The organism is Francisella sp. AG1 (genome assembly GCF_057683165.1).
The window spans coordinates 980,417-1,441,789 of the sequence record NZ_CM173135.1 but is presented as its reverse complement, the minus strand read 5'-3'; the positions used below and the strand labels follow the sequence as shown (position 1 = coordinate 1,441,789).

Here is a 461,373-nt window from a genome sequence, read left to right as displayed (position 1 = left end):
AATATTATCTGCACGTTCAAATTCATATTTTAGTTATATAGGTAAAAGTGTTAAGACAAATTCAGAACAGCAGTCAAGTTTAGTATTGAAAGAATTTATTAATTATTTACAAAAAAATTATGCCTGGAATGATAGTGATATAAAAGAATTCCCACTGCATGCTTTTAGTCCTAAATGTTATTCAGATAAATATAGAAGTTATGATCATGCTTGGTTAAAATTGTTAAAGGCTGATATACAAGATTTTTATAATATAAAAGCTTCTAATGATAATAAAAGTAAGTTATTAGAAAGTTTAACTGTTCCAAAATTTGTAAATATTTTTGATAATCCTTTAAAAGCGTATGCAAATTATAGTTTAGACTTATATTTGGGAGATAATTTTGAGGAGCTTGAAGATAGTGAACCATTCGATATTAAACCACTTGATAGATATCAATTAAAGCAAAATTTATTTAGTGATTTTAGTAATAACATAAATATTGAACAAACACTCAAAAAAAATAAATTAAGTGGTAGATTTCCAGATTCAGTATTGACTGATGATGAGTTAAATTTAGAAGTCATGAGTATAGGTAAATTAGTAACAGAATCAAAGATTAGTGAGTTTAAATATGAATATTTAGTGATTGGTGTTTTGGGCTATGAGCTTAGCACATCTTGCTATATTAAAAATGATCAATTAATGCTATGTAATCCATCAAAGCTTAGAATAAAACATAAGTTTGAATTATATTTAACTGCTTTAATCGTAGCATATAAGGAACAAAAAAATATCTCAGCTATTTATTACTATCTAGAAAAAAATGAAGTTAAAGAATTTGTGATTAGAAATATTAGCTATATGATGGCTATATCGATATTAGAATCCTATATAAGAGAAGCACAATGCTTAATTAAGAAACCTAAATTAGCCCACTTAGCATTAGCTGAAGCTTTATTTACTAGTGAACACAATACAGATAAAAAGCAACAGGAAGTATGGAATAGAGTTATTTCAGATGAAAATAACTATAAAGCACTAGATAAAGATGAGTATTTCAGGATTTTTTATAGTGAGAATCCTTCTATCAATGATTTTGAGGGTACAGGTATTTTCCAAGATTTTTTTGAGGTAATAAATGAAGATTAGAAATAAAGATTATAATATGCGATCACTTTATAAAAACATATACATAAGCTTTGAAATTGCTATTGCTGCATGTTTATGTTTTTTGTTTGGTTTTTATGTATCAGAGTTGTTGCATCGTGGGCAATCTATTATAGGTGGTTTTTGGTGCTTAATTACAGTTTCAACCATATTACAATTAAGCGTTAAAGACTCATATTCAGCAGCTTTTCAAATATTTGTGGGTTCGGTTATTGGCGGTATTACAGCATTTATTTTTACTTCTATTATTGGCTATTATTATTATGTTATGATTTTGACTGTAGCAATAAGTGTTTTTATTACTGCTAGTCTCCATCTTGATAATGCTATAAAGATGAGTAGTGCTAATGCTGGAGTGATAGTTGCCTTAGGTTTATATCAGCCTGATTATTCGCCTTTTTTAAATGCTAGTTTACGTTTGATAGAAACTTTTAGTGGTACTGCAATAGCTTTATTTTTTATATTTATTAGCAGAATATTTAAGATAAGAGTCGATTAGTAATAAGTGTGTTTTACTAAATTTAGTAAAAGTTGAAAAAAAGATGAAAAATTTAGATATAAAAACAATTCCTCTAACCGGCCGTCATATAATAGAAGCAAGTGCAGGTACTGGTAAAACTTATAATATTACAGAACTATATATTAGGCTTTTATTAGAGAAGAGGTTGCTTCCCAGTCAAATACTTGTGATGACATTTACTAAAGATGCTACTCAAGAAATTATTGGTAGGGTAGAATCAAAATTAAGAGAGAAATTAGCTAGCTATACACCTGAGCAGAAAGAGGAGCAAAAGAGTGATTATTTACACTTAAAAAGAGCTTCCTTAGAAATAGATGAAGCCGCTATTTTTACTATTCATGGGTTTTGTAAAAAAATACTTAGCGAACAAGCTTTTGCTAGTGGTATGGAGATGGATATCTCGATGGAGGTAGACACTTCTGATATCTTACAAAAAATAGTTGAAGATTTTTTTAGAAAAAATATAAATAATAATAAAACTAATTATGAGTATTTAAAACTGTATAGCTTACATACCCCAGAGAGGTTCTTAGATAGAGATGGTTTAGCTAGTGTTATTAAATCAAATTATCAAATAATTGCAGATCAAACTATAAGTTTTGATGAATTTATACTCCAGAAAAAGTATCAATTAGAGATTTTAACAAAGAATCAAAGTATTGTTGATGAATTTTTATCTAAAGTGGGTAAGGGAGAGCCGCAAGGTAAACGTGTTGATGAGTATAGTAAAGTTTTGAAATGGTTAGAATTGCCTAGTGATGTCCCATTTCCTGATTGTATATCTATAATTACAAACGGTAATAAGATAAAAGGAGCTAAAATAAAACCGCTTTTTAAAGGTATTAAAGAGCTAAAAGAATTGCTGTTAGAGATTAAGCAAAGAGAAGCAGCTCAATTTATCCAAGAAGTATGCTTACAAATCCGTAAAAATTTCATCATAACAAAACAAGATAAAGCAGTTTTAGATTTTGATGATTTAATCGCCAAACTTTGTAATAGTGTTAAAAGCTCGACTGATTTAATTAGAACATTACAAACTCAGTATCCAGTAGCGCTAATAGATGAGTTTCAAGATACAGATGCTCAACAATATGAAATACTAGATATGATTTATCCAGTAATTAACACAAATTTATTATTTATCATGATTGGTGACCCTAAGCAGGCAATTTATGGCTTTAGAGGAGGAGATATTTTTATATATTTAAGGGCTAAGCAGAGTTGTTCTTATGAGAACCAATGGAGTATGGATACAAATTGGCGTTCAACTTATGAAATGATAAAGGCATATAATCGTCTATTTTATAAAAGTAATTATAAATATGAAGGAGAGATTGCAAAAAATATTTTTGGTGAAGGTATTGACTATCAGACAGTTAAAGCATCAGCATATACCGAAGCAAAACAGAGAGAGTTTAAGGATAATCTCAAACCAATAAATTATTTTTATTATGAAGCTTCAAAAGATGATAAAAAAGGAGATATTGATAAAAAACTTTCCTATTGGGTTGCCAATGAAACAGTCAGGGTTTTGAATTCAAAATCTATAGTAGAAGATGAAATAGCAATACTTGTTGAAAATTCTAAACAAGCTAATATAATTCAGCAAGCGTTAAGTACAAAAGGATTAAGCTCTGTTTATTTAAGTCAAAGAGATAATGTTTTTCAAAGTCAGGAGGCTATAGAAATACTAAATCTAATGGAAGGTGTAAATGAACTTGAAAATAAAGCTTTATTAAAAAAAGCTTTAGCTACTAGTCTTTTGGGATCTACAGCAAAAGATTTTGTTGAGTTTTTGGATGAGGATGATGTTAGTGCTTGGGATGATAAGATAGAGCAAGTAAAAGTGTTACGCGCTCAATGGCAAAATTATGGCTTTATGATGATGATGATGCAGGTGATTCATCAGAATTTTAATTTAAGAGCTAATAATAAAGAAAGAGTTATTACTAATATTTTACACTTAGTAGAGCTTATCAAAGTAGCAGAGAGCAAATATAAGCACCCTAATCAACTTATTAAATGGTATCGTCAGCAAATAGTTAATAATTCTAATGCTGAGGGTGAATTGAGGCTAGAAAGCGATGATAGTCTAATAAAAATAATAACTATTCATGGTTCAAAAGGATTAGAGTTTCCAGTAATTTTTGTACCATTTGCAAGCTATGTTAGTACATCTAAATTTAATTTAAATAAAGTTAATAAATATTATGATAGTTTAAAAAAGCAAGCAGTTTACAAAATAGGTAGATGTGATACTACAAAGCAAATAATTGAACAAGAAACTATGCAAGAGTTGATGCGTTTATTTTATGTTGCAATAACTAGAGCTGAGCATAGATGTTATATCGGGGTTGCTAAGTATTCTAATAGTGAAAAATCGCCATTGGCTCAGTTTTTGAATTATCAAAAAACAGATAACTGGTTAGATAAAATAGAAATGATTACAAATGATCAAGTTAATCAAAGTCAAATAATTAAAATAAATGATTTTCAAAGTATTTCTCTAGCTATAAAAATTAATGAAGAGATCAGTCGGCAAGATTTATTGGCTAATGATATAAGAGATTTGAAAAATGATAATTGGGAAATGTTATCTTTTTCAAAAATTTCTAAATCAAAGTTTCAGAATACTGCTTTAGATAAAGAAAATGATGAAACAGATGATATTACCAGTAATCAAAAGTTAAATAGCAAATTGGAGTTCAGGTTCACAGCTCCAAGAGGAGCTGATACAGGTAATATTTTACATAATGTTTTAGAGCATACGGATTTTAGTACTGGAGAAATAGATGATGTTCTTTTAAGAGAACAAGTTAATAGATACAAGGTTGTAGCAGCAGAAGATTTTGATAAATTAAAAGAATGGTTAGTTGAATGTTTAAGTTCTGATATATTTGAAATTAATACTAACAATAGATTTTGTTTAAAAGATTTATTGAACTCAAAGACCCTCAAAGAGGCAGAATTTTATTTTCCAATAATGAATGAGAAGCTTTATAAAGCTGCGATTCTTAAGGTTCTTAATGAGTATCGAGGTATTTTTTCTCAGTTAGGTTTAGCATCTGAGTTACTAGATTATACGAGATTTGATAATTATAAAATTTTGGGAATGTTGCATGGATTTATAGATTTGATTTTTGAATATAATGGTAAATTTTATGTTGCTGATTATAAATCAAATTATCTCGGAGAGAAGGTTGGTAATTATAATCAACAGACAATGAGGATTAAAAATCAAAATAGCTTATATGATTTACAGTATCTGATATATAGTGTTGCTTTAAATAAATATTTAAAACAGAATATCCCAGACTATAATTTTGATACTCATTTTGGAGGGGTATATTATTTTTATTTACGAGGTATGAAAAGTGGTTATGGAGTCTATCAGGCCAAACCTCCTTATAGGATTATTAAAAAATTAAGTATGTTGTTTGACGGAGCTGATAATGATATATAAAAGTTTTCGTGAATGTTCTAAGTATTTAGCAAATATTAAATCTATTGATTTTTTCTTTGCACAAGAGGTTATGAATATCCTTTTAAAGAAAAATAATTTAAGAGGTTTAGCTAAAGAAAATAGTAAAAATCAAAATGATATTATAGTTGAGGATGTGGTGTTTCATTTGCTTCTAGCACTTATGTCAGCATATCATAAAGGCCATAGTTGTATAAGAATAAATAAGTTAGCTGATAAGGTTATATTTAATAATGATGGAGATTTAGAAGAGAGAAAGGGAGGTTTTTTTCTACCTAGTTATACGGATATTTTAAATATATTAAACTCTTTAGATTATACAGATTTACCAATTTATTTTGCTAATAAATTTGATTCATTATATATAAAAAAACTATGGTTATTTGAGAATGAAATAGCTAGTTTTATTCAATCAAAAAGCTATCCTAACCTTAGTGATTATCATAATAATATGGTTGAAAATATTAGCTTAAAATTATTTCAGGCCTCTAATGATTCTGACTTACAACGTATAGCAGTAAAAAAAAGTTTAAGCTATGGTTTTAGTATAGTGTCTGGAGGTCCTGGCACAGGTAAAACAACCACAGTTGCAAAAATGCTGGTGGCAATGCAAATGTTATCTAATCAAATGCAAAAAATCGCAATTTTAGCTCCTACAGGAAAGGCAGCACAAAGAATCACAGAATCTCTATATAATACTTTAAAAAACATAGATACTAGCAGCTTAAATAAAGAAGTGATGGAATATCTTGGAAATATTGAAGGTCAGACTATTCATCGTTTTTTAGGCTTGCGATTAGACTCAAATCAGACAAAATATAATACTCAAATAAAGGCACCCTACGATGTGATTATAGTTGATGAAGCATCGATGTTAGATATTAATATTTTTATCAAGTTAATAAGATCTATCGGAGAGAATACCCAGTTAGTTTTAATTGGTGATGTTAATCAGCTTCCATCTGTTGAGGCCGGAAGCCTTTTAGCAAATCTTATAAATTATCAAGATGGGAGTTTAGCCGAATATGCTACCAAGTTAATAAAAAATTATCGTTCACAGTACTATATTAATAATCTAGCTAATGATGTGTTAGTTGGAGATGTTGATATTCAAAAATATAAAAACCAAAATATTTCTTTCTATGATCTAAATAAACTAGCTAACTGTTTAAAAATATATGCTAATAAATATAAGGCTTTAGAAAGCTGTAACAATCACAAAGATGCCTTGAGAGAGTTAAGAAAATTTAGAATACTTGTCGCTAATAAAAATATTGAAATTGGTACAGATCAGTTAAATCAAAAGATTGAGAGCTTATTAAATAAGGAAATTAATTCTAACTATAAGGCTAGACCAATTATGATAACTCAAAATAACTATTCATTAGGGTTATTTAATGGAGATGTTGGTATTATTTGGCCAGATCAAACGGGTAGGTTAAGGGCATATTTTGATGCTAAAGAAGAGAAAACCTTTAGTTTAAATACGTTACCTCAGTATGAGAGTGTATATGTAATGACTATTCATAAAACTCAGGGTTCGGAATTTGATGAGGTTGCAATAATATTACCAAGCTTAGATAATAATGCTTTAAATAAGCAACTTTTTTATACAGCTATTACAAGAGCTAAATTTAAATTAGATATTATATGCGAACAAAGAATATTAGATATTGTTATAAGTAAAAATTCCCAAAGAAATTCAAATATAAATAAATTAGGTTCTGTCGCAAACTTATCGGGTTCTGTTGCAAAGATTGACAGTTTGTTAGATTGAACTTACACTTTTCACAAGTTTTTTCTATTTTAGTTATTTCATGAACGAATTCAAATATAGTTAATCTGATAATATTGTGCTAAAGACGTGAGTAATAGCATCAGATAAATTATCAAAAGAATTATTTACTTTTCTTAAAATTCTTTTAAAATTGGCCCAAATTTTTTCTATAGGATTTAAATCAGGAGAATAAGCAGGAAGGTATAGTATCTGTATATCAAACTTCTCTGCTATTTTAGCCAATTTAGGAGACTTATGAAAACTAGCATTATCCATAACAACAGTAGTCTTTGGAATTAACTCAGGACATAAATGCTCTTCAAACCACTGATTAAGAATTTGAGTATCTGTATATCCAGTATACTCTAGCGGTGCTATAATCTTCTTTTCTAAATAGTTATAACCAGCAACTATACTTTTTCTCTGAGTTTGATAAGCAATAACTTCACCATAGCTAGGTTTACCAACAAGAGACCATCCTCTTAGTACAGACTGTTTATTATCCATACCCATTTCATCTAAATATACAAGTTTGTTAGGTTCAATAGTCTCAACAACCTCTATAAAACTTTGCCTATCTTGTTCTTTTCTTTGCTTATATTTAGGTGTCTTTTTTTAAAACTAAAACCAAGTCTGGTAAGACAATCATAAAATGTGCTTCTAGGTATTTCAGGAGCTAATGCTTCTCTAATATCTAAAGCCATTGCATCTGGATATGTTCTTAAGTAGCTTTCTATCGCTTCCTTATCTGTAAAGGTTGCTACTCTACCGCAACCCAAGCCTTGCTTAGATTTATAATCACCAGTTGTCTCGTATAAGTTTATCCAAGATCTAGTAGTACGGATATCTATATTAAAAAAATTACTTAGCTCTTTGTCTGTTAGGCCTTCTTTATATTTAGTTATTACGATATCTCTGAAATCTTGGCTATATGATGACATTTTTTCTAAATATTATAACATTATTGTCAAATAACTATCGGATTAACTATAACTCTGGTTCAGATTATTTAGCCGATTCAGATAATTCAAGTTTAGGCGGTCAAGATGACCTAGTAAGTGATATAACTACAGGTATTAATGCAATATTTATAGCTATTGATTTAGCAAATATTGGTATAGCATATGTTGAATCTGAAGACCAAGGAATTACTGAGTTAAGTAATATAATAAGGGGTATTAGTGCTATTTGTGTAGTAGTTAAGGGAGGGCTTAAGTTTAATAATTTTGATTCTAAAGATGAGATCCAAAAGTTTAATACTATTTTATTAATTGGTTACTACGTTTCTAATATAGTTGCAATGCTGATGGTCTTTAGTTCAGATAAGAGTATGAAAGCTATTTATGCCTTTTATAGGACTGCTATGTCTATAACGTTGACAATTGTAATACCAATGAATTCTAGTCTTTTTAATAAAGGAAAGGTAGATGAAGCTAGTGTATTACTTTCAATACAAACCGGTTTAGGCGTAATTAGTCGTGCTATGGGAGCTTACAATGCTGAGCGTGAAGAAAATAATAAAGAAGGAGTTGCTGGTTTAGGTATAGCTCAGGCAGCAATCTCTTTTGTTATTGATTGTATCAATTTCATACCCGCTAATTCTGTAGTTGAAGCCATAGATGCTAGTATACCTCTTTCTTTACAATCAAGCAGTGTTGAAAATTTCGATGCCTAAAGGTTTCTAATTTTTTCTAAAAATCCATCAATTATTCTTAATATCTAATTTTTTACGATTTGATATTCTTTTTGACTTCTGTTTTTTAGAATATAAAAAATGTATATGTCGCGATGGATTATTACATTAACCGGTTCTGTTATTAACAGTTTAGCCATGTATTATTTCTTTTAAAGCATTTGTTGTTTAAGATATTGTAACAAGTACTAATTTTAAGAGGCATGTGATATTAGTTATGGTACTGTTGCAACTATTGACGGTACTGTCGCAAACTGACAATCGTATAATATTATCAGATTAACTATATTTAGTTATTACGATATCTCTGAAATCTTGGCTATATGATGACATTTTTTTTAAATATTATAACATTATTGTCAAATAACTATCGGATTAACTATAACTAAATTACAATATTTATATGTTAGATTTTACAGATAGACACTTTACAAAAATTCTAATTCTCCAAGCTCTTCGTTGGTATTTATCATATCCATTAAGCTACAGGCATATAGAAGAGTTAATGAAAGAGCGTGGGATTAGTGTAGATCATAGTAGCATCAATCGTTGGGTTATCAAATATGCTAAAGAGTTAGAAGTTACTTTCAGTAAAAGTTTAGGAAATATGGTGCTTATGTAAGTTGGAAGATGGATGAAACTTACGTAAAGCATAAAGGTGAATGGGTATATTTATATAGAGCATTAGACAGGGATGGAGATTCTTTAGAGTTTATGCTATCTACTAAAAAAGATGAAAAGGCAGCTCGTAAATTCTTCAAGAAAACCATTGGAAAACATGGCTTACCAGAGAAAGTTAAGGTAGGTAAGTCTGATGCTAATGAAGCTGCTTTGCTGAGTATTAATATCTTTATGTTTTTGCTTGAGATATGGTTAACTTATGGCATAGAGATAAGGTAAAATAAGTATCTCAATAATTTGATAGAGCAGGATCATAGAAATATAAAGATATTGATTCGACCCATACTAGGGTTTAAATCATAGGATTCTATGGAATCTACTATAGCAGGTTACGAGTTGGTTAACATGATTAAAAAAGGTCAGCACATTAATGCTACTAAGATGACTGTTTGGGATCAGTTTTATGCTATAGCTGCATAAGTGTATCTAGAAATAGCTGATTGCGGAAATATTGTATGCATTAGATAAGTTTGCGACAGAACCCTTTGGACAGCTACACATCATAATATTCCTTTGCTATTATCAAGGCAACTATTAGATAATATAATTTCATATGAATTTTCTTTTATGAAAATTTTACTAAATTAGTATAAAATATCACTCATGAAATGACTTATCCACTTATTCTTTTTAATGAATCCAAAAGATTTTTTTTCTCTAGATATTAATAATTTAGATAAAGTACAATTAAAAACTAATATAGATCAATTAACCAATTATTTAAATCATCAAAGCTATCTTTATCATACCTTAGATAAGCCTATTATTACTGATTCTGATTATGATCAACTCTTTAAACTACTCGAAGATTTAACCAGTAGTAATCCAGAATTCAAACCTAAAAATTCAGTTTTAGATAGGGTTGGTGGTGAAATTTTAGAAGGTTTTGAAACAGTAAAACATAAGAAAAAAATGACTTCTTTAGCTAATGTTTTTAACCTTGATGAACTAAGAGATTTCTATGAAAAGATTGAATATGATATCGATCTTGAATGTGAGCCAAAAATGGATGGTTTAGCTATTAGTATTTTTTATAAAAATGGTGAATTTGATTATGCTGTAACCAGAGGTGATGGTGTTCAGGGAGAAAAGGTCTCAAAGAATGTTAAGACTATTAGAAATATACCTTTAAAATTAAATACGAAAAATCCTCCAGATGAGCTTGAGGTTCGCGGTGAGATTATACTTGATAAGAAGAGTTTCTTAGCACTTAATGAATACATGCAAGAAAATGGTAAGAAAACTTTTGCAAATCCTCGTAATGCTGCTGCTGGTAGCATTAGAATGTTAGATTCAAAAGTTGTAGCGAAAAGGCCTTTAAAATTATATTCATATGGTATTGGTTATTATTCCCAAGATTTTATAAACCCCAAGTCTCAATTTGAATTAATGAGTTCCCTTAAAGAATTTGGCTTTACTATTAGTGATAATATGTTCTTAGCTAAAAGCTTTGAAGATGTGGAGAAATATCACAATAAAATGAGTCATCAACGTGCTGATTTATCTTATGATATTGACGGTTTAGTTTTTAAGGTTAATAACATTAAGCTGCAGGAAACTATAGGATATACAGCTAGAGGACCTAAATGGGCTATAGCATATAAATTTCCAGCTGAAGAAGTTGAGTCAGAAGTCTTAAATATAGAATTTCAAGTAGGTAGAACTGGAGCCATCACTCCTGTTGCTAGGCTTAAACCAGTAGCGGTAGGAGGTGTTATAGTATCAAATGCAACTCTGCATAATATTAATGAAATTACACGCAAAGATATTCGTGGCGGTGATAGGGTGATAATTAGAAGGGCAGGCGATGTGATTCCAGAAGTTGTCAAAAGCTTACCTAAATATCGTAAAAATGATGCCAAACCTGTTCAGATGCCATTAAATTGTCCAGTATGTGATTCAGCTATTGAAAATATTAATAGTCAAGCCATACATCGTTGTATAGGAGGTTGGCATTGCCAAGCACAGACTACAGAGAGGCTTAAGCATTATGTTTCACGTAAAGCTATGGATATTGACAAGTTAGGCGCAAAGTTAATTGAACAATTAGTTGAAGCAAAATTAATTAAGTATCCAGCAGATATTTATAGGTTAAGTTTTGAACAATTAATCAGCCTTGAGAGAATGGGTGAAAAATCTTCACAAAATGTTTTAGATTCAATTATCAAAAGCAAAAAACCTACACTAGCAAAGTTTATATTTTCAATAGGTATACGTGATATTGGAGAAGTATCATCAGAATCGTTAGCTAATTATTTTGGTAGCTTAGATAGCTTTCGTCAAGCTAGTTTTGAAGAGCTTGTCAAGATTAATGATATTGGTGAAGTTATGGCAAACAATATTATCTTATTTTGGCAAGATCAATTAAATATTAAAATAGTGGAAGATATATTAAATATTGGTGTTGATATAAGTAATCCTGAAAAAGTAGAGCATATTTTTAATTCTAATTTTGCTAATAAAACCTTAGTTATTACAGGTACATTTGAAAATTATAATCGTACAGAACTTTCTCAGCTTTTAAAGTTGATGGGGGCAAAAATTACGGCGAGTGTTTCCAAGAAAACAGATATGGTTATTTGTGGTGATAATGCCGGTAGCAAATTAATCAAAGCACAAGCATTTGGAATTAAAATTATTCAAGAAGCAGATTTAAAACTTTTATTATGAAGATTCTAACAGCTAGAGAAGAAGATTTTGATGAACTGATAGATGTTTGGGAAGATTCTGTCAGGGCGACTCATGGTTTTTTGGCAGAAAGTGATATTTATGAGCTTAGGAAATTAATTAGACAAGAGTATTTTTACTTAGAAGATCTTTATATAGAGGTTGTTAAAGATAAGAAGGATAAAGTATTAGGGTTTTTAGGCACATCTAGAGGCAATATAGAAATGCTTTTTATACAGTCTAAAAGCTTTGGTAAAAAAATTGGGACAAAGCTCTTAGAACATGCAATATTATATAGAAAATGTACAAAGGTTGAGGTTAATGAACAGAATTCTGGTGCTTTAAAATTTTATCAAAAGCATGGCTTTAGAGTAGTTGGGTATTCAGAGCTAGATCATCAAGGTAATGCTTTTCCAATTTTATATTTGGAGCTAAGAAGTGCTTAAAGAAGGAGATGTAATTTTTATATCTGATAAGGTTGAAAAAAACATTTCAGGTTTATCTATGGGGTTCGGTGGTTTTAGCTATTATCATTGTGCTTTATATATTGGCTTTGGTCAAATTATAGAAGCCGTAACGGTAGCAGGAGTTATACAAAGCTCTTTAAGCAAATATCATGACAAAAAAATACTTATTGGTAGGGCTAAGGAATCTTCTATTTTTTTAGCCAAGGTAGTAAGTAAAGCAAAAGAGTTTATTGGTTTTAGCTACAATAATCTTTTTTTGCCAGATATTAAAAATAAACTATATTGTTCTGAATTAATTCATGAGGCTTTTAAAAAAGTATCAGGAAGAGATTTTTTTAGGCAGCATAAGTTAAATTATATATCGCCATATGATTTATCAGTTTCTCAGTATTGGATTAATTTTTATGAAAGCTATGGGTTAAAAGTTCCTCAAGGACAAATTGGATCTCATCCAAATAATTTATCTTTAGATGATAGATTTGAAGAGAGATTTTTTTTAAATAAAAGTTGAAAAAGGTGTATAAATACTATATTTTAACGTATGATATTAAATATGAATTTGTTTGAAAGTAGGGGTGGTAATGGATATAAGAAAAGCAATACATCAGGATCATAGAGCCATGTTATCTATATGGTCGGAGTATATATCTAAGACCTGTTTTTTCCTTACAACAGCTGAGATAAAAAGATTAGAAAAAGTATTTAAAGATAAATATCTAGTTGATCCTGAAATTGAATGTTTTGTTCAGTTTGCTGATGCTGAAATCCTTAGTTTTGCGTGTATAAAAGGTAAAGAGCTTTTCTTTTCTCCACTTGATCCAAGATTGTTTGGTAAGGGTTTTGATGAGAGAATGCTAGAGTATTTATTTAGGGAACAAGGAATTAACACAACTTATGTATATTGTTCTGATATGCATTCATTAGCTTTTTATAGTGGATTGGGTTTTGTTATTGAAGATAAGCTTGAAGATATTTTTTTTGATAACCCTTACAAGATCAATAAATTAAAATTATCAATGGAGCCAAAAGAGGCTGCAGATATACTCGCTACTAAAAATCAAGGCGCTTAACTTTCTTAAGTAAGCAATAATAAAATCCATCACCTTTATCTTCAGATGGTAATATTTGGTATCCATAATTTATTTTATATTGATCTAGGATTTTAATATCAGTAAGTTCAGCATTTTTATTAATATTTAAAAAAGATTCTATTTGTGTCTGATTTTCCTGTTCCAAAATTGAGCATGTTACATATAGGAGATAACCACCTTCTTCAAGATTATTATCCCATAATTGTTGTAATATTTGAGATTGTGTTATTTTTATTGATTTTATATTTTCTAGAGTTCTAACAACTTTTATATCAGGATTCTTTTTTATAGTCCCTATAGCAGAGCAAGGAGCATCTAATATTATTTTATTAAAAGTCCCATTAAGTGGTTTTGTTAGGTCATGCTTAATAATATTAACTTTATTTTTTGGAGCTACTCTAATTATACTTTCTTTAAGTAAATTTATGCGCTTATCCAAAATATCTACGGCATGGATATCTATGCTAGGGTTGATTTCAACTAAGTGTGTAGTTTTACCACCAGGAGCTGCACATGCATCTAATATTTTATCATTAGTTTGAGGGTTTATAATCCAGCCAGTGTATTGAGCAGAGATATCTTGAACACTAAAATAGCCATCTTTGAATAATGTATCATTTTTTATATCAATTGGTTGGTGAAGTTTTATACAGTTAGATAGTTCAGTTAATGAATATTGAACTTGTTTTTCCTTAAGGTGGTTAATTACTTTGTCAGGATCTTTAGCCTGATTAAGGCGGATAAACATATCTGTCTTATGATTCATAGCTTTAATAACTTCTAAAAAGTTATTTGGGTATTGTTTTTTTAATTCACTAATAAGCCATTCAGGCATTTCAAATTCTTTATATTTAGTATATTGCTTATTAATAGATTCTATATTTCTAAGAATTTTCCTTAAAACACCATTTACAAATTTAGTTGCCCAAGTTATTTTTAAGCTTTTACAAGCTGATACAGTCTCATTTATACAGGCATAATTAGGCTGATTTATCTCAAGTATTTGTAAAATACCTAACATGATTAATATTTTAGCCTCTAATTTTGTCGTGTTTGAGATATGTAAGGTAGTTATTTTTTCTAAAGAAAAAAAGTTTCTAAAAAATTCGTAACACAAAAGTTTAACAAAAGATTTATCAGGACCAGATAAATTCTGGTTAGAAATTTTATTTTCTAAAGTTAATAGTGAATATTTTTTTCTAAGAATATCTAAAATTGCTTTGGCTGCTATAGCTCTTGTATTCATTATTTAAGATGTTTTGCTAAAAGTTTAGTAAGTTTTGGTTGTATCTTTTTATTGCCTGCAATAATTAGTCCGGTTTCGAGATTATTAGTGCCATGAGCATCAGTAACGATTGCACCAGCCTCTTTCATTATGATGTATCCGGCTGCTAAATCCCATATTTTGACTTCGCCACAAGCCCATAAACCATCTATGTATCCAGCAGCCAAGTAAGCCATATCCATTGCTATGCTACCAGAATATCTATACCCAGATATAGTTTGCAATAGCTTTATGGTTTCAGCAACATAACTATCATTAAATATTTTACGTGAGTACTTTAATGATGATGCAGAAATTAGTGTGTCATTTAAGTTTTGACTCTGAGCGACTCTTATTTTTTTACCATTAAGAAGAGCGCCTTCACCTTTATAGGCACAAAACATTAAATCTAAGAATGGGTTGTAGATTACTCCTAAAACAATAGCATCATCTTTTTTTACCGCAATAGAAATACAGCAATGAGGTAATCCGTGTACAAAATTATTTGTTCCATCTATTGGGTCAATAATCCAAGTAAATCTACTATTTTTATCGCCGAATTCACCGCTTTCTTCAGTTATGAAATAATCATTAAATCCAGATTTTTTGATATTATCTACAATAAAATTTTCAACAGCAACATCTATATTTGAGACAGTAGAATTATCAGCTTTTTTAGAAATTATGATTGAAGAGGTGTCATTTTGAGCTTGCAGTATTATTTTGCCTGCTTTTCTTGCAATAGTAGTAACAACATTTAGAATAGGTTTCATAGTGAGATTTTATTTAGTAATTATATTTTTAGATATGATACATTATTTAGCATTAAAATAGGATAGTTTTGAGTGAATAAGCTCTTAGATTATGTTAGTTATTGTATAAGTGATAGTTATCCCACCGAAGAATAGCCATGCAAAAAGAATTAGAGCTAATACTAAAGGTTTAATTCCTGCTTGAACAAATTTGGAGATATGAGTTTCAAGCCCAAGAGCTGTCATTGCCATAACTAAAAGAAATTGATCAGCTATTCTAATGTGGTTAACAGTAGTGATTGGTAAGAGATCTAATGAGTTAAAGCCAGCTACAATAATAAACCCAATAGCAAACCAAGGGATAATTCTTTTAATTGAACCTACTCCAGCTATAGTAGACTTAGCTAACCAAATACCAATAATTATAAGCATTGGAGCTAACATCATTACACGAATCATTTTAACTGTTACAGCAACCTCTTCAGCATGAGCACTTACACCACTACCAGCAGCGACTACTTGAGCAACTTCGTGTATAGAGCCTCCAGCAAAGATGCCGTATTGTGTATCATTTAGATGTCCTAAGAGACCTGCTTTCATTAAAACGGGATATAAAAACATGGCAGTAGTGCCAAATAATACCACAGTACCAACAGCCATAGCAGCTTTATATGGTTCTGATTTTAGTGTTCCTTCAGTTGCTAAAACAGCAGCAGCACCACATACAGCACTCCCAGCTGCAACCAGTATAGCGCTATCTCTATCTAGCCCAAAAAATCTTGTCCCTATAAAAATACCAATAACTAATGTTGAAACTAACATTATTATAGATACAAATAGGCCTGCTAAGCCTACAGATGCTATAAGCTGGAAGGTTAAATTAAAACCATAAAAAATAATTGCAAATCGTAGTATTTTTTTTGCACTAAATATAACACCTTCTTTACACTTGCTTATGATTTTTTTTGCTGGCGTATGTGTTAGCGCCATTCCTAAAACTATTCCTATTATAAGAGGACTAATTCCTAGGTTTTCTATAATAGGAATCTTAGCAATGAAATATGATGCTATTGCAAGTATAGCTACTAAGAGAACTCCAAAGACTATACTTTGATTAAAATAATTTTTCATATAATGATCTAATATTTAGTTGATAGTTTTGGGTAAATATACATTAATACTATTTTGGTTTATAGCAAAAAGAATTTATATGCCTTATTAGAAAAACTAATATAATAAAAATTAAATATCTTCTTTTTTCTCTCTTGAAAAAATAACAGCAAGAAGGACAAGAATAAAAGAGATGATATAAAATATTACAACAGAGTGAATCACACTTATTAAGCCAAAATACTTGTTAATAAATGCACCAGTAGTAGTTGATAAAGCAGTACCAGTTGTTCCAAACAGAAGTATTGTAGTAATAAGGGTTGGTGGAGCAGGTTCTATTTGGAAAGTCCCATAAGCTAGTAATCCTGCATAGATGTAGCAGTTGAATAAACCAAATACAATAGCTGCTTTTAACACAATGTTTATATCAGGTACATAGGCTATGCAAGAAAGAGCTGCTAGGCTGACTAACATAAAAGTGGGTAAAATATATTTTAATGGGATTACTCTTGTTATGAGGGGGCTAATGAATAAACCAACACATTGAGCCATCCAGAAAAAAGATAATACTTTATTTGCATCAATAATATTCCAACCTAATATTTCTTGAAAATATGTTTGAGCATAACTTGTCATCGTTAGTTGAGCTAGTAGAAATAAGAAAGCTCCAAAGGCTATACAAAAGAGACTTAAATTCCAACCTTTAAAAACTGATTTAGTTTTATTGATTGTTGAATTAACGGTTTTATTTTTTCCTACACCAGAAAAGTTTGTGAATATTGTAAGAATAAGAATAATAGCTGCTGTGATTTGTAAGAGTGTATAGATAGTATACCATTGGTAATGCTGAGTTAATAAATAAGCTGCAAATATTGGTATTAATGCACCGCCAAAGCTAAAGAAAAAATCAGTAAAGATAAAGTTCATAGCTCTAATTTTATGGTGATTATAGATGTTTATAATAAGGTAACTAGCTAGAGCCATGAAGAGACCACCTGTAATGCCTACACAAGTTAACAATATTTTTAAAGTTAGCATTGATGGGTGGTAATTGGCTATTAATGCTGAAATTATTCCTATAATAACTGCAGATATTAATAATAGTTTTATGGAGAATTTGCTCATTAAAAAACCAATAATAAATATAGCAAACCACATTGCGACATTAATAAAAGTAAAGGCAAAACCTATGTTTTTATCACCAAAATATTCTGCTAGGTTACTCATCACTGCCCCTGTAACTAGGACGACATTCGCGGTATAAAAATAGCAGAGATAGCAAATTAAAGTTATTAATAGTTTATTTTTTAGCGATATTGTATTATGTAGTGTACTTTCCATTATTATTCCGTACAAAGGGTGATATCAAGTCAGTATTTTTGCATAAGCTGCTGTTTTTAGCAAGGACGTTGTTTGTTATTTTATTAAAGAGATTAGTTTGGAAGTTTATTTAAGTTTATGGAGTTTTCAAAAATTATTTGGAAAGATGCTACACCTAAATCAGAAGTTTTTGGCGATTTTTATTTTTCTAGTGATGCTGCGATTGATGAGAGTGCTTATAATTTTTTGGATCACAATTTACTACCAGATAGGTTTGCAACTATACTGAGAGATCAGAAATTTTATATTTGTGAAACTGGTTTTGGTAGTGGTCTTAATTTTATTTTGGCTATGAATTTATGGAACTTTTATGCCAGAGAAGGTGCGGTCTTAGAGTTCATATCTTTTGAAAAATATCCTTTGAGTAGAGATGATTTGAGGATTGTATTGCATAGTATTACAGGGTTAGTAGGGTATGAAGATTTATTAGATATATATAGTCCTATAAAAGGGGTTAATAATTATCAATTTGGAAATATAACACTCAAGCTCATTGTTGATGATATTTGTAATATAGTTAATCCGATAGTTATTTGACAATAATGTTATAATATTTAGAAAAAATGTCATCATATAGCCAAGATTTCAGAGATATCGTAATAACTAAATATAAAGAAGGCCTAACAGACAAAGAGCTAAGTAATTTTTTTAATATAGATATCCGTACTACTAGATCTTGGATAAACTTATACGAGACAACTGGTGATTATAAATCTAAGCAAGGCTTGGGTTGCGGTAGAGTAGCAACCTTTACAGATAAGGAAGCGATAGAAAGCTACTTAAGAACATATCCAGATGCAATGGCTTTAGATATTAGAGAAGCATTAGCTCCTGAAATACCTAGAAGCACATTTTATGATTGTCTTACCAGACTTGGTTTTAGTTTTTAAAAAAGACACCTAAATATAAGCAAAGAAAAGAACAAGATAGGCAAAGTTTTATAGAGGTTGTTGAGACTATTGAACCTAACAAACTTGTATATTTAGATGAAATGGGTATGGATAATAAACAGTCTGTACTAAGAGGATGGTCTCTTGTTGGTAAACCTAGCTATGGTGAAGTTATTGCTTATCAAACTCAGAGAAAAAGTATAGTTGCTGGTTATAACTATTTAGAAAAGAAGATTATAGCACCGCTAGAGTATACTGGATATACAGATACTCAAATTTTTAATCAGTGGTTTGAAAAGCATTTATGTCCTGAGTTAATTCCAAAGACTACTGTTGTTATGGATAATGCTAGTTTTCATAAGTCTCCTAAATTGGCTAAAATAGCAGAGAAGTTTGATATACAGATACTATACCTTCCTGCTTATTCTCCTGATTTAAATCCTATAGAAAAAATTTGGGCCAATTTTAAAAGAATTTTAAGAAAAGTAAATAATTCTTTTGATAATTTATCTGATGCTATTACTCACGTCTTTAGCACAATATTATCAGATTAACTATATTAAAGCTTATTCTTTGCCAAAAATAGATGCTTGGTTTTTTGATGGCTTTGCACCAACAAAAAATAGTTCAATGTGGTCTAATAATCTATTTAATCAAATATCACAGTTTTCTGGAGTGGGTACGACTTTCGCAACCTTTACAGCAAGTTCTAAAGTTAGAAAGAATTTACAAAATAATGGGTTTGTAGTTAAAAAAGACGTAGGATTTGGTAAAAAAAGAGAAATGATGTTTGGATTTTTTAAAGGTTAGCTAGCTCTGGAATGTGTTTTACAGCATTAAAAGTACTGAATTCATATTTAGCTATATTATTTAAATAATAAGGATCATTTTTTATGAATTCTTTGATTTTTTTTATGTCTCCAACAGCTAGTATTACCCCACCAGCATTTGTGGATTTTGGACCAGAAGCTAAAAATATGCTTTTAGCATAGCCTTTATCTAAAAATTCTCTATGGCAAGGTCTAATCTTGTCAACATCACTTGCTTCAACTATATAGTGTAAATTAATGATATGAATTTGCATAGTTTTGCTCCTAATATTTAGAAACCTTTTAAGAGAGTATTCAAAAGGCTTTAGATTTATTCTTAAGTAAAAAACTAGATTTTTTTGAAAATAACAGATCCGTTTGTGCCACCAAAACCAAAAGAGTTGTTTAGAACATAGTCAATTTTCATTTTCTTAGCAGCATTGGCAGCGTAATCTAGATTGCAACCTTCATCTAAGTTTTCTAAATTGATAGTTGGTGGGGCTATTTGATCTTGGATAGCTAAGACACTAAAAATTGATTCAATAGCGCCTGCAGCACCTAATAGATGACCAGTCATTGATTTGGTTGAGCTCATTACTAGATCTTTTCTATACTGACCAATTACCTTCTCAATAACTTGTGACTCTTGGACATCTCCTAAAGGTGTTGAAGTTCCGTGAGCATTAACATAATCGATAGCATCTGGGTTATTCTTAAGTCCTGCATCATCCAAAGCATTCATAACACATCTTTCTTGACCAGGGGCATATGGCATAGTCATATGATACCCGTCTGCAGACATACCAAAACCGACAACTTCAGCATAGATCTTGGCCCCACGTGATTTAGCTTTTTCATATTCTTCTAGAACAATAACACCAGAGCCATCACCTAGTACAAAGCCATCTCTATCTTTATCCCAAGGTCGCGATGCTCCTTGTGGATTATCATTACGTGTAGATAGCGCTCTAGCAGCAGCAAAACCACCCATACCAATCGCATTACTAGCTTTTTCTGAGCCACCAGCAAGCATTACATCAGCATCACCACTAGCAATTAACCTAGCAGCCATGCCAATATTATGGGTACCCGTAGTACAAGCAGTAACTATTGGTACATTTGGACCACGTAAACCATGATTTATAGAGATGATGCCAGAAAGCATGTTGACAATTGAAGATGGAATACAAAAGGGTGATATTTTGGACGGTCCTTTCTTGTCTATTATAGCTTTAGTTGTTTCCAAAGTTTCAATTCCACCAATACCTGAGCTAACAGCTACTCCAAACTTATAGGATTCTTCTTCGGATACTTTATCTATACCTGCATCTTTAAGAGCCTCGTTAGCAGCTGCCATACCATAGTAGCAAAAAGGATCAACTCTTTTAGCATCTTTTCTGCCTACAAGCGTATTTACATCAAAATTTTTGATTCTAGCTGCAAACCTAACTTTAAACTCGCTAATATCAGGTGCAGGAGTATCAAAACCATCAATTGTAGACACACCACTTTTACCTGCTAAGATATTAGCCCAGGTCGTAGGGACATCGTTTCCTAAAGGTGTTACCATGCCAAGTCCAGTAACAACTACTCTACGATTAGATTTCATAATTTAAATTAACCTGTTGTATATTTCTTTAGAAAAAGTATAGGTAATATTTGACCTATACTGACTTGAGATTAATTTGGATTAGTTTACTTTAGAATCGATATAGTCGTAAACATCTTTAACAGTTCTGATTTTCTCAGCATCTTCATCTGGGATTTCAGTATCAAATTCTTCTTCTAGAGCCATAACTAATTCAACTGTATCTAATGAGTCAGCTCCTAGATCATCAATAAATGAAGCTTCTGGGTTAAGATCTTCTTCTTTAACACCTAATTGCTCAACAATAATAGAGTTTACTTTAGCGTATACTTCGTTTGCACTCATTTTTTTTCCTTCTTATTTTTGTTTTGAAAAATTAAAAATTTTTATTCATGTCCAATAATATTATTTTTTATTCTTTTTTGCAATAATTTTGCAAAATTTAAGCCATATACATGCCACCATTGACATGTAATGTCTGGCCGGTGATATATCTAGCCTCTTCTGAGGCTAAAAAAGCAACTGTTGCAGCGATATCTTTTGGCTGCCCCATTTGACCGGATGGTATTTTAGCAGAGATGAATGATTTTTGTTCATCAGTTAGCTTATCAGTCATGTCAGTTGCAATAAAACCTGGAGCTACTACATTTACTGTTATATTACGGCTGGCTACTTCATAAGCCAAGGATTTAGAAAAACCAATTACACCCGCTTTAGCAGCACAATAGTTAGATTGGCCAGGGTTTCCTGCAGAAGCAACTACTGATCCTATTGAAATTATTCTTCCCCATCTTTTCTTCATCATTCCACGTATACATTCTTTTGTCATTCTGAAAATGGAACTAAGATTTGTATTAATTACAGCTTCCCACTCCTCTTCTGACATTCTCATCATTAAATTATCGCGAGTAATGCCTGCATTATTAATCAAAATATCAATAGTTAGTTTTTCTACTTTTATAGTCGCAAAAAAATCTTTAATACTTTTGGTATCTGAGATGTTTAATACCATTCCTTTGGCTTTTAAGCCTTTTTCAGCCATAGCATTTTCAAACTTATTCGCTGAATTTTGGGTTGTTGCAGTGCCTATTATTATAGCTCCTTGGCTTGCTAGTGTATGAGCAATCTCAAAACCAATACCTCGACTAGCTCCTGTTACTAAAACAATTTTTTCATTTAAAGACATTCTATATTCTCCTTTTAGATATTTTCTAAGCTATCTATTGTATTTGTGTCTTTGATAGTTAACGATTTATCGATTCTCTTTATTAGTCCACAAAGTACTTTGCTTGGGCCACATTCTATGATTTCTTGAACATCTTTGCTGGCTAGCTCTTGTACTGACTGAGTCCAAAGTACTGGCTTATATAATTGTTTGATAATCGCTGATTTAATGTCGCTTGGGTTATTATGGGATTTTGCATCAAAATTTTGTACTACTGCAGTTGTTGGGTTTTTGAACTCTATTTTATTTAATTCAGATTCAAACTTATCTGCAGCACTTTTCATTAGGGAGCAATGTGATGGTACACTAACAGCTAAAATCTGGGCCCTTTTAGCGCCTTTCTCTTTAGCAATAATATTTGCTTTTTCTACCGCATGCTTTTCACCTGAAATAACAACCTGTCCCGTTGAATTAAAGTTTGCTGCTTCAACAATTCCTGCTTCAGATGCTTCTTTACAGCAAGTGATGACATCTTCATTTGATAGACCTAAAATAGCGCTCATCGCACAGTCTTTATCAGTCACGGCATTTTGCATTAGTTTACCTCTTGTGGTAACAAGCTGTAAAGCGTCTTTATAAGAGATACATTCGGCTGCTAAAAGAGCTGTATACTCACCTAAGCTATGACCAGCAAAATAGCTTATACTCAACTCAGGTTTTTGTTCTTTTAAGACTTTAAAAATAGCAAAACTTGTGGCTAATAAGACAGGTTGCGTATACTCTGTTTTGTTTAGTGTGTCTGGGTCATTTTGGATTATATTCCATAAGTCATAGCCAAGATACTCTTTTGCTTCATCCATTGTATTTCTAAAAGTTTCAAAGCTTTCATAATAGTCCTGAAGCATTCCTTGTTTTTGAGATCCCTGCCCAGGGAAAACTATAGCTATTTTTGGCATAACTACTCTCCTATTTTAGTATTTTTATAAGTTATTTTTAATAATTACATTTTTGCAATAAATCCACCCCAAACAAATCCAGCACCAAAAGCTTCAGATATGATTGTGTCTCCAGGTTTGATCATTTTACTTTTAACAGCGTGATCAAGAGCAAGGGGAATGGATGCTGCAGATGTGTTGCCATGTTCTTTAAGGGTTGTAACCACTTTTGACATTGGCATTTTTATTTTATTAGCAGTAGAGTTTAGGATTCTATAATTCGCTTGATGCGGAACTAGCCAATCGATTTCTTCTGCTGTTATTTTGGCATCATTAATTAGATCTTTGGCTAAGGATGCTAGCCTTGACACTGCGAATTTAAATACTTTATTGCCTTCCATAATTAAGTATGGGTCTATGTCAATAATTTGTCCGCGAGAGCTGGGTAAATTATTTGGGACATTAAGAACGTCTAAGCATGATCCATCAGTATAAAGCAATGATGATAAGATTTTTTTCTCTTTGCTTCTTGATAATACAACAGCACCAGCGCCATCTCCGAAAAGAACGCAGGTTGACCTATCATTCCAATCAAGTACACGTGTCATTTTCTCAGCGCCAATTACTAGGATGTTTTCACATAATCCAGTTTCAATATATTGCTTGGCAATATCCAAAGCATATACAAAACCGCTACAAGCAGCCGATATATCAAAACATCTAACACCAAAGTTTTCAATTTTCAGATTGGTTTGAACAGTCGATGCTGTAGATGGCATGATATAGTCTGCTGTGCTAGTAGCAACTATTATTGCATCAATAGATTGTGTATCTATGTTAGCTGCTTTGATAGCATCTTTAGCTGCTTCTGTAGCCATGTAGCTAGTAGTTTCAGTTTCATTAGCGCAATGACGTTTCTCAATTCCGACTCTTTGTCTGATCCATTCATCAGAAGTGTCTACAAATTTGCTTATATCTTCATTTGTTAAGATTTTTTCAGGTAAATAGCTTCCTGTGCCTAGTATTTGTGCAAACATTATATAGTTATACCTATTTTATTTAGATTAACAACAATAAGACTCATAAGGCTCATGTAATGAGCTTAAGGCTTGAAATTATTGTATCATGAATGAAAAAGATTAAAGAACTTTTTCTAGGGATTCTTGAATTGTTTTTGGGATATTGTATTTAATTTCTTTTATAGCTTCATAAATAGCAGTTTCAAAGGCGTTGGCGCTAGCTCCACCATGGCTTTTGACTACAATACCAGTTAGACCTAAGAGTGATGCTCCATTGAAGCTATCAAGATTCATACCTTTCTTCATGCGTCTAAATATTGGTAGCGCCATGATGGTTGGTAATTTCATTAGCCATGAGCCTTCTTTTACTGATTTTTTAATGAGGGACTCGATAAGTCTAAGTGTACCTTCCATTGTTTTTAAAGATACATTACCAACAAAGCCATCACACACAATTACATCGGTGCTATCATCAAAAAGATATTTTCCTTCAATATAACCATTGTAATTAATAAATTCGCAGCCTTGCAATAGCTTGGCTGCATTTTTAATATTATCTAGCCCTTTCATTTCTTCTTCACCAATATTGAGCAAAGAAACTCTAGGTTCTGCAACACCTTTTGAACTAGATGCTAAAATTGATCCCATTATTGCAAATTGGAAGAGCTGTTCTGATGAGCATACTACGTTTGCACCTAAGTCTAACATGTATGTTTTACTAAGCTGTTTAGTATCTCTATTAAAGGCTGGTAAAGCATAGACTATAGCTGGACGATCTACACCGTTAACAGTTTTAAGAACAAACTTTGATGTAGCCATTAATGCACCAGTGTTGCCAGCACTTACGCAGGCATCAACAAAATTATCTTTAACAAGATTTATAGCTACTCGCATAGAAGAATCTTTTTTCTTTCTAACAGCATTAGAAGGAGATTCGTCCATTGCTACAGTTTCGCTAGCATGGTGGATGGCTATTCTTTGTAATGTTGGTAATTTTATTTTTTTTACTTTTGAATATCTGTCTAAAGCTCTTTTGACTTTATGATGATCTCCAACTAACACAATTTGCAAGTTGGGGTCTTTCTTTACTGCTTCAAGAGATGCAGGGATGGTGGTATTTAAACCATGGTCTCCGCCCATTGCATCTATAGATATTTTGTAACCCATAATAGATAAAATTTCCTGTATTGCTAATTATCTTTTGCCTACCAATAAATGCTTACTAATAAACTAATTTAAAAGTGTTATAAATGATATTAGTCTTCGGATTTAGTTTCTACTACTTTTTTACCTTTATAAAAACCATTTGGTGATACGTGATGTCTCAGATGTAATTCACCAGTTGATTTATCAGTTGATAGTGTAGGAGCTGTTAAAGAATCGTGAGATCTTCTCATATCTCTTTTTGATCTGCTTTTTTTAACCTGTTGTACAGCCATTTTAAATAACCTCTTATATATTTCGTTTTTATTTGTAAATTTATGCTATTTGAGAGTTTTAAGAATCTCAAAAGGATTCTTTTTTTCTTCTGTAACATTTTCATGCTCGCTATAGTATGAATCTTTTTTTGTTTTTTTACAAGTCTTAGTGTCTTTTTTTGGTACTAAAGGTAGGTCTAGTAGTATTTCTTCCTTTATGATGTCAACTAAATCAATGATAGCATCGTGGCAGATAAATGGTTCAAATTGAGAGTTTCCAGCTAAGCGATCATCTTCCACTAAAATAATAGTATTAGTAACATTGAATACATGCTCAAAAATTTCTAGAGAATTTTGGCAAATAAGTTTTAGTTTTGCGGTTATAGTATACTTAATGCATGTATGATTTTTTTCTTCAAAGAATGAAAAATCACAAATAAATTCATGCTTTTCATTGCTAATTACTTCGCAAAAGCTTTGTGGTTTTTCAATAGTTACCACATATGAGACCAATTCTCTTTTTTGTTTAGCATAATTATTGTGGTTTATTAAGCTATTATTCTTCATTTTCTAGATAATTTTTGTAAGGCTTTTAAAAGGTATTGTATATCGATTTCTTGTTTTATCAAAGTCACTAATGTATTATTGCTCTAAATTATGTTTACTAATGTTAAATGTCTGTATTTAAAGGATCAAATATAATGTCTTTACCGATTTCTCAAGAATTTTCCAATGCGATAAGATTTCTATCTATTGATGCAACACTAAAAGCTAAATCTGGCCACCCTGGAATGCCTATGGGTATGGCAGATATTGCGACTGTACTCTGGACGAAATTTTTAAAACACAATCCCGAGAATCCTAACTGGATAAATCGTGATCGATTTGTAGTATCAAACGGCCATGGTTCTATGCTTTTATATTCTTTGCTTCATCTAAGCGGTTACGACTTATCGATTGAGGATATTAAAAATTTTAGGCAGCTTCATTCAAAAACTCCTGGCCATCCTGAATATGGTTATACGCCAGGTGTTGAAACTACAACTGGCCCGCTGGGTCAAGGTTTGGCTAATGCTGTAGGTATGGCTCTTGGTGAAAAGCTTTTATCAAGTAAATACAATATTGAAGGATCTAAGATTATTGATCATCACACCTATACGTTTTTGGGAGATGGTTGTCTTATGGAAGGTATCTCGCATGAGGCTTGTTCATTGGCAGGCACACTTGGACTAGGAAAGTTAGTTGCTTTTTGGGATGATAATAGTATTTCAATTGATGGTGATACAAAAGGGTGGTTTACTGATAATACAGTTGAACGCTTCAAGTCATATGGGTGGCATGTGATAGAAAATGTCGATGGCCATGATGCTTATGCTATTGAGCAGGCTATATTGCAAGCTCAAGATGAGAAATTAAAACCGACGTTAATATGTTGTAAAACAGTGATTGGTTTTGGCTCTCCTGAAAAAGCAGGGACAGCATCTGTGCATGGCTCACCACTATCTAATGAAGAGAGAGAATCTGCAGCAAAACAACTAAACTGGGATTATGACGCTTTTGAAATTCCTGATGATATTTATAAGTTTTGGGATGCGCGTGAAAAAGGTAAAGCATTAGAGTCAAATTGGCAGAAGCTATGGAGTGACTCTAAAAAATCACCAAAACATAGTGAGCTAGCAAGGGTGTTAGCAAAAGAATTACCAGAGACTCTAAATTCTGAAATAAAAAAATATATTGATGAACAGCTTAAGAACCCGTCTAAAGTAGCTACACGTAAAGCATCACAAATGGCTCTTGAGGTCATTTGTAGCCATGTACCAGAAATGTTTGGTGGATCAGCAGATCTAACAGGTTCAAATAATACGAACTGGTCTGGTTCTGTTTGGTTGAATAATACTCAGTCTCAAGCAAATTATTTATCATATGGTGTACGTGAGTTTGGTATGGCAGCTATTATGAATGGATTAAGCTTGTACGGAGGAGTTAAGCCTTATGGAGGTACATTCTTGGTGTTTAGTGATTATTCACGTAATGCTATTAGAATGTCTGCACTTATGAAGCAACCGGTTGTTCATGTAATGAGTCATGATTCTATTGGATTAGGTGAAGATGGTCCTACCCACCAACCAGTAGAGCATATTCCGAGTCTAAGATTAATTCCAAATCTTAACGTATGGCGTCCAGCTGATACTATTGAGACGATGGTAGCATGGCAACATGCTATTGAATCTAAAGAAACTCCTGCTGTGATGGTTTTAACACGCCAAGGGTTAGAACCATGTGTTGATAGTACTGAAAAAGCAAATAATATTATTAAAGGTGGTTACCTAGTTGTTGAGCATAAAAATGCTAGCTTTACTATAGTAGCAACAGGCTCAGAAGTTGAGCTTGCTATAAAAACAGCTAACGAGTTTGCTAAAAAAGGTATTAAAATAAATGTAGCATCAATACCATGTGTAGAGATTTTTGATGTACAGTCTAAAGAGTATAAAGAGTCTGTAATTAGAAGTGATATTCCAGCATTGTTTGTGGAATTAGCTCAACCTGATATGTGGTATAAATATATGCCCAAAGCAGGTGGAGAAGTTAAAGGAATGGTTACATTTGGTGAGTCAGCACCGATTGCTGATTTGATGAAACACTTTGGTTTTACAGTAGAAGAATTAACTAATATCGTAAATAAATATACAAGTGAAAATCTTAAACAAATAGGAGAATAAAATGAAAGTAGCAATTAATGGGTTTGGTAGAATTGGTCGTCTTGCATTTCGTCAAATGTTCGGCAAAGATGGTATCGAAGTTGTTGCAATTAATGACTTGACTAATCCTAAAATGTTGGCACATTTATTGAAATATGATTCTGCTCAAGGTAGATATTCTAAAGCAAATACTGTTAAAGCTAGTGATAATACAATCACGGTAGATGGTAAAGAAATAAAAATTTATGCTAAAGCTAATGCCGCTGAGTTACCTTGGGGTGATTTGGGTGTGGATGTTGTAGTTGAATGTACAGGTTTTTATGTATCAAAGGCTAAGTCACAAGCACATATTGATGCAGGAGCAAGAAAAGTAGTTATATCAGCTCCAGCTGGAGATGATCTACCGACAGTTGTATATAATGTTAATCACGATATTATTAAATCTGATGATAAAATTATCTCAGGTGCTTCATGTACTACAAACTGTCTTGCACCAATGGCTAAGGTATTGCATGAGCTTGCGACTATTGAAAAAGGTTTCATGACTACAATTCATGCTTATACAGGTGATCAGAATACTCTTGACGCTCCTCATGCAAAAGGAGATTTACGCCGTGCACGTGCTGCAGCTGTAAATATTATTCCTAATTCAACAGGTGCTGCTAAAGCTATTGGTTTAGTGATCCCTGATTTAGCAGGTAAATTAGACGGGGCTGCTCAACGTGTGCCTGTAGCAACTGGATCATTAACTGAGCTTGTAGCTGTTGTAAATAAAAAAGTATCAGTAAATGATGTGAATATAGCAATGAAAGCAGCTACTAATGAGTCTTTTGGATACACTGAGGAAGAACTTGTTTCTAGTGATATTATTGGTATTGATGAAGGATCTTTGTTTGATGCGACTCAAACTAAAGTTACAGAACTTGGAGATAAATCGTTAGTTAAAGTAGTATCTTGGTATGATAATGAGATGTCATATACTAATCAGCTTGTAAGAGTAGTAGAGCATATGGCTAAGCTGTAAGCGAGGCTTATATGATGAATTTACAAACTATAAAAGATGTCGACCTAAAAGGTAAAAAAGTTCTTGTTAGGGTCGATTTTAATGTACCTATTAAAGATGGTAAGGTTACAAGTTTAGTAAGAATAAATGCTGCCTTACCAACTATTAACTACATATTAGAGCAAGGTGGGGCAGTTATATTAGTGTCTCATTTGGGTCGTCCAACTGAAGGTGAGTATGATGCTCAATTTTCTTTAGAACCTGTAGCTAAAGCCTTAGAAAGTATTATCCATAAACCAGTTAAGTTTGAAAAAAATTGGTTAAGAGGGGTTGATGTGCAGGCAGGTGAAATTGTTATGTGTGATAACGTTCGTTTTAATAAAGGCGAAAAAAAATCTGATGATAAGTTATCTGAAAAAATAGCAAGTCTTGGCGATGTGTTTGTGATGGATGCCTTTGCAACAGCTCATCGAGCTCAAGCTTCAATCTATGGGGTAGCAAAATATATACCTGTAGCTTGCGCTGGTTTTTTAGTCGCAGGTGAAATCAAAGCTTTAGAAAAAGCTCTTAAAGCCCCCAAGAAACCTATGGCAGCTATTGTTGGAGGTTCAAAAGTTTCTACTAAACTTTCTGTATTGCATAATTTACTTGATAAGGTTGAAATTTTAGTAGTAGGTGGTGGTATAGCTAATACATTTATTAAAGCACAAGGCTATAATGTTGGCAAATCTCTATATGAGGAAGATTTAGTAGCTGACGCTCAAAACATATTAAAGAAGGCTAATGAAAAAGGAATACAAATACCTATTCCTGTCGATGTAAGAGTAGCTAAAGAATTTAGCGAAACAGCAATAGCAGTTATTAAAGATGTAGCAAATGTAGCTGATGATGAGATGATAATGGATATTGGGCCTAAATCTGAAGAGAATTTAGCTAGGATATTAAAATCTTCAAAGACTATATTATGGAATGGTCCATTAGGTGTGTTTGAGTTTGATAATTTTGGTAATGGTACAAAAGCTTTATCTTTGGCTATCGCAGAATCACAAGGATTCTCTGTGGCAGGTGGTGGGGACACTATAGCAGCTATTGAAAAATATAACATTAAAGATAAAGTGTCTTATATATCTACAGCTGGCGGTGCATTCTTAGAATTTTTGGAAGGTAAGAAACTACCAGCTATCGAGATACTAAAAGCAAAAGTGAAGTAACAATAGGCAAAATAATATTTTGTTAAGGTGAAACAATGAGAAGAACTAAGATTTTAGCAACTCTTGGACCAGTAAGCGAATCGAGGGATGCTCTGACAGCTATGATAAAAGCAGGAGTGAATGCTGTGAGATGTAATTTCTCTCATGGTACAGCTGAGGATCATCGCAAGCGTGTAGACCTAATTCGTAATATTGCAAAAGAGCAAGATACTTATGTGGGTATTTTAGCAGATTTACAAGGCCCAAAAATTAGACTTTCAAAATTTAAAAATGGTTCCGAAACACTTAAGAAAGGCCAGAAATTTATTCTTGATGCTGATCTGGGTGTTGATGATGGTGATGATAAAACTGTGGGTATTGACTATAAGGAACTCATCAAAGACGTTAAAAAGAGTGATATTCTCTTAGTTGATGATGGCAAAATTGTTTTAGAAGTTGATTCTGTAAAAGGTAATAGAGCTACTACAAATGTTATTGTGGGTGGTAAAGTTTCTAATAATAAAGGTATTAATAAAAAAGGTGGTGGATTAACTGCTCCTGCTTTGACTGATAAAGATAAAGAAGATATTAAAATAGCAGCAATGCTACAAGTTGATTTTTTAGCCGTATCTTTTGTTAGAGATGGCAAAGATATTGAATATGCTCGTCAACTTGTAAATGAAGCAGGTTGGAAGCCAGCTATGGTAGCAAAAATTGAACGAGCAGAGGCTGTTATTCATGATAATCTAAAAGCAATTATAGATGCTTCTGATCTTGTGATGGTTGCTCGTGGAGATTTGGCAGTTGAAATTGGTGATGAAAACGTACCAGCTGCTCAGAAACTGATTATTAGTGCTGCTCGTCAGAATGAAAAAGGCTCAATTACTGCTACACAAATGATGGAATCTATGATTGAGAATTCTTCTCCAACACGAGCAGAAGCTTCAGATGTTGCAAATGCTGTATTTGATGGTACGGATGCGGTGATGCTTTCTGCTGAAACTGCAGTAGGCAGTTACCCTGTTGAAACGATAGAAGCAATGTCACGAATATGTGACTCAGCTGAAAAGAGTAAATATAATCATATGATTAAAAAGCAAAAAATTGCTGATTGCTCTAGAATAGATCACGCAGTATCAATCGCAGCAGTTAAAATTGCTAATGAAATTGGTGCGAAAGGTCTTATAGTGTTAACCGAGGGTGGTAATACTTCTCGTTGGATGTCACGTATAAGTACATCTTTACCTATTTACGCACTATCACGCAACCGTACAACTCTTGGAGCTATGACATTATTTAGAGGTGTTGTGCCAATACACTTTGACTCTACCAGAATGTCTAAACTATATGTGAATAGATCTGCTTGTATGGAATTGGAAACTAGAAAATTTGCCAAAGATGGAGATATTTTAGTTTTAACAAGTGGAGATAGTATGGGTGTTCATGGTAGTACAAATAAGATTAAAGTAATAATCGCAGGTCAAGTAAGATAAGGAGAAAATATAATGGCTTTAGTTTCATTGCGTCAATTATTAGATCATGCAGCAGAGCATGGCTATGGAATACCAGCTTTTAATGTAAATAACCTTGAGCAGGTTAGAGCAGTCATGGAAGCAGCAGATAAAGTTAATTCACCAGTAATTTTACAAGGTTCAGCAGGAGCAAGAAAATATGCAGGAGCACCGTTTATAAGACACCTTGTTTTAGCTGCTATTGAAGAATATCCACATATTCCGGTTTGTATGCATCAGGATCATGGTACATCACCATCTGTATGCCAAAGATCTATACAGTTAGGTTTTTCATCAGTGATGATGGATGGATCTCTTATGTCTGATGGTAAGACTCCAGCTAGCTATGAGTATAACGTTGATGTAACAAAAAAAGTTACAGATATGGCTCATGCTTGTGGTGTTTCGGTTGAGGGTGAGCTAGGCTGTCTTGGTTCGTTAGAAACAGGTCAGGCTGGTGAAGAAGATGGAGTTGGTGCTGAAGGTACACTATCTATGGATCAAATGCTTACAGATCCAGAAGAAGCTGCTGATTTTGTTAAAAAAACTAAGGTGGATGCATTAGCAATCGCTATTGGTACTAGTCATGGTGCTTATAAATTTACTAAGCCACCTACAGGTGATATTTTATCTATAAAAAGAGTAAAAGAAATTCACGCTAGAATACCGAACACTCATTTAGTAATGCATGGTTCATCTTCTGTGCCTCAAGATTGGTTAAAAGTGATTAATGAGTATGGCGGTGCTATGGGAGAGACTTATGGTGTACCAGTTGAAGAAATTGTTGAAGCAATTAAGTATGGTGTGCGTAAAGTAAATATTGACACTGACTTACGTATGGCATCTACTGGTGCAGTGAGAAGGTTTATGGCTGAAAATCCGGCAGAATTTGATCCACGTAAATATAATGCTGTAGCAAAGGCTGCAATGTCTGAGATTTGTGCAGCGCGTTATGAAGCCTTTGGTAGTGCTGGTATGGCAAGTAAAATTAAGCCAATTTCATTAGAAACTATGTTTCAAAAGTATGAAGCCGGTAAATTAGACCCGGTAGTTAGATAAATATAATCTATAATATTATTTCTTAGAATTTCTAAAATTTTATATTACTCATCCATCATCAATTGAAGTTAATAATTAGTAATAAAATATAACTTAGGTATTTAAATTTTTATTTAATTGCTATTAATTATAGAGTTGCTAGTCTGTATAAATAAGATCTCTGTATATTACTTTTACTATTTTAAACTAATAGAACCTTCCTGTACTAATCTGGGAAAGTTACTTTAAGTTGGATATAATATAGTTAATCCGATAGTTATTTGACAATAATGTTATAATATTTAGAAAAAATGTCATCATATAGCCAAGATTTCAGAGATATCGTAATAACTAAATATAAAGAAGGCCTAACAGACAAAGAGCTAAGTAATTTTTTTAATATAGATATCCGTACTACTAGATCTTGGATAAACTTATACGAGACAACTGGTGATTATAAATCTAAGCAAGGCTTGGGTTGCGGTAGAGTAGCAACCTTTACAGATAAGGAAGCGATAGAAAGCTACTTAAGAACATATCCAGATGCAATGGCTTTAGATATTAGAGAAGCATTAGCTCCTGAAATACCTAGAAGCACATTTTATGATTGTCTTACCAGACTTGGTTTTAGTTTTAAAAAAAGACACCTAAATATAAGCAAAGAAAAGAACAAGATAGGCAAAGTTTTATAGAGGTTGTTGAGACTATTGAACCTAACAAACTTGTATATTTAGATGAAATGGGTATGGATAATAAACAGTCTGTACTAAGAGGATGGTCTCTTGTTGGTAAACCTAGCTATGGTGAAGTTATTGCTTATCAAACTCAGAGAAAAAGTATAGTTGCTGGTTATAACTATTTAGAAAAGAAGATTATAGCACCGCTAGAGTATACTGGATATACAGATACTCAAATTTTTAATCAGTGGTTTGAAGAGCATTTATGTCCTGAGTTAATTCCAAAGACTACTGTTGTTATGGATAATGCTAGTTTTCATAAGTCTCCTAAATTGGCTAAAATAGCAGAGAAGTTTGATATACAGATACTATACCTTCCTGCTTATTCTCCTGATTTAAATCCTATAGAAAAAATTTGGGCCAATTTTAAAAGAATTTTAAGAAAAGTAAATAATTCTTTTGATAATTTATCTGATGCTATTACTCACGTCTTTAGCACAATATTATCAGATTAACTATACATAAAACATGCATAACCTCAGTTTAAATATTGAGTTTATAATTATTTTAGTATGTAATTTATCTTATTGGGGTGTAGGTATTATATTTTGTTGGTTTATGAGTGAGTATAAATATTGTATAGGTATTATGTCTGGAACATCTTTGGATGGTGTTGATGTGGCATTGTGTAAGATTAAGGGGTATGGTTTAGATACAGATATTAAGTTGATTAATTTTAAGACTTATCCATATTCAGATAACATTTTAGCAGAAATCAAAGATGCTTTAGACTTAAGTAATAGCAATTCACAGCTATTATGTAGTTTGAATTTTAAACTTGGTAAAGAATATGCAGAGGCTGTAAAAAAACTAATTTTTGACTCTTGCATTGAGCTATATGATGTAGCGTTTATAGCAAATCATGGCCAAACTATTTATCATCAAGCAACTAAAGATAATAATTTTATTAAGTCATCTTTGCAGTTAGGAGATGCGGCTACAATTGCTTATGAATGTCAAACAGTAGTAGTTTCGAACTTTCGTGCTGGAGATATAGCTGCAGGAGGAGATGGTGCACCACTTGTCCCTTATGTCGATTATATTCTATATAGGGATAAAAAAATGTCTCGGGCTTTGCATAATATCGGGGGTATAGCAAATACAACAATAATTCCTAAAGACTCATCTATAGAAAGCATTTATGCTTTTGATACTGGGCCTGGTAATATGATGATTAATAGAGCAGTAGAAGTTTTATATGGGTTAGACTATGATGAAAATGGTAATATTGCAGCTCATGGGACTATTATCAAAGCAATGCTAAATGAACTTTTAGCAAATCCCTATTTGAGACAGACCCCACCAAAATCAACAGGGAGGGAACTATTTGGAGAAAAATATACAGATAGTATTATTGCTAAATATAGTAATGAAAACCCTGATGATATAATACATACATTTACAATTTTTACAGCGAAAAGTATTGCTAGAGCATATTTTGATTTTGTATTTGATAAATGTTTATTAGATCAGATAATATTCACAGGTGGCGGTGCGTATAATAATTTTCTAATTAAAAATATTAGGAAGCTTTTAGATGTGGAAATTTTAACACTTGAGGATATTAATGAAAATAGTGATGCTAAAGAAGCAATTGCTTTTGCGATATTAGGTAATGAAACTTTAAATAGAAATTATAACAATGCGCCATCAGCAACTGGAGCAAAGGATAGAGTTATATTGGGGCAGATAAATTATTATTAAAAAAATATAGGAAATAAGATTAAATGAAAGTGGTAGAGATTAAGCATCCAATGGTACAGCATAAGCTAGGGCTTATGCGAATTAAAAATATTAGTACACAAGAATTTCGCAGATTAATAAAGGAAATTACAATTCTATTAACATACGAGGTGACGGCAAGTTTTGAGTTGGAAAAAACCCAAGTCTTGGGCTGGCGGGGAATTAATCTTGAAGTTGATCAGATAAAAGGTAAAAAATTAACAGTAGTGCCTATCCTTAGGGCTGGCTTAGGCATGATGGATGGAGTATTTGAGCATGTACCAGCAGCAAAAGTTAGTATGATAGGAATGTACCGTGATGAAAGAAGTGCAAAGCCTATTCCATATTTTGCTAAGCTTTGCGATAAACTTGACGAAAGAGTAGCTTTGGTTGTTGATCCTATGTTAGCTACTGGAGGTTCAATGGTCGAAACTGTTTCTTTGCTTAAAAAATCTGGTTCTAAGAGTATTAAAATAATAACTCTAGTTTCAGCCCCTGAAGGTATTAAAGCACTTGAGGAAGCTCATCCGGATGTTGAATTGTTTACAGCATCAATCGAAAGTCATTTGAATGAGGATAAATATATTATCCCAGGGCTTGGAGATGCTGGAGATAAAATATTCGGTACTAAATAATTAAGGATACTTGGTGAAGAGCTTTGTTTCTTTACCCTATGGTTAAATGATTGTGAAAGTCTCACCTAGAAGGCCCAACACTAAGGAACGGCTCTAAATTGGCAATCTGATAAGCTGTGAGATTCACAGATATGATTTCAACTTTCTCATAGCTAGTTCAACAACATAAACAGGTTTCTCTATATGCTCTTTTATAGAGTCGTATAAATCATTAATTTCATCCCATAAAAAGTAGTGTCACATAGCTATGAATTTGAGTATAAACCCATCTCTTAGTTTTGCCATATTCAACAGCTAAGTCTGCGTAAGTTTGATACTTAAAAACATACTTATAAAATATTGATTTATATAACCTATTTCTCCGTTTGAACTGTTGGAAAACCTTATTATAATTTAGACATTTGTATCTTTGTTTACCTTCTTGTTTTCCATATTTTTGAGTATTATTAGAGACATTGTTTGGACAGGTTTTAGGTTTTTTTTACAGCCGTCTGTAAATAATCCTTTTAAAAGTCTTATTACATAAGCTTTTGGAATCGATTTTATAGTTAATCTGATAATATTGTGCTAAAGACGTGAGTAATAGCATCAGATAAATTATCAAAAGAATTATTTACTTTTCTTAAAATTCTTTTAAAATTGGCCCAAATTTTTTCTATAGGATTTAAATCAGGAGAATAAGCAGGAAGGTATAGTATCTGTATATCAAACTTCTCTGCTATTTTAGCCAATTTAGGAGACTTATGAAAACTAGCATTATCCATAACAACAGTAGTCTTTGGAATTAACTCAGGACATAAATGCTCTTCAAACCACTGATTAAAAATTTGAGTATCTGTATATCCAGTATACTCTAGCGGTGCTATAATCTTCTTTTCTAAATAGTTATAACCAGCAACTATACTTTTTCTCTGAGTTTGATAAGCAATAACTTCACCATAGCTAGGTTTACCAACAAGAGACCATCCTCTTAGTACAGACTGTTTATTATCCATACCCATTTCATCTAAATATACAAGTTTGTTAGGTTCAATAGTCTCAACAACCTCTATAAAACTTTGCCTATCTTGTTCTTTTCTTTGCTTATATTTAGGTGTCTTTTTTTAAAACTAAAACCAAGTCTGGTAAGACAATCATAAAATGTGCTTCTAGGTATTTCAGGAGCTAATGCTTCTCTAATATCTAAAGCCATTGCATCTGGATATGTTCTTAAGTAGCTTTCTATCGCTTCCTTATCTGTAAAGGTTGCTACTCTACCGCAACCCAAGCCTTGCTTAGATTTATAATCACCAGTTGTCTCGTATAAGTTTATCCAAGATCTAGTAGTACGGATATCTATATTAAAAAAATTACTTAGCTCTTTGTCTGTTAGGCCTTCTTTATATTTAGTTATTACGATATCTCTGAAATCTTGGCTATATGATGACATTTTTTCTAAATATTATAACATTATTGTCAAATAACTATCGGATTAACTATATAATAAATATTTTATATAAATGTAATTATTTGATGCCTCAAATTATCTTAGAAATATCTCAAAAATTTAATCTTAAACTAGCTAATAAAATCATCGATGGGACTCAAAAATTTTTAGTTGAAAAACTACCAACTAAATTAACCACATTTAAAAGTAGAGTATATAGATATGAGAGTTGTAGCGTTGGTGGTGATCTAACAAAACAGATTATTCACATGCAAATAAAGGTTTTGAAAGGGCGTGAGCAAGACCATCTAAATAGTTTGGTTATAAATTTGAGAAATCAAATTATAAGTATACTTAAGGATGATATTGATATAAATCAGTATAGTTTAACTATAGAAATAATTGAATTAGCCCCAGCCTATGTAAATTAATATTTGATTATGTATTTTATTTGACTAATATATATAAAAAATCTACACCCCTAAAAATAATGAAAAAATATAATAAAATATTATTTTCAACTTTGGGAGCTGCATTTGAATATTATGATTTAGCAATATACTATGTTTTTGCAGTTTCTATTGGAAGAAAATTTTTTAATGAAAGTAGTACTATTAGTAATACACTATTAGTTTTTTTAGTTTATGTTGTTGGTTATGTCATTAGACCGCTTGGAGCCTGGGGCTTTGGCTATATTGCTGATAAGAAGGGTCGAGCATTTATTTTACGTTTGAATATGATATTATTGTTTTTTTCTACAATTATATTAACTTTTTTACCTACGATAGAAAGTATTGGCATATTGGCAACTATACTTTTTGTGGTTTTACGTTGTATACAGTCTTTAGCAGTTGGGGCAGAGATTCCTGTATCTGTAGTATATATAGTTGAAAATTATCCTAAAAGACAAGGCTTGGTAACAAGTATGGTATTCTGCTGCTTAAGTATTGGGATTATGATGACTTCTTTAATATTGTTCTTGTTAGATCATTTTTCCTCAAACACTTTTATAGAAAATTATGGTTGGCGAATAGGTTTTTTTGTAGGTGCTTGCTTTACATTTATACTATTCTTCTTAAGAAAAAATATTGTAGATGTTCCACATACTAGAGAAAAAATAGAAGAATCAAGTTTACATGGGTATATGTTAATTATAAAAATAATGATAGGAATAGCCTTGGTAGCTTGTATTGCTATGTTAACAACCCAACTATATATGTTTTTACCATCTTTTCATAAACTATATGTTGTTTCAAAATTTGACCTATCAAATTTACTACTTTCTGGATCAATTATTATGGCTATTAGCTGTTTAGCTGGTGGTTTTATTAGCGACTATGTATCTAAGTCTAAAATGATGGTGCTTTTAATATTAATGTCGATGGCTATCACACCTATTTTTTATAAAAATATGCTAGCTGGAACGAATGTTTTCGGTTGTTTTATTTTGTTATCAATAATTATGGGATTTTTTGCTTCAACATATAATGTAATCATCACAAACTTCTTTGGTATAGAATATAGGTGTAGAGGGTATGGAATAGCTTATAATCTAGGCTATTTGGTATTTTCAGCAGGAGTACCTGCTTTGACGATTTTTCTTATTTCAGCGACAGGAAGTTTATTAGTGCCAGTGTATTTAGTTGTATTTGCAGGAATTGTTTCCTTAATTGGTATTGTAGCATCTGGATTGTTTATGAAAAAGGCTTAAAAATCATTGAAGATGGGTCAGATTTAAATTGGTTATAAAGCTCAATTATATATCGATCTGTCATTGATGATATATAATCACTGATTATTCTAGCCTGACCTTGGGTACTATGTGTACTGTAAAAAATAGTTCCAATATCATCAGGCAGTAAGCTCTCATCAGATCTAGAGCTAATTAAAATATCAAAGATCTCTGAGATTATTTCTCTACCACGATATCTTAGAACATTTAGTTTTGGAGATTTTATTATTTTAAATAATATATATTTTTTTAGAACTTCAACTTGTTTTTTAATTTCGCTACTTAAGTAGACCTTTGAAATAATAGGAATATCTTTGTTCAGGTCTATTTTAATATTTTGAATACAATTATTAACTAGTTTGGAAGTTAATTTTGTGCGTAGTAAGCTATTGTTAGCAATGTTTTTAGATATTTTATAAATATCTCGACTATCTGCATCAAAATCTATGTAGTCAGAAAAAATATTTTTAAGTATCTCTTTAATTTCACTTTTTGTAATATTTAATTCATCAGGCATTGCACCATGAATTTTAGCCAAAAGTTTAGAGTCTATACTAGCCATAGAAAGCGGATCAATAAATCCACCTTTGAGAGCATCTTCAACATCATATGTCGAATAGGCTATATCATCAGCAACATCCATAATATAGCATTCAATCGTTTTAAACTTATACTCTTCATCTATATATTGCTTATAAGGTTCTAAAATTTTCTTTTTTATATCATTCAATAAATTTAACTCTTCTCTATAGTAGCCTTTTGTTACTTTTCCTAGGTCACAAATTTTAGGGATGAGATTATCATATTTGATTGTAGCTGCAAGCGTTCTATAGGTTAAATTTAGACCAAAAGTTTGTTTTTGATCAATGTTTTTTTTTGCAGTATGCGATATTAGGCGTAGAGTTTGAGCATTGCTTTCAAATCCTCCAAACTCGTGCATTTTTTTATTAAGAGCAATTTCACCATTATGCCCAAAAGGTGGGTGACCAATATCATGGCATAAGGCTGCAGTTTCTATTAGGTCATAATCTATATTTAAGTTATTTTCTATATTTAGTTTAATAGCTATAGATTTTGCTATTTGAGCTACTTCAAGAGAGTGTGTGAGTCTATTTCTAAAAAAATCATTTTCAAAACTTGGGAATATTTGTGTCTTAGCCTGGAGTCGACGAAATGAAGATGAATGGATTACTCTTGCATAATCCCTTCTAAATGGTGAGAAATTTTCTTTTTTAGAAATATCATTATTCTGTCTTAAATAGTCATTCTTATGATATAGGTTTATGGTCATATTAGATCTAAAATATAAAGGCTTATATAAAGATATTAAATCAAAAGATTTAATATGCAATAGGTTTATGAGGAATAGTTTATTAGAAATTATTTTTGAATATCAAACCTACCAAGCATCATGACTTTGTGCCAAGTTTTGGCAAAGTCATCAACAAATTTTTGTTCATTACCGTTTTCAGCGTATACTTGGGCTACAGCTTTAAGCTCTGAGTTTGATCCAAAAATTAAATCAACAGAAGATGCTGTCCATTTTTGTTTACCTGTTTTTCTATCTATCCCAACATACTCTTCATTGTTATTAACAGATTTTTTCCACTGGGTAGACATATCTAATAAGTTTACAAAGAAGCTATTATTAAGCTTACCTGGTGTGTTGGTTAGAATACCTTCTTGAGAATTATTATAGTTTACATTTAAAGCACGTAGACCTCCGATTAGTACAGTCATTTCTGGAGGGTTAAGCTTAAGCATGCTAGCTTTCTCAACCAACGCCTGAGGTAATTTATCTGAACTTACACTGTCATCTGTATAGTTTATAAAACCATCAGCTTTAGTTTTTAAGTAGTTGAAAGATTCTATATCGGTTTGTTTTTGAGTAGCATCGGTTCTACCAGGTACGAATGGAATCTCTATATTATAGCCAGCTTCTTTAGCAGCTTGCTCAACAGCCACATTACCACCAAGTACAATTAGATCGGCTAAAGATATTTTAGTATTATTAGCTTTACTATTATTAAAGTTGGTTTGAATTTGTTTAAGCTTATTTATAACTTTTTCAAGCTTAGCAGGCTCATTCATTTCCCAGTCTTTTTCTGGTGCTAATGCAATTCTTGCTCCATTTGTTCCACCACGATAATCAGTTTTGCGGAAGGTAGAGGCTGAGTCCCAAGCTGTTTTTATAAGTTGCTGGTTAGTTAGGCCAGAGTTAATAATATTTTGTTTAAGTTGAGTAATATCTTGTATAGATACTTGCTTATAGTTAGCTGTAGGTACAGGATCTTGCCAAATAAAGTTTTGCTGCGGAATCCATGGTCCCATATATCTGGACTTAGGCCCCATATCTCTATGAGTAAGTTTAAACCAAGCTTTTGCAAATTCATATTTGAATTCTTCAGGATTTTTATAGAATTCTTCAGCATACTTATTGAACCCTGGATCTTCTTTTATTGCTAAATCAGTAGTAAACATAATTGGTTTATGCTTAACACCTGGTTTATGTGCATCAGGAACCATATTTTCTTCTTTAGCATTTGTTGGAGTCCATTGATGTGCTCCAGCTGGACTAAGAGTTTTTTTCCAGTCTAAGTTATATAAATTGTTTAAAAAATCATGACTCCAGTAGGTTGGAGTAGTAGTCCAAGAGCCCTCTAGGCCACTACCCATAGTATTGTCACCTGTACCGCTACCATAGCTATTGTGCCAACCTAAACCTTGTTGTTCAATTGGAGCCTTATCAGGAGCAGGACCTATATCTTTTTTTAGATCTTTGGCTGGTACAGCACCATGTGTTTTACCAAAAGTATGACCTCCAGCTATTAGCGCTACAGTTTCTTTATCAGTCATACCCATACCACTAAATGCTTGACGAATAGCATCACCAGCTTTTTTCTTATCTGGTATACCATTAGGACCTTCTGGGTTTACATATATTAAACCCATCTCAGTAGCTGAGAAAGGTTTGACAAGTTTACCATCTTTTATATTGCTAGATAATTCTTCAGGAGATAATCCCCAGTTAGTATTATCACCTTGCCAATCATCAACTCTACCAAAGGCAAATCCTATTGGTTCCATGCCCATAGACTCAAGAGATACGGTCCCAGCTAGTACGATTAAATCTGACCAAGATACAGTATTCCCATATTTTTGCTTGATTGGCCATAGCAATTGTCTAGCTTTATCAAGGTTGACATTGTCAGGCCAACTATTTAGAGGAGAGAATCTTTGTTGTCCGCGATTAGCCCCACCACGCCCATCAAATATTCTATAAGTACCAGCATCATGCCAAGAAAGTCTGATAAAAAATGGCCCATAATTGCCAAAGTCAGCAGGCCACCAATCTTGTGATTGTGTTAGAAGCTCTTTCATATCTTTTTTTAATTGTTCGACATCTAGCTTCTTAAAAGCATCACGATAGTTATAACTGCTGCTCATTGGGCTATCTAAAGTATTTAGATTACGTAAAGGAGACAAGTCAACACTCTGTGGTGAAGCTGTACCATCATTTTTATCATCAGCCATAGCACTATTAGAAGCAAGTAGCATCCCAGACATTCCTAAAGCTGTAACAATTTTCTTTAGCATTATAATTTCCTCTATATAAAGTTGATCAAATTTATATGAATACCTAGGTAAAAGGTAAATCTTACTTTATTACACCAAAAGTTAACCCTAAATTTAAAATAAATTTAAGACATAACTTGATTCTATTTAAACCTCTAATTTTAGTCAAATAGTAATTAGTTATTTAGTTGATAAATATTTCTTATGAGAATTGTCGAAATATATTAAGGATATTAACTTAATATGCTAATATCTGAGACATACTTTCTAATATGTGATTATTATGCTTTTTGAGGAAATACTAGCAAAACCAAAGGCCGAACTTCATCTTCATTTAGAAGGAACATTAGAGCCAGAGATGATGTTTGAACTTTCTAAAAGAAATAATATTAAACTAAAATATAAGTCTATAAATGAAATTAGGAAAGCATATAGCTTTAACAATTTACAAGCTTTTTTAGACTTGTATTATCAAGGGATGTCGGTACTGTTAACAGATCAAGATTTTTATGATTTAACATACTCTTATTTAATGAAAGCATATCAGGATAATGTAACACATACAGAAATATTTGTAGATCCTCAAGCACATTTAGAAAGAGGAATATCTTTGTTAGAAGTTTTTACTGGAATAAATCTCGCTATAAAGCAAGCAAGGATAGACTTTGGTATTAGAGCTAATATAATAATTTGTTTTTTACGCCATCTATCAGAGAATGATGCTTTAAGAGCTTTTGATAAAATAATGGATTTTCGAGAAAGTTTTATTGGAGTTGGTTTAGATAGTAGTGAGTTAGGAAATCCACCTTCAAAGTTTAAAAGAGCATTTGATATAGCTAAAAAAGAAGGTTTATATTTGGTTGCACATGCTGGAGAAGAAGGTCCGGTTGAATATGTTTGGGAAGCTGTTGATATGTTGGGGGTTGATAGAGTAGATCATGGTAATACAATTTTGGAAGATGATTCATTAATACAAAGAATTATAAAAGATGATATAGCTTTAACTATGTGTCCACTATCTAATAAATGCTTAAATGTTAATAGTGATTTATCAACTCATCCTGCACGTATTCTTTTAGAGAAAGGTGTTAAAGTAACTATTAATTCAGATGATCCAGCATATTTTGGTGGGTATGTTAATGATAATTATAGAAAAATAATTACAGCTTTAGATTTATCTGAGACCCAAGTTTTAAAGCTAATTGATAATAGTTTAAAGGCTAAGTTTATTTAACTTACTTTTTTCTTCCATAAAGAATTACTTTTTTATATTTCATATTTAAAGCAGAGGTATCATTCCAAAGACTTTTGATTAAATCATCTATAAAATTATCTATAGGAAATGAATTATCAAACATTAAAGGTAGCCACCCTTTGATATAATTTATATATTCTTTGGAACTTTTATAATAAACGTTTTCTATACTTACATCACAAAAGCTTAGTTTAAGCCCACTATTTTTAGTTAAATTGCAATATTCCTCTGTTGTAAGCCAATGCTTAGTGATCGACAAGCTTTTCCAAGTTTTCCATTTATCTTCGTTGAGAAGGTTAATGATTGGTATCCAATATGGAGATTCTTTAGGGTATGTTACAATTAAAAACTTGCCATCAGCATTTAGCAAAGTCGCAATTTTTTTAAATATTTCATTTAGGTTACCGCACCAATATATAGAATTAAAAGCAGTTATTAAAGAGAATTTCTTTCTTTCTTTAAGTTCTAAAAAAGGGGTGTTTATATATTCAGTATTTGGAGTTGAGTTATATTTTAATGCAAAATCGATCATATTTTTACAAGAGTCGATACCTGTGGTTTGTCCATATGCTGATAGTGATTTAGTTACTTCGCCATCTCCACAACCTATGTCTAATATTTTTTCTTTTTGAATGAACAGATGATAATTAAAAACATTTAAGGCTATTTTTTTTTGTAATTCAGAATTTTGATTATAATGATTAGCATTTATTTTTTTTTTGCATATTAGTTTTTCACATAATGATTTTTTTTTAATTTTAAACATAATATAACACGATTATTTCTAAATAATAATTATCGAGGGTGTTGAGTATTTTATTTTTAGTTATGAGTAATTGAGCTCTTTAGATTCCAGCATATAGCTAATAGTATCGTTGCGATAATACATGAACTAATTAGAAAATAAAATACGGCATCCCAACCAAAATATGTTGCGATAATTCCAATAACTGCTTGGGCTCCTACTGTACCGAGGAAATAGCCAAATAATCCTGTAAAACCAGCTGCAGTACCACCAGCTTTTTTTGGCACTAAATCTAAAGCTAGTATACCTATTAATGCTACTGGCCCGTATATTAAGACTCCCATGGCAGATAGTGATAATAATAAAACCAATGCGGTGTTGCTATTAAAGTAAACCGTTAAAGCAACAATAAATAATATCATGCATATTACACTCATAGGAGCTCTTTTACTACCAAAATATTTATCAGTTAACCAGCCTATAACTATGGTACCTGGTATTGCAGGGAGCTCAAATAGCGCAAAGCCTAAAAGTCCAGTAGTTGCAGACATATGTTTAACTTGCACTAAGTAATATGTTGACCAGCTAAGCATCCCGTATCTAGCGCAGTATACAAAAGCATTTGCTATTGCTATTAACCAAATCCATTTGTTATTTAATACATATTTAAAAAGTATTTCTTTAGCAGAAAATTCTTTTTCTTGCTTGATCTGATCATCTGTGTACCCTTTATAAATTTCTATAGCAGGTAATCCAACAGATTGTGGTGTGTCTGCGCCATATATTAGCACTAGAGTAGCAACAATAAGGCATAATGACCCGGCAATATAAAATAGACCATGCCAGTTACCATTAAATAAAAATAGTCCCATAGGAACAACAGCTATAGCTAAAAAACCAGCTCCAACATTATGAGCTGTATTCCATATCCCCATTTTTGTACCACGTTCATTTGCACAAAACCAATGAGTCATAATACGAGCACAAGCTGGCCAACCCATACCTTGCACCCAACCATTTATGAGCATAACTATAAACATAACCAGTACACCAAGCGACAATAAGCTAGGTAAAAGTAGATTTATGAAACCAGTGATAAATAGTCCAATTGCTAAAAATACTCGGGCATTACTTCTATCAGAGAGGTTACCCATGATAAATTTACTAAAACCATAAGCAACTCCAAGGCCAGCGCCAATTAACCCAAGTTCTTCAGGGGTTAGAGTGGTTATATATTGTTTTGAAACATCAAAACTACTTCGTCCAAAGTAATATGTGAAATAACCTATATAAGCTACTAAAAACATTCTTAGGCGCCAGTGAGGGTATTTTTGTGTAATTTTATCCTGAGGCAGTTGAGTAATTGCCTTTGCAGGTTTAAGAATATTCATTCTTCTGATGGTAATTAATTGAAATTATAGATAGTCTATTTTAAGTTACTATATCGGTCAATAGAATTTATCTATCAGATATATTTTATTGTTAAGATATTACATTTTTGTTGGAAAAGGAATGTTTGGATATGCAGGAGGTAGGTCTAACCCTTTTGCAGTTTCAACTCCTCTTAATATATCAGGTCTATCGGTTATTATTCCATCAACCTTCCAATCAATTAGCTTATTTATAACAGCATAATTAAAATCAGTACCTTCATTCTCAGTCCATCCCCATGTAACAACTTTTACACCTAGTTTATGAGCTTTATTAAGGTCTGCTTTTATTAAATCTTTTTCATAAGGTTCCCAAAATGTCCCACCTAATTTATGTACCATTAGAGGGTAATTATAATTAAAATCACTAGGGTTTAAGGGAGCTGTCCATTTATCGTAATTGGTCATATTTTTAGCTTGCTCTTTACTCATAGGCTCACTACTATGGTCTGTTAAATATGCTGTTTTAACTTTAGGGTTTAGTTTTTGTAAATCGACTAAAGCTTGCCATTCGAAAGATTGTACTTCAACATTATTTACCATTTGTGTTTTTATTAATACTTTGTTTAAAGCTTCAGCCATTTCTTTTGCTGACCAGCTAGCTTTTGGATCATAAGGGTCTGTTTTTATCTCAATTTGTAGTCTAACTCTAGTTCCTACGTTTGTTTTAATATAGTTAATAACCTCCTCTAGTGTTGGTATATGAATATTAGCCATACCAATATGATTAGGATACATCTTTGCAGTAGCAGAGTTAGGTTTAATATATCCAATAGTGTATTTTTTTAATTCTGCTAAGGTGAGATTTTTTATAGGGGTTGCTTGTTTTATCCAATTACCATTTTTATCTTTTGTTAGATCAGGGTTTAGAGTTAAATTATGGGTTACAACAAGAACTTTATCTCTGGTCATGTTGATATCCATATCAATCACATCAACGCCAATACGTAATGCTTGTGTGTACGCAGCAAGAGTGTTCTCAGGGCTAAGTGGTCTTAGCCCTCTATGAGCGTAGATGTTAATCACATCAGCAAAGCAAATATTGAAAATGCAAACTAGAGTAAGAGTTAAAAAAGATTTTTTGATCATTTTTATATTATTTTTTGAGGTTGTATATTTTAATAATTTATTGTACTAAGAATTAGGTATGAATTTAAACATTAATTAAACTAAATAATAAAATATGTTAGAATTTAACCTTTAAAGAAGCTAAAAAATTGGTAGTAAATAGTTGAATTATAAAGATAATTTCATAGGAAAAAATATTAAATCAGATGTATTATCTGGTTTTGTAGTGGCTGTTGCACTTATTCCTGAGGCTATAGGTTTTTCTGTTATTGCAGGAGTTTCTCCTACTGTAGGTTTGTATACAGCTTTTATTCTTGGTTTAATTACAGCTTTAATTGGTGGTAAACCAGGTATGATTTCAGGAGCAACAGGAGCTGTAGCTGTTGTATTAGTTGGTTTAGGTATCCAAATTAAGCAATCTTTATCTCCTGAGTTGTTACATACATTAACAGCCTCTGACCAGCTTAGCAGTTATATTTTGCAGTATATTTTACTGTGTGCGATTATGGCAGGGGTTATTCAAGTTTGTATTGGGCTTTTACGCTTAGGAAAACTGATTCGTTTAGTTCCACAGCCTGCAATGTATGGGTTTGTTAATGGTTTAGCGATTGTTATTGCTTTAGCTCAGATTCCGTTATTTCGTGGTGAAGGTATAACTATGTACATGCTGGTTGCTTTTACTATGTTAATTGTGTATTTCTTGCCAAAATTAACGGATAAAATACCCTCTGGTTTAGTTGCTATTATTACAATTACAGCAATTGTTATAATATTTAAACTTGATACAAAGAATGTTGGAGATTTAGCAGATATCTCAGGAGCATTTCCTAGTTTTTCAATCCCTAATATTCACCTTACAATGCAATCATTTTTAGTAGTTTTGCCTTACGCAATTATTGTAGCATTAGTAGGGTTGATTGAGTCACTTTTAACTTTGTCTGTCTTAGATGAGATGGATAATAAGCGTGGTAGCGGTAACCAGGAGTGTATTGCTCAGGGTACTGGTAATATTGTGTGTGGGTTTTTTGGTGGTATGGCAGGTTGTACAATGATTGGGCAATCTATTATTAACTTTACAAACGGTGGTAGAGGGCGGTTGTCATCACTTACAGCGGCTCTGTTACTTATATCTTTTGTAGTAGTTTTGTCCGGTTATATTTCGTATATTCCCGTAGCTGTGCTTGCTGGAATTATGTTTATGGTATGTATAAATACTTTTGAGTGGGAAAGTGTGAATCGTATACGCTATATGCCAAATCCAGATAAAGTTGTATTAGTAGCTGTAACAGCAATTACAGTGTATTCTGATCTTGCAATAGCTGTAATATCTGGGGTTATAATTTCAGCGCTGGTTTTTGCTTGGAAGAGCTCCCAAGTTCATGCACGAACTCATAGGGAAAATAAGAATACAAAAATGTATGAATTTTTTGGCCCATTATTTTTTGGCTCAACTAACTCTTTTAAAAGTTTATTTGACAGTGAATTTGACCCTGAAAATATAATTTTAGATTTTGCAAACTCTAGAGTAATGGATATTTCTGGAGCGGAGGCAATTGATGATATTACTAAAAAATATTTAGATTTAGGTAAAAAAGTTACACTTAAACATTTGAGTGAAGATTGTCGTAAAGTTTTAAAAAATGCTGGTCCATACTGTGTATTTGAAGAAATGGATCCAACTTATAAAATAGCGAGGGATATTTAATGGAAAAAATAAAAATTAATACAACTAATGCACCGCAAGCAGTAGGTTCATATGAGCAGGCAATAAAGATAGGTGATTTTGTATATACCTCTGGGCAAATAGGTTTGAGAGCCGATGGTACTCTCTCTGGAGAGTGTATCAAAGAGCAAACAATCCAAGTTATGCAAAATTTAAAAGCTGTGCTTGAAGCTGCGGGGTCAAGCTTGAATAAGGTTATTAAAGCTACTATTTTTATTAAAGATATGACAGAGTTTAAAGTTATAGATGATGTTTATAATTCTTTCTTTGATAATGACTATCCTGCAAGATCGTGTGTTGAGGTTTCAAGATTACCTAAAGATGTTAGGATTGAGATTGAAGCAGTAGCAATAGCTAACTAAAAAATTATTTTTATATTTTATCTATAGGTGCTCTTTGTTTGCTATGGTTATAACATATAGGCTAAAGTTATTATAATCATTATTACTGATGGATAAAATGTCAATGTAAAACCTAGGGCTCTAGCGCTTGCACCTTTGTTATAGTTTATAAAAAATAATATTCTACCAGTTCCAAAAGTAATTGCTGCAAATACTATAGTAGTCATGCTACTTAGAGGCATTATAGTTGCCCATGCAGTATATGCAATAAGAGCTATGCAAAATTGTTCTAAGGTATTTTGAATTAAGGCTTGTAATATTTTAGCTTGTTGAGATCCGCTTGTAAGACCACTACCATTTATGTCTTCAATATTGAAAAAGCGATGTTTAGCGAGTCTTGCTATAGCTATTACTAAAAATACTCCCGGAATAATTAAAGCTTTAAAAGCTATGGTAAGCTTGTTGTTAATTTCTTTAAGATGAAAAGGATCATAAATTGTTCCAATCAAAATGATTGTAATAGATAGAACTAGACCAGTAAATAATCCACAAAGAACTCCTTTTTGTTCATTTGACATTTTATTTCCTAATTATGAGCACACATGTTTTATTATGTTTTTATTTTTTAAAGGATGCAAATTTTTTAGTAAACAGAGAGTTAAATGTTAATATTAGGCATCTCTAAAAGATTGCTTTTATTCATAAAAAATAGTATTTTAATTTACATATAGCAGATAAATACATATATTTTAAGAATTATTTATTTAATTTTTTTAGATCAAATGAAAATATTTCGTCATTTATACGCTCAAGTTTTATTAGGAATATTTATAGGTATTCTGTTAGGTGTATTTGCACCAAATGTAGCTATAACATTAAAACCTTTTGCAGATGTTTTTGTTAAGCTTGTCAAACTTATGATAGCCCCAATTATATTTCTAACATTAGTCTCTGGTATTGCTGCAATGAGAGATTTAAAAAAGGTTGGAAAAATAGGAGGTTCAGCATTATTATATTTTTTTGCGATGACTATTGTTGCACTTATTATTGGCATGATTATAGCTAATTTCTTAAAACCTGGTGTAGGTATGAACATTGACCCTAACTCTTTAAATGCAAGTGCGGCCAAGGCTTATATGGGTAATATAGAGCATATTGATGATATTAAAGGATTCTTTATGAATATTATTCCAAATACATTTGCAGGAGCTTTTACACAAGGAGATATTTTACAAGTTTTATTTATATCAATTTTATTTGCAGTTGGTTTGGTTATGTATGGTGAAAAAGGAGAATCTATACTTTTAGGTATCCAAAATTTATCCCAAGTATTTTTTAAAATAATTCATGTTATTATGCATTATTCGCCAATCGCAGCTTGTGCTGCTATGGGCTATACTATTGGAATGTATGGGGCAGGAACTCTTTTAAGCTTACTAGGGTTATTGTTATGTTTCTACATTACATGTTTTATATTTATTATGGTTTTTTTAGGCTTTATATTAAAGCTCTATTGTCAGGTAAGTATTTTTAGATTATTAGGTTATATAAAAACAGAAATATTTATTGTATTAGGAACATCATCTTCAGAAACAGTCTTACCTAACCTTATGGAAAAATTAGAAAAAATTGGTTGTGATAAATCAGTAGTTGGCTTGGTAATACCAACAGGGTATTCTTTTAATCTTGATGGTACTGCTATTTATTTATCACTAGCAGCAATATTTATCGCACAAGCACTAGGTATAGAGCTTACATTGAGTCAACAGGTATTTATGTTATTAATTATGATAATTAGTTCAAAAGGAGCAGCCGGAGTAACAGGCAGTGGTTTTATCATTTTAGCTAGTACACTTGGCGCTTTAGGAGTTGTGCCTGTTGCTGGTATTGTTATAATTTTGGGTATAGACAGGTTTATGTCAGAAGGACGTGCTATAACAAATATGATAGGCAATACTATAGGAACTATAATTATATCTAAGTGGCAAGGCCAATTAGATATGTCAATATTAAAAAAAGAGTTAAGATATTAGTTTAGAACCTTATAGTTTTAGCACTATCAAAATATTGATAAACTTTATTATGTATATATAAAGATTTTATTGATAATACTGTTTTATATTTTGATTTATTTGGGATGATTATTTTTCCATCAGGACTCTCGGCACTTTGTAAACTTATCCCATCAACTGTTGTTGTTGAGATTTGATAAGGTTTTATTTTGTAGTTAATCTTTTGTCCCTTTAAAGCTTCAAATAAGACTCTACCATCTGTATTACCTAAGTCTACTCCTAATATATGAGCTATTGTAGGAGCTAAATCAACATTTCCAGTAGGGTATTGGTCAGTAAAATGTTTTTTAAAACTTGGGCCATATGCAATTAAAGTATTATGAACATCAATTGGGCTAAATGAACCATGCATACCTCTATCACTACCACTACTATTAAATTCTGTACCAGAGTAGCCTTGAATTCTTGCTGTATCGTTAAAGTTACTGCCAACAATTATATCAGGATTTCGTTTTGAACCATTTTCTAGTTTTACAGTCTTAAGTGCCAATGTACCTGGGATTTCTCCATAACGTGAGCTATCAACAAAGATTACCCCAAACTCTTGTCTAGCTTGTAGAAATTTCACTATTTTCTCTACTAAAGTTTTATTGTGGCTAGGTATGTATAGGTATGTACTACCACCATTAGCTGCAACTATAATACTGTCTTTAGGTAAATCTTTAGGCACCATGTATGCAGGAGTGGTATATTTTCTACCAAGGTTAGTTTCTCTATGACCGTTTTGATCTACAACTTTAACTTCACCACCACATATTTTATCAGTTGTATCATATTTTGTTGGGTATACAGGTTCTCCATCTTTTTTTATCCCTGTTAGAACTGGGTCGTATTCACACCCAGAACCATCAAAAGCTTTAAACCCAGCTCTTGATAGTAAATCTGCAGGTCTAAAATCCCCAGATACTGAGAAACCACTTATATTATCAACTTTACTGATATCATGAGTTTTTTCATCAATATTTCTTAATGGAAATTCATCTAATGATCCAGATACGTTACTATGAGCATGATCAGAAACAATGACTAGATTTGTTTTATCCCATTCCCCATTCTTTTTGAGTTTATTAATTAGTAAACCTAGTAGTAAATCTTGATTTTTAAGTGCATCATAATATGCTTTTGATCCAACACCATAATTATGTTCAGTAGTATCAGGGTTTCTAAGCCATACTACACTAAGTTGAGGGTTAAATTTAGGCATGACTTCATTTAGATAGCTTTTCATAAGATACGTATTATTTTTATTATAAGGAGACTTATCACTAGCAATAGGATCTGTTGTAACCCCATCTTTAAGCGTTGCGATGCTTCCATAGCTTGTTGGGTTTTCTTTAGAATTTATTTTAAAGTTTTTATAACTATATTTTGTATCAACTGGAAGAGGGTAGTCTTTGTCATTTAGATACTTAGCAAAGCTCTCGGGATAGACATGTTTTTCATCAAAAATAATTCCTTTAGATCCATAATCTTGCATAAATGCTGCACCAGATTTACCTACAGCAGCTGTTATAAATCCAGCATCCTGAGCTTTTTCAAAAAGAGTTGTAACTTCAATAAGAGGTGCTTCTGGGACATTATCTAAATCTTCTAGTATTTTATAATCTTCAGTAAAGACAGGTTGTTGGAAATCTATCTTCTTATTTTCTGAATCGACACCTTTAGCTTTATTTTGCCATAAAGTATTACCATAGAAGCCAGTTTTACCAGCAAAATCACCAGTAGCAAAACTTGATGCATTCATCATTGTGAAAGTAGGATAGCTTGAATGATTATCTTTAAACCATACTCCTTGATTAGCTAAGTTGTAAAGATTGGGGGTAGTGGTTTGTGATACTGAATCTGGTCTTAAGCCATCCCATACAAATATTATTGTATTAGGATTTTTTAGATTGTTTTGTGTTGAGTTAATAGGTGTAGCATTTGCTAATGCTACGATAGATAGAGCTAGGCCTACAAAAATTTTACGTTTTATCATATTTGTTGTTTATCTCCTTAATTTGTATTAAACATAGATAATTCTATAGCTTTGAGGTAATTATATAAGCTAGAAATATAATAAAAAAAGATTTATAGATATATGATTAATACTATGATAAAGTATTGGCCCTTAATTTTTTAATTTTCTATATTTTGAATGATGGGGTTTAAAAATATCTCATATTTTCTTCTAGAACAAAAGTTTTTTATAGCACAGTCTCAATTTTAAATATAATTTCAGTATGGTAAAGCATTTACTTGATGAAAATGCTGCTTAGTATTATGCTTGGATAAGAGAAGAGTTTTGATGTAGATTAGTTGAAGTTTTAAAGAAAGTGTTTAAGGTCAAGTATGTGTGAAAATCCATTAAAATTAGATTTCCCCATAATTCAAGCTCCTATGGCTGGAGATATAGTTAATCTGATAATATTGTGCTAAAGACGTGAGTAATAGCATCAGATAAATTATCAAAAGAATTATTTACTTTTCTTAAAATTCTTTTAAAATTGGCCCAAATTTTTTCTATAGGATTTAAATCAGGAGAATAAGCAGGAAGGTATAGTATCTGTATATCAAACTTCTCTGCTATTTTAGCCAATTTAGGAGACTTATGAAAACTAGCATTATCCATAACAACAGTAGTCTTTGGAATTAACTCAGGACATAAATGCTCTTCAAACCACTGATTAAAAATTTGAGTATCTGTATATCCAGTATACTCTAGCGGTGCTATAATCTTCTTTTCTAAATAGTTATAACCAGCAACTATACTTTTTCTCTGAGTTTGATAAGCAATAACTTCACCATAGCTAGGTTTACCAACAAGAGACCATCCTCTTAGTACAGACTGTTTATTATCCATACCCATTTCATCTAAATATACAAGTTTGTTAGGTTCAATAGTCTCAACAACCTCTATAAAACTTTGCCTATCTTGTTCTTTTCTTTGCTTATATTTAGGTGTCTTTTTTTAAAACTAAAACCAAGTCTGGTAAGACAATCATAAAATGTGCTTCTAGGTATTTCAGGAGCTAATGCTTCTCTAATATCTAAAGCCATTGCATCTGGATATGTTCTTAAGTAGCTTTCTATCGCTTCCTTATCTGTAAAGGTTGCTACTCTACCGCAACCCAAGCCTTGCTTAGATTTATAATCACCAGTTGTCTCGTATAAGTTTATCCAAGATCTAGTAGTACGGATATCTATATTAAAAAAATTACTTAGCTCTTTGTCTGTTAGGCCTTCTTTATATTTAGTTATTACGATATCTCTGAAATCTTGGCTATATGATGACATTTTTTCTAAATATTATAACATTATTGTCAAATAACTATCGGATTAACTATATTAGTCATTCAAGGCTTTGAAGCTGGGGGCCATCAGGCAAGCTTTTTGGAAGAAAAGCCAAATCAAAATACTACCGTTGATTTACTGGTATCAATAAAACAGCTTTTTCCACGAATATGTATTATTGCAGCTGGCGGTATTAGTTTAAATAATATGGATATTTTTTTTAAATTAGGAGCAGTCTACGTTCAGTTAGGTAGTGCTTTTATGATGACAAGTCAAAGTAATTTACCAACCTTTTCTAAGCAGTTTATTCAAAATAACTTTAAAACAGTTGTTTCTAAAAACATTACTGGAAAATATGCAAGAGGTATTTTAAATGAACTTATAGATGGAAATTCAGTACTTGAATATGAATTTCCTTTGCAGCATTATCATACTTCTAATTTGCGTAAATTAGCAAAATCAACTGGTAATTATCAGCTACAATCTCTATGGATAGGCTCTAATAGTGATAATATCAAATTATTTGATTTAGATGAGTTAATAAGAAAATTAAAACTTAAATATATTGAGCTTAAAATTTGATGATGTTATCAAAACTTTTTAAAAGTTTGGCATTATGAGTAATGAAAATCACAGTTTTATCAGTCATTAGCTCAGTTAGATTTCTAAAGACTAGTCGCTCAGTTTCCTTGTCAAGACCTTCTGTAGGTTCATCCAATATCAAGATAGGCTTTGTTTGTAAAAATGCTCTAGCTAGCGCGAGACGTTTTTGTTGCCCACCTGATAAATGTCTACCAAGTTCACCAGTCCAAGTATCTAAGCCTTTGGGTAGAGACTGGATATGTTTTTTTAATTCTACTTTATCTAGTGCTGACAAAAGTTCATCATCAGTAGCATTATTTTTTGCTAACAGAAGGTTTTCTCTGATTGTTGTGTTAAATATATGCGGAGATTGATTTATTATAGTCATCAGGTTTCTTAACTGATTTTCGCTACATTTTTTGATATTTGTATTACCGATAAAGATTTCACCAGAGTTAACATCCCAAAATCTAGCTAAAAGGTTTATAACTGTTGATTTGCCTCTACCAGTTGGTGCAAATAGAGCAATTTTTTGCTTTTCTTTTATTTTTAAAGAAAAGTTATCAAGAACAGTTTGATCAAGGTTATAACCAAAGCTTACTTTATTAAATTCGATTGAGTAGTCATTAATTTCTATTTGTTGTTGTGGATATTCAATATTTGATTTTGTATTTGTAATATTTAAAATTCTTTTAGCAGCAGAGAGGGTTTTACCTAAGTATTGATATGCTAAAGGTAAAGGCATAATTGCCTCGAACATCGCCATAATAGCAAGAAATATTAATGCAATAAAAGCGCCGTTAATTACACCGTTTTGGGTTAGTTTAACCGCAAAAGCTGTAACCATAGTTATAGTCAATCCAAGTGCTAAAGTCATAAGTGCACTATTTAATCCACTTATGATACTGATTTTTTCTTCTTGTTTGAGTAAATCAGAATTATACTGTTTTATTTTTTCAAAGTGTTTGTTTTCTATATCAAAAAGCTTAAGTTCAGTAAGTGAGTTTACATGCTCAGAGATATTTGTTTTTAGTTTAGCACTAATGTGATTGAGAGTTTGTGTTTTTTTCATAGCTAAAACACTGCCAAATAAAGGTATTACAAAACCTATAAAAAGTAGAGATAAGAAAGACAGTAATGCTAGAGTAAGGCTAAAAAAGCAAAACAATACAGAGATAGTAATACTAGATAAAATAAATACAATAGTTGGTGATAGTATACGGATATATAAATTATCTAAAGCGCCAATATCGTTGACTAATCTTGTAAGTAAATCACCACTTTTATATCTATATAGATGAGATGGTGCAAGAGGCTCTAGTTTTGTGTAGAACCAAACGCGAATATCCGTTAGGATCCTAAAAGTTGCTTGGTGAGTTAGGACGCGCTCACCATATCTGCTTACAATTCTACCTAGAGAAAAAGAGCGTACTCCAGCAGCAGGGTAGAAATAGTTAAAAGAAGCAGCTATTATAGCATATGAGGTTGTCGCTAGATAGCCTGTATATGCTATAAACCATCCAGATAATGACATAAGGCCAATGCTCATAAGTATAGCAGACCATGCAAGTAGAGTTCCTAAAAGCATCCATTGTGTTTGATTTTTGAATAGTTTTATAAATGGTACTAAAGTCTTCACACTGTTACCTCATTTTTATAAAAGCGATAGAATTCACTATTTTGGTTGTCAATTAACTCTTTGAAAGTTCCAGTCTCTACAATTTCTCCATCAGATAAAACTATTATATTATCAACACATTCTAAAAAGCTGAGCTTATGAGTTAACATGATAACTGTAGTATCTTTCCAATTTGTTTTTAATGATTGGATAATTTTTTTTTCACTAGTTTTATCTAGACTTGCTGTAGGCTCATCTAGGATTAAAGTATCATGAGGTTTTAAATATGCTCTAGCAAGGGCTAATCGTTGAGCCTGACCTCCAGATATTCCTAAATTTTGCTCGCCAATTTCAGTTTTTAATCCATTAGGGAGTGAGTTTATAAAATCATTAAGATCAGCATCAGAGATTGCTCTATTAAGCTGTTCACGATTAGCATAATTATTTGCTAATCGTAAATTATCTTCAATTGAACCTTTAAATAAAGAGGAGTTTTGACCTAGCCATGAGATATTTTTTAACCAAGATTTTTCTTCTAAATCCTTAAGTTCGGTATTTTGATTGATAATTATGTTTCCCTGATAATTTATAAAACCTAGTAGTGTATTGATAAAAGTGGTTTTGCCAGCTCCACTTGCACCAACGATAGCTACTTTTTGTTTAGCTTTTATCTTTAGAGAGATATTATTGATGGCTATTTTTTTATCATATTTAACAGTCAGGTTTTGTATTTTAATATCATTGATCTTGTCACTAAATACAGTGTTTCTAACTTTATGTGATGGTTGCATCTCAAAGATTTTAGATATTTCTAAGGCAGCACCTACTGCTTCAGCTTTTGCATGATAATGAGTACTTAATTCTCGTAAAGGCATGAAAAATTCTGGGGCTAATAAAAGAATAAATAAACCACCTTGAAGAGTTATATTATGAAAAGACCACCAAATATTATTGTCAGCGCCTGTGTTGATAAAACCCATACCAAGGTATATAGCTACCATTGCGATAGAAGCCGCAGCAAATAGTTCAAGTACAGCAGATGATAAAAAAGCAATCTTAAGTACTTTTATAGTGTTAATTCGATAGCTATCAGAAGCTTTATAAATTTGTTCACTTTGAGACTTACTTTTATTAAATAGTTTAAGTGTAGTAAGACCTTTTAGAGTATCTAAAAAAGTTGTACTCATTCGTGTGAGTGTTTTAAAATGCTTTTGACTTTCAGATTCTGCTCCTAACCCAACGATAATCATAAAAAGAGGAATTAAAGGAGCACATATTAATAATAATACTCCACAAACTATACTTTGGGGAAATATAAAAACTAATATAGCTAAAGGCATAAGTCCAGATAAGGTTATTTGGGGCAAAAATTTTGTTAAGAATCCCGTTAGAGCTTCAACTTGATCCATAGTGCTAGTTATAATATTCGCATTTGATGTTTTGTTTAATTCTACGGGCCCAAGCTTACTTATGTGTAATAATATATCTTCACGAATTTGTTTTTTAACTATAGTTGCTGACTTGTAGCTAATAATTTCTCTAGCCCAATTTAGGCCAGCACGTATTATTACAATTAAAACTATTAGTATAAAATATAGACTCAATTGTTTCAATGTGGAATGCTCTATATAGGCATTATAAGAAATATGTGCTAATAGATATAGTTGAGCTATAAGTAATAAACCACTTATAAAGGCGATAAAAACTGTAAGTTTAATTGATTTGTTAGCAGGTAAGGCTATTGTATTTAACCATTTTCTTGCAGTTTTTTTATCTTCTTTTGAAGTATCTGTAATCATACAATGCTTTTTTAAGCTTTGATTGTGAGCAAATTATAATTAAACATTTTATAAAACTCCATAAACTAGTTTTAATATATAGTAAAACTTTTAGTTTTGTGATAATTTTTAGATTGTAGAGCTTTTTTGTAGGAGAAAAAAAATGAAGAAATTTTTTCTAGGTATGTTGTTAGCTATAAGTTTTCCTCTATTGTTAATAGCAGCATCAGAGAGTGCATCTATGGATGTTCCTGCTGAAGTAGTCAGCCCTGATTCAGGTTCTAGTACAAATCAACCTGAAGATATAGAGACAACAGAGGATTTTGAGTCTGAATGTAATAAGGCTCAAAATAATAGTGCAGATAATTCTGAGAATGATCAGCAAGAAATTGATGGTGTTAATGAGGCTGAAAATAGCCTAGTTAGTAGCTGATAGTAGTTATTGTTACATCTAATCCATTCATTAAGAAATGTTGTGAAATTGCTGATCCCATTGTACCAGCCCCAACAACTTCAATGCTTTTAATTAACTTCATTATAAACCCCTTACTTTAAAAGAATATTTGATTTATTAAATTTTAAACCACTGATTATAGCTATAACTAGTCCTAACGTCGTCAATATACCCCCAACACAATTGGGAGAAACATCTCCGAACCCAGCACCAAGTGCTAATCCTGATAAATATACCCCTAATGAAATACCAATGCCAAATCCTGTTATATTTGCCGTCGCAGCAAGTGTTTCTGCACCTTTAGCTTTAGCTTTAGTTATAGTGTATTGCATTAGTGGTGATATTAAAGAAAAGCCAATTAATCCTAAAAAGAATAAAGTTATTATCGATAAGATTTGATAGTGCGCTGTAAATGTAAATAAAAACAATATGGATGCAAGTAATGTCAGTAAAACATACACCATAGTGTCCACACCAAACTTATCAGAAGCTTTACCTCCTAGAATATTGCCCAATACAGCACCAAGCCCATATATAGCTGTAATCCAAGGTATAAAAGATTGCGAAAACCCTGTAACATTTACTATCAATTCTGATACATAAGTATAGGAAGCAAGCATTCCACTGTAGCCTAGTGACACAGTACAAAAAGCCAACCAGAACCGGACTTCTTTAAAAAGTTTCAACTCATCTAAAACATTTACACTTGATATAACTGATTTTTTAGGAATGAAAATAGCAATGCCTACACAGCCAATTAGTGAACATATGGATAAAATCCAAAAAACAGATCTCCATCCAATATTTTGACCTAGCTCAGTACCTATAGGCACCCCTATAAGGTTTGATAGGGTCAACCCTGTAAACATAAAAGCAATAGCACTAGCTTTTTTATTTGACGGTACCATATTACTAACTACCACAGCCCCAATACCAAAGAAAGATCCATGTGCAAGTGATGAAATAAATCTACCTACTAATAAAATATTATAGGTTGTAGATAGCGCTGAGATAATAACTGCTAAAATGAGCATTACCATAAGGAAGTAAAGAACATATTTACGTGTCATTTTAAATGTTATAATAGCTATTATTGGAGCGCTAATTCCTGCACCTAATGTAAAAATTGACGTTAACCATCCCGCCATTGATGGAGTCAGAGAAAAACTATGAGATATATTTGGTAACAACCCTATAGTAATAAATTCATTTGTTCCAAGAAAAAATGCACAGATAGCCATCGCTGTAAGTCCTAAAAATACTTGTAAAGAATGGTTTTTATGTTTTTTTAATTTAATTAGTGTCATTTTATTGCCTTATGTAGGTAAATCTTATTTCTATAAGAATATTATCTTGATTTTTATGTTGTGTTAATGGTTTAAATATAGAAACATTGATCTAAAAAAAGATCAGTAAAATAAGAGTTTTACATTATTTTAAATTTTAAAAGTTTTTTAAAGATTATATAGTTAATCCGATAGTTATTTGACAATAATGTTATAATATTTAGAAAAAATGTCATCATATAGCCAAGATTTCAGAGATATCGTAATAACTAAATATAAAGAAGGCCTAACAGACAAAGAGCTAAGTAATTTTTTTAATATAGATATCCGTACTACTAGATCTTGGATAAACTTATACGAGACAACTGGTGATTATAAATCTAAGCAAGGCTTGGGTTGCGGTAGAGTAGCAACCTTTACAGATAAGGAAGCGATAGAAAGCTACTTAAGAACATATCCAGATGCAATGGCTTTAGATATTAGAGAAGCATTAGCTCCTGAAATACCTAGAAGCACATTTTATGATTGTCTTACCAGACTTGGTTTTAGTTTTAAAAAAAGACACCTAAATATAAGCAAAGAAAAGAACAAGATAGGCAAAGTTTTATAGAGGTTGTTGAGACTATTGAACCTAACAAACTTGTATATTTAGATGAAATGGGTATGGATAATAAACAGTCTGTACTAAGAGGATGGTCTCTTGTTGGTAAACCTAGCTATGGTGAAGTTATTGCTTATCAAACTCAGAGAAAAAGTATAGTTGCTGGTTATAACTATTTAGAAAAGAAGATTATAGCACCGCTAGAGTATACTGGATATACAGATACTCAAATTTTTAATCAGTGGTTTGAAGAGCATTTATGTCCTGAGTTAATTCCAAAGACTACTGTTGTTATGGATAATGCTAGTTTTCATAAGTCTCCTAAATTGGCTAAAATAGCAGAGAAGTTTGATATACAGATACTATACCTTCCTGCTTATTCTCCTGATTTAAATCCTATAGAAAAAATTTGGGCCAATTTTAAAAGAATTTTAAGAAAAGTAAATAATTCTTTTGATAATTTATCTGATGCTATTACTCACGTCTTTAGCACAATATTATCAGATTAACTATATTTGAGATTTGAGTACTTATTATAAATAGAACATATTTAATATTTATGTTAATTTTATTAATAAGAAGTAAATTATATAGGTGAGGGTATGATAAAAAATAGTTTTTAATTAAAAAGTAGGAGAAATGTTATGAAAAAATCATGGATAAGTTTGGTAATTTTAATTATGTGTGCGTCACCATTATTGGCAGTAGATCTTTCCTCAGCTGGTGGTCACGATGAGTCATATCAAGCTGGCCAACAGTTAGCGCAGGCAGTTGATACTACTCAAGATAAATTTGATCAGGCACAGGATGCCATGAAAGAGATGGCTTCTAATACACAGAATAATACTTCTGTTGCTGTAGAAACTATTAAAGATAAATCCAAGGTTGCTCAAAATGTTATGGATAATAAAGCAGTTCAAGTTAAAAATAAAACATCTAATGCAATTGATAACTTTAAACAAGGTTATTATGATGAAAGCAACCAATAATTGAAATTTAGATATGGTATTTTAATGAAAAAAATAAAAAAGATTATAAGGAGAATAAATACTCCATTGATTGTTTTTTTGCTACTTGTTGGAGGTTTGCTTATAGTTGCTAATATTAAGAGTGAACCTATAAAAAAAGCTAAAGAAACAGTAAATTCTACAGTAAATAAAATATCTATAAAACTTAATGAAGCAGCTCAGAGTGATCAACAAGATGTGTAATGAATGAGATTAGGCCTACCTAATAAATATTGTTGGATTAATTTTTATTCTTTTAATTACTTTATATAGTAGGTGAATGTTCCAATATATCATTGATATACTTGATGCTGTTGCAAGCCCGTAGACACCCCAATATTTAGTAAATACAATGCCCAGTCCTATATTTATTAGTAAGGCTATATAAAAAGCAAAACAGGTGGTTTTTTCATAACCTGCCATATTAAGTATTGTAGCAACACATCCTGAAAGAATATTGACTATTTGTCCTACCATAAGGATACAAAATATAAAATATGAAGCTGTATACTGATCACCGTATAGTAATGTAATAGGGTATCCACAAATAATAAGCCCTAAAATAGCAAAGATAGATAAAATAAATATGATTCTAGTATATGAAGTTATCTTTTTTTGAAATTCTTTTAGTGAACAGTTTTTATAATCATCTGCTATCTGGGATAAGACATTTGAATTAACAGCATTTAAAACAAAGCTAACTAGAGCTCCTAATTGTAAAGCAACACCATAAAGAGCTACATTTGCAGGAATCGATAAGCCTTTTAGAATTATGATATCAATTTGTGATAAAAGCAGTAATCCCCATTGCATCAATGCAAAGGAAAGATTACTACCTACAGATTTTTTACTTTTGAATGTATATTTAGAGGTTTGAGCAAGCCATATAACAGTTGTGTATAGGATCATAAGTATAACCATTGATCCTATAAGCATGGTAGTGCCATGAATATAAAAACATATAAAGATAATAGTCATGGTAAGCATGATTATTCTTAAGCCAAGTTGAATGAAATTTGCTAATATAACGACTCTTTTGGCAACAAAAAATGATTGAAAAATATTTGCCATAAAAAAAGGAATAGCAAAAAGTAGGGTGAAGTTTTCTATAGTGTTATCGGTATATTTAGCATGATTATAAAAAATAATTAGGCTAATCATTAAAATAACAAATATAAATCCCCTTTTAAAATACCAGTTATGTACGAGAAAAGTTTCTTTATTTCTATCAAATATATTATTATGTATGTTTGATTTACCCCAAGTTCTGGCTAAAATTCCTCCAGCCCCCATAGTTGCAATAACGGCTAATATTGATGCAATTGTTACACCGAATATGTAAAAGCCATAGTCATTTATGCTTAGGTGTCTTGCTAATAAAATTGCTGTAATAAAGGCAGACCCTTGACCTAATGCTTGAACAATCATTGTGAGAATAGATTTTGATAAGATTTGGTTTGAGCGTATTTTCTTTATCAAGGCTTTTATTAGTTTAGTTAAACTAAGCAAGATTTTAACAGTAATAGTAATAGAATATAAGTTAAAATTGAAGGTCTCTATAAAGCTTGATTTTTTCTATAAGTCTCTAGTGCTAGTGCTAGAGAGCCTTTAACACCTGTGTTATCACTAAATGAAGCCGGTACTACAAAGTTAGAAATATTTTTTAGGGCAGGATACTCAAGGTAATTATTTAAATATTTAGTTAGCTTATTTCTAATTTTATTAAATAAGAATTTTTTATGCATAACTCCTCCACCTAAGATTATTTTTTCAGGTGAAAATGAGAAAGTATAATTTACCAAGGCTTTTGCTAAATATTCAGATTCAAACTCCCATGCAATATGATTGTCAGGAAGTTTTTCAGCTGAGCTGACATTCCATCTTTTATTTATAGCAGTCCCTGAGGCAAGACCTTCGATACAGTTGTTATGAAAAGGGCAACAGCCTTTGAAAGTATCATTGGGATTCTGGGGTACAAATAAATGACCAATTTCTGGATGCATAGCTCCTTGGATAAGCTGATTGTTACATATTACTCCACCACCTATACCTGTTCCAACAGTTAAGTAAAGTATATTTTTAAAATCTCTTCCAGCCCCCCAAAGATGTTCGCAAATTGCTGCAGCATTGACATCAGTGTTAAAACCTATAGGACCGTCATAGATTGATTTTATAGCAGCTAAAATATTAAATTGTTGCCAGGCTGTTTTTGGGGTATTAGTTATATAACCATATGTCGTTGATGCTTGGTTAATATCAATAGGGCCAAAACAAGCTAAGCCAATAGCAGCTAATTCATATTTTTGTTGATAATTCTGCAAAATCATTAAAACTTTGGTTATTGTTTCTTCTGGTGTAGTTGTATCTGTACGGTGACGTTCTAGGACATTGCCTTGCATATCACCAACGGTTGTGAAAAACTTGGTTCCTCCAGCTTCAATACCAGCTAAATACATTTTGTTTTCTTTTATTTTGAATGTGAAAATAATTATTAAATATTAGCACTGATTATATGTTTATAGAATTGTTTTTTTGCTTAATAGTTCTATAAATTTTGTTAAAGATTTTTTTTCAAAACTATATTTTAATTCTACTTCAGCTTGTTCTAGACAATCATCCATGTAGCTTGTTATGAATTTTATATATTCTTCATTTTTTAGCTGCTTAGATATGTGTATTAAGCTTTTTTGAATTCGTTTAGCTATTAGTAAATTATTACTGCCGTAAATCCTAATATATTCAAAGCCACTTAGGATAAACCTATCAATAGAGATATCGTCAATATGGAGATTATTATATATGACTCTAGGATTTAAATCATCAAACTCAAATAGGCACTTAAGACAACGATTAATAGCATCAATCACATTAATAGCTGTTCCAGGGTCATTTATGGCAGGGCTTAAAGCTTTAGCTGCAATTTCACTAAGAGTTTCTATGCCATATACAGGGTCTTCTATGAAGTTTTTCTCATCAGATATTACAAAATTATTTGATATTTCAATTAATTTTTCTTTAGACAAATATTTTGGAGATTTAATATAGGCAATAACCTCTGAGCTTGCTAGGTGTTCGCCCTTATATTTAACAATATATAGTTAATCCGATAGTTATTTGACAATAATGTTATAATATTTAGAAAAAATGTCATCATATAGCCAAGATTTCAGAGATATCGTAATAACTAAATATAAAGAAGGCCTAACAGACAAAGAGCTAAGTAATTTTTTTAATATAGATATCCGTACTACTAGATCTTGGATAAACTTATACGAGACAACTGGTGATTATAAATCTAAGCAAGGCTTGGGTTGCGGTAGAGTAGCAACCTTTACAGATAAGGAAGCGATAGAAAGCTACTTAAGAACATATCCAGATGCAATGGCTTTAGATATTAGAGAAGCATTAGCTCCTGAAATACCTAGAAGCACATTTTATGATTGTCTTACCAGACTTGGTTTTAGTTTTAAAAAAAGACACCTAAATATAAGCAAAGAAAAGAACAAGATAGGCAAAGTTTTATAGAGGTTGTTGAGACTATTGAACCTAACAAACTTGTATATTTAGATGAAATGGGTATGGATAATAAACAGTCTGTACTAAGAGGATGGTCTCTTGTTGGTAAACCTAGCTATGGTGAAGTTATTGCTTATCAAACTCAGAGAAAAAGTATAGTTGCTGGTTATAACTATTTAGAAAAGAAGATTATAGCACCGCTAGAGTATACTGGATATACAGATACTCAAATTCTTAATCAGTGGTTTGAAGAGCATTTATGTCCTGAGTTAATTCCAAAGACTACTGTTGTTATGGATAATGCTAGTTTTCATAAGTCTCCTAAATTGGCTAAAATAGCAGAGAAGTTTGATATACAGATACTATACCTTCCTGCTTATTCTCCTGATTTAAATCCTATAGAAAAAATTTGGGCCAATTTTAAAAGAATTTTAAGAAAAGTAAATAATTCTTTTGATAATTTATCTGATGCTATTACTCACGTCTTTAGCACAATATTATCAGATTAACTATATAATTGAGCATTTATATTTTTACAATAGTCGTCAAGGCTCTCCAAATGAATTTCATTAAGAAAGCCATAGCTTTGCGAGTATACTGGTATTACGTTTTTGGGAATTTTATTGCTTTCAAATTTATTACAGTTTATGTATGGATTCTTAGCATATTTTTTAACAGCTAAAAGAGCCTGGTTTTCAGTTTTTTGGAGAATAGTTTTTACTTGCCCTAATTTAGCAATATTATCAATCCATATGATAAAAGTAAAAATTACCCATATAAACACTAAAATAGTCATTAGAAATATTAAGAAAACACCAGTTTCATTAAATATGCCTGATTTAATACCAATAGTAGCAACAACTCCGTAAATAAATGCTCCTATAAAAGCCGAAGTAGCCTTGTGAGATGTACTATCACGTAATAGTAAAGACAAAACTCTCGGTGTCCCTGATTGGCTTGCTGAAGAGTAAGCTGTAACTATTGCACCTACAGCAAATACCATAGCTGCTATCATACTAGTTGTAATTATAGAAAGTAGAGAATCTACTGTATCTTGGCTGATCTTAGTAGAATAAATACCAATTAGTTTCTGCAAACAGTAACAAATGTAAAGACTTAAAGTTGCTAAAATACAATATGCTAAAGGCTTATACCAAAGTTTACTTTTTAAGTTATATAGCTGATGTTTAATTAAGTTAAATAATTTAGACATAAATCAACTAATTCTCATATAGGTGTGCCTTGGTGAAACATTAATAACCAACTATTATTAGAAAACTTCCATAATGAACTTCGATTAGCCCTTAGCTTATCAACAAATGCTTCACTAATATAGGTTACTAAGCATACATTATCAGATATTCTATGTATTTTGAATTTTTCAAGTGGTAGTTTTGCATTAATTTCTTGAGCTGGGTGAGATAAGGTTTGTTTTTTACTATAAGTTCTGCCTGAGCGTCCAAATTCTAAAAAATTTTGATCTAAGATTTTATTCATATAATTGTTATCAAATCTGGTTTTTTCTAACCATAGAGATTCTTCTAGCATTTCTAATTGGTTTATATCTATATCATTCACTAGTATTAATCCTTTTATTTAATAACTGAAATACCACCCATATAATTTATTAGTGCATCAGGAATCATGATAGAACCATCTTCTTGTTGATAGTTTTCTATAATTGCTAAAAGAGTCCTGCCAACAGCTAAGCCAGAACCATTTAGAGTATGGACTAGTTTGGGTTTTTTCATTGAGGCGTCTTTGTGTCTTGCTTTCATACGACGAGCTTGGAAGTCTCCACACCAACTGCATGATGAAATCTCTCTATAGGTGTTTTGAGATGGCAACCAAACTTCCAAGTCATAAGTTTTTTTAGCATGAGAGCCCATATCTCCAGTACAGAGTTTCATAACTCTATAAGGAAGGTTTAGCTTTTGGAGAATTTTCTCAGCATGAGATGTTAATAATTCAAGCGACTCTTCACCTTTATTTGCAGTGGTGATATGGACGAGTTCAACTTTCTCAAACTGATGTTGGCGTATCATCCCTTTTGTATCACGACCATAAGAACCTGCTTCACTTCTAAAGCAAGGTGTGTGAGCAGTATAGAGTCTTGGAAGTGATTCTGTATCAAGTATTTCATCTCTAACCATATTTGTAAGAGGTACTTCACCTGTAGGGATTAGGCTATAATTAAAATCACCCTCTAGATTAAATAAATCTTCGCCAAATTTTGGAAGTTGACCTGTACCGTATAGACTATCTTGGTTAACCATAAATGGGACATATAATTCTTCATAACCATGTTTTTCAGTATGAATATCAAGCATGAATTGACTTAATGCTCGATGTAGCTTAGCAATTTTACTTTTAAGTACGACAAATCTGCTACCAGTAATTTTAGCAGCTACCTGAAAATCGATCATCCCAAGAGCTTCACCTAAATCAGCATGGTCTTTCGCATGAGCTTCAGCATGAAATTCACGAGGAATTCCCCATTTTCTAATCTCAATATTTTCGTTTTCATCCTTGCCTGTTGGCACATCGTCTGCAGGGATATTAGGCATAGATAATAAGGACTGGTTTATTGATTCTAGAAGTTCTTTCAAATCTTTTTCAATAGTTTTAAGTTCTTCATTAATAATATTAACTTTTGTGAAAATGTCACTTGCATCTTCACCTTGAGCTTTTCTTTTACCTATTTCTTTTGAGATGATATTACGCTGCGATTGTAATTCTTGAGTTTTTTCTTGCAGTTGTTTTCTTCTTGCTTCTTGGGTTTCAAATTCAGTTATATCAAACTGATAACCTCTAGTTGCAAGCTTTGCTGCAACTTCTTGTAAATTATCCTTAATATATTTAGTATCAAGCATTGTTTGTGAAGTCCTTATTTTTCAAATTTAAAAATGGTTTTGCCTGTCATTTCTTTAGGTTGAGGTATATTCATTACATTAAGTATAGTTGGTGCAATATCAGAGAGCTTGCCTTCATTTATGGCTACTTGAGCTTCTTTATGACCTACATAAACAAAAGGTACCAAGTTTGTTGTGTGGGCTGTATGGGGCTTTTGAGTTTTTGGATTAAGCATCATATCGGCATTACCATGATCAGCTGTGATAAACATATTACCATCATTTTCTAAAATTACGTCTTTAAGTCTAGCTATACATTTATCTAGATATTCTATTGCTTGTACTGCTGCTTCATAATTTCCAGTATGGCCTACCATATCTGAGTTTGCATAATTACAAACAATACAGTCATACTTACCACTATTAATAGCGTTAACTAATTTATCTGTAACTTCAGGAGCAGACATTTCAGGTTGTAAATCATAGGTGGCAACCTTGGGAGAGGGAATTAAAATTCTATCTTCACCTTCAAATTGATCTTCCTTACCGCCATTAAAGAAGAATGTTACATGTGGGTATTTCTCAGTCTCAGAGATACGTAACTGAGTTTTATGATTTTTCATAAGAATCTCACCTAGTGTATTAATAGGTTGATCTGGAGGGAAGGCTACTGCGCACTCTAATTTTGAGTCATATTCTGTAAGAGTTGTAAAATTGATATTTAGGTGATTAGGCCTTAAAAAGTGATCGAACTTTTTATCAGTAAAAGCGTGACTAATTTCCCTAGCTCTATCTGCTCGAAAGTTCATGAAAATTACGCTATCTTTATTTTCTATCTTTATGAGTTTATTGTTTTTCTTAATACAGGTAGGTACAACAAACTCATCTGATTGATTACGGGCATATGATTGTTCTAATGCTTCTAATGCGGAATTGTTTATATATTCGGCCTCAGCATTGACTATTGCATTATAGGCTTTTTCGACTCTGTCCCAGCGATTATCTCTATCCATCGCATAATATCTACCAGAAACACTAGCAATATATCCAAGCTTAGAATCTTGGAGTAACTTGTCAGCTTTTTTTATAGATTCTTCAGCTGAGCGTGGGGGGGTATCTCTACCATCTAAGAAAGCATGTAAATAAACTTTTTTTACACCTTTCTGTTTGGCAATTTTTATCATTTCAAAAATATGCTCTTCGTGGGAGTGAACTCCACCAGGTGAAAGCAGCCCCATTAGATGTAAACTAGAATTGTTTTCTATAGCGTTATTTAGTGCTTTACATATGTTTAGGTTTTTTGATAGAGTTTTATCTTCAATAGCTTTATCAATTTTTGTGAGCTCTTGATATACTACTCTACCACAGCCTATATTTACATGACCTACTTCTGAGTTTCCCATTTGTCCTCTTGGGAGTCCAACTTCTGTACTTGAAGCATTGATAAGAGTTTTTGGAAAATCTTGCCAAATACTATCCCAGGCAGGCGTACTAGCATTTTTGATTGCATTAAAATAGTCACTTTCACTATAACCCCAACCATCTAGAATTACTAAAAGAGTAGTCTGTTTCATAATTTGCCTCAAAGATTTAATTTTGAAATAGCTTTTTCATATTTTGGTAATTATAGCTTTATATTTGAAGTTTGTCTGCTTAGATATATAAGTTTTAAGATTTTTATCTTTTTTAATATAAAAAATAGTGATTTATTTAGGTTGCATTTTCCAAGCTGTTTACTCTTCTAATTTCAACTTGCTGGTTAGGGATGATGATGGCTATAATTAGGCCAATGATGGCTACTATCACAAGCAGCAAACATAATCCCATGGTTGGAGATAACCAGCCCATAATAATAGTCGCTATCATAGGTGCAAACCCTGATAATGAAGCACCAAAACCAAATCCTATAGAACAGCCTGTAGCTCTGACTCTTGGTGGAAATATCTCTGTATAATATGGAGTAGAAACTCCTTGTATTATTGAAGTTAGTATGGCCATAGCAATAACCATGCTTGTAATTAATGCGATATTGTTAACTTGCATTAACATTACCATAGGCACACATAAGAATAATAGAATTAAATATCCAGCAATATGTGTTTTTTTACGACCCAATATATCTGATAAGTACCCAGATAGCGGCATAACAATGCACATAATAGCTACACTGATTGTATTAATGGCTAAAGCAGAGGAGAGACTAAGACCAAGCTCCGTTTCCATATAGGTTACCATATAGGTTACATCAAGATAGTAAAGAATCATTGCTGTAGTCGATAATAAAATAACTAAAGTTAAGCGCCATGGGTAATATTTAAGTAACTGGCTAACAGGCTCAACTTTAAAGTTATTTTCGGTATTTTCTATTTTTGAATCCTCTTTGATAAAGAAATGAATTAACAGTAAAAAGAACCCTAATGCAAAAGGCACACGCCAAGCATAATATTGTAAAGATTCAGGTAAGAAATTTAATGTTAAATAACTTATACCAGATGCGAGTAAGAAGCCAACTACAGCTGTAGAATATGCCACCGCAAGGTTAAAACCTGTGTATGTTTGCTGTTCAGCCGTTAATGTCATTAAATTCCCAAATTGACCACCTGCAGAAAGGCCTTGGAAAACCCGAACTAAAATTAATAATACAGGTGCCCAAATGCCTATGCTATTATAATTTGGTAAAAATGCCATCACTACGGTTGGTATAGCCATAAATATAATTGCTATATTCATAGCATAATGACGCCCTAATTTGTCTCCAATTCTGCCAAAAATTATTGATCCTATCGGGCGAGCTATAAACCCAGCTGCAAAAGCACCAAAAGTTGCTATAAGTGCTACCCATGCATCTGTTTTTGGAAAAAATTGGACTGCAATTACTGTTGCAAAATAACCATATAGTGAAAAGTCATACCATTCGATAATATTGCCAAAAGAGTTTTTTAGTGTACGAAATATTCGTTCAATCATAACAAAGGTTTTTATATTCCTTATTTTGTTGTTTATCAGATTTGTTATCGTTTTATGGTAACGAATATTGACTAAATAAGCAATTAAGCTATTTGGTTTGACATAATAGACGAGTTAGTTATTTATGTGGTGTAAGTTTTCTTATATAATTTTAGTAGTTTTGATATCTTTTAATATTTTTTTATGAAAAAAAATAAATTACCTGTGCTTAATAAAGCAAAATCATTGAATACCTTGATTGAGGCCTATACTGAAGAGCTTAAAAATAAAGGTTTTAAAGGAGATGTTCATTTAGATTATGCTTCAAGAATATCTTCATCAATGGATAATAGTGTATATATTGTTGTTCCTGCACTAGTTGTTTTTCCTTATGATAAGGATGATGTAGGTAGAATTTTTGCTTTGGCAAGTAAAAAAGAGTATCGTGAAATTAAATTTTCTCCACGAGGTGGCGGCACTGGTACAGCAGGTCATTCATTATGTGCTGGAGTGATAATTGATAGTAGCCGTTATATGAACAATATTTTAGAAATAGATCTAGAAAAAAAGTTTGTTAAAGTTCAGCCTGGGGTTGTTTTGGATCAATTAAATGATTCATTAGCTGATTCTGAGTATTTTTTTGCTCCTAATCTCTCACCTAGTAATAGGGCTACGCTTGGAGGAATGGTTAACACAGATGCTTGCGGCAAAGGATCAAGGATTTATGGACGTACTAGTGCTCATATTTTAGAATTAGAATGTGTTTTAGTCAATGGCCAAAAACTGTTGACTAAAAAAGTTAATATCAGCGATTTACAATTATCTAGTTTGATTGAGGTTGAAAAAAATATTTATACTACGCTTATGGAGCAAGTTGTTGATAAATATTCAATAATAGAAAATAAATTACCAAAGTTAAGTAGATTTTTAACAGGTTATAATCTATCTCATACATATAACAAACAAGATAATGTAATAGATTTGAGCTATTTGATTTCAGGCTCAGAAGGAACACTTGCTTTTGTCACGGAATTAACACTTAAATTGACCAAAAAACCTAAATATAAAGCTTTGTTTGCAATCTCATACTCTAATTTTGATGAAGCATTGAAGTCAGCTAGAGAATTATTATCTTCCAACCCATCAGCTATTGAAACTATTGATAGTAATATTGTTAATATCGCGAAAAAAGATGAGATATATCATAAAGTAAAAGACATGTTAGAAAAAAATGGCTCAATAAATTTTGCGGCTATAAATTTTGTAGAGTTCATTGCAGATAGTCAATCTCAATTAGATACTAAAACTATAGGGCTAGAGAAACTATTGCTTGGTAAACACTCTGATTTTCATTTTACAGATAATCAGGTAGATATGGATAGCTTATGGGAACTTCGTAAAAAAGCAGTAGGTTTGCTTGGAGCTATGAAGGGAAATCGTAAACCTATTCCTTTTATTGAAGATACTGTTGTAGCTCCTGAAAAATTAGCAAATTATATAAAAGAATTAACTTTATTGTTAGATTCATATGGGATTAGATATGGTATGTTTGGACATGTAGATGTTGGCTGTCTTCATGTTAGGCCAGCTTTAGATATGAGTTCACCAGAAGATTCGCAAATGTTAAAGCAGATAATTAAAAAAGTTAATCAGTTGGTTATAAAATATGGAGGAATTCTTTGTGGTGAGCATGGCCATGGATTTAGAAGCGAATATTTAAAAGATTATTTTGGAGAGGAACTTTATGAATCATTAGGACATATTAAGAAAGCATTTGACCCTTATAATCAGCTTAATCCAGGTAAAATTACTACTCCTGCCGGTAGCTCTGATTCATTAGTTAAAGTTGATGGACCTTTTAGAGGATATTCCGACCATGAAGTTCCTATAGAAATGCGTCAACAGTTTTCAGGAGCTTTTAACTGTAATGGTAATTCTCAGTGTTTAAATTATAACCTTGATACAGTAATTTGTCCTTCTGCAAAAGCTAGTAGAAACTGGTTATACTCTCCAAAAGGAAGATCTGCTATCTTACGTGAGTGGCTTAAGCAATTATCAGCTGCAGGATATTCAACTGTTAGCAAAATAAAGGCTAGCGGATTTGATAAACAAGAAGATTTTTTAGATGATTTTTCACATCAAGTTTATGATTCATTAGACAAGTGTCTAGGTTGTAAAGCTTGTTTAACAGGCTGTCCAATCAAGGTTGACATACCAACTATGAAATCTCAATTTTTGGAAAATTACCATACTAAATATAAAAGACCAGGCATAGATTATTTTGTTAAATATAGTGAAGCAATACTTAGTTTCAATCTAAATATGCCAAAAATTTTTAACGATATGTTTAATACTCAGTTTATTAGATCTGGTTTAACTAATATAGTTGGTTTTACAGATGCCCCTCTTATAAGTGCATTAAACTTAAAATCAGAATTAAGACAGAGAAATGCCCCAGAATTCAATATTCAAGAAATTGAGGGGTTAAGTCTTGAGAAAAAGAAAAAAACTATTTGTATAGTTCAGGATATATTTACTTCCTTATATGATACTCATATAGTTTTGACGACATATGATTTTTTAACAGCTCTAGGTTTTAGAGTTTATTTTGTACCTTTTAAAATAAATGGTAAACCTGCGCATGTGAAGGGATTTCTTAAGTATTTTAAAAAAAAGGCTCTTAAGGCTACCTTACTATATAATAAAATAGCTGAAGCAAAGGTTGAGATGATAGGTATTGATCCTGCAATGACATTAGTTTATAGAGATGAATACTTAAGCGTCTGCAGAGATCAAGTTAGATTCAAAGTTAGGCTTTTACAAGAGTGGCTTGTAAGAAAGTTAGATATTTTACCCCCTATGCATAATATGATTAAGAGGGAATTTAATCTTTTTGGTCATTGTACAGAGAAATCTTTGTCGGCACTATCGGCATCACATTGGAGTAAAATACTTAATCATTTTGGTGTGAAAGCAAAAGCTATTGATGTTGGGTGTTGTGGTATGTCTGGAAGTTTTGGGCATGAATTTAAACATATTGATACATCAAAGCATATATATAATTTGAGTTGGAAAGCTAAAATACAAGCAGGTGGAATAAGAGGTTCTTTAGCAACAGGATTTTCTTGCAGATGTCAAGTAAAACGTATGGAAGGCCACACAATTAAGCATCCGATAGAAATTTTGGAATTAAATAGAAAAAAACAGCAAAAAGTGTTGACACAAAAGATAGGATCAGTATAATAGTCAACATTCCTCGGGTTGTTAGCTCAGTCGGTAGAGCAGTTGGCTTTTAACCAATTGGTCACAGGTTCGAATCCTGTACAACCCACCACTCATTCACTCTATTTTATAAAGCCAAAAATCACATGAGAATGTTAATTTTTAGCTATACATCAATATTGGTTATAATTTTTCAAAAACTTTTTATAAATAGATATCAAATAAATATAGTGATTAAAATTATTTAGTAATGCTTAAGAATTTTAGTTGTATTTCTTCTAGAGAGAAAAAGTATAAGGAAGTAATTTTCTTGTAGTGGTATTTAATTTATTAGTTTCATTTATATTAGTTAGAAGTATTGGGCAGTCTAGGTTTAAATGTTCAGACATGATTTGTCGACAAGACCCACATGGTGATACAGCTTTTTCTGTATCAGCTACTACAGCTATCATTAAAATATCATCCTTACGATACCCTTGGCTATAAGCATAGGATATTGCAGTTCTTTCTGCACATATAGTTAAACCAAGAGTACAGTTCTCTACATTAGCACCGCTTATTATCTCACCATCTTTTAGTAATAGAGCGGCCCCTACTTTAAATTTAGAGTAGGGCGCATAAGCATTATTAAATGCTTTTTTTGCATACTCTATTAATTGTTGTTGATGTTTTTCTGTCATATATATCCTTTTGTTATTCTTAAAAAAGAAACGGGGATAAATTTTACACTATATTTTTAAATACTACTATTTCAAATTAGCAAATAAGTTGTTGATAGAGTTTGTTTATTTATATATTCCTTTATAATACTACAAACTTAAATTTGATGATTAAATTATAGAATGATAAAACATCACTATGCCAACTTTGCGACAATAGAAAATTTTTTGCTATGTAAAACGCCAGATCAATGGGTTAATAAAGCTTTAAGTAATATTGATTTGATGCTTTTAGATCATGCGCATTGTGAAATGAAAGCAGCCTCTTCAGCAATGACTTATATATATAGGCATCCAGATAAGTATGACCTAATTACTAAAATGTCTAAGATTGCCAGAGAAGAGCTTGTTCACTTTGAACAAGTTATGAGGATCCTTAAGCAAAGAAATATTAAGTATAAGGCAATATCTGCATCAAGGTATGCAAACCAGTTAATAAAAACTGCAAGAACAGGTAAAGAGGGGCGTTTTGTTGATGCTTTGATAATAGGAGCTTATATTGAAGCTCGTTCTTGTGAGCGCTTTGCAAAGATAGCACCATTTTTAGATGAAAAGCTCCAAAAATTTTATAATGGGTTGCTAGAGTCAGAAAAAAGACATTTTACAATATATCTTAGTTTTGCTGAGAAGTATGCCTCAGATGACATTGGTTATCATATACAGAGAATTGGTGAAGCTGAGCAAGAGCTTATTTTAACGCCGGATAGTGAGTTTCGTTTTCATAGTGGTGTGTGAATTCTAATTAGACTATATATTAAAAATATAGCAATATAAGGATTTACAAGATGATAACACTAAGAAAAATGGTAATAACATAGGCAGTAGCAGATGTACTATCAAAAAGTGAGCTAAATTTATCAACTATGTTTGACAAAAAATGATTTGTTGAAAAAACTGATTTTATCAAAATTTTAGCCAAAATTAGACGTCTAAATGTGCTCCATCATCGCACTTAATTTAACATTGCTCAGAATTCTAAATAAATCTTTTTATAGTTAAATCATTAGTATCAATTAAAAATTTTTGCTCTAGATAAGATTTAATTTTATGATTTTTTATAATTGAATAAAGCTTATGTATATCAATATACATTTCTCTATCTTCAGTCATTTTTGTTATATGTTTCCGTAAAATAGTATGACTTAAGTCTGGTTCTATATCGGAATTATCTTCTTTTATGAAATCAAATGCCTATGCGGCAGTTAACCACTCTATTGAAAGTATAAAAGTTAAATTTTCAATTATTTTAAGTGTTTTTTGTGCAGCATGTGTTCCCATACTAATATGATCTTCTTGTCCAGCAGAGGTTGGTATAGAATCAACTGATGCTGGATGTGATAATACTTTATTTTTTGCAACTAGATCAGCACTAACATATTGTGCAATCATAAATCCAGTATTATGGCCGGAGGACTCAATTAAAAAAGGAGGAAGGTCGCTTAGGTATAGTTAATCCGATAGTTATTTGACAATAATGTTATAATATTTAGAAAAAATGTCATCATATAGCCAAGATTTCAGAGATATCGTAATAACTAAATATAAAGAAGGCCTAACAGACAAAGAGCTAAGTAATTTTTTTAATATAGATATCCGTACTACTAGATCTTGGATAAACTTATACGAGACAACTGGTGATTATAAATCTAAGCAAGGCTTGGGTTGCGGTAGAGTAGCAACCTTTACAGATAAGGAAGCGATAGAAAGCTACTTAAGAACATATCCAGATGCAATGGCTTTAGATATTAGAGAAGCATTAGCTCCTGAAATACCTAGAAGCACATTTTATGATTGTCTTACCAGACTTGGTTTTAGTTTTTAAAAAAGACACCTAAATATAAGCAAAGAAAAGAACAAGATAGGCAAAGTTTTATAGAGGTTGTTGAGACTATTGAACCTAACAAACTTGTATATTTAGATGAAATGGGTATGGATAATAAACAGTCTGTACTAAGAGGATGGTCTCTTGTTGGTAAACCTAGCTATGGTGAAGTTATTGCTTATCAAACTCAGAGAAAAAGTATAGTTGCTGGTTATAACTATTTAGAAAAGAAGATTATAGCACCGCTAGAGTATACTGGATATACAGATACTCAAATTTTTAATCAGTGGTTTGAAGAGCATTTATGTCCTGAGTTAATTCCAAAGACTACTGTTGTTATGGATAATGCTAGTTTTCATAAGTCTCCTAAATTGGCTAAAATAGCAGAGAAGTTTGATATACAGATACTATACCTTCCTGCTTATTCTCCTGATTTAAATCCTATAGAAAAAATTTGGGCCAATTTTAAAAGAATTTTAAGAAAAGTAAATAATTCTTTTGATAATTTATCTGATGCTATTACTCACGTCTTTAGCACAATATTATCAGATTAACTATATATTAAACTTTGGGGGCCATAACAATCATAAACCTGCATACTAATCATAGGAAAAAAACCAGAAAGTCCAGCACCTATGCTCCATGATATCGCGCTTCCAGTCATTCTCCATTTTGGAAAAAAACTTCTGCTGATACAGAGGATATTCCGCTAATAATAAGTGTATGACAAATAACCAATAGAGAACTTAAAACTATGATGAATAATATAGAATGTGTTTGTATGAATAAAAACACAATAAAGGCAGTAGCAATTGTTCCTAATATAGAAGTTTTTTGCTTGCCAAAATAATCTGCAATCACCCCTGCAACAGGGTAAAGAACACACCCTAAGATCATTTGAATTATACTAATAATATAAGCAGTGTTAGGCGAAAGTTTTAATACGAATGTTAAATAAGTATATAAAAAGGTATATGAAAAAAAATACATACATCCTGAATACCAAGAAAGAATGATAATTCCAGCGATTGCTCTATATTGTGTTAAAAATAGCTCTTTAAGTTTAAAGTGTATTACTTCTTCTTTATTGTTTTGATTTGATATTTTATAATCTTTTTCTATACAAAAAAAATGAAATACTAAGCCAAAAACACCACTTAATATAAAAGCAATTCTCCATATATAGCTTTTATATTCTGTAGGAATAACTTGAGTTAAAATAATAGCAATAATGATAGCTAACAATAAACCAGTTGTTGAGACGGTATAGGCTATATTTGCAAAAAATGAACGTTTCTTTAATGTTATATTAGTAACAATTGACATAAGACCTGAAAATTGAGCTCCTGCACAAAAACCCTGGCCTAGTCTTAACATAATTAATAAAAATAAAGAATAACCTCCTAGGATCGAATAATCTGGAATAAAAGCAATTAGAAAAGAGCAAGCTGACATTCCGTATACTGAAAAATTTACAGCAAAATAATGTCCATACTTATCACCTATTTTTCCTAGAATAAACCCGCCTATAGGTCTTGCTAAAAAACCAATTCCAAAAATAAAAAATAATTCTATAATTGATTTCATCTCACTACCATTAGGAAATAATGCCGTACTAATAGCTAATGAATAATAAGCAAATAAGCTGAAATCGTACCATTCTATAATATTACCAATGGATGCTTTTAAAAATCTTTTAGTACCACTCATATCTATATAGTTCTAACTTTTTTAAGTAGTTAATTATTTAACCTAACATATTCCTATTAGGTCAAATAAACATTTTATAGCAAGTTGAATTAATTTTATTGAATTATAAACATCTTTAAAATCACTATATTTAAGATATTTCAAAGTTAGTTCAAGCTTTTTTATTATTGATTTTATTTTTTGTTTTATTTCGTCGGGTATAATAAACAGCTCTTTTTTATATGCTATTTCCATTTATGCTAAATAGTCTTACATTTTTTAGGGTTATTCTCTAAATATATCAATTTTAAGTTTGCACTTAACTTCTTTATATATTCTATGGTTAGCAGTTTTTTGATATTTACTAATTCAATCTTTTATTGCTTCATAATAAATATCTAAAGTATCTAAAATTTAGTTGTGATTGTATCTAGATTTAAATAATTGGTAGTTTCCATTTATATATTATAGCCATGACCCTTATGGTTAAGCCAATACTTATTATGATTGCTGCGCTGACATATAAATTTATATTTAAATATATGAAAATAATATTCATTCCACCAACGATTCCAGCTACTGATGCATAGAGTTCAGATTTAAAAGCCACAGGAATGTCATTACAAATCATATCCCGCATTATGCCTCCAGATACTCCATTTAGTATGGCAATAACTATACTAACGGTTAATACCCCAAAAAAGTGCATTTGAAAAATATCTGTGCAAATCTGATAAGCAATACTACTGCCTATATATGCAAATGCAATTAATCCTATAGAATCGAGGATTAGAAAAACTTTGTAAAATTTATTTATGTATTTTTGTGTAAAAATTGCAACTATAGAAAAGAATAAGCAAATAACGATGTAGCGAGGGTGAAGTATAATAGTTACAGGTAGGTTGCCTAGCATAACATCTCGAACTACCCCTCCGCCAAGAGCTGTTGTTAAAGCAATAGCTACAACTCCGAATGCATCCATGTTTCTTCGTGATGAAGATATAACACCAGTCATACTCTCAGCGATTATCCCCAATAAAAACATTATTGTAAATATTAAAGGTGCTGTAATGCCAATATGATACATAATGAGTCCTAATGATATATTTTATTGTTATTTTAGAGATTATTTTTATAAATTAAATCATTTTTTACTTATTAATTTTACTGAAATGTTTGATGTGGTTTTTTCTTTTAAGATACTGAAACCTTCTAAACTATAACCAGCTTGTTTTTCAGTCTCTATATATATTAGAGTTTCTGAATGGATTTGATCATTGTTTAGGATTGATTTTAAAGCCTTTGGAAGGATATTTTTGTTAAAAGGCGGATCTAGGAAAATTATAAGTTTGGAGCTTGCTATATTTAAGCAATCAAGAGCTTTTATACTATCGGTTTTATAGAGTTCGAAATTTTTGATACTAAGGGTTTCTAGATTGTTTTTTATTTGCTGTAATGCTTTAAAGCTTAATTCATAGAATATAGCTTTAGATGCTCCTCGAGAGATACTTTCTATCCCTAGGCTACCACTACCAGCAAAAGCATCAATACAAACACAGTCATGTATATACGGAGTAAGCCAATTGAAGATAGTTTCTTTTAGTTGGTCAGAAGTAGGACGTAAACCACTAATGCTAGGAAACTTAAGTCTACGATTTTTGTATTTACCAGCAATTACACGTATAGAGTTTGTTTTCACTTGTTACACATCTCCAACCATGACTGTTATAGGTTGATTATGTTGGATTGCTAAAAAAGCTTCTTGGATTTGTACAGAAGTTACATTATTGATATTTTTAACGTATGTACTAAAAAAGTCTAAAGATAGATCCTTGTTTGCTATTGAGGATAACATACTAAGCTTAGAACTGTTTTTAACAGAACCTAGTAGGTGTGTTCCTTCAATATGTTTTTTAGAATTTTGTAAACTTTCTTCATCAATAAGCTTATTGATGAAGTTACTGTAAACATTATTTATAGTTTCTAAAGCAAGAGAAGGGTTGCTTGTTTGAGCAGATATTATAAAACTACCATAATCAGGGTTAAGATTTATACTACTACCAATATTATAAACTAGACCAAGTTCTTCACGAACTTTGTTAAATAATAGTGAATTAAGTCCACCACCACCTAATATTTCATTACCAAGTTTTAATGGGAAGTATAAAGGGTCTTGAATATCTAGTAGTAACTGATGACCAAATAAAATAGATGTTTGTTTGCTATCAAATCTTTCTTTAAGAATTAGAGAATCATTTTTTTGTTGTTGAAATGTTTGAATGTTTTTTTTACCAATTGGTAAATAGCTAATTATTTCACTAGAAATATCCTCAGCTTGAGATTGGCTTATAGCACCGACAATACATATATCAGCATTGCTAGCACAGATAAATTTATCAAAAAAGCTATTAATATCAGTAGTTGTAATGTTTTTAACACTTTCACTATAACCTATGGTTGGACAACTATACGGATTGTTTGCAAAAATATTTTTTGAAAACTCTAAAGATGCTAAATAGTTGGCTTGAAGGCTTAAGTAGTTTATGTGTGTTAGGGTTTGGATTTTTTCCCTTTCTAAAATGTTAGCATCAAACATCGGAGTTCTAAAGATCTCTCCTAAGATTTTAAGAGTGTTTTCAATAATATTAGATTCGTTAAGTAAACGTATTTTTATATTAAAGAATTCTTTGTTTGTTTCTGCATGTATTGATATACCATTATCAGTGATTGTATTTATAAGATCTTGTTCATTAGAGTTTAGAGTTCTTGTGGCAAACATGCTAACTGCTAAGTCAGCAAGGCCATTTAATCTTGCATCAAAAGCAGATCCAGCTCTAAATTTGAGTTGGATATCAAGCATGGGTAGATCTTGGGAGCCTTGGAAATATACAGAAGTATTGTTAATATCAAATTTGTGTATCATGTTTTAATCTCTTAATAGGTGCAAGCAAGTAAGGTTTTGTTTATCAAAATATCTATCTAATACTCGATTAACATCATTTGTTGTAATATTGTGTAGTTTTTCTAAATAGTTATAATAATCAGTATCAAGGTTAATACTAGCTAATGAACCAATAAGATTTGCCTGGGTTTCTAGGGAGTCCATAGCAAATACATTATCAGCTTTAATTGTAACTTTGGCCCTGTTCAATTGCTCCTGAGTAACTCCTTTAATTTTTAGGTTATTTATAGTAGTCTCAATTTTAGTTTGAATATTCTCTAAATTTTGATCATCATTCGCAATAGCAGTAATTATAAATATATCCTCACCTTTGGTAAAAGGAGAATATTCACTATCAATATGGCAGCATAGGTTTTCTTCTCGGACAAGTTCTTGTTGGAGTATGGACGCATCCGCGCTCCCTAGTATATTGTTTAGAATCATAAGAGCAAAGGGGTCATTATTCTCATATTTAGTAGTTAAAGAGGGTGTGATATACCCTAATATCATCGCAGCGGTGTCATTAGGAGATTTTTTTACTTCTAAATATCTGTAGCCAGTATTTATTAGGCTATTTTCTTTTTTTATATCAAGTATCTGTGATTTTGGAATATCTCCAAAATAATCTTGTACCATAGCAATGGCTGAAGAGCTATCTATATCACCAACTAAAACAATACTGGAATTGTTTGGAGCATAGTTTTGTTGATACCAATCTTTAAGATTTGTAAGAGTGTAATTTTCAATATCTTCCCGCCAGCCTATAATTGGGGTGTGCCTAGAGTTCTGTTTATAAGCAAGCTGCATAAATTGTTCAAAAGCATAACTAAAAGCTTTATCATCAACGCGTAGATTTCTTTCTTCTAAAACAACCTTTTTTTCTGGAGCAAATTCTTTTTCATCAAATAATAAATTTGACATACGTGAAGATTCTATTGAAAGGCTTAGCTCTAGGTTTTTTTTGTGCCAAAATTGATAATACGCTGTATAGTCAAAGCTAGTAAAAGCATTTTGAATACCACCATTATTTTCTACGAGATTATTAAGGTCATCCTTTGAATATTTGTTAGTTCCTTTAAACATCATGTGTTCAAGCATATGAGATATACCTGTGAGTTTTTGTGGCTCATAAGTTGAACCAACTTTGTACCAAATTTGTGACAAAACTACAGGAGCGCGTGTATCTTTTTTGATGTATATATCAAGATTGTTATTTAGAGAGTGTTTATGTATATCCATATCTTTATGTTTCTTTTGATTTTATAAATAGGTAAATTAGCAATACTAGGGCCAAGACAGTTGGTCCAGCGGCTCCAAAAATAGGAGGTATATGTAAAATAAGAGCAATAGGTCCAAAAATCTGGTTTATAATAAAGAATGAGAAGCCAAAAAATGCTCCTAAAAGTAATTTAATAATTAGTGTTGATGATCTTGTTGATCCGATGCTCAAAGGTACTGATAGTAATATTAATACCATTAGGGATATTGGCTGAAATACCTCTTGCCAGAATTTGAGTGAAATAGAGTCTTTGGCTTGACTATTTGAAAGCATATAGCTGCTTAATTGTGTAAAATTTAGATAGTCATTGTCATTTATAGTTATTACTTTTGCTACTGATATAGGTATTGGATTTGACCATGTTGTTTCTTTTTGGTTTTTGACAATTGTTATGTGCTTTTGCTCACTCTTTGTAGGAAATATTATTTTACTTATGTCATATACATTAGCTGATGCATCTTGAGTGTACCTTGCACTTTCTGCATAACGAATTTCTTTGACCATATTGTTTTGTATAATAAATTTTCTAATACCATAAGCTTTTTTATTAATAGGATCAATATTTGCAATATTCATAAAACCAGTATCTGTTTTTAACCATAGATTATGAGTGTTGTAAGCAACGATATTTGCATCGGCTAATTTTTGAAGTACTGGGGCTATATATCCACCAAATATTACCGTAGCAAAAGATCCAATTAAACCAACTAAAATCACTCCTTTTGCAATTTGCACAGTTGAGCGCCCCGAAGATCTAAGAACAATAATTTCAGAATTATTGGCCAATAAGCTTAAACCCATTAATGCTCCTACCATAGCGCAAGCTGGTAGCAGAGTATACAGGATTCCAGGTAATTGATATAAGGTTACTACTATAAGTTCTATATTACTAAGTTTGGCATCGTTGTTACTAACTTGAGCAAGATATGTGAAAATAAAAAATAAAATACAAAAAATTATTGAAACTATAAGAAAGCTTCCAAATACAGTTTTAAAAATATAACGATCTATACGGTTTAATAGCATTATTTATCCTTTTTTAGAAGATCCGTTTTGTTTTCTAATTGCTCTAATAGAAAATACAACAAAAAATACATGAGGTAGCCAAAAGCCTATCCAAACGGGTATGCTACCATTAGCCATACATGTGTTAATAAACATATTTGAGCATAAGTATATTGCTAAAACTATTACTGATGGTAATAATTTAGCGTATTTATTTTGTCTTGGTCTTAGCCTACATAGGGCAAGTGCTAATATGGCAGCAACTATTACAGATATTGAATTATTGATGCGAGAAAAAAACTCAGCCTGATACAGTCTACCATTATTTTTATTTAAAAAATGCGTTATTAAATAATTCATATATAAACGATCTACTTTTTGGTGATCATAATCTCGATCAGAATTATCATATATTCTATAAATTGCTTGTTTAGCTTTGTCATAACTTGATTCGAAGTTTTTTTGATTTCGCGTATAGATATTTACATTATGAAATTCAATATATGCAGACTCACCATCTGAATTAACTTCAGCTGTAGGAGCAGTTATAACTTTATATTCGTCATCATTTTCTGTTTGCTGATATAAGAATACATTATTTAAAATATTTCCAGATTTGTTTTTTATATATATGATTTTGCCATCTGGAGTGTTTATTATTTTGTCATCAGTAATTGATGAGAGTAAAGCTTTTGCTGATAATGAAGATTGATATATATCTAAAGTTTGTTTAGATAGTGGGGTTATGTACATGGTTGTTATAATAGTTAACACTGTCAAAGCTAAAGCTGGCTTTAGAGTGTTTTTTACTATTTCCATCCATGTAACACCTCCAGCAAGGGTTACAAACATTTCATTATTTGAAAAGTATTTACCAAAGCAGATGATTATTGCTAAAAACATAGCTATTGGTGCAATCAGGCTTACATTTTCTGGAACAGTTAATATTACAAACTTTAAAATCGAATCAATTCCTAAGCCTTGAGAGTACGCTTTTTGGAATAGTCTAATTAAAAGGTTTGCTGATACAATAGATATTATAAATAAAGTTATAGATGTAAAGGTATTGACTATGTCTTTATTGTAATATTTTTCTAGGATCAAAACTGGCTACTATATTCTGTAAAATCACGCTAGTAGCAATTCTATATTTTTTATAACCAAAAGTCAGTAGCTAACATTGGCTTAGGCTTAAAATTGATGTTTTGATAGCTATTTTTTGTTATTATGTTTAGAAAATTATTTTTATAAAAAGAAAATGGAGCTTAAATGAAAATAGTAGTAAACAGTGAGTCCACATTACCTGCTGAAATATTAATAGTAGCCCAAGAGAATATTCATAAGCTTGAGAAAGAAACAAAGTGTTATAATTTAAAAGCTCTATTAGAGAGAAAGGTTTTTAAGGCGAAATCAGGTGAGGTGCTGCCATTATTGCATGGTGATAAAACGGTTATCCTTTTAGGATTGGGTTTAAAACAAGATTTTATAGCCTCTGAGTATGACAATATTATTGCAAAAGCTGCTGAACAGCTTAAAAGAATTAATATAAAAGAAGTGTCTGTAAGCATAGACTATGCTTTTGATGGTAATGCTAAACAATTTATGGCAGATACTGTTAGGGCTTTGATTTCTGAGGTTTATATTTTTGATCAGCTAAAATCAAAGAAAGAGAACTATTCTTTAGAGCAGCTTGAATTAGTTTATTCTGGTGATCAAGATATTGAAGAAGCTACTAAAATAGGTTCTGCTATAGCATGCGGTCAAAACTACGCAAAAGATTTACAAAACCTCCCTGCAAATATATGCAATACCGACTATATGTTAAATGAGGCAAGAGAATTAACATCAAAGTATGATACTTTTAGTTTAAACTATTTAGATGAGAATGCTATGGCTGAGTTAGGTATGGGTTGTGCTCTAGCTGTGGGTAAAGGTTCTGATATGTCAAACTATACAGTGTGTATGGAATACAATGGTGGAGAGGGAGGCGATGCTCCAATAGTTTTGGTTGGTAAAGGATTGGTCTTTGATAATGGTGGTATTTCTATCAAGCCTGCTGCAGGTATGGATTCTATGAAGATGGATATGGGTGGTGCTGCAACTGTTATGGGTACAATGAAAACTTTAGCAATGCTTAATCTTCCTATTAATGTCGTTGGTGTCATGGGATTGGCTGAAAATGCAGTGGATGCAAGATCGTATAGACCCGGTGATGTGCTTAAGAGTATGAAAGGATTGACCGTTGAGGTTAGTAATACAGATGCTGAAGGTCGATTAGTTTTGTGTGATACACTTACCTATATTGGTAAATATAAGCCAAAGACGGTAATAGATATGGCAACCCTAACTGGTGCTATGATTGTCTCATTAGGGGATGCTTTTTCTGGACTGTTTGCAAACAGTGATAAGCTAGCAAATAGCCTTCAACAGGCAGCTAATGCTTCTAACGACTTGGTATGGAGGTTACCTTTACATAAACCATATATGAAGAAATTAGATAGTAAAGTTGCTGATATGGATAATTGTGGTAGAGATAGGTCTGCAGGGTCTATAGTTGCAGGCTTATTCTTGTCAAAATTCACAGAAGATTACGAGTGGGCTCATCTTGACATCGCAGGCTCTGCAATGGGAGACTTTGCTAACTGTAAAGCAAGCGGCCGACCAGTACCTTTACTTACTCATTATTTATTATCTCAAGCAAAATAATATTTATTTTTATATAATAAAAATCTCTAAAGCCTCTGGTATATTTCTTGTTATATGATATAATACTTTTGTAATTAAATTTAGATCATCAGATTTTAATTACGGAGATTACAAAATGTTAAGAATTACTCAACAAGCTATTACATTTGATGATGTATTGCTTTCACCAAGATACTCAAATGTTTTACCTCATCAAGTAGATTTGAAGTCAAATGTTACAAAAGATATTCAGTTAAATATACCTTTGATATCTGCTGCGATGGATACTGTCACAGAGTCGCGACTTGCTATTTCTATAGCTCAAGAGGGTGGTATTGGTGTCATTCATAAGAATATGTCTATACAAGCTCAAGCTCAAGAAGTTAAGAAAGTAAAACGGTTTGAGAACGGTATGGTTATTGATCCAATTACAATCAATCCAGAAAGTTCTATTAGAGATGTTATGCAACTAGCTAAAGAGCATAATTTTTCAGGTTTTCCAGTTATTGATGATAGCAAGCAGACTGTAGGCATTGTTACTAAGCGTGATTTTAGGTTTGCTAAAGATTTGGATGAACCTGTAAGTTCTATAATGACACCTAAAGAAAAGTTGATAACTGTCGCAGAGGATACTTCACAAGGGTCTATAAAAAAGAAATTGCATGAGCATAAAATTGAAAAATTACTAGTAGTAAATGATCAAGGTGAACTGGTTGGTCTTATAACTACAAAGGATATTGAGAGATCTCAAAATAAACCTCATGCCTGTAAAGACTTATTAGGACGATTACGAGTAGCTGCTGCTGTAGGAACTGCAGCAGATACTAAAGAGCGTGTAACAGCCTTGGCTCATGAGAGTGTTGATATTATTGTTGTGGATACTGCACATGGTCATTCTCAAGGTGTACTTGATATGGTTAAATGGGTAAAGGATAACTATCCTAAAATTCAAGTTGTAGGTGGTAATATTGCCACTGCTGAAGCAGCTAAAGATCTTGTTAAGTTTGGAGCTGATGCAGTTAAGGTTGGTATTGGACCGGGTTCAATTTGTACTACTAGAATTGTTGCTGGTGTTGGAGTACCTCAGATCTCAGCTATATCTGATGTTGCCAAAGCTTTAGAGGGTACGGGAGTTCCGGTAATAGCTGATGGAGGGATTAGATTTTCTGGTGATATAGCAAAAGCTATAGTTGCAGGTGCGTCGGTAGTTATGATTGGTGGCCTATTTGGTGGAACAGAAGAGTCTCCAGGAGAGGTCGAACTTTTTCAGGGACGTTCATATAAATCATATCGTGGTATGGGGTCTCTTGGTGCTATGGAACAAGGATCTTCTGATAGGTATTTTCAAGGTAATGTAGAAGCCAAAAAATTTGTTCCAGAAGGGGTTGAGGGTCGAGTTCCTTATAAAGGTTTGCTTGCCGCAGTGATTCATCAACTTATGGGTGGGTTGAAGTCTAGTATGGGATACACAGGTTCAAAAGATATTCAGACTATGCGTACAGAGCCAACTTTTGTTCAGATTACAGCGGCTGGTTTTAGTGAATCTCATGTTCATAATATAACCATTACGAAAGAACCACCAAATTATCAATCTTAAGTTTTCTTAATTATCATTAAATAAGCTATAATTTATAAAATTTTCTAAACTATTTTAAATTAATGTCTAAAGCAATACTTTTTCTCAATGGAAAAATAGATCTGTCTTTTTGTGAGCAATATATATCTGATGAATTTATTAATTTACCAATGTTTTGTGCAGATGGTGCATATAAAAAAATAAATAAATCAAGGCAATTGAGTTCAGAAATTAAAAAAGTTATTGGTGATTTTGACTCGTTTACTGCTACAGATAGTAGTTTGTTCTTAGTTGATCATGATCAGTATTCTACTGATTTTGAAAAATCACTTAATTATATAATCTCTCAACAAATATCAAAAGTATATGTATTTGGGGCTTCAGAAGGTGAGATGGATCATTTTTTATGTAATATAAGTATTGCTAAAAATTATCTTTCTAAAATAGATATTGAATTTATAGATATTTATTCTAAATATTTTTTTATTCCAAAAAAATATTCGGTAACAGGGGTTGAGGGTAAAATGTTTTCTGTGATGCCTTTTGGATATGCTGAAAATATATACTATAATGGTTTAAAATACCCGCTGAATGGGCAAGATTTGAGTATAGATACAAGCACAGGTGCAAGAAATTATGCTACGGGAGATAAGGTTGAAATATCTTATTCATCTGGAGATATTTTGTTGTTTATATCGCACGATAAATATGAGGATAGATTAAATGATATTTTGTAATGATTTAATAAAGCAGTTTAAAAAGCATAATATTAATTTGAAAGATGAATTTAATAAAGATGATCAGCGGGTTGAGAAATTTTCTTTGCAATATGAAAATATATATTATGATTATTCAAAAAATCTTATCAATACAGTTATTATAAAAAATCTATTAGAGTATGCAGAAAAAATCAATCTTAAAGATAAGATTAATCAGATGTTTGTTGGTGAAAAAATAAATTCTACTGAAAATAGGCCGGTATTACATACAGCATTACGTGATTTTTCGGGCTCACCATTGATCGTTGATGGTTTAGATATACGCCAAGAAGTAAAGCAAGAGAAGCAACGAGTAAAAGAACTAGTAAAAAAAGTAACTACTGGAGAGTGGCTGGGTTTCTCTGGTAAGAAGATTAAAGATGTTGTAAACATTGGTATAGGTGGTTCTGATCTAGGCCCTAAAATGGTTGTTAGAGCTTTACAACCTTATCATTGCACAGGAGTTAAGGTACATTTTGTATCAAATGTTGATGCTGATTCTTTATTGCAAGCATTGCATGATATTAATCCTGAAACGACTTTGTTTATAGTAGCTTCAAAATCTTTTTCTACAGCAGAAACGCTTTTAAATTCTATGTCAGCTAGAGAGTGGTTGCTAGATCATTATGAAGAGCCAAAGGCTATAGCAAATCATTTTGTGGCGATATCTAGTAGACTTGATAAGGTTGAAGAGTTTGGTATATCGCTTGAGCATTGTTATAAAATGTGGGACTGGGTTGGTGGGCGTTACTCACTATGGTCATCTATAGGGATGTCTATTGCTTTTGCTATTGGGTATGATAATTTTGAGAAGCTTTTAGCTGGAGCTCATTCAATAGATAAACATATTAGATATACAGATTTAGATGAAAATATTCCTGTAGTAATGGCGCTATTATCTAATTATTATTCATGTGTGTATAATAATCAATCTCAAGCATTATTGCCTTACGATGAGAGATTAGGTTATTTTGTCGATTATCTTCAACAAGCAGATATGGAAAGTAATGGTAAATTAGTAAATTTATCTGGAGAGACGGTTAATTATCAGACAGGGTCGGTCCTTTGGGGTGGGGTTGGTACAAATGGCCAGCATGCTTTTCATCAGCTTTTGCATCAGGGTAATATTTTTATACCGGTAGATTTTATCGCTATTGCAGATAGTCATCATAGCTATCAGAATCACCAAGATGCTTTGTTAGCAAATTGTTTTGCTCAATCACAAGCGCTAATGTTTGGACAATCGTATGATATGGTTTATAATGATCTGTTAAAATCAGGCTTAAGTGATTCACAAGCTAAAGAGCTCGCGCCGCATAAGGTCATACCAGGAAATAGGCCTAGTAGCATGCTTTTGCTTGATGAACTAAGTCCGTATAGTCTTGGTGCATTGATTGCTTTATATGAGCATAAGATATTTGTACAAGGTGTTTTATGGAATATTAATAGTTATGATCAATGGGGTGTCGAGCTTGGTAAAAAATTAGGTGAAAATATTTTAAAAGCTATGCATAATAGTTCATCTAGTCAATATGTAGACTTGGATGAATCAACAAGACAATTAATAGCTAGGATAAAGAAATAAAGTAATGATTGAAAATAAAAAGAAAGGTTTTTCTTTAATTGAGGTTATGGTTGTTATTACTATCATGTCTATACTCATGATGGCAGCTATTAGTTCTTTTACTTTTTATTATAAAACATTTGCTGAGACACGTTTGACTAATCTACAAAAACTTATTGAATTTGGCGTGATAAAAGCTCGTACTGATGGTAAAACTGTAATTGTATGTGCGGCTACTCCAGATAGTTTCGATGGGACAGGAAAGTTAGACGAAAATAGTTTTAGCTGTGCAAATTCAACTTCATGGGGCGATAATCCTATAGTTTCTTTTGAAAGTGCTAATGGTACGGCTATTTATGATGGGGCTAATGATGGAATAATTGCTAATTTATCACAAGGTCATGGCGGACATCTTTATATAAATTTATCCGGTAGTCCAAGTTATGTGAAAATTAGTCCTAACGGATTTATGGCAACGGGGAATGGCAATATCACATACTGTGATAAATCTAATAAGTATCAAGCAGCATTAGTTACGAATTTAGTGGGGAGAGTAATATATGCCGATAGCCCAACCAAAGATGGTGGAGGCTTATATATTTGTGAATAATTTTTTTATATTTTAATTATCAAAGGAGAACCAAAAAATGGCAACTGATAGAATACCTATGACTCCAGCTGGAGAGTATGCTCTAAGAATAGAATTAGAAAAACTTAAAAAAATTGAACGACCTGCTATAATCGAAGCTATAGCTGAGGCTCGTGAACATGGCGATTTAAAAGAAAATGCTGAGTATCACGCTGCTAGAGAAAAGCAGGGTATTATTGAAGGTAGAATAAAAGATATAGAATCTAAATTATCAAATGCACAAATTATTGATGTAACAAAGATTCAAGCGAATGGTATGGTGATATTTGGTGCTACAGTTACAATTATGAATATCGGTAATGAAGAAGAGATGACGTATCAGATTGTTGGTGAAGATGAAGCAGATATCGATAATAAAAAGATATCAGTAGCTGCACCTTTGGCACGTGTTCTGATTAAAAAAGAAGAAGGTGATGAAGTTATTTTAGATACTCCTAAAGGTAGAGTAGCTTATGAAATTGTAGAAGTAGAATACAATTAACCTAAAAAAATCTAACGGATATTTCTTTATATAAGTTCTTTATGAAAAAAATAATTATCAAGGGTGCAAAAACCCATAATCTTAAAAGTATTGATGTGGAAATACCTAGAGATAAACTAACTGTTATTACAGGGTTGAGTGGATCGGGTAAGTCATCATTAGCATTCGATACTCTATATGCGGAAGGTCAAAGAAGATATGTTGAATCACTATCATCTTATGCAAGGCAATTTTTGTCTATGATGGATAAGCCTGAGGTTGAACATATAGAGGGACTTTCACCCGCTATTTCAATAGATCAGAAGACTACATCTCATAATCCTAGATCCACAGTAGGGACTGTTACGGAGATTTATGATTATTTAAGAGTGTTTTTTGCACGTGTTGGCACACCAAAATGTCCAATTCATAAGATAGAATTAAAGGCACAGACTGTAAGTCAAATGGTTGATAAGGTTCTGGAATTTGATGAAAATACTAGATTAATGATATTGGCACCGATCGTATCAGAAAAAAAAGGAACGCATCATACTTTATTGGATAAAATATTAGCTCAGGGTTATATCCGTGTCCGTATTAATGACGAGTTTTATAACCTTGATGAGGATTATCCTGAATTAGATCGTTATAAAAAGCATAATATAGATGTTGTGGTTGATAGGTTTAAACCAAAAAAAGATAATGAGCAACGTGTTGCAGAATCTATAGAGACAGCATTGGATCTTGGTAATGGTATTATTAGGTTAGTAAATATAAATGATGAAACAGCAAAAGATATATTATTTTCATCAAAACATGCTTGTCCATTATGTAGTTTTGCGTTAAAAGAACTTTCGCCTAGGATTTTTTCTTTTAATAGTCCATTGGGTGCATGTGGCAGTTGTGATGGTTTAGGTGTTAAAGAATTTTTTGATGAGAAAAAAGTTGTTGTAGACCCTGCTATGACATTAAAACGGGGGGCTATAATTAAGTGGAACAAAGCAAATCAATATTATTTTTCTCAGTTAGAATCATTGTCTAAGCACTATGGTATTTCATTGGATGAACCATTCGAAAAATTACCAAAAACCATACAAGATATAATTTTGTATGGTTCAGGTGAGGAAGTTATTGAAATGACGGTTGATTCAATTAGAGGTGGTAGACAGATTAGAAATAAAACCTTTGAAGGAGTTATACCACACTTTGAGCGTAGATATTATGAATCTGACTCAGATATGGTTAAAAAAGATCTATCTGAATTAATGAGCAATCTTAAGTGTAAGACTTGCCATGGAGCAAGAGTCAATGAATTTGCAAGAAATATATTTATAGTAGATAAAAATATTGCAGATATTTGCGGATTATCTATTGAAGAGTTATTAATTTGGTTAGGAGATTTAGAATTTGTTGGCCAGCAGCAGGTTATAGCAGAAAACTTACTTAAAGAAATTAAGTTAAGAGTCAAGTTTTTAGTAAATGTAGGGCTAGAGTATTTAAGTCTTGCTAGGCAAGCTGATACACTCTCAGGAGGTGAGGCTCAGCGTATTAGGCTAGCAAGTCAAATAGGTGCTGGCTTAGTAGGGGTTATGTATATACTGGATGAGCCATCAATTGGACTTCACCAAAGAGATAATCAACGTTTGCTTGATGCACTCCATAATCTTAAAAATCTTGGTAATACAGTAATAGTTGTTGAGCATGATGAGGATGCTATGCGTCAAGCAGATTATATAATTGATATGGGTCCATTAGCAGGTGTTCATGGTGGGGAAATTGTAGCTTCAGGTAAATATGAAGACATAGTTAAAAATAAGAAGTCATTAACAGCAGATTATTTAAGTGGTCGTAAGAAGATAGAAATTCCTGAACAAAGGTTTAAGGCTGTTAAAAATAGATATTTAGAAATAGAAGGTGCTATAGGTAACAATCTTCAAGGGAATAATTTAAAGATCCCTCTGGGAGTCTTAAGTTGTATTACAGGTGTTTCAGGATCTGGTAAGTCAACTCTTATAAACAGAACATTATATCCATTAGCCTCAAGGCTTTTAAATAGAAGTAATTTGGTGCCTATGGAATATAAATCTCATAAGGGTTTTAATTATTTAGATAAGGTGATTGATATAGATCAATCACCTATAGGTAGGACTCCACGATCAAATCCAGCTACATACACAGGTGTTTTTACACCTATTAGAGAACTTTTTGCTGCAACTACTGAATCTAGAGCTAGAGGTTATAGTGCTGGAAGGTTTAGTTTTAATGTTCGCGGAGGCCGGTGTGAAGCGTGTCAGGGAGATGGTGTTATTAAGGTAGAAATGCACTTCCTTGCTGATGTATATGTTGCGTGCGATGTTTGTAATGGTAAGCGCTATAATCGTGAGACTTTATCGGTACAATATAAGGGTAAAAATATTCATGAAGTTCTTGATATGACAGTTGAAGAAGCTCTTGAGTTTTATGATGCAGTTCCAAGCCTTAAATCTAAGCTTGATGCTTTGATGAGTGTTGGCTTATCCTATATTAAACTAGGTCAAAGTGCCACTACTCTTTCAGGAGGTGAGGCTCAGCGAGTTAAATTAGCAAAAGAGCTTGCAAAACGTTCGACTGGTAAAACTTTATATATATTAGATGAGCCAACAACAGGACTCCATTTTTATGATATACACCAACTTTTAAAGGTAATATTAGACTTACGTGATAAAGGTAATACTGTAATAATAATAGAGCATAATTTAGATGTAATTAAGATGGCTGACTGGATAATAGATTTAGGTCCTGAAGGTGGTAATAAAGGTGGTAAAATCATATTTGAAGGAACTCCAGAGAGCTTGGTTGAATGTAATAAATCTTATACGGGTAAATATTTAAAAGATTTATTATAAATTTAAGCTCGTATAAGAAGAGATAATTAGATTTTGTTATAAAACAACTAGCTTATAAAGGAATTTTTTACTATAGTATACTAGTTAAATTTAAAATTTAAATTTCATAAAGAAGAAAGGGTTAAATAATTATATGGCACAAAATAATGATAGTAAAAATAATATGTTGAAGAATATTATTTTTTGGATTTTAATCATTGGTGGGATGCTGCTGCTTTTCAATGGTATAAATGATACAAATAGATCGTCAAAAAGTATAAATTACTCAGCATTTGTTTCTAAATTAAAAGATAATCAAATAAGTTCTGTAGATGTTGATGGTAGAACAATTACAGGTAAGACTAGTGAAGGCGATAGTTTTGTTACTTATGCCCCTTTACTTGATTCTGGTTTGGTCAGTAAACTTGAAGATAGTAAGACAATTATAAAGGCTAAAGCACCTGAGAAACCTAGCCTATTTTTGGCATTCTTGCTTAACTGGTTACCAATGCTACTGATATTCGGTTTCTTCATATATATGATGATGAAAGCTGGTGGTGGAAGTAAAGGTGGACCATTCTCTGTAGGGAAAAGCAAGGCAAAATTGTTAGGTGAAGATGAAATTAAAGTAACTTTAGATGATGTTGCTGGCGTTGATGAAGCAAAAGAAGAAGTTGCTGAAATTGTAGATTTTTTACGTGAGCCTAAGAAATATGAAAAAATTGGTGGTAAAATTCCCAAAGGCGTACTGATGGTAGGACCTCCAGGTACTGGTAAGACACTACTTGCTAGAGCCATAGCTGGAGAGGCAAAAGTACCTTTTTTCTCGATTTCAGGTTCTGATTTTGTTGAAATGTTTGTGGGAGTTGGGGCATCACGCGTACGTGATATGTTTGAGCAAGCAAAAAAGAAAGCTCCATGTTTAGTGTTTATAGATGAGATAGATGCTGTTGGACGACACCGTGGCTCTGGTATGGGTGGTGGTAATGATGAGCGTGAGCAAACATTAAACCAAATGTTAGTAGAGATGGATGGTTTTGCAGATAATGAAGGTGTGATCGTAATTGCTGCAACAAATAGGCCAGATGTGTTGGATAAAGCATTATTAAGACCTGGAAGATTCGATAGACAAGTTAATGTTAGCCTGCCAACTGTAAAAGGTCGTGAATCAATATTAAAAGTTCATATGAAAAAAGTGGCTTTAGGTGAAGATATTAGAGCAGATTGGATTGCTCGTGGTACACCTGGTTTTTCAGGTGCAGAGCTCGCTAACCTTGTGAATGAGGCTGCATTATTTGCAGCAAGAGAATCCAAGAATGAAGTTTCCATGTCAGATTTTGAAAAAGCTAAAGATAAAATTCTGATGGGTTCTGAAAGAAGATCTATGGCAATGACAGAAAAAGAGAAAAAACTTACGGCTTATCATGAAGCTGGTCATGCTATTATCGGTAGATTGATGCCAGAGCATGACCCTGTTTATAAAGTTAGTATTATTCCAAGAGGCAGAGCCCTTGGAGTAACTATGTATATGCCTGAAGGAGATACTGTTAGCCAAAGTAGACTTGTTCTTCATGGGCGTCTATGTAGTATCTTTGGTGGGAGACTGGCGGAAGAGCTTATCTTTGGATATGATTATGTAACTACTGGCGCATCTAATGATATCCAGGTTGCTACAGATATAGCTCGCAACTATGTTGCTCGTTGGGGATTATCTGATTCTATGGGTACTGTTTTGTATGAGGTTGAAGATGATGGTCCATTTGGCGGTAATGGTGGTAAATCTGTTAAAATTTCAGATTACACAATTCGTGAAGTTGATGCTGAAGTACGTAAGTTGATTGATAAGAGTTATGCAAAAGCTAAAAAATTATTAGAAGATAATGTTGATATTTTACATACTATGGCAGATGCTCTTATGAAATATGAAACTATAGATGCTATGCAAGTAGAGGATTTAATGGCTCGCCGTGAAGTACGTGAACCAGGCGATTATGGAGATAGTTACAAGCCTAAACAAGATGGGAAAATTATCGCTCCGATAGATGTTAAAGAAAAAGAAAATCACCTTTCTGATGAAAAGTCTCATCAAGATGATGGAACTAAATAGTCTAGTAATAGGATTAAGAAATAGTTTAAAGCAGTATAAAAGTAAGATTTCTATTTTAACTATGTTAATATAATTGGATAAAAATTAAGTATATAAAAGGAAAAGAAATGACTCTGCCTACTCCTCATATTGAAACAGAAAGTAAAGATCAGTTTGCTAAGACAGTAATTATGCCTGGCGATCCTTTAAGAGCTAAGTTCATTGCTGAAAATTATTTAGAAAATATAGAGAAAGTAAACTCTGTTAGAAATATGTTTGCTTATACTGGTACATATAAAGGTAAAAAAGTAAGTGTGATGGGCTCTGGTATGGGTATGCCAAGTATGGGTATTTATGCTTACGAGCTTTTTAAATATTATGATATTGATAATATTATAAGAATTGGTTCAGCTGGATCATATAGTGCAGATTTGGAAGTTTATGATGTTGTCTTAATAGAAGAGTCATATTGTGAATCTGATTTTGCTGTAATTGTTACAGGAAATGATTCTCGTTGCGTAAGTTCTTCTTCTGAATTGAATCATGAACTTATAAAATCAGCTAAAAAACAGGATATAGAGCTTAAAAAAGCAAAAGCTCATTGTACAGATGTTTTTTATAGAAAAAAATTTGATGATTATAAGCAAATAGTTAAAGAGCATGGTTGTGATCTTGTCGAAATGGAAACAGCGGCATTATTTGCTACTGCAAATGAGCTTGGTAAAAAAGCTTCTGCTGTTGTAACTATTTCAGATAGTTTTATCACAGGTGAGTCAACAACATCTCAACAAAGAGAACAATCTTTTACTAATATGATGGAAGTTGCTTTAGGAACTGTTAAAGAAAGTTAAGAGTATACTTATATTATTTATTATTTATTTTTTATTAAATTCTTCTCTTATTCTTTTCAAAGAATCCTTTGCTAATTTGTTGTTAAATATTTTAAGCTTTGTTTTTAGGTTATGTGGGGCTTTATAGTCTATTATTATTTCAATCTTTTTAAGTTGAGAAAAAAACTTATTTTGTCTTAATTTTTGAATAAACTGATCATGCAGTTCCTTGATTTTTGATTTTAAAATTTCTTTATCACTTTGTAGAATCAATTTTTCAGGAGAGTAAAAAGCAACTTGAGTGTCATTTAGATAAGGAAGGTTAAGTTTTTTGAGCTCTTTATTAGCAACTTCAACAGTAGTTTTTAAATGCGAAGCTTTACTAATAAGTTCTTTACTCGCATATGTTGTATTTGTTATTTTTTTTCTAGTTTTGTGATTATTTATATTAGAAACTTTCTCAGGGATAATTTTTATGCTCATTTTTTAATAAATACTCTCTGCATTATTTAGTTGAGAATAAAATATTTCGACAGCATTGTCTATAGCTATTGTCCGTCCTTGTTCAGAACATGTTTTTATTATATATGTTTTCGGAAGTAGCTGATTTGATGTATTATCAGATGCTTGAAGCTCAACTTGAGTATTTATGCAGTATTTTTTATTTGTAAAAAAATTGTGGTAATGTATGAGTTTTAAATAAATATATATGTTAGCTTCATCTTTTTGCATCGAAATATCATAATTATAGATTCGAAGGTGTTTTTTTAGTGAATCATAGAAAAAACCACTATTTTGTTTATCAATATATATTTTAATTGTTCTTTTTAGATTTAAAAGTTGGTTATTTATACTATTTAGAGTATCCATTTGAGAGTTGATATCAGAGTTAGGAGCTAGTATTACTAGTGTTCTTAAGCTATCAGTTATGTTTTCAACTAAGTTATCAACTTTTTGAGCAACATTTAGTCTATATATGGAACTTTTATTATCTGTAGTATTAAGTAGTTGTAAAGCTTGGTGAATGCTATCAGATATAATGTTTTTTAAATTATCTATGCTGTTCTCTTTATTGATCTGTAATTCTATATAGAATATTTCACCAGCTTTTTCTTGGTTTATTATAGTGTATTTAGGTATATTTATTTTAGCACTTTGGGTTGTAACCTGCTGAACTAGTTTTTGAGAGATGTTATTGTTATTTGTGATTTTTTCAAAATTTGTTAAAGCTGATACAGTCACTTGTAGCCTTTGTGTCATATCTGCTAAGGCATTTTTAGTAGCATTATCAAGAGTTTTTCCAGAACCAAATCCATATAAATAGTTATCTGTATTAGTTTGAAAAGTAGAAAACCAAGATGGGGTAGTGGTAGCTGGTGTCTTATAGGTTTGGTTTTTTGAGGTGTTTAAGTTTTTTTCTTTAGTGAAGGGAGCCACTGATAAATGAGGACTGTTTGTAGAGCAGCCTGATAGCAATAAACTTAAAGTTATTAAACTAAATGCATTAATGTGTAAATATCTCATTATTAAATATTTATTTATAATTCTTATAATTAATACAACTATCTTAATTTAAATTTCTTATAAACTCTATATAATGTATCTTCAGAGTATTGTGTTTATATATATATTATAAAAAAAGTCGGTCAGTCAAAGATGTTAAGTTTAGTACAAAAAATTATTGGTAGTCGCAACGAGAGATTTATAAAAAAAATTTCTAAGACTGTTCAAAAAATCAATTCATTAGAGTCTAGGTTTGAAGGCTTATCTGATGGACAGTTAAAAGCAAAAACTATTGAGTTTAAAGAAAGGTTGGTAAAAGGTGAAACATTAGAAGATCTTTTACCTGAAGCATTTGCAACAGTTAGAGAAGCTGCAAGACGTGCGAAAAATATGCGCCATTATGATGTTCAGCTTATAGGTGGTATTGTTCTTCATCAAGGTAAAGTAGCAGAAATGAGAACTGGTGAAGGTAAAACACTAGTTGCAACATTGCCAGCATATCTTAATGCATTGACTGATGAAGGTGTGCATGTGATTACGGTGAATGATTATCTTGCAAAACGTGATGCTGAATTGATGAGTGAAATTTATGAGTTTTTAGGAATGAGTGTGGGGGTGATAGTGGCAGACTTAAACCCTGAGCAACGTAAAGAAGCATATGCTTGTGATATAACCTATGGTACAAATAATGAGTTTGGATTTGATTATCTTAGAGACAATATGGCTTATGAAAAAGAGCATCAGGTTCAGAGAAGTCGTAATTATGTAATTATCGATGAGGTTGATTCAATTTTAATAGATGAGGCTAGGACACCACTTATTATCTCGGGAGCATCTGATGATAGCTCGGAAATGTACAATATTTTTAATAGGTTAGTCCCTTTTTTGGAAAAACAGGATAAAGAAGAGCTCGAAGATGATCAGGATCAAAAAGATTTTTATGTGGATGAGAAGTCTAAAAATGCATATCTAACAGAAAAGGGTTATGCAAAGATTGAAAATATGCTTAAGAAAGAAGGTGTATTGGAAGAAAATGATAATTTGTATAGTCCTCTAAATATCACAAAAATGCATTATTTAAGTGCTTGTTTAAGAGCTAACTCACTGTATCAATTAAATGTTGATTATATCGTGCGTGATCAAGAGGTTGTGATTATTGATGAGAGTACTGGTAGAGCGATGCCTGGACGTAGATGGTCGGATGGATTGCATCAAGCAATCGAGGCAAAAGAAGGTGTTAAAATAAATGCCGAAAACCAAACTATGGCGTCTATTACTTTTCAGAATTTCTTTAAGCTCTATAATAAAATTGCTGGTATGACAGGTACTGCTGATACTGAGGCTTTTGAGCTTCACTCAATATATGGTTTAGAAGTTATTATTATACCGACTAATAAACCGATGGTTAGAAAGGATCATCATGATGAAATATACGGTAGTGTTAGAGAAAAATTTGATGCAATAGTTGTTGATATAAAGGATAGAGTATCAAAGAAACAACCTATTTTGGTTGGTACGGCATCTATTGAAGCTTCTGAGATTTTATCAACATTGCTGAAAAAGAAAAAAATTAAGCATAATGTTTTAAATGCTAAGCAGCATGAGAAAGAGGCTGGTATTATTGCAATGGCTGGTTATCCTGGCAATGTAACAATCGCTACAAATATGGCTGGTCGTGGTACAGATATTATCTTAGGTGGTAACTGGGAGGTTGAACTTGCTGAACATCAAGATCTTACAGCAGAAGATATTGCTAAAATTAAAGATGATTGGCAACAGCGTAACGAAGCTGTTAAAAATGCAGGTGGTTTATGCATAATTGGTTCAGAACGACATGATTCACGTAGGATTGATAATCAATTAAGAGGTCGTGCTGCACGTCAAGGTGATCCAGGTGAAAGTAAATTTTATCTATCAATGGATGATAATCTATTAAGAATTTTTGCTTCTCAAGGTATGGCAGAGAGAGTTAAAAAAGGATTGAAAGGAGGTGAATCTCTAGCCTTTGGATTTATGTCAAAAGTTATTTCTAAAGCTCAAGGCAAAGTAGAAAGCTATCATTTTGATATTCGTAAAAATCTTTTAGAATATGATAATGTTGTAAATACTCAGCGTAAAGTTATCTATGAACAAAGACAAAATTTTTTAGATGCAGAAGATGTAAGTGAAACTCTAGCAGACATACGAATAGATGTTGCTGAGAAGCTGTTTTATGATTATGTGCCAGCAGGTTCTATGCATGAGCTGTGGGATCTTGAAGGTTTAGAAAAAGCATTAAAAGCTGATTTTATGATTGAGGTTGATTTGCAGAAGCTTTATGAAGATGATGATAGTCTTGGTGAAGAGGATCTTAAAAGATTAGTAAGAGAAGCAATTGAAATAGAATTTGCAGAGAAAACTAAAGATTTAGAGAATATAGCAGTTAGACAATTTGAAAAATTCTCATTGCTTCAAACATTAGATAATCATTGGCGTGAGCATTTAAGCTCTATTGATCATCTACGTAATAGTATTAATTTACGTGGCTATGCGCAAAAAGATCCTAAAAATGAATATAAGAAAGAAGCATTTGAGCTTTTCTCAGGTATGCTTGATAATTTTAAATACGAAGTTATATCCTCTCTTGCTAAGATAAGGATAGCAACTGAAGAGGAAACTCATAGGGCTCAAGAAGAGTGGAAAGAATCTATGAGTGATATCAAAGCTGAGCATGAGAGTGTGATTGATAATAATGGTAGTGCTAATGATGAGAACGATCAAGAAGAAGCTCCAAAAGTACAACAAGTTAAAAGAGAAGGCCCTAAGGTTAAGCGAAATGACCCTTGTCCATGTGGTTCTGGTAAAAAATTCAAGCAGTGTCATGGTAAGGTTGAATAAGATATAGTAAGTTCAAAATATGATTAAGTTAGAGCCACATCGTAAAGACTGGATTAATATCTTTAAACTAGAGTCACAAAAATTAAAAAATATTTTTGGCTCAAATTACCTAAAAATACATCATATAGGATCTACTAGTATTCCAGAGTTATATGCCAAACCAATTATTGATATTATTGTGGTAGTCAAAGATCTAAAACAAGTTGATAATTATAATGAGTCTATGGCTGGTTTAGGTTATAAGGCTAAAGGCGAGTATGGATTTTTTATGCGGCGATTTTTTGTCAAAGAAAATGCTTTCCATGTTCATGTTTTTGAAAAAGATAATTCTGAAATTGATAGACATTTAAAGTTTAGAGATTGGCTACTATTCATCCAGAAGATAGAGATAGTTATCAACAGCTTAAGAAAAACCTAGCTCTTAAGTATAAAAATGATCGTAGTGCGTACTCAATTGTTAAAACAGTTTTTGTTAATGACATTGAAGCTAAAGCTGGATATGATGGAGTTAGGATTTGTAAGGCTTATACTCAGAATGAATGGGCTGAAATAACTAGATACCATCAAAAATATAGTACTAGTGATAAAAAAATATATAAATTGGCAAATAATGAGAGTAACACTCATTTTATACTATTGAATAAAACAACTATAATTGGCTATGCCCATCTGTTACATTCGCAAAATAAAGACTTTACAATTAATATGTTTGAAGTTGATAAAAAATATAAAGGTTCAAAAGAAGAGGATTATTTTAGCTCTTCTCTTAAAAGATGGGTTTATTTAAATATGTATAAAATTCTATAAAGGAAAAATATTTTTTTGGATAATAGAAAACGTTGCTTTGGTAATAAGCCTGGTCAAGAAATATATGCTGATTATCATGATAATGAGTGGGGTGTTCCTAAATATGAAGATAGAGAGCTTTTTGAGCTTTTGATATTAGAAGGAGCTCAAACAGGTTTAAGTTGGGAAACAATTCTAAAAAAACGCCAAGGCTATCGTAAGGCTTTTTATAATTTTGATCCACAAAAAGTTGCAAATATGGAGGATCGTGAACTTGAGAATTTAAGATCTAATCCAAATATTGTTCGAAATAGATTAAAAATCTTTTCAGCTAGGAATAATGCTGTTGTTTTTATAGCTATACAAAAGGAATTCGGTAGTTTTAGTGATTATCTTTGGGCATTTGTAAGCTATGAGCCTATCAACAATAGCTGGAAGTCACAACAGGATGTGCCCGTGGCTACAATTACTAGTGAAAAAATCTCAAAAGATTTAAAAAAAAGAGGTATGAACTTTGTTGGCCCAACAATTATTTATGCTTATATGCAATCAGCGGGCTTGGTTAATGATCACTTGCTTGATTGTTGGTGTTATAAATATTAGTTAACAGATTTATTAACCTATCTCTAACTAATAGAAAATTTGTTTATGAACCTATATAGTCGGTGATTGATTTTTTAGATTCTTGCCATTTTTCTACTTTTTTACTATCCATCCATACATCAATTTTCTCAAAACTTTGATTTTGTTCAAAAAATGTTTTTATCTTATCTAAATCTTTTCTCATATAGTTAATCTGATAATATTGTGCTAAAGACGTGAGTAATAGCATCAGATAAATTATCAAAAGAATTATTTACTTTTCTTAAAATTCTTTTAAAATTGGCCCAAATTTTTTCTATAGGATTTAAATCAGGAGAATAAGCAGGAAGGTATAGTATCTGTATATCCAGTATACTCTAGCGGTGCTATAATCTTCTTTTCTAAATAGTTATAACCAGCAACTATACTTTTTCTCTGAGTTTGATAAGCAATAACTTCACCATAGCTAGGTTTACTAACAAGAGACCATCCTATTAGTACAGACTGTTTATTATCCATACCCATTTCATCTAAATATACAAGTTTGTTAGGTTCAATAGTCTCAACAACCTCTATAAAACTTTGCCTATCTTGTTCTTTTCTTTGCTTATATTTAGGTGTCTTTTTTTAAAACTAAAACCAAGTCTGGTAAGACAATCATAAAATGTGCTTCTAGGTATTTCAGGAGCTAATGCTTCTCTAATATCTAAAGCCATTGCATCTGGATATGTTCTTAAGTAGCTTTCTATCGCTTCCTTATCTGTAAAGGTTGCTACTCTACCGCAACCCAAGCCTTGCTTAGATTTATAATCACCAGTTGTCTCGTATAAGTTTATCCAAGATCTAGTAGTACGGATATCTATATTAAAAAAATTACTTAGCTCTTTGTCTGTTAGGCCTTCTTTATATTTAGTTATTACGATATCTCTGAAATCTTGGCTATATGATGACATTTTTTCTAAATATTATAACATTATTGTCAAATAACTATCGGATTAACTATATTTGGAAGAGTTTATAGCCTCATCTACTATTTTTCGTGTATCGACAACTTGAGATGTTTTACGGTTATAAGTATCGCTATATATGGATAATCCTTTTAAAAGTGCTCCTACAAATGAAATAGATACTTTTGTTAAAGCAAATGTTTTTTTCATTTCATCATTAATAAGTCTTTGATCTTTTTCAACATTGTACTCATCTGCCTCTTGCTGACCATATTTTTTTATATCATCAGCTAATTTTTGATACCTTTCTATTGATTTGTTTGGTAAAAAGTTTTTAGCTCCGATTACATCTTTTTTACATATATATGCCCATAATCTATCTGTTTCGGAGACGGAGTCTAAGTTTAACTGGTTCTCTTTGTTCAGTTTTATTATCTTTCGATCATTGAAAGATTTAGTTTTATCAATATCTTTATCAGCTTTTTCGGTTGGAATAGATTTTAGCGCAGTACTAACTTTGCTATAAAGTTTAGTCAGCGTAGTTTCATTTGTAGTATTTGGGGTTAAATACATCGTAAGTATTTTTTCTGCAGTAGCATTGTATTCATCAATATCATCAATTAGAGCGTAATGATATATATGTAGGGTGATAAATGAATAATAACTAGTTAGATAATGCTTACTATAGCTAAAATATTTATATGTATTGATCGTATCTAATTTTGTTGCAAATTCATTCTTAAGGTATTTAATTAACATTTCTTCATTAGCATTCGCAATTATATTTTTCCATTTCATAGCGCCTTCTAATTCACTATTCATTATAGATTTGATTTCGATCTTTTCCCAATGAGAGATTGAAAGAGCTATATTTCCTAATCCTTGGCTTATAATATTCTTATTATTTTGTATATTGTACAACTCTGTAAATGTAGCTATACCACTTAAAAAAGCTTCTCTGATAGCTTTTATCGAGATTATTTGAATAGGTGTTATAGCATTAGCGTTATTATTCAATAATCTGTTTGAATTATTATTTTGGCTACTATTTGACATTTTTGTATCCTTAATATTTTAAAGCTAATCTAAAATCAAAGTCAGCGTAGAGCAGAATAGTTAATAAATCTCATTTTTATAGCAAAACTTAACTAAATAAGTTTTGGTCTATATTTATATAGCAGAATGTGAGGTGTTTAAAAGTTTAAGGTTACTAAAGACAAAGTTTATAAACATAATAAAATTTCTATTTTGAAAATAATTATCTAGCATGTATAGTCATCATCTATTACAAAAAATATCAAACAAGGAGTAAGAGTATCGTATTTTTACTAAAATATACTTAATATTTATATGTGGTCTAATATAGAAATAAGCTTTTTGGTCAAGCTTGGTTGTTAGGTTAAAATTAATTAAATATAGATATTAGAAAGCATTATCATATGTTTTATAATCAAATATATAAAGTAAATTTATTAAACTGAGCTAATTGATTGAGATAATAATATTATTTGATATAATATGGTGTCTAGTTTTATGGCTAGAAAATTTGAATAATAACAAAAAGTCAGAAATCTATTATAAAAAAATAGATAGTTCTGAGAATTTAAATCTAATAAATGGAGTAATAAATGTACGCGATAATTAAGAATGGCGGTAAGCAGTACAAGGTGAAAGAAGGTGAAGTGATTCAGCTTGAGAAGATTGATCTTGGTATTGGTGAGAAGATTGAGTTTGATACAGTTCTAATGGGGCAAACTGCAGATGGAGACGTTAAAATAGGAGCTCCAGTTGTAGAAGGTGCTAAAGTTGCTGGTGAAGTTGTAGAGCAAGGGCGTCATAAAAAGGTTAAAATTATAAAATTCCGTCGTCGTAAGCACAGCATGAAGCAACAAGGTCACCGTCAGTATTTTACAGCGGTAAAAGTTTCATCTATTAGTTTGTAATTTAAAAATTTATTAAGGAGTATACAAATGGCTCATAAGAAAGCTGGTGGTAGTACTAGAAACGGAAGAGATTCTAACCCTAAATATTTAGGCGTTAAAAGATATGGTGGTGAATTTGTAAAAGCAGGTACAATTATTCTGCGTCAAAGAGGAACTAAGACTCATCCAGGTGTTAATGTTGGTTGCGGAAAAGATCATACTTTATTTGCTCTTAAAGATGGCAATGTTAAGTTTCATTCTGGTGGAGCTTTAAATCGTAAATTTGTTTCAGTTGACGAATAATTCTTTATTTAAGTTAAATTAAATATTTTTCTCTAGTTTCTTTATAATATAAATTATACAATGTTTAGTATGGCTACTAAATATTAGTATTTATACAATGGAAACTAAATCTATTGATTATTTTAAAGCACTTGAAGCAGCTATTCATTCTATTGTTATTATAGATGCCAAAGGTTTAGTTCTAATGGCTAATAAGGCAACTTGTCAGCTATTTGGCTATAGTTCAGAAGAAATAGTTGGTCAAAATGTAAAAAAATTAATGCCACCTGAAATCTCTAGTAAGCATGATTCTTACCTTAGTGATTATAGAGAAACTAAAAAAGCTTCTATTATTGGTACTGGTAGAGAAGTAGAGGCTATGAAAAGTGATGGCCAAAAATTTAAAGTACTTCTTTCTGTTAGTGAAGTTGAAAATGAAATAATGTTTCTAGGGATTATGCAAGACCTATCATCTCAATATGCACTAGAAAGTAAAATGCGAATAGCATTACAAGCATTAGAGTTTGGTATGTGGGAGCTTAACATATCATCGTTTGATGAAGTTAAGTGGGATGCTGGAATGTTATCTTTATATGAGCTTGATTCTAAAAGCTTTAATAATAGTTATGATTTTTGGTTACAAAAAATCCATCCAGAAGATAGAGTTAAGTTTAAAAAAAATATTAACTCAGCAATTAAACAAAAAAAATCGTTTGAAACTATTTTCAGAATTAATACACCAAATAAAACTAAATTTATTCAATTATTTGCCAATTATTTATACAATGAAAATAATCAGCTTTCAAAATTAGTTGGGATTAGTTGGGATGTTACCGAAAAAGTAAAGCTTGAAAACTATATATTAAAAATTTCTGAGATTCAGAATAAATATTTAAAAGAAAAGAAAATAGAAGAAGCATTTCAAGAAGCTTTAAAACATACGTTGGATTTTTCAAATAGTCAATTTGGGTTTATAATTATCCTTAATAAATATTCGAAGCTAGTTAAAACATTCTTCTTAGATTCAAAAGATAAGAATGTTCATGCTATAGATTTAGATTCCAATATAATTTCTGAACCTTTAAAAAGAGTCCTATTTAAGGGAGAAGTAAAGGGAAGTGATGAAAAGATTAATAAATCTCTAGCAGAGATTTTTGCTAAAGACTTAAATATTAGCAACTATATTACTATTCCAATATTTGATAATGATAAAAATATTGCTGGATGCTTGGGCATAATTAATAGCAATAACTTTCATATGAAACAAATAGTAGAGTTATTACAACCAATAATAAGTTCAATAGGGGCGATTGTTTCCTCAAATCAACAATATAACGAAATAGCAAGACTAGCTAATAAAGATAGCTTAACAGGCCTCTATAGTAGACATTTTTTTGAAAAACAGTTAGATGAAGAGTTTTGGAATTATTTAAAGGTCAAAAAAAATTGCTGTATTAATTATAGATATTGATAATTTTAAACAAATAAATGATATATATGGCCACAAAGTAGGTGATGCTATTTTAAGAGAATTTTCTGATAGAGTATATAAAAATGCTAGAATAAGAGAAAAAGATATTTTGGCAAGGTTAGGTGGTGATGAGTTTGTTTTGCTATGTAAAGATGTTTCTATTCAAAGTATCGAAAAAATAGCTAATAGAATAATAAAAGTCTGCGAAGAACCATACATAATAAATAATATGAATCTAGATTGTATAGCCTGTATAGGAGCTGCAATGTATGATATAAAAGCTACACATCATAGTTTAATGAATTATGCTGATTTTGCTCTTTATGAAGCTAAAAGAAATAAGCCTTCGATTTGTATTTTTAATGAGGAAGTTAGAAAAAAATATATTAGAAGTAATAATTTAAATATTTTAACTAATAAGATCTTAAAAGAAGAAGATTTTATTATTGTTTATCAGCCTATCGTAGATATGAAAAATAATAATCGTTGTACTAAAATTGAAGCCTTAATAAGGCCTCGTGGACATTTTAGTGATTTAAGTGTTGATCAAATAGTTCAGCAGGTAGAAAAAAATGGCTATGCAGAGAGATTAAATACTATAGTTTTAAATAAGGTTTTTGAAGACTTAAAGCAAGTAAAAAATCCAAAAGACAACCTTATAGTTTCTATTAATATATCTCCAGCAGTTAAAGATTTTCCTCGTTGTATATCTAGACTTTGTGACCTCATACAGAGTAAGAGAAAAACTATTTCTAGTAAGATTAACTTTGAACTAGAAATAACAGAGTCAGCTTTTATGAAATTTTCTGATAAAGAGTTAGAAGGAGCGATAAAGAAGTTACATAATGATAATCTACGGTTGGCAGTTGATGATTTTGGAGTAAAGTATTCTTCTTTAAATAGAGTGGTTGCTTATAATTTCGATACTTTGAAAATAGATAAGTCTTTAACTGATGGACTAATAAAAAATAAAAATATTGCTGTGACTAGTGTATTTGAAGCATTATTTTATGTCGCAAAACAGGTTGGCTTAGATGTTGTCGTTGAGGGAGTTGAAACTAAACAGCAATTAGATATGATAGATAGTTTTGGAGGTGCTTTTATTCAAGGCTTCTATTTCTCAAAGCCAATATCACTTGAGGAAATAATTGCTAAATTTTTAAATTGATAAAGTGACTATCTTTAGGCTTGTTATCAAACAGATGATATAGCTCTTATAAATTAAAGTCAGTAGTGAAATTAAATATAATCCTATATGATTATTATTGTAATCGTATACCATGGTCAAAAAAATATGGTTTTTAAATATATAAACTATAGAATATATAAGAATTATAATCTTCTAGTTAAAAGACTAATATGAGTTTTTATTTACCATTGATTTTGTTTTGTACTTCATCAACAATTACACCAGGTCCAAATAATCTGATGTTGTTATTATCATCAATTAATTTTGGTATTAAAGAAACATTACCACATTATTTAGGTGTATGTATTGGATTTCCATTAATGGTATTTATTATTGGGCTTGGTTTAGAATCAATTTTTGCGACTTATCCAGAATTACATCTTTTTATAAAAGTGATTGGTGCAGTATATATGCTTTGGTTAGCCTATAAAATAATCACCTCATCTGCGAGTGAAGATAAGAAAATAAGTAACAAACCATTAAATTTTATACAAGCAGTATTATTTCAATGGGTTAACCCTAAAGCTTGGGTAATGGCAATAGGAACTATTTCTACTTATACAACTATTGATGGCAACATAAGCCTGATGTTTCAAGTTATTATAATATCAATTATCTATATATTTATTTCGCTTATTTGCACAGGATTTTGGTTATTTGGAGGCACTCCAGTTAAAAAAATATTAGGTAATCCTAGATCTATGAGGATCTTTAATTTAGTTTTAGGTTTATTGCTTGTAGTTTCAATTATTATTATGGTTTTTGAATGATAAAGGTTTCGGGGTGAGAGTAATAAAATCTGTGGGAAAATTAAGTTAAGGTTAAAAATTATCAATATAAAAAAAATATTTTTTATCAATAGTTATGTTTTTGTTAGGATTAGATGCGTACATTATCACAGGAATCTTGCCAAATATTGGAGTAAGCTTTAATACTAGTATTACTGTAACTACACAATCTATAATAATATTTACTCTTTGCTATCAGGGTGAATCTATAAAAAATATTAACCATAGCAAATATTATAAGTACCCTAAGCCCTAATATTAGTATATTTTTTATTAGTAGGGCTTTGCTGGTATTTTATTATTTTTTTCAAATATAGTAGTTTCCGGCCTCTTTATTAAATAGTCTTTCTCATGGTATAAAAATAATATTAGCTTAAATTTAACATCAAAACATGGAGCACAATAGCAGTAGCTTTAAATAGCTCGAGTAATTGTTTAGGAAGTACTGTTGGTACGGTAGGGACGAGTATACTTATCACATTTGGCGTTAGTATCGCTACCTTACTATGCTTGTGCCATAATCTTAATCGCTCTATGTTTGCAAGTAATTATGGGGTAAGGACAAAATACAAAATTGAATTCTGTAGTAAATTGAGGGTTAATCTCTGCAATAGTGCCCTAATACTAATGAAATGATCAGTAAATTATGAGATATTATTTCATTTAAATAATATATAACAGAAGTTTAACTTTTCTTTTTAAATTTCATCGATACAAGTGTACCAGCTAAAACTCCTATTATAATGATTCCTATCATAATAGTTGCTAAAGCATTTATCTCAGGGGTTGGTCCATTTTTAACTGTAGAATAAATATACATTGGTAAAGTGGGATTATCACTACCAGCTACAAATTCTGTAACTACTAGGTCATCAATAGATAGTGTGAATGTCAATAATGCGGATGTTATAAGAGCGGGGATTAATTGTGGCAAAGTGATAGTAAAAAAAGTTTTTATAGGACCAGCACCCAGATCTAGAGAGGCTTCTTCAAGAGAGATATCAACACTAGCTATTCTTGATTGCATAACTATAGTTACATAGGCTGTACACATTGTTACATGGGCTATAACTACAGTGGTAGTACCCCTTTCATGTGGCCAACCTATAAGATGCTGCAAAGTCGAAAACATAAGTAGTAATGCCACACCCAAAATAATATCTGGTAAAACTAATGGTGTAGCAACAAGCCCGTATAAAAAATTTCTAGTTCTAAAAAAGTTAAACCTAGTCATAGCATATGCAACTATAGTTCCTAATATTGTTGCTATAATTGAAGTAATTAAAGCTATTCTAAAACTAGTTAAGGTAGCGCTAATAATATCCTCATCATGTATAACTTCATGATACCAGTCAAATGTAAAGCCACCCCATAAATTGATAATAGCTGAATCACTAAATGAAAATAAAATAAGAATTATTAGGGGGATATATAAAAATATTAAGCCTAATATAAGCATAATTTGACTAAATGAAAATTTTCTCATATTATTCTCCCTTTAAACAAATGTTCGTTTGGTTTGAATACGTTGCATCCAGAGGATAGGAAGCACGAGTATTATAATTAAGACTACAGATATTGTTGCAGCCATTCCCCAATTATTAGAAGTAAAAAATTCTTCCCATATAATATTACCTATCATAAGGGAATTCATACCTCCCATAATTTGAGGGACAACAACCTCGCCAACTGCTGGGATAAAGATAAGTAAGCTACCAGCAATAAGTCCAGGCATTGATAAAGGGAGGGTTATCTTAAAAAACGAATTAGTAGGTCTAGAACCGAGATCTTCAGCAGCAGCATATATACTTGGATCAATCTTTATAAGAGTGCTATATAGAGGCAGTACTAAAAAAGGTAAATAACAATATACCATTCCTAAATACATAGAAAAATTATTATATAGTAAAGCCATACTAGGTAAGCCTAAGTTTGTTAAAACATTATTTAAAGTATGGTTACCTAATAGCGTTACCCATGCGTATGTTCTAAGTAGAAAAGAAGTCCAATATGGTATAATTATTAGAATTAAAAAGAAAATTTGTGTATTTTTTTTAGCTCTTGAAAGTGATAGAGCCATGGGGTAACCAATTAAAATACATAAAATAGTAGTTATTAATGCTACTTTTAATGAGTTGAATAAAGCAATAAAAATCAAATTATAATGAATTAATTCAATATAGTTCTGTAAGTAAATAGTGAAATGTATAGTTTCTTGCTTGTATATTGCTAATGATGAGACAGGGGGGGTGCCATCTGCTGGTAAAGTAAAACTCATACCAATGACAAATAAAAATGGTACAAGCAGAAATATTACAAACCAGGCAAAGGGTATTAGATAAACTAAAGTATGTCTATAGTTTTTTTCTAAATTTTGCATTATGAATATAACACCATTATGTTTTGCGACTCCCAGGTAAGATATACTTCATCATCCCAGGAAGGGTGATCGGCATTTCTTTCTATATTAAAGTCTGTTGATTTTACGATACGGCCATTTTTTGTTCTTACATGATAAGTAGATAATCCACCCATATAGGCGATATCTTCGACTATCCCTTTAATACAGTTTATAGGGTTTTGAGGATCATATTCTTCAGGCTTTTCTTTGCTGATAACAATTTTTTCAGGTCGTATGCCAATCCAAATCTCTTGATCCTCTATGGCTTCTATATTCCTTTGTAAGACAAATGATGTGCCAGCCTGATTTGAAGTTACTATACTACGAGTTCTACTAACTTCTTCCACTCGAGCTTCAAAAATGGTACTTTTACCAATAAATCCAGCAACAAATTTGCTTTTAGGAAATTCATAAATTTCAGATGGGGTGCTTACTTGCTCGAGCCAACCATCAGTCATAATACCAATCCTTGTTGACATTGTCATAGCTTCTTCTTGATCGTGGGTTACCATTATAAAGGTACTACCAGTTTGCTCTTGAATATCAACAAGTTCAAATTGCATCTGATCACGTAAGTTTTTATCTAAAGCAGATAGAGGTTCATCAAGCAATATTAATTTTGGTCTTTTTGCTAGACATCTTGCTAAAGCTACACGTTGACGTTGTCCACCAGATAGTTGATGAGGTTTTCTTTTAGCAAGATGCTCCATTTTAATTATCTTGAGAGCCCTATCAGTAGCTTTTTCAATATCTTCTTTTTTTAGGGATTTCTCTTGCTTTAAACCAAACATAATATTTTGTTTTACACTCATATGTGGGAATAGCGCATAAGATTGAAACATCATGTTTATAGGTCTTTTATATGGCGGTGTGTTTGACATATCAATACCATCAATGATTATTTTACCATCACTTGGTTTTTCAAATCCTGCAAGCATTCTTAATAGAGTACTTTTACCACTTCCAGATTCCCCTAACAGTGAAAAAAACTCTTTAGGATAGACATCTAGATTAATGGAGTCAACAGCTACATGACCATCATCAAACTGTTTAGATAGGTTTTTTATAGAAACCAAAGGTTTTCTAGAAGATTTTTGCATCTTGGTTCTATAGTTGATTAGAATGCTTAATAATAAGCAATTTTTTGATAGAAAAAAAGTAAATTCGAAGATGATTGGTAATTAATTATTTTTGATGGTGAATATTATCAAAAACTTTATTAATTTTTTTGGAAATTAGAAAAAATAAGACAGTTAGAATTGCAGCAATAATAGCTAGGCAAATAAATATATTTGAATACATCTGATTTGTACCTAGCGCTGTGATATTTTCAGCTTTTATCTTATTGCCTATTGCATAGTTTGACACAGGTCCAGATATTACTATTCCTACAGCAATATTTACAAACATGTATCCAGTAAACATACCTTGGTGTACAGGTTTAATTAGGTCACCTACTAGAGCATAGCTTGTTGCATTAACATGAATTTCGCCAGCAGCTACTATTATTAATAATAAAATGGGAAAGACTACACTAACTGTTCCATTGTCTTTGTTGGCAAGTATAATTCCTAAAGGAATCATTAGAAAAGCGACTATATATAAGCCAATACCACGAGTAATTAAGCTTCCTGGAGCTAATGTTGTACCATTTTCTAATCTTCTTTTTGCAAAAAATGCTAATAGGAAGCCAAAGATAATAACCCCAAGAGTTTCAAATGTATTTACTGTAGCAGGCTGCATTGTTATGCCAAATAAAGATTTATTTGTGTTAAATTCGACAAAGTTCTCTAATGCTGAGCTTTGCATGCCTTGGACAAATGCAAATATCATACAAGCTGAGCTTAAAATCATAAATGCAAAAATTCTTTCACGATATTCAGGTTTTTGTTGTAATGCAGTGTATATAAGATATCCAAGAACTAATACAAAGACACATATTACTAAAGTGCCACCAAACTCTGTATGTTTAATTAGAAATATAGAGAAGATAAAGCATACAATGATTATAGCAGGGGCAACAATATATCTTGCTACAGATTTAGAAAATTCATTATGAAAATATGTATCCTTATCTTCAACATTTTTGAAATTTAAAATATGTAATACTACAGCTATAGCTAAGCAGGCAGCAGCAGTATAGAAGGCTATAGTATAAGCACCGTAGCTTTGGATAATTCCAGAAAGTAAAAAACTTCCAGCAAAACCTATGTTCATGCAACTATAGTTTATAGAGAAAGCAACTCTTCTATTTCGGTCTTCAGTTTTAAAAAGTTGAGTTAACATCATGTTTAAGCAGCTTACATTCAAACCAGCACCAGTAATAAATAGTGCCATTCCATAAACTATGGTTGTTTGATCGTGTTCTGCTATCATAAACATACTAACGACCTGAAGAGTAACGCTAACTAAAAACAAACCTCTAAAGCTAAAATATTTACCACCTAATGCTCCACCTAAAAAATGAAGTAAAAAATTAAGAGCAAAGAAACTTGCTGTAAGAGTGTTTGCTTCAGTTTTAGTGAAGCCACCATGATCAGTTAGGTAAAAATTTAATAGTCCCATTAATACAGCGTACCCAACAGTTGAAAATATTTGGATAATATTTATTTGTAAAGTACCTTTAGGCATTTCTTTATAGTTAATCATTTTTTCCTTGTTTAATATTTAAAATAAGATGTGAGAAATAGTATAATTAAATTGCTGCAGTAAACCTATAAAAATTTTATTTAAATATTGGTGTTTTAGGGTTAGTATATCAAGTATATTTACTAACTGAAATATTACCAGAGGGGTGTATTTAAGATAGATATGAAAAATATAATTTTTGATTTTGACTCAACTTTAATAAAAAAAGAATCATTAGAACTGATCCTTGAGCCTATCCTTAAAGGGTTCCCGAATAAGCCTGCTGAAATAGAAAAAATTACAAAATTAGGTATGCAAGGCGATATAGGTTTTAGAGAATCCTTAGAAAAAAGATTGGCTATAGCAAGTCCTACTAGATGGAGTATACAGGTTTTTGCGGATCAATATTGCCCAAGTTTATTAACTACTGGTATAAAAGAATTGATTATGATTCTTAAAAAACAAGGCTATGAGATATGGATATTTAGTGGTGGATTGACAGAAAGTATTGCACCCTTTGCAGACTATTTAGGTATTGCTAGAGAAAATATATTTGCAATTGATGTGCATTGGAATCTTGATGGTAGCTTTAATTCGCTTGATAATTTTAATGGTGCTTGTGATTCTAAGTTAAAATCTTTTGAAAAAGCTAAAGAACTAATCAATGGAGAGATTGTGGTTGTTGGCGACGGTTATACTGATTATCAATTGTTTGAAGTAGGTTTTGTAAATAAGTTTATAGCTTATACAGAGCATGTTGAAAGAGAAAAAGTAGTAGCATTGGCTGCAAATATAGCAAATAATTGTGGCGAATTACGTAGTTTATTAATTTTCTAATTTTTTATGTTTTATTATTGAATGGATAAAAGCAAGGGTAAGTATTGATATACCAATAGAACCACTAAACCATTCTGGGATATGTATAAATATTTTTAATAATAATACAACGGCTAAGAATCCTATAGCATAATGCGCGCCATGTTCTAGGTATATATATTTTGCTAAAGTTTTCTTTTCTACAAAAAGTATTGTTAGAGATCTAACAAACATTGCACCAATACCAAGACCAATCATTATAATCACAATATTTGTCGAGATTGTGAATGCTCCAATTACACCATCAAAACTAAATGAAGCATCTATTATTTCTAAATAAATAAAACCCATAACCCCATTTCTAATCACATCAGTCGTATTGACTTCAGAGGAGTCAAATAGTGAATTAAGTAAGCCAATACTTTCATGAGTTATTATGCCCAAGAAAAAAGCTATAGCAAGTTTACCCTGGTAGGTAGAATTTGTATTATAAATTACGATAAGACCAATGATAATAGCAAGTAAAATATATCCGCCATTATAGCTACGTATTTTACGAATAAAGATGTTGTTCTCTAGGAATGGAATCCAGTGATGTCCTTCATTTTCACTTAGAAAGAAATTTAAGAATACCATAAGTAAAAAACTTCCACCAAAACTACAGATATAAGGCATTGAATGCTCTAATATTGATTGATATTGCTCTGGATTATGTAATGCAAGAATTATTACGTTAGAGAAGTTTATACCGCTAGAAATACTTACTAATAAGATTGGAAATACTAAGCGCATGCCAAAAACAGCAATAGGTAAGCCGATAAATATAAATATCTTTTGCCATTTTTGTGGCATTTGTCCGAGGATTTTTGCATTTATAACAGCATTATCAAAGCTAAGTGATATTTCAAGCACAGCTAGTATTGAAATTGAATATATTATTGCCACAGGATTAGATGGATAAAAAAATACACCAATAATTATTCCAAAAGCAGTTATACAGAATGATCCATAAAAATATTTTAAAGTTTTCAAAGCGAATAAGATTTTATAGTTTTGTAACCAGTAGATTTTACCATATAATGGATTGTTAATTGATATTTTAAGGTAATAATATGTCGGTAGCTTTATATACAATCATTTTTTTAGGTGTGTGTTTATTTTTGTGGCGTAATTTTATGAAAAATAAAGAATATGCTATAGGAATAGCAGAACGCTCAGCAGAAAAATATAATCTAAGCTTGCTAGATGACACTGTTTGTTTACGTAAAGTAAGCTTTAAGTTTGAAAAAAAGAGGCTGCTTTTTTATCGAGTTTATTCGTTTGATTATAATACAATAAGTTCTGATGATAGATATAGAGGTTATATAGTTATTAGAAATGGGCGCTTAGATGATATCGTCATATCAGAATTTGAGAAAGCAGATATAGTTAAAGAAAATCTTGCTTCTGAGCAGAGTAAACAATCATCAGTTTCTGCAAATAATGTTATTAATTTTGATGAATAGGAGAGTTATGATTCATTTACATCAATTGCCTAAATTAAAGGATAGAAACTATAGTTGTAGTCCTTTTTGCTTAAAGTTGGAGCTTTATTTAAAAGCTATGGATTTGAGCTACCAAAATTATTTTAGTTTAGAATTTAGTAAATCTCCAACAGCTAAAATGCCTTATATAGAAACTATGGGCAAGAAATATGCTGACAGCAACCTAATTATTGAAATGCTTGAAAAAGAGAATGATTTTAGTCTGGATAGGCATTTAAACTTAGAACAAAAAGCAATATCTACTGCTTTTATAAGGCTATGTGAAGATAGTTTATATTGGCTTGAGGTGTATGCTCGTTGGGCGGATAAGGATAATAATACTTGGAAAAAAGGTTTTATTGATGCTACAAAGTTACCAAAGGCAATGGCAAATATTATATACCCTGTAGCTAAGAAAAATGTTTTACGTCAATTAAAATCTAATGGTTTAATCAAGCTTACAAGCAGAGAAATTTATTCTAGAGTTAGGCAGGATTTACAAGCAATATCTAATTTTTTAGGACAAAGGAAATATTTTTTTAATGGTCAAGTTTCCTTACTTGATTTGGTGGTATTCAGTTTTATAAAAAATATAAGTGATGGGAGTTGTGGTATAAGAATGCAAAATATTTATCAGGAATTAGGTTTTGATGAGTTTTCTAACAATATCCAGGATAGGTTTTTGAATCAATAAGTGAGGAGGCCATATTTTGATTATAGATGAAAAAAAGAGAACAAAGTATTTTATTTATTTGTTTTTTTTACAATTATTTGAGAGATTCAGTTTTTTTGGATTTTTTTATATTCTGATATTTTTTTGCATAAATAAATTGAATTTAACTGAGTCTCAAGCTGCAGTTTTTGCTGGTTCATTCACCGCATTGTGTTATGTACTTAGCTCTTTTGGTGGTTATGTCGCTGATAAGCTTTTGGGAGTAAGGAGAGCTTTGTTGGTAGGTGGATTATGTCTTTTGTTTGGCTATGGTATCTTGGCAATAGGTGACATGCTTACAAATACCGCGATTTACTTTGGTATGGCAATGATAATATCTGGAGCATGTTTGTTTGTACCAATGACTTTAAATAGTGTATCTAGGTTATATGCTGGAGATCCCAAGAAGTTAGATGCAATATATGCTTATTTTAATATGGCAAATAATATAGGAGCATTATCAGGAGCTCTTTTAATTCCTTATTTGAGTAGCTCAGATTCTTATGGTATTGAAAACACACACTACGGTTTAGCGTTAGGAGTATGTGCTTTTGGAATTGTTTTGGCATTATTAAATATAATTATGAATAAAAAGTTGTTTATGGCTATAGCATCACCTGTAGGTAAAAAAAGCTTAGGGTTTAAAAATATTATATTTGTAATATGTGGTGTAGTATTTTTTGTTATCTTGATGGCAGGTTTATTGTATATAGGTTGGCTTATTAGTTTGGTTTTAGCTGTTGCAGTAGTTGTGATTATTGGTTATTTTATTTTTATGACTTTTCAGCAAGATAAAAAGTATCGTTATAAAATGTTCTTGTTATTAGTTTTTATATTTTATGCAATAATATTTTTTATGGTTTACGCTCAGAAAACCACATCTTTTTTTCTATTTAATGTACATCATGTGAATCTAGATGTACTTGGGTTTAAGCTAAATTCTCAGACAGTTCCAGGTTTGTTAAATACTTCAGGGATTCTAGTTTTTTCACCTATATTGGCGATGTATTTTAATAAACTAGGAGATCGATTAGGTTCAACAAGTAAATTTGCACTTTGTTTGATGTTTTGTGGCCTTTGTTACGGATTTCTTTTTTTAGTTTGTTTGCTACAAGATCCATCTCAAAAAGTTTCATTTTGGTGGGAGGTTTTTGCTGTTGGAGTATTTTTTTCTTGGGCGGAAATTATGGCAACAGCTGTAGGATTGTCTTTGATTGCACAGCTTGTTCCAACCAAAGTTAGAGGCTTTTGTATGGGAATGTGGTTTCTTACATGGGCTATAGGTATCAAGATGGGAGCATATATAGCTTCAAATTTTGCAAGTATTGATTTAGGTAGCTCTCAAAGTTCAAATCTTATGGGACAAGCCTTAACTAATAGTTATTATGGCTATAGAGAATTATTTATGTGGATAATGATAACTACATTATTGGCAGCATTTTCATTATTTATTATGAAAAGATGGATTAATAGAATTATTTATAATTAGAGAGGTGTTTGGATAATGAATATTTTGCACATAAGTAAAGATACATTGATAAATAATATCAAAATAATAAGACAAATTGCTAATGGAGCTAAATTGTGCCTTCCTGTTAAGGCTAATGCCTATGGGCACGGTATTGAACCTATTGTATCTATTACATCAGATTGGGTGGACTATTATGCAGCAGCAAATATCGAAGAAGCTATACGAGTTAGAAATATATCAACTAAGCCAGTATTGGTATTTGGGGTTGTGGATTATCAATATATACAAGAAATATTTGATAATAATCTTAGTGTTACTCTTCAAGAGTTTGAAGATATAATCAAATTAGAATCACAAGCAAAATCTTATAATAAAAAGCTGAAAGTACATATTAATGTAAATACTGGTATGAATCGTATGGGTATTGATTATATTGATGCAAAAAAGACAATTTCTAAAGCTTTAAGTTCAGAATTTATTGAATTAGAAGGAGTTTATAGCCATCTTGCTTGTGCTGATAATAAGGATCATCCAGGTAATAAAAAGCAGATAGAAAGATTTAAAGAATTAGTAGATTATATTAGGTTAAAAAACAAAGATATTATTTGTCATTTAGCAAATTCATATGGATTATTAGGCCAAGAGGGTATTAGCTATGATATGGTAAGAACAGGTATTTTAACCTATGGGTATTTACCTCATTTCTATGTTGAAAGGATCGCTAGAGATATTAAACCTATAGCAAGACTCACATCTAAAGTAGTGAAAATTATTAGGTTGGATAAAAATGAAGGAGTAGGTTATTCGCTATTATATCGTGGTTATCACAATGAAATAATAGCTACACTGCCACTTGGATATGGCGATGGTTACCCTAGAGAGCTCGGAGGACGAGGGAGTGTCAATATAGATGGTAAAATATATCCAATAGTGGGTCAAATTAGTATGGATGCACTAGCAATTTCTCTAGGAAGAAACCAGTTTAATGTAAAAATTGGCGATGATGTGGAGATTTTTTCAGATATTCCAAGAGAGAGGAATAGCGTCTTTTCAGTAGCTCAACTTACTAATACTATAGAGTATGATATAGTAACCACATTAACTCAAAGAGTAGTTAGGAAAAAAAATTATGATATATTATCTTTACTTTTTGGAGCTTAGAACATAGACTCAAGACCTAGTATGAAAATTATTTTAATTATTTATGATAAAAAGTAAGTTAACTATTAGTAGTCTTATAGCTATTGGTGTTGGTACCATTATGGGTTCTGGCTGGATGTTTTCAGCTCAATATACTTCTGAATATGCAGGTCCCGCATCTATATTTTCATGGATAATAGGTGCAGTGTTGATGATTTTTATAGCTCTGACATTTGCTGAGAGTTCCGCTATAGTTCCAGTTCAGGGTTCTTCATCTAGAATACCTCATATTACTCATGGGACATTAATAAGTTATATTTTTGCTTGGATTACTTGGATATCTTATTTAGTGTTAGCACCTATTGAAGTTCAAGCTGTTTTACAATATATGGCAGTTTTTTATCCAAATTTGATTGAGCCAAGTACAGGAGCACTATCAGGTGATGGTATACCAATAGCTGTTATTTTATTATTGATCTTTTCTATTTTTAATTTTTATTCTCTTAGATGGCTGGTAAAGGCAAATAATATAATTACGTTATTTAAAATTTTAGTACCTACAATAATAGCGATAACATTTATTGTTTTTTGTTATACACTTCCAGAATTAAAATCTAAGGTTCATGAGACTGATTTAAATTATATGCCTTTTGGAGTTAATGGGATGCTTGCGGCTGTTTCTTTAGGTGGAATTGGTTATGCATTTGTTGGCTTTAAAACAATTGTTGAATTAGCAGGTAATACGAAGAATCCAGCAAAGGCCATTCCTATAGCTACTATTAGTACAATCCTTATTTGTTTAGGTATTTTTTTGATCCTACAAGTTGCATATATAATGGTTATATCAAAATATGTGCATAATAATGTTTGGGATTTAAGTATTATAATAAAAGGTAAAAGCTCTAATTTTGGAGCTTTTGCGTTGATGGCACAGCATTTTGGCCAAACATGGATGATGTATTTACTATATTTTGGAGCAATACTTTTTCCATTGGTGGCGGGCCTTTTATATTTTTGTGTGGCTTTGAATTCTCTAAGTGCAATGGTTTCAAATGGATATATGCCAAAGATATTAAATAAAATAAACCCTGTAGTTAATAAACCTGTTTATGCGGTAGGATTAAATTTTCTGATTGCAATGATAATGTTTGCACCTTTTCCTGGTTGGAAAGCAATGGCAGCATTTTTGACTTCTCTTATTTCCTTGACTTATTTAACTGGAGCTACTTCAACTATTGCTATGAGACATAAGCTTCCAAATATTGATAGGCCTTTTAGGTTGAAGTCTGTCTACCTTATTTCGGTAATTGGTGTGTTTGCTTCAAGTATGATTTTTTTATGGAGTGGTTGGGGTATAGTTTCAAAGTCAGGTTTTGCTATATGCGTAGCTGTTTTTATGCTTTTAATATACAGACAATTTGGTGCAGACAAGTCAGAAAAAATTTCTTGGGATTTTAAGCAGTCCATATGGTTTTGGTTTTATATAGTTGCTGTTTCAATCGTTTCATATTTTAGTACGTTTGGTGGTACTGGAGTTTTAAACATATATTATATAACGATAATTTTATTAATTATTAGTTATATAACTTTAATTCTTGCTAAAAACTATTGTTTATCCTCCCAAGACATGCAGGATGGGATAGATAAAGCTCTTCATATACAAAGAAATAGTTGATTTAGTATTTTGTGAGATAAGTTCCTATTTTATTACATTTTAAAAAACTGTATTATTGTTCTAAACTTTAAAATTAAATTATTTCTTATGATTAAAATTTCTTTTCAAGGTGAGCATGGAGCTTATTCTGAGCAAGCTATTACTAGCTTTTTAAATAAGCAAGATATAAAAGAATTTCAGACATTCCCATGCTTATCTTTTTCAGATGCCATTGAGCATACGATCACAGGTGAATCAGATTTTGTAATGATACCTGTTGAGAATTCAATTGCTGGATCAGTTGTGCCGGCTTATGACGAGCTTATTAAAAGCAATTTAAAAGTCAAGGCAGAAGTTGTTTTGAGAGTTAAGCATTGTTTGATGGGATTGCCAAATACTGATATTTCAAAGGTTCAAAGCGTTATATCTCATCCTCAGGCTTTATCTCAATGCGCCAGAAGTTTAAAAAAAATGAAGCTTACTCCAGAAGCTTTTGTTGATACCGCTGGAGCAGCCAAATATATATATGAAAAAAATAGCATGAATCATTTGGCAATTGCTGGAGAGCTTGCAGCTAAAACATATAAATTAAATATTTTTCAAAGTGAATTTGAAGATGAACATTTTAATTATACTCGCTTTTTATTAATGGGTTATGATGATATTGGCATTAGTCCTGAAGAGAATGATTATAAAACAACAATAATATTTTCTATAGAAGATAAATCAAACGCCTTAGTTAATACATTAAATATTTTTGGAAAATATAATATTAATCTGACAAAAATAGAATCAAGACCATCGAGAAATAGGGCATGGAACTATCTGTTTTTTATTGATTTTAAAGGTTCTGAAGATGATGATAATGTACAGCAAGCGCTTTTGGAAGTGCTTAAAAAAAGTACATTTCTCAAGGTTTTAGGGTCATATAAAAGTTATCAATTTGATTAATAATGGAGTGATGTAGTGAAAAAATATATTAGTTTAATTATAGTTTTTGTTAGTTTTATAGCTTGTTATGCAAAAGATGATATAACAGTATTATCTTTAAATGATTTTCATGGCCAGATCGAGCCTCATAATGATATGGTTGGGGCGGCTAAAATAGCAAGTTTTATCAAACAATATCGCAAGGATCATCCAAATTTGGTTGTTGTAGCTGCAGGTGATAATTACCAGGGTACTCCTATTTCGAATATCTCTCATGGAGATGTTGTTAATGAATTTTTTGATTATATTGGGGTTAAGTACTCAGCTATAGGTAATCATGATTTTGATTATGGCCAGATATGGTTTAAACATTGGTATAAGTGTAGTGAGCTTAGATATTTGGCTGCAAATATAGAATATAGAGATAATTCTATATTTGAATATATTTCTAGGTTTTTTTCTAATAAGGATTTATTTGAGTATATACAGCCGTTTGGTTATCAAACTTTAGCTAATGGTAGAACTATCTATTTTATAGGTTTATCAACTCTTGAGACACCTGAGACAACAGCAGAAAAAAATATATTGAATCTTAAATTTAATAGTCCAGTAACTAGTGCAAATAAATGGGTAAAATATATAAATAATTATAAAACACATGGTATCCCAAAACCTGATACTATAGTGTTATTAACACATATTCCAACTGATCAAAATAGTTCAAAAATTTTTTATAAGAAGAAAAAAGAGCTTAAAAATACATCAGAAATATATGCTGTGGTCAATAACGTTAAAGATATATCAGCTGTTTTGACTGGGCATAGTCATCAATTTGTTAATGGTTTTAAAAATAAAATTGCAGTTGAACAGGGTGAGAGTCAAGGTAAAGATATTAGTGTTTTACATTATGATTGTCACACAACCAAAAAATGTAAAGTAACGCCAGAAGTAATAAATTTAGCTAAAGCTACAAGAAATTTAAAGGCTGATCAGGGCGTAGAGAAGATTATAGATAAATATAACTATTCTATAAAAGATAAATTACAAAAAATAATAACTCAGGCTCCAGAAGCCTTGTCAAATGAAGCACAAAATGGGTATTATAATATTCCTCTAACCTATACATTAGCTGGGATCGTTAGATATTCCACAAATAGTGATATAGTTTTGCTTAATTCTCATGGTATTCGTAGGTCTTTACCTAAAGGTAATATTACTTATAGTATGATTTATGAAACAATGCCATTTGATAATATGGTAGTTACTCTAAATATAAAAGGTAATAAATTATATAAACTTATAAAGCATAGTGTTGAGCTACTTGGTAATGAGCAAGTAGGTGTTTTTTATGGAATAAATGTTAGCCTTGATAAATTAGGTAAGATAAAAAAAGTTTATATTGATGGTAAATTGTTAGATAAAAACAAAAGTTATAAGCTTGCTACTTTAGATTTTTTAATTACCGGTGGAGATGGGTTTATCTTTAATAATATAAAAAACTATAAAGATACTAACACTACAATTAGAGATATGGTTGTTAGCTATTGGTCTAATCACTCAGCAGATATAGCTAAAGGATGGCAAAATATAACGATAGAAAATTAATATGCCTTATAAAATAAACATAGTTTATAAAGATATTAAAAGTATAAGAATTTCTTTAGGTGAAGATGGATTGGTTACTGTGAAGTCACCACTAGGAGTGACTAAAAAAGAAATTCTTAGGCTTTTGGAATCAAAAAAAACATGGTTAGATAAGCATAGTAAGCAATTATTGTCTAATCGAAAATATGATTATCACCATTATGCTTTAAGTAATGGTGATAAGGTTTATTTTTTGGGTCGTGAGTATACTATCAAACTTATAAAATCAAATTCTAATTTAATAAATGAGGATGAGGGGAATTTGGAATTTTTTCTTAATTCAAGTGTAATAAATAATAAAGAGTTTAAACTACAGCTTTTAGAGGAGTTTTATAAAGATAGAGCAGATATTATCTTGAATAATTTGGTTGCTAAATATTTAAAAATAACTAATCAGGAAATACAACGAGTTATTATAAAGAAAGCAAAAACTCGATGGGGATCATGTAACTACATTAAAAAAATTATAAACCTTAATTTTAATCTTGTATTAAGAGATATCGAAGCGATTGAATATGTGGTTCTTCATGAAATTGCTCACCTAACACATCCAAATCATTCAAAAGACTTTTATGCATATATAAATTTATATATGCCTGATTGGAAAAAAAGAGAAAAGATGCTTAAGTAATACTCACACATTATAATTAAAATTAAAAAAACTCTAAAACTAGTATGTTAAATGTTTTGTTTCATTATAAAAGTATTATAAAATGATTCGAGTATACTTTTTTCTTGGAGTTAAAAATGGAAAGTACTTTTGAGCTTTTTTCAATCGGAGTAGGGCCATCATCATCTCATACGATTGGGCCAATGCGAGCTGGTTGTGATTTTATAAACTTATATAAGGATAAATTATCACAAACTACACGAGTACAGATAGATTTGTATGGATCTCTTGCTCTGACGGGCAAAGGCCATAAAACAGATTATGCAGTAGTACTTGGTGTGATGGGTTTTTTACCAGAATCAGTAGATATAGAATTAGCTAAAAAACTTTACAGTAGTTGTTTAAGCGATGAGAAAATTGAGCTAAACCAAAAGTTTGAGATTGAGTTTATATATGGTCGCGATCTGATTTTTCATTATGATGAATTTTTACCCGAGCATGCTAACGGTATGAGATTTTCTTTATTTAATGGCGATGAATTATTATGTGAAAAAGAATACTTTTCAATTGGCGGTGGTTTTATAGTAGATAAAAAACAGGTTAAAAAAGATGAAGTACCAACTGAAAACCCATGTAATAAGCCATATAAATTCTCAAGTATGGTGGAGTTAAGGAAGTTATGTGAAGATGAGCAGAAATCTATTGATGCAATAATGTTTGAAAATGAGATAGCCGCTTATGGTGAGATAGAATCATTAAGAAAGCTATCAGCAATCTGGGAAGTTATGGAGACGTCTATTGAGAAAGGGTTGACATGTCCCGAAACAATCCTTCCCGGAGGGTTAAAGGTAAGAAAAAGAGCGCCAAGTATGATAAGAAAGCTCAAATCTCAAAATATAAGCACAACGGATTTTAATTATTTAAATGCTTTTGCTATAGCTGTAAATGAACAAAATGCATGTGGTGAAAGAGTTGTTACAGCACCTACTAATGGAGCTGCTGGAGTTATTCCTACTGTATTAAAATATTATTTACAAACCCATGAAGTTGTAAATAAGGAAGAATTACAGCAAGTTATCAATAAATATTTATTAGTTTGTGCTGCTATTGGTGTTTTGTATAAATCAGGTGCATCAATATCTGCAGCTGAGGTTGGCTGTCAAGGTGAAGTCGGTGTGGCTTGCTCTATGGCAGCAGCAGGTTATTGTGCCTTACTTGGAGGAGATATTGATTCTATAGAGTCAGCTGCTGAGATTGGTATGGAACACAATCTTGGCCTTACTTGTGACCCTATAGGCGGATTAGTACAAATACCTTGTATTGAACGCAATGCTATGGGTGCAGTTCAGGCAATAAATGCTGCTAAATTGGCTTATTTGGATACAGGTGAGAAACGATTTGTTGGTTTAGATTATGTTATCAAAGTTATGTATCAAACAGGTCTGGACATGAGCAGTAAATATAAAGAAACGTCATTAGGTGGCTTGGCAGCTAATGTGCCTGTATGTTAGTTAGATATCTTTTGGAAATTTTTAAAATATAACTTACTTAGAAGCTACTCTAGCTAAAATTATACTAATTTAGTATAATCTCACCGTTAAGCTTAATAAATATATTCTGAGTTATGTACGATATAAAAAAAATTAGAAAGGATTTTCCCTTCCTTAATCAAACTATAAACGATAAGCCAATTGTATTTTTTGATACTGGGGCCTCTGCTCAAAAGCCACAATGTGTTATTGATACAGTAACTAATGCGTATGCATTTAATTATGCAAATGTTCATCGAGGAGTTTATTCACTTAGTCAAGAAGCTAGTGAGAAATATGAAAATGTTAGAGTTAAAGTTCAGAAGTTTATAAATGCTAATTCACCAAAAGAAATTGTTATAACTAAAGGAACTACTGAAGCAATAAATCTCTTAGCAGAAACTATAGGTCAGTCTATCTTATTTGAGGGAGATGAGGTAGTTGTTACAGAGATGGAGCACCATGCAAATTTTGTACCTTGGCAAATGTTATCTCATAAGAAAAATCTAGTATTTAAAGTAGCAAAAATTAAAGATAATGGCGAATTAGATATTGATGATTTATTAACTTTAATAACCAATAAAACAAAAGTTTTAGCAATAACTTTATGTTCAAATGTTTTAGGAACAATTAATCCAATCAAGCAAATAATTGAAAAAGTTAAGGCTATTAATTCAAGTGTTTTGGTGATCGTAGACGGGGCTCAAGCAGTAATACACCAAAAAGTTGATGTACAGAATTTAGCTTGTGATTTCTTTGTTTTTTCAAGTCACAAATTATATGGTCCAACAGGAGTGGGTATTTTATATGGTAAATATAGTCTATTAGAACAGCTACCACCATATAATTTTGGAGGAGATATGGTTGAGGATGTAACTATATCAAAAACTACTTTTGCTTTACCACCATATAAGTTTGAGGCAGGTACTCCAGATATTGTTGGTACTATAGGTTTTGGTAGAGCTATAGATTATGTGAATTCTGTAGGTATGGAAAATATTGCTGAATATGAGAAAAAACTTTTAAAGTATGCTACTAAAGAGCTTAAACTAATCGATGGTATACAAATCATTGGTGAAGCCAAACATAAAGCTGGAGTTATAACATTCAATATTGATGGCTGTAATGCAGGAGATGTCGGTGAGCTTTTAGCAATTAAAGGAATGTGTGTGCGTACTGGAAAACATTGTGCTCATCCATTACTATACAGAATGGGAGTAACAGCTACTGTACGGATGTCGTTTGGTATGTATAATACTTATGAGGAAATAGACCTTTTCATAAAAGCATTAAAGAAGGTTATATCTCAATTAAAATAATTTGTAGTAAGAGGAATTTATGGTAGAAGTATTTGATCCTGTAAATAATATTTTAGATGTCACAACAGCTGCGGCAAAGCATTTTAAAAAACATTTAGATAAACACACAGGGTGTGTAGGAATTTATGTAGGTACAAAAGTTATGGGCTGCTCAGGTTTGGCATATGATATTGACTTTGTTAATGAGCAACCGCAAGAAACAGTAAGATTTGAGCAACATGATTTAATCTTTTTTATTGCTAAAAAATCTATGGATTTTTTAAATGGATTAAAAATTGATTATGTTAAGCATGAGTTTGGTTTATATAAATTAGAATATACAAATCCTAATGAGTCAGCACGTTGTGGTTGTGGTGAAAGTTTTACAGTATAGGAATGGCAATGAAAGTAACAGACGTAACAATAGTTAGAAGGCAAGTGACGGCGATAGCAGTACCTTTTGGTAATGAAATAGAGTTGATGCCTGGTCAAGAAGTTTTAGTAACCCAAGATAAAGGTGGTAGCTTTACATTAAATGTGAGTGGAAATTTATTGCACCTTGATGGTAAAGATGCTGATGCGATAGGAAAGCAAGTAGTTAAATACCCTGTTGATGGGTATGATATTAAGCCTGGAGACCCTATTAATATGGATGCTATTTGGGATCAAATGAGAACTGTATATGATCCAGAAATACCAGTAAATATTGTAGATCTTGGCTTGATTTATAATGTTATTACACGGAAGTTGGAAAATGGGAATTTTCATGTTATTGTTGATATGACCCTCACAGCCCCTGGTTGTGGTATGGGACCGGTGTTGATGACTGATGTGGAAAAGAGAGTAGCAATGCTTCCAAATGTTGATAAGGTCGATGTTGTTATGGTTTTTGATCCACCTTGGAATTCAGAGTTAATGACGGAAGAAGCAAAATTGGAACTAGGGTTATTCTAGATTAATAATATGAGTAAAATAGCAATTTATCCAGGGACGTTTGATCCTATTACAAATGGGCATGTTGATTTAGTTGCTCGAGCATTAAATATATTTGATGAAATAGTAGTTGCTGTATCTACAGCATATGGTAAAAAAACTCTTTTTGACTTGATTACGAGAGAAAAAATGATAAAAGAGGTCTTTAAAAATAACTCTAAAGTTAAGGTAGTTTGTTTTGAAGGTTTACTTGTTGATACGGCAGTTAAACATAGCGCATGTTCTATTGTTAGGGGGTTAAGAGCTGTTTCAGATTTTGATTATGAATTTCAGATGTCTAGTATGAATGGTAAACTAAATAGTGAAATTCAGACAATTTTTTTAACACCAAGTGAAAAATTTTCATGTATATCATCAACCTTAGTAAGAGCTGTTGCAGTACATAATTATAAGCGGGTAGGTGAGTTTGTGCCTGAGTGTGTATATTGTGAGCTTGAGTCAAAGTATAAAGGTTAATAATAAAATGGCATTATTAATAACTGATAGTTGTATAAATTGTGATATCTGTGAACAAGAGTGTCCAAATGAGGCAATCTCACAAGGTGAAGAATATTATGAAATTAACCCAAACCGGTGTACAGAATGTGTTGGGCATTTCGAAAAACCACAGTGTCTCCAAGTCTGTCCAATAGATTGTATAATTATAGATTCTGAAAATATTGAAACACAAAACGAATTATATAAAAAGTATTATAAACTTGTTTCTTAATTAGCTTTAAAAAGATTGAAAAAAATATATAAATAAGATATTGTGACATAGTTATTGCTTAATAATTCAAACTATAAGAAATTTTTAAAAAGGAGTTTTTGATGAAACTAAAAAATACCGTACTTGCTATATCTGTATTAATAGGTACAACTGCCGTATCTTTTGCTGCAACCGGTGATAATATGGATACTTCAGTAGATACAACTGCATCGACCACATCAGAGTCTAGTTCTAATACTTTCATTCAACCTTTTGCTAATACTTATAGCTCTATAACAAATGAAGATAATACATGGGGACCACAAGATAGAACTGGTCAATGGTACCTAGGTGTACAAGCTAATGGTTTTGTAAATGATTTTAATAATAAGAATGGCGCAAGTGGCGGTTGGAATGGAATAGTTGGTTATAACATAAATAGATATTTTGCTGTTCAATATAATCAATTCGCAACTTATGGTGGTATGTTTGGTGGTTTAGGTGAAGGTGTTGTTAATCTTAGTAATAGCACGATGCTAACTCCATATGCTGCTGGTGGTGCTGGTTGGGCAAACTTAGCTGGTCAGGCTACAGGTGCTTGGGATGTTGGTGGAGGTCTTAAGTTTGAGCTTTCTAGAGATGTCCAGTTAAGTGCTGATTATAGATATATTCAAACTATGGCTCCTAATGGCACAGGAGCTAAAGCTAGAGCTGGTACAAATATGATTGGTGGTGGTATTACTTGGTTCTTTGGTGGTGATGATGCTAGTAATAATACTGCAAATATCCAAGATAATGGTGCAACAACAGCTGCGGAAACTACAGTAATACCAACAGTTGATGAAACTAAGTATGTTTTGCCTAAAGGAATTAAACAGTGTGCTAAGAACTTTAATTTAACTAAAGATGGTGTTGCATGCTACACAGTTAATGGTGATGATGTAACAGTTTATTTAGATACTAAGTTTGCATATGATAGTGAGGTTTTAAATGCAAAAGGTAAAGAAGCTATTTCTTCTTTTGTTGATTTTATAAAAGATAGTGATATTGCATCAGTAACTGTTAAAGGTTATGCTTCTCAAGGTCGAACTGGTCAAGAATTTGAGATTTATAATCAAAAACTTTCTGAAAAAAGAGCAGAGTCTGTTGCTAATTATATGGAAGGTCTGGGTCTAGATAGTGAGAAGATTATAACTAAAGGTTTTGGTTATAATGATACTCTAGAAGGTGTCAGTGAGTCAGACGCACGTAATCAGCGTGTGCAAGCAAGTGTTTCTGCTCCTTTAAAGCAAGAAAAATAATTATTTTTAAATTTTTATCTTTTTCAAAATATTTTATTTCATAAAAAATATACCTAATTAATGATAAAAGAGTTCTTTATTATATATTTTTTTGTTAGTCTATATTTTATCGGCACAGGGGAGTACATAAGTACTGAGAAACTTTTTTAAGTTGACCCTTTGAACCTGATCTAGTTAATACTAGCGTAGGGAGTGCAAGGATATCATTATAATAGAGACTTTAATACAGTTTAGAATTTATGTATCTTTGTATTTTCCTATAGATTTTTTATAAAAATATAGGAGTATGATCATGGATCAACAATCAAAATCTGCAGAAATTAATAGTTTAAGTGAAGCTTTACTTAAATCATATACTAATTCAAAAAAAATATACCTTCATAATGATAATAATGAAATAAAGGTTCCATTTAGAAGTATATCTCAATCTGAGACCATTTTAGATGATAAACATAGTCCAAACCCAGTAATACTTGTTTATGATAGTTCTGGAGAATATACGGATGATAATGAGAGGATAAATATTGAAGAAGGTTTGTCCAAGCATAGATTAAATTGGATAAAGAAAAATGAAGATTTAGAGAAGTTAACTTATTTAAATTCTACGTATACTAATGATCAAGCTGATAATAGCTCAAATTTTCCAAACAGGTTTATTCCATATAGATCTAAGCAAGATAAAAATGTATCACAAATGCATTATGCAAAAAAAGGAATTATAACTCCAGAAATGGAATATGTTGCTATTAGAGAAAATATAAAAAAAGCTAATATTCATCTTGATAAAGCTTCAATAAGTCAGCATCAAGGTACTTCTTTTGGAGCAAATATTCAGGAAGAAATAACTTCAGAATTCGTGCGTAATGAAATTGCAAATGGTAGAGCTATTATACCTGCTAATGTTAACCATCCTGAGTTAGAGCCTATGATTATTGGCAGAAACTTTCAAGTCAAGGTAAATGCCAATATTGGTACATCTGCTGTAACTTCATCAATCGCGGAAGAGGTTGAGAAGATGGTTACAGCTATTAGGTGGGGAGCTGATACTGTGATGGATCTGTCAACGGGGAAGCATATACATCAAACAAGAGAGTGGATCATTAGAAATAGTCCTGTTCCTATAGGAACTGTCCCAATTTATCAGGCATTAGAAAAAGTTGATGGTATTGCTGAAGATTTAACTTGGGAAGTATATAGAGATACGTTAATTGAGCAAGCAGAACAAGGAGTGAGTTACTTTACTATTCATGCTGGCGTACGTAAAGCATTTATTTCATTAGCAGCAACTAGAATAACAGGTATAGTTTCTAGAGGTGGAGCAATAATGGCTAAATGGTGTATGCATCATAATCAAGAGAATTTTTTATTTACTCATTTTGAAGAGATTTGTCAAATAATGAAAGCTTATGATATAAGTTTTTCTTTAGGAGACGGCTTAAGGCCTGGGTGTATAAATGATGCAAACGATAGTGCACAACTTTCAGAATTAAGAACACTAGGTCAGTTGACAAAAATTGCTTGGAAGCATGACATACAAACTATGATAGAAGGTCCAGGCCATGTACCAATGCATCTGATTAAAGAAAATATGGAATATGAGTTACAAGATTGTTTTGAGGCGCCATTTTATACTTTAGGCCCTTTAGTGACAGATATTGCACCAGGATATGATCATATAACTTCAGCTATAGGAGCTGCTCAAATAGGTTGGTATGGTACATCGATGTTATGTTATGTCACTCCAAAGGAGCATCTAGGCTTACCGAATAAAGAAGATGTACGAGAAGGAATAGTTACATATAAGTTAGCTGCACATGCTGCTAATCTTGCTAAAGGATTTCCAGGAACTCAAATTAGAGACAATGCTCTTTCTAAAGCAAGGTTTGAGTTTAGGTGGGATGATCAATTTAATCTGAGTTTAGATCCTGAAAAAGCTAGAGAATATCATGATGAGACTTTACCTAAGGAAGGTCATAAAGCAGCACACTTTTGTTCAATGTGTGGACCAAAATTTTGTTCTATGAAATTATCTCAAGATATTAAAAGAACAGCTAGTTAGGTTATTTTTATATGCGAAAAATAGCTATTGTTGGAGCTGGAGTTATAGGTCGAGTATTGGCATTAGAACTTTTAAAAGAACTGCCTGGTATTCAAGTAGAAATTTTTGATAAAGATTTGGATGGCCATAAAAGTTGCAGTTATAATGCCGGAGGTATGATAGCTCCAATATCTGAATTAATTAATTGCCAATCACATGTTTATGAATCTGGTTACAATAGTCTTAAACTTTGGCAAGAGCTTGTAGAACCAAAAAATAATATTATAGAAAAGTTTAATACGCTCTTACTTGCTCATAAGTATGATGGTATAGAATTAGATCTTGCACATAGGTCAATAGCTTTTCGTGTTAAAGAATATAATCGTGTTATGAAAGATATAGAAGCTATTGGTTACCAAGATTTAATACAGTTAGAGCCTATCATTTTAAATAGTAGTATATGCGATAGAGCTTATATTATAAAGAATGAAGGTGCTGTTAATGTGGCTAAGTTTTTTGATTTTACAAATAAAAGATTCTATCAATCTGATTCTGTAAATTTTAGGCAACAAAATATTAAACAAATACGAGATAAGCATATTTATATTGATAAAAGTACTAAGTACGAATATGATCAAGTATTTGATTGTAGGGGGTTTAGTTCGAAACAATCTTTGGAGCTATATGGTGTTAGAGGTGAAGCAGTAGTTATACAACATCAAGGTATTAAGTTAAATAGTGTTATACGTTTAGCTCATCCAAGACACCCTTTATATATAGTCCCTCGAGGAAAAGGGGTGTTTTATTTAGGAGCTACAAGTATAGCTAGTGATGAAAATTCACCAATTTCTGTACAAAGTTTGATGGAGCTATTATCAATGGCTATGGTAATTGATAAAAAGTTTGCTGAAGCGCGAATTTTGAAAACTTTAACAGCAGTTAGACCAACTAGTATTGATGATAGACCTATTATTAAATATACACAAGATTGTATATACATAAATGGTCTTTCCCGACATGGTTTTTTATTTGCGCCTAAAATAGCAAAAGATCTGGTTGGTAAGTTAAGGGAGGGTATTTAAGTGCAATTTTTATTCAATAATAAAAGTATTATAGTTAAAAATTTTTGTATTAGTATAGCTGATTTCATAAGAGAGAAAGGTTATGTTGAAGGTTGCTTTGCTGTAATGATGAATGGTAATTTTATTCCAAAATCAGAATACAGTGGAAAGTTTATATATGAAAATGACGAGGTAAATATAATCTTGCCGATGCAAGGAGGGTAATATATATGTTAAAGTTGTTTGATTTAATATTAGAGTCAAGATTTATATTGGGAACATCTTTATATCCATCATTAGACTGTATGCTTGAAGCAATTAAAGCAAGTCAAACTGAGATGATTACAGTATCTTTAAAGAGGTCATTGGCAAATGGAGATGTAAAAAATAACACCTTTTGGGAAAAAATAGAAAAAACTAATTGTCATATACTACCTAACACAGCAGGTTGTAGGTCAGCTTATGAAGCTATTCAAATGGCTGAGATATCACGAGAGATATTTGAGACTAATTTAATTAAAGTTGAAGTTATTGGAGATGACTATAATCTTCAACCAGATCCAATAGAGTTGGTTAAGGCATGCAAAGAACTTGTAAAAAAAGGCTTTAATGTGATGCCTTATACTATAGATGATTTATCAATTGCTAAACACTTGGTTGATGTGGGGTGTGAGGTACTGATGCCTTGGGCTGCACCAATTGGTAGTGGTAAAGGATTGATTAACCCTTATGCATTAAAAACTCTTAGGGCTAGGTTTCCTGATATCAAACTAATAGTTGATGCAGGTTTAGGAGTACCATCAGAGGCGTGCCAAGTTATGGAAATGGGTTATGATGGAGTTTTACTTAATAGTGCGGTAGCTCTGGCTGGAGACCCTGTTAGAATGGCGGCGGCCTTTGCTAAAGCTATCACTGCTGGTAGACAAGGGCATGAGTCACAGCGTATGCCTAATAGAGAGTTTGCTGCAGCATCAACAAATATTTTTGAAACACCATTTTGGCATAGTTAATTCTTATATTAAGTGTATATTTTAAATTAAAAGGTAAATAATATTTATGCAAGAAGTATTTTTAACTATAGCTGGGTCAGATAGTTGTAGTGGAGCTGGTATTCAAGCAGATACAAAAGTATGTCAGGATTTAGGAGTACATGCTTTAAATATTGTTACTGCTATCACTGCTCAGAATCCAGAAAAGATTTTAAGTCTGGAAAGTATCTCAGATAAAATATTTGATAGTCAACTAGAAGCTTTAAAAAATAGTTTTAATATAAAAGTTGTTAAGACTGGTGTGTTAGCGACAGAGTATCAAATAAATCAAGTTTCTAATTATCTTAATTCAGATAAAAATATAATATATATATGTGATCCAGTAATGGTTGCAACTTCTGGTGATAAGTTGATGGATGAAAAAGTAAAGAATGCTTTTAAGAACATACTTTTGCCAAGAGCTAATATTTTAACTCCAAATTTATTTGAAGCTCAACAGTTATTAGAAACTGAAGAATTATTTAGTAGTGAGCCAGATAGACTTGAAGAGGTTGCAAGACAATTATGTGAAAAATATCAGGTCGAGAGTGTGTTATTAAAAGGAGGTCATGCTAAAACCAATACTGCAGATGATTATTTTTATAGTTTGGATGCTAGTTATTGGTTAAGTACAAATTGGGTAGGGTCTGAAAAGTCAGTTCATGGAACAGGATGCACAATATCTTCAGCCATAGGAGCATTCTTAATTAGAGGGTATGATATTAACAATAGTTTAGTATTGGCTAAATCATATATAGCGCAATCTATTAATTATGCTCAAAAACTGACTCAACAAGGTTCTCTATTATTAAAAAATATGGGCTGGCCAAGCTCAAGTGATTTTTTTACAAAAATATATCCCTATAAAAGATTAGTAGAATTAGAGTTTAAAAAATTACCTAAAATCGGTTTTTATCCTGTGGTTGATTCTAGTGATTGGATTTTGTATTTAGCTCAGCAAGGTATAAAAACTATTCAACTTAGAATTAAAGATAAGTCATTAGTTGAAATTGAAGCAGAAATAAAAAAATCTATTGAGTACCAAAATGAGTATGGCTTACAGCTATTTATTAATGATTATTATGAACTTGGATTGAAGTACAAAGCTTTTGGTATACATCTTGGTCATGAAGATTTCCTCCAAATAGCTAATGATAACCCAAATGTTTTACAAAGTTTAGCTGCTAATGATTTAGCTTTGGGTTTAAGTACACATGATTATTATGAACTTTCTGTAGCAGTAAGCATCTCACCTAGCTATATTGCTTTAGGCCCTATATTTCCAACAACGACAAAAGCTATGAAGTTTACAGCACAAGGCATAGATAGAATTAAGGAATGGCAGAGTTTAACAGATATACCTTTAGTAGCAATAGGAGGCATTAAAGAGGCACATATAAAAGAGCTTGCCTCTACAGGTATTAGTGGTGTTGCAGCAATTACATTAATTACTCTAGCAAAAAATCCTAAAAAACTACTTGTTAATATAAAATCTCAGCTAAGCAAGGTAGAAGAGCTACATGTGTGAAGAAAAAACTCTATCAGCAATAGAAATCGAACGCTATAATAGGCATCTTATTTTAGAAGGTTTTGGTGATAAAACTCAACTAAAACTTAAAAATACTTCTGTTTTAATAATAGGAATGGGAGGAGTCGGTTCTCCATTAGCGCTTTTCTTAACAACCATGGGGTTTGGTAAATTAGGTATAGTAGATGATGATAGTGTTGAGCTATCTAATTTGCCCAGACAGGTATTGTTTCAGGCAGCTGATATTGGCCAGCCTAAAGTATTAGCTGCAAGAGATACTTTAAGTCAACATAATGAAAATGTAGAAATTTTAACATTTAATAAGAGGCTTACTCTGGATAATGAAAGTTGTTTTGATATTAGTAATTATGATTACATTATAGATGGCAGTGATAACTTTGAAACTAAACTTTTATTAAATAAATTATCTCTAAAATATAAAATTCCATTGATAAGCATTAGTGTGTTGGAATATTCTTACCAGGTGGGTTTATTTAACCTAACAGAAAATTCACCTTGTTTAGTATGCCTTTATCCCAATATTAGAGCAGCTGACTTATTTTCATGTTCTAATACAGGAGTTTTAGGTTTTCTACCTTCGCAGTCTGCTTTAACATCAGCTAATTTGTTAATGAATAATATCTTGGGTAAACATTGTGAGCAAAGTTTTTCTGAACTATTTTGTTATGATTGTCATGATATGCAGCTAAATAAATATAAGCTTGTTAAAGATGTATACTGTAAGAGTTGTTCTTCTGAAAATATAATTTGAATTGTTATAAAAGCTAGCATCAAAGGCATTATTATTGCGCCAACTTGAGATAGCTTATACATGTTTTCAAGGTGAATAGTATCTAGAGGAGTTTCTCGAGTAACCAAAACTAGTTTGCGTCTTTCTTTTAATACAACATCTGCTGATCTGCTAATTAAATCATCACCATACCCTAATCGCAGCTAAGGTTTTCATACTGCAAGGAATAATAATCATACCTTAAGTAAGAAATGATCCCGAAGAAATTGCAGCAGATTGATCTTGGCTATTGTATATTATATCTCCTAAATCTAATATTTCTTTAATTTCATAAGAAGTTTCTAACTCTATAGTTACCTTCGCCCATTTAGATAAGATGAGATGAGTTTATATATGTGGTATTGATTTAAATATTTGTAATAAACGTATTGCTAGTGGAGCTCTGTAGCGCCTGTAATTCCTATGATTAATTTCATTATATTTACCTATATAAGTTATTGAATGAATCTATAAAAGATTCTTATTCATTTTTTCTATAATTTTTTTAATTGTAAAAGTTCGTTGGAATTTATACCTTTTAGTAAATTTCGCTCATGTTTTTCTATATGTTGGGTGATTCCTATAGCTTAGGAAATACATTTTTGAGTTGGAATAATATCGAATTTACGTCTATCAATAGCATTAGGTTTTTTATGTAATAATTGGAGATTTTCTAATTTATCTATAGATCTTTTTTCGTAAGTGGAATGGATAAAAAATTGAACCTTAAGGTTATTTTCCATTCAGTTTTACTTAAATTATAAAAGGATATTAGATTATCTATAATTGTTTCATTAAGTTTGACTAGATTAAAAAGTTTATGGGAAATTAATTCATCGGATTTCATCGTTAATAACTGGTTTGATTAATTAAATTTATGATAAATTAAAGCTATAAAATAAAATGAAGATTAGGGTATTAAAATAGAGATAAATAAAATATAGTTTTAAGTACTAAAAGAGGATAGATTAAAATATGTAATTTTGTAATCTATATCGCATCACCCATCTGAAACATAGGCATATACATACTTACAACTAAGAAACCCACTACACCACCTAAAACGATCATAATTATAGGTTCAAGCATAGAACTTAAGCTATCTACAAGAGTGTCAACTTCTTCTTGGTATACCCTATTTAGGTTTCCTAGCATAGTTTCAAGAGCACCAGATTCTTCACCTACAGAAATCATTTGTTCGACCAAAAATGGGAAACATCCTGTTTCAACTATAGCTTCTTTAAATGATGCACCTTCATTAATACTTTTTTTAATATCTACAGCAGCCTGATCATATTTTGCATTACCAGTAGCAAGAGCTACCATATCAAGAGCTCTAGTTAAGCTCATACCTGATTGTACGGTAATTTCTAAAGTACTAGAAAATCTTGCTAAAGCAGATTTAAATAAAACTTCTCCAATAATAGGAATTTTTAGCATTAGATGGTCTTGAGCTATTTGAATTTTGGGATATTTGAATTTTAAAGATTTAAAGACAGAGATTAATATAAATACGCTTATAATTATCTTCCACCAAGCATCTTGCATAAAATTAGAAGCATTTACCGTTATTTGAGTAATAGCGGGTAGGGGCTTGCCTGAATTGATAAACATTGCAGAAAATGCAGGTACTGCGAACGTTAGCAAAATACTTGTTACACCAGCTGCGATTAAACAAACAACAATAGGGTACGAAAGAGCTTTCTTTACTTTCTTTTTTATGCTTTGTAAAGCTTCGCGTTGGTCAGCTATTTTTGTAAGCATTAAATCTAGATTACCAGATTCCTCACCAGCAGTTATAAGGCCAATATATAATCTATCAAAAATTTTTGGGAAGTGAGAAAGAGCTTTTGAAAAAGATTCACCACCTTCGATAGCTTGTTTTAATTCTATAGCTAATATTTTAAGTTTTGGATGTCTTCTAACACCCATTATAAAAACTTCAAAAGATTTAATAATGGGAATACCAGCTTTTGTCATAGTAGCAAGCTGTCTTGTCATTTCTGTTACATCTTGATAGGAAGTTTTCTTAGGAAATAAGTCTCTAGGCTGTTTTTTTACTTTAATATCAGAATAACCTTTCTGCCTAAGCTGAATTTCAGCTTTTTCCTTGGTGTCAGCATCAAGACTACCTCGAGTTTTTTTACCATTTTTTAGCTTAGCTTTATAATTCCATGCTGTAATAGTAATTTTATTTTTATCTTTTTTGCCAAATAGCATACAGTGTTCCTTTTAACTTACGCGATACGCTTCTTCCATTGATGTCAGCCCTTCAGATACTCTTACTAGAGCTGACTGCCTAACAGTAGCGACCCCTTCCTTTTGGGATTGTTGAGAAATATCCATAGTATTTTTATCTTCTAAAATCATTTTGGATATTTCTCTTGAAACAGGCATTACTTCATATAGACCAAGTCGTCCTTTATAGCCTTTAAAACATCTAGGACAACCTTTGGGGTTTGGTTTATAAATTTTTGCTTTTTTTATTTTGTCTAGTGTAGTATCGAATGTTTTAGATAATATATCGTCATTAAGCCCACTATCATCAACAAGCATCGTGAACTCAGTATCAGTATCTTCAAGTTTACATTTTGGGCATAGCTTACGTGTAAGTCTTTGTGCGATGATTAAGGTAACTGATGTTGCAATATTATATCTAGGCAAGCCCATATCGACAAGTCTATTAAGAGTTTCTGGAGCACTATTGGTATGTAGTGTTGACATAACTAAGTGACCAGTTTGTGATGCTTTTATTGCAATCGAGCCTGTTTCGATATCCCTAATCTCACCAACCATAATAATATCAGGATCTTGACGAAGGAACGATTTAAGGGCAGCGGCAAAAGTAAGGCCTTGTTTATTATTTACATTAACCTGGTTTATACCTTTAACAACTAATTCAACTGGATCTTCAGCAGTGGAAATATTTTTTTCTGGTTTGTTTAAAATATTAATCCCAGTATAAAGGGTTACTGTTTTACCTGAACCTGTCGGACCTGTTACTAAGACCATTCCTTGTGGTTGTTGTATATGATTTAAATATATTATTTTTTGATTTTCTGCAAAACCCAATTGTTCAACAGGGATTTGTGTAGAGCTTGAGTCGATTATACGTAGTACAACTTTTTCACCAAAACTAATAGGACAAGTACTAACACGAAAATCTATAGCTTTTACACGAGATAAAGAAATCTTAAATTTACCGTCTTGAGGGATTCTTTTTTCTGCAATATCTAGGCTAGACATAATCTTAAGTCTAGATATAACCTTAGGACCTAAGTTTTTTTTGGTATTGAAAGTTTCAATTAAAAGGCCATCGATTCTATAGCGTATTCTAAAATTCTTTTCATATGGCTCAAAGTGTATATCTGATGCTCCTTTTTGGATAGCATCAACAATTGTATTGTTAATAAAGCGAATAATTGGGGCTTCATCATCGTCCCCACTTCCAATTATTGAGTCGCCTTCTCTTTCTCCCTCTTCAACAAAATCAATATCAAGCTCAGTATTTTCCATATGCTCACTAAGCTTAGTATCATCCTCTTTTTGTCCTTCATCTGTTAAATATTGTTCATATTCCTCTATTTTTTCTTTGAGGTGGTTTAATTCACCGATAATAGCTATAAAAGGACAATCATATTTATTACGTAGGTTTTTAAGTATTTGTTGGCTTTCTATAGGGTTTGCAATAGCTACATAGATAGTTTTTTTTCTACTAAATAATGGTAAACAATGATTTTTTCTACAAAAGGTGATATCAAAGAAATTTTGAGGTAAGAATTTTACATTTATAACTGTTAAATCAATATATTGAAGGCGTAGTAGTGAAGCCGCTTCAATCATAAAAGATTTACTATCAACAATTCTATGATCAATCACATAGTCAAGAAAACCTTCTTTAGCTAATATAGGTTCGTGACTGACTTCTTCAAGCTGCTCTTTTGTAATAAGTTTACGGTGAAGCATTAAAGAAGCTAGTTTTTTGCAAATATGTGGATTGTTAATCATTTATATAAAACTTAGCCATAAAGATTAATCAAATTATATCATGATTGTAATAATTATTAAAAAAGATAATTTTTGACAGAAAAGTTTTATTTGAAATATTATCTTTCGTGTATACTAAATTTTGTAGTGTAACAAGCTTAGTGTATATGAAAGTAGACAAATTTATTTCTCATAGGGGGGCTAATACTGATTTTGTTGAAAATACAATTCATGCATTTCAGATAGCTAGAGATTATGGTTTTAGTTGGATTGAGATTGATGTTCAAATGAGCTGCGATGGAGAGTTATTTCTTTTTCATGATAAGACAGCTAAAAGATTAGCATTAATAGATCAAAATGTTACAGATATGTCTTTAGCGAATTTAAAAAAACTTAAACTTATACATCCAACATTTAAAACCATAGGTGATATTCCGACATTAAAAGAATATTTTGATTGGGCAACTCAAGCTGGCGCTTATACTAATATAGAATTTAAAATCACAAGTAATGATGAAAACTATCAGATTGAGTTAGTGCAAAAAACATTAGATTTATTAGATCAATATCCTGAGTTAGGAAAAAAAATATTGTTTTCAAGCTTTTCTGAAGTTGTGATGAAAAATTTAAAAAAGTATAAAAAATATTCTAAAGGCAAACTATTCTATACAACTAACTGGTCAAAAGATTTTAAATATATTGATCAGAAGTTATATAGACACTATAAAAAAAATCATTATGTAGCAATCATAATCAACTATGGATGTTTAAATAAAAAAAGAGCTTTATATCTTAAGCAAAAATTTAAAAAAGTCTTTGTTTATTCTGTTTATACGGATTATGAAGTTAAGCAGCTACTCTCATGGGGAGTTGATGCTATGTTTGTCGATAAAAAAGAGCAAATAAATATATTTTTATAGGTGTTTATGTAATAAATTTTCGACTTTACTGATGATGTCGTAACTATATGGACATTCTTCAGGGTAGAAATATTTTAATTCTACAAAACCTTCATCAATTCTATATTTAAAAGTTACAAAAGAATATTCTGTTTTTATTATTTCTAGTTTTTCAGCTAAAAAACTTTCTCCTATATTATGAATATTCCATTTTTTACGAATTATTTTCTTTTGCTGATGATTATTAGGTAAATCTAAGCTCTTTAGCATTGGGATACATTCTTTAGGAGGGCCAGGGAAGGCATAGAGATATCTATTCTTTGTGAATTCAAGCCTAAAACCATTAGCAGAGCCAATATTATTTAACAATATATCTGCTGTCTCTGGAAACATTGCTTGTTTTTTTGTGCCTAAAATTATTTTTCCATATTTTTTTAAGGCTCTTCGCTCTAGTTTTTGCCATGATTGCTGGTTTAATTTTAATTTATAATTGAAGTGGTCAGCAATGGTTTTAGTAGTTAAATCATCCTCAGTAGGCCCAAGACCGCCAATTGTTATTATGTTTTTATGAGAATCTTTTAGGAAATCTAAACTTTTGACAATATCTGTATATGAATCTTTACAGCTTATATGAAATCCGGTATTAAAATTTTTATTTGTTAGCAATTTTGCAAACTCATATGAATTAGTGTTCACAATGTCTCCATCAGTTATTTCATCACCAATAGCTATAAATCCGAAGTCATATATCATTTTATTTCCTTAATTTAAAAGTTTTGGAGTAATCAAACTATTTTTGACTATACTTTTTATGTATTATGCTTAACCACATAGTATATATGACATATATATGAGATTGAACTTTTAAAGGAGACCTAAATGAAGATACTAGCAACCAATGTCTACATTGGCCCAAATATTTATGCTAAATTCCCTGTTATAAGACATGAGATTGATCTAGGTATACTAGAGCAGTGGCCATCAGCTAAAATAGGAGAGATTTTTATAAATAAACTTATAGAAAGTTTGCCTGGGTTAGAAGAACATGGTTGCTCATATCGCGAACAAGGAGGGTTTATCCGTAGGCTCAAAGAAGATGAAGGTACTTGGATGGGACATATCTGGGAACATGTGATTCTAGAGTTACAAAGTGTTGCAGGAAGTGATGTAAGTTTTGGCCGTACAAGATCAACAGACCAAGAAGGCCACTATAATATGGTTTATGAATATAAGCAAAGAGATGTTGGTTTAAGAGCTATGGAATTGGCTCGAGATCTACTGCTTGCTATATTACCAGAGCACCTTAAAAAAGAAATTAATTATAAAAATGATGAATTTGATTTTGAGCATGAAAAAATTAGATTTATTAAATTCGCTCAAAGTAAAGAATTTGGGCCAAGTACAGCTTCTTTAGTAGAAGCAGCTAAAAAAAGAGATATTCCTTATATTCGTTTAAATAATCATTCACTTGTTCAGTTTGGTTATGGTAAGCATCAACAAAGAATTAGAGCAACAATCACGGGTAAAACAACTAGTATAGCTGTAGATTTGTCATGTGACAAAGAACAAACAAACTCTATTTTAAGTGGGTTAGGGCTTCCGATGCCAAAGCAGAGAATGGTTACCACAGAAGAAGGTGCTTTATATGCAGCTAAAACTTTAGGTTTTCCTTTGGTTGTTAAACCTCTAGATGGCAATCATGGCAGAGGTATTTCGATTAATCTAAATACAAAGGATGAAATTAAAGCAGCTTTTATTGAAGCTAATAAGATTTCTCGATATGTCTTATTAGAACAATTTGTAACTGGGTTTGACCACAGAATGCTTGTTGTTGATGGAAAATTAGTCGCAGTAGCAAAAAGAGTCCCTGGTCATGTTGTAGGGGATGGTGAACATACTATTGCAGAATTGGTTGATGTTGTTAATGAAGATCCTCGTAGAGGTGTCGGTCATGAAAAAGTTTTAACTAAGCTTGAATTAGACTATCAGGCAAAAGTATTACTCAAAGTTGCCGGATATGATGAAAATACTATTATTGAGGCTGGAGAGATTTTTTATTTAAGATCTACAGCAAATCTTTCAACTGGTGGAACAGCAATAGATGTGACTGATATAGTCCATCCTGATAATAGAGATATGGCTGAGAGAGCTATTAAAGCAATAGGGCTTGATGTGGGAGGAGTTGATTTTTTAATTGATGATATCTCCCAATCATATCATGATATTGGAGGAGCTATTTGTGAGTGTAATGCAGCTCCAGGTTTTAGAATGCATGTGTCACCAAGTGAAGGCCAGTCAAGAGATGTTGCTGGAGCTGTGATTGATATGCTTATTTCTAGAGAATTTGGCAATGCTAGGATTCCAATAGCTGCAATTACAGGTACAAATGGTAAAACAACAACTTCTCGTATGGTAGCACATATGTGGAAAAATGCTGGTAAAATCGTTGGTCTTACAACTACAGATGGTGTTTATATAAATGGTAAGCTTACTGTAGCTGGGGATACTACAGGACCAGCATCCGCACAAATGGTTTTGAAAGATCCTTCTGTAGAAATGGCTATATTAGAAACAGCACGAGGTGGCCTTTTAAGAAGTGGTATGGGCTATGACTATTGCAATGTTGGAGCATGTTTAAATATATCTTCTGATCATTTGGGCCTAAAAGGTGTTAATACATTGGATGATTTAGCTAAAGTAAAAAGTGTAGTGGTTGAGGCTGCTAAAGATGTGGCTGTTTTAAATGCTGATGACCCATATGTTTTGAAGATGTCAGCTAAAGTTACGGCAAAAAATATTTTTTATGTAACAATGAACCCAGAGCATGCGCTAGTTAAACAACATATTCGTGCTGGTGGTAAAGCTTGTATTATTGAGAAAGGTGTTAATGGAGATATGATTACAATTTTTGATAATAATATTCATATTCCAGTCTTAGGCACATATTTGATTCCAGCTACGATGGAAGGTAAAGCAGTTCATAATGTTCAGAATGCAATGTTCTCGATAGCTATATCATACAGTATGGGCATGGGTTTAGATGATATTAGAGATGGATTAAGAACATTTGTAACATCCTTTTATCAAGCGCCAGGTAGAATGAACTGGTTTGAAGAACATCCATTTAAAGTTTTGATGGATTATGGTCATAATCCGGCAGCGATTAAATTTGTAAGTCAAATGATTAGTAATATGGATTTTAACGGTAAAAAAATATGTGTTTTATCTTCTCCAGGTGATAGAAGAGATGAGGATGTTTGTGCTATTGCCTCTACTGCTGCACCATATTATGATTATTTTGTTTGTAAAAGTGATGATAATCTGAGAAAGAGAAGTCCTAATGAAATTCCAGAAATGCTAAAGAAACAGTTGATTAAGTCAGGAGTTTTAGCAAATAATATAGAAACAATACAAAGTGAACAAGAAGCTGTAGATAAGGCTTTAGCTATAGCAAAAAAAGGAGATTTAGTCGTTATATTTGCTGATAAGCTAAAAAGAACCTGGAAACAGATTGTATATTTAAATAAAGAGCAAGAAGTAAACATAGAATCTAAATCTGAGGAAAAAGAGATGTTTTCAGCCTCTGTGATAGCTCAAGATCCTAGTTTATCACAAGAAATATCAGAGGTAATAAAATCAGGCATTATTGCAGATGAAAGTGGTATTAGGATTGTTTATCAGAATGATGATAATGATTAATCGTCTTTAAAAGCGAGGTTGGTATATGATTGCAGAAGGTTACTCGCGTAGGCTTGTTGGACCAAATCTATTCTTTAGAGAAACAGGAACTGTACTTGATATTCCTTTAGTAGAGAATAGAAATGAGTTAACAAAAATATTTTATCAGGAAGTTAATAAAATATTGCCAGCTCTTGGGTGGGAAGAAATTAAAATCACTCATAAGTTTTTTAATAATGGAATTAGGTTTGCATTTATAGCGCCTGTAGATATAACAATGCCAGCCTGTGATGTTATTGATTTTATTTGGTTCTCTACCTGTCAGGGGTTTGAGACGGGTGATTTTAAATCAATAAATGAGGCTAAAGCTAAACTTATGCCTATAATAGAGGTAGATAAGAATCTTGTTTATCGTAAGTTATATCAACTAGCCAAATCAAAAGGTTTTAATGTTTTTAGGGATAATGATAAAGCTTTTATAGGTTCTGGTACAGGGTGTTATGAGTTTGACTTAGCAGAAGGTTGTATAGCTGATATTGATTGGAGTGTTATTTATGATATTCCAGCAGTTATTGTTACTGGTACAAATGGCAAAACAACTACTGTTAGGCTTACAGACTATATATGTCGTATAGCTGGTAAATATACTGGCTATACCTCCACAGATTGTATTAAGATCGGCAATGAGTTAATTGATGAGGGAGATTATTCTGGCCCAACAGGTCATCAGCTTGTACTTACAAATAAAAAAGTTGAAATAGCTCTACTAGAGTCTGCTAGAGGAGGTCTATTAAAAAGAGGGCTTATAGAAACTTTTGTAGATGCTGCAGCTGTGACAAATGTTTCAGTAGATCATTTAGGTGAAGATGGAATAGAAACTGTGGAAGAGCTTGCTGAGGCTAAATCTATAGTTTTTCGTACCATGGGTGAAGGATCACATGCTATTATTAATCTTGATAATTCATATATGAAAGAGAGATTTGACTTACTAGATTGTGCAAAAATAGTAGTGACCCAGGATCCTACTAAGCATGAGATGGATTATTATTTGGCAAAATCAGACTATGCATGTATTGTTGAAAATGGTAGCTTTGTTTGGCTTGATAAATATAAAAAACAACAAATATTACCAGTCAACGATGCCCCAGTAACTGTTAAAGGCTTTGCTAAACATAATATAGAGAATGCTTTGATTGCAATATCTTTATCGTTTAAATTGGGTATAGGTTTTGCTGATATTGCCAAGGCACTTAAAAGTTATTCAAATAATACTAAAATCAATAAAGGTAGAGGCAATGTTTTTGAGTGGGGTAATAATAAAGTTGCAGTCTTAGATTATGCTCATAATGAGGCTGGCATGGATGCTTTATTGAATATGATTCAAGCCTATGATAGAGGAGGTAAGAAATACTTAATGGTAGGAACTACTGGAGATCGTAAATATTTAATTTCTGATATTAATAATGTCATACTTAAGCATAATATTGATTTTATTGTCTTAAAAGAAGTTGAAAATTATTTAAGGGGAGCTGAGCCTTTAGAATTACCATTAATGATACGCAAAGATCTTGTAGACAAAGGTTTTGATGAGTCAAAAACATATATCTGTTATACCGAACTTGAGGGAGTTAAATATATCTTAAATAAGCTTGATGATAATGATATTGCGATATTGTGTTGCCAGGCTGAGCTTGAGAATGTAGCTAAGTTTCTTGAAGAGCATACAAAATAATTATTTATGTAACAAGCAAACTACATGTGTTGCAATTCCTTCCTTTCTACCTACAAAACCTAATTTTTCAGTAGTGGTTGCTTTTATGTTTATTTGATTTATTTTTATATTAAGGATATTGGTTAAGCAAGATTTCATGTTTTCAATATGAGGAAGCATTTTTGGAGCTTGTGCAATGATAGTGCAGTCGATATTGCTAATATTATAATTTTTATCATCAAGCATTTTTTTTATCTCTGTTAAAAAAAATTTACTATCAGTATTTTTATATTGACTATCAGTATCAGGAAAATGCTTGCCAATATCACCAAGTCCAAGAGCACCAAGTATTGCATCACATAATGCATGGATAAGAACATCACCATCAGAGTGAGCTTCAAGACCCATATGATATGGGATTTCAACTCCTCCAATTATTATATTTTTCTTTTGATTTGTAAATCTATGGACATCATATCCATGACCTATACGTAATGACATTAATATATCCTTATTCATGAGTTATGGCATAATTATTTGCTAGCCAGCCTTCTTTAATTCCACCAGCCATAGAATAAATATTTACATACCCCATCTTTTGTAAATTAACTCCGGCAAGTAATGAACGATAACCAGATCCACAATATAAATAAATTTTTTGGTCTTTGTTTGGTATTAAATTTTCTATTTTTACTTCTATTTGGCCTTTGCTAAGATGAGTAGCTCCTGGAATATGAAATCTATTAAATTCAGAATCTTCTCGTACATCTATAATTACACCATCGAGATTGTTACCATCAAACATATTATGGATTTCCGTAGCTGTTACTTCAGGAATTTTTTCTCTAGCATTATTTATTAGATGTATGTAACCTTTTGGCATAAATTCTTCCGGTTTTGCTATAGGATAGCTTTTCATATTCCAGCTACGCCAACCACCATCGATAGATATTGTATTTTTGTACCCCATACTCTGAAGCAAATCAGCAACCAAAGCAGAACGAAAGCCACCACCACAATAAAAATACATTTTTTGATTCTTATTGGGAATAAGCTGCTCTATTTGACACTCAATTAATCCTTTACTAATATGTATCGCATTAGGGATGTATCCATTAGCAAATTCTGATTCTTCACGAGTATCTATAAGCAGCCCATCCAGAGTTTCTGTTTCATTCATTTTTTGGATGTCATCAACTGTACACTCTTTTATTCTTGTTTTTGCATCTTTGACTAATTTTAGAAATTCTGATGAATGTTGCATATTCTTTCCTTTATATTTGATTGATTATATTAATTATATTTTATCTATTTTTAGATATAAAAAGAATGCTTAAAGTATATAGTTTGAAAAATAATAATAATAATAGCAATTGTTAGTGCTAAAGCATTGAGTTTACCATTTCTCATAGATTTATATATTATTTTATACTTATTTTTACGCAAAATTCTAACCATATTTAAAGGGCAAGATACTAGCATTATAAGTGAGAATAGTCCGACTACAGATAGTGCAATTAAAAAGAGTTTTTTGAAGTAATAATTTAAAACAATAGGGAGTATAAAAAGTAAAAAAACTTAATAATAAGTTTTTGTATATTTTTGGTATATTATCCATCTTATATTTATCTAATATTAAATCTTTTAAAGCTAGTGAAAGGGTGATAAAAGCAGTGGTTACAGAGATTGATATAAATGTATATATCAAAGTTATTATTTGTGAAGATTTTATATTTGCTTTAAGTATATATATAAGTTGAGAGACACTATCCTCTGAGTTTAATGACTTTAGTATCGTTATAAAACTATTTTTATCACCATAAATAGCAATATTGCCAAATATAGCAACAATCCAGCACACATAAATAAAAAGTATAATAAGCGAAGCAGTTATTATAATCCGCCTTATATCCTTTGGGTGTGGTCCGATATAGTTTACTACAGTAGGGATTATTATATGTGCTGAGAATGTTGTAGCTAATATAGGAAGAGCAATTATTAAATGTTTAAGACTGCTAAAACTATGCTTATCTAAATTTACTAAATTTATTGATTTAAATAATAATGCTATCGTAAATAGTATTGTTATAAGTTTGAGACTCAAAAAAACCCTATTTAGCCATTCAGCATAATTAGTGCCTTTTAGAATAAATCCACCAAAAATTATTACAAAGCCAATTTCAATAAATATATAGTTTATATGTAATAAACTTTCAAAAGATGCTCCAATAGCAGATATATATGCTGCTAACATCCCATAAAGTATACCAAAAGCACATATGTATACTAAAATTATTCCAGGTTTTTTAAATAATTTATGAGCTAAGCCTAAATAGCTAATACCTCTTTCAAAATGAAGGCATGCTTCTGCAACAGCGAGAGTTGAGTAGGTCATCAATAACCACATTAAAAACATTACTATACAACCAATCATTGCTCCAAAATGTGAGAGAATCATTGGTATAGCAAGAATGCCTCCGCCAAGAGAAGTTCCAATAATTAGAAAAATACAACCAATTTGTTTATTAATACTTGCCACAATTTAGTAAAAATGTTTTATGAGTTTGAATAAATTAAAACATATAATAATAAGATTATAAAATAATAATTAGAAAGTTATTACCATTCAGCTATAGCTGCACCATTTGGATAATATTTACTAGCTTCTTCTAAGATTTGATCATTATTGAGAGCTTTAACGTATTCTTTAAGCTTTGAATTATCTTTTTGAGAATCCTGCACAGCAATAACATTAGCAAAAGGAGAATCTTTTGGTTCAACAAAAATAGCATCTTTCAAGCTTAATCCAGCTTTAGATATATAATCATTATTAACGATTCCAAAATCAACATCACCTAAGTTGTTAGGAATCTGATCAGCTTGAAGAGCAATGATTTTTAGATTTTTAGGATTACTAACTATACTATCTATAGTAGCTTTCCAGGTGATATTATCTTTTAGCTTAATTAATCCAACATCTTGTAAAATCATCAAAGCTCTTCCTTGATTGGTAGGGTCATTAGGGATTGCCACTGTAGCACCATTTGGAATTTGTTTAATATGTTTAAATTTTTTAGAAAACATACCCATAGGATATAAGAAGGTTTTACCAATATAGGTTATTTTATAGCCAAATTGTTTAATTTGGTTTTCTAAAAATGGAATGTGTTGAAAGACATTTGCTTGTAGTTCTCCATCATTAAGGGCTCTATTTGGTAAATTGTAATCACCAAAAGTGACCAGCTTAACATCTAGGTTATATTTTTCTTTGGCTATTTTTTTGCTAAGTTGCATAATCTTGTCTTGAGGGGGGCTTGTGATATATCCGACGGTTATTTCATTAGCATCAATTTTTGCAGTTGTATTTAGATATATTTGCGTACCACAGGCTAATATTAAAATAGCTGATACTAACCATAGTGAAGTTAGTCGTCGAGCTGTGATCAGGTAGTTACCAAAAGATTGAGTTATTTGTACAAATATAACCAACATTATTACACCACCTAAGAGTAAAGTGTAATTGCCATAGTTATAACCCTTAAAATAAGTCAGATCTCCTAAACCACCACCACCAACAATTCCAGCCATAGCTGAGAATCCAATTAATGAAATACAAGTTAAAGTTGCTGCATCAATTAGCAAATTTTTAGATTCTGGAAGTAAGACTTTAAATATTATTTGGTATTTTGATGCACCCATAGCTTTTGCTGCTTCGATAAGGCCATTATCTACTTCGCGTAATGCTGATTCTGTTAAGCGAGCATAAAATGGCAAAGCCGCTATAGCAAGGGGGACTATCGAAGCAGTCGTACCAATAGTTGTACCTACTATAATCCTTGTTAGGGGGTATAGCAAAATAAGAAGTATAATGTAGGGGATACTTCTTGTGATATTTATTATCATGCTAAATGTTTTGTTAAAACTTTTAACAAATACATTTTTACTATCTTGTGTTATATATAATAAAATACCTAATAAAATACCACCAATAACGGCTACCAAAGTAGCAATGAAAACCATAAATATAGTTTCCCAGCTTGATTGAGCTATTAGGCTAAGCTCATGTAAACTAAATATTGTCTGCTGTTGCATAACCTAGCACCTTTAAATTAACATCTTGGTTTGAAAGAAATTTTAGAGCATTTTCCCAATCTTGGCGCTCACCCGTGATATGACAAATTGCGATACCTACAATTTGTTCTTGAATAGTCTCAATATTTGCTTGAATAATACTTGCTGTAGCATTAAATTGACGAGAAATTTCGGCAATAATAGGCATTTTACCTTTATCACCATAGAAAGTTAGTTGTACTACAGGAAAAGTATTATCATAGCTATATGGATTATCTTGGAGTTTTTTAGCTATAAAATCGGGTAATTTCGTATGGATGCTGGTTTCGACAAAAGATTTTGTTACTGGCATTTGAGGATCAAGAAAAATATCTAGAGTTTTACCAACTTCAGGGATACGGCCTTTGTCAATGATAGCAACCCGATCACAAATTTTTCTAACGACATCCATCTCGTGGGTAATCAAGACTATTGTTAGACCTAACTCTTTATTTAATCTTTTTAATAAAGCTAAAATTTGTTTGGTAGATGTAGGATCTAGTGCAGATGTTGCTTCATCTGATAAAAGTACTAATGGGTTGAGGGCTAGTGCTCTTGCAATTGCAACTTTTTGTTTTTGACCACCACTAAGTTCTTGTGGATATGCTGTTGCTTTATTTGGAAGCTCAACTAATTCTAAAAGTTCAAAAACTCTTTTTTTTATTTCAGCTTTTGCAACTCCTTGTATTTCAAGAGGTAAAGCAATATTCTCAAAAACATTACGAGATGAAAGTAGATTAAAATGTTGAAAAATCATTGCAACTTTTTTACGAAATGCTCTTAGTTGCTTAGGACTCTTTTTTGTTATATTTTCATCAGCTATAAAAATTGAGCCATCAGTTGGTTGTTCGAGTAGATTTAAGCATCTTAAAAGTGAACTTTTGCCCGCACCGCTATGACCAATTATACCAAATATCTCACCTTGTTTAACTTCAAGGTTAATATTGTCAAGAACAAGATTACTAACATCATTTGTTTTATATTCTTTTTTTAAGTTTCTAATTTTTATCATTTTTTGCCTTTGCTTTATCACCAATTTTACTTTCTTGACCACTTATTAATCTTTGAATATTTCCCTTATGCTTTATTAATATAATTATTGCTATTATTAGGAATGGTATTGCTGTTTGCAGGTCTGATGTGAATATTACAGAAAAACTTGCTAGAACAGTTGCTATCAGAGCAGCTAACGATGAGTAACGTGTGATTATTGCGACACATAACCAAGTGATTACAAATACTAGTCCTAATATCCATCCGAATCCAAAGAGAGTGCCTATAAGAGTTGCAACGCCTTTACCACCTTTAAATCCAAAAAAAATTGGAAATACATGTCCTAGGATGGCGTAGAGGGCTGTACAAGCTGTTATAAATTCATTATCTGTTAATATTTTAGCAATAATTACTGGTATTAAGCCTTTTAAGATATCAAATATTAAAGTGATAATAGCAGGTAGTTTACCTCCTATTCTAAGCACATTTGTCGTACCGGGATTCCCAGATCCAACACTTCTTGGGGATGGCAACCTAAAAATATAACAAACGATTATAGCGCTATTTATTGAACCTAATAAATAGGCAAATATTAACACGCTAAAATTTAAAAAACTCATATAGCTCCCTCAATGATTTTATATATTATTTATATGATTATAAAGAATAATACTATCTAGAGAGTAACTTGACTAGCTATTTTTATAACTTTGTTATAGGATTAGACCTTAAAAAAGTTATTCAATAATTTTTGTTCTAGAAGGTTAGGTTTTATGACTGTAATGAAATTCGATTTACTTAAAAAAGAAGGTAAGGCTAGAAGAGGAAAAATAAGTTTTCCTAGAGGAGAGATTCAAACCCCCGCATTTATGCCAGTAGGTACTTATGGTGCGGTTAAATCACTATCTCCAGTTGAATTAAAAGAAATGGGGGCAGATATTATTCTGGGTAATACTTTTCATCTTTGGTTGCGTCCTGGCACAGATATTATAAAAAAACATGGGTCACTACATGGTTTTAATGGTTGGGATAAACCTATTTTGACAGATTCTGGAGGTTTTCAAGTTTTTAGTTTAGGTAAAATGCGTAAGCTTACAGAGGATGGTGTAACTTTTAAATCTCCAATAAATGGTTCAAAAGTTTTTTTATCACCAGAAATATCGATGCAAGTACAGAGAGATTTAGGTTCTGATATTGTAATGTGTTTTGATGAATGTACACCATATCCTGCCACCGAAAAAGAAGCAAAAGATTCGATGGAATTATCAATGCGTTGGGCACAAAGATCTAAAGATGCACATGGAAATAATCCTTCGGCATTATTTGGGATAATTCAAGGTGGGATGTATGAGCATTTACGAGATGAATCTTTAGCAAAATTAAAAGAAATTGATTTTGATGGTTTTGCAATTGGTGGGTTATCAGTAGGTGAACCAAAAGATGATATGGTTAGGATTTTGGATCATACTGCTCATCAGATGCCAGAGGATAAGCCGAGATACTTGATGGGAGTTGGTACGCCTAAAGATTTGGTTGAATCTGTATATCGAGGAATTGATATGTTTGATTGTGTTATGCCTTCGCGTAATGCTAGAAACGGGCATATTTTTACTTCTGAAGGAGTCATTAAAATTAGGAATGCTAAGCATAAAGAGGATATCTCTCCGTTAGATCCTAATTGTGATTGCTATACTTGTAAAAACTTTAGTAAGAGTTATTTGCATCATCTTGATAAAACTAAAGAAATTCTTGGCTCTAGGTTAAATACTATTCATAATTTAACTTATTATCAAAATTTGATGAAAAATATTCGTAAGGCTTTAGATAAAGGGGAGTTTGAAAAATTTTTTAGAAAATTTTAAATAAATATATTTATTTTTTAAAAAAAGATTCTAGTAGCCTACTTGTTTTCTTAAATGATTCTGATGTGCTTTTTTTAGAAAGTAAATAGTATGACTTACCAGTTAAATAGCTTTTTTGGTCTGGAACATATAGGTAGTTGTTTTTGATATGCTCTTCAATGAGTAGTTTGTCTGTAATAAAAAAACCTATTCCTGCGAAACATGCTTTAATTGCTTGAAGTGAGTTTTTAAAGACTATTTCTTTATTATGCTTACTTATTATTTTATTATGTTGACACCATTGGTGATAATCATTGATTCTGATCTTATCATCTACATAGATAAGTTTTTGATCAGCAATAATTTCTGAGCATGTTTTTCCCTTATGCTTTGAATTGGTTATTAGTATTAATTCTCCTTCTGTCAGTTTAGACTTATCAATTTCATTAAACTCATTTTCATACCCATATTCTATGCTTAAATCTATATCATCATAATTAAAATCAACTTTTCTTCCTATTGTTATAAGTTGAATATCTATTTTTAGGTGTTCTATAAGCTCGTCAAGCCTGGGAATTAACCAGTTAGCACATAGTGTAGTCATACAGTTGATAGTTATTTTTTTAGATTTAGTTTCTTTGATAATATCCGTTGAAAGTCGTATCTCAGCAATTAAAGGTTCTATTTTTGTATAATAATTTCGAGCTAAATCAGTAATTACAAGAGTTTTTTTATCGGTTAAGAAAAGTTTTTTACCAAGATGTAATTCTAGTTTTTTGATTGATTGACTAACTGCTGAGTGAGTTATAAAAAGCTGTTCAGCTGCTCTTGTGTAGCTTTTGGTTTTAATAACAGCTACGAATATTGGTAGGGAATTTAGTGGTGGAAGATCATTCTTTTTTATCATATGTTTGTAAGTAAAGCTTACTCATGATGTAAGGATAAATCGTTTTACATAGCTATGCAATAGCTATATTATCTTGCTATAAATTTAAAATTTAACTATGACATAATGATTTCTATAAATAACCTTATAAGTCTAACTTTAATAATATTATCAGCATCTTTAATAGCTTTGGGGTCTTTTGCAAGAAAATATTTGGTTGAAATAGATGGTGTTTACTTGACGATGTTTGTTTGCTTTGTCGGTGGAACTATTATTATGTGGTGGGTTGTAAGTATTTCTTCATTTAAAAAAATTACACCCTCAGGTTGGAAATCAATACTTATTAGGGTTATGTTAGGCTTGTTGGCCCAGGTATTATTTTTTGTTAGTTTAAGTAAGGGATCTTTATTGATTACAATTTTATTATTTAATACTAGTCCATTATTTATTCCTTTTATACGTTTTCTTTTTTTTAAAAAGAATATTAGTTATTTTAATGTTAGTTGTATATTGGTTAGTTTTGTAGGGATATATTTGGTTTTAGGATCTGGCAATACTGGTGTTAATATATATGCTATAAGTGCTTTGTTTTCAGGGATTTTAAATGCCTCATCTCAGGTGGTGCTACATAATGCCAGCAAAAAAGAAGATGTGTTTATTATAAATTTATGGATATATACACTTATTGGTTTGTTATTGATTTTAATATTACCTTTTAATGTAGGTTCTATGGTCGATCTAAGGCATCTGTTTATACAGCCTTCATTAATATGGTTGTGTATGGCAATAATAATATTTAGCATTAGTTCTCAGATATTTAGAGTAAAAGCTTTTAAATATACGGATGATCCTGCTTTAGTTGCACCAGGGATGTATTTTTCAGTAGTAGTTGCAGCTATTTTAGATATTGTTTTTTATAATACTTCGATAGGGTATTTAGAAATGTGTGGAATCTTGATGATATGTTTATCTAGCGTATTATCAGTTATTAAAAAAACTTAAAAGGAGAATTAAATGCAAAAAACATTTGTTTTAGTTGCGGATTTTATAAATGAGATAGTTGATGAAAATGGTGCTTTTGGTGCTCATAATGCTCAGCGTGTAAAAGAGTGTAGGACTATGGATAATGCAAATAAACTTATAGCTTGGGCAAGACGGAGTAATGTTTCTATAGGCCATGTTAAGGTGGGCTTTAGTGAAAATTATAATGAATGTTCTAAGGTTTCACCAATGTTTAAATTGGCGCCAAAAAATAATGTTTTAAAACTTAATACATGGGCAACAGAATTTCATAAAAATATGGATGTCCAAGATAGTGATGTGGTAATAACAAAACATAGAGTTAGTGTATTGTATGGCACAGATTTAGAGGTGATTTTACGAGCGAATAATATTGAACATGTTGTTATATGCGGTGTTTCAACAAGTTATGTTGTTGAATCGACAGTTAGAGAATTACATGATCGTGATTATAGGGTTACTGTAATTGCAGACGCGTGCAACGCTGCTACTAAAGAGTCACATGAAGCTAGTTTAAATAACATGGCTAGAATTGCTAATATAATAAAACTTAATGATTTTGTTGCTAGTTAGATTAAATTATGGTACTTATTTTATTTGCTATATATAAATTAAAATTATAAATATATTTTGTTATAATTTTTGGTTACCAAAAAAAGTATTAGGTATTTATGTATTTTAAGAAAATGGAGCTGAAAAAAAACTGGGTACAAAGACGAGTTGTAAACTCTAGGGATAATTTAAAAAACGTATATAATTTGTCTAATAATATCTATTCTAGCTATTCAGATGAAGCTATAAAATTAAATCAAGGAGAAGATTATTTATATTTTTCTTCCTGCTCATATTTGGGTTTGCATAGTGATACTAGAATCATAAGGGAAATACAATCAAACAAAGACTTAGTCGATATGAAATTATTGTTTTCCTCGGCTAGGACAAGAAACTTTTCACGGTTAGAGGCTGTAGTTGATAAAAAATTAGAGCAAATATTCTCTCCATTTTCTGTAGTTCAATTTCAAAATGTACACTGTGTTCATTTAGGTGTTTTACCACTGCTTCTATCTAGAGAGTTCCCTATGGTTGAATTTAAGGAAGGTGGATGTCACTGCATAATCGATAAATATTCACATCAATCAATCAAGAGTATGATCGCTATAATAGCTCAGTTTTGTGAAGTTACTATTTTAGATATATCTAATCATGATGAATTATTAGCAATCAATCAAAAGATTAAGGCTAAAAATAAAACATTATTTATTATTAGCGACAGCTTAGGCTCAATGGGGGGAGTACATGATATTAGGAAAATAGTAAAATTTGTAGAAAAAAACAAGGGATATGTTTACTTTGATGATGCTCATAGTACGTCGATTTTAGGTGCAAATGGTTGTGGTTTTGTCATTGACCAGATAGAGGAGCAATCAAAAGCTAGAGTATTTATTTCTACTGGCCTTACAAAAGCTTTTGGGTCACATGGAGCAGTTATGTTGACCCCATTTGAAGAGCAACAAGAGTTTATAAGACAATATGCAACTACATATGCATTTTCAGGTCCTATTTCTAATCCAAATCTTGTGGCTACAAATGTCTGCTGTGATATACACTTATCTGATGAGATAGGTATTCTGCAAAAAAAGCTTTATTCAAATGTTGAATTTTTTGATAATAATTTTAATTATGAAGATATAAATCCTTATTTAGGTTCAGTATTGCCATTTAGAATAGTAAGATTACCTAGTGAGGAAAAATTACAAGAATGTTTGTCTTTTCTCAAACAGAAGAAAATAATAGTTTTAGGTGCAACTTACCCAACAGTTGAGAAAGGGAAGCCAATTCTTAGGATTTCTTTTTCATCGTCACAATCAAAGGATCAGATTTTATATTTAATAAATCAACTAAAAAAAAATGTGGGAGTTTGAATATATGGATCTAGAATTGGATAGGTTTTTGAAAGACAATTTTTTTATTCAAGCTTTGAAAAGATTGAGTATTGATAATCAATTTTTTTATATTAAAAATTTGGATTTGCAATATATTTTAGCATCTGAGAATCTATTCTCGATTACTGGGATAAAAGAAGAAGATTTTTTGTATAAAAAAGATGAGGAATTTATTTGGGGGAAACAGCATGCAAAATTATTTAATGCTGATGATACGTTCGCAATTATAACAAAAAATGAGCATATATCTCATTACTCTATTGATTTGCCAAAGGGAGGTGTGAGGATTAAAACCTATAAAACTCCTATAGTGAATAGTGAGGGACAAAGTATAGGATTGTTTGGAATAGCAGTTAAATATTAATCATTCTATATAAGAGCATTATGTCTCAATGCTTGTATAACCCATATAAATATAATCTAGCTAACACTCATGATGTGACGCGATAAATTTAAATTCTTTATTTAAATTTGCTATGAGTGGTTATATTTGAAATGTACCGTAATATAATACAGTGTATCATTATTTAGTTAAAGGTCGTCGTATGTGGAAATTATATTTTTTAAAGATGCTTATATAGTTAATCTGATAATATTGTGCTAAAGACGTGAGTAATAGCATCAGATAAATTATCAAAAGAATTATTTACTTTTCTTAAAATTCTTTTAAAATTGGCCCAAATTTTTTCTATAGGATTTAAATCAGGAGAATAAGCAGGAAGGTATAGTATCTGTATATCAAACTTCTCTGCTATTTTAGCCAATTTAGGAGACTTATGAAAACTAGCATTATCCATAACAACAGTAGTCTTTGGAATTAACTCAGGACATAAATGCTCTTCAAACCACTGATTAAAAATTTGAGTATCTGTATATCCAGTATACTCTAGCGGTGCTATAATCTTCTTTTCTAAATAGTTATAACCAGCAACTATACTTTTTCTCTGAGTTTGATAAGCAATAACTTCACCATAGCTAGGTTTACCAACAAGAGACCATCCTCTTAGTACAGACTGTTTATTATCCATACCCATTTCATCTAAATATACAAGTTTGTTAGGTTCAATAGTCTCAACAACCTCTATAAAACTTTGCCTATCTTGTTCTTTTCTTTGCTTATATTTAGGTGTCTTTTTTAAAAACTAAAACCAAGTCTGGTAAGACAATCATAAAATGTGCTTCTAGGTATTTCAGGAGCTAATGCTTCTCTAATATCTAAAGCCATTGCATCTGGATATGTTCTTAAGTAGCTTTCTATCGCTTCCTTATCTGTAAAGGTTGCTACTCTACCGCAACCCAAGCCTTGCTTAGATTTATAATCACCAGTTGTCTCGTATAAGTTTATCCAAGATCTAGTAGTACGGATATCTATATTAAAAAAATTACTTAGCTCTTTGTCTGTTAGGCCTTCTTTATATTTAGTTATTACGATATCTCTGAAATCTTGGCTATATGATGACATTTTTTCTAAATATTATAACATTATTGTCAAATAACTATCGGATTAACTATATTATTGTTATTAGCTAATTATTGTTGTTCTATGAATAATACTCAGAATCTTCTTTATTTACAGGCATATTTTAATCATAAAAGCACTAATAAAATTTTAAACTATCAGGGTCAAATAATAAGTTATTCAGCATCCCTAAAAGCCCCAAGATACTAATAATAATTTCTTCATATAACTACTATATAAATGCATTGATAATAATATTTTACTAAGGTAAAATTCTTAGGTTCAAAACTTTAATTACTCTTTAGGAGATGAAATGAAAAAAATATTATTAGCATTAGCAGCGGTTGCATTATTTACGTCTAATTCTTTTGCCGCAGGCGGTGCTGAGGCAGCAGGTAGTCCGATAAGTTCTATTTTGATGTTAGTTGTATTTTTTGCTATATTCTGGTTCTTACTTATTAGACCTCAGCAAAAGAAGAATAAGAGCTTACGCAAGATGCTTGCAGAACTAGCAAAAGGTGACGAAGTTGTTACTAGTGGTGGTATGATAGGTAAAATTGCTAAGATTGATGAGACATTTGTGGATTTGGAAATAGCAGAAAATATTATTGTAAAAATTCAAAGAAGCGCTGTAGCAAATATTTTACCTAAGGGTGCTACTAAAGCTTAATTAACCATTCTAGAAAATTTAATCTTTTTTCTTTTTAATAAAGGAATTTTTCGATGAGTAATAATAAAGGTTTACCTATAAACCAGTTTCCATTATGGAAAAATATTTTAATAGTTCTTATATTGGCTTTAGCTATTTTTTATGCATTACCAAATGTTTTCGGTAAAAGTCCTGCTTTACAAATATCCCAAAAAGATAGTGATGTAGATATGCAGCTATTAATAAAGCTTGAAAAAGCTTTGGATAAAGAAAAAGTAGAGTATTTAAGAGCTAATCTGTCTGATAATAAAAGTAATATAGCTATAACCTTTAAAGATGTGGAAGAGCAACTTAGGGCTAAGAAAGTACTAAAAGAAAGTCTGGGTCATAATTATATTATTGCAATGAATATGCTATCTAATTCTCCTCTGTGGTTATCAGCAGTTGGTGCTAACTCTATGAATTTGGGTTTAGATTTGCGTGGTGGAATGTATCTGATGCTAGAGGCTGATACTAGAGCAGCAATAGATGCTCAACTTGATAATTCTCTAGGGATTATACTGAATGCGGCTAAAGATGATGATATAAGTATTTCAAGCTCAACTAAATCAGAAGAAAAACTAGCTATCAAGGCCCCACAAGAATATATTGATAATGGTTTTGTATCTGTGACTTTAGCAGATACTGCCGAGGTTAGTAAACTTGTACATTACTTAAATTCTGATTTTAAAAAGAATCAAGATCCAAATATTTCTTATACTACTAAAGGCTATACCGTATTTATTACCTACAATAGTGCTAAAATTCTTCAGCTAAGACAAGGAGCTATTTCTCAAGTTGTAACTGTAATGAGGAATCGTATTAATGCTTTAGGTGTTGCTGAGGCATCTGTTGCTCAAGCAGGTGATAGTCGTGTTGTTATTGAGATTCCTGGGATGCAAGATGCTACCCAAGCTAAGCAAATTTTAGGAGGAACTTCTACAGCTAGCTTTTATTTAGTAAATCCAGTAACAAATAGGTTGGCTATAGAAGAGCAAGGCTATAAGGTTTATTCATTAGATAATGGTAGGGGCTACCAAAGTTACTATAGTTTGAAAGGAAATGCTGTTGCTGGTGGAGCTGATATTATAGGAGCAAATCCTTCTGTTGATCGTCAAACAGGCACCCCGATCGTTATGGTTGAGTTGAGTAGGAGTGCGGCTAGTAGTTTTAGAAAAATAACAGCTAAAAATATTGGTAACCCAATGGGTGTTATGCTTGTAAACACTACTTATGATAAAGTGAAAGATAAAAATGGTAATGAAAAAAATATAGTTAACAAAACAGAGAAGTTAATTAATGTAGCCACAATACAATCAGCTCTTGGTTCACATTTTCAAATAACAGGTTTGAATCAAAAAGAAGCAAATAATCTCGCATTGATGATTAAGGCTGGATCATTACAAGTTCCAGTGCATATTGTTCAAGAACAACAGATAGGTCCAAGTTTAGGCAAAGATAATATTGAAAAGGGGATGCTATCAATAGTGATATCTCTTATCGCGGTTATTGTCTTTATATTAGCCTATTATAGGGTTTTTGGTATTATTGCAAATATAGCTTTGATAATGAATTTAGTGTTGATTGTTGCTGTGATGTCAATTATTCCAGGGGCTACTTTGACTTTGCCAGGTATCGCTGGTATTGTACTTAATCTCGGTATGTCAATTGATGGTAATGTACTGATATTTGAACGAATTAGAGAAGAGATTCGCGCAGGTATGCCACGTCAAAGCGCTATACATGTTGGTTATGAGAAAGCATTTACAACAATTGTTGACTCTAATATTACGACATTAATCGTTGCTGTAATTTTATTCTTTATTGGTAGTGGTCCAGTTAAAGGCTTTGCTATCACTTTGATGATTGGTATTATTACATCTATGTTTACAGCAGTTACTGTGTCTAGAGCCATGACAAATTTTGTTTATGGTAAGAAGAAAAAGTTAGACAAAATTTCTATAGGAATATAATTTTAGGTTGGATTTATAATGGAATTTTTTAAGCAAAAAACACAAATTGATTTTTTAGGAATTAAAAAATATACTACGGCTTTTTCTGTGATAATGATTATTGTGTCATTATTTTTTATATTTACAAAAGGTTTGAATTTGGGTTTAGACTTTACCGGGGGTTATCAGGTTCATATTCAAGCTTCTGGACTAGTAACCTCTGAAGACATGACCCAGAAATTGAGAAAAATAGGTTTTGAAAATACAAGTATTACAACCTTTGGTGATAACAATAGTTATCTGATTAAATTTGCTCCTGATGAAGTTAATTCAAAATCACAAGATTTAGAAAATGCGCAACAGCATCTAAAACAAGAGGTTGAGAATGCTCTTAGTGTTAAAGTTGAGGGAGTTGATTATATTGGTCCTCAAGTTGGTAAAGAGCTAGCAAGTAATGGGGTTTTAGCTATTATTGTAGCATTAGTATGTATATTAATTTACATTAGTGCTAGGTTTGAGATGAAGTTTGGAATAAGTGCATGTATAGCCTTATTACATGATCCAATTGTTATTTTGGGAGTGTTTGCTGCTTTTCAATTAGAGTTTAATTTAACTGTATTGGCAGCAGTATTAGCTGTTATAGGTTACTCATTAAATGATACTGTCGTGATTTATGATAGAGTTCGGGAGAACTTCAGAAAAATGCGTAATGCAAGTGTTGTTGAAGCTGTAAATAGAAGTATTAATGATACTTTGTCTAGGACTATACTAACTTCTGGATTAACTATGCTTGTTGTGGTTGTATTATTCTTATTTGGTGGCGCTTCTGTTCATAATTTCTCATTAGCTCTTATTTTGGGAATTATTGTTGGGACTTATTCATCAATTTATGTTGCAGGAGTTATTGCTGTAGCATTAGGCTTAAATAGAGAATCCCTGCTTCCAAAGCAAATTAGTAAAGAAGAGACTCCGATACTTTAATTAATTATTTTAATAATTTTGTTAGTTAAACAGTGTATAATTATTATGTAGGGATTAACAAAAGGAGAATGTATGAGAAAAGTAGTTTTAGGTCTTTCTATTGCAGTTGTTGGGGTAAGTTCTTGCTTAGCAATGTCAACAAATAATAAAGTTGAGGAATCAACAATTAGTAAGCAAGGTGAAAGTAATGATTATCAAAAACTTGTAGATATATACTTAACGGATGATGAAAAGTCTGCAGTCTCTGGAACAATAACCTTAAATAATCAAGATAATTATAATGTTTTTTACTGTAAACAAAATAATTGGTGTGAAGTGGTCGAAATAAATAATGGTAAAGTAGGTTGGGTAAGTTTAGATAAGCTAAAACAAGCCCAAGAGAAGTATGCTAAACAAATGTATAAAAAAAATACAATAGATCAAGTGGTGGCTTATACTAAACAGCAAGATCAAAAAATAATTCAGCTACAAACAGCTATGATGCAAATGCAAAAAGAATTTTCTCAGGTATTGCAACAGCAGCAATCACAAATCAATCAATTAAAACAAGTATATTATTATCAATAATAGGAGCCATAATGGCTAAAAAAAAATTATTACCAGCTACAAAAACAAAAAGCTTACCAGTCGTATCTGATAATAATCTCAACTCTTATCTGAATTTTGTAAATACATTACCAATATTATCCTTGGAAGAGGAACAGGATTTAGCAAGACGGTATAAGTATAAAAAAGACTTAGATGCTGCGCAACAACTTGTATTGTCACATTTACGATTTGTAACTAAAATAGCAAGAAATTTTTCTGGGTATGGTTTGTCTATTGCGGATCTTATTCAAGAGGGTAATATTGGTCTCATGAAAGCAGTAAGTAAGTTTGATCCTGAGCAAGGGGTAAGATTAGTATCTTTTGCAGTACATTGGGTTAAGGCTGAAATGCATGATTATGTTCTCAAAAACTGGAAAATAGTAAAGGTTGCAACTACAAAGGCTCAACGCAAGTTATTTTTTAACCTTAGGAGTAGTAAGAATAAGATTGGTTGGTTAAGTTCTGAAGACATTAAACAATTGGCTGAGGAGCTTAATGTTAAAGAAGAAACTGTTATTGAAATGGAAAAAAGAATGTGTCAAGGGGACGCAAGTCTTGATCTTCCTTATAATGATGATAATGGCGATCAAACTAATCAACAAAGTTTATATTTAGAAGATAAATCCTCTAATATTGAGCACCAAATTGTTGAGCAGGACTATTATGATAATTTTAAGAGCATTGTTAAAGATGTGTTGAGTGAATTTGACACTCGTATGAAAGATATTGTTATGTCACGATATTTGCTTGATAAAAAGGCTACATTACAAGATTTGGCGGCTAAATATAAAATTTCGGCAGAAAGAGTTCGTCAAATAGAAGAAGAAGCTTTAGCTAAGCTTAAAAAGGCTGTAAAAAACAGATCTTAATCTTTTTATCTTATATAATTTATTCAGTAAAACCTAATGATTATGTTAATATTAATCCTAATATAATTACTTTAACTATAGAGAAATGAAAGATTTTATAGCTAAAATAAAATCAAGCATTAATGGGCAGGTTTATCTTGATGGTTCGAAAAGTATTTCGAATAGAGCTTTGATAATAGCAGCTATGGCTGGTGGTCAAACTAATTTTGAAAATCTACCAAATAGTGCTGATATATTAGCTTGTGTTCAAGCGTTAAAAGAATTGGGATGTAAACTTAATCATAGGCAAGAAAATAAATCTTTAGTAATAACTGGTTGTAATGGTCAGTTTATTAATTCTAATGCAAAAATATTTTGTAATGAATCTGGAACTTTAACTAGGTTTATAATTCCTATGTGTGCTGTACAAAAAAATGGTAAATATTATATATATGCTAAACAGCGAATGATGGATCGTCCTTTAGCGGATCAGCTAAAACCATTGGAATTGCTTGGTATGGATGTGATCTATCATGAGAATAAATATTCGATGCCTTTAACTATGAGTGCAAATGGTTTAGTGGGAAAAAATATAGATGTGGATGGTGAGAAAAGCTCTCAGTTTGCTTCTGGCTTACTTATGGCTGCGCCTTTTATGCAATATGGTTTGGTTTTAAACTCTATTAGTGATCATAAGCAACCGTATCTAGATATGACTACAAAAGTTATGGCAGAATTTGGAGTTAATGTCGAGATTGAAAATAATATATATAAAGTTGAGAGGGGAAGCTATATTTCACCTAAGACTTATGTGGTTGAACCTGATGTTTCTACCGCGTCATATTTTTGGGCATTTGCGGCTATTACGGGGTCTTGTATCAAAGTTATGAATATAACTCAAAGATCCAAACAGGGTGATATTAGGTTTTTAGAAGTATTAAAAGAAATTGGCTGTAAAGTAGATTGTTTTGAAGATGGTGTGCAAGTGACAGGTCCAGGACAGTTAAAGGGTGTTAAGGTTAATATGCGGAATTTCTCTGATACTTTTATGACCTTAGCAGCTATAGCTTGTTTTGCAAATTCAGATACTCATATCATAGGCTTAACTCATACAAGAGGTCAGGAGTCTGATAGAGTTGCTGCTATGACTGAGGGGCTAACTAAGCTTGGGATATATGTTGAAACTACTTTAGATAGCATATTAATTTCACCATCTAGAAGTAAGTTTAGACCTGCAGAAGTTGATAGTTATAACGATCATAGAATTGCTATGTCTTTAGCTCTCTTAGGTTTGAAATATGAGGGTGTTATAGTTTCAAATGCAGAAGCTGTGAATAAGACTTGCCCTGATTATTTTACTAGAATGAGAGCTTTGGTGACTTAGTTATGAAAAAAAAAGAGCGAATTATCGTTAGGTATCTTAATCAAAGATGGTATAAGAAAGCTCTTGTAATTACAGGGTCAGAGCAAGAGTCTTTTAATAAAATTAATGCTTTGAAGTTAGTGGTTTGTTCTGGTTACTTAAAAATAAAGAATCCGGCAGGATGTATTTTTGATATTGGAGTATGGCCATTTGAGCATAAATTTTTTGATCTTATAATATTTGATGAAAGTTTTGTAAGTGGTTCAAAGCGGATGAAAATTTTATTAAATCAATTACATTTTTGTTTGGCTGATGATGGTGAGGTGGTCGTAGCTTCTTTAGAGAAAGTTAGGTTGTATGAGCTGGTATCAAAATTTTTGGCAAATGGATTCATTAGTAAGAAATTATATCTAATGAATGTTACTAACAATTTTATTATTAATATGTTTAAAAAAGTTGCCAGTAAAAATTTTGTTGTAGTATTTAAAAAAGATGTTTTTTTTACTGCAGATGCTTTGAAAGTGGAAGATTTTGTGAAAGAGCCTGTCAAAGGGAAGGTTTGTAGTAGTAGTGTTAGGGAAATATATGGTAATTCTCAAAAGAAAAAATAATGTAATAGCATATACCGATGGAGCATGTAAAGGTAACCCTGGTGTTGGTGGCTGGGGTGCTGTACTTAGTTATAATGGTATAGATAAAGAAATATATGGTAGTGAAAAAGATACTACTAATAATCGAATGGAGCTTTTGGCGGCTATTAAGACTCTTGAAATGCTAAAGCGAAGATGTGATATAACTATTTTTACGGATTCTAAGTATTTGCAAAATGGTATTAATCAATGGCTAGATAATTGGAAAGCAAATGGTTGGAAAACGGCTGCTAAGAAAGAGGTTAAAAATAAGGATTTATGGCAACAGTTAGATAGTTTAGCGCAAAAACATAACGTTACTTGGAGTTGGGTGAAAGGACATAGTGGAGATCCTGGTAATGAGAAGGCTGATGAGCTTGCAAATAAAGCAGTTGCAGAGCTGGTAGGGAGTTGTTAGTATGCGCAACCTTAGTCATAAAAAAGTTTTAGTTTTATATACTGGTGGTACAATTGGGATGCTTAGCACTAAGCATGGGTATGATGTTGAACCAGGATATTTAACTAAAGCTATAGAGAGTGTTAGAGATTTTTATGAATATAATATGCCAAAGTTTGAGATCAAAGAATATGATAACCTTATAGATTCATCAAGCATAGACCCAAAAAGATGGAAACTGTTAGCATTAGATATTATAAAAAATTACCAAGATTATGATGGTTTTGTACTTTTGCATGGAACGGATACTCTGGCTTATACAGCATCTGTATTATCCTTTATGCTGGGTGAAATTCAAAAGCCTGTAATTGTTACAGGCTCTCAAATCCCAATATCTAAAATTAGATCTGATGCAATATCAAATATTATAAACAGTCTAATCTTTGCATGTGATGATAAAGTAAAAGAGGTGTGTGTTTACTTTAATCAAAAACTACGTCGTGGGAATAGAACAACTAAGGTTTCGGCAACTGATTTTGATGCGTTTATATCTCCAAACTATTCAAGCTTGGCTTATGTGGGAATAGAGGTTGATCTTAAAGAGCAAAGATTATGGCAAAGAAAATCTCCTATCAGCAATTTACCATCTCTTGATTTTGGTATAGTTCCTGAAATTGCCATCCTCAGCATATTTCCAGGTATAAGTGCTAGAATGCTAGAGAGTGTTTTAAAATTGCCGTTACAAGGCTTAATTCTGAAGTCTTATGGTGCAGGAAATATTCCTAATGATCAAAAGATTTTAGATAATTTAAAGAAGGCTAATGATCAAGGGATAGCAATAGTTAATTGCACACAATGCTTATATGGAGCGGTAGATATGAGCACTTATAAGGCTGCTCATGATTTGAAGCAAATTGGTGTTTTATCTGGAGGAGATATGACTGATGAAGCAACTTTTGGAAAACTTTTTTATCTATTATCTCAGCCGAATATAACTCATCAACAAATCAAAGAAGCTTTTAAAATATCTCTACAAGGCGAGGTAACAATTTCTGAATAAATTTTTGTATAAAAGCTTGTTCATTAACTTATATTAATATAATATATGAATTGTAATATATGAAAAATAATTCACATAATTAAGGGAAATTAAATGAGTAATATTGCTGAATTAATAGAAGGTAATAGAAAATGGGCTGAAGAAATTAAAAAGACAACGCCTGATTTTTTTGAAACATTATCAAAAGGTCAGTCCCCTGATTATCTTTGGATTGGCTGTTCTGACAGCAGAGTTCCTGCAAACCAGGTTTGTGGCTTGGTACCTGGTGAGGTTTTTGTTCATCGAAATGTTGCAAATGTAGTATCTCTTACGGATTTAAATTGTTTATCAGTATTGCAATTTGCTATAGAAGTTTTGAAAGTTAAGAAAATTATTGTTTGTGGGCATTATGCTTGCGGTGGTATAGAGACAGTTGTTAAGGATAAGAGCTATGGTTTAATTGATAACTGGTTGACATCTATTCGTGAGGTGAAAGAGCAAAATAAAGAGTTTATTGAAGAGACGCTTGCTTATCTAAAAGATGATGAAGAAACTTATATGAAGAAAAAAATTGATATGATGTGTGAGATTAATGCATTACATCAAGCTTTAAATCTTTGTAAAACTACCGTTGTAAAAGCAGCCTGGGCAAAGGGTTTGAAATTTACTATTCATGCAGCTATTTATGGCGTTGGGGATGGTAAACTTTATGAAATCGGCGGAGGTGTTGGCTCTAGGGAGGAAATGGATATAGTATATGGACAAGCTATTAAGGCTATTAAATCCAGATATTGCCTTTAATTATTTATTTAAAATTCTATATAGTAAATAAGCAACTAATGCAGCTACTATATTGGTAACAAATATAGCTGCCATATATGGACTATAAATATAGCTATTAAATAAAGTGAGAGAGTTTAAAATAGTATAAATGCTAAAATATATCAAACAAGCAGCTTTAAATTGATTATTTTTAAATAATGCTAAAACTGAAAATATAAATAGTCCTAGCTGAAAGATTCCTATTTGAAAAATTGCAGGTGTAAAAATCCATCCTTGAAATTTACTGATACTATCCCCATTTACTAAATAGGCATAACTGTTAATAAAAGAAAAGAAACTTATATTGCTAATAATGAAATAGTTTGCATAAATATTAGCATGTTGTTTTGTGTAAATGATGCTTGAGTGTAAAAATGCTATTATAAAAGGTGTTATTAATAAACAAATACTTATAATAATAGTTAACATGAGTCTTTGTATTTAATAGAAAATAGCTAGATTCTACAATAAATATATTAGCTTGTCATATATTTATAATAAAGATATAGACAATCTAACAGATGATAGTTAAAATTTGCTACTAGAAAATCGTTAAATAAAATAAAAGGAAAACTTTAAAATGAATGTAATTGTAGAGAAAAAAGAAGGAATTAATTGTTCACTATTGATAGAAGTATCTGCTAATGAAATTGATACAGAAGTATCAAAAAGAATTAATGAAACAGCTAAAACTATAAAATTAGATGGTTTTAGACCTGGTAAAGTTCCTGCTAGCATGGTTAAGAAAAAGTATGGTGAGCAAATTCGTATGGAAATCATCTCTGATCTTATACCTAAAAAATATTCAAAAGCGATACAAGATGAAAAATTAGCAGTTGCTGGCATTGAAGTTGATCTTAAAGAGAACAAAGAAGGAGAACCTCTTAAGTTCGTTGCAAATCTTGAACTTTTCCCTGAGTTTGAAGTAACAGGATATGACAAAATTGAAGTGCAAAAACCTATTGTTGAACTTACTGATAAAGAAGTTAAACAAATGATAGAGAATCTTAGAAAGCAGTTAGCTACATATTCAGGTGTTGATAGAGCTGTAGAAAAAGAAGATAAAGTAAAAATTGATTTTGTTGGTAAAAAAGATGGTGAAACTTTTGAAGGTGGAACTGCTAATGACCAAGAGCTTGTAATCGGTTCTGGTCAAATGATACCGGGCTTTGAAGATGGAATCATTGGAATGAAAAAAGATGAAGAAAAAACTATTACTGTAACTTTCCCTGCAGAGTATCAAAATAAAGACCTTGCAGGCGCTGAGGCTACATTTGATATTACTGTTAAAGATATTCAACAAGCTGAATTGCCGGAAATTGACGAAGAATTTGTTAAAAAATTTGGTGTAAAAGGTGGTGTTGATACTTTTGAAGATGAGATTAGAGAAAATATGCAGCGTGAACTTAAGTTTATCTTACAAAGAAAAGTTAAAGATCAAGTTTTCAAAGGTTTAAGAGAGATTGCAGAATTTGAGACTCCTAAAGCTTTAATTCAAAGAGAAATTGAAGCAGCTAAACAAAATTTAGTTAAGCAAATGGGAGGCGATCAGAAATTTGATGTAAATCAGTTACCTGATAACTTATTTGAAGCTAATGCTAAACAAAAAGTTGAGACTAGTCTAGTACTTGATAATGTAATGAGATCTCAAAAATTTGAAGCTACAGAAGATGATGTTGATAGTTTGTTAAACGAGATGGTTCAAGCTTATGAAGAGCCAGAAAAAACAAAAAAAGAAATCAAGAAAAATGAAAAAGAGATCTCTAATTTAAAGGCATTAGTTATTGAAAATAAATTAGCTGATTGGGTTTTAGATCAGGCTAAAGTTACAGAAAAAGAAGAAGATTTCTTTGAAATTATTAAAGAAAATATGCAAGCGCAACAAGCTGGATTTTAATTTATCTAGTTTATTAAATGAGGTTATAAATGATAACTAATAATTTAGTTCCTACTGTTGTAGAAAAAAGCTCTAATGGTGAAAGAGCTTACGATATTTATTCGAGACTTTTAAAAGAACGTATAGTTTTTTTAAATGGTGAAGTAAATGATCAGTCAGCTAATTTAGTGATTGCGCAACTTTTGTTTTTAGAATCTGAAGATCCTGAAAAAGATATCTATTTTTACATAAATTCTCCAGGTGGTATGGTTACTGCGGGTATGGGTGTTTATGATACTATGCAGTTTATTAAGCCAGATGTGAATACAATTTGTATTGGTTTAGCTGCTAGCATGGGCTCACTTTTATTAGCTGGTGGAGCTAGTGGTAAAAGGTATAGTTTGCCAAGTTCACAAATTATGATTCATCAGCCTCTAGGTGGCTTTAAGGGTCAAGCGTCGGATATTGAAATTCATGCTAAAAATATTTTACGTATTAAAGAAAGGTTGAACAAGGTTTTAGCGCATCATACAAATCAGGATATGGAAACTATCGTTAGAGATACTGATAGAGATAATTTTATGATGGCAGATGAAGCAAAAGAATATGGTTTAATTGACCATGTGATTGAGTCTCGTGAGGCAATAATTAAATAAAATAAGGAAGGCTTGATTTTAAAATGGCTAAAATTCTATATTGTTCTTTTTGTGGTAAGTCACAGCAAGAAGTTAAAAATATCATCTCGGGTAGGGATGGTAATATCTGTAATGAATGTGTGGCTAAATGTGCGAGTAGAATTCATAGTGGTGATAGTACTATGGCTGCTGAAGATATTTCTTTTGACAAACTTCCTAAACCTGTTGAGATAAAAAAATATCTTGATGATTATATTGTTGGTCAAAACAATGCTAAAAAAGTATTGTCAGTAGCTGTATATAATCATTATAAAAGAATTACTTCAGCAGTCACAGATGATGATACAGAGCTTAAAAAAAGTAACGTTTTGCTAATCGGCCCAACAGGTTCGGGTAAAACATTATTTGCACAAACTTTATCCAAGCTTCTTAATGTTCCTTTTGCAATCGCAGATGCTACGACTCTTACAGAAGCTGGTTATGTAGGTGATGATGTTGAAAATATCATAGTTCGTCTATTACAAAATGCCGAGTTTGATGTTGCTAAAGCTCAAAAAGGTATTATATATATTGATGAGATTGATAAAATAGCACGTAAATCAGAAAGCTCGTCTATTACTCGAGATGTTTCAGGAGAAGGTGTTCAACAGGCATTATTGAAACTTATCGAAGGTACAGTGTCTTCAGTCCCTCCTAAAGGTGGAAGAAAACATCCTAACCAAGATATGATTGAAGTTGATACTTCAAATATTCTTTTTATATGTGGGGGAGCTTTTGCAGGTATTGAGAAAGTTGTTAAGCATAGAATGGATAAGGTTAGTATTGGATTTAATGCTGATGTTATTCAGCAGAAAAATAACTTAGATACCCAAAGGTTAATGCAAAAAGTTGAAAGTGAAGACTTAACAAGGTTTGGATTGATTCCAGAGCTAATAGGTCGTTTACCTGTGGTTACTGTGTTAAATGAGCTAACTGAAGATGATTTGGTTAAGATCTTAACAGAGCCTAAAAATGCTCTTATTAAGCAGTATATAAAATTATTTAAATTTGATAGTGTGGATGTTGAATTCACTGATGAAGCTCTTGTTGAAATAGCTAAAAAAGCAATTATGAAAAAAACTGGTGCTAGAGGGCTTAGGACTATCTTAGAGAATGTTCTTCTCGAGGTAATGTTTCATGTACCATCTTCACAAGAGATTGAAAAGATTATTATTAATGATAAGGTTGCGCTTGATCAACAAGAACCTATTTTAGTAACTAAAACAAAAGAACAAAAACAATTAAAAGATATAATTTAAATATTTACAGGAGTATGTGAGTCTATGTCAGAAACGTTAAGTGTTGTTCCTGTTATCCCTTTGAGGGATGTGGTTATATATCCATCGATGACTATTCCGTTAAACGTTGGGCGTAAGAAATCAATAGAAGCTGTTAAACAGGCATCAAATAATTATAATAATTATGTTTTATTAGCTACTCAAAAGAATGGTTCAAGTACTGGTGATGTCGTTGATAATATTTACGATATAGCAACACTTGCTAAGATCATACAGGTCATGAAGCTTCCTGATGGTACTTTGAAAATTATAGTCGAAGGTGTAGCTAAACGATTAGTTGAAAAATATCATAATGATGATGGTTGTATTTATGCAAATCTTGATAGCTTGCATATTGATGATAGTCATGATCCTAGTCAGATAGATAAAGAATTAAAAGCTATATTATTATCAATATCTGATTCACTTAAAAAATTTGTTGACCTTAGTGGAAAAGTATCAAAAGAAACATTAGTAAGTCTGATTGATATAGAAGAGCCAAATAAGTTTATTTATGAAATATCTACGGTTCTTAACTCTGAGATTGCTAAGAAACAAAAGATATTAGAATCTAGCGATATTAGAAATAAAGCTTTATTGCTTTTGACATGCCTTTATGAAGAATTAGAAATATTAGAGCTGGAAGTTAAAATAAAAGATAGAGTAAAATCTCAAGTTGATAAAAATCAACGTGAATATTATCTTAATGAACAAGTTAAAGCTATTTATAAAGAGCTTGGTGAAGCTGATGAAGAATCAGAAGTTTCAGCAATAAAGAAGCGAATTGAGACTACAAAGATGTCTGAGGAAGCTAAAGAAAAATGTTTAAAAGAGCTTAAAAAGCTAAAAGCTATGCCACCTTCTTCTTCAGAATCAGCAGTTTCAAGAAACTATATTGAAACTATACTTTCTTTGCCTTGGGGTAAGAGAGCTAAAGTTAAAAAAGACATCAATCTTGCAGAAAAAATTTTAGAAAAAGATCATTATGGTATTAAAAAAGTAAAAGAAAGAATACTTGAACATTTGGCTGTTCAGATTAAAAGAGATAGTAATACAAAAGCACCTATCCTATGTTTAGTAGGTCCTCCAGGTGTTGGTAAAACATCTATCGGTCAGTCTATTGCTAGAGCGACAGGGCGTCAATATGTACGTATGGCACTAGGTGGAGTCCGTGATGAATCTGAGATTAGGGGACATCGTCGTACTTATATCGGCTCTATGCCTGGGCAGATAATCCAAAAAATCACTAAATCAAAAACAGAAAATCCTTTATTTTTATTAGATGAAATAGACAAGGTATCATCTGATTTTAGGGGAGACCCATCGGCGGCTTTACTCGAAGTTCTAGATCCAGAGCAAAATAGCACTTTTAATGATCACTATCTTGAAATAGATTATGATTTATCAAAAGTAATGTTTGTTGCTACTGCAAATTCTTTAGATATAGATCCAGCCTTGCGTGATAGATTAGAAATTATTAATTTATCTGGTTACACAGAAATTGAGAAACAAGCAATTGCAAAGCAGTATCTTTTACCAAAAGCTTTAGAAAATAATGGACTTTCTAAAAAAGAAATCAATTTTACTCCTAAAGCTATTTTGGATATTGTTAGGTATTATACTAGAGAAGCTGGTGTGAGAAATCTGCAGCAAAAAATTGATGGGGTATGCCGTAAAGCAGTGAAGAATCTCTTAAAGGATTCAGAAGTAGGTAAAGTTTCTATTACACAAAAAAATTTAGAGAATTATTTAGGTGTCCAGCAATTTGACTATGGTATCAAAAATTCTACAGCTAAAGTTGGTCAAGTTACTGGTCTAGCATGGACTTCTGTAGGTGGGGAGCTTCTTACAATTGAAGCTCTAGCTATGCCAGGTAAAGGAAAAGTTAAATACACTGGTAGCTTGGGCGATGTTATGAAAGAGTCTATTGATGCTGCATTTAGTGTTATGCGTTCCATTTCTAAAGAATATGAGTTAGCAGATGATTTTTATGAAAAGAAAGATGTCCATATTCATGTCCCTGAAGGAGCTACACCAAAAGATGGTCCAAGTGCTGGTATCGCTATGACAACAGCTCTTGTTTCAGTGTATACTGATAAACCTGTTAGAAATGATATAGCAATGACTGGTGAGGTAACTTTACGTGGAGATGTTTTGCCAATTGGAGGTTTGAAAGAGAAACTTTTAGCAGCTTTAAGAGGAGGCATTTCAGAGGTTTTAATACCTAAGCAAAATGTTAAAAATCTTGCGGATGTCGATAAAGAAATCACAGAAAAGCTTCAAATAACACCTGTAAATAGTATAAAAGAAGTTTTAGAGAAGGTTTTTTGATATTTTTGTATTGAAACACTATGTTTTTAGTGTTATAAAATTAATTGACATATGTCAGTTTATAAAACAAAAGGAGTTATAATATGAATAAGAGTGAATTAGTAAGTGCTATAGCAAAAGAAGCAGATGTTACTAAAGAAGTTGCCGGCAACACTCTAGATGCTACTATTGCTGCTGTAACTAAAGCGTTGAAAAATGGCGATAGTGTAACTTTGGTAGGTTTTGGAACTTTTCAAGTTAAGGATAGAAGTGCTAGAGAAGGTAGAAATCCAAAGACTGGTGAAACTATTAAAATTGCAGCTTCAAAAGTCCCAAGTTTTAAAGCTGGCAAAGGCCTTAAAGATGCAGTAAAATAATAAAATATGTACAAAAAGTGATTTTTTTAAAGGCATACTTAACAGTATGCTTTTTTTTATCTATAATATCTAAAAAGTTAATAAAATTGTGATTAATTAAGGTTAGTAAAATGTTACAGTCTTTTAATGATAGGCTAAAAGGTCCTTTTACATGGATAGTGGTTATTTCTATAAGTTTTATATTTGTGATTTCAGGTATGAGTTTGTTTTTTACAAGTATGGGGGGAAGCCGGTCTTATATTGCAAAAGTTGGAGATAATGAAATAAGCTTGCAACAGTTTCAGCAATATGCTCAACAAGCGACTACAAAGCAGCAAAAACGTCAAGTTTTAGATCAAATGATAAATCAGTACTTAATTTTATCAGATGCTCAGCAGCATAACATAGTTGTATCTAAATTAACCTTACAATCAGCAATATTTACTAACCCAATGTTTTTTGATAAAGATGGTAAATTTTCTAGTGAAAAACTAAAGCAAGTAGCACAATACTTGGGAGGTATGTCTAAATTAGAGCAAATAATTTCACAAAATATTGAAACGAGTTTAATTCCAAAAACTATCACTGATACATCGTTTATCACTACTTATGAAAATCAGACATTAGCGAGTATTTATTCTGTAGATAAAAATATAAATTATATAAAAATTTCTCCTGATGAATTAAAAGTAAGTATCAAACCAACACAAGTAGATTTAGAACAATACTATAATCAACACAGATCTAAATATGTAAATCCAGCACAAAAAAGTATAGGGTATTATTTAGTTTCAAAAGATAGTTTTTTTGTTAAAAATAGTGTCAATAAAGAGCAGATAAAAGAGTACTATGATACACATAATGATCTATTTAATAGTTTTGATGATAAAACAAAAGAGACTATTAAAAAAATTATTCAAAATAGACAGGCTTTAGAACAGTTTAATTTGTTCACACAAGGAGTTGATAGTGTTAAATTTAACAAGTTGGAAAGTAAATTAGGTAAAGATAAAATAGTATCTATTTTAGATAATACAGACAAAACGGTTGAAAATATTAAAAATAGTTTATTTTTTGTAAACTCAAATAGATATGCTAGTATTCCAATATCTGATAATAAAGTTCTAGTATATCAAGTATCTAGTTCAAAAAAAGCTACACCACAAAAATTTGATGAAGTTAAAGCTATAGTAAAAGAATCTTTCGTTGAACAAAAATCAAAAGAACTTGCAATAAAAAAATCACAAAAACTTTTGAAGCAATTAAGAAATAAAAAAGTTAATCAAGATTTTAGTAAGGCTATCATCTCTAATGATTCAACAAATTTTAGTAAGAAATTCAATAAATATGTGATGTTTAATAGTAATGATGAATATCATAGTTACCAAACTCAAAGTGGAGATATTTATATTTATAAAGTCATAAAAGTTGAACCAAAAACTGATAGTGAAAATCAAATTCCTAGCCAGGCGCTTAATGCTTATAAAGAAGCTGAATTGGATTTTTATTTGCAGGTACTTAAACGTAATATTACTATCACAGTTAACTATAAAAATATCTAAATGAATAAAAAAATATATGCAATTGCTGGACCAACAGCTTCTGGGAAAACTTCTCTTTCAATATCTATAGCTAAAAAAATCAATGCTGAAATTATTAGTGTCGATTCTTCGCTTGTATATAAAGGTATGGATATAGGAACAGCTAAGCCAAGTACACAAGAGCAAGATGGTATTATACATCATCTTATAGGTATCATTGAGCCAGTAGAGAGCTTTTCAGTAGCAGAGTTTATATCTAGTGTAACTAAGCTAAAACGAGAGATTTGGTCTAGAGGTAAAGAAATATTGCTAGTAGGTGGAACTATGCTCTACTTTAAGGGGTTGATAGAAGGGTTGTCAAATTTGCCAGAATCTCGAGCTGAAATTAGAGAAATACTAGAATTAGAGAGAGAGTCTAAAGGCTTACAGTATCTTCATCAACATCTAGCAAAAATGGATCTAGAGTCTGCACAGAAAATCAATCCTAATGATCAGCAAAGAATCTTTAGAGCCTTAGAAGTGATAATGATAAGTGGTGAGACATATTCTAAACTTATCAAAACTTCAAAGCTTGGGGGGTTGGAAGAAGAATTGAAGCTATGTGCAATAGTTCCAAATGATAGATCAATATTACATAAAAATATTGAGCTAAGATTTAAGCAGATGTTGGAGCAAGGATTCTTAGATGAAGTTAAAGAGCTACGAAAAAACCCTAATCTAACCAAGTATACAACAGCGATAAGAAGTGTTGGTTATCGACAGGCTTGGGAGTATTTAGATGGTGATATTAGCTATGATGAGTTCATAAATAAAGGTATTGTAGCAACACGTCAGCTTGCTAAACGTCAACTTACTTGGATTAGAAATTGGCAAGGTGATCTTAAGAGCATTTTTATGGAAGATCCAGATAAAGAGAGTAAGGTTTTAGCTTTTTTTAGTATGTGATAATGTAATTAAGTCATATAGTGATTATCAAAATATCCTGTTTCAGAAGATTATTTTTTCTTTAAAATCAATTTTTTTCTAGCTAAAAATTTTTATGTTTTTACCGTATAATTAATTGAATGCGCTAAAGGTATCGACTAGATTGAAACTACTAGTGTTTAATTAATAGTTTTAGTTTTGAAAAATATATTGCGAAAATTAGCGTTATTATCTCTAATAACATCATCATTACTTGTTTGTTCATGTTCAAAGGATGATAATGAACCCACTATTGGTGAATCTACCAGTAAACATAATACTTTAATCGAAAATGTAGCATCTGATATGCCTTCATTAGATCCACAACAAGCTAGTGATACTAGCTCAAGTAGAGTTATTGCAGATATATTTGAAGGCTTGGTAGCATATAACCAAAATGCTGAAATTGTCGCAACAGGAGCTAAGAGCTGGAGTGCTTCTAAAGATGGATTAACCTATGTGTTTAATCTAAGGAAAAATGCTAAATGGTCAGATGGCGAGCCTGTAACAGCTGAGGATTATGTTTACTCATATCAGCGAGCAGTTACTCCTGAGACTATATCTCGTTACTATGCAAATTATTTTGATCCTATAGTAAATGCCAAAGATATAATGGCAGGTAAAAAATCACCTATAGTTAATCCGATAGTTATTTGACAATAATGTTATAATATTTAGAAAAAATGTCATCATATAGCCAAGATTTCAGAGATATCGTAATAACTAAATATAAAGAAGGCCTAACAGACAAAGAGCTAAGTAATTTTTTTAATATAGATATCCGTACTACTAGATCTTGGATAAACTTATACGAGACAACTGGTGATTATAAATCTAAGCAAGGCTTGGGTTGCGGTAGAGTAGCAACCTTTACAGATAAGGAAGCGATAGAAAGCTACTTAAGAACATATCCAGATGCAATGGCTTTAGATATTAGAGAAGCATTAGCTCCTGAAATACCTAGAAGCACATTTTATGATTGTCTTACCAGACTTGGTTTTAGTTTTTAAAAAAGACACCTAAATATAAGCAAAGAAAAGAACAAGATAGGCAAAGTTTTATAGAGGTTGTTGAGACTATTGAACCTAACAAACTTGTATATTTAGATGAAATGGGTATGGATAATAAACAGTCTGTACTAAGAGGATGGTCTCTTGTTGGTAAACCTAGCTATGGTGAAGTTATTGCTTATCAAACTCAGAGAAAAAGTATAGTTGCTGGTTATAACTATTTAGAAAAGAAGATTATAGCACCGCTAGAGTATACTGGATATACAGATACTCAAATTTTTAATCAGTGGTTTGAAAAGCATTTATGTCCTGAGTTAATTCCAAAGACTACTGTTGTTATGGATAATGCTAGTTTTCATAAGTCTCCTAAATTGGCTAAAATAGCAGAGAAGTTTGATATACAGATACTATACCTTCCTGCTTATTCTCCTGATTTAAATCCTATAGAAAAAATTTGGGCCAATTTTAAAAGAATTTTAAGAAAAGTAAATAATTCTTTTGATAATTTATCTGATGCTATTACTCACGTCTTTAGCACAATATTATCAGATTAACTATATTATGCCAGTGAGGATGTAATAGTTAAAAAAGGATCTCATAAATATAACCTAATATTTAATCAAATAAATAAAAAATCATTTGATATTTTAATGAAATATTCTCAAGAAAATACTATGTATATTTATACGTCTGTAGAGCAAGACTCTCAGATAAATGAGGCAAATCATATTATTTGCAAAGCACGGACTAATGTCAAGACTCAATCATCACCCGTATCTACTATGATTTTATTTAATTCAAACCTAGTATCAACTTTCTATAAAATTACTGGGGTTGTAATCACAAATAACGGTGGAATGAGTAATATTGAGATTTCAACAGTTTTGCGCACAGCTACATCAGATAAAGAGGTTATCATAGGAGGAATATCTACTAGTAGCAATCATAAGGAAGTTAACTGTAGTGCTCTTAATCCTGATTGTAGCGATTAATTTAGTCAAATAAATTTGCTGATAAGCTAGAATATTGTTAGAATGTATCGCGAAGTTTAATTGTTAAACTTGATAAAATAATAAAAATAATAAAATAACTAAAAGGAAGTGAAACAATGTCTAGAATATCATCTCTACAAGACCCGTTCTTGAATGCGCTAAGAAAAGAAAAAGTAAGTGTATCTGTATACCTAGTAAATGGTATTAAATTACAAGGTCAAGTAGAAGCGTTTGATCAATTTTGTATTGTACTTAGAAATACTGTAAATCAAATGGTTTACAAGCATGCTATTTCTACTATAGTACCAGCTAAAAGTGTAAGAATGGTTTATAGCTCTTTTAATCCGTATCACCAAAATCAAAATGATGAACAAGATGAGAATGTTAATGATGTACATTCTGATGATCTTGAAGTTCAAGAGAATGAAGGTAATGCTAACGAGTAATAATATCCTCTCTTTTTTCTTTAATAATTCCATTCGGAGAGATTGATGGAATTTTTCGAATCTTATAAAGCTGGCAGTAAGTGCTTGCTTGTAAATATAAATTTTAAATATCATCGTTATCTAAATGCTGATTTATCTGAGCTTGAGGGCTTAGTGTCGGCAGCAGATAAAGTTGTTTTAGAGAATTTAGATTTCAATCACCCTGAACCTGATATCAAGTATTTTTGTGGTATGGGTAAAATGGAAATGATAAAAAATAAGCGCGATGAAATAAAAGCAGATTTAGTTGTGTTTAATCATCCATTAAGTCCATCTCAAGAACGTAATATAGAAAAATTTCTTGAATGTAAAGTTATGGATAGAACTAGACTTATTCTAGAAATATTCTCATTACGTGCTAAAACTTATGAAGGTAAACTACAAGTTGAACTTGCTCAGCTTAATTATCAATCTACCAGACTAGTAAAAGGATGGACTCACCTTGAGAGACAAAAAGGTGGTATTGGTGTGAGAGGTGGGCCAGGTGAGACGCAGTTAGAGATAGATAGAAGACTTATCCGGCAACGTATTAAGCAAATTATTCAAAAATTAGATAAAGTAAAGCATCATCGTGATTTAAGTAGATCTTCACGTAAAAAGAATAATATTCCAACGATTTCTTTTGTGGGGTATACAAATGCTGGAAAATCAACTTTATTTAATGAGATCACAAATGCTCAGGTTTTAGTCAAAGATCAATTATTTGCCACTCTTGACCCAACATTGCGTAAGGTAAATGTACCAAAGTTAGGGGAAGTTATATTTTCTGATACAGTAGGGTTTATAAAAAATTTACCACATAATTTGGTAGAAGCTTTTCATGCCACCTTAGAAGAAGCTATAGAATCTGATCTTTTAGTACATGTGATTGATTATGCTGATGAAGATCACAAAGGCTATATTGAGCAAGTAGAAAAAGTCTTGAAAGAAATTGGTATAGAAGATAAAAAGATGATTTGTGTCTATAATAAGATAGATAAACTTGAAAATGCTTATCCAGGTTTTGTAATGTTAGACGATTCCGAAGATAGTATTGTTGGTAGAGTTTATTTGTCGGCTCAAAATGGCGTTGGTATTGATAAGTTTTATCAATCTTTAGCAGCATTTTTTAACAAAACTTGGATTAACGAAACAATTGAACTACCTTCTAAGTACTCTAAGCTTAGAGCAATGATGTACGAGTTAGGAGTTGTTGATAAAGAAACTATATCAGAGCAAGGTAATTATTTATTAGTAATAAAAATATCTGAAGCTGATTTTTTACGTTTTGAAAGAGAATCTAACCTAAGCTTAGAGCAATTTTTTATTAAAACTTAGAGTTTATTTATATTTAGGTAGCTTTATTGATTCATTAAATATTCCAGCACCAATAAACTTAGAAATAATAGGCGTTGAGGATATTTTAACTGTTATCGTAGATAGATATTTATGAGCTATTTCCTCATTAGCGGCTAATGATAAATTTGTCAGGCCAAGTTTTTGTTTTCTATCAATAATATCCTTAAGCTGATTTTGCCATTGATTAAATGCTATAACATAATCACCTTTGGCTTTATAAAGCTCACCAGCAAGTATATAGGCTTCAATTATGGCAAATATACTGCCAAGCCCCATTAAGACAGAAGGACAAGCTGCAGCATCACCAATAAGAGCAACCCTACCTTTGTGCCAAGTTTCCATTTTAATTTGACTAACTTTATCAAAATAGATTTCTTCCACATCATTTAGCATGCTAAGAATGTACGGGGTTTCCCATTTGAAGTTTTTGAAAGTAGATATGAGCAGTTGTTTCTTATCTTCTAATGTAACTGGAAGCTTATCAACAAGGCTTGAGTCAAGGGTAAACATTATAAGAGTTTCATCTTCATTTAGAGACACTCTAGCAACTTGTTGGCAATCGCCAACACTTATAGCATAAGTGAATTTTTCAATATGCTTGTACTCTTTTAATGAAAAAGCGGCAACATATTTATTTAAATCGTATTCTTCATACTCTGATTTGTCAAATACCAATGAGCGAATATGAGAATGTAATCCATCTGCACCTATTATTAGATCAAACTCTTCTTTAGTGCCATCTGAAAGTTCAGCAATAATAATATCTTTTGTTTCTTTGATATTTTCAATTGTTGTATCAAATCTGGTATCTATACCTTGACAGGCTTTATATATTGTTGAAGAGATATCCCCACGTTTAACGCTTAAAAACTCATCATAATTATTCTTGATTAAAGTTGAAATATCAACTTTTGAGGATCTTCTGCCATCTTGATTGAAACAGTGAATATTTTTTATTTTATATGCTTTATCTTTTAACTGCTCAAAAAGCTCCATTTTTTTCATTATTTCACAGCTAGGACCCCAGAAATCAACCAAATGACCCCCAGTTCTAATTTCAGGAAATTTTTCAAAAATGATTGGCTCAAATCCATACTCTCTAAGCCACCATGCTAAAGTTGAACCTGCTATACCCAATCCATTGATTGCAATTCTCATACTTACTCCTTTAATTTATACTATCTCTAGTTAAATTTTAGTGTTATAAACCTAGTTATTCAATATAGCTTTACCAAGCATTTATAAATTATTTGTAGATAGTGCAAAAAATGTAGATTTTTTTAGATATAATAGGTACGGTGTAAATGGAAAATACTATTTTTAAAAGTATAGGAAGATTAGTGCATGATAAAAAAAATAAAAAAGAAATGGTTCTGGAGTAAAAACTCAGAGCAAGGACCCCCAGATATAGAAGAGCTAATTAAGAAGTTTTTTGGTAAAAAGAAAAAAAACAATAGTGATGATAGTGAGAGTATTTTTTCAAAAAATGCCGATAAAAACAAACCTACTTTTCAAGCTCCACCTATTAAGAAGATAGCAACTATAATTATTGTAGTTCTTATTGCAGCATGGGTAGGGTTTGGTTTTTATATTGTACAGCCAGCAGAACAAGCAGCAGTACTTAGGCTTGGTAAGTTCTCTAAAATGGTAGAGCCTGGATTACATTGGTATCCAATTGGGCTTGATAAAGTGAAAAAAGAGAATGTTCAAGAACTAAAAACAACTTCACTAAAGCGAGATATGCTAACTTCTGAAGAAAATATTGTACATATTTCATTTACTGTACAGTATCGTATTTCTAATTTGGAAGACTATTTATTTGCAAATACAAATCCTATAAAGTTACTGCAACAAGCTTTAGAAAGTGCAGTGAGACAGGTTGTAGGAGAAAATAAACTTGAGCAGATTTTAACGACAAATAGAGCTGTAATAACTCAACAAGTCCGTAAAGAAATGGAAAATTTATTAAAGACTTATAAAACAGGTATTTATGTGAGTGAAGTTATAATGCAACCAGCTCAAGCTCCTGATGCCGTTAAGAGTGCTTTTGATGATGTGATTAAAGCTCGTGAAGATCGTGAGAGAGAGCAAAATGATGCTGAGAGTTATGCAAATAGAATAGTGCCAGTAGCTCAAGGTAAGGCGCAGAGAATACTTGATCAAGCGAATGCATATAAGCAAAAAATAGTATTAGAAGCTCAAGGTGAAACAGCACAGTTTGATCAGCTATTACCAATTTATAAGAAAAATCCAGATATTGTTACTAATCAAATGTATTTTAATACTATATCTGAAGTTCTTCAGCATAATAAGATATTCCTTATTGATGGTGATGGTGCTAAAAACATCTTTTATGGTTTAGATAATGCACAAAAACAAGCATTATTACCAAATACACAAGGAGGAAACTAAGATGAGTAAATTTTTTAAAATAGTCTTAGTACTTGTGGTGTTAGTTTTTATAGTACTTTTAAGCACTAAATTTATTGTCAAACAAGGTGATGAGGCAGTATTGCTTAGACTTGGTGAGTTAGTTAAAGATAATAATAGTAAGGTTGAAGAATTTGAACCAGGCATACATATTAAAATACCATTTCTCGATACTGTTAAGACTTATGATATGCGTAATCGCATATTAGAAGCAGATTCTGCAAGAGTAGTTACTAAAGAACAAAAAGATGTATTGATTAATGCTTATGTTGTCTGGAAAATTAGTGACAATAATATTTCTAAATTTTTTACTAGCACAAGTGGTAGCGTAGATAGAGCAGAGACTTTGCTAAAACAATTCCTTGAATCTTCATTGCGTGCGGAAGTTGGTAATAATGATATCCAAAGTCTTATTAATAATAATCGCGATAAACTTATGATAGCTTTGACGAAAAGTGTTGAAAAACAAGCTAAACAGATTGGGGTGTCTATAATTGATGTTAGAGTTAAGCAGATAGATTTACCTGATACAGTTACTGATTCTATTTATCAAAGAATGAGATCATCACGTCATAAAGTAGCCGCATCAATACGAGCAGAAGGTCTGCAGTTGGCTGAGAAGATTAAAGCTGCTGCAGATGCTAAAGTTACTGTAACTATGGCTGAAGCAGAGAAAGAATCAAAAACTATTCGTGCAGAAGCTGATGGTAAAGCAGCTAAGATATTTACAGACACATATGCAGCATCTATTCCATTATATGAATTTTTAAAGAGTATGAATTCTTATAAGAAGAGCTTTGATGGTAAAAATGAAGTTGTGTTTATGCTTAAACCTGATAGCAAGTTTTTTCAAGGTTTTAAATTAGAATCATCGAGTAAATTAGCTAAAGCTATGAAAGAGGCTAAGTAAATTATGGAAAAGGTTAAAGTACTCTTTGTCTGTAAAGGAAATGTTTGTCGTTCGCCAACTGCACATGCTATTTTTAAAGATATTGTAAAAAAACATAATTTTGCAGACTCTATAGAGATATCATCGTGTGGAACAAGCTCACGTAAGTGGGGGCATGAAGGTGATAGTGCTGATATACGCTCACAAGAGATGGCAAAGAAATATGATTGTGATTTATCAGACCAAGTATCACAACAATTAGAAAAATCTGATTTTGATAAATATGATTATATTATAGCTATGGATCAGGAGAATATTGATACCATGCAGCAAATGTTTCCATATTCGGATTTTTCAAAAGTATCTAAAATACTTGAGTATGCTCCAACAATCTCTTTAACTGATGTGCCAGACCCTTATTATGAAGATAATTTTGAAAAAGTTTTTCTAATGATTGATACTGCATGTTATTGTTTGTTTGAAAAAATAAAATTAGAGTATCAATTATGAATTATAGTAAAGCAGAATATATTATGGGAGCTGCTAAAGTGTCACAGCTTCCTGAAGATACCGGAGTAGAAGTGGCTTTTGCTGGGCGTTCTAATGCTGGTAAGTCTAGTGCATTAAATACCCTTACTGACCATAAAGGGCTTGCTAGAGTGAGTAAAACACCTGGTAGAACGCAGCTAATAAACTTGTTTGATCTTGGCGATAATAAAAGATTAGTTGATTTACCTGGATATGGCTATGCAAAAGTTTCGGAGAAGATTAAGAAACAATGGCAAAGTGAGATGGAACATTATTTAACATCTAGGCAGTGCTTGGGTGGTATCATACTTCTAGTAGATTCTCGCCATGCTTTAAAAGAATTTGATTCTTTAATGATAGAAATGGCAATATCTTTTGATCTTAACCTGCATATATTACTTACAAAAGCAGATAAACTAAATAATAAAGAAAAAGCTCAGGCAACTAGAATGATCGAAAGCTTTTTAAAAACTTTTATTTCTACTGATAAAATATCTTATCAGTTATTCTCATCATTAAATAAGTTTGGATTAGACAAGCTACAACAAAAGCTTGATTCTTGGTATCTATAAAATACTATTTTAGCCGATTTTTTTTAAAAAATTACTTATAAAATATATTCGTTGCTCAGCAGTTTTTGAAGCTTTTGTAATTAGTAAGTTTTGTTCTTTTGTAAGTCTAAAATTAGCGGATTGAGACTGAATAAGCTTTATGAGTTTTTGAGGTTCAAACCTTGTAGTATCAGAGAAATTGATTTTTCCTGATGTGGCAAACATTTTTATTTGACTAATACCAAGCTCTATAGCATCTATTTTTAGATGTGCTACTTTCAGCAAGTATGTAACCTCAAGAGGAAGCTTGCCAAAGCGATCAATAAGCTCAATTTTAATATTTATTAAGTCATTATGGCTAGCTTTTGAAATACGTTTATATATATTTAGGCGGGTGTTTACATCATTTATATAATAATCAGGAATTAGTGTTGGGATATTTAGTTCAACCTCACAAACTGCAGAGTTAACAATTTCTTCAATATTTAATTCTTTACCAGCTTTAAGATTGATTATAGTTTTATCCAATAAATCCATATATAAATTTAGGCCGATACCATCAATATTGCCGCTTTGTTCTTTACCTAGTATTTCACCAGCCCCACGTATTTCTAAGTCATGATTTGCTAGAGTAAAACCACCTCCTAAAGATTCCGTAGTACTAATAGCGTCAAGTCTTTTTATTGCATCTTTAGTTATACTGGCTTCGTTAGGTATTAACATATAGGCATAAGCTTGATGATGAGCACGACCAACTCTCCCTCTTAGTTGATGAAGTTGAGCTAAGCCTAAGTTGTTAGCATTTTCTATAATAAGGGTATTGGCATTAGGGATATCAATACCTGTTTCGATAATAGTAGTGCAAAGTAGTATATGATATTTATTGTGTTTGAAATCAAACATAATCTTTTGAATTTCTTTTTCACTCATTTGTCCATGAGCTATAGCTACTCTCAAACGAGGAAATAATTCTTGTAGAATCTCTTTTTTCCTTTGGATCGTATCGACCTTATTATAAAGGTAAAAAATTTGTCCACCACGAATAGTTTCTCGACTTACTGCTTCACAAATAATATTATTATCATATTCTTTAACAAATGTTTTAACAGATAGGCGTTTTGCTGGTGGAGAAGCAATAATTGATAAATCTCTTAGTGATGAAAAAGCCATACTTAAACTACGAGGAATAGGAGTCGCAGACATTGTTAAAATATCTATTTCTGCCTTTAGTGCTTTTAATTTTTCTTTTTGAGTTACCCCAAAGCGGTGTTCTTCATCGATAATGAGTAGACCTAAGTTTTTAAAATCTATCTTTGAAGAAATCAATTTATGCGTGCCAATGATTATATCTACAGAACCCTTTTTTAATTTTTCAAAAAGCTCTTCTTGGTCTTTTGCTGTTTTTGAACGAGTAATAACCTCTATATTTGCAGCAGTATTTGCAAATCTATCTTTAAAGCTGTTGTAATGTTGTTGAGCCAAAATAGTTGTAGGTACTAAAATTACAACTTGTTTTTGATTGTGTATAGCTAAGAATGCTGCTCGCATTGCTATCTCGGTCTTACCAAAACCTACGTCTCCACAGATCAATCTATCCATAGGTTTTATAGATATCATATCTTTAAAAACATCATTGATAGCTAAAAGCTGATCTGGAGTTTCTTCATAAGGAAAATCAGCGCAAAATCGGAGATATTCCTCTTCGTCTAATAAATTACTAAAACCTTGACGCATCTTTCTCTTTGCATATATTTCTAAAAGATTTGCTGCAACATCAATAATTTTTTTGATGGCTTTTTCTTTTTGCTTTTTCCATTTGTCTGAACCAAGTCTATTTAAGGCTATTTTTTCCGTAAGAGAGGTATTGTAAATAGAGATTAGATTTAGTGATGTTATAGGTACATAGATTTTGGTATCATTCGCATATTTAAGTAAAATAAATTCATCTTTTCTACCATTTAATTCGATGCTTTCTAAGCCTTCATATCTACCAATACCATGATCAATATGTACAACATGCATACCTTGTTTTAGGTCGGTTAGATCTTTAAGATCAACAGTAGGGTGATGATCGTGTTCGGAAATTTTTGTAGTATTTTGGATGTGTTCAGGAAACAGATCCATCTCTGTGATTATAGCTATTTTTTTGCTTATAATGACACCTTCTTGAAAAGGAGATATTATAAGGCAAAATTTATTATTAGAGCCTAAAGCATCATCAAAACTTTTAGAGATTTGTATATCTAAATGTAGTTTATTTAGATGCTCTAATAGAACTTCAGCACGACCATTTGAATCAGTTGAAAAAATTACTTTTTCGAATTTTGATTTAGATATAAATTGCTGTAAGTCTCTAAAAGCATTTGATAATTTATAGTTTGCAGAAATTTTTTCTAAATGATCTACATTTAATATTTTAGATTTTGATTTAGCTTCTTGCGACCATTTAACATTTTTATACTGTTCATATATAGTTTTAATTTCTTTTTGAGAGTAAAAAATATCTTGATAAGGTAGGATTGGTCTATCAATATCATGTTTAAGTTCATTATATCTAAAATTAAGCTCTTCTGTAAAAGCTTCGATAGAGTTGTTGATATTGTCGACTAAATGAATATTTGCAGATTTTGGAAGGTATTCAAAGAGGCTAGTGAGTTTTTTATAAAATAAAGGTAGATAAAATTCAATACCACTAAAATACTCATTATTTTCTATAAATGTTGCAATAGTTGAATCAAGAGCATTTTTACTACATAAGTTTTTTAATTTATCTAGAGCAAAAAAAGTATTGTGTTTATTATAAATAAGCTCATGAGAGGGCATTATATTAATATATTTTATTTCTTTACCAGAACGCTGAGTCTCTATATCTAACTCTTTAATAGAGTCAACTTCATCATCAAACAAATCTATTCTATAGGCTATTTTTGACCCAATAGGAAAAATATCAATAATACTGCCACGAATACTAAATTCACCTTTTTCAAAAACATTATTGACTAAATTATATCCAGCCTCAGTAAGTAAAGTTTTTTGTTTAGATATATTAAAAAAATCATTGGTTTTTAGTATAAAACTATATTCTTTTATAAAATTAGTAGGAGCTAGTTTTCTTAAAGTATTAGATATGCTTGTAATAACCAGAATATTTTTTGGGTATTGTGTTAGTTTATGTAAAATTTCTTGGCGTCTAGATATAATGTCGATAGCTGCAGAAAACCTATCGTAAGGAAGTATCTCCAAGCTAGGGAAATATAATATTTCTATTTTTGAATTATTATTGAGATATTTTAACTCTTTATATATCCTATGGGCTTGTTGAGAATCTTCAGTAATTATTAAATTGACTTCAGTACTTTGTTTTAAATATTCATTAAACAAGATACTAAAAGAAGATCCATATGCATTAGATACAATAGTATCCTTTGTAGATATTTGATTATTTAGCATTAGAAATTTTTAAATTAGAACTTTTAAGATAAATGATAATATAAATTAGTCTCTATCACCAGCGACAGCGCCAAAGATTTGTAATAGAGTTACAAAGATATTAAATAGTGAAACATAAATATTTACAGTGGCTAAAATATAATTAGTTTCTTCACCTCTAACAATAGCATTAGTTTGCCATAAGATGAAACCACCAGAGATAAAAGCAAAAACTAGTGATATAACAAACCCTAAAGCAGGAATTTGTAAGAAAATGTTTAATACTAGAGCCACAATTGCAACTATAGCACCAATAGCACAGAAAGAACCAACTCTGTTGAAGTTTCTAGCAGGGCTCATAGCTACAGCTGTTAAACCTAAAAATATAAGTCCAGTAGTACCGAAAGCCATCATTATTAATTCAGCACCATTTTTAAATTGATGTATGTACATATTTAAAATAGGTCCTAATGAGTATCCTAATAATCCAGTTAGTGCAAATGTTAAAACTATACCCCATGGTGAGTTTTTAGTTGCATTAATACCAAATAGTAAGCCAATATAAACCACGAGCATTATGATTGGGTTTATGAATCCAGCACCTGTATTCATTGCTATAAAAGCTGTGAAAGCACTAAATAATAAGGTCATAGAAAGAAGCCAATAAGTATTTCTTAAAACCTTATTAGCTCTTAAAGCAGACTCTTGAGACATTGAGTCAATAACACGAGTGTTATTATTGAAGTTGTTCATTTTTTTCTCCTTTTGAAATTATTATATATAATTTTAGTAAAAGCTTATTAAGTGAGAATTATATCATACTTGTGTAATCTTAAGTATGGGGTGTGATAGTAATTTTACAAGAAATTATTTTATTGTTTAGATCGTAATAGAAATATCATATAAGAATGATACGAATATTAATGATGAGAATATTAAGTATAATAATATGGTTGTGATTGTTTCATTTTTTCCACCAGCTAGTATTTTACCTAAAGAAAAATATATTGGTATGATAAAAATATTTAAAACTAATGTAAGCAGTGTTGCGATTATAAACATTAGGTTAGTTGCAAAAGCACTCGGAGTAATCACAGCTAAAACAAGTATCAAAATTTTTACCACTTCAATGTAGAGCATTACTTTAATTAGATTTGAATTTATTAATGACTCGATACGCAGTGTTATAAGCTTAAATCTCCATCCTGCATATATTACAACACATAGTGTGTACGCAGCCAATAAAAATAGTAGAGTACTAGTTGCAGAGTTAAGATAAATAGGATCTATTTGACTTCCATATTTAAGAAAAATAAGGTACATAATCTTATTTATAATAATAAGAGCTAAGCTAAAATATACATATTTTAAAAGATTAACACCATTTTCTTTATTATTAGATATTGTAAGGACGTGTAGAAATATTAAAGATATAGGTAGTACTATGATATTTATAATACTGAAAATATTTAAATCTAATAATAAATAAAAAAGTATAAATGCAAAAATAAAAAAAATGATTAAAACTCCATAAAAACTAATGTCAACACGTTCTGTTTTATTAGTTAAAGAGGTATTTAATCTATAGCTATTTTTTAGAAAAAAAACTAATAAGAAGACGATTACAAAGAGATAGAATAGTTTAAAATGATACATGTCTTTAAAAATTATAAAATCAAATAAAATACCTGTAGAAACTCCTAGTAAAGCACTAGAATATACTCCTATAAATCCATATATGCGACGTAAATCAGTTTTAAGATAAAAAGCACTTAAACTAAAAAGAAGGTTTACAATTACAATTGCAAGACCTACCCATAAGATTGCACAGCTAAATAGAATTATATTTTGTATAAAAGATAATATTACAGCTATTATAATAAACTGTAGACCATGCACAATTGATTTGGTTGAACCAAAAAGATAGTTACTGATACAGCCAAAAACTCCAGCAAAAAAAATCACAAAAAGATGGTCATTACGATTATAAAAAAGATTAATATCACCATACTGATTTAAAATAGTAATAAATGGTGCAATACAGATACATAAACAAAAAGTCATAAAAGCTATTATATGTAGACCATTAGGTTGCTTAAAATGTATATTAACCTTTGCGGTTTTTATGTTTTTAATCATCTTATTTAAGTATTAGTTCCTGTAGTTTTATTAAATAGTTTTTTTCATCAGGAAAAGTATTATATTTTTGTGATTTCCACATTTCTTCTGCTAAATAGTCTATCATAATATGATGTACTTTATGTTCATCGTTATTATATTTTCTAAGTAATTGTGGATATATGGAGTTTATCCCTAGAGGTCTATTTGTTTGAACTTGTTCAACTATTGCTAGATGCAAGCTTATATGTAAAAAAGGATTTATTTGTCCCATTTCTGGTGAATAATCCTTATCAATATTAATGATATTTATGTGTTTATGATATTCTGGATGAAGTTCTATAATTCTTGAAATCTGCTCTTCGATAACCGTTAACGGTTGTTTATTTTGGAACTTATCCCAACTATCAATAAAAATCTTACGTAGTTCATATCTGTCTTGAGAAAAAATCATAAATATTTTTCCTTATCTTTAAATTCGCAATAATCATAGATTATGCAATTTCGGCACTTTGGTTTATGTGCGGTACAAATGTACCTACCATGGAGTATTATCCAGTGGTGCGCATTTAGTAAATACTCCTTAGGGATCACACGTATAAGTTTTTTTTCTACTTCATTTACATTTTTGCCCTTAGCAAGTGGAATACGATTTGCAAGTCTAAAAATATGTGTATCGACAGCCATTGTTAGTTTACCAAAAGCAGTGTTTAGAATTACATTAGCTGTTTTTCTTCCTACGCCAGCTAATGATACCAAATCATCAAGGTTATCAGGAACTTGGCTATTGAATTTTTCGACTAAGTCTTTACAGGTTGAAATAACATTTCTAGCTTTAGTTTTGTATAGTCCAATTGACTTAATATATTTGGTTAGGTTTTGCTCACCTAGTGCATATATCTGCTCGGGAGTGTTTGCGATTTTATATAAGATTTTAGTTGCTTTATTTACACTAACATCGGTAGCTTGAGCAGATAAAATAACAGCTATTAAAAGCTCAAAAGTAGATGTGAATTCTAATTCAGTAGTTGGATTAGGATCATTTTGTTTCCAAGTTTCAAAAATTTGGATCCGTTTTTGTCTATTCATTTAGCTAGAGACTTTTTTCTTATTTTTAAACTTTGCTAAAGAAGCTGCAATATAAGCTTTTTTATCAATATTTTGAGCTAATGCAATATTCTTATAGACATCTCGTTGTTTTATTTTTTCCTGCTCAGTTCTTTTTTTATGGAATTCATATCTTTCACGGTAGAGATTTTTTTGTTTTTCATAATTTTCAGCTAAGAGATTCTCAGGTTGATTCTCTTCTTTAAGCTTTATTAATGAGATGCAATCCATTGGACAAGGTTCTATACAGAGTTCACATCCTGTACATTCAGATTCTATAATGGTGTGCATTAGCTTTTTTGTGCCAATAATAGCATCTACTGGGCAAGCAAGTAAGCATTTTTCACAACCAATACACATTGATTCATCTATTTTAGCAATGGATCTGGATTTCTCATTTCCAAGAGAATTATCTAAAGAGATCTTTGGCTTATTTAAAAGCTTTGATAGTTCTTTTAGAGTTTTTTCGCCGCCAGTTATACATTTATTATGTTTTTCGCCATTTGTTATAGCTTTAGCATAGCTATAGCAGTCTGCATAGGTGCATTTTTGGCATTGTGTTTGTGGTAGTGTTTTATCAATCGTCTCTACTGATATTATCATTTTAATATAGCTCTATATTTGTTTTGGTTTCAATATATTTAATATATTTAGTTATGTTTTTTGGAATTTCAATTAATCCTTTTGCCATGGTTAGTATAAAAAATATTGGAAAAATATTTATATCATCCCATGAAAATTTATCTCCATTGATAAACGGGGTTTTGATAAAAGGGTCTATTTTAGCAAGAATTTTATTTATTGCTATCAGTGAATCATAAGGAGGGTTCTTTAATAAAGTATCCATATCCCTAATATATTGAGATTTTTTTTTGATAAAATAATCCTTGGCACTTTGAGTTGGAAAATCACATTCATTTTTAGGGTGATGCGGTATTCTAGGGTAGACTATTCTACGATAGTGCTGAGATAATTCTTCAATATTAGCTTGTACAGAATTATTAAGAGTAGATTTTTCAATATCAAATTTTTGAATTTGAGCAATATACTTACATATTTCATCACTTTCTTTGATAAAGTTGTTATTTCTATTTTCTAAGAAAGGAACTTGTTTTAAGCCTATTTTATCAATATGTGCTTTTTCATCATCATTAGCTAAAAAAACTATTTGATAATTTAAGTTGCTTAAATCAGCAATTAATCTTACTTTTATACAAAACTGACAGTGATGATATAAGTATATTTTCATTTTAATAAATAGCAATTAACTAACTTGAGATAGCTAATTATACCATTTATCAAAATTAGATAAACTTATTTAGTTTCTTAGATAAAGCATAAAAAGTATTAATATAGCTACTTATTTTGTACAAAAAATATTAATATAGATTTTTATTGTTTTTGGAAACCACGATGTTAAATGATTTAAAATCAAAACAAAGCTTTACAATAGCAGCGATTACTTTTTGGGGGCAATTTGCTACTTATAGTTTTAGTGCTATATTAATTTTATACCTTACAAAATCAGCAATGGAATATGGAATAGGCTTCTCAGAAAGTTATGCGTATTCATTTCAAGGCATATATAAAGCTATGATTTATGCAGTAGTAATGATAGGAGGGTTTATAGCAGATAAATACCTTGGATTACGTCGATCTATATTTTTAGGAAGTTTATTACTTGCTTTTGCATTTTTGTTTGTATTTTTGAGTGGTTTTTTAGTACACGTAAGTAATCAGTTTTTTATATTTGCTTTTGCATTAATACCTGTATGTGGCTCATTGCAAATGGGCACAGCATCAGCTATGGTATCTAAAATTTATAGTGAAGATCCGGTACATGCTAAAGGAGCTATGACTATGTTCTATATAGCTATTAATTTAGGTAGTTTGTTAGCATTTATTATTGCGCCTATGCTAATGGGATATAAGTTTGGGGCATTAGCTGTTTTAGCTATTGTATTTATAGGGAAGTTATTAGCGATACTAAACTTTAGTTATAGATACAAAATATATGACAATGTTGTTGTTGATATCGATAAAAAAACTATGACTTCTAAAGCTAAATGCATAGTTATTAGCTATATAGTAATAGTATATGTCTTTACGGTGGTTTGTTATCACTATCCAGACTATGCAAATGTAGTTGTTGCTGGTATTAGTATAGTTAATCTGATAATATTGTGCTAAAGACGTGAGTAATAGCATCAGATAAATTATCAAAAGAATTATTTACTTTTCTTAAAATTCTTTTAAAATTGGCCCAAATTTTTTCTATAGGATTTAAATCAGGAGAATAAGCAGGAAGGTATAGTATCTGTATATCAAACTTCTCTGCTATTTTAGCCAATTTAGGAGACTTATGAAAACTAGCATTATCCATAACAACAGTAGTCTTTGGAATTAACTCAGGACATAAATGCTCTTCAAACCACTGATTAAAAATTTGAGTATCTGTATATCCAGTATACTCTAGCGGTGCTATAATCTTCTTTTCTAAATAGTTATAACCAGCAACTATACTTTTTCTCTGAGTTTGATAAGCAATAACTTCACCATAGCTAGGTTTACCAACAAGAGACCATCCTCTTAGTACAGACTGTTTATTATCCATACCCATTTCATCTAAATATACAAGTTTGTTAGGTTCAATAGTCTCAACAACCTCTATAAAACTTTGCCTATCTTGTTCTTTTCTTTGCTTATATTTAGGTGTCTTTTTTTAAAACTAAAACCAAGTCTGGTAAGACAATCATAAAATGTGCTTCTAGGTATTTCAGGAGCTAATGCTTCTCTAATATCTAAAGCCATTGCATCTGGATATGTTCTTAAGTAGCTTTCTATCGCTTCCTTATCTGTAAAGGTTGCTACTCTACCGCAACCCAAGCCTTGCTTAGATTTATAATCACCAGTTGTCTCGTATAAGTTTATCCAAGATCTAGTAGTACGGATATCTATATTAAAAAAATTACTTAGCTCTTTGTCTGTTAGGCCTTCTTTATATTTAGTTATTACGATATCTCTGAAATCTTGGCTATATGATGACATTTTTTCTAAATATTATAACATTATTGTCAAATAACTATCGGATTAACTATATATAAAAATTACTTTTTTAATACTAGTATAGTAGTTATATATGTAGGTATTTTTATTCTTATTGTTGCGTACTTTATAATTAGATTTATGAAAAAAAGAAATATTGATTTTGTATAGATTTATAGTGGGTTAATTGCTTTAAAATTTCTTTTAGCAGCTTCTTGATCAAGTAAGTATAAACCACTATCTTTAACTAGCTTGATTTTGTTGATCATGTCACAAACTGTAGCTTCTTCTTCAACTTGCTCATCTATAAACCATTGTAAGAAGCTTTTAGTAGAGTGTTCATTTTCTGATAGAGCTATATCCATTAGTTCATAAAGCTTAGCTGTGACTTCTTCTTCGTGTTTTAAAGTTGATTCAAAAGCTTCTAGTAATGAATTGAAATTATTTTTGGGTGCTGATATTGCCCTAACTTCAATACGACCATTTTTATCATTTATGAATTTCATAATTTTTTTAGCATGGAAGAGCTCTTCTTCATATTGAGCCATAAACCAATTAGTAAAACCACCTAATCCAAGATCTTCTGTATATCCAGCCATAGCTAAATAGATGTTAGCTGATTCTAGTTCATAGTTAAACTGTTCATTTAGGGATTCAAGTAATTTTTTAGATAACATACAATATCTCCTTTAGTTCTGTATCTCACATAAGTCTAAAGGTTTTTACTAATTTGTTCAAATTGTTAATTTAAAGTTGATTTAGGTAGGGAGTATGATTATACCTAACTATATAGGTATAAGTTTATAAAAAATCATTTATAAGACTTGCAAATTCTTTAGGTTGTTCCTTATGAAACATATGTCCGCAGTTTGATAAAATTTTAAATTCGGCTAGCTTAATATTTTCATATAGTTGTTTATGTATTATCTCTGGTGTAATTAAAATATCATCACTTCCTGCAATTAATAAGGTAGGGCAAATAATTTTCTTAAGGTTATTACGACTATCATATTTTTTGATTGCCTTAATTTGGCTTATATAACCTATAGAGCTTTGGGGATACTTATTTGTTTTTATTTTGTCTATTTCTATTTTTACCTTATTTTGATTTAATAAGAAAGTTTCTGCATATATCCAAGGAAAAACGGTTGCTAAGGTTGTATCTAAACTAACAGATTCTTGATTAAGTCTTATTGTAGAATCAAGATGTAAACTTATATGATATGGAATTTTTGCAGCAGCTCCAGCAATTATAGCTTTTTTTATTCTTTGTGGAAAACGAATACAAATATCTTGTAAAATCATTCCACCCATAGAATGTCCTACTACAGCAATATTAGTTATATTTAAGTGATCTAGTAGGTCTACCATATCATTAGCCATATCGGATATATTAAAGTCTAAGTTACCTTGAGTTGAGCATCCCGCGCCACGATTATCAGGTAAGATTAATTGAAATGAAGATTCTAAGAAAGGCAGCATTTCTGACCATACTTTTTTATCTGTTGTTAGCCCTCCTATTAAAAGTAAAGGCTCTCCGTTTCCTATGATATCATAATTAATATTTATATTATTTTTTGTAAAAATTGGCATATGAAAGGTTACATCTTATTAAGATAAGTCAGCAATATATACAATTTAATATATATAGTCAACTTGGAGTGATTTATTTGCTTTTCAATGTATTAAATATTTATAAATAGCTTCGATGAATACTCATTAAACTATTTATAAATAGTGGTTTATCTTTTATAATGTACTAAAATTTATGCTATTAGCAATATTATGAAAGAAATATCTAGTATAAAAGTGAAGGTTGAAAGTGGTAATAAATATACTACTGACCATGGCTTTCATGCAGTTAAAGATGGAATTAGAAACAAAAAAGAAAATTCTGTACATATACGTAAACCAGATTGGTTAAAAGTACAAAGACAAGATTCTAAAGAGTATTTGAAAGTTAAGTCAATAACAAAGAAACATAAATTAGCAACCGTATGTGAGGAGGCTAAGTGTCCTAATATTAATGAATGTTGGTCTCATGGTACGGCAACAATCATGTTAATGGGCGCTGTTTGTACTCGAGCATGTAAGTTTTGTTCTGTAGATACAGGTAATCCAAAAGGTTGGTTAGATCATGATGAGCCAAGCAATACAGCCAAAAGTGTTCAGTTAATGAATTTAGAATATGTAGTACTTACATCTGTAGATCGTGATGACTTAGAAGATGGTGGGGCTGGGCATTATGCAAAGACAATCACTGCTATCAAAGATAGTGATCAGAATATCAAAGTAGAAGCTTTGACACCTGATTTTGCTGGGGTTAAAGAAAATGTTGATAAAATTATCAATACAAAAGTAGATGTAATTGCACAAAATATTGAAACAGTAGAACGTTTGACACATCCTGTGCGTGATCCAAGAGCTGGATATTGGCAAACTTTAGATTTCTTAAAATATGTGAAAAGAAAATCGCCAAATGTTTTGACTAAAACTAGTATTATGGTTGGTTTAGGTGAAACAGATGAAGAAATATATAAGACTATGGATGATGCAAGAGAAGCAGGTATCGATGTGATTACTTTAGGGCAGTATATGCAGCCCACAAAACATCATTTAAGTGTGGAGAGATTTGTTACACCACAGCAGTTTGAAGAATATCGCAAGATTGGTCTAAAAAAAGGTTTCCTAGAAGTAGCGTCTGGCCCAATGGTTAGATCAAGCTATAGGGCAGACAGGGTTTTTAAAAAAAATAACTTAGACCTGTAAACCAGGAAGTAAAACTAAAGGTGAGTATTGAAATGGCAAAAGTAGCGTTAGTATTGTCTGGGTGTGGGTATCTTGATGGTTCAGAAGTATACGAAACAGTGCTAACTATTCTAGCATTAGAAAAACAAGGTGTTGAGTGGCAAGGAGTTGCTCTAAATAAAGATCAAAAACAAGTGATTAATCATTTATATCAGTCTGTAGATACTAAAGCATCTCCACGAAATATACTAGAGGAGTCAGCACGTATTACAAGAGGTAATGTTATAGATTTAGTAGATGCTGATAGTGATGATTATGATGCGGTAATCTTCCCTGGTGGGTTTGGAGCTGCTAAAAATATTACTAATTTTGCTTTTGTCGGTGATGATAGCTATCAGATGGATGAAGAGGTATTAACATTTGCAAGAGCTTTTTATTTAGCAGATAAGCCAGCTGGGTATATCTGTATAGCACCATTAATGATACCTCTAGTATACCCTGAGGGTACAAAAGCAACAGTTGGGACTGATGATAATGTAACTTCAGTATTAGAGAAAAAAGGAGCTGAGGCTATAACTATGGATGCTACAGACATCTGTGTTGATGAAAGTGTCAAAGTTGTATCAACTCCAGCATATATGTGTGCTAGAAATATTTTAGAAGCAGCTCAAGGTATCGATAAGTTAGTAGAAAAAGTAGTTAGTTATATATAAATAATCAAAAGGTGTAAAAATGGCAGGTCATAGTAAGTGGGCTAATATAAAACATAAAAAAGCCAAAGAAGACGCAAAACGCGGTAAAGTTTTTACTAAACTTATTCGTGAAATTACAGTTGCTGCGAGACTGGGTGGTGGTGATAAAGATTCTAACCCTCGTTTAAGAGCAGCAATATCGACAGCATTATCTAATAACATGACAAGAGATACTATAGATCGTGCAATACTGAAAGGTGCTGGTGGCGGAGATGAAGGAAATGTTGAAGAGATTCATTATGAAGGCTATGGCCCTGCAGGTGTAGCAATTATGGTTGATTGTATGACAGATAATCGCAATCGTACTGTTGGAGAGGTTCGTCATGCTTTTTCAAAAAGTGGTGGTAATCTTGGTACTGATGGTTCAGTTGCTTACATGTTTGAGAAAAAAGGTTTTATTTCATTTTCTGATGATGTAGATGAAGATGCTATTATGGAAGCAGCTTTAGAAGCAGGTGCGGAAGATGTAGTTACCCATGAAGATGGTAGTATCGATGTAATTACTGATTCTAATGATTTTTCTGATATTCAAGATGCTTTGATAGCAAAAGGTTTTAATGCTGAAAGTGCAGAAGTAACTTTTGATGCCGAAGTGAAGGCAGATCTTGATGTGGAAATGGCAGAAAAGATAATGAATTTGATAGATAAGCTAGAAGATCTTGATGATGTTCAGAATGTTTATTCTAATGCTAATTTTACTCAGGAAATAATGGAGCAGATCGGATAAATTTAATATTTATTCGGTTTTATCTTTATAAAGCTAATGATTTTTATATCTATTAAATTCTATGTGTAATAAAATTTTCTTAGTAATTCAGAAAATATCTTTTTTAAAATATAAATGATAATTTTAGGAGTTGACCCTGGCTCAAGAATTACAGGGTTTGGAGTTATAAAAATTCAGGATAATAAAGTATATTATGTAGCTAGTGGCTGTATTCGTATTACAGAAATAGAAACAGCTGATAGACTTAAACAAATTGCTGATGGTATAACAGAAGTAATAAAAACATACGCTCCTAATGAATCGGCAATTGAGCAGATTTTTATGTTTCAAAATCCTATGGGCGCTATTAAACTAGGGCAAGCTAGAGGTGTGGCAATGTGCACTCTAGCTATTAATGGTTTGAAGGTTGGTGAGTATTCGGCCAAGCAAATAAAACAAGCTGTGGTTGGTAATGGTGGGGCAGCTAAGTCTCAGGTTCAGCATATGGTACAATCATTGTTAGGCTTAAGTAAGAAACCACCAGAGGATGCTGCTGATGCTTTAGCTATTGCAATATGTCATTACCATAGTAGTAAATCTTTAGTGCGTATTGCTGGTGCAAGTCGTGTAGCACAAAAAAGGATTCAGTAGTTCGCTATAAGGGTTTGTTTTCTCAAGATTTTAAAATTATATTGATAGTTAAATAATATTTTTTATAAAGTATTTCAAATAGTTTGGCGAAAATGTTTGTTTATGAAGCTTTGGATATTTATAATCATTTTATATTTAAAAAATAAATATTAAATAATGAAAAAATATTATGTTAAAGCTTGTATGGTTTGGTTCATTGGGGCAATGTTTTTTTTATATGAATTCTTTTTAAGAGTACTCCCTAATTCGCTTCATCAAGATATTGTTACTAGTTTCCATGCATCAGCTTTTAGCTTCTCACTGCTTGGAGGAGCTTTTTATTTATGCTATTCATTTTTGCAGGTACCGGTAGGTTTTGTTTTTGATAAATATGGTATCAAAAAATCATTGTTTTTTGCGGCACTAATGTGCTCTTTAGGTGCTTTGATTTTTTCATTGACTCCAAATTTAGCAATTGCTATTTTTGCTAGATGTTTGATGGGAATAGGTGCTTCTTTTGGTTTCTTAGGGTTGCTTATAATTGCAACACAATGGTTCCCTCTAAGGTATATGGGACTTCTGTCTGGTTCAACACAGATTTTAGGCACTATGGGTCCAATCTTAGCAGGAGCTCCATTATTATATTTTGTAAGTTATTTATCTAGTTGGAGATTGGTGATTTTTATTGCAGCTATTTTAGGTATTTTTTTAGTAGCTTTAATTTTAATTTTTGTTACAGATAATAAAGCTGAGGTTACAACCATAGAGCAGCAAAAGATTACTTGTGATATTAAGACTAGTTTTTTAGATAAAAGATTAAACTTAATATATTTATATGCTTTTTTTGTCTATTGTTCGATACCTACTTTAGGAGCTATATGGGGAGTAAGCTTGTTGGAGAGTAAGGGTTTAAATATAACTCAAGCATCATACTCCATAGCTTTTTTATGGTTGGGTCTTGGACTTGGTAGTCCATTTTTTGGATTAATGTATGATAAATTTAAGCATAAGGTTAATATATTATCATTAGTTTCGCTACTTGGTTTTATTTGTGTTTCTTTGCTTTTAAGTATTAAGCTAACTCAGTTTACAAGTATTGTATTATTATTTTTAATAGGTTGTGCAGCAGCAGGGCAAACACTTTCTTTTTCTGTTATTGCAAATTATAAAGAAAATAGACCAAAATCAATATTTTTTGGTATAAATAATACAGTAGTTATGTTTTCTGGATTTGTTGTTCCAATTGTGATTGGTATATTAGTTAATTATTTTGCTATGGAAATTAGCACAGCTTTTATTATTTTACCCTTAGCCTTCCTAGTTTCTCTTGTAGCTAGTTTTTATTTATCAATGGCGAAGGTTGAGGTTCAAAAGCAAGAACCCGAAGGAACTAAGGATTATAGTTATTCATGATAAGCTTTATAAAAGGAAAATTGTTAGAAAAAGAGCCAGCAGCTTTATTAATAGATGTTAATGGTTTGGGATATGAGGTGTCTGTACCAATGACAACTTTTTATTCATTAGGAGATATGGATTGTGAGATTAGTTTATACACACATTTTATAGTTAGAGAAGATGCTCAACAATTATATGGTTTCAAATCAAAAGTTGATAAGAAAGTTTTCCAAGAATTAATAAAAGTAAGTGGTATAGGTGCACGTACAGCGATTGCAATTTTATCTGGTATGGATTCTAAAACTCTTTTGCATTGTATTGAAAATAAAGATTATGGTTTACTTGCTACAATTCCTGGTATAGGTAAAAAAACTGCTGAAAGAGTAGTTATTGAAATATATGATAAACTTTTAAAGATGGCGAATGAAATTTATAGTCAATCAGAAGATAGTAACCTAAGTTTTAATCAAATTAATTCACAACAAAAACAAACCACCACATCAACTTCTATATTTAATGAATCTGTAGATGCTCTTTTAGCTTTAGGTTACAAACAAAAAGATGCTGAAAAAATGATTCGTGGGAGCATTGGAGATGTAACAACAGCATCAGAAGCAATTCGTAAAGCTTTACAAGGATCAATTAAGTCAAAGAGATAATGAAAATGTCCTGTTTAGGTTTGGATAATTATTTATTTCTGTATATTTAAGAGCTACTAAACTGTAAAATCATTATAACTTATTTTAGCTTGATTCTTGGAGAAACCAGTGGCTTTTGGACTATTGTTTATAGTGTTAGTTATAACTTTTGTTGCATTATTTATTTTATTTTTTATTAAAAAATCAAAACAACTTGCAAACATCTATAAAACATATGAAAACTATAAAGACTCTACACAGGTAGAACTAGTAGAATTACGTAGTAAAAATATAACTTTTGATACACTTCTAGTACAAAAAGAGCAAAGAAATTCTGAATTGAAACAAGATAGTATCCAGCGTATAGCTGAGTTAAAAGAAGAGCTGAAAGAGGAGCGAGAGAGAGCATATAAATATACAGAAGAGATAAAAGTTTACAAATCTCAAGTTTCAATGCTTGAAACTCAATTAAAAGAACAAAGTAATGCTATGCAAGATAAACTGGAGTTTTTACAAAATAGCGAAGTTAAGTTAAAAACAGAGTTTGAAAATTTAGCTAATAAGATTTTTGAGGATAATTCCAAAAAGCTAAGTGAGCATAATAATGAGAGTCTAGGTAATGTACTAAACCCCGTACGTGAGCAATTGAGAGATTTTAAACAAAAAGTGGAAGATGTTTACGATAAAGAATCCACTGCTAGGGGGGCTCTTCAAAATGAGCTAAAAACCTTAAAAGAGCTAAATCAAAAAATGACTACAGAAGCTCACAATCTGACAAATGCACTAAGAAATAGTACTAAGCAACAAGGTGTTTGGGGAGAGATGATTCTTGAGAATGTTCTTGAAAAATCTGGTCTTAGGGAAGGGTTAGAATATGTTAGAGAAAAACATATTACAGATGATGAAGGTAGAGCCTTTCGACCGGATGTGATTGTAAAGCTACCGGATGCTAGAGATATTATTATTGATGCAAAAACATCTTTATTCGCTTATAACGATTATATGGCTGCAGATGATGAACAGAAGCAAATATATTTAAAAGCACATCTTAGGTCAATAAAAGAACACATCAAAGGCTTAGCAAATAAAAATTATGAAAATTTAAAAGGTATAAATTCCCTAGATTTTATATTTATGTTTATACCTATAGAAGGAGCATTGCTTCTTGCGCTTGAGAATGATACAAATCTATATGATGAAGCTTTTAAACAAAAAATAATTTTAGTAAGTCCAACAACTTTATTGGTAGCGCTTAGGGCTGTTGAGAATACTTGGCGATATGAAAAACAAGCTCAAAGCATTACAGATATATATAGTAGAGCAGAGGAATTATACAAAAAATTTGTTGGATTTATAGATGATTTAGAAAAGGTTGGTAAATCTATAAATGATGCTAATAAATCTTATGAGAATGCATTTAGTAAATTAAAAACAGGTCGTGGTAATTTAATTGGTCAAGTTGAGAAATTAAAACAAGTATCAAATATAAGAACAAAGAAAGAGCTAGAGAGTAGTTTAGTTGAGAATGCTATGAGTGATAGTGAGTAGAATATCTTTTTTTACTAAAATGATTATAAATTTATTATAGTAGTAATCATTTAAGTAAAAACATCCACATTGGTAGTGTAATTATAGAGAGTATAGTTGATACTAAATATAAACTAGTTGCTTCTTCTGGTATTGTTTGCCACTGAAGTGCAAAGATTGTAGCGATAGTTGCCGTTGGCATAGCTATTAGATAAATAAGTTCTTTAGCAGAATCTCCTGTAATCCCAAATAAAATTACGACTGCCCATGCAATAAACCCACTAATTAGACTTTTCATGATTAAATTAAAAGTAAACATCTTGGTTATGTGTAATTTAATACCGTATAAGGCAAGTCCAACAGTAAACAAGGACATGAATACGCAAGCTTTAGATGCGTCATTTATAGATTCGGTAATATATTGTGGTATTGTAGAAAAAGAGTTTGTTAAACTAAATAGGGCTCCAATAGCTACTGCCAAAAACATTGGCTTTTTAAGAGATTTAAATAAGGCATATATGACAATTCCTTTTTTAGATTGTTGTACACCAGAATATAGTTCTAAACAAAAAATCGTCAGAGGAATAAGAGTTAATGAGATTATGAAATTAGCTTTAGCTACTGAAATTAAAGCAACAGGCCCTATTATACTAATAAAGAATGGAATGCCCATACCTCCCATATCTGTGAAAGTATTTATCATTGCTTGCATAACACTATTTTTTTTAGGTTGTTTGAAAATAAAAATACTAGTACAAAAACATATTATCCAAATAATACTAATAGAGATTAGAAAGGCTGCCATCCAACGTGTATCAAAAATTTCACTTGGTTTTGCAGTGGCTGTGTGCATAAATAGTAGAGCTGGAAAGACTAGTGTTGTGACAATTTTTGCACAAGTTTCATGAGCATTTTCATTTGTAAGTTTAAGAAAACGGGTTAACCAACCTATAAAAATTATAATAAAAATAGGTAATATAGAATTTATTATTTGTAGTAACATAGTGAATAAAAGAAATATAGCAATTTTATAATTGCTATATCCTAATGTTTTTAAGTTCGATTTACTATATTTTTTAGCGTAATAATGGTTCTAAGAAATTTGCTATAGTACAGTGACTTTCTATAGGGTGTCTAAGTTTTTTATCCTTGTTTATACTATAATGGTTGTTTCTTCCTATTTTTTTTACACTTAGATAAGAGGTTTCCGTCAAATCACTAAGTATATTTAATACCGCTCTTTCAGTAATTTTTATTTTAATAGCCATATCTCTAATAGTAATGTTTGGATCAATATTAATTAGACATAAGACATGTGAGTGATTAGTCAAAAAAGTCCAGTTTTGATTTTTTTTTGCAGTCATTGTAGATTCTTAGTATTTTTTATTTATTATACTGAAGTGAAAGGTAAAGGTGAATGGAGAAGGGTGATAGAGGTATATTATATGTTTAAATATTTTAAAAAATCATTGAAATATTTTTTTTAAAATAGATAAACTAGTTATTAGGGTTATAAAAAAATGTTTAATTATGGATGTAATTGATTCACATATTCATTTCTGGGATATAAAAAATGGTTATAATGAGTGGGTTAAAACAACTAAACTGCCGAAATTAGTAATTCCTAATAATCTAAGTACGAACTCATTTGTACATATAGAAGCACATGGGGAAAGACTTGATCCTTTATGTGAATATTTTTGGTTAAAGTTAAACTTTCCTGACAAAAATATTAAAGTCGTAGCATTTGTGGATTTTAGTTTAGAAATATCTAAGTTTGAAAAAATAATTATTAAGTTGGCAGAGTATAATGATATAGCTGGAATTCGCCAGATTATGTCACAAACCTATAAATCTAAATATAGTCCATTTGATAAAAGTATACCTAGAGATTTAGAAACTAAGTTAAAACTTTTAAAAGATTATAGCCTTTTGTTTGAAGCACAGATGTACCCAGAGCAATTTTTACCTCTTTTAGATAAGATAAATAATTCTGGAGTAGATATGGTTATAGAACATTTTGGCTTACCACTATTTGGACGGAATAATAATCTAGTAGAGTGGTATACATTTATAAAACAATGTGCAGAAAATAATAAATGGAATCTGAAGTTATCAGGATTTGATTTGAATAATGATATTTCATATGTTAATAGAGCTTTAGATTTTGTTTTTGAAAATATTAAATCTAATCAGTTATGTTATGGTTCAAACTTTCCAGTTTCTCATAAGAGTAAGTATAATCAATGGCAGAATTTTTTACATCAGTATATTGGTAATGATAAGATATCAAAAGATATTTTTAAAAATGTAGCCCAGAGGATTTATTTTAAAAATCAAGAAATGTAATTATAAAAGGACTAGTGATGAAAGTAGTAGCTGTAGAAATATTTGATATATATTGTGATAAAAGACCTGCATGGTCACCAGTATTTATAAAAGTAATAACAGATGAGGGTATAATAGGTGTTGGTGAAGCTGGGCTAGCTTATGATTTAGGGCATTCAGCAGCAGCAAATATGATTAAAGAATTTTCTGAAGAAATGGTTATAGGAATTAATCCATTTGAAAGTGAAAAATTATGGAATAGAATGTTGCGTGAAAGCTTTTGGGGGCTTGGTGGAGGCCCTGTGGTATATGCTGCAATGAGTGCTATTGATATTGCACTATGGGACATCAAGGGGAAAGCCTTAGGAGTGCCTGTTTATCAATTATTAGGCGGTAAAACAAATAAAAAACTAAGAACTTATGCAAGTCAACTTCAGTTTGATTGGGATGAATATGAACGTAAAGCTTTATTTAAACCTGAAGACTATGCAAAAGCTACTGAGAAAGCTATTGCACAAGGTTTTGATGCTATAAAAGTTGACCCAATGATGTTTGATCATAAGGGCGATACGTTATATGATTGCACATTACCATTTCGTAGCGACCATCTTAAATTAATCCGTCAAAGAATGCAGGCCATCCGAGATGTATTAGGTCAAAATGGTGATATTATATTTGAGTGCCATAGCTTACCAAGTTTGACATCAGCTTTACAGTTAGGTGAAATTGCTGAAGATTTTGATTGCTTATACTTCGAGGAGCCTGTTAATTATTTAAATAGTAAATTACATGAGAGTTTAAAAGCTAAGCTAAGAGTACCAATTGCTGCAGGAGAGAGATTGTATTTAAGGCATGGTGTTAGAGAATATATTGAGAAACAAACTATTGATGTATTACAGCCAGATATTGGCTTGTGTGGAGGTCTTACAGAGGCTAAAAAAATTTGTGACTATGTCGATATGTATGATGTAAAAATACAAGCACATGTTTGTGGTGGTCCGATAGCAACCGCTGCAAGTTTACATTTAGAAACAGCTATTCCAAACTTTATAATTCATGAACATCATACTTATGCGTTAAAAGATTTTAATAGAGAGCTTTGTATTCAAGATCCTCAACCTATAAAAGGTTTTTTTGAAGCTTCAAGCCTTCCTGGTTTAGGTATAGAAATAAATGAAAAAGTTTTTTCTAAAAAAACTAATAAGGTAGTAGTTAAATAGTTTAGTTTAAATCTATATTGTAGGAGTTGTATGATAAGTGTGTTAGCGAAAGACCAGAATTGGGCAAGAGTTGCTCCATGGGCTGGAATAGTAACTTTAGCTCTATTAATCATGAATTTTTCAGTTAGTGATCCACATTTTTGGGCATTATTGAATATTCCTCTTTATTTGTTTCATCAAACTGAGGAACATTATATTCCCGGTGGATTTAAAAAATTTATGAACCAAATAGTTATGGATTTACCAGAAGGACAAGAGAAGCTTACTGATATTAAAATATTTTGGATAAATATTATAATGGTATGGTTGGCTTTTGTGATTTTTGGAATTTTAAGTTTTGTGAATATTGGTTTTGGTCTTTTAATTATAATTTTTAGTATTATGAATTGTTTAACTCATATTATCGAGGGTATTAAGCTAAAAAGTTGGAATCCTGGTTTAGTAATGGCATCTTTGCAATTTATGCTATAGTTAATCCGATAGTTATTTGACAATAATGTTATAATATTTAGAAAAAATGTCATCATATAGCCAAGATTTCAGAGATATCGTAATAACTAAATATAAAGAAGGCCTAACAGACAAAGAGCTAAGTAATTTTTTTAATATAGATATCCGTACTACTAGATCTTGGATAAACTTATACGAGACAACTGGTGATTATAAATCTAAGCAAGGCTTGGGTTGCGGTAGAGTAGCAACCTTTACAGATAAGGAAGCGATAGAAAGCTACTTAAGAACATATCCAGATGCAATGGCTTTAGATATTAGAGAAGCATTAGCTCCTGAAATACCTAGAAGCACATTTTATGATTGTCTTACCAGACTTGGTTTTAGTTTTAAAAAAAGACACCTAAATATAAGCAAAGAAAAGAACAAGATAGGCAAAGTTTTATAGAGGTTGTTGAGACTATTGAACCTAACAAACTTGTATATTTAGATGAAATGGGTATGGATAATAAACAGTCTGTACTAAGAGGATGGTCTCTTGTTGGTAAACCTAGCTATGGTGAAGTTATTGCTTATCAAACTCAGAGAAAAAGTATAGTTGCTGGTTATAACTATTTAGAAAAGAAGATTATAGCACCGCTAGAGTATACTGGATATACAGATACTCAAATTTTTAATCAGTGGTTTGAAGAGCATTTATGTCCTGAGTTAATTCCAAAGACTACTGTTGTTATGGATAATGCTAGTTTTCATAAGTCTCCTAAATTGGCTAAAATAGCAGAGAAGTTTGATATACAGATACTATACCTTCCTGCTTATTCTCCTGATTTAAATCCTATAGAAAAAATTTGGGCCAATTTTAAAAGAATTTTAAGAAAAGTAAATAATTCTTTTGATAATTTATCTGATGCTATTACTCACGTCTTTAGCACAATATTATCAGATTAACTATATCTATTTATGCTGCTTATTATGTTACGATGTACGGATTAGATAACCCTATTATCTGGTGGGTTTCTACAGTGATTTTTTCGATATTAGCACATATATTATTATTTAAGTTAGTAATGACAAAAGGCTAAAAAATTTTGAGTATTAATAATAGACATTAGTGACACTAAGGATTATTATTTCTTCTAAAATCTCCTTTAAATAAGAAAGGCTGTAAAATGTTAGATGATAGATATCAAATTACTAAAAAAGTCACTATTGTAGGAATGTTAGTAAATGCATTGCTTGCAATAGTTAAAACGATTGTTGGAATGATTGGTAAATCACCAGCATTATTTGCTGATGGTATACATTCTTTTTCAGATTTATTAAGTGATTTTATGGTTTTATTTGCTGCAAAATATGCAAATAAAGGAGAAGATCATAACCATCCATATGGCCATGAAAGATTAGAAACATTTGCAACACTTGTACTTTCAGGGTTGCTCATAGCTATAGGGTTTATGATTGTATATCATGCGTTGGTCAATCTTATTGCTGGGTATTACGTTACTCCAGATAAATTTACTGTCTATGCGGCTGTTTTTTCTATTTTTGGTAATGAATTTATTTATCAATATACAATGAGAGCTGCAAAAAAAATTGATTCAGATATGTTAAAAGCGAATGCTTGGCATAGCAGGTCTGATATGTGGTCATCAGTTGTTGTATTGGCTGGATTATGCGGTGCATTTATAGGTTTTCCTTGGATGGATGCAATAGCTGCTTTTATTGTTTGTTATATGATTGTGAAAATGGGTATCAAGTGGGGTTATTCAGCCGTTGCTGAACTAATAGATGAAGGTGTTGATGAGGAAACTCGACAAGACATCAAAACTGTGATTATAAATACTGAAGGAGTTGAGGATTTTCACTTTCTCAGAACAAGAAAAATGGCTGGTAAAATTGTTTTAGATGTACATGTTTTAGTAAATAAATATAGCACAGCTTCAGAAGGCCACTATATTGCAGAAATTGTTAAAAGTAAAATTTACCATAATATTGATAATATAAAAGATATAACTGTTCATGTTGATGTAACAAATCATGAAGATGGAGTAATCAAACTAGAAAACTTTGAACCATCTAGGGAAGAAATTTTTCAACTAATAAAGAAGACTTTTGCTAAGAATAACCTTCAAGAATCTCTTATATTAGATAAAGCAATGTCTATATATTATATTGATAATGAAATTATAGTAGACCTTTATGTTAAACGTTCAAATGATTTAAAAAGGCTCTCAGAAATATTGAGTAAACTTTCATATGAAGGCTATCATATTTGTATTAACTTATATTGTCAATTAGTAGATTAATTAATTATATAATAATAAAATAAAGGTATAATAAATTGAAAATAAAAAAAGCAGTATTTCCTGTAGCTGGATGGGGAACTAGATTTTTACCAGCAACTAAGTCATGTCCTAAAGAAATGCTTACGGTAGTAGATAAACCTTTAATTCAATATGCTGTTGAAGAGGCGATTGAGGCTGGCTGTACGGAAATAATATTTGTCACAAGTTCAAATAAAAAATCTTTAGAAGATCATTTTGATAGAAATTTTGAGTTGGAATATTCATTAGAGAAAAAACAAAAATATGAATTATTAGATTTAGTTAAAAATATAGTGCCCAAAGGTGTGAGTTTTTTCTTTGTGCGTCAACCAGAGGCTTTAGGTTTAGGGCATGCAGTGCTTTGCGCAAAGCCATTGGTTGGTATAGAAGATTTTGCTGTAATATTGCCTGATGATCTTATTTATAATCATGATTGCGGCACTGGTACTTTGAAGCAAATGATGAGATCAGTCGAAGGAACAGATATGCGAGGCTGTATTGCAACACAGCAAGTCAAAAAGAGAGAAACAAGCTCATATGGAATAGTTGCAACAGATAATCAAAATCTTATTAAGGCGATAGTAGAAAAGCCTCACCCTGATGAGGCACCATCAACAATAGCTGTAGTTGGTCGTTACCTATTGCCTAATAAAATTTTTAAATGTTTGGAGACAACTCCTAAGGGAGCTGGTGGAGAGATCCAACTGACGGATGCTATTGCTAAATTAATTGAATTAGAAGAGAAAATATTATCATATGAATTTAAAGGTACTCGTTATGATTGTGGTAGTAAATTGGGTTTTCTAATAGCAAATTATGAGATAGCATTGCAGCATGATGAGTTAGGTGAAAAATTTAAAGAATACCTTGAAAATAAAAAGTAGGTTATTGAGCTTCTTATTTGCAGCTTATTTCTTAGTAATTGTATTTAATTATGCTAAGATGAAATCCAGCGATAAATATTTTTAATTAAATTCATGCCATATTCAAAGTTTCAAGTTTCTCAAGATTTTATAGACCAGTCTCACATTAATTCTGAACTGTATGAGAAACTCTACAAAGAATCACTAGAAAACTCTGATGAATTTTGGGCAAAGCAGGCAAACCGAATCCATTGGGCTAAACCTTTCTCAAAGGTTAGCAATAATAATTTTGATGAAGTTAAAATCAAATGGTTTGAAGATGGCGAGTTAAATGTCTGCTATAACTGTGTAGATAGGCATTTGCCTAAAAGAGCAAATCAAGTAGCTTTTATTTGGCAGGCTGATAATCCTAAAAAATCTAAGAAAATTACTTATAGAGAATTATATCATCGGGTCTGTGAAATGGCTAACATCCTTGAAAAAAATGGTATTAAAAAAGGCGATGTTGTAACTATTTATATGCCATTGGTGCCTGAGTCAATTTATGCTATGTTAGCTTGTGCGCGTATTGGCGCAATCCATTCAGTAGTTTTTGGAGGGTTTTCTGCTGAGTCTTTAAAGCAGCGCGTAGTTAACGCTAATAGCAATTTTATTATAACAGTTGATGAAGCTGTTCGTTCGGGTAAAAAAATAGCTATGAAAGATAGCGTTGATAAGGTTGTTTCAGAGATTGGTTGTATTAAGAAAGTCTTGGTAGTTCGTAATACTGGTAGTGATACTATTTCATGGAATAGTGATTTAGATATTTGTTATTCAGAAGAGCTAAAAAAAGTTTCAAATGAGCATGTAGCTAAATCTTTTGAAGCAGAGTTACCATTGTTCATGTTATATACGTCTGGATCAACTGGTGCTCCTAAAGGGTTAGTGCATACTTCAGGGGGGTATTTAGTATATGCAAGTATGACTCATAAGCTTGTTTTTGATTATAAAGATCATGATGTTTACTGGTGCACAGCTGATATTGGTTGGATTACAGGCCATACATATGTTGTTTACGGTCCATTAGCTAATGGAGCAACCTCTGTGATTTTTGAAGGAGTACCAACTTATCCAGATGCTTCAAGAGTATGGCAGGAAGTTGATCAGCATAATGTAAGTATTCTTTATACTGCACCGACGCTAATTAGATCTTTATTAAAAGTTGGAGATCAATATTTAGAAAGCACCACTAGAAAGTCTCTACGAGTACTCGGTTCTGTTGGTGAACCAATAAATCCCGAAGCATGGCACTGGTTTGTTGAAAAAGCAGGTCACAATCAGGCCCCATTAGTTGATACTTGGTGGCAAACAGAGATAGGAGGGCATATGATTACACCTCTTCCTGGAGCGCATAAATTAAAACCAGGGTCTGCTTCAAAACCTTTTTTTGGCGTGGATGTAGCATTGTTAGATACTAATGGTCAGGAGATACATGGAGAAGGAAAGGGTGCTTTATGTATAAAACAAGCAATTCCAGGTATGGCCAGAACTATTCATGGAGATCATGATAGATATTTGCAGACTTATTTTTCTACTTTCAAAGGATATTATTTTTCAGGAGATGCAGCTAGGAGAGATGAGGATGGATATATTTGGATAGAAGGACGTATGGATGATGTAATCAATGTCTCAGGCCACCGGATGGCAACTGCAGAGATTGAGGCTGCATTAAACACTCATTCTGATGTTGCAGAAAGTGCTGTGGTTGGTATGCCCCATGATATAAAAGGTGAAGCAATATATGTTTATTGTATTCTTAAGGAGGGTAAAAATAATAATGAAGCGACATTACAAGAGATTAGAAAATCTTTGGTTAAATATGTTCGTCAGGAAATAGGCCCTATTGCAACTCCAGAAATTATTCAATTCACTCCAGAACTTCCTAAAACACGTTCGGGTAAAATAATGCGTAGAATTTTAAGGAAAATTGCAGCTAATGATTTAGATAATTTTGGCGATACCTCTACACTATTAAACCCAGATATAGTAGAGTATTTAATTAAAAATAGGTCGTAGAAATTCATGAACTCATCTTTGATAAAAGGTTATATAAAAATATTAGCAGCTTTATTTTTTTGGGCTAGCTTATATCATATAGCTCCTTTGCCACTTAAATATGTTGATATCTATTTAGTTGGTTTGATTCGTTATGTTTTTGCATCATTAATTTTTATTGTAATTCATTATATTTTCACAAAAACTTTTTTTCCTAAGTTAAATTTACGGCAGTGGCTATATGTGATTGCAGTAGGTTTTTTTGGCGTTTTTTTATATAATATAAGCTTTTTATGGGCTGAAAAATTAATTTCAGGCAATATTGTAGCAATTATTTATGCATTTGCACCATGTCTTATAACTGTGTTGTCTAGTTATGTTTTTCGTATGAAAGTTAATCAACAGGCAAAAGTAGGAATTCTTGTGGCATTACTTGGAACTATAGGAGTAGTACTATTTTCTGGTGGAGCAGCAGAATGTTTAAATGGTATACAAATTAGTTTTGGTGAGGTTTTGAGTGTGCTGGCAGTAATATGTTTTGCAGCCTATGCAATATTAGGTAAATGTTGTGTCAGAGAAGGTGTTAATATGATTACAATAAATACCTATAGCGCCATAGTGGGTATGATTATGTTTGCTATAGTTAGTATATTTAAATCTGATTTCTCACAACTATCTAATACAGATGTTGAATTCTGGGGGAGTATGGTTTATATAGCAGTATTTGCAACTGTAATAGCCTATGTATGGTATTTAAGAGCGCTTGAAGAAATAGGAGTATATAAAACTGCAGTATTTCAGAACACATTGCCTTTTTTGGTTATACTTATAGGCTTTGTTTTCTATGGTGAGACTGTTTCAATATTAGCCTTAATATTTGGGGGAGTGGTTTTTCTAGGGGTGTATATTACAAATGCTGCAGTAAATAAGAGAGTTTCTAAAAAATAAATAGTTAGAATACCAAAAAGAGATATTAAGTTAGAGGTTGTTTTTTACCCAACAGATTACACGTTGTTTCTATGTTTTCCCATAGGTCATCTAAATTAGGTGTGGAGGAGGTTTTTTTAAGAGAGTTAATTTGGTTTTTCAGCGCACTTATTAGACTTATTAATGTCTGATGATTAGGGTAATTGCTTTTATACTGAGAATTAAGTTCGAATTTCATTAATCCATGTATATTTTCGAGGATCTTTTTGCAAGAACTCTCATCATCTAATGTACTGATTCTTAAAATTAAATTTTTGATAATTCTATGTAATAATGGCACTCCTGTCTCATCAGCATAATAAGCATGATCAATAGGAGGATATAAATCAAAAAAATAGTTCATATTGTTTTGGATAAAACTATCAATTAGATCTTGTAGATAATCAGCATGTACAACAGCTGAAACCTTAGTAGTAATCCTATCTTGTAGATGTTTCTGAGGTTCTTTTGTTAATGAATGTAGACTAAGTGATATTATTTTCTCTCCTAAGATACATGATTCAAAAAATATTAATAGATGATATAATCCTGATCCTGATCCCCCCTGTTTATGCGGGCGCCACTGAAGCCCTATAACTTTTTTATCATCTGAGACGAACCCTGATATAACATCAGCTTTGTATTCTGTTTTTAAATGTGAGTTTAGAGGGTGTTTTTTTACATCCTTAAAATTACAACTGTTTAGCATTAACAAATTATGATCATAATCACGATCATCTTCCTCATCTGAAGAATAACCGTCCGTTATATTAAGATAAGTTTGGTATGAGGATTTTTCTTGATAATTGCGCTCACCAGATCTTATAAATTGTTTCTTGACATCTGTGTCATAAGAATGAATCAATTTATAAGTGCTAAAATTCTCATATGCATTAGTAGTAGGAGTAGCTTCCACTAGCTTTCCTCCTAGAATCCGCCACAGCAGTTGTGCACCGTGACAACTTCCCAATATTGGTATCCCATATACTATCGCTGTAAGTGCTAATATCCAATCAGTATAAAATTGATCATCAACACTCTCCCAACTACAGTTTTCTACAAAATTAGGATGCATACTTCCATAACTAGTGGGTTTAATAAAGATCCCATTGATTTCATAGGCTTTCAACTTTTGTCTTACACTAGTTATTATTCTTGATATCAATTTATTCTCGATATAGTCTGCAGAATCTAGTTGCAATATGTATTGTATAGACTTTAATTCTTTTATTTCATATTTAGATACGATATTAGAGTCTTGTACGACTTCAACTACTTTACCAGTAGATGTCATCATAGCTTCTAAGTTTCCAAATACTTCAAAACCAGGCACTTCTACATCTCCTGATTCAAAAATTTTTGCAATCATTATTATATACCTTTTATTTTGATTATTATGTTTATATTATAAGTTTATATTAATGTTAATAAAATATTTAAACAATATCATAAATATTTTTAAATGTATAAAATAATAATTTAATATATTTTTATATTATGTGTTGTGGTAGTAAAACATTTTATACTCTATATCTAGATAAAATTTAAAATGTTATAGCTTAACATAAGCGTTTAATTTTACTTTATATGAAATTATCAAAGAATTAATGAGTTCAAAAATCATGCTTGGTTGAAGTTTAGTATGAGACTAACGTTTAATAATTTATTTAATAATATTTTTGTCTTTTAGTTTTATAATTGGAATATTTATTTATATTATTTTTTAAGTTAAATTAAATAATGATACAATACAAATCTTAAGTAATTCTTATAAAATTTAAGGTGTGTGGTTTATGACTCGTTATGAAATTTTATATTTAAATATAGAGCGTTATATTGCAATTATGTCTAATTTGGGAGAAATAATATCAAATAGTGAATCCTTTAAAATTAATATAGATAATAGGCAAGGTCTTTGTTATGGCCTTGTTAGTATGTGGGGATCAATGTATTTGAGGGGCGATCATCAACTATTTGCAGATTATATTAATAAGTTAACTGCAGAAAAAATAAATCAAGTAGAATTTGAGAAGTTATTAAATTCAAAACCTGAAAAGACTGATTCTTTGACTTTATCTGAATTTATTAAAAACTTGTTAATTAATCAGTTTCATAATGATATAGTTAATCTGATAATATTGTGCTAAAGACGTGAGTAATAGCATCAGATAAATTATCAAAAGAATTATTTACTTTTCTTAAAATTCTTTTAAAATTGGCCCAAATTTTTTCTATAGGATTTAAATCAGGAGAATAAGCAGGAAGGTATAGTATCTGTATATAGTTAATCCGATAGTTATTTGACAATAATGTTATAATATTTAGAAAAAATGTCATCATATAGCCAAGATTTCAGAGATATCGTAATAACTAAATATAAAGAAGGCCTAACAGACAAAGAGCTAAGTAATTTTTTTAATATAGATATCCGTACTACTAGATCTTGGATAAACTTATACGAGACAACTGGTGATTATAAATCTAAGCAAGGCTTGGGTTGCGGTAGAGTAGCAACCTTTACAGATAAGGAAGCGATAGAAAGCTACTTAAGAACATATCCAGATGCAATGGCTTTAGATATTAGAGAAGCATTAGCTCCTGAAATACCTAGAAGCACATTTTATGATTGTCTTACCAGACTTGGTTTTAGTTTTAAAAAAAGACACCTAAATATAAGCAAAGAAAAGAACAAGATAGGCAAAGTTTTATAGAGGTTGTTGAGACTATTGAACCTAACAAACTTGTATATTTAGATGAAATGGGTATGGATAATAAACAGTCTGTACTAAGAGGATGGTCTCTTGTTGGTAAACCTAGCTATGGTGAAGTTATTGCTTATCAAACTCAGAGAAAAAGTATAGTTGCTGGTTATAACTATTTAGAAAAGAAGATTATAGCACCGCTAGAGTATACTGGATATACAGATACTCAAATTTTTAATCAGTGGTTTGAAGAGCATTTATGTCCTGAGTTAATTCCAAAGACTACTGTTGTTATGGATAATGCTAGTTTTCATAAGTCTCCTAAATTGGCTAAAATAGCAGAGAAGTTTGATATACAGATACTATACCTTCCTGCTTATTCTCCTGATTTAAATCCTATAGAAAAAATTTGGGCCAATTTTAAAAGAATTTTAAGAAAAGTAAATAATTCTTTTGATAATTTATCTGATGCTATTACTCACGTCTTTAGCACAATATTATCAGATTAACTATAAGCGTATCTAGAACTAGGCAATTTTGAAAATATTGTACCCATTCTAGAAGTTTTCGACAGTACCATATCTAGTATTAGACAACCTATTGAATCTTTAAATAATTGGATAGAAGAAAAAACAAGAATAGAAATTGCTAGCAAAGCTCACTCAATTAAAGGCTTGATGGTACATATATTTAGTAGATTGCTACTTCTTTTGAAATCCTTACCTAAAAAACTTTGTAGCTCTTAACTGTTGATTTGCATTAAAAGCGCATGCAGCTGCTGCCATGACATCTCTTCTGTACTTAACATATGTTTTATTAGTATATTTTGTGGTTTATTAAAAGCATAAACATCGTACTTATCTATAGTTTTCATGCTTTTTGAGAGATTATCTCGACATAAATTTATTTGTTTATTGAGTAAAGCTAGATAGTTATCTTGAGAATGAGTAAAACTAAAATCTTTTATTAAATTCTGAAGTAATGTAATTGTACTATCTAGGTCTGGAGTATTAGAAGTGTCTTTGTGTAGTTGATTAACTTTTTTGATCTTTAATGACACTCCAGTAAATAGACAACCAAGATTTATATCAAAATGTTTTTTTTATACTCATCACATGCTGTTAATATACATATTTTTAAAGTATTCAGTATTAATTCATCAATATCTTTGTACACAACGTCTATTTTTTTCACTTTATATGATTCTATAGTTTCTTTTAAATAAAGTGGTAGCATATTATTTTCAGTAATAATCTGTTTCATCAAGTATATATGTTCTACATTAACTATAGAATGTTGCAAGTTTTTTTTACTCTTATCCCAGGCTTTATTACTTTCTATAAAATCAAAAAAAGCATCATTGCCTTCTTCATCAAGCTTCCAAGGATAGAATATAACATCTTGTAAAATGTATGCTATAGTTAATCTGATAATATTATGCTAAAGACGTGAGTAATAGCATCAGATAAATTATCAAAAGAATTATTTACTTTTCTTAAAATTCTTTTAAAATTGGCCCAAATTTTTTCTATAGGATTTAAATCAGGAGAATAAGCAGGAAGGTATAGTATCTGTATATCAAACTTCTCTGCTATTTTAGCCAATTTAGGAGACTTATGAAAACTAGCATTATCCATAACAACAGTAGTCTTTGGAATTAACTCAGGACATAAATGCTCTTCAAACCACTGATTAAAAATTTGAGTATCTGTATATCCAGTATACTCTAGCGGTGCTATAATCTTCTTTTCTAAATAGTTATAACCAGCAACTATACTTTTTCTCTGAGTTTGATAAGCAATAACTTCACCATAGCTAGGTTTACCAACAAGAGACCATCCTCTTAGTACAGACTGTTTATTATCCATACCCATTTCATCTAAATATACAAGTTTGTTAGGTTCAATAGTCTCAACAACCTCTATAAAACTTTGCCTATCTTGTTCTTTTCTTTGCTTATATTTAGGTGTCTTTTTTTAAAACTAAAACCAAGTCTGGTAAGACAATCATAAAATGTGCTTCTAGGTATTTCAGGAGCTAATGCTTCTCTAATATCTAAAGCCATTGCATCTGGATATGTTCTTAAGTAGCTTTCTATCGCTTCCTTATCTGTAAAGGTTGCTACTCTACCGCAACCCAAGCCTTGCTTAGATTTATAATCACCAGTTGTCTCGTATAAGTTTATCCAAGATCTAGTAGTACGGATATCTATATTAAAAAAATTACTTAGCTCTTTGTCTGTTAGGCCTTCTTTATATTTAGTTATTACGATATCTCTGAAATCTTGGCTATATGATGACATTTTTTCTAAATATTATAACATTATTGTCAAATAACTATCGGATTAACTATATTAATCTTGTTAATTATCAAGATATGGAAGATACTCAGCGCAGAACAGTTGTTCTTAATAAAGTTAGATGTATAGATAAAGAGCGAGAACAGCCACCTATAGCTAGGATAGGAGGTTGTTATCTTTATAATCCAATATCTTTTTTAGAGAAGAAAATTCTATCTCATAATGTCGAAGTAGAGATTCCAATGTTCTATAGCCTAAGCGGGAATAATCATACCATTGGGGTAAGAGGTGATGATAAAAATGGTATAATGGTATTTGATCCAAATTGTTTAATGACTAATAAACCAGTTACTCTTGAAAAATATATTAGTGAAGGAGTGTCACAAGCATCTATTATGCAGGTTTGTGATAGTGTGGAGCATGTTTCATTTACTAAGCTAAGGTTATATACTTTAAAAGCGCATGCGGACGGTCATTTTGCTCATAAATTTGGAAGCATAGATGAGAAAAAATTCATTTTAATATATAAACAGTTTAAATATATAAAATCTCTTGAACAAATAAATAAGAATATAAATATTAAAAGACTGGAAGATGAGCTTGATAAAATTATAGGCGAAAATAATAAGCTTGCTAACAAATTATATGAAGCGGTAGCTAAAAGCGTTGATGAATCATATGATAATGATGATAAAGAATATAGGTCATATGTAACTGATTTATACTCTAAAATACCTATGTCATATATGGCTCAGAGTTATGATGACTATAAAATGTTTGAGAATTCTATAAAACGTTGTAAGAGAGAAGATCAAGCACTTTATAAGAGTTATTTAACTTTAGCTACTGACTGTATTTCTGGAAATAATTTATTGTATACTGCTTTTACTTATATCGATGGAAAGTTAAATGAATATATGCATACTCGTTTAACTACACCTTATTCTCTTCTTTCATACTTTAAGAATAATGATTATTCCAAATTTGAAAATATTGATAAAATAAATAATGTAGCTCTTTCTATAGTAACTAGTGGTTCTATATATGAGCTTAAATTAATGATAGATGCATATGGAGTTGATAACCTTCTAAAAAAAGAAATGGGAAGGAGAGGGTCTACTATTATCAATATGATACAATATTGTCTTGTACAGCAGAATAAAATAGTTATTTTTTTGTTGAAAAACTATAAGAAAAATGTATTAAACATATTACAAGTTTCATCTATAAAATCGATGATGGAGCAATATAAAATAAAAAAAGGTATTAATAAGCATGGGTTTGATTTACATAGTATTTTATCCAACTTAGAAGAGGATGATACACAAAATGAATTTAATAAATATGTATCTAACTATAAATTAGAAAAAGGATTCGAAATTACAAAACGAGCAATTGAGTTAGTTCAAAGAATGGAAGAACATTACTCAGCTATGGCTAAGAATGCTTGGGTTTTTGATGAAAAAGAGACAATAAAGAAGGAAATATGGAAACGTTTAAAATTTCATTTAATTTTTGGTCGATTAAACTATTCAGGAGAATTTATTATAAACGATATGAAGCCCATATGCTCGACCAATAGTAAGTCAATGAATGAATTAAAAAATTTTTGCGTGCAAAATAACATTGTAGCTTATGAGCAAGACATTAATGAAGAACGTGGTGTAATCAAACTGATTGCTACTTTCTTGTATTTTTTTAAAATTATTGATCATGAATATTATTTAAAAATATATGGAGAATAGTTGTAGCATAGAAGGACTTATTAGATAGTAAACTTCCTCTGTAGGCCAGAATCTTTATGAAATTTCACTTTATCTTGTTGTAGCGCCCTGGCAGATTTTAATAAAGATAATTTATGTATAAAAAAATGTAGTTTATAGGTATTTAGACATAAAAAAAGCCTTTATTTTTAAAGGCTTTCAGTATATGGCGGAGAAAGAGGGATTCGAACCCCCGGACCTTTTACAGTCAACGGTTTTCAAGACCGCCGCTTTCGACCACTCAGCCATTTCTCCGAACTAATGAGGTATATTATACAATTATTTATTAGCTTTGCAATAGTAATTTGTTAAAAAAATAAACAAAGAGAATTTGGTAATTAATTCTATAAAAAACTACCAAAATATTATTAATTTATCGGTATTTTTTGGTAATTTGCTTGAATAGCTCAAATTCCATATTGCAACTATTGATTTTAGTAAACTGATTAGAGGTTTTTTCACAAATCTCTTTGGTAATTGGTTTGATTGGCTTATTAGTTGATAAGGTTTTTACTTCTATTTCTATTGATTGTTCAAAATAGTAATGTTTGTATATTGCTTTTTCAATTGATTCAGCTGTTGTAATAATTCCATGATTATCAAGTATCATCATGCTATGTTTTTTACCAAGGCTTGATGCAATAGCTTTACCTTCATTACCTAAAGCAAGCCCATCATAATGATGGTATGAAATATCATCATAAAACCTTAGAGATTGCTGATTAGTAAATTGCATACCACATTCAAGAGATGATAGTATGACAGCATATTTGCTATGGGTATGTATGATTGTATGTATATCTTTTCTAGCCTTATAAGTTTCTAAGTGAATATTTGCTGCTTGAGGCATCACTTTAAAGCCGTTATTAGAAATTATTTCACCATCAATAGTTATAGTTATAATATTTTTTTTAGAAACTTTATTAAAAGGTACGTTATGAGGGGATATTATTATATTTCCATTAGGCAACCTTGCAGATATATGTGTTGCAAGAAGATCATCCCAGCCATAGTGATGTATTACATGATGACATATCGCAAGTTTTTTTATAAACTCTTTTTCTAAAGACATTTGTAGTTTCTTAATTAAAAAAATGGTTATTTTAATTTTATCATTTAGTTTTAGTTTTTTCTTACTAAATAAGAAAGTATTTTGTTGATTAAAAATATATTTTTCGTTAGGATTTATGGAGTTTTTATAAATAAGAATAGAGGGTTATATGTCTAAATTATTAGTTGTTATAGATATGCAGAAAGGTTTTGAATGTGAAGAATCTAGAAGTGTGATTGATAAATTTAATGAAAATGTTTCTCTTTTCGATAATGTTAGTTTTGCTACATTTGAGAATAAAAAAAATTCTTTGTTTGAAACCCATCTAAAGTGGATTGATTTTCAAAGTGAGGATGATAGGCAACTTATAGATGATATAAATATTCCTGAAAACTCATTTTTTACACATCATCATAACTATACTGTATATAATGATGAGCTTAAGACTCTTATAAAAAAGCTTAATCCATCTGAAATTTATCTATCAGGTTTATTTTCAGATGTCTGTTTGTTAAAAACTTCGATGGATATGTTTGATGATGGTATTGTGCCGTATATTGTTAAGGACTTGAGTAACTCTCCTCATGGAGTAGAAGCTCATGAGGTGGCGTTTACAAGTATGAAAGAAATTTTAGGCGATGATCGTGTTGTACTAACCCAAGATCTTAAATAAAGAATATTAAATACTAATCAATTAAATTATAGTTAGGCTATTTATGTAGATCTTTTTTTATAAATAGTGATTTTAAAATATTGTTAACTCTATTGAATATGAATGATTGGTTGGGTAATATTTATTAATTGCTGTATAAATCCAATCGGATGTTGATGTCTAGATTATTAGTTGTTATTGATATGCAAAAGGGTTTTGATTGCCCTGAAGCAAAAAAAGTTGTTAAAAAAATTAATCAAACGAGCAAGCTTTTTGATAATATTTGTTTTGCGATGTTTGAAAACAAAAAAGAATCCTTATTTGAAACTCAGCTAAAGTGGATTGATTTTCAAAATGATGAAGATAAGTCTCTGATGGAGGGAATTAAGGCTTCTGAAAATGCACACTATATATGGCACTCAACATATACTGTATACAATGATGAACTTAAAAAATTTATAAAAGAGTTGCAACCAACAGAAGTTTATATATCTGGGTTATTCTCTGATGTATGCTTACTTAAAACAGCAATGGATATGTTTGATGATAATATATTGCCACGGGTTGTAAAAGATTTGAGTGCTTCTCCTCATGGTGATGGTGCACATGATGTGGCATTTGATACTATGAAAATAGCTATTGGAGAAGAGCAAATAGTTTTAACAAAAGAGATAGCTAATGTTTGATATCTATCAATGGTTAATATCTTCTTTTTATAATTTTCAAACCTATTTAGAAATAGTTGCTGCTACAACCGGAGTTGCGGGGGTGTATTTTTCTTATAAGAGAAATATTTTAGTTTATATTGTTGGTTTTATATCTTCATTAATATATGTATATCTTTTATATGAGTGGGAACTTTTTGGTGATATGTTGCTAAATTTTTATTATTTAGTCACAAATGTCATTGGTTTCTATGTATGGTTAAAACATTTTGAGGGTAGTAGTAAAATACATGTTTATGTTACCAAAGCTAAACCGTACCATAAGAAGAACTCTCTCTATATCTTTATTATTACATTTATTATTACACCATTTATATATGCTGTGCAAAAGCAAGTTTTTATTATAGATTTACCTATATATTCTTTTGTAGATTCATTTGTTACGGCAATATCGTTTTCTGGAGTGTATTTACTTATTAATAGAGCTATAGAAAGTTGGTATCTATGGGCTATTGCAGATATTGTTTCAATACCATTGTTTATATACAAAGGATATCCTATTACTGCTATTCAGTATGCTGCATTTTTAGTTTTAGTTTATCTCGGCTGGAGAGAGTGGCTGCGTGATTATAATGAAAATATTATAGAAAACAATTTATTAAAAAGTTAATTCTAATTCTGTAAATCTAACTCACTATAAAGTATTATTGATATTAAGTTTTAAAATTGTGTTAAAAAATGCATAGTGAGCCTTTAATTCCTATTTTTGTTTTGTTAATGCTAGGTATTTTAGTTGTTACGATGGTTCTCAAAAAACTGAAGCAACCTTATGTTGTAGCATATCTTTTAACTGGAATATTATTAGGACCATATGGATTAAAACTAATTGAAAATCAAGAGAATCTGGCTAGATTGGGTGAAATAGGAGTTATTCTCTTACTGTTTTTTGCAGGTATGGAGGTTTCACCAAGGAAATTCGCAGAAAATTGGAAAGTACCTACTATTGGGACAATACTTCAAATTCTCGTCACTAGCTTGATAGTTTCAGTAGTTGGTTTAGCATTAAATTGGAGTTTCGCAAAAATTTTACTTTTTGGTGCAGTGATTAGCTTAAGTAGTACAGCTGTTGTGCTTAAGTTATTGCATGATAGTGGTAGTATGAAAACACGCCTAGGTCAAAATGTACTAGGAGTCTTGTTAATACAAGATTTAGCGGTTGTTCCTATGCTTATTATTATAAAGTTAATAGGTGGTGAATCCCCAGCTCTTGATCAAATAATTATCCAGATTTTGGGAGGTATATTTGTGATAGCTATCGCAGCATTAATGGCTGTGAAGAAAAATATAAGATTATCATTTATTACTGTATTAGGTAGAGATGAAGAAATGAGAGTTTTTGCTGCCTTAATAATTTGTTTTGGAATGTCGGCACTTACAGAATCATTGGAATTATCATCAGCACTAGGTGCATTTGTCGGGGGGATGATTGTAGCAACACTTGAAGAAACAGAGTGGGTTGGGCACAGTTTATCAACAGTTAAAACTATATTTATGGCATTATTTTTTATTTCAATTGGTATGCTAATCGATTTACAATTATTTTGGGATCATATATTTGGATTTATTTCAGTATTAATATTAATATATTTCCTTAATACTACAATCAATGCTCTAATATTTAAAGCTTTAAGACAAAGGCTAGAAGAAGCTTTAATTGGTGGAGCAATGTTGTCCCAAATTGGAGAGTTTAGTTTTGTATTAATATCAATGGGTTATGTTTCTGGAATATTGGACCATGGTATGTATCAGTACTGTATTACTTTAATATCTTTGTCGTTACTATTTAGTCCATTATGGATAAGTGGAGTTAATCTTTATATCAAAAAGTTTGTTAATACTAAGGGTTCTTCTTAGTTTCTCTGATTATTTCGTGCATATATGCTTGTTCTATTTCATTTTTATCATCCATATAACAATAATATTGGACTTGAATGTTTATAAAGTTTTCTTTGTCAAGTAATGATACTATTTCTATACTAGGTGTGAAGTTTTTGATACCCACATGCTTAAGTTTATTTTTACTTATAGTTAATCTGATAATATTGTGCTAAAGACGTGAGTAATAGCATCAGATAAATTATCAAAAGAATTATTTACTTTTCTTAAAATTCTTTTAAAATTGGCCCAAATTTTTTCTATAGGATTTAAATCAGGAGAATAAGCAGGAAGGTATAGTATCTGTATATCAAACTTCTCTGCTATTTTAGCCAATTTAGGAGACTTATGAAAACTAGCATTATCCATAACAACAGTAGTCTTTGGAATTAACTCAGGACATAAATGCTCTTCAAACCACTGATTAAGAATTTGAGTATCTGTATATCCAGTATACTCTAGCGGTGCTATAATCTTCTTTTCTAAATAGTTATAACCAGCAACTATACTTTTTCTCTGAGTTTGATAAGCAATAACTTCACCATAGCTAGGTTTACCAACAAGAGACCATCCTCTTAGTACAGACTGTTTATTATCCATACCCATTTCATCTAAATATACAAGTTTGTTAGGTTCAATAGTCTCAACAACCTCTATAAAACTTTGCCTATCTTGTTCTTTTCTTTGCTTATATTTAGGTGTCTTTTTTTAAAACTAAAACCAAGTCTGGTAAGACAATCATAAAATGTGCTTCTAGGTATTTCAGGAGCTAATGCTTCTCTAATATCTAAAGCCATTGCATCTGGATATGTTCTTAAGTAGCTTTCTATCGCTTCCTTATCTGTAAAGGTTGCTACTCTACCGCAACCCAAGCCTTGCTTAGATTTATAATCACCAGTTGTCTCGTATAAGTTTATCCAAGATCTAGTAGTACGGATATCTATATTAAAAAAATTACTTAGCTCTTTGTCTGTTAGGCCTTCTTTATATTTAGTTATTACGATATCTCTGAAATCTTGGCTATATGATGACATTTTTTCTAAATATTATAACATTATTGTCAAATAACTATCGGATTAACTATATCAAGGTGCTTTTTAAGAAACTTTTATCAAAATCATATTTATTAGCTATGATTTCTTTAATTATAGTTTCAGCTATTTTAGTTGTTTCTAATACATTATTATTTTTATTAACAACAAAAGAAGTTTTGTGTAGTATTATATTTTCATCGCTTGTAAAGGTTGAAATTGGGCTTGTAATAACAAGAGAATTAGGTATTTTTAATAGTTTGCCAGTTGTTTTTTTATCACCATGTTCTACTGTTTCATACATCCTGAAATAGAAGAATTTAATTTCAGTAATATATCCGTGGTGATTCTGTATTTGGACGTGATCACCCTCAGAGAATAAGCTTCTCCAGTTAATAATAATCCAACCAACAAAATTCATAACAGTTTCTTTATTTACTATTACTAGACCAGCACCAACCAAACTTAACATTGTAAGTAAATGACTAATGCCGCCAAACCATATATTAATCATAATCAAGATTAAAATCATAATAGCTATATAGGTTATTCGTGATCTTAATTTATTAAGCTGCTTGACTGAGGTTACACGTTTTTTTAATGTATAGAATGTTAGTACTGTTATGATTGTAATAACTAAAATATTTAAAATAGTTGAAGTTAAATTTATAAATAGCTCATTATAAAGGATCATATTTTTGTGAAATTATGGTTTTATTTATGTGATTATAACTTAACAGTTACGACACTTAGTTTAAATTATTAAATATAGGCAATAAATCTTATTGTTTAAATCATTATTTGTAGATTATAATAAAAATTAATACATTTTTATATTGTGGAAGTAAAGTGATGAAAGTATTAGGTTTTGCAGCTTCAAATAGTAAGAACTCTATAAATAAACAGTTAATTGAGTATATTTTATCTAAGCTTATTGGTGTTAAAGAGTTGGTAGATATCACTGTTTATGAAATGCCAATCTACTCATTTGATTATGAGTCTGACGAGGGAGTCCCTACTCAAGCTAAAGAGTTTTTAGATAAGATTTCAGGTTTTGATTTAATCATAATATCTCATGCTGAGCATAATAGTAATTTTAGCTCTTATTATAAGAATTTACTTGATTGGTGCTCTCGTGTATCTATAGATGTGTTTCAAAACAAAAAATTGGTTTTATTAGCGACATCACCGGGTATGAGAGGTGGTAAAAATGTTTTGGAAATTGCAAAGTCGACTTCTAAAATATTTAATGGACAAGTGTGTTTTTCAATGTCTATTCCGGATTTTTATAACAAATTTCAAGCTGGAAAAATTATTGATGAGACTATTAGAGGGCAGCTTTTTGGTCAACTAAAGCAATTAGGACTTAAGTTTGATGAGCAATAAGCATAAACTAGTGTAATTATGCTTATCATATAGATATAATCGATAAGATAATATTATTTATGGTAGAGATTATGAAAATTTCAAGATACAGTCTTGCTTTGGGGTGGGCAATTTGGTTAATAGCAGCTATATTTTATGGTTTAGATTATTTTCAACATACAGCACCTAGCGTTTTAGTTAAGCCAATAGCTACAAGCATGGGGGTCGGTATAGAGGATATAGCTTATATTATGAGTATATATTTCCCTATTTATGCTATAGCTCAAATACCAGCGGGTATTCTTCTTGATAAGCTTGGTACTAAAGTTATGTTATCAGTTTCATGCTTAGTAATGAGTCTTGGAATTTTGTTATTTGTATATAATCCAGGTTTAAATACCATGTTAATTGGTAGGGTTTTAATTGCCATAGGTTCAGCAGTAGCTTTTATAGGTACATTAAAAGTGGCTGCTGATGTATTGCCTGACAGACTTTTTCCTATAGCTGTGGGACTTACAAATACGATTGGCGTATTAGGTGGAATATTTGGACAAGTTTTTTTGAATTATTTAGTAATGTTGCATGGTTGGCAAATCGCCTTAGCTTTAATAGCTTACTTTGGCATTGTATGGAGTATCGTAATTATTCTTTTACTTAAATACCCTATTAAGCCTAGTGATATTGCCATTGATAAGTTTAAATATCTGAATTTTAGAGCAAGTTTAAGATTGCTACTAAATAAAAAACTTTGGTTATTATCAATATATGCTGGTTTAATGGTTGGGATAGTTGTTAACTCTTTTTCTGAGCTGTACGATGTATTGTTTTTAGAACAAGCTTATGGTTTAACAGAGCATATAGCTGCTAAAGTAAGTGTGATGATGTTTATTGGTATAGCAGTCGGCGGTCCATCTCATGGTTTAATTGTTAGGTTATTTAATGAGAAAAGATTGTGGATGTTAGTTTGTAATATAATTACATTATTAGCATTCTCATCGGTAATTTTATTTGCTGATTTTATATCTGTAAAATTATTATATGTTATATTTTTTATAATAGGTTTTTCAGTATCAAGCATGCTATTAGCTTTTTCTGTAGTAGAGGAGATATTTCCTCCACAAATTAAAGCGACCGCATTAGCTATAGTCAATATGGTTATAGGATTATGTGGTGCAATATTTCAATATATGATTAGTTTTATTAGTGTATATCTAAATGGAGGGCCTCTGGTAGGACATATAAAATCAAATGTGTTTGATCAATCATTTATATGTCTAATAATACCACTACTTATAAGTACATTTATTATATATATGCTTGTGTTAGAAAAGAAAAAAACAGTTAAATTAGTTAGTTAGCCAGTTATTTATCTAAAAATATAATTTCTTTGGTTGAGCGGCAAAAAGTTTCTTTAATGAAAAATATGCTGATTAATATACCTATTGCTGTAAAAATAAGTAGTAAACTTAGGCTGGACTGGTAACTATAGATGGAAGGGTGCTTACCATCGTCAGACAATAGATTTAAAACTTCACTAATAAGTGGTGCTCCTATTCCAACTGATAACATTATCAGAAAGTTATTAACTCCTAAAGCTGCTGCTCTACAATTAGAATTAGATTGTTCTGCGATAATTGCAAACCCAATGCTTTGTCCACTTGCCCCAAAGCCAAGGGAAGCAAAAGCAATGTATAGAACTGTTGGGCTTACTGGAAGAAATATTATCGTAGATAATGATATAAAAACTAAGCAGACTGCAAAAATCATAATAGGTTTTCTTCTTTTAATTTTATCTGAAAACGCTCCTAAGCTAGGACATCCAATACCATATCCTAACCATGCAAGTGTAATTAAATAAGAAGAAAATTTTGAATCAAAACCGTTTAGTTGCAAAAAACCCTTAGCAGCATTTTCAGATAAATATTCTATAGCTAAATAAGTTGTTGCAGAAAATATAGCTATTATCCAGATTTGTTTATTTGAGAAAATACTTTTAATCCCAGTTAAGACGGAGACTCTATTTTGCAGAAGAATAAATCTATTTTCATTTGAACTGCTATTAGAACTATCATTATTTTTAACTATAAATATAGTTATAACAGCTAATATTACACCAGCTATAGCTAAGGCTATAAATACATAGCGCCAATCAACACTGCCACCTTGAGACAATGAACTTAATGGTCCAGCAGCTAACATAGGCCCTAAAACACCTATAAATTGTGAGAGACCTATAAATAGACCTATATGCTTATGTGGGAGCCAATCATATACTGCAATTAATAAACATAAGAAACCAAAAGATGCACCAAATCCTATCATGATACGATAAATTAATGCAGCAGCAAAGCTACTAGAAAGGCCAAATAGACCAACTCCTAGAGCACAGATTAAAATAGCTAGGGTAAGCGCTTTTTTTAGTCCAAGTTTATCAGTGATTATACCAACCGGTATTTGCATGATTCCATATGTTAGTTGATAAGCTGTAGAGCTTAAAATACTGAAAGTTAATATATTTAAATCAAGATCGGATATGATTTGGTGTTCAAAAGTTCCTAATATAGTTCTAAGAAGAAACTCATACATAAAAAAGGCAGCGCATGTTAACCATATCAATATGGCCAAAAAAGATATCCTATTATTCATCGTTAAAGTTTTCTTTTGATATTTCTTCCCAATTTTCTATTTTAGCCTCTGCTTTCTCATCATCTTGAAAAGAAGAAACCTTAAAAACTTGATCGCCTTCTTTGATCATTGGATAATTATTAATACCAAGTACAATGCCGTCGATAGGAGATTTTAAATGAATACTATCATCATTACCAAATGGATCTGTTAGTTTTCCTATTTTTTCACCTTCTTTAACTCTAGTGCCTAATTCTATTTCAGTTCGTAAAATTCCAGGTTTATCTGAAACTGTCCATTCAGTATCTTCAGAAACAACTGGTTTGACTTGTTGAGTAAACTCTTCATCCTCTAATAATTTGAGTTTGCGCATTACGTTTTGAATACCAGCTATACCGGTATTAATATCCTCTTCATCAAACTTATTTGCTTCACCAGCTTCAAAGCAAATAAAAGGGATGTTTAGATCTTGATGAATCTTGCGAATGCTTGATTGATTCATGTTAACAGCAGTAATAACAGGTGCTTGGAATGCTCGAGCCATTTTTATAGATTCATCGTCATCAGCATTAAAATATACTTGAGGAAGAATATCATGGTTTGCAGCCCCAGTTTTAAGCTGAATAGAGTAATCAGCTCTTTTGATAATTTCTTGAGTTACTCTATATGCATAGCGTTGCATATATGATCCATTTTCATCACCGGGGAATGCTTGGTCTAAGGGTGAATTATGCTTTACGGCATGCACTAAACCAAAGATATTAAGCACTGGTATGGCTATGATTGTACCTCCTAATTCTTTTGGATTGATGTTATCTAGAAGGGTGTTTATAATTTCAATGCTATTGAATTCATTGTCATTAACCATGCCGAAAACCAGTATGCATGGACCTTCTTTGGTTCCATTAAGTATTTTTATTGGTAGGTACATCGGAGCACAAGAGTACTGGCTAGGTAGTGGCATCGCTAAGGTAGCCATCTCTCCAGGTTGGAAGGTATTGTCAAAAATTTTAAATTTCATAGATTTAGTATATTACAAATAATATTCAGATTTTAATGAGTTCAGTATAGCAAAGCACAAAAATTAATTCAAAATTGCAAGGCTATGATTTTGCTATATAATATTGATTTTTTTAATAAAAGTAAAATTTAGAGTTTGTAAAATTAGAAAAAAAGATTAAAATTGAACCTGTAAGTATGTATAAATAGCAAAGGTTTTAAAAAAAATGTCTGAAGATTTGATGATTTTTAGTGGTAATGCATCTAAAGTTCTTGCTAGTGAAGTGGCTAAAGAATTAGGGGCGACTCTTGGTAATGCTACAGTTGGTAGATTTAAAGATGGAGAAATACATGTAGTATTGAATGAGAATGTTCGAGGTAAAGACATTTTTGTTATACAATCGACATGTCCTCCAGCAGATAACTTAATGGAGCTTATTTTGTTAATAGATGCATTAAAAAGATCATCTGCAGAGAGGGTTACGGCTGTTTTACCATATTTTGGCTACGCAAGGCAAGATCGACGTTCAAAATCAGCAAGGGTTCCGATATCAGCAAAGGTTGTTGCAAATTTACTTCAGGCTGTTGGCCTAGATAGGATATTATCTGCGGATATTCATGCGGAGCAAATCCAAGGTTTTTTCGATATTCCTTTTGATAATGCTTTTGCAACTAAGATATTTTTGGAGCATGTACGTAAAAACCCTGATAAATATGAAAACATAAAGATTGTATCTCCAGATATGGGTGGTGTAGTTAGAGCTAGGTCGGTAGCTAAAAATCTTGGCGTTGAGATTGCAGTGGTTGATAAAAGAAGACCAAAGCCTAATGTTGCTGAAGTTATGAATATAATTGGTGATGTCGAAGGTAAGCACTGTATATTAGTAGATGATATTATGGATACTGGTGGTACTATGTGTCAAGCTGCTAAAGCACTTATGGAAAAGGGTGGCGCTGCTAAAGTTTCTGCATTTTGCGTACATCCTTTACTTTCTGGAGATGCTATAAAAAACATAGACACCTCTTCTATAGAAGAGCTCATTGTAACTGATTCTATACCTCTTAAACCACATGCAGAAGCATGTAAGAAAATAAAAGTTATATCATTAGCACCATTATTAGCTCAAATAGTTGAAAAAACAAATGGCGAAGAATCTGTTAGTGATATTTTCCGTACAGATGGTTTAGTTGATTAATTAATAATTTTCTTGAATTTTTAGTTTAAATCCACTAGAATATGGCAGTTAATCTAGGGTCGCATAGATTAAGAGTATTTGTTTAAAATAAAGTAAGGAATCTAACAATGGCAAATTTTGTACTAAAAGCAGAAAAGAGAGATGACTTAGGTACTGGTGCGAGCCGCCGTCTAAGAAGAGCTGGTAAAATTCCAGCTGTTATATATGGTGGTGACAAAGAAGCAGTATCTATCGTTATAGATCATGATAAAGTATTACATTCTACAGAAGATAAAGCATTCTTCTCTAGTGAAATAACTTTAGAAATTAATGGTAGTGAAGAGAAAGTTATCATAAAAGCATTACAAAGACATCCATATAAAGTTAAGCTAGTTCATGCTGACTTTATGAGAGTGTAAATAATAATATTTATTCTTATTTAACCTATAGTTTGCTGTTATAAAAAATCTTGTGTTAGAATTATATTCTTAACTTATTATTCTGACTACTAATAATATGAGCACCTATATGGTTATAATTATTTTATTTATACTTATCTGTACTTCAGCATTTTTTTCTAGCTCTGAAACAGCTATGATGGCTTTAAATAAGTATAAATTAAAACATTTAGCAAAGAAAAATCATCAAGCAGCTAAAAGAAGCTTACTTTTGGTTCGAAACCCTGAAAAATTATTAGTTGCTATCCTTATAGGAAATACTTTTGCTAATATTTTTGCTGGTACGGTTATATCCTCATATTCAGTAGATCATTTTGGAGATATTGGATTGCTTGTTTCGACTATAGTTGTAACTATTCTGGTATTAGTATTTGGTGAGATAATACCTAAATCATTTGCAGCTATTTATCCTCAACGTTTAGCTTTTCCTTTTTCATTACCACTTAAGATCATTATAATACTACTCTATCCTGTAGTAGTGTTTCTAAGTTTAGTTTCTAAAACGGCCTTAAAAATATTTGGTATTAAGATGGAGCCTATAAATAATGAATCTTTAGATAAAGAAGAAATACATACGGTTGTACATGAATCAAATGCAAAGCTTGGAATAAAAAATAAAAACATGCTTTTGGGTGTTTTAGAGCTAGATAAAGTGCTTGTTCAAGAAGTGATGACTCATTTTAACAAGATAGAATATATTGATTTAAATAGTTCTGTAGAAAAAAATTTAGCTAAAATAGCTAAGCTTAAATCAGTAAATATTATTTTATGTGAAAATGGTGTTAATAATGTTGTTGGAGTTATAAAACTAAAAGAAATAACAAATTTATTGATTACCACTAAAAAATCTAATATTACTAAAGTAAGTTTACGTAAAATTGCACAGCAACCATATTTTATCCCTGAGACTGTAGCCTTGCAATCACAATTAATAAATTTTCAAAAGAAAAGTAAGCGTTTTGCTATAGTTGTTGATGAGTATGGCGATGTTAGCGGTGTTATTACAATTGAAGATATTATGGAAGAAATAGTTGGTGAGTTCTCTGATAGGTTTGATGTGAATAACAATATCCATAAGTCTGAGGATGGTTCTTATTTAATTGGCGGTAGTGCCACACTTAGAGAGATAAATCGTCATATAGGTATTGAGTTTGAAAGTGAAGATGCTAAAACACTATCTGGTCTTATAATAGAAGAGATTGAAAACTTGCCGTCAGGACCTTGTTGTATTAAGTATGGTAATATCCTGTTAGAGATTCTAGATATTACAGATAATAAAATAATTTTAATTAAGTTAAGTATTTTTTAAATTTTTATATTTATTTAAACATTAAATCTAAAATTAACTACATCGCCATCTTTCATTACATATTCTTTACCTTCTAGGCGAGCTTTACCCGCCTCTTTAGCACCTTTTTCACCATTGTATTGGATATAGTCATTATAGGAAATAACTTCAGCTCTAATAAAGCCACGTTCGAAATCTGTGTGAATGACACCAGCAGCTTGTGGAGCTGTGGCGCCAATAGGTATAGTCCAAGCTCTAACCTCTTTGACACCAGCTGTTAGGTAGGTGTGGAGGTTTAAAAGTGTATAGCCTGCTTTGATGACTCTATCAAGCCCAGTTTCTGTAAGTCCCATATCAGCTAAAAATTCTATTTTTTCTTCTGGCTCTAGTTGAGATATTTCTTGTTCCATTGCTGCGCAAACTGGAACAACATTTGAATTTTGAGTTTTAGCATATTCTATTACGATGTTAAGTAGAGGGTTATTTTCGAAACCATTATCATCAACATTGGCAATATAAAGTACAGGCTTAGCTGTAAGCAAAGGCGTTTGTTTTAACCATATGCTTTGATCGTCTGTTAGGTTAAAAGTTCGAGCTGGTTTTTCTGACTCTAAGTGTTCTTTTAAGTTGGTGTAAAAATCAGCTTTTGCAAGAGCTTCTTTGTCACCAGATTTTTTCATTTTTGAGAATCTTTGTATAGCTTTGTCACAAGACTCTATATCAGCTAGGATTAGTTCCATATTGATGGTGTTAATATCATCAATAGGGTCTACCTTACCATTTACATGAATTACATTTTCATCATCAAAACATCTTACTACATGCGCTATAGCATCTGTTTCTCTAATATTAGCTAAAAATTTATTTCCAAGCCCCTCACCTTTGCTAGCTCCAGCAACTAAGCCTGCAATATCAACAAACTCCATAGTGGTCGGAAGTATTCTTTCAGGTTTTACTATTTTTGCTAGTCGATTAAGTCTTTGGTCCGGAACAGAGACAATACCAACATTTGGATCAATTGTACAAAAAGGATAATTCTCTGCATCAATACCAGCTTCTGTAAGAGCATTAAAAAGAGTTGATTTACCAACATTAGGTAGGCCTACAATACCACATTTAAATCCCATTATTATTTCCTTATTTTATTATTTTGTATGAAGCCTTTGCATTACAGGCTCTAATTGATAGTTAATTATATCATCCAAAAAACACATGCTATTTTCAATGGCATTATCTATGTTTTGTTTTTGTAATATAGATGGGCTTGATAATACATAGTTTGAAACTTTAGACTTGTGATCAGGATGACCTATGCCTATTCTTAGACGTAAATATTCATTAGTACCTAAGTGCTGGTGAATACTTCTAAGGCCATTATGACCACCATGGCCACCACCTTGTTTTAAGCGAACCTCTCCTGAATCTATATCTAGCTCATCATGAACTATAAGTATTTCTTCTGGCGCAATTTTATAAAAATTAGCAATTTTGCTAACAGCTAATCCACTATTATTCATATAAGTTGTAGGAAATACTAAAAGGATATTGTTGTAAGCTATGTTTACTTTAGCTATTTGTGAATTTAGTTTAGAATTTAAACTAAATACCTCACCCTTATCTTTTGCTATTTTTGCAATAAACCATTCACCAACGTTATGACGAGTGTTTTCATATTCTTTGCCTATATTTCCTAGGCCTACAATCATTTTTATTTTAGGCATTTTTATCAGAATTATTATTTAGTTGAAGCTCATCTAAAAGAATCTTAGTTACTTCTCTTAGCACTTTGTTATTTGGTTTAGCATTCTTTGTCGGTTGAGTGTAAAAAATTGACATTGCTATAGCTCTATTATCATCTGGCCATATAATTGCTACATCATTGGTAGTACCGTATTGGCAAGTACCAGTTTTATCACCTATGTCCCAATGATCTGGAATTTCAGCAGCAATTCTATCATAGCCTGTTTCATTAGCTTTTAGCCATTTTTTAAATAATACTCTATGTTTTTTATCAAGCACATCATTACTAAATGCCAGTTCATTTATATCACGAGCCATTATTTTTGGCGTTGTTTTATTAAGATTAGTTGTTAGGTCAACATTATTTACTTTAGGTGCCATACTAACTACTTTTGTTGCATGATCATGTAAAGAAAGTATGAATTCTTTTAATTTTTTTAGGCCACCAAGTTTATAAATCAAAATATTTGTAGCAGTATTATCATTTGCTATAGATGCTTCACAAAGTTGTTCGATAGTCATCTCTTTTGCAATATGTTTTTGGGTAATAGGGGAATAACCAGTAATTTGATTTTTTATTATTTTAACCTTTTTATCTAGGAGCCCCTTATCTAGCATACTTTGTTTTAATATTGCCCCAACCACAAGGAATTTATATGTGCTACATATAGGGAAGTAGAAGCTGGCATTATGTGAGAAATTATGCCAATTATTTCTATTTATAGTATAGACACCTATTTTTCCACCATATTCTTTTTCTATTTTTTTTAAGTCATTGGAAACTTGGATATTTATATTTGAGCTAGCAAAGACAATTGCTATGGAAAATATACTAGTAATAAAAATGATAATTTTTTTCATATTTTATACTTAGAATTGATTAGAGGTTAAGAGTAAAAACTCATCAATTTTTTTAATATTATCCTTATTAGCAATTGTAGCATCAGTAAGAGGAAGTTTGTTACCACCAGATAGCTTTAAAGCATCTTGAGGGGTTTTGTAAAGAATAGTAGGAAATCCTTTTATATCATTGGATAATTTCATATTATTTAAGGTCTTCTCATTTTCTTGGGTTAAGCCTTTATCATAAGTTTTAGTATTATGATATTCAATCAATGCATTAAGAGGAACTTTGGAATTAAATAGACTATTAACTATATTTGTACTATTGCTTAGAGCTCCAAGTGGGACCCAACGTACAGAGAGTTGTCCTGATTTTATAGCAGGTTGCGTTGCGTCAAATAGACGATTACAATAACTGCAGCTAGGATCTATGATTGCATAAAATTTATGTGGAGCATCAATATTACCTTGTTGTATGTATGATGCATGTTTTTTAAGATCTAAATATAATTCTTTAGCTTTTTGGTTTGATGTAAAATAATTGGCATATATTTGATTTAGGCTTATTAATTTTTTTTCGTTTCTATCCCAAGCTAAAAGCTCACCATTTACAATTACACTACCATCTTCACTTGTGAATGTTATAGTCCGGCTGTCGGGATTTTTTTTCTCTTCGAGAACATATGCTTCAAGGTGAATCCCAGTATCAAATGTTTTTATGATTTTATATTGAGGGAAAGACTGCTTAACAATATATATACCATGATTAGTGGTTGAAATATTTCTATTTAAACTAGCAGAGTTAAAAATATATAGTATGAGTAATAGTACTACCACAGCTAGTACTAAAATAGTGAAATTTTTCTTTTGCATTTAGATACTATTGTAATTGAATTAGCATGATGTGATTATACCATATATAGACATTATCTTTAGTTACAAGATAAAAAAATGTAGCTAAAATAATTGCAGGTCCAAAAGCTATGGTGTTTGTTCTGCGAGCAAGCAAGTTGATAACAAAAGCTATTATGATACCAAATATACAGCTTATAAAAATTGTATACAGTAACATAGGGTAACCAAACCATGCACCTATAGCTGCAAGAAGTTTAAAGTCACCATAGCCAAAACCTTCTTTATTTGTGACTAATTTGTATATCCAGTAGACACTCCATAATGAGAGGTAGCCTATGATAGCTCCCCATACTGATTGGTCAAGAGTTGTGAAAATATTATAGTAATTTAAAATTATTCCAAGCCAAACTAGTGTTAAAGTAAATGAATCTGGAAGTATTTGATATTTGGTATCTATAAATAATAATGGTATAAAAAATATACTAAGAATAATTAGAGCCAAGCTTTGCAATGTGAATCCAAAATAACAGAAAATTGCAATAAATAATATGGCTGTAATAAATTCTACTAAGGGGTACTGAAAGGAAATTTTATTTTTGCAAAAAAAACATTTACCTCTAAGCATAAACCAACTTAATATTGGGATATTGTGGCGATATTTAAGTTTATTTTGACATTTTGGACATTTTGAGGGAGTTAATAAGCTATAATTTTTATCAGATTTCACTGGAGGTAATTTAAGTATCTCACGAGCAATGGTTTTTTCATCAGAAAATAACTTATTTGGAACACGATATATTAAAACGTTTAAAAAGCTACCTATAGATGCTCCAATTAAGAATATAAAGAAAAAAATCATATATATATCATAATGCATTTTATTTAGGTTCTGAAGCGTATTGCTGTTTTAAGGGTTTTAAGCTTATTAACACCATCAATTGCAGCGATACGATAAGCCTCAGCCATAGTAGGGTAGTTAAATGTAGTATTTAGGAAGTATCTAATAGAATTGTGCTTGCCTGGCATTGATTTTATCGCCTGACCAATGTGAATAATTTCAGAAACTCTGTGACCAAAACTATGAATACCTAAAATCTCTAATGTTTCTTTATGAAATAGAATTTTTAACATACCAGTTACACTATCTGAGATTTGGGCGCGAGCAAGATCTTTAAAATAAGCTCTTCCAACCTCATAAGGGATTTTATCTTTTGTTAATTCTTCTTCTGTTTTTCCTATGCAGCTAATTTCAGGACGAGTATAAATTCCAGTTGGAATATCTTCGACTAATTTATCATTACAAGAACCGTCAATAATATGTGTAGCAGCAAACCTACCTTGATTAAAAGCAGATGATGCTAGAGAAGGGAATCCGATTACATCACCAACAGCATAGATATTATCTTGACTAGTTAGATAATTATCATTGACCTCAACAAGACCTCTTTGAGGGTTATATTTTACATCTATTTTATCTAAATTTAATCCTTCTGTATTACCTGCTCGTCCTAGAGCAAAAAGTACATAATCTGATTCAATAACTCTTCCAGAGTTGAGGGTTGTTACGACTTTATCATTTTTGGCTTTAATGCTTTTATATGTTTCATTATGCATCAAATGAATTTTTTGATTAACTGTGAAATGGTTCGTAAGAGTTTCGATAATTTCATTATCAAGAAATGACATTAACTTATCTCTAGTATTTATGAGATTAACTTGGATATTAAGGGTTCCAAGTATAGAAGCATATTCACAGCCAATTACACCAGCACCATAGATAGTTATAGATTTGATTTGTTTATCTTTTAATTCAAGGAGTTTATCACTATCAAGGATTCTTGGATGTGTAAAATCAATATCATCAGGGTGATAAGGGCGAGATCCTGTGCATAATATAAATTTTTTGGCTGTAATAATTTCGGTAGAACCATTTTTACGTGAGATTTTTATTTTGTGTTTATCAATAAAACTAGCAAAACCATAAAAAACATCAATTTCATTATTAGCGTAACGATTTTTCTTAATCTCTCTTTGTTTTAAAACTATTTCGTAAGAGTCATCAAGCATCTCTGGAAAGTCGTAATTTTTTTTATTATACCAGACTTCACGAGAAAGCTGTCTTAAAGCTTTACTAGGTATAGTCCCCCAGTTGTTACAACTACCACCAATAGCATCATCTTCGATAATAGCCACTTTTTGACCATTTCTTGTTGCTTTCATAGCAGCACCTTCACCACCCGGGCCACTACCTATAATGATAATATCGTAATTATATTCCATGGTTAACTCCACACAATTTTTAAACTGAAAATTTATTCACAAAATAATAACATAGTATAAGTTAATATTAAGTGATTTTAGTAAAATTACTCGTATTTTATGAGCATTTCAGCTATTTTTTTTGTAGGTGAGACTATTTGGTCTACTCCTATATTGTTTGCTATATTTATACTTTCATCTTTATCTAGCTTAATAGAAATATTTGGACTTTTAGTATTTTTATTATTTGATTCTTTCAAAACTTCTTTTATTGCTAGTAGAGTAAGGATGTTATCTGAATCTTTCTCATTTAAAATAAAAATGCTTTTTGCTTTGGCAATATTAGCTTTTTTAAGAGCATCATAATCATGTGATTCTGCATCAATAAAATGTTTTTGTTCTTCTACATCAATATTTACAAATTTCTGTTGATAATTTTTCTCAATAACAATCAAATTATCAATTTCAGACTTTAAATAATCTTTTATTAAGCATTTAGTAATTTCAGTATAACCACATACTATTAAATGATCTTTCATAATCAAAACCTTATTTTTTTGTTTGAATTTTTCTGTGATGTTTTCAATGATACTGCTGGCTAGTACTGTTATGATAGTTGCAAATAGGCCTATACCTATGACCATAATAGATATTGTGAAAAGTTTAGCATTATCTGTAACGGGGTGAATATCTCCATAACCGACTGTGCTAAATGTTACTAAGGTAAAGTATATTGCATCAGGGATGCTTCTTATGCCCTCGAATTCATCTTTTAAATAATATAAACCTAGTACGCTATAACTAATAGCTAAAAGAAAAGTAACTATGAGTACAAATTGATAGAAACTAAAAACCTTAGTGTTTTTTTGGTTAAAAGTTTTTCTGAAATATAGTAGGAGAATAATCTCTATAGCATGCGTGAAGAAAGTAATTTTATATCCAATATGATTGTCTTGGATATAATCACCAATCATTGAAAGAGTAATGAAAATAATAGCTAGAAACCAAAAAGACCTTTTTCTTTGATAAATGCCTTTGGCGATTACTATCATAAAATAGCCTAGTACTAGAGGAATAATTACACCCAATCCGGAGTTATATTTCATACCAATGTTATATAAATCTGAAGGTATATCAGCATGAATATTTATTGAAAAGATTCTATTAATAATAGGTATGGCAACAGCAAGGATTGTAATGATACCACTTAGGGTAATTGTTATTGATATGAAAAGTGGAATATATTTCGCGTATTTTTCTCTAATAGTCATCTATAAATGGCATTAAGATAATTATAAGCATAGTTAGATTATAAGATATAGTAAGAAGAAAATATAGGCAATATATTAGATGTGAGCAAGCTTCCTAATTCTAGGTACTATAAAATACATAATAATAGCAGCAATAATCGCAATAAAAGATAAAGCTGCGAAAAGAATAAAGTAGTTTGTGTTAGTTTGAATTGGTGTAGCATTAATATCTGGTGAAGCAACTAATATTGATAATAAACTTGCTATAACCCCAGATGTACTTCCTGTAACAACCATCCAAGATCCCATCATTAGACCTTGTAGTCGAGGATTAGCTAGCTTACCAATCATAGCATATCCTGTTGGGGATATTAAAAGCTCTCCTATAGACTGAAATATATAACTTAAAATTAACCATATAGCAGCTGTTTGTCCAAGTTTATTTGCTGAGAAAATTCCTATCACTAGCATCAAAAATCCAATTCCAATAAATATGATGCTATAGTTAATCTGATAATATTGTGCTAAAGACGTGAGTAATAGCATCAGATAAATTATCAAAAGAATTATTTACTTTTCTTAAAATTCTTTTAAAATTGGCCCAAATTTTTTCTATAGGATTTAAATCAGGAGAATAAGCAGGAAGGTATAGTATCTGTATATCCAGTATACTCTAGCGGTGCTATAATCTTCTTTTCTAAATAGTTATAACCAGCAACTATACTTTTTCTCTGAGTTTGATAAGCAATAACTTCACCATAGCTAGGTTTACTAACAAGAGACCATCCTATTAGTACAGACTGTTTATTATCCATACCCATTTCATCTAAATATACAAGTTTGTTAGGTTCAATAGTCTCAACAACCTCTATAAAACTTTGCCTATCTTGTTCTTTTCTTTGCTTATATTTAGGTGTCTTTTTTTAAAACTAAAACCAAGTCTGGTAAGACAATCATAAAATGTGCTTCTAGGTATTTCAGGAGCTAATGCTTCTCTAATATCTAAAGCCATTGCATCTGGATATGTTCTTAAGTAGCTTTCTATCGCTTCCTTATCTGTAAAGGTTGCTACTCTACCGCAACCCAAGCCTTGCTTAGATTTATAATCACCAGTTGTCTCGTATAAGTTTATCCAAGATCTAGTAGTACGGATATCTATATTAAAAAAATTACTTAGCTCTTTGTCTGTTAGGCCTTCTTTATATTTAGTTATTACGATATCTCTGAAATCTTGGCTATATGATGACATTTTTTCTAAATATTATAACATTATTGTCAAATAACTATCGGATTAACTATAAAACAAAACTGCATAGGGAATGAGAATATAAATTTTCGACGAATAATTATAAGAAGGCTAGGCAATAATACACCACCAACGGCTATTACCACAGTATTTACATTCTGAAACCACTGGGTTTGGATTGTAAAGCCAAAAATATGTTTATTAACATTAGCTTCTGTAAATACAGTTAGAGCCATTGGTGCTAACTGATAAGCAGACCAAAATACTAATCCGAAAGTTGCTAAAATAATATAAGCATATACTTTTTCTTTTTGTTCTTTCGTATCTTGTGATCTTGCTATAGGGATAAACATTGCTAATAGAGCAATTCCGATAGCTAGTGCAATATAGTTTGTGTTAAGAGGAAACTGTAAAGCTACAACTAAAATAGCTATAGTTATAAAAATTAGAATGACTGTATACATGCTATTTTTATATAGAGTTTTTGTTCCTGATTTTTTAATTTTTCTGACTAATGGGGTTGTTCTATCTGCTACAGTTTTCCAGCTAGTTATTACAAGTAAAAAAGCTATTATATTTGTAATAGTTGTAATAAGGAAAAGTATATTATAACTATGTTCTGCTTGATATATGCCTGCGATTGTAAAGCCAATAAAAAGACCAACATTCATACCTGCATAATTCCAAAAGAATGCGGTTTCTCTAGAATTATCATCATTTTCAAACTGTTGAGTCAACATCATGTTTATACATGGTACATTTAGACCACAACCAGTTAAAAAGAGTGCCAGAGCTATATATAAATGTTCAGTAGTTGGAAATGATAAAAACAGACAAGCAATTATCTGTAAGACCATGCCTATCAAAAATAAAACTCGATAGCTAATTAATCGACCACCAATATAGCCACCTAATATGTGTAAGCCATAATTAAATGCTACAAAAACACCCATTACAGCACTTGCTTTTGTTACCGTAAAACCTAAAGCTTGAGTCATAAATAAAACAAGAGTTGAATATAATACAGCAAAGCTTACAGTTGAGAAAAGCTGTGTTATAAGCAGAAGTCTAGATGCTTTTTTAAATAAGGGAAAATCCATGTGTGTTAAAATTTAGATAAAAGTGTAATAAAAATTCTATATTTAGATTATGAAGAAATATAGCTAGAACCAGCAAAAAATAAAAAGAAATTTAATAGGTGGGTATTATAGTATGTATTGACTAAGGTTTTTATCTTTAACTAATGTAGCTAATTTGTCATTAACATAATCAGTTGTTATATTTATAGTTTTATTTTCTAATTCTGGCGCATCAAATGATATTTCTTCTAAAAGTCGTTCCATAACAGTATGTAGTCTTCTAGCACCAATATTTTCGACTTCTTCATTTACGTGATATGAAATATCAGCAATTTTTTTGATAGCATCTTCTTCAAAAGTTAGCTCAACACCTTCTGTTTTCATAAGAGCTATATATTGTTTTAATATAGAACAATCTGGTTCTTTTAGTATTCTGACAAAATCCTCTATTTCTAAAGAATTTAGCTCTACTCTGATTGGTAGTCTACCTTGTAGTTCAGGAATAAGATCAGATGGTTTGGCAACATGAAAAGCACCTGATGCTATAAATAAAATATGATCAGTTTTAATCATACCGTATTTGGTAGATACTGCAGAGCCTTCAACTAAAGGTAAAAGATCACGTTGTACACCTTCACGAGAAACATCAGCACCAGAGTTACTAGACTTTTTACAAACTTTATCAATCTCGTCTAAGAAAACAATACCATTTTGCTCAACAGATTCAAGAGCTCGAGATTTGATCTCTTCTTCATTTATTAGTTTAGCAGCTTCTTCATCTTCAACTAGCTTGATAGCATTTTTGATTTTCATTTTTTTATTCTTTTTCTTATCACTGCTTAAGCTAGAGAACAAGTCTTGAAGTTGATTTGTCATGTCTTCCATGCCAGGAGGGCCCATTACACCTATACTTTTAGGCGCAGCAGCCACCTCTATCTCAATTTCTTTATCATCAAGCTCACCATTTTGGATTTTACTTCTAAAAATCTCACGAGTTTTATTCTCTTTTTCTTTCTTAGCATTATTGTCTTCTACAGGTTCATTTGCAAAACCAACTTTTGATTCAGAGACTCTTGCTACAGGTATAAGAACATCAAGAATTCTTTCTTCTGCTAGCTTTTTAGCTTTTTTAGTAACTTGTTTTTTAGCATCTTCACGCTTCATTTTTACTGCCATTTCAACTAAATCACGGATTATAGATTCTACGTCTTTACCAACATAACCGACTTCTGTAAATTTGGTTGCTTCAACTTTGATAAAGGGAGCATCAGCTAATTTAGCAAGGCGTCTGGCAATTTCTGTTTTACCAACACCAGTTGGCCCAATCATTAAGATGTTTTTAGGAGTTACTTCTTGACGCATTTCACTATCAAGTTGCATTCTACGCCATCTATTACGCAAAGCTATCGCTACAGCTTTTTTTGCATTGTTTTGACCAATTATATGTCTTTCTAATTCATGGACTATTATTTTGGGAGTCATTATTTCTGCCATGGTATAAATTATCCTTTTTTATTTTCTAAACTTTCAATAGTGAAATTATGATTTGTATAAATACAAGTATCCGCAGCTACTTTAAGGCTTTTTTCTACGATTTCTTGTGCTGAAAGATCTGTGTTTTCAACTAGAGCAGTTGCTGCAGAGCGGGCATAAGTTGATCCAGAGCCAATTGATATAATGTCATTCTTATCAGCAGCCATTACATCACCGACCCCTGAAATTAGTAGAGAAAGTTTTTCATCGGCTACTATGATCATAGCCTCTAACTTGCTTAGCATTCTATCTAGGCGCCATTCACGCACCATTTCTACAGCAGCTCTTTCAAGGTTGCCTTGAAAAAATTCTAGTTTTTGTTCAAATTTTTCAAAGAGTGTAAATGCATCAGCAGTTGAACCTGCAAACCCAGTAAGAACTTTGCCGCCATTTAATTTTCTAACTTTCACAATATTATCTTTTGCTACAGTATGACCTAGGGTTGCCTGACCATCACCACCGATTACTACTTTGTCACCTTTTCTAACACAAAGGATAGTAGTTCCTTTCATTGTTTCCATAATTATTCCTTTATTCGGCGTTGTTAAAATAAATTATTTAATAATATAAGGTGGTATTGATATGAGATTTTACAAGTAATTTATTGAGACTTTTTTGATTATATCTCTTATAGCTTAATTTTTGGCATAAAAAACAGAGTTTTTATGTTATATTCTAGCTTATTTCATTTATTAATAAGGTGTAATTAGTATGAGTAATTTAAATTTTAAAGAAACTATTTCATTAGCAACAACTCTTTATAAGAGGGCATTTAAGATAACTTTTGCCTTGGCTTTTATGCTTTCATTTATTTCAGAATTTTGTTTTGTATATTTAATGAATAATGGTGTGGATAGATATATAGAAAGTGGTGGCGATACTGATATTAGTAAACTTCCAGCTGGTAATACATTGGCTTTAATAGTTTTAATAATAATGGTAGCAACTATTTTTGTGTATGCAATGGTGATTATAATTCAAGGTATTATGGTCAAAGATGAATTAAAGATACTAGATGCTTTGAAAATAGCTATACAGATTTTCTCAAAAAGAATTTTTCCATTTATTGGAGCATTTTTACTTTCGATGATTGTCATGTCTATATTAACAATGTTTTTGCAATATATAGGTATATTTTTGGCAATATTATTGTTTATTACCGTGATGCCAATGGTACTTTTAGATCAAAAAGGTATTTTAGAGTCAGTTTTAAATAATTTCTATATTATAAAAAATAATTTTTTTTATATGCTAAGGATTTCTCTGACTTTATTAGCTTTAATGATTGTTAAGCCAATGTTTACATTTGGTTTAATATATTTGTTGAAGTATATTAATGTAGAAGCAAATTCGCTAGAAATGTCAGTTCAAAATATTCTTGTGACTGTTGTAGATGCTTTTATATTGCCTTTTATATTTGCAATTAGTGTTGCAACTTTTTATTCTACACGTAAAAAAATAGTATAAGCTAGGCTTTTATTATTAAAATAATCAAAAGGCATATACTAATAAAAACCATAATAGCTCTGATAAACTTTCCCTCTATGAACATAGCTTCTTCTTTTTTATAAAGTTTGTAAGATGCTATTGAAGGTAGCAATAGAGCAATAAATAGTCCACAGAATCCTGATATAGCAGATGCTGTAACAAAAAGATCGCTATTATAGTTTGCTATTACCCAACAAGGTAAATATACAACAAGCCCAGTGATTATTCTATTAAAGAGTTTATAATCTAATTTTAGAATATCTATCAATATATCTATAAAAGCTATTGATAAAGCAATAAATGAAGATATGAGAGTAATATTGAAAAAAGTTTTAAGAAATGTTGTAGTAAATATACCAAGGTTATAATTGTTCATAATCTGTAATAATTTAGATAGCGTGAGTTTACTACCAATTTCAGAGGAATATGGTTCTATGATGCTCACAGTAGCATTTATCCATAAAATACTGATTATAAAAGTTATTGTGACGGCTATGAAAATAATTTTTTGAGTATATTTAGCATAATCTCTACCTACATAATTTGTTATGCTTGGAATTATTGTTTGATAGGAAAATACAAATAATATTATAGCAAATCCTTTGGAGAAATTTATAAAAGATTTGGGAGTAAATCCCGATGTTGAAGGTATTTTAATTAGAATTAATAAGGTGATACAAAAAAGTATAATTAGTTTAAAACCCATAATAAATCTATTTAATCTATCAGTATATTTAATTCCAAAAATTACTATGCTACCTAATATTAGTGTAAAAGATAGATTAAGAATAGCTCTTTGATGAGGGATGTTTAAGTCAGGTAAAAAAGTATTTGTAAATATACTTGGGCTAGCATTAATGTATGCTGTAATAATGCTATATATAATTATTGTTAGGATTAGTATAGTGAAATATTTACCATATTTACCAAAACAATATTCTGCAATAGATGAGAAGTTATTTTTATGTTCTGGTAGCTTTAAACATATTTCTAAGGTAAGTAATCCTGAAATGAGCATAATAATATAAGCAAAAGTTATTATTATATAACTAACAGTTAGACCAAAATCATAAGCAATGATAGGCAAAGCTAAAATGCCTCCTCCAATCATGCAACTAACAATTAAAAGTATGCATCCGATAAATTTAAAAATATTCATATGATTAAAATTTGAAGTTTTATGGGGAGATAAAACTAATATGATTTAGTATTGGTTGATTATGATACAACATCTTTAGAAATATACAAAGAGAATAGTTTTTAAAAAGTATAGAAGTTAAGATTCACTAATACCTTTTAAATGCTCTAAGAGAGCTTGTGAAAATCCTAATTTATCTACGTTGTAACCGCCTTCTAATAAAGAAATGATAGGACAAATATTGTTAGATAAAGAGAGTTTAGATTTTATATATTTAGACATTTTATAATATGCTTGGTCACTTAGACCTTCGCCTTTTTCAAATTTAGCTATAGGATCATTGTTTCTAGCATCAAAGCCAGCTGAAATCAAGACAAGGTCTGGAGAGAAGTTATTAAATGCTTCATCAATAGTTGCATAGAATTTTGGTAAGTATTCTTCATCAATAAATTCGTGTCTTTTAAAGTGAACATTTTTTATAAAACTATTTGAGTTTGAAGCTTTGCCTGTTATTGTACCAAAATTTATAGGATCACTATTTGGTATTTCATCGTAATAAGGGTATATACTAGCATTGTGTAGTGATATAAAATATACATTAAAATCTTTGAATTTTGCTTTAATTTTTTGCTGGTTAGCTTCAAAAAAAAGGTGTTGGGTGCCATTACCATGATGATAATCCCAGTCTATAATAAGTATTGATTTTTTATCAAAATTCTTATGGGCTAACATCGATATAAAAGCTATGTTATTAAAGTAGCAATATCCTTCACCAACTTCATCACCACCATCAAATTTATCATCTTTGCTTATTCCACCCGCAAAACTATGATGGCCAGGAGGACGCATTGCGTAAAATGAAATCTGACCGTTTTGTATAGATTTACAAAGCGTTTCATTAAGAGCTTTTAGTGGTAAATTAGCAGTTTCTATCTTAGACGAGTTTTCTATTTCTGTGATGTGTGCTTTAGGATGTAGAGTTTGAATATATGTTTTGAAGTTATCGTTAAAACCATCAGTATCTATTTTATGAGGCTCTATAATATTTAGTTTTTTAGCTTTTTCAAAAGCTAGTTTAACTATATCTAACCGTTTTGGTTGTTCAGCTGATCCTGTAAAGTTGAGATGTTTTTTAAAGAGCTCAAAATTATAAAAAAAATTTACTTTATTCATGGTTGATCACTTAATAGTTGTTTAAAGAAATTAAAGTCATATTTATACTTAAAATCAATACTTTTACTCGCAATATTAGTATTTTTATAGACATTTTTTACTTCAGTAACAAATCCTGATTCAATTTTAATCTTAATTTCTTCACTATTTTTCCTATATGTTTTAGTAAAAGGTAGAGTTTTACCAAAGCGCCACTGCCAATTTTTTAGGTTATTGATTTCGTTGCTAATAATTTCAGGATTTTCAATAGGAGTTTCTTCATTTATTAAACTAAGCTCAATGCTTGGAAAGCTTGCCATAAAGGATTTTGTTATATCTTGAACTTGTAAGCCAGGTTTAATTTGAGATAAGTTTATCACTTTTGATCGGTGTGATTTAACGCCCTTTGTATCAAGGGATTTGTCTATTGGTTGATGAAGGTAATCGTAGAGCTTTTTAGTGTTTGTATTGATTAAAAGAGTACCATGATGAAAAGCTCTATCTTTTTTCTCTCTAAAAGCACTTCCAGAAACTTTATAGGTAAAATTTTTGTAATCCATCATTATATCATTTCTATCATTAGGGTATACATTTATACCTAATTTTCTAATAGCTTGACATACTAACGCTAGGTTGGACTTTATATTATGCTCTTTTTTGGGAGAAATAATCGTATAATTTAAATTGCCAAAGTCATGATAAACGGTACCACCACCACTTTGGCGCCTTACCATTGGAATATTATCTTTTTTCATCGCCTCAAGATTACATTCTAACCATGGGTTCTGAGCGCGTCCTATGACAACAGAAGGAGAGTTTTGCCATAGGAATAAAATTTTTTTATCTTGTAACTTTTCAAGGAAAAGCCAGTTTTCAAATGCTAAATTGAAATAAATATTATTACTTTGAGAGATGAATATATTCATTATTTGTTAAATGTTTTCACTTTGTAATAAGTATAAGGTTTTATTGTCTCTATAAAAGAGTTTTGTGGTATAATTTTTCTTTATTGAGAAAATTATATATTTGCTAAATATAATGTCGACTATACAGCAAACTTTAGAAATTATTAAAAGAGGGGTTGATGAGCTCCTAATCGAAGAAGAACTAGTTAAAAAACTTGAAAAAAATAAGCCCTTGGTTATTAAGTTTGGTTGTGATCCTACAGCTCCAGATATTCATCTTGGTCATACAGTAGTTATCAATAAGCTAAAGCAACTTCAAGATTTAGGCCATGAAATTCATTTTTTGATAGGGGATTTTACGGCTCAAATTGGTGATCCAACTGGTAAAAACTCTACAAGGCCACCTCTAACAGCAGCAGAAGTTGCTGCAAATGCAGCGACTTATACAAAACAAGTTTTTAAAATCTTAGATAAAGAGAAGACTATTGTGCGCAGAAATGGTGATTGGTTTGATCAAATGTCTGCAAGTCAGATGATAAAACTGGCATCTAAATCAACCGTAGCAAGGATGCTTGAGCGAGATGATTTCTCCAAAAGGTATAAAGGTGGTCAACCTATATCTATTCATGAATTCTTATACCCACTTGTACAAGGTTATGACTCTGTAGCCATGAATGCTGATATTGAACTAGGTGGAACTGATCAAAAATTTAATTTGCTAATGGGCAGAGAGTTGCAAAAACAAAATGCACAAGAGCCTCAAATTATAATTACAATGCCTCTTTTAGAGGGCTTGGATGGCATTAAAAAAATGTCTAAATCAAGCCATAACTATATTGGAATAGAGGAGCCAGCTAATGATATTTTTGGTAAGATCATGTCAATTTCAGATGAGCTTATGTGGCGTTACTATGAATTACTTAGTTTCAAATCTTTAGAGGATATAGCAAAATTAAAACAAGATGTTGTAAGTGGATTAAATCCTCGTGATGTTAAAATTTTACTTGCTAAAGAACTAATTGAAAGGTTCTCTTCTAAAGAAGATGCCGAGAAAGCTCATCAAGATTTTATTCAAAGATTTCAAAAAAATCAGATACCAGATGAAATAAATGTTGTAGAATTGAATCAAGAATTACCTGTAGCTAATTTATTAAAAGAAGCAGGCTTAGTAGTAAGCACATCTGAAGCAAATCGTATGCTTAAACAGGGCGCTGTTAAAATTGATGGTGAAAAGCTTACTGATAATAAGGCAGTTTTTAGTAAAGGGACTAATCATGTTTTTCAAGTTGGTAAGCGTAAGTTCGCTAAAGTAATTATAAAATAGGGAAAATATAAAATGGATAAGTTTTTATCAATATTTGTCGGTGTTTTAATTATTGTAACAATTATTACTATATTTATTAATTTATTTCCGATAGCACTTAAAGTATGTATTATTTCAGCAATTATTAGTGCAATAATATATATAGTTCTAAAAATGATAGAGAAATTTAGTAATTAATCATTTTGTTTTAACTCCATTATTTGCCTTCTTTGTTTTTTAGTAGGTTTTTTGGTATTTTGTATGTTTGCAGTTTTTCTTAGTATTGTTTCTTGCTCTCTCTTTTGTATACTTTCTGAAGTTTCAGTATAGAGTTTGCATGCTTCTGGAGCTGATTTTCTAATTTCCTCTAAGGTTTCAACAATTATGATTTTTTTTATATAAGATTGCTGAATCTGATATATATCGCCTATTTTTACTATTTTACTGACCTTTGTTTTGTGGCCTTGAAAGTGTACTTTTCCACCTTCGATAGCTTTTTTTGCTAGAGCTCTAGTTTTATAAAATCTAGCTGCCCACAGCCATTTATCTAATCTTATATTCATGTTTAAGTTACATTATTTAAACTATTTCGATTATAGCTAATAATATCAAGCATTTTAACTAGTTTTAAAGTCTGATATTCTAAAAGACAGTTTAAATCATATATTAAAATAAAAAATAAAATGTACAAAACGGTAAACCTTCATAAAATGAACGCAACCTTAGATGGAACGAATAAAGCTATCTATAAATTAGAAGATATTTGCCTAAATGATTATGTTGGTAAGAATCTTAAAATAGAGTTTTTGGGTGAAATTAATTGCGTATCATGCGGTATTAAAACAAAAAAGAGTTATTCTCAAGGTCATTGTTTTATGTGTATGAGGAGGCTACCTGAATGCGATATTTGTATTGTTAAGCCAGAATTATGTCATTTTGCTCAAGGCACATGTAGAGATTCTAGTTGGGGAGAAAAAAACTGCATGAAAACGCATATTGTATATTTGTCAAATACTGGCAATATAAAAGTTGGTATTACTAAATTAAAAAATGTTCCTTCACGCTGGATAGATCAAGGTGCTAGCCAAGCTATTCCAATTTTTGCTGTGGAAAATAGATTAATGTCTGGGTTAGTGGAAGTAGCTATTAAAGAGAATATAGCAGATAAAACAAATTGGAGGAAAATGTTGCAGGGAGATCCTGATAATAGTGTGGATTTTATAGCTTTGAGAGATGAATTAATTAAAAAATCTAACCAAACTATTTTAGAAATAAAAGCTAAGTATGGAGATAATAGTGTTGAGCCTGTCGATGGTGCTATACAGAATATATATTATCCAGTACTTGAATATCCTACTAAAATAAAATCTTTCAATTTAGATAAAGATCCTATTATTGAAGCAAGACTTATGGGTATAAAAGGACAGTATTTAATATTTGATACAGGAGTTATAAATATTCGTAAATTCAGTGGTTATAAGTGCAATCTAATAGGATGATTATGAGTAACGTTGCGATTATAGGAGCTGGTGCGAGTGGTATTATTTCAGCTAAAGCTTTATTGGCTCAAGGGTTTGAGGTAACTATATTTGAAAAAACATCAAAATTTTCAGGTGTTTGGAATTATCATACAAAAGGTGTTTTGTATAAAAGTTTAAAAACAAATCTACCTAAAGAGATAATGGTTTTTGAAGACGAAAAAATTACTTATAAATCAGACAGATCATTTGTAGATTACAATAATGTAAGGGACTATTTAGTAGATAATGCTAAAGCTTGGGGTATAGATAAGTATGTTCATCTAAATTGTGAGGTAGTTAGTCTAGAACCTTTAGAAAGTACTACTAATAAACCATTATGGAAATTAGCTTATATAAAAAATAATGAAAAAATTTATAAGAAATTTCAGTTCGTTATAATATGCAATGGTCACTATAACGTGACTAAGATACCTACAGCGATACAAGGGGTAAATATGGTCAAAGATTATATATCACATAGTAAATCATATAGATCTCCAGATAATCATGGTAAAAAAATATTATGTGTAGGATATTCCTCATCAGGTATGGATATATCGCATGAATTGCTCAATAGTGGTAGAGAAGTGTATGTTTCTTTACAAGATTTGGATAGGGATGAAGAGGCTTTTAATCTGAAAAACATTAAAAAAGAAATTAAATTTATTTCCTCGCCAAAAATAATTGAACGAAGTAAGATAGGGTGTATAGTAAAAACACAACATAATAATAGCTTAGAAATTGACGAAATTATATTTTGTACGGGTTATGATTATAAGTTTCCATTTTTATCACAAGATATAATTTCAACTGATAATAATATTGTAGAACCTCTTTATAATCAGCTATTGCATGAAAAGTATATTAATCTTGCATTTGTAGGCTTACCATGGAAAACTTTGCCTTTTCTACTATCTGAGTGCCAAGCAATCTTTTTGGCAGAGCTTTGGCAACCGAACAATGATAGCTTGGCTAGTATAATACTAAAGTTAAAAGATAGTAAGTCACACAAAGCTAGCTTTAAGAATAGTTCATTAAAGTATTATCATATGCTAGGTGATCAGCAATGGGCTTATAATTTAGGTTTACTTGAATTAGTAGGACAAAAAACCAAGAGTCGTACGCAAAGAATTAAGTCAATACAACAAATATATAATAACGTTCATGAACTAAAAAAATCATTGCCTTTTACTTTTCGTGATTTTAGTTATAAAGCTGATTTAGATAAAGGTGAATGGCTTAGAGTTTATGGTTTGGAATAGTTCTAGTTAAGCTTTTTAGAGCAAATTCTATATGCTTTTCTGAAGAAGTATCATTTTTACGATTTTGGTATATACATAATATTTTCTTTACTAGTTTAGCTTGGTAGTATTGTTCTGATATTTTACCTTGATGTAAGCTTTCAATGTCTTTAATTATTGATTTAATTGCAAGTTTTCTAGTGAGCATATAAGGAGAATGGGGATAGAATTTGAATGCTAGCCATAAAGCAATACAACCAAATATACTACTTAATCCAACTGTAAAAGATTTAGCTATTTCAAAATCCATATGATTACTTGGTTGGACTACAGATATTATACCAAAGCAGTAGCCAAGACTATACATATTTAGTTTTGGATGTATTAGGGTGATTATTCCTAATATTAAAGTGCCAAGAATCACAAGAATAAACAATTCAAAATAACCTATACTATAAGATAGCAAGTTTAATGTAATAAATATACTGATAGGTAATGATATTATTATGCCAATAATTACCTTCTGAATTATTTCGATAGGGTTTGGTATGGCTATAAAATATTGAGAAAAGAAAGATGGTAAAATTACCATCATGAGTAAACTTGAATTACCTTCAGTATTTACCCACAATAAGTACATGCAAGTAAATAATAATAAAGTTCGTGAAATAGTCAAAAAAGTAACGTTAATATTATTATAATTTTTTAGAGTGTAATAAACTTCATTATCAATTTCAGTTGAGTAACTTTTGTGATAGCTTTTGACTACATTATTAAATTTAGAAATAAGTTTATTTATTTCTAAATGCTTTAAGCTAGAATCTAGTTTGTTACTAGATAAATCAAAATTTTTAAAATCAGGCGCTATACTTTTTAGCTTTCGCATAGTTTCTGAGTTTCCTTTAGTTCTTAGTGAATGAGCAGTTTGTATTAGTTGAACTACTTTATTTATAAATGCCAAGTAATTCTTATTATTAGTATTTTCATATTTACTTGCACTAACTTCATTGCTAAGGATAACAAGGCTATGAAGGATAGATTCTACTTGTTTATTATATTTTTGATTATTTTTTGAATTTTCTGTACAACAAATATCTTTCATATAATTGATAACTAGATTATAAGATTTTCTAGTATGATTTGTAAGGGTGTCACTAACCTTTGTAGGAGCAATAAAGTAACTTGTTAAGCATGAGCATAGGCTACCGATTATAATTTCTGTAATTCTCGAATAACCTGTATGAAATATACTTTCACTCGTTGTATAAATAGGATTTGCTATAGAATAAAAAACTACTATTGTACAAGTGATATTAGCTTGTGTTAATCCATACATCATATTTAGATGAGACATGCTTGCTGAGAAATACATTGTTATAGTTATAAAGATGAATAAGCTAAGTAATGCTAATCCAGGGTATGGTAGAAAAAAGCTCACAATCAAAAATCCAATAGTTACACCTATAAATGATACCCCGATTAAAAATAAAGTTTTTTCAACTATAAGACCTGTTTCTGGTCTTGTCTGTACAAACAATGCTGCTATCATTGCCCACATTGGCTTATCTAAATCTAAACTTAGAGATATGCCAAGAGCAAGGGTTAATGCAATGCATATTTTGATTGTATAGATAATACTTTTTTTATTAAAAATTGTAGGTATTTGGTTTAGTAGGTTTTTTATCATTTTATAGTCACTATTGCATTAATCCCTGATATTAAGTTAGTATTTGGAGGTATTTTATCTAAAGCTATATCTACAGGTATTCTTTTTGATAACCTTACCCAATCATAAGTCTGTTGGATTTTAGGTAAAAGTTGGTTATTTACATCTGTATTATTATCAGCTATGGCTCTACCAATACTTATTACATGTCCATATAGAGGGTTACCACCACTCATTAGTTTTATTTCAGCTTTTTTATTTATGTTGATAAAAGGTAGTTTTGTTTCTTCGAAATAACCAGTGATATAAAAAGATTTGGCTCTAACTAATGACATTACGGGTCTAGTTGCAACAGCATAATTACCTTGTCTTAAATCTATGTTATTAATAATACCGTTAGCAGGAGCGTAAATTTTGGTTCTTTCGAGATTTATTTTAGCTAATTCAGCTTCAGCCTTTGCTTTTTCAAGTTCTGCTTTTTTAAGCTTTTCTTGCATATGATAGTCATCTAGTTCTTCTTGACTTATTGAGCCATTTTTACCTAAATTTACACGCCTCATATATTGTCTGTTTGTTAGCTTCCACTGTATTATTGCATGTTTTAGTTCTGCTTCTTTTTCTTCTAAATCTGCAGTATATCTTTTATTGTCAATAGAAAAAATTAACTGGCCTTTTTTTACATCTTGATTGTCTGTTACATAAATCTTGGTTACAAACCCTGAGACATCTGGGGCTATGGTTATAATTTTAGCTCGAACTCTCCCATCTCTAGTCCATGGAGAGTAAAGATAATATCGCCAAGTAGAGTAAAGTGAAAAAAGGGTAAGTAAGATAATTAGTATACTAATTATTGTTTTTAATTTTTTATTAGGCATATTAGTCTCCAAAGATTAGCATACTCATACCTAAATAGCATATAAATAAAGATAAGTTAATCCATGATAGCTTGAGATTTGTGTATGTATATAAGATTTTAGGAGCAACTAAGTTTGTAACGATAGTTAATAAACTAGCAATAACAATAAATAATATTAATGGAGAGAATACTAAACCGTCAAAAGTTATTATGAACATATGCTTAACCTCTATGAGTAAGGGTAAATCTATCTGGTTTTGTTTTTATTAAATGAGGATAGATGTAATTAATTTGTAAATATAATGATACACCGTATTGTTTTATGATACAATAGGCCTTGACAATTATAGCTTAAAAAAGATAATATTATAAAAAATTAATCATTTTAAAGTTTTATATGAGTGAAAGTAAAAAAATCCAAGTAATAAGTAGGGCGGTAAAAGTTTTGCAAACTATAGGCAAACAACCTGGGGGAATGAGCCTTGGAGAGATTGCTAAAGAGGTAAACTTACCTCGTTCAACTATCCAAAGGATTGTGGCTGCATTAGAAATAGAAGGTTTTACAAGAAGTGAAGGAGCTGGAAGAATCTTGCTTGGTTCAGCAGTGTTTAGGTTGGCATCTACTTCATATGCAGATATACTTTCTTTGACTCAAAACTTACTAAGAAAACTTAGTGATAAGACCCATGAAACGATAGTTCTAACCCAATCAAATGATGCTGAATTACTAATTGTACATAGATTTTTAGCTAATCGTCAACTACAAGTAATTCCAAGGATAGGTATGATGGATAAACCTATTTATTTTACGGCTTCTGGTAGGGCTCTTTTATCCTTATACGATGACGAAGAAGTAGCAGACATTTTGGGAGATAAAATTACTAAACCTCAGGAGTTTTATAAAAATTTAGCAGTAATTAGAGCCAATGGTTTTGAATATGATCATGGTAAAACAATAGAGGGTATAACTAGTATTGCTATTGCTATGAACACTTTTTTAGGGAGTTTTGGTATATCCATGCTTGTTCCAGAAAATCGTTATAAAAAAAATAAAGATTTTTATTTAAATGAATTGCTAAAGGTTAAGGATAAAATTTTAATAGATATTGGAGTTAAACCATCTAAGTAGAATGTTTAAATAGGTTATTAAAAATAACCTATTTAGATTAGATACTTTTTTTAAAGTCAGCTCTATACGGAGAATATATAAAAGCTAGACTATCTCTATTATGTATCTTAACTAATTCTGAATGTAGTTTAGAACTTGTCGATGTCTTTTTAGTATAGTTATCCCAGATGTTTTTTTCATTTTCATTATGCTGTGCACATCCTGTTAAAAATATAATAACAATTAAGAATAGAAGCTGTTTATACATGTTTTGTTTTAACCTTTATTTTTAATAAAATTACTTTTTTAATTGTTTTAATAACCATTTATCAAGTGATATTATACAGCTACCATACTTTATTGGTTGGAAAGTCCCATTTTTATATTTAGAACTAATAGATAAGCACTGTTCGTGGCTAAATTTTTTAAAGCTTTTAATATTCTTATATTTAGTATTGTTTAGTTTATTATCATAAGTCAATATTTTTTGTTTTAAACATTGGTTTACTTCATATGAATTACCATCGCAACTTTTAGAGTTAGTATATGCTAGTAAAGGAGTATTGATAATTAAGATTGTAATTATATTCTTAATATATTTCATTATCATTCCTTTATTATATTTGTAATATATTACTACCTTCATTAAGGAAATTATTAATTTTTCCTTCTTCAGTTGTTGTAATAAAAATTTGTGACTTTAGTTTTTGCAAGTAATTAAATAAGGTTTTAGTATGATTGCTATCAAGTTCAGAGGTTATATCATCTATTAAGTAAATACATCTATTTTTATTTTCAGAATTATGTACCTCTCCTTGAGCTAATTTTAGAGCGCATATTAACAGTTTTTGTTGTCCTCTAGAGAAAATATCCTGTACAGGCTTGTTGTTTATAGTTAAGACAATATCAGCTTTGTGTGGTCCATTATTTGTGATTTTGTACTTATTATCATAATCATATGATTCTTGAAGTACCTGAGCTAAATTTTTTTGAGAATTCCAGCCACGAGAATACTCTATATTTAATTTTAACTCAGGATTAAAGTGGGCTAGAATCTCATATATTTTAGGTTTTAGTTTTACAAAGTATGCATGTCGCTGGCTATCTAATAGGTTACCAAATTCACAGAGTTTTTTATCAATTCCAGATATATAGGCATGAGGATAGTTCTGCTTAAGTGCAGAATTTCTTTGTTTGATAAGAAATTTAGTTTGTTGCCATATTTTTAGGAAAGTTTTATCAAGGTAGAAAGCTCCCCAGTCAAGTACTTTGCATCTTTGCTGAGCTCCAGAGTTTATAATATTAAAACTTTCTGGATTGATTAGTTGAATAGGCAGATTTCGAGTTATTTCGGTATGATTTTTTTGTATTTCAGTATTTAGTTTTGAGATATTATTATTATTTTTTTTACGCGATAATGAAATACTGATTTCTTCAAGGTTATAAGCTTTTGAGTAAATTATAAATTCATCAGAATTATGATTGATTATTCTATTAAGCTGAGAGCTTCTAAATGATCTGCTATGAGATAGGAAATATATTGACTCGAGTATAGATGTTTTACCTGAGCCATTTTTACCTATTATAAAATTCATATCATACTTAAAATCAAAACTTTTTGAAGAAATATTTCTAAAGTTTTGTAAGCGAAGATTAGAAATATACATTTTTAGATAAATTCTAAGCTAGATTTATATAGTTGTTGTTTTAGTATAACAGGATTAATTTGATAAATATTGTTGACTAGTTCAAAAATTTTAGGAATATTTGTAGGAGTATTAATTTTGTCATCACTGTTATAAAGTCTCATATCTGGAGAATCTGTTTCTAAAACAATGTTTTTAGGGTTAATATTCATTAGAGTTTTTTTAAGTTTTGATCGTGGGTGAGAGATTATTCCCCCAACTCCAAGTTTGAAGCCAAAATCTATATATCTTTGGGCAACTTCATAATTATCATTAAATGCATGAATAATTCCACCATTTTTAAATTTTAGATTTTTAATAATTTTAATAATCTCATTGTGAGATTTCACAGAGTGAATAATTACTTGTTTGTTTAGATTTTTTGTTATAGAAAGTTGGTTTGAAAAATAAACTAACTGCTTATTAAAAAATTGTATTCTCTTATCAAGCCCAATTTCTCCAATCATTTTTTTTGAATTTTGATCAGTGTATATTTCTAGATCATTTAAGTCAGTGTAGATATGTTTTTCTATAAATATTGGATGTAATCCGAAACATATATGAATATTTTTAAATTGGTTACTAATATTTATTAAATTATCCCATGACGCTTTTTGTGTTGCAGGATTGATAAAACTTGCAACACCAAGTTGCTGGCAAGATTTAACTATATTCTCACGGTTTTTATTAAAAATATTAAAATCTAAGTGACAGTGAGTATCAATAAACATATATGTTTAGTTAATTTTTTTTACTTATTAAGTTATAATACACCAAGTTATTTAGACATTAAAAATAAACATCTGTTTACAAGGTTTATAAATGAGTAAAATTACAAAAAATTTTTTATTTGAATTAGGTACAGAAGAGTTGCCTCCAAAAGCTCTAAAAAGTTTATCAAAATCTTTATTAGAGAGTGTTGAGAGCCAACTGAAAGAAGCAAAAATTACATTTGGTAAAGTTAAAGGGTTCGCTTCACCAAGAAGATTGTCTTTTATAATTAAAGATCTCACTCAATTTCAAGATGATATTGTTATAGAGAAACAGGGACCTTTGGTAAGTATCGCATTTAAAGATGGTGAACCTACTAAAGTAGGTCTTGGCTTTGCGAGATCTTGTGGGGTAAATATTAATCAGTTAGATAGGTTTGAGACTCCTAAGGGTGATAAACTTTTTTATAAAACTACTCAAAAAGGGCAAGCAACAGTAATTCTTTTAGAGGAGATTATAGCAAAAGCTATTAAACAGTTACCAATTCCTAAAATGATGCGTTGGGGAAATTCTACTGTAGAATTTGTTCGGCCTGTACATTGGGTTTTAGCCTTGTATGCTACAGATGTAGTTGATATGGAAATACTTGGACATAGAGTCTCTAACTTAACTTATGGGCATAGATTTCATCATCCAGAAAGTATTCTTGTTAAGAATGTAGATGATTATGTAGATTTGTTAGCAGCTGCAATGGTGATTGTAGATTGGGATCAGCGTAAACAAATGATTATAGATCAGTCAAAATATCTTGCTCAAGAAAATAATTATGAAGTTGTTTTAGATGATAGTTTAGTTGAAGAAGTTTGTGCTATTGTGGAATATCCTAATGCAATGTTGTGCGGCTTTTCTACGGATTTTTTAAGAGTACCTCAAGAAGCTTTAATATCATCTATGGAAGAACATCAAAAATGTTTTGCACTTTTAGATAGAGATAGTAATTTAGTGGCTAATTTTATTACAATTTCAAATATTAAAAGCACTAAGCCAGAATTAGTTATAGCAGGAAATCAAAAGGTAATGAATGCTAGACTTGCAGATGCAGCTTTCTTTTATGATACTGATTTAAAGCAATCATTAGAGAGTTTATTGCCTAAACTTGAGAATGTCACATTCCAAAATCAGCTTGGTAATATGTACCAAAAAGCCCAAAGAATAGCTTTAACTGCTCAAAGAATAGCTAACTTAAGCAATATTGATTCTCAATTAGCTTATAGGGCCGGATTATTAGCAAAAGCAGATCTGATTTCAGATATGGTATTTGAGTTTACTGATCTTCAGGGTATTATTGGTAAATATTATGCAAAAGCCTATGGAGAATCTGAGATTGTATCAGATGCTATAGAGCAGCAATATTGGCCAAAATATTCTGGTGCAGATCTGCCAAATACTGATGTGGCTGCTTGTGTAGCATTAGCAGAAAAGTTGGATACTTTAGTTGGTATATTTGCTATTGGTCAAAAACCAACTGGAAACAAAGATCCGTTTGCACTAAGAAGGTCTGCTATTGGTGTTTTGCGTATATTAAGAGATACAAATATTGATATATCTTTGATAGAGACTGTTAGTTTAGCATTAGACAGTTATAAAGAAATAAATGGTTTAGAATTTAAATCAGAGACAAAAGGCGAAGTAATAAATTTTTGTTTAGATAGGTTAAAAAACTTATATAAAGATGAAGGTGTCTCGATTGATATTTTTGAAGCGATTAATAATACCGAATATGTTTCAATAAAAGATTTTGCAGCTAGGATAAATGCTGTTAATGAGTTTATAGGATTGGACAAATCACAGAATTTAATAGCCTCAAATAAACGTGTCGCTAATATTTTAAATAAAAATAGTGATAGTGATAAGAGTATATTCGATATTGAGGTGGCTAAAGAGATAAATGATGGTTATGAAATGGCTTTAGCTGAGAGTATTAATGAAATCACTGAAGATATATATAAATATACTCAAAATAGAGAATATGGACATGCACTAAAGCTTTTAAGTACAATAGATAAAGTTATCAGTGAATTTTTTGATAATGTGATGGTAATTGATGAAAATCTAAAGACTAGAGCAAATAGAATCGCACTTTTAAGAAGTTTACATGAGTTGTTCACTCGTGTTGCAGATATATCAAAACTGTCATAAAAGTCTATCTTTTATAATTTTACTCAAGCTATACTGATATAAAACAATATAAAAATTATCAGTATGCAACATAATGAAAATAAGTATTTAATAGCATTTGCATTATTAAATATGCTATTTATAAGCTCCATATTACTTTCAGATATTTTTACTTATAAAATAGTTTCTGTGTTAGGATTTAGTGCCACATTATCTTTGTTAATCTACCCTTTAAGCTACGCTATTAGTGATATTATTACAGAGTGCTATGGTAAATATATAGCATTTTCAATTATGTTGATGGGACTAGTATTAGAGTTGTTTTTTGATTGGAGTGTAACTTTAGCAAGTTTTACATCTAATCAAATTAATCTTAATTATGATGATTATTTTAATCATGCATTATCTAATATAGGAAATGTAGCAACAGGAGCTGTTATAGCAGCATTTATGGGATATTTAATTAATATTTTAGTAATTACTACTTTAAGACAGAGGACTAGGCTAGCTTTTTTCTATCGTTCGATAATATCTTCAGTTTGTGGAGAGGTGGTTTTTATTGTCATTGGCTATACTATTTGGTTTTATGATAGTGAGCTTAGTTGGACTATTATTATACAAATGATGTTGGTATCAATATTTTTTAAATTTATATTTTCTACTATATATGCTTATTTTAGTAAATATGTTGTAATTTTTTTGAAAAATTCAGCAATTTAGTTAACTTTATATTTGTATTTAATTGTCGATATACAGGGCCTATAAAGATTAATTCTTATGAAAATTCTAACTTCTTACTTTAACTATTAAATTTAAGATTAATAGTGAGTATATTTATAACAAACTATATATTTTTACTATCTGCTAAATAAATTGTTGCATCAGATTTGTAATATTGTAAAACTGAAATCAAGTAATAAATAAAATAGTAACTATGTTCATAATATGAGTAATATTAGTTTTTCTAAACAAGGTTTTACTGGGGTTGGTAGTATTCCGAATAATATAATTTTTTAGTATGAGGTATATATGGGTAGTTTGATGTATAAATCATGTGATTTATCTATATGGCAAGGTAGATCATCAGATCAGATAGAGTATTTTTACCAAATTGTTAAAACTCTAGATCTTAATGATTCTAAAATAATTAAAGTCAAGTTAGATGGTTATGCATTGCTAGGGTTTGAGTCTGATGAGGGCGTTAGAAGAAACTTAGGTAGGCAAGGAGCTAAATTAGGGCCTTTAGCATTTAGACAAACTTTATCTAGTATGCCAATACATTCAAAATTTATTTTTTATGATGCTGGTGATGTAATATGTATTGATAAGAATCTTGAAGCTGCTCAAGTTGAATTAAAAATAAGAGTCGAACAAATACTATCATTAGGGTTAAAACCTATAGTTATAGGTGGTGGACATGAGACAGCTTGGGGGCACTATGCAGGAATTTATGAACATTATAAAGAATCTGTAGCTATTCTAAATTTCGATGCTCATTTTGATGTTCGTGAATTAGTCGATGGTAAGTTAGCTAGTTCAGGTACGCCTTTTTTACAATGCAATGAATTATTAAAAAGAGAAAATAAAGAATTTCATTATTATTGCGTTGGTATACAACCATTTTCAAATCCTTCCTCTTTATTTAATTATGCTAGTAATAATAAGATTAAATTCATTCTTGCTGAGGATATTCGATCTAATAATTATATTGAGTTTATTGATAATATTATTGATAAATATCAAAAAATATATGTAACTATATGTTTAGATGTATTTCAAGCAAGTATTGCACCAGGAGTTAGCGCACCTCAGCCATTAGGGATAGATCCTCAGTATGTAGTTGATGCTATACGTAAACTTAAACAAAGTAATAAAATAGTTAGTTTAGATATAGTAGAGTTAGCTCCCAGATTTGATATAAATAATCAAACAGCAAAGTTAGCAAGTATATTAGCTATGGAGTATCTAAATTCATGAATGAAAATAAATTAAAGAGGTCTCTTAAATCTAGACATCTAATCATGATGGCTTTAGGAGGCACTATAGGCACAGGGTTATTATTAGCAAGTGGTGGTGCGATACATGATGGGGGGCCTGGAGGAGCTATATTAGGCTACTTAATAGTTTCGCTTATAGTTTATTTTTTGATGTCTAGTTTGGGAGAGTTAGCTGCATATTCACCAGTTACAGGTTCATTTTGTGAGTATTCTGCTAAGTATGTAGATAAATCTTTTGGATTTGCAATGAGTTGGAATTATTGGCTAAACTGGACATTAGTGTTTGTCTCAGAAATTATAGCGGCAGCTTTAGTAATGCAATATTGGTTTGCTGATGTAAGTATCTGGGTGTGGGTTTCGCTATTTTTCTTTTTGCTTTGTTCAATTAATTTAACCTCAGTTAAATTATATGGTGAGGTTGAATATTGGTTATCTATTATTAAAGTTGCTGCAGTAATTATATTTATAGTTGTTGGTTTTTTGATTATTTTTGGGTTGGTAGGTTCAAAAGGACCTGTTGGTTTTGCTAATATTATTCACGGAGATGCACCATTTCATGCTGGATGGTTAGGGTTTTTCAGTGTATTTTTGGTTGTTGGGTATTCTTTTCAAGGGACTGAATTAATTGGGGTAACTGCAGGTGAAGCTGCAAACCCAAAACAAACAATCCCCAAAGCTATAAAAACTGTTTTTTGGAGAATTATAATTTTTTATATTCTCACTATTATTGTAATAAGTTTTTTAATTCCATATTATAGCCCTAATTTAGTTGCAGGTAATAATGAAGTAACTTTAAGTCCATTTACAATAATTTTTAAATCTGTAGGGATCAACTTTGCTGCATCTTTAATGAATTTGGTAGTTGTAACGGCTATTCTCTCTGCAGCTAATGCTAGCTTGTATACAGCATCAAGAATGTTATGGCATATGGGTAAATCAAAAGAAGCACCTAAAAGTTTTAATCGGACTAATAAGGAAAATAGCCCTGTAGTAGGCACATTAATAACTTCTACTATATGTTTTGGATTATTATTATTAAGTTTTTTGCATGGTGAATCAGTATTTAACTGGTTAATTAATGTAATTAGTTTAGCAGGTTATATAGCGTGGTTTGGGATATCTTTAAGCCATTACAGATTTAGAAAAGCTTATATAAAACAGGGTAGAAATCTTGCTGATTTACCTTATATAGCAAGGTGGTTTCCGCTAGCACCTTTATTAACTATGGTTATTATTTTGGTCATAATGGTGGGTCAGCAAATTTTTGCTATATATGAAGGTCCGGCAACATTTTCAAATTTTATAAGTACCTATAGTGGAGTTTTTTTATTCACTATATTAATGATTATTCATAAATTATGTGTGAAAACAAAAGTTATTAAGTTGGCTGATATAACATTATAAATCAAATATATCTAAAACTTATAAATAGAAAAATTAGGAGGAAATAATAATGAGCAAAACAAAATCAAACCTTGAAAGTAAGCTAGATTTAAATATAAATTTAGGTAATGCTTTAGAGCAGAAAGCTGCCGTAATTGCACCGACAGGTACTAAATTGAATACTAAAAGTTGGCTTGCAGAGGCAGCTTTAAGAATGATTATGAATAATTTACACCCAGATGTAGCAGAAAATCCAGAAGAATTAGTCGTATATGGAGGTATAGGAAAAGCAGCTAGAAATTGGGAATGTTATGAGCAAATTATAAAATCATTAAAAGAACTAGAGGATGATCAAACTCTTTTGGTTCAGTCTGGTAAACCTGTGGGTATATTTCAAACTCATGCTGATGCTCCAAGAGTCTTAATTGCTAACTCAAACATAGTGCCTCATTGGGCAAACTGGGACCACTTTAATGAATTAGATAAAAAAGGGTTGATGATGTATGGGCAAATGACTGCTGGTTCATGGATATATATTGGTTCTCAAGGGATTGTTCAAGGTACTTATGAAACATTTGTTGAAATGGGCCGTCAAAATTTTAATGGAGATTTGAAAGGTAAATGGATACTTACAGCAGGTCTCGGGGGTATGGGTGGGGCACAGCCTTTAGCTGCTGTGATGGCTGGAGCTTGCATGTTAGCAGTTGAGTGTGATGAAACTAGAATAGATTTTAGAATTCGTACAGGTTATTTAGATTATAAAGCAAAGACCTTAAATGAAGCAATGAAATTAATAAATCAAGCAGTTGTAGATGGTAGAGCTATTTCTGTGGGTTTGTTGGGGAATGCTGCCGAAGTTTTGCCGCAAATGTTACAAGATGATATTAAGCCTGATGCTGTTACAGATCAAACAAGCGCGCATGACCCATTAAATGGTTATCTACCTATTGGTTGGTCAGTAGAAAGAGCCAAGAAAGAACGTAAAGAAAACCCTCAACTAGTTATAAGAGAAGCTAAAAAAGCAATGGCTAGTCATGTTAAAGCAATGCTTGAATTTCACAATATGGGGATACCAACATTTGATTATGGTAATAATATTCGTCAAGAAGCTTTTGATGAAGGTGTTGAAAATGCATTTGATTTTCCTGGATTTGTACCAGCTTATATTAGACCGCTATTTTGTCAAGGCATTGGCCCTTTTAGATGGGTAGCGCTATCTGGTGATCCTGAAGATATCTATAAGACTGATCAAAAAATTAAAGAATTGTTACCAGATAATAAAGCCTTACATAGTTGGCTAGATATGGCCAAAGAGAAAATAAATTTTCAAGGATTACCTGCAAGAATTTGTTGGGTTGGTTTAGGAGATAGAATGAAATTAGGTTTGGCATTTAATGAAATGGTTAAGAATGGTGAGCTTAAAGCGCCTATAGTAATAGGTAGAGATCATTTAGATTCAGGTTCTGTTGCAAGTCCAAATAGAGAAACTGAAGCTATGCTTGATGGTTCTGATGCAGTATCTGATTGGCCATTATTGAATGCACTTTTAAATACTGCTGGTGGAGCCACATGGGTAAGTCTACATCATGGTGGAGGAGTCGGTATGGGATTTTCACAACATGCTGGAGTAGTTATTGTAGCTGATGGTACTGCTGCTGCAGCTAAAAGGTTGGAGCGTGTTTTGACTAATGATCCTGCTACAGGTGTTATGCGTCATGCTGATGCTGGTTACGATATAGCTATTCAATGTGCCAAAGAAAAAGGTTTAAACCTTCCTATGTTGGAGAAGTGAAATGTTTGAATTAGTACCAGGAAAGCTATCAACTAAAGATATATTTGAATTATTGAACTCGGATCTAAAAATCAAACTTGTAGATATTGCTTATGATAAAATCAAAAGCTCATATCAGGTTGTCCAAGATATAATTAAAGAAGATCGTACTGTATATGGCATAAATACAGGCTTTGGCTTACTAGCTAGTAAAAAAATTAAAAAAGAAGAATTAAAAGATTTACAGCGCCGTATAGTACTATCTCATGCTGCAGGTGTTGGTGAAGCATTAGATACTAGTATAGTTAAGTTAGTAATATTATTAAAAATTAATAGCTTATCTCAAGGTTACTCAGGTGTTTCGGTTAATCTAGTTGATACTTTGATAGAGATATATAATAGTAATATATATCCAGTAATTCCATCGCAAGGGTCAGTAGGTGCTTCAGGAGATTTAGCACCACTTGCTCATATGTCTATGGTTGTTATGGGCGAAGGTCAAGCAATATACAAAGGCAAATTACTGACTGGTGAGGAGGCATTAAAACAGGCTGGTATAAAACCTGTTATATTAGCAGAAAAAGAAGGTTTAGCACTTTTAAATGGGACTCAGGTTTCAACTGCTATAGCTTTGGTTGGGTTGATGAGAGTACATGTTAATTTTACAGTTGCGACTATTGCTGGAGCTATAAGCTTAGATGCAATAGCAGGAAGTATAAAACCATTTGCTCATTTCATACATAAAGCAAAAAATTCTGCTGATCAAATTAGATTTGCAGAAGTAATGTCTGATTTAATAGAAGATAGTGAGATTTTAAAAAATCATATAAATTGCTCACGAGTTCAAGATCCTTATTCTATAAGGTGTCAGCCTCAGGTTATGGGGGCTATTTTGAAACATTTGAAGCATGTTGAAGAGAGCTTAGTAGATGAAGCTAATGGTGTTTCTGATAATCCTTTGATATGTCCAGAGACCAAAAATATAGTTTCAGGAGGAAATTTTCATGCTGAAATGACAGCTATTAGTGCTGATCTAGCTACTATATCTTGTTCAGAAATTGGAGCAATTTCTGAAAGAAGAATATCTTTGTTAATAGATAAGAATTTAAGTGGTCTTCCTGCTTTTTTAATAAGTGAGCCAGGTTTAAATTCTGGTTTTATGTTAGCTCATGTAACAGCATCTGCTTTAGCTAGTGAGAATAAGACGCTATCTCATCCTGCCTCTGTAGATAGTTTGCCTACATCAGCAAATCAAGAAGATCATGTAAGTATGGCTACATTTGGCGCAAATAAATTAATAAAAGTCGCAGATAATGTGTTAAATATTTTAGCAATAGAAACATTAGCAGCATGTCAAGGAGTTGATTTTAGAGCACCATTAAAAACCTCATCAAAATTGCAAAAGCAACTGAATATTATTAGAAATCATATTCCATTTTATGAAGAAGATAGATTTTTTGCTAAAGATATAGATAAAGCAAGAGATATAATAAGTGATCCAGGTTATTATCAACCATTAAGACAAGAATTATTTAATTATTAAAGTTATGAAGGAATGTTTGATGATATATGACTTAGTTATAGAAAATGCAGCTGTATTTACTGCTGATACTAATAATACATTATTAAAAAAAGCCGTTATTTATATCAAAGATTCAAAAATCGTTGATATTTCTACACAAAATAAAGTTTATGAATCAAAGAATAAAATCAATGCACAAGGATGCTTAATAACTCCTGGGTTAATAGATTGCCATACTCATTTGATATATGCTGGAAATAGATCAGATGAGTTTGAAATGCGGCTTCTTGGTGATTCTTATGCTGAAATAGCTAAAAAAGGTGGTGGGATACTCTCAACAGTAAAAGCAACTAGAAAAGCAACTGAACAAGAGTTGTTAGAATTAGCAAAATCTAGAATAAATGTGATGTTTAATCACGGAGTTACAACTTTAGAAATAAAATCAGGTTATGGGTTGGATCTACAAAATGAATTAAAAATACTCAAAGTAGCTAAAGCTTTAAGTCAAGAGGTTAATTCTTCAATAATATCAACATTTTTGGGTGCTCATGAAATACCTCCAGAATATAAACTTAACTCAGATAATTATATAGATTATTTGATATCTGATGTTTTACCGTTAGTAATTAAAGAAAAGTTAGCTACTTTTATTGATGCTTTTTGTGAAAATATTGCCTTTAATGCAAAACAAGTTGAGAAACTTTTTATTGAAGCTAAGAAGCTGGGACTTAAACTTAAGCTTCATGCTGAGCAGTTATCTGATCAAAAAGGTGCTGTAATGGCAGCTAAACATGGAGCAATATCTGTGGATCACTTAGAGTATTTAGCTGCTCAAGACTGTAAAAAAATAGCAAATGGTAAAACAGTAGCAGTGTTGTTGCCAGGTGCATTTTATTTTCTCAAAGAAAAACAACTGCCACCAATGAGAGAATTAAAAGAAAATAGAATACCAATTGCTATTGCTACAGATGCAAACCCTGGAACATCGCCATTTTTATCATTGCCAATGATGATGAATATGTCTTGTATTTTTTTTGGATTAACTATTCAAGAAGCATTTAGGGGGGTAACTATTAATGCTGCAAAAGCTTTAGATATAGATAGTAAGATTGGCAGTGTTGAGATAGGAAAATATGCAGATCTTATATTATGGTCAACTAATAATTTAAATGATATTGTTTATAATCCAAATATTAATTATTGTAATAAAGTCATAAAAAATGGAGAAGTGGTTGGTTAGAAAGATTATTTTTGTAGATTTATTGCTTGAGTTTTAGCTTTTGTATGTAGCTTGTGGATGCCTACTAAGAGAGCTACTGTAAATAATGCAAATCCTAGCTGTACAATAGGAGAGGATATAATTAAAGCTCGACCATGGTAGAAACTCACAATATAGCTAGCTAGAGATGCTATCATATTTTTTGTAAAATTTGCCACTGAATTTGCTGTGCCAAAGTTTTGTTCTATTTGACTCATAGAGAATGAATATATAAGGGTTGAACTAAATGCAACATTCCCACATAGTACAAACATAGTAAGTGTATAAAGTATGGCATTATCAAGGTTTAGCATATTAAAGATAATTAGGACAACACAGCTCAAAGTAATGAGTGCAACGCTATAGTATAAGAATTTTAATTGTTGAACTCTAGTTGTATTTCGTTTGATATAAATATTTGCAAAAATTGCACTAACACAGCATAGACCGTAGTAAAAACAATATAAGAATGAGCCAGTTGAATAACTATTTAAATATATCAAAGCAGATGAAGATATATAAATAAATAAAGCAGCAAAAATTGTACCACTAGCAAATGTAGCTAACATGAAGACAGGATTTTTTAAGATTTGGAAATAACCAGGTATTAACTTTGTCAAATCATGTTGACGATCTTTGTGTTCTAAAGTTTCTTCTATTAAAAAAGCCAGTACAAGTATCACTAAACCATAAATAGTCAAAAAATGAAATGTACTTTGCCATGTATGAGTTAAGTTTGTAAGCACAGTACCTATAATTGGAGCAATAATTGGAGCTATTAATATTATTGCAATTATTGATGCTATAAGATTTGTTAATTGAGTACCTTTATAACAATCTCTAGCAATAGAAAAAGCTATTACAGCGCCAACTGAATCTGACAAGCCTTGTACTAATCTCATAGTTTCAAGCATCTTAAAACTATAACTATATGAGCATAAGACTGTACTAATAACATATATAATACAGCCAATTATAATAATCTTTTTACGCCCATACTTATCTGATATGGCACCCCAAAATAGCATACCAAAAGAGAAACCAAGAAAATAGGTTGCAAATGTTGTTAAAACTTCACTATCACTTACATTAAACTCTTGTGCAATCATTGGTATGGCAGGAGCATAGGTATTAATAGCAAAAGCGGGTAAAGCAGCAAATAGAGCTAAGATAATTGGAAATAATTTAGAATTTCTAGTTATGTAATTCATAGTTAAGAGAAATATTTATATATTTTTTTGAATACTTTCTAGTATATACTCTTTTAGATTTTTACCAACTAGTTTGTATCGCCAGCCTTTTAGAAGCTTATTATTGATTTGATTGTTATTAATACTTAAATTATATGCTAAAGAACGAATATCTTTTTTTGAAGCTATAAGAGTTGAGTCAAACTCAAGATATTTGGTTTGAGAATCAAAATATAAGATGATTTTATCAGTTAATTCAGGAGATAGCTTACTTCCTGATTTTTTCTCAATGATAATGTCTTTTATACCAGCGTTGGAGTTTAGAGATTCTGAAATTTCTTTTTTAATCCAAGGTTTTAGTTTTATGAGCTCTGGGTGTTCAAAAGTAACTGGCGATTTTTGGCTTATATGAGCAATTGTATATAGAAGCTTATTGTCAAATATAAATCTTACAGGAATATTTTTTTGCTGAGCGACTCTCTCACGCCATTGTGCTATTAATATTGCATTTTTTTGAACAGTCCCATTAAATTTTTGGATGTTACCTATTTTTGTGTGAATGTTATCTATAGAATTAAATTTAGTTTTTTCAACCTCTAAAAGTTCCTCATTGAAGCATTCATAATAATCACTGGTTTTTAATTTTTTATCTAAATACTGTTGTATTTCTATTAAGTGTTCAACATCTTTAAGGGCATAATTTAGCTGTTTTGGTGATAACGGTCTCTTACGCCAGTCTGAAAACTGAGATTCTTTTTCCATATCGATATCTAAAATCTCTTTTAATAAGGATTTTAGAGATAACTGGGTTTGGAAGCCAATAAATGCTGCCGCAAGTTGTGTATCAAAAATATTATTAACTTGACAGTTGAAAAATTTTTTTATGATAGGAATATCATTTGTAGCAGAGTGAATAATTTTTTGGATAGTTTTATCTTCAAAAACATCTTTAAGTAGAAAAAAATCCAACTCTTTTAGAGTATCTATCAAGAATATTTCATTTTCTGTAGCTATTTGAACTAAGCAAAGCTCAGGATAGTAGGTACGCATCCAATAGAATTCAGTATCTACGGCTATTTGTCTAGAGTTTTTTAGAGTTTTTATTAAATTGTTTAATTGTGTATTTGTATTTATTATCATTTTTATTTAGCAAAGATACATCTGGAGATTTTAAAATAGTCTCTTAAAGTATTTAAATTAGTATAAACATTTATATATGTTAACATTTTCATATATATATTGTTTAAATAATATTAGATGATTTCTAACAATTTAAAAGAATTTGATTTAAAAAGCTTTCTGATAAACTTGACTACTCATTCAGGTGTGTATCGTATGATCGATAAAAATGATGAGATAATATATATTGGTAAAGCAAAAAATCTTAAAAATCGTGTAAATAGTTATTTTTCAAAAGGTGCAAAAGATAGTAAAACTTTAATGATGGTTGCACAAGTAGTACGAATTGAGATAACTATCACTCCTAGTGATTATGAGGCATATTTATTAGAGAATACTTTAATTAAGCAACATATGCCTAAATATAATATTTTATTTAAAGATGATAAAAGCTATCCATATCTAGTAATTTCACACGATAAATTTCCTAGAGTATTTTTTCATCGAGGTAAAGCAGCGTATAGGAAAGGTCAATGTTTTGGGCCGTATGTCTCAATATCTTCTGTAAAAAATACTTTAAATATTATCCAAAAAATATTTCCAGTTAGACAGTGTGAGAATTCATATTATAAATCTCGTATTAGGCCGTGTTTACAATATCAAATTAAGCGGTGTTTAGCTCCATGTGTAGGGTTTGTGTCTAAAAATCAGTATGATGAACAGTTGGTAATATTAAAGAAATTTTTAGCTGGTAAATTTAACAGTGTATTAACAGAGATAGCGGAAAAGATGCACTTAGCATCAGAAAATATGGAGTATGAAAAAGCTCAAGTTTATCGTGATCAATTAGTGATTTTACGTAAGCTTCAGCAGCAGCAAATAGTTGATATTCAGACAGATAAAACTTTTGATGTAATTGGCATATACCTAGAGGATAATTACGCAAGTATAGCGTTGCTACAAATACAAAATGGTGAAGTAGTTGCTGATAGACAGTGGAGTATAGATACAAAAGGCCAAGATAAAACATCTATTATGCATGCTTTTTTGTCATATTTTTATTTAGGTAATGAGATACGCAATATTTGGCCCAAGAATATTATTTTATCAAAAGTTGATTTTGCTAATATTACTGATCTTATGGATAGTATTTCTAAAAACATAAACCAGCCATTGAATTGGATATTATCACCTGCAGCTGATAATTTTAAATGGCTTAAATTAGCAGAGCTAAATGCTCGGCAGAAACTAAATATATATACAAGTTCACAATCACAGTACCAAAAGCGTTTAAACTCTCTTAAGGAATTTCTTAAAATTGAAAGGGATATTAAACGTGTAGAATGTTTTGATATATCACATTTTCAAGGTGAAGCAACCGTAGCCTCCTGTGTTGTTTATACCAATGAGGGTGAGGATAGGAAATCTCACCGTAGATATAATATTAATGATATAACACCTGGTGATGATTATGCAGCTATATATCAAGTGGTGTATAGACGTGTTAAAGCTGGGGTTGAGGCTGATAACCTCCCTGATCTAATGATCATAGATGGAGGTAAAGGCCAAATTCATCAGGCAGAAAAAGTTTTTTTAGAATTAGATATCCAAAATAAAGTGCAGTTAGTTAGCCTTGGTAAAGGTGTTGAGAGGATTAGTGGAAAAGAAAAAATTTATAAAGGGTTTGATAATACTGAATATACGTTAAATGAGTATGATCCTGGCTTTCTGTTTTTACGCCAAGTTAGAGATTCTGCACATGATTATGCAATTAAAGCCCAACGTAAAAAAGTTAATTCAAATAGGCAATCATCAATAATTGAAGAGATCGAAGGAATTGGGCCAAAACGACGTAAAGCTTTGATAATGTATTTTGGCGGTTGGCAGGAATTAAGTAATGCTGCTATCGATGAGATTGCTAAGGTTAAGGGTATAAGTAAAAAATTAGCTCAAGCAATTTGGGAATGTTTCCATTAAAGAACTAAATTACAACTAATTAATATTGTATAATATTTGTATTTACCAAGATAAAATTTAAAAATAATTAAGAAAAAAATATTTATTATTTTAGGAGTTTGCTCAATACTCTTTTGCTATTTTTTTGTTGATAGACAGGTAGTTTGGTTTTTATATGAGCATAATTCAAGACAGTATACGTTTATGAAATTTTTTTCTGATGATATGATCTCTTTATTAAGTATGTTAATTTTTGCATTTTATATATATTATTTTATTAAGCTTTTATACAAGCAAATATCTGCTTTTGATGCAAAATTTTTGTTAGTTGCAAATGCTGTACTTATAGGTCAATTTATCAAAAATATATTAAAGGGTATCTTTGGTAGATATTGGACAGAAACCTTTAAGAATAATCCTTCTTTGATTAGAAATGATTTATATGGATTCAATTGGTTGACATTTGACAATATTAATAATTCTTTTCCTTCTGGTCATGCTACATTTATATTTTCATTTAGTGTAAGTATGTGAATTTTATTTCCTAAGCATCGATGGTTTTGGGTATTATTGACGTTTTTAGTTGTAGTTACGCAATTGTTACAATATTTTCACTTTGTTAGTGATCTAATTGCTGGAGCAATGTTAGGAGTAATTGTTGGTTATTATACAGCTCAATCATATGATAAGAAATCTAAATAAAAACACAAATCTCACAAAACTATAGTTATAAATTATCGATATGTTAAAATTATAACAAAATATTTAAATTCAATCTTTTAATAAATACTGAAATGAAACAAAGAAAAGCTATATCTCTAATATCCGGTGGTCTTGACTCCATGCTTGCAACAAAAATGATGGTAGATCAAGGTGTACATGTCGAGGGCATAAATTTCTTCACAGGTTTTTGTGTTGAAGGACATACTCATGCTATACGTAAACATGATAAAGAAAAACAAAAAAGAAATAATGCTCTGTGGGTTGCTGAGCAATTAGGCATAAAATTACACATTATAGATGTGATAGAAGAATATAAAGATGTGCTTTTGAACCCTAAATATGGTTATGGTGCGAATATGAATCCTTGCTTAGATTGTAAGATATTTATGGTTCGTAAGGCAAAAGAATGGGCAATTGAAAATGGTTTTGATTTTATAATTACTGGTGAAGTTATTGGTCAAAGGCCAATGTCACAGCGAAAAAGTACCATGCCAATAGTACAAAAACAATCAGGTATTGATGACCTATTACTAAGACCACTTAGTGCTAAAAATTTACCAGAAACAAAACCAGAAAGAGAAGGTTGGGTGGATAGATCAAAACTAATGGGGATTACTGGAAGAGGTAGGAAAGAGCAGATGAAAATGGCTCGTGATTGGGGGATTGAAGATTATGCATCTCCTGCTGGAGGGTGTTGTTTCCTTACAGATAAACAATATTCTGATAAATTAGTTGATTTATGGCAAGCACGTAATTCTAAGGAATATGAATTTGATGATATTATGCTTCTTAAAGTAGGTAGACATATTCGACTTAAACCGGAGTATAAGTTTATTATTGGTCGTGAAGAGGGTGAAAACAATTATTTAAATGGCTATAAAAATAAATTTGCTCATGTTTATTGCTCATCACATGGAGGTCCTTTGATACTTATAGATGGTGACTTTGATCGGCCAGATGAGGAATACGCAGCTACAATATTAGGCAGGTTTACTCAGGGTAAAAATGCAGATACTGTTACTATGGTATTTAACTACATAGATGGTACAAGTAAAGAGGTAACGGTAAAACCTATGGCTGCTGCTGATATTAAGAAAGAGTGGTACATATAAATGAAAGAATTAAATCTTGCAAGACTCTTATGCCCAATGCCTGTTATTAAAACCCAAAATGCTTTAAAAGGTATGAAAAAAGGTCAACAGCTAAAAGTGATATGCACAGACCATGGTACTATGCATGATATACCTGCCTGGTGCAAGGTTAATGATTATAAGCTTGTTAAAGCAGAGCAAGTAGAAGATAAATATGAATTTATAATTGAGGTTAAATAATGGATCATTCAGTTTTAAATGTATTAGTTTGCCCTATTTGTAAGTCAAACTTATACTATGATAAAGACAATCAATTTTTAGTTTGTAAAGCAGATAAATTAGCATATCCAATTAGAGAAAATATCCCCGTAATGCTAGTAGAAGAAGCTAAGAAATTAAATATTGAAGAGGTCAAAAAATATGACTAAAACTCATATCGTAATACCTGCTAGGCTAAAATCTACACGCTTGCCTAATAAAATGCTGGCTGATATTGCTGGTAAACCAATGATTCAAAGAGTTTTCGAGCAAGTATCAAAGTCAAAGTTTGATAGTATATTTATTGCTACTGATTCACAAGAAATTAAAACTGCTGCCAAAAAGTTTGGGGCTAATGTTGTAATGACAAAAGTTGATCATGAGTCAGGTACAGATAGGATCGCAGAGGCTGTAGAAAAACTGGGTTTTGATGATGAGGATATAGTTGTTAATATACAAGGTGATGAACCTTTAATTCCTATTGAAAACATTGAACAGGCAGCACGGCTTTTAATTAATAAAGATAGGGCTGTAGTTTCGACCCTTTGTGAAAAAATATTAACTTCTGAAGATATTTATAATTCAAACAATGTCAAAGTTGTTTTTGATAAGAATAATTACGCACTATATTTTAGTAGAGCCTCAATTCCTTTTGAGAGAGGAATTTCTGAGTATAATCAATTTAAAGAAGCTGAGTTTTTTAGACATATTGGTATTTATGTTTATAGAGTAGGTTTTCTAAAGCAGTATGCTAAGCTTACAGTATCACCTATTGAAAAATATGAAGCTCTTGAACAGCTTAGGGTTCTATATAATGGCTATAAGATAGCTATTGATCAAGCGATTAAAGAAACTCCTACAGGCGTTGATACTTTAGAGGATTTAGAAAAAATTAGGAAACTATTTTGATGTTTAAATTAGACTTACGTCTACAACAAGATACATTTGAAGTTTGTGAGATTTTAGATTGTAAAATCTTGCTAATGAATAATGCAAATTTACCATGGTTTGTAATAGTGCCTTTTACAGATAAGGTAGAGTGGTATGAGTTGGACGATCCTATACAATATAATATAAATAAGATTATAAATAAACTGTCTAAATTTTTAGTAGACCAATATAGTGTTGATAAATTAAATGTTGCAACTATAGGTAATGTCGTTAAGCAGATGCATATTCATGTGGTTGGACGTTTTCAAACTGATCAAGCATGGCCAGCCCCTGTTTGGGGAAATATAGAACCTAAATTGTATTCAAATAAAGATAAAAAAGCACTAATTAGTAAAGTTCAAGAGCTATTTTAAAGCTCTTGAGAGCCATAATAAGCTTTTGAAATATAAAACATAGGTTTGATATTAAATTTTTTATAATAATTTTCTTCTAAGTAACTAACATATGTTTCCAGAATTTTTGTTGGAATTAGGTGGATTGTAGAACCACCAAACCCTCCGCCAGTCATTCTAGCCCCATAAACCTCTTTGTGGCTTAGTGCTAATTCAACTAAATAGTTTAGTTCATCACAACTAACTCTATAATTATCTTTCAAAGATTTATGGGATTGATATAAAAGTTGTCCTAGATTTTTCCAGTCTTTAATTTTCATTGTTTTTGCAGAATCTAGCACTCTTTGGTTTTCAGTAAAAACATGTAAAGCTAATTTATAATCTTCATTAGAAAAATGGTTTTCTGTATTTTTAAGTTTTTGCTTATCAAGTTGTCTTAGAGATTTGATTTTATTAAAATTGGCGATATTTTCACAAACTTGTCGACGCTTGTTATAAGCTGATTCTGCAAGATTGTGTTTGATGTTTGTATCCACTATTAGTATATTAATTTGTTCGAGCTCAAAAGGTATATTATGATACTTAAAAGTTTCACAATCTATCATAGTAGCATTATTATACTGAGAAAATATACAAGCCATTTGATCCATTAGGCCACAGTTAGTACCAATATAATTGTGTTCAACTTTTTGGGCTATCTTAGCTAGATCTATTTTTGAGATATTGAGGTTAAAAAGCTCATTATATGCAAATGCCAAAGCAGTTGTTAATGATGCAGAGGATGAAAGACCAGCTCCAAAAGGTAAATCACTAAAAATGTAAATATTTGCTCCTTTTAAAGAGTTTAAAAAACCTTGTTTGATTATATTAAGTGTACCTTTTATATAGTTTTGCCAAGTATTTATAAGCTCTTGTTCAGTGTCATTTAAATCAAATGAGGTTGATTTATTAATATTTTCACTATAGACATTTACAGTTGTATCATTTCTTTTGGTAATAGCAATAAATGTACCTTTGTTAATTGCAAAAGGCATAACAAGCCCATTATTATAATCTGTATGTTCACCAATTAGATTTACCCTGCCTGGTGAAAAAAATATCTTAGCTTCATTGCTATTATATATCTCTTTAAAGCGTTTGATTAAGTTATCTTTAATAATACTCATTTTATAAATCTCTCAGAATTTTTGCAGCTAGTTCTGCTGTAATATCTCGCTGTGATTCACCAAGCATTTCAAAACCAACCATAAATTTTTTGATGGTTGCAGAACGTAATAAAGGAGGATAAAAGTGAGCGTGAAGCTGCCAGTAATCACATTCTTTAGCCCCAACTGAGCCGTGCCATCCCATAGAATAAGGAAAAGAAGTATCAAAAAGCTTATCATATTTAACTAATAAGGTTTTGAGGGCATTAGCTAACGATATTTTCTGCTTATCTGTTAAATAGTTTAAGTGTGAACATTTGAAATTTGGCAATAATAGTGTTTCATATGGCCATGTAGCCCAGAATGGCACAACTACAAGCCAGTCACTATTTTGATAAACAATTCTCTCTTTTTCTTTTATTTCTTTATTTGCATAATCTAATAGCATATTAGAATTATTTTTCCTAAAGTATTCTTTTTGAGTTTTTTGCTCTTTTAGTGCTTCTGTAGGTAGAAAATCACATGCCCATATTTGCCCATGAGGATGAGGATTGGAGCAACCCATAATTGCTCCTTTATTTTCAAAAACTTGAACCCACTGATATTTTTTACTTAATTTTGAAACCTCATGAGACCAAAGTTTTATAACTTTGTTAATATCATTCTCTTGCATTGAAGCCATAGTTAAATTATGTTGAGGTGAAAAACAAAGAACTTTAGTTATGCCGGTTGCTCTATCTATTTGAAATAGTTCACTATCAAGCTTTATATCAGTGATATTTAATTTTGATAGAGCTGAAAAGTCATTTTCAAATATGAATGTATCACTAAAATTTGGGTTTGTTTCTCCATTGGCTCTAGTATTAGTAGGGCATAAGTAGCATGTATCATCATATGTAGGTAGTGATATCTTAGGAGAGTCTTCAGATTGTCCTTGCCATGGCCTATTTAATCGGTGTGGAGATACTAAAATCCATTCATTTGTTAGTATGTTTTTTCTTCGATGAGAAAGTTTTATTTGAGAAATTTTTTCTGAAATGCTAATTTCCACTTTAAAACATCTTGTTTTATATTTTGATAATAGTATATCATGTCTTCTGATATTATTTAGCAAATTCATATGGGGAATTTATATGCAAAGTGACAAAAAAATTAATTTTATAGTTATTCGTGTGGCTTTAATAGCAGCCTTGGCAGGCTTGCTATTTGGTATGGATATAGGCTATGTAAATGGCTCTCTTCATCTTATATCTAAAACATTTGGTTTGTCAGTCTCGGAGAGTGGCCATATCTCCAGTATTTTATTATTAGGAGCAGCTTGTGGTGCTTTATTTAGTGGATTTCTATCAAAAAAATATGGTCGTAGAAAAGTGTTATTGATAGCAGCAGCTATTTTTTCAGTTTTCACAATCGTTGGAATAATTTCTCCCAACTATGAAGTATTTATTATTTCAAGGTTTGTTTTAGGGGTTGCTGTAGGGATTTCTTCATTTATAGCTCCTTTGTATTTATCTGAAATTGCACCAAAAGAGTTTAGAGGAGCTCTGATTGCTCTTTATCAATTGATGATAACAATTGGTTTATTTTTAGTTTTCTTAACTAACTCAGCATTAGAAAGTACGGGTTCGTGGCGAATGATGTTGGTGGTATTAGCGATTACCTCTATAATAATGTTTTTTGGATGTTTGACTTTACCTAGAAGCCCTAGATGGCTTATTTTAACAGGTAATGATGATGAAGCAGCTATAGTCCTTAAAAAAATTAGGTCTTGCGAAAATGAAGCTTTAGAGGAGCATAGAGAAATTAAACAGACTACTCATAAAGGAGTTAGTGTCTTATCTTTATTAAAGAAAAAGTTTTTTATAAAAATAGTACTTTTAGGTATAGCACTTCAGGCTTTTCAACAGTTTACAGGTATGAATGCTTTTATGTATTACTCGACTGATATTTTTAGATCAGCAGGTTTTAGTAATCCCTCTACATCTACAGTAGTGATTGGGCTATTAAATGTACTAACAACATTTTTAGCAATTAAATATGTAGATAAATTTGGGCGTAAACCAATACTGTATTTTGGATTGAGCTTACTTATAACTTCTTGTATTGTGGTTGGACTAATTTTTAAATTAAACTTCGTGTATGGCCAAGAAATGGTTATATCTCAAGCATTACAATGGACAGCTTTAATTTTTAGTTTATTGTTTATTTTTGGTTTTGCGATATCTATGGGACCAGTTGTTTGGATCTTATGTTCAGAAATACAGCCGATAGAGGGAAGAGATTTTGGTGTTACAGCATCCACAATGAGTAACTGGATTTGCAATGCAATTATAGGGAATTTTGCTTTGACTTGGTTGACATTTTACCCTGGTAGTACTTTCTTTGGCTTTGCTATAGCATGTGTTCTTTGTGTATTTTTTGTTAAATTTTTTGTCCCAGAGACAAAAGGTGTATCTTTAGAAGAGATAGAAAATAATCTTAGATCAGGTAAGCGATTAGCTAAAATAGGAAGTTAATAAAATCCGTCTATTTTAATTTAAATTAAAATTTTTTTGAAACTATAATATTCAATTCATGTTTGTCAATACAATTAATAACTATATCTGCTGTTAAATTTATTGTTTTACATATTTTTTTCTTATTAAATTTAGTTGTTTAATAAAGTTAAGGATTAGTATTATGAATACTCTAGGTGAGTATAAAAAAATTGTATATTTGATTGCAACTATTGCCGCGCTTGGCGGTTTATTGTTTGGATTGGATCAGGGTTTTATAGCAAATGCCGGTAGTACTTTAGATCATGTTTATCATATTTCTACTGGTAGTATAATGGAGGGCAAGTTCAATGCTGTTTTAGCATATGGTGGAATCTTTGGAACTCTTTGTAGTGGGTTTTTTACTAGATACTTAGGTAGAAAAAATACCTTGTTGGTAGCAGGTTCCTCATTTTTAATAGGTGCATTGGTGTCATCAGTATTACCTAGCTTCCAGGTGCTTTCTGCCAGTAGATTTTTATTAGGGTTTGGGGTTGGTTTAGCTTCTTTTGCAACACCGTTATATTTGGCGGAAACAGCTCCAACTAAAATACGTGGTTCAATGGCTTCATTGTTTCAACTGATGATAACATTTGGGATATTTTTAATCTGTTTAGTAAATGTAGTTATTGTTAAGTTTGTGGCAAGTGAAAACATATCATTAACGCTGATGTTTAGTGTTATTTCAATATTTGCTTTATTAATGTTGATTAGTAGCTGCTTTCTACCTAAAAGTCCAAGATGGTTAATGCTTAAGAATAAAGAGGCTGAAGCAAGAGATGTGTTGGTGAAACTTAGAAAAGAAAAGGATGTTGATGCTGAAATAGCAGAGATTAAGCATAAGAATATGCTAAAAAGCTATTCAGTAAAAGAAACTCTAAGTAAGGCATATTTTTGGAAAATATTAGCAGTTGGGGTTGTAATTCAAATGTTTCAACAATTGGTTGGGATTAACGCAATGATCTATTATGCACCAAGCTTTTTGCACAATGCTGGCTTAAATGTTTTATTAGCAGGCTTAGCAGTGTTTTTTGTGAATTTTCTTTCAACTTTTCCTGCAATTCGTTGGGTTGAAAAATGGGGTAGAAAAAAATTACTTACAGTAGGAGCTGTTATAATGGCTACAGCATTAATAGTTGTAGCAATATGTTTTTATATGATTGATATTGTAGGGGTTAATTCTGAAATTCCTAAATATATATTATTAATGTCATGTTTGGTTTATATTTTTGGTTTTGCTTGCTCATGGGGGCCGGCAGCGTGGATTTTATGTTCTGAGATCTTTCCTCAAAATATTCGTGAGCTTGGAATGACTATTACGACTATAGTTAACTGGACTTTTGTTTGGATTGTTGTTGCTTACTCAAATGTAATTATGAAAGCTGGTAGTTGGGGTAACCCCGATATGTTTATTAGTTATGCTATTTTTTGTGTTATTGCTATTGTGTTTTTGAAGTTTTTTGTTCCTGAAACAAAAGGCGTAAGCCTCGAAAAGATTGAAAGTGATCTTATATCAGGTAAAAAAATACGTAATTTAGGTAAGTAGTTAGATTTTAATACAGTTGTATTTTTGTGCTAAATAATGTATTATATCGACTGTAATTATTAATAGTTAAATCAAAAAAAATAAGGAACTATAATTATGAAAGCTTCAGCTAGACATTTGCTAGTACAATCAGAATCTGAATGTCAACAAATTAAAAAAGACATAACTGAAGGTAAAACCACTTTTGAGGAAGCGGCTAAAAAACATTCTCTATGCCCTTCGGGAGCTAGAGGTGGTGATTTAGGTACTTTCTCTCAAGGACAAATGGTTCCTGAATTTGATAAGGTTGTATTTAATGATGAGCTAAATAAAGTTCATGGACCAGTGCAAACTCAATTTGGTTATCATCTATTAGAAGTTACATCTCGCGGATAATTTAAATTTCTCATAATTTTAAAATTATTTAATAAAATTTCTCATATAAAATTTACGGATAAAAATGAATTCTGAAACTAAAAAAGATTTTAGTCAGCTTGGGCTAAGCCAAGATATTATAGATACTGTTACTAAATTAGGATATGAAAATCCTACTCCAATACAACAGTATGCTATTCCATATATCTTATCGGGTAGAGACGTGCTGGGTCAAGCACAGACGGGTACAGGTAAAACAGCGGCTTTCGCTTTACCTTTAATAAACAATATGGATCTGGAATCTAGAGATAGAGCTCCTCAGATCTTAGTATTAGCTCCAACAAGAGAGTTAGCTATACAGGTTGCGGAGCAATTTGAAGCTTTTGCAAAAAATATACCTAATTTGGATGTTACTTGTATATATGGTGGCCAAGAGTATGGCTCACAAATTAGAGCATTAAAAAAAGGTGTTAAAGTAGTAGTTGGTACTACTGGTAGAGTAATGGATCACATTCAAAAAGGTACATTACAGTTAGATAATCTAAGAGCATTAGTTTTAGATGAAGCTGATGAAATGCTTAGAATGGGCTTTATTGATGATGTAAAATTTGTTTTGAGCCATGTTTCTGATGAATGTCAGAGATTGCTTTTTTCGGCAACTATTCCTAATGATATTGCTGATATTATTCAAGAATACCTTAGAAACCCATGTAAAATTCAAGTAAAAGCAAAAACTAAAACAGCTAATACTGTTACACAAAAGTTTATAGTTGTTAAAGGTTTTAGAAAAATAGATGCTTTAGATAGGTTACTAGAAACCGAAGAAAGTGATGGTATTATCATATTTGTCAAAACTAAAACTAGTACGATTGAAGTTGCAGATAACTTAAAAGCACTTGGTTATAAAGTAGCAGCAATCAATGGTGACATGCAGCAATCACAGCGTGAGTATATAGTAGATCAATTTAGAACTTCTAAATCTGATATTTTGGTTGCTACAGATGTTGTTGCTAGAGGAATAGATCTTGAGCGAATTAGCCATGTTATTAATTATGATTTGCCAAATGATGCAGATACTTATGTACATAGAATAGGCCGTACAGGTAGAGCTGGGCGTGAAGGTACATCTATATCATTAGTTCCACTAAAAGAAATGAGATTTTTACGTATAGTAGAAAGATTTACAAGTTCTAAAATGCAAGAAATTTTTATGCCAAGCGCAAAAGATTTAGCAGATAGTAGAATTGAAAACTTCAAATCTAGAATAACATCTGCATTGGAAAAGAATAAGTCTTTAGATAAGTACAAAGAAATTATTACTAGTATTCGTGATGAGGCAGAGCTTGAATCTGATGATCTATTGGCTGTGCTTACATTGCTTGCTCAAGATAAAAAGACTTTTTTCCCAAGAGAAATTCAAGCTAGAGAGGACAAGCCACGCAGAGATAGAAGCTCTAGAGATGATAGAAAAGATAATCGCTTTGAACGTAAAAATGATAGGGGTGATAGAAGAGATAATCGCTTTGATAGAGCTGACAGAAAACCACGCCGAACTGTAGATATTGATCTAACAACATATAAATTAGAAGTTGGTCGTGATAATGATGTTCAACCTAGAAATATAGTTGGGGCAATAGCTAATGAAGGAAATATAGATAGCAAGCATATTTGTAATATTTCTATTCAGAAGGATCATACTATGGTAGATTTACCAGCTAACTTAAGTCCAAAAGTTGTTGAACATTTAAGAAAAGTTTGGGTTGCTGGAAAAAAACTAAATCTGCAACAGAAGTAATAATCAAAATATGAAACTTATATAAATGTTGTATGAGTTTCATAATCTATTTTATATAAATAACATTATTAATGTTGTTTTCTTAGCAATACACTAATTAATTTTCATATAACTTAATTTTGAAGCGAAAGTGAAATATAATATAGCAATTTTATTGATATAATCAACGCCACTATATTTTATAATTAGATTGGTTAATAATATGAGTGAAAGTTCCGGTAAAAAATTTAGAACTGTTTTAGAGAGGAATACTCCTTTACAAATTGTGGGTACAGTAAATGCTTATAGTGCTATTTTAGCTAAGTCTGTTGGGTTTGAAGCCATATATGTTTCTGGTGGTGCTTTATCTGCGGTATCTTATGGAATGCCAGATCTAGGTATTATTGATTTAAATGATGTGTTGATTGATGTTAATCGTATTACTAATGCTGTTGATATTCCTGTTATTGTTGATATAGATACTGGCTTTGGAGATGCTTTTGGTATATCTAGAGCAATAAAATCTATGATTAAAGTAGGGGCTGCTGGTATTCATATCGAAGATCAAGTATCTCAAAAACGCTGTGGACATCGGCCAAATAAGCAATTAGTTTCAACTAAAGAAATGTGTGATAGGCTAATTATTGCTGATAATCAAAGGTTTAAGCTAGATCCTAATTTTTATTTGATAGCCCGTACAGATGCAATTGCCTCAGAAGGAATTGAAAAAGCATTAGAACGAGCTTTGGCCTATCAAAACTGTGGTGTGGATGCTATTTTTGTTGAAGCATGTCAAAGTCTTACTGATTATAAAATATTTACAGAAGCATTAGATATACCTGTCTTAGCTAATATTACAGAATTTGGTAGTACACCTTTATTTACGGTTAATGAGTTAAGTAGCGTGGATGTTGGAATTGTTCTATACCCATTTACAGCAACAAGAATGATGAATCAATCAGCATTAGAAGCATATGAAGTTGTAAAAAGACAAGGAACACAAAAAGAAATTATTCAAAAAATGCAAACAAGAGAAGAGCTTTATAATTATCTAGGTTATCATAAGTATGAAAATTATTTAGATGAACTATTTGAAAGGTAAGATAAAGAGATTAAATATTCTCTGGAATAAAGTATTTGGAGCTTTTGTTTTATTTATAGGAGTAAAGTTGTATAATGTGTCGAATCAACTATTGAATCATAAATATTTATAAATGAGTAACTATATTTTTATAGTTTCTGCACCATCAGGTGCTGGTAAGAGTTCTTTATTAAAAGCTTTTCTAGAAACAAAAATAGGTAAAGATGATTTTGCAGTAGCAACATCTCATACAACAAGAAATCCACGCCAAGGTGAAACAAATGGTAAGGAGTATCACTTTGTCTCGATAGAAGAGTTCGAAAAGATGATAAAAGATGATGGCTTTATAGAGTTTGCCAAAGTTTTTAAGAATTATTATGGAACTTCCAAAATAGAGATTGATAGATTGCTTGATGCAGGAAAAAATATAATACTTGAGATTGACTGGCAAGGAGCGCAACAAACTCGAACTATTTATAAAGATAAAGCAAAGAGCTTATTTATATTACCACCATCTTTGAATGAATTAAGGAAACGCCTAGAGTATAGGAATACTGATTCTAAGGAGATTATTGATTATCGTATGGAACAAGCAGAATCTGAGCTATCGCATGCAAGTGAATATGATTATCAGCTTATAAATGATGATTTTAGTCAATCATTAGGTCAATTATGTGAATATTTCAATGAAAATATCCAAAGTTAAAAACTAAAGGAGAACATTTGGATGTTAAACCAAACATTAATAAAAGATAAAATATCTCAAGCTAGGCAACAATTACCTAGTTTAAAAAATAACTCTGCAGAAACAGAAAAATATATGCAAGAGATTAGAGAATTACTTCAGAATAATAATGCTTGTTTAGTAGCGCATTACTATGTGGAAGCTGAGATTCAAGAGCTTGCTGAGAACTCAGGAGGTTTTGTTGGGGATTCTTTAGCTATGGCTAAATTTGGGTTAGAAAGTGATTGTGAAACCTTAGTGGTTGCAGGAGTCAGGTTTATGGGAGATTCTGCAAAAATTCTTAGCCCAGAAAAAAAGATTTTGATGCCAACTTTAGATGCTGAATGTTCCCTAGATTTAAGTTGTAATAATGGTAAATTTAAAGAGTTCATAAATATTTACCCAGATAGAGAAGTTGTTGTGTATGTAAACACATCAGCTGAAATAAAAGCATTAGCTGATTGGACTGTCACATCATCAAATGCTCTTGAGATTTGTTCTTATTTACATAAGCAAGGAAAGAAAATAGTCTGGGGACCTGATAGATTTTTGGGTGATTGGATTGCTAAGCAAACTGGAGCTGATATGGTTTTGTATGATGGGAGCTGTATTGTACATGAAGAGTTTAAGGCAGAAGCTTTAGATGATTTAATGCTAGAGTATCCTGAGGCTGCTGTTCTTGTCCACCCAGAGTCACCAGCTGAGATTATAGAAAGAGCTGATGCTGTTGGTTCAACTTCTCAGTTAATAATAGCAAGCCAAAAAATGGACAATGATAAATTTATAGTTGCTACAGAAGTTGGTGTATTTTATAAAATGAAACAATTATCTCCTAACAAGCAATTCATTCCAGCTCCAACAGCTGGGCGTGGAGCAACTTGCCAGTCTTGTGCAAAGTGTCCATGGATGAAGCTTAATCAGCTCAAAAATTTAAAAGATTGTTTAATTGATCAATCTAATGAGATTTTTGTTGATGAAAATACTCGTCAAAGAGCACTTATTCCATTAAATAGAATGGTAAATTTTTAGGGGATATTATGTCTGAAATGATGTTAAATAATAATCAGATATTAGAGCTTCCTAGTGAAGTTATTATAAATTTAGTAAAACAATCATTGATCGAAGATGTAGCAAGCGGAGATATCACAGCGCAGTTGGCCAAAGATATTGATACTACAGCTTTTTGTATTACTAGAGAAAATATGATTTTATGTGGGCAGCAGTTTGCTAATGAAGTTATAAAACAAATTGATAAAAATATTGAAATAATCTGGTTTTATAACGATACACATCAAGTAACGGCTGGTGAGAAGATTTTTGAGCTTAATGGTAATGCCAGAAGCATTTTGACGGCTGAAAGAGCGATGCTTAATTTTATTCAAATGTTATCAGCTACAGCTACAGCTACATATGAATTAGTGAAACTAATAGCTAAATATAATACGAGATTACTTGATACACGTAAAACTATACCAGGTTTTCGTCTGGCTCAAAAATATGCAGTTAAATGTGGAGGAGGGTTTAATCATCGTATAGGATTATATGATGGTTATTTAATTAAAGAAAATCATATTCGTTCAGCTGGTAGTATTGAAGAAGCTATTTTTAAAGCTAATAGGTTAGATAGCTCTAAGATTATAGAAATTGAAGTTACAAATTTAGATGAGCTTAATCAAGCTATTAAAGCAGGTGCGCATATTGTAATGTTAGATAATTTTTCTATAGAGGATATAAATCAAGCTGTTTTTGTGGCAAAAAATAAGGTATCTCTTGAGGTTTCAGGCAATATAGATAGTAATTCTATAGTTGAAATAGCAAAAACAGGTGTTGATTTTATTTCAGTAGGAGCTATTACTAAAAATATCAAAGCAATAGATTTGTCTATGCAGGTTAAGTTATAGTAATGGTAACTAAAAAACATGATGTAGTTATTGTTGGTGGAGGATTAGCAGGGATAGTGACAGCTATTGAACTTGCAGAACAAAACTTAGATATAGCTATTATCTATGATCAAGCTATAAATCATTGTGCAAGCTCATATGCTCAAGGTGGAATTGCAGCTATAATATCAGCTGAAGATACTATAGATAGCCATGTTAAAGATACTTATGTTGCTAGCGGTAATATTGCTAACCTTGCAAGTATTAAGCAAGTTGTTAAAAAATCTAATTATTGTATAAAGTGGTTAGAGCGACATGGGATTGAATTTGATAAGAAATCAAATGGTGAATATAGTCTCCATTTAGAAGGTGGACATTCTTTAGCTAGAATTTTACATATTAAAGACTACACAGGTCGCGCTATTATATCAAAGCTCTATCAAAATCTTGATAAATTTAAAAATATTTCAGTATATCATGAGCATAATGTTTTTGAATTAATTAAAAAAGAAAATAAATGTACAGGTCTATATTCTTATAATAGAGATTATGAAGTAATAAAATTTATAACTAAAAATGTAGTACTAGCATCTGGCGGAGCTTCTGGCTTATATAAATATGTAACTAATGCATCTGCTGGTATGGGAAATACAATGGTTATGGCTTACGATATAGGTTGTCAGCTTAAAAATCTCGAATTTACCCAATTTCATCCAACTTGTTTTTTTAGTAGGACTGGTGAGCCAATTCTAATATCTGAGGCAATCCGTGGAAGTGGAGCTGTCTTGGAAACTGAGAAAGGTATTAGAGTTATGAAATCAATCCATGAGAGACAAGACCTTGCTCCTAGAGATATTGTAGCAAGACAAATATATATTAATATGCAGGCAGGTAGAGATGTTTATTTAAATGCCACTCATTTAAGCAGTAGTCAGTGGTCTGAAAAATTCCCCTATATATATCAAAAGCTATTAGATAATGGTATTAATCCAACTATAGATAGAGTACCTATATCACCAGCAGCACATTACAGTTGTGGTGGAATAAAAGTAGATAAAAATTCACAAACATGTGTTCAAAATTTATACGCTATAGGTGAAGTTTCTTGTACTGGATTACATGGAGCTAATAGGTTAGCTAGTAATTCATTATTGGAGTGTATTGTATATGCTTTAGAAGCAAGTAAACATATTTTGACTAATTTAGTAGATAAACAATTTTGTTATGATAATTTAACTTTAGAGTTACTTTTAGACTTTAAGACTGATTATTCTGAACAGATGTCTTATGTAAAACAGTTAATGTGGGATAAGGTTGGACTAGTTAGAAAAACACAGAATCTTATTGATGCATATGGAGAAATTGAGCTGTTAGAAAAGTCGTTATTAAGCTCTTCATCATTAGAAAAATATGATTTTAAGCTAGAATCTTATAGGAAATTTATTAAATTAACAAAATTAATGGTTAAACAGGCATCAATACGCAAAGTGAGCGCAGGTAGTCATTTCCTTAAAAACTAAGACTAAGATCTTGTTAATAATTGTTTTATTCTTACCACTAGCACTCCTGTCAATATTGAGTATATTAAATTAATTAGTACTGGAACAATATATCCAAAAATTCCAAAAAATATCCCATCAATTTTAATAAGAGCTTTTGAAAGGGTTGTATGAAGGTAAGAAGCAAACCATTGAATAAAATCTTCACTAAAAAATAAGTTTGAGGCTATTTGAATTTTTGTAGTGAAAACAATATTGCATATAGCTTCTATAAATATACCAGGATTAGTCAGTAAGTCATGAGAGTCAATATTACTAATTTTGAAAGATTTAAAATAAACAATTTGTAAGTGGTTGTATTCACAAACTATAAAAATTATAAAAAATATAAAAATATAAATTCTAAAATTTATAGGGGGTAGTTTATTGATCAAATATAATTTAATGCTTAAAATAATCAATCCTACTAATCCAAGAGCTAGTAAAAATATTTTAGCATTAAGGTAGGAGCTTAAAATTAATATAAATGCACAAAATATTAACCAGTTAAGTAATTTCCAAATTTTGGGCTTGATAATATCGAAATTATCTTCAGAATCATCATTGTCAAGAATAGGATCATCAGATTGCTTTTTTTTAAAAATCATAAAAACATTTTAATTTAGGTTTTATTCTATTATGGGCTTTTAAAAGCTTTTGTAAAACATTATAGTATTAAAATTGCACTTAAATTATAAAGACATGAAAAAATATTTAATAGCTATATTTTGTATAGTCTCTTATGCTTCATCATTTGCGATGGCTCAAAGTGAGGCTAGTCAACCATCAGTAGCTCGTTACAAAGTTAAGATTATGAATGCGGATCAACAAATTATTAAATTAATTGCTGAGCGAAAAGGTATCAGAGAAAAAATTCTGAAACTTGAGAAAAAACAGAACTTACCAGTTTATGATCCATTTAAAGATAAAAGCTTAATTAATACTCGTACATCTTTTGCAATAGAGTATGATGTTTCACCACAGCTTGTTACTGAGATTTTTAATATTTTAAATACAAAAGATTTACAAACTGTAGATCAAAGCTTTTAATAAATATATCTTTGAGAGGTAATAAAATATTATGACTATTTATGATTTCAAGTTAACAGCTAATGATGGTAGTGGATTCTACTTACCTAAAAGCAAAGTGCTTTTGATAGTGAATGTTGCGAGTAAATGTGGTTTTACTAAGCAATATAGAGGTCTCCAACATTTGCATGAGATATACCCTGATTTGGAAATTGTAGCATTCCCATGTAATTCATTTGGAGGTCAGGAGCCTGGTAAAGATGGAGAAATTAAAGATTTTTGTGAGACTAATTTTGGTATTACATTTCCGATAATGAAAAAAACTAAAGTAAATGGTAAAGATTCTGAACCTTTATTTGAATATTTGAAGGAACAAGCTAAGGGTATACTAGGAACTGAGAGAATAAAGTGGAATTTCACTAAATTTTTAATATCTAAAGATGGTAAGACTGTGCAAAGATACGCCCCTAAAACTATCCCTGAAGATTTGATTCCTGATATTGATAATTTTTTAAAAGATTAAAATAAAGTAATATATACTTTAAGTAAGTAATATAATAACTTTTTTATAAAAGGGAGTGTAATAAATTCTGTGTTATCACTAATTTACTCTAATAATTATACTAAATCTAACGCATCTTTCAATCTCTCCTTAAAGTGAATATTTAACTGGGAAATAGTCAAACTTCAATTACGAATTGGCATAGTCCATTTTTTCTCGGCATTTAAAATCCCCGCATAAAGCAATTTCAATAAGCTGTTATCATTTGGGAAAGCTCCTTTAGTCTTAGTCAAAGTCCTGAATTGACGATGGACAGATTCAATAATATTAGTTGTATAAATAACTCGTCTGATAGGATCAGCATACTTAAAATAATTAGATAAATTGTCCCATTTATTTCTCCATGATTCGAAGACTATTGGGTATTTTTGACCCCATTTTTCTTCAAGCTTATCTAGCTCTATTTCAGCTTCTTCTTTAGTAAATGCTTGGTAGATAGCTTTTAGATCTTTAGCAAATTGTTTTTGGATGCTAGAGCCAACATATTTGAGGCTGTTGCGTATTTGGTGAACAACACACAACTGAACCTCAGTATCTGGAAATATAGAGTTGATAGCCTCAGGAAAGCCTTTAAGACCATCAACAGATGCTATTAAAATATCTTTAACTCCTCTGTTTTGTAAATCAGTTAAAACTTGCATCCAAAACCTAGAGCCTTCACTCTCATTAAGATACAGACCCAATATAGTTAATCCGATAGTTATTTGACAATAATGTTATAATATTTAGAAAAAATGTCATCATATAGCCAAGATTTCAGAGATATCGTAATAACTAAATATAAAGAAGGCCTAACAGACAAAGAGCTAAGTAATTTTTTTAATATAGATATCCGTACTACTAGATCTTGGATAAACTTATACGAGACAACTGGTGATTATAAATATAAGCAAAGAAAAGAACAAGATAGGCAAAGTTTTATAGAGGTTGTTGAGACTATTGAACCTAACAAACTTGTATATTTAGATGAAATGGGTATGGATAATAAACAGTCTGTACTAAGAGGATGGTCTCTTGTTGGTAAACCTAGCTATGGTGAAGTTATTGCTTATCAAACTCAGAGAAAAAGTATAGTTGCTGGTTATAACTATTTAGAAAAGAAGATTATAGCACCGCTAGAGTATACTGGATATACAGATACTCAAATTTTTAATCAGTGGTTTGAAGAGCATTTATGTCCTGAGTTAATTCCAAAGACTACTGTTGTTATGGATAATGCTAGTTTTCATAAGTCTCCTAAATTGGCTAAAATAGCAGAGAAGTTTGATATACAGATACTATACCTTCCTGCTTATTCTCCTGATTTAAATCCTATAGAAAAAATTTGGGCCAATTTTAAAAGAATTTTAAGAAAAGTAAATAATTCTTTTGATAATTTATCTGATGCTATTACTCACGTCTTTAGCATAATATTATCAGATTAACTATAAAGTCCTTCTGTTATCAAATTAATCATATCAAATTGACACAGAATTTATTACACTCCCTTATATTTAATTAAATATTGATTCTGTTTCATTGACATATTTACTAATAGATCTGATGGTATTTATAAGTAGATCTTTCTTGAGATTGAGATATTTCTTAGAAATAAAGAGTCATGAGAAACTATTATAATAGCTCCGTTATAACAGTTTATAGCTTGCTCAAGTAATTTAATATTTTTAATATCCAAGTGGTTAGTTGGTTCATCTAATAATAAAAGTTGAGGGGTGTTCTTAGTTATTAAGCACATTGCTAGACCTACTCTAATTCTTTCACCACCACTTAAGTTTTTAATTTTTTTATAAACAAGCTCTCCTCTAAATTTATATTGAGCTAGAAGAGCGTATGCTTGTTGAGTATTGTAGGAGCTATTAAAATATCTAACATTATCGATTAGGGATAATTCATCTTGTAGTATACTATTATGTTGATCTATATATCCTATACTTTTAATGTAAGTTTTTATATTGCCTGATGTAGGTTTGAGCTCTTGTTTAATTAGCCTAAATAGAGTTGATTTACCACTACCATTTAAACCATCTAAGACTATACGCTCCGGTCCACTAATTTTCAGATTAAAATTATCAAATATTTTAATATTTTGTTGGTAACTAAAGCATAAATTTTCAATATTTACTATTAGCTTTGAGCTAGGAACATAAGTATTTGGCAAGGCAATATTAATAGGTTTTTCTATGATTAATTTTTCTTTGGCTTTTAAGAGTTGGTTTTTGGCATTTATTAGCATGTGATTAGCTAATGAAGAATTTTTTGAAGAAGTTTTCTCACTTCTTTCTTTCATACTATTTGCAGATAAGTTATTAATAGATCTAGATTTTCTTAAGTTTTTGCCAATACTAGATCTTTGGACTTGTTTTTCTTTTGTCTCTTGGATACTTTCATTTATACGCAAGATATTTTTTTCTGAATTTTTAATCTCGTGAAGTATTCTTTGTTGAGAAATATTTTTTTGCTTTTCATATAGGCTAAAACCACCCCCATATTGAATAAGGCAATTGTCAATTATCTCTATAGTATGATTCATACATTCAAGTAAGCATCTGTCATGAGAAGCTATAATTACACATTTGTTAGTAGTATTTAACCATTCAAAAAATATTTCTTTAGAAGAAATATCTAAACTATTTGTAGGCTCATCAAGTATGATTATATTACAGGGAGAGAGGATAGCTTTAGTTAATAGTATTTTAGTTTGCTCTCCGCCACTATAAGTTTTTAACTTATGATTTAAATCAATTTTTATTCTAAAAAAAGAATATATTTTTTCTTCAGTGAGCGTTTTAGAGTCCCAGTAACCTTCAGCTAAATCAAAATCTTTTTGATTGCAACTACCATTATTGATTCTATTAATAGCTGCAAGATTATTGCTAATACCAAAAATATCAGAGACTTTTATATTTTTATCAATATTTTGAGGTATATAAATAATATTTGTTGACACATGCACTCTACCTATATCAGGTTTAACAATGCCAGCAAGTAGTTTTAAAAAGGTGGTTTTACCAGAACCATTATCTCCAACTATGCCATATTTACTTAGTTTGAAAGACGAGTTTATTTCTTTAAATAATATGTTTGAATTTGTAATGTTGTATGAAACATTAGAACATTGAAGCAATGTAGTAGCCATATAAATCTCCTAGATTTTAATAAATTAATATAAAAATGGGATTTATTTATTCATTGGCCTGTTTGATTGCTTAATTAGAGTATAAAACTGGTAAATATTATAAATAGAATTTGTATAAAGTCAAATTAGGCTAGTTGCGACATAAATTAATAGACTACTAATCTTATATAAATCAAGGGAATTTTCTTTTATTATATAATTATGATCAATATTTCTATAAATTTAACTTGATGAACTTTCTTGCAAAAAAACAGTTTCGCGAAATAGAAGAATATGCTATTTCTAAAGGTATTAACCTTATTGAAAAAGCCACAGATAATATAGTTAATATAATTAAAAAAAGATTTGATAAAAAATCTAGAGTTTTGGTGATTGTAGGAGGTGGTAATAATGGTAGTGATGGGATTGCTACAGCAATTAAGCTTATTAATAAAGGCTATGAAGTTGATTTATATCAAATAGATAAAAAAAACAATGGCATTAATAAAGGTTATTATCACGAATTTTGTAAAATTAAACAGCCTTTGCAAACATTACCTAAAATTAGTAATTATAATGTCATTATTGATGGATTATTCGGTATTGGAGTTAATAGAAGCTTATCAAATGATATGGTAGAGTTTATCGGAGATATAAATAAGTACTCAAAATATATTATAGCTATAGATGTTCCTAGTGGCCTTAATGCTTTTAATGCAAAAGTATATGGTGCAGCAATAAAAGCTAATGAGACAATTACATTTCTGGCTGATAAGCAAGGTCTATATACTGGTGATGGGCCTGATCATACTGGTATTGTGCTAGTTGTGGAATTAATAAATAAAAGAAATATCAAATTTAGTAACAGTGATTATAAAGTTTATAAAAACCATATTGATGATATAAATATAGATAAAATTCGTAGAGAAAAGAAAAATACTAATAAAGGTAGTTATGGGAATTTAGCGCTGATTGGTGGTAATGAAGGTATGCATGGGTCATTATATTTAGCTGCTAAAAGCGCTTTATATAGTGGTTGTGGTAAAATTTCTATGGTACCTTTAGATAAAGATTTTTGCATTGATATGGATCTGGCTGAGCTTATGACTAAATCTTTAGTATATATCCATCAACATTTAAATAGTTTTTCAGCCCTAGTAGTTGGAATTGGGTTTGCTACAACTCAAGTATCTGAAGAAATTTTAAAAAAGATAATTATGAATGCATCTCAGCCTATTGTTTTTGATGCTGATGCTTTAAATATAATTGCTAAAAATTTAGAGATTCGAGAAAAATTTATCCAATTAAAGCATAAAGTGATAACTCCACACCCTGCAGAGGCTGCTAGGCTGCTTAATTGTAGCATTCAAGAAGTACAAAATGATAGATTTGAAGCTGTTAGAAAACTTGCTAAGAAATACAGTGCAACTGTAGTATTAAAAGGTAATGGCAGCCTAATCTGTAAAGACAATGAAGTCTATATAAATACTACTGGTAATCAAGGTATGGCAGTGGCAGGTCAGGGAGACGTTTTATCTGGGGTTATAGGAGCATTTTTAGCTCAAGCTTTAGATATATTATCAGCTGCTAGATTAGCTGTATATGTGCATGGTTTAGCTGGGGATAATATAGCTAATGAACTTGGAGGATATATTGGAGTGTTTCCTAGTAAGGTTGCTAAAGAAGTTTGTAATGTTTTAAATAAACTATAGTGAATAAAAGAATGGATAATCTTTTAGCTATGTTCTAGTAGTAATCTAAAAATTAAACTAAGATCTGTAGTATTGGCTATTAGCAAATCATTTTTTAATATAGAATGGATTCCATGTGTTTATTAAGAATCAAAACAATGATGCAGCAGTTAAAGTATTTTTTATATCCTACAAAAGTTTTAGCAAAACATATAGATCCAAACAATCATTTAAATAATGTTATATATCTACAATGGATGCAAGAGGCTGCTATTGAGCATGTAAAAGCCAATGGTGTTTTCGAGTTTACAGAAGCACAAGCTCTTACTTGGTTTGCTAAAAAACATAGTATAGAGTATTTTGGAGAAGGTTTTTTAGCTGATGAGATAATTACGATAACATGGGTTGAGAGCATTACTAAAATTTCGACTCTTAGAAGATATATTGTATATAGAAAATCAGATAAAAAACTTTTATGTAAAGGTGAAACTTTGTGGATAATGATAAATTTAAATAAAAAAAGACCAGTCAAAATTCCCTTGGAATTAATTAAAATTTTTGATAAATATAATGATTTTCAAGTTGGAGATATAACTGAGTTAATGGTTTAGTTTTTTTGAAAAGCATTTATTTACAAACATTTAAAGGAAATTAGTAAAAGTTTGTTAGCTTTTGTCTTAAACCTTCAAATAAATATATTGTTGCAGCTTGGGCTACGTTTAATGATTCTATATCACTAAGAGTGGGAATCATTGTTTTTTGTCCTATTGAAAAGTCTTGTATGCCGTTTGCTTCTTCACCAAAGACTAAGATACTATTATAAAGTTTAAATTCTTTGTCATAGCATGATAGACCTTGGTGTGGAGTTGTTAACCATACTTGATGGTTTTTTAGTTCAGGTTGCTTTTTCAAATCTTTGAGATCTTTATAGTAACCAAAAGTTAAACTAAATTGAGCACCCATTCCAGCTCTAATAGCTTTAGGATTAAAAGGATCAACACTACCATCTAATAAGATAATTTCTTTTAGCCCAACAGCTATTGCTGTACGCAATATTGTACCTAGATTACCAGGATCTTGTATCCTATCTAAAACCAACATAAAATCATCATTAAACTGCAATGTCTGGGTTTGCTTTTTTTTAGCTAAGATTAAAACTCCTTGAGAATTATAAGTTTGTGATAGTTCATTAAATTGACCATCAGAAACAATGATTTTTTTATCTAAATTATAAATACTGCTATCTACTTTTTCAGAAATAAGTACTATTACTATATCTTGTGTAGGTAATCTACTAAGTGCTTCTTGACAGCATCTAGTACCTTCAATGACATAAAATTGAGACTTTTTTCTTCCTTGAGCTGACTGGAGTTTTTTTATTTCTTTTAAAAGTTTATGAGTGATTATTTTCATTTATTTAAATAATAGTCAATATTGTTACTATTTTATGATTTTTATTTGATAGTTTAAATAGCTAGAATACGTATTTTCTATAAGTCTGCAATTATCATTTGATTAGAAATTGATGAAAGTATATTTAATTAAGTGAAAAATAACCAAGATTCAGTATCCATGCAAAATTTATCCATATAAAATATGGTACTAATAGGTAGCCAGCAAGTTTATTTATTTTTATAAAGATGCCAATATTCCAAGCTAGAAATATCCATAGAACTGACATTTCAAGTAGTGCCAAATCTATTTGGTGCCAATAAAAAAATATAAAACTCCACAGGAAATTTAGGCAAAGCTGGATTAGATAAATTATAAAAACTTTATCACGAAGAGCATTTTTTTGAAAAATCAGCCAGCCTGATATTGCAATCATAATATATATAATTGTCCATACTGGAGCAAAAATCCAGTTGGGAGGGGCATAGGCAGGACTATTTAAATTAATGAACCAAATAGGAATATTAGTAGATGTTATAGTTCCTATAGATATACCTATACTTAAGATTATAATTATAAAAATAAATAAAGATACGAGGTCTTTGATTTTAAGTTGTTTCATTTCTATTCCTAGAGATTTCTAATCTAAAGTTAAATCATATACAAATATTTTAGATTAAAATATACATTTTCAGAAGTTTATATCATAATTATTGATAAGATTTAATTTAGAAGTAGGTAAGATAAGTGTTAAAAACAAAAAGTTTAGCCCCTCATGAATACGAAATTATAGTTAATAAAGATACTGAACAGCCATTTGTAGGTAGATATAATGATTTGGATCAAAATGGTAGTTATATTTGTAGGAATTGTGGTACACCATTATTTAAAGCGGATAGTAAATTTATTTCAACTTGTGGTTGGCCAAGCTATGATATTTATATAGATGGTAATGTTAAAGAGCTTCCTGATGCTGATGGTAGGAGAACAGAAATTTTATGCAATAATTGTGATGGTCACCTTGGCCATATTTTTAAAGGAGAGGGGTATACAAAATTAAACACTCGTTATTGTGTGAATTCAGCATCTGTTGACTTTATTTCTTCAGAAAAATTTAATGAAACTGAAGAGATAATTCTTGCAGCTGGATGTTTTTGGGGTGTAGAATATTATATTAAAAAACTTAATGGAGTTTTATTTGCAGAATCAGGCTATTGCGGTGGAGATAAGCCTTATCCAGATTATAAAAAAGTATGTGCAGGAGATACTGGATATTTAGAGGTAGTTCGAGTTATCTTTGATAGAACAAAACTATCTTTAGAAAACCTCTTGAAATATTTTTTTGAGATACATGATTTTGAACAAATCGATGGACAGGGACCTGATGTTGGTGATCAGTATAAATCAGCTATTTTTTATTATAATACTGAGCAAAAGAAAGTTGCAGAAAGCCTTAAGCAAACTCTTGAGCAAAAAAACTACAAGGTAGTGACAAAAATTAATGAGATGAAACCATATTACGTGGCTGAAGCTTATCATCTGGATTATTATATGAAACAAGGATCTTTGCCTTATTGTCATACTTATAAGAAAATATTCTAATATTTTTCTTTAAAAAATTTATTTTGAGTTATTATAAATAAAATTATGGATATTATTATAAATCCTAGTTGCTGAATTGGAATTTCTATCATTAATTTTGATATGGATGAGAAGTTAAGTAAGAAGCCAGCAAAGCCAGCAACCACAAATTTCATTAGCCTTATTATGGCGTTACCAGCTGCAAAACCTTGTTTAAGTATATCTATAGCTTTAGAGGTTGTAATTATATTTATTAAAGCAAGACTTGATGTAACAAGAGCGTTTAGGATTACAAAAAAATATATATTATGGAGATAGTAAGAGCTAAAAATATTTATTATAGCTATCGCTATAGCAAAGTAATATCCTTTAAAAATAAACTTATTTTGATTATGAGATGTAACTTTATTTTTAATGAGATTACTAGCAAAAATTATTCCACAAATATTTAAAGCAAATAGAATACAATATTGAGTATAACCTAGGTGATAGTATTCAATTAGTAGATTTGAAGAAGCACTAATGAAGCTGAATAACGCTCCAAAGCATAATCCTCCTACTAATGATCCAGCAATAAAAGGGAGGTTTTTAAAATGGTTTATATATGCTTTAAAACTTTCAATTAGGCTTTTTGGTCTGTTAAAAGCCTGGTGTGTCTCTGGAATTATTAGTGTGATTATAAGTAGTATGACTCCATATATGGTTAAAAAATGAAATATATTTTGCCATTTACCTGTGGTATAGATAATAACACTGCCAATAATAGGTGCAACAATAGGAGCGACCATAAAAATCATGATCATTGTAGCCATTATTTTCATTAATTTTTTTCCTCTATAGCAATCTTTTAATATCGCCATAGCTGCTACAGCAGCTGGTGAGTCACCTAAACCTTGAATAAATCTCATAAGTATCAATGTTTCAAAATCATGTGTAAAGGTGCAGAGTATAGTACTAGCTATATATATTAACATACCAATAGTAAGGATTTTTTTACGACCATATCGATCAGATAATGCGCCCCAAAATAACATACCAACGCCAAATCCAAGTAGATATGTAGATATTGTAATAGTCATTTTACTAACATCTATATTAAAGAAATGACTAATATTTCCAAAAGCAGGAATATAAGCATCAATAGCAAGAGGAGGTAATGCTACAAATACTACGACAAAAAAAACCAGGTATTTACTACCTTTTCTAACTTGGACCATAGTTTGTAATTATTATAATTATATCAGATAGACTATTTTAACAGATAAAATTGTATAAAAATTAAATAATTTAAGGCTAATGATAGAAGGAATATTTTAAGGATTAGGAGAAGTAACAGTACTGCTTTGAGATTCATCTTTAACTGTAGTAATGTCTTCTTGAGCTTGAGCTTGAGCTTTGTTTATATTGCTTTTATTTATTGAATTAGAAGCTTTTTTAGCATCTTTTTGAGCTTTATCAATAGCTACTTGAATTCCTTTAGAATCAGTATAACCACCAATTACAGTTGTGTTACTTGCGTTAGCACCTTTAGCTGGAGTTATTACTAAAAATGGCGTGCCCTGTATACCAAGATCTTCAAACCCTATTTTTAAAGTTTCTTTTAGATGATTAGCAATTTTATCATCCTTAATGGCCTTCTTAACTTCATCCATCTTAGCACCAGTCTGTTCAGCTACTGTATCTACAGTTGAGTCTTTTAATTTACCTTCATCTTCTCCTGTAGCAAAAATTCCATTGTGGTACTTAACATAAGCATCAGCACCATATAGTTTGTAAATGGCAGTACCAACTTCAGCAGCATATTCTGAAGTAGCAAATCTTTCACCAAATATTGGAAATTCGGCAAATACAACTTGAACATTCTTATCTGCTTGCATAACTTTCTCAAGTTCAGGAGCCACTTTAGAACAGTACACACACTGATAATCAAAGAATTCATAAATTACTACATTAGGATCTTTGGAATTTGATTTAGGTGTTAAAGCAGAGTTATAGATACTATCTTTAACTTTTAGGAAGCTTGCTACTTTCTCTTCACTCATTTTTTGTTGTACTGAATCACGAAGTTGATTCATATTTGAGCTAATATCTTCTAGTGATATTTGAGGTTCTTTAGCATTTATAGCATCTTCAAACCCAGCTATTATTTTAGAATTATTTAGACCGTATGCCTTGATATTTTTGTCAGAATCTAGACTAGCACCCATACCATAACCAATAGTATAGCTTGCATTTGATTTTATATTATCACTGTTTGAAGTGGCTGTAGGGGTAGTGGCTGATGAAGCAGAACTCACATCAGTAGTTGTAGTAGCTTCTTTCTTAGTATCATCACTATTTGAGCAAGCTACTAAGCTTGTTGTAATAGCTGCAATAGCTAAAGCTTTTAAAAGTTTCTTCTTAGTCATTTATATACTCCCTTAATTTAAAATATTAAGCTTTTTTTTGCGCAGCTATTGCTTGTTTTTGAAATTCCATCATAGCATTTTGCATTTGTTGTTGTGATAAACTAGATTTTTTTCCACCAATACCATCTTTTAAGCCATTAATCATCTCATCATTATCAGTAGAAATATTACTTTGAGTCATTTGGTTCTTTAAAGTTTGACCCATTGTGTATCCAACAGAGTAACTTACATCATCTTTACTATCAGAGGCTGCAAAAGTTGTAGTAATTAATGCTCCAGCCACTAGAGGGGCTATAAGTAGAGTTTTAGTTAATTTCATTAGTTGTATTCTCCTTTTGTTTGAAAAGTATTCGTTAGTAATTCTAGCAAACGATATTAAAATCACAATCATTTATGCTTATTCATAGGATCTTTTACTTGTTTTTTTATTTAGGGGATGAGTAAATAATTTATTAGGTAGATATGGAAGTTTGTTTAGATAAATAAATATTATTGTTATAAAAGAGCGCTATAAATAATTAGCATTACTAATGGTGATTCTACATTTTTATGTGGTAAAAATATTGAAAAAGATAATAATCTCGTTTGAGATAACAGATTAAACCTCGTTACGTTTAATATCCCATAATTTTTCTAAGGCATATAACTTACGAGTTTCTTCAAGCATTATATGTACAACCACATCTCCAATATCAACTAAAACCCAGTCAGATTTATTATCACCTTCGATACCTAGTATAGATATTTTTTTATCTTTCAGTTCTTGTTCAACATGTTTAGAAATAGATTTTGCATGTGTTGTGGATGATGCTGTACATATTACGATTTTATCCATCATGTCAGTTAGATGTTTTACATCTATAGTTTGTATATCAAGGCTTTTTAGATCATCTAACGCCTCTATAATAATATTTGCTCTTTTTTCAGTAGTCATAAATTTGTATAAGTATTTTAGCTTTAAGGATATTTGATCTAATATTATATCATAAGTTAATGCAAATAATGATATCATTATATAAGCTAAGGATTTTAGGAGTTAAACATGAAGAAAAAAAGTTTATTTTTGTTTATATCATTAGTAATTTTAGCAATTTTAGGATCAGTCTTGTTTTACAAAATTGCTCAGTGGTATGAACAGGTTATGGGATATATATTTTCCTATGTAATTATAATTGTTTTTATATTATTTATTTTTACGCCATTTAAGTTTATAAAAGATAAAAAAGCAAGAATAAATATGATCAATTATATTAAATATATGGGGGTTACAATTTTAGCTTTAACAAAGCTCGTAGCTAATATTGTTAAGCAAATTGTTTTTACGATAAGTTATTTAGTCTCAAGATTATTTATTGATGATACGTCAAAAGAAAAAGATAAATTTAATCACACAAATTAAGAATAATTATAAATATAAATGCAATATACATCTGAACAACAATTAATTATAAATCATGTTTTAGATAGACATGCTTTGGTATCAGCTGTTGCTGGTAGTGGTAAAACACAAACATTAATAGCTAGAGTAGAATACCTTCTATCTCAAAATATCCCACCTAATAAGATATTAGTCTTAATGTATAATAAATCTGCACAACTTGATTTTGTTAGCAGGCTAAAAAAAATATGTAAGTTAGAGCATGCTATGAAAATCAATGTTCGAACAATGCATTCATTAGGAAATAGTTTTTTACAAGCTTTTGCAAAGGCAGGTTATTTAAAGGCAGAGAAGATACTTAAAGAATATGAAATAGATAATCTTTTACAAAAATTACTTAAGAAGTATCAAAAAGAATTTAAGATTTCTCAAAACATTGACAATGAAAGAGTAGAGATCTATAAAGAATATATTTCATTGTTAAAGGCAGATCTATCTTCAAATCATAAAAAAATACTAGACTTAAGCTCCAAAGAGAAAAAACTCCTGGATAAACTATTTAGTGAGTTTAATAAGGAGTGTGAAAATCAAGGGGCTATTACCTATGATGATATGATCTATCTTCCAGCAAAGTTTTTTGAAAAAGATAAATCTAGTGTATCTAGGGCAAACAGTCTGTATTCACATATTATTATCGATGAGTATCAAGATATAAATCAGGTACAACAGTTTTTTTTAAAATGCTTGGTTAGTAGTGACACATATTTAATGGCTGTTGGAGATGTTGATCAAACTATATATCAGTGGCGAGGTTCAACCCCATATTATATGTTGGAAGGATTCAAAAAAGATTTTAAGAATGTGAAACAGTTTGAGTTATCATACACTTTTCGCTATGGTGATTTAGTATCGCTAATGGCAAATAACATTATCACTAATAATAAGAAGCGCCATAATAATTTATGTATAACTTATCCTAAGCTAGACAAAACTACAGATGTTAGTATTTTAGATAGTAGTGATAAAGTAGTATTGAAATTAAAAGCTTTAATAGAGAGTGGTGTAGTAGCTAGTGATATTGTAATATTAGTTAGAAAATATAATTCCACCACTGTTTTTGAATTAAGCTGTTTATATAATGATTTAGCATATAATGTTGTGGCAGATAAAAATATTTTTGGCGAAAATCTTTTTAAAGCTATATATGGATATTTGATGCTTTTTAATAAAGGTTATGGTTTTGAGAAGCATTCTATTAATCAGCGTGTTGAATTTATTAAATCAATGCTAGATTATCCATCATTATATCTAAAAAAAGATATTAAAGAAAAGCTTGCTCAAGAGATTGCTAAAGATGTATCAAAAGCTATGGGTTTGATATCAAACCTTGCTAAGACGGTTGATAGGTCTTTTAAAGAAAAAAATATTTTGGCAGTTGCAAGTAGTTGGCGCAGTATTTTTAATAACATTAGGATTAAAAAATCTGAAAGAGCTATTGCTTTTATTCTGGAGAGCTTAGATTTAGAGAGCCAAATTTCTAAATCTTCTGGTGAAACTCATTCAAGTAGATCTAAGTTACAAATTATTGATGGAATAGTAAGTTTTGCTAAAGGCAAAAAAGTAACATTATCTCAGTTTATAGAGCTATTATACGATCTTTATACAAAGTCTAACCAACAAAATAATTGTAATAACCCTAATCAAATACAGATTATGTCGATGCATCGAGCAAAAGGCCTTGAGTGGGATTATGTCGTTGTTCATGATGCCACTGAAGGAGGTTTTTTTGGAGAAAAAAATTCAAAAGTTACAGACGAGGTTATTGAAGAAGAGCGTAGACTATTCTATGTTGCTATCACAAGGGTTAAAAAACATTTATTTATAGTATCTGCAGATGATATAAGCCGATTATCATCTTGGTATCAAATGAAAAATAATTCATACCCTAAAGATCTGAAATGTAAGAATAGTTTGAGATTTTTATATGAAAGCAATTTGAGCGAATGCGAGAATTATTTGAATGCTTTAGAAAAAACAACTATAAAAAATAAAATCATAACAAAATATCATGAGAAGGTAACCAAAAAAGTTTAGTTATTTTTATAATTCTTGTTTAGAATTTTTATTTTTTTGTTCAAATGGAGTGTCTGAGAAATGTAGAGATGGATGAGATATTATTTTACCATCTTTAATTTTGCTATGCCACCTGCCATCAGTATCAGTGCTAGCTTTAAAACCATCTAAAATATGAATATATTTTTTCCAGCATTGAGCTTTATAAATTGGTTTTTGACCGCTGCTAATTATAGCTTCATGCCATGTTTTACCATCATCAGAAGAAACTTCGTAAGTTATTAAACAGTAGTCGCTAGGTTTAGAAGGAAAAGAACTTTCTTGGACTTGTTCTTTTGTGGTAGATTTATCTAAGTAATAAACAAGTCCAGATACTATTACTACTATGAAAAAAGTAGAAATAATAATGATTTTTTTCTTCATTTTTTGATCTTTATACGGCAAATTAAACACAATTATATACTTAATTCTAAGCAAATGCGATTAGTAGAGTTTATTTTATTTATCAAAATAGTTTATAATACTGTCTGTTTTTATTTTAAATTTAAGCTCATCGAGCCATCTACTTGAAGGTAAACCATGATTACTACTAACGAATTGCGTAATAAATTTATAAACTATTTTGAATCTAAAAATCATTATCATCATCCTAGTTCATCATTGATCCCATTTGGTGATGAGACTTTACTTTTTACAAATGCTGGTATGGTTCAATTTAAGGATGTATTTTTAGGTTCCGAAAAAAGAAATTTCCCTCGCGCTGTATCTGTACAAAAATGTTTAAGAGCAGGTGGTAAGCATAATGATTTAGATAACGTTGGCTATACCGCTAGGCATCATACTTTTTTTGAAATGCTAGGCAACTTTAGTTTTGGAGATTATTTTAAAGAAGATGCCATAAGCTTTGCCTGGGAATTTTTAACCAAAGAAATCAGACTTCCAGCTAATAAACTCTGGGTTACTATTTATATTGATGATGATGAAGCTTTTGAGATTTGGCATAAGCATATAGGTTTACCTAAAGAAAGAATTATTCGTATAAGTTCGTCAGATAATTTTTGGTCGATGGGAGATACAGGGCCATGTGGACCTTGTACAGAGATTTTTTATGACCATGGTGAAGATGTTCTTGGAGGACTTCCTGGAACACCTGAAGAAGATGGAGATAGATATATAGAGATTTGGAATATTGTGTTTATGCAATATAATCGTCATGCTGATGGTAGTATTACCAATTTACCAAAACCATCTGTTGATACTGGTATGGGGCTTGAAAGAGTCGCAGCAGTTTTACAAGGCGTACATAGTAATTATGAAATTGATCTATTCCAAGCATTAATTAAAAAAGTAGCAGACATTACAAACACAAAAAACCTTGATTTAGCTTCTTTAAAAGTTGTAGCTGATCATATTCGTTCTTGTGCATTTTTGATTGCTGATGGGGTTTTACCATCTAATGAAGGTAGAGGATATGTTTTAAGAAGGATAATTCGTCGCGCTATTCGCCATGGTAATAAACTTGGCGCCAATGATATATTTTTTTATAAGCTTATGGGTGAGTTGATAAATGAAATGGGTGAAGCATACCCTCAATTAATTGAGAAAAAAGACCTTATTGAAAAGACTTTGATGAAAGAGGAAGAGCTATTTTTAAGAACAATCGAAAATGGTATTAAAATATTTGAAACTGAAATAAGTAGTTTGACGAGTGATATTATTTCAGGCGCTGTTGCTTTTAAGTTATATGACACATATGGTTTTCCTTTTGATTTAACTGCGGATATGGCTAGAGAAAAAAATTTAAAGGTAGATGAGCAATCATTTCAACAACACATGCAAATGCAAAAAAAGAGATCAAAAGATGCGGGTAAATTTAGTGTTGACTATAATGAAATGATAAATTCACAAGTACAGTCTGAGTTTAAAGGTTATTCAACCTTAATAGAGGATTCTAAAGTTTTAGAAATTTATCAAAATGGTAAGAAAGTAAATAGTATAAGTAGTGATTCTTCAGCTGTGGTTATTTTAGATAAAACTCCTTTTTATGCAGAATCAGGCGGTCAAGTTGGGGATCAAGGAATTCTGGAGGGAGTTGGTACTGAGTTTTTAGTAGAAGATGTACAAAAATCTGGAAATGCTATTTTACATATTGGTAAATTAGTTAAAGGTGTTTTAAATCTTAAGGATGAAGTTACAGCTAGAATTGATGATAATAAAAGAATGGCTACAGCTGCTAATCATAGTGCAACACACCTATTGCATAAGGTTTTAAAAGTTGTGCTTGGAAAACACGTTGAACAAAAAGGTTCGTTAGTAGATGCTAAAAAATTAAGGTTTGATTTTGCACATGATAAAGCAATATCTCATGAAGAAATTCAACAGATAGAACTTTTAGTTAACCAACATATAAGAGCTAACTATTTAGTAAGCACTATAGAAACGACTCAAGAGAAAGCTAAATCCTTAGGAGCTGAAGCATTATTTGGTGAGAAATATGGTGATGTTGTTAGAGTGATATCAATGGGAGATTTCTCTATAGAATTTTGTGGAGGTACTCATGTGTTATATACCGGGGATATTGGTTTATTTAAAATATCTTCTGAAGGAGGTGTTGCCTCTGGAATAAGAAGGGTAGAAGCAATAACAGCTAATAGTGCAATCAAATATACTCTTAATATGGAAAATAAACTTATAGCTATTAAAAATAATTTAAAAGCTAATGATAGTAATATGCTTGATAAACTTAAATCTTTAATTGAGCAGGCTAAAATTCAAGAAAAAAAAATAAATAAACTTAAAAAAGATCTTTTATCCGGCTCTAATGATGCGATCAAAGAAGTTAAATATAGGGATCTTACAGTAGTTGTGGCAAACATCAATGACGTAGATATTAAAATTTTGCGTGAAAAAATTGATGATTATAAGTCAAAAAATGATAAGATTGTCGCAGTACTAAGTACGGTGAGTGCTAATAAAGTACAATTTGTAGTTGGAGTGAGTAAATCTATTGTATCTATAATCAAGGCTGGCGATATTGCTAAAGAGCTAAGTGGTTATATTGATGGTAAGGGCGGTGGTCGCCCCGATATGGCTCAAGGTGGCGGCAATGATGCTGACAATATCAATCAAGCTTTATCTAAGACAGAGAGTTTTATATTAAATAAAATAAAAGAGTAATATTTTGAAAATAGTAGGTAGATATTTATTAATATCATTGGGTATGTTTGTCTTAAGGGTAAGTTGTATAGCTACGCCTATAGCAGATTATACAGCCACTATTAATCAATCGATTAATAACTCTCCTCAATATAAATATATTGGATTTCAGCTTAATTCTAGACAAATGAGCCCGGCTATACAGTTAGGTCGGTTATTACCACAAATAGATATTGGAGGTTCGATAACAGCCACTAACATTTTAGACCAAGAAACAGCGGCTGATGGAGATATAGCTGGCGGACGGTTTGACTCAATGCAGGGCTTAGTTACACTAACACAACCACTATATGATTATGGTGCTTATAAAGATCTACAATCTGCTGAAGAAGGCGCACAGTTTGCTCAACAAGACTATCGAAATAACTATCAGCAGTTTTTGTATGATACTAGTTATGCGTATTTTAATTTAGCTAAGACTATTAAAAATGTTCAATATACTTATTATAATTTAAAATCAAACAAACAGAGTCTCAATGAGTTAGAGAGTAAGTATAAAGCTGGTACAGCTAATGTTGCTGATTATGAAACAGTAAAAGCTAACTATTATATTGCTGAGGCAGTTTATGCAACATCTAAAAGAGAAGAAAAAGTAGCAAGAGCAGAACTGCGTAAATTCACTAACAATGATGATGATGTTGTTTTGTATAATAACGAGTTTAATGTGAAAAATCCTTCACCTCGAACAGAAGAAGGTTGGGAAGAGCTGACAATGAGAAGTAGTCCTTCTTATTTAGGATCAATGCATACTAAAGAAAGTAGGTACTATGATTACCAGTCTGCTACAAGCCCATTTATGCCTAAGGTTAATTTTGAAATTAAATATTCACCTGGGTTTAATTCTGTAAGTTCACTTGGTAACCCTGTGTTTGATAGATTTTTACCTTCAAATGGTACTGTAAATGCTTTTTATTTTGGAATAAATCTGACTTGGAATATTTTTGCTGGTGGAACAAATTATGCAGAGCTTAAGCAGGCAGCATATAATTACCAATCTTCTGAGTTTAATATGATTCAAACAGGTAGAATTGCTCAAAATGATACTATGTATGCATTTAGGTTTGTGGAATTAAAGAAGAAGGAGATAGCTTCTTTACGTAAATCTGTAGCAAGTGCAAAGATTGCATATGAAAAATATAAAGAAAGATACCAGCAAGGTACGACCACAATTACGCAATACTTTATATTATTAAATCAGTATTACCAATTTTTAATACAGTTAAATAATACGGAATTTGATTATATAATGGGTTTTCTAAGTCTGTACAAAACTGCAGGTATATTAACAACAAAAACAGTACAAGATTTCAATAATTGGCTATTATTGGATCAAAATGTGGAGCTATAAAAATGTACATATCAACACAATTAAGATGCTTTATACAAGTAAAAAAAATAAATTCGATTCCTATATATCTTATAAAGAAAGAAAATTTTAATAAATGGCTACAAAACCAAGATAGCTTTTTAAAAAATATTATCAAACAGTTTAGTGAAAAGAATGATATCTTTTCAATCCCTAACTCTCAAGGAAATATAGATAAAATAATATGTTTAATATCTGATGATATGTTTAGTATTGCAACATTATCGAGCCAATTAGTTAAAGGCGAATATTATATAGAGCATTCAGATATAGAGGATTTATCTCTTTATTATATAGCTTTTGCTTTAGGTAGTTATGCTTTTGAAAAGTACAAATCAAATCCTAAAGATCTAAAAGTAAAACTATATTTACCAGAAAATTACCAGAAAATTTTAACAAATATTGAAGCTAATTATATAGTTAGAGATATGATATCAACTCCTGCTGAAGATATGGGACCTGCAGATATAGCTAATATTATAAAACAAATGGCAAATGAATTTGGAGCTAGCTTTGAAGAAACTGTTGGTGAAGATTTAGTTAAAAATGACTATATGGGTATCTACACAGTTGGTAAAGGTAGTCATAGAGCTCCTAGATTAGTCGAACTGAATTGGGGAGATAGCAATCATCCTAAAATATCCATAATTGGTAAAGGCGTTGCTTTTGATACAGGAGGGTTAGATGTTAAACCGTCTTCTGGAATGCTTCTAATGCATAAAGATATGGGAGGAGCAGCTAATGCTATAGGACTTGCGTATATGCTTATGAAGCATAAACTTCCTATTAGATTGAATTTAGTTATTCCTACAGTTGAAAATGCTATAGATGCTAAATCATATCGCCCTAGTGATATCATTAAAATGAAAGATGGTACAACAGTGCAAATTACAAATACAGATGCTGAAGGACGCTTAATATTAGCAGAGCCATTATTTGTCGCTGCACAAAAAAAACCAGAGTTATTGATTGATTTTACAACTCTTACGGGAGCTGCCAGAGTAGCAGTAGGTCCTGAAATTTCAGCTTTTTTCTGCAATAATGATGAAATGGCTAATCAAGTATATAAGTATGGTCAAATTATGCAAGATCAGGTATGGAGATTACCGCTAGCTGAGTGCTATAGAAAAAGCTTAAAAACAGAGTTTGCAGATATTTCTCATTGTGATTTATCTCCATTCGCTTCTGCTACAAAAGCGGCATTGTTTATGGAATATTTTGTTGGTGTGAAAGATGCACCTACTTGGATTCATTTTGATATGATGGCTTGGAATGTATCAAGCACTCCAGGGAAGCCAAAAGGCGGAGAAATGATGGCAGTTAGGGCTATGTTTGAAATGTTAAAAGAAAAATTTTCTTAAAAAGATAATCTAATAATTTAAAAAAATCCTCATAAATCCTTTAAAACTTCTATATTATTGGTTTTCAACAGTATAAAAGTTGGCTTATTTATTTACTAATGTATTTGAAATTGTATACTTTAAGTAAGTGTTAAAAAAAATATATGTAAAAAAATGAAACAGTCAGTACTAGAACAATTAAAAAAAGTAACTACAGTGGTTGCTGATACAGGTGATTTTGAATTAATAAAAAAATATAAACCTGTAGATGCAACCACAAATCCTAGTTTGATTTTAAAGGCAGTTAAAGATGAAAAATATGCAGATTTAGTTAAAAAAACCATTACTAAAGTTAAACTTGATAATCCAGATTTTGATGAGAATGAATTAATTAAAGAAGCTCTGATTGAAATATTAGTGGCTTTTGGGGTTAAAATTCTTGGTGTAATAGATGGTAAGGTATCAAGTGAAGTAGATGCAAGAGCATCTTTTGATATTACTGAAACTATAGATTATGCAAAAAAAATCATATCTAAGTATAAACAACAAGGAATATCAAAAGATAGGATACTAATAAAAGTGGCTGCAACCTGGGAAGGTATACAAGCTGCAAGATTACTTCAGCAGGAAGGCATAAACTGTAATTTAACGCTAATTTTTGATAAATCTCAAGCTCAAGCATGTGCAGAAGCTGGAGTTTATTTAGTTTCTCCATTTGTTGGTAGAATTACAGATTGGCAGATGCAAGAGCAGGCTTTAAAAACTTTTCCTAATAGCAGTATTGATGATGGCGTTAATTCTGTAAAATCAATTTATAAGTTTTATAAAAAGCATGGTTTTAAAACTATAGTGATGGGGGCAAGTTTTAGAAATATTGAACAAGTTATAGCATTAGCTGGTTGTGACGCATTAACAATATCACCAGCATTGCTTGAACAGTTAGGTCAGAAATATGATGAGTTAAAAATTATACTTAAAAACAATGAAAATACAGTTGTCGAAAGTTCAAAGCTTACAGAGTCTAATTTTCGTTGGGAAATGAATCAAAATACAATGGCTAATTATAAACTAGCAGAAGGAATTAAATCGTTTGCTCAAGATACTATGGAGTTAGAAAATATTATTAAACAAAGTTTCTAGTCGATAACAAGGAGAGTTTTAATGAAAAAATTTTTATTAGCATCACTGTTAACAGCGGGTTTTGTGTCACCTGTTTTTTGTTTGGATTCTACAAATGCAAATAATGGCTCTGTAAATCGTATATCACGCAACATAGATGGTATACAGTCTCATCGCCAAATGATTGATAAGCAAAATAAGCAAAATACAAAACGACGAGTAACTAATATTAGTGAAGAAGATATGCGAGTTCCTCAAAGCTCTACTAAACAAGCAGGGGTGAAAAACTGGCCTAGTAAGCATAATATTAGTATGGATAATGCTAAACCTGATAATAGTAGTAATGATGATAATCCTAATTTAGTTAATTTAGCTTCTCCAGAACCTGTGAATATGAGAGATAACTTAAGCATTAGTGATGAGGATAGATCTCTTAATAGACAAATGATGATGGATGGACCTCAAGGAGGTTTTCAGAATAATCAGCCTCGTGGTATTGGTAAAGTGTTTTAATTACTAGCATTTAGATTCCAATTGTAGTTTTGGAAATAAATATTAGATGTATTATTAAATTTATTTTTTACTACTTTATCTTTTAGATAATTTTTTATAAATCCTATCATTTGTGCTTTACTACCAAAATCTGAACCATACCAGTCAAATATTCTTGATAAATATATATCGTTATTTTTGATAGATAAGCCTTTACTGCTGTTGATCCAGTTTGAGAAAGATTGGTTTAATTGAGAGCTTATTGTTTTACCTATGTATACTTTTTGAGAAAGGTTAGGGCAGCTAATAGAAGCACAGTTAAGAGCAGAGTGTGTTCTAGGGTTTTTCCATATTGGTCGAATAATTCGGTGTTCAATATCATTTAAAGTTAGTTTTTGTTTATTAATGGTTATTATTTTTTGATCCCAGACTTTAGATCCAAACCAACCTTTATCTATATCTGTAATTGATTTGACTGGATAATGGTTTAATATCGTCTGGATAGTTAGCATATTATATAGATTAATCCAATATGCTAATTGCTCGTTTAAATTATAATTGAGAATGTTAATATCAGCATATTGCTTGATTGTTTGATCAAATTTAGATTTATCTTGAGGTGTTACTGCAGAATATTTGACATAAACTTGACTACCTTCTTTAGTAGTATATTTATCTAAAAAAACTTGCCAAGCTTTAAAATCAATAGTTTTAGTTGAGTGGCTATTAGATTTATTCCAATAATTCCATAAATCTGCTTTTGGAGCAGTATAACTATAACTACAAAATAATATAAGTAGAGTAAGTAAAATAAAGGTTTTAAACTTGAAGTTAGTAATCATTTTGGGCAGTCTCATTTAATATTAGGGTTAGTAAATATTATAATGATGACTTGCTTTGATAACTAGAAGGAAATACTATAAAATCTACTAGTTAAATATCTTACTTAAAATTATTAGGTTTTCTTATGAGTTTTCAATATACTAATTTTAAAATATTAGAAATCAATGGTTTAGATACTAAAAAATTTCTACAGGGTTTAACTACAGCTGACTTAAACCTACTTTCAAATGAAAATACTATTTTACTTACTGCTTTTGCTAATTTAAAAGGGCGTATTATTTCTTTATGTTTTGTTAAGTTCATTTCTAATGAGAAATTACTCCTTTCTGTAGAAGAAGGGGTTTTAGATGATCTTCTAACATGGTTAAAAAAATATGGAATGTTTTCAAAGGTTAGTTTTAGTGTTAATGAGTATTATTCCTTGTTTTTTACAAAATCAGGGTTTTTAAACCATGATATCTTAAAAAGCGATAGTTTAACATCTAATATGAGTTTTGCTGAAGTGCAACAGCAAAATATTATTGCTAAATTAGCAATAATAAATGCTAATAATTTTGAAAAATTTTTGCCAGCAGAGTTAGAACTTGATGATTATGAAAATGTAGTTTGTTATACCAAAGGTTGTTATATGGGACAAGAGGTGATTGCTAGAATGCATTACAAGGCTAAGCTAAAAAAGGAATTGACCGTTATGTGTTCGAATAATGATATAGCTACTAATGACTTAAAAAATAAAGATAATAAACCATTAGCAAATGTAGTTAACAAAGTTTTTATTGCTAATAAGTTGTATATGTTAGTAGTGTTTCATAAAGAAGTTATAGAGCAGCAATATCAACTAGTTAATGGTGAAACTATTTATAAATGCTAAATAATCTTAACTCTCATCAACGAGAAGCTGTTAAATATATAGGTTCACCTTTGCTGGTTTTGGCAGGTGCTGGAAGTGGTAAGACAAGTGTGATTATTGAAAAGATATCATATCTTGTAGAAGAGCTACTATATCCAGCTAAGGCCATTTTAGCTGTGACATTTACAAATAAAGCAGCAAAAGAGATGCAGGAGAGGGTTAAGTTACGTATAAATAAAGATTTATCTAAAGGTCTAGCAATATCAACTTTCCATTCATTGGGTTTATCAATTTTAAAAAAACATTATATTGATCTTGATTATAAAAGAAACTTTACACTTTTTGATAGCTATGACTCATTAGCTTTGATTTATGATATAGCATATGAAGAGTTTCAATTACCAAAGCAAAATGTTGGTATTATTCAGTCAAAAATTTCATTTTGGAAGTCGGCACTTTTAACACCTAATGAAGTGATTGCGAGTGATGAGATTGAAGAGCAAGCTTTGTTTATTTACATTGAGTATCAAAAGTATTTAAAATCATATAATTCATTTGATTTTGATGATTTAATATTTCAACCAATTCAACTATTTAAAAATAATTCAAAAATCCAAAAGCTATGGTCTGATAAGTTTAGATATATTTTGATTGATGAATATCAAGATACTAATGAATCACAGTATCAGCTGCTTAAATACCTGACTAAGAATAAGAATAAGTTTACAGTGGTTGGCGATGATGATCAGTCAATTTATGCCTGGCGTGGTTCTAGGCCAGAAAATCTAAAACATTTGCAAGAAGATTTTCCAAGCTTAAAGGTTATTAAACTTGAGCAAAATTATCGATCAACTGGTAGGATCTTAAATATTGCAAATAAACTTATTGAAAATAATAGCCATATTTTTGAAAAAAAACTTTGGTCTAATAAGGATTATGGTGAGCAAGTTAAGGTTATAAGTTTAATTAATGATGAGGATGAAGCTTCTTTTATAGCTAGTGATATATTTTTTGATAGAGTAAAAACTAATTCAAAAAATTCTGATTATGCAGTTTTAATTAGGAGTAATTATCAAGCATTTCTACTTGAAAGATATATGCAAATGCATAAAATTCCATACACGATAAGCGGTGGCACGTCATTTTTTTCAAAAGCAGAAATTAAAGATATGATTTCATACTTAAGGTTGATCGTTAATTGTGATGATGATAGAGCATTTTTACGTATTGTGAATACTCCAAAACGTGAGGTTGGTAGTGCAACTATTCATAGGCTTGGAGAGTATGCTAGTATACATCATTGTAGTTTTTTTCAAACATTATATAGGCTTCAAGATATTGAATTACGTAGTGTTTCAAAATCAAATCTGATTAAATTCAAAGAACTAATATTAGCTACACAACAGCAGATTAATGCAAGTATTTCATCACTTGAGTTAAAAAAAATTTTAAATGAATTTATAGAAAATATATCTTATCGACAATGGTTGATCGATTCAAGCTCTACTGAGAAACAGGTTGAATTTAGGTATATGAATGTTCTAGAGCTAATTAAATGGATAGTCAATCAACTTGAAAATGAAAGTTATAATGGTTTAAGCTCATTAAATAGTGTGATTAATAAAATGTTGCTTATAGATATTTTAGATAGAGATAGTGAAGATAAAAATGATAATCAAGTGCAGATTATTACTATGCATGCATCAAAAGGACTTGAATATAAGAAAGTATATATAATGGGTATGGAAGAAGGTATTTTACCTCATCAGCAAAGTATTGAAGAAGAGTCTATAGAGGATGAGCGTCGCTTAGCTTATGTCGCAATTACAAGAGCCAGAGAAAATTTAACAATTACGATGACTAAGTACCGTAAAAAATTTGGAGAGAAAACAGTCTCTGTACCAAGTAGGTTTATAGACGAATTGCCTGAGAATGATTTATATTGGGTTGGCGGCGATAAAGAATGTCCAGAAGCACGTAAAGAAAATTCAAAACAAAACCTCTCGGCTTTAAAAGATATGTTTTCATAGATATATTATTTATTTGAGGTTTTGACCTTTGCTTTATTCTTCACCATGCCAGTAATCAACGCCTTCTGACATATTGAAATTTATTCTCAAGCCTGTATTAGTTTGGTTTTTAACAAGTGCATCACGACCAGATCTTATTCCTATTTTATTAGAGTTTGGATAGATTACAACTTCTGGTTTTAGCATCGTACTAACGCATAAGTATGTTAAATCATTGTTTGAGTTATTTATAATTTAATGTGGTGTATCTGGGCCAGCAGGGATTGAAACAAAATTTCTTTTAGAGATGACATATTTTTTTTCACTTATTTTTATAATTCCAGACCCTTCTAGAATATAAAAAAGTTCATCATTAACATGATGCGCGTGTAAAGGCCATGCTCTTTTACCTGCTGGTACTTTTGTAATATTATAACCTAATTTATTAGATTTAATCTTAGTTGATATTTAGGCGATATTAGCTTCAAATTTATTTCCTTATTTTTCATTTAGATAAGGAACTTCGTTTATATTTATAATATTGGATATGCTCATGTGTATTATAGCCTTATAATTTTTAGATTTTTTTAATGTCTTTGTTTAGAGACTATTATAACCCCTCGAGGTTGATTAGATTCAGAGTCTTTATTTTGTATGGCTTTGTATAAATCAGCTGTTTTTATCCATGCTGGTTCATATTTGTAGCGGGCCACATCCATAAGTAGCCATCTATCAGCATCAGAATTATATGCTGCTAATGGTGAGTAATGTCCACCACCTTGAGCTCCCATATCAACTCGATTATAATAATTTATTATTATATATTTTCCTTTTTCCATACTATCTAATAAGGTATTTTTAAACTGATATTGGTTATTAAATTTATTTGCATGAATAACTCTAGCATTGGCCTTAAATCCTATAGTTTGTTGAGTATTGATGATTTGGGCTGTTTCATTGATAGGTAGCCCATGCATATATACTCGAGTAGGAGTAATTCCTTTTTTTATTAGGTTTGAATTATAAAATATATAGTTAATCTGATAATATTGTGCTAAAGACGTGAGTAATAGCATCAGATAAATTATCAAAAGAATTATTTACTTTTCTTAAAATTCTTTTAAAATTGGCCCAAATTTTTTCTATAGGATTTAAATCAGGAGAATAAGCAGGAAGGTATAGTATCTGTATATCCAGTATACTCTAGCGGTGCTATAATCTTCTTTTCTAAATAGTTATAACCAGCAACTATACTTTTTCTCTGAGTTTGATAAGCAATAACTTCACCATAGCTAGGTTTACCAACAAGAGACCATCCTCTTAGTACAGACTGTTTATTATCCATACCCATTTCATCTAAATATACAAGTTTGTTAGGTTCAATAGTCTCAACAACCTCTATAAAACTTTGCCTATCTTGTTCTTTTCTTTGCTTATATTTAGGTGTCTTTTTTTAAAACTAAAACCAAGTCTGGTAAGACAATCATAAAATGTGCTTCTAGGTATTTCAGGAGCTAATGCTTCTCTAATATCTAAAGCCATTGCATCTGGATATGTTCTTAAGTAGCTTTCTATCGCTTCCTTATCTGTAAAGGTTGCTACTCTACCGCAACCCAAGCCTTGCTTAGATTTATAATCACCAGTTGTCTCGTATAAGTTTATCCAAGATCTAGTAGTACGGATATCTATATTAAAAAAATTACTTAGCTCTTTGTCTGTTAGGCCTTCTTTATATTTAGTTATTACGATATCTCTGAAATCTTGGCTATATGATGACATTTTTTCTAAATATTATAACATTATTGTCAAATAACTATCGGATTAACTATATTAGTTTGATCAAATATTGTAAATTTACCATGATCTGGTGCTATAGCAGGCTCGATCCCAAGTGCATTAAGTACCATAACATCAGCAGCAGGCCCACAAAAAGTTATGCCATATTCGGTAGTAAAGTATTTTGCTAATTGCCAATATTCTTGAGAATATTTACTAGGAGAGCTTTTTAGAAGATCTTGCCCTTGGAGACTAGAAAAACTTATAACATTTTTTGGTAAACTTAACTGTTTTGCATCGCTATTTATGGCTAGAAACATAGTTGTACATATAGTTAATCCGATAGTTATTTGACAATAATGTTATAATATTTAGAAAAAATGTCATCATATAGCCAAGATTTCAGAGATATCGTAATAACTAAATATAAAGAAGGCCTAACAGACAAAGAGCTAAGTAATTTTTTTAATATAGATATCCGTACTACTAGATCTTGGATAAACTTATACGAGACAACTGGTGATTATAAATCTAAGCAAGGCTTGGGTTGCGGTAGAGTAGCAACCTTTACAGATAAGGAAGCGATAGAAAGCTACTTAAGAACATATCCAGATGCAATGGCTTTAGATATTAGAGAAGCATTAGCTCCTGAAATACCTAGAAGCACATTTTATGATTGTCTTACCAGACTTGGTTTTAGTTTTAAAAAAAGACACCTAAATATAAGCAAAGAAAAGAACAAGATAGGCAAAGTTTTATAGAGGTTGTTGAGACTATTGAACCTAACAAACTTGTATAGTTAATCTGATGCTATTACTCACGTCTTTAGCACAATATTATCAGATTAACTATAATATGTTGGTTGCTGATTTGGGTGTGATTATAAAAGATGGCATTGTAAGGTTTAATAGTGTAGTGACGCACAGAGATTATAGAAAGCTAGGAATATGTCGAACTCTAATGTATAAGGTTTGTGCTAGCTTGTTACAACAGCAAGCTATTACTAAGTTAGTTATAGAAGCTGATCAAAATCATTTTGCTAAAGATATTTATAAATCAATAGGTTTTAAAAAAATAGAGGAAATAGTTAGGCTAGAAAAACAAAAATAAACTAGCTGTGGTATTATCATTGTTATATATATTAAAAGGTTACAATTTTGATTTCTATTGGCAAATATCATAATTTAAAAATTATAGACAAAAAAGATGCTTATTTAGTTTTAGATGCCCAAGAGCTAGGTGAAACTATATTACCTTTGGTAAATTTAGATATTAGTCCTGAGATAGGTGATTATATTGAAGTTTATTTATACCATAATTCTAAATCAGAGCTTATAGCTAGCACAAAAAATCTACCTTCAATAGGGGAGGCGGCATATCTTCAAGTTAAAAATCTTACACCAATAGGGGCTTTTCTAGATTGGGGTTTAGATAAGGACTTATTTGTACCATTAGCTGAGCAGCATCGACCATTTGAGGAAGGGAAGTCGTATATAGTATATTTATATTTGGATAAAATTAATGGCCGTATTACAGCCTCATCAAAAATAAATAAATTTATCAAAGATAATGCTACAGATGCCTTTACTCCAAACCAGGAGGTTAAACTAATAATTGCTAACTCAACAGATATAGGCTATAAAGCAATTATAAACAATACTCATTGGGGAGTTATATATAAATCTGAAGTCTATACTAGATTAAGCTTTGGGCAAGCTATTAAAGGTTATATAAAAAATATCCGTGATGATGGACGTGTAGATTTATCTTTACAGTTGGTTCATAAGGATTTAGATAAGAATGCACAGCTAGTGGAGAATTATTTAATAGCTCATGAAGGGTCAGCACCATTTAATGATAAGTCAAATCCTAATGATATAAAAAAAGAGTTTGGAATGAGTAAATCGGCTTTTAAACGAGCTATAGGAACTCTTTATAAAGAGAGAAAAATCTTAATAAAAGATAATGGAATATATTTAAATGGTTAGGTAAAATATAAATATTCTATTGGATATTAGATAAGCTATTTTTTAGAATTCTTACGTGCTTTTTCTTTAACTTCTTTCTTTCTGTTTTTATTTAGCATAGCTAATTTTTTGGCTTCATCACCAACATGAGAGAAGCCTCTTTCTGATGCAAGTTGAGATTGCTTTTCTCTTTCAGTAAAACGAGATTTTTGTTTTTCAGTAGCTTTATCATAACAGTAATGACAACTTATTCCTTTGACATATTCAGGGCGTTTTTTATCATTTTCTGTAATAGGCATACGACATGCAAAGCACTGATCATAGTTGCCTTTTTGAAGATCATGATTTACTGCAACCCTTGAGTCAAATACAAAACATTCTCCTTCCCACATAGATTCTTCTTTTGGAACTTCTTCTAAATATTTAAGAATTCCTCCTTGTAGGTGATAGACTTCATCAAACCCTTTAGTTTTCATCAAAGCAGTAGATTTTTCACATCTAATGCCACCAGTACAAAACATTGCAACTTTTTTATGTTTCTTCGTACTTAGATTTTTATCAACATATTCAGGAAATTCACGGAAATTTTCTGTGTGGGGATTCACCGCATTTTTAAATGTACCAATTTCTATTTCATATTCATTACGAGTATCTATAAGTAATGTATCTGGGTCAGAGATTAATTCATTCCAATCTTTAGGCTCTACGTACTTACCACAAACCTTATTAGGATCTATCTCATTAACGCCTAAGGTTACAATTTCTTTTTTAAGTTTCACTTTTGAGCGATAAAATGGCATTTCTTGATGAAAAGATTCTTTATGGTCAATATCAGTTAGGCGTGGATCAGATTTTAGATGTTCCAATAGCTTATTTACTCCAGTACGAGTTCCAGCAATAGTACCATTGATTCCTTCATTAGCTAAGAGAAGAGTACCCTTAACATTGTTTTCAACCATCACATCTAATATTGTTTGACGCATAGCTTCAAAATTTTCAAGCGTTACAAATTTGTACATTGCACATACAACTATTTGTGACATATCTTTCCTTAGTTTTAATGAATAATAAAAAATAATATTATAACACTATCACTATTTTATTAAAGATCATAAATATAAGGTGCTTATATAGTTAATCCGATAGTTATTTGACAATAATGTTATAATATTTAGAAAAAATGTCATCATATAGCCAAGATTTCAGAGATATCGTAATAACTAAATATAAAGAAGGCCTAACAGACAAAGAGCTAAGTAATTTTTTTAATATAGATATCCGTACTACTAGATCTTGGATAAACTTATACGAGACAACTGGTGATTATAAATCTAAGCAAGGCTTGGGTTGCGGTAGAGTAGCAACCTTTACAGATAAGGAAGCGATAGAAAGCTACTTAAGAACATATCCAGATGCAATGGCTTTAGATATTAGAGAAGCATTAGCTCCTGAAATACCTAGAAGCACATTTTATGATTGTCTTACCAGACTTGGTTTTAGTTTTAAAAAAAGACACCTAAATATAAGCAAAGAAAAGAACAAGATAGGCAAAGTTTTATAGAGGTTGTTGAGACTATTGAACCTAACAAACTTGTATATTTAGATGAAATGGGTATGGATAATAAACAGTCTGTACTAAGAGGATGGTCTCTTGTTGGTAAACCTAGCTATGGTGAAGTTATTGCTTATCAAACTCAGAGAAAAAGTATAGTTGCTGGTTATAACTATTTAGAAAAGAAGATTATAGCACCGCTAGAGTATACTGGATATACAGATACTCAAATTTTTAATCAGTGGTTTGAAGAGCATTTATGTCCTGAGTTAATTCCAAAGACTACTGTTGTTATGGATAATGCTAGTTTTCATAAGTCTCCTAAATTGGCTAAAATAGCAGAGAAGTTTGATATACAGATACTATACCTTCCTGCTTATTCTCCTGATTTAAATCCTATAGAAAAAATTTGGGCCAATTTTAAAAGAATTTTAAGAAAAGTAAATAATTCTTTTGATAATTTATCTGATGCTATTACTCACGTCTTTAGCACAATATAATCACCAGGCTTAAGATTTGGACACAAACACTGTTCAAGCCAACCAGAAAATAAATGAGAATCTGTAGAGCCATTATATTCAAAAGGAGCTATTAATTCCTTGTCGTGATATCTATAAGCAGCAAGCATATTAGTTCTTTCTGTATAAAATGCTAATTGTTCAGAATAGCTTTTTTCTCCTCTAAGTGACCACCCTTGTGTAGTAACAGTTTTATTATCACTACCAGTTTCATCAACATAATGAATCTTGTTAATATCTATACTAGCAAGAATTTCTATATATTCATCACGTTTTGCTTCTGAGCGTTGCTTATATTTAGGCTCTTTTTTTATATGTAATCTTCATTCTTTTAAGAGTATCATAGACCGTACTCATTGGCATATCTGGCATTAATGCATCACGGATACCAATCCCATCAGTATCAGGATGATTTTTGATGAAATTTAACACAGCTTCTTTATCTGTATAGGTTGGTTTCATACCACACCCAACACCCTGTCTTGAGCTATAATCTCCTGTTTCCTCATATCGCTTAACCCAAGAATTTATTGTTCCTCTATACATTTTATATATTCTGGATAACTTACTTTTATTAGTTTCTCCTGCTACATAAGCTGATAAAACTCTATCTCTTAAATCTTGGCTGTATGCTTTCATTCAATGGAAATATTCAAATGAAAATATTTTAGCTGATTTATTGCTGTGATGAAATCTATATCGGGTTAACTATATTATCAGATTAACTATATCTGTGCTATATTGCTCTTATCAACCTCCAAGTTAGTTGCCCACACACCAGCTATCGTTGATTTTTGCTTACCATCTTTGTCTTTGCTAATCGTAAAAGCTTTAACTACAGTAACTTTCGTGCTTGAGTCTTTGTTTAGAGGTATGTCATAATACCATCTGTATGCGATAGATGTATTGCCCATAGTACTCTTATGACTTTGATATTCAGAGCTATCTAAGCACTCATATAGATGTTTATGATTACCCTGTTTTATTCTAAATATATAATCTTCTCCATTTTGTATTACTGATTCTATAAAGGGTTTAGTAGCATAGATACTATCTGCTAGCCATATAAAGTTCATTCTTGGATGTTGTGATCTAAGTTTTGGTAATAAGCGTTTAGCTGCATTAATTTCACAGTCTTGCTTCTTATCACCATCAGTGTTTTTAATAGGTTCAGGCATTAATGGGAATATTTGCTTTTGATTTGGATGGCATATTATTGCTTGTAATGCCTGATGGCTATATTCTACTTTACCATTACGTTTTCTCTTTTGTAAACATTCTTCACATTTTATAGTTTCAGATGAATGGTATTGTGTAGCATCTAATGCTACAAGATACTTATCTTCAAACCTAAAATTAGATAAGTGCTTACCTCGTTGTAAACGGTTTAAGTAGTTATTGAATATTGGTTGAAACTTATCATACTTAATATTTGATATGATAGTCCTCAGTTGATTATCACTAGGTATTTCTGTAACTCCAAATTGGGTTTGCAGATTATTTTTATATTGTCGTTTCTGCATTAATCTTTGATATTTTAATAAGCTAGATGATTTGTAAAACATACAGGCAAGGGTAGATAATGCAGCATCACTAATTTGATAATTTACACTACTAGCTCGTCTATTATCTGGTAAATTACTAATGTTAGACTTAAATCCATCTATAAGTGGCTGTAAACTTAGATGTTTTTTGGTTTTGACCATTACATAAAAAATATTTTAATATTTGTATGTTATTATCTAATAATATTAAGTATTTTAGTATATTCTAGTGAAAATTAGTGCGAAAAAGTTAAAAACTAAGCATTGAGTTTAATAGCTTTGTGGGCTCACTGAGAATAGCTGTTATCCAGTTTGAGGAAAGGTTGCAGGCATACCTATAACAGTTTAATGAAGAGGCTCCCCAATAGTGCCCTTTTAAAGTATTATACAACGATCACAGCAATTTCTTTCATTATCTTCCGAATCATCATCTATTGAAAGATTAACATCATCCGATAAAGAAAACTCTTCATCATCTGATAAATAATTCTCATCATATATTTCTAAAGAGCCATAGGTTTTACGGCGACGATTATTTAATGATGACAATAACTCTTTATCTTCTTCGCTGTCTCTATGCACTCGAATATCCACTCTAGGAGACCTTAAACTATTCCTACTTCTGCTTATATCTTCTAAAAAAGGAGATTTTTCATCTTCTTCATCCAAATAAGAATTATTTTCACTAAAAGATCTAAATCGAACAGGAATTTCGATAGTAGAGTGACTTCTACTTCTACTTATATCTCCTAATAGAGGAGATTTCTCATCCTCTTCATCCAAATAAGAATTATTTCCACTAAAAGATCCAAATCGAACAGGCATTTCGATAGTAGAGTAAGCCCTGCGCCTACTTGGATCATCATATATCTCTGTTTGATGATAAAGATTATTTGATACAGTTACTAATTTATCACGAATAAGAAGTTTTAATTTATCTTTTATTAATAAATTAAGTACTTTTTTATTAATACATATGATATTATTTTGATCTGTTTTATATTTGTACAGCAATTGGCCTTTTACATTAAGTATAGGTTTATCTAAAATTTCACCAGTAACTCTATCTCTCACTGCTTTAATTTGGATATATGTAGCGCTCCATCGTTTAGTTACTTTAATAATTGTTTCAATATATTTTTTTATAAGAGTGCGATATTTCTTAGTATTTGGATTATTTCGTGATTCTAAATCTATATATCCAATAATTTTTAAAACTATACTATCATTAGCATTTACAAAATTAAGTATATAATCTATATGGTTTTCTTCTAGGTATATAAATGTACTTCTTTCCTCTGTACTATTAATTAATATTAAAGCTGGCTTATTATAGATGCGTGATAAACAAATTTCATTATTATAAGAAAAACTATAATTTGCGTATGATACAGCATTTTCACAGGTCACTGGAGATAAATAAGCATCACTCTCTTCTTCAGGTTCTTTATTTTCAAAACTGGCATGTCTTGCAGCATCTAAACTAGCTCTATGTTTTCCAGGAAATAAATAAGCATCACTCTCTTCTTCAGAGTTTTTATTTTCAAAACTGGCATGTCTTACCGCTTCAGAACTAACTTTACGTTGTCCAAGCAATCTACCAAATAAAATCTCTTCTGATTTTATAATTTTACTTAGCTTAGCTTCGTTAATACATTGTATTGTTATTCCTTCTCTAGAAAGTCTATTTTTTACACCTAATTTCATTGTAAATACACCTTCTGGGTTATATATAGGTCTAATAACACCAGCTGTTACAGACTTTCCAAATTTCTTGGTATTTACAGGAGGGGGAAGGAGCCTTAAATACGAAGCTAATCTTACTCCTCCTTTAGATTTCTTATGAACATATCTAATATATAAGTTTATGAAGTGCATGTCTTGGGCTGTTTGTTTAACTGAAGTAATAAATTTAATTTTTATATTTCCACTAGAACTATTTATATAATTATCTATAACTCGTTGCTTATTTTTAAAGTAAAAGAATATAGTCCTGCCTTGATCATTATCAACTAATATTACAGCTATCTCTTGATGAATTTTTGCTAAACAAACTTTTTCATCATAACGACTTCTGAATCTACTTTCATGTATATCGTCTTCTCTAAGGTAAATCATTTGTGTATAAAAATATTGTTTTATACACAAAGTAAATTATTATATTTATCTAGTTGCAATAGATTTTATAGCTAATTTAAAAAATAGTGCCTATTTTAGAATTTTTTATCATTATTTAGCATAAAGAAATCTACTATTTTTTTCTTTAGTGATTTTGATGGCATCGTCAAGTTAACTAATTGTCAGCTATTCTCAGTGAGCCCACAAAGCTATTAAACTCAATGCTTAGTTTTTAACTTTTTCGCACTAATTTTCACTAGAATATACTAAAATACTTAATATTATTAGATAATAACATACAAATATTAAAATATTTTTTATGTAATGGTCAAAACCAAAAAACATCTAAGTTTACAGCCACTTATAGATGGATTTAAGTCTAACATTAGTAATTTACCAGATATAGTTAATCTGATAATATTGTGCTAAAGACGTGAGTAATAGCATCAGATAAATTATCAAAAGAATTATTTACTTTTCTTAAAATTCTTTTAAAATTGGCCCAAATTTTTTCTATAGGATTTAAATCAGGAGAATAAGCAGGAAGGTATAGTATCTGTATATCAAACTTCTCTGCTATTTTAGCCAATTTAGGAGACTTATGAAAACTAGCATTATCCATAACAACAGTAGTCTTTGGAATTAACTCAGGACATAAATGCTCTTCAAACCACTGATTAAGAATTTGAGTATCTGTATATCCAGTATACTCTAGCGGTGCTATAATCTTCTTTTCTAAATAGTTATAACCAGCAACTATACTTTTTCTCTGAGTTTGATAAGCAATAACTTCACCATAGCTAGGTTTACCAACAAGAGACCATCCTCTTAGTACAGACTGTTTATTATCCATACCCATTTCATCTAAATATACAAGTTTGTTAGGTTCAATAGTCTCAACAACCTCTATAAAACTTTGCCTATCTTGTTCTTTTCTTTGCTTATATTTATAATCACCAGTTGTCTCGTATAAGTTTATCCAAGATCTAGTAGTACGGATATCTATATTAAAAAAATTACTTAGCTCTTTGTCTGTTAGGCCTTCTTTATATTTAGTTATTACGATATCTCTGAAATCTTGGCTATATGATGACATTTTTTCTAAATATTATAACATTATTGTCAAATAACTATCGGATTAACTATATGTTTCTTTTGACCACCACGAGCCATTTAACTTAAGATAGTTATTTGGTGCAACTGTCGAATAAAACATACCAATATGCCCAATCGGCTCAAGTGAACTCATAACTTGATCTAATCTTGAGCTAAGCGCAGCAATTTGAGTATCAATTTGAGTCTTTAGATAATAAATATCATCATGATTATGATCTTGATCTGATTTTTGATTCAAGAGATTATTTACTTCAATTTTTTGGTAATAAAGATCATTATGATTATGATCTTCAAATGTCTGAGTATCGACAAATGATTCAATAGGTGCTGCTAATTCAACATAACTAGTATTAGAAAAAGTTAGAAAAAACTCTAATTCAATCTCTAAAGATGTATCATTTACTAATTCAATGCTTGGAATTAATCCATATGCAAAAACATCACCATCATCGTCATATAAATAAGCCTTTGAAATTATTCCTGTAATATTTTCAAGAGGTGGAATTGTTGCTAAAATCTTGATAGTATTATCGTTTTCTTCATCTGCTGTGATATCAGTTATTAGATTTCGATATATCTCATTACCATAAGTTTCTTGATCAGAAACTGGTGAATCTGTGACAGCAAACTCTCTAATTGCTACATTTTTCCCAGTTTGTTGAGCTTCTGTGAGCTTATTCATCGCTGTGATTGTTAAGCTTAATTGACTAGACATTTTGTACCTCTATAATTAAATCTTTCAATTCTTGAATAAATGCTGCAACATTAGATTTGATTTTATACTTAAGTCTGATTCGACATGCCATACCCACATAAGTATTAGATTTAGATCCTATCGAAACTAAATAATTAATAATCGTTTGCACATTTTTATTTTTTGCGACGATTTGTTTGAGAAACTCTAAATCAAAGTTATCATCTGTCGCAGTAATATTGATACGAGCCGTATGCGCAGTCTTACTATTTTCATACCATTCCGTAACACTAATTAGATAATTATTTAATTCTAGTGCTTGTTTTAGCGCTCCTAAAGTGCCTTTTTTACGATGAATTTCAATTGATTTTTGGATATATTGTCTTTTTGCTGACTCATTCAACTCATTATAAATTGAAAAATCAACATTAAAAAACCAAGCTAAATATACTAGAAATTCTGCTGGGCATTCATTAACATCATATATTTGCTTAATTAGAAGCTCTTTCTCATCTAGTATACTTGTAAAACTTGCAACAATATTTTTTTCTAAATTAGTGGCATTTGGTGGTAATAAACTAGTCATCATCCACCTCGCTGATATCAATATTTGTGCAAAATGGCACTTGAATATTAGATGTTTTTATATTTGTAGCTGGTATATTTAGCTCTTCAACAACTGCAACACCTTCAATATTCAAGCTCGCATATATCTCAGAAATTGCAATCTCAGCAGCTATACGCTTTTTATTATCAACAAGAGCTTTAACATTATCAAGCATCGTATCTAAGACCATTTGTTTATCGACATTTTTCTCTAATCTGACTACAGCATCTATACTATAATTAACAGCTTCGATACTTGAGACAACTACTTGTACACCTAAAGGTTTTCGATCTTGATGATTAAGATAAGCTGAGATTATCGCCAATAATTCAGCTGTTGCAACCCCATTTTCTTGCTCGTTTGATTGGATCGCCACAAATGCTTTTGCAGGTTGACTATCATCATCAAATGCAATCACATCAACAACTCTACTATCAGCTTCAAGAGCTAATGACTCATATGCTCCAGCTGCTCCAGCACTTGAGACTTTACTAAGTGCTTTGATAACTCTAGTTCTATATCTATCGTCACCTTCGTCAGCTTGGCGCTCTTCTGCTAATAATGCCCCTAAATTATCAAGATCAGCCTCTTCTGCTGATGCAATCAAGATTGCTTTAATCTGATCGTTTCGCTGTTGATCTTTAATTGTCAAAGCATACGCACACGCCTCGAATATTTTAATTACAGGATCACTTTCAAGGTATGCATCCCAACTAGGCTCTAGCCCTTTGAATTTTTTGATTAATTTCATCAAATTATCTTCATAACTGATTTTTGATATTGAATTTGGCAATGGCAATTTTGATAAATCAAAGCTCATATAGTCGTCTCTCCTAAACTCACAGTTTCACCTTTATATTTAAACTCAACATTGATGACTAGCTTACCGTTTTGATCAGCTTTGACTGTCAATTTACCGCCAACTAAAGAAATGCGAGGCTCCCATTTATCAATAGCTTCAGCAACTGCTTTATATATATTAGCTATAGTAGTTGTATTAATAGGATTATCACGATACTTATAGATATCACTGCCATAATCACAGAGCTTTACTCTTGAGCCAATAGGGGTTGTCAAAATATCTGTAATTGATTGCTTAACATGATCGAGATCTGTAATTAAACGTCCATTATTATTTGATATACCTATCATCAATACACAAAAAAATACTAATCTTAATTAAATTTTATAGATTTTGTTGATTTGTATCTGGGCAAGTTTTATATTTTAAATAAGTTTGTAATATGTATAAACAATGTATATACTTAAATTTATAACTTAAGGAGACTAATATGGAAATTTCAATCAAAAAATGGGGTAATTCTTTAGGTATAAGAATACCACAAACTATTTTAAATAGTCTTAAAATTAAAGAAAGTCAAAAACTTGATATTCACATCGAAAATGGCAGTATAGTAATTAAACCTATCAGTGAAGAATTAGAGCAACTACTTGCTCAAATTAATGATAAAAACTTACACAATGAAGTTGAGTTTGGGAGCTCTCAAGGGGATGAGATATGGTAGCTAAATATATTCCAGATATTGGTGATATAATTTGGATTAATTGTGACCCTAGTACAGGTAATGAACATAAAGGTCATCTCCCTGCAATCATTTTAAGCCCAAAACAATACAACAAATTAACTAATCTATGTATCTGTTGCCCAATGACAACAAAAATAAAAGGCTACCCATTTGAAGTAGCTATTGATAATAAAAGTGCTGTATTAGCAGATCAAATTAAGAGCTTAGATTGGGTTGCTAGAAAAGCAAAATTTAAAGGAAAATTATCATCAGAACAATTACAAGAAATCAAAAACAAACTTCACACATTATTACAAATCTAATATCTTTTTAATCAAAATATTATAAGTTTGTTGTTGCTGCTTTGTTGGTATCAAACGCCCAAATATAACTCCCACAGCTAAACAAGATATGACCAAACCAACAATAATTACTATCAAATACTCAATCCCAAAATTATTCACTATAGAATTATTAGAATTATGCTTAGTGGTAGAGTTAGTTTGTGTTGTATTTTGAGAATTATCTGATAAATTTCCCAACACGGCTTGCGTCTTGCCTTGTCCTGATTCGATAGTATTATTAGTATCTGTATTTGCTTGTTTAACATTTGAATCATAAAAACTCGATGATTTATCATCACCATTATTTAAAGCTATTTTTGCCTTTAAATCTCGTCCTGCCCCATTGCCATTATTAGTTGATGTACTTGAGTGATTTTGTTTATCGCCAATATTTGGTATCACACTTTTCAAACTATCACAACCACAAAGAACTATACAAGATAATATTATTATTAATTTTCTCATTTTTTTTGTACCTCTTTTTTCTTAATGTATTTTTGATAAATCATATCTAAATCAACATTGCGAATTCTCAAAGCTGCTAAAGCATAAATATAAGTATCTAAAGCTTCATTTCTTTTATCTGGTGCGACATTATGCCATTCATATTTAGGAAATCCTTTGACATACTTGACGATTCTTTTCTCTGCTGTTAGCTGTCCAAAATATATATCATCACATAAGCCTTTTTTGAAGTGGATAATCCCCGATCCAGCTTGCTCATCTCGATTTAATCTGTTATAAATCACACTTTTAGCTTCATCAACTCCCAAAATAAATAAATATAATTTGCGTTTTGCTTTTTCTAATTTCAAAGTGGGTTTAGTATAAAAAGGCACTCCAGACCCACCACGACCTTTGATAGCAAAGGGCTTGCCAATTGGGCGAGATCTTACATACTCATATGCTTTTGATGTCATATTGTTTGTGCCGCCTGTATCTAAGCAAGCAGATTCTATATTTAGGCTACGACCATTTTTATGCTTAAATTTTTTGTTATCAAGATACTCGCTTAGCTGTTGCCACACCTCATCTTGATCCGTATCACCATAAAAAATCTTATAATCTAAAATCCAAGATTCTTCACCAACACCAAAACCAATAACTTGAATCTCGATGCGATCTAACTGCACATCAATACCAGCTGTAATAAAAAAACAATTTTCAGCTAATAACTGCCATTTTTCAACACGTGATAAAAGTATGTTTGGATCAGTCGTCTCGCCTGTTTCTTCCCAAGTTTCAGCTAGTGAAATATTGACAAAACTCTTTAAATCATTAGTTTGTTTTTTTTCTAAAAATGATCTGACAATATCTTCAAATTTTCGAAATGGCGAGTAGATCTCGTTGAGATGAAAACTCGCATGACCATCAAATGGCATCGATGCAATCCATTTGCCTTTTTTTAACATTTTAAGTTTTTGGCTATCAGTAATAGCAGCACCACAGTTTTCACAAAAATATTGTGCTGTCTCAGGTTTATGCTTATCTTTGTCTTTTTGCCAATGGATATTGCTCCACTTTAAATCTTGGAAATGTTGACAATGTGGGCAAGGCACATGATATTTGCGTCTATCACCAGCATCAAAACTCATCTCAATAAAAGAATTACCCTTGATTGTTGGCGTACTTGTTAATATAAGCTTTCTTTTTTTACCAAAAGTGGCAGCACGTTGCCAAAGTAAATTAACAGGGTGACCCTCATGACTACGCTCATAGCCATCAACTTCATCACAATAGATTTTCGGAGCTGATCTGCCGCGCATTGTATTAGGTGAACCTGACCAAGCAAACATCAAAAAACCACCGTTATAAGATTTCATTTTTTGATTATTAACACCTTCACGCCCTCGAGGTTTGGCAAGTGTATCTCTGATACTTGTACTATAATCCACCATAGGATTAAATTTAGTTTCTAGCCAAGTTTTTAAATCAGATTCACTCGGTTGCATCATGATTTGTGATTCTGCTTGATGCTCAATATAATAACCAATCGCATTATTTAAAAGTGCAGTTTTGCCTAATTGCGCACCCCACATCAGCGTAATTTTATTTATATTATTATCTTCAATCGCATTCAATATTCCTTCTTGATAACTTAATGTGTGCCATTTACCAGCCATTGCTGAAGTTCCACTAGGCAAAAATACATGTTTAGCTGACCAATCAGATATAGTTAATCCGATAGTTATTTGACAATAATGTTATAATATTTAGAAAAAATGTCATCATATAGCCAAGATTTCAGAGATATCGTAATAACTAAATATAAAGAAGGCCTAACAGACAAAGAGCTAAGTAATTTTTTTAATATAGATATCCGTACTACTAGATCTTGGATAAACTTATACGAGACAACTGGTGATTATAAATCTAAGCAAGGCTTGGGTTGCGGTAGAGTAGCAACCTTTACAGATAAGGAAGCGATAGAAAGCTACTTAAGAACATATCCAGATGCAATGGCTTTAGATATTAGAGAAGCATTAGCTCCTGAAATACCTAGAAGCACATTTTATGATTGTCTTACCAGACTTGGTTTTAGTTTTAAAAAAAGACACCTAAATATAAGCAAAGAAAAGAACAAGATAGGCAAAGTTTTATAGAGGTTGTTGAGACTATTGAACCTAACAAACTTGTATATTTAGATGAAATGGGTATGGATAATAAACAGTCTGTACTAAGAGGATGGTCTCTTGTTGGTAAACCTAGCTATGGTGAAGTTATTGCTTATCAAACTCAGAGAAAAAGTATAGTTGCTGGTTATAACTATTTAGAAAAGAAGATTATAGCACCGCTAGAGTATACTGGATATACAGATACTCAAATTTTTAATCAGTGGTTTGAAAAGCATTTATGTCCTGAGTTAATTCCAAAGACTACTGTTGTTATGGATAATGCTAGTTTTCATAAGTCTCCTAAATTGGCTAAAATAGCAGAGAAGTTTGATATACAGATACTATACCTTCCTGCTTATTCTCCTGATTTAAATCCTATAGAAAAAATTTGGGCCAATTTTAAAAGAATTTTAAGAAAAGTAAATAATTCTTTTGATAATTTATCTGATGCTATTACTCACGTCTTTAGCACAATATTATCAGATTAACTATAATGATAATTTTATAATTGGTTTAAAATATCTATCTAGTGATTGTTGTGTAAACTCTATAAATTTATCAAGTTTCATTATCACCCTCAGTCATATTAGCGATCGTCTCAAGCGCTCCCTCACAGATCTCATACATTGCAGCTTTTATTTCAGCAGTTATTTTCTCATTTAAAATATTAATATTAGACTCATTTAAAATCTCGGTCTCGATGCGATCAGGAACATTAAGCAAACGACTGCGTATCAATGTAAATAGATTACTCATAACACTCTCTACATCTTCAACATTTATTACTTTTTTTTCTGCAAGTTCTGCTTTGGTTTTTTGCTCATCTGCCTGATATTTAATTAAACGATATTTTTCTTGTTTGGTCTTAATCTCTAACTCTTTTGCATCACCTGTTACTGTTGTTTTATTATCATATTGTTGCTCTATAGCTCTATTTTTTCGCCATTGATACACATCAGCCGTATTAAGTTTCCAAGCCACTCCTTTTGAGCCTTTCGAAATCACAGGGCAGTTTTTACGAACCCAAATATCAATTGTCGTAGTTTCTACACCAAAAATATCAGCGAGTTCTTGTTTATTATAGTTAATCCGATAGTTATTTGACAATAATGTTATAATATTTAGAAAAAATGTCATCATATAGCCAAGATTTCAGAGATATCGTAATAACTAAATATAAAGAAGGCCTAACAGACAAAGAGCTAAGTAATTTTTTTAATATAGATATCCGTACTACTAGATCTTGGATAAACTTATACGAGACAACTGGTGATTATAAATCTAAGCAAGGCTTGGGTTGCGGTAGAGTAGCAACCTTTACAGATAAGGAAGCGATAGAAAGCTACTTAAGAACATATCCAGATGCAATGGCTTTAGATATTAGAGAAGCATTAGCTCCTGAAATACCTAGAAGCACATTTTATGATTGTCTTACCAGACTTGGTTTTAGTTTTAAAAAAAGACACCTAAATATAAACAAAGAAAAGAACAAGATAGGCAAAGTTTTATAGAGGTTGTTGAGACTATTGAACCTAACAAACTTGTATATTTAGATGAAATGGGTATGGATAATAAACAGTCTGTACTAAGAGGATGGTCTCTTGTTGGTAAACCTAGCTATGGTGAAGTTATTGCTTATCAAACTCAGAGAAAAAGTATAGTTGCTGGTTATAACTATTTAGAAAAGAAGATTATAGCACCGCTAGAGTATACTGGATATACAGATACTCAAATTCTTAATCAGTGGTTTGAAGAGCATTTATGTCCTGAGTTAATTCCAAAGACTACTGTTGTTATGGATAATGCTAGTTTTCATAAGTCTCCTAAATTGGCTAAAATAGCAGAGAAGTTTGATATACAGATACTATACCTTCCTGCTTATTCTCCTGATTTAAATCCTATAGAAAAAATTTGGGCCAATTTTAAAAGAATTTTAAGAAAAGTAAATAATTCTTTTGATAATTTATCTGATGCTATTACTCACGTCTTTAGCACAATATTATCAGATTAACTATATTATGAAATAATTTGCGCTTATCGAGCTTAGTTTTTTGTTTGAGGTCTTTAGGATTTTGACCTTGTGATCTAAGTGAATTATAGTGCTGAGTTATTTCTCGAGCTTTTTTAAGACTTATTTTGGGGTAACTACCTAACCCCAGACTATAAGACTTATTATTAAAATTATAACGATAAAGCCAACTTTTTGTATTAGCAGCTTTGATAACTATATATAAGTTAGATATATCTTTTATCATCTCAATATTATTTGAGTTTTTGCTATGTTTGAGGTTATTTATTTGGGTTGTTGTTAACTTCATCTACACCCCTTTTTTTCTCTAAAAATTGCTCAATTTCTGCTTTGATCCAGTATCGATCACGTCCAATTTTAATATTTTTTGGAAAATTTTCATTTTTTTGCCAACGCCGAATTGATGAATCTTTAAATCCCATTTTGACAAGATCATTTATTTTGAGATATTCTTGCATTCTTGAGCCTTTTCTTTCCTAACCTTTTTTAAAAATTTATTCGCAAAAAACAATGTTCTAAAACTCTTTAGCTCACCTTCTTTAATACTAAAAACACAGTATTTATTTTTTTTCATCGAGATATAATAATTCATACATTTTCCTTAATAAGATTATTTAAAATACTTCTAAGCAACTTGTAAGCTTCTTGTTTGCATCGATGCAAATTTATTAATAAAATAAACCTGTCCTTTACCTGTGATTTTTGGGGTTTTACTAACAGAAATATGCCCATCAGAATGAGTAACTGTTGTCTCTTTAATTCTGAACAAACCTAGATCCATTGACTTCTGCGTTGGGGTATTAAAATCAGCTCCAATACGTCTAATCAAATAGTTATTCTCTCTTAACCAACTAAAAAGCCGATTAGCTCCAATATCAAAGCCATTTTGTTTGATAATCTTTGCAAGCTCACCGACAAGAATAGTTGAGTTTGAAGATGATACCGAATCTGCGAATAGCACCTTAGGTTTTTGCTGTTCAATAGTCTGCTTAGCTTGCTCTAATTTCTGCTCTGAATCTAAAGCTATTTGGAGTATTTGTTTTCTTGTTAAAGTTTGTGGAATATTTTGTTTAAATTGCTTCTCGCATTGAATGAAATATTTTCTGATTTGCTTACCTTTTTCAGATCTTTGTAGCATTGAAATTTCTTTAGCCATATCTAAGCTAATAATATGTTCAATAAATGTAGATTCATTACCTTGAGCTGTGACTCTTTTTTGAGTAATAGCTATAAAGTCTTCATTTGCAGAAAAACCATATTCACACATACGATTAAACCAATCATTATATTTCGTTCTAACACTTAAAAAACTATGCAAATCCCTAGCATTTACGCTATTTATTTCTTCATCACCAATTTGATTTTTTGATATTGCTATATTCACTTTTAACCCCTTAAATTAAACAAAACATCCAAAATAAAAATACTAGTAACTAATAAACTCCTTAACTTTGATAAATACCATATTGAACAAGCTGCTTTCTTCTAATCTCACCGTACTTTGTTAACCAAACAAGTTTCAAAAACCTCATGTACATTTTTTTACAAATCTCTTCTTTTAACCAAATGCTTAAACTGTTTAAATTTTGCTTTTTTTACTTTCCCTTTTGACGATACGTTTTTAAGTTTGCCTGTCTCAAACCAATTATGTATCGTTACTGGTGTAACTCCTGTCATATCTGATATGACTGAGGGTGGTAAAGCTATCTCATCAAAAAAACTCATCGTTTCTAAGGCTTTGGATGCATCCGCGATTTTCTGTAAAGCATTTTCTGTTATAGTTAATCTGATAATATTGTGCTAAAGACGTGAGTAATAGCATCAGATAAATTATCAAAAGAATTATTTACTTTTCTTAAAATTCTTTTAAAATTGGCCCAAATTTTTTCTATAGGATTTAAATCAGGAGAATAAGCAGGAAGGTATAGTATCTGTATATCAAACTTCTCTGCTATTTTAGCCAATTTAGGAGACTTATGAAAACTAGCATTATCCATAACAACAGTAGTCTTTGGAATTAACTCAGGACATAAATGCTCTTCAAACCACTGATTAAAAATTTGAGTATCTGTATATCCAGTATACTCTAGCGGTGCTATAATCTTCTTTTCTAAATAGTTATAACCAGCAACTATACTTTTTCTCTGAGTTTGATAAGCAATAACTTCACCATAGCTAGGTTTACCAACAAGAGACCATCCTCTTAGTACAGACTGTTTATTATCCATACCCATTTCATCTAAATATACAAGTTTGTTAGGTTCAATAGTCTCAACAACCTCTATAAAACTTTGCCTATCTTGTTCTTTTCTTTGCTTATATTTAGGTGTCTTTTTTTAAAACTAAAACCAAGTCTGGTAAGACAATCATAAAATGTGCTTCTAGGTATTTCAGGAGCTAATGCTTCTCTAATATCTAAAGCCATTGCATCTGGATATGTTCTTAAGTAGCTTTCTATCGCTTCCTTATCTGTAAAGGTTGCTACTCTACCGCAACCCAAGCCTTGCTTAGATTTATAATCACCAGTTGTCTCGTATAAGTTTATCCAAGATCTAGTAGTACGGATATCTATATTAAAAAAATTACTTAGCTCTTTGTCTGTTAGGCCTTCTTTATATTTAGTTATTACGATATCTCTGAAATCTTGGCTATATGATGACATTTTTTCTAAATATTATAACATTATTGTCAAATAACTATCGGATTAACTATAACAATAATTTTCCTTATTGTGAAGTAGAAATATTATAAACATATTTATATATCTCTTATTCTTCTAATTCTTTCTAACTTTCTAAAAGAAATATAAGGAATATCAGATGAAGGTCTTAGTTCACCATAACTAATATAATAAAACATTCTTTGGCAATCAGCAGGAATTCCATTTTTTTCCCACTGAGATATTGCTGAAGCAGTTTTACCAACAATTTTTGCAATTTTACTGACATTCCCAAAATAATTTAAAACTTCTTCTCTCGTCATATTACTAAGATAGTTGGATATTTATTGATTAAATAATAAGAAAGCAAAATATAAATATCCACATAAAAACACCAAAATAAATATTTTACTAAGAACTTTACATATTTAATTTAGCTAGCTAAACTTATTAAATAGTTTATGGTTTAAATTAGTTAATATTATGGGAATAACTAAACTTACAAAAAACTTAATTCTAGAAAGAATGAATGATCTAGGCATAAAACAAGTTAATATAGCTAAAATGCTTGGTGCTTCAACAAGCTCTGTTAGTAATTGGGTTAATGGCATATATGATCCAAGCAGCAGCGAATTACCAAAATTATTACAAATACTTAAGCTATCTATTATCAATGGTGAAATTGTAAAAAACAATAATGGAATTGAAGTTCCTATAATTAATATCTCTAAATTAACCACATCAGCAATTAAAAGCAAATCTTCTACTTATCTAACCAAAGAAGAAAATATAGAGTATATTATTAAGGTTGATACGCATAATTTTTTGTTTCCGTATGGATCTAGCTTATATATAAAAAAATTCAATGGTGTCAATGATTTTAAAAATAATATGCTAGTAATTATAGAGAATGATAACAAAGAATTAAAAATAGAGAAGTTAAGTTTTTTCAATAATACTTATTATTTATCTTGCAAAGAGAAACTTAAAAGTGTTACTTTAATAAATATTAAACACAAAATTAGCTTAGTAAAATTTGATGATTTTTAAAACTATTTTTTCAAACACTATTGAATTTCTTAAACAATTATTTGAGGTTATATCAGACTTCTCACTAGAGAGGAAACATATTATTTTTAATCAAATGAATGGATTTTATATTCTATCCTTAATGTATACACTTTTTCTAGCATTAAGTATGCTTACTTCTTATAGGTTCTTTAATTTCTTTAATTTAGCTACTAGCGCTACTGCAATTTTTTTTATAGGTCTTTGTTTTGTTATAACTAATATTGTCACAGAAAATTATCACTATGTATATGCTCGACGTATGACTTTTTTTGCGCTTTTTTCAATTGGTTTAGGTTTTGCTATTTTACAGTTAACAAATATGCTACCAGCACCTCAAGGTAAAGAAATATATGAATCTTCATATAATATTGTCATGAAAAGTGAATTTACTCATGTTTTCTTTTATAATTGTATTGCAGCTTTATTAGGTCTAAATATTGCCTCATATATGCTGGGTAGATTTAAGAAACAAAAATTAAACTTAATTATTAGAATCTTGTTAGCTGATGTAATAGGTGAGTTCGTCTTTACTTTTTCAGTTATCTTCTTAATCATGCTCCCAATTGGGATATCTATATCAACAATTCTAACAATGACTATTATAAGCTTTTTATCAAAATTAGCATTTAGTTTAATTTGCTCAACAGTAATTATACCTATTTCATATAAAATTATACCTATTATTGATGGAGGTATATATGAACCGGAATTTTTGAAATCTTAAAAATTAAGGAGAATGATATGCACAAGACTATAAAAAAACTTAAGCATTTATTACTTGAAGCCTCTCGGTTATCATTACACATATATCAAGAATATAATAGAAAAGAATATTCTCTTGTTATTTCTGGAAAGTTTAATGATTATGTTATAGTCAAAAAATATTGGGTTATAAAAAATAAAGAAAAGTTTAAAAAACGATATCATAATATAATTGATCAATTAGCAAAAAACCTACATCCTATTTATGAGCCTAAGATAACAATGATCGACTTTGATAAACAAAAAATAACTTGTTTAAATTATAAATCTGAAAGGGTTGATTTTAGTTTAAACAACTACAATATCAATAAACTAGGATTAAACTCAAAAATTGTTTAAAAAAAGTATGCATTTACTATAAAAAAGAATCTCTTATTAGACTTTAATGAATTATTATCTTGCCTTCAGAAATATACACTAAAGTATGAAAATCCTTTATTATATGATTATATGGTGTGTGATAATATTTTCTATATTTTTGAAGTATGGAATGATCAACTTGATTTTAATAATCATCAGAAGAGTATTCATTTATATGAGTTTAGAAAAAAAAGACATTATTTAATAACTGATATCAAAGAAATAAATTGTCTTAACTAAATACTACTCAAAATATAATTTTTGATGGCATTGGGTATTGAATATTAATAGATAATAATATCAAGCTCTTAACAAATCAATAAATTATATTGTTAAAAGTAAGGATGTTTAAATGAAGACTGCTTTCAAAGTTATTACTGCATACCTAACTACTATTTTTATGAATAAACAAAATAGTAAACAACATGAATTACAAAAATTGAAAGAAGCTTTAGATCGTGACCGTGAAGAAGCAAAAGAGAATGAAACTGTAAGTGAACTCAAAAAATCTCAAGTTAAAGCTATTGAAATAAATGGATTGACTAACGGCAATACCATCATGTTTGATTATATAGATAGCAAAGGAGTTAAAACAAAAGGAAGAATTTTAAAAATAAATAAAGTCGATCAAAATTCTATTAATGGCATATGTTTAGAAACAAACCAGTTTAAAAAATTTAAAAAAGAGAACATTGTCAATTGCAAATCTATAAACATAGATACAGGAGAAGTAAAACAGTTACAAACAAAAAACAAAAAGCTTGTAACAACACCTAAACAAAGAACTGCATTCTATACAAAATTAAAAAGAAAAGATTTAATAATCTCATATAAAAAATTGAAAACAAGTCCATTACTATATTTATATATCACTGATGAATTTATAAATAAAGATGATAAAGAGCAGCAAAAAATAATAATGTCTTGCATAGGTATAGAAGAATGGGTGGAAGCTGTATATTTAAAATGTTTAAAGGATGATTTTATGGAAGATTTCGCTTATTTTATATATGATAGTAATAAGCTAGTTAAAGCCACCAAACCCGAGAAAGAACGGCATATTAATGATATTTATAAAAGAATTGAAAAAACAAAATATAGTAGCAATTCTAAAGAATATAGCCCTTAAAGAATTACGTAATGATATAGCTTCTATGTGGCCTGCAGATAGAATGACACTCTTTTAGATCAATTAATCAAAAATATCAAACTTAATAGCTACTATGATGAGGCTTATAATAAGGAATTAGAAGCCTATAAATTATTCATACACAACAGTCATTATACTTTAAAACAGATACAGAACACTTTTATAGAATACTCAGATATAGCCAATAAGAACATTGCCTATAAAGTTCATTCCAGCGACATAACAATCGAGTAATGAGATATTATTTAAACATAATAATTTGCTATAAAAAGTTACTATTTTCATCAAATAAGTTTATAAATAATTATGTGCAAGAGTGATTTTTATAACTCTTCTAAATCATAAATTAATAGGTGTAAATATGAATAATTTAAAAAAATGTACATCTTGTGAGCATCAAATAGATAAAAATGCAAAAACTTGTCCTAATTGCGGTAAAAAACTTAAAATAAATTTAGTTGCTAAATTTATTATCTTTGTTATTGCTGTTTTCATCTTGATTAGTCTTCTTCCTGAAAACAAAAAGATTGATAATTCACAGACACAAACAGCTAAAAATAATACTTCTATAAAGTTAGATCCAATAGATTTAGAAAAACAAAAAATTAGAGATAATTTAATTAATGAGTGGTTAAATGACGGTTATTTAAACAAAATTAGATATTCTAATAATTATGTCAAAGTATATGTCTCTGATTCTTTTAATAGAGGTACATTCAATGTCAAGCAGAAGAATATTAGTGTCATTTATGATTATTACAGTATTAAGCATCAAATTAGCACAAGATCTAAAATATTTATGATCGTCTATCTTTATGATAATTCTACTCACAAAAAAATAGGCGAGTATTCTTCTACTTATGGATTAAATCTAGTTGATTAGTAATTTTTTTAAGTTTCTAACAGTTATAAAAATATTTCAATGTAGTACCTATGTAGTACCTAGAAAAAATTTAATGCTTCTTTTTGATCAATTTTAAAAATATTTTCTTTATCAAAAACTAACAGAAATAATATTAAATATGTAATTTTTACATACTCATGTATACATTGATATGTATAGCTTACAGAATATTTAAATAATAGTTGATTTTTATAAATTGTACTGTATAATTTATACCAATTACTCGCATAGCTCAGTTGGTTAGAGTACTACCTTGACATGGTAGGGGTCACTGGTTCGAATCCAGTTGCGAGTACCACTTTAAACTTCAATTTTTTATTAAAAATAAAGACCTAACTCGAAACATTATATCATCGCATGCTATTTTTGCTTCATTAACTCTAGTATATAAATCAAAAAAACCATGTACTAGGCCTTCATAACATTTATATCTCACATCAGTATTAGATTTAGATAGTAAGTTTGCATACAACCTTCCATCATCTTTTAATACATCTAACTCTGTTGTAAATACTAGTGCTGGTGCTAAATCATTAAAATTTGTTCCTCGAATAGGTAGAGCATATGGACTTTTTATATCACTTACTCCACTAAAATACTGTTTCCAAAACCATCGCATTGTATCTCTTGCCATCACAGCAACAACTGCCGCAAGGTTGCCTCCACAGCTTTCTCCCCAAACACCTATTTTTGAAGAATTAATATTAAGCTCTTTGCTATTATTAAAAACCCAACTCGTAGCAAAAAAGCAATCTTCTAGTGCTGCTGGAAAAGGATGTTCCGGAGCCAATCTATAGTCTACAGCTATAACCACGCAGCCAACTTCTCTAGCTATACGCCTACAAGTCTGATCATAAATATCCATATCATCTCTTATTACAAAGCCTCCCCCATGAAAATACATTAATGTAGGTAATTGTAGATTATTAGATAATGGATAATATAATCGTAACTTAATACTTTGATAATGTGAGTTTATTATTCTAGTCTCGACTTTTGTCATTGTAATAGGCTTTTCTTTAGGTTTTCTATAAAACATTTCATTAAAAACTTGTCTTAATTCTTCTGGAGAAAAGGAAGAATAATCTGGAAATCCCGCAGAATTATAATTATAGTTAATCTGATAATATTATGCTAAAGACGTGAGTAATAGCATCAGATAAATTATCAAAAGAATTATTTACTTTTCTTAAAATTCTTTTAAAATTGGCCCAAATTTTTTCTATAGGATTTAAATCAGGAGAATAAGCAGGAAGGTATAGTATCTGTATATCAAACTTCTCTGCTATTTTAGCCAATTTAGGAGACTTATGAAAACTAGCATTATCCATAACAACAGTAGTCTTTGGAATTAACTCAGGACATAAATGCTCTTCAAACCACTGATTAAAAATTTGAGTATCTGTATATCCAGTATACTCTAGCGGTGCTATAATCTTCTTTTCTAAATAGTTATAACCAGCAACTATACTTTTTCTCTGAGTTTGATAAGCAATAACTTCACCATAGCTAGGTTTACCAACAAGAGACCATCCTCTTAGTACAGACTGTTTATTATCCATACCCATTTCATCTAAATATACAAGTTTGTTAGGTTCAATAGTCTCAACAACCTCTATAAAACTTTGCCTATCTTGTTCTTTTCTTTGCTTATATTTAGGTGTCTTTTTTTAAAACTAAAACCAAGTCTGGTAAGACAATCATAAAATGTGCTTCTAGGTATTTCAGGAGCTAATGCTTCTCTAATATCTAAAGCCATTGCATCTGGATATGTTCTTAAGTAGCTTTCTATCGCTTCCTTATCTGTAAAGGTTGCTACTCTACCGCAACCCAAGCCTTGCTTAGATTTATAATCACCAGTTGTCTCGTATAAGTTTATCCAAGATCTAGTAGTACGGATATCTATATTAAAAAAATTACTTAGCTCTTTGTCTGTTAGGCCTTCTTTATATTTAGTTATTACGATATCTCTGAAATCTTGGCTATATGATGACATTTTTTCTAAATATTATAACATTATTGTCAAATAACTATCGGATTAACTATATCTATTATATTTTGCATTTCTTTTGAAAGAATCATATTACCATCTCTTCAAGTCGTTACCTCTCACAGATATTAATACACTAATTATAAAAATAACAAAAGAGAAACAATTATTTATATAGTGACAGTTCTCACATTTTTTTTAAAAAAAAGATGACTTAACATAGCTATTATTGACATAGAAAACACTGTTATAACTAATACAGAACTACTAATTCCAAATACTTTACCTATAAACGAAGCTCATAATCCAGAAAAACCTATTTGTGCAAATCCAACAAGTCCAGAAGCTACACCAGATTTATCCTTAAAAATATTTATCGCTGAGGCTATTCCCAAAGGAAGAACTATACCATTTGATATAGAAACAATAGACATGGGCAGTATTATTTCAAAAGCACAATCCATATCAAATATTAACTTAAACAAAATAAACAATACTCCACCAACTAAAAAAAACAATAACCCTATATAGAATAGTTTTTCACCGCCCCATATATCTATTACTTTTTTACTAAGCAAGTTCCCCAAATAAATCATTATAGCTAAAGGAATATAAAAATACCCAACAGTATGTTGAGAGTATCCCATTTCATTAAACAAAAAAGTTGACTGAGAAAGGTATGAAAACCACGCACCATACACTAAGCAAACAGGTACAACGTAACTTAAAAAACTTGAATTAGATAGTAATAATGGATAATCATGAAAAATACAAAATATTTTTTTATTTACCCTGTTATGATTTGTTTCTTTCAAAAACAACAAGCTCATAATAAGCAAAACAATACCGTATAAGGCAACGAATTCAAAAGTTGCTTGCCATCCAAAAAATGTAGATATATAGCCTCCAATTAATGGAGCTATTGCTGGAGAGATAGCAACTATTGGATATATAGTTAATCCGATAGTTATTTGACAATAATGTTATAATATTTAGAAAAAATGTCATCATATAGCCAAGATTTCAGAGATATCGTAATAACTAAATATAAAGAAGGCCTAACAGACAAAGAGCTAAGTAATTTTTTTAATATAGATATCCGTACTACTAGATCTTGGATAAACTTATACGAGACAACTGGTGATTATAAATCTAAGCAAGGCTTGGGTTGCGGTAGAGTAGCAACCTTTACAGATAAGGAAGCGATAGAAAGCTACTTAAGAACATATCCAGATGCAATGGCTTTAGATATTAGAGAAGCATTAGCTCCTGAAATACCTAGAAGCACATTTTATGATTGTCTTAACAGACTTGGTTTTAGTTTTAAAAAAAGACACCTAAATATAAGCAAAGAAAAGAACAAGATAGGCAAAGTTTTATAGAGGTTGTTGAGACTATTGAACCTAACAAACTTGTATATTTAGATGAAATGGGTATGGATAATAAACAGTCTGTACTAATAGGATGGTCTCTTGTTGGTAAACCTAGCTATGGTGAAGTTATTGCTTATCAAACTCAGAGAAAAAGTATAGTTGCTGGTTATAACTATTTAGAAAAGAAGATTATAGCACCGCTAGAGTATACTGGATATACAGATACTATACCTTCCTGCTTATTCTCCTGATTTAAATCCTATAGAAAAAATTTGGGCCAATTTTAAAAGAATTTTAAGAAAAGTAAATAATTCTTTTGATAATTTATCTGATGCTATTACTCACGTCTTTAGCACAATATTATCAGATTAACTATAACTCATGTGATAGACTTGGCATAGCCGGTATATAAATATCAGAAGCCAACAATCCCATACTACTCATCATAGCTAAAACTACCATATATCTAAAAAAGTATCTTTTATCACTTATATTCATTTAATATTTTACCCTAATCTAAGCTATTTAAATTAATAGATAACAAGCTATTTGCTACCCTAGGAAATCCTGCAAATGGAGTTACTAAAAGTAAAGTCTCTATAATCATTTCTTTAGAAGCTCCAATATTAATAGCTGCTTCTAAATGTGACTGTACTTGTGCCTGAGAATCACCTATTGCGCAGCATACCGCCACTGTAATTAGCTCTTTAGTTAACATAGACATCTCAGTTTCTCTAGCAAAAATTTTTTCAAATGCAAAATCAAAAGTTAATTTTGAAAAATCTGGAGCTATTTCAGCTAATATATTAATTAATTGCTCACCAGCATGTTTACCATGTAATTGATCAAATAATTCTCTACCATTTTTACTAAAACTATCAGCATTAATTATACTTTTAAAAGCTCTTATTGCTTTAGTTGGGATAAAATTCTTAATATCAAAATCACCTATTTCATTTATATAAAATGGATCATTAGCTACATAATCATTGGCTGCTTGAATATTCATCGTTGAAATAATAAACCCTCCAGATCTATTATTATATGGGCCTGATGCAAGTATAAGTCCCTTAGCATAGTATTTTTCCAAATATTCTGTATGTAATTGTTTATATTCATCTACAATCGTTAAATTTTTCTTATATTTAATTTCGATTAATACCATTTTATTAGCCCTTAGTTTGGATTAAAGTGTTATAGAAATAACACAATGATTCTTATAGAATATTAATACCTAAAAAAAGAAAACAATGATATCAAAAAAGAATCAATGAAAATAGAGATCCTACATTATCAAATATTTGATAAACTTGCACATACATTAAATTTTCGTAGAACTGCAAAAGAACTAAATTTATCTATTTCAATAGTTTCAAAAAAAATAAAAGAATTAGAAATATATTATAATTCTAAGCTTTTTTATAGAACTACAAGATCAGTTTTATTAACTGAAATGGGGCAAAATATATTACCTAGGATCAAAGAGCTTATCCTGATAGAAGAGCAGATAAAACTTGATTTAAATAATAATTATCAATTTGCAGGCAATTTAAAAATTGGGATACCATTTTCATATTTTGAATCTATCTTAGGTAAAATAAAGACATATATCAACAATAATGATAATGTCTATATTGATTGGAAAATTGGTAATTATTTAAATAACCTTTATGAAGATAATTTCGATGCGATTATTTTCTGTGGCTCAATTCCAGATGGTAATTTCTATGCAAAAAAAATTGCTACATGGAGAAAAGTTATATGTGCTGCTCCTGATTTTTGAAATATAATGGTGTGCCGTACAGTCCAAAAGAACTAGCAAGATATCCTTGTTTAGATCATTCTGAAAATTTTAAATCAACATGGAGGTTAGATAAGGAGTATAATATCAACCTAAAGCAAAAATGTTCTTTTTCAAGCTTACTTACAAAGATGGCTATCAATTCTTTAGGGATAGTATATTTACCATCATTCACAGTCGAGGACTATATTAAACAAGGCTTATTGACAGAAATATTAAAAGAATATACTTACAACAAATTTGATATATATCTAGTATCTAAAACTCCTTTTGCAGAAAATAGAAAAATTCAAGAAATATTAAAACTATTGTCATAAATAAACTATTATCAAACTATTTTAAAATCACTATTTCTCGTCTATTACCCAAGTCTGCAAAGTATTTAAAAGTTCTGTAAAAATATCTGCCATCAAAAGTAAATCAACTTCATGACCAACATTATCTTCTTTATTTAAATCTTTAATACCATCTAAAAATTTAATCGTTTTAAACTGTAGTTTTGTATTTGCTGTCATCGCTAATTGCTCACGCCAAATTATAGCCAACTCCGTAATATAACCACCACTTTCAATAAATGATTTAATATTATCATTAAGCATAGAGCTACCTTGGCATGAAATATTTGCAACACTATCACCAATAGCACTTGTTAGCTTACATTTATCTGCAATTTCCACATCTACTGGGTATGCATTATCTACAAGCCATTCCGTTAAAACATCTGTCTCTTCTTTTACTATTGGCTCAAACCTAGCCTCACACCTTTGTAATAAATCCAAAACCTCTATAATTTGCTTATCAGCAACACTATCTATTACAAGGTAATTATTAGTAAGGTCCAGATAACCAAAAGTTTTTTTAAATTTACTAAAAGCCAAAGGAAGTAGCTTTTGCTCCATATCTTCTTTAATCTGAGACTTCTCTTTTTTACTAACATATCTAGTTAATTCAAGCTCTTCAATATAATCTTGAGCCTGTTGATTTATAACTTGAGCTGGCAAGATTTTCTCTTCATTCAACAAGCAAAAAGCTACTAAATGATTAAAACGAAATAGACAGTTTTCCTCATTTTTAACAAAAGGATTTATAAATCCACGTGATGCTTTTTGTGAGTTACCACATGCTTTAAAAGCTAGTTTATTTAATGAATCTTCAAAAATATCTATATTAATATCAGTAATTTTATAAGCAGTAAGATTTTTAAAAAACATTTGTTCTCTTTATTTAAATAAATTATCTCAGAATAATAAAACATCTGACTACAAAGTAGAACCATTAAAATTCAAAAATCATATATTTTGTATATCACCTCTAGATATACTATCTATAATTCATCTGCTGGAGATATAGTTAATCCGATAGTTATTTGACAATAATGTTATAATATTTAGAAAAAATGTCATCATATAGCCAAGATTTCAGAGATATCGTAATAACTAAATATAAAGAAGGCCTAACAGACAAAGAGCTAAGTAATTTTTTTAATATAGATATCCGTACTACTAGATCTTGGATAAACTTATACGAGACAACTGGTGATTATAAATCTAAGCAAGGCTTGGGTTGCGGTAGAGTAGCAACCTTTACAGATAAGGAAGCGATAGAAAGCTACTTAAGAACATATCCAGATGCAATGGCTTTAGATATTAGAGAAGCATTAGCTCCTGAAATACCTAGAAGCACATTTTATGATTGTCTTAACAGACTTGGTTTTAGTTTTAAAAAAAGACACCTAAATATAAGCAAAGAAAAGAACAAGATAGGCAAAGTTTTATAGAGGTTGTTGAGACTATTGAACCTAACAAACTTGTATATTTAGATGAAATGGGTATGGATAATAAACAGTCTGTACTAATAGGATGGTCTCTTGTTGGTAAACCTAGCTATGGTGAAGTTATTGCTTATCAAACTCAGAGAAAAAGTATAGTTGCTGGTTATAACTATTTAGAAAAGAAGATTATAGCACCGCTAGAGTATACTGGATATACAGATACTATACCTTCCTGCTTATTCTCCTGATTTAAATCCTATAGAAAAAATTTGGGCCAATTTTAAAAGAATTTTAAGAAAAGTAAATAATTCTTTTGATAATTTATCTGATGCTATTACTCACGTCTTTAGCACAATATTATCAGATTAACTATATCAATATTTATAAATAAATTATTAACATTAGGTATATATTATATTTTAGGCAGTTTTATATATATAATAAAAACTACTTCTTTTAGCTAAATACCACCTAATTAATGGTATAAATTTAAAGGTTAAATATGATACTAAGCTTATTAATTTTAGTCACAGCTTTTTTTGGTAGTGCTATTGCAGGATTATTCGGTGGGGGTGCTGAACTTGTATTTACTCCGGCATTATTTTTTTCTTAACATACAACAATCCTAATTCTGAACATCTTATGCAAACAAGTATAACAACTATGCTTAGTTCACTCCTATTATCAGGATTAATAGCATCTTTTAAACAGCATAAATACAAGCATATAGATTGGAAGGTTGTAAGATGGTCAATCCCTTTAGTAACCTTGGGTGCAATATTAGGATGTTTTATTATGACTCTACTACCTAGTAATATATTAACTCTTATTTTTGCTCTAGCAACTTTGATACTATCTATTACAGTAATACTAAAAGCAATAATTTTATCTTAAAATATTTGGATAGCTTCTTTTTGGGGTTGGTCTGTGTAATCTCAGGAGCCGCATCCTTTGCTGTCCCATATTACGAAAGAATAGGTTTGAATATTAAATCAGCTATAGGAACTACTACTGTTGCTGTTTTTATTTATTCTATTTTTGTTACTATTATTATGATTATTTCTGGCCTTTGGCAAACTAATTTACCAGCTGGAAATATTGGTTATCTAAATTATGAATATTTATGGTTATTTATTATTCCTACTATCCCTGGTGCGATGATTGGTGCAAAATTATCCCACTTTTTATCAGAAAAAATATTAAAAATAACTTTTACAATATTATTGATAATAATTGGAGTTTCTATGCTTTTTGCCTAAAAGCTTTAAAATAATTGGTATCAAATTTATTTACTTTTAACTAAAATATATAGTTAATCCGATAGTTATTTGACAATAATGTTATAATATTTAGAAAAAATGTCATCATATAGCCAAGATTTCAGAGATATCGTAATAACTAAATATAAAGAAGGCCTAACAGACAAAGAGCTAAGTAATTTTTTTAATATAGATATCCGTACTACTAGATCTTGGATAAACTTATACGAGACAACTGGTGATTATAAATCTAAGCAAGGCTTGGGTTGCGGTAGAGTAGCAACCTTTACAGATAAGGAAGCGATAGAAAGCTACTTAAGAACATATCCAGATGCAATGGCTTTAGATATTAGAGAAGCATTAGCTCCTGAAATACCTAGAAGCACATTTTATGATTGTCTTACCAGACTTGGTTTTAGTTTTAAAAAAAGACACCTAAATATAAACAAAGAAAAGAACAAGATAGGCAAAGTTTTATAGAGGTTGTTGAGACTATTGAACCTAACAAACTTGTATATTTAGATGAAATGGGTATGGATAATAAACAGTCTGTACTAAGAGGATGGTCTCTTGTTGGTAAACCTAGCTATGGTGAAGTTATTGCTTATCAAACTCAGAGAAAAAGTATAGTTGCTGGTTATAACTATTTAGAAAAGAAGATTATAGCACCGCTAGAGTATACTGGATATACAGATACTCAAATTCTTAATCAGTGGTTTGAAGAGCATTTATGTCCTGAGTTAATTCCAAAGACTACTGTTGTTATGGATAATGCTAGTTTTCATAAGTCTCCTAAATTGGCTAAAATAGCAGAGAAGTTTGATATACAGATACTATACCTTCCTGCTTATTCTCCTGATTTAAATCCTATAGAAAAAATTTGGGCCAATTTTAAAAGAATTTTAAGAAAAGTAAATAATTCTTTTGATAATTTATCTGATGCTATTACTCACGTCTTTAGCACAATATTATCAGATTAACTATAAATTCAAAAAATGAATACAAGTAAACTCACAGCACTAGTTTATAATAATCTAAAAGCTAAATTTAGTGAATTAAATTGGTGTATATATCCAAGTGATGAAAAATTAAATAAATTTCATGTGCCAATTGCGAATCTTGAGCTTATATCACTAGAGCATCTTGAAAGTGCATGGGATTTAAATAATATCGATGTGATGTTTAACATACGTTTGATCTATGCTGATAAAGCAAAAGATAAGCTTAACATCCGTGATAAAGCATTAGAAATTGGCTGCTTTCTACAAGATAATACTTTTGAGAATAAGCAAATTGAAAAGCTAAGTATTCTATCAAGCCAACCTGATAACTTTAGCCCTGTTGCTGATGGTTTTATTTGTTGGCAGATAGATTTTATTATCAAGATTTTTATCGGTGAATCAAGTTACCCAGAAAACGATATTTCACCAGATTTTGAGCTGGAGATTAATGAAAATGCAGATTGAGGAGTTTTTAGAAGATCTTGAAAGGCGAGTAGCCAATATTCTCAAAATTGGCACAGTAATAGAGATCAAAGAGCAAAAAGTCAAAGTTAAATGTGGCGATATAACTACTAAATTTTTACCGTTAATAACGCCGCGAGCTGCAGATTGCATTGTATATTTCAGCCCTGAGATTGATGAGCAAGTACTGATATTATCGCCCTGCGGGGAGTTAAATAATGGTATAGTCTTGCCTGCGATTTATACAAAATATCAGCAGCGTGAAAGCGAACAAAAACATACAATTGAGTATGCTGATGGTACTATATTTAGCTATGATTATGAGAATAAATTATTAGATATAAAAGCTGTAGGTGATATATCTATCACAGCTGAGAATTTAAAACTTGAGCAAAATAAAGATATCTTTTTAAAAGCGCAAAATATCGAAATACAAACTGACGAAGATTTAAAAATCGCTGCAAAAAATATAAAAATCTCAGCTAATGATAATATTGAGATTAACGCAGAAAATATGAAGATAAATGCTGATTTAGAAGTTGTAGGCTCAATCAATGCGACAGAAGATATTAAATCGAGTAATATCTCATTACAAAATCATACGCATATTGATGCAAAAAGTAGAACAACTAGTAGTTCTAAATAGTTTCAATTATTAGTTATTTTTTTTATAAAAATCGCGTAAAAATTTGAGTTTTCGGATGTTTGTATCTTTTGCTATAGCGTTGAATATTTCTATATATGATGCATTATTTTCATATTCTTTTTCATTATTAAACACAATTTCAACATCTGGTCTAGTATGATTATACGCACATCCAGCCCCAGCAGAAAAAGATCAACTCTCTTTACAATTTTTTTAGGAATTAGTTTATCAAATAAAACTTGCCCAGATTCAAAATAAAAAAAGCTTTAAAATTTAATTATAAATAAAAATTAGCTGTGATGATGAGCGAAATTAAAATTTCATTATTAGAAAGAGAAGTTAAAGATATCAAAAGTGATATTAAAGATGTTAAAAGTAGCGTCGAAGATATTGTAAAAGATACTACAAAGCTTAATAAAATCGTTTTTCAGAGCATTGGATCTGCGAAGACTTTAGCTATTTCAGGTTCAATATTTGCTTTTTTGATAATGGCACTAATTGCAATTTTTTCGATATATGTAGAGCAGCAAAGCAATAGCCCTTCACCAAGAATCATGCAGAAAGATATTAGCAGTCTGTATGACATTACCGATTCAAATTCGAAAAATTTAGCAAGTATCGAAAGTAAGATTAATATTTTATTTGATAAAGAGATTAATAAAAAAGGAGATAAAAATGTCAGATAGTTTTTTTCATGGCGTTGAGATTATTGAAGATAATTCAGGCTCACGCTTAATCAAGACAGTACGCTCAAGCGTAATTGGGCTAGTGGGTACAGCACCAGAAGCCGATGCGGAAGTTTTTCCGCTTAATAAGCCTGTACTTTTAGTAGGTCAAGAATTAGCAAAGATCGCTAAATTAGGTGATACTGGTACTCTAGCTGATGCAATTACAGGCATATTTGCATCGGGTGTGGGTGCGATGGTGGTAGTTATCAGAGTTGAAGAGAATGCAGATAGTGCATTGCAGTTAGCTAATATTATCGGTAGAGTTGATGAGCAGACAGCACAACGTACAGGATTACAAGCTTTATTAGATGCTCAGTCACAATTACAACTAACTTCTAAACTACTTATAGCCCCGACATTTACTAACGAAATTGGTGTAATTAATGCGATGATCCCAATCGCTGAGAGATTAAAAGCAATCATTATCGCAGAAGCACCAAGCACGACAGAAGAAGCTGCAATAACATATGCAAATAACTTCGACTCAGCACGTATTTATTTAGTTGATCCACGTGTAATTATAACAAAAGAAGGTGTAGAAACAGTAGTTGCAAATTCAGCATATATTGCAGGTCATATCGTGCGTATAGATACTGATTATGGTTGGCATTATTCGCCTTCGAATCATGTTATTTATGGGATTAATAATACAGAGCGTGCTATTGATTATGATAGTAGCTCTAGTTGTCGTGCTAATTATCTCAATGAAAATAAAGTCGCAACAATCATTAATGATCAGGGGTTTAGGGTTTGGGGTAACTATAGTTTATCAAGTGATACAAAATGGCAATTTTTATCGGTTAGAAGAACTGCTGATATGATTAATGAATCGATCAAATTAGCACATAAATGGGCAGTTGATCGAGGCATTACAAAAACTCTTGTGGAAGATGTCGTTATGTCTGTTAATAGCTATATTAGAAGTCTTATTCGACAAGAAAAAATCCTAGGTGGTAGGTGTTGGGTTGATGCTGATAATAACACTGCAAGCGAAATCGCATCAGGCAAATTAACACTTAATTTTGATTTTACTGCGGTATATCCAGCCCAACATATCCAGATAAAATCAAAGCTTACTAATGATTATATTGAAGAAATTTTTAATTAAGGAGTTATGTGATGTTCAATGGTTTATTACTTAATTTTAGTGTGTATGTTGATGGTTCGAATTATATTGGCAAAGCGATCAAAGCGACCTTACCGAAAATCACGCCAAAAATGCTCGAACATTTTGGTGCGGGGATGGCTGCTCCTGTAGATCTTGATACTGGGAAAGTTGAGAAAATGGAGGCAACTATTGAGATCGAGGGCATACAAAAAGCTCTATATAAAGTTATCGGAAATTCTGACACACCACTGATTATCAGAGGTAAAATCAGGAATGATAATGGTGATGATGAGGCTGTAGTAGCTGAGCTTAGAGGTTATATAGCTGAGCTTGATAATGGTGATCTTGCACCAGAAGAAAAAGGCAAAAGTAATCTTAAAATGTCTGTTAATTATTATCGTCTTAATATTGCTGGCGATGATGTACTTGAGATAGATGCACTGAATGGTGTCAGAAAAATTAACGATGAAAATCAACTAGCAGTTGTTAGTTAGGAGAAAGTATGCTCAAAGATATTTGCTTAAGAGATGAAATAGAGCTAATCAACGCTAAAAAGACAAAAGCTATAAAAATGCGTGAGCCGACTCGTGCAGATTATAAATTTGTCCAAAATTTTGAAGATGATGTTGAAAAAGAAGATCAAATGTTAATACGACTAACTAATATCTCACAAGAATCATTAGATAATCTTGCAATATGTGATAGTAATAAATTAACTGAAGCTTTGGCAGCTATGGGAGCTACTAATTATGACCCAAAGATTTAGATCGAGCTTTTTTTATGATTGCTACACAAACCGGTTGGCAATATAGTGAGCTTGAGAATTTATCAATCACACAAATTAAATATTTTTATGAAGAAGCGATCTCTTTATTGGAGTTAAAAAATGATGCAAAATAAGAAGCTTAATTTCACTATTGGCGGTGCTGTTAACAATAGTTTTAATGCTGCTATTGGTAGTAGTATTCGAAAACTTGATTGGCTAGCTAATAAAGAAAATCAACTTAAAACAAAGCAAACTTTAGTATCAAAATTTCATGCTGATAAAGCAGCAATGTCTAAATTGACAGATAAACTAAGACAACAAAAAGCTAATCTAAGTAGTTTAGATACTCAATATAAAGCTTCAGGTGGCTCAAGTGAAGCTCTAAGAGCTAGAATTGATAAGCTCAAAAAAGAAGTCTCAAACACTAATCATAAATTTAATGAGCAACGCCAAAAAACAGGACAAACAAGAAGAGAGCTAAAAAAGGCAGGTGTTGATACTGCTAATCTTACAGGTGAAGAAAAACGCCTCAAAAATGCTTTAGAAAAAACACAAAAATCTATGCAACGTAGAGCGAAAGGTTTTCAAGCTGTTGGTTCAAGTGTACGTTTTTTAAGTCGTGGTTTATTAGCAACTACAGCTGCTTATAAGCTCTCAAATAGTTTTGCAAATCATGGTGATAATGTTGCAAAAACTGCGGATAAGCTCGGTATAGGTACTCGAGAGTTACAACGTTTACGTTATGCAGCTGAAATTGCGGGCATGAGTACTCAAGAGTTTGATAAGTCATTATCACAGATGCAAAAAAATACTATCGATGCGGCGATGGGATTAGCAGAACCTAAAAAAGCGATGGATATGCTTGGGCTATCTGCGATGGAATTAAAAGAGCTAAAACCAGAAGAGTCGATGGCTTTGATCGCTGATAAGATTCAGCATGTAGAAAATAAACAAGAGCGTTTACGTATTGCGACTTTGTTATTTGGGCGAAGCGGTGTGGGCATGGTTAATATGTTGAAAAACGGTTCAAAAGAGATGGAGATATTAGGTGATAAAGGTGAAAGGATTGGTTATGTCTTAAGTGAGAAATCATTAAGAGGAGCAGAACAAAATGTCGATGCTTTTTTAAATATGAGTACAAGTATTAAAAGTGTTTCATTTGCTATAGGAAATGCATTGTTGCCAACTTTTACGCAGACTTTTGATAATATCACAAGCTGGATTTCCAAAAACCAAGATAAAGTCAGAGAATGGGCAGCAACTGCAAAAACAGTATTTAGTGCTGTATCAAGTTTTCTTTTAGTTACAGGCAAAGTAGTTGGTGTTTTTTTTAGTTCTTTATGGAGTTTTGGTGAAAAATTAGGTGGTTGGTTATATGATGTTCAAGAGTTTTTTAGCTCTTTTTCAGCATCTGTTGTTTCCTTATGGGATACAGCAACACAAGCGATCACTAATATAGTTAATCCGATAGTTATTTGACAATAATGTTATAATATTTAGAAAAAATGTCATCATATAGCCAAGATTTCAGAGATATCGTAATAACTAAATATAAAGAAGGCCTAACAGACAAAGAGCTAAGTAATTTTTTTAATATAGATATCCGTACTACTAGATCTTGGATAAACTTATACGAGACAACTGGTGATTATAAATCTAAGCAAGGCTTGGGTTGCGGTAGAGTAGCAACCTTTACAGATAAGGAAGCGATAGAAAGCTACTTAAGAACATATCCAGATGCAATGGCTTTAGATATTAGAGAAGCATTAGCTCCTGAAATACCTAGAAGCACATTTTATGATTGTCTTACCAGACTTGGTTTTAGTTTTTAAAAAAGACACCTAAATATAAGCAAAGAAAAGAACAAGATAGGCAAAGTTTTATAGAGGTTGTTGAGACTATTGAACCTAACAAACTTGTATATTTAGATGAAATGGGTATGGATAATAAACAGTCTGTACTAAGAGGATGGTCTCTTGTTGGTAAACCTAGCTATGGTGAAGTTATTGCTTATCAAACTCAGAGAAAAAGTATAGTTGCTGGTTATAACTATTTAGAAAAGAAGATTATAGCACCGCTAGAGTATACTGGATATACAGATACTCAAATTTTTAATCAGTGGTTTGAAGAGCATTTATGTCCTGAGTTAATTCCAAAGACTACTGTTGTTATGGATAATGCTAGTTTTCATAAGTCTCCTAAATTGGCTAAAATAGCAGAGAAGTTTGATATACAGATACTATACCTTCCTGCTTATTCTCCTGATTTAAATCCTATAGAAAAAATTTGGGCCAATTTTAAAAGAATTTTAAGAAAAGTAAATAATTCTTTTGATAATTTATCTGATGCTATTACTCACGTCTTTAGCATAATATTATCAGATTAACTATAATTCTTTTATAAAAGGTCTGGGATTAGTTAAAAATAGCGTGGTTAATATTTTTGGAAGTATAAAAGCGACATTAGTTCAGAGCATAGATTTTTTAAAAAATAAATTTGAATGGTTATCTAATTCTATTGGTTGGATTTCTGATAAAGCTCAAAGTATAAAAAAATGGTGGAATGGCGAAGACGATAACAAAGAAATAAACCTTAACAAAACATCAACTTTTGCAGGTATGGATGCTGTTGCAACTAAGCTAAGAGAAAATCGTAATAATCAAACAAGCAATAAAAACAATAATGTAAGCTTACATAACACGATTACAATTCAAGGAAATGCTGATAAGAAACATGTTGAAGAGGCGATAAAAGCTGCAACAATGCCTTTATATGGGCGTTTTGGCCATGGTATATATTAAGGAGATTATATGAATGTTGTTGGATTAATTTTAGGCTCTATGCCCTTGGGTGTAAATACAGTTACATACAATAAGATCACAAAATCATATTCAAACAACTGGGCAAAATTAGACAGAATTAATAATGCACCAATACTGCAAAACACAGGCTCACAAGCTGAGTCAATGAGCATTTCAGGCTTGAGCTTACCTACTGTAAGTAATGTCTCAGGTGCTACAGAAAAAGCAGCTTTAATCACAATGCGTGAATTATCAGAAAGTGCTACACCTAATTTTTTATTTGATATTGATGGAGTTATATATGGCAAGTGGGTTATCGATGGCATCTCACAAGATGAGATGAACGCAGATGAGACAACATACTCACTTAATTTGCAGCGTTATCCAGATAGTTCACTATTAGAAGAATCAAAAGCGTATGTCAAAGGTATAGTATGATTGAATATCTAACAAAACAGGGCGATATGCTCGATGCGATTTGTTTTAAGTATTATAAAAGTACTGACTTTACTGAGTTAGTGCTTGAGTATAATCGTAATTTAGCTGCTTATGGCACTATTTTTCCAGCTGGATTAATAATCAAACTTCCAGAAATCGAAAAACCGAGCAAACAACGCAAGGTTGCTTTATGGTGATAGATTTTCAAATATTAGCAAATGGTAAAGATATCACAGATAAAATCAAATCTCTTGGTAGTTTCAGTATAAGTATAACTGATACTATAGGCGATAATGCTGATGGTTTCTCGATTAGATTAGCAGATGCAAATGATGAACTAGAATTTCCGCAAAATAGTACAAAATTACAGGTTTTTTTAGGTTATGATGATGATTTGAGAGATTTTGGCTATTTTTTCATTGCTGATACGAAATATAGTCTAAATAAAGGTCAAGGCTCGTTCATCGATATAGTCGCAAGTAGCGTACCATTTACAGAATCTTTGACATATAAATCAATGCAAACAGCTCAAGAGAGATCTTTTGACGATATAACTCTTGGCGAAATAGTACAACAAATAGCACAAGAGCATAATCTAGAAACTGAAATTAACCCCAAATTAGCCCAAATAACGATCGAACATATCGATCAACAAAACGAAAGTGGTATCGCATTTTTATATAGAATTGTAAGATTATATAATGGCATCCTAAAGCCAACCCATAGCAAAATCCTAGTGCTAAAAGATGAGAAAGGCGCAAATACGAAAGGTACTAAACTTGAAACTATCGAGCTTGATATAGAAGATATTAGCAGTGTCTCATACAGTTGCAAGAAAACCGCAAAATTTAGATCAGTACAAGCTAATTATCAAAATACAGATGATGCAACAATAAAAACTGTAACTATTGGAGAGGGTGAGCCAGTTAATAAACTATCATATCTCTATGATAATGAACAAATAGCTAAAGCAACCGCCCAAAAAGTCTATAATACGTCAGCGCTTGATAATGATACACTTAATATCTCAACATCTGGGAATCCAGATTTAATCTCAGGTTTACCTATAAAAATAATCGGTCTAAGAGACGATATACCGCAAAATTGGTACATCAAAACAGCTTCTCACGCAATTTCAAAAAGTGGCTATAGTACTTCTTTGCAGCTTACTTTGAAAGAGCTTGAGTGATTTTTTTTATAATAAATCAATAGCTGACTTCTTAACATCTGGACTTAGATGAGCATATATCTGTGTTGTTTTGACATCAGCATGACCAGCCAACTGTGCTACTGTATATATTGGCACACCCTTCATTACTAGCATGCTACAAAAATTGTGTCTTAGGTCGTGAAAACGAAAGTTTTCAATTTGGGAAATTGACATTAGTTTTCGCCATGACTTATTAATATTATGGTATTTAGTTTCTGTTTTTTCAGAAATGAACAAATATTTTATATTCTGTTGTTTAGATTTAACTATATCTAATACATCTTTGTGCATTGGTATATATCTTATTTTACTAGATTTTGTATTCTCAGATTTAAGTACTATTTGATTTGTCTTGAAATCAATATCATCGATTGATAAACTTAAAATTTCGCCTTTTCTCATGCCTGTAAAGTAAGCAACTTTAATAATTTCTTGTGCTTGAGTATTATTTAACATATTAAGAGCATCAAAGAATCTGTTTGTCTCAGCATCCGATAAGTATCTAATTTTTTTTGTGTTTATTTTTAGAGGTTTAATATCTTTGATATTGTTGATTTTAATGTATTCAAACTCATAAGCTCTACTAAACATCCCTTTTAGAGTTGACAGCATTCTATTATAGGTAGCATCTGATGTATCATTTTTCATTTGATAAGCATTCAAGTACTTAATCATTTCATTTTTATTATTTAATTCTGAGAGTTTATTATTTAATAATTTTTTTAGGGGTTTACCTAATGAGAACTCTAATGCAGCTGTATTCTTATTATTTTTTTTATACCAATCAAAATAAAAGTTATCGACATATTCTTTAAGAGTTATGTCTTTTGACATGTTATCTTGACTAGTTTTTTTCTCATTAGCAACGTCTATTCCTTGAGAGATTAATCCAATCAAACGTTGAGCTTCTTTTTTAGCTTGAGTAAGGGTTATGACACCGTGCCTTCCAATAGTGTAGATATATTGCTTTCTTTTTATGTAGTATTTGAGACGATATGTTTTTAAATTTGTTTTTGATACCCTTAATATTAAGCCTTTAATATCAGTATCAAAATAGTCTATATATTTAGTTATATTTGCAGTATCTAGATTTTTAATAAATTCTCTTGAAAATTCGATGCTTGGCATAAGTAAATCTCCTTTTTGATAAATTAGGTACTACGCTAGGTACTACATTATTTAATCTTTATTATATAATGATTATACATAGAAATACATACTTATGTATGAAAGCCTTATATTTGAATGATTTTGATAGTATGAAGATAAATTATTATATTCTGAAAAAAGGATTATTTCACCATGTCAAGGTAGTACTCTAACCAACTGAGCTATGCGAGTAATATGGCGTTAATTATACATCACAATTTATAAAAATAAACATTTTTATTCAATAAGCTTTATGTAGCATGCCATACAAATATAATTATTTTTTATATACTTTTGCATTAAATGAAATCTTTTTTTTAAAAAACTATGCTAAAGTGAAATGTACAAAATTTATTTAATGTTTTGGAGATGTAAAGTGAAAGCTATTATCTTACCAAGAAACCTATATATAGGTGAAAGCTCAATAAAAAATATTCGAACTATTTTATTTCAACTTAAATTAAGAAAACCGTTGATTATAACTGACAAGAATATGATAGATCTTGGTTATGTGTCTAAATTTATTAAGGTATTTGTAGCTATAGTTAATCTGATGCTATTACTCACGTCTTTAGCACAATATTATCAGATTAACTATATTTTATTTTTCATAACAGTTCCTTATTATATCTTCATTGGTTAATATAGTCAGTATTGCTACCGACATTACAAGTGTATCACTGTGAGATACTCTGTATAGTTTTTTACAGTAAAATATTAACTAGTTTCTTGAGATATATTTTTAGGCTAATTTTTTTTATAAACAAAAAATATTAAGTTTCTAATATCATTGTTATTTGTATTAATTAATATATTATGTTAAGACATATTCTATAATTTATATTTTTCTATGCAAAATAGTACTTTCTTCGTTAGCTGTGCAAAAGGCATTGAGCTTTTATTAAAAGATGAACTACAAAAATTAAATATTATCGCCCAAGAAAAACTTGCTGGAGTTGAGTTTGATGGGACATTAGAGCAGGCTTATAAGGTTTGTATTTATTCTCATTTAGCAAGTCAAGTTATGTTGAAAATAGCTACTGAAAAAGTGACTGATCAACAGAGCTTATATGAAAGTATATATGCTATAGATTGGCAAAGTTATTTTGATGCTGATAAAACTTTTAAGATTATAATTTCAGGCAAGCATTATGATTTTAATAATACGATGTTTGTCTCACAGAAGGCGAAAGATGCCATTGTAGATCAATTTAGAGAGGCGACAAATCAGCGTCCAGATATTGATACTGATAATCCAGATAATGTGATTAAGCTTCATTTACATAAACAGTTTGTCAATGTATTTCTATGTTTGAATATTGATAGTTTACATAAGCGTAGTTATAGACAGTTTCAAGGTCAAGCACCTCTCAAAGAATCTTTAGCTGCGGCTATACTTATGAAGGCAGGATGGCTAGAAGAGCTTAATAAAGATCAACCAATACTTATTGACCCTATGTGTGGTTCTGGAACTATCCTTATTGAAGCAGCTTTGATGGCTAAAAATATTGCACCTATTTTATTGAACAAAAATTTTAAGATATTTGATTCAAAAATCCATAATGATAGTTTATGGACTGATTTATTAAATTTAGCTGAAAAATCTAATAAAAGTACAAATGCTATTATTCAGGGTTATGATATTGATAATAATGTACTTGATAAAGCAGAGAAAAATATTTATCAAGCAGAAGTTGATGATGTTATAAATATTAAACGTCAAGATATCCGAGATATTGAAAATGTGTTTGAAAATGATGGCTTAATAGTCACAAACCCACCGTATGGTGAAAGATTATATGGTGATCAGCTTGATGAGCTTCTTGATATATTTAATGGTTTTGGTGATAGGCTATCTCAAGATTTTTATGGTTGGAAAGTAGCAATACTTACAAGTTTTGCTGAATCTATAAAAGAAATGCAACTTAGATCCACCAAGCGTAATAAATTTTATAATGGCGCAATTGAAACTATTTTATATCAATTTGATATTAATGAGCATGCTAAGTTTAAACACGAAAGTCAGCTTGAGAAAAATGTTCGAATAGCAGAGGCTAGTGCACTAAAGTCAGATGAACATATAGATTTTTCTAATAAACTTAAAAAAAATCTCAAAAGTTTAAAACCATGGTTAAAGCAAGCAAATATAGAGTGTTATCGTTTATATGATGCGGATATTCCAACTTTTGCAGTAGCAGTAGATGTCTATGGTGAGCATGTCTTTTTACAAGAATACCGTGCAGATTCAACTATAGATCAAAATATGGCTAAACAGAGATTTTATCAAGCTATTTATCAAATACATAAGACACTTGATGTGAAGTATGAAAACATTCATACAAGGGTACGTCAGCGTCAGAAGGGCAAAGAACAGTATCAAAAAGAAAATGATAATAATAATTTTCACGTTATAAATGAATTTGATGCTAAGTTTTACGTGAATTTTGAAGATTACTTAGATACTGGGATTTTTTTAGATCATCGTAAGATTAGACAGTTAGTAGCAAAATCAGCACAGAATAAAACTTTATTAAATTTATTTAGCTATACTTGCACAGCTAGTGTACATGCTGCTTTAAAAGGGGCTAAAGTCACAAGTGTAGATATGTCTAATACTTATCTTGATTGGGGTAAACGTAATTTTAAACTTAATGAATTAAATGTATCTGAACATGAGTTTATTCAAGCTGACTGTATTAGTTGGCTTAAATCGTCCACTCAAAAATTTGATGTAATATTTTTAGATCCACCAACTTTCTCAAACTCTAAACGTATGGATGATATATTAGATGTCCAACGTGATCATGAAATGCTTATTAATTTATCAATGAGCTTACTAAAAAAAGATGGAATACTTTATTTTTCAAACAATTATCGCCGCTTTAAAATTTCTGAAGAAATCTTAAAAAAATTCAAGTGTGCAAATATTGATAAAAAATGCCTTTCTCGTGACTTTTTATCTAATAAAAATATTCATAATTGTTGGGAGATAAATTATATTTAGGAAATGTTTATATACGTGTTTACTAATTTAGAAATAGTAAATTTTTATAAAATTTGTAACCTTATCTATACATGTCAAGATAACAGAAGAAGTAAATATACAATACTATCTAATATATTTAATAATGATAAATTAATATTTTGTGAGAATTGAATTAGCAGTTTTACCACTTTGCTAGAATAATGACTCTTTGAAGAATTACTACTTAATTATATGGGAGTATTTTGGCGATTTTTAAATTTAGCAAAGTATATAGATGTGATATTATACTAAACAATAGAGTTAAGAAGATATCACAAATGAATAGATTCAAGCAAAATGTAATGTATATAGTAATTATCCTAATAATATTTGGCAGTTGCGTATATTTTTTTACCTCAAATAAAAGCTATCAAACTAAAGGAGTGTTTCTAGCAAAATATGCTGCAAAACTTCCTGCTACTGATCCAAATAAAGTTAAAGTGTTTAATCTTCATTATCAAAGTGACGCTAATGGTAATATAGGACAAATTAGAACAGTAACTTTTATAAATGATGAAAAAGACTTTCAAAAGCTTTGTAATCAAAGCTTGAATAAAGCGATGCTAATAGCAGCTAAGCATGGAGCTAATGAGATTAGATATGTTTGTTTATATCCAGAAGGGCAACTTAATGAATTAAGTAGTGTTCAATTAAGAGCATATGCTTTTAGGGATTAAAATTAGATGACTAGGATTCAACAAAATATAATTCATATATTTCTGGTGATTTTGGTATTTTTGGGCTGTATAAAAGCTTTTGGTGAAAGCGTAAGAACCGAGTCTAAAGGTGTTTTTTTATCAAGTTCTATATTTCTTGAAGGTAATGCAATAGCTGAAAGTAGTGTGGTAGTTAAAAAAATAAACTATGGAGATGATTTAAGTAATAATCTCGGTAGAATAAATATTGTTGGACATCAAACTTCAAGAAATCAGAGTCAAAATATGGTGTGTGAAGAAAATTTAAAAGTTGCAATAAAGATAGCTGCTAAAAATGGTATATCAAATTTGAAATATATTTGTTTACCTTTTAATGAACAAAATGATGCTCAGCTTATATCTTTTGCTTTTAGAGGAGCATAAATACAATGAAAAAATTAAATATTGTTTTTGCGGGAACTCCTGATATATCTGCACAAGTTTTAAAAGATTTATATCAGAATGAGTATAATATCCAAGCAGTACTTACACAGCCTGATAGGGCAAAAGGCAGAGGCAAAAAAATTCAGTATTCGCCAGTTAAGGAAGTAGCATTAGCCAATAATATAGAAATTCTGCAACCGATTTCAATTAAAAAAGAACCACAGATTTTAGATAGATTAAAGGCACTAAATCCTGATATTATTATAGTTATTGCATATGGTATAATTGTACCTAAATCATTTCTAGATATTCCAAAATATGGTTGTTTGAATATTCATGTTTCACTATTACCAAAATGGCGAGGAGCTGCACCAATTCAGCGAGCAATTCAAGCTGGGGATGATAAGACAGGTATTTGTATAATGCAAATGGATGAAGGATTAGATACTGGAAATATATTAAATACATTTGAAATTGATATAAAAGATAGTGATACATCACAAACTCTGCATGACAAATTCGCTAAATTATCAATTAAGCCATTACTTGAAACTTTAAACAAAATTGACAGTATTAAGGCAACAGCTCAACAGGGTGAGCCAACTTATGCACATAAAATCACAAAAGCTGAAGGGTTGATTGATTTTAATAAAACTGCATGGGAGATAAGCTGTCATATACGAGCATTCACACCTTGGCCATCAGCATTTTTTATATTAGATAAGCAAGCTATTAAAATAAATGGTTTTGAAATACTCGATCAACAAAGTGAGAAAAGTTCAGGAATAATTTTGGAAGTTTCAAAACTAGGATTTGATGTTGCGACTAATGATAAAATCATAAGGTTTAAGCAACTTCAATTCCCTAATAAAAAAATGCTAAATATAATAGATATTTTAAATGGTAAAGATTTAAAAAAATACATTGGATATAAAATAGGATAAAGAATGAAAGTAGGATTTATAATAGATGATTTAAATACTTTTAATATTTCTAAAGATAGTACTTTTATGATGCTACAAGCAGCTCAAGATAAAGGCTGGGAGATTTATACCTTTTATTTAAATGATTTGTCAATAATTAACGGTAAACCTAAGGGCGATGCTCTAAAAATAAAAATACATAAAGCAAAACAGATTTGGTATGAAATCTTATCGCAGCACCATGATTTTTCATTATTGGATTTAGATTGTATATTTATGCGCAAAGATCCTCCTTTTGATATGGAGTATATATATGTGACATATATGCTTGATTTAGCCAAAAAAAACAATGTCTTGATAGTTAATAATCCACAAGCTCTTAGAGATTTTAATGAAAAAGTAGCTATTTCAAATTATCATAAGTTTGCTCCGAACACATTGATTACACGAAGTTATAAAAAGATTAATCAATTTTATGTAAAATATAAGGATATTATTGTTAAGCCATTAGATGGTATGGGTGGAAGTTCTATTTTTAGAATAAAAGAAGGGGATAAAAATAAGAATGTTATTCTAGAGGTTTTAACACAGCATCAATCTAGATACATTATGGTTCAAGACTATCAAAAAGCAATAAAAGATGGTGATAAAAGAATCCTAATTGTTGATGGTGAACCTATTAAATATTTATTAGCAAGAGTTCCTAGTGATAGTGATAATCGTGGTAATTTAGCAGCAGGAGCTACAGCAGAAGTTAGAGAGCTACAAAATGATGACTATAAAATGGCTAAAAAAATTGCTAAAAAGTTAAAAAAGCAAGGAGTTATGTTTGCTGGTATTGATGTGATTGGTGATAAGTTAACGGAAATTAACATTACTAGTCCAACAGGTATTCAAGAAATTTATAAGGCAACAAAAATTAATACTGCAAGTTTATTGATGCAGTCAGTAGAGCAGAAAATTAATAAAATGAGACTAGAACAGGAACAAGGAAATGGAGAATAAATTAGGCTCTGAAAGTTTATTTCAAGAAGCCAAACAATATATACCTGGTGGAGTTAATTCACCAGTTAGAGCTTTTAGAAGCGTAGGTCAGGATTTTCCAAAATTTATTAAATCAGCTAAAGGGGCTTATTTATATGATGTGGATTGGAATAAATATATTGACTATATTGGGTCATGGGGGCCAATGATTCTAGGTCATGGTGACAATGATGTTTTAGACACTATAAAAACTCAGCTTGAAAATGGACTTAGTTATGGAGCTCCATGTAAGCAAGAAGTAGACCTTGCAAAAAAAATAATTGAATTGATGCCAAATATTGAGCAAGTGCGTTTTGTTAACTCAGGTACAGAAGCTACTATGAGTGCTATTAGATTAGCTAGAGCATATACTGGAAAAAATAAGATTATAAAATTTGAAGGATGCTACCATGGTCATGCTGATGAGTTTTTGGTAGCTGCAGGTTCAGGAGCTCTCTCTTTAGGACAACCGAATTCCCCAGGCGTACCAGAGGATGTTGTTAAAGATACTCTAGTAGCTAGCTTTAATGATATTGATTCTATAAAAGTACTTTTTGAAAAATATAAAAGTGAAATAGCTTGTATCATAATAGAACCCATTGCTGGAAATATGAATATGATATTTCCAAATGAAGATTTCTTAGTTAAGCTTAGGAATATTTGTGATACAAATGATAGCCTGCTTATATTTGATGAGGTCATGACGGGTTTTAGAGTCGCTCTTGGTGGTGCTCAGAGTGTTTATAATATCAAACCAGATATTACAACTTTAGGTAAAGTTATTGGTGGTGGCATGCCCGTAGGAGCATTTGGTGGTCGTAAAGATATTATGCAGATGATTTCACCTGCAGGACCTGTATATCAGGCTGGTACTCTTTCAGGAAATCCTATAGCAATGACAGCTGGATTAAAAACTCTTGAAAAAATTGCTGAGAGTGATTTTTATAATAATTTAGAGGAAAAAACCAAGAAATTAGTAGATGGTTTAAACGAAGCTGCAAGATTATATGATTTTGATTTTCATGCAAAATCTTTAGGAGGCATGTTTGGTTTATATTTCTGTAATGAAAGAGTCTCAATAAGCACATTTTCAGACCTTGGTAAAACAAACTTAAAAATATTTAATAAGTTTTTTGCGTATATGCTAGATAATGGTGTTTATTTAGCTCCATCTGCTTATGAAGCTGGCTTTATGTCGATAGCTCATAGCGATGAGGATATCCAAAAAACAATTAACTTAGCTAAATCTTTTTTTCATGAAAATTAATTTTTAAAGGTATTATGAACAATAAAATTAAAGATATTATATTTATTCTAGCTATTATAATACTGGCATTTTGTATGTATGGAGTGCCTAATTTTTATGCTCCTGATGAAACTAGGTATTCTGAAGTAGCACGAGAAATGTTAGCAAATCATAATTTTATAGTTCCATACATTGATGGGATGATATTCTTTCATAAACCGCCATTAGTATATTGGTTGAGTTGTATTTTTATGAGTGTTTTTGGAGAAAATACTTGGGGAGCAAGACTAGTGAATCCAGCATTACTAGGATTGTGCCTGATATTTACATATATTACTGTAAGAAAGGTCCTAGAATGCCGCAAAAGTGCTTTACTATCAGTTTTTGTTAGTTTAAGTACGATATTGTTTTTGTTTCTAGGTAGATACTTAAATATGGATCTAGCTATAGCAGTTTTTCTTAATATGACAATGTTAAGTTACTGGGTTAGCCTTAAATATAAAAATAATTATAAAAAAAGTACTTATTGGCTTATATTAGCATTTATATTTGCTGGATTGGCCGTAATGACAAAAGGATTGATGGGGATAGTTTTCCCTATGGCTATAGTTGGTTTATATAGTATTTTTATTGGAGAATATAAGAAGCTTTTAGATATTAGACTATACCTAGGGTTAGTAATTGTTGCGATAGTATCTTTGCCGTGGATATTTGCAGTTGAAAAATATCACCCAAATTTTGCTTATTATTATATAGTCGTACAGCAAATACTAAGATACTCTACGGATGAACAAAATAGAAATGTATCAAAAATTATATATTTGTTAGCAACTATGGCAGCTTTTTTTCCTTGGACACTATTTTTACCTCAAGCTTTAAAAAACTTTCTTTCTAAAAAAAGCATTAAAAATCGCAGAGAAAATAGTGATAAATGGTTTTTATTTATATGGGCTATATTTGTTTTTATTTTTTTCGGTTTTTCTCAATCTTTCTTATTTGGATATTTAGGGCCAGTAATATTACCATTATCAATTTTAGTAGCTATTCATTTAAAAAAAATTGATACTAAAGGATTTAGTCGATGGGATGTATTAAGTTTTAGAAGTATTGTAGCTATATTTGCAATATTGCCTATAGCAGCAATTGGAGTTTTATGTATTCCTGAATATTGGCAATACTGGCATATATTTTTTGTAATTTTTCCAACAATAGCAATTCTTGCAATTTTTGTTGTAATAAACCTAAATAAAGCCCTTAGAAAATTCTCAGTAAGTAGATTGGTAGCTTATATTTGCCTTATGATGATAGTTATTGCTAATTTAGGTTATACTATTGGAGACTATTTTGATCATAGCGATAAGTACAATATCGCTAAAGAAGTATCAAAAATATATAAAAAATATCCTGATGCTAAAGTTTTTGAGAGTGATCGATTTTATGACATTATTTTTTATACGAAACATAAAGTTATTATTCTTAATGATGAGGGAGAGCTCGATGATGTTAGAGCTTTTCCAAACTCAAATATTGATAAATATATGATGAAATTTTGCAGTTTTGTAAAATACTGGAATAATTCTAGTCAATTAAACCTCTTGGTTGTAAAAGATAATCCTAAAAAACTAAATCCTTTAGCATTTAATGATTATAAAAAAGCGCTAGACTCTGATAAGTTTTTTATATTAGATAGGAATGATGGAGCTACTTTAGTAGCAAATAAAGACATTAAGTATTAATTTACTTAGTATTTTATACTGATGAAATATTGCAAATATCAAAAAAAGTATAACCTTCTAAAGTTTGTGTAAAATTATCAGTGGCTGTGCTTAGTATTGCTTTTAATTTACAGTTTTGTAGTATTGGACATCTGCCATCTTTAAAGCATTCAACTATATTTAGAGGCTCTAATTGTTTTATAATTTCAGATAATTTTTTAGCATAAAGATCTTGTGATATGCAAACTCCACCTATCCTACCTTTATAAGATTCAATATATTTTTTATTTGCTAAATTATTAATAATTTTTGTGGCATGATTAAGTTTTATATCAAGAGTCTTAACTAAATCCTTTGTTTTATATCTTTGTGTAGGGTTTGATCCTAATATTATTAATATTCTTAGGGAATAATCAGTAAAAGAAGTTAAATGCATATACTTAAGAGTTTTAAATATTTTTTAAAAGTATAAAATATATTCTATACAAATATAATATGTATTTATAATATATATTATTATAATATAATATATTTAGATTTACTATAAGGATAAAATCATGTTAAGTCAAAAAAATATAGATACAATTAAAGCAACAATTCCAATATTAGAAGAAAGTGGGGTTGCTTTAACAAAGCATTTTTATAATAGAATGTTTTCTCATAATTCTGAAGTTAAAAAGTTTTTTAATTTATCTCGGCAAAAAGATTCTTCTCAACAAGAGGCTTTAGCAGCTGCTATTTTAGCTTATGCAAAAAATATAGATAATTTAGACATACTTGGAGAAGCAGTTGAGCTAATTGCTCAAAAGCATGCTTCATTACAAGTTAAAGCTGAGCATTATCCAATTATTGGTAATAATTTAATAGAATCAATTAAAGAAGTCCTGAATTTAGATGATGATAGTGATGTTATAGTAGCTTGGAAAGAAGCTTATAACCTATTAGCAAATATTTTTATTGCACGAGAAAAAAATATCTATAGTGAAAACTTAAAACAATATGGTTGGAATGATTTCAAAGAGTTTAAAATTATTAAGAAAGAAAAAGAAAGTTTAAATATTAAATCATTTTATTTAAAAAATGATTATTTTAATAAATTCAATTTTAAACCAGGACAATATATAACAATAAGATTTCCATATCAAGATACGACAACTATGAGAAACTATAGTCTCTCATCAGCGACTAATGAAGATTATTTAAGAATAACTGTAAAAAAAGAAGTAAATGGGGCCGTATCTCAACATTTATCCGATAATATTAATGTAGGTGATAGAATTGAAGTTGCTCCACCATGTGGGGAGTTTTATTTGGATTTAGAACAAGTAATTGATAAACCATTAGTTTTAATGTCCGCAGGAATTGGTATTACTCCATTAATGAGCATGTTATTATCAGAGTTAAAAACTGAAAATAAAAGAAAAATATTTTTTATTTGTGGTAAAAAAAGCAAGTTGGAGCATCCTTTTGTAGAGCAATTAGAGAAGTTATCAAAAGAAAATTCTAGATTGAAAACTATATATTTTTACGAGAATACAGAGCAATCTAATGCAAAGCAAGGTTTGATTAATATAGATATGGTTAATGAATATTTAGGTGATGAAAGTAAAAAAGCACAATATTTTTTCTGTGGACCAAAAGATTTTATGCTTTCTATCCAGGAGAAACTCTTAAGAAATGGTATAAAAGATAAAGACATCCATTTTGAGTTTTTTGGTTCTAAAACTAATTAAAACTTAAGACTTATTGATTTTTCATGATTCTATTAGTATGTTTATAAAGCTAAACTTAGCTGGTAAAATAGTATTTCCTCTTTGTTTTAGAGGGTAGTGAGTTAATTTATAAAATATATTGGAAAATTTAAAAGCATTAATATGAAACCATGGGAAAATAAAAATATAAAATCTCCTGAGCAGGCTATAAAAATTATTAATGCAAACCTATCGGATATTAAAGTTGATAAGATTAAATTTCTTGGGGAAGGCTGGGATAATACTATATGGATTATTAATGATATAGTTAATCCGATAGTTATTTGACAATAATGTTATAATATTTAGAAAAAATGTCATCATATAGCCAAGATTTCAGAGATATCGTAATAACTAAATATAAAGAAGGCCTAACAGACAAAGAGCTAAGTAATTTTTTTAATATAGATATCCGTACTACTAGATCTTGGATAAACTTATACGAGACAACTGGTGATTATAAATCTAAGCAAGGCTTGGGTTGCGGTAGAGTAGCAACCTTTACAGATAAGGAAGCGATAGAAAGCTACTTAAGAACATATCCAGATGCAATGGCTTTAGATATTAGAGAAGCATTAGCTCCTGAAATACCTAGAAGCACATTTTATGATTGTCTTACCAGACTTGGTTTTAGTTTTTAAAAAAGACACCTAAATATAAGCAAAGAAAAGAACAAGATAGGCAAAGTTTTATAGAGGTTGTTGAGACTATTGAACCTAACAAACTTGTATATTTAGATGAAATGGGTATGGATAATAAACAGTCTGTACTAAGAGGATGGTCTCTTGTTGGTAAACCTAGCTATGGTGAAGTTATTGCTTATCAAACTCAGAGAAAAAGTATAGTTGCTGGTTATAACTATTTAGAAAAGAAGATTATAGCACCGCTAGAGTATACTGGATATACAGATACTCAAATTTTTAATCAGTGGTTTGAAGAGCATTTATGTCCTGAGTTAATTCCAAAGACTACTGTTGTTATGGATAATGCTAGTTTTCATAAGTCTCCTAAATTGGCTAAAATAGCAGAGAAGTTTGATATACAGATACTATACCTTCCTGCTTATTCTCCTGATTTAAATCCTATAGAAAAAATTTGGGCCAATTTTAAAAGAATTTTAAGAAAAGTAAATAATTCTTTTGATAATTTATCTGATGCTATTACTCACGTCTTTAGCACAATATTATCAGATTAACTATATATGCTCTTCGCCAAAACTATTTGAATATGATTTTTATGCTCATAATTATATATTTGGATTAACTGCTGATAATGCTAAATTAAACCGTAATTATAGAATAAATATAGTAGAGAAGTTAGCAATTTTTTTAAAAGAGTTACACAACATTCCTATAGAAAAATGTATTTCACTTGGTATAAAAGAAGATCAAATTAGTAGGTTAAATTTTAGGCTTAGATACTCGGATTTCAAAAAACGTCTAGACTATTTATTAGAAAATAATTTACTAAATGATTGTTCTAGAATAGAAAGCTTTTATAAAGAAAATATGAATATTACTATTCCTAAAGATATTAGATTATGTCATGGAGACTTATATGCTAAACATTTAATCATAAGTAATAATGACTTATCTGGGGTTATAGATTGGGGAGATTCTGAACTTATTCATCCAGGAATAGACCTTGCTATCGTATATCAATACTTACCTAAAGAAGTACACTCAGTATTTTGGAATATTTATGGAGAAGTTGAAAGTAATATTCACATAATAGCTATACTTAGAGCTATATATAGTTCTGTTACGATAATTTGGTATGCTAATCAAGTTGGTGATGTATCTCTTTTAAATGAAGGGATTATAGGTTTGAATATGATAAGTGAGCTAATATAATGAGTGAAATTAGACCTCAATATCATTTTAGAAAAGTTAAAAATGATTTATTGATATGGGATGTTAAAAAAATAATAGAACTGACAAAACACATTAAGCCAAAACTAATAAATTTAACTGAAATAAAAGAAATTGAATCTGAATATTGGTATGACTTAGGTTCAGAAAGACCTACATGTAAAAATATAGTAGAGCATATGCGGTTGATTAATAACGCAGATTTAAAATATCCAATTATATTATGCAAAGAAGGTAAAATAATTGATGGTATGCACAGAGTGTGTAAAGCATTATTGCTAAATCATAAAGAAATTTTGGCTATTTATCTAAAAGAAGATATTAAGCCTCACTTTATTAATGTTAACATCAATGATTTACCATATTAAGAGAGTTCTCTAATTATGAATAGTAATAATATTACAGCTGTGCTTGCAAAGAGACTTATAAAGGAGCAATTTCCTGAGTATTCACATTTGGATATTAAATCTGTAGAAAAACAAGGATATGATAATAGAACTTATAGAATTGGAGAGAAGCTGTTAATCCGTATGCCAACAGCTGAAAGTTATGCTTTAAAAGTACCTATAGAGCAAGAGTTATTACCAAAACTAGCAAAATACATAACCACTCTAATATCTATGCCTATTAAAATGGGTATATCATCTGATAATTATCCATATTCATTTTCTATTTATAAGTGGCTTGAGGGTAAAAGCTTGAACCAACTAAAAATTAATGATAAAGAATTAGAGGTCTTGGCATTAGATTTAGCTAATTTTTTAAGAGAGTTGCAAAGTGTAAGAGGCGTGGAAGGACCTGAGCCAGGGCAACACAATTGGTGGAGAGGAGACCATATAAGTATTTATAATAAAGACGCTAGAGAACAAATAAAAAAATTGAAGGGTATTATAGATGTTAATTCTGCTTTAAGCTTATGGGAGAAGGCCTGTTCAACTAAATGGCAAGGTAAACCTGTTTGGATTCATGGTGATTTAGCTAGTGGAAATATTTTGATAAAAGATGCTAATTTAAGTGGAATTATTGATTTTGGTGGAATGGCTATCGGTGATCCTGCTTGTGATCTTGTTATTGCATGGACACTTTTTTATGGAAAATCTCGAAAGCTATTTATAAAAGAAATGAATCATAATTCTGATGTATGGTTAAGAGCAAAAGCTTGGTGTTTATGGAAAGCATGTTATGAGCTATGTCAGATTAACGATAAAAATAGTGATTTAGCATTGATTCAAAAAAATATTATTAATAATGTGCTGGGGTGTCTGAGTTAGACACTATAATATGAGACTTAGAAAAGTCTAAAGCTAATTTAATAAGACTTAATAGCTTTAAATACGAATTGGTAATTTACCTAATATAGGCTTGTTACTAAAAATATTTTCAAGAGCAGCTTGAATATTAATTAGTAGAGACGCTTTAGTATAGTTTGTCTGATCAATAGATGTAGCACCATAAATACATATATAATTTTCTATATTTTTTATATGTTCAATATCATAGGGCGTTAGTGCTGCTATATTAATAGTTTGCTTAGGTTTAATTGCTGTTAATTCACTATATCTTTGGCTATATTGTCGCAAATTAGCTGAAACTAGTATAATAAGGTTTGCTTTTTCTATATCTTTTTGGAGATTTTTATCATTAATATTTTTAATTGATAATTGTATATTTAGATTTTTGTTAGAAATTAGTTTTTTAAATATTTGGTGAAAATCACTGAGACGACTATTATCATTATCTATAATAAGAATATTATTATGATTATTTAGTTCATATGGAATTATTCCAGAGTTTTTTACAATAGTTGTGCTTTGTTTAGCTATGTCTAAAGCTATTTTTTGATGTGCTTTAGAGTTTATTATTTTATTTGCTAATTGAAGCTGTTCATTTTTTGATGTTTTAAATAAAAGGCTTTCATTAAGCTTATGATTTTTTTTAAAAGTGAGAATTTTTTCATAAGCATTATCAACTGCTTTAGCAAAATTAGAATTCGAAAAGTATTCTTTCTCTAGTTCAATAAAAAGCTCTTCTAATTTATAGATGTTTTTTTCAGACCATATTCTTATTGGCATTAGAACTACATCAATACCAGCTAGTATTGCTAGCTTAGTTGCTTCAATAGTTCCAAAATGTGCAGCTATAGCCTTCATGTCCATAGCATCAGATATAACCAAACCTTTAAATTGCATTTGCTCTTTTAATAATTTTGTTATTATTCTATAAGAAAGTGTTGCAGGTAAATAAATATCTGTATCAGTAGTGATAGATGTATGTGTGGAACTATCTAGTTCTGGAACACTTATATGGGCAGACATAACCATACTATAATCTAGTGCTAATTCTTTAAAAGGTAAAAGTTCATTAGCAACTAGCTCATCCAGATTTTTATTAAGTGATACTTCACCTAAATGACTATCTGTAGCTGTATCTCCATGCCCTGGAAAATGTTTCACACAGTCTATAATATTGGATTTTTTAAGACCTTTTATAGTATTTTTAGCATAATTTATAACAATATTAGGATCATCAGAATATGATCTAATTCCAATAATAGGATTGTCTTTATTTGAGTTGATATCAATCACAGGAGCAAAATTTATATTGATACCTAAACTATAAAGTTCATCGCCAATTAGTTTAGCCATATTATAAGCATTTTGTGGATTATCTGTAGCAGCTAAAGCCATATTACCACATCCACTAGTACCTTGCTTGATCCGGTTAACTCTTCCTCCTTCTTGATCAATAGCAAAAAAGAGAGGTGTAGTAATATTTGATTGTAAATCTCTTAATAAAGATATAACCTGCTCATTATTTTCGATATTCTCTTTAAAAAGAATAAATCCACCTAAATTATAATTTTTAAAAAGTTTGTTAATTAAATCATCAACTTTTATAAAAGGTATAGCTTTATTATTTGAATCTTTGCCCCAATAGCGAAAATCCATCATAATAAGCTGACCTATTTTTTTCCTTATAGAAGAATGCATTTAAATTTTAAAATAATATAAAGAGTATCATTAAATATAACATATATTTAATCTTAAAAGATTACATTCCAGCGCCATGACTAACTAAAAGTTTTTGTCCAGTTAATGCATTAGTTTTAAATCCTGCTAAGAATATAGCAGTAGCTGCAATATCTTGAACAGTTGTAAACTCACCATCTACAGTACTACCAAGCATTATATTTTTTACTATCTCTTCTTCAGAGACATTTAGCTCTTTGGCTTGCTCGGGGATTTGTTTTTCTACTAATGGAGTAAGTACAAAACCTGGGCAAATAATATTGGATGAAATATTATGTTCAGCACCTTCCTTAGCTAATGCTCTTACAAATCCAAGTTGAGCATGTTTTGCAGCTATATAAGCAGATTTATTTTTAGATGCAGCAACAGAATGTAGAGAACCAATTACAATGATTCTCCCCCCAGTTTTTAGATCAATCATATGTTGCATAGCTGCTTGTGAAACCATAAGTGTTCCTGTCATATGAATATCAAAAATTTTCCTCCAAGAAGAGACTTCAAATTCAACGATAGGAGATATTATTTGAATACCGGCATTATTTATAACTATATTAAGCTGGCCGAATTTTTCCACAATTTTATTAATACCAGTTTTGACTTGTTTTTCATTTGTGACATCCATTTGTATAGCTAATGTCTCTACATCATATTTATGTGAAAGCTCTTTTGCTATGGTTGTAGTTTTATTAAGATCTAAATCTGCAATCATGACCTTTGCACCTTGTTTTGCAAATTCTGTAGCCATTCCTAACCCAAGCCCAGATGCGGCACCTGTTATTAATGTAACCTTATTTCTTACAGACATTGAAGAACCTCATAAAATATCATTAATAAATTTATTTCGATTATATAATGATATTTTAAGTAAGTATAGTTCCTCTTTGGAGAATAACTTGTTTTTTTAGAGCTATTTAATTAAGAGTTAGTGTATGGATACATTGAATCTAAATATTTTGGTATAAATGGTCTGCCACCATTTGCGGGAATAAAAGTAATTTCACATCTATCAGTGCTTAATATTTTGTTATTAGAAAGTATTTTTTGATTAGCAACAAATTTAATTTTAGATATTCTTTCAAATTCACAAGTAACTTCTACTTCTTGAGCTACAATAGGTTTTTTAAATTTAATATGCTCATCAAGCAAAATTGCATAAGTTCCTTTTTCTGCTAGTTTTTCTACAGAATCACCTATAGTAGCAAAATATTCATGTCTAACAACTTCATAGTAATATGAATAATAAATATTGTCTAAAATATTTTGAAAATCTATGTGCTAAGCTTTTATTTGTATGTTTTTTGAAAACATTGTAACTATCTCTCCTAATTTAAAGTATATCGTTTCTTAGCACCCATAGTTTACATAGTTTAATAAAGTATTTATATAGATTTATTAAAATCAAATAATTATAAAAATATTCTTTAAAGCTATAGCATAAGTATCGTCTTTTATGAATTTTTGCTAGTATTGAATTTAGTGTGAGTTTTAAAATTTCAAATATGAAATCAGTATATTTAGTAGAAGGATTAAGGACTCCATTAGGAGCTTTTCAAAGTCAGCTTGCAAATGTAAGTAGCGTAGAGTTAGGTGCAACGGTAATAAAAGCTTTAGTTAAAAAAACTAAATTGCCTATACAAGCTATTGATGAAGTAATAATGGGTAATGTATTACAAGCAGCAATAGGCCAAGCTCCAGCTCGTCAAGCTATGCTTAAGGCTGGTTTATATAATAAAACACATGCTTTAACAATTAATAAGGTATGTGGTAGCGGTATGAAAGCAGTACATATGGCAGCTGATACAATTAGGCTGGGAAATGCTGAAATAATTATTGCTGGAGGTATGGAGAATATGTCTAATACGGCATATGCTTTACCCAAAGCACGTTCAGGATTACGTATGGGTGATGCACAAATTATTGATTTAATGATTCATGATGGTTTAACTGATCCTTACTCAGGAAATCATATGGGTGTTTTAGCAGAGCAAACAGCTGCTAAAAATAATATTACACGTCAAGAGCAAGATAAGTATGCGACAAGGTCTTATCAACTTGCTCAAAATGCTGTTAAAAATGATATTTTTGCTGATGAAATAGCTCCAGTGGTCTATAAAACTAGAAAAGATGAAATTACTATAGATCGTGATGAAGAGCCATTTAGAGGTGATATAAATAAATTAAATACACTTAGAACAGTTTTTAAAAAAGATGGAACGATAACCCCAGGTAATGCATCAACTATCTCAGATGGAGCAGCAGCCGTTATGCTAGCCTCAGAAGAGGCTATAAAAAAATATAATCTAAAACCAATTGCAAAATTAAAGGCTACAGCGACTAGTAGTATTGATCCTGAGGATTTCTCAGAAGGTCCAGTTTTTGCAATGCAAGCTATTATTGAAAAGGCTGGATTAGATTTTGATGATATTGATTTGTTTGAAATTAATGAAGCTTTTGCGATTGTACCTTTAGTAGCTAAGCAAAAGTTAAATCTTGATATGAATAAAATAAATGTAAATGGTGGAGCGATATCATTAGGACATCCAATCGGCGCTAGTGGTGCTAGAGTTTTAGTAACCTTGTTGCATCAAATGAAACGTCAGCAAGCAAGATATGGTTTAGCAAGCTTATGTATTGGTGGTGGTGAGGGGATCGCAACAATCTTAGAGCTACTTTAATTCTTAACTACAGGAAATTTTTTAGATGAATAAAATATATGATTCTGCAGCTGCTGCTTTAGATGGTTTATTAAAAGATGGTATGACCATTGCAGCAGGTGGTTTTGGGCTTTGTGGTATTCCAGAAAATTTGATTTTTGAAATAAAAAAATCTGCGATAACAGATTTAACATTTGTTAGTAATAATGCCGGGGTTGATGATTTTGGTTTAGGTTTACTTTTACAGCATAAACAAGTAAAAAAAATGATTTCATCTTATGTTGGTGAAAATAAAGTTTTTGAAAAACAATTTTTAAATGGCGAGCTTGAAGTTGAATTAACACCTCAAGGTACGCTTGCTGAAAGGTTAAGAGCCGGTGGAGCAGGTATACCAGCATTTTTTACACCAACTGCTTATGGAACATTATTGGCAGCAGATAAAGAAACTCGTAATATTGATGGTAAAGACTGTGTTTTAGAAATGGGAATTCGTGCAGATATTAGTATAGTTAAAGGTTATAAAGCCGATACTATGGGTAATGTTATTTTTAAAAATACAGCTAATAATTTTAATCAAGCTTGTGCAAAATCAGGACAAATTTGTATAGTTGAAGTTGAGGAGATTGTAGCAGCAGGGGAGTTACCGGCAAATCAGATTCATTTGCCAGGAATTTATGTAAATCGTTTAATAAAAGGTCAGTCATATGAAAAGCGCATTGAGCAGATGACTCTTTCAGGTGAAGATAGTGTAGCTAAAATAACACCACAACGAGAGTGGATGGCAAAACGTATTGCTAAAGAACTACATGATGGTGATTATGTAAATTTAGGTATTGGTATGCCAACCTTAATACCAAACTATTTACCTAAAGATGTTAATGTTGTTTTACAGTCTGAAAATGGTTTATTAGGAATAGGAGCTTTTCCAACTAAAGAAAAAGTTGACGCTGATCTAATAAATGCCGGTAAACAAACTGTTACTACAACTATCGGTGCTAGTTTTTTTGACTCAGCCGAGTCTTTTGCAATGATTAGAGGAGGTAAAATAAATGTTGCTGTTTTAGGTGCTATGCAAGTAAGCCAAACGGGAGATCTTGCTAATTGGATGATACCAAAAGTTATGGTTAAAGGCCCTGGAGGGGCTATGGATTTAGTATCAGGAGCACAAAAAATTATTATTATGATGGACCATTGTACTAAAAAAGGTGATGCTAAAATTCTTAAAGAATGCTCTTTGCCATTAACAGGTAAGAATGTAGTAAATATGATTGTTACAGATAAAGGAGTCTTTACTTATAACTCAAAAGATGGTTTGATGTTACTAGAGGTGTCTCCTTTTTCTTCAATAGAAGAAATCAAAGTAACTACAGCTTGTGAATTTAAGATAAATTAATATAGAGACTATAGGCATTAGACATGGTACAAATAAATCCCCAAATAAATAATTTAAAAGAGTCCGCAACTTTAGCCATAAATAATGATGTTAAAAAATTGCGCTCTCAAGGTAAGCATGTTTGTCATTTTGGCTTTGGCCAATCAGCTTTTGCCGTCCCACGCAAGATTCAACAAAGCATAAAAGATCATGCTGCTAAGAAAAATTATCTTCCTGGAGCTGGTTTAGATGAATTGTGTCAGGCAATTGCTAAGTATTATCAAAAAGAATTTGGTTTTAATTATACTGCTGAGGATATTTTAGTAGGGCCAGGTAGTAAAGAGTTGTTATTTCAATTACTATGTATGTTACAAGGTCCTCTAATTGTACCATCAGCTAGCTGGGTTAGCTATGTTCCACAAGCTAACTTACTCAATAAAGATTATTTTATTGCTGAGACTTTTGAGCAGTATAGCTATTGTCTTCAAGCAAAAGATTTAGTGAAAAGTTGTGAGCGAATAAATCAGTTAAATAAAAATGAAAATATTCAGAAAATACTAATTATAAATAGTCCAAATAACCCAACAGGCGCAGTTTATAGTAAACAAAATCTTGAAAATTTATCAAAGGTTTGCCAAAAATATAACATTATAGTAATTTCTGATGAAATTTATGCAGGAATAAATTTTAGTGATCAAGGATATGATTCAATGGTGCATTTTTATCCAGAAAAAACTATTGTAACAGCTGGCTTATCAAAGTTTTTTACAGCCGGAGGATATCGTTTAGGTTTTTGTTTAATACCTAATGATATTAAAGAATTATATAGTGCTGTGAAAGTAATGATAAGTGAAACTTATAGCTGTGTTGCTAACCCAATTCAGTATGCAGCCTTAACAGCATATGATTCTTTTACTGCAATTAAGCCATATTTATTAGCATGTACTGCTATTTATAAAATCGCAGCCGAATATTTATATACTAGATTTGTTGCTATGGGATTAACTTGTCCAAAACCACAAGGCGCTTTTTATTTATTTATTAATTTTAAAAATTTTAAAGAGAAAATTTTTCAGCAAGAAATAAAATCTAGTACTCAGCTAGCCAAAATACTTTTATCAGAAATCAGTGTTGCAATGTTACTAGGAGAAGATTTTTACCGACCTCCTGAAGAGTTAACATTTAGAGTTGCAACTACTGACTTTGATGGTAATAAAGCATTACAAATATATAAAAAAAATGTTTCTAACGATAAAATAATTACATCAGCAATGCCAAATCTTATAGATGGGTGTAATAGGTTAGAAACTTGGTTAAGTAATTTATAAGTATACATAATAACTATAAAATCGGTATTAATCTGATTATAAGTTAAAAAATATTTTGGAGAAGGTTTAGAATGCAACAAGATTTTGGCTAAAATCAAGCAACAAAATTACGCCAATACTCTTTTACATGTTCTCTGGAATTTTTATTGCGTATATTTATATTTACCCCAACAAATACTCTATTGAAAGCCCTTAATTCTGAAGATAATATATTTTGATTAATATTTATATATAGTCGATTAAATTCTATAAACCCAAATATAATATGGGTCAACAAAGAATGATCGTTAACATTTATTGACCCACTAAATGTAGTATATTGTAAATTTTTATTTATAAAATCTATAATTTCTTTAATAAAACTCTTTTCTAAGCTTTCTATCTTTAAAATATAATTTATAGAATTGATAGCCTCACTAAGCCCATTAAGAGAGGTTTTAAAATGCTTAGCTCTTCTGATACCTGACTTAGAATGTCGGTGGTGTAAATGAAATATGCTATGTTGTTTATTATCTTTTATATACTCATAAACTCTTGGATATATACACGAAATTAGTAACCGAAGCTGCTCTTGTCGTGATATAGTTAATCCGATAGTTATTTGACAATAATGTTATAATATTTAGAAAAAATGTCATCATATAGCCAAGATTTCAGAGATATCGTAATAACTAAATATAAAGAAGGCCTAACAGACAAAGAGCTAAGTAATTTTTTTAATATAGATATCCGTACTACTAGATCTTGGATAAACTTATACGAGACAACTGGTGATTATAAATCTAAGCAAGGCTTGGGGTTGCGGTAGAGTAGCAACCTTTACAGATAAGGAAGCGATAGAAAGCTACTTAAGAACATATCCAGATGCAATGGCTTTAGATATTAGAGAAGCATTAGCTCCTGAAATACCTAGAAGCACATTTTATGATTGTCTTACCAGACTTGGTTTTAGTTTTAAAAAAAGACACCTAAATATAAGCAAAGAAAAGAACAAGATAGGCAAAGTTTTATAGAGGTTGTTGAGACTATTGAACCTAACAAACTTGTATATTTAGATGAAATGGGTATGGATAATAAACAGTCTGTACTAAGAGGATGGTCTCTTGTTGGTAAACCTAGCTATGGTGAAGTTATTGCTTATCAAACTCAGAGAAAAAGTATAGTTGCTGGTTATAACTATTTAGAAAAGAAGATTATAGCACCGCTAGAGTATACTGGATATACAGATACTCAAATTTTTAATCAGTGGTTTGAAGAGCATTTATATCCTGAGTTAATTCCAAAGACTACTGTTGTTATGGATAATGCTAGTTTTCATAAGTCTCCTAAATTGGCTAAAATAGCAGAGAAGTTTGATATACAGATACTATACCTTCCTGCTTATTCTCCTGATTTAAATCCTATAGAAAAAATTTGGGCCAATTTTAAAAGAATTTTAAGAAAAGTAAATAATTCTTTTGATAATTTATCTGATGCTATTACTCACGTCTTTAGCACAATATTATCAGATTAACTATATTAGTATTTTAGAAAGTTCTATAAAATCTAAATAACTAGCATTTTTAGTTATTTTTGCTAAAGATTTCTGTTTGGAAAAACTCTCAATAGTTTTAATTTGTTCGTCAATATAACTAATATCTGAGTCATTACAATTAGCTACCCATCCGATCAAATTAATTTGATGTCTTCTAAGCTCATTAATGGTTAGTAAGGTATGGTTAATACATCCAATTTTGATAGCTGAAACCAGTAAGACAGGTATATTGAGGGCTTTAATTAAATCAAATTGTGTCACTTGGTTTGAATAAGGTGTCAATAATCCACCAGCTCCTTCAACAAGTAAAACATCAAAGTCTTGATTATAGTTATTTTCTACAAATAGTGTTAATTTGTCTAAAGAAATATCTATATTTGTTTTTTTAGCAATTATATGAGGAGCAACGGCTTCTTTAAATGAAATTAAATTTATTTGTTTATCAGAAAACTTTTGGTTATATGCATTAAATATGCTTTCAACATCTTCACACATATTTGAGGATTTGCTTTTACCTGAGGCAACAGGCTTTAAGCAAAGAGAATTAATATTTTGTGATTCAAAAGCTTTTATTAAGCTAGTAGAAACGTATGTTTTTCCAACTTCTGTGTCTGTACCTATTATTAAAAATTTTTTCATGATTCTATTCCTTAAAACAAATAAAAATACCAATATGGTAACTAAGTTTAAATTTTCCTGAGTTTAAATATAGTTTTTTTATATTAGTATAATTTGGTCTGTTATTGCCAGTATATGTGTTTACACCAGTAGATTTAAGGTGTTTAATAAGATCCTTAAAGTTATTAAATTCCAGAGATATGTAGAAATCTTCATCATGCAAACATTTAAGCTCATGTTTTTTTATATAATTTATGATACTAGACATATTGTGCATTTTATTTATCCGTAAAATACTATCTATTTCTTTAAAATTTTGCTCAAGAACTGTACTAAAGGCTAATATAGAACGGTTATTTAATTTTTGTGATATATTTTTTATTAGCAATTCAAAATTTTGACTCCATTGAAATGACATGTTTGAAAATATAAGGTCATAATTACCATCTATAAGGTCTAAATCTTTATCAAAATTAACTTTAAAAGATCGCATAGATTTATTTTTATGTGTTTCTTTAGGTGGAGTAATATCTGCAATATCTATATTTTTTGGTTGAAATTTCTGGTTTAATACTAGTGGTTCTGAGAAATCTCGAACTCCTAAGTTTAGGATATTATCAATATGATGGTAATTAATGAGTTTGGAATATTTATGTGAATATTCCAAAAGTAAATTTCGAACCTGATCTTGGACCGAAGAGTTTTTAGAGTAAGCATCAGCATTAGAGAAATTAGCTTTAACTTTACTATATATATTCATATGACTCTCCTATAATATTCAGAGTTTTTTCTATTTGAGCAAAAGTATTTTTTGAATGTATTGAAAACCTAAGTACAGGTTGGTTTATAGGAACTGTAGGGTATCTAAAGCAAGAAACTAAAATATTATATTTTCTAAGTTCATTTTTTATAGTCATTGCTAGATTACTATTTTTAACAATGATACTTCTAATTGGAGATATGTCATTAGAGAAAAGTTTTAAATTTTTTTCTTTACATAAGCTATTAAAGAAATAAATATTTTCATAAAGTTTTTTTCTATTATTATCAGCATTTTTTAGATTTTCAAGTTGTAGTATAGCTGCCTTTAGTAACATAGGTGGTAGGGCTGTTGTATAGATGTAATTTCTCGCAAATTGAATTAAATATTCACCAATTTGGGTTGTTGTGCAAACCATAGCACCAATTCCACCAAAAGCTTTGCCAAGAGGAAATATGGTTATTGGACAGTTTCTATAAGTTAATTGAAATTTATTAATAGAACCTTTACCATTCTCTCCTAAAATTCCGAAACTATGAGCTTCATCAACGATTAATTTATTTGGGGCAAACTGTGATATTTGATCAAGTTTACTAATGCTTCCAGATGTACTAAAAATTCCTTCACTAGTAATAAAACTTTTATTATTATAAATATTTTTTAAATGAGTTAGATCTTGATGATTGTATCTTCTAAGCTTTGTTTGAGCTAATCTAACTCCGTCTATAGTAGATGCATGGATGTATTTATCAGCAAATAAAGTACTATTTTTATCAAATAAGGTTGAATAAATGGCTAAGTTTGCCATATAACCTGAATTAAAAAAGATAGCTTTAGGATAATTTACAAAACTTGCAAATTTTATTTCAAGCTCTTTGGTTACATCAGTATAACCACATACAATGCTAGATCCTTGACTTCCAAATCCATATTTATCAAAACCATCAGATAGAGCTTCTTTTAGGTTGCTTGAATTTGATAAATTCAGATAGTCACTTGAAGTAAAATCAATAATATCTTTATTTCTGTCTAAGATAATTAATTTTCTTAGTAAATTATCTTTTTGATATTGTAAATATTTTTTTTTTAGATTTATCATAATAGAGTTAATTAGTGGCTTAACCCTAATTTTGATAGTAAAAGATTATCTGAATTAACTGTAGCATTATTAACAGTTAGATAATTGTTACCATAAAATATTGAATTTATACCTGCCAAAAAGCATAATGTTTGGGTTTCTGTGGACATATTTTGACGGCCTGCGGATAATCTGAGCCTAGCTTTAGGAAATAATATTCTAGTTGTTGCTATAAATCTAACAAGATCAAGATTATCAATTTGAGCCTCTGAATAAGTATCTCCTAGAGGAGTGCCTTTGATAGGTATCAAGGTATTAATAGGTATGCTTTGAGGTGCAGATGGTAAGGCTAAAAGCTCTAAAAGTAAACTAAACCTATCATCTAATGATTCACCCATTCCTAATATACCACCACAGCATACATTAATATCTGCTTCAGCAATATTTTTTATCGTTTGAATTCTTTCATCAAATTTACGGGTAGAGATAATTTTAGGATAATAATTTCTTGATGTATCTAAATTATGATTGTAATAATCTAGACCTGCTTGTTTTAGTTTTGTAGCTTCTTCACTGTTAACACTTCCTAAAGTTACACATGTCTCTAGGCCTAATTTCTTTACTTCAGATATAATCTCAGTAACTTTATCTAAATCTTTTTTAGGTATGTTTTTCCATGCCGCTCCCATGCAAAATCTTTTTGAACCATTACTTTTAGCAAGCTTAGCTTCATTTAAAATATTGTCTTTATCCAATAAGCGGTGTTTTTCAATACTCGTATTGTAATGACCACTTTGAGGGCAATACTTACAATCTTCTGGGCATGTACCTGTTTTAATACTTTTTAATGAACATAACTCAACATCATTACCAAAATTTTTTTTATGTGTTTCTAGAGCTGTAAATATTAAATCTGTTAATGGTTTATCATATATTTGTTTGATTTGTTCTAAAGTCATTTTTTACTTGGTAGTATTTCTAGTTGCAAACAATTCTATATCTTGAGTATAATCTATGTCAACTTAAAAATGACATTAAGGTTTACAATAATGTATAGCACGAGTATTTGGCATCCATGTACGCAAATGAAAGATTTTGAAAAAGTACCTCCGTTACATATAGTTAAAGCTGAAGGTGGCTACTTATATACACAAGATAATAGAAAAATATTTGATGCTATATCCAGCTGGTGGTGTAAATCTTTAGGTCATAGACACCCTTTGATTATAAATAGATTAAAAAATCAACTAGATAAATTTGAACATATTATATTTGCTAATACCACTAATGAAGAAATAGAACAATTTAGTAATAGAATATGTAAACTAACTTCAATGGATAAAGCGTTATTTGCAGGAGATGGTTCATGTGCAGTAGAGATTGCTTTAAAAATGACTACACATCTAAGACAAATCCAAAATCAGCCACTTAAAACAAAGTTTGTATGTTTAGAAAATTCATACCATGGTGAAACTCTAGCAACAATGAGTGTTAGTGATTGTGGTTTATATTCTGAACCATATAAGGCACATTTATTTGATAGCTATATTATAAAGAAATTACCTTATGTAACAGGTAAAAATGATCCTTTATGGTTTGATGCAAATCAATACTGGTTAGAAACAAAAAAATATTTAGAGAAAAATCATCAGAATATTAATGCATTAATTGTAGAGCCTCTTTGTCAAGGCGCTGGAGGAATGAAAATATATAGTAAGGACTATTTGAATAGGCTATGCCAGTGGTGTAAAGATAATGATATATATGTGATTTTTGATGAAATAATGACAGGAGTAGGTCGGTTAGGTAAATTATTTGCCTTTGATTATCTTGATATCTCACCTGATTTTTTATGCATTTCAAAAGGAATTACGTCAGGAATGATACCTTTTAGTGTTACATTAACCAAAAATAAATACTATGAAAAATTTTATAAAGATGAAGTTTCTAAAGCGTTTTTACATTCTCATACTCATAGTGGAAATGTATTAGGAGCAGTGGTTGCAAATAGTGTTTTGGATATATTTGAGCAAGAGAAAATTTTAAATAACATAGAAAAGCTTGAGGCTCAAATGCTAGATTCATTTATCAGTTTAAAAGAAGAAATTCCTATTCTTACAAATATTAGAAATCTCGGCAGTATCATAGCTACTGATCTTAATATAGATAAACCAAGATTTGGTTTTGATGTGTATCAGGAAGCTTTAAAACTAGGAGCTTTAATTAGACCGCTAGGAAATACAATCTATTGGATGCCTCCATTAAATTCAACAGAACAAGATATTAAGAATTTAAAACACATTACACAACAGGCAATAATTAATGCTTTAAAGAAAATATAGAAGAGTTAATTATTTGCTTTTATTATTAAAGTATTCCTTATCAGCTATGTATATAGTCTTTGAGGCTCTTGCATAGATATTGTTGCTATCAATATCTGTATATTCAACAGGAAGATCTATAACTGCTTTGTTTTTAGCTTCGATTGTTTTTTTGATGTCATTAATTTGCTCTATGGTTAATAAGAATTTTGCATATACATCATGATCGATTGGCTTCAAATATTCTATCTTTGCCGCTAAATCCCAAACTACAAATTTATCTCCTAGAATATAGATAAATTGTAAAGGATAAATAGGGTCTAAAGATGAGTAAATAGCACCACCAAAACCGGTACCATGATAATTTTTTGTATTTTCTGTCAGATTAAACTTAGTATGAACTTCTAGAAAATCACTTGATACAAAAATAATTTCACCACCTGTAGCTACAAAAGCTGGTAATTCATTAAATTTTTTAATTAATTGTTCAGATTGTTTGCCATATTTTTTATCAGTTTTAAAGATTGGGGCCATAATAAATATATTCTTTAAGTATTATTTTTTGTTAATAAATTCAAGAGCTTTATCGAGAGCTTTTTTAGCATTTCCCAAGGGGCTAATACCTATTATATTTATAAATCCATGAAACATCTCATCATCATAATATGTTTCAACAGAAACACCTTGTTCTTTAAGTTTTTTCTCATAAGCGTATATGCCATCAATTAATATATCATGAGTAGCAGCAATTATTAATGTATCAGGTTGGTGTAGATTTTTATAAAATAAAGGAGATATGGTAGGTTGCTTAAGTTGTTTTGGTTTAGAGAAAATTTCATCGCCAAGATATGCTTTAAGAAACAGTTCACACCAATCAGCATTTAAATGGTATTTAAATTCATCATATTTTTTATTACTTTCATATTTTGTATACATATCAACAGCAGGGTATACAAGTATTTGAGCTTTAGGCATTCGTTCTTGACGTTCTTGACAGACTATTGTTACAAGGTTGCCTCCAGCGCTATCTCCCATGACAAAAATATTATCAGCAGCTATATTAAAATCTTTAATATTTTCATATAACCAATCATATGCATATAAGGTATGTTCAAGTGCTGTTGGGTAAATATGTTCAGGTGCTAAGCCATATTCAAGAGAAAATATATTTATATTACCTTGGTCACATAGATACCTACAAACATGATCATAAGTGTCTATAGAGCCTAAGCACCAGCCACCACCATGCACAAAGAAAATAGCTTTATCACTAGATCTCTTTGGTTGATAATGTCTTAGAGTGGTATTATTTTCTAGTTGTATATTTTTTTCTAAAATATCCGGCTGTGGAATACGCCTGATTTGATCAATAGATAGTTTAGTGAAAATTTCACGTTGTTGTTGTAAATCTAGTTTTTTGATCTTTCTGATTTCTGGAGTATCCAAAATGGCTTCTAATCCAGGATGGTATGGCATGATATTTCCCTATTAAATTTTATGAACTCTGATAATATCAATATTTAATTTTTCTAACTTTAATGATAATTTTCTTGTTGCACTATCTAAAACATATATAGGAGCATTTTTAGGTAGATCTAAAACAGAAGCTTTACGAGAATGTCCTACAAGGACTTTTAAGCCTAATCTATCTCTTATTTTAGTGATATTTTCTAATAGATATTTAGCAGTATCTGATTTTTTACCAAAACCAAAACCAACATCAAAATAAATATTTTGATGTTTTATGCCTTCGGATATCAATATGGATTTTTTATCTTCAATATAGTTACAAATACTATCTATTGCATCATTTTTATCAAGGTATTCATCTCTATTAGTTATACCTAAATTATGAGTAATAACATATTTTTTATTATATTTAGCAATTAATCTAGCTTTTTGCTTTATATCATTACATTCAACATCATTAATCATCCATATCATATCATGATATTTTTCTAATATTTTTTTCATAACCTCTAATTTACGCGTATCAATACTTATTAAAGGTTTATATTTTAATTTTGGGTACTGTGATTTTAAATGCCTTAAAAAGCAATCTAATTTAATAAACTCTTCATCTATAGATATAGCTAGGGCATCTGGTTTAGTTGATTCAGCTCCTATATCGATAATCTCAGCGCCGCTATTGAGAAGTTCGAGTAGGTTTGATTGACGCTGAACATCATCGAAATTCCCATCAGAAAAAGATTGATCAGATAAATTTACTATTCCCATGCGCATTGTATTAGAAAGGCGTTGCTTTAGTTTGTCAACACCACCTAGCTCGTTTAATCTAGTATTTAAGTTAATTTCTGCATGCTTGGGGTGATACCAACTCCTGTCGAGTTCTAATACAGGTCCTAAAGCAAAATTTCTATAAACGAGTTCTTTATGGGGGATAGTTAAGTGTTTATTATCTAAAATAAAATCTCCGGCGGTAAGTATATCTAAGTCGATAACCCTAGGCGACCATATAGAAGCATTAAGATCTCGGCCAAGATCTTTTTCAATATCTTTTAGAGTTATTAAAAGTTCTTCTGGTTTTAAAGAAGCCTTTATCTTTACGGCAGAATTTATGAAATTAAGATCCCATTCCTTTGGGGAATTTTTTTTTAGTAATGCTTTACTAGAATATAGACTAGCTTTTTTTAGCACTTTGATATTAGGTGATTTTTCAATCATTGATATGGCTGTATGTATATTTTTTAATGTAAAACCTACATTTGTCCCAATCCCTATAATATATTGCATATTAGTTCCTAATAATAAAAGCCGCTGATTCTATTTGAGAAACAGGAGGTGCTTTTATAAGTTTTAAATAGCTTATATTTACATCGCTATATTTTTTTTGTAAAAATAAAAATATCTGTTTAGCAAGATATTCTATAAGATTACAGCTAATTTTATTACAAAATGTTTGGATATTATTCCTCAAAGTATAATAACAAATTGTTTCTTCTAGGTTATCTGTGTCACTAGCAGAGTAACTTTGATTAAACTCTAGCTCTAAATCAATTTTGATCATTTGTTTATGAAATCGTTCTTCTTCAGAACAGCCTAAATTAATATATATTTCAAGAGCATTTAAAAATAAAGATTGTTGCATAATATAAATAAAATTTAAATGTTATTTTTGATATTTAATATATCATATTAAGAGGTTGCTTAGATAACAAATTGAACATAAAAATGTGCTTACTTAAGAAATTTTTAAAAAATATCGAAAGTCATAATTCTACTAAAACTATTTATTTTGAAGATAGAGAGTATTCATATAAAGAAATTTTATCAAAAGCTTATGATCTCTCAAGAATATTAGAAATATATGGTTATAGAAAAATATTTTCAAACCTTAAAAATTCACCACTTTCAATTTGTTTATATATAGCTAGTTGGATAGCAGATATAGATCTTTTTGTACCAATTAATCCAAGACTAATAAATCATGAGTTGGAGAGTATTATAGAGCAAAACTCTATATTTATAACAGATAAAAAATATCTGTTTAAAGATAATAAAATAAAAATTATATTAGTTAAAGATGAGAAGAGTTTTTTAGAGGGACTACCTAAGACAAATAATTTTACTATACACCAAAAAGCTATAACTGCACATATAAGTTCAGGTACTACAGGTTATTATCAAAAGCATTATCATAATATTAATCAAATAATTAAGTATGCTCAAGCAAGTGTAAATAATTTAGGTCTAAAAAATGATGATCATTTGTTAGTAGCATTATCTATAAATCATGCATTTGCTTTTTCGTACCAGATTTTACCTGCTTTAGCTATGGGGTTAAATATTACATTGATACGGGAGTTTAATTCTAAAATTTTAGTTAAAATAATAAATCAAACTAATATTACTAGTTTAGCACTATTACCAACAATGTATTATTTTCTGCTTCAAGAGAATATTACCTCAAGGAATAGTCTTAGATACTTAAGCGTAGCTGGAGATATATTTTCTGAAAAATTAGAGGCTTTAGTATCGCAAAAATTAAATTTACCATTGTTGAATGGTATCGGGATGACAGAAGTTTTTGGTTATGGTCAAAATACAACAGTAAACAGTAATCGTAAAATTAAAATTTTTACAGATACTGATATAAAAATTGAAAAATTTGAGAAGAGCGATTATGGCAAAATTTTTATAAAAAATTATATGATCCCATTGAATAATATTGGAGAATGGTTAGAAACAGGTGATATAGGCAGTTTTGATAAGCAAACTTATGAATTAACTTTTTATGGTAGATATAAGGATATTATCATAAAAGGAGGATCTAATATTTCACCTATAGAGCTAGAAAATGTAATTTTAGCAATAAATGGTATTAAAAATTGTGTTATTGTTGGAAAAGAAGATAATATATGGGGAGAAACAATTTGGGCACTTTTAGTTGCTAATAATGATTACTCTCTTGATTTTATAAATCAGAATTTGATCGAATATATCTCAGAGTACAAAAAATTAGATGGGATTTTGTATATTGATGAAATTCCCTTAACAGCAACAGGCAAAACTGATAGAAAAAAACTAAAAGAATTAATTAATAATGAAGCATAATTTACCACAATTTGCTATCTTTGAGGATACTTTAACATCTAATGGAAGTTATTATTTTTATAATCCTATTAAGGAAATATTAGCATATGATAGCAAATCACTAAAGATAGCTCTTAAAGAAATAATAAATTTACAATCAAAAGGCTTATGTATAGCTGGCTATATTAGTTATGAAGCGAGTTATTATTTGAATGAAAAATTAGAACATTTGCGTTCACATAATGATGGTAAGTTACTTCATTTTATAGCTTTTGATTCTTTTAGTAAAAAAATTCCTTCCGTATCAGATACTAATGTTTCATTAGATTGTATGCTGGATACAAATAGTTATAAAGATTATCAAAATAAATTTAACAAAGTGCATCAAACTCTTATTAATGGAGAGAGTTACCAAATTAACTTAACTAAAAATATAGAAGCTAATTGTAAATTTGAAAGCAGCTTATTATATGCTAAATTAAAAAAACAGCAAGCTGTTAAGTATGCCGCTTATTTACCTTTTTTAAACCCAGACATAATATCAATTTCACCAGAACTTTTCTTTAAGAAGGAGGGTGAAAATTTAATTGTAAAGCCTATGAAGGGTACAGCAAGGCTTACAGATGATAATGTAAAAAACAAACAAATTTATAATAAACTGAAATCTTGTAGTAAAAATAAATCTGAAAATTTAATAATCGTTGATTTATTAAGAAATGATTTATCAGCAATAGCAAAAAATCATACTGTTAATGTCGATCAACTTTTTTCGATAGAAGAATATAATGGTATTTTACAAATGACTTCTAAGATATCTGCTAAAGTAGATAAAAATTTATTTTTTAGTCAAATATTAGATAATTTATTTCCATGTGGTTCAATTACTGGGGCGCCTAAAAAACGAACGATGGAACGAATAAAACAAATAGAGCAAAGCAATAGGGGTGTTTATACTGGAAGCATAGGGTATATCTTACCAAATAATGATATGTGTTTTAATGTTGCTATTCGGACAATACAGAAATATCAAAACTACTTACAGATCGGTGTAGGAGGGGGGGTAACAGTATACTCGGATGTTCAGTCTGAATGGGATGAGATGGATACAAAAATTAATTTTATTAAAAAAATATATAAACCAAATTTTTCATTAATAGAAAGTATTTATTATTGTAATGGATTTAGAAATCTAGATATGCACCTTGAGCGTCTTAAAAGCACAGCAAGCAGATTATTTTTTGAAATAGACATTTATAGTATAAGAGATAGATTGTTAAATTATTCTAATAGATTAAATTATAGTAAAGAGTATAAAATACGTCTTGTATATGATTATGATAAAACTTTAGTAATCGAAAGTAGTCAGATAAATACAAATGTGAAAGTGAGTATAAAATTAGGTATTTGTCCGGAAAGAGTGGATTCTACAAACAAGCTCTTTCAATACAAAACCACACATGTTTCGACACGTGGTTTTTATGCTAAAATGCATGATAAGTATGCTGCTGAAGTTAACAATTATGAACTTATATATCTAAATGAAAAAGATAATATAACAGAAACAAGATTTCATAATATAGTGGTTGAAAAAGATGATAAATTATATACCCCTGAACCAGTTGATGGAGCTTTAAATGGAATTGCAATAAAATCTTTAGTCCTAAAAGATAAATTAAAGTATAAAAAAATAACTTTAAATGATTTGAAATTAGCCGATAATATTTATTTAGTTAATAGTGTCAGAGGGTTAATCCCTGCAACTTTAGAGATTTAAAAATGATATTATATATTGATCATTATGATTCTTTTACAAATACAATTGTTGATTATCTGACTTATTTAGGTTCTGAAGTGAAAATTTTAAAATCAGATGAGTTATGGGATGATTTAGGGGGATATAGCCATATTGTAATTGGTCCAGGTCCAGGACATCCTGATGAATTAAAACATTTATATTCACTTATAAAATATTGTGAAGAAAATAATTTACCTTTGTTAGGTATTTGCTTAGGACATCAGTTAATAGCTCAATATTATGGATCTAAAATAGTAAAAGCTAAGCAAATTTACCATGGAAGAAATTCTATAATTAGACAGCTAAAAACATCGCAACTATATCAAAATCATTCTAAAGAGTTTGAAGTTACACGATATCATTCATTAATAGTTGATAATATTAGTAATCCATTAGTTTCTATAGCTAAAACAAAAGATAATGAAATAATGGCTTTTGAGCATAAAAAATTAAGAATTTATGGCGTACAATATCATCCAGAAGCATATTTAACAAAGTATGGCTTAGATACTTTAAAAAATTTTTTGTCTAGCTAATTTTAAGCTAGTATCCCAGCAAGACTTAATAAGATAAAAATAAGGTTATGTTGCAATTATTGATTAAATTATAAAAATAATATTATCACTTTCTATTAGATACAGTTAGGGCTGTAGACATCAAATAATTCATTTATAGTTAATCTGATAATATTGTGCTAAAGACGTGAGTAATAGCATCAGATAAATTATCAAAAGAATTATTTACTTTTCTTAAAATTCTTTTAAAATTGGCCCAAATTTTTTCTATAGGATTTAAATCAGGAGAATAAGCAGGAAGGTATAGTATCTGTATATCAAACTTCTCTGCTATTTTAGCCAATTTAGGAGACTTATGAAAACTAGCATTATCCATAACAACAGTAGTCTTTGGAATTAACTCAGGACATAAATGCTCTTCAAACCACTGATTAAAAATTTGAGTATCTGTATATCCAGTATACTCTAGCGGTGCTATAATCTTCTTTTCTAAATAGTTATAACCAGCAACTATACTTTTTCTCTGAGTTTGATAAGCAATAACTTCACCATAGCTAGGTTTACCAACAAGAGACCATCCTCTTAGTACAGACTGTTTATTATCCATACCCATTTCATCTAAATATACAAGTTTGTTAGGTTCAATAGTCTCAACAACCTCTATAAAACTTTGCCTATCTTGTTCTTTTCTTTGCTTATATTTAGGTGTCTTTTTTTAAAACTAAAACCAAGTCTGGTAAGACAATCATAAAATGTGCTTCTAGGTATTTCAGGAGCTAATGCTTCTCTAATATCTAAAGCCATTGCATCTGGATATGTTCTTAAGTAGCTTTCTATCGCTTCCTTATCTGTAAAGGTTGCTACTCTACCGCAACCCCAAGCCTTGCTTAGATTTATAATCACCAGTTGTCTCGTATAAGTTTATCCAAGATCTAGTAGTACGGATATCTATATTAAAAAAATTACTTAGCTCTTTGTCTGTTAGGCCTTCTTTATATTTAGTTATTACGATATCTCTGAAATCTTGGCTATATGATGACATTTTTTCTAAATATTATAACATTATTGTCAAATAACTATCGGATTAACTATATAAAGCTAGCTTCAGACTTGTTTCTAAATTTAGTCCAAATATTAAATTGTCCTTTCTTAAACATCCTCATCCATTCATAGCCTATGAAAGAAGCATTAGCAGTTTTCGTATTTCTAGTATGTGATAGATAAAAGTCTAAATTTAATCTAAATAACTGTCAATAATTGCAACAGAACCATATTTTTTTGTTACCAGCAGTTGTTATAGAATCAATAATTACATATGTAATTATTAGTAAGAAAACCCTGTAAGTACACCAAAAACAGATAAAGTCCGATTGAAGAAAATATTCCCAAGTATATCTGTTGTAGAATATATCATTGCAAAGGCTGTAAATATAAGAATGACTAATAATTTATTTTGAACTTCCGAGAAGCTTAGTTTAAATAATTTCAATAGTATTATTTATTTCCTCTCTAAAAAAGATTGAATATCATTAAGTACATCATCAGGGTAGAATCCATAGCATGGAGCACCACAAGGGTATATTTTAGTTGTTGCATTTGTAAATAGAGAGGATAGCTCAAGGCTAAATTTATAATCATGTTCTGGGTCTCTACTACCTATAATATTTAGCAATTCAACATTATTGAATTTTGATATTTGAGATGTATAATTAATATCATACATCTTGTTTTTATAAAAATAATAAAATAGGTCGTAGTTAAATCTAGGTACGCACTTAGCAAAATCATCTGGAGTATATGACTTCCCTACTCCACAAACACAATTCTCAATATATCTCTTTCCAATATCTGGTTGAAGATTGTCTGAAAACATTTCTTTAATTACTTCTAATGTTTTAATAGGATAATTATTAGTGTAATTATTGATAATACTATCTTTACATACTCTATGCTCTGAATTACAAATAATAAGCTTATGAATCTTTGGCTTTAATGTTTCATAATATTTACTCATAAATTCTAATATAACCCATCCTCCGAGAGAGACTCCAGCTAAATATATTTTTATATCCTTTTCATCTATATTATTTATGTATTCAAAATAATCATCAGCTATATCTTCTAAAGAAAAACTATCATAATCACTACTAAGACCATGATTTCTATAGTCTAAATAATGTATATTATGATTACTGTTAAACTTATCCCAGAATTTTCTATAAATTTCATGAGAAACAAGACCTGGACCACCATGAAAAAATATAATATGCTTATCTGAGTAAATTTCTGATTTTAAATATTTGCTATATATCATTTTTTATCTCCATAAAATATTTTGAAACTAGTTTAATAATCGAATTTTTATCAAATGAAATTATAAAATCAAAATTTTCAAATGCTTGCTTTAACTCTATTGTTTTCATAAGGCTGTGGTCATTAATTTAATCAATAATTGCAACAGAATCTTAAAAAGATTACTAAAAATAGGTAATAACTTTGTATTTTTTACTCATAAATAGCCTACTATTTTTTAGAATGGGACAGGGTATTTTCTTCTGACCTTTTCAATATCAGCTAAAACTTCTTGAGATAGATCTATATTAATTGCGGCGATATTGTTTTTAAGTTGATCCATAGATGTCGCACCAATTATACTAGAGCTCATATATGATTTTCTAATTGTAAAGGCTATTGCTAACTGGCAAACATCTATATTATGTTTTTTTGCTATATCAATATACTCTGCTACAGCACTATCAACTGTTGAATTATGTCTTGTAGCGAATCTAGCTTTTTGCTCTTCAGACCCCATTACTTCATCAGATAGTCTACTACCAGCTGGAACATTGCCATTTAAATATTTACCACTTAATATTCCCATCTGTAGTGGTGACCATGGTAAATATGAAACTTCTTCTAATGCACAAGTTTCCATAACATCAGTTTCATCTCTGCGACGTAGTAAATTATATTCATTTTGAATACTAGCAATTCTTGGTAAATTATATTTTTCAGCAAGTTTGATAAATTGACTAACACCCCAAGTAGAATCATCAGAAAGTCCTATATGGTGAATTTTTCCAGCTTTTATCAGTTGATCACATGTTTGTAGAGTTTCTAAAATATTATCAGATATTTGTTGTTTAGCGGCGCCTCCACAAGATGGTTCAAAATCCCACCAGTTAGCAAAGTGATAATTAGATCTATTAACAGGCCAGTGAAATTGATAAAGATCAATATAGTCAGTTTTTAATCTTTTTAGACTATTATCTACAGCTGTAATAATATTTGCTTTATTAATTGTAGGGTTTTCTTCACCACGAGCCCAAGGAATTGGTGAAAATTTTGTTGCTAGAATAATTTCTTCTCTTTTTTGTCTAGATTCAAACCAATTTCCTATAATTTCCTCTGTTTTTCCATAAGTGTCAGGAGTTGGAGGTACTGAATATACCTCAGCAGTATCCCAAAAATTAACTCCTTGAGATAGTGCATAATCCATCTGTTCAAAACCTTCAGCTTGAGTATTCTGACTTCCCCAAGTCATAGTTCCTAGACATATGCGACTAATATCTATATTGGTTTTACCAAGTTTAGTATACTTCATGATTTAAAATAATTTTTAGAATTTAGATATGAATTATAACTAAAAATTACTTTTTTTGAAATAAATAAGATATAGTGAAAAGTATTTATTGATTAGTTTGAGATTGAATACGTAGATATTCAGATTTTGTTTGATACGTTTTTTCACCATGCTTCATTAATTTAAAGAAAGCCTGTAAATCTGGATTATCTACAGCCTTGGCTATAGCACTATGCGCATCCTCTAGAGAGTTCCATTCAATAATATCGGTCCATTGGTTTGGATTGTCAGTACTTTGTGTTAAAGTTCTTTTCACAAAACCTTTGTAATACTTTAGATCTTTTGTTACTGTGTTTGAAGCATGGATTAACTCTTTATTTGATGTTGATTTGTTTATATTGAAAGATACTATTTCTAATATACGTGGATGCTTGTTTCCATCAGCTCCAGAGGTATCTAATAAAATAAACAATAATCCTACTGTAATACAAAAAATGAAACTCACTTTTATAATAATCTCTTTTAATTTCATAATAATGTTTAAAATTTATTAAGTAATATTTAATTATTTTATATTTGTTAGCTTGTTTTTCCAACTTATTTTATATAATGCTAGATGATTAAAATATTACAGTTAAAATTATAAAGGAGTTATACTTGATTGTGTATACAATTTAATAATCTTTAAGAGGCCCATATATGCAAAATTTTGAATATTATAATCCAGTAAGAATATTCTTTGGGAAGGGTGAAATAGAAGAATTATCTAATGCTATTAGTATAGATAAAAAAATATTAATGATCTATGGTGGAGGAAGTATTAAGAAAAATGGAGTATATCAACAAGTAAAGGATGCTTTAGTAAAACATAAAGTATTCGAATTTTCAGGTATTGAACCTAATCCTGAGTATGAAACTTGTATGGAGGCAGTAGCTTTTATACAAAAAAACGATATAGATTTTATTTTATCAGTTGGTGGTGGTTCAGTAATTGATGCCACTAAATTTATCGCGGCAGCTGCTAAGTTCAGTGGCAATCCATGGGATATTTTAGCACAAGGGGCAGAGATTAAGGAAGCTTTGGAGTTTGGTACAGTTTTGACTATTCCTGCAACAGGATCTGAAATGAATGCAGGGGCTGTTATCTCAAGAAAGGATTTAAATAAAAAACGCTCCTTTATGAATGAAAAAGTTTTTCCAAAATTTTCTATATTAGATCCAGAGGTGACCTACACGTTGCCATCACGTCAGGTGGCAAATGGAGTAATAGATGCATTTGTACACGTTATGGAGCAATATCTAACCTATCCCCAAAACTCGCCATTACAGGATAGATTTGCTGAGAGTATTTTACAAACGCTCATTGAAGAGGGTGAAAAAGTTATAAAAACTCCCAATGATTATAATATAAGAGCAAACATTATGTGGTGCGCTACTATGGCATTAAACTCGTTGATTTCACGTGGTGTAGCTATGGATTGGTCAACCCATATGATAGGGCATGAATTAACTACTTTTTATGGATTAGACCATGCACAAACTCTTGCTATAATTCTTCCTAGCATTATGGAATATAAAAGAGATAAAAAGGGAGATAAAATATCCCAATATGCAGAAAGAGTTTGGGGAATAGATAGTTCTTTAAGTAAAAATGACAAAATAGATATGGCAATAACAAAGACTATAGATTTTTTTGAAAAAATAGGTAACCCAACTAAGTTAAAAGCTTATAATTTTGGCTCTGAATATTTTGATCAAGTAATTAATAGTTTAGAAACTAGTGGAATGATAGCTCTTGGAGAATCACAAGATATTACTTTACAAGATAGTCGCAAAATATTAGAGATGAGCCTATAAATAAAGTCTCGCAATACCTAGATATTCATGAATAATTCTTTGAGTAATATAAAAATTATATGCGCTAGGTAATACCTTAATACTAGGCACAAATTTTGATGATGCTATACTTATGGTACTTATATTAAATTTATCAAAGATAATTTTTGCTCTTCTATAATGAATACCACCTGTAACTAAGCAATACTTGTGTTGATCGTTACTGAGTATTTGTTTAGTGAATTTGGCATTTTGATAAGTATTTAAAGATTGCTTTTCTAATATAATATCTATTTTTGGTATACCTAATTTATATAATTGCTCAGCATAAACTTCAGCTTCTGAGACTTTTTTATTAGTTGAGCTACCACCGCTAATTATAATCTTTTGTGGGTATTTATTATAAATCTGTGCGGTTTTCACCACACGGTCATAAGCTCCTAAACTTGGCTCTATACTCCCAAAAGCATCATTAAGCCCTGCTCCAAGTAGTATAATACCATTTGTGTTTTTGCAAGCATTTATATTTACCCTCTCCGATAATAGTGGTTTTGCTAACAAATAACCTAAAATACCACTGCCTATAAGATAATAAATTACAGTTATTATTATTAAAAATAATTTTAGATAGCTATCTGTAGCTATGCATCCTATAATTAAAGCAAGCAGAAATAAACATCCAATATCCAATAAGCTACTCATTTTTAAAACCATCTTTATTTTGTAAAGACTCCACCAGTGATATGGGTGTTAGTCTCAGAATTTTTAGTATTACATCCTCGAAATGATACGCAAGTATGTTTAGCTGTGATTTTTACTGATACATCCTCAGTTTTTAAAATAAACTTTAAACTTTCAAATATTTGGGCAGTCATTCTTTCTTGAATTTGAGGACGTCTAGAGAAAAAATCACAAATACTATTTAGTCGACAAAGACCTATAATATTATTGTTTTTAGGAATTATTGAGATTTCAGCAGTGCCTTCAAATGGTACAAAATGATGTTCACAAAAAGACATTATAGCTATATTTTTCTGGGTTAGAGTTCCATTATACTTAAATTCATTTTCATATAGAGCACAAGCTGGAAAATTATTATAATCTAAGCCATTAAAAATTTCCTGTGAAAACATTCTAGCTATCCTAAAGGGTGTTTTTTCAAACTCGTGAGTTTTTAAACCAAGAGTATCTAGTATATCACGATACGCATTAGATATTTTTTCTATTTTTACGTCATTATCATACTTAAACTCTCTAGGTTGTTCTAAACCTAATTTTATAAGGTGTTGTTGAACCTTTTTACCTAATTTTGAACAATATTTACTTGTCATGACAATATGATTGCGACTATATATTGAAATATTATATTATTTAATAAATCATCTTTATAGAGTAAATATTAGTTATTAGTGGTAATATACTTAAGTTAAAAAAATATAGGTTAGAAAAAATTCATGCAATTCTCAGATTTAGGTTTAAATACTTCAATATGTAATGCTCTAGAAAAAAAAGGTTATACAAAACCAACTCCAATTCAATTAAAAGCAATTCCGCTAGTCATAAAAGGTTGTGACCTTATGGCTTCAGCACAAACTGGTACGGGTAAAACAGCAGGTTTTACATTACCTATTATCCAAAAGTTACTAGACCAACCTAAGGCGCAAGCAAATAATATTAAAGTATTAGTATTAACGCCCACAAGAGAATTGGCAGCACAAATTCAAGATCAAGTTAGATTATATGCTGAGAATACACATATTCGCTCAACAGTTGTTTTTGGTGGAGTAAGTATAAACCCACAAATGATGAAATTAAGAAAAGGTGTTGAAATATTAATAGCAACCCCTGGTAGGTTGTTGGATTTATATAGTCAAAATGCTATTAAGTTTAATATTTTAAACACATTAGTACTTGATGAAGCTGATAGAATGTTAGATATGGGTTTCATACATGACTTAAAAAGAATACATAAGTTATTACCTAAAAATATTCAGACACTTATGTTTTCAGCTACATTTTCTTCAGAAATAAAAACATTAGCCAGTGAATTTCTTAATAATCCACAATCTGTATCAGTAGATGTTGTAAATACTACGGTAAAGAAGATTACACAAAAAGTCTATACATTAGATAAGTCTAAAAAAATTAGCGTTTTAATTGCTTTAATAAAAGAACAAGATCTTCATCAAGTATTAGTGTTTTCTCGTACTAAACATGGTGCAAACAAAATTTCTGAGAAATTAAATAATGCTGGAATTACTAGTAGTGCAATTCATGGTAATAAAAGCCAAGGAGCTCGCACAAAAGCTTTAGCTGACTTTAAATCTAAAGAAATAAATGTATTAGTAGCTACAGATATTGCAGCTCGTGGGATTGATATCCAACAGTTGCCATGTGTAATAAATTTAGATTTACCAAATGTAGCAGAAGATTATGTACATAGAATAGGTAGAACTGGTAGAGCTGGTCAAGATGGTTTAGCTGTATCTCTTGTGAGTGCAGATGAAGTGGAATCATTGTCAAATATTGAACACCTTATTGGACATCTTTTGCCTCGTGAAGAGCTGGAAGGTTTTGAAGCAACTCATATTGTGCCTGTAACTAGTATGTCAAGAAAAACAAAAGTAAAAAAAATTAGTGAAGTCAAAATAATTGCAGCAAAAAGAGCTAATAAAAATAAAAATAAATCATCTGATCATAATAAAGATTTTGCTAAAAGTATTAAGCAAAAAATTCATGCTAATAAAAGCGTGAGAAAACCTAAAGTTTAAAAAACTAATACTTTTTTCTAAATCAAATATCTTTATCTAATAATTGCAGCGCTATCATAGCAAAAAACTTCTGTACCACACTTTGCTTAAGATATCATTTTTTGTGTAGCATGCAATCTAGCCTTCTTACAAACATTTATGTAGTAGCTATTTTTATCACCTATAATATTTTTTAAACATCAAGAATGCCTTGTGTAATGGTAGGAGTACGTACAATTACCCCAGTCACTAGACCTTTATGTTCTAGAATTTCTTTTTTACCAAAAGTATGGGTTTAGTTAATAACATATATTTTCCTTACAGAATCAATATTCTATATTTTCTTTTTGATATGCTGCAATAAATTCTGGGGTGTTAGATATTTGTTTAGCAAGACGGTTAACATTATCTCCTGTTATAATATTAACTTCTGGGATATATTTTTCATTCCATTTAGTGTATATGGTTATTAAGTAATCTATAATAGTTGATTCCTGGCCAAACATGTATTGATTCTCAGCTAAGTATTTATCAACTATAAGCCATAAATCAGAAACTTTGTCAGCAAGTTTTTGCATTAGTTTGATATCTTTATTTTCTGATATTCTAGTTAGAGTCATTATTTTGCTATAAGAAGGGTGAAGAGTAGCATAATTAAATATTAGCTTTTGATAGAATTTGGCTTTATGATCAAGTTCCATTTTTTTAAACCTTTGACAATGTTTTTCTAATAGATATAAAGCAATAGCTGCACCTTCAGCTATTATTAAATCATCTTTTACAACTAAGGCTGGAACCTGATTAGTAGGGACTATCTCTGAATAGTTATCGATATCGTTACGTTGAATAACTTTATAATCAACTCCGAGTTTTTCCAAAAGAACAGTTATTCCCGTAGAGCAAGAGCCTGCGATTGAATATAATTTATACATAATATTTCCTTATTGTTAAATCAGTGTCACCAGCTCTTCAGAGCTAGTAGGATGGAATTAAATCTTCGTTGCTAAACTGCAATAAATCCCATAAATTCCCATATAAATCTTTAAATACTGCGACTAAACCATATTCTTCTTCAGAGGGTGGTCTTACGAATTCAATATCGAGTGATTTCATTCTATTATAATCATCCCAAAAATCAGTAGTCTGTAGAAATAAAAATACACGACCACCAGCTTGGTTGCCTATAAAATTATTTTGTTCATCTTTAGATGCTTTAGCTAATAATAAAGAAAAACCATTTGAGTTTTTGGGAGATACTAATACCCACCTCTTATTTTGTTTAGGTTGATATGTATCTTCTATTAAATCAAAGCCCAACTTATTTATATAAAAATTAATTGCTTCATCATAATCTTTTACAAGAATAGATACATGAATAATAGATTGTTTTTTATTTTGTTTCATTATATTTTAGACCATAGTTACAAGCTCTTCAGAGCTTGTAGGATGGATGGCTATTGTGTCATCAAAATCTTGTTTAGTTGCTCCCATATTTATAGCAACAGCAAAACCTTGAAGCATTTCATCAACATTCAAACCAATCATGTGACAGCCTATAACTGTTTCGTTATTTCCTGTTACAATTAGCTTCATAACAGTTGGCATTCTATGGCCAGAGATAGCACAATATAAGTTTGTAAAACGAGATTTATAAATTTTTATATTTTCTTTACCATGTTTTTCAGCGGCTTCTTTCTCAGTAAGACCAACAGTACCAATAGCCGGGTGAGAGAATATAACAGTTGGGATATACTCTAATTTAGGTTTCAAACCAACTTCATTGTTGAAAAGTCTACGAGCAAGCCTACGTCCACAAGCAATAGCAACAGGTGTAAGTTGAGCACCACCAGAGGCATCGCCAATAGAGTAGATACCTTCTACATTAGTTTCTTGATACTCATTAGCAGGAATTACTCCCTTGGCTGAGATATTTATATCAGTGTTTTCTATTCCCATATTATGAGTATTTGGTGCGCGACCTGTTGCCCAGATTAGAGTATCTACATTTTCTAGTATTTTATTTGTATCTGTTGTAATTCTAAGAGTATTGCCAGTTTTTTCTACTTTAGTGATATTAGTATGATTTATAATATTCATATTAGTCATCTCCATGCACTCCACAAGTACATTACTAATATCATTATCAAATTCCATTAAGGGTTTATCACGACGAACTATGATAGTAGTATCAGTACCATGGGCATTTAGCACTCCAGCAATTTCAACACCTATATAGCCACCACCAACAATTATAGCTTTTTTAGGAGTGTCATCTAATTCAAAAAATTCATCAGAAGTTATGCCTAATTCAGCACCTTCAATATCCTTTGGAACAATCGGATAAGCGCCAGGAGAAATAAATATATTATCTGCCGTAAGCACAGAGCCATCATCTAATTCTATCGTTTTATTGTCTTTAAATTTACCCCAATTATTAAAGTGAGTAATATTCCACTTTTCTAACAACTTATCATAAAATCCATGAATATTACCAATATACTTAGCTCTTTTAGCTTTAAGGGTAGCCCAATCAAAACCCTTTACATCAACATCAAAACCATATCCGGCAACATCATGCTTTAATTGCTCTGCAATCATAGCACCATAAAACATTGCTTTTTTAGGAACACAACCTCGATTAACACAAGTACCACCTAATTGCAGTTTTTCTATAATTGCTACTTTTTTACCAAATTTAGCAGCTTGTACAGCTGATGCTACACCACCAGATCCACCACCTAAACTTATTACATCAAAATGTGTATTACTCATTATTTATTTCCTTAATTTATCTTTAGCTACAATTTTAACTGTTTAGCTTGTAAATATGTAGGGTTTTAGTAAGTAGTTTTTTTATTTCATTCTATTAAAGCGAATGAGTTTAATATTTAGGTTTTAAACTTCATATTATTTTATGAAGCTAGTATTTGTGTGTAAAAGTATTTAATAATAACCTATCTATTTTTCCTGCATTATTATCCGGTAATTTTTCTTGAATAATAATTTTTATATTTTGGGAAGGGCATGCTAAAGAAAATTGTTTAATAATACTGTTTTTAAATTTATTAATATTTAGTTTATCGTTTGTAGTTTCTAAAAAAAAATATAATTCTTTTTTGTTTAAAGAGGAATTCTTTTTTATTATAAGACATGTTCTTTGGATGCTATGGTATAGGTTTGACCAATGCTCTATTTCATTACTATTAATTAACTCTTTTCCTATAGTTTCTATCATTTGATTAGATCGACCAATCAGAAATAAAATATTATTTTCATCCAAAAAACCAATATCCTCAGCTATAAAAAAACCATTTTTGAGAACATTACTATATTTTTTACCATTTATTTCATACCCAGAAAAAAGACCTTCGCTTGAAACAGTAATATTTCCATTTGGTAGTATACTTACTTCAATACCTTCTAATGGTTTACCAACATTATTGTTTTTATCAACCAACTTATTACCTTTAAGATTTACAGAAATTAATGGTATTTCTGTCATACCATAGCCAAAATTTATGGATTTATATAACTTTTCTTTTATAGTTTTATGGACCCAGGTAGGTAATTGATCTCCACCTGTCAATAAGTAGCTTATATTTAAAGGTTTAATAGTTTTTTTGAGTAGTTGCTTAGCTAATTTCACATAAAAGCTTGGCATCATAAATATAATATTCGGTTGAGCTTGAGCTATATAATCTAACAAATCAGATTTACCTAAATCACTAGGAGGAAGAGTAAGTTCCGCTCCTGAAAAAAATGAAGCTAAAATAAGAAGAACCCCATGATTAGTAAAGAACTTACTTTCTTTTTTTAAATCTAATACTTGTTGCCAGTTTTTTAGATTAAACTTAATACTACGATAAGAATGTAAAACTCCTTTAGGCTTTCCTGTACTTCCTGATGTTAATAGGATTAAAGCTATGTTTTCTTGGTTAAAATCACCTATAAGGTCATCTGAAATAATTTTTTTATTTATTAGATCTTCCAAAGAATTTTCATTGCCATATTTCTTTTTCTTCGTTAATCTCAGAGTAGTAATATTATTTGTATTAACTATAAGCTCAGCATCAATATTAAAGCTAATTATAATATTATTATATTCAGTTTTTGCAGTTAGTTGAGAGACTGGTAAAAGAGTTACACCAGCTTTTATACATGCGACATAGCAAGCCATTAACTCCCAACTATTTGGTAAATTACAGCTGACTCTTTTGATATTTTTTGATAATAATAAGCTAGCTATAGCTACTGCTTTATCATAGATAAAGCTATAGCTATAATGATTATTTGATATATTAAGAGCAATTGTATTGCCTTTTAAGTGATCTAGATTTTTCCAATTGAATTCAAACATTTATAGTTTCTCTCATACAGATTGCAGCTATTTTTTTAGCATGTGGTATTTCTAAAATATTTTTATGGCTTGCATCAATAGGTATAATTTTTATTTTATTTAAAATAACATCCCAGCCATTTGTCTTTTTCATTTTCATTCTTGCATAAAACTTGTCTATTTGTTCTTTTTCATAAGAGGTATAAGTAGTAGGATAAATATATTTCTTTGCTTTAAATAACCAGCAAGGAGCATTACATCGTTTATGAGAATGTTCGATATAAAGTTTATTTTCTATTTTCTTTACTTGTAGTAAATGCTTTTTTGCTTGCTCTTCAAGTTTTGAAAATTTTTCAGAGTTAATCAAAATATTTTCAATAATAGGTTCTAATTTTTCTGATAATTTAACTTCATAATCATCTAATACAATAGCATCAAGAAGGTATATGCCATAAACACTATCACCCTGTATTTCTAGTTGCCTAGCCATTTCTTGAGCAATATTTCCTCCTAGTGACCAACCAGCTAATTTATATGTACCATTAGGAATATGTTGTTTAAGTATCTTAATATATTGTGCAGCAAGTAGCTCTAAAGAAGTGATATTTTCATCTTTTTTACAAAATAGGTTATGTGATTCTATTCCATAAAGTGAGTGTCCTTTAAACAATTTAGCAAAATTAGCATAAGATTCTTGTCCAGCACCTCTTGGAGGTAAAAGTATAATGGGAATTTTATTTTTATTATAATGGAAGCAAATCCATTCTTTTGTTTCTTTCTTTAAATTATTCTGAATTAATATAGCTTGCTTAGCAATAGTGTTAGCATTAATTAGATCATATAAAGTTAAATTTATATCGAAATAATCACTTAGTCTAATTAGTAACTCCATTAATAAAAGCGAAGAGCCTCCTTGAGAATAGAAATGTAAATCTGGAGATAAAATATCAATATCTTCTTTTAAAACTGAACCCCAAATAATGGCTATTTCTCTTTCATTTTTTGTCATTACTCTTTGATCTATATTTTCTTCTTGAAATGGTAAAGCATTCAATTTTTTGTAGTCTACTTTTCCTCTTACAGTTAAAGGAATTTCATTTAAGATGATGATTTTATGAGGTAACCAGTAGGAAGGGAATTCTTTAGAAAGTTTTTCAAAAATTTTGATTTTATTAATACTGCTTTTAACTTTTAGCTGTATATAACCAATCAAAATTGAATTAGTATCAACTTGTTTAATTACAGCAGCAGCATTTATTACGCCTTTTATATTGTATAGCATATTTTCAATTGAACTAAGTTCAATACGATATCCACGAATATTAACTTGCTTATCATTTCTGCCTATATACTCAATTTGATTATCTATTAATAGACGACCTATATCACCAGTTTTATACATACTTAAAATTTTTCCAGGCAATAACTCTATCTCAAATATCCTGTCTCTACTAGAAACATTATGATATCCTCGCATCAAACCAATACCTGAAAGATATATTTCACCACAAACTCCAACAGGCAAAAGGTGTTGATTATGATCTAAAATATAAGTACTAACATTTTGTATTGGACGGCCAATTACTGCAGGATTTATTTTTAATAGACTAGTTGAGCTTCTCCCAGCTTTATATAAATTTGAAAATGTTGCTTCAATTGTTCCTTCTGTTGGACCATATGAGTTTATAATTGAAAAATTATAAACTTTATTGGGTAGTGTATATAGTTTCTCCCCACCAAATTTTACGGCTCTAAGTTTAGTTAATTCGGATAAATTAGCAGTTAAAAATGAGTTGGATAGTGATGTTGGTAAGTCACAAATAGTAATAGCCATTCTCTTTAAAGAATGAACAAGAGTTTTAATATCAAATTTTAACTCTTCTTTAATTATACCTATACTTGCACCATTTAATAAAAAAGGCCAAATTTCACAGCCGAAAGTATCAAATGCTTGCGATGCAAACTGACTTCCACAGTCTTCTTTTTTTAGTAAAAAATAATTTTTATACCATTGAGATAAATTACATATTCCTTTATCTTCAATCATAACTCCTTTAGGTATTCCTGTGGATCCAGATGTATAAATAACATAAGCTAAAGAATTTATTTTTCTTTGAGGTATTGTTATTTTACTGGTTTGATTATTTGTCATAGAGAACTTAATATCAATAAAGCATTCTGAACAAAAATTAAATAGTTTTTGTAGCTGCTTATTTGTTATAACTAAACTTGCTCCTGATTGATTAATAATATTTTTTTGATGCTCTTCTGGGGCATTTGGATCTAAAGGTAGATATGCCGCTCCTGATTTTAAAACAGCTAAAATAGCAGCGATTAATTCTATTCCTCTAGGTAAACAAATAGCTATAATCTTATTTTCTGTAGATTTTCTTCCCAAAAGAGTATAGGTAATATTATTAGCAAATTCATTCAATTCTAAATAGTTATATTTTATATCATCGTCTATAACAGCACAATTAGAAGGGCTAATAGATACCTGAGATTCAAAGTCATCTATTATTGATTTTGATAATATTTTTTTTTCAAGACCTTTTCCTCGATCAAAATATTCAATTAATTTATTACTAGGAAGTAGTTGTAATGAACTAATAAGAGTTTTAGGAAAAGCAATAACTTGTTCTAATATATGAAGAAAAACAGCTTCAAAATCCTCCATAAAATTATTTAATAGGATTTTATTATAATGAATGGAAAAGCTAGTTTTTCCATTTCTATGGTCCATAATAAAAGAAAGATCACAATCATCATTTAACTCATACCAGTTAGAAAAGATATCACCGCCAAAGAGTCCTCCTGAGCATTTAATACCTTCAAGTCCAAGCATATTGTGATTCAAACAACTAGAAGAGAGTATTATATTTAATAAATTATTATTACTACTTGTTTTATTATTTTGCCGATAATCATGAATAATATCTGTAGTCATATAGTCTGAGTAATCCTTCACGGATTTTCTTTGATGATTTAGGGACTGAACTAATTTTATGAAATTTAAGTTTTCATAAAATGAAAACTTCATCGGTAGGGTATTTACAAAACATCCAGGCATGTTTTTTTTACCTGATGGATGTTTGCTTATAGGATATGCAATAGTAAATTTTTTTTTAGTTATATGTTTCTGTAGTAATATACCAAATATAGCACCGCTAACAATGAACTCTGTACTCTTTAATTTCCAGCAAAATTTAGTGAATTGTTTTTTAACTTCGTCAGGTAATTTAAAGTTTTTTTTAGCCATAATGGGGCTGTTTTTTAAACCTCTATTAAAATTAAGAGGAGTGTGCAGATCATATCCAGAGAGAAACTCTGTCCAAAAAATTTTTTTTTGGTGTTTGTTTTTAATTTCTCTGTTATTTTTTAACCAAGTTGATAATGAAGGAGAACTTTCTAAAATAAAGTCTTCTTTGTTTAAAAATGCATTATAAATATTTGATAAATTATTAATCATATAAGGGACACAGTTTTCATCATAAATAGAGTGATGAAAATGCATAATAAAAATATGTTTATTATTACAAATATTTTTATTGTATAACCCGAACCTATATAAAGGTTCATTTATGATATCGAAAGGTAATTCAACCATTTGTTTTACATAGAGCTTTAAATTTTCATTTGAGTTAATAGTTTTTTCATCAAATATAAGTTTAAATTTTTCTGGTATATTTATAAAAATTTTTCCTTGCTTATTCTTGGAAAAATTCCCTCCAATTTCTTTAAACCATGTTGAGAATAAATATATTACAGCTTTGCGTAAAATATTTTTATTTAGAATACCTTTTAGCTCAAAAATAAATGGTATATTGTTTTTATTAGGATTTTGTGACATAAGCGATTCTTGATAAAATGCTTTCATATATGGGTCAGCTAAGTATTTTTTATACATTATTTACCTTTATTTTAAATATTTTATTTTAGAAAATTATGATCTTTGAGGCTTAGATAATCTTTATATAACTGTTCGTAATTATCATTATAAGCATCTAACTTTAGAGCTTTATCAGCAATTGAATTTGGACTATCAAAACGCTCACCTATATTTATATACTTTCTTATATTAAATGTAGAGCTGATTTTAGGATTAATAATACCTTTAATTTTTCCTTTTTTTGTCGGAGCAGCAACAATAAAGTGTGGATTTAAATATTGGATATTTGGTATATTCTTTCCTAATAAAATATAAATATCCTGGTTACACAAGTTTACGCCATAAGCTTTTTCATACAGAGGAATTATTGCACCTCCTGGAGGTCTATATGCAGCTTCTAGAAAAACTAATTCATTTTTATTGTTTATGAAGATCTCTATATGGAAACTTCCTGTAGGATTTTTACATAATTTTCTTATTATATAATCTGAAAAACTAGTAATTAAATATCTTTCTGTAGAGTCTAACCTTAAAACTATAGAGCCAATATTTTTACCTTGTAAAAACTCAAATAATGGGTTTAAATAATGCCCGACAGATGAAAAAACCACTTGACCTTCTTTGTATTGGAGATCGCAATGATAAAGCTCTCCTTTAATATATTCAGATGCAATATAATTAAATTTTTTGTTTAGCTTTATATTCGTAAAATCATTATAAGACTCTATTAATTCTACTCCAAAAGCTCCTGAGGAGGATTGTGGTTTTATAATAAATGGAATCCCTAATATTTTTTTTAAATCGTTAAACTTTTGATTATTAATAACATATGATTTAGGTATGCGAATATTATATTTTGTTAATAGATCGTACATAATAGCTTTATTAGTAAAAGGAAAAACATCTTTTACTTTAGGCCCAGAAAAATTAAAATGTTCTCGTAGCTTTGCTACATTTAAAATATTTGCTTCATCTATACAAGTTAAAATGATTTTATCATTAGATTTTGAGAGATTATCTATAATCAATTTAATTGATTCATAATCAAAGTAAGCATTCGGTTCGCCTTTTATTTGATTAATTGGGCAAATATGAATTTGATCTACAGGGTAGTCTTTATTAAGTTCTGACCCTGTTATTATTACTTTTTTAAAATTATTAACTATTAAATTACGCCAATTATATTGCTCAAAATAACGTGATGAAGCAGCAATAAAAACAATACTATTCATAAATAAGTATTAACAAAGCTGTAATGCTGAGCAATTTCCTAAAAATGCTCCTTTATCAACGTTAAAAGTATAAGATACATAGACACCATTTGCCATATCTCTTATTTTTTTTAAGTTAAGCACTATTTCAATATTATCTACTTTATGAATTGATCTAACTAATTTCATTGAAAAATCTCTCATATAAGTTTCTCCTGGTTTTTGTTTAAATTCTTTACGTAAACACATATGAAGGATTAACAGTTGGCTTACTATTAGTTGAGTATGAAAAGCTGTAAAGTGATACTTCCCATCAGATGGCATAAAATATTCAGTAATATTTAATGAAGCTTTGATGTTTTCTTCTCCATAGATGATTTTTCTTATATCAAAAGAGTCTTTTTTAAATCCACCCATTAAATAAGGAGATAAAAATTTATTATAATCAGATAGTAGTAATTCCATTGTTGTAGAATCCAAATTTTTATTAAAATTAATCTCGAAAAACTTATTATGAATTTTTCAAATTGGGACGTTAGTCTATCAAAAAAAAAAAATTATACATATGGTTTACAGCAAATAATAAAGAGGTATTTGATTAAATTAATTATAGGCTTTATCCTTATAAAATATTATTTATTAGTAGTTTATACAGTTAATCTGTATGAATTTTTATTAGCCGTAATATTTATAAATATGAGGTAATTAGAAAACAATTATAAACCTGACATATGTTCTAACTGTTTAGTTTGTAAATATGTAGAGTTTTAGTTAGTTGTCCATTATTATCAACTTTACCAAAACCAATTCCTATAATTTTAAATTTTTTAGGTTGCGGATTAAATGATTTTATTACTTTGTTAAACTCATTTACAAAATTTTGTTTAATCTTATTACTTTCTAAATTCTTTGCTAATATACTAAAATGTGGATTAAACTGTTTGAATGCATTTGGACTACCATATTTTTCAAATGATTTTTGTTTATCTGGATAATATTTAACCCAATTAGGTATAGGGTAATCTCTATTTCTATATTTATTTAAATGTGTAATTACACGATTAGATAAATTTTGTAAAACTTGAGTATTATTAACATTTAACATCACAAAGCCACTTTTACCAACAGTTATTTTATTAGTTGTTATATAGAAAGGCTTTGTTGTATTAGCAATGCTATTAATTTGTTCAAAAATATTTTCTAAATAATCCTTCTTAAAACTAGTTAGATATAAGCTTAGGTGAACAGGGTGGTTGCTACTAAAAGGGGTTATAGCATATTTTTTATATAAACCATTTTCATTCGCAAGATGGTTGAAACTATTTATATATGTTTTAGTACTTTGATCTGGTATTAAAAAAATATTATATTGTGTGATATCATTTGCAAAAATATCAATAGGTGAAAGTACCATAAAAAATATTAATATTTTAGAAAAAATTTTACTTCTCATAATTTATATTAGTCCTTTAAAAAATTTTTTAAGATTCTAAGAGAAATCTCTTTGTTATCATATGATGTATCAATAGTAACCACCTTTTGATTCCAGGGGCTATATTTTCTATCCAATACAGCTTGCCAGTTGGGGTACTTGTTTGGATTAACTTTATGTCTAGTTTCTATTCTATTTTGATGGATTTGTTTATGGCTACAAATGACTTCTATATTTATAACTTTTATATTATTTATATGTGATAATGACTTCCACAAGTCCCGAGATTCTTGGATAGGGTTGCAACAATCTATAATTACACTTTTACCAAGTTCAAGATTATCTTTTGCTTGATAATATACTAGTTCATATCCTTGTTTTGTTAGTTTTTGAGGGTATGATTTGTTTAAATAATATTCAACTGTATCTATCCTATAATAGATAGTATTAGGGATATTCTTTGCAAGTAGTTTAGCTAAGCTTGTTTTACCCACACCTGGTAAGCCTGAGAATATATAAGCGTTTGGCATATTATATACCTTAAGAGAGTTATTATTTCCCAATTATTTTTATATTATGGCCATTAACTTCTATTGCTTCAATATTACTTATCGGAATTAAATTAAGTTTATCTCTATAGTCACTTAATATTTCATCAACAACTTCTTTGAATGGGCTGTTTGTATAGTGTGGTACAGGATAAAAATCAATTAAACCTAAAGCATCATAGTTATTTAATTCTATAGCTTTACTTTTATCATCCATTTTTTCACTATAATTAATATTTGGTACCATAATAATAGAACCTGCGGAAGCTCCAATATATGGTTTTCCTTTTATTACCTCTTCTATTATGATTTTATCTGCTCCAGATTTTTTTAACTCTTGGAGTAAATAAAATGCATTTCCACCTGAAATATATATAATGTCTGAGTTCTTAAGTGTTTCTTCAATTAATTCTTTAGAAGAGTTTGATATATCCAAATCTTTAATAGTTAAACCTAATTTTTCAAAAGCTTTTCTATCATTTTCAACGTAAGCTTTATATTGTTCCGGAATGCTTGCTGTTGGGATAAATGCTATTTGTTTATTTATTAATTTTTCATCAATAAAATTTTTTAATAAATGTGAAACATCAACAAAAGATGATGTAAGTAAAAACTTTTTCATTATTTATTCCTCCTTATATTTTATAATCATAGCTAATAGTCAAAGGAGCATGATCTGAGAACCAGTTTTCTTTATAAACATAATCAGATTTAGATACAACTTTATCTTTTAAAGTAGGGGTTGATATATGGTAATCAATCCTCCAACCTACATTATTCGTACGAGCTTGACCACGATTTGACCACCATGTATATTGCAAAGGCTCATGATTAATTACTCTAAAAGTATCAACCCAACCTAAATCATCAAAAACATGATCAAGCCAAGCTTGCTCTTCTGGTAATACTCCAGAAGTTTTACCATAATTTGATTTCCAATTCTTAATATCAATCTCTTTATGGACAATATTAAAGTCGCCACATACTATAAAGTCACGACCAGATTTAACTTGTTTTGCTAGTATTTCTTTATATTTTTCAAGAAATTGCATTTTGTATTCTTGGCGTATATCACCACTAGAGCCACTTGGTAGATATAAACTAGCAATACTAAATTTTTCATAATCAAATTGGATATAGCGGCCTTCAGCATCAGCCCAATCTAATCCAATTTCTTTGATGATTTTTAAAGGTTTTTTTTTCGCATAAATAGCTGTACCGCTATATCCTTTTTTTATAGCATCTTTAAAATCATAGCAATAGCCTTCAGGAAAATATTGACTATCTCCTTCAAGTTGATGAAATTGAGCCTTTGTTTCTTGGATACATAAAAAATCTATATTTTGGGTTTTAAACCAGTCCCAAAAACCTTTACGTGTAGCTGCACGAATACCATTAGCGTTAAAGCTTGTAACTTTTATCATTAAATTTTGGATATTATATATATAAATATTTAATTTTAGCATTTTAGAATAATCATGTAGATATTTAATTTTTAAAAAATTAAGAGCAAAATTATAATTTTTTTAGAGAAATGTAATAAAATTATATTATTGATGTTCAACAGAAATAATAATGAGCTATATTTCAAAAGAAAAAATAAAAGTTAGTCAATCATCAACAGGTCAAAATATCTATATAGATAAAATCACGATTAATGGTATAGATCCAAAATCCCCTAGTGTATATTTACAGGCGAGTATGCATGCATCAGAACTACAAGGTAATACCGTAATGCTTGATCTCTTAGAATATTTTAAAAAATATCAGCCTAAAGGAAGTATATATATGATACCTCAATGTAATCCAATTAGTAGAGATAATCTTATTGGAGCAGGGCATCAAGGCAGGTTTGACTTAGCAACTGGAGATAATTGGAATAGATATTATAATAATTCTAAAATTGATTATACCAAGTTTGTAGAAAAACATATTAACTCATCAATAGAAACATATAAAAAAGCTTTTGAAAATATGCTTCAAAATGAAATCAAAAAAGAGCTTGCTAATGAATGGGAGCTATCACGCGCTAGAAGGCTTAATTTAATAGCACAATATGAAGCTCAAAAAGCAGATTATGTATTAGATTTGCATACAGATACTAATGCTATTACATATTTATATACAGCTGAATTTACTAAAGTATTGGCTGAAAAATTTGGCTATAAGCATACTTTGGTTATAGATAATGATAAAACTACAGGCGCCTTAGATGAAGCTATATTTTGCCCTTGGTGGCACCTGGCTCAAGAGTTTAAAAAACAAGGTCGAGATGAGAATGTTTTGAAAGAAGCATATACACTTGAATTAGGGTCTGAAGAATATATAAATTTTGAAGATGCTAAAATGCAAAGCCAAGGAATTTTGAATTACTTAAAATCAAAAGATATTATAGATTCTCCATTTCAAATAGATAGACTACATAAGAATATAATCCATAATAATATAAATAATTATAAACATATAAAAGCTTCAGAAGGTGGTTTGTATGAATGGCTTGTTAAACCAGGTGATAAAATTAGAGCAGGCCAAGTTATTGGTCAATATATCCAAACAGCGACGATGGAAAAAAAATATTTATCCTTACCTTATAATTACGTTATAATTAGTATTCATAATTCAGGGGCTATTTGTCAGGGCACCCAGCTTATGAATATTGCCATAATTTGTTAAAATTTAAAGGAAAAGTAAAGTAACATGAAAAAAAATGTAGGAATTTTATTATTAAGCTTAGGATTAGCATCATGCTCTTCAATTGAATTGAGTCCAGTTGCTCAGAGAGTTCAAATATCAACAGCTGCTGCTGCAAAAAAGTGTAAATTTATAAATACTGTGACAAGCAGCCAAGGAAATTTTTTTACAGGTGGTTTTACTTCTAATAATAATTTGCAAAATGGTGCATATAATGAGATTAGAAATCAAGCAGCTCAAATGGGTGGGAATTATATTCAGTTAATCTCTAGCCAGGCTGGTAATACAGGTGGACTTGGAGATGGTTCTGGTGGATATCAACAGACTAATTATACAGTAACAGGGTCTGTATATAAGTGCCCAGAATAATTTTTAAATTATCCATAATATTTTTTCTTAATCCATAGAGCTACATTGACTAAGCTTATAAGAACAGGCACTTCAACTAAAGGTCCAATTATACCAACAAAAGCTTGGATAGAATTTATACCAAATACTGATATAGCTACAGCAATTGCTAGTTCAAAATTATTTGAAGCTGCTGTAAAACTTAATGAAGCTGATTGCTCATAGTTTGCTTTAAGCTTATAAGACATCCAAAATGAAATTAAAAACATAGCTAAAAAGTATATTAAAAGAGGAATAGCCACTTTTATTACCTGAAAAGGTAAATTGATAATTTGATCACCTTTTGTAGAAAACATTAGCACAATAGTAAATAAAAGCGCTATTAGTGTTAAAGGTGATATAGTTAATCCGATAGTTATTTGACAATAATGTTATAATATTTAGAAAAAATGTCATCATATAGCCAAGATTTCAGAGATATCGTAATAACTAAATATAAAGAAGGCCTAACAGACAAAGAGCTAAGTAATTTTTTTAATATAGATATCCGTACTACTAGATCTTGGATAAACTTATACGAGACAACTGGTGATTATAAATCTAAGCAAGGCTTGGGTTGCGGTAGAGTAGCAACCTTTACAGATAAGGAAGCGATAGAAAGCTACTTAAGAACATATCCAGATGCAATGGCTTTAGATATTAGAGAAGCATTAGCTCCTGAAATACCTAGAAGCACATTTTATGATTGTCTTACCAGACTTGGTTTTAGTTTTAAAAAAAGACACCTAAATATAAGCAAAGAAAAGAACAAGATAGGCAAAGTTTTATAGAGGTTGTTGAGACTATTGAACCTAACAAACTTGTATATTTAGATGAAATGGGTATGGATAATAAACAGTCTGTACTAAGAGGATGGTCTCTTGTTGGTAAACCTAGCTATGGTGAAGTTATTGCTTATCAAACTCAGAGAAAAAGTATAGTTGCTGGTTATAACTATTTAGAAAAGAAGATTATAGCACCGCTAGAGTATACTGGATATACAGATACTCAAATTTTTAATCAGTGGTTTGAAGAGCATTTATGTCCTGAGTTAATTCCAAAGACTACTGTTGTTATGGATAATGCTAGTTTTCATAAGTCTCCTAAATTGGCTAAAATAGCAGAGAAGTTTGATATACAGATACTATACCTTCCTGCTTATTCTCCTGATTTAAATCCTATAGAAAAAATTTGGGCCAATTTTAAAAGAATTTTAAGAAAAGTAAATAATTCTTTTGATAATTTATCTGATGCTATTACTCACGTCTTTAGCATAATATTATCAGATTAACTATAAATCACAGCAGTTAATACAAACACCAGGAGATATTTCTATGCTGGTCATGTTGTTAGTAATTTTCGGTCTAGAATTTTTTATACATTATTCTATAGATGCTCATTGGGAGATTACTTTATTAAGTAGTTTTAGGTTATTTGCGATGATTATAACAGGAATAATTATTGGAATTTCTACAGGACGTAATATCACTTATTATTATAAATATTTGTACGCAAAATCAGAATCACTAAAAGAAAATGTAAATATTCATTTTTAAATCTCCTTTAGTAACTGCTTAGCATCCACTTTACCAACAAGTTTTTTTTCTTTCTCACCTTTCTGATTAAAAACAATTACACTAGGTGGTCCAAAGAGATCAAACTCTTTCAAAAGTTGACTACTATATTGTCCAACTTCTGTCACATCTGCCTGAATTAATTTGTAGTTTTTGAGCTTATCAATCACCTTGGGATCTGAAAAAGTTGTATGTTTCATATACTGACAATCTAGGCACCAGTTAGCATAGTAATCTACAAGAACAGGTTTACCTTGGCTTTTTACTTGTTGTAAGACCTCATTTAATTGTTTTGTATTAGTGACATGTTGAAAATCCAATTGTGGCTGTTGTTTTGATTGAGCAGATGTCATTAAAGGAGTAATGATACTTGTATTGCCCATCAAAAATCCAATTAGTAATGCACTACCATACACTAAAAAAACATAAGCTAAAAATTGTCTAACTTTAGCCCATTTAGTTTTTATATTAAAGCCAAATGTGCCTAGATAAATAGCTAGACTTAAAACTAAGAAACTAGTTAATAATAAGCTAAATCCTGACGGAATAATTTTTGATAACATATAAATAGCTAACCCAAGTAACATAAACCCAGATAGATGTTTAATCATATGCATCCAGTTACCAGCTTTAGGTAAAATTGAACCACTGGTAGTACCTACAATTAAAATAGGTACTCCCATACCTAATCCCATAGCAAATAAAATAGTACCTCCATAAAATGCATTACCCGAATAACTAATATATGCTAATACGGCAACCAAAGGTGCTGTTACGCAAGTTGAGACTATTAATGTTGATAATATACCCATTATAAATACGCCAATATAGGTACCACTTTTTTGCTTATTACTTAAGTTATTTACTGAGCTTAATATAAAAGAAGGTACTTTTAATTCAAAAACACCAAACATTGCTATAGCCATAATTATAAATAGTAACGACATAGCAGTAATTGCCCAAGGTGTTTGTAATATATTTTGAATACCTCCACCAAAAGTTCCAGCTAAGACACCAACTACTGCATAGCTTATTGACATTCCTAAAACATAAAATAGAGAAATGCTAAATGCTTTTGTTGTCGTTAGTTGTTTCTGACCGGTTACAATGCTTGATATGATTGGCAAAAGAGGTAGAACACAAGGAGTAAATGTTAATAACAGTCCTAAGCCAAAGAATATAAAAAATGCCCAAATAATATTTGTATTGTCTAAGAATTTTGTGTAGTCATTAGTTTTATCGAAGTTAGAATGTGTAACATCTAATTTCTCTTGTAGAGATTTAGGTAAAGCTCCATGATAAACTTTACCTTGATAAGTTTTACCAATAACTGACAAATCAATATTAAATTTCTGTTGTACTGGCGCAAAGCAGATACCGCTTTCAGAACAACCCTGGTATGCAATAATTAATGGTAGTACATTATTACCTACATTAGTTTTCTTGATTTTCAGTATGATATTTACATAATTCTTATAAATTTTTACCATTCCATAAAAAGGGTCATTTTTAATCTGATATGTTTTTGGAAAGGTTACTTTTCGTATATTAGCTTTTTGAGGTAATAAACTATAAAAACTAAAATTTTTTAAATATAAATAATTACCAGGCATAATCTGCCATATCGCCATTAAAGTATTTTTATCAATGGTTTTAATTTGTAGTTGAAAATTTTGATCGACACTATCATGATTTAATATGTTAATATTAGCTAGACTCATTGAGCCTGGCACAATATCATTAGCTAGTTTATTTTCTTGAGTCGTTGTAGCATTAGCAAAACTAGACAACAACATGCCCATCCCAAGTAGTAAAAAAATATAAGATTTGACTATAAAGTTATGTAATAACTTTGTTTCTTGTAACATATAAATTACCTTTTTGTTTTCTATATTATAAAATTAACAATCACTAGCATAATAGGCTAAATGATTAAATATTGTTATTTAAAATTGACAACAAAATAGGCTCTTGGTGGTCGATAGATGCGTTCGATTAACAAAAAACTTAAACATGAAATCATTTTGATAAATGAAGCACCAACAAGATGATAAGCTTTTAAAGGTTGCTTAAATTGCATTAAAAATGCGACAAGATTACTACTATTACAATTTATTGTAGATGATAAAGATGGCGTACTAGTAGTATTACAGTTATTACTAATAGTTACTTGATTTGAGCTAATGCCTATATTAGCTGTAGGAAAAGCTGTATAAACTATACTAAAGGAAAGTACTAACAAAAGTAACTTTATTAAATCTAATCCTTTACTTATTTGTTTCATACAGCTTTGTACTTGTCTTCTTTTTATGCTGTTAAAAACCCAAAAAATAGACATTATATTTTTAACAGCAAAAAATATTTTATTGATATAGTATACAGAAAATAAATGAAAAATATTAAGTTTCATTAGTTTTAGATTATTTATGATGATTCTAATCAAAATAATAGCTATTTTTTTATAAAATTAAGTACAGTTTTCGCACAAACCATAAATCTCAATATTCCAATTTGATACTTTAAAAGACTCTGATTCCTTAAGTTTTGTAATAATTTTAAAGTCATCTAAACATATTTCTTTAGTTACTTTACACTGGTTACAAATAATAATTTGTGTTCCTTGATGTTTATGAGTAAGGTTACATACTATATAAGCATTAAGACTTTCAACTCTATGTATAAAATTGTGTTTTGACCAAAAATCAATAGCTCTATATATGGTTGGTGGCTTAACATTTTTCTCTATAGATAATAGTTTTAAAATATCATAAGCAGTTATTGGAGCGTTTTGCATAATAATTGCTTGTAAGACCTGCTGTCTTGGTTCTGTAAAGCGATATTTATTTCTTTCACAATATCCCCGAGCATCTTTGAGATAATTATTCATATTATGGTAAGTATAAAACTATAATGTATTATTATAACATATTATTAATATGTTATATTGTAACATTTTATATTTTTGTGTATTATCTTGTTGAGACTAAAAATCTAATGGAGCTAATAAATGAAAAAGTTACCTGTTACAGTATTATAGTTAATCTGATAATATTGTGCTAAAGACGTGAGTAATAGCATCAGATAAATTATCAAAAGAATTATTTACTTTTCTTAAAATTCTTTTAAAATTGGCCCAAATTTTTTTCTATAGGATTTAAATCAGGAGAATAAGCAGGAAGGTATAGTATCTGTATATCAAACTTCTCTGCTATTTTAGCCAATTTAGGAGACTTATGAAAACTAGCATTATCCATAACAACAGTAGTCTTTGGAATTAACTCAGGACATAAATGCTCTTCAAACCACTGATTAAAAATTTGAGTATCTGTATATCCAGTATACTCTAGCGGTGCTATAATCTTCTTTTCTAAATAGTTATAACCAGCAACTATACTTTTTCTCTGAGTTTGATAAGCAATAACTTCACCATAGCTAGGTTTACCAACAAGAGACCATCCTCTTAGTACAGACTGTTTATTATCCATACCCATTTCATCTAAATATACAAGTTTGTTAGGTTCAATAGTCTCAACAACCTCTATAAAACTTTGCCTATCTTGTTCTTTTCTTTGCTTATATTTAGGTGTCTTTTTTTAAAACTAAAACCAAGTCTGGTAAGACAATCATAAAATGTGCTTCTAGGTATTTCAGGAGCTAATGCTTCTCTAATATCTAAAGCCATTGCATCTGGATATGTTCTTAAGTAGCTTTCTATCGCTTCCTTATCTGTAAAGGTTGCTACTCTACCGCAACCCAAGCCTTGCTTAGATTTATAATCACCAGTTGTCTCGTATAAGTTTATCCAAGATCTAGTAGTACGGATATCTATATTAAAAAAATTACTTAGCTCTTTGTCTGTTAGGCCTTCTTTATATTTAGTTATTACGATATCTCTGAAATCTTGGCTATATGATGACATTTTTTCTAAATATTATAACATTATTGTCAAATAACTATCGGATTAACTATATCAGGCTTTTTAGGGGCTGGAAAAACTACTTTATTAAGTAATATTCTTAATAATAGCAACGGTTTGAAAATAGCGATGATTGTTAATGATATGAGCGAGATTAATATTGATGCAGAGCTTATCAAAAGCCATGACTCATATATTTCAAAAACAGAGGCTAAAATGGTAGAACTTTCAAATGGATGTATTTGTTGTACTTTACGAGAAGATCTACTTGTTGAAGTTGAAAAATTAGCAAAATCACAAAAATATGATTATTTAATTATCGAAAGTACAGGTATTTCTAAGCCATTACCTGTAGCTACAACTTTTGAATTTAGAGATGAAGAGGGTAGGAGTCTAGCAGATGTTGCTTATATTGATACTATGGTTACGGTAGTAGATAGTGTTAATTTCATGAATCATTATAGTTCATCGGAATATTTAATAAATACTAATGAAAATTTAGGGGAAGAAGATGATCGTGCGATAGTTGATCTTATGGTTGAACAGATAGAGTTTGCTAATGTTATTATTCTAAATAAGATTGATAATTGTTCTAAAGAGGAGAAGAAAACAATCAAGTCTATAATCAAAGGTTTAAATTTTGATTCTGAGATTATAGAAACAAATTTCTCAGAAGTTGTAATAAGTAAAGTTATAAATACTAAGAAATTTAATTTAGAAGAAGCTGAAAAACATCCTTTATGGAGTAAAGAACTTTATAATTTTAAAGAACATGTACCAGAGATTGAAGAATATGGAATTAGATCTTTTGTTTATAACTCAATAAATCCTTTTGATCCTGTCAAAATAATGAACTTTTTTAATAATGTTGATGACTGGCCAGGAGTAGTGCGAGCAAAAGGTTTTTTTTGGTTAGCAACCAGACCAGACTATGTTGGAGAAATTTCTCAAGCAGGTAGTTTAGTTAGACATCAAGGTATGGGAATGTGGTGGGCTAGCATCGACAAAGCTCAATGGCCAAATACTCCAGAATTTCAACAAATGCTAAAAGATAGATGGAATGATATAAGTGGTGATAAAAGACAAGAGATAGTATTTATAGGTTTAAAAGATCAGATGAGTGATAGTCAAATCAAAGCTGTCTTAGATGACTGTTTGATTAAAGAATATTGGGATAATCCAGAAAAATATGCAAATATAACAGATCCATTCCCCAACTGGTTTGAATCAAATAATGAAGAGGTCTAAAAGATGAATAACTTTCAGTTAATAGTATTGCTTGTAATTTTATTTGTCACAGCTGTCTCTGGATTATTTCCTTTTATTAAAAAAGCAAATAATCCAAGAGGATTTAATTTTCCGATAGGAGATGCTTTAGCAAGTGGTGTGTTTTTAGGCGCTGGTTTAATTCATATGCTAGGTGACTCATCAAGCGATTTTACAGAACTAAATATAGATTATCCATTTCCATTTTTGATAGCAGGAGTAACTATCTTACTTTTTTTATTGTTAGAACATATTGGAGGAGCATTATCGAAAAATAATAAAAATATAGTTAATCCGATAGTTATTTGACAATAATGTTATAATATTTAGAAAAAATGTCATCATATAGCCAAGATTTCAGAGATATCGTAATAACTAAATATAAAGAAGGCCTAACAGACAAAGAGCTAAGTAATTTTTTTAATATAGATATCCGTACTACTAGATCTTGGATAAACTTATACGAGACAACTGGTGATTATAAATCTAAGCAAGGCTTGGGTTGCGGTAGAGTAGCAACCTTTACAGATAAGGAAGCGATAGAAAGCTACTTAAGAACATATCCAGATGCAATGGCTTTAGATATTAGAGAAGCATTAGCTCCTGAAATACCTAGAAGCACATTTTATGATTGTCTTACCAGACTTGGTTTTAGTTTTAAAAAAAGACACCTAAATATAAGCAAAGAAAAGAACAAGATAGGCAAAGTTTTATAGAGGTTGTTGAGACTATTGAACCTAACAAACTTGTATATTTAGATGAAATGGGTATGGATAATAAACAGTCTGTACTAAGAGGATGGTCTCTTGTTGGTAAACCTAGCTATGGTGAAGTTATTGCTTATCAAACTCAGAGAAAAAGTATAGTTGCTGGTTATAACTATTTAGAAAAGAAGATTATAGCACCGCTAGAGTATACTGGATATACAGATACTCAAATTTTTAATCAGTGGTTTGAAAAGCATTTATGTCCTGAGTTAATTCCAAAGACTACTGTTGTTATGGATAATGCTAGTTTTCATAAGTCTCCTAAATTGGCTAAAATAGCAGAGAAGTTTGATATACAGATACTATACCTTCCTGCTTATTCTCCTGATTTAAATCCTATAGAAAAAATTTGGGCCAATTTTAAAAGAATTTTAAGAAAAGTAAATAATTCTTTTGATAATTTATCTGATGCTATTACTCACGTCTTTAGCATAATATTATCAGATTAACTATAACTTATCTTTTATGGCTATAATGGCAACGATAATGTTATCAATTCATAGTTTTTTTGAAGGTGCTACTTTAGGGATATCTGAAGAATTAAGTGTGGCATTTGTAATATTTTTAGCAATTATTGCACATAAATGGGCAGCAAGCTTTGCTTTGGCAATAAATATAAATAAAACTAGTATGAGTTTTATAGCCAGGTTTATGCTTTTTATAATATTTGTAATTATGACACCATTAGGAATACTCTTTGGACAGGCTGCCAATAACTATGTTTCAAATTCTTTAGTTGAACCTACATTTACAGCTATAGCCGCAGGTACTTTTATTTATATGGGGACTCTACATGGTTTAGATAGGTCTGTACTTATCAGGGATTGCTGTAATACGAAACAATATAGTTTTGTGATTATTGGCTTTATAATTATGGCTATAGTTGCTATTTGGACCTAAAATACTTAGTGTCTTTTAAAAAAAATAACAAAAATAGCATATTTATTTCTAAACTAAATAGTTAAGATTTATAAGTAATATTTTTAATAAGAATTTTAAACTAGAAAATTATAGTAGAGAAAACTGAGACTCTTCTCTATCGTGTTTTTGATTTTGAGAATCACGTCTTTGTTGAACAGCTTTAGCGAGCATTTCTAACATTTCAATAGTTTCTTCAAAATCAACACATTTATCTGTAACACTTTGACCATATACTAATGGTTTATTATTAATATCTTGGTTACCGGCTTTAAGATTACTTTCTATCATAATGCCAAAAATATCATTACTTTGAGAGATTTGTTTACATATATCAGCAAGTACTAATTTTTGTTTATTATGATCCTTTTGACTATTGCCATGGCTACAATCAACCATTACTTTAGTATCTATTCCAGCTTTGTTTAATTTAGTAATACAAGCTTCTATATGATCTTTACCAAAGTTTGGTCCTGATGCTCCACCCCTAAGAATTATATGGCCATTTTTATTGCCTTTAGTTTCAAATATTGCAGTAGATCCTGATTTAGTAGTACTTAAAAAATGATGTGAATAAGTAGCAGATTTAATTGCATCTACAGCAACCTGTATATCGCCATTAGTAGCATTTTTAAAACCAATAGACGCTGATAATCCAGATGCTAATTCTCTATGAACCTGACTTTCAACTGTTCTTGCCCCAATAGCACCCCATGAGATTAATTCAGCGAAATATTGAGGAGTTATAACATCTAAAAACTCAGTAGCACAAGGTAATCCCATATTGGTTAAATCTGATAGAAGATTGCGAGAAAGTCGTAAGCCCTTGTTTATATTGAATGTATTATCTAGATCAGGATCATTAATAAGACCTTTCCAACCTATAGTAGTACGAGGTTTTTCAAAATAAACTCGCATAATAATAAGAATATCTTTTTCAAATTTATTAACTTGCTCTTTTAGTTTTGTCGCATATTCTATAGCTGCTTCTGGATCATGTATTGAGCATGGTCCAACCACAACAGCAATTCTGTCATCCTTACCATGAATTACATTTGCTATTTCTTTACGCGATTGTCTAACTGTCTCATATGATTTTTTCAAAAGAGGGGTTTCTTGGATTAGAACTTCAGCAGGAATAAGTACTTTTTCCTTATTAATATTTATATTTGAAACTTTATCAAATTTTTTATCACCTATCATAAGTGGGGATATCCTTATATTTTTATTTTATATAATCTATTTTTATTTTTTACCAAAAAGCCCTGGCATATTACCCATACCTGGCATGCCAGCCATACGTTTCATCATATTGGCCATACCACCTTTTTTACCAACAACACTTTTCATCATTTTTTTCATTTGAGTGTGTTGTTGAAGTAGTTTATTTAGATCTTGGATAGTTGTTCCTGAGCCTTTTATTATTCTTTGTTTTCTGCTATGTTTTATTAACTCTGGTTTTTTACGCTCAATGATTGTCATTGAGTCTATCATCGCCTCAATTTTTTTAAACATATCATCTCCAACATTACCAGGCATATTTGCAGGCATATTTGGAAGTTTTGATACTATAGAGTTTACTCCACCCATGTTTTTCATCTGTTGAATTTGGAGTTTAAAATCTTCTAGATCAAAATTTTTACCACTTTTAAGTTTTTTCGTTAGTTTTTGAGCAGATTTTTTCTCTGTCTTTTGTTCAATATTTTCTATTAAACTAAGTACATCACCCATTCCAAGTATTTTAGAAGCAACTCGATCAGGATGGAAGGGTTCAAGAGCTTCTGTTTTTTCTCCAACACCTAAAAACTTAATAGGTTTACCAGTTATCTCTCTAATCGAGAGAGCAGCACCACCTCTAGCATCCCCATCAGTTTTAGTTAGGATAATACCCGTAAGCTCTAATGCATCATTAAATGCTTTAGCAGTAACAGCAGCATCCTGACCAGTCATACTATCAACAGTAAAAAAAGTTTCTATTGGGTTTGCTATCTTGTGAATCTGTTTGATTTCACTCATCATATTCTCATCAATATGCAATCTACCCGCTGTATCAATAATAAGAATATCGATCAACTTAGTTTTAGCTGCTTTTATAGCTTCTGTAACAATAAAGTCCGGAGTTTGAGAAGTGTTTGATTCAAAAAAATCAACATTTATGCTATCAGCTAAAGTTCTTAGCTGATCAATAGCAGCAGGGCGATATATATCTGCACTGACTACCATTACTCTTTTCTTATGTTGTTCTTTTAAAAACTTAGCTAATTTAGCTGTTGATGTGGTTTTACCTGCACCTTGCAAACCAGCCATCAGAATTATAGCAGGTGGCTGAGTTTTTAGGTTAATTGGTACAGCTTCTGCACCAAGAGCATTTTCTATCTCTTTCTTTACAAATGAAATAAAGGTTTGATCTGGTGTTAAGCTTTTTTTAACTTCCTCACCTATAGCTTTTTCTTTAATATTAGCTATAAATTTTTTAACTACAGGTAGGGCAACATCAGCCTCAAGGAGTGATATTCTAATATCACGCAATGCCGACTGAATATTTTCTTCTGTAAGAGAAGTCTGTCCTTTTATTTTCTTAAAAGAAGATTGTAATTTATCTGATAAACTAGTAAACATATCTCTGTAAGCTTTTTATCTCTTTGGAGAGCATATTATTATGAGTAAGCGAAATCTTAACATTTTTATGACTAATATACTATCTCTAACAGATAACACTTAGTATTATTATCATGAATAAAATTAAACATATTCCTAAGTATATATAGTTTTTTTCCTTAATAAAAAATAGTGTTTCTAAGAATATTCTTAATATAGGTGATATGATAATTAAGAATATTCCAATATTAATAGCTATAAGGCTAACCGCGCTAACTCCTATAAATTTAAATAAAAAACCAATTATTAAAGCTATAATTGCCAATACCAAATTTAGTTTTAGACTTTTATAAATAATAATGTTTTTCATTATCCTAATCCTTTTATAATCATTTGAATAGCAGCAGCAAATATAACTATTAGAAAAATTATTCTAAGAATGTTTGTTGGTATATGTGGCATCAATTTAGAACCTATAGTGGCTCCTAATAAAGTTCCTATAGCTACTGGTACAGCTACTGAGTTGTCAATATAACCAGCAAAATAATAAGTCGATGTCGCTGCAAAAGCTGTGATGCCCATAATAAAGTTACTAGTTGAAGCGCTGACCTTAAGAGGGATTTTCATCACTTTATCCATAGCTATTACTTTAAATACACCAGCTCCAATACCCAGTAGTCCACCGATAAAACCAGCTCCAATCATAAAAATAAAACCTAAAATAGGGTGACAAACCTTATATTTTTCTAATTTATTATTAATGATAATCGTGTCATTTAACTGTAATTTTTCAGCTATGATTGATTTTTTTGAAATTCGTTTAGTTTGCTTTTTCTTTAGAGAACTTAGTATAGCTACAATAATAAGAATACCTCCAAACATCAAAAATAAAGTTTTAGAATTAAGCATAAGGGCAATTTTTGCACCTATAATTGCTCCTATAGCTGTAGCTAAGGCTAAGAAAAGTCCTAGTTTTTCTTTTGTTAATCCATGTGATTTAAGAGATACCAGAGATGTAGCTGTTGAAGTGCATATGATTGCAACTAGAGATGCTCCTATAACGTAATGAATAGGTATTGACAGCACAGTTGATAATAAAGGAGTTATTATTAGAGCCCCACCTAAGCCAACAACGGCCCCAATGCCACCACCTAATATAGCTATAATAAAAATCACAACTTCGAAGAGAATTTGGTTTGTCACTTTGTTGAATGTATTATAGTATTGATAATAAATTATAACCTTTTTAATAACTATTTTTTTAAAAGATTTGAGTTTTTGTTTAAATACTTTTAGAATATATGCTGTTTTATAACAATTATAATAAATAATAAACCGGAGAAGAGGCCAATATGGCAAAAGAAGATTGTATTGAGATGGAAGGTGTTGTTTTAGAAGCTCTTCCAAACACAATGTTTAGGGTAGAACTTGAGAATGGGCATATAGTTACAGCTCACATATCAGGTAAAATGAGAAAAAATTACATTCGTATATTAACAGGAGATAAAGTTGTCGTTGAAATTACGCCTTATGATCTTACTAAAGGACGTATCAAATTCCGTAGCAAATAATTCAAAAATACTTAATTACATTAAAGAATTAGATTTTCTAAGATAAGTAGTATAGGCGTTATTAGCGTGAATATTAGCCCTACAGATATTGCTAATGGAACTACTTTTATTCCATAATTATCCTTGATTACTGGTAAACAAAAATCCATAGCAGTATTAGCTGCATATCCAACTAATTCTATAGATAATAATTCTTTTAATAGTGGAATCATAGCAATAACTATAATCTCTCGCAAAAAATCCACAATAAATGTGACCATACCATAATATTCACCTATGAATCCTGAATTTAAAACTACAGACAGTGAATACCAACCTAAGCCTGAGCTAATCATAATACTCTCTTTAATTGGGATATTTGTGAATACACTGATTAGTACCGCAGATGTTAAAGACATAGAAATCACAACTAGAACGATTGATAATGCTACTTTGTTTTTAAATAAGTCTTTAAGAGAAATATTTTCAACCTTTAGTAAAAGTCCAATTATAAACATTAAACACAATAAAAAGATAAATACTAAATTATCTATAGTATTTGTAATATCAATATTTATAACTTCACCTAGTATATAGCCAATAATTAAATAAATTAAATACTTGCAGGCTTTTATAACAGTTATTAATGTATGATCTTTCTTCTTACGATCTGGCAATGTAATTAGAGTTCTTTTAATATATGAGTTATATCTACAATAAACCGCAAGACCTAAGATGTTTGAGATAAAGATAATTACTGTATAGCCAAGACTGGTGCTCAAAACATTAACTACAACTGCATGAGTACTTGTAAATACACTAAAGTTGTAACCTAATAAAAAAATAATAGCAATAACGATAAAATCTAAAAGTAAATTTATACATCTAGTAATTCCACCTTTCTTACTAAAATTAAATAGATAATAGCCTAGTAGTAAGGCAACAAAAAGTTCTAAAGACTCATACATTTTATAACTTCTTAAGTTTTATTTTTCTATAAAACATGAATAAAACAACAGGAATAATTGATAACACAAAACATATTGATAAAGTTTGAATAAACTCAAATGGGTTACTATATAAATTATCAGGAGGTACAAAACCAACTATAACACATAAAATAGTCCCTAATATTCCTAGTAAGCAAGTAATCACAGTTCCAGATCTACCACCAGGAATATGAAAATCATCAGTATTTTTATTAATTTCTTTATTTGTAAGCTTGAGCTTCAACGCCGCGAAAAACATCATTAAATACATTAATGAATATATTTGTGTACTAAGAGCAGTTAACAACCAATAATAAGCTTGAACTGAAGGAACTAGCTCTAAGAGTAAACAGATAATGGTCATAATAATAGCTTGTAAAACCAAGATGCCACTAGGAACATCATGTTTATTTGTTTTATCTAAAGCATCAGGTAAAAAATTATCATCTGCTGCTTGTAATAAACCTCTTGCCGGAGAAATCATCCAATTAATCATTGAGCCTATTGAACCTACAACAACCATCAAACCTAATAAATAATAGAAAAATACTGGTATACCTAAATTATCTAAATAAATTCTAAAAGTTTTGATAGTGCCATGAACTACATCTATTTCTGCTTGTGGAAATATTATAGCAACTGCTAAAGCACCAAGAACCATAGTGAAAACAATAAATATCACCGAAATCAAAAGCGCTAAAGGAAATGTTTTCTTAGGCTTTATAACTTTTCTAATGTGTACAGTAGCAAGTTCCAAGCCTAAGAAAGAGGCAATTATAGCTGTTAAACCCATCCATGATTCTGTTGAACTAAAGTTAGGGATTAAATTTCCTAATTGGAAATCAATATGTGTTGAGCAATCTCCACAGCTTAACCAAATTAATGCAAATATAACCATTAGTAACATTGGTATAACCATTCCTAAAAGAGTACAAATACTTGCAAAGATAGCAGATACTCTTAAACCTTTGAGGTTTAGTATGGTTAAAGACCAAAATACTACAGTTATAAAAATAATTGTAAATTTAACATTTTGAGCAAAATCAGGATTAAATAAATATGCTATTGTACCTGCTAAAAAAGTTAAAATACTTGGAAACCAGATTAATGTATTAACCCATTGAAACCAAATTGCAAGCATTGCTATATTTGGCCCAAAAGCTTTTTTTACCCATCCATATATACCTTCTTCGCCTTTGTCTGTATATGTGGCGGTCATTTCAGCTGATACTAATGCTACAGGTGCTAAAAATAAGAATACAGCAATTGCAAAAAAGAAAAATATATAAGTCCCTGAAGTTGCTGTGGATGGGAGATTTCTAATATTATCAATAGCGCCTGTCATTAATAATATCAATAATATCAGGCCTATTTTTTCTTTACCGGAGGAGTTTATCATCATATTTTTGTATATTGGTTAAGCTAAGTTTGAAATATACATAATACTTAAGAGCATATAAATTATCAATTGTTTACGCTATATATAAAGGCATCACTTGGAAAAGTTTTTCAAGTGTCTCTAAGGCGTTCTTATCGTCAACTTTTATTATAAGCCTATCTTCATCATCTATAAGCAAATTGTCGGCAAAAAATAATGGAGTGCTATTATCTTTCATTATAGCCAAAATCTTTAGACCATTAGGGAGTTTAATATCCGAAATATTTTTTCCTATAACCGTTGACATATTTTCTTGGCCATGAACTTTTAATTCCACAAACATTTCTTCACTATCTTCAAACTCATACATTCTTAGAATATTAACTTGAGTTAGAAAGGCTTTGATAGTCGTGTATGAAAAATTATGAGGAGAAATTGAAATATCAATTAGCTTTAAATCTCGAGTGATGTCATAGTATTCAGCACTATTAACAGTTGCTATAGTTTTTTTAGCTCCCAGCTTTTTTGCTAAAATCGATGACATAATATTTACTTCATCAGAATTAGTTAATGCAAAAAACATATCTGCCTCATCTATACCTTCAGCGACTAATAAGTTATTATTTACAGGGTTATAATGTAAAATAGTTGATTTAGATAGTTCATTAAGTGCAAATTCACATTTTTTAACGCTCGGATCTATCATTTTAATAATATAACCTTTATTTTCTAAAGATTGAGCAAGTGTTATGCTAGCGTGATTTATTCCTGCTATAAATATTTTTCTAATGTTTGATTTTTTTGGTTGAAAAACGGAAAGAATTTGAGAGGAATAGGCTTGTTCCGATAAGTACATAACTCTATCGCCAGCATTTACTAAAATATTAGTATCATCAATGTTAAGTTTTTGACTGCCACGATATACAGATATGATATCAACTTTAATATCACCTAATCCAAGATAGATGTCTTTAATTGCAAAACCTACTAGTGGAGAGTCTTCTGAAACTTCAACGCCAACAATTTGAACTCGCTTATCAAAGAAACTCGAAATAAAAAAAGCGCCTGATAAAAAAATTAATTGTTCAAGTCTCTTGGTTGTTTCAAAAAATGATTTGATAACAAGGTCTATATTATTAAGTAATTTAGGAAATCTATTATATTCGGTATCACGAATTCGAGCAATTTTGTACGGGGTTTTATATAGCTTATATGCCATATCACATACAGCTATATTTGTAGTATCACTTGATGTAACAGCTATAATCATATCTGTATCTTTAAAATTAGCTTCCATCATGATATTTGGCTTTGTAACATCCCCAATAATTGTTTGAACGTCAAAAGCTGAGGATATGAACCCTAATTTTTCTTCATCAAGATCAATTATAGAAACCTGATGGTCATGGCTGAGCCTTTGGGTAAGGTATACCCCTAGTTGCCCAGCACCTAAAATAGCTATTCTCATAATTTATTGTTATAATATTTTAAAAGTATATATATAAGTCTAATCATACTAATCTAAGGCACTAAAATAATCAATTTTTTAATTTACTTTGGTTCTGTTTAATATTATCATATCAACCAAATGATACTAAACTAGTATAGATTAAGGTAGTAGTTATGCTTAAAATAAGTAAATTACTTGACTACGGGTTGCTAGTAGTTGTAACAATAGCTAAAAATAATTCTACCCCATATAGTGCTGCTAAGATAGCGGAAGTTACAGGGTTAAATATTCCTACTGTGAGAAAATTACTTAACCAGCTCTCTCTATCAAATATTGTAACCTCGAAGCGAGGCATAGAAGGTGGATACACATTAATAAAAAATTCTAAAGATATTATGGTTTTAGATATTGTTGAAGCAATAGAAAACGATGTAAATCTTACTGAATGTTGTGATGCCAAAAAAAAATGTAACTTAGGAGAATGCAGCGCTAGTAATTATTGGAAATTATTAAACAGCCAGTTATTAGAACTACTTTCAAAGTCATCAATTTATGATATTGTCAACAACAAAGGCAAAAGTTAAAAAAAATGAGTAAAAATTTAGATAAAATTATTGAACAAGATTACGAACATGGTTTTGTGACTGATATAGAAGCCGAAACCATTGAGGCAGGACTAAATGAAGATGTAATTCGAATAATCTCAGCAAGAAAAAATGAGCCTGAATTTTTATTAAAATGGCGTCTTAAGGCGTATAAAAAATGGCTAGAAATGAAATCTCCTAGTTGGGCAGATCTAAATTATCCACCAATTGATTTTCAGTCGATCAGTTATTATTCATCACCAAAATCAATGAAAGACCATCCTAAAAGCTTAGATGAAGTGGATCCAGAAATAATAGATACCTATAATAAATTAGGTATTCCTCTTCATGAACAAGAAATGTTAGCTGGTGTAAGAAACATTGCTGTTGATGCGGTTTTTGATTCTGTATCAGTCGTAACAACTTTTAAAGAAAAATTGGCTGAAGCTGGAGTGATTTTTTGCCCAATTTCAGAAGCAGTTCAAAAATATCCCGAATTAGTTAAAAAATACCTAGGTTCAGTAGTACCTCAAGGAGATAACTTCTTCGCAGCTTTAAACTCTGCTGTATTTAGTGATGGTTCTTTTGTTTATATACCAAAAAATGTTACTTGTCCAATGGAGCTATCGACATATTTCAGAATTAATGCACTCAACACGGGACAATTTGAAAGAACTCTTATTGTTGCTGATGAGGGTAGTTATGTTAGTTATCTAGAAGGTTGTACAGCTCCGATGCGTGACGAAAATCAGCTTCATGCAGCTGTTGTAGAGCTTGTTGCTTTAGATGGTGCAGAAATCAAATATTCAACTGTCCAAAACTGGTATCCTGGTGATAAAGATGGAAAAGGTGGTATTTATAATTTTGTAACTAAAAGGGGTATATGTAGAACAAACTCTAAAATATCCTGGACACAGGTAGAGACAGGTTCTGCAATTACTTGGAAATATCCATCGGTAGTTTTACGCGGTGATAACTCTGTAGGTGAATTTTATTCGGTAGCTTTAACTCGCCATGCTCAACAAGCAGATACTGGTACAAAGATGATTCATATGGGTAAAAATACCAAAAGTACGATTATATCAAAGGGTATTTCAGCAGGTAGAGCTTCTCAAGCCTATAGAGGTCTAGTAAGAATTTCACCAAATGCTTCCAATGCTAGAAATTTTTCTCAATGTGATTCTTTACTTATAGGCCATAACTGCGGAGCACATACTTATCCATATATTGAAAATAAAAGTAATTCATCACAAATAGAGCACGAGGCTACAACTTCTAAAATATCAGAAGATCAACTTTTCTATTGTAAACAAAGGGGTTTATCAGAGGAGGATGCTATCGCAATGATTGTTAATGGTTTTTGTAAAGAAGTATTTAAAAAGCTTCCTCTTGAGTTTGCTGTTGAAGCTCAGAAACTAATGGAAGTTAGCCTTGAAGGGGCTGTAGGTTAAAATCTAATTTATATAATTGATAAAAGGTTAAAAAATGTTACTAGAAATTAAAGATTTACATGTAAATGTTGGTGATCAGAATAAAGAAATAATTAAAGGACTAAACCTAACAATGAAAAAAGGTGAAGTTCATGCGATAATGGGCCCTAATGGAGCAGGCAAAAGTACTTTAAGTAATGTCTTAGCAGGTAAGGATGGTTATGAAATAACTCAAGGTTCTATCACATTTGATGGCAAAGATATTAATAACTTAAGTATTTCAGAAAGAGCTGCTGCTGGTATATTTTTAAGCTTACAATACCCAATTGAGATTCCAGGGGTTAGCAATGTTCAGTTTCTTAAAACCGCAGTAAATAGTATCAAAAAGCAAAAAGGTGAAGAAGAAATAAATGCTATTTCTTTCATGAAAAAACTTAAAGAAAATATGAAAACCTTAAAGATAGACCAAAAATATATGTCTCGAGGGGTTAATGAAGGTTTTTCTGGTGGTGAAAAAAAACGTAATGAAATGCTTCAACTAATGATGTTAGAACCAAAATTAGCGATTTTAGATGAAACAGATTCTGGATTGGATATTGATGCTCTTCAAGTAGTATCTGAAGGTGCAAATAGTATGCGATCAGAAGATAGAAGTTTCTTAGTGATTACTCACTATCAGAGGCTATTAGATCATATTCAACCAGATTTTGTCCATGTCCTAGCCGATGGAAAAATAGTCAAAACAGGTGGCAAGGAACTAGCTCTTGAGCTAGAGGAAAAAGGATATTCTTGGTTAAACAGCTAAAAAAGGTTGATAATAAGTATGTTAATAGATAAGAAATCCCTGCCTAGTACTAGACAGGAAAGCTGGAAGTACACAAATATAGCTTCTATTTATGATAAAAATAATATCTCAGAAATCTTAAAAGAATCACCTCAGACAAAAGATTACTTAGAGGGTTTTAAATTTGACACGCAAGAAAATGTTGTAATAATCTTAGATGGTTGCTTAGCAATTGATTATAATAAAAGACTAAACCACATTAGTGCCTTAGAATTCCATAAAGATGATAGAAATATGTCTAGACTAGCTATAGAGAACTCTAAACATTTTGGAATTAATATTCCTAGAGATACAAAAGATTGCTTAAGTCTTATTTTTATAAATACAGATATGGCTAAAAATAAACTGACTAATATTTCTTTAAAGCTTGATGTCGATATGTTTGCAAGTCTGGATCTAGATATAGATTTTGTAAATCTTACAGATGACTCAGCAATAAATATATTTTTAGATGTAAATATAGCTGAATCAGCAAAAGTTAATTTCACTAATAGTGCAGATAATCCTAACAATACCAAACTTATTACTACAGCTAATTATTTAGTTAATTTAGATGTGGCTGCTGAGTTTAATGGTTTTAATCTTCTCAACAAGAATAATTTATTAAGAAATGACTTTGTAGTAAATTTAAATAAAGAATATTCAAGATTTGATATTAGAGGATTGTATTTAGTAAATAATAATGCCATTGCTAACACTTGTTTTTTAGTAAACCATAATGCTTCTCACACATACAGCAATGTTAATTTCCGTGGTGTAGCTAATGGAAATTCTAAAGCATGGTTTAATGCAAAGGCTATAGTTAACAAAGGTATAGAGCAGATTCAGGCTTATCAAAATAATAAAAATATCCAACTAAGCAATAAAGCTGAGATAAATACTAAACCTGAGTTAGAAATATACTCTGATGATGTCGTCTGTACACATGGGGCTACTATTGGCGAATTAGATAAAGATGCTTTATTTTATCTTGAGTCAAGAGGTTTGCCATTAGAGGGTGCTCAACATCTTCTTCTAGAAAGTTTTATTAAATCTCAATTAACATCTGATAGTTTTCCTTTTGAGAATGAAATCAAAGAAAATATCATCGAATCTTTAGATGATATTCTTAATTCTATAATTTAATCAATAATTTACTATAAACTCTGTATATTAGGAATTAATCTGGTAGATTATTTACTATGTTTATTTTTCCTAGAAAGTATTATGAAAGAAATTTTGATGTGTGCGCCAACTGCTTTTGATGTTGTTTATGCTATCAACCCTTGGATGGAAGTCCACAATAAGCCTGATAAAGTTTTAGCAATGAAACAATGGCAGAATCTTTATGATACATATCAAAAACTTAATATAAAAGTAAACCTAATTGAACAAGGTGAAAATGTTCCAGATATGGTATTTACTGCTAATGCTGGTGTAGTTAATAAAAATACATTCATTTCAAGTAATTTTAGACCAATTGAAAGAAAACCGGAAGAAGCTTTATTTCAAGAATGGTTTAAAAATAATGGCTATAAAATTGAGACTCTTAATTGTTATCATAGCGGTGAAGGCGATGCTTTAGCCTATGATAATAAGTTTTTTTGTGGATACGGATATCGTAGTAGTCTAAAAGCTAATCAGCAATTGGCTCAATTGATAGATATTGAATCAGTACAATTAAAAATTGTTGATCCTTATTTTTATGATCTGGACCTGACTTTTTGTCCATTAGGAAATAAGGCTGTTTTATTCTATCCAGAAGCATATTCTCAGGAAAGCCAAGGAATATTAAAAAAGTTACCTAATGCTATAGAATTAACTCGTGATCAAGTTGTCAACCAGTTTGGAAATAGTGTTTATGTTGACGGTAATCTACTAATGGGTAACTGTGATGACAATCTAAGAAAGAAACTACATAAATTAGATATAAACCCTATTATTATAGATATTAGTGAATTTAGAAAAGCAGGTGGCGGTTTAAAATGTCTTACCTTAAAAATGGCTTAGCTATCTGCTACACTATTTACTTAAGTTAATTTAAAAAATAAAGGCAACAAAATATGAAGAAACTTATTCCAATAGTCTTAGTTAGCATGTTTACTATGAGCTCTATAGCTTTGGCCTGTGATAGTGACTGTGCTGATTATAATGCTGTAAAATATACAACTCAAGCAGAAACAACTTTAAAAAGTAATAGTATTTTAGTTCAAGTTACAGGTTATGCAACCACAACTTTAAAAGAACAAAATAGTATAGAACAACAAATATCTAGTAAGATAAACAATATTGTGAAATCTGATTGGAAGATAAAGAATTTAGAACAAAATACAAGCAAAAGTGGTGCTTTAAATATAACAGTACAACTCCAATCAAGAATTTCTCCAAAAGAGCTTAATATACTACAATCATCATTAGAAAATCAAAGTAATTTATCCAGTCAGAAACTAATTGTCCAAGTTCTTGATTATAACCCTCCTATTAGTGAAGTTGAATCAGCAAAACAAGATTTAATGATTAAAATTTATAAAAATACTAAGCAATATCTAGATAATTTTAATAGGCAAACTAATAGTAGTTATACTATTCAGTCAATTAAATATATAGATGTTAATAATTACTCACCTAGTAATAATATTATGCTAATGAAGACAACTTCTAACACAATGGATTCTAATGGTCAAACACCTGTAGCAGTTTCCCAAGATATAAATATAAAAGCTAATGTAACATTTATGGAGAAATAATATGCCAATAAGTAAAGTTATTAATACTAATGAAAGCAGTTTTGATAAATTAGTTAATAGCACCTCAAAACCAGTTTTAGTAGATTTTTATGCTGATTGGTGTGGACCATGTAAAACTCTTGCTCCAATTTTAGATCAATTATCAAAAGACTATGATAAAGCTGTAATAGTTAAAATAAATGTTGATAATAACCAAAATTTAGCAACTAGATTTGGAATTAGAAGTATTCCTACATTGCTTATTTTTAAAAATGGTAAACAAGTTGAGATTCTAAATGGTGTTCATACAGGGTCACAGCTAGAGCAAAAATTAAAAAAATATGAATGATAAAAATATTCGCTTAAATGAAGAATTTTGGGATAAGGAAGCTATAGCTATGCATCCTTGGTCTGTTCCAGTTTCATCTGAGATAATTGCATCGGCAAAAGAAGGTGACTGGAATGTTCATGTAACAAAAAAACCTATTCCAGCGAGCTGGTTACCTAAAGATATTAAGAATAAAAATATCCCTCAGCTGGAGGGCAACAAGCACCTGTGCTTGCAGCAGCTGGAGCTAATGTAACTGTTTATGATTTATCTAACAAACAATTAGCTCAAGATCAATATGTAGCAAATAGAGATGGCCTTAGTCTTGAAGTAATTCAGGGTGATATGAGAAATCTGAATACATTAGAAAGTGAAACTTTTGATTATATAATTCATCCCATTTCTAATTTATATGTTCCAGATATTTCTCCTGTATGGGAAGAATCATACAGAGTTTTAAAAAAGAGTGGGATACTTATATCAAGCTTTTATAATCCAGTACTTTTTGTATTTGAGCGTAATGACAAACTTTCTACTAAAGGTTTATTAAAGCCAAAATATTCAATTCCTTACTCTGACATCAGTTCTCTTGATGAATCAGATTATCAAAATAAAATTAAAAAAGGTCAAGCAATTATTTTTGGACACAGCTTAGAAGAGCAAATTAGTGGTCAAATTAACGCAGGTTTTATGATCAATGGTTTTTATGAGGATGAGCATCCAAACCCAAGATTTCTTATTGAAAACTTTATGCCAACAATGATTGCTACAAAATCATATAAACTATGAGTTTAAAAATTTATGTTTTATAAGGTGAAGTTATTGCTTATCAAACTCAGAGAAAAAGTATAGTTGCTGGTTATAACTATTTAGAAAAGAAGATTATAGCACCGCTAGAGTATACTGGATATACAGATACTCAAATTTTTAATCAGTGGTTTGAAGAGCATTTATGTCCTGAGTTAATTCCAAAGACTACTGTTGTTATGGATAATGCTAGTTTTCATAAGTCTCCTAAATTGGCTAAAATAGCAGAGAAGTTTGATATACAGATACTATACCTTCCTGCTTATTCTCCTGATTTAAATCCTATAGAAAAAATTTGGGCCAATTTTAAAAGAATTTTAAGAAAAGTAAATAATTCTTTTGATAATTTATCTGATGCTATTACTCACGTCTTTAAACTATAAGTGAAACTAAACTAAACTAAACTAAACTAAAGCAAGACTATAAACTCGATTTTTATTTAAAGCAACATCTAAGATGTAGTTCCAATATAGTTAATGACAAACAATTCTATACTACAGGGCAACATGTGTATTATGAAGAAAATTCTTCTTTTGATTGGGCTAAAGGATTTATTAAATTAGAGTGTCCAGATGGAGAATTACTACAAGGTTTAGGATTAAAAGGTTTACATGATGGTACATCAATACTTTGTGCAAAACCTAATAATATGGTTTTATCAACAACAAATTGTCAAACTAGATATTTTAATCATTCTGATAATATTATAGATAAATTTAATGCTTATGACGATTTTGCACCAGAAATGTATAAATTAATTATAACTCCTCTGATATACGATAAAGAACCATATAAAGCAAGATTTTTTACAATAAGAATTTCTTATAAGTTATAAAAGCTATATTTTATAATATTGAGACTAATTATTGTAATAATGCAAGACTATTTTTTGTAATTTTTAATCGATAATATATGCACTAATAGTTTAGCTTTCTGAACGTATAGTACTGGCAAATATTTATTGGTACTTTTTTATATAAGGTTTTAACAAAAGTTTAAATGTGTTTGATAATTGATAGGAACTTTAAAATGTCAAAAGAAATTTTAAAAATATCCATAATAATTTTTCATCAAGATCAAACTATTTATGTTAGTAATAACTTTATGTATAGTAAGGAGAGCTGGTATGTCAAGAAAATATTGCGTTATTAAAGAAAACCAAGGAATGAGAACTTTATTGTCTATAATAAAATCTAATTATAGCTCTGATAATAAAGATTCTTTACAAGAAGTAAATTTAGAACATGTATTAAATAGGATTTTTAATAAAGATATTAAAAATTTAATAAAAAATGGCTGGAAAGATTTAGAAACTCTAGCAGCAGGTCAAGAAATTAGGTTGTTAGAAAACAATTGTAAAAAAAGCTTCATAAATAGGCTCTACAAAAGATCGCAAGATATGTTTTTTATTGTAAAAATAAATCTACAAAATGATAGAGATGTAATTAATTTTAATTCTACAAATAATTTAAAATTAGAACATAGATATATTGAAATATAATAAAATCTTATAAAAATATTTCTCTACTTCAAATACTTCCAAACAATCATAAAAGCTTTTAAGATCAAACATTTGAAGAGAGTTTTTTGGTTAATTAAACTATCTATACATTCGCATAATATATATTATGTTAAATTATCTATATATAAAATATATAAACTTTACCTTATGGAGATAAGCCCTCCTATTAAGCTACAATAATCATATTTTTATGGTTATATCTCAATTACTCTTATAAGTAATCTAGCTGAAGTTTTTTAATTATTTCTAAACTAGCTGGAAGAAATTTAAAATTATTTAGCTCAAAAACATTTACAAGCTCTAGTTGCTGGTTTTCTTTTGGGTAAGGAACCCCCTTATAAGCCTCAACAATGAAAAATTCTAGGTTAACGCCTATATTATCCTTATTTATGTATTTTTTTGCCATATAAGGCTTTACTGATTGAATTATAATTCCCACTTCCTCATAAGCTTCTCTTTTAACACAATCAATAAAACTCTCATTATTTTCTAATTTTCCTCCAGGAAATTCCCAATAATCTCGATATGATTGGAATTTTTGTCTAAGACTAATGTGGACTTTAGGACCTGGTTGCTCTAAAATTATCGCCACTGCGGCATTTATTTGTGCCATTTTATAAAGAATTTACGTATATATTAGGAAATATAATATGTTCCAAAGCCACAAAAGTGAAATTTTATTAGCAACACCTCTTATTAAAGACGATGCTATATTCACTAAATCTGTAATTTATTTATGCCAAAATGATCGTCATGGAGCTATGGGTTTAATTATAAACAAACCTTTATCTGATACATTAGAAGATGTTTTTGATGAACTAGATATTGAATGTGATGATACTTTTGAGGAGATATTGTCTCATCCACTTTATATGGGAGGACCAATTAGTCCGCATAAAATTTTGATATTACATACCACTAATGGCAGAAACTATAGTTCTACCATTAAACTTGATGCGGGATTAGCGATAACTGCATCCATAGATATTTTAGAAGATTTAGCAAATAACATTCTCCCAGAATATTTTATTCCTATAGTTGGTTATAGTTGCTGGACAGCTGAGCAACTTACCGAAGAAATAAAATCAAATGATTGGATTGTAACTGATAAATTAAGCAAAAAAATATTATTTAATTATGAAAATAAATCTAAATGGCAGCATCATCTTGAACATGCTGGCTATAGTCTACAAAGTTTAGGCGATTTATTTAAAAATATAGGGAATGGTTGAATGTTTCAGTCATTAATTGCTATTGATTACGGTAAGGCTAGAATAGGTATAGCTAGTGGTCAAATGATCACAAAAACAGCAACACCTATTGGAACAGTTGATGCTTATGATGGCGTGCCAAATTGGGTTGATCTCGATAAGATAGTTAAGCGTTGGAACCCTTCTGATATTATTGTTGGCCTACCCCTTGATACACAAGATTTTGAAACAGATATTACAAAGGCTGCTAAAGATTTTGCTAAATTAGTTCAAGAAAGATATCAAAGAACTGTGCACCTTATTAATGAGGCTTATTCAACTCGTGAAGCAAGATGGCGTTTGGAAAGTGTGAAAAATAAAAAAGTCAGCCATATTAAAGTCGATGCTTTAGCTGCATGCGTGATCCTTGAGACTTGGATGGCTGAAAACTAAGCTATTATTTACTAAAAGCTTCACCATGTTCAAGCCTCATTCTAAACTCACCTTGCTTTATTATTTTTTGTCCGCCTAAATAATAGACTTTACAATTATTTATAGCAGTCCCATACACATATGCTTACTAGCATATTTCTATTCCCCTATTTGGTATAATATATACTAGCATATATTATAAAACTACCAATAAGCTCATATTGATTATTTTTTTAAATACTGGTAAAGAGTTTCTCGACTAATTCCAAATTCTTTAGCAACAGCAGTTTTTTTCTCACCGTTAGATATTTTTTCTTTTAATTGTAATATTTGCTCATTAGATAGACTAGGTTTTCTACCTTTATAAACCCCTTTATTCTTAGCTATAGCTATACCTTCTAGCTGTCTTTCTTTAATTAAAGATCTTTCAAATTCGGCAAAAGCTCCCATCATAGAAAGTAATAAGTTTGACATTGCAGAATCATCTCTTGTGAAGATAAGATCTTCCTTAATAAACTTTACTACCACATCATTAGATGTAAGTTTAGCAACCACCCTTCTGAGATCCTCAAGATTTCTAGCTAATCTGTCCATACTATGAATAAAAACAGTATCTCCATCTCTAGCATATTCTAATAAATTAGTTAGTTCAGGGCGCTCAGTATTTTTACCAGACACTTTGTCAATATAAACTTTGTCTAGCTCCAAACCCTCTAATTGTCTTGCATGATTTTGAGTAATAGTACTTACCCTAATATAACCAATATTTTTTCCAGCCATTTTTTTATAAGAAATTGATTTATGTCAACTAAGAGTCTAAGAGGTTTGACACATTTTGTCAACTAATTAAAAAATATATTTATATCTGACACTTTTTTATTATCTATCTGACAGTCATTATAGACTATAGTCTATAATGACTGTCAGATAGGTATGCTGCTTAGCTTTTAAACAACTAAAGATCAATTTATTACAAATCTATAATTCTGTAACCATTAATCAAAACATAAGCTTGACACAAGAGTTAAAACTTGTAATTATTTATCCTCAAATTAAATTAAATTAAGCTAAAAGATGAGGAATTTAAAAAATAAAATTTTAGGTATTTGTTTTGTCACATTAATCGTTCTTAATACACAAGTGGCTTACGCCTGTATTTCAAATGAGTACAACAATGCTTATTCCTTATATAAAAATAGTAATTACAGTGAGTCTGTTAAAGCTTTTACGAACCTTTATAAAAATGGCTGCCCTACTTCTCCATACTTCTTGGGAACATTTTATGCTTATGGTATTGGTGTTAAACAGGATTATGATAAGGCTATTGATTATTTTGATGTTTTCTTAAATAAAACAAACAAAAAGCAACCCCGTCATTACCGAGCAAATAGTTACCTTGCTTTAGCATATGTATATAAATCAACAGGTCAGCTTAAAAAAGCAAATGAGTATCTAATCGAATCTGCTGAGATAGATAATTCTGAAGCCATGTTTCTTTTAGGACGTTCATATATAAATAATAAACAGCCTTATTATATTAATGCTAATCATGAAAAAGCTTTTTTTTGGCTTAACAAGGCAGCCAGTTATGGAAATGTTGAAGCAATGAAATTAATTTATCAGTATAACTTACAAAGCTTTAAAGCTAAAAATTAATTCTATTAAAAACTACTCATATACTAGTTATTGTTCTACCATAGAATAATAAAAACCAACCTAATACCAATTATATAAATAAGAGTTTTTATACAGTCTAGATATTTTTTAGTTTTTCGCATAAAATTACCCAACTATATTTCATAAATAAAATTAAATTGGAATCAATATCTAAATGAGCGAATACAATTTTAGTCAAATAGAGAAGCAAGCTCAACAATACTGGCGTGATAATAATTCTTTCAAAGCTAAAGAAGATAAATCTAAAGAAAAGTTTTATTGTCTTTCTATGATCCCATACCCTAGTGGCACTCTTCATATGGGGCATGTTCGCAACTATACTATTGGTGATGTAATTGCTAGATATCAAAAAATGCAAGGAAAAAATGTCCTCCACCCTATGGGCTGGGATGCCTTTGGACTACCTGCTGAAAATGCTGCTATAAAACATAAAAAATCACCTGCTGAATGGACCAAAACCAATATTGCATATATGAAGTCTCAGCTTAATTCGCTTGGCTTTAGTTTTGACTGGTCTAGAGAAATTGCTACATGTGATGAAAATTATTATAAATGGGAACAGTGGTTTTTTATTCAACTTTATAAAAAAGGCTTAGCATACCGTAAAAATTCTGTAGTTAATTGGGATCCGGTTGATCAAACAGTCTTAGCTAATGAACAAGTAATTGACGGTAGAGGTTGGAGATCAGGAGCATTAGTAGAAAAAAAAGAAATCCCTCAGTGGTTCCTAAAGATCACAGATTATGCAGATGAACTATTAAAAGATATAAACCAACTTGATGGCTGGCCTGAAGCTGTAAAAACCATGCAAGCTAATTGGATTGGTAAGTCTAAAGGGATAACCGTTAAATTTAGAATTAAAGCTATTAATGATGATATTGAAGTTTTTACAACTCGTCCAGATACATTAATGGGAGTAAGTTATATAGGTATTGCTCCTGAGCACCCTCTTGCTTTAGAAGAAGCTAAATCAAACATAGAATTAGCAAATTTTATTGATGAATGTAAGAAAGCATCTACGATGGAGGCTGACCTAGCAACACAAGAGAAAAAAGGTTTCAAAACTTCAATTAAAGCTATCCACCCTATTTCAGGAGAGGATATTGATGTTTGGGTAGCAAACTTTGTACTTATGAACTATGGTTCAGGAGCTGTGATGGCAGTACCAGCCCATGATCAAAGAGATTGGGAATTTGCACAAAAATACAACATCCTATTAAAACAAGTTATTCAATCTGATAGTTCCAAACTGAAGATTTGCTTAGAAAAAGAAGCTTTTAATGAAAAAGGTATACTAATAAATTCTGGAGAATTTAACGGACTTAATTTTAAAAAAGCATACCAAGCTATTAAGAAGTATCTTTTTGAAAATAATAAAGGTTATGAAACTACTAATTATAGAATTCATGATTGGGGAGTGTCACGTCAAAGATTTTGGGGTTGTCCTATACCAATGATTCATTGTGATAGTTGTGGAGTTCTTCCTGAAAAAGAAGAGAATCTACCAGTTAAATTACCTACAGATGTTACATTAACAGAAGCTGGATCACCTCTTAAAGATATGCCAGATTTTTTGGATGTCCAATGCCCTAATTGTGGTAAGCTTGCAAAAAGAGAAACAGATACTTTTGATACATTTTTTGAATCATCATGGTATTATGCAAGGTATGCATGCCCTACTGATACAAATAAAATGCTTAATAATGAGGCTAATTATTGGTTACCAGCAGATAAGTATATAGGTGGAATCGAGCATGCTATCATGCACCTACTCTATGCGAGATTTTTCCATAAACTTATGCGTGATCAAGGGCTTATCACCTCTGATGAACCTTTTAATAATTTACTTACTCAGGGCATGGTTCTAAAAGATGGCTCTAAAATGTCCAAATCAAAAGGTAATACTGTAGATCCTCAAGAACTTATAGATAAATATGGTGCAGATACTGTTAGACTATTTAGTATGTTTGCAGCTCCACCAGAACAGTCTCTTGAATGGTCTGAAACAGGTGTTGACGGCGCTAATAAGTTCCTACGTAAAGTATTTAACTATTCTCAAGCTAACAAAGATATTTTGACAAAAAATAATATTTTAAGCTTGGAAAAGCTCACAAAACAGGATAAAAAAGCTCGCTTTGAAATTCACTCTAATTTAAAACAAGCTAGTTTTGATTTTGATAAAAACCAATTTAATACAGTAGTATCAGCGTGTATGAAAATATTAAATACTTTAAATAATTATGATAATTATGATAATTTATCTAATAATGTTAAGTCAGAGGGTTTTAGTATTTTATTGAGATTATTATCCCCTTTTGCTCCTCATATTTGTCATTACTTATGGCAAGACATGGCTTTAGGTAATGATATACTACATACACAATTCCCACAGATTGATAAAAAAGCTTTAGATAAGGATGAGTTCTTACTTATAGTACAAATAAATGGTAAGCTAAAAGCTAAGCTTGAGTTAGAATCATCTCTATCTAAAAATGAAATTGAGACTACTGTTTTGTCTAATGAACATGTGAAACCTCTGCTTTCTGAAAAAGAGGTAATAAAAATAATTTATGTACCTCAAAAATTGATAAATATAGTAGTTAAATAGATATTATGAAAGTAAAAAAATATATTGTTTTCCTGCTTATACTACTGCTAGCATCTTGTGGTTTTCATGCCAGGGGTGTTTTATCAGAAAGTAATGCAGGGAATTTTAGTAGTCTAGTTGATACTCAATTCTATATTGAGTCTGATGGTTATACCTCTTTAGTCAATGAGCTTAAAAGAAACTTAAAATCATACAAAGCAAAAATAATAACAAAAAAAGCTGACGCTGATAAAGCTGACTATATAATTAACATCCAAAGTGTTGGAAAAAGATCTCAACTAACTAGTATAGTTGGTGGAGCTTCAAATAACACCTATTTATTGATATATACAATTGAATTTAATGTTGTTAAACCTAAGACAGAACAACCTATCATGCCTAATAGTACTATTAATGCACAACAATTCTGGCAGACAAACTCTGGTACGCAATTAGCTCAAAATAACCAAGCTGTGAGAATATATAACTATCTCCAGTCTGGTTTAGTAAATAGAATAGTTGTACAGATTGCTGAACTTCTACCAAGCAAGGAAGAAAAAAAATAACTTCATAAAAGTAAAAATCAATTGAGGATAAAGTTATGGAAACATTAAATACATACTATAAAAACCTAATAAGTCATAATGAATTAGCTGTTGTATTGTGTTTTTTAACTATTATTATAATAGTACTATTATTTTCAATGATTATTAATAAAATTCTTAAGAAATATATCGTTTTCAGTATCAAAAAAATATTTACAAAAAGTAATAAGTTAATAGCAAATTTACTCGCCAAAAATGAAGTTTTTAATAAATTATCACATTTAGGACCAGGGATTTTTATATATATAGCTATAGGTATGGCAGCTTACCCAAACCATGCTTGGACACTCAGTCTTGTTGATATTATAAGATCAGTTGCTCAAATATATATCACAATATATATAATATGGTTTTTGATTGCTCTTGCAGATGCTATTTTTGCCTATTTTCAAACACTAACTTATTTTAAGCATCATTCATTAAAGAGCTATGCTCAAGTGGTTAAAATTATCCTATTAATTTTAGGGTTTATATTGGTAATATCCCAACTCTTAGATAAATCACCAGTTGCTTTTTTAACCGGCCTAGGAGCGATGTCTGCTGTATTGATGTTGATATTTAAAGATACTATTCTAGGCTTTGTTTCAAATATTCAGGTAGCAGCATTAGACTTAGTCAGGGTTGGAGATTGGATTACAGTACCTTCATCAGGTGTCGATGGCACTGTAATGGAAGTTTCAATAAATACTGTTAAAATCCGTAATTTTGATAAGACAATCTCAACAATTCCAACCTACAATTTAATAAATAATAGTGTTCAAAATTGGCGTGGAATGGTTGAAACAGGCGGTCGCAGAATTAAACGTTCAATTAGTATAGATATAGATACTATAAAATTCTGTAATGATAAACTTATAAGAACTCTAAAAATTGATCCATATCTGCAAGAGTTCATAGAAGATAAAGACAATGAAAAACTTACTAATATAACCCTATTTAGAGCTTATATAGAAAATTATCTATTAAATCACCCTAAAATACACACTGGGTTAACTTTCTTAATTAGAGAGCTGCAACCTACCCAAGTTGGTTTACCTGTTGAAATATATGTATTTACAAATGATACGAACTGGGTTAATTATGAAAAAATTCAGGCAGATATATTTGACTATATATTTGCTAGTTTACATACATTTGAGTTAAGAGCTTTCCAAACTATTACTGGTCAAATAAAAGGCTCTATTACAGCTATTGATCAATAAACTTTAGATATCCTAAAATTTGCATATATGATTGTTTTATGAACTACAATAAAGAAAATATCCTATAGCAGATTTCTATTTATTACATAATAAAGCATATTATTTAAGGATATCTTTTCTAATAAAATAAATACAGATAAATTATACTATGATTTTTAATCTGTTAAATTTTCAAAAATTGCTTTATCCTTTAAATTATCAGAATATTATGAAAAAATCTATAAAACTACTAGCACTTAGGTAGAGTCACACCCACTTGACCTTGGTATTTACCGCCTTTATCAGCATAAGATGTTTCACACTCTTCATCAGACTGGAAAAACAACATTTGAGCGACACCTTCATTAGCATATATCTTAGCCGGTAGAGGTGTGGTATTTGAAAATTCTAAAGTTACATAACCTTCCCATTCTGGTTCAAGTGGCGTTACATTTACAATGATTCCACATCTGGCATAAGTTGACTTACCTAGACATACAACTAAAGTATCTCTAGGAATTTTAAACTTCTCTACTGTACGAGCTAATGCAAAAGAGTTTGGAGGAATGATACAAACATCTCCTTTAAAATCAACAAAATTTTTATCATCGAAGTGCTTAGGATCAACTATAGAAGAATTAATATTTGTAAAAATTTTAAATTCATCTGCACAACGCACATCATAGCCATAGCTAGATGTTCCATAAGAAACTATCTTCTCATTATTAGATATTTTCACTTGCCCTGCTTCAAATGGCTCAATCATATTATGATTTTGAGACATCTTTTTAATCCATTTATCAGATTTAATCGCCATGTATAATTTCTCTCTTAATTTTCTAATTTAACACCAATTGAGTCTAAACTACTTGCTTTTGGTAGCCCTTCTATTTGATTTAATAAGTTTTCTGCTACATTTATATAGCTTGTATTTATATTATCATTTTTTCCCAAACTAACATAAGGATGGCCGCTATCAGCATTCTCACGTATATCCTTATGAAGAGGCAATCCACCTAAATATTCAACCTCGTATTTACCACACAAAAAGTGTGCTCCATCCTCCCCAAAGATATGATCAGTATTACCACATTTAGGACAAATATAATAACTCATATTCTCAATCACTCCTAGGGTTGTAATCTTAACTTTATTAAACATTGTGACTGCTCTTTTAGCATCTATTAAAGATAAATCCTGCGGTGTAGTAACAATCACCGCACCAGTTACTGGTATATTTTTAGATATAGTAAGTTGAATGTCACCAGTACCTGGGGGTAAATCTAAAAATAAATAATCAATTTCTCCCCAATCAGTATCATTTAATAGTTGCATCAAAGCACGAGAAACAATTGGTCCTCTCCAAATAACAGCTGAATCAGGATCAATAAGATTACCTATTGAAATCATCTTTATACCATATTTTTCAAGAGGAATAATTTTTTGTTTATTCGTGGTACTAGGGTTTTGTTTTAAATCTAAAAGTGTTGGCTGGCTTGGCCCATATATATCAGCATCTAATATACCAACTTTAGCTCCCATATTTGCGAAGCTTACAGCAAGGTTTGTAGTAACTGTAGATTTACCAACCCCTCCTTTTCCAGAGGCTACTAATATTATGTTTTTAATATTAGGTAACAGTTTTTGACCTTCTTGCACTTGTCTTTTAAGGACTTTTTTTATTTTCATCGTTTATCTTTTAACTTTATAGTAAACTATTGTTCTATTGATTAAGAGCAATTATACTTTATTAAATATGCTTAAAAAAGATGATTTTAAAACGATTATGCTTACTAGTGTTGGTGGCATGGCCTGCGGGATAATTTTTTGTTTAATTAATTTTGGCATATTATTTGCTGAAATCACAAAAGTCTGCTTAGAGTATTTTTTTAAAGATCAGTATGCATGGAGGGCAGCATTTATAATTGGAGGAATTGCTGCTATTCTTAGTTATTTTTTTCGCAAGGAGATACATGAAACACAAACCTTTTTATCTACGCCAAAAACTAAACAGTTACCCTTAGTTATACTTTTTAAAACTCAAAAAAATGGTCTTATTAGAGCTATAGCAGCTATTTCAATCATAGCCATAATAGTTGGCTTTTATTCTTTATTTTTACCAACTTTTTTTAAATTAAATAATATACAAGGAAGTTCAAACCTTGTTCTCTTAAATTTATTTATATTTTCTATCGCATGTATACCAGCTGGAATTTTGGCTGATAAACATAATCCTTTAATAATACTTATAATTGGCGCGATAGGAGTACTTATATTTGGCAGCTTTTTTTATATTTGTATAATTTTACACTCAGAATATTTAATATACGCTATGTGTATTAATAGCTGTTTTATGGGACTAGCGGTTGGAGTCTCTGCAAATTATAGCAGTCTTTTGTTTAGCCCTAATGTCAGAGCGAGTGGTCTAGGAACTATTTATAATATATGCTTTGCTATCTTTAATGGTTTATTTCTGGCTTTAGCAAGTTATGGGATTTCTCTTGGGGTTATGCTAATGCCTTTATATTTAAGTTTACTAGTAATATCTGTATCTTTAATCATACTTTTCATAGCACCAAAAAAATAATTTTATATGATAAACTAATTACTAGTTAAATATTTAAAACCATATATTAACCCATGGAAAATTTTTTACTAAGTCTAATATATATAATTGAAGCAAATATTGTCTTATTTGTTTGTCAGGCCTTTATAATATTTGTTGTACTAAAACTTATAGTTGACAAAAAATCTGCTTCAAATATTCTTGCTTGGCTTTTAGCAATATTGTTTATACCATATGTTGCTATTCCATTTTTCTTTATATTTCAACGCAAAGATAAACGTAAATTCTGGCAAAAAGAGAAAATGAATATTAAGCAACCTTATGTTGAAGAATTTTGTTTAAGTGATAATCAAAACTGTAAATATTTACCTCCTGAAATAGTAAATGTTTTTGCAAATATGGGGCTTTCTACCTTAACCTCTAGAAACATTTTTAAAATGTATACAAATGGCGTTAAGTCATATCAAGCCTTTATCAAAGCGATAAATTCAGCTCAAAAAAAAATATATATACAAACTTATGTATTTAAAAATGACACTACCTCAAAACTAGTTATAAATGCTTTAGAACAAAAAGCAGCCGAAGGGGTTGAAATAAAAATACTTATTGACTCACTTGGTTCATTATATTTATATCGACATAATAAAAAAATATTTAGGAACTTGCGTAAATTAGGTGCTAAAGTAGTATTTTTTATGCCAATAATTTCGAATCCACTACGTAATTATATAAATTATAGAAACCATAGAAAAATATATATATTTGATAATGAAACCGTATTTAGTGGAGGTATGAATATTGGTGATGAATACATGTCTCCGATAGAACATGAAGGTATGTGGGATGATTTATTATTTGAAATACAAGGTGAGTCAATAGCATATTTTCTTAAAGTTTTTTCATCAGATTGGCATTTTGTTACTAGCGAAGAAATAAAATTTAAAATACAAAAATCTATTAAAGAAGAAAGTTTTGTTCAAGTTATACCATCTGGTCCAGATTTACAACAAGACCAACTATATGCTGGTTTAATGACCGCCATTAATTCTGCTAAAGAAAAAATATGGATAATATCACCTTATCTGATACCATCAGCTGAACTTTACCAAACTATTGTACTTGCGAAAAGACGTGGTATTGAGGTTAAAATAATCACCCCAAAAAACTCGAATCATAAAATAGTAGACAGAGCTAGAGCTAGCTATATTAGGGATTTTATGTCCTGTGGTATAAAAGTTTACTTTACAGAAAATATGATGCATGCAAAAGCTGTCTTAGTTGATGATAATATTGCTATGCTTGGATCGGTCAATTTAGATAATCGTAGCTTATTTTTAAACTATGAAATAGCAACTTTCTTTTATAGTGCTCATGATGTAAAGCAGATATATGTATGGGCTAATAAGTTAATAGAAGATTCAACTCTAGATACAGATCATATGAGCAATAAACGCAGCAGCCTTATTGCTGAGAGTATTTTAAAAATCCTTACACCTTTGATGTAGCATTCTAAAATGTTAGAAATAAAATTTTAACAAAAGAAGAAGTAAATTTAAAACCTGATCCCTTATATATAAAAATATATAAAAATATATAAAATTAATTTTATATATTAGACTCTTTGCTCTATACCAAACTTTAATTTAAGATTTTCCAATATTTTTTCCACATTTTCGATAATCACTTTATCATCTAAAGTTTGAGCACTATCTTGGAAAAGCATACTCAGTGCTATACTCTTCCTATCATTATCTTGAGATTCATAAATATCAAATATATTAACATCTTTTAAAAGATTGATGTTTAAATTATGTATTTCTGTGAGAATATCTCCAGCCAATACTGATTTATCAACTAAGAAAGATATATCTCTCAAAACGGATGGATATTTAGATACTTTACTAAAGCTTGGAATTTGCTTATTTATCAAAATACTTAAATCTAACTCAAATACTACTGGTGCTTTAGCTTTAATCTGAAAGGCTTTTAATACATTTGGATGAATAACTCCTACTATACCAACCCTCTTACTATCAGCTAAAATATAGGCTGATTGACCAGGATGAAGCCAGTCAACATCATCACATACTTCAAAACTTAAATTATGAACATCGCTACAAAACGCCTCAACATCTGCTTTAACATCAAAAAAATCAATTTTTTTATTATTAGACCAATTAGTATTTAAAAGCTCACCATAGGCTAAACCTGCAATTCTATCAAATTGTAATCTTTGGTTATTCTCAAATTTAAAACAAGCACCTTTTTCAAATAACCTTACACGATTTTGTTGACGAGCAGTATTTGCTTTAAAGCTATTTATTAGTCCTGGCACTAAAGACTGTCTCATAACTGACAAATCCCGTGAAATAGGGTTTTTGATTATTATTCCTTTTTCTTTAAAGAAAAAATCATCAAATTTAGGATCAATAAAACTATAATTAATAGCTTCATGATAGCCTCTATCAACAAGTTTAGCATTCAGAATTTCTTGTGACTGCTCAGTTTCTGAAATATTTATTTTAGTTGCTTGATATTTTGGCATGGTTTCTGGTAGGTTTGAGTAACCATACACCCGCGCAACTTCTTCAATCAAGTCTTCTGGAATTTCCATATCAAAACGATATGATGGTGGAACCACCTCAAGCTGGCAGCTATCTGTTTTTATAACTTGCATATGTAAGTTTTGAAGAACTTCCACCACATAATCAATATCAAGCTGTGTGCCTAATACTCTATTTAGTTTTTTTACACACAAATTTATAGATGTATGCTTTTGAATAAAATCAGATTCATCTTTACCAGAGATAACGCCAACCTCACCACCTGCTATTGAAATTATTAAATTAATAGCTAATTGCATAGCTTCTTGAGGTAACTTAGGATCAACACCTCTTTCAAACCTATGTGAGGAATCGGTGTGTAAATTATACTTTCGTGCCTTACCAGCTATTTTTTCTGGAATAAAGTGAGCACTCTCTAAAAATATATCTGTAGTATCTGCTGTTATTGATGAATCAAGCCCACCCATCACACCAGCTATTGCCAAGGCTTTTTTATCATCTGCAATTACTAAAGTATCAGATTCTAACTTAATTTTTGTTTCATCCAAAAGAGTTAGTTGTTCTTGATCATTTGCATAGCGAACATTAATACTGCCTTCTAGTTTTTCAAGATCAAAAGCATGCATTGGTTGGCCTGTTAGCAACATTATATAATTTGTAACATCAACAAGAAGCGATATTGATCCAATATCACTTCTTCTAAGCTTCTCAACCATCCACAAAGGAGTTTTAGCATTACTATTTACATTCTTAATAATGCAACCAAAATATGCTTTGCATGCATCTTTAGCTGTTATATTTATTTCTTTAGTATCTTCTAAAGCAACCTCTATAGAGTTAATTTCCAAAGCTCTTAATTTAGCTTTTGTCAATGCTGATACTTCACGAGCAATTCCATAAACACTTAGACAATCTGCTCTATTCGGTGTTAAATCAACTTCTATAATATTATCATCAAGATTTAAATATTCATTAACATCTTTACCAACTGGAGCGTCTCCTGGTAGATCCATCAGACCCTCGGCTTTCTCTGCTAAACCAAGTTCTTCTTCCGAACACATCATTCCAAAAGATTCTTGACCTCTTAATTTAGATTTTTTAATTTTAAAATTACCAGGCAAAATTGCGCCAATCTTTGCTACAGGAGCTTTCATTCCTTCATAGATATTCTTAGCTCCACAGACTATTGTTAATAATTCATCTTCCGCCACATCTACACTACAAATATTAAGCTTATCCGCATCTGGATGTTTATTTATAGACTTTATTTGCCCAACAACTACATTAGTTACTTTTTCTGCAACTACTGGTTCGATAGCATCCACCTCTAAACCAGCTAAAGTTAGAGTAGTTGCTAAATCTTGGCTATTTTGTATATCTTCTAGATATTCATTTAACCAATTATGTGAAAATTTCATTTATAAACCTCAAATAATAATTAGAACTGTTTTAAAAATCTTAGATCATTCTCAAAGAATATTCTCAAGTCATCTATTCCATACCTAAGCATTGCTAATCTCTCAACACCCATGCCAAATGCAAAACCTTGATATTTATCTGGATCAACATTTCCCGCTTTTAAAACTTTAGGATGAACCATACCACAACCTAATACCTCTAACCAACCCGTATGCTTACATACTCGACAACCCTCACCATTACAGATTACACACTCCATGTCAGCCTCTGCAGATGGTTCTGTAAATGGGAAATATGATGGTCTAAATCTTACTCTAAGATCTTTTTCAAAGAACGAATTTAAAAATGCATGCAGTAATCCTTTTAAGTCTGCAAATGATACATCTTTTTCTACAAACAACCCTTCTACTTGGTGAAACATAGGTGTATGAGTAATATCAGAATCACAACGATATACTCTACCTGGAGCAATTATCCTAATAGGAGGCTCTTGCTTTTCCATAGTTCTAATTTGCACACCAGAAGTATGGGTTCTTAAAACATGTGCTTCATCAATATAAAAAGTATCATGCATGGCACGAGCTGGATGATGGGAAGGGATATTTAATGTTTCAAAATTATAATAATCACTCTCAATTTCAGGTCCAACTTCAATTGAAAAACCATTCTGCTTAAAGAATGCTTCTATACGATTTAAAGTTTTCGTCACAGGATGAAGAGACCCTTGGTTTTGTCCCACCCCTTTTAAAGTTATATCTATCTTTTCATTTGACAATTTTTCATTTAATTCAGATTGCTCAAATTTAGCTAGCTTTTCATTTATTGCATTTTGTAATGCTTGCTTAGCTATATTTACAGTTTGACCAAGTTTAGGTTTTTCTTCATTAGGTAGCGTAGCTATTAGCTTCATCATACCTGTTAATTCACCTTTTTTACCAAGGTATTTGATACGAATATCATCTAGAGATTTTTTATCTTTGACAAGATCAAGTTCAGCTAGAGCCTGATCTTTCATTTGATCGACTATTTGCATTTTTATTCCTATTTTAAAAGTTAGGAATATTATAACAAAAATATACTTTATTAAAATAATGAGAGTAACAAACTTTCAGCTTTATGAATTTTATTTAAAAATATGACAAATAAAAAATAAAATATTAAGTAGGTATGAAATCTGGTGTTACACATATTAAACTTAATAATAATAATGGTAAACTAAATAACAAGAATAAAACATATAACTAAGGGGCTAAATACATAATGCTTAATCTTAAAAAGATCAAAAATTGTAATTTACCCAAATATAATAATTCCCAATTAAACGCAGGTATTTTACATATTGGGATAGGTGCTTTTCATAGAGCCCACCAAGTTTTTTATATTGATAAATTATTAAACTTAGGAAATAATGATGCCTTAAATTGGGGGTATATTAGTACTACTGTAAGAAGTAATCATAAACTTATAAAAAACTTAAAAGCTAATAATTGCCTATACACTTTGTCTATGCATGATCAATCTGGTGTCACAAATACAATAATAGCTGCTATTAAAAATGTATATTTTGCTGGAAATGGACAATCACAACAACTTATTAATAATATTGCTAAGCCTAATATTAAAATAATTACATATACTATTACTGAAAAAGGCTACTATATTAATTTTTCAACCCAAAAATTAAACCTTAAAAATATAGATATACTCCATGACATTGAAAATATTGACTCACCTAAAACTGCTATAGGTATAACTGTTATGGGTCTTTACAAACGTTTTCAAGAAAAAGCTGGCCCTATTACTTTACTTAGTTGCGATAATACACCAAATAATGGTCAAATGCTAAAACAAGCAGTTATTGAGTTTTCCCAAAAAATAGATATGAACCTAGCTAATTGGATAGATATAAATTGTACTTTCCCTAATTCTATGGTTGATAGAATAGTTCCTGCAGTTACACAACAAACTCTATATAATATTGAGAATATGGTTGGCCAAATGGATATTTCAGCTGTAGCAACTGAAGAATTTTCTCAATGGGTGATTGAAGATAATTTTGCAAATGGACGTCCTGCTCTAGAAAAAGTTGGTGTTGAATTTGTCAAAAACATCGAACCTTTTGAAAACTTAAAACTAACTATGCTAAATGGTAGTCATAGTTTAATTGCATATTTAGGTGCTTATGCTGGATTTAAAACTGTTGATGAAGTTATAGCAAACCCTTATTTTCATAGTTTTATTAAGAAATATATGTTAGAAATAGCTGCTCCGCTAATTGAAGGCTTACCTCAGAGAATTTCTACGAATGAGTATGCTAATAAACTATTGCTTAGATTTGCTAATCCTAACCTTAAACATAGAACCGAGCAAATAGCTATGGATGGCTCAAAAAAAATACCTCAAAGATGGCTTAAATCATTAATGAAGCTATCTCAAAATAATAAAAACTATGATATTTTAGCTATTGGTTTAGCTGGTTGGATACTTTTTAATTCAGGTATTAATGAGTTAGGCAAAAGCATTGATGTATCAGACCCTATAAAAGATAAATATATATCTATATATCATATTAATAGTACTATTAATATGATAGTTTATGAGTTTTTAAATATTAAAGAGATATTTACGGCAGAAATATCCAACAATAAAAAACTAATTGAAAAAGTCTCATTTTATGTAGAAAAAATAAAAATAGAGGGTGTACAAAATACTATTAAAAATGTTTAAAACAAAAGGTATATAAAATGATTGAATCTTGGCGATGGTTTGGCCCTAATGACCCTGTATCTATAGAAGATATTATGCAAACTGGAGTTACCGATATCGTAACCGCTCTTCACGATATTCCTAATGGAGAAATATGGCCTATACAAGACATTAAAAAAAGGCAGTATGAGGTAGAAAATTCTAATAAACAAAAAAGAACAAACCTCTCATGGTCGGTAGTAGAAAGTATTCCTATACATGAAGATATAAAGAAAGGTAAGCCCAGTCGTGACAAATATATAGATAAATATTGTCAAAGTATAAAAAATCTAGCTAAATGTGGCATTAAATTAATAATATATAATTTCATGCCTGTACTAGACTGGACACGTACTGATTTAGGGCAACAAACATCCACAGGTACCAAAACATTAGCTTTTGATGAAATTGTATTTGCAGCTTTTGATATTTATATTTTAAAACGTAAAAATGCTGAAAAAACTTATAAACCTGAAATAATTACTCAAGCATTAGAATATTATAAAAACATGTCTAGTGATGAAATTGATAAACTAACAGCTAATATCATTGCTGGCTTACCCGGTGCAGAAGAGAGTTTTTCATTAGAGCAATTTCAAGCAGCTCTTGATCAATATCAAAATATTGATAAACAAAAATTACGCCAAAATTTAATTTATTTCTTAAAAAAAGTTATCCCCATAGCTGAAGAAGTAGGTGCTAAGCTAGCTATACACCCTGATGACCCTCCTTTTGAGCTATTTGGACTACCTAGAATTATTAGCACTATAGAAGACTATGATTGGCTTTTCAAAAGCATACCATCTATGACTAACGGTATAACATTTTGTGCTGGTTCACTAGGTTCAAGGTGGGATAATGATCTACCTCTAATGGCAAAAAAGATTGGTAAAAGAATATATTTCGCTCATTTAAGAAATGTGGTTCTTAACCCTAATAATCGTAGCTTCCATGAAGCTGAGCATTTATATGGTAATACAGATATGTATAGTTTAGTAAAAGAGATTTTACGAATTGAAAAAAATTCTCAGCCTATATATATGCGCCCAGACCATGGCCAACAAATGCTTACAGATTTGGATAAAAAAACGAACCCAGGATACTCATGCATAGGCCGTATGAAGGGACTTGCTGAGATCAGAGGTGTTGCATATGCTCTTAAAAGAGAATTACAAAATGAAGAAAAATAAACTTCTAGCTATTGGTGAATGTATGCTTGAAATTAGCGGAGAAATTACACTAGGTTCTCAAGCTAATTTAAACTATGGTGGAGATGTTTTAAATACTGCTTTATATTATGCAAGACTAGGTGGTAAGGTTTCTTTTCTCACAGCCCTAGGAGATGATAATTTTTCTGATCAAATGATAGCTAGCTGGAATTATGAAAATATAGATACATCGACTGTGTTAAAGTTAAAACATAAAGTTCCTGGACTATATGCTGTTCAAACAGATAAACAAGGTGAGAGAA

General features: G+C 30.5%; 454 protein-coding genes, 3 tRNA genes, 24 pseudogenes and 1 riboswitch (2 of these 482 only partly in view). Of the genes and pseudogenes, 273 read left to right on the top strand and 208 right to left on the bottom strand.

Annotated features, from left to right (window positions below):
* The 4 genes in view from recC to recD are tightly spaced (at most 43 nt apart) and all read left to right on the top strand, a layout consistent with a single transcriptional unit that may run on beyond the window.
* On the top strand, positions 1-1,132 hold the 3' end of the coding sequence (gene recC, locus ACR0PV_RS07450) for an exodeoxyribonuclease V subunit gamma (protein WP_488172489.1). It extends 1,982 nt beyond the left edge of the window; 1,132 of the gene's 3,114 nt are visible here — the last part of the coding sequence; the start codon falls outside the window, past its left edge; its stop codon occupies positions 1,130-1,132.
* A complete protein-coding gene (locus tag ACR0PV_RS07445; RefSeq protein ID WP_488172488.1) occupies positions 1,122-1,649 on the top strand; it encodes an FUSC family protein in 528 nt (175 codons plus the stop codon). Before recC ends, ACR0PV_RS07445 begins: the two co-directional genes overlap by 11 nt.
* 43 nt (positions 1,650-1,692) lie before the next feature.
* Positions 1,693-5,133, top strand: a complete 3,441-nt coding sequence (recB, locus tag ACR0PV_RS07440; RefSeq protein ID WP_488172487.1) for an exodeoxyribonuclease V subunit beta — start codon at positions 1,693-1,695, stop codon at positions 5,131-5,133.
* The gene (recD, locus tag ACR0PV_RS07435) at positions 5,126-6,928 is read left to right on the top strand and encodes an exodeoxyribonuclease V subunit alpha (RefSeq protein ID WP_488173983.1); all 1,803 of its coding nucleotides are present in this window, start codon (positions 5,126-5,128) and stop codon (positions 6,926-6,928) included. The genes recB and recD overlap by 8 nt, the downstream gene beginning before the upstream one ends.
* 60 nt (positions 6,929-6,988) lie before the next feature.
* On the opposite strand, the gene ACR0PV_RS07430 is transcribed toward recD, so the two are convergent.
* Positions 6,989-7,869 (bottom strand): IS630 family transposase gene (locus ACR0PV_RS07430; RefSeq protein ID WP_488172178.1). Its coding sequence is split into 2 segments (ribosomal slippage): positions 6,989-7,545 and positions 7,545-7,869, totalling 882 coding nucleotides; the frame shifts between segments, so codons are not numbered across the junction.
* Here ACR0PV_RS07430 and ACR0PV_RS07425 point away from each other — a divergent pair.
* From ACR0PV_RS07425 to ACR0PV_RS07400, 6 genes and pseudogenes are all read left to right on the top strand, one after another.
* On the top strand, positions 7,860-8,603 hold the full coding sequence (locus ACR0PV_RS07425; RefSeq protein ID WP_488172486.1) for a hypothetical protein: 744 nt from the start codon (positions 7,860-7,862) through the stop codon (positions 8,601-8,603). The two genes, ACR0PV_RS07430 and ACR0PV_RS07425, sit on opposite strands and share 10 nt — an antisense overlap.
* A 421-nt stretch (positions 8,604-9,024) precedes the next feature.
* Positions 9,025-9,722: pseudogene (locus ACR0PV_RS07420) on the top strand (IS6 family transposase).
* Between the two features lie 213 nt (positions 9,723-9,935).
* Entirely contained in the window at positions 9,936-11,972 is a 2,037-nt protein-coding gene (gene ligA, locus ACR0PV_RS07415; protein WP_488172485.1) for an NAD-dependent DNA ligase LigA, read from the top strand.
* Positions 11,969-12,415 carry a GNAT family N-acetyltransferase gene (locus ACR0PV_RS07410; protein ID WP_488172484.1) on the top strand — a complete coding sequence of 149 codons (447 nt, stop codon included), beginning with the start codon at positions 11,969-11,971 and terminating at the stop codon, positions 12,413-12,415. Before ligA ends, ACR0PV_RS07410 begins: the two co-directional genes overlap by 4 nt.
* Entirely contained in the window at positions 12,408-12,947 is a 540-nt protein-coding gene (locus tag ACR0PV_RS07405; RefSeq protein ID WP_488172483.1) for a YiiX/YebB-like N1pC/P60 family cysteine hydrolase, read from the top strand. Before ACR0PV_RS07410 ends, ACR0PV_RS07405 begins: the two co-directional genes overlap by 8 nt.
* A 70-nt stretch (positions 12,948-13,017) precedes the next feature.
* On the top strand, positions 13,018-13,506 hold the full coding sequence (locus ACR0PV_RS07400) for an N-acetyltransferase family protein (protein ID WP_488172482.1): 489 nt from the start codon (positions 13,018-13,020) through the stop codon (positions 13,504-13,506).
* Here ACR0PV_RS07400 and rsmB read toward each other — a convergent pair.
* From rsmB to tsgA, 4 genes are all read right to left on the bottom strand, one after another.
* Positions 13,487-14,773 carry a 16S rRNA (cytosine(967)-C(5))-methyltransferase RsmB gene (gene rsmB / locus ACR0PV_RS07395; RefSeq protein ID WP_488172481.1) on the bottom strand — a complete coding sequence of 429 codons (1,287 nt, stop codon included), beginning with the start codon at positions 14,771-14,773 and terminating at the stop codon, positions 13,487-13,489. The genes ACR0PV_RS07400 and rsmB overlap by 20 nt on opposite strands.
* A complete protein-coding gene (locus ACR0PV_RS07390) occupies positions 14,773-15,564 on the bottom strand; it encodes an inositol monophosphatase family protein (protein ID WP_488172480.1) in 792 nt (263 codons plus the stop codon). Before ACR0PV_RS07390 ends, rsmB begins: the two co-directional genes overlap by 1 nt.
* Positions 15,565-15,648: 84 nt before the next feature.
* Complete coding sequence (locus ACR0PV_RS07385; protein ID WP_488172479.1) at positions 15,649-16,674, bottom strand: YeiH family protein; 1,026 nt, start codon at positions 16,672-16,674, stop codon at positions 15,649-15,651.
* A 111-nt stretch (positions 16,675-16,785) separates the two neighbouring features.
* Positions 16,786-17,994, bottom strand: coding sequence for an MFS transporter TsgA (gene tsgA, locus ACR0PV_RS07380; RefSeq protein WP_488172478.1), 1,209 nt, complete (start codon positions 17,992-17,994; stop codon positions 16,786-16,788).
* A 117-nt stretch (positions 17,995-18,111) separates the two neighbouring features.
* On the opposite strand from tsgA, the gene ACR0PV_RS07375 reads away from it, so the two are divergent.
* The 3 genes from ACR0PV_RS07375 (at position 18,112) to ACR0PV_RS07365 (ending at position 19,733) form a co-directional block, all read left to right on the top strand.
* The gene (locus ACR0PV_RS07375) at positions 18,112-18,570 is read left to right on the top strand and encodes a hypothetical protein (RefSeq protein ID WP_488172477.1); all 459 of its coding nucleotides are present in this window, start codon (positions 18,112-18,114) and stop codon (positions 18,568-18,570) included.
* A 26-nt stretch (positions 18,571-18,596) separates the two neighbouring features.
* Positions 18,597-19,477 (top strand): IS630 family transposase gene (locus ACR0PV_RS07370; RefSeq protein ID WP_488172344.1). Its coding sequence is split into 2 segments (ribosomal slippage): positions 18,597-18,921 and positions 18,921-19,477, totalling 882 coding nucleotides; the frame shifts between segments, so codons are not numbered across the junction.
* Positions 19,437-19,733 (top strand): MnmC family methyltransferase, encoded by a 297-nt coding sequence (locus ACR0PV_RS07365; RefSeq protein ID WP_488172476.1) that lies wholly within the window; start codon positions 19,437-19,439, stop codon positions 19,731-19,733. Before ACR0PV_RS07370 ends, ACR0PV_RS07365 begins: the two co-directional genes overlap by 41 nt.
* Here the strand turns inward: ACR0PV_RS07365 and ACR0PV_RS07360 are convergent.
* The 9 genes from ACR0PV_RS07360 to ACR0PV_RS07320 all read right to left on the bottom strand — a co-directional run bounded on the left by ACR0PV_RS07360 (position 19,723) and on the right by ACR0PV_RS07320 (position 26,424).
* Positions 19,723-20,007, bottom strand: a complete 285-nt coding sequence (locus ACR0PV_RS07360; protein WP_488172475.1) for a YciI family protein — start codon at positions 20,005-20,007, stop codon at positions 19,723-19,725. The genes ACR0PV_RS07365 and ACR0PV_RS07360 overlap by 11 nt on opposite strands.
* 74 nt (positions 20,008-20,081) lie before the next feature.
* Positions 20,082-21,341, bottom strand: coding sequence for a beta-ketoacyl-ACP synthase II (gene fabF, locus ACR0PV_RS07355; RefSeq protein WP_488172474.1), 1,260 nt, complete (start codon positions 21,339-21,341; stop codon positions 20,082-20,084).
* Positions 21,342-21,422: 81 nt separating this feature from the next.
* Positions 21,423-21,665: an acyl carrier protein gene (acpP, locus tag ACR0PV_RS07350; protein ID WP_488172473.1), complete on the bottom strand. Its 243-nt coding sequence runs from the start codon at positions 21,663-21,665 to the stop codon at positions 21,423-21,425.
* A gap of 97 nt (positions 21,666-21,762) precedes the next feature.
* A complete protein-coding gene (gene fabG / locus ACR0PV_RS07345; protein ID WP_488172472.1) occupies positions 21,763-22,506 on the bottom strand; it encodes a 3-oxoacyl-ACP reductase FabG in 744 nt (247 codons plus the stop codon).
* A 14-nt stretch (positions 22,507-22,520) separates the two neighbouring features.
* Entirely contained in the window at positions 22,521-23,441 is a 921-nt protein-coding gene (gene fabD / locus ACR0PV_RS07340; RefSeq protein WP_488172471.1) for an ACP S-malonyltransferase, read from the bottom strand.
* 44 nt (positions 23,442-23,485) lie between these two features.
* A complete protein-coding gene (locus ACR0PV_RS07335) occupies positions 23,486-24,457 on the bottom strand; it encodes a beta-ketoacyl-ACP synthase III (RefSeq protein ID WP_488172470.1) in 972 nt (323 codons plus the stop codon).
* A 102-nt stretch (positions 24,458-24,559) separates the two neighbouring features.
* Positions 24,560-25,606, bottom strand: a complete 1,047-nt coding sequence (plsX, locus tag ACR0PV_RS07330) for a phosphate acyltransferase PlsX (RefSeq protein WP_488172469.1) — start codon at positions 25,604-25,606, stop codon at positions 24,560-24,562.
* Between the two features lie 89 nt (positions 25,607-25,695).
* Positions 25,696-25,878 (bottom strand): 50S ribosomal protein L32, encoded by a 183-nt coding sequence (gene rpmF, locus ACR0PV_RS07325; protein ID WP_040010453.1) that lies wholly within the window; start codon positions 25,876-25,878, stop codon positions 25,696-25,698.
* Between the two features lie 45 nt (positions 25,879-25,923).
* Complete coding sequence (locus ACR0PV_RS07320) at positions 25,924-26,424, bottom strand: YceD family protein (protein WP_488172468.1); 501 nt, start codon at positions 26,422-26,424, stop codon at positions 25,924-25,926.
* Positions 26,425-26,558: 134 nt separating this feature from the next.
* Here ACR0PV_RS07320 and tkt point away from each other — a divergent pair, with 134 nt between their 5' ends.
* The 8 genes from tkt (at position 26,559) to upp (ending at position 36,392) form a co-directional block, all read left to right on the top strand.
* Positions 26,559-28,577 (top strand): transketolase, encoded by a 2,019-nt coding sequence (tkt, locus tag ACR0PV_RS07315; protein WP_488173982.1) that lies wholly within the window; start codon positions 26,559-26,561, stop codon positions 28,575-28,577.
* A gap of 1 nt (position 28,578) precedes the next feature.
* Positions 28,579-29,580 carry a type I glyceraldehyde-3-phosphate dehydrogenase gene (gene gap, locus ACR0PV_RS07310; RefSeq protein WP_488172467.1) on the top strand — a complete coding sequence of 334 codons (1,002 nt, stop codon included), beginning with the start codon at positions 28,579-28,581 and terminating at the stop codon, positions 29,578-29,580.
* Positions 29,581-29,594: 14 nt separating this feature from the next.
* Positions 29,595-30,770 carry a phosphoglycerate kinase gene (locus ACR0PV_RS07305; RefSeq protein WP_488173981.1) on the top strand — a complete coding sequence of 392 codons (1,176 nt, stop codon included), beginning with the start codon at positions 29,595-29,597 and terminating at the stop codon, positions 30,768-30,770.
* A gap of 35 nt (positions 30,771-30,805) precedes the next feature.
* Positions 30,806-32,242: a pyruvate kinase gene (gene pyk / locus ACR0PV_RS07300; protein ID WP_488172466.1), complete on the top strand. Its 1,437-nt coding sequence runs from the start codon at positions 30,806-30,808 to the stop codon at positions 32,240-32,242.
* Positions 32,243-32,254: 12 nt separating this feature from the next.
* The gene (fba, locus tag ACR0PV_RS07295) at positions 32,255-33,319 is read left to right on the top strand and encodes a class II fructose-bisphosphate aldolase (protein ID WP_488172465.1); all 1,065 of its coding nucleotides are present in this window, start codon (positions 32,255-32,257) and stop codon (positions 33,317-33,319) included.
* Between the two features lie 290 nt (positions 33,320-33,609).
* Positions 33,610-34,490, top strand: a protein-coding gene (locus ACR0PV_RS07290; protein WP_488172194.1) for an IS630 family transposase whose coding sequence is annotated in 2 segments (ribosomal slippage) — positions 33,610-33,934 and positions 33,934-34,490 — 882 coding nt in all. Because the reading frame shifts where the segments join, the coding sequence is not laid out codon by codon here.
* A gap of 103 nt (positions 34,491-34,593) precedes the next feature.
* On the top strand, positions 34,594-35,739 hold the full coding sequence (gene anmK, locus ACR0PV_RS07285) for an anhydro-N-acetylmuramic acid kinase AnmK (RefSeq protein WP_488172464.1): 1,146 nt from the start codon (positions 34,594-34,596) through the stop codon (positions 35,737-35,739).
* Between the two features lie 23 nt (positions 35,740-35,762).
* A complete protein-coding gene (gene upp / locus ACR0PV_RS07280) occupies positions 35,763-36,392 on the top strand; it encodes a uracil phosphoribosyltransferase (protein WP_488172463.1) in 630 nt (209 codons plus the stop codon).
* A gap of 217 nt (positions 36,393-36,609) precedes the next feature.
* On the opposite strand, the pseudogene ACR0PV_RS07275 reads toward upp, so the two are convergent.
* Positions 36,610-36,834: pseudogene (locus ACR0PV_RS07275) on the bottom strand (hypothetical protein); the annotation flags it as partial.
* Between the two features lie 106 nt (positions 36,835-36,940).
* Positions 36,941-37,821, bottom strand: a protein-coding gene (locus ACR0PV_RS07270) for an IS630 family transposase (protein ID WP_488172194.1) whose coding sequence is annotated in 2 segments (ribosomal slippage) — positions 36,941-37,497 and positions 37,497-37,821 — 882 coding nt in all. Because the reading frame shifts where the segments join, the coding sequence is not laid out codon by codon here.
* On the opposite strand from ACR0PV_RS07270, the gene ACR0PV_RS07265 reads away from it, so the two are divergent.
* Both ACR0PV_RS07265 and ACR0PV_RS07260 read left to right on the top strand, forming a co-directional pair.
* Positions 37,812-38,249, top strand: coding sequence for a tautomerase family protein (locus tag ACR0PV_RS07265; RefSeq protein WP_488172462.1), 438 nt, complete (start codon positions 37,812-37,814; stop codon positions 38,247-38,249). The genes ACR0PV_RS07270 and ACR0PV_RS07265 overlap by 10 nt on opposite strands.
* Positions 38,250-38,308: 59 nt before the next feature.
* Complete coding sequence (locus ACR0PV_RS07260; RefSeq protein WP_488172461.1) at positions 38,309-39,529, top strand: MFS transporter; 1,221 nt, start codon at positions 38,309-38,311, stop codon at positions 39,527-39,529.
* On the opposite strand, the gene dgt is transcribed toward ACR0PV_RS07260, so the two are convergent.
* Both dgt and katG read right to left on the bottom strand, forming a co-directional pair.
* On the bottom strand, positions 39,513-40,841 hold the full coding sequence (gene dgt / locus ACR0PV_RS07255) for a dGTP triphosphohydrolase (RefSeq protein WP_488172460.1): 1,329 nt from the start codon (positions 40,839-40,841) through the stop codon (positions 39,513-39,515). The genes ACR0PV_RS07260 and dgt overlap by 17 nt on opposite strands.
* Positions 40,842-40,930: 89 nt before the next feature.
* Positions 40,931-43,147: a catalase/peroxidase HPI gene (gene katG / locus ACR0PV_RS07250; RefSeq protein WP_488172459.1), complete on the bottom strand. Its 2,217-nt coding sequence runs from the start codon at positions 43,145-43,147 to the stop codon at positions 40,931-40,933.
* 262 nt (positions 43,148-43,409) lie between these two features.
* Between katG and ACR0PV_RS07245 the strand changes: the two genes are divergently transcribed.
* Positions 43,410-44,360 carry an adenosine deaminase gene (locus tag ACR0PV_RS07245; protein WP_488172458.1) on the top strand — a complete coding sequence of 317 codons (951 nt, stop codon included), beginning with the start codon at positions 43,410-43,412 and terminating at the stop codon, positions 44,358-44,360.
* 1 nt (position 44,361) lies between these two features.
* Here the strand turns inward: ACR0PV_RS07245 and ACR0PV_RS07240 are convergent, their stop codons facing one another.
* The 3 genes from ACR0PV_RS07240 to ACR0PV_RS07230 all read right to left on the bottom strand — a co-directional run bounded on the left by ACR0PV_RS07240 (position 44,362) and on the right by ACR0PV_RS07230 (position 47,651).
* Positions 44,362-45,147, bottom strand: coding sequence for a methyltransferase domain-containing protein (locus ACR0PV_RS07240; protein ID WP_488172457.1), 786 nt, complete (start codon positions 45,145-45,147; stop codon positions 44,362-44,364).
* 56 nt (positions 45,148-45,203) lie between these two features.
* Positions 45,204-46,517, bottom strand: coding sequence for an MFS transporter (locus tag ACR0PV_RS07235; protein ID WP_488172456.1), 1,314 nt, complete (start codon positions 46,515-46,517; stop codon positions 45,204-45,206).
* Positions 46,518-46,616: 99 nt separating this feature from the next.
* Positions 46,617-47,651, bottom strand: coding sequence for a glycerophosphodiester phosphodiesterase (locus ACR0PV_RS07230; RefSeq protein WP_488173980.1), 1,035 nt, complete (start codon positions 47,649-47,651; stop codon positions 46,617-46,619).
* A 136-nt stretch (positions 47,652-47,787) separates the two neighbouring features.
* On the opposite strand from ACR0PV_RS07230, the gene ACR0PV_RS07225 reads away from it, so the two are divergent.
* Positions 47,788-49,329 (top strand): SulP family inorganic anion transporter, encoded by a 1,542-nt coding sequence (locus tag ACR0PV_RS07225; RefSeq protein WP_488172455.1) that lies wholly within the window; start codon positions 47,788-47,790, stop codon positions 49,327-49,329.
* Positions 49,329-49,709 (top strand): Rid family detoxifying hydrolase, encoded by a 381-nt coding sequence (locus ACR0PV_RS07220; RefSeq protein WP_488172454.1) that lies wholly within the window; start codon positions 49,329-49,331, stop codon positions 49,707-49,709. The genes ACR0PV_RS07225 and ACR0PV_RS07220 overlap by 1 nt, the downstream gene beginning before the upstream one ends.
* 47 nt (positions 49,710-49,756) lie before the next feature.
* Here the strand turns inward: ACR0PV_RS07220 and ACR0PV_RS07215 are convergent, their stop codons facing one another.
* Positions 49,757-50,266, bottom strand: a complete 510-nt coding sequence (locus tag ACR0PV_RS07215; RefSeq protein ID WP_488172453.1) for an MAPEG family protein — start codon at positions 50,264-50,266, stop codon at positions 49,757-49,759.
* A gap of 204 nt (positions 50,267-50,470) precedes the next feature.
* Between ACR0PV_RS07215 and dctA the strand changes: the two genes are divergently transcribed.
* Positions 50,471-51,721: a C4-dicarboxylate transporter DctA gene (gene dctA, locus ACR0PV_RS07210; RefSeq protein WP_488172452.1), complete on the top strand. Its 1,251-nt coding sequence runs from the start codon at positions 50,471-50,473 to the stop codon at positions 51,719-51,721.
* 1 nt (position 51,722) lies between these two features.
* Here the strand turns inward: dctA and ACR0PV_RS07205 are convergent, their stop codons facing one another.
* Entirely contained in the window at positions 51,723-53,738 is a 2,016-nt protein-coding gene (locus ACR0PV_RS07205) for an alkaline phosphatase family protein (RefSeq protein WP_488172451.1), read from the bottom strand.
* Between the two features lie 417 nt (positions 53,739-54,155).
* Positions 54,156-55,036 (bottom strand): IS630 family transposase gene (locus ACR0PV_RS07200; protein ID WP_488172194.1). Its coding sequence is split into 2 segments (ribosomal slippage): positions 54,156-54,712 and positions 54,712-55,036, totalling 882 coding nucleotides; the frame shifts between segments, so codons are not numbered across the junction.
* A gap of 30 nt (positions 55,037-55,066) precedes the next feature.
* Between ACR0PV_RS07200 and ACR0PV_RS07195 the strand changes: the two genes are divergently transcribed.
* Positions 55,067-55,615, top strand: coding sequence for a nitronate monooxygenase (locus ACR0PV_RS07195; protein WP_488173979.1), 549 nt, complete (start codon positions 55,067-55,069; stop codon positions 55,613-55,615).
* On the opposite strand, the gene cydC is transcribed toward ACR0PV_RS07195, so the two are convergent.
* Positions 55,605-57,254 carry a heme ABC transporter ATP-binding protein/permease CydC gene (gene cydC, locus ACR0PV_RS07190; protein ID WP_488172450.1) on the bottom strand — a complete coding sequence of 550 codons (1,650 nt, stop codon included), beginning with the start codon at positions 57,252-57,254 and terminating at the stop codon, positions 55,605-55,607. The two genes, ACR0PV_RS07195 and cydC, sit on opposite strands and share 11 nt — an antisense overlap.
* Positions 57,251-59,032 carry a heme ABC transporter permease/ATP-binding protein CydD gene (gene cydD / locus ACR0PV_RS07185; RefSeq protein WP_488172449.1) on the bottom strand — a complete coding sequence of 594 codons (1,782 nt, stop codon included), beginning with the start codon at positions 59,030-59,032 and terminating at the stop codon, positions 57,251-57,253. Before cydD ends, cydC begins: the two co-directional genes overlap by 4 nt.
* A 142-nt stretch (positions 59,033-59,174) precedes the next feature.
* On the opposite strand from cydD, the gene ACR0PV_RS07180 reads away from it, so the two are divergent.
* On the top strand, positions 59,175-59,444 hold the full coding sequence (locus ACR0PV_RS07180; RefSeq protein ID WP_488172448.1) for a hypothetical protein: 270 nt from the start codon (positions 59,175-59,177) through the stop codon (positions 59,442-59,444).
* Here the strand turns inward: ACR0PV_RS07180 and ACR0PV_RS07175 are convergent.
* A complete protein-coding gene (locus ACR0PV_RS07175; protein ID WP_488172447.1) occupies positions 59,434-59,547 on the bottom strand; it encodes a 3-hydroxyacyl-CoA dehydrogenase NAD-binding domain-containing protein in 114 nt (37 codons plus the stop codon). The genes ACR0PV_RS07180 and ACR0PV_RS07175 overlap by 11 nt on opposite strands.
* 10 nt (positions 59,548-59,557) lie before the next feature.
* Entirely contained in the window at positions 59,558-60,772 is a 1,215-nt protein-coding gene (locus ACR0PV_RS07170; protein ID WP_488172446.1) for an MFS transporter, read from the bottom strand.
* 208 nt (positions 60,773-60,980) lie between these two features.
* On the opposite strand from ACR0PV_RS07170, the gene ACR0PV_RS07165 reads away from it, so the two are divergent.
* The 3 genes from ACR0PV_RS07165 (at position 60,981) to ACR0PV_RS07155 (ending at position 62,563) form a co-directional block, all read left to right on the top strand.
* Positions 60,981-61,861 (top strand): IS630 family transposase gene (locus ACR0PV_RS07165; RefSeq protein ID WP_488172194.1). Its coding sequence is split into 2 segments (ribosomal slippage): positions 60,981-61,305 and positions 61,305-61,861, totalling 882 coding nucleotides; the frame shifts between segments, so codons are not numbered across the junction.
* A 171-nt stretch (positions 61,862-62,032) separates the two neighbouring features.
* Positions 62,033-62,341, top strand: a complete 309-nt coding sequence (locus ACR0PV_RS07160; protein WP_488172445.1) for a hypothetical protein — start codon at positions 62,033-62,035, stop codon at positions 62,339-62,341.
* A 24-nt stretch (positions 62,342-62,365) separates the two neighbouring features.
* Positions 62,366-62,563 carry a hypothetical protein gene (locus tag ACR0PV_RS07155; RefSeq protein ID WP_488172444.1) on the top strand — a complete coding sequence of 66 codons (198 nt, stop codon included), beginning with the start codon at positions 62,366-62,368 and terminating at the stop codon, positions 62,561-62,563.
* Between the two features lie 15 nt (positions 62,564-62,578).
* Here the strand turns inward: ACR0PV_RS07155 and ACR0PV_RS07150 are convergent, their stop codons facing one another.
* The 3 genes from ACR0PV_RS07150 to ACR0PV_RS07140 form a co-directional block, all read right to left on the bottom strand.
* Positions 62,579-63,838 carry a lipopolysaccharide biosynthesis protein gene (locus ACR0PV_RS07150; protein WP_488172443.1) on the bottom strand — a complete coding sequence of 420 codons (1,260 nt, stop codon included), beginning with the start codon at positions 63,836-63,838 and terminating at the stop codon, positions 62,579-62,581.
* 77 nt (positions 63,839-63,915) lie between these two features.
* Positions 63,916-64,815 carry an ROK family protein gene (locus tag ACR0PV_RS07145; protein WP_488172442.1) on the bottom strand — a complete coding sequence of 300 codons (900 nt, stop codon included), beginning with the start codon at positions 64,813-64,815 and terminating at the stop codon, positions 63,916-63,918.
* 60 nt (positions 64,816-64,875) lie between these two features.
* A complete protein-coding gene (locus tag ACR0PV_RS07140) occupies positions 64,876-65,451 on the bottom strand; it encodes a DUF2254 family protein (protein WP_488173978.1) in 576 nt (191 codons plus the stop codon).
* 52 nt (positions 65,452-65,503) lie between these two features.
* On the opposite strand from ACR0PV_RS07140, the gene ACR0PV_RS07135 reads away from it, so the two are divergent.
* Positions 65,504-66,384, top strand: a protein-coding gene (locus tag ACR0PV_RS07135; protein WP_488172178.1) for an IS630 family transposase whose coding sequence is annotated in 2 segments (ribosomal slippage) — positions 65,504-65,828 and positions 65,828-66,384 — 882 coding nt in all. Because the reading frame shifts where the segments join, the coding sequence is not laid out codon by codon here.
* On the opposite strand, the gene ACR0PV_RS07130 is transcribed toward ACR0PV_RS07135, so the two are convergent.
* The 5 genes from ACR0PV_RS07130 to ACR0PV_RS07110 form a co-directional block, all read right to left on the bottom strand.
* Entirely contained in the window at positions 66,381-67,088 is a 708-nt protein-coding gene (locus ACR0PV_RS07130; protein WP_488172441.1) for a DUF2254 family protein, read from the bottom strand. The two genes, ACR0PV_RS07135 and ACR0PV_RS07130, sit on opposite strands and share 4 nt — an antisense overlap.
* A 14-nt stretch (positions 67,089-67,102) precedes the next feature.
* Complete coding sequence (locus tag ACR0PV_RS07125; protein ID WP_488172440.1) at positions 67,103-67,453, bottom strand: nuclear transport factor 2 family protein; 351 nt, start codon at positions 67,451-67,453, stop codon at positions 67,103-67,105.
* A gap of 14 nt (positions 67,454-67,467) precedes the next feature.
* Positions 67,468-68,748, bottom strand: coding sequence for a serine--tRNA ligase (serS, locus tag ACR0PV_RS07120; RefSeq protein ID WP_488172439.1), 1,281 nt, complete (start codon positions 68,746-68,748; stop codon positions 67,468-67,470).
* A 14-nt stretch (positions 68,749-68,762) separates the two neighbouring features.
* Positions 68,763-70,301: a 2,3-bisphosphoglycerate-independent phosphoglycerate mutase gene (gene gpmI / locus ACR0PV_RS07115; RefSeq protein ID WP_488172438.1), complete on the bottom strand. Its 1,539-nt coding sequence runs from the start codon at positions 70,299-70,301 to the stop codon at positions 68,763-68,765.
* Positions 70,302-70,437: 136 nt separating this feature from the next.
* Positions 70,438-71,694, bottom strand: coding sequence for an MFS transporter (locus ACR0PV_RS07110; protein ID WP_488172437.1), 1,257 nt, complete (start codon positions 71,692-71,694; stop codon positions 70,438-70,440).
* A 183-nt stretch (positions 71,695-71,877) separates the two neighbouring features.
* Between ACR0PV_RS07110 and ACR0PV_RS07105 the strand changes: the two genes are divergently transcribed.
* Positions 71,878-74,916, top strand: a complete 3,039-nt coding sequence (locus ACR0PV_RS07105) for an FAD-binding and (Fe-S)-binding domain-containing protein (RefSeq protein ID WP_488172436.1) — start codon at positions 71,878-71,880, stop codon at positions 74,914-74,916.
* 15 nt (positions 74,917-74,931) lie between these two features.
* Positions 74,932-75,007: transfer RNA gene (locus tag ACR0PV_RS07100), tRNA-Lys, on the top strand.
* 166 nt (positions 75,008-75,173) lie between these two features.
* Here ACR0PV_RS07100 and cdd read toward each other — a convergent pair.
* On the bottom strand, positions 75,174-75,581 hold the full coding sequence (cdd, locus tag ACR0PV_RS07095) for a cytidine deaminase (RefSeq protein ID WP_488173977.1): 408 nt from the start codon (positions 75,579-75,581) through the stop codon (positions 75,174-75,176).
* Between the two features lie 156 nt (positions 75,582-75,737).
* Here cdd and ACR0PV_RS07090 point away from each other — a divergent pair, with 156 nt between their 5' ends.
* Complete coding sequence (locus tag ACR0PV_RS07090) at positions 75,738-76,349, top strand: MiaE family protein (RefSeq protein WP_488172435.1); 612 nt, start codon at positions 75,738-75,740, stop codon at positions 76,347-76,349.
* A gap of 240 nt (positions 76,350-76,589) precedes the next feature.
* On the opposite strand, the gene ACR0PV_RS07085 is transcribed toward ACR0PV_RS07090, so the two are convergent.
* Both ACR0PV_RS07085 and ACR0PV_RS07080 read right to left on the bottom strand, forming a co-directional pair.
* Positions 76,590-76,724, bottom strand: a complete 135-nt coding sequence (locus ACR0PV_RS07085) for a hypothetical protein (protein WP_488172434.1) — start codon at positions 76,722-76,724, stop codon at positions 76,590-76,592.
* 81 nt (positions 76,725-76,805) lie between these two features.
* Positions 76,806-77,042, bottom strand: a pseudogene (locus ACR0PV_RS07080) (aromatic amino acid lyase); the annotation flags it as partial.
* A 67-nt stretch (positions 77,043-77,109) separates the two neighbouring features.
* Here ACR0PV_RS07080 and ACR0PV_RS07075 point away from each other — a divergent pair.
* Positions 77,110-77,990 (top strand): IS630 family transposase gene (locus ACR0PV_RS07075; protein WP_488172153.1). Its coding sequence is split into 2 segments (ribosomal slippage): positions 77,110-77,434 and positions 77,434-77,990, totalling 882 coding nucleotides; the frame shifts between segments, so codons are not numbered across the junction.
* Positions 77,991-78,096: 106 nt separating this feature from the next.
* Here the strand turns inward: ACR0PV_RS07075 and ACR0PV_RS07070 are convergent.
* The 7 genes and pseudogenes from ACR0PV_RS07070 to lptF all read right to left on the bottom strand — a co-directional run bounded on the left by ACR0PV_RS07070 (position 78,097) and on the right by lptF (position 85,454).
* Positions 78,097-79,146, bottom strand: coding sequence for an MFS transporter (locus ACR0PV_RS07070; protein WP_488172433.1), 1,050 nt, complete (start codon positions 79,144-79,146; stop codon positions 78,097-78,099).
* A 415-nt stretch (positions 79,147-79,561) separates the two neighbouring features.
* Positions 79,562-80,212: a trimeric intracellular cation channel family protein gene (locus ACR0PV_RS07065; protein ID WP_488172432.1), complete on the bottom strand. Its 651-nt coding sequence runs from the start codon at positions 80,210-80,212 to the stop codon at positions 79,562-79,564.
* Between the two features lie 32 nt (positions 80,213-80,244).
* Positions 80,245-80,824, bottom strand: a pseudogene (rsmD, locus tag ACR0PV_RS07060) (16S rRNA (guanine(966)-N(2))-methyltransferase RsmD).
* 3 nt (positions 80,825-80,827) lie between these two features.
* Positions 80,828-82,048 carry a M16 family metallopeptidase gene (locus ACR0PV_RS07055; RefSeq protein ID WP_488172431.1) on the bottom strand — a complete coding sequence of 407 codons (1,221 nt, stop codon included), beginning with the start codon at positions 82,046-82,048 and terminating at the stop codon, positions 80,828-80,830.
* Between the two features lie 3 nt (positions 82,049-82,051).
* On the bottom strand, positions 82,052-83,305 hold the full coding sequence (locus ACR0PV_RS07050) for a M16 family metallopeptidase (protein ID WP_488172430.1): 1,254 nt from the start codon (positions 83,303-83,305) through the stop codon (positions 82,052-82,054).
* Positions 83,306-83,309: 4 nt separating this feature from the next.
* The gene (gene lptG / locus ACR0PV_RS07045; RefSeq protein ID WP_488172429.1) at positions 83,310-84,371 is read right to left on the bottom strand and encodes an LPS export ABC transporter permease LptG; all 1,062 of its coding nucleotides are present in this window, start codon (positions 84,369-84,371) and stop codon (positions 83,310-83,312) included.
* Between the two features lie 3 nt (positions 84,372-84,374).
* Positions 84,375-85,454: an LPS export ABC transporter permease LptF gene (lptF, locus tag ACR0PV_RS07040; protein ID WP_488172428.1), complete on the bottom strand. Its 1,080-nt coding sequence runs from the start codon at positions 85,452-85,454 to the stop codon at positions 84,375-84,377.
* A gap of 165 nt (positions 85,455-85,619) precedes the next feature.
* On the opposite strand from lptF, the gene ACR0PV_RS07035 reads away from it, so the two are divergent.
* The 9 genes from ACR0PV_RS07035 (at position 85,620) to deoD (ending at position 97,843) form a co-directional block, all read left to right on the top strand.
* The gene (locus ACR0PV_RS07035) at positions 85,620-87,056 is read left to right on the top strand and encodes a leucyl aminopeptidase (RefSeq protein WP_488172427.1); all 1,437 of its coding nucleotides are present in this window, start codon (positions 85,620-85,622) and stop codon (positions 87,054-87,056) included.
* Positions 87,057-87,171: 115 nt separating this feature from the next.
* Positions 87,172-88,632, top strand: a complete 1,461-nt coding sequence (guaB, locus tag ACR0PV_RS07030; RefSeq protein ID WP_488172426.1) for an IMP dehydrogenase — start codon at positions 87,172-87,174, stop codon at positions 88,630-88,632.
* 62 nt (positions 88,633-88,694) lie between these two features.
* The gene (locus ACR0PV_RS07025) at positions 88,695-89,348 is read left to right on the top strand and encodes a thiamine diphosphokinase (RefSeq protein WP_488172425.1); all 654 of its coding nucleotides are present in this window, start codon (positions 88,695-88,697) and stop codon (positions 89,346-89,348) included.
* Positions 89,335-90,954 carry a glucose-6-phosphate isomerase gene (gene pgi / locus ACR0PV_RS07020; RefSeq protein WP_488172424.1) on the top strand — a complete coding sequence of 540 codons (1,620 nt, stop codon included), beginning with the start codon at positions 89,335-89,337 and terminating at the stop codon, positions 90,952-90,954. Before ACR0PV_RS07025 ends, pgi begins: the two co-directional genes overlap by 14 nt.
* 4 nt (positions 90,955-90,958) lie before the next feature.
* Positions 90,959-91,543 (top strand): pilus assembly FimT family protein, encoded by a 585-nt coding sequence (locus ACR0PV_RS07015; RefSeq protein ID WP_488172423.1) that lies wholly within the window; start codon positions 90,959-90,961, stop codon positions 91,541-91,543.
* A 37-nt stretch (positions 91,544-91,580) separates the two neighbouring features.
* Positions 91,581-92,063: a transcription elongation factor GreA gene (greA, locus tag ACR0PV_RS07010; protein ID WP_488172422.1), complete on the top strand. Its 483-nt coding sequence runs from the start codon at positions 91,581-91,583 to the stop codon at positions 92,061-92,063.
* A gap of 41 nt (positions 92,064-92,104) precedes the next feature.
* Positions 92,105-94,927, top strand: a complete 2,823-nt coding sequence (gene uvrA / locus ACR0PV_RS07005; protein WP_488172421.1) for an excinuclease ABC subunit UvrA — start codon at positions 92,105-92,107, stop codon at positions 94,925-94,927.
* A 133-nt stretch (positions 94,928-95,060) separates the two neighbouring features.
* Positions 95,061-97,013, top strand: coding sequence for an ATP-dependent zinc metalloprotease FtsH (gene ftsH / locus ACR0PV_RS07000; protein WP_488172420.1), 1,953 nt, complete (start codon positions 95,061-95,063; stop codon positions 97,011-97,013).
* 107 nt (positions 97,014-97,120) lie between these two features.
* On the top strand, positions 97,121-97,843 hold the full coding sequence (deoD, locus tag ACR0PV_RS06995; protein WP_488172419.1) for a purine-nucleoside phosphorylase: 723 nt from the start codon (positions 97,121-97,123) through the stop codon (positions 97,841-97,843).
* Between the two features lie 24 nt (positions 97,844-97,867).
* On the opposite strand, the gene ACR0PV_RS06990 is transcribed toward deoD, so the two are convergent.
* Complete coding sequence (locus tag ACR0PV_RS06990) at positions 97,868-98,305, bottom strand: hypothetical protein (RefSeq protein ID WP_488172418.1); 438 nt, start codon at positions 98,303-98,305, stop codon at positions 97,868-97,870.
* A gap of 3 nt (positions 98,306-98,308) precedes the next feature.
* Positions 98,309-99,346 (bottom strand): LPP20 family lipoprotein, encoded by a 1,038-nt coding sequence (locus ACR0PV_RS06985; RefSeq protein ID WP_488172417.1) that lies wholly within the window; start codon positions 99,344-99,346, stop codon positions 98,309-98,311.
* 132 nt (positions 99,347-99,478) lie between these two features.
* On the opposite strand from ACR0PV_RS06985, the gene secA reads away from it, so the two are divergent.
* The 4 genes from secA to ACR0PV_RS06965 are packed head-to-tail and all read left to right on the top strand — an operon-like array spanning position 99,479 to position 103,591.
* The gene (gene secA / locus ACR0PV_RS06980; RefSeq protein WP_488172416.1) at positions 99,479-102,202 is read left to right on the top strand and encodes a preprotein translocase subunit SecA; all 2,724 of its coding nucleotides are present in this window, start codon (positions 99,479-99,481) and stop codon (positions 102,200-102,202) included.
* 19 nt (positions 102,203-102,221) lie between these two features.
* Positions 102,222-102,620: a GrpB family protein gene (locus ACR0PV_RS06975; protein WP_488172415.1), complete on the top strand. Its 399-nt coding sequence runs from the start codon at positions 102,222-102,224 to the stop codon at positions 102,618-102,620.
* Entirely contained in the window at positions 102,563-103,009 is a 447-nt protein-coding gene (locus tag ACR0PV_RS06970; protein WP_488172414.1) for a GrpB family protein, read from the top strand. Before ACR0PV_RS06975 ends, ACR0PV_RS06970 begins: the two co-directional genes overlap by 58 nt.
* 15 nt (positions 103,010-103,024) lie before the next feature.
* Positions 103,025-103,591, top strand: coding sequence for a DNA-3-methyladenine glycosylase I (locus ACR0PV_RS06965; RefSeq protein ID WP_488172413.1), 567 nt, complete (start codon positions 103,025-103,027; stop codon positions 103,589-103,591).
* A 43-nt stretch (positions 103,592-103,634) separates the two neighbouring features.
* On the opposite strand, the gene ACR0PV_RS06960 is transcribed toward ACR0PV_RS06965, so the two are convergent.
* The 3 genes and pseudogenes from ACR0PV_RS06960 to ACR0PV_RS06950 form a co-directional block, all read right to left on the bottom strand.
* Entirely contained in the window at positions 103,635-103,820 is a 186-nt protein-coding gene (locus tag ACR0PV_RS06960; protein WP_488172412.1) for a hypothetical protein, read from the bottom strand.
* Positions 103,780-104,523: pseudogene (locus ACR0PV_RS06955) on the bottom strand (transposase). Before ACR0PV_RS06955 ends, ACR0PV_RS06960 begins: the two are co-directional and overlap by 41 nt.
* 42 nt (positions 104,524-104,565) lie before the next feature.
* Positions 104,566-105,573: a hypothetical protein gene (locus tag ACR0PV_RS06950; RefSeq protein ID WP_488172411.1), complete on the bottom strand. Its 1,008-nt coding sequence runs from the start codon at positions 105,571-105,573 to the stop codon at positions 104,566-104,568.
* Positions 105,574-106,145: 572 nt separating this feature from the next.
* Between ACR0PV_RS06950 and rplU the strand changes: the two genes are divergently transcribed.
* The 5 genes from rplU (at position 106,146) to ACR0PV_RS06925 (ending at position 110,151) form a co-directional block, all read left to right on the top strand.
* Positions 106,146-106,460, top strand: a complete 315-nt coding sequence (gene rplU / locus ACR0PV_RS06945; protein ID WP_488172410.1) for a 50S ribosomal protein L21 — start codon at positions 106,146-106,148, stop codon at positions 106,458-106,460.
* Between the two features lie 27 nt (positions 106,461-106,487).
* On the top strand, positions 106,488-106,742 hold the full coding sequence (rpmA, locus tag ACR0PV_RS06940; RefSeq protein ID WP_488172409.1) for a 50S ribosomal protein L27: 255 nt from the start codon (positions 106,488-106,490) through the stop codon (positions 106,740-106,742).
* A gap of 97 nt (positions 106,743-106,839) precedes the next feature.
* A complete protein-coding gene (locus tag ACR0PV_RS06935; RefSeq protein WP_488172408.1) occupies positions 106,840-108,192 on the top strand; it encodes a GAF domain-containing protein in 1,353 nt (450 codons plus the stop codon).
* A complete protein-coding gene (locus ACR0PV_RS06930) occupies positions 108,167-109,360 on the top strand; it encodes an EAL domain-containing protein (RefSeq protein ID WP_488173976.1) in 1,194 nt (397 codons plus the stop codon). The genes ACR0PV_RS06935 and ACR0PV_RS06930 overlap by 26 nt, the downstream gene beginning before the upstream one ends.
* Positions 109,361-109,551: 191 nt before the next feature.
* Entirely contained in the window at positions 109,552-110,151 is a 600-nt protein-coding gene (locus ACR0PV_RS06925; RefSeq protein WP_488172407.1) for a LysE family translocator, read from the top strand.
* A 703-nt stretch (positions 110,152-110,854) separates the two neighbouring features.
* Here the strand turns inward: ACR0PV_RS06925 and ACR0PV_RS06920 are convergent.
* The 4 genes from ACR0PV_RS06920 to ACR0PV_RS06905 form a co-directional block, all read right to left on the bottom strand.
* A complete protein-coding gene (locus ACR0PV_RS06920) occupies positions 110,855-111,655 on the bottom strand; it encodes an ABC transporter permease (RefSeq protein WP_488172406.1) in 801 nt (266 codons plus the stop codon).
* 12 nt (positions 111,656-111,667) lie between these two features.
* The gene (locus ACR0PV_RS06915; RefSeq protein WP_488172405.1) at positions 111,668-112,549 is read right to left on the bottom strand and encodes an ABC transporter permease; all 882 of its coding nucleotides are present in this window, start codon (positions 112,547-112,549) and stop codon (positions 111,668-111,670) included.
* Complete coding sequence (locus tag ACR0PV_RS06910) at positions 112,549-113,670, bottom strand: ABC transporter ATP-binding protein (RefSeq protein WP_488172404.1); 1,122 nt, start codon at positions 113,668-113,670, stop codon at positions 112,549-112,551. Before ACR0PV_RS06910 ends, ACR0PV_RS06915 begins: the two co-directional genes overlap by 1 nt.
* Before the next feature lie 85 nt (positions 113,671-113,755).
* A complete protein-coding gene (locus tag ACR0PV_RS06905; RefSeq protein ID WP_488172403.1) occupies positions 113,756-115,219 on the bottom strand; it encodes an MFS transporter in 1,464 nt (487 codons plus the stop codon).
* 162 nt (positions 115,220-115,381) lie between these two features.
* Here ACR0PV_RS06905 and ACR0PV_RS06900 point away from each other — a divergent pair, with 162 nt between their 5' ends.
* Entirely contained in the window at positions 115,382-116,035 is a 654-nt protein-coding gene (locus ACR0PV_RS06900) for an HAD-IB family phosphatase (protein ID WP_488172402.1), read from the top strand.
* Here ACR0PV_RS06900 and ACR0PV_RS06895 read toward each other — a convergent pair.
* On the bottom strand, positions 116,024-117,046 hold the full coding sequence (locus tag ACR0PV_RS06895; RefSeq protein ID WP_488172401.1) for a DUF475 domain-containing protein: 1,023 nt from the start codon (positions 117,044-117,046) through the stop codon (positions 116,024-116,026). The two genes, ACR0PV_RS06900 and ACR0PV_RS06895, sit on opposite strands and share 12 nt — an antisense overlap.
* A gap of 80 nt (positions 117,047-117,126) precedes the next feature.
* Between ACR0PV_RS06895 and ACR0PV_RS06890 the strand changes: the two genes are divergently transcribed.
* The 21 genes from ACR0PV_RS06890 to ACR0PV_RS06790 all read left to right on the top strand — a co-directional run bounded on the left by ACR0PV_RS06890 (position 117,127) and on the right by ACR0PV_RS06790 (position 137,934).
* Positions 117,127-117,519, top strand: a complete 393-nt coding sequence (locus ACR0PV_RS06890) for a DUF3301 domain-containing protein (RefSeq protein ID WP_488172400.1) — start codon at positions 117,127-117,129, stop codon at positions 117,517-117,519.
* A 7-nt stretch (positions 117,520-117,526) separates the two neighbouring features.
* A complete protein-coding gene (locus ACR0PV_RS06885; protein WP_488172399.1) occupies positions 117,527-118,231 on the top strand; it encodes a glutathione S-transferase family protein in 705 nt (234 codons plus the stop codon).
* Between the two features lie 13 nt (positions 118,232-118,244).
* Complete coding sequence (locus ACR0PV_RS06880; RefSeq protein ID WP_488173975.1) at positions 118,245-119,738, top strand: peptide MFS transporter; 1,494 nt, start codon at positions 118,245-118,247, stop codon at positions 119,736-119,738.
* 15 nt (positions 119,739-119,753) lie between these two features.
* Complete coding sequence (alr, locus tag ACR0PV_RS06875) at positions 119,754-120,881, top strand: alanine racemase (RefSeq protein ID WP_488172398.1); 1,128 nt, start codon at positions 119,754-119,756, stop codon at positions 120,879-120,881.
* Between the two features lie 43 nt (positions 120,882-120,924).
* The gene (locus ACR0PV_RS06870) at positions 120,925-122,535 is read left to right on the top strand and encodes an APC family permease (RefSeq protein WP_488172397.1); all 1,611 of its coding nucleotides are present in this window, start codon (positions 120,925-120,927) and stop codon (positions 122,533-122,535) included.
* A gap of 87 nt (positions 122,536-122,622) precedes the next feature.
* Positions 122,623-123,465, top strand: a complete 843-nt coding sequence (pheA, locus tag ACR0PV_RS06865) for a prephenate dehydratase (protein WP_488172396.1) — start codon at positions 122,623-122,625, stop codon at positions 123,463-123,465.
* Between the two features lie 15 nt (positions 123,466-123,480).
* Positions 123,481-125,049, top strand: a complete 1,569-nt coding sequence (locus tag ACR0PV_RS06860; protein WP_488172395.1) for a bifunctional metallophosphatase/5'-nucleotidase — start codon at positions 123,481-123,483, stop codon at positions 125,047-125,049.
* A 1-nt stretch (position 125,050) separates the two neighbouring features.
* Positions 125,051-125,719, top strand: a complete 669-nt coding sequence (locus tag ACR0PV_RS06855; RefSeq protein ID WP_488172394.1) for a M48 family metallopeptidase — start codon at positions 125,051-125,053, stop codon at positions 125,717-125,719.
* 116 nt (positions 125,720-125,835) lie between these two features.
* Positions 125,836-127,209, top strand: a complete 1,374-nt coding sequence (locus ACR0PV_RS06850; protein WP_488172393.1) for an L-serine ammonia-lyase — start codon at positions 125,836-125,838, stop codon at positions 127,207-127,209.
* Positions 127,210-127,322: 113 nt separating this feature from the next.
* Positions 127,323-128,546 carry an aminotransferase class V-fold PLP-dependent enzyme gene (locus ACR0PV_RS06845; protein WP_488172392.1) on the top strand — a complete coding sequence of 408 codons (1,224 nt, stop codon included), beginning with the start codon at positions 127,323-127,325 and terminating at the stop codon, positions 128,544-128,546.
* A gap of 19 nt (positions 128,547-128,565) precedes the next feature.
* Entirely contained in the window at positions 128,566-128,919 is a 354-nt protein-coding gene (locus ACR0PV_RS06840) for a HesB/IscA family protein (protein WP_488172391.1), read from the top strand.
* 8 nt (positions 128,920-128,927) lie between these two features.
* Complete coding sequence (gene sufT / locus ACR0PV_RS06835; protein ID WP_488172390.1) at positions 128,928-129,479, top strand: putative Fe-S cluster assembly protein SufT; 552 nt, start codon at positions 128,928-128,930, stop codon at positions 129,477-129,479.
* A 9-nt stretch (positions 129,480-129,488) separates the two neighbouring features.
* Positions 129,489-129,974, top strand: coding sequence for a pantetheine-phosphate adenylyltransferase (gene coaD / locus ACR0PV_RS06830; RefSeq protein ID WP_488172389.1), 486 nt, complete (start codon positions 129,489-129,491; stop codon positions 129,972-129,974).
* 7 nt (positions 129,975-129,981) lie between these two features.
* Positions 129,982-130,227 (top strand): YfhL family 4Fe-4S dicluster ferredoxin, encoded by a 246-nt coding sequence (locus tag ACR0PV_RS06825; protein WP_488172388.1) that lies wholly within the window; start codon positions 129,982-129,984, stop codon positions 130,225-130,227.
* 101 nt (positions 130,228-130,328) lie between these two features.
* A complete protein-coding gene (locus ACR0PV_RS06820) occupies positions 130,329-131,507 on the top strand; it encodes an OmpA family protein (protein ID WP_488172387.1) in 1,179 nt (392 codons plus the stop codon).
* A gap of 106 nt (positions 131,508-131,613) precedes the next feature.
* Positions 131,614-131,716, top strand: a riboswitch (TPP riboswitch).
* Positions 131,717-131,799: 83 nt separating this feature from the next.
* Positions 131,800-133,566, top strand: coding sequence for a phosphomethylpyrimidine synthase ThiC (gene thiC, locus ACR0PV_RS06815; protein WP_488172386.1), 1,767 nt, complete (start codon positions 131,800-131,802; stop codon positions 133,564-133,566).
* An 11-nt stretch (positions 133,567-133,577) separates the two neighbouring features.
* Positions 133,578-134,627, top strand: coding sequence for an FAD-dependent oxidoreductase (locus ACR0PV_RS06810; RefSeq protein ID WP_488172385.1), 1,050 nt, complete (start codon positions 133,578-133,580; stop codon positions 134,625-134,627).
* Positions 134,628-134,831, top strand: a complete 204-nt coding sequence (gene thiS, locus ACR0PV_RS06805) for a sulfur carrier protein ThiS (protein WP_488172384.1) — start codon at positions 134,628-134,630, stop codon at positions 134,829-134,831.
* 5 nt (positions 134,832-134,836) lie between these two features.
* Entirely contained in the window at positions 134,837-135,616 is a 780-nt protein-coding gene (locus ACR0PV_RS06800) for a thiazole synthase (RefSeq protein ID WP_488172383.1), read from the top strand.
* Between the two features lie 46 nt (positions 135,617-135,662).
* Positions 135,663-137,162: a bifunctional hydroxymethylpyrimidine kinase/phosphomethylpyrimidine kinase gene (gene thiD / locus ACR0PV_RS06795; protein WP_488172382.1), complete on the top strand. Its 1,500-nt coding sequence runs from the start codon at positions 135,663-135,665 to the stop codon at positions 137,160-137,162.
* Positions 137,155-137,934: a HesA/MoeB/ThiF family protein gene (locus tag ACR0PV_RS06790; protein ID WP_488172381.1), complete on the top strand. Its 780-nt coding sequence runs from the start codon at positions 137,155-137,157 to the stop codon at positions 137,932-137,934. The genes thiD and ACR0PV_RS06790 overlap by 8 nt, the downstream gene beginning before the upstream one ends.
* A 1,008-nt stretch (positions 137,935-138,942) precedes the next feature.
* On the opposite strand, the gene ACR0PV_RS06785 is transcribed toward ACR0PV_RS06790, so the two are convergent.
* Positions 138,943-140,172: a type II secretion system F family protein gene (locus tag ACR0PV_RS06785; protein ID WP_488172380.1), complete on the bottom strand. Its 1,230-nt coding sequence runs from the start codon at positions 140,170-140,172 to the stop codon at positions 138,943-138,945.
* Between the two features lie 12 nt (positions 140,173-140,184).
* On the bottom strand, positions 140,185-141,960 hold the full coding sequence (gene pilB, locus ACR0PV_RS06780) for a type IV-A pilus assembly ATPase PilB (protein WP_488172379.1): 1,776 nt from the start codon (positions 141,958-141,960) through the stop codon (positions 140,185-140,187).
* A gap of 146 nt (positions 141,961-142,106) precedes the next feature.
* On the opposite strand from pilB, the gene ACR0PV_RS06775 reads away from it, so the two are divergent.
* Positions 142,107-142,859 carry a glycerophosphodiester phosphodiesterase family protein gene (locus tag ACR0PV_RS06775; protein WP_488172378.1) on the top strand — a complete coding sequence of 251 codons (753 nt, stop codon included), beginning with the start codon at positions 142,107-142,109 and terminating at the stop codon, positions 142,857-142,859.
* Here ACR0PV_RS06775 and ACR0PV_RS06770 read toward each other — a convergent pair.
* Positions 142,854-143,591, bottom strand: coding sequence for a competence/damage-inducible protein A (locus ACR0PV_RS06770; RefSeq protein WP_488172377.1), 738 nt, complete (start codon positions 143,589-143,591; stop codon positions 142,854-142,856). The two genes, ACR0PV_RS06775 and ACR0PV_RS06770, sit on opposite strands and share 6 nt — an antisense overlap.
* A 126-nt stretch (positions 143,592-143,717) precedes the next feature.
* Between ACR0PV_RS06770 and cphA the strand changes: the two genes are divergently transcribed.
* Together cphA and ACR0PV_RS06760 are read left to right on the top strand one after the other, a co-directional pair.
* Complete coding sequence (cphA, locus tag ACR0PV_RS06765) at positions 143,718-146,537, top strand: cyanophycin synthetase (protein ID WP_488172376.1); 2,820 nt, start codon at positions 143,718-143,720, stop codon at positions 146,535-146,537.
* Positions 146,538-146,562: 25 nt separating this feature from the next.
* On the top strand, positions 146,563-148,248 hold the full coding sequence (locus ACR0PV_RS06760) for a Mur ligase family protein (RefSeq protein WP_488172375.1): 1,686 nt from the start codon (positions 146,563-146,565) through the stop codon (positions 148,246-148,248).
* Here ACR0PV_RS06760 and ispF read toward each other — a convergent pair whose 3' ends face one another.
* The 6 genes and pseudogenes from ispF to plsY form a co-directional block, all read right to left on the bottom strand.
* The gene (ispF, locus tag ACR0PV_RS06755) at positions 148,249-148,728 is read right to left on the bottom strand and encodes a 2-C-methyl-D-erythritol 2,4-cyclodiphosphate synthase (protein ID WP_488172374.1); all 480 of its coding nucleotides are present in this window, start codon (positions 148,726-148,728) and stop codon (positions 148,249-148,251) included.
* 10 nt (positions 148,729-148,738) lie between these two features.
* A complete protein-coding gene (locus ACR0PV_RS06750) occupies positions 148,739-149,491 on the bottom strand; it encodes a rhodanese-like domain-containing protein (protein WP_488172373.1) in 753 nt (250 codons plus the stop codon).
* Positions 149,492-149,541: 50 nt separating this feature from the next.
* Positions 149,542-150,766 (bottom strand): annotated as a pseudogene (locus tag ACR0PV_RS06745) (aromatic amino acid transport family protein).
* Between the two features lie 80 nt (positions 150,767-150,846).
* Positions 150,847-152,319, bottom strand: coding sequence for a MetQ/NlpA family lipoprotein (locus tag ACR0PV_RS06740; protein WP_488172372.1), 1,473 nt, complete (start codon positions 152,317-152,319; stop codon positions 150,847-150,849).
* On the bottom strand, positions 152,297-153,349 hold the full coding sequence (locus ACR0PV_RS06735; RefSeq protein ID WP_488172371.1) for a methionine ABC transporter ATP-binding protein: 1,053 nt from the start codon (positions 153,347-153,349) through the stop codon (positions 152,297-152,299). The genes ACR0PV_RS06740 and ACR0PV_RS06735 overlap by 23 nt, the downstream gene beginning before the upstream one ends.
* Positions 153,336-153,950, bottom strand: coding sequence for a glycerol-3-phosphate 1-O-acyltransferase PlsY (gene plsY / locus ACR0PV_RS06730; RefSeq protein WP_488172370.1), 615 nt, complete (start codon positions 153,948-153,950; stop codon positions 153,336-153,338). Before plsY ends, ACR0PV_RS06735 begins: the two co-directional genes overlap by 14 nt.
* 153 nt (positions 153,951-154,103) lie before the next feature.
* Here plsY and tgt point away from each other — a divergent pair, with 153 nt between their 5' ends.
* Entirely contained in the window at positions 154,104-155,192 is a 1,089-nt protein-coding gene (gene tgt / locus ACR0PV_RS06725; RefSeq protein WP_488172369.1) for a tRNA guanosine(34) transglycosylase Tgt, read from the top strand.
* Between the two features lie 10 nt (positions 155,193-155,202).
* On the opposite strand, the gene ACR0PV_RS06720 is transcribed toward tgt, so the two are convergent.
* Positions 155,203-156,078, bottom strand: coding sequence for a LysR family transcriptional regulator (locus ACR0PV_RS06720; RefSeq protein ID WP_488172368.1), 876 nt, complete (start codon positions 156,076-156,078; stop codon positions 155,203-155,205).
* Positions 156,079-156,183: 105 nt separating this feature from the next.
* Here ACR0PV_RS06720 and ACR0PV_RS06715 point away from each other — a divergent pair, with 105 nt between their 5' ends.
* From ACR0PV_RS06715 to ACR0PV_RS06700, 4 genes are all read left to right on the top strand, one after another.
* Positions 156,184-157,059 carry a DMT family transporter gene (locus ACR0PV_RS06715; protein ID WP_488172367.1) on the top strand — a complete coding sequence of 292 codons (876 nt, stop codon included), beginning with the start codon at positions 156,184-156,186 and terminating at the stop codon, positions 157,057-157,059.
* Positions 157,060-157,071: 12 nt separating this feature from the next.
* Complete coding sequence (locus ACR0PV_RS06710) at positions 157,072-157,650, top strand: cysteine hydrolase family protein (RefSeq protein ID WP_488172366.1); 579 nt, start codon at positions 157,072-157,074, stop codon at positions 157,648-157,650.
* 98 nt (positions 157,651-157,748) lie between these two features.
* Positions 157,749-158,999 carry an aminotransferase class I/II-fold pyridoxal phosphate-dependent enzyme gene (locus tag ACR0PV_RS06705; RefSeq protein WP_488172365.1) on the top strand — a complete coding sequence of 417 codons (1,251 nt, stop codon included), beginning with the start codon at positions 157,749-157,751 and terminating at the stop codon, positions 158,997-158,999.
* A 4-nt stretch (positions 159,000-159,003) separates the two neighbouring features.
* Positions 159,004-159,384: a hypothetical protein gene (locus ACR0PV_RS06700; protein WP_488172364.1), complete on the top strand. Its 381-nt coding sequence runs from the start codon at positions 159,004-159,006 to the stop codon at positions 159,382-159,384.
* A gap of 217 nt (positions 159,385-159,601) precedes the next feature.
* Here ACR0PV_RS06700 and ACR0PV_RS06695 read toward each other — a convergent pair.
* A protein-coding gene (locus ACR0PV_RS06695; RefSeq protein ID WP_488172153.1) for an IS630 family transposase occupies positions 159,602-160,482 on the bottom strand; the annotation gives its coding sequence in 2 pieces (ribosomal slippage) (positions 159,602-160,158 and positions 160,158-160,482; 882 coding nt in all).
* A gap of 310 nt (positions 160,483-160,792) precedes the next feature.
* On the opposite strand from ACR0PV_RS06695, the gene yajC reads away from it, so the two are divergent.
* The 10 genes from yajC (at position 160,793) to ACR0PV_RS06645 (ending at position 169,765) form a co-directional block, all read left to right on the top strand.
* Positions 160,793-161,149 carry a preprotein translocase subunit YajC gene (yajC, locus tag ACR0PV_RS06690; RefSeq protein ID WP_488172363.1) on the top strand — a complete coding sequence of 119 codons (357 nt, stop codon included), beginning with the start codon at positions 160,793-160,795 and terminating at the stop codon, positions 161,147-161,149.
* Between the two features lie 53 nt (positions 161,150-161,202).
* A complete protein-coding gene (gene secD / locus ACR0PV_RS06685; RefSeq protein WP_488172362.1) occupies positions 161,203-163,140 on the top strand; it encodes a protein translocase subunit SecD in 1,938 nt (645 codons plus the stop codon).
* An 18-nt stretch (positions 163,141-163,158) separates the two neighbouring features.
* Complete coding sequence (gene secF, locus ACR0PV_RS06680) at positions 163,159-164,100, top strand: protein translocase subunit SecF (protein ID WP_488172361.1); 942 nt, start codon at positions 163,159-163,161, stop codon at positions 164,098-164,100.
* 72 nt (positions 164,101-164,172) lie between these two features.
* A complete protein-coding gene (locus tag ACR0PV_RS06675) occupies positions 164,173-164,667 on the top strand; it encodes an SH3 domain-containing protein (protein ID WP_488172360.1) in 495 nt (164 codons plus the stop codon).
* A gap of 11 nt (positions 164,668-164,678) precedes the next feature.
* Positions 164,679-165,557 (top strand): RNA polymerase sigma factor RpoH, encoded by an 879-nt coding sequence (gene rpoH / locus ACR0PV_RS06670; protein WP_488172359.1) that lies wholly within the window; start codon positions 164,679-164,681, stop codon positions 165,555-165,557.
* 85 nt (positions 165,558-165,642) lie between these two features.
* Positions 165,643-166,920: a 3-phosphoshikimate 1-carboxyvinyltransferase gene (gene aroA / locus ACR0PV_RS06665; protein WP_488172358.1), complete on the top strand. Its 1,278-nt coding sequence runs from the start codon at positions 165,643-165,645 to the stop codon at positions 166,918-166,920.
* Positions 166,921-166,922: 2 nt separating this feature from the next.
* Positions 166,923-167,510, top strand: coding sequence for a class I SAM-dependent methyltransferase (locus ACR0PV_RS06660; RefSeq protein ID WP_488172357.1), 588 nt, complete (start codon positions 166,923-166,925; stop codon positions 167,508-167,510).
* Entirely contained in the window at positions 167,485-167,946 is a 462-nt protein-coding gene (gene rnhA / locus ACR0PV_RS06655) for a ribonuclease HI (protein WP_488172356.1), read from the top strand. Before ACR0PV_RS06660 ends, rnhA begins: the two co-directional genes overlap by 26 nt.
* Position 167,947: 1 nt before the next feature.
* Positions 167,948-168,985: an asparaginase gene (gene ansA / locus ACR0PV_RS06650; protein WP_488172355.1), complete on the top strand. Its 1,038-nt coding sequence runs from the start codon at positions 167,948-167,950 to the stop codon at positions 168,983-168,985.
* Between the two features lie 93 nt (positions 168,986-169,078).
* Positions 169,079-169,765 (top strand): carbonic anhydrase, encoded by a 687-nt coding sequence (locus tag ACR0PV_RS06645; protein ID WP_488172354.1) that lies wholly within the window; start codon positions 169,079-169,081, stop codon positions 169,763-169,765.
* On the opposite strand, the gene ACR0PV_RS06640 is transcribed toward ACR0PV_RS06645, so the two are convergent.
* Entirely contained in the window at positions 169,766-170,215 is a 450-nt protein-coding gene (locus ACR0PV_RS06640) for a DUF6790 family protein (RefSeq protein ID WP_488172353.1), read from the bottom strand.
* A 151-nt stretch (positions 170,216-170,366) separates the two neighbouring features.
* Here ACR0PV_RS06640 and tig point away from each other — a divergent pair, with 151 nt between their 5' ends.
* The 12 genes from tig to hflX all read left to right on the top strand — a co-directional run bounded on the left by tig (position 170,367) and on the right by hflX (position 182,587).
* Positions 170,367-171,683 carry a trigger factor gene (gene tig, locus ACR0PV_RS06635; protein ID WP_488172352.1) on the top strand — a complete coding sequence of 439 codons (1,317 nt, stop codon included), beginning with the start codon at positions 170,367-170,369 and terminating at the stop codon, positions 171,681-171,683.
* A gap of 29 nt (positions 171,684-171,712) precedes the next feature.
* Positions 171,713-172,318 carry an ATP-dependent Clp endopeptidase proteolytic subunit ClpP gene (clpP, locus tag ACR0PV_RS06630; RefSeq protein WP_488172351.1) on the top strand — a complete coding sequence of 202 codons (606 nt, stop codon included), beginning with the start codon at positions 171,713-171,715 and terminating at the stop codon, positions 172,316-172,318.
* A 23-nt stretch (positions 172,319-172,341) separates the two neighbouring features.
* Positions 172,342-173,595: an ATP-dependent Clp protease ATP-binding subunit ClpX gene (clpX, locus tag ACR0PV_RS06625; RefSeq protein ID WP_488172350.1), complete on the top strand. Its 1,254-nt coding sequence runs from the start codon at positions 172,342-172,344 to the stop codon at positions 173,593-173,595.
* Between the two features lie 24 nt (positions 173,596-173,619).
* On the top strand, positions 173,620-175,944 hold the full coding sequence (gene lon / locus ACR0PV_RS06620; RefSeq protein ID WP_488172349.1) for an endopeptidase La: 2,325 nt from the start codon (positions 173,620-173,622) through the stop codon (positions 175,942-175,944).
* Between the two features lie 83 nt (positions 175,945-176,027).
* Entirely contained in the window at positions 176,028-176,300 is a 273-nt protein-coding gene (locus ACR0PV_RS06615; RefSeq protein WP_488172348.1) for an HU family DNA-binding protein, read from the top strand.
* A 110-nt stretch (positions 176,301-176,410) separates the two neighbouring features.
* Complete coding sequence (locus ACR0PV_RS06610; RefSeq protein ID WP_488172347.1) at positions 176,411-177,841, top strand: peptidylprolyl isomerase; 1,431 nt, start codon at positions 176,411-176,413, stop codon at positions 177,839-177,841.
* Positions 177,842-178,765, top strand: a complete 924-nt coding sequence (gene miaA / locus ACR0PV_RS06605) for a tRNA (adenosine(37)-N6)-dimethylallyltransferase MiaA (protein WP_488172346.1) — start codon at positions 177,842-177,844, stop codon at positions 178,763-178,765.
* A gap of 189 nt (positions 178,766-178,954) precedes the next feature.
* Positions 178,955-179,440 (top strand): ABC transporter substrate-binding protein, encoded by a 486-nt coding sequence (locus tag ACR0PV_RS06600; protein WP_488172345.1) that lies wholly within the window; start codon positions 178,955-178,957, stop codon positions 179,438-179,440.
* A gap of 26 nt (positions 179,441-179,466) precedes the next feature.
* Positions 179,467-180,347, top strand: a protein-coding gene (locus ACR0PV_RS06595; protein ID WP_488172344.1) for an IS630 family transposase whose coding sequence is annotated in 2 segments (ribosomal slippage) — positions 179,467-179,791 and positions 179,791-180,347 — 882 coding nt in all. Because the reading frame shifts where the segments join, the coding sequence is not laid out codon by codon here.
* Positions 180,348-180,467: 120 nt separating this feature from the next.
* Positions 180,468-180,785 (top strand): hypothetical protein, encoded by a 318-nt coding sequence (locus ACR0PV_RS06590; protein ID WP_488172343.1) that lies wholly within the window; start codon positions 180,468-180,470, stop codon positions 180,783-180,785.
* A 116-nt stretch (positions 180,786-180,901) separates the two neighbouring features.
* Positions 180,902-181,231 carry an RNA chaperone Hfq gene (hfq, locus tag ACR0PV_RS06585; RefSeq protein WP_488172342.1) on the top strand — a complete coding sequence of 110 codons (330 nt, stop codon included), beginning with the start codon at positions 180,902-180,904 and terminating at the stop codon, positions 181,229-181,231.
* Between the two features lie 45 nt (positions 181,232-181,276).
* A complete protein-coding gene (gene hflX, locus ACR0PV_RS06580; RefSeq protein WP_488172341.1) occupies positions 181,277-182,587 on the top strand; it encodes a ribosome rescue GTPase HflX in 1,311 nt (436 codons plus the stop codon).
* A 3-nt stretch (positions 182,588-182,590) separates the two neighbouring features.
* Here hflX and ACR0PV_RS06575 read toward each other — a convergent pair whose 3' ends face one another.
* Positions 182,591-183,766: an FAD-binding domain gene (locus ACR0PV_RS06575; RefSeq protein ID WP_488172340.1), complete on the bottom strand. Its 1,176-nt coding sequence runs from the start codon at positions 183,764-183,766 to the stop codon at positions 182,591-182,593.
* Positions 183,767-183,952: 186 nt separating this feature from the next.
* On the opposite strand from ACR0PV_RS06575, the gene hflK reads away from it, so the two are divergent.
* The 4 genes from hflK to yihA are packed head-to-tail and all read left to right on the top strand — an operon-like array spanning position 183,953 to position 187,027.
* Positions 183,953-185,020 carry an FtsH protease activity modulator HflK gene (gene hflK / locus ACR0PV_RS06570; protein WP_488172339.1) on the top strand — a complete coding sequence of 356 codons (1,068 nt, stop codon included), beginning with the start codon at positions 183,953-183,955 and terminating at the stop codon, positions 185,018-185,020.
* A gap of 1 nt (position 185,021) precedes the next feature.
* A complete protein-coding gene (hflC, locus tag ACR0PV_RS06565) occupies positions 185,022-185,948 on the top strand; it encodes a protease modulator HflC (protein WP_488172338.1) in 927 nt (308 codons plus the stop codon).
* Between the two features lie 3 nt (positions 185,949-185,951).
* The gene (locus ACR0PV_RS06560) at positions 185,952-186,437 is read left to right on the top strand and encodes a low molecular weight protein-tyrosine-phosphatase (protein WP_488172337.1); all 486 of its coding nucleotides are present in this window, start codon (positions 185,952-185,954) and stop codon (positions 186,435-186,437) included.
* Positions 186,434-187,027 (top strand): ribosome biogenesis GTP-binding protein YihA/YsxC, encoded by a 594-nt coding sequence (yihA, locus tag ACR0PV_RS06555; RefSeq protein WP_488172336.1) that lies wholly within the window; start codon positions 186,434-186,436, stop codon positions 187,025-187,027. The genes ACR0PV_RS06560 and yihA overlap by 4 nt, the downstream gene beginning before the upstream one ends.
* A gap of 9 nt (positions 187,028-187,036) precedes the next feature.
* On the opposite strand, the gene mfd is transcribed toward yihA, so the two are convergent.
* From mfd to grxB, 7 genes are all read right to left on the bottom strand, one after another.
* Positions 187,037-190,456 (bottom strand): transcription-repair coupling factor, encoded by a 3,420-nt coding sequence (mfd, locus tag ACR0PV_RS06550; protein WP_488172335.1) that lies wholly within the window; start codon positions 190,454-190,456, stop codon positions 187,037-187,039.
* Between the two features lie 45 nt (positions 190,457-190,501).
* A complete protein-coding gene (locus ACR0PV_RS06545; protein ID WP_488172334.1) occupies positions 190,502-191,188 on the bottom strand; it encodes a Bax inhibitor-1/YccA family protein in 687 nt (228 codons plus the stop codon).
* 126 nt (positions 191,189-191,314) lie between these two features.
* Positions 191,315-192,574 (bottom strand): hypothetical protein, encoded by a 1,260-nt coding sequence (locus ACR0PV_RS06540; protein WP_488172333.1) that lies wholly within the window; start codon positions 192,572-192,574, stop codon positions 191,315-191,317.
* Between the two features lies 1 nt (position 192,575).
* Positions 192,576-193,007, bottom strand: a complete 432-nt coding sequence (locus ACR0PV_RS06535; protein ID WP_488172332.1) for a DUF1841 family protein — start codon at positions 193,005-193,007, stop codon at positions 192,576-192,578.
* Complete coding sequence (nth, locus tag ACR0PV_RS06530; RefSeq protein WP_488172331.1) at positions 193,004-193,642, bottom strand: endonuclease III; 639 nt, start codon at positions 193,640-193,642, stop codon at positions 193,004-193,006. Before nth ends, ACR0PV_RS06535 begins: the two co-directional genes overlap by 4 nt.
* Positions 193,643-194,263, bottom strand: coding sequence for an RnfABCDGE type electron transport complex subunit B (locus ACR0PV_RS06525; protein WP_488172330.1), 621 nt, complete (start codon positions 194,261-194,263; stop codon positions 193,643-193,645).
* 1 nt (position 194,264) lies between these two features.
* Entirely contained in the window at positions 194,265-194,909 is a 645-nt protein-coding gene (gene grxB, locus ACR0PV_RS06520) for a glutaredoxin 2 (protein ID WP_488172329.1), read from the bottom strand.
* A 164-nt stretch (positions 194,910-195,073) separates the two neighbouring features.
* Between grxB and ACR0PV_RS06515 the strand changes: the two genes are divergently transcribed.
* Positions 195,074-195,850, top strand: a complete 777-nt coding sequence (locus ACR0PV_RS06515; RefSeq protein ID WP_488172328.1) for a POT-type proton-dependent oligopeptide transporter — start codon at positions 195,074-195,076, stop codon at positions 195,848-195,850.
* On the opposite strand, the gene ACR0PV_RS06510 is transcribed toward ACR0PV_RS06515, so the two are convergent.
* The 3 genes from ACR0PV_RS06510 to ACR0PV_RS06500 form a co-directional block, all read right to left on the bottom strand.
* Positions 195,828-196,708, bottom strand: a protein-coding gene (locus ACR0PV_RS06510; protein ID WP_488172194.1) for an IS630 family transposase whose coding sequence is annotated in 2 segments (ribosomal slippage) — positions 195,828-196,384 and positions 196,384-196,708 — 882 coding nt in all. Because the reading frame shifts where the segments join, the coding sequence is not laid out codon by codon here. The two genes, ACR0PV_RS06515 and ACR0PV_RS06510, sit on opposite strands and share 23 nt — an antisense overlap.
* A gap of 170 nt (positions 196,709-196,878) precedes the next feature.
* Positions 196,879-197,382 (bottom strand): ferritin, encoded by a 504-nt coding sequence (locus ACR0PV_RS06505; protein ID WP_488172327.1) that lies wholly within the window; start codon positions 197,380-197,382, stop codon positions 196,879-196,881.
* Between the two features lie 124 nt (positions 197,383-197,506).
* Positions 197,507-198,298: an alpha/beta fold hydrolase gene (locus tag ACR0PV_RS06500; RefSeq protein ID WP_488172326.1), complete on the bottom strand. Its 792-nt coding sequence runs from the start codon at positions 198,296-198,298 to the stop codon at positions 197,507-197,509.
* 192 nt (positions 198,299-198,490) lie between these two features.
* Between ACR0PV_RS06500 and lipA the strand changes: the two genes are divergently transcribed.
* The 7 genes from lipA (at position 198,491) to ACR0PV_RS06465 (ending at position 205,122) form a co-directional block, all read left to right on the top strand.
* Positions 198,491-199,474 (top strand): lipoyl synthase, encoded by a 984-nt coding sequence (lipA, locus tag ACR0PV_RS06495; RefSeq protein WP_488172325.1) that lies wholly within the window; start codon positions 198,491-198,493, stop codon positions 199,472-199,474.
* Between the two features lie 32 nt (positions 199,475-199,506).
* Positions 199,507-200,166, top strand: coding sequence for an isoprenoid biosynthesis glyoxalase ElbB (gene elbB / locus ACR0PV_RS06490; protein ID WP_488172324.1), 660 nt, complete (start codon positions 199,507-199,509; stop codon positions 200,164-200,166).
* A gap of 19 nt (positions 200,167-200,185) precedes the next feature.
* Entirely contained in the window at positions 200,186-200,932 is a 747-nt protein-coding gene (locus ACR0PV_RS06485) for a YebC/PmpR family DNA-binding transcriptional regulator (RefSeq protein ID WP_488172323.1), read from the top strand.
* 114 nt (positions 200,933-201,046) lie between these two features.
* Entirely contained in the window at positions 201,047-201,562 is a 516-nt protein-coding gene (ruvC, locus tag ACR0PV_RS06480; protein ID WP_488172322.1) for a crossover junction endodeoxyribonuclease RuvC, read from the top strand.
* Positions 201,563-201,718: 156 nt separating this feature from the next.
* On the top strand, positions 201,719-202,954 hold the full coding sequence (locus tag ACR0PV_RS06475; RefSeq protein ID WP_488172321.1) for an MFS transporter: 1,236 nt from the start codon (positions 201,719-201,721) through the stop codon (positions 202,952-202,954).
* Positions 202,951-203,595, top strand: a complete 645-nt coding sequence (ruvA, locus tag ACR0PV_RS06470) for a Holliday junction branch migration protein RuvA (RefSeq protein WP_488172320.1) — start codon at positions 202,951-202,953, stop codon at positions 203,593-203,595. The genes ACR0PV_RS06475 and ruvA overlap by 4 nt, the downstream gene beginning before the upstream one ends.
* Before the next feature lie 123 nt (positions 203,596-203,718).
* A complete protein-coding gene (locus ACR0PV_RS06465; RefSeq protein ID WP_488173974.1) occupies positions 203,719-205,122 on the top strand; it encodes a DNA recombination protein RmuC in 1,404 nt (467 codons plus the stop codon).
* 46 nt (positions 205,123-205,168) lie between these two features.
* Here the strand turns inward: ACR0PV_RS06465 and ACR0PV_RS06460 are convergent, their stop codons facing one another.
* The gene (locus tag ACR0PV_RS06460; protein ID WP_488172319.1) at positions 205,169-206,104 is read right to left on the bottom strand and encodes an AEC family transporter; all 936 of its coding nucleotides are present in this window, start codon (positions 206,102-206,104) and stop codon (positions 205,169-205,171) included.
* A 73-nt stretch (positions 206,105-206,177) separates the two neighbouring features.
* Positions 206,178-206,465: an ArsR family transcriptional regulator gene (locus ACR0PV_RS06455; RefSeq protein ID WP_488172318.1), complete on the bottom strand. Its 288-nt coding sequence runs from the start codon at positions 206,463-206,465 to the stop codon at positions 206,178-206,180.
* A 166-nt stretch (positions 206,466-206,631) separates the two neighbouring features.
* On the opposite strand from ACR0PV_RS06455, the gene ACR0PV_RS06450 reads away from it, so the two are divergent.
* The 9 genes and pseudogenes from ACR0PV_RS06450 to ACR0PV_RS06410 all read left to right on the top strand — a co-directional run bounded on the left by ACR0PV_RS06450 (position 206,632) and on the right by ACR0PV_RS06410 (position 215,268).
* Entirely contained in the window at positions 206,632-207,450 is an 819-nt protein-coding gene (locus ACR0PV_RS06450) for an amidohydrolase family protein (protein ID WP_488172317.1), read from the top strand.
* 17 nt (positions 207,451-207,467) lie between these two features.
* Entirely contained in the window at positions 207,468-208,649 is a 1,182-nt protein-coding gene (locus ACR0PV_RS06445) for a mandelate racemase/muconate lactonizing enzyme family protein (protein WP_488172316.1), read from the top strand.
* Positions 208,650-208,679: 30 nt separating this feature from the next.
* A pseudogene (locus tag ACR0PV_RS06440) lies at positions 208,680-209,117 on the top strand (HXXEE domain-containing protein); the annotation flags it as partial.
* Between the two features lie 49 nt (positions 209,118-209,166).
* A protein-coding gene (locus tag ACR0PV_RS06435; protein ID WP_488172194.1) for an IS630 family transposase occupies positions 209,167-210,047 on the top strand; the annotation gives its coding sequence in 2 pieces (ribosomal slippage) (positions 209,167-209,491 and positions 209,491-210,047; 882 coding nt in all).
* 2 nt (positions 210,048-210,049) lie between these two features.
* Positions 210,050-210,181 (top strand): annotated as a pseudogene (locus tag ACR0PV_RS06430) (HXXEE domain-containing protein); the annotation flags it as partial.
* Between the two features lie 87 nt (positions 210,182-210,268).
* Entirely contained in the window at positions 210,269-211,405 is a 1,137-nt protein-coding gene (locus tag ACR0PV_RS06425; protein WP_488172315.1) for a cation diffusion facilitator family transporter, read from the top strand.
* A gap of 35 nt (positions 211,406-211,440) precedes the next feature.
* Positions 211,441-212,307 carry a UTP--glucose-1-phosphate uridylyltransferase GalU gene (galU, locus tag ACR0PV_RS06420; RefSeq protein WP_488172314.1) on the top strand — a complete coding sequence of 289 codons (867 nt, stop codon included), beginning with the start codon at positions 211,441-211,443 and terminating at the stop codon, positions 212,305-212,307.
* 93 nt (positions 212,308-212,400) lie between these two features.
* Positions 212,401-214,341 (top strand): acetate--CoA ligase, encoded by a 1,941-nt coding sequence (gene acs / locus ACR0PV_RS06415; RefSeq protein WP_488172313.1) that lies wholly within the window; start codon positions 212,401-212,403, stop codon positions 214,339-214,341.
* Positions 214,342-214,347: 6 nt separating this feature from the next.
* Positions 214,348-215,268 (top strand): DMT family transporter, encoded by a 921-nt coding sequence (locus tag ACR0PV_RS06410; protein ID WP_488172312.1) that lies wholly within the window; start codon positions 214,348-214,350, stop codon positions 215,266-215,268.
* 25 nt (positions 215,269-215,293) lie between these two features.
* Here the strand turns inward: ACR0PV_RS06410 and ACR0PV_RS06405 are convergent, their stop codons facing one another.
* Complete coding sequence (locus ACR0PV_RS06405) at positions 215,294-216,655, bottom strand: hypothetical protein (protein ID WP_488172311.1); 1,362 nt, start codon at positions 216,653-216,655, stop codon at positions 215,294-215,296.
* A 424-nt stretch (positions 216,656-217,079) separates the two neighbouring features.
* On the opposite strand from ACR0PV_RS06405, the gene ACR0PV_RS06400 reads away from it, so the two are divergent.
* Positions 217,080-217,433, top strand: a complete 354-nt coding sequence (locus ACR0PV_RS06400) for a hypothetical protein (protein WP_488172310.1) — start codon at positions 217,080-217,082, stop codon at positions 217,431-217,433.
* On the opposite strand, the pseudogene ACR0PV_RS06395 reads toward ACR0PV_RS06400, so the two are convergent.
* Positions 217,411-217,566, bottom strand: a pseudogene (locus ACR0PV_RS06395) (transposase); the annotation flags it as partial. The gene ACR0PV_RS06400 and the pseudogene ACR0PV_RS06395 sit on opposite strands and share 23 nt — an antisense overlap.
* A 50-nt stretch (positions 217,567-217,616) precedes the next feature.
* Between ACR0PV_RS06395 and ACR0PV_RS06390 the strand changes: the two are divergent.
* A protein-coding gene (locus tag ACR0PV_RS06390) for an IS630 family transposase (protein WP_488172194.1) occupies positions 217,617-218,497 on the top strand; the annotation gives its coding sequence in 2 pieces (ribosomal slippage) (positions 217,617-217,941 and positions 217,941-218,497; 882 coding nt in all).
* A 233-nt stretch (positions 218,498-218,730) separates the two neighbouring features.
* Here ACR0PV_RS06390 and ACR0PV_RS06385 read toward each other — a convergent pair.
* Positions 218,731-219,048 (bottom strand): hypothetical protein, encoded by a 318-nt coding sequence (locus ACR0PV_RS06385; RefSeq protein WP_488172309.1) that lies wholly within the window; start codon positions 219,046-219,048, stop codon positions 218,731-218,733.
* A gap of 361 nt (positions 219,049-219,409) precedes the next feature.
* Positions 219,410-220,290, bottom strand: a protein-coding gene (locus tag ACR0PV_RS06380; protein ID WP_488172186.1) for an IS630 family transposase whose coding sequence is annotated in 2 segments (ribosomal slippage) — positions 219,410-219,966 and positions 219,966-220,290 — 882 coding nt in all. Because the reading frame shifts where the segments join, the coding sequence is not laid out codon by codon here.
* Here ACR0PV_RS06380 and ACR0PV_RS06375 point away from each other — a divergent pair.
* Positions 220,281-222,032: a hypothetical protein gene (locus ACR0PV_RS06375; protein WP_488172308.1), complete on the top strand. Its 1,752-nt coding sequence runs from the start codon at positions 220,281-220,283 to the stop codon at positions 222,030-222,032. The two genes, ACR0PV_RS06380 and ACR0PV_RS06375, sit on opposite strands and share 10 nt — an antisense overlap.
* Positions 222,033-222,217: 185 nt before the next feature.
* On the opposite strand, the gene ACR0PV_RS06370 is transcribed toward ACR0PV_RS06375, so the two are convergent.
* Positions 222,218-222,305: transfer RNA gene (locus ACR0PV_RS06370), tRNA-Ser, on the bottom strand.
* Between the two features lie 118 nt (positions 222,306-222,423).
* Complete coding sequence (locus ACR0PV_RS06365) at positions 222,424-223,122, bottom strand: class II aldolase/adducin family protein (RefSeq protein WP_488172307.1); 699 nt, start codon at positions 223,120-223,122, stop codon at positions 222,424-222,426.
* A 148-nt stretch (positions 223,123-223,270) separates the two neighbouring features.
* Here ACR0PV_RS06365 and ACR0PV_RS06360 point away from each other — a divergent pair, with 148 nt between their 5' ends.
* The 4 genes from ACR0PV_RS06360 (at position 223,271) to ACR0PV_RS06345 (ending at position 226,332) form a co-directional block, all read left to right on the top strand.
* On the top strand, positions 223,271-223,774 hold the full coding sequence (locus ACR0PV_RS06360; RefSeq protein WP_488172306.1) for an isochorismatase family protein: 504 nt from the start codon (positions 223,271-223,273) through the stop codon (positions 223,772-223,774).
* Positions 223,775-223,929: 155 nt separating this feature from the next.
* Entirely contained in the window at positions 223,930-224,439 is a 510-nt protein-coding gene (locus tag ACR0PV_RS06355; protein WP_488172305.1) for an isochorismatase family protein, read from the top strand.
* Positions 224,432-225,088, top strand: a complete 657-nt coding sequence (gene pnuC / locus ACR0PV_RS06350; protein ID WP_488172304.1) for a nicotinamide riboside transporter PnuC — start codon at positions 224,432-224,434, stop codon at positions 225,086-225,088. Before ACR0PV_RS06355 ends, pnuC begins: the two co-directional genes overlap by 8 nt.
* A gap of 68 nt (positions 225,089-225,156) precedes the next feature.
* Positions 225,157-226,332, top strand: a complete 1,176-nt coding sequence (locus tag ACR0PV_RS06345) for a cation:proton antiporter (protein ID WP_488172303.1) — start codon at positions 225,157-225,159, stop codon at positions 226,330-226,332.
* On the opposite strand, the gene ACR0PV_RS06340 is transcribed toward ACR0PV_RS06345, so the two are convergent.
* The 3 genes from ACR0PV_RS06340 to ACR0PV_RS06330 all read right to left on the bottom strand — a co-directional run bounded on the left by ACR0PV_RS06340 (position 226,316) and on the right by ACR0PV_RS06330 (position 227,916).
* Positions 226,316-226,480: a hypothetical protein gene (locus tag ACR0PV_RS06340; protein ID WP_488172302.1), complete on the bottom strand. Its 165-nt coding sequence runs from the start codon at positions 226,478-226,480 to the stop codon at positions 226,316-226,318. The genes ACR0PV_RS06345 and ACR0PV_RS06340 overlap by 17 nt on opposite strands.
* Positions 226,481-226,506: 26 nt before the next feature.
* Positions 226,507-227,387 (bottom strand): IS630 family transposase gene (locus ACR0PV_RS06335; RefSeq protein WP_488172178.1). Its coding sequence is split into 2 segments (ribosomal slippage): positions 226,507-227,063 and positions 227,063-227,387, totalling 882 coding nucleotides; the frame shifts between segments, so codons are not numbered across the junction.
* A 46-nt stretch (positions 227,388-227,433) separates the two neighbouring features.
* A complete protein-coding gene (locus tag ACR0PV_RS06330) occupies positions 227,434-227,916 on the bottom strand; it encodes a mechanosensitive ion channel domain-containing protein (RefSeq protein WP_488172301.1) in 483 nt (160 codons plus the stop codon).
* A gap of 320 nt (positions 227,917-228,236) precedes the next feature.
* On the opposite strand from ACR0PV_RS06330, the gene ACR0PV_RS06325 reads away from it, so the two are divergent.
* Entirely contained in the window at positions 228,237-228,770 is a 534-nt protein-coding gene (locus tag ACR0PV_RS06325) for an NADPH-dependent FMN reductase (RefSeq protein WP_488173973.1), read from the top strand.
* Between the two features lie 71 nt (positions 228,771-228,841).
* Positions 228,842-230,107: an MFS transporter gene (locus tag ACR0PV_RS06320; RefSeq protein ID WP_488172300.1), complete on the top strand. Its 1,266-nt coding sequence runs from the start codon at positions 228,842-228,844 to the stop codon at positions 230,105-230,107.
* A gap of 4 nt (positions 230,108-230,111) precedes the next feature.
* Here ACR0PV_RS06320 and ACR0PV_RS06315 read toward each other — a convergent pair whose 3' ends face one another.
* Positions 230,112-231,395, bottom strand: coding sequence for an MFS transporter (locus tag ACR0PV_RS06315; protein WP_488172299.1), 1,284 nt, complete (start codon positions 231,393-231,395; stop codon positions 230,112-230,114).
* Positions 231,388-232,395 carry a succinylglutamate desuccinylase/aspartoacylase family protein gene (locus tag ACR0PV_RS06310; RefSeq protein WP_488172298.1) on the bottom strand — a complete coding sequence of 336 codons (1,008 nt, stop codon included), beginning with the start codon at positions 232,393-232,395 and terminating at the stop codon, positions 231,388-231,390. The genes ACR0PV_RS06315 and ACR0PV_RS06310 overlap by 8 nt, the downstream gene beginning before the upstream one ends.
* 205 nt (positions 232,396-232,600) lie before the next feature.
* Here ACR0PV_RS06310 and ACR0PV_RS06305 point away from each other — a divergent pair, with 205 nt between their 5' ends.
* The 3 genes from ACR0PV_RS06305 to ACR0PV_RS06295 all read left to right on the top strand — a co-directional run bounded on the left by ACR0PV_RS06305 (position 232,601) and on the right by ACR0PV_RS06295 (position 235,315).
* Positions 232,601-233,569: a ribose-phosphate pyrophosphokinase gene (locus tag ACR0PV_RS06305; RefSeq protein ID WP_488172297.1), complete on the top strand. Its 969-nt coding sequence runs from the start codon at positions 232,601-232,603 to the stop codon at positions 233,567-233,569.
* A gap of 107 nt (positions 233,570-233,676) precedes the next feature.
* Entirely contained in the window at positions 233,677-233,967 is a 291-nt protein-coding gene (rplY, locus tag ACR0PV_RS06300) for a 50S ribosomal protein L25 (protein WP_488172296.1), read from the top strand.
* Positions 233,968-234,064: 97 nt separating this feature from the next.
* Positions 234,065-235,315 (top strand): HlyC/CorC family transporter, encoded by a 1,251-nt coding sequence (locus ACR0PV_RS06295; protein WP_488172295.1) that lies wholly within the window; start codon positions 234,065-234,067, stop codon positions 235,313-235,315.
* 14 nt (positions 235,316-235,329) lie between these two features.
* Here the strand turns inward: ACR0PV_RS06295 and ychF are convergent, their stop codons facing one another.
* The 12 genes and pseudogenes from ychF to hslV all read right to left on the bottom strand — a co-directional run bounded on the left by ychF (position 235,330) and on the right by hslV (position 246,620).
* Positions 235,330-236,421, bottom strand: a complete 1,092-nt coding sequence (gene ychF / locus ACR0PV_RS06290; protein ID WP_488172294.1) for a redox-regulated ATPase YchF — start codon at positions 236,419-236,421, stop codon at positions 235,330-235,332.
* An 18-nt stretch (positions 236,422-236,439) separates the two neighbouring features.
* The gene (pth, locus tag ACR0PV_RS06285; protein WP_488172293.1) at positions 236,440-237,015 is read right to left on the bottom strand and encodes an aminoacyl-tRNA hydrolase; all 576 of its coding nucleotides are present in this window, start codon (positions 237,013-237,015) and stop codon (positions 236,440-236,442) included.
* Positions 237,008-237,895 (bottom strand): class A beta-lactamase, encoded by an 888-nt coding sequence (gene bla, locus ACR0PV_RS06280; RefSeq protein ID WP_488172292.1) that lies wholly within the window; start codon positions 237,893-237,895, stop codon positions 237,008-237,010. Before bla ends, pth begins: the two co-directional genes overlap by 8 nt.
* Before the next feature lie 9 nt (positions 237,896-237,904).
* On the bottom strand, positions 237,905-238,750 hold the full coding sequence (locus tag ACR0PV_RS06275; protein ID WP_488172291.1) for a thioredoxin domain-containing protein: 846 nt from the start codon (positions 238,748-238,750) through the stop codon (positions 237,905-237,907).
* A gap of 7 nt (positions 238,751-238,757) precedes the next feature.
* Positions 238,758-239,609, bottom strand: a complete 852-nt coding sequence (locus ACR0PV_RS06270) for a prepilin peptidase (protein WP_488172290.1) — start codon at positions 239,607-239,609, stop codon at positions 238,758-238,760.
* 5 nt (positions 239,610-239,614) lie between these two features.
* Positions 239,615-241,012, bottom strand: coding sequence for a Si-specific NAD(P)(+) transhydrogenase (sthA, locus tag ACR0PV_RS06265; protein ID WP_488172289.1), 1,398 nt, complete (start codon positions 241,010-241,012; stop codon positions 239,615-239,617).
* Between the two features lie 86 nt (positions 241,013-241,098).
* Positions 241,099-242,262 carry an ion channel gene (locus ACR0PV_RS06260; protein ID WP_488172288.1) on the bottom strand — a complete coding sequence of 388 codons (1,164 nt, stop codon included), beginning with the start codon at positions 242,260-242,262 and terminating at the stop codon, positions 241,099-241,101.
* Between the two features lie 75 nt (positions 242,263-242,337).
* Positions 242,338-242,808: pseudogene (locus ACR0PV_RS06255) on the bottom strand (POT-type proton-dependent oligopeptide transporter); the annotation flags it as partial.
* Positions 242,747-243,490, bottom strand: a pseudogene (locus ACR0PV_RS06250) (transposase). The pseudogenes ACR0PV_RS06255 and ACR0PV_RS06250, both read right to left, overlap by 62 nt.
* Positions 243,491-243,540: 50 nt before the next feature.
* Positions 243,541-244,587, bottom strand: a pseudogene (locus ACR0PV_RS06245) (POT-type proton-dependent oligopeptide transporter); the annotation flags it as partial.
* A 105-nt stretch (positions 244,588-244,692) separates the two neighbouring features.
* Positions 244,693-246,060 carry an ATP-dependent protease ATPase subunit HslU gene (gene hslU / locus ACR0PV_RS06240; RefSeq protein ID WP_488172287.1) on the bottom strand — a complete coding sequence of 456 codons (1,368 nt, stop codon included), beginning with the start codon at positions 246,058-246,060 and terminating at the stop codon, positions 244,693-244,695.
* 8 nt (positions 246,061-246,068) lie between these two features.
* Positions 246,069-246,620, bottom strand: coding sequence for an ATP-dependent protease subunit HslV (hslV, locus tag ACR0PV_RS06235; protein WP_488172286.1), 552 nt, complete (start codon positions 246,618-246,620; stop codon positions 246,069-246,071).
* Between the two features lie 190 nt (positions 246,621-246,810).
* Between hslV and ACR0PV_RS06230 the strand changes: the two genes are divergently transcribed.
* Positions 246,811-247,566: a hypothetical protein gene (locus ACR0PV_RS06230; RefSeq protein WP_488172285.1), complete on the top strand. Its 756-nt coding sequence runs from the start codon at positions 246,811-246,813 to the stop codon at positions 247,564-247,566.
* A 1-nt stretch (position 247,567) separates the two neighbouring features.
* Here the strand turns inward: ACR0PV_RS06230 and ACR0PV_RS06225 are convergent, their stop codons facing one another.
* From ACR0PV_RS06225 to ACR0PV_RS06215, 3 genes are all read right to left on the bottom strand, one after another.
* The gene (locus ACR0PV_RS06225) at positions 247,568-248,746 is read right to left on the bottom strand and encodes an aromatic amino acid transport family protein (protein WP_488172284.1); all 1,179 of its coding nucleotides are present in this window, start codon (positions 248,744-248,746) and stop codon (positions 247,568-247,570) included.
* Positions 248,747-248,863: 117 nt separating this feature from the next.
* Positions 248,864-249,898, bottom strand: coding sequence for a hypothetical protein (locus tag ACR0PV_RS06220; protein ID WP_488172283.1), 1,035 nt, complete (start codon positions 249,896-249,898; stop codon positions 248,864-248,866).
* Entirely contained in the window at positions 249,895-250,803 is a 909-nt protein-coding gene (locus ACR0PV_RS06215) for a lipoyl protein ligase domain-containing protein (protein ID WP_488172282.1), read from the bottom strand. The genes ACR0PV_RS06220 and ACR0PV_RS06215 overlap by 4 nt, the downstream gene beginning before the upstream one ends.
* Before the next feature lie 112 nt (positions 250,804-250,915).
* Here ACR0PV_RS06215 and tyrS point away from each other — a divergent pair, with 112 nt between their 5' ends.
* Complete coding sequence (gene tyrS / locus ACR0PV_RS06210) at positions 250,916-252,106, top strand: tyrosine--tRNA ligase (protein ID WP_488172281.1); 1,191 nt, start codon at positions 250,916-250,918, stop codon at positions 252,104-252,106.
* 12 nt (positions 252,107-252,118) lie between these two features.
* Positions 252,119-252,283, top strand: coding sequence for a hypothetical protein (locus tag ACR0PV_RS06205; protein WP_488172279.1), 165 nt, complete (start codon positions 252,119-252,121; stop codon positions 252,281-252,283).
* Here ACR0PV_RS06205 and ACR0PV_RS06200 read toward each other — a convergent pair.
* Positions 252,280-252,648, bottom strand: coding sequence for an RNA-binding S4 domain-containing protein (locus ACR0PV_RS06200; protein WP_488172278.1), 369 nt, complete (start codon positions 252,646-252,648; stop codon positions 252,280-252,282). The genes ACR0PV_RS06205 and ACR0PV_RS06200 overlap by 4 nt on opposite strands.
* A 120-nt stretch (positions 252,649-252,768) precedes the next feature.
* Between ACR0PV_RS06200 and ACR0PV_RS06195 the strand changes: the two genes are divergently transcribed.
* Both ACR0PV_RS06195 and ACR0PV_RS06190 read left to right on the top strand, forming a co-directional pair.
* The gene (locus ACR0PV_RS06195; protein ID WP_488172277.1) at positions 252,769-253,584 is read left to right on the top strand and encodes a DUF2797 domain-containing protein; all 816 of its coding nucleotides are present in this window, start codon (positions 252,769-252,771) and stop codon (positions 253,582-253,584) included.
* A gap of 2 nt (positions 253,585-253,586) precedes the next feature.
* Positions 253,587-254,867, top strand: a complete 1,281-nt coding sequence (locus tag ACR0PV_RS06190) for an NAD(P)-binding domain-containing protein (RefSeq protein WP_488172276.1) — start codon at positions 253,587-253,589, stop codon at positions 254,865-254,867.
* Here the strand turns inward: ACR0PV_RS06190 and ACR0PV_RS06185 are convergent.
* Complete coding sequence (locus tag ACR0PV_RS06185; RefSeq protein ID WP_488172275.1) at positions 254,845-256,533, bottom strand: FUSC family protein; 1,689 nt, start codon at positions 256,531-256,533, stop codon at positions 254,845-254,847. The two genes, ACR0PV_RS06190 and ACR0PV_RS06185, sit on opposite strands and share 23 nt — an antisense overlap.
* Positions 256,530-257,387 (bottom strand): efflux RND transporter periplasmic adaptor subunit, encoded by an 858-nt coding sequence (locus tag ACR0PV_RS06180; protein ID WP_488172274.1) that lies wholly within the window; start codon positions 257,385-257,387, stop codon positions 256,530-256,532. Before ACR0PV_RS06180 ends, ACR0PV_RS06185 begins: the two co-directional genes overlap by 4 nt.
* Positions 257,388-257,765: 378 nt before the next feature.
* On the opposite strand from ACR0PV_RS06180, the gene ACR0PV_RS06175 reads away from it, so the two are divergent.
* Positions 257,766-258,497 (top strand): IclR family transcriptional regulator, encoded by a 732-nt coding sequence (locus ACR0PV_RS06175; protein WP_488172273.1) that lies wholly within the window; start codon positions 257,766-257,768, stop codon positions 258,495-258,497.
* Positions 258,498-258,534: 37 nt separating this feature from the next.
* Here ACR0PV_RS06175 and ACR0PV_RS06170 read toward each other — a convergent pair whose 3' ends face one another.
* The 3 genes from ACR0PV_RS06170 to ACR0PV_RS06160 form a co-directional block, all read right to left on the bottom strand.
* Positions 258,535-258,744 (bottom strand): hypothetical protein, encoded by a 210-nt coding sequence (locus tag ACR0PV_RS06170; RefSeq protein WP_488172272.1) that lies wholly within the window; start codon positions 258,742-258,744, stop codon positions 258,535-258,537.
* A gap of 349 nt (positions 258,745-259,093) precedes the next feature.
* Positions 259,094-260,143, bottom strand: a complete 1,050-nt coding sequence (gene recF, locus ACR0PV_RS06165; RefSeq protein ID WP_488172271.1) for a DNA replication/repair protein RecF — start codon at positions 260,141-260,143, stop codon at positions 259,094-259,096.
* Between the two features lie 2 nt (positions 260,144-260,145).
* On the bottom strand, positions 260,146-260,892 hold the full coding sequence (locus tag ACR0PV_RS06160; RefSeq protein WP_488172270.1) for a TatD family hydrolase: 747 nt from the start codon (positions 260,890-260,892) through the stop codon (positions 260,146-260,148).
* Positions 260,893-260,983: 91 nt separating this feature from the next.
* Here ACR0PV_RS06160 and glyS point away from each other — a divergent pair, with 91 nt between their 5' ends.
* The 7 genes from glyS to hutI all read left to right on the top strand — a co-directional run bounded on the left by glyS (position 260,984) and on the right by hutI (position 270,963).
* The gene (gene glyS / locus ACR0PV_RS06155; RefSeq protein WP_488172269.1) at positions 260,984-263,071 is read left to right on the top strand and encodes a glycine--tRNA ligase subunit beta; all 2,088 of its coding nucleotides are present in this window, start codon (positions 260,984-260,986) and stop codon (positions 263,069-263,071) included.
* A gap of 63 nt (positions 263,072-263,134) precedes the next feature.
* Complete coding sequence (locus tag ACR0PV_RS06150) at positions 263,135-263,770, top strand: VUT family protein (RefSeq protein ID WP_488172268.1); 636 nt, start codon at positions 263,135-263,137, stop codon at positions 263,768-263,770.
* Between the two features lie 309 nt (positions 263,771-264,079).
* Positions 264,080-265,027: a formimidoylglutamase gene (gene hutG / locus ACR0PV_RS06145; protein ID WP_488172267.1), complete on the top strand. Its 948-nt coding sequence runs from the start codon at positions 264,080-264,082 to the stop codon at positions 265,025-265,027.
* Entirely contained in the window at positions 265,024-266,451 is a 1,428-nt protein-coding gene (locus ACR0PV_RS06140; protein ID WP_488172266.1) for an amino acid permease, read from the top strand. The genes hutG and ACR0PV_RS06140 overlap by 4 nt, the downstream gene beginning before the upstream one ends.
* A 49-nt stretch (positions 266,452-266,500) precedes the next feature.
* Complete coding sequence (gene hutU, locus ACR0PV_RS06135; RefSeq protein ID WP_488172265.1) at positions 266,501-268,222, top strand: urocanate hydratase; 1,722 nt, start codon at positions 266,501-266,503, stop codon at positions 268,220-268,222.
* A gap of 1 nt (position 268,223) precedes the next feature.
* Positions 268,224-269,744, top strand: coding sequence for a histidine ammonia-lyase (gene hutH / locus ACR0PV_RS06130; protein WP_488172264.1), 1,521 nt, complete (start codon positions 268,224-268,226; stop codon positions 269,742-269,744).
* Positions 269,745-269,763: 19 nt separating this feature from the next.
* Positions 269,764-270,963: an imidazolonepropionase gene (hutI, locus tag ACR0PV_RS06125; RefSeq protein WP_488172263.1), complete on the top strand. Its 1,200-nt coding sequence runs from the start codon at positions 269,764-269,766 to the stop codon at positions 270,961-270,963.
* A gap of 5 nt (positions 270,964-270,968) precedes the next feature.
* Here hutI and ACR0PV_RS06120 read toward each other — a convergent pair whose 3' ends face one another.
* Together ACR0PV_RS06120 and ACR0PV_RS06115 are read right to left on the bottom strand one after the other, a co-directional pair.
* Positions 270,969-272,192: a Bcr/CflA family efflux MFS transporter gene (locus tag ACR0PV_RS06120; RefSeq protein ID WP_488172262.1), complete on the bottom strand. Its 1,224-nt coding sequence runs from the start codon at positions 272,190-272,192 to the stop codon at positions 270,969-270,971.
* A gap of 15 nt (positions 272,193-272,207) precedes the next feature.
* The gene (locus ACR0PV_RS06115) at positions 272,208-273,311 is read right to left on the bottom strand and encodes a ribonuclease D (RefSeq protein WP_488172261.1); all 1,104 of its coding nucleotides are present in this window, start codon (positions 273,309-273,311) and stop codon (positions 272,208-272,210) included.
* Positions 273,312-273,428: 117 nt separating this feature from the next.
* Between ACR0PV_RS06115 and uvrC the strand changes: the two genes are divergently transcribed.
* The 8 genes from uvrC to ACR0PV_RS06075 all read left to right on the top strand — a co-directional run bounded on the left by uvrC (position 273,429) and on the right by ACR0PV_RS06075 (position 278,622).
* Positions 273,429-275,267, top strand: a complete 1,839-nt coding sequence (gene uvrC, locus ACR0PV_RS06110; protein ID WP_488172260.1) for an excinuclease ABC subunit UvrC — start codon at positions 273,429-273,431, stop codon at positions 275,265-275,267.
* Positions 275,268-275,450: 183 nt separating this feature from the next.
* On the top strand, positions 275,451-275,780 hold the full coding sequence (locus ACR0PV_RS06105) for a hypothetical protein (protein WP_488172259.1): 330 nt from the start codon (positions 275,451-275,453) through the stop codon (positions 275,778-275,780).
* Positions 275,781-275,948 carry a phosphatase PAP2 family protein gene (locus tag ACR0PV_RS06100; RefSeq protein ID WP_488173972.1) on the top strand — a complete coding sequence of 56 codons (168 nt, stop codon included), beginning with the start codon at positions 275,781-275,783 and terminating at the stop codon, positions 275,946-275,948.
* Between the two features lie 92 nt (positions 275,949-276,040).
* Complete coding sequence (locus ACR0PV_RS06095) at positions 276,041-277,081, top strand: tRNA (5-methylaminomethyl-2-thiouridylate)-methyltransferase (protein WP_488172258.1); 1,041 nt, start codon at positions 276,041-276,043, stop codon at positions 277,079-277,081.
* Positions 277,082-277,300 carry a sulfurtransferase TusA family protein gene (locus ACR0PV_RS06090; RefSeq protein ID WP_488172257.1) on the top strand — a complete coding sequence of 73 codons (219 nt, stop codon included), beginning with the start codon at positions 277,082-277,084 and terminating at the stop codon, positions 277,298-277,300.
* Positions 277,300-277,488, top strand: coding sequence for a Trm112 family protein (locus ACR0PV_RS06085; RefSeq protein WP_488172256.1), 189 nt, complete (start codon positions 277,300-277,302; stop codon positions 277,486-277,488). Before ACR0PV_RS06090 ends, ACR0PV_RS06085 begins: the two co-directional genes overlap by 1 nt.
* Positions 277,481-278,227, top strand: coding sequence for a 3-deoxy-manno-octulosonate cytidylyltransferase (gene kdsB / locus ACR0PV_RS06080; protein WP_488172255.1), 747 nt, complete (start codon positions 277,481-277,483; stop codon positions 278,225-278,227). Before ACR0PV_RS06085 ends, kdsB begins: the two co-directional genes overlap by 8 nt.
* Positions 278,227-278,622, top strand: a complete 396-nt coding sequence (locus ACR0PV_RS06075; RefSeq protein ID WP_488172254.1) for an HIT domain-containing protein — start codon at positions 278,227-278,229, stop codon at positions 278,620-278,622. The genes kdsB and ACR0PV_RS06075 overlap by 1 nt, the downstream gene beginning before the upstream one ends.
* Here the strand turns inward: ACR0PV_RS06075 and ACR0PV_RS06070 are convergent.
* Both ACR0PV_RS06070 and ACR0PV_RS06065 read right to left on the bottom strand, forming a co-directional pair.
* Positions 278,619-279,767, bottom strand: coding sequence for a galactokinase (locus ACR0PV_RS06070; RefSeq protein ID WP_488172253.1), 1,149 nt, complete (start codon positions 279,765-279,767; stop codon positions 278,619-278,621). The genes ACR0PV_RS06075 and ACR0PV_RS06070 overlap by 4 nt on opposite strands.
* Before the next feature lies 1 nt (position 279,768).
* Positions 279,769-280,791 (bottom strand): UDP-glucose--hexose-1-phosphate uridylyltransferase, encoded by a 1,023-nt coding sequence (locus tag ACR0PV_RS06065; protein ID WP_488173971.1) that lies wholly within the window; start codon positions 280,789-280,791, stop codon positions 279,769-279,771.
* Positions 280,792-280,879: 88 nt separating this feature from the next.
* Here ACR0PV_RS06065 and ACR0PV_RS06060 point away from each other — a divergent pair, with 88 nt between their 5' ends.
* From ACR0PV_RS06060 to nadB, 9 genes are all read left to right on the top strand, one after another.
* Positions 280,880-282,262, top strand: coding sequence for a sugar porter family MFS transporter (locus ACR0PV_RS06060; protein WP_488172252.1), 1,383 nt, complete (start codon positions 280,880-280,882; stop codon positions 282,260-282,262).
* A gap of 163 nt (positions 282,263-282,425) precedes the next feature.
* Positions 282,426-283,826, top strand: a complete 1,401-nt coding sequence (locus ACR0PV_RS06055) for a sugar porter family MFS transporter (protein WP_488172251.1) — start codon at positions 282,426-282,428, stop codon at positions 283,824-283,826.
* Positions 283,827-283,922: 96 nt separating this feature from the next.
* Complete coding sequence (locus ACR0PV_RS06050; protein ID WP_488172250.1) at positions 283,923-284,201, top strand: peptidylprolyl isomerase; 279 nt, start codon at positions 283,923-283,925, stop codon at positions 284,199-284,201.
* Between the two features lie 64 nt (positions 284,202-284,265).
* Positions 284,266-285,975 (top strand): DEAD/DEAH box helicase, encoded by a 1,710-nt coding sequence (locus tag ACR0PV_RS06045; protein WP_488172249.1) that lies wholly within the window; start codon positions 284,266-284,268, stop codon positions 285,973-285,975.
* A 202-nt stretch (positions 285,976-286,177) separates the two neighbouring features.
* Positions 286,178-287,056 (top strand): methylisocitrate lyase, encoded by an 879-nt coding sequence (gene prpB, locus ACR0PV_RS06040; protein WP_488172248.1) that lies wholly within the window; start codon positions 286,178-286,180, stop codon positions 287,054-287,056.
* Between the two features lie 112 nt (positions 287,057-287,168).
* The gene (gene gmk / locus ACR0PV_RS06035; protein WP_488172247.1) at positions 287,169-287,741 is read left to right on the top strand and encodes a guanylate kinase; all 573 of its coding nucleotides are present in this window, start codon (positions 287,169-287,171) and stop codon (positions 287,739-287,741) included.
* Between the two features lie 21 nt (positions 287,742-287,762).
* Positions 287,763-288,788 carry a quinolinate synthase NadA gene (gene nadA, locus ACR0PV_RS06030; RefSeq protein WP_488172246.1) on the top strand — a complete coding sequence of 342 codons (1,026 nt, stop codon included), beginning with the start codon at positions 287,763-287,765 and terminating at the stop codon, positions 288,786-288,788.
* 8 nt (positions 288,789-288,796) lie between these two features.
* The gene (gene nadC, locus ACR0PV_RS06025; protein WP_488172245.1) at positions 288,797-289,660 is read left to right on the top strand and encodes a carboxylating nicotinate-nucleotide diphosphorylase; all 864 of its coding nucleotides are present in this window, start codon (positions 288,797-288,799) and stop codon (positions 289,658-289,660) included.
* Between the two features lie 2 nt (positions 289,661-289,662).
* Positions 289,663-291,159: an L-aspartate oxidase gene (gene nadB / locus ACR0PV_RS06020; protein ID WP_488172244.1), complete on the top strand. Its 1,497-nt coding sequence runs from the start codon at positions 289,663-289,665 to the stop codon at positions 291,157-291,159.
* A gap of 2 nt (positions 291,160-291,161) precedes the next feature.
* On the opposite strand, the gene ACR0PV_RS06015 is transcribed toward nadB, so the two are convergent.
* Positions 291,162-291,785, bottom strand: a complete 624-nt coding sequence (locus ACR0PV_RS06015) for a hypothetical protein (protein ID WP_488172243.1) — start codon at positions 291,783-291,785, stop codon at positions 291,162-291,164.
* A 94-nt stretch (positions 291,786-291,879) separates the two neighbouring features.
* Here ACR0PV_RS06015 and ACR0PV_RS06010 point away from each other — a divergent pair, with 94 nt between their 5' ends.
* Entirely contained in the window at positions 291,880-292,227 is a 348-nt protein-coding gene (locus ACR0PV_RS06010) for a chorismate mutase (protein WP_488172242.1), read from the top strand.
* Between the two features lie 31 nt (positions 292,228-292,258).
* A complete protein-coding gene (locus tag ACR0PV_RS06005) occupies positions 292,259-292,729 on the top strand; it encodes a glutathione peroxidase (protein ID WP_488172241.1) in 471 nt (156 codons plus the stop codon).
* A 95-nt stretch (positions 292,730-292,824) separates the two neighbouring features.
* Here ACR0PV_RS06005 and ACR0PV_RS06000 read toward each other — a convergent pair.
* Positions 292,825-293,454 (bottom strand): annotated as a pseudogene (locus tag ACR0PV_RS06000) (IS256 family transposase); the annotation flags it as partial.
* A gap of 48 nt (positions 293,455-293,502) precedes the next feature.
* On the opposite strand from ACR0PV_RS06000, the gene ACR0PV_RS05995 reads away from it, so the two are divergent.
* The gene (locus ACR0PV_RS05995; protein ID WP_488172240.1) at positions 293,503-294,192 is read left to right on the top strand and encodes an IS630 family transposase; all 690 of its coding nucleotides are present in this window, start codon (positions 293,503-293,505) and stop codon (positions 294,190-294,192) included.
* Between the two features lie 125 nt (positions 294,193-294,317).
* On the opposite strand, the gene ACR0PV_RS05990 is transcribed toward ACR0PV_RS05995, so the two are convergent.
* Positions 294,318-295,904 carry an ABC-F family ATP-binding cassette domain-containing protein gene (locus ACR0PV_RS05990; RefSeq protein ID WP_488172239.1) on the bottom strand — a complete coding sequence of 529 codons (1,587 nt, stop codon included), beginning with the start codon at positions 295,902-295,904 and terminating at the stop codon, positions 294,318-294,320.
* 230 nt (positions 295,905-296,134) lie between these two features.
* Here ACR0PV_RS05990 and ACR0PV_RS05985 point away from each other — a divergent pair, with 230 nt between their 5' ends.
* Positions 296,135-297,595: an NAD(P)H-hydrate dehydratase gene (locus ACR0PV_RS05985; protein ID WP_488172238.1), complete on the top strand. Its 1,461-nt coding sequence runs from the start codon at positions 296,135-296,137 to the stop codon at positions 297,593-297,595.
* A 137-nt stretch (positions 297,596-297,732) separates the two neighbouring features.
* A complete protein-coding gene (locus ACR0PV_RS05980) occupies positions 297,733-298,185 on the top strand; it encodes an acyl-CoA thioesterase (protein ID WP_488172237.1) in 453 nt (150 codons plus the stop codon).
* 40 nt (positions 298,186-298,225) lie between these two features.
* Here the strand turns inward: ACR0PV_RS05980 and ACR0PV_RS05975 are convergent, their stop codons facing one another.
* Positions 298,226-298,987 (bottom strand): TrmH family RNA methyltransferase, encoded by a 762-nt coding sequence (locus tag ACR0PV_RS05975; protein ID WP_488172236.1) that lies wholly within the window; start codon positions 298,985-298,987, stop codon positions 298,226-298,228.
* Between the two features lie 124 nt (positions 298,988-299,111).
* Positions 299,112-299,588 carry a TspO/MBR family protein gene (locus ACR0PV_RS05970; RefSeq protein ID WP_488172235.1) on the bottom strand — a complete coding sequence of 159 codons (477 nt, stop codon included), beginning with the start codon at positions 299,586-299,588 and terminating at the stop codon, positions 299,112-299,114.
* Positions 299,589-299,713: 125 nt separating this feature from the next.
* Here ACR0PV_RS05970 and ACR0PV_RS05965 point away from each other — a divergent pair, with 125 nt between their 5' ends.
* Positions 299,714-300,568 carry a bifunctional methionine sulfoxide reductase B/A protein gene (locus ACR0PV_RS05965; RefSeq protein ID WP_488172234.1) on the top strand — a complete coding sequence of 285 codons (855 nt, stop codon included), beginning with the start codon at positions 299,714-299,716 and terminating at the stop codon, positions 300,566-300,568.
* On the opposite strand, the gene ACR0PV_RS05960 is transcribed toward ACR0PV_RS05965, so the two are convergent.
* From ACR0PV_RS05960 to rsfS, 4 genes are all read right to left on the bottom strand, one after another.
* Positions 300,565-301,764 (bottom strand): multidrug effflux MFS transporter, encoded by a 1,200-nt coding sequence (locus ACR0PV_RS05960; protein ID WP_488172233.1) that lies wholly within the window; start codon positions 301,762-301,764, stop codon positions 300,565-300,567. The two genes, ACR0PV_RS05965 and ACR0PV_RS05960, sit on opposite strands and share 4 nt — an antisense overlap.
* A gap of 96 nt (positions 301,765-301,860) precedes the next feature.
* Positions 301,861-302,955: a DsbA family protein gene (locus tag ACR0PV_RS05955; protein ID WP_488172232.1), complete on the bottom strand. Its 1,095-nt coding sequence runs from the start codon at positions 302,953-302,955 to the stop codon at positions 301,861-301,863.
* 25 nt (positions 302,956-302,980) lie between these two features.
* Positions 302,981-303,274 (bottom strand): infectivity potentiator lipoprotein FipA, encoded by a 294-nt coding sequence (gene fipA, locus ACR0PV_RS05950; protein WP_488172231.1) that lies wholly within the window; start codon positions 303,272-303,274, stop codon positions 302,981-302,983.
* A gap of 279 nt (positions 303,275-303,553) precedes the next feature.
* Positions 303,554-303,889: a ribosome silencing factor gene (gene rsfS / locus ACR0PV_RS05945; RefSeq protein WP_488173970.1), complete on the bottom strand. Its 336-nt coding sequence runs from the start codon at positions 303,887-303,889 to the stop codon at positions 303,554-303,556.
* A gap of 108 nt (positions 303,890-303,997) precedes the next feature.
* Here rsfS and ACR0PV_RS05940 point away from each other — a divergent pair, with 108 nt between their 5' ends.
* Together ACR0PV_RS05940 and ACR0PV_RS05935 are read left to right on the top strand one after the other, a co-directional pair.
* On the top strand, positions 303,998-304,354 hold the full coding sequence (locus tag ACR0PV_RS05940; protein ID WP_488172230.1) for a hypothetical protein: 357 nt from the start codon (positions 303,998-304,000) through the stop codon (positions 304,352-304,354).
* 18 nt (positions 304,355-304,372) lie between these two features.
* Positions 304,373-306,427, top strand: coding sequence for an ATP-dependent helicase (locus ACR0PV_RS05935; RefSeq protein WP_488172229.1), 2,055 nt, complete (start codon positions 304,373-304,375; stop codon positions 306,425-306,427).
* Positions 306,428-306,433: 6 nt separating this feature from the next.
* On the opposite strand, the gene ACR0PV_RS05930 is transcribed toward ACR0PV_RS05935, so the two are convergent.
* Positions 306,434-306,829 carry a hypothetical protein gene (locus ACR0PV_RS05930; protein ID WP_488172228.1) on the bottom strand — a complete coding sequence of 132 codons (396 nt, stop codon included), beginning with the start codon at positions 306,827-306,829 and terminating at the stop codon, positions 306,434-306,436.
* A 156-nt stretch (positions 306,830-306,985) separates the two neighbouring features.
* Between ACR0PV_RS05930 and alaS the strand changes: the two genes are divergently transcribed.
* From alaS to ACR0PV_RS05905, 5 genes are all read left to right on the top strand, one after another.
* Positions 306,986-309,583, top strand: a complete 2,598-nt coding sequence (alaS, locus tag ACR0PV_RS05925; RefSeq protein ID WP_488172227.1) for an alanine--tRNA ligase — start codon at positions 306,986-306,988, stop codon at positions 309,581-309,583.
* A 4-nt stretch (positions 309,584-309,587) separates the two neighbouring features.
* Positions 309,588-310,970 carry a TolC family protein gene (locus ACR0PV_RS05920; protein WP_488172226.1) on the top strand — a complete coding sequence of 461 codons (1,383 nt, stop codon included), beginning with the start codon at positions 309,588-309,590 and terminating at the stop codon, positions 310,968-310,970.
* A gap of 2 nt (positions 310,971-310,972) precedes the next feature.
* Positions 310,973-312,349, top strand: a complete 1,377-nt coding sequence (locus ACR0PV_RS05915) for a M17 family metallopeptidase (protein WP_488173969.1) — start codon at positions 310,973-310,975, stop codon at positions 312,347-312,349.
* Between the two features lie 153 nt (positions 312,350-312,502).
* Entirely contained in the window at positions 312,503-313,468 is a 966-nt protein-coding gene (tal, locus tag ACR0PV_RS05910; RefSeq protein WP_488172225.1) for a transaldolase, read from the top strand.
* Between the two features lie 21 nt (positions 313,469-313,489).
* Positions 313,490-313,960, top strand: coding sequence for a hypothetical protein (locus ACR0PV_RS05905; protein WP_488172224.1), 471 nt, complete (start codon positions 313,490-313,492; stop codon positions 313,958-313,960).
* Here ACR0PV_RS05905 and ACR0PV_RS05900 read toward each other — a convergent pair.
* Positions 313,957-314,781, bottom strand: coding sequence for a DUF547 domain-containing protein (locus ACR0PV_RS05900; RefSeq protein ID WP_488172223.1), 825 nt, complete (start codon positions 314,779-314,781; stop codon positions 313,957-313,959). The two genes, ACR0PV_RS05905 and ACR0PV_RS05900, sit on opposite strands and share 4 nt — an antisense overlap.
* A gap of 125 nt (positions 314,782-314,906) precedes the next feature.
* Between ACR0PV_RS05900 and ygfZ the strand changes: the two genes are divergently transcribed.
* Positions 314,907-315,653: a CAF17-like 4Fe-4S cluster assembly/insertion protein YgfZ gene (gene ygfZ, locus ACR0PV_RS05895; protein WP_488172222.1), complete on the top strand. Its 747-nt coding sequence runs from the start codon at positions 314,907-314,909 to the stop codon at positions 315,651-315,653.
* Complete coding sequence (locus tag ACR0PV_RS05890; protein WP_488172221.1) at positions 315,647-317,662, top strand: UvrD-helicase domain-containing protein; 2,016 nt, start codon at positions 315,647-315,649, stop codon at positions 317,660-317,662. The genes ygfZ and ACR0PV_RS05890 overlap by 7 nt, the downstream gene beginning before the upstream one ends.
* A gap of 33 nt (positions 317,663-317,695) precedes the next feature.
* On the opposite strand, the gene ACR0PV_RS05885 is transcribed toward ACR0PV_RS05890, so the two are convergent.
* From ACR0PV_RS05885 to ACR0PV_RS05865, 5 genes and pseudogenes are all read right to left on the bottom strand, one after another.
* Positions 317,696-317,848: a hypothetical protein gene (locus ACR0PV_RS05885; RefSeq protein ID WP_488172220.1), complete on the bottom strand. Its 153-nt coding sequence runs from the start codon at positions 317,846-317,848 to the stop codon at positions 317,696-317,698.
* A gap of 48 nt (positions 317,849-317,896) precedes the next feature.
* A complete protein-coding gene (locus ACR0PV_RS05880; protein ID WP_488173968.1) occupies positions 317,897-318,070 on the bottom strand; it encodes a cupin domain-containing protein in 174 nt (57 codons plus the stop codon).
* Positions 318,071-318,228: 158 nt separating this feature from the next.
* Positions 318,229-318,717 carry a phytochelatin synthase family protein gene (locus tag ACR0PV_RS05875; RefSeq protein WP_488172219.1) on the bottom strand — a complete coding sequence of 163 codons (489 nt, stop codon included), beginning with the start codon at positions 318,715-318,717 and terminating at the stop codon, positions 318,229-318,231.
* Positions 318,677-319,420, bottom strand: a pseudogene (locus tag ACR0PV_RS05870) (transposase). Before ACR0PV_RS05870 ends, ACR0PV_RS05875 begins: the two are co-directional and overlap by 41 nt.
* A 26-nt stretch (positions 319,421-319,446) precedes the next feature.
* A complete protein-coding gene (locus ACR0PV_RS05865; RefSeq protein WP_488172218.1) occupies positions 319,447-319,737 on the bottom strand; it encodes a phytochelatin synthase family protein in 291 nt (96 codons plus the stop codon).
* 60 nt (positions 319,738-319,797) lie between these two features.
* On the opposite strand from ACR0PV_RS05865, the pseudogene ACR0PV_RS05860 reads away from it, so the two are divergent.
* From ACR0PV_RS05860 to ACR0PV_RS05850, 3 genes and pseudogenes are all read left to right on the top strand, one after another.
* Positions 319,798-320,210 (top strand): annotated as a pseudogene (locus tag ACR0PV_RS05860) (helix-turn-helix domain-containing protein); the annotation flags it as partial.
* A gap of 14 nt (positions 320,211-320,224) precedes the next feature.
* On the top strand, positions 320,225-320,527 hold the full coding sequence (locus ACR0PV_RS05855; protein ID WP_488172217.1) for a GNAT family N-acetyltransferase: 303 nt from the start codon (positions 320,225-320,227) through the stop codon (positions 320,525-320,527).
* A 47-nt stretch (positions 320,528-320,574) separates the two neighbouring features.
* Positions 320,575-321,405 carry a CvfB family protein gene (locus tag ACR0PV_RS05850; protein WP_488172216.1) on the top strand — a complete coding sequence of 277 codons (831 nt, stop codon included), beginning with the start codon at positions 320,575-320,577 and terminating at the stop codon, positions 321,403-321,405.
* Positions 321,406-321,440: 35 nt separating this feature from the next.
* Here the strand turns inward: ACR0PV_RS05850 and trhO are convergent, their stop codons facing one another.
* A complete protein-coding gene (trhO, locus tag ACR0PV_RS05845; RefSeq protein ID WP_488172215.1) occupies positions 321,441-322,427 on the bottom strand; it encodes an oxygen-dependent tRNA uridine(34) hydroxylase TrhO in 987 nt (328 codons plus the stop codon).
* A 137-nt stretch (positions 322,428-322,564) separates the two neighbouring features.
* On the opposite strand from trhO, the gene ACR0PV_RS05840 reads away from it, so the two are divergent.
* Positions 322,565-323,436, top strand: a protein-coding gene (locus ACR0PV_RS05840) for an IS630 family transposase (RefSeq protein ID WP_488172214.1) whose coding sequence is annotated in 2 segments (ribosomal slippage) — positions 322,565-322,889 and positions 322,889-323,436 — 873 coding nt in all. Because the reading frame shifts where the segments join, the coding sequence is not laid out codon by codon here.
* On the opposite strand, the gene ACR0PV_RS05835 is transcribed toward ACR0PV_RS05840, so the two are convergent.
* The 9 genes from ACR0PV_RS05835 to ACR0PV_RS05795 all read right to left on the bottom strand — a co-directional run bounded on the left by ACR0PV_RS05835 (position 323,415) and on the right by ACR0PV_RS05795 (position 330,685).
* Positions 323,415-323,681 carry a transposase gene (locus ACR0PV_RS05835; protein ID WP_488173967.1) on the bottom strand — a complete coding sequence of 89 codons (267 nt, stop codon included), beginning with the start codon at positions 323,679-323,681 and terminating at the stop codon, positions 323,415-323,417. The two genes, ACR0PV_RS05840 and ACR0PV_RS05835, sit on opposite strands and share 22 nt — an antisense overlap.
* A gap of 70 nt (positions 323,682-323,751) precedes the next feature.
* Positions 323,752-324,093, bottom strand: a complete 342-nt coding sequence (locus tag ACR0PV_RS05830; RefSeq protein ID WP_488172213.1) for an IS630 transposase-related protein — start codon at positions 324,091-324,093, stop codon at positions 323,752-323,754.
* An 86-nt stretch (positions 324,094-324,179) separates the two neighbouring features.
* Positions 324,180-325,160, bottom strand: a complete 981-nt coding sequence (locus ACR0PV_RS05825; protein ID WP_488172212.1) for a hypothetical protein — start codon at positions 325,158-325,160, stop codon at positions 324,180-324,182.
* 213 nt (positions 325,161-325,373) lie between these two features.
* Complete coding sequence (locus ACR0PV_RS05820; protein WP_488172211.1) at positions 325,374-327,116, bottom strand: hypothetical protein; 1,743 nt, start codon at positions 327,114-327,116, stop codon at positions 325,374-325,376.
* Between the two features lie 406 nt (positions 327,117-327,522).
* The gene (locus tag ACR0PV_RS05815) at positions 327,523-328,212 is read right to left on the bottom strand and encodes an IS630 family transposase (RefSeq protein WP_488172210.1); all 690 of its coding nucleotides are present in this window, start codon (positions 328,210-328,212) and stop codon (positions 327,523-327,525) included.
* Between the two features lie 42 nt (positions 328,213-328,254).
* Positions 328,255-328,947, bottom strand: a complete 693-nt coding sequence (locus tag ACR0PV_RS05810; protein WP_488172209.1) for a phage tail-collar fiber domain-containing protein — start codon at positions 328,945-328,947, stop codon at positions 328,255-328,257.
* Positions 328,940-329,515: a phage tail protein I gene (locus ACR0PV_RS05805; RefSeq protein ID WP_488172208.1), complete on the bottom strand. Its 576-nt coding sequence runs from the start codon at positions 329,513-329,515 to the stop codon at positions 328,940-328,942. The genes ACR0PV_RS05810 and ACR0PV_RS05805 overlap by 8 nt, the downstream gene beginning before the upstream one ends.
* Positions 329,505-330,353 carry a hypothetical protein gene (locus ACR0PV_RS05800; RefSeq protein WP_488172207.1) on the bottom strand — a complete coding sequence of 283 codons (849 nt, stop codon included), beginning with the start codon at positions 330,351-330,353 and terminating at the stop codon, positions 329,505-329,507. Before ACR0PV_RS05800 ends, ACR0PV_RS05805 begins: the two co-directional genes overlap by 11 nt.
* Entirely contained in the window at positions 330,350-330,685 is a 336-nt protein-coding gene (locus ACR0PV_RS05795) for a GPW/gp25 family protein (protein ID WP_488172206.1), read from the bottom strand. The genes ACR0PV_RS05800 and ACR0PV_RS05795 overlap by 4 nt, the downstream gene beginning before the upstream one ends.
* Positions 330,686-330,825: 140 nt before the next feature.
* On the opposite strand from ACR0PV_RS05795, the gene ACR0PV_RS05790 reads away from it, so the two are divergent.
* Positions 330,826-331,059, top strand: a complete 234-nt coding sequence (locus ACR0PV_RS05790) for an AbrB/MazE/SpoVT family DNA-binding domain-containing protein (protein WP_488172205.1) — start codon at positions 330,826-330,828, stop codon at positions 331,057-331,059.
* Positions 331,053-331,382 (top strand): endoribonuclease MazF, encoded by a 330-nt coding sequence (gene mazF / locus ACR0PV_RS05785; RefSeq protein ID WP_488172204.1) that lies wholly within the window; start codon positions 331,053-331,055, stop codon positions 331,380-331,382. Before ACR0PV_RS05790 ends, mazF begins: the two co-directional genes overlap by 7 nt.
* Here the strand turns inward: mazF and ACR0PV_RS05780 are convergent.
* The gene (locus tag ACR0PV_RS05780) at positions 331,371-331,868 is read right to left on the bottom strand and encodes a hypothetical protein (protein ID WP_488172203.1); all 498 of its coding nucleotides are present in this window, start codon (positions 331,866-331,868) and stop codon (positions 331,371-331,373) included. The genes mazF and ACR0PV_RS05780 overlap by 12 nt on opposite strands.
* Entirely contained in the window at positions 331,865-333,547 is a 1,683-nt protein-coding gene (locus ACR0PV_RS05775; RefSeq protein WP_488172202.1) for a phage terminase large subunit family protein, read from the bottom strand. The genes ACR0PV_RS05780 and ACR0PV_RS05775 overlap by 4 nt, the downstream gene beginning before the upstream one ends.
* A 78-nt stretch (positions 333,548-333,625) precedes the next feature.
* Between ACR0PV_RS05775 and ACR0PV_RS05770 the strand changes: the two genes are divergently transcribed.
* Positions 333,626-334,506, top strand: a protein-coding gene (locus ACR0PV_RS05770; protein ID WP_488172201.1) for an IS630 family transposase whose coding sequence is annotated in 2 segments (ribosomal slippage) — positions 333,626-333,950 and positions 333,950-334,506 — 882 coding nt in all. Because the reading frame shifts where the segments join, the coding sequence is not laid out codon by codon here.
* Positions 334,507-334,576: 70 nt separating this feature from the next.
* On the opposite strand, the gene ACR0PV_RS05765 is transcribed toward ACR0PV_RS05770, so the two are convergent.
* The gene (locus ACR0PV_RS05765; protein WP_488172200.1) at positions 334,577-335,158 is read right to left on the bottom strand and encodes a DUF1441 family protein; all 582 of its coding nucleotides are present in this window, start codon (positions 335,156-335,158) and stop codon (positions 334,577-334,579) included.
* Between ACR0PV_RS05765 and ACR0PV_RS05760 the strand changes: the two genes are divergently transcribed.
* A protein-coding gene (locus ACR0PV_RS05760) for an IS630 family transposase (protein WP_488172178.1) occupies positions 335,149-336,029 on the top strand; the annotation gives its coding sequence in 2 pieces (ribosomal slippage) (positions 335,149-335,473 and positions 335,473-336,029; 882 coding nt in all). The genes ACR0PV_RS05765 and ACR0PV_RS05760 overlap by 10 nt on opposite strands.
* Here ACR0PV_RS05760 and ACR0PV_RS05755 read toward each other — a convergent pair.
* The 7 genes from ACR0PV_RS05755 to ACR0PV_RS05725 all read right to left on the bottom strand — a co-directional run bounded on the left by ACR0PV_RS05755 (position 336,007) and on the right by ACR0PV_RS05725 (position 339,029).
* The gene (locus ACR0PV_RS05755) at positions 336,007-336,336 is read right to left on the bottom strand and encodes an Arm DNA-binding domain-containing protein (protein WP_488172199.1); all 330 of its coding nucleotides are present in this window, start codon (positions 336,334-336,336) and stop codon (positions 336,007-336,009) included. The two genes, ACR0PV_RS05760 and ACR0PV_RS05755, sit on opposite strands and share 23 nt — an antisense overlap.
* Positions 336,308-336,505 (bottom strand): helix-turn-helix transcriptional regulator, encoded by a 198-nt coding sequence (locus ACR0PV_RS05750; RefSeq protein ID WP_488172198.1) that lies wholly within the window; start codon positions 336,503-336,505, stop codon positions 336,308-336,310. Before ACR0PV_RS05750 ends, ACR0PV_RS05755 begins: the two co-directional genes overlap by 29 nt.
* Positions 336,484-336,639 (bottom strand): hypothetical protein, encoded by a 156-nt coding sequence (locus ACR0PV_RS05745; protein WP_488172197.1) that lies wholly within the window; start codon positions 336,637-336,639, stop codon positions 336,484-336,486. The genes ACR0PV_RS05750 and ACR0PV_RS05745 overlap by 22 nt, the downstream gene beginning before the upstream one ends.
* 33 nt (positions 336,640-336,672) lie before the next feature.
* Positions 336,673-337,431 carry a phage antirepressor KilAC domain-containing protein gene (locus tag ACR0PV_RS05740; RefSeq protein ID WP_488172196.1) on the bottom strand — a complete coding sequence of 253 codons (759 nt, stop codon included), beginning with the start codon at positions 337,429-337,431 and terminating at the stop codon, positions 336,673-336,675.
* A gap of 158 nt (positions 337,432-337,589) precedes the next feature.
* Entirely contained in the window at positions 337,590-337,772 is a 183-nt protein-coding gene (locus tag ACR0PV_RS05735) for a hypothetical protein (RefSeq protein ID WP_488172195.1), read from the bottom strand.
* 56 nt (positions 337,773-337,828) lie between these two features.
* Positions 337,829-338,709 (bottom strand): IS630 family transposase gene (locus ACR0PV_RS05730; protein WP_488172194.1). Its coding sequence is split into 2 segments (ribosomal slippage): positions 337,829-338,385 and positions 338,385-338,709, totalling 882 coding nucleotides; the frame shifts between segments, so codons are not numbered across the junction.
* A gap of 95 nt (positions 338,710-338,804) precedes the next feature.
* Positions 338,805-339,029 (bottom strand): Cro/CI family transcriptional regulator, encoded by a 225-nt coding sequence (locus ACR0PV_RS05725; protein WP_488172193.1) that lies wholly within the window; start codon positions 339,027-339,029, stop codon positions 338,805-338,807.
* Positions 339,030-339,189: 160 nt separating this feature from the next.
* Here ACR0PV_RS05725 and ACR0PV_RS05720 point away from each other — a divergent pair, with 160 nt between their 5' ends.
* The 6 genes from ACR0PV_RS05720 to ACR0PV_RS05695 all read left to right on the top strand — a co-directional run bounded on the left by ACR0PV_RS05720 (position 339,190) and on the right by ACR0PV_RS05695 (position 343,251).
* On the top strand, positions 339,190-339,756 hold the full coding sequence (locus ACR0PV_RS05720) for a helix-turn-helix domain-containing protein (protein ID WP_488172192.1): 567 nt from the start codon (positions 339,190-339,192) through the stop codon (positions 339,754-339,756).
* Positions 339,746-340,501 (top strand): VUT family protein, encoded by a 756-nt coding sequence (locus ACR0PV_RS05715; protein WP_488172191.1) that lies wholly within the window; start codon positions 339,746-339,748, stop codon positions 340,499-340,501. The genes ACR0PV_RS05720 and ACR0PV_RS05715 overlap by 11 nt, the downstream gene beginning before the upstream one ends.
* A 17-nt stretch (positions 340,502-340,518) precedes the next feature.
* Positions 340,519-340,878 carry a hypothetical protein gene (locus tag ACR0PV_RS05710; RefSeq protein ID WP_488172190.1) on the top strand — a complete coding sequence of 120 codons (360 nt, stop codon included), beginning with the start codon at positions 340,519-340,521 and terminating at the stop codon, positions 340,876-340,878.
* 421 nt (positions 340,879-341,299) lie between these two features.
* Positions 341,300-342,028, top strand: coding sequence for a hypothetical protein (locus ACR0PV_RS05705; RefSeq protein ID WP_488172189.1), 729 nt, complete (start codon positions 341,300-341,302; stop codon positions 342,026-342,028).
* A gap of 382 nt (positions 342,029-342,410) precedes the next feature.
* On the top strand, positions 342,411-342,932 hold the full coding sequence (locus ACR0PV_RS05700; RefSeq protein ID WP_488172188.1) for a zinc ribbon domain-containing protein: 522 nt from the start codon (positions 342,411-342,413) through the stop codon (positions 342,930-342,932).
* Positions 342,933-343,174: 242 nt separating this feature from the next.
* Positions 343,175-343,251 (top strand) — tRNA-Val (locus ACR0PV_RS05695).
* A gap of 9 nt (positions 343,252-343,260) precedes the next feature.
* Here the strand turns inward: ACR0PV_RS05695 and ACR0PV_RS05690 are convergent.
* From ACR0PV_RS05690 to ACR0PV_RS05680, 3 genes are all read right to left on the bottom strand, one after another.
* On the bottom strand, positions 343,261-343,992 hold the full coding sequence (locus ACR0PV_RS05690) for an alpha/beta hydrolase (RefSeq protein WP_488172187.1): 732 nt from the start codon (positions 343,990-343,992) through the stop codon (positions 343,261-343,263).
* Positions 343,993-344,068: 76 nt separating this feature from the next.
* Positions 344,069-344,949, bottom strand: a protein-coding gene (locus tag ACR0PV_RS05685; protein ID WP_488172186.1) for an IS630 family transposase whose coding sequence is annotated in 2 segments (ribosomal slippage) — positions 344,069-344,625 and positions 344,625-344,949 — 882 coding nt in all. Because the reading frame shifts where the segments join, the coding sequence is not laid out codon by codon here.
* A 293-nt stretch (positions 344,950-345,242) separates the two neighbouring features.
* Positions 345,243-345,878, bottom strand: a complete 636-nt coding sequence (locus ACR0PV_RS05680; protein ID WP_488173966.1) for an MFS transporter — start codon at positions 345,876-345,878, stop codon at positions 345,243-345,245.
* Between the two features lie 66 nt (positions 345,879-345,944).
* On the opposite strand from ACR0PV_RS05680, the pseudogene ACR0PV_RS05675 reads away from it, so the two are divergent.
* Positions 345,945-346,688 (top strand): annotated as a pseudogene (locus ACR0PV_RS05675) (transposase).
* Here the strand turns inward: ACR0PV_RS05675 and ACR0PV_RS05670 are convergent.
* Together ACR0PV_RS05670 and ACR0PV_RS05665 are read right to left on the bottom strand one after the other, a co-directional pair.
* Complete coding sequence (locus tag ACR0PV_RS05670; protein ID WP_488172185.1) at positions 346,689-346,814, bottom strand: hypothetical protein; 126 nt, start codon at positions 346,812-346,814, stop codon at positions 346,689-346,691. It lies immediately after the preceding pseudogene.
* Between the two features lie 13 nt (positions 346,815-346,827).
* The gene (locus ACR0PV_RS05665; RefSeq protein WP_488172184.1) at positions 346,828-347,481 is read right to left on the bottom strand and encodes a carboxymuconolactone decarboxylase family protein; all 654 of its coding nucleotides are present in this window, start codon (positions 347,479-347,481) and stop codon (positions 346,828-346,830) included.
* Positions 347,482-347,586: 105 nt separating this feature from the next.
* Between ACR0PV_RS05665 and ACR0PV_RS05660 the strand changes: the two genes are divergently transcribed.
* Positions 347,587-348,099 carry a LysR family transcriptional regulator gene (locus tag ACR0PV_RS05660; protein WP_488172183.1) on the top strand — a complete coding sequence of 171 codons (513 nt, stop codon included), beginning with the start codon at positions 347,587-347,589 and terminating at the stop codon, positions 348,097-348,099.
* Positions 348,100-348,110: 11 nt separating this feature from the next.
* Entirely contained in the window at positions 348,111-348,434 is a 324-nt protein-coding gene (locus ACR0PV_RS05655; protein ID WP_488172182.1) for a LysR substrate-binding domain-containing protein, read from the top strand.
* 30 nt (positions 348,435-348,464) lie between these two features.
* Here the strand turns inward: ACR0PV_RS05655 and rdgC are convergent, their stop codons facing one another.
* Complete coding sequence (gene rdgC / locus ACR0PV_RS05650; protein WP_488172181.1) at positions 348,465-349,328, bottom strand: recombination-associated protein RdgC; 864 nt, start codon at positions 349,326-349,328, stop codon at positions 348,465-348,467.
* A gap of 185 nt (positions 349,329-349,513) precedes the next feature.
* Between rdgC and ACR0PV_RS05645 the strand changes: the two are divergent.
* From ACR0PV_RS05645 to ACR0PV_RS05570, 16 genes and pseudogenes are all read left to right on the top strand, one after another.
* Positions 349,514-350,257, top strand: a pseudogene (locus tag ACR0PV_RS05645) (transposase).
* Positions 350,258-350,530: 273 nt separating this feature from the next.
* On the top strand, positions 350,531-350,782 hold the full coding sequence (locus tag ACR0PV_RS05640) for a TSUP family transporter (RefSeq protein WP_488172180.1): 252 nt from the start codon (positions 350,531-350,533) through the stop codon (positions 350,780-350,782).
* Positions 350,783-350,787: 5 nt separating this feature from the next.
* The gene (locus ACR0PV_RS05635) at positions 350,788-351,147 is read left to right on the top strand and encodes a TSUP family transporter (RefSeq protein ID WP_488172179.1); all 360 of its coding nucleotides are present in this window, start codon (positions 350,788-350,790) and stop codon (positions 351,145-351,147) included.
* 99 nt (positions 351,148-351,246) lie between these two features.
* Positions 351,247-352,127, top strand: a protein-coding gene (locus ACR0PV_RS05630; RefSeq protein WP_488172178.1) for an IS630 family transposase whose coding sequence is annotated in 2 segments (ribosomal slippage) — positions 351,247-351,571 and positions 351,571-352,127 — 882 coding nt in all. Because the reading frame shifts where the segments join, the coding sequence is not laid out codon by codon here.
* Between the two features lie 15 nt (positions 352,128-352,142).
* Complete coding sequence (locus tag ACR0PV_RS05625) at positions 352,143-352,613, top strand: hypothetical protein (protein WP_488172177.1); 471 nt, start codon at positions 352,143-352,145, stop codon at positions 352,611-352,613.
* Complete coding sequence (locus tag ACR0PV_RS05620) at positions 352,597-353,256, top strand: phage baseplate assembly protein V (protein WP_488172176.1); 660 nt, start codon at positions 352,597-352,599, stop codon at positions 353,254-353,256. The genes ACR0PV_RS05625 and ACR0PV_RS05620 overlap by 17 nt, the downstream gene beginning before the upstream one ends.
* A gap of 299 nt (positions 353,257-353,555) precedes the next feature.
* Positions 353,556-353,942, top strand: coding sequence for a hypothetical protein (locus ACR0PV_RS05615; protein WP_488172175.1), 387 nt, complete (start codon positions 353,556-353,558; stop codon positions 353,940-353,942).
* Positions 353,932-355,092 (top strand): phage tail sheath C-terminal domain-containing protein, encoded by a 1,161-nt coding sequence (locus ACR0PV_RS05610; RefSeq protein WP_488172174.1) that lies wholly within the window; start codon positions 353,932-353,934, stop codon positions 355,090-355,092. Before ACR0PV_RS05615 ends, ACR0PV_RS05610 begins: the two co-directional genes overlap by 11 nt.
* Before the next feature lie 11 nt (positions 355,093-355,103).
* Complete coding sequence (locus ACR0PV_RS05605; RefSeq protein ID WP_488172173.1) at positions 355,104-355,586, top strand: phage major tail tube protein; 483 nt, start codon at positions 355,104-355,106, stop codon at positions 355,584-355,586.
* 8 nt (positions 355,587-355,594) lie between these two features.
* Entirely contained in the window at positions 355,595-355,858 is a 264-nt protein-coding gene (locus ACR0PV_RS05600) for a phage tail assembly protein (protein ID WP_488172172.1), read from the top strand.
* A gap of 120 nt (positions 355,859-355,978) precedes the next feature.
* The gene (locus tag ACR0PV_RS05595) at positions 355,979-357,337 is read left to right on the top strand and encodes a phage tail tape measure protein (RefSeq protein ID WP_488172171.1); all 1,359 of its coding nucleotides are present in this window, start codon (positions 355,979-355,981) and stop codon (positions 357,335-357,337) included.
* Between the two features lie 26 nt (positions 357,338-357,363).
* Positions 357,364-358,244, top strand: a protein-coding gene (locus tag ACR0PV_RS05590) for an IS630 family transposase (RefSeq protein ID WP_488172170.1) whose coding sequence is annotated in 2 segments (ribosomal slippage) — positions 357,364-357,688 and positions 357,688-358,244 — 882 coding nt in all. Because the reading frame shifts where the segments join, the coding sequence is not laid out codon by codon here.
* 43 nt (positions 358,245-358,287) lie between these two features.
* Entirely contained in the window at positions 358,288-358,659 is a 372-nt protein-coding gene (locus ACR0PV_RS05585; RefSeq protein ID WP_488172169.1) for a hypothetical protein, read from the top strand.
* A gap of 9 nt (positions 358,660-358,668) precedes the next feature.
* A complete protein-coding gene (locus ACR0PV_RS05580) occupies positions 358,669-359,097 on the top strand; it encodes a phage tail protein (RefSeq protein ID WP_488172168.1) in 429 nt (142 codons plus the stop codon).
* Positions 359,094-359,294: a tail protein X gene (locus ACR0PV_RS05575; RefSeq protein WP_488172167.1), complete on the top strand. Its 201-nt coding sequence runs from the start codon at positions 359,094-359,096 to the stop codon at positions 359,292-359,294. Before ACR0PV_RS05580 ends, ACR0PV_RS05575 begins: the two co-directional genes overlap by 4 nt.
* Positions 359,288-360,286 carry a phage late control D family protein gene (locus ACR0PV_RS05570; RefSeq protein ID WP_488172166.1) on the top strand — a complete coding sequence of 333 codons (999 nt, stop codon included), beginning with the start codon at positions 359,288-359,290 and terminating at the stop codon, positions 360,284-360,286. The genes ACR0PV_RS05575 and ACR0PV_RS05570 overlap by 7 nt, the downstream gene beginning before the upstream one ends.
* 6 nt (positions 360,287-360,292) lie before the next feature.
* Here ACR0PV_RS05570 and ACR0PV_RS05565 read toward each other — a convergent pair whose 3' ends face one another.
* Positions 360,293-361,435, bottom strand: a complete 1,143-nt coding sequence (locus ACR0PV_RS05565; protein ID WP_488172165.1) for a site-specific integrase — start codon at positions 361,433-361,435, stop codon at positions 360,293-360,295.
* Between the two features lie 361 nt (positions 361,436-361,796).
* On the opposite strand from ACR0PV_RS05565, the gene ACR0PV_RS05560 reads away from it, so the two are divergent.
* The 8 genes from ACR0PV_RS05560 to ACR0PV_RS05525 all read left to right on the top strand — a co-directional run bounded on the left by ACR0PV_RS05560 (position 361,797) and on the right by ACR0PV_RS05525 (position 370,488).
* Entirely contained in the window at positions 361,797-362,099 is a 303-nt protein-coding gene (locus ACR0PV_RS05560) for a hypothetical protein (RefSeq protein ID WP_488172164.1), read from the top strand.
* Positions 362,100-362,306: 207 nt separating this feature from the next.
* Positions 362,307-364,460: a bifunctional 23S rRNA (guanine(2069)-N(7))-methyltransferase RlmK/23S rRNA (guanine(2445)-N(2))-methyltransferase RlmL gene (gene rlmKL, locus ACR0PV_RS05555; RefSeq protein WP_488172163.1), complete on the top strand. Its 2,154-nt coding sequence runs from the start codon at positions 362,307-362,309 to the stop codon at positions 364,458-364,460.
* A gap of 299 nt (positions 364,461-364,759) precedes the next feature.
* Positions 364,760-365,158 carry a Francisella virulence factor A gene (fvfA, locus tag ACR0PV_RS05550; protein WP_488172162.1) on the top strand — a complete coding sequence of 133 codons (399 nt, stop codon included), beginning with the start codon at positions 364,760-364,762 and terminating at the stop codon, positions 365,156-365,158.
* Positions 365,159-365,164: 6 nt separating this feature from the next.
* Positions 365,165-365,560 (top strand): hypothetical protein, encoded by a 396-nt coding sequence (locus ACR0PV_RS05545; RefSeq protein ID WP_488172161.1) that lies wholly within the window; start codon positions 365,165-365,167, stop codon positions 365,558-365,560.
* 5 nt (positions 365,561-365,565) lie between these two features.
* Positions 365,566-366,504 (top strand): methionyl-tRNA formyltransferase, encoded by a 939-nt coding sequence (gene fmt, locus ACR0PV_RS05540; RefSeq protein ID WP_488172160.1) that lies wholly within the window; start codon positions 365,566-365,568, stop codon positions 366,502-366,504.
* A gap of 3 nt (positions 366,505-366,507) precedes the next feature.
* Entirely contained in the window at positions 366,508-367,488 is a 981-nt protein-coding gene (gene gshB / locus ACR0PV_RS05535; protein WP_488172159.1) for a glutathione synthase, read from the top strand.
* Entirely contained in the window at positions 367,478-368,773 is a 1,296-nt protein-coding gene (gene hemL, locus ACR0PV_RS05530) for a glutamate-1-semialdehyde 2,1-aminomutase (RefSeq protein ID WP_488172158.1), read from the top strand. The genes gshB and hemL overlap by 11 nt, the downstream gene beginning before the upstream one ends.
* A gap of 14 nt (positions 368,774-368,787) precedes the next feature.
* A complete protein-coding gene (locus ACR0PV_RS05525; RefSeq protein ID WP_488172157.1) occupies positions 368,788-370,488 on the top strand; it encodes a phospholipid carrier-dependent glycosyltransferase in 1,701 nt (566 codons plus the stop codon).
* A gap of 13 nt (positions 370,489-370,501) precedes the next feature.
* Here ACR0PV_RS05525 and ACR0PV_RS05520 read toward each other — a convergent pair whose 3' ends face one another.
* Positions 370,502-370,903: an Rrf2 family transcriptional regulator gene (locus ACR0PV_RS05520; protein ID WP_488172156.1), complete on the bottom strand. Its 402-nt coding sequence runs from the start codon at positions 370,901-370,903 to the stop codon at positions 370,502-370,504.
* Positions 370,904-371,024: 121 nt separating this feature from the next.
* Here ACR0PV_RS05520 and hmpA point away from each other — a divergent pair, with 121 nt between their 5' ends.
* The 6 genes from hmpA (at position 371,025) to ACR0PV_RS05490 (ending at position 375,360) form a co-directional block, all read left to right on the top strand.
* Positions 371,025-372,200 (top strand): NO-inducible flavohemoprotein, encoded by a 1,176-nt coding sequence (gene hmpA / locus ACR0PV_RS05515; RefSeq protein WP_488172155.1) that lies wholly within the window; start codon positions 371,025-371,027, stop codon positions 372,198-372,200.
* Between the two features lie 141 nt (positions 372,201-372,341).
* Complete coding sequence (locus ACR0PV_RS05510) at positions 372,342-372,506, top strand: hypothetical protein (protein ID WP_488172154.1); 165 nt, start codon at positions 372,342-372,344, stop codon at positions 372,504-372,506.
* 26 nt (positions 372,507-372,532) lie between these two features.
* Positions 372,533-373,413 (top strand): IS630 family transposase gene (locus tag ACR0PV_RS05505; protein ID WP_488172153.1). Its coding sequence is split into 2 segments (ribosomal slippage): positions 372,533-372,857 and positions 372,857-373,413, totalling 882 coding nucleotides; the frame shifts between segments, so codons are not numbered across the junction.
* Entirely contained in the window at positions 373,373-374,071 is a 699-nt protein-coding gene (locus ACR0PV_RS05500) for an aminoglycoside phosphotransferase family protein (protein ID WP_488172152.1), read from the top strand. The genes ACR0PV_RS05505 and ACR0PV_RS05500 overlap by 41 nt, the downstream gene beginning before the upstream one ends.
* Positions 374,071-374,457, top strand: coding sequence for a hypothetical protein (locus tag ACR0PV_RS05495; RefSeq protein ID WP_488172151.1), 387 nt, complete (start codon positions 374,071-374,073; stop codon positions 374,455-374,457). The genes ACR0PV_RS05500 and ACR0PV_RS05495 overlap by 1 nt, the downstream gene beginning before the upstream one ends.
* A gap of 15 nt (positions 374,458-374,472) precedes the next feature.
* The gene (locus ACR0PV_RS05490; protein WP_488172150.1) at positions 374,473-375,360 is read left to right on the top strand and encodes an aminoglycoside phosphotransferase family protein; all 888 of its coding nucleotides are present in this window, start codon (positions 374,473-374,475) and stop codon (positions 375,358-375,360) included.
* A 57-nt stretch (positions 375,361-375,417) separates the two neighbouring features.
* On the opposite strand, the gene ACR0PV_RS05485 is transcribed toward ACR0PV_RS05490, so the two are convergent.
* The 3 genes from ACR0PV_RS05485 to ACR0PV_RS05475 form a co-directional block, all read right to left on the bottom strand.
* Entirely contained in the window at positions 375,418-377,079 is a 1,662-nt protein-coding gene (locus tag ACR0PV_RS05485) for a glycoside hydrolase family 3 protein (RefSeq protein ID WP_488172149.1), read from the bottom strand.
* A gap of 61 nt (positions 377,080-377,140) precedes the next feature.
* Entirely contained in the window at positions 377,141-377,923 is a 783-nt protein-coding gene (locus ACR0PV_RS05480) for a 3-hydroxybutyrate dehydrogenase (protein ID WP_488172148.1), read from the bottom strand.
* 110 nt (positions 377,924-378,033) lie between these two features.
* Positions 378,034-378,390: an acyl-CoA thioesterase gene (locus ACR0PV_RS05475; RefSeq protein WP_488173965.1), complete on the bottom strand. Its 357-nt coding sequence runs from the start codon at positions 378,388-378,390 to the stop codon at positions 378,034-378,036.
* 227 nt (positions 378,391-378,617) lie between these two features.
* Here ACR0PV_RS05475 and ACR0PV_RS05470 point away from each other — a divergent pair, with 227 nt between their 5' ends.
* From ACR0PV_RS05470 to ACR0PV_RS05455, 4 genes and pseudogenes are all read left to right on the top strand, one after another.
* Positions 378,618-379,793 carry a thiolase family protein gene (locus tag ACR0PV_RS05470; RefSeq protein WP_488172147.1) on the top strand — a complete coding sequence of 392 codons (1,176 nt, stop codon included), beginning with the start codon at positions 378,618-378,620 and terminating at the stop codon, positions 379,791-379,793.
* Between the two features lie 25 nt (positions 379,794-379,818).
* On the top strand, positions 379,819-381,165 hold the full coding sequence (locus ACR0PV_RS05465; protein WP_488172146.1) for a 3-oxoacid CoA-transferase: 1,347 nt from the start codon (positions 379,819-379,821) through the stop codon (positions 381,163-381,165).
* A 23-nt stretch (positions 381,166-381,188) separates the two neighbouring features.
* Entirely contained in the window at positions 381,189-382,472 is a 1,284-nt protein-coding gene (locus ACR0PV_RS05460) for a pyridoxal phosphate-dependent aminotransferase (RefSeq protein ID WP_488172145.1), read from the top strand.
* A 631-nt stretch (positions 382,473-383,103) separates the two neighbouring features.
* Positions 383,104-383,985, top strand: a pseudogene (locus ACR0PV_RS05455) (IS630 family transposase).
* Here the strand turns inward: ACR0PV_RS05455 and bioD are convergent.
* From bioD to bioB, 4 genes are read right to left on the bottom strand one after another with little or no spacing between them, the layout of a single operon-like run.
* Complete coding sequence (bioD, locus tag ACR0PV_RS05450; RefSeq protein ID WP_488172144.1) at positions 383,986-384,645, bottom strand: dethiobiotin synthase; 660 nt, start codon at positions 384,643-384,645, stop codon at positions 383,986-383,988. It lies immediately after the preceding pseudogene.
* A 4-nt stretch (positions 384,646-384,649) separates the two neighbouring features.
* The gene (locus ACR0PV_RS05445) at positions 384,650-385,384 is read right to left on the bottom strand and encodes a methyltransferase domain-containing protein (RefSeq protein WP_488172143.1); all 735 of its coding nucleotides are present in this window, start codon (positions 385,382-385,384) and stop codon (positions 384,650-384,652) included.
* Positions 385,371-386,483 carry an aminotransferase class I/II-fold pyridoxal phosphate-dependent enzyme gene (locus ACR0PV_RS05440; RefSeq protein ID WP_488172142.1) on the bottom strand — a complete coding sequence of 371 codons (1,113 nt, stop codon included), beginning with the start codon at positions 386,481-386,483 and terminating at the stop codon, positions 385,371-385,373. The genes ACR0PV_RS05445 and ACR0PV_RS05440 overlap by 14 nt, the downstream gene beginning before the upstream one ends.
* Positions 386,484-386,494: 11 nt before the next feature.
* Positions 386,495-387,421, bottom strand: a complete 927-nt coding sequence (gene bioB / locus ACR0PV_RS05435; protein WP_488172141.1) for a biotin synthase BioB — start codon at positions 387,419-387,421, stop codon at positions 386,495-386,497.
* Between the two features lie 90 nt (positions 387,422-387,511).
* Here bioB and bioA point away from each other — a divergent pair, with 90 nt between their 5' ends.
* Positions 387,512-388,804, top strand: a complete 1,293-nt coding sequence (gene bioA / locus ACR0PV_RS05430) for an adenosylmethionine--8-amino-7-oxononanoate transaminase (RefSeq protein ID WP_488173964.1) — start codon at positions 387,512-387,514, stop codon at positions 388,802-388,804.
* 9 nt (positions 388,805-388,813) lie between these two features.
* Here the strand turns inward: bioA and ACR0PV_RS05425 are convergent, their stop codons facing one another.
* Genes ACR0PV_RS05425 through ACR0PV_RS05410 form a run of 4 tightly spaced genes read right to left on the bottom strand, consistent with a single transcriptional unit; the run spans position 388,814 to position 391,892 of the window.
* A complete protein-coding gene (locus ACR0PV_RS05425; RefSeq protein ID WP_488172140.1) occupies positions 388,814-389,317 on the bottom strand; it encodes a PaaI family thioesterase in 504 nt (167 codons plus the stop codon).
* A gap of 21 nt (positions 389,318-389,338) precedes the next feature.
* Positions 389,339-390,259, bottom strand: a complete 921-nt coding sequence (bioJ, locus tag ACR0PV_RS05420; RefSeq protein WP_488172139.1) for a pimeloyl-ACP methyl ester esterase BioJ — start codon at positions 390,257-390,259, stop codon at positions 389,339-389,341.
* A 12-nt stretch (positions 390,260-390,271) separates the two neighbouring features.
* On the bottom strand, positions 390,272-391,537 hold the full coding sequence (folP, locus tag ACR0PV_RS05415; RefSeq protein ID WP_488172138.1) for a dihydropteroate synthase: 1,266 nt from the start codon (positions 391,535-391,537) through the stop codon (positions 390,272-390,274).
* A 1-nt stretch (position 391,538) separates the two neighbouring features.
* Positions 391,539-391,892: a dihydroneopterin aldolase gene (locus ACR0PV_RS05410; protein ID WP_488172137.1), complete on the bottom strand. Its 354-nt coding sequence runs from the start codon at positions 391,890-391,892 to the stop codon at positions 391,539-391,541.
* 83 nt (positions 391,893-391,975) lie between these two features.
* On the opposite strand from ACR0PV_RS05410, the gene ACR0PV_RS05405 reads away from it, so the two are divergent.
* From ACR0PV_RS05405 to ACR0PV_RS05395, 3 genes are read left to right on the top strand one after another with little or no spacing between them, the layout of a single operon-like run.
* On the top strand, positions 391,976-393,358 hold the full coding sequence (locus ACR0PV_RS05405; protein ID WP_488172136.1) for a class I adenylate-forming enzyme family protein: 1,383 nt from the start codon (positions 391,976-391,978) through the stop codon (positions 393,356-393,358).
* Positions 393,345-395,111: a chorismate-binding protein gene (locus ACR0PV_RS05400; protein WP_488173963.1), complete on the top strand. Its 1,767-nt coding sequence runs from the start codon at positions 393,345-393,347 to the stop codon at positions 395,109-395,111. The genes ACR0PV_RS05405 and ACR0PV_RS05400 overlap by 14 nt, the downstream gene beginning before the upstream one ends.
* 2 nt (positions 395,112-395,113) lie before the next feature.
* A complete protein-coding gene (locus ACR0PV_RS05395) occupies positions 395,114-395,668 on the top strand; it encodes an anthranilate synthase component II (RefSeq protein WP_488172135.1) in 555 nt (184 codons plus the stop codon).
* Positions 395,669-395,807: 139 nt separating this feature from the next.
* Here the strand turns inward: ACR0PV_RS05395 and ACR0PV_RS05390 are convergent.
* The 4 genes and pseudogenes from ACR0PV_RS05390 to ACR0PV_RS05375 form a co-directional block, all read right to left on the bottom strand.
* Positions 395,808-396,689: pseudogene (locus ACR0PV_RS05390) on the bottom strand (IS630 family transposase).
* 456 nt (positions 396,690-397,145) lie between these two features.
* Complete coding sequence (locus ACR0PV_RS05385) at positions 397,146-397,961, bottom strand: alpha/beta hydrolase (protein WP_488172134.1); 816 nt, start codon at positions 397,959-397,961, stop codon at positions 397,146-397,148.
* A 216-nt stretch (positions 397,962-398,177) separates the two neighbouring features.
* Complete coding sequence (locus tag ACR0PV_RS05380) at positions 398,178-399,251, bottom strand: aldo/keto reductase (protein WP_488172133.1); 1,074 nt, start codon at positions 399,249-399,251, stop codon at positions 398,178-398,180.
* 85 nt (positions 399,252-399,336) lie between these two features.
* Positions 399,337-399,762 (bottom strand): EbhA protein, encoded by a 426-nt coding sequence (locus tag ACR0PV_RS05375; protein ID WP_488172132.1) that lies wholly within the window; start codon positions 399,760-399,762, stop codon positions 399,337-399,339.
* A 167-nt stretch (positions 399,763-399,929) separates the two neighbouring features.
* Between ACR0PV_RS05375 and ACR0PV_RS05370 the strand changes: the two genes are divergently transcribed.
* The gene (locus ACR0PV_RS05370) at positions 399,930-401,087 is read left to right on the top strand and encodes an iron-containing alcohol dehydrogenase (RefSeq protein WP_488173921.1); all 1,158 of its coding nucleotides are present in this window, start codon (positions 399,930-399,932) and stop codon (positions 401,085-401,087) included.
* Here the strand turns inward: ACR0PV_RS05370 and ACR0PV_RS05365 are convergent.
* Together ACR0PV_RS05365 and folE are read right to left on the bottom strand one after the other, a co-directional pair.
* Positions 401,082-401,768, bottom strand: coding sequence for a YdcF family protein (locus ACR0PV_RS05365; RefSeq protein ID WP_488173920.1), 687 nt, complete (start codon positions 401,766-401,768; stop codon positions 401,082-401,084). The genes ACR0PV_RS05370 and ACR0PV_RS05365 overlap by 6 nt on opposite strands.
* A gap of 14 nt (positions 401,769-401,782) precedes the next feature.
* Complete coding sequence (folE, locus tag ACR0PV_RS05360) at positions 401,783-402,403, bottom strand: GTP cyclohydrolase I FolE (RefSeq protein ID WP_488173962.1); 621 nt, start codon at positions 402,401-402,403, stop codon at positions 401,783-401,785.
* 117 nt (positions 402,404-402,520) lie between these two features.
* Here folE and ACR0PV_RS05355 point away from each other — a divergent pair, with 117 nt between their 5' ends.
* Positions 402,521-403,837: a DEAD/DEAH box helicase gene (locus tag ACR0PV_RS05355; RefSeq protein WP_488173919.1), complete on the top strand. Its 1,317-nt coding sequence runs from the start codon at positions 402,521-402,523 to the stop codon at positions 403,835-403,837.
* Positions 403,838-403,929: 92 nt separating this feature from the next.
* On the opposite strand, the pseudogene ACR0PV_RS05350 reads toward ACR0PV_RS05355, so the two are convergent.
* The 12 genes and pseudogenes from ACR0PV_RS05350 to ACR0PV_RS05295 all read right to left on the bottom strand — a co-directional run.
* Positions 403,930-404,087: pseudogene (locus tag ACR0PV_RS05350) on the bottom strand (heavy metal-binding domain-containing protein); the annotation flags it as partial.
* Between the two features lie 55 nt (positions 404,088-404,142).
* On the bottom strand, positions 404,143-404,748 hold the full coding sequence (locus ACR0PV_RS05345; protein ID WP_488173918.1) for a glutathione S-transferase family protein: 606 nt from the start codon (positions 404,746-404,748) through the stop codon (positions 404,143-404,145).
* 43 nt (positions 404,749-404,791) lie between these two features.
* Positions 404,792-405,220, bottom strand: a complete 429-nt coding sequence (locus ACR0PV_RS05340; RefSeq protein ID WP_488173917.1) for a VOC family protein — start codon at positions 405,218-405,220, stop codon at positions 404,792-404,794.
* Between the two features lie 6 nt (positions 405,221-405,226).
* Positions 405,227-406,588: a glutathione-disulfide reductase gene (gene gorA / locus ACR0PV_RS05335; RefSeq protein ID WP_488173916.1), complete on the bottom strand. Its 1,362-nt coding sequence runs from the start codon at positions 406,586-406,588 to the stop codon at positions 405,227-405,229.
* 148 nt (positions 406,589-406,736) lie between these two features.
* A complete protein-coding gene (locus ACR0PV_RS05330) occupies positions 406,737-408,173 on the bottom strand; it encodes a class I adenylate-forming enzyme family protein (protein ID WP_488173915.1) in 1,437 nt (478 codons plus the stop codon).
* Positions 408,166-412,029 (bottom strand): amino acid adenylation domain-containing protein, encoded by a 3,864-nt coding sequence (locus ACR0PV_RS05325; protein ID WP_488173914.1) that lies wholly within the window; start codon positions 412,027-412,029, stop codon positions 408,166-408,168. The genes ACR0PV_RS05330 and ACR0PV_RS05325 overlap by 8 nt, the downstream gene beginning before the upstream one ends.
* 53 nt (positions 412,030-412,082) lie before the next feature.
* Positions 412,083-413,273: an ATP-grasp domain-containing protein gene (locus tag ACR0PV_RS05320; RefSeq protein ID WP_488173913.1), complete on the bottom strand. Its 1,191-nt coding sequence runs from the start codon at positions 413,271-413,273 to the stop codon at positions 412,083-412,085.
* 9 nt (positions 413,274-413,282) lie between these two features.
* On the bottom strand, positions 413,283-413,717 hold the full coding sequence (locus ACR0PV_RS05315; RefSeq protein ID WP_488173912.1) for a hypothetical protein: 435 nt from the start codon (positions 413,715-413,717) through the stop codon (positions 413,283-413,285).
* Positions 413,718-413,988: 271 nt separating this feature from the next.
* Complete coding sequence (locus ACR0PV_RS05310) at positions 413,989-414,705, bottom strand: 2'-5' RNA ligase family protein (RefSeq protein WP_488173911.1); 717 nt, start codon at positions 414,703-414,705, stop codon at positions 413,989-413,991.
* An 8-nt stretch (positions 414,706-414,713) separates the two neighbouring features.
* Positions 414,714-415,214, bottom strand: coding sequence for a P-loop nucleotide/nucleoside kinase family protein (locus tag ACR0PV_RS05305; RefSeq protein ID WP_488173910.1), 501 nt, complete (start codon positions 415,212-415,214; stop codon positions 414,714-414,716).
* Positions 415,215-415,236: 22 nt separating this feature from the next.
* Positions 415,237-415,854: a Type 1 glutamine amidotransferase-like domain-containing protein gene (locus ACR0PV_RS05300; RefSeq protein ID WP_488173909.1), complete on the bottom strand. Its 618-nt coding sequence runs from the start codon at positions 415,852-415,854 to the stop codon at positions 415,237-415,239.
* Between the two features lie 13 nt (positions 415,855-415,867).
* A complete protein-coding gene (locus ACR0PV_RS05295) occupies positions 415,868-416,656 on the bottom strand; it encodes an exodeoxyribonuclease III (RefSeq protein WP_488173961.1) in 789 nt (262 codons plus the stop codon).
* A 148-nt stretch (positions 416,657-416,804) separates the two neighbouring features.
* On the opposite strand from ACR0PV_RS05295, the gene ACR0PV_RS05290 reads away from it, so the two are divergent.
* Both ACR0PV_RS05290 and ACR0PV_RS05285 read left to right on the top strand, forming a co-directional pair.
* Positions 416,805-417,905: a hypothetical protein gene (locus tag ACR0PV_RS05290; protein WP_488173960.1), complete on the top strand. Its 1,101-nt coding sequence runs from the start codon at positions 416,805-416,807 to the stop codon at positions 417,903-417,905.
* A 24-nt stretch (positions 417,906-417,929) separates the two neighbouring features.
* Positions 417,930-418,292 (top strand): DUF4156 domain-containing protein, encoded by a 363-nt coding sequence (locus ACR0PV_RS05285; RefSeq protein WP_488173908.1) that lies wholly within the window; start codon positions 417,930-417,932, stop codon positions 418,290-418,292.
* 8 nt (positions 418,293-418,300) lie between these two features.
* On the opposite strand, the pseudogene ACR0PV_RS05280 reads toward ACR0PV_RS05285, so the two are convergent.
* Positions 418,301-418,672, bottom strand: a pseudogene (locus ACR0PV_RS05280) (arsenic resistance protein); the annotation flags it as partial.
* Positions 418,673-418,720: 48 nt separating this feature from the next.
* Between ACR0PV_RS05280 and ACR0PV_RS05275 the strand changes: the two are divergent.
* Positions 418,721-419,601, top strand: a protein-coding gene (locus ACR0PV_RS05275; RefSeq protein ID WP_488172186.1) for an IS630 family transposase whose coding sequence is annotated in 2 segments (ribosomal slippage) — positions 418,721-419,045 and positions 419,045-419,601 — 882 coding nt in all. Because the reading frame shifts where the segments join, the coding sequence is not laid out codon by codon here.
* 261 nt (positions 419,602-419,862) lie between these two features.
* Here the strand turns inward: ACR0PV_RS05275 and dsbD are convergent.
* The 4 genes from dsbD to ACR0PV_RS05255 form a co-directional block, all read right to left on the bottom strand.
* Positions 419,863-421,752, bottom strand: a complete 1,890-nt coding sequence (gene dsbD / locus ACR0PV_RS05270) for a protein-disulfide reductase DsbD (protein WP_488173907.1) — start codon at positions 421,750-421,752, stop codon at positions 419,863-419,865.
* Positions 421,753-421,826: 74 nt separating this feature from the next.
* On the bottom strand, positions 421,827-422,168 hold the full coding sequence (locus tag ACR0PV_RS05265) for a hypothetical protein (protein WP_488173906.1): 342 nt from the start codon (positions 422,166-422,168) through the stop codon (positions 421,827-421,829).
* A gap of 183 nt (positions 422,169-422,351) precedes the next feature.
* A complete protein-coding gene (locus ACR0PV_RS05260) occupies positions 422,352-422,771 on the bottom strand; it encodes a transcriptional repressor (protein WP_488173905.1) in 420 nt (139 codons plus the stop codon).
* A 235-nt stretch (positions 422,772-423,006) separates the two neighbouring features.
* A protein-coding gene (locus tag ACR0PV_RS05255) for an IS630 family transposase (protein ID WP_488173904.1) occupies positions 423,007-423,803 on the bottom strand; the annotation gives its coding sequence in 2 pieces (ribosomal slippage) (positions 423,007-423,479 and positions 423,479-423,803; 798 coding nt in all).
* A gap of 30 nt (positions 423,804-423,833) precedes the next feature.
* Between ACR0PV_RS05255 and ACR0PV_RS05250 the strand changes: the two genes are divergently transcribed.
* The 4 genes and pseudogenes from ACR0PV_RS05250 to ACR0PV_RS05235 form a co-directional block, all read left to right on the top strand.
* Entirely contained in the window at positions 423,834-425,048 is a 1,215-nt protein-coding gene (locus tag ACR0PV_RS05250) for a GTP-binding protein (protein WP_488173959.1), read from the top strand.
* A gap of 3 nt (positions 425,049-425,051) precedes the next feature.
* Positions 425,052-425,348: pseudogene (locus ACR0PV_RS05245) on the top strand (ZIP family metal transporter); the annotation flags it as partial.
* A gap of 53 nt (positions 425,349-425,401) precedes the next feature.
* Positions 425,402-426,282, top strand: a protein-coding gene (locus tag ACR0PV_RS05240) for an IS630 family transposase (RefSeq protein WP_488173903.1) whose coding sequence is annotated in 2 segments (ribosomal slippage) — positions 425,402-425,726 and positions 425,726-426,282 — 882 coding nt in all. Because the reading frame shifts where the segments join, the coding sequence is not laid out codon by codon here.
* A 4-nt stretch (positions 426,283-426,286) separates the two neighbouring features.
* A pseudogene (locus ACR0PV_RS05235) lies at positions 426,287-426,733 on the top strand (ZIP family metal transporter); the annotation flags it as partial.
* 108 nt (positions 426,734-426,841) lie between these two features.
* Here ACR0PV_RS05235 and ACR0PV_RS05230 read toward each other — a convergent pair.
* From ACR0PV_RS05230 to ACR0PV_RS05215, 4 genes are all read right to left on the bottom strand, one after another.
* Complete coding sequence (locus tag ACR0PV_RS05230; protein ID WP_488173902.1) at positions 426,842-427,954, bottom strand: 3-deoxy-7-phosphoheptulonate synthase; 1,113 nt, start codon at positions 427,952-427,954, stop codon at positions 426,842-426,844.
* Positions 427,955-427,996: 42 nt separating this feature from the next.
* The gene (ffh, locus tag ACR0PV_RS05225; RefSeq protein ID WP_488173901.1) at positions 427,997-429,370 is read right to left on the bottom strand and encodes a signal recognition particle protein; all 1,374 of its coding nucleotides are present in this window, start codon (positions 429,368-429,370) and stop codon (positions 427,997-427,999) included.
* Between the two features lie 85 nt (positions 429,371-429,455).
* Positions 429,456-429,719, bottom strand: coding sequence for a DUF1634 domain-containing protein (locus tag ACR0PV_RS05220; RefSeq protein ID WP_488173900.1), 264 nt, complete (start codon positions 429,717-429,719; stop codon positions 429,456-429,458).
* Complete coding sequence (locus tag ACR0PV_RS05215; protein WP_488173899.1) at positions 429,719-430,552, bottom strand: sulfite exporter TauE/SafE family protein; 834 nt, start codon at positions 430,550-430,552, stop codon at positions 429,719-429,721. The genes ACR0PV_RS05220 and ACR0PV_RS05215 overlap by 1 nt, the downstream gene beginning before the upstream one ends.
* 149 nt (positions 430,553-430,701) lie before the next feature.
* On the opposite strand from ACR0PV_RS05215, the gene infA reads away from it, so the two are divergent.
* Positions 430,702-430,920, top strand: coding sequence for a translation initiation factor IF-1 (gene infA / locus ACR0PV_RS05210; RefSeq protein WP_003033733.1), 219 nt, complete (start codon positions 430,702-430,704; stop codon positions 430,918-430,920).
* Between the two features lie 20 nt (positions 430,921-430,940).
* Here the strand turns inward: infA and ACR0PV_RS05205 are convergent, their stop codons facing one another.
* The 3 genes from ACR0PV_RS05205 to trkA all read right to left on the bottom strand — a co-directional run bounded on the left by ACR0PV_RS05205 (position 430,941) and on the right by trkA (position 434,734).
* Positions 430,941-431,867, bottom strand: coding sequence for a LysO family transporter (locus ACR0PV_RS05205; protein WP_488173898.1), 927 nt, complete (start codon positions 431,865-431,867; stop codon positions 430,941-430,943).
* Position 431,868: 1 nt separating this feature from the next.
* On the bottom strand, positions 431,869-433,290 hold the full coding sequence (locus ACR0PV_RS05200) for an APC family permease (protein ID WP_488173897.1): 1,422 nt from the start codon (positions 433,288-433,290) through the stop codon (positions 431,869-431,871).
* A 70-nt stretch (positions 433,291-433,360) separates the two neighbouring features.
* On the bottom strand, positions 433,361-434,734 hold the full coding sequence (trkA, locus tag ACR0PV_RS05195) for a Trk system potassium transporter TrkA (protein WP_488173896.1): 1,374 nt from the start codon (positions 434,732-434,734) through the stop codon (positions 433,361-433,363).
* Between the two features lie 155 nt (positions 434,735-434,889).
* On the opposite strand from trkA, the gene ACR0PV_RS05190 reads away from it, so the two are divergent.
* The 12 genes and pseudogenes from ACR0PV_RS05190 to ACR0PV_RS05135 all read left to right on the top strand — a co-directional run bounded on the left by ACR0PV_RS05190 (position 434,890) and on the right by ACR0PV_RS05135 (position 442,915).
* Positions 434,890-435,300 carry an SUF system Fe-S cluster assembly regulator gene (locus ACR0PV_RS05190; protein ID WP_488173895.1) on the top strand — a complete coding sequence of 137 codons (411 nt, stop codon included), beginning with the start codon at positions 434,890-434,892 and terminating at the stop codon, positions 435,298-435,300.
* 5 nt (positions 435,301-435,305) lie between these two features.
* Positions 435,306-436,751 (top strand): Fe-S cluster assembly protein SufB, encoded by a 1,446-nt coding sequence (gene sufB / locus ACR0PV_RS05185; protein ID WP_488173894.1) that lies wholly within the window; start codon positions 435,306-435,308, stop codon positions 436,749-436,751.
* Between the two features lie 34 nt (positions 436,752-436,785).
* Positions 436,786-437,535: a Fe-S cluster assembly ATPase SufC gene (gene sufC / locus ACR0PV_RS05180; protein ID WP_488173893.1), complete on the top strand. Its 750-nt coding sequence runs from the start codon at positions 436,786-436,788 to the stop codon at positions 437,533-437,535.
* An 18-nt stretch (positions 437,536-437,553) separates the two neighbouring features.
* A complete protein-coding gene (gene sufD, locus ACR0PV_RS05175; RefSeq protein ID WP_488173892.1) occupies positions 437,554-438,699 on the top strand; it encodes a Fe-S cluster assembly protein SufD in 1,146 nt (381 codons plus the stop codon).
* 81 nt (positions 438,700-438,780) lie between these two features.
* On the top strand, positions 438,781-439,563 hold the full coding sequence (locus tag ACR0PV_RS05170; protein ID WP_488173891.1) for a dimethylarginine dimethylaminohydrolase family protein: 783 nt from the start codon (positions 438,781-438,783) through the stop codon (positions 439,561-439,563).
* A gap of 53 nt (positions 439,564-439,616) precedes the next feature.
* The gene (locus ACR0PV_RS05165; protein WP_488173890.1) at positions 439,617-440,300 is read left to right on the top strand and encodes a hypothetical protein; all 684 of its coding nucleotides are present in this window, start codon (positions 439,617-439,619) and stop codon (positions 440,298-440,300) included.
* Position 440,301: 1 nt separating this feature from the next.
* Positions 440,302-440,628: a thioredoxin gene (gene trxA / locus ACR0PV_RS05160; protein ID WP_488173889.1), complete on the top strand. Its 327-nt coding sequence runs from the start codon at positions 440,302-440,304 to the stop codon at positions 440,626-440,628.
* Positions 440,621-440,863, top strand: a complete 243-nt coding sequence (locus ACR0PV_RS05155; RefSeq protein ID WP_488173888.1) for a hypothetical protein — start codon at positions 440,621-440,623, stop codon at positions 440,861-440,863. Before trxA ends, ACR0PV_RS05155 begins: the two co-directional genes overlap by 8 nt.
* On the top strand, positions 440,836-441,396 hold the full coding sequence (locus ACR0PV_RS05150) for a class I SAM-dependent methyltransferase (RefSeq protein ID WP_488173887.1): 561 nt from the start codon (positions 440,836-440,838) through the stop codon (positions 441,394-441,396). Before ACR0PV_RS05155 ends, ACR0PV_RS05150 begins: the two co-directional genes overlap by 28 nt.
* Before the next feature lie 23 nt (positions 441,397-441,419).
* A pseudogene (locus tag ACR0PV_RS05145) lies at positions 441,420-441,797 on the top strand (transposase); the annotation flags it as partial.
* A 125-nt stretch (positions 441,798-441,922) separates the two neighbouring features.
* Positions 441,923-442,249 carry a hypothetical protein gene (locus ACR0PV_RS05140; RefSeq protein WP_488173886.1) on the top strand — a complete coding sequence of 109 codons (327 nt, stop codon included), beginning with the start codon at positions 441,923-441,925 and terminating at the stop codon, positions 442,247-442,249.
* Between the two features lie 291 nt (positions 442,250-442,540).
* Complete coding sequence (locus ACR0PV_RS05135; protein ID WP_488173885.1) at positions 442,541-442,915, top strand: normocyte binding protein 2b; 375 nt, start codon at positions 442,541-442,543, stop codon at positions 442,913-442,915.
* Between the two features lie 232 nt (positions 442,916-443,147).
* On the opposite strand, the gene ACR0PV_RS05130 is transcribed toward ACR0PV_RS05135, so the two are convergent.
* Positions 443,148-443,549, bottom strand: a complete 402-nt coding sequence (locus ACR0PV_RS05130) for an NUDIX domain-containing protein (protein WP_488173884.1) — start codon at positions 443,547-443,549, stop codon at positions 443,148-443,150.
* Positions 443,550-443,586: 37 nt separating this feature from the next.
* Here ACR0PV_RS05130 and ACR0PV_RS05125 point away from each other — a divergent pair, with 37 nt between their 5' ends.
* A complete protein-coding gene (locus ACR0PV_RS05125; protein WP_488173883.1) occupies positions 443,587-444,168 on the top strand; it encodes a YqgE/AlgH family protein in 582 nt (193 codons plus the stop codon).
* Entirely contained in the window at positions 444,169-444,579 is a 411-nt protein-coding gene (gene ruvX / locus ACR0PV_RS05120) for a Holliday junction resolvase RuvX (RefSeq protein ID WP_488173882.1), read from the top strand.
* Between the two features lie 204 nt (positions 444,580-444,783).
* Here the strand turns inward: ruvX and ACR0PV_RS05115 are convergent, their stop codons facing one another.
* Entirely contained in the window at positions 444,784-445,338 is a 555-nt protein-coding gene (locus tag ACR0PV_RS05115; protein WP_488173881.1) for a recombinase family protein, read from the bottom strand.
* Between the two features lie 294 nt (positions 445,339-445,632).
* Here ACR0PV_RS05115 and ACR0PV_RS05110 point away from each other — a divergent pair, with 294 nt between their 5' ends.
* The 4 genes from ACR0PV_RS05110 (at position 445,633) to ACR0PV_RS05095 (ending at position 450,629) form a co-directional block, all read left to right on the top strand.
* Positions 445,633-446,214, top strand: coding sequence for a tetratricopeptide repeat protein (locus tag ACR0PV_RS05110; RefSeq protein ID WP_488173880.1), 582 nt, complete (start codon positions 445,633-445,635; stop codon positions 446,212-446,214).
* A gap of 175 nt (positions 446,215-446,389) precedes the next feature.
* Positions 446,390-448,843: a leucine--tRNA ligase gene (gene leuS, locus ACR0PV_RS05105; RefSeq protein ID WP_488173879.1), complete on the top strand. Its 2,454-nt coding sequence runs from the start codon at positions 446,390-446,392 to the stop codon at positions 448,841-448,843.
* A gap of 2 nt (positions 448,844-448,845) precedes the next feature.
* Positions 448,846-449,388 carry an LPS-assembly lipoprotein LptE gene (locus tag ACR0PV_RS05100; protein WP_488173958.1) on the top strand — a complete coding sequence of 181 codons (543 nt, stop codon included), beginning with the start codon at positions 448,846-448,848 and terminating at the stop codon, positions 449,386-449,388.
* Positions 449,389-449,423: 35 nt separating this feature from the next.
* On the top strand, positions 449,424-450,629 hold the full coding sequence (locus ACR0PV_RS05095; RefSeq protein WP_488173878.1) for a mechanosensitive ion channel family protein: 1,206 nt from the start codon (positions 449,424-449,426) through the stop codon (positions 450,627-450,629).
* 229 nt (positions 450,630-450,858) lie between these two features.
* On the opposite strand, the gene dcd is transcribed toward ACR0PV_RS05095, so the two are convergent.
* Positions 450,859-451,425: a dCTP deaminase gene (dcd, locus tag ACR0PV_RS05090; RefSeq protein ID WP_488173877.1), complete on the bottom strand. Its 567-nt coding sequence runs from the start codon at positions 451,423-451,425 to the stop codon at positions 450,859-450,861.
* A gap of 14 nt (positions 451,426-451,439) precedes the next feature.
* Positions 451,440-452,297, bottom strand: coding sequence for an Mrp/NBP35 family ATP-binding protein (locus tag ACR0PV_RS05085; protein WP_488173876.1), 858 nt, complete (start codon positions 452,295-452,297; stop codon positions 451,440-451,442).
* Positions 452,298-452,364: 67 nt separating this feature from the next.
* Between ACR0PV_RS05085 and ACR0PV_RS05080 the strand changes: the two genes are divergently transcribed.
* Positions 452,365-453,195, top strand: a complete 831-nt coding sequence (locus ACR0PV_RS05080; RefSeq protein WP_488173875.1) for an MFS transporter — start codon at positions 452,365-452,367, stop codon at positions 453,193-453,195.
* Between the two features lie 53 nt (positions 453,196-453,248).
* Positions 453,249-454,679, top strand: coding sequence for a cardiolipin synthase (gene cls, locus ACR0PV_RS05075; protein WP_488173874.1), 1,431 nt, complete (start codon positions 453,249-453,251; stop codon positions 454,677-454,679).
* 107 nt (positions 454,680-454,786) lie between these two features.
* Here the strand turns inward: cls and pheT are convergent, their stop codons facing one another.
* Positions 454,787-457,156, bottom strand: a complete 2,370-nt coding sequence (gene pheT / locus ACR0PV_RS05070) for a phenylalanine--tRNA ligase subunit beta (protein ID WP_488173873.1) — start codon at positions 457,154-457,156, stop codon at positions 454,787-454,789.
* A 20-nt stretch (positions 457,157-457,176) separates the two neighbouring features.
* Positions 457,177-458,190: a phenylalanine--tRNA ligase subunit alpha gene (pheS, locus tag ACR0PV_RS05065; protein ID WP_488173872.1), complete on the bottom strand. Its 1,014-nt coding sequence runs from the start codon at positions 458,188-458,190 to the stop codon at positions 457,177-457,179.
* A gap of 227 nt (positions 458,191-458,417) precedes the next feature.
* Between pheS and ACR0PV_RS05060 the strand changes: the two genes are divergently transcribed.
* The 3 genes in view from ACR0PV_RS05060 to ACR0PV_RS05050 are tightly spaced (at most 17 nt apart) and all read left to right on the top strand, a layout consistent with a single transcriptional unit that may run on beyond the window.
* The gene (locus ACR0PV_RS05060; protein WP_488173871.1) at positions 458,418-459,884 is read left to right on the top strand and encodes a mannitol dehydrogenase family protein; all 1,467 of its coding nucleotides are present in this window, start codon (positions 458,418-458,420) and stop codon (positions 459,882-459,884) included.
* 17 nt (positions 459,885-459,901) lie between these two features.
* Positions 459,902-461,092 (top strand): mannonate dehydratase, encoded by a 1,191-nt coding sequence (uxuA, locus tag ACR0PV_RS05055; RefSeq protein WP_488173870.1) that lies wholly within the window; start codon positions 459,902-459,904, stop codon positions 461,090-461,092.
* Positions 461,079-461,373 carry the beginning of a sugar kinase gene (locus ACR0PV_RS05050; protein WP_488173869.1) on the top strand. The gene runs 656 nt beyond the window's last position, so 295 of the gene's 951 nt are visible here — the first part of the coding sequence; it begins with the start codon at positions 461,079-461,081; its stop codon lies beyond the right edge, outside the window. Before uxuA ends, ACR0PV_RS05050 begins: the two co-directional genes overlap by 14 nt.

What these genes read in the sequence shown, in the direction of transcription:
- ACR0PV_RS06230 (WP_488172285.1), top strand. Translation starts at nt 246,811, where the DNA reads ATGAGTAATTTAAATTTTAAAGAAACTATTTCATTAGCAACAACTCTT.
- ACR0PV_RS06640 (WP_488172353.1), bottom strand. Translation starts at nt 170,215, where the DNA reads ATGTTAACTATTATTATAAGTATTTGTTTATTAATAACACCTTTTATA.
- ACR0PV_RS05500 (WP_488172152.1), top strand. Translation starts at nt 373,373, where the DNA reads ATGCTATTACTCACGTCTTTAGCACAATATTATCAGATTAACTATATA.
- ligA (WP_488172485.1), top strand. Translation starts at nt 9,936, where the DNA reads ATGAATCCAAAAGATTTTTTTTCTCTAGATATTAATAATTTAGATAAA.
- hutG (WP_488172267.1), top strand. Translation starts at nt 264,080, where the DNA reads ATGGGTAGTTTGATGTATAAATCATGTGATTTATCTATATGGCAAGGT.
- ACR0PV_RS05800 (WP_488172207.1), bottom strand. Translation starts at nt 330,353, where the DNA reads ATGAGCTTTGATTTATCAAAATTGCCATTGCCAAATTCAATATCAAAA.
- ACR0PV_RS06070 (WP_488172253.1), bottom strand. Translation starts at nt 279,767, where the DNA reads ATGAGTATTATTAAAGATAACTTAATCAAACGCTTTAAAGAGATATAT.
- ygfZ (WP_488172222.1), top strand. Translation starts at nt 314,907, where the DNA reads ATGAGTTTTCAATATACTAATTTTAAAATATTAGAAATCAATGGTTTA.
- ACR0PV_RS06150 (WP_488172268.1), top strand. Translation starts at nt 263,135, where the DNA reads ATGCAACATAATGAAAATAAGTATTTAATAGCATTTGCATTATTAAAT.
- ACR0PV_RS06355 (WP_488172305.1), top strand. Translation starts at nt 223,930, where the DNA reads ATGTCTAGATTATTAGTTGTTATTGATATGCAAAAGGGTTTTGATTGC.
- alaS (WP_488172227.1), top strand. Translation starts at nt 306,986, where the DNA reads ATGATTACTACTAACGAATTGCGTAATAAATTTATAAACTATTTTGAA.
- nadA (WP_488172246.1), top strand. Translation starts at nt 287,763, where the DNA reads ATGTTAAACCAAACATTAATAAAAGATAAAATATCTCAAGCTAGGCAA.
- pth (WP_488172293.1), bottom strand. Translation starts at nt 237,015, where the DNA reads ATGCCTAAAATAAAAATGATTGTAGGCCTAGGAAATATAGGCAAAGAA.
- ACR0PV_RS05715 (WP_488172191.1), top strand. Translation starts at nt 339,746, where the DNA reads ATGATTTTTAAAACTATTTTTTCAAACACTATTGAATTTCTTAAACAA.
- hemL (WP_488172158.1), top strand. Translation starts at nt 367,478, where the DNA reads ATGGAGAATAAATTAGGCTCTGAAAGTTTATTTCAAGAAGCCAAACAA.
- ACR0PV_RS07105 (WP_488172436.1), top strand. Translation starts at nt 71,878, where the DNA reads ATGAAAAAAAATAAATTACCTGTGCTTAATAAAGCAAAATCATTGAAT.
- ansA (WP_488172355.1), top strand. Translation starts at nt 167,948, where the DNA reads ATGCGCAACCTTAGTCATAAAAAAGTTTTAGTTTTATATACTGGTGGT.
- ACR0PV_RS06870 (WP_488172397.1), top strand. Translation starts at nt 120,925, where the DNA reads ATGATAAAAAGTAAGTTAACTATTAGTAGTCTTATAGCTATTGGTGTT.
- ACR0PV_RS05470 (WP_488172147.1), top strand. Translation starts at nt 378,618, where the DNA reads ATGAAATCAGTATATTTAGTAGAAGGATTAAGGACTCCATTAGGAGCT.
- ACR0PV_RS07025 (WP_488172425.1), top strand. Translation starts at nt 88,695, where the DNA reads ATGTCTAAAGCAATACTTTTTCTCAATGGAAAAATAGATCTGTCTTTT.
- tkt (WP_488173982.1), top strand. Translation starts at nt 26,559, where the DNA reads ATGTCTTTACCGATTTCTCAAGAATTTTCCAATGCGATAAGATTTCTA.
- hfq (WP_488172342.1), top strand. Translation starts at nt 180,902, where the DNA reads ATGTCTAGAATATCATCTCTACAAGACCCGTTCTTGAATGCGCTAAGA.
- fipA (WP_488172231.1), bottom strand. Translation starts at nt 303,274, where the DNA reads ATGAAATTAACTAAAACTCTACTTATAGCCCCTCTAGTGGCTGGAGCA.
- ACR0PV_RS06800 (WP_488172383.1), top strand. Translation starts at nt 134,837, where the DNA reads ATGTTAAAGTTGTTTGATTTAATATTAGAGTCAAGATTTATATTGGGA.
- rsfS (WP_488173970.1), bottom strand. Translation starts at nt 303,889, where the DNA reads ATGACTACTGAAAAAAGAGCAAATATTATTATAGAGGCGTTAGATGAT.
- ACR0PV_RS05670 (WP_488172185.1), bottom strand. Translation starts at nt 346,814, where the DNA reads ATGAATATAAGTGATAAAAGATACTTTTTTAGATATATGGTAGTTTTA.
- ACR0PV_RS07085 (WP_488172434.1), bottom strand. Translation starts at nt 76,724, where the DNA reads ATGACTGAAGATAGAGAAATGTATATTGATATACATAAGCTTTATTCA.
- secF (WP_488172361.1), top strand. Translation starts at nt 163,159, where the DNA reads ATGGAATTTTTTAAGCAAAAAACACAAATTGATTTTTTAGGAATTAAA.
- ACR0PV_RS05165 (WP_488173890.1), top strand. Translation starts at nt 439,617, where the DNA reads ATGAAGAAACTTATTCCAATAGTCTTAGTTAGCATGTTTACTATGAGC.
- ACR0PV_RS07180 (WP_488172448.1), top strand. Translation starts at nt 59,175, where the DNA reads ATGAAGAAATTTTTTCTAGGTATGTTGTTAGCTATAAGTTTTCCTCTA.
- ACR0PV_RS06905 (WP_488172403.1), bottom strand. Translation starts at nt 115,219, where the DNA reads ATGATTAACTATAAAGAAATGCCTAAAGGTACTTTACAAATAAATATT.
- ACR0PV_RS06840 (WP_488172391.1), top strand. Translation starts at nt 128,566, where the DNA reads ATGGTAGAAGTATTTGATCCTGTAAATAATATTTTAGATGTCACAACA.
- ACR0PV_RS05295 (WP_488173961.1), bottom strand. Translation starts at nt 416,656, where the DNA reads ATGATAAAAGTTACAAGCTTTAACGCTAATGGTATTCGTGCAGCTACA.
- ACR0PV_RS05110 (WP_488173880.1), top strand. Translation starts at nt 445,633, where the DNA reads ATGAGGAATTTAAAAAATAAAATTTTAGGTATTTGTTTTGTCACATTA.
- dctA (WP_488172452.1), top strand. Translation starts at nt 50,471, where the DNA reads ATGAAAATATTTCGTCATTTATACGCTCAAGTTTTATTAGGAATATTT.
- fabF (WP_488172474.1), bottom strand. Translation starts at nt 21,341, where the DNA reads ATGAAATCTAATCGTAGAGTAGTTGTTACTGGACTTGGCATGGTAACA.
- ACR0PV_RS05660 (WP_488172183.1), top strand. Translation starts at nt 347,587, where the DNA reads ATGAAAATAGAGATCCTACATTATCAAATATTTGATAAACTTGCACAT.
- ACR0PV_RS06095 (WP_488172258.1), top strand. Translation starts at nt 276,041, where the DNA reads ATGAAACAAAGAAAAGCTATATCTCTAATATCCGGTGGTCTTGACTCC.
- rpmF (WP_040010453.1), bottom strand. Translation starts at nt 25,878, where the DNA reads ATGGCTGTACAACAGGTTAAAAAAAGCAGATCAAAAAGAGATATGAGA.
- rnhA (WP_488172356.1), top strand. Translation starts at nt 167,485, where the DNA reads ATGGTAATTCTCAAAAGAAAAAATAATGTAATAGCATATACCGATGGA.
- ACR0PV_RS05820 (WP_488172211.1), bottom strand. Translation starts at nt 327,116, where the DNA reads ATGATTTACCTTAGAGAAGACGATATACATGAAAGTAGATTCAGAAGT.
- ACR0PV_RS06525 (WP_488172330.1), bottom strand. Translation starts at nt 194,263, where the DNA reads ATGATAATATCAGTAGAGACGATTGATAAAACACTACCACAAACACAA.
- ACR0PV_RS05340 (WP_488173917.1), bottom strand. Translation starts at nt 405,220, where the DNA reads ATGAAACAAAATAAAAAACAATCTATTATTCATGTATCTATTCTTGTA.
- ACR0PV_RS06180 (WP_488172274.1), bottom strand. Translation starts at nt 257,387, where the DNA reads ATGCCTAATAAAAAATTAAAAACAATAATTAGTATACTAATTATCTTA.
- tgt (WP_488172369.1), top strand. Translation starts at nt 154,104, where the DNA reads ATGACTGTAATGAAATTCGATTTACTTAAAAAAGAAGGTAAGGCTAGA.
- lon (WP_488172349.1), top strand. Translation starts at nt 173,620, where the DNA reads ATGTCAGAAACGTTAAGTGTTGTTCCTGTTATCCCTTTGAGGGATGTG.
- ACR0PV_RS06645 (WP_488172354.1), top strand. Translation starts at nt 169,079, where the DNA reads ATGAGTAATATTGCTGAATTAATAGAAGGTAATAGAAAATGGGCTGAA.
- sthA (WP_488172289.1), bottom strand. Translation starts at nt 241,012, where the DNA reads ATGGAATATAATTACGATATTATCATTATAGGTAGTGGCCCGGGTGGT.
- hflC (WP_488172338.1), top strand. Translation starts at nt 185,022, where the DNA reads ATGAGTAAATTTTTTAAAATAGTCTTAGTACTTGTGGTGTTAGTTTTT.
- lptG (WP_488172429.1), bottom strand. Translation starts at nt 84,371, where the DNA reads ATGCTATTAAACCGTATAGATCGTTATATTTTTAAAACTGTATTTGGA.
- ACR0PV_RS06140 (WP_488172266.1), top strand. Translation starts at nt 265,024, where the DNA reads ATGAATGAAAATAAATTAAAGAGGTCTCTTAAATCTAGACATCTAATC.
- ACR0PV_RS05575 (WP_488172167.1), top strand. Translation starts at nt 359,094, where the DNA reads ATGATTGAATATCTAACAAAACAGGGCGATATGCTCGATGCGATTTGT.
- rpoH (WP_488172359.1), top strand. Translation starts at nt 164,679, where the DNA reads ATGGCTAAAAAAAAATTATTACCAGCTACAAAAACAAAAAGCTTACCA.
- serS (WP_488172439.1), bottom strand. Translation starts at nt 68,748, where the DNA reads ATGCTTGATACTAAATATATTAAGGATAATTTACAAGAAGTTGCAGCA.
- ACR0PV_RS06055 (WP_488172251.1), top strand. Translation starts at nt 282,426, where the DNA reads ATGAATACTCTAGGTGAGTATAAAAAAATTGTATATTTGATTGCAACT.
- ACR0PV_RS06275 (WP_488172291.1), bottom strand. Translation starts at nt 238,750, where the DNA reads ATGCAAAAGAAAAATTTCACTATTTTAGTACTAGCTGTGGTAGTACTA.
- sufT (WP_488172390.1), top strand. Translation starts at nt 128,928, where the DNA reads ATGAAAGTAACAGACGTAACAATAGTTAGAAGGCAAGTGACGGCGATA.
- ACR0PV_RS06450 (WP_488172317.1), top strand. Translation starts at nt 206,632, where the DNA reads ATGGATGTAATTGATTCACATATTCATTTCTGGGATATAAAAAATGGT.
- ACR0PV_RS07215 (WP_488172453.1), bottom strand. Translation starts at nt 50,266, where the DNA reads ATGTCAAATGAACAAAAAGGAGTTCTTTGTGGATTATTTACTGGTCTA.
- grxB (WP_488172329.1), bottom strand. Translation starts at nt 194,909, where the DNA reads ATGAAAATATACTTATATCATCACTGTCAGTTTTGTATAAAAGTAAGA.
- bioD (WP_488172144.1), bottom strand. Translation starts at nt 384,645, where the DNA reads ATGAAAAAATTTTTAATAATAGGTACAGACACAGAAGTTGGAAAAACA.
- ACR0PV_RS06825 (WP_488172388.1), top strand. Translation starts at nt 129,982, where the DNA reads ATGGCATTATTAATAACTGATAGTTGTATAAATTGTGATATCTGTGAA.
- pilB (WP_488172379.1), bottom strand. Translation starts at nt 141,960, where the DNA reads ATGATTAACAATCCACATATTTGCAAAAAACTAGCTTCTTTAATGCTT.
- ACR0PV_RS05445 (WP_488172143.1), bottom strand. Translation starts at nt 385,384, where the DNA reads ATGAATATATATAGTAAAGTTAAAGCTAATTTCTCTAATGCTGATGCT.
- ACR0PV_RS06920 (WP_488172406.1), bottom strand. Translation starts at nt 111,655, where the DNA reads ATGAGAAAATTTTCATTTAGTCAAATTATGCTTATATTAGGCTTAATA.
- ACR0PV_RS05410 (WP_488172137.1), bottom strand. Translation starts at nt 391,892, where the DNA reads ATGCAACAATCTTTATTTTTAAATGCTCTTGAAATATATATTAATTTA.
- ACR0PV_RS06405 (WP_488172311.1), bottom strand. Translation starts at nt 216,655, where the DNA reads ATGATTGCAAAAATTTTTGAATCAGGAGATGTAGAAGTGCCTGGTTTT.
- miaA (WP_488172346.1), top strand. Translation starts at nt 177,842, where the DNA reads ATGAATAAAAAAATATATGCAATTGCTGGACCAACAGCTTCTGGGAAA.
- ACR0PV_RS06560 (WP_488172337.1), top strand. Translation starts at nt 185,952, where the DNA reads ATGGAAAAGGTTAAAGTACTCTTTGTCTGTAAAGGAAATGTTTGTCGT.
- ACR0PV_RS05220 (WP_488173900.1), bottom strand. Translation starts at nt 429,719, where the DNA reads ATGAAAAACATTATTATTTATAAAAGTCTAAAACTAAATTTGGTATTG.
- ACR0PV_RS06225 (WP_488172284.1), bottom strand. Translation starts at nt 248,746, where the DNA reads ATGAATATTTTTAAATTTATCGGATGCATACTTTTAATTGTTAGTTGC.
- ACR0PV_RS06900 (WP_488172402.1), top strand. Translation starts at nt 115,382, where the DNA reads ATGAAAAATATAATTTTTGATTTTGACTCAACTTTAATAAAAAAAGAA.
- ACR0PV_RS05710 (WP_488172190.1), top strand. Translation starts at nt 340,519, where the DNA reads ATGCACAAGACTATAAAAAAACTTAAGCATTTATTACTTGAAGCCTCT.
- gorA (WP_488173916.1), bottom strand. Translation starts at nt 406,588, where the DNA reads ATGAGTAATACACATTTTGATGTAATAAGTTTAGGTGGTGGATCTGGT.
- leuS (WP_488173879.1), top strand. Translation starts at nt 446,390, where the DNA reads ATGAGCGAATACAATTTTAGTCAAATAGAGAAGCAAGCTCAACAATAC.
- ACR0PV_RS06205 (WP_488172279.1), top strand. Translation starts at nt 252,119, where the DNA reads ATGGATAAGTTTTTATCAATATTTGTCGGTGTTTTAATTATTGTAACA.
- ACR0PV_RS06975 (WP_488172415.1), top strand. Translation starts at nt 102,222, where the DNA reads ATGATTAAGTTAGAGCCACATCGTAAAGACTGGATTAATATCTTTAAA.
- ACR0PV_RS07385 (WP_488172479.1), bottom strand. Translation starts at nt 16,674, where the DNA reads ATGAAAAATTATTTTAATCAAAGTATAGTCTTTGGAGTTCTCTTAGTA.
- ACR0PV_RS06315 (WP_488172299.1), bottom strand. Translation starts at nt 231,395, where the DNA reads ATGAATAATAGGATATCTTTTTTGGCCATATTGATATGGTTAACATGC.
- ACR0PV_RS05305 (WP_488173910.1), bottom strand. Translation starts at nt 415,214, where the DNA reads ATGCCAAACGCTTATATATTCTCAGGCTTACCAGGTGTGGGTAAAACA.
- ACR0PV_RS05700 (WP_488172188.1), top strand. Translation starts at nt 342,411, where the DNA reads ATGAATAATTTAAAAAAATGTACATCTTGTGAGCATCAAATAGATAAA.
- ACR0PV_RS05745 (WP_488172197.1), bottom strand. Translation starts at nt 336,639, where the DNA reads ATGAATTATTATATCTCGATGAAAAAAAATAAATACTGTGTTTTTAGT.
- ACR0PV_RS05665 (WP_488172184.1), bottom strand. Translation starts at nt 347,481, where the DNA reads ATGGTATTAATCGAAATTAAATATAAGAAAAATTTAACGATTGTAGAT.
- ACR0PV_RS05815 (WP_488172210.1), bottom strand. Translation starts at nt 328,212, where the DNA reads ATGTCATCATATAGCCAAGATTTCAGAGATATCGTAATAACTAAATAT.
- ACR0PV_RS06610 (WP_488172347.1), top strand. Translation starts at nt 176,411, where the DNA reads ATGTTACAGTCTTTTAATGATAGGCTAAAAGGTCCTTTTACATGGATA.
- ACR0PV_RS06845 (WP_488172392.1), top strand. Translation starts at nt 127,323, where the DNA reads ATGTACGATATAAAAAAAATTAGAAAGGATTTTCCCTTCCTTAATCAA.
- ACR0PV_RS05260 (WP_488173905.1), bottom strand. Translation starts at nt 422,771, where the DNA reads ATGAATAATTATCTCAAAGATGCTCGGGGATATTGTGAAAGAAATAAA.
- ACR0PV_RS06075 (WP_488172254.1), top strand. Translation starts at nt 278,227, where the DNA reads ATGTTTAAATTAGACTTACGTCTACAACAAGATACATTTGAAGTTTGT.
- ACR0PV_RS06720 (WP_488172368.1), bottom strand. Translation starts at nt 156,078, where the DNA reads ATGATAAAAAAGAATGATCTTCCACCACTAAATTCCCTACCAATATTC.
- ACR0PV_RS07245 (WP_488172458.1), top strand. Translation starts at nt 43,410, where the DNA reads ATGCTTTTTGAGGAAATACTAGCAAAACCAAAGGCCGAACTTCATCTT.
- ACR0PV_RS05330 (WP_488173915.1), bottom strand. Translation starts at nt 408,173, where the DNA reads ATGTTTGAATTCAATTGGAAAAATCTAGATCACTTAAAAGGCAATACA.
- ACR0PV_RS07320 (WP_488172468.1), bottom strand. Translation starts at nt 26,424, where the DNA reads ATGAAGAATAATAGCTTAATAAACCACAATAATTATGCTAAACAAAAA.
- gpmI (WP_488172438.1), bottom strand. Translation starts at nt 70,301, where the DNA reads ATGAAACAGACTACTCTTTTAGTAATTCTAGATGGTTGGGGTTATAGT.
- ACR0PV_RS06810 (WP_488172385.1), top strand. Translation starts at nt 133,578, where the DNA reads ATGCGAAAAATAGCTATTGTTGGAGCTGGAGTTATAGGTCGAGTATTG.
- clpX (WP_488172350.1), top strand. Translation starts at nt 172,342, where the DNA reads ATGGCTAAAATTCTATATTGTTCTTTTTGTGGTAAGTCACAGCAAGAA.
- ACR0PV_RS05485 (WP_488172149.1), bottom strand. Translation starts at nt 377,079, where the DNA reads ATGCATTCTTCTATAAGGAAAAAAATAGGTCAGCTTATTATGATGGAT.
- ACR0PV_RS05405 (WP_488172136.1), top strand. Translation starts at nt 391,976, where the DNA reads ATGTGCTTACTTAAGAAATTTTTAAAAAATATCGAAAGTCATAATTCT.
- ACR0PV_RS07265 (WP_488172462.1), top strand. Translation starts at nt 37,812, where the DNA reads ATGATGACATTTTTTCTAAATATTATAACATTATTGTCAAATAACTAT.
- ACR0PV_RS05975 (WP_488172236.1), bottom strand. Translation starts at nt 298,987, where the DNA reads ATGAAAATAATCACTCATAAACTTTTAAAAGAAATAAAAAAACTCCAG.
- ACR0PV_RS05885 (WP_488172220.1), bottom strand. Translation starts at nt 317,848, where the DNA reads ATGCTAAAACCAGAAGTTGTAATCTATCCAAACTCTAATAAAATAGGA.
- ACR0PV_RS05095 (WP_488173878.1), top strand. Translation starts at nt 449,424, where the DNA reads ATGGAAACATTAAATACATACTATAAAAACCTAATAAGTCATAATGAA.
- ACR0PV_RS05310 (WP_488173911.1), bottom strand. Translation starts at nt 414,705, where the DNA reads ATGAGAAGTAAAATTTTTTCTAAAATATTAATATTTTTTATGGTACTT.
- ACR0PV_RS07305 (WP_488173981.1), top strand. Translation starts at nt 29,595, where the DNA reads ATGAATTTACAAACTATAAAAGATGTCGACCTAAAAGGTAAAAAAGTT.
- gmk (WP_488172247.1), top strand. Translation starts at nt 287,169, where the DNA reads ATGAGTAACTATATTTTTATAGTTTCTGCACCATCAGGTGCTGGTAAG.
- ACR0PV_RS06460 (WP_488172319.1), bottom strand. Translation starts at nt 206,104, where the DNA reads ATGTTACTACAAATAATAAATTCTATATTACCTATTTTTATTATAATT.
- ACR0PV_RS06365 (WP_488172307.1), bottom strand. Translation starts at nt 223,122, where the DNA reads ATGTCTTTAGAAAAAGAGTTTATAAAAAAACTTGCGATATGTCATCAT.
- ACR0PV_RS05460 (WP_488172145.1), top strand. Translation starts at nt 381,189, where the DNA reads ATGGTACAAATAAATCCCCAAATAAATAATTTAAAAGAGTCCGCAACT.
- ACR0PV_RS05805 (WP_488172208.1), bottom strand. Translation starts at nt 329,515, where the DNA reads ATGATGACTAGTTTATTACCACCAAATGCCACTAATTTAGAAAAAAAT.
- ACR0PV_RS05640 (WP_488172180.1), top strand. Translation starts at nt 350,531, where the DNA reads ATGCAAACAAGTATAACAACTATGCTTAGTTCACTCCTATTATCAGGA.
- ACR0PV_RS05320 (WP_488173913.1), bottom strand. Translation starts at nt 413,273, where the DNA reads ATGAATAGTATTGTTTTTATTGCTGCTTCATCACGTTATTTTGAGCAA.
- ffh (WP_488173901.1), bottom strand. Translation starts at nt 429,370, where the DNA reads ATGTTTACTAGTTTATCAGATAAATTACAATCTTCTTTTAAGAAAATA.
- ACR0PV_RS05890 (WP_488172221.1), top strand. Translation starts at nt 315,647, where the DNA reads ATGCTAAATAATCTTAACTCTCATCAACGAGAAGCTGTTAAATATATA.
- ACR0PV_RS07360 (WP_488172475.1), bottom strand. Translation starts at nt 20,007, where the DNA reads ATGCAAATTCATATCATTAATTTACACTATATAGTTGAAGCAAGTGAT.
- ACR0PV_RS07175 (WP_488172447.1), bottom strand. Translation starts at nt 59,547, where the DNA reads ATGAAGTTAATTAAAAGCATTGAAGTTGTTGGGGCTGGTACAATGGGA.
- ACR0PV_RS06375 (WP_488172308.1), top strand. Translation starts at nt 220,281, where the DNA reads ATGATGACATTTTTTCTAAATATTATAACATTATTGTCAAATAACTAT.
- fvfA (WP_488172162.1), top strand. Translation starts at nt 364,760, where the DNA reads ATGAATAGATTCAAGCAAAATGTAATGTATATAGTAATTATCCTAATA.
- ACR0PV_RS05130 (WP_488173884.1), bottom strand. Translation starts at nt 443,549, where the DNA reads ATGGCACAAATAAATGCCGCAGTGGCGATAATTTTAGAGCAACCAGGT.
- uxuA (WP_488173870.1), top strand. Translation starts at nt 459,902, where the DNA reads ATGATTGAATCTTGGCGATGGTTTGGCCCTAATGACCCTGTATCTATA.
- ACR0PV_RS07090 (WP_488172435.1), top strand. Translation starts at nt 75,738, where the DNA reads ATGATAAAACATCACTATGCCAACTTTGCGACAATAGAAAATTTTTTG.
- ACR0PV_RS07170 (WP_488172446.1), bottom strand. Translation starts at nt 60,772, where the DNA reads ATGACACTAATTAAATTAAAAAAACATAAAAACCATTCTTTACAAGTA.
- ACR0PV_RS05385 (WP_488172134.1), bottom strand. Translation starts at nt 397,961, where the DNA reads ATGATATATAGCAAATATTTAAAATCAGAAATTTACTCAGATAAGCAT.
- ACR0PV_RS07015 (WP_488172423.1), top strand. Translation starts at nt 90,959, where the DNA reads ATGATTGAAAATAAAAAGAAAGGTTTTTCTTTAATTGAGGTTATGGTT.
- sufB (WP_488173894.1), top strand. Translation starts at nt 435,306, where the DNA reads ATGAGTAAAAATTTAGATAAAATTATTGAACAAGATTACGAACATGGT.
- ACR0PV_RS05970 (WP_488172235.1), bottom strand. Translation starts at nt 299,588, where the DNA reads ATGAAACAACTTAAAATCAAAGACCTCGTATCTTTATTTATTTTTATA.
- ACR0PV_RS05285 (WP_488173908.1), top strand. Translation starts at nt 417,930, where the DNA reads ATGAAAAAAAATGTAGGAATTTTATTATTAAGCTTAGGATTAGCATCA.
- ACR0PV_RS06960 (WP_488172412.1), bottom strand. Translation starts at nt 103,820, where the DNA reads ATGCTATTACTCACGTCTTTAGCACAATATTATCAGATTAACTATATG.
- ACR0PV_RS05480 (WP_488172148.1), bottom strand. Translation starts at nt 377,923, where the DNA reads ATGTCTGTAAGAAATAAGGTTACATTAATAACAGGTGCCGCATCTGGG.
- gap (WP_488172467.1), top strand. Translation starts at nt 28,579, where the DNA reads ATGAAAGTAGCAATTAATGGGTTTGGTAGAATTGGTCGTCTTGCATTT.
- gshB (WP_488172159.1), top strand. Translation starts at nt 366,508, where the DNA reads ATGAAAGTAGGATTTATAATAGATGATTTAAATACTTTTAATATTTCT.
- pheT (WP_488173873.1), bottom strand. Translation starts at nt 457,156, where the DNA reads ATGAAATTTTCACATAATTGGTTAAATGAATATCTAGAAGATATACAA.
- ACR0PV_RS07220 (WP_488172454.1), top strand. Translation starts at nt 49,329, where the DNA reads ATGGAAAAAATAAAAATTAATACAACTAATGCACCGCAAGCAGTAGGT.
- ACR0PV_RS07055 (WP_488172431.1), bottom strand. Translation starts at nt 82,048, where the DNA reads ATGATACACAAATTTGATATTAACAATACTTCTGTATATTTCCAAGGC.
- ACR0PV_RS05875 (WP_488172219.1), bottom strand. Translation starts at nt 318,717, where the DNA reads ATGCTATTACTCACGTCTTTAGCACAATATTATCAGATTAACTATATA.
- coaD (WP_488172389.1), top strand. Translation starts at nt 129,489, where the DNA reads ATGAGTAAAATAGCAATTTATCCAGGGACGTTTGATCCTATTACAAAT.
- ACR0PV_RS06820 (WP_488172387.1), top strand. Translation starts at nt 130,329, where the DNA reads ATGAAACTAAAAAATACCGTACTTGCTATATCTGTATTAATAGGTACA.
- anmK (WP_488172464.1), top strand. Translation starts at nt 34,594, where the DNA reads ATGAGTGAGTATAAATATTGTATAGGTATTATGTCTGGAACATCTTTG.
- ACR0PV_RS05810 (WP_488172209.1), bottom strand. Translation starts at nt 328,947, where the DNA reads ATGTCTAGTCAATTAAGCTTAACAATCACAGCGATGAATAAGCTCACA.
- ACR0PV_RS06105 (WP_488172259.1), top strand. Translation starts at nt 275,451, where the DNA reads ATGAAATTTTTTTCTGATGATATGATCTCTTTATTAAGTATGTTAATT.
- ACR0PV_RS05060 (WP_488173871.1), top strand. Translation starts at nt 458,418, where the DNA reads ATGCTTAATCTTAAAAAGATCAAAAATTGTAATTTACCCAAATATAAT.
- ACR0PV_RS05620 (WP_488172176.1), top strand. Translation starts at nt 352,597, where the DNA reads ATGAAAATGCAGATTGAGGAGTTTTTAGAAGATCTTGAAAGGCGAGTA.
- ACR0PV_RS07110 (WP_488172437.1), bottom strand. Translation starts at nt 71,694, where the DNA reads ATGATTGAACGAATATTTCGTACACTAAAAAACTCTTTTGGCAATATT.
- ACR0PV_RS05205 (WP_488173898.1), bottom strand. Translation starts at nt 431,867, where the DNA reads ATGTATGAGTCTTTAGAACTTTTTGTTGCCTTACTACTAGGCTATTAT.
- ACR0PV_RS05595 (WP_488172171.1), top strand. Translation starts at nt 355,979, where the DNA reads ATGATGCAAAATAAGAAGCTTAATTTCACTATTGGCGGTGCTGTTAAC.
- ACR0PV_RS05825 (WP_488172212.1), bottom strand. Translation starts at nt 325,160, where the DNA reads ATGGTCAAAACCAAAAAACATCTAAGTTTACAGCCACTTATAGATGGA.
- ACR0PV_RS05570 (WP_488172166.1), top strand. Translation starts at nt 359,288, where the DNA reads ATGGTGATAGATTTTCAAATATTAGCAAATGGTAAAGATATCACAGAT.
- greA (WP_488172422.1), top strand. Translation starts at nt 91,581, where the DNA reads ATGGCAACTGATAGAATACCTATGACTCCAGCTGGAGAGTATGCTCTA.
- ACR0PV_RS06515 (WP_488172328.1), top strand. Translation starts at nt 195,074, where the DNA reads ATGTTAAATGATTTAAAATCAAAACAAAGCTTTACAATAGCAGCGATT.
- rsmB (WP_488172481.1), bottom strand. Translation starts at nt 14,773, where the DNA reads ATGAATACAAGAGCTATAGCAGCCAAAGCAATTTTAGATATTCTTAGA.
- ACR0PV_RS05735 (WP_488172195.1), bottom strand. Translation starts at nt 337,772, where the DNA reads ATGAGTTTTTTTGATGAGATAGCTTTACCACCCTCAGTCATATCAGAT.
- ACR0PV_RS06120 (WP_488172262.1), bottom strand. Translation starts at nt 272,192, where the DNA reads ATGAATTACATAACTAGAAATTCTAAATTATTTCCAATTATCTTAGCT.
- ACR0PV_RS06885 (WP_488172399.1), top strand. Translation starts at nt 117,527, where the DNA reads ATGATTCATTTACATCAATTGCCTAAATTAAAGGATAGAAACTATAGT.
- ACR0PV_RS06915 (WP_488172405.1), bottom strand. Translation starts at nt 112,549, where the DNA reads ATGCAAAATTTAGAAAAAAACTATAGACATACTTTAGTTTATCTAATA.
- fabD (WP_488172471.1), bottom strand. Translation starts at nt 23,441, where the DNA reads ATGCCAAAAATAGCTATAGTTTTCCCTGGGCAGGGATCTCAAAAACAA.
- ACR0PV_RS06935 (WP_488172408.1), top strand. Translation starts at nt 106,840, where the DNA reads ATGGAAACTAAATCTATTGATTATTTTAAAGCACTTGAAGCAGCTATT.
- hflX (WP_488172341.1), top strand. Translation starts at nt 181,277, where the DNA reads ATGGAATTTTTCGAATCTTATAAAGCTGGCAGTAAGTGCTTGCTTGTA.
- ACR0PV_RS06990 (WP_488172418.1), bottom strand. Translation starts at nt 98,305, where the DNA reads ATGAGCATAAAAATTATCCCTGAGAAAGTTTCTAATATAAATAATCAC.
- ACR0PV_RS06500 (WP_488172326.1), bottom strand. Translation starts at nt 198,298, where the DNA reads ATGCCAATTTTTACAAAAAATAATATAAATATTAATTATGATATCATA.
- ACR0PV_RS05370 (WP_488173921.1), top strand. Translation starts at nt 399,930, where the DNA reads ATGCAAAATTTTGAATATTATAATCCAGTAAGAATATTCTTTGGGAAG.
- ACR0PV_RS06175 (WP_488172273.1), top strand. Translation starts at nt 257,766, where the DNA reads ATGAGTGAAAGTAAAAAAATCCAAGTAATAAGTAGGGCGGTAAAAGTT.
- ACR0PV_RS06985 (WP_488172417.1), bottom strand. Translation starts at nt 99,346, where the DNA reads ATGAGATATTTACACATTAATGCATTTAGTTTAATAACTTTAAGTTTA.
- ACR0PV_RS05795 (WP_488172206.1), bottom strand. Translation starts at nt 330,685, where the DNA reads ATGATAGGTATATCAAATAATAATGGACGTTTAATTACAGATCTCGAT.
- ACR0PV_RS05610 (WP_488172174.1), top strand. Translation starts at nt 353,932, where the DNA reads ATGTCAGATAGTTTTTTTCATGGCGTTGAGATTATTGAAGATAATTCA.
- ACR0PV_RS07035 (WP_488172427.1), top strand. Translation starts at nt 85,620, where the DNA reads ATGAAAATAGTAGTAAACAGTGAGTCCACATTACCTGCTGAAATATTA.
- ACR0PV_RS06160 (WP_488172270.1), bottom strand. Translation starts at nt 260,892, where the DNA reads ATGTTTATTGATACTCACTGTCACTTAGATTTTAATATTTTTAATAAA.
- ACR0PV_RS06320 (WP_488172300.1), top strand. Translation starts at nt 228,842, where the DNA reads ATGAAAATTTCAAGATACAGTCTTGCTTTGGGGTGGGCAATTTGGTTA.
- kdsB (WP_488172255.1), top strand. Translation starts at nt 277,481, where the DNA reads ATGACTAAAACTCATATCGTAATACCTGCTAGGCTAAAATCTACACGC.
- ACR0PV_RS05440 (WP_488172142.1), bottom strand. Translation starts at nt 386,483, where the DNA reads ATGATAAATCTAAAAAAAAAATATTTACAATATCAAAAAGATAATTTA.
- dcd (WP_488173877.1), bottom strand. Translation starts at nt 451,425, where the DNA reads ATGGCGATTAAATCTGATAAATGGATTAAAAAGATGTCTCAAAATCAT.
- hflK (WP_488172339.1), top strand. Translation starts at nt 183,953, where the DNA reads ATGATAAAAAAAATAAAAAAGAAATGGTTCTGGAGTAAAAACTCAGAG.
- ACR0PV_RS05170 (WP_488173891.1), top strand. Translation starts at nt 438,781, where the DNA reads ATGAAAGAAATTTTGATGTGTGCGCCAACTGCTTTTGATGTTGTTTAT.
- ACR0PV_RS06045 (WP_488172249.1), top strand. Translation starts at nt 284,266, where the DNA reads ATGAATTCTGAAACTAAAAAAGATTTTAGTCAGCTTGGGCTAAGCCAA.
- ACR0PV_RS05720 (WP_488172192.1), top strand. Translation starts at nt 339,190, where the DNA reads ATGGGAATAACTAAACTTACAAAAAACTTAATTCTAGAAAGAATGAAT.
- katG (WP_488172459.1), bottom strand. Translation starts at nt 43,147, where the DNA reads ATGCTAAAGAAAATTGTTACAGCTTTAGGAATGTCTGGGATGCTACTT.
- ACR0PV_RS06270 (WP_488172290.1), bottom strand. Translation starts at nt 239,609, where the DNA reads ATGCATTATGATATATATATGATTTTTTTCTTTATATTCTTAATTGGA.
- ACR0PV_RS07400 (WP_488172482.1), top strand. Translation starts at nt 13,018, where the DNA reads ATGGATATAAGAAAAGCAATACATCAGGATCATAGAGCCATGTTATCT.
- ACR0PV_RS07145 (WP_488172442.1), bottom strand. Translation starts at nt 64,815, where the DNA reads ATGTATTTAGCTGGTATTGAAGCTGGAGGAACCAAGTTTTTCACAACC.
- ACR0PV_RS06850 (WP_488172393.1), top strand. Translation starts at nt 125,836, where the DNA reads ATGGAAAGTACTTTTGAGCTTTTTTCAATCGGAGTAGGGCCATCATCA.
- tyrS (WP_488172281.1), top strand. Translation starts at nt 250,916, where the DNA reads ATGTCGACTATACAGCAAACTTTAGAAATTATTAAAAGAGGGGTTGAT.
- tig (WP_488172352.1), top strand. Translation starts at nt 170,367, where the DNA reads ATGAATGTAATTGTAGAGAAAAAAGAAGGAATTAATTGTTCACTATTG.
- ACR0PV_RS05855 (WP_488172217.1), top strand. Translation starts at nt 320,225, where the DNA reads ATGCTATTACTCACGTCTTTAGCACAATATTATCAGATTAACTATAAT.
- ruvC (WP_488172322.1), top strand. Translation starts at nt 201,047, where the DNA reads ATGATAATTTTAGGAGTTGACCCTGGCTCAAGAATTACAGGGTTTGGA.
- cls (WP_488173874.1), top strand. Translation starts at nt 453,249, where the DNA reads ATGGAAAATTTTTTACTAAGTCTAATATATATAATTGAAGCAAATATT.
- ACR0PV_RS05725 (WP_488172193.1), bottom strand. Translation starts at nt 339,029, where the DNA reads ATGACGAGAGAAGAAGTTTTAAATTATTTTGGGAATGTCAGTAAAATT.
- ACR0PV_RS06710 (WP_488172366.1), top strand. Translation starts at nt 157,072, where the DNA reads ATGCAAAAAACATTTGTTTTAGTTGCGGATTTTATAAATGAGATAGTT.
- ACR0PV_RS06590 (WP_488172343.1), top strand. Translation starts at nt 180,468, where the DNA reads ATGTATATTTATACGTCTGTAGAGCAAGACTCTCAGATAAATGAGGCA.
- uvrA (WP_488172421.1), top strand. Translation starts at nt 92,105, where the DNA reads ATGAAAAAAATAATTATCAAGGGTGCAAAAACCCATAATCTTAAAAGT.
- ftsH (WP_488172420.1), top strand. Translation starts at nt 95,061, where the DNA reads ATGGCACAAAATAATGATAGTAAAAATAATATGTTGAAGAATATTATT.
- ACR0PV_RS05705 (WP_488172189.1), top strand. Translation starts at nt 341,300, where the DNA reads ATGAATAAACAAAATAGTAAACAACATGAATTACAAAAATTGAAAGAA.
- ACR0PV_RS07070 (WP_488172433.1), bottom strand. Translation starts at nt 79,146, where the DNA reads ATGAGTGGTACTAAAAGATTTTTAAAAGCATCCATTGGTAATATTATA.
- ACR0PV_RS06410 (WP_488172312.1), top strand. Translation starts at nt 214,348, where the DNA reads ATGAACTCATCTTTGATAAAAGGTTATATAAAAATATTAGCAGCTTTA.
- alr (WP_488172398.1), top strand. Translation starts at nt 119,754, where the DNA reads ATGAATATTTTGCACATAAGTAAAGATACATTGATAAATAATATCAAA.
- ACR0PV_RS06775 (WP_488172378.1), top strand. Translation starts at nt 142,107, where the DNA reads ATGAAAGTAGACAAATTTATTTCTCATAGGGGGGCTAATACTGATTTT.
- aroA (WP_488172358.1), top strand. Translation starts at nt 165,643, where the DNA reads ATGAAAGATTTTATAGCTAAAATAAAATCAAGCATTAATGGGCAGGTT.
- ACR0PV_RS06200 (WP_488172278.1), bottom strand. Translation starts at nt 252,648, where the DNA reads ATGAATATAAGATTAGATAAATGGCTGTGGGCAGCTAGATTTTATAAA.
- ACR0PV_RS05960 (WP_488172233.1), bottom strand. Translation starts at nt 301,764, where the DNA reads ATGGTCCAAGTTAGAAAAGGTAGTAAATACCTGGTTTTTTTTGTCGTA.
- ACR0PV_RS06005 (WP_488172241.1), top strand. Translation starts at nt 292,259, where the DNA reads ATGACTATTTATGATTTCAAGTTAACAGCTAATGATGGTAGTGGATTC.
- ACR0PV_RS05465 (WP_488172146.1), top strand. Translation starts at nt 379,819, where the DNA reads ATGAATAAAATATATGATTCTGCAGCTGCTGCTTTAGATGGTTTATTA.
- pheA (WP_488172396.1), top strand. Translation starts at nt 122,623, where the DNA reads ATGATTAAAATTTCTTTTCAAGGTGAGCATGGAGCTTATTCTGAGCAA.
- ACR0PV_RS05155 (WP_488173888.1), top strand. Translation starts at nt 440,621, where the DNA reads ATGAATGATAAAAATATTCGCTTAAATGAAGAATTTTGGGATAAGGAA.
- ACR0PV_RS05865 (WP_488172218.1), bottom strand. Translation starts at nt 319,737, where the DNA reads ATGTTTCTAGCCATAAATAGCGATGCAAAACAGTTAAGTTTACCAAAA.
- acpP (WP_488172473.1), bottom strand. Translation starts at nt 21,665, where the DNA reads ATGAGTGCAAACGAAGTATACGCTAAAGTAAACTCTATTATTGTTGAG.
- pheS (WP_488173872.1), bottom strand. Translation starts at nt 458,190, where the DNA reads ATGCAAATAGTCGATCAAATGAAAGATCAGGCTCTAGCTGAACTTGAT.
- ACR0PV_RS06855 (WP_488172394.1), top strand. Translation starts at nt 125,051, where the DNA reads ATGCCTTATAAAATAAACATAGTTTATAAAGATATTAAAAGTATAAGA.
- ACR0PV_RS05995 (WP_488172240.1), top strand. Translation starts at nt 293,503, where the DNA reads ATGTCATCATATAGCCAAGATTTCAGAGATATCGTAATAACTAAATAT.
- lipA (WP_488172325.1), top strand. Translation starts at nt 198,491, where the DNA reads ATGAAAGAAATATCTAGTATAAAAGTGAAGGTTGAAAGTGGTAATAAA.
- ACR0PV_RS05495 (WP_488172151.1), top strand. Translation starts at nt 374,071, where the DNA reads ATGAGTGAAATTAGACCTCAATATCATTTTAGAAAAGTTAAAAATGAT.
- ACR0PV_RS05300 (WP_488173909.1), bottom strand. Translation starts at nt 415,854, where the DNA reads ATGAAAAAGTTTTTACTTACATCATCTTTTGTTGATGTTTCACATTTA.
- ACR0PV_RS05615 (WP_488172175.1), top strand. Translation starts at nt 353,556, where the DNA reads ATGATGAGCGAAATTAAAATTTCATTATTAGAAAGAGAAGTTAAAGAT.
- ACR0PV_RS05080 (WP_488173875.1), top strand. Translation starts at nt 452,365, where the DNA reads ATGCTTAAAAAAGATGATTTTAAAACGATTATGCTTACTAGTGTTGGT.
- ACR0PV_RS06330 (WP_488172301.1), bottom strand. Translation starts at nt 227,916, where the DNA reads ATGATTTTAATCTTGATTATGATTAATATATGGTTTGGCGGCATTAGT.
- hslV (WP_488172286.1), bottom strand. Translation starts at nt 246,620, where the DNA reads ATGGAAACAATGAAAGGAACTACTATCCTTTGTGTTAGAAAAGGTGAC.
- bioA (WP_488173964.1), top strand. Translation starts at nt 387,512, where the DNA reads ATGTATAGCACGAGTATTTGGCATCCATGTACGCAAATGAAAGATTTT.
- thiD (WP_488172382.1), top strand. Translation starts at nt 135,663, where the DNA reads ATGCAAGAAGTATTTTTAACTATAGCTGGGTCAGATAGTTGTAGTGGA.
- ACR0PV_RS06400 (WP_488172310.1), top strand. Translation starts at nt 217,080, where the DNA reads ATGACTCGTTATGAAATTTTATATTTAAATATAGAGCGTTATATTGCA.
- ACR0PV_RS07130 (WP_488172441.1), bottom strand. Translation starts at nt 67,088, where the DNA reads ATGTCTAAATTATTTAACTTAATTAAACATCAGCTATATAACTTAAAA.
- ACR0PV_RS06085 (WP_488172256.1), top strand. Translation starts at nt 277,300, where the DNA reads ATGGATCATTCAGTTTTAAATGTATTAGTTTGCCCTATTTGTAAGTCA.
- ACR0PV_RS07335 (WP_488172470.1), bottom strand. Translation starts at nt 24,457, where the DNA reads ATGTTTGCACAAATACTAGGCACAGGAAGCTATTTACCTGAAAAAATC.
- ACR0PV_RS05380 (WP_488172133.1), bottom strand. Translation starts at nt 399,251, where the DNA reads ATGAAGTATACTAAACTTGGTAAAACCAATATAGATATTAGTCGCATA.
- ACR0PV_RS06790 (WP_488172381.1), top strand. Translation starts at nt 137,155, where the DNA reads ATGTGTGAAGAAAAAACTCTATCAGCAATAGAAATCGAACGCTATAAT.
- ACR0PV_RS06760 (WP_488172375.1), top strand. Translation starts at nt 146,563, where the DNA reads ATGATTGCAGAAGGTTACTCGCGTAGGCTTGTTGGACCAAATCTATTC.
- ACR0PV_RS06675 (WP_488172360.1), top strand. Translation starts at nt 164,173, where the DNA reads ATGAGAAAAGTAGTTTTAGGTCTTTCTATTGCAGTTGTTGGGGTAAGT.
- ACR0PV_RS05395 (WP_488172135.1), top strand. Translation starts at nt 395,114, where the DNA reads ATGATATTATATATTGATCATTATGATTCTTTTACAAATACAATTGTT.
- upp (WP_488172463.1), top strand. Translation starts at nt 35,763, where the DNA reads ATGAAAGTGGTAGAGATTAAGCATCCAATGGTACAGCATAAGCTAGGG.
- ACR0PV_RS05425 (WP_488172140.1), bottom strand. Translation starts at nt 389,317, where the DNA reads ATGGCCCCAATCTTTAAAACTGATAAAAAATATGGCAAACAATCTGAA.
- ACR0PV_RS05545 (WP_488172161.1), top strand. Translation starts at nt 365,165, where the DNA reads ATGACTAGGATTCAACAAAATATAATTCATATATTTCTGGTGATTTTG.
- ACR0PV_RS07050 (WP_488172430.1), bottom strand. Translation starts at nt 83,305, where the DNA reads ATGGATATACATAAACACTCTCTAAATAACAATCTTGATATATACATC.
- ACR0PV_RS05560 (WP_488172164.1), top strand. Translation starts at nt 361,797, where the DNA reads ATGTACAAAATTTATTTAATGTTTTGGAGATGTAAAGTGAAAGCTATT.
- pgi (WP_488172424.1), top strand. Translation starts at nt 89,335, where the DNA reads ATGATATTTTGTAATGATTTAATAAAGCAGTTTAAAAAGCATAATATT.
- tsgA (WP_488172478.1), bottom strand. Translation starts at nt 17,994, where the DNA reads ATGGAAAGTACACTACATAATACAATATCGCTAAAAAATAAACTATTA.
- secA (WP_488172416.1), top strand. Translation starts at nt 99,479, where the DNA reads ATGTTAAGTTTAGTACAAAAAATTATTGGTAGTCGCAACGAGAGATTT.
- ACR0PV_RS06485 (WP_488172323.1), top strand. Translation starts at nt 200,186, where the DNA reads ATGGCAGGTCATAGTAAGTGGGCTAATATAAAACATAAAAAAGCCAAA.
- ACR0PV_RS05115 (WP_488173881.1), bottom strand. Translation starts at nt 445,338, where the DNA reads ATGGCTGGAAAAAATATTGGTTATATTAGGGTAAGTACTATTACTCAA.
- glyS (WP_488172269.1), top strand. Translation starts at nt 260,984, where the DNA reads ATGAGTAAAATTACAAAAAATTTTTTATTTGAATTAGGTACAGAAGAG.
- ACR0PV_RS06295 (WP_488172295.1), top strand. Translation starts at nt 234,065, where the DNA reads ATGAGCACCTATATGGTTATAATTATTTTATTTATACTTATCTGTACT.
- ACR0PV_RS06170 (WP_488172272.1), bottom strand. Translation starts at nt 258,744, where the DNA reads ATGTATAAACAGCTTCTATTCTTAATTGTTATTATATTTTTAACAGGA.
- ACR0PV_RS06345 (WP_488172303.1), top strand. Translation starts at nt 225,157, where the DNA reads ATGCATAGTGAGCCTTTAATTCCTATTTTTGTTTTGTTAATGCTAGGT.
- ACR0PV_RS06455 (WP_488172318.1), bottom strand. Translation starts at nt 206,465, where the DNA reads ATGACTGCAAAAAAAAATCAAAACTGGACTTTTTTGACTAATCACTCA.
- ACR0PV_RS06910 (WP_488172404.1), bottom strand. Translation starts at nt 113,670, where the DNA reads ATGCAAAAATCTTCTAGAAAACCTTTGGTTTCTATAAAAAACCTATCT.
- ACR0PV_RS06700 (WP_488172364.1), top strand. Translation starts at nt 159,004, where the DNA reads ATGGATCTAGAATTGGATAGGTTTTTGAAAGACAATTTTTTTATTCAA.
- ACR0PV_RS05520 (WP_488172156.1), bottom strand. Translation starts at nt 370,903, where the DNA reads ATGCATTTAACTTCTTTTACTGATTATTCCCTAAGAATATTAATAATA.
- nth (WP_488172331.1), bottom strand. Translation starts at nt 193,642, where the DNA reads ATGAATAGACAAAAACGGATCCAAATTTTTGAAACTTGGAAACAAAAT.
- mazF (WP_488172204.1), top strand. Translation starts at nt 331,053, where the DNA reads ATGGTAGCTAAATATATTCCAGATATTGGTGATATAATTTGGATTAAT.
- ACR0PV_RS06705 (WP_488172365.1), top strand. Translation starts at nt 157,749, where the DNA reads ATGTATTTTAAGAAAATGGAGCTGAAAAAAAACTGGGTACAAAGACGA.
- fmt (WP_488172160.1), top strand. Translation starts at nt 365,566, where the DNA reads ATGAAAAAATTAAATATTGTTTTTGCGGGAACTCCTGATATATCTGCA.
- ACR0PV_RS06750 (WP_488172373.1), bottom strand. Translation starts at nt 149,491, where the DNA reads ATGCAACATTCATCAGAATTTCTAAAATTAGTCAAAGATGCAAAAACA.
- ACR0PV_RS05930 (WP_488172228.1), bottom strand. Translation starts at nt 306,829, where the DNA reads ATGAAGAAAAAAATCATTATTATTTCTACTTTTTTCATAGTAGTAATA.
- ACR0PV_RS06115 (WP_488172261.1), bottom strand. Translation starts at nt 273,311, where the DNA reads ATGATAATAAATACAAATACACAATTAAACAATTTAATAAAAACTCTA.
- ACR0PV_RS05135 (WP_488173885.1), top strand. Translation starts at nt 442,541, where the DNA reads ATGTCAAGAAAATATTGCGTTATTAAAGAAAACCAAGGAATGAGAACT.
- ACR0PV_RS05325 (WP_488173914.1), bottom strand. Translation starts at nt 412,029, where the DNA reads ATGAAAGCATTTTATCAAGAATCGCTTATGTCACAAAATCCTAATAAA.
- rdgC (WP_488172181.1), bottom strand. Translation starts at nt 349,328, where the DNA reads ATGTTTTTTAAAAATCTTACTGCTTATAAAATTACTGATATTAATATA.
- ACR0PV_RS06215 (WP_488172282.1), bottom strand. Translation starts at nt 250,803, where the DNA reads ATGAATATATTCATCTCTCAAAGTAATAATATTTATTTCAATTTAGCA.
- nadC (WP_488172245.1), top strand. Translation starts at nt 288,797, where the DNA reads ATGTCTGAAATGATGTTAAATAATAATCAGATATTAGAGCTTCCTAGT.
- ACR0PV_RS06615 (WP_488172348.1), top strand. Translation starts at nt 176,028, where the DNA reads ATGAATAAGAGTGAATTAGTAAGTGCTATAGCAAAAGAAGCAGATGTT.
- ACR0PV_RS06195 (WP_488172277.1), top strand. Translation starts at nt 252,769, where the DNA reads ATGTACAAAACGGTAAACCTTCATAAAATGAACGCAACCTTAGATGGA.
- ACR0PV_RS06425 (WP_488172315.1), top strand. Translation starts at nt 210,269, where the DNA reads ATGTTAGATGATAGATATCAAATTACTAAAAAAGTCACTATTGTAGGA.
- dsbD (WP_488173907.1), bottom strand. Translation starts at nt 421,752, where the DNA reads ATGTTACAAGAAACAAAGTTATTACATAACTTTATAGTCAAATCTTAT.
- ACR0PV_RS05345 (WP_488173918.1), bottom strand. Translation starts at nt 404,748, where the DNA reads ATGTATAAATTATATTCAATCGCAGGCTCTTGCTCTACGGGAATAACT.
- ACR0PV_RS07365 (WP_488172476.1), top strand. Translation starts at nt 19,437, where the DNA reads ATGCTATTACTCACGTCTTTAGCACAATATTATCAGATTAACTATATT.
- nadB (WP_488172244.1), top strand. Translation starts at nt 289,663, where the DNA reads ATGGTAACTAAAAAACATGATGTAGTTATTGTTGGTGGAGGATTAGCA.
- ACR0PV_RS05265 (WP_488173906.1), bottom strand. Translation starts at nt 422,168, where the DNA reads ATGAAACAAATAAGTAAAGGATTAGATTTAATAAAGTTACTTTTGTTA.
- ACR0PV_RS05990 (WP_488172239.1), bottom strand. Translation starts at nt 295,904, where the DNA reads ATGGCTACTACATTGCTTCAATGTTCTAATGTTTCATACAACATTACA.
- plsY (WP_488172370.1), bottom strand. Translation starts at nt 153,950, where the DNA reads ATGAGTTTTTTAAATTTTAGCGTGTTAATATTTGCCTATTTATTAGGT.
- mfd (WP_488172335.1), bottom strand. Translation starts at nt 190,456, where the DNA reads ATGCTAAATAATCAAATATCTACAAAGGATACTATTGTATCTAATGCA.
- ACR0PV_RS06325 (WP_488173973.1), top strand. Translation starts at nt 228,237, where the DNA reads ATGAAAGTATTAGGTTTTGCAGCTTCAAATAGTAAGAACTCTATAAAT.
- ACR0PV_RS06090 (WP_488172257.1), top strand. Translation starts at nt 277,082, where the DNA reads ATGAAAGAATTAAATCTTGCAAGACTCTTATGCCCAATGCCTGTTATT.
- recF (WP_488172271.1), bottom strand. Translation starts at nt 260,143, where the DNA reads ATGTATATTTCTAATCTTCGCTTACAAAACTTTAGAAATATTTCTTCA.
- ACR0PV_RS05985 (WP_488172238.1), top strand. Translation starts at nt 296,135, where the DNA reads ATGAACTTTCTTGCAAAAAAACAGTTTCGCGAAATAGAAGAATATGCT.
- hmpA (WP_488172155.1), top strand. Translation starts at nt 371,025, where the DNA reads ATGTTAAGTCAAAAAAATATAGATACAATTAAAGCAACAATTCCAATA.
- hslU (WP_488172287.1), bottom strand. Translation starts at nt 246,060, where the DNA reads ATGGCAGAAATAATGACTCCCAAAATAATAGTCCATGAATTAGAAAGA.
- pnuC (WP_488172304.1), top strand. Translation starts at nt 224,432, where the DNA reads ATGTTTGATATCTATCAATGGTTAATATCTTCTTTTTATAATTTTCAA.
- hutU (WP_488172265.1), top strand. Translation starts at nt 266,501, where the DNA reads ATGAGCAAAACAAAATCAAACCTTGAAAGTAAGCTAGATTTAAATATA.
- ACR0PV_RS06535 (WP_488172332.1), bottom strand. Translation starts at nt 193,007, where the DNA reads ATGATTTTTTCTCAAGACAGATATGAACTACGTAAGATTTTTATTGAT.
- ACR0PV_RS05780 (WP_488172203.1), bottom strand. Translation starts at nt 331,868, where the DNA reads ATGAGAAAATTAATAATAATATTATCTTGTATAGTTCTTTGTGGTTGT.
- ACR0PV_RS06660 (WP_488172357.1), top strand. Translation starts at nt 166,923, where the DNA reads ATGAAAAAAAAAGAGCGAATTATCGTTAGGTATCTTAATCAAAGATGG.
- ACR0PV_RS06740 (WP_488172372.1), bottom strand. Translation starts at nt 152,319, where the DNA reads ATGCAACAGCAGACAATATTTAGTTTACATGAGCTTAGCCTAATAGCT.
- ACR0PV_RS05525 (WP_488172157.1), top strand. Translation starts at nt 368,788, where the DNA reads ATGAACAATAAAATTAAAGATATTATATTTATTCTAGCTATTATAATA.
- rlmKL (WP_488172163.1), top strand. Translation starts at nt 362,307, where the DNA reads ATGCAAAATAGTACTTTCTTCGTTAGCTGTGCAAAAGGCATTGAGCTT.
- ACR0PV_RS05490 (WP_488172150.1), top strand. Translation starts at nt 374,473, where the DNA reads ATGAATAGTAATAATATTACAGCTGTGCTTGCAAAGAGACTTATAAAG.
- tal (WP_488172225.1), top strand. Translation starts at nt 312,503, where the DNA reads ATGAAACAGTCAGTACTAGAACAATTAAAAAAAGTAACTACAGTGGTT.
- cydD (WP_488172449.1), bottom strand. Translation starts at nt 59,032, where the DNA reads ATGATTACAGATACTTCAAAAGAAGATAAAAAAACTGCAAGAAAATGG.
- ruvX (WP_488173882.1), top strand. Translation starts at nt 444,169, where the DNA reads ATGTTTCAGTCATTAATTGCTATTGATTACGGTAAGGCTAGAATAGGT.
- ACR0PV_RS06185 (WP_488172275.1), bottom strand. Translation starts at nt 256,533, where the DNA reads ATGATAAAAAACCTACTAAACCAAATACCTACAATTTTTAATAAAAAA.
- fabG (WP_488172472.1), bottom strand. Translation starts at nt 22,506, where the DNA reads ATGTCTTTAAATGAAAAAATTGTTTTAGTAACAGGAGCTAGTCGAGGT.
- ACR0PV_RS05980 (WP_488172237.1), top strand. Translation starts at nt 297,733, where the DNA reads ATGATGCAGCAGTTAAAGTATTTTTTATATCCTACAAAAGTTTTAGCA.
- ACR0PV_RS05935 (WP_488172229.1), top strand. Translation starts at nt 304,373, where the DNA reads ATGCAATATACATCTGAACAACAATTAATTATAAATCATGTTTTAGAT.
- ACR0PV_RS05600 (WP_488172172.1), top strand. Translation starts at nt 355,595, where the DNA reads ATGCTCAAAGATATTTGCTTAAGAGATGAAATAGAGCTAATCAACGCT.
- ACR0PV_RS06545 (WP_488172334.1), bottom strand. Translation starts at nt 191,188, where the DNA reads ATGAACAACTTCAATAATAACACTCGTGTTATTGACTCAATGTCTCAA.
- ACR0PV_RS05790 (WP_488172205.1), top strand. Translation starts at nt 330,826, where the DNA reads ATGGAAATTTCAATCAAAAAATGGGGTAATTCTTTAGGTATAAGAATA.
- ACR0PV_RS05625 (WP_488172177.1), top strand. Translation starts at nt 352,143, where the DNA reads ATGAATACAAGTAAACTCACAGCACTAGTTTATAATAATCTAAAAGCT.
- sufC (WP_488173893.1), top strand. Translation starts at nt 436,786, where the DNA reads ATGTTACTAGAAATTAAAGATTTACATGTAAATGTTGGTGATCAGAAT.
- hutH (WP_488172264.1), top strand. Translation starts at nt 268,224, where the DNA reads ATGTTTGAATTAGTACCAGGAAAGCTATCAACTAAAGATATATTTGAA.
- trkA (WP_488173896.1), bottom strand. Translation starts at nt 434,734, where the DNA reads ATGAGAATAGCTATTTTAGGTGCTGGGCAACTAGGGGTATACCTTACC.
- ACR0PV_RS05830 (WP_488172213.1), bottom strand. Translation starts at nt 324,093, where the DNA reads ATGAAAGCATACAGCCAAGATTTAAGAGATAGAGTTTTATCAGCTTAT.
- yajC (WP_488172363.1), top strand. Translation starts at nt 160,793, where the DNA reads ATGAAAAAAATATTATTAGCATTAGCAGCGGTTGCATTATTTACGTCT.
- ACR0PV_RS05375 (WP_488172132.1), bottom strand. Translation starts at nt 399,762, where the DNA reads ATGAAATTAAAAGAGATTATTATAAAAGTGAGTTTCATTTTTTGTATT.
- ACR0PV_RS06060 (WP_488172252.1), top strand. Translation starts at nt 280,880, where the DNA reads ATGCAAAGTGACAAAAAAATTAATTTTATAGTTATTCGTGTGGCTTTA.
- ACR0PV_RS05605 (WP_488172173.1), top strand. Translation starts at nt 355,104, where the DNA reads ATGTTCAATGGTTTATTACTTAATTTTAGTGTGTATGTTGATGGTTCG.
- ACR0PV_RS07390 (WP_488172480.1), bottom strand. Translation starts at nt 15,564, where the DNA reads ATGAAACCTATTCTAAATGTTGTTACTACTATTGCAAGAAAAGCAGGC.
- ACR0PV_RS06770 (WP_488172377.1), bottom strand. Translation starts at nt 143,591, where the DNA reads ATGATATATGACTTCGGATTTATAGCTATTGGTGATGAAATAACTGAT.
- ACR0PV_RS05765 (WP_488172200.1), bottom strand. Translation starts at nt 335,158, where the DNA reads ATGATGACATTTTTTCTAAATATTATAACATTATTGTCAAATAACTAT.
- sufD (WP_488173892.1), top strand. Translation starts at nt 437,554, where the DNA reads ATGTTAATAGATAAGAAATCCCTGCCTAGTACTAGACAGGAAAGCTGG.
- ACR0PV_RS06735 (WP_488172371.1), bottom strand. Translation starts at nt 153,349, where the DNA reads ATGATAAAAATTAGAAACTTAAAAAAAGAATATAAAACAAATGATGTT.
- ACR0PV_RS06925 (WP_488172407.1), top strand. Translation starts at nt 109,552, where the DNA reads ATGAGTTTTTATTTACCATTGATTTTGTTTTGTACTTCATCAACAATT.
- ACR0PV_RS06445 (WP_488172316.1), top strand. Translation starts at nt 207,468, where the DNA reads ATGAAAGTAGTAGCTGTAGAAATATTTGATATATATTGTGATAAAAGA.
- ACR0PV_RS06575 (WP_488172340.1), bottom strand. Translation starts at nt 183,766, where the DNA reads ATGAGAATTGCAATCAATGGATTGGGTATAGCAGGTTCAACTTTAGCA.
- ACR0PV_RS05355 (WP_488173919.1), top strand. Translation starts at nt 402,521, where the DNA reads ATGCAATTCTCAGATTTAGGTTTAAATACTTCAATATGTAATGCTCTA.
- infA (WP_003033733.1), top strand. Translation starts at nt 430,702, where the DNA reads ATGGCAAAAGAAGATTGTATTGAGATGGAAGGTGTTGTTTTAGAAGCT.
- ACR0PV_RS07065 (WP_488172432.1), bottom strand. Translation starts at nt 80,212, where the DNA reads ATGTATCATATTGGCATTACAGCACCTTTAATATTTACAATAATGTTT.
- bla (WP_488172292.1), bottom strand. Translation starts at nt 237,895, where the DNA reads ATGAAAAAAATTATCATTTTTATTACTAGTATATTTTCCATAGCAATT.
- ychF (WP_488172294.1), bottom strand. Translation starts at nt 236,421, where the DNA reads ATGGGATTTAAATGTGGTATTGTAGGCCTACCTAATGTTGGTAAATCA.
- ACR0PV_RS06310 (WP_488172298.1), bottom strand. Translation starts at nt 232,395, where the DNA reads ATGAAATTTAAAATTTTTGACAATACCTTCCAACCTGGAGAGATGGCT.
- rpmA (WP_488172409.1), top strand. Translation starts at nt 106,488, where the DNA reads ATGGCTCATAAGAAAGCTGGTGGTAGTACTAGAAACGGAAGAGATTCT.
- acs (WP_488172313.1), top strand. Translation starts at nt 212,401, where the DNA reads ATGCCATATTCAAAGTTTCAAGTTTCTCAAGATTTTATAGACCAGTCT.
- yihA (WP_488172336.1), top strand. Translation starts at nt 186,434, where the DNA reads ATGAATTATAGTAAAGCAGAATATATTATGGGAGCTGCTAAAGTGTCA.
- ACR0PV_RS05905 (WP_488172224.1), top strand. Translation starts at nt 313,490, where the DNA reads ATGAAAAAATTTTTATTAGCATCACTGTTAACAGCGGGTTTTGTGTCA.
- ACR0PV_RS06050 (WP_488172250.1), top strand. Translation starts at nt 283,923, where the DNA reads ATGAAAGCTTCAGCTAGACATTTGCTAGTACAATCAGAATCTGAATGT.
- ACR0PV_RS06220 (WP_488172283.1), bottom strand. Translation starts at nt 249,898, where the DNA reads ATGAATAAAGTAAATTTTTTTTATAATTTTGAGCTCTTTAAAAAACAT.
- cphA (WP_488172376.1), top strand. Translation starts at nt 143,718, where the DNA reads ATGAAGATACTAGCAACCAATGTCTACATTGGCCCAAATATTTATGCT.
- ruvA (WP_488172320.1), top strand. Translation starts at nt 202,951, where the DNA reads ATGATAAGCTTTATAAAAGGAAAATTGTTAGAAAAAGAGCCAGCAGCT.
- ACR0PV_RS07410 (WP_488172484.1), top strand. Translation starts at nt 11,969, where the DNA reads ATGAAGATTCTAACAGCTAGAGAAGAAGATTTTGATGAACTGATAGAT.
- ACR0PV_RS07240 (WP_488172457.1), bottom strand. Translation starts at nt 45,147, where the DNA reads ATGTTTAAAATTAAAAAAAAATCATTATGTGAAAAACTAATATGCAAA.
- ACR0PV_RS06360 (WP_488172306.1), top strand. Translation starts at nt 223,271, where the DNA reads ATGTCTAAATTATTAGTTGTTATAGATATGCAGAAAGGTTTTGAATGT.
- ACR0PV_RS05200 (WP_488173897.1), bottom strand. Translation starts at nt 433,290, where the DNA reads ATGATGATAAACTCCTCCGGTAAAGAAAAAATAGGCCTGATATTATTG.
- ACR0PV_RS06505 (WP_488172327.1), bottom strand. Translation starts at nt 197,382, where the DNA reads ATGTTATCTAAAAAATTACTTGAATCCCTAAATGAACAGTTTAACTAT.
- ACR0PV_RS05940 (WP_488172230.1), top strand. Translation starts at nt 303,998, where the DNA reads ATGAAGAAAAAAAGTTTATTTTTGTTTATATCATTAGTAATTTTAGCA.
- ACR0PV_RS07155 (WP_488172444.1), top strand. Translation starts at nt 62,366, where the DNA reads ATGAAAAAAATAAAAAAGATTATAAGGAGAATAAATACTCCATTGATT.
- ACR0PV_RS07445 (WP_488172488.1), top strand. Translation starts at nt 1,122, where the DNA reads ATGAAGATTAGAAATAAAGATTATAATATGCGATCACTTTATAAAAAC.
- ACR0PV_RS05755 (WP_488172199.1), bottom strand. Translation starts at nt 336,336, where the DNA reads ATGAAGTTAACAACAACCCAAATAAATAACCTCAAACATAGCAAAAAC.
- ACR0PV_RS05915 (WP_488173969.1), top strand. Translation starts at nt 310,973, where the DNA reads ATGTACATATCAACACAATTAAGATGCTTTATACAAGTAAAAAAAATA.
- deoD (WP_488172419.1), top strand. Translation starts at nt 97,121, where the DNA reads ATGACTCTGCCTACTCCTCATATTGAAACAGAAAGTAAAGATCAGTTT.
- pyk (WP_488172466.1), top strand. Translation starts at nt 30,806, where the DNA reads ATGAGAAGAACTAAGATTTTAGCAACTCTTGGACCAGTAAGCGAATCG.
- folP (WP_488172138.1), bottom strand. Translation starts at nt 391,537, where the DNA reads ATGCAATATATTATAGGGATTGGGACAAATGTAGGTTTTACATTAAAA.
- ACR0PV_RS06890 (WP_488172400.1), top strand. Translation starts at nt 117,127, where the DNA reads ATGTCGGTAGCTTTATATACAATCATTTTTTTAGGTGTGTGTTTATTT.
- clpP (WP_488172351.1), top strand. Translation starts at nt 171,713, where the DNA reads ATGATAACTAATAATTTAGTTCCTACTGTTGTAGAAAAAAGCTCTAAT.
- ACR0PV_RS07235 (WP_488172456.1), bottom strand. Translation starts at nt 46,517, where the DNA reads ATGAATATTCTTAAACCTGCAAAGGCAATTACTCAACTGCCTCAGGAT.
- trhO (WP_488172215.1), bottom strand. Translation starts at nt 322,427, where the DNA reads ATGTCACAAATAGTTGTATGTGCAATGTACAAATTTGTAACGCTTGAA.
- guaB (WP_488172426.1), top strand. Translation starts at nt 87,172, where the DNA reads ATGTTAAGAATTACTCAACAAGCTATTACATTTGATGATGTATTGCTT.
- rplY (WP_488172296.1), top strand. Translation starts at nt 233,677, where the DNA reads ATGGCAAATTTTGTACTAAAAGCAGAAAAGAGAGATGACTTAGGTACT.
- ACR0PV_RS06715 (WP_488172367.1), top strand. Translation starts at nt 156,184, where the DNA reads ATGATTTCTATAAATAACCTTATAAGTCTAACTTTAATAATATTATCA.
- ACR0PV_RS06010 (WP_488172242.1), top strand. Translation starts at nt 291,880, where the DNA reads ATGAAAAAATATTTAATAGCTATATTTTGTATAGTCTCTTATGCTTCA.
- ACR0PV_RS07425 (WP_488172486.1), top strand. Translation starts at nt 7,860, where the DNA reads ATGATGACATTTTTTCTAAATATTATAACATTATTGTCAAATAACTAT.
- thiC (WP_488172386.1), top strand. Translation starts at nt 131,800, where the DNA reads ATGGATCAACAATCAAAATCTGCAGAAATTAATAGTTTAAGTGAAGCT.
- ACR0PV_RS06540 (WP_488172333.1), bottom strand. Translation starts at nt 192,574, where the DNA reads ATGATTAAAAACATAAAAACCGCAAAGGTTAATATACATTTTAAGCAA.
- ACR0PV_RS06305 (WP_488172297.1), top strand. Translation starts at nt 232,601, where the DNA reads ATGTCTGAAGATTTGATGATTTTTAGTGGTAATGCATCTAAAGTTCTT.
- ACR0PV_RS07205 (WP_488172451.1), bottom strand. Translation starts at nt 53,738, where the DNA reads ATGATAAAACGTAAAATTTTTGTAGGCCTAGCTCTATCTATCGTAGCA.
- ACR0PV_RS05690 (WP_488172187.1), bottom strand. Translation starts at nt 343,992, where the DNA reads ATGTTTTATAGAAAACCTAAAGAAAAGCCTATTACAATGACAAAAGTC.
- ACR0PV_RS05190 (WP_488173895.1), top strand. Translation starts at nt 434,890, where the DNA reads ATGCTTAAAATAAGTAAATTACTTGACTACGGGTTGCTAGTAGTTGTA.
- prpB (WP_488172248.1), top strand. Translation starts at nt 286,178, where the DNA reads ATGAGTGAAAGTTCCGGTAAAAAATTTAGAACTGTTTTAGAGAGGAAT.
- ispF (WP_488172374.1), bottom strand. Translation starts at nt 148,728, where the DNA reads ATGTCATTACGTATAGGTCATGGATATGATGTCCATAGATTTACAAAT.
- trxA (WP_488173889.1), top strand. Translation starts at nt 440,302, where the DNA reads ATGCCAATAAGTAAAGTTATTAATACTAATGAAAGCAGTTTTGATAAA.
- elbB (WP_488172324.1), top strand. Translation starts at nt 199,507, where the DNA reads ATGGCAAAAGTAGCGTTAGTATTGTCTGGGTGTGGGTATCTTGATGGT.
- ACR0PV_RS07260 (WP_488172461.1), top strand. Translation starts at nt 38,309, where the DNA reads ATGAAAAAATATAATAAAATATTATTTTCAACTTTGGGAGCTGCATTT.
- ACR0PV_RS07160 (WP_488172445.1), top strand. Translation starts at nt 62,033, where the DNA reads ATGTGTGCGTCACCATTATTGGCAGTAGATCTTTCCTCAGCTGGTGGT.
- ACR0PV_RS05315 (WP_488173912.1), bottom strand. Translation starts at nt 413,717, where the DNA reads ATGGAATTACTACTATCTGATTATAATAAATTTTTATCTCCTTATTTA.
- fba (WP_488172465.1), top strand. Translation starts at nt 32,255, where the DNA reads ATGGCTTTAGTTTCATTGCGTCAATTATTAGATCATGCAGCAGAGCAT.
- ACR0PV_RS05565 (WP_488172165.1), bottom strand. Translation starts at nt 361,435, where the DNA reads ATGCCAAGCATCGAATTTTCAAGAGAATTTATTAAAAATCTAGATACT.
- ACR0PV_RS05125 (WP_488173883.1), top strand. Translation starts at nt 443,587, where the DNA reads ATGTTCCAAAGCCACAAAAGTGAAATTTTATTAGCAACACCTCTTATT.
- ACR0PV_RS05580 (WP_488172168.1), top strand. Translation starts at nt 358,669, where the DNA reads ATGAATGTTGTTGGATTAATTTTAGGCTCTATGCCCTTGGGTGTAAAT.
- ACR0PV_RS06475 (WP_488172321.1), top strand. Translation starts at nt 201,719, where the DNA reads ATGAAAAAATATTATGTTAAAGCTTGTATGGTTTGGTTCATTGGGGCA.
- ACR0PV_RS05750 (WP_488172198.1), bottom strand. Translation starts at nt 336,505, where the DNA reads ATGCAAGAATATCTCAAAATAAATGATCTTGTCAAAATGGGATTTAAA.
- bioB (WP_488172141.1), bottom strand. Translation starts at nt 387,421, where the DNA reads ATGACTTTAGAACAAATCAAACAAATATATGATAAACCATTAACAGAT.
- plsX (WP_488172469.1), bottom strand. Translation starts at nt 25,606, where the DNA reads ATGGGTTACAAAATATCTATAGATGCAATGGGCGGAGACCATGGTTTA.
- ACR0PV_RS05085 (WP_488173876.1), bottom strand. Translation starts at nt 452,297, where the DNA reads ATGAAAATAAAAAAAGTCCTTAAAAGACAAGTGCAAGAAGGTCAAAAA.
- dgt (WP_488172460.1), bottom strand. Translation starts at nt 40,841, where the DNA reads ATGACCATAAACCTATATCATAAGAATGACTATTTAAGACAGAATAAT.
- rplU (WP_488172410.1), top strand. Translation starts at nt 106,146, where the DNA reads ATGTACGCGATAATTAAGAATGGCGGTAAGCAGTACAAGGTGAAAGAA.
- uvrC (WP_488172260.1), top strand. Translation starts at nt 273,429, where the DNA reads ATGATTTCTAACAATTTAAAAGAATTTGATTTAAAAAGCTTTCTGATA.
- ACR0PV_RS05365 (WP_488173920.1), bottom strand. Translation starts at nt 401,768, where the DNA reads ATGAGTAGCTTATTGGATATTGGATGTTTATTTCTGCTTGCTTTAATT.
- ACR0PV_RS06260 (WP_488172288.1), bottom strand. Translation starts at nt 242,262, where the DNA reads ATGACTATTAGAGAAAAATACGCGAAATATATTCCACTTTTCATATCA.
- hutI (WP_488172263.1), top strand. Translation starts at nt 269,764, where the DNA reads ATGATATATGACTTAGTTATAGAAAATGCAGCTGTATTTACTGCTGAT.
- ACR0PV_RS05230 (WP_488173902.1), bottom strand. Translation starts at nt 427,954, where the DNA reads ATGATAGGTGATAAAAAATTTGATAAAGTTTCAAATATAAATATTAAT.
- ACR0PV_RS06950 (WP_488172411.1), bottom strand. Translation starts at nt 105,573, where the DNA reads ATGTCAAATAGTAGCCAAAATAATAATTCAAACAGATTATTGAATAAT.
- ACR0PV_RS05510 (WP_488172154.1), top strand. Translation starts at nt 372,342, where the DNA reads ATGAAACCATGGGAAAATAAAAATATAAAATCTCCTGAGCAGGCTATA.
- ACR0PV_RS05900 (WP_488172223.1), bottom strand. Translation starts at nt 314,781, where the DNA reads ATGATTACTAACTTCAAGTTTAAAACCTTTATTTTACTTACTCTACTT.
- ACR0PV_RS06190 (WP_488172276.1), top strand. Translation starts at nt 253,587, where the DNA reads ATGAGTAACGTTGCGATTATAGGAGCTGGTGCGAGTGGTATTATTTCA.
- ACR0PV_RS05955 (WP_488172232.1), bottom strand. Translation starts at nt 302,955, where the DNA reads ATGACTAAGAAGAAACTTTTAAAAGCTTTAGCTATTGCAGCTATTACA.
- ACR0PV_RS07375 (WP_488172477.1), top strand. Translation starts at nt 18,112, where the DNA reads ATGGAGTTTTCAAAAATTATTTGGAAAGATGCTACACCTAAATCAGAA.
- ACR0PV_RS06785 (WP_488172380.1), bottom strand. Translation starts at nt 140,172, where the DNA reads ATGCTATTTGGCAAAAAAGATAAAAATAAAATTACTATTACAGCATGG.
- secD (WP_488172362.1), top strand. Translation starts at nt 161,203, where the DNA reads ATGAGTAATAATAAAGGTTTACCTATAAACCAGTTTCCATTATGGAAA.
- recB (WP_488172487.1), top strand. Translation starts at nt 1,693, where the DNA reads ATGAAAAATTTAGATATAAAAACAATTCCTCTAACCGGCCGTCATATA.
- bioJ (WP_488172139.1), bottom strand. Translation starts at nt 390,259, where the DNA reads ATGCCATACCATCCTGGATTAGAAGCCATTTTGGATACTCCAGAAATC.
- ACR0PV_RS06015 (WP_488172243.1), bottom strand. Translation starts at nt 291,785, where the DNA reads ATGATTTTTAAAAAAAAGCAATCTGATGATCCTATTCTTGACAATGAT.